This window comes from Ruegeria sp. BJ3, from assembly GCF_056535665.1.
Map to the genome: position 1 here is coordinate 2,426,989 of NZ_JBQFIT010000001.1, position 448,062 is coordinate 2,875,050.

Genomic DNA, 448,062 nt, shown 5'->3' on the forward strand with positions numbered 1-448,062 from the left:
CCGAGATCTACAATCAGATCGAGTGGCCGGTCGTGGTTCTGCTGGGCTCGATGATCCCGCTGGGCAGCGCGTTGGAAAGCTCGGGCGGGACGGAACTGATCGCGAATGCGCTGGTTCAACTGACCGACGGCCTGCCGGCTTGGGCTATTCTGACGGTTTTGATGGTCGTGACCATGACGCTGTCGGACGTGCTGAACAACACCGCAACCGCCATCGTGGCCGCGCCGGTGGGCATCCAGATGGCGCGCACGCTCGAGGTTTCGCCCGATCCCTTCCTGATGACGGTGGCGGTGGCCGCCTCGGCGGCATTCCTCACACCGATCGGACACAAAAACAACACTCTGGTCCTGGGGCCCGGCGGCTATCATTTTGGCGACTATTGGCGCATGGGCCTGCCCCTGGAAATTCTGATCGTGGCGGTTTCGGTGCCGGCGATCCTCGTGTTCTGGCCGCTGTGAGGGCTTGCGTGACCGCCGGACCGCGCGCTAAGGGCAGCGCATGAAACGCTTTCTGATCCTGCAGCTGCGCCCCGAGACCGATGCCTCGGACGCCGAATATGCCTCGATCCTGAATCGGTCCGGGCTGACGCCCGAGCGCACCCACCGCATCCGGCTGGATTGCGAGGCCCTGCCCGAAGGTCTTGACGTGACCGACTATGCCGGCGTGATCGTCGGCGGCGGGCCGGGCTGCGTCAGCGACGACCCGGCCAGAAAATCTCAGATGGATGCCCGGATCGAGGGCGCGATCATGGGGCTGATGCCGCAGATCACGGCGCACGATCATCCTTTCATGGGCTGCTGCTATGGCCTGGGCATATTGGCTGCGCATCTGGGCGCGCCGGTCAGCAAGGACCGTTATGGCGAGCCGGTCGGCCCGTCGCGCTGCCACCTGACCGAGGATGGCGCCCGCGACCCGCTGACAGCCGGTCTCGAGCCCGAATTCGATGCCTTCGTCGGCCACAAAGAGGCGGTGCAGGCCCTGCCCGAGGGCTGCGTACATCTGGTTGCATCAGACCCCTGCCCGCTCCAGATGGTCCGCTGGGGCCAGAATGTCTATGCCACGCAGTTCCACCCCGAAGCCGACGCCAAGGACTTTGAACAGCGCATCCACATCTACAAGAACCACGGCTATTTCCGCCCCGAGGACGCCCAGCCGCTGATCGAACGCTGCCACGCCGCCGAGGTTACGCAGCCCGGCGAAATCCTGCGCCGTTTCGCCCAGCGCTTCGGGTGACCCAACGGCGCGGTTGCCTGACCGGGGACCGCGCGCTTAGGTTGGACCGAAACGACTTTGGGAGGGGTTGTTTTGGATCTTCTGATAAACGTGGGCCTGCCGGTTTCGCTGGCCATCATCATGCTGGCTTTGGGTATCGGGCTTGAGGCGGCGGATTTCCGGCGCGTGATCAGCCGGCGCTATCCATTTGCGATCGGCGCGGTCTGCCAGGTGGTTCTGCTGCCGGTCGCGGCCTTCATCACAGTCAAGATGTTCGCGCTGCCGCCGACGATTGCGGTCGGGTTCATGCTGCTCAGCTTTTGCCCGGGCGGTGTCACCAGCAACATTCTGTCGAAACTGGCGAAGGCCGATGTGGCGCTGTCGGTCAGCCTGACGGCGGTGATCAGCCTGCTGTCGATCGTCACGGTGCCGGTTCTGGCGGCCTGGTCGATTGACCACTTCATGGGCGAGGACGCACCCGAGGTCTCGATCAGCGGTCTGGCGCTGGCGATGTTCCTGATCACCACGCTGCCCGTCGCCATCGGCGTTGGGCTGCGCCACTTTGCAACCGGTTTTGCCAACCGGGTCGACGCCCCCCTTTCCAAACTGGCCACCATCCTGTTCGTGCTGATCGTGATCGCGGCGCTGGCTGGAAACTGGCAGCTGTTCGTCGACAATCTGGGCATCATGGGCGCCGGGCTGATCTCGCTGAACCTCGCGCTGCTGCTGATCGGATTGGGGCTGGCGCGGGCGGCGAAACTGTCGTGGAATGAGGCCAAGACAATCTCGATCGAAACCGGCATCCAGAACTCGACCCTGGGCATCACGCTGGCTGCCCTGATCACCGGAACCGAAAGCGGCTTCAGCCCGCTGGCCCTGCCCTCGGGCGTCTACGGGATCACCATGTACGCCGTCGCGATCCCCTTCATCGCCTGGTACCGCAACCGCTGAAAGGACAGAGCATGACCGAAAACACTGCTGATGCGATCGTCGTGGGCGGCGGGCTGGCCGGGCTGGCCGCGGCGGCCGAACTGGGTGACCGCGGCAAGAAGGTGATCGTGCTGGACCAGGAACCCGAGCATTTCCTGGGCGGTCAGGCATTCTGGAGCCTGGGCGGCCTGTTCATGGTCGACACGCCCGAGCAGCGCCGCATGGGCATCCGCGACAGCCGCGACCTGGCCCTGCGCGACTGGATGGGCAGCGCCCAGTTCGACCGGGACGAGGACGCCTGGCCCCGCAAATGGGCCGAGGCCTATGTCGAATTCGCCGCCGGCGAGATGCGCCCCTGGCTGCACGAGATGGGCCTGCGCTGGTTTCCCGTGGTCGGCTGGGCGGAACGTGGCGGGTCCTATGCCGACGGTCACGGCAACTCGGTCCCGCGGTTCCACATCACCTGGGGCACCGGCCCGGGCGTGCTGGAGCATTTCATCCGCCGGGTCCGCGAGCATGTCAGCGCCGGCCTGATCCAGTTGAAGTTCCGCCATCAGGTCAGCCACATCATCATGCAAAACGGCGAGGCCAAGGGCGTCTCGGGCGAGGTTCTGGCTGATGATGCGGCCCAGCGCGGCGGCAAGACCAACCGTGACGAAGTGGGCGAGTTCGAGGTCTATGCCCCGTCGGTCATCGTCACCTCGGGCGGGATCGGCGGCAATTTCGAGATGGTGCGGCAGAGCTGGCCTCGCGACCGCTTGGGCGAACCGCCCAAGGATATGGTGGCGGGTGTGCCCTTCCATGTGGATGGTCGGATGATCGCGATCAGTGAAAAGGCCGGCGGTCACGTCATCAACAGCGACCGCATGTGGCACTACACCGAAGGCGTGCGCAACTGGGACCCGATCTGGCCCGCGCATGGTATCCGCATCCTGCCCGGTCCCAGTTCCATGTGGTTCGATGCGCGCGGCAACCGGCTGCAGCCCCCCTGCCTGCCCGGGTTCGACACGCTGGGCACCCTACGCGAGATCCTGAAAACCGGCTATGAATACAGCTGGTTCGTCCTGACCCAGAAGGTCATCAAGAAGGAATTCGCCCTGTCGGGGTCGGAGCAGAACCCCGATTTCACCTCGGGCAGTTGGAAGGAAGTGTTCCGCCAGCGGGTTCTGTCGGGGTCAAAGGCAACCGGGCCGGTCGAAGCGTTCAAGGAAAAGGGCGAGGATTTCGTTGTCGCCAACACGCTGACCGAACTGGTGAACGGGATGAATCATCTGGGCGGCGGCCTGATCGACGAGGCGCATCTGCGCGCCCAGATCGAAGCCCGCGACTCACAGGTGGACAATCCCTTCTCGAAAGATGCTCAGATGATGGCGATCCTGGCGGCGCGAAACTATCGCGGAGACAAGCTGATCCGCACCGCCAAACCGCACAAGTTCCTTGATCCGAAAAACGGCCCGCTGATCGCGGTCAAGCTGCATGTGCTGACCCGCAAGACGCTGGGCGGTTTGCAGACCAATCTGGACAGTCAGATGATCGGCGCCGATGGTCAGTTGGTGCCCGGCCTGTTCGCGGCCGGCGAAGTCGCGGGGTTCGGCGGCGGCGGCTACCACGGCTACAACGCGCTTGAGGGCACGTTCCTGGGCGGATGCATCTTCTCGGGCCGCAATGCCGGGCGGACGAGGGCCGTCGCCTGACGGCCCTTGGGCATTATTGGTCGCGGCGGAACTGCAGAACCGGTTCACCTGCCGCATCAAGAAGAACCAGAGTGTCCCCGCGCTGAACAAAGCTTGCGACCTTTGGCAGAGCGGTAAGGAATTCCCGCTCAACCTCGTCCAGCGGCGGTGGGCAGGCCATCAGGGTGGCGGCCATGTTGTCGGGGAAGGACATCGACTTGCCCGATATCTCGGCCTGTCCGCTGAACCGGTTGCAACCGCCTGTTCCGCCAAAGGCTCCGCCTTCGGCAAAGGTAATCTGCGGGCGTTTCTCGGTGTCCAGCGCAACGCCATTCACCTCGGTTGCGACCCACTGCGTGTTCTCAAGCATCGCCGCACCCCGTTCCTGAACCTTGACCATGACCAGATCGACCGAATTTCCGGCGTCGTTGGTCAGAACCGGGTAAGCGGTATCGGTGGTGAACAGCAGCTTGCCGTCCTGATGCACCGAGGCCCGCACCACATAGCGGTGCCGATCCTGAATCAACGCGTCGTCATAGGTCAGCGCGAACTGGGCAGGCACGCCCGTCAAAGCATAGCGCTGCGCAGCCAGCGTGACGGCTGGCGCGTCAGCCAGTGAAACGTCCTGCAGTTCGACGAACAGGGTTGCCCCGGGCGGAACCGCGATACGTTCGCGATATGTGGCTGTTCCCTCGACGGTCCCCGCCTGGGCGGCGCCCCACACGGCTGCCCACAACGCGGTTCCTGCCAGCAGGCTTTTTGCGGTTTGCATTGTCCGATCCCTTTGTCACCAGTTTCCAGCACAAAAGATCGGGACATCAGCGCGATTTACAAGGTTTTTCAGTTCCAAACGGCAAATTCGTGCCGGAGATCAAAGCGGCCAGAGGAACGGGATGATCAGCGAAGCCAACAATCCAACCGTCAGGTTCAGCGGAATCCCGACCTTCATGAAGTCCGTGAACCGGTACCCACCCGGGCCGTACACCATCATGTTGGTCTGATACCCGATCGGCGTCGCAAACGAGGCCGAGGCCGCAACCATCACCGCCACCACCAGCGGCCGCGGATCCACCCCCACAGCCTGTGCCAATCCGATGGCGATCGGCGTGACGACAACCGCCACCGCGTTGTTCGAGACCAGTTCGGTCAGCACAGAGGTCAGTAGATAGATGGCCCAGACGATGAGGAACGGCGGCAGGTTGGCAAAGGACGGAGCAATCGCGTTGGCGATCAGGGTGACCGCACCCGAGCTGTCCAGCGCAGCCCCGATAGCCAGCATGGCAAAGATCAGCGCCAGCAGACGGCCTTCGACAAAAGAAAACGCCTCGTCCGCGTCGATGCATCGCGTCAGCAGCACAACCGCAACCGCCAGAATCGACAGCAGGAAAATCGGCGCCACGCCAAGCGCCGCCAACACCACGATCCCGATCAGCGCAGCAATCGCGATCGGAGCATGACCCCGCCGGAAGGCGCGGGCCGACGGCTGGGTGACGTCGACCATGTCCATGTCGGCAGCCAGTTTGCTGATATCGGCCGGCGAGCCTTCGAGCAGCAGCGTATCACCCACCCTGACAACCAGATCGTCAAGTTGCCCCCCGATGTTCTGATTGCGCCGGTGCACGGCCAACACATAAACCCCGTAGCGACGACGCAGCCGCAACGCACCCAATGTGCGCCCGACCATGCGACAACCGGGGGTGATCAGAACCTCAACCGTGCGTGTTTCGACCGCCGAAACCTGATCAACGCGCTTGAGTTCCTTGTTGCTTTGCAGGCTCAGCAACTCGGTCATTTCCGTGCGCAACACCACGCGGTCACCGACCTTCAGTTCGACCCCTTTCAGGTTCCGCCGCAACGACTCGTCGCCGCGGATCACGTCGATGAGCCGCACGCCCGGACGTTTGAACAGCTGCACGCCGGTCACTTCACGGCCGATCAGGTTGCTGTCGGGCGGAATGACTGCTTCGGTGAAGAATTTCATCTTCGACCGATCGCTTAGCATGGTTGCCATGCTGTCACGCTCGGGCAGAAGACGCGGCGCGATGAAGCGCAGGTAAATCATACCGTAGATGACAAGAATGATGCCCAAAGGCGTGACCTCGAAAATCGTGAAGGCCGGCAGGCCCTGTGCCCGGGCCACACCATCGACCAACAGGTTCGTCGAAGTTCCGATCAGGGTCAGCGTCCCGCCGAGAATCGCAGCATAGCTGAGCGGGATCAGCAGCTTCGACGCTGGAATATTCAGCGTGCGGGCAATCTGGATGAACACCGGGATCATCACGACGACGACGGGCGTGTTCGAGACGACCGCCGAGGCCAGGACGACAAATGCCATCAGCAGACCGATGGCAATGCGCGGGTTGACCTGCGCCTGTTTCTGCGCCTTCGCTGTAAAGGCGTGCAAGGCACCGGTCCGGACCAGAGCGCCCATGATGATGAACATCGCCGCGATGGTCCAGGGCGCCGGGTTCGACAAAACCGCCAGTGCGCTTTGGTATGGAAGCACGCCGGTGACCAGCATCACCGAGACGCCGCCTATGGCAACGACCTCGGTCGGATAGACCTCGCGCATGAACATGATGAACATGCCCGCAACAACCGCCAGCGCAAGTATCGCGCTGCCCATATCTGACAATTGAAGGAGTTGCATTCGTGGTGTTCTGTCCGAAACCTGTCCCGGCCCAAGCGCCTGAGGGTCAGTTTCACGTATTGCAGGCCGCAGAGCAAGCCTGACGTGCGTTCACGGTGCTGCCTGCTGCAGGCGCCCGCCAACCCGGACCATGCTGATCGTCTTGGCTTGCCCGTCACGGTCATCAGTTTCTACGAAAACGCCGCTAAGCGTCGCTTCGCCATTTGCCGGGGTGAACCGAGCCTTGGGCATCCCCGTGATGAAGCGGCGCATCGGCTCCTGCTTGTCCATTCCGATCACCGAGTCATAGTCGCCGCACATGCCCGCATCGGTCAGGTAAGCGGTGCCGCCGGGCAGGATCTGGGCATCGGCGGTCGGGACATGGGTATGGGTTCCCACGACGAGGCTGGCGCGTCCGTCGCAATAGTGGCCCATGGCCATCTTCTCCGAAGTCGCCTCGCAATGCATGTCCACGATGATGGCCTGCGCCTGACCGCCCCGCGGGTGGGACTTCAGGATCGGTTCCACCGCCGAGAACGGATCGTCGAACGGTCGTTTCATGAACACCTGTCCCAGAACCTGAACCACCAACACCTTGCGTCCGCCCGGCGCGGTGAACAGTCGATGTCCGCGACCGGGAGCACCCTTGGCGAAATTCACAGGGCGCACGATCCGGGGTTCGCGTTCGATGAATTGCAGCATGTCTTTCTGGTCGAAAGCGTGGTCGCCCAACGTCAGACAATCTGCGCCCGACTCCAGCAGCAGCTTGGCATGATCGCCGGTCAACCCCATGCCGTTCGAGGCATTCTCGCCGTTGACCACCACGAAATCCAGCCGCCACTCGTCGCGCAGACGGGGCAGATGCTGCTGAACGGTGGCGCGGCCCGCGCGCCCCATGACGTCACCCAGGAACAAGATTCTCATATCGCGGTCCTAGGCCCTGCAAACGGCAATAACAAGGCGGAACGATGCAATTCGCGGGCCGCATGCGGGTTGAATTCCGGTGGAAACCTGCAATTCTGACGCAACCGGTTTTTCACTCGGAGATTTCGATGAAACGCATAGTCCTGACCGCAACTGTTTCTCTCGCTATCTCGGGCGGCTTTGCTCACGCGACGACCAAGACAACAATGGCAAATCCGGCCGCGACCTTCTGCATCGAAAACGGCGGCGAATATCAGATCCGCAAGAACACCGATGGATCGGAATACGGCGTGTGCATCCTTGAGGATGGAACTGAGGTTGATGCCTGGGACTATCTGCGGAGCCACTTTGAGAACTGAAGCCTAAAACGTCAGGACCCTGGTCTCGGTAACGATCATGTCCAACGGCTGGTCCGTCGGTTCCAGCGGCAAGGCTTCGGCCTCTTGCGCGTCGAAGGCGAAACCGATGGCCAATGTGGGACGTTTGGCGCGCAGCCCTTCAAGCGTGCGGTCATAAAACCCGCCCCCATAGCCCAATCGCCCGCCTTGCGGATCGAATGCCACAAGGGGCACGATCAGGATTTCAGGGTCAAAATAGTCGTCCGTCTCGGGCACCTTGGCGCCAAATGGCCCATCTTTCAACGGCCCTTCGGGTGTCCAGCGCGAAAACCGCAGAGGCCGTCCGGCGCCTTGGATGACCGGAACACCCACGGGACCATAGGCTGCGGCCTCGGCCATGGCGGGCAGAGGGTCGATTTCGGTGCGGATCGGCATGTAGCCAGACAGCGGAACGCCACGAAATCCGGCCAGCACCTCGGACAGGCGGCCCGCGGCGGCCGGCGGCCCCGCGTCGAAGGCCGCTTTGCGCCGGGCAAAGGCAGCCTTGCGCGCCGCGGCCTTGATTTCAGTCAGATCGGTCACAGCAGCACCACGCTTGCAAGCCCTAGAAAGATGAAGAACCCCATTACATCCGTCGTCGTCGTAACGAAGGTTCCCGAGGCCAATGCCGGGTCTACACCCAGGCGATCCAGCACCACCGGTACTACCGTACCCGCGAACCCGGCGATGATCATGTTCACGACCAAGGCGGAACCGATCACGACACCCAGCAGCGGGGATTCGAACCACATCATCCCCACCGTCCCCAGAACGATGGCGAAACACAGCCCGTTCAACATGCCCACCAGCAATTCTCGGCGGATGACTCGCGCCACGTTCGAGCCCGTCAGGTCGCGGGTCGCCAACGCACGTACGGCAACGGTCAGAGACTGAGTTCCGGCGTTACCACCCATCGAGGCAACGATGGGCATCAGAATCGCCAGCGCCACGATCTGCTCGATTGCCGCCTCGAACTGTGAAATCACCAGCGAGGCACAAATGGCGGTGCACAGGTTGACCGTCAGCCAGGGCAAACGGCGACGACTGGTTGCTGCAACACTGTCTGAAATCGAGCTGTCATCACTGACACCTGCCAGTCGCAGCATGTCTTCCTCGATCTCTTCATCCAGAACGGCCATTGCGTCGTCTATCGTGATTACCCCGACCAGCCGTTTGTCACTGTCCACCACCGGCGCGGAAATCAGGTGGTACTGGTTGAAAGCATAGGCAACGTCTTCTTCATCCTGATCGACCGGGATGATGTGAAACTCGTCCTCGGCGATGTCCAGCAACTTGGTGTCGCGCCGCGCGGCCATCAACTTGCCCAACATGACCTGCGCCACCGGCTTCAGCCGTGGATCGACCAGCACAACGTGATAGAACTGCTCGGGCAGATCGTCCTGCGAGCGCATGTAGTCGATCGCCTGCCCGACCGTCCAATGATCGGGAGCCATGACCACCTCGCGCTGCATCAGTCGGCCTGCGGAGTTCTCGGGATAGGCCAGCGCCTGCAGTGCCGCGATCCGTTCCGAGGCCTCAAGGGCCTCCAGCACCGCTTCCTGCTGCGGCTCCTCCAGATCCTCCAGAAGGTCCACGACATCGTCGCTTTCCATCTCACGGACGGCTTCGGCCAGAACGTCGGGTCGTAGAACGCCAATGACTTCTTCGCGAACGGATTCGTCCAGTTCAGACAGAATGTCCCCGTCAAATTCCCGGTCATACAGGCGGATCAGCCGCGCTCGGTCGTAGGGGTTGATCTGTTCCAGAAGGTCGGCAATGTCGGCCGCGTGCAGTGGCTCCATCAGCTCGATCAGCTTCTCGCGATCCTCGACATCGACGGCGTAAAGGATTGCGGCAACCGTTCGCCGGTCCAGCGCATAGACGTCATCATCGCGAGAGGGGTCGGTTCTGTTGTCTTCGGTGCCGGTCGTCATGCGCTGCCCCTTGTTCTGGGAATTGGCCCCTAAATAGAAGAAGCAGCTACCGGAAAACAATGACAATGGTGCGATTTACCCGCATCTTTCACATCCCTATGCTGCAAGCCGGATTCACCAAGGCGGAGATCAAGGCGGATGGCGCAAAAGACGCTTTTGACAGGGCGCGTACTGAGTTTCGAACACTCCCCCTTCGAAACGCAACCGGATCAGGCGGTCCGGCTGCACGAAGCCGTTCTGATCGAGGGCGGGAAAATCCGGGAGTTGGGAAGTACCGTTGACCTGCAAACCGCGCACCCCGAGGCCGCCATTCATCACCATGGCGAAAACCTGATCCTGGCTGGTTTTGTCGACCCCCATGTCCACTATCCCCAGACGGCGATGATCGCGAGTTGGGGCAAACGGCTGATTGATTGGCTGAACACCTACACCTTTCCAGAAGAGATGAAGTTCGGTGATGCAGCCTACGCAGCCGAGATTTCGAACCGGTATCTTGACCTGACCGCCGCACACGGCACCACGACCATGTGCAGTTTCTGCACCATTCATCCCGAAAGCGTCGATGCCTTTTTCACGGCCGCCCAGGAGCGCGGTCAGCGTGTCGTGGCCGGCAAGACCTGCATGGACCGCAACGCGCCCGAAGGTCTTCGGGACACGGCTCAAGCAGCCTATGACCAGTCCAAGGCTCTGATCGAAAAGTGGCAAGATGTCGACCGGATAGCCTATGCGATCACGCCGCGGTTTTCCCCGACCTCGACCCCAGAACAGCTTGAGGCGATGGGCGCGCTTTGGGCGGAACACCCCGATTGTCTCATGCAGACGCATCTCAGCGAGCAGACGGACGAAATCGAATGGGTTCGGTCGCTGTTCCCCGAGGCGCGTGACTACCTGGACACCTACGAAAAGTTCGGGTTGCTCGGCGCGAACGGCCTCTATGGCCACGTGATCCACCTGGAACCGCGCGAGCGAGACCGCCTGCGTGAGGTCGATGCGTCGCTGATCCATTGCCCCACCTCGAACACTTTCATCGGTTCGGGTCTGTTCGATTTGCACGGGCTGATGCGGGATGGCCATCGTATCGGCCTGGCAACCGACACCGGCGGCGGGTCCAGCTTTTCCATGTTGCGGACCATGGCGGCCGCCTATGAAATCGGCCAATTGCGCGGACATCCGCTGCACCCGGCGCAACTGCTGTGGCTGGGCACCGCAGGCTCGGCCCGGTCGCTGCGGATGGACGACCGCATCGGCAATATCGCCCCCGGAATGGAGGCGGACCTGATCGTGCTCGACCTCGCCTCGACCCCCGCGATTGCCCAGCGAGAAGCCAATGCCGAGTCCCTTTGGGAGGCGGTGTTCCCGACAATCATGATGGGCGACGACCGCGCCATCGCCGATGTGTGGATCGGCGGACGGCGCGTTTCGACCTGAAGGCAGATCAGCCCTGCAAGGCGAGGGCCAACCTGTTCTGCCGTTCGATCGCGCGCGGCAGGTCAAATGTAGCAATGTTGCCGTCCCGGACGACCTGTCGCCCCTCGACAAACAGGTGTTTGACGTGCACCGGACCTGCCAGCAGCAGAGCAGCCGGGTCCCAACTGCCCGCGCACTCCACACCCCTTGTGTCCCAAACAGCGATATCGGCACGTTTGCCCGGCATCAGGCGGCCGCAGTCCGGCCGGTTCAGCACGTCCGCCCCACCCCGCGTCGCAATTTCCAGAGCTTCGCGCGCGGACATGGCATCGGCACCGTTCGCCACGCGTTGCAGAAGCATCGCCTGCCGCGCCTCGGCCATCAGGTTGCCGCTGTCGTTGCTTGCGGAACCGTCAACGCCCAAGCCAACCCTGACCCCGTTGTCACGCATCGCGCGCACCGGCGCGATCCCCGAGCCCAGACGGCAATTCGAGCAGGGACAGTGCGCAACCCCGGTGCGTGACCGAGAGAACAGGTCGATCTCTGCCCCGTCCAGCTTCACGCAATGGGCGTGCCAGACATCGGGGCCGGTCCAGCCAAGTTCCTCGGCATACTGGCCGGGTCGACAGCCGAACTGGGATTCGGAATACAGGATATCCTCGTCGTTTTCCGCCAGATGGGTGTGCAGCATGACCCCTTTGTCCCGTGCCAGCAGTGCGGCGTCGCGCATCAGATCCCGACTGACCGAGAAGGGCGAACAGGGCGCAAGTCCAACCCTGCACATTGAGCCTTCGGACGGGTCATGGAACGCGTCGACCACTCGGATCATGTCATTCAGGATGTCGGCCTCGGCCTCGACCAAAGCATCGGGCGGCAGACCGCCGTCGCTTTCGCCGATGCTCATCGCGCCGCGGGTCGGATGGAACCGCAGCCCCACCTCCGCAGCGGCCGCGATCGTGTCATCCAAGCGTGACCCATTCGGATACAGATACAGATGGTCGGAACTGAGCGTGCAGCCCGACAAGGCCAACTCGGCCAGACCGATCTGAGCCGAAGTGAACATTTCGTCAGGACCGAACCGCGCCCAGATCGGATAGAGCGTCTGCAGCCAGCCAAAGAGCAGCGCATCCTGGCCCGCCGGAACAGCTCGAGTCAGTGTCTGGTAGAGATGGTGGTGGGTATTGACCAATCCCGGCGTCACGACACAGCCGCTGAGGTCATGCACCTCTCCGTCGGTGGTCAAACCTTGGCCTATGCGGGCAATCTGCCCGTCACGGATCAGCAAATCGGCGCCGGCCAGTTCTTGCCGGTTGTCGTCCATGGTCAGGATCGCATCGGCGTTTCTAAGAAGGATTTCGGGCATCTCGCACTCCTGCATCTGCCCGCCTCATGCCAGAAATGCGTGTGCCGGTGGAAAACGGGCGCAAGAACCGGCGCGACGACCCTAATCAATCGCGGCCGCAGCGGCAACCGTCGTCAGAAGTCGCGCAGAATCTCGAGGGCCGCGGCGTGGATCTCAGGGTTCGCAGCCGCCAGTGCCCGCCCCCCCTGATGGGCAGGCCCGCCCTGCCAGTCGGTCACGACGCCACCGGCCGCCTTAATTACCGCGATCGGGGCCTGAATGTCATACGCGTTCAGTCCAGCCTCGATCACCAGGTCGACCTGCCCGGCCGCCAGCAGCGCGTATGCGTAGCAGTCCATGCCGTAGCGTGTCAGTTGCACCTGTCCGGCCACGGCGCGAAAGGCGTCTCCTTCGGCGGTCGTGCCAACTTCGGGGAATGTCGTGAACAGGATTGCGTCCCGCAAGGCATCCGTCCGACGGGTCGCCAAGCTGGTTCTGCCCAAAGGACCGGTCATGAACGCACCGTCTGCATGACCCACAAACCGTTCGCCGATATAGGGTTGGTCAATCACCCCCATGATCGGCCCGCTATCGTCGCCTAGCGCGATCAGCACGCCCCATGTCGGTGTGCCGCTGACGAAACCGCGGGTGCCGTCGATCGGGTCCAACACCCAGGTTCGTCCCGATTTGCCTTCGAGCGCACCGTACTCCTCGCCCAAGATGCCGTCGTCGGGGCGAAGCTCGGCCAGAACGGATCGCATGGCCTGTTCGGCTGCGCGATCGGCCACGGTCACTGGGTCATATCCGCCTTGCAGCTTGTTTGAGGTTTCAAGATTCGACTGGCGAAAGTAAGGCAAAATGGCCGCACGCGCCGCGTCGGCCATTTTCTCGGCAACTTCAAGGTCACTTGCGGAGGCTTTGGTCATGCGCCACTGGTGCGCTCAGCCCTGTGCGAAGTCAAGTCCCGGTCTCAGGCCACGTCGCTGAGAACGCGCGCAAGCTCAAACAGGCGCCGGCGCTGGTTTTCCGGGATCGCGTAGTAGGACCGAACCAGATCCAACGCTTCCTTGTCGCCCATCAGATCAGCAGGAACCGATTTCTTGCCCGAGTCTTCCTTTTGGGCGTCCTCCAGACCTTCAAAGAAAAAGCTGACCGGAACGTCCAGAGCTTCGGCAATGTCCCACAGGCGTGAGGCGCTGATGCGGTTGGCCCCGGTTTCGTATTTCTGGATCTGCTGGAATTTGATACCGACCTGCTGTGCCAGCTGCTGCTGCGTCATGCCAATCAACCAGCGGCGATGCCGTACGCGCTTGCCCACATGGACATCGACGTGATGGGTCATTGGTATTCTCCTCTGTTACACACAACCGCCCGGGAAAACGCTAACTGAACCATGACCGCACACTAGCGAGACGCTTGTAAAAAACTCTCTAATACGGAACGTGCCCCCCGAAACAGCACTGACAAGCAATATTGCCGCTTTTTGGAAAATTTTCAAGATGGTTGAATCTGCGCGCCCGAAGGAAGGTTTACGGTTGTGCACGATTTGGCCAGTGCGACAACGACGCCCGGGCCGTTCCCTTCCGGAATGATTGACAAGTCAGGGGCGGCCCCGATCAATGGCGCCAACATGGAGATTTGAGATGCTGGCCTACCAGATCCAGTCTGCCGGAGAGCAGGCCAAATTGCGCGAGATACCCGTGCCCGCACCCGCCGAAGGCCAGATCCGCGTGGCCATTCGCGCCTGCGGGCTGAACTTTGCCGATCTTCTGATGCAGAAGGGCACGTATCAGGATACGCCAGCGGCCCCTTTCACATTGGGGCTTGAGGTTGCGGGGGTCGTAGACGCGGTCGGCGCAGGGGTCAGCCATCTGAAGCCCGGAGACCGGGTCGCGGTATACTCAGGCCAGGGCGGATTGGCGCAATTCGGGGTTTTTGACGCCGACCGTGCCGTACTCATCCCCCGGTCGTGCAGCTTTGAAGACGCGGCAGCCATCCAGATCGCCTACGGCACCAGCCAAATGGCGCTGGACCATCGGGCGCGACTGCAGCCGGGCGAGACCCTTTTGGTGACCGGTGCCGCCGGCGGTGTCGGGCTGACGGCGGTCGAGATCGGCAAGCTTATGGGCGCGACGGTGATCGCACAGGCCCGTGGCGCCAATAAATTGGCGGTCGCCCGCGCGGCCGGGGCCGATCACCTAATCGACGCGGACGAAGATCTGCGCGAGCGCGTGCTGGCATTGGGTGGCGCAGACGTTGTCTATGACGCCATCGGTGGCGACGTGTTCAAGGCTGCCTTCCGGGCGACCAATCCCGAAGGCCGCCTGCTGCCGATAGGTTTTGCCGGCGGCGAAGTCCCGCAGATACCGGCCAATCATTTGCTGGTGAAGAACCTGACCGTGATCGGGTTCTACATCGGTGGCTATCTGAGGTTCCGGCCCGAGGTCGTTCGCAACAGCTTTGAGACCCTCTTTGCCTGGCATGCCGAGGGACGCATCCGGCCCCATATCAGCCACAGCCTGCCGCTGTCCGAAGTGGCGCAGGGCATGACTCTGCTGAAGGAACGAAAGTCGACCGGGAAAGTCGTCATCACGATCTGACCGGATCAGCCCACCACGGCGCGCAGTGGTGTACCACCAAGCATGTGGAAGTTCTGCCGCACCAGCGCAGCGAGGGCCTCCACCACTTCGCCGCGCCCCTGATCGCCTCCGTAAAGGTTGATCATATGCGCCGGCAACTCGGGCAGAACCCCACCTGAATCGATCTTCTCCAGATGTGCCGCCTCGGTCCCCTCAAGCATGGCGTGGACGGCGAGGTCCGCGCTGACGGTTGCCTCGATCGTGCGGTCGTTCTCGGTTTCAACCGACAGCTCCCATGGAATGCCTGCTGCATCCAAGGCGGCAATGACCTGAGGCCGGAAGAGGCAGCGCCGACCCAGCGCCAACGGAAGCGGCCGCCGTCGCCAAGCCGAGCCTCCTGACGCGCCGATCCAGCGCAGAGGCAGCTCTGCAATGGTTTCACCGCCGTCCGAATTCGCAGCCTCGGTCGTCAGGATCACGTCACATTCACCACGCCGAAACATCTCTTTCAACTGGATTGAATAGGACGAAACCAACTGCACGCGCACGCGGGGGAAATCGGCATTGAACCGCTGCAGAACCCGTGGAATGGCCGGGTAGACGATATCGTGCGGCACCCCAAGCACCACCTCGCCCTCAAAGGCCTGATCGGTCAGCTTCGAGATGACCTCGTCATTCAACGCCACCATTCGCCGGGCATAAGCCAACAGCTGTTCGCCAGAGGCCGTCAACGCGATGGTGCGCCCAGACCGGTCCAGCAATTCCAGGCCCAACAACTCTTCCAGACGTTTCAGCTGCATGGACACAGCCGACTGTGTCAGATGCAGGAAACCGGCGGCACGCGTTACGCCCCCGTGGTCCGCGACCGCCACGAATGAGCGCAGGGTGGTGATGTCTAGGTTCCGCATCATCAATAATCCTTATGGATGAATTCAAAAACATTCATTTTTAAAATATGCCACAACCCGCCATATAGTTCAAGGAAGCTGATATGAAAACAGATTTACATCACAGACCGATGAAAGGACACAAGTCATGACCCAAATCGCTGCACACCGACCCTGTGCCTCGGCATCGATCAAAACGGGCAATTGGCTTCAGCGAATGCTTGCGGCCGCTCATCAACGGCGGGCGCTGGCCCGGCTGGATGACCGCGCCCTGCAAGACATCGGGATCACCCGATCAGAGGCCCTGACAGAAGCATCCCGCCCGTTCTGGGACGCGCCCGAAACCTGGCGCAAGCGGCCCTGAATGCACGGCCTGCAACGGATTTCAGCGCCACCTTCCAAAGCGGCGCTGAAATTGTTGACCATATTGCTGAGTTTTGACCCCAAAACCCTTGAAACATGCGCTACACTCTCCGATATTTGCTGGGAAATCGCCCCGCAACCGGGGGCTGAAAGCTGAATTCAAGGGAGACCTCTATGGCACAATTCGATACGATCCGGACGGCGACTGGCGCGCGCGCTGCCGAGATTGACGAGGGCCTGCGCGCCCACATGAACAAGGTCTACGGCACGATGTCCGTGGGCATGCTGATCACCTTTGCGGTTGCATGGGCTGTAGGAACCAGCCCGCAGCTGCTGTCGGTGTTCCGCGATCCGGTGACCCTCAGCCCGAACATTCTGGGCTGGATCGTCATGTTCGCTCCGCTGATCATGGTGTTTGCCTTCGGCGCGGCCATCAACCGCCTCAGCGCAGCTGGCGCTCAACTGTTCTTCTACGCCTTCGCGGCGGTGATGGGCCTGTCGCTCAGCTGGATCTTCGTGGCCTTCACTGGCATTTCGATCGCCCAGGTCTTTCTTGTGACCTCGATCGCCTTTGCCGGTCTGTCGCTGTATGGTTACGTCACCAAGAAGGACCTGTCCGGTATGGGCACGTTCCTGATGATGGGTGTGATCGGCCTGATCGTGGCAATGGTCATCAACCTGTTCCTGCAATCGCCAGCCATCATGTTCGCCGTGTCGATCCTGGGCGTTCTGATTTTTGCGGGCCTCACCGCCTATGACACCCAGAAGATCAAGACCACCTACATCCAGATGGCCCATGCGGGCGATCAGGAGTGGCTGGGCAAGGCCGCCATCATGGGTGCGCTTAACCTGTACCTGGACTTCATCAACATGTTCATGTTCCTGCTGCAGCTGCTCGGCAATCGCGAGTAAGACTGACGGAACACCAAATCAAAGGGCGGGCCCGAATGGCCCGCCCTTTTTTTGTTCAGGTGCAAGTAAAGCCAGCCCAAAGAAAAAGGCCCCAGCCAAATGGCAAGGGCCTTACATCATTGTAATCGCAACGGATCCGATCAGCTGCAGTTCAGCGGAACCGCGAAACCCGAGCTGCGCGACGACCCGCCCTTGCGGTATACGTCGCCGGCAGGCAGACAGCCGGTAAAGCGCTCGGTCTGGCTGCCGAACGCGGCCCCAACCGAGTTGTCCACCTTGGTGCTGTTGTTTTCGGTGCGCAACACGCCGAACAGGGTTCCGTTCACGCTCACCGTGCTCAGGAACATGGTGCTGCTGCTGCCGGTCAACTGTACGGCCGTGGTGTCGGACCGTCCGCCATTGTCGATGGCAACGCCCGCGACCTTGTCGAATTCTGTCTTGTCAGTGCTGGCCTGAATGGTCGGCAATTCAGCCAACTCAGCTGGGACGTTCGTCGCAGGCGGAACAAAGGCAACGGCGCCTTTGACGTCCGAAACGGTTCTTGGTTCGCCATCAATGCCGGTGAACCCGACGCCTTGGCGGTTGAACGGGTCCTCACAGGCCGAAAGTGTCAGAATGGCGATTGCGGGCAACAAGATTTTTTTCATGGCGCTCAACATTTTGTGGCGGTTTGCTGAACCGTACTGGCAGGCGGGGCAAAAAAGCAAGCCAACACCAATCAGAATACCTGTCGGCCTGATGCGCCTCTGCAACGGCCCGAAACGGCCGGATCGGGCGGCGTCAGTGCTACACGACACGGTCAAAACAACGAAAAAGGGTCCTGCCGAAGCAGAACCCCCTAAGCTTTCGCGTCGAAAAAAGGCAGATTACTTGATCTTGCCTTCCTTGTACTCGACATGCTTCCGAACGACCGGGTCGTACTTACGAACGGTCATTTTCTCGGTCATGGTGCGAGCGTTCTTTTTGGTCACGTAGAAGTGGCCCGTGCCCGCGGTCGAGTTCAGACGGATCTTGATTGTCGTCGGCTTCGCCATGGTTATCTCCTGCGTCCGGAAAGGCAGGGGCCTTTCGGTTGAATTCCTATGAGCGTGCGCTTTTACCCGGTCGCGCGCCCGAGTCAACCGGAATCGGCGGTGTTTCAACACAAATCACAGTATCCGACACACAGTGGATCAGCGCCCGGTTTGGACAGATCACGGTTTCGTGATATGATCGCGTCACAGCATCCCAGAACGCCGCGGTCCAAGGTTGTGCGGCGTGAGGCAGCGAAACCGGGCAAGACCCTCTGTCAGCAGAGTTTTCTTGCACGTCTGCTTGGGGGAAATCATGACAGAATGGAAACTTCAGGGCGAGACGCTGGCCAATTGCAACTGTGATTTCGGTTGCCCCTGCCAGTTCAGCAGCCTGCCCAGTCACGGGAATTGCGAGGCCGTGGTCGTCTTTGACATCACAAGCGGCCACTACGGGGACACGGATCTTTCCGGCCTGCGGGCTGCGGGTGTCTACCACTGGCCAGGCCCGATTCACGAGGGCAACGGGCAGATGCAACTGATCATCGACGAACGGGCGGACGCCGATCAGCGGGCCGCCCTGCAGGCCATCATGTCCGGTGAGGACACCGATGAAATGGCCACCATGTGGTATGTCTACAGCGCCATGGCGCCGACCAAGCATGAGACACTGTTTGCTGAAATCGACGTGAACTGGAGCCGCGAAGACCGGACCGGCTACGCGAAGGTCAAGAACGTGTTCGATGTGGACGTCAAGCCGATCGCACATATCGTCTCGGGCCAACCGCATCGCGCGTCGATCCAGTTGCCGCATGGATTCGAATACCGCCACGCCGAGGTCGCCTCGGGAACGGCCAGGACAAGCGGTTCAGCCATAGACCTGACCTTCGAGTCCTCACATGCCCATCTGGCGCATTTAAACATCTCAGGTCATGGCGTTGTCGGGCCATAGTGCAGACGCGTCGGAACAGGCCCGCCCTGCCCGAACGATCAGCCTCGAGCGAGTACTGCGAAAAGAACGTCTGATCGTCGCTGGAAGTGTCCTTCTGATCGTTTCGGGTGCGGTCTGGTACACGGTCGCCGGTGTCGGGATGCAGATGTCGGCCGTCGAGATGACTCGGATGGCCGGTCCAATTGGCCAGCCCATGCCGATGGGGGCCGGTGCCGTCTGGACGCTTTGGTACGCCGCATTGGTCTTTGCCATGTGGTGGGTGATGATGGTCGCAATGATGACGCCCAGCGCGGCCCCGACTGCCCTATTGTTTGTGGCGTTGAAACGGGTTGGACCCGACAGGCAGCGCAGCGCCAGCTTCGGATTGGCCTTTCTGTCGGGGTATCTTTTTGCCTGGGCCGTGTTCAGCCTTGGGGCAACCGGACTGCAATGGGGCCTGCAACAGATCGGAGCGATGGATGGCCCGATGATGACCATCCGGTCCGGAATCTTGGCGGGCATCGTTCTCTGTGCTGCCGGGATGTATCAGTTCAGCGGGTTGAAATCCGCGTGCCTCCGCCATTGTCAGAGCCCGGCTGCCTTTCTGACCCGCCACAACCGGCCCGGGCATTGGGGTGCGTTTCGATGCGGCGCCCTGCACGGAGCCTACTGCTTGGGCTGCTGCTGGGCCTTGATGGCACTGCTGTTCGTCGGCGGCATCATGAACCTTTGGTGGATCGTCACAATCGCCGTCTACGTCGCGCTGGAAAAGCTGTTGCCCCGGGCGGGATGGCTGACGCCGGTCGTCGGTGTCGTTTTGATCGGATTGGGAGCCTGGGTGTCGATCACCGCATTGGTTTGATGCGGCAAGCCTGTCTTCCGGGCCAAGGAGCCGGCCAATTGGAGCGCTCTGCACATTTCATTCACGAGGAGATCGTCATGCCTGTCTTCATCACCTATGCCTCTTATTCCAACGCCGGTGTCAAAGGGATGCTGAAGAAACCGGAAAACCGCACCGGGCCGGTGGCGGCGCTGCTGGAGAAGGTTGGCGGCAAACTGCTGGCCTTCTACGTGACGACCGGAAGCAATGACGTGGTGGTCATCAGCGAAGCTCCGGACGGAACGGATGCCGTGGCAGTCGGTATGGCCGTTGCGGCTTCGGGGGCGGTTTCGCGGGTCGAGACGGTTCGGGCCTGGTCGGCCGACGAATTTGTTGCCATCACCGAGAAAGCCGCGAAACTGGTCGCGGCCTACACGCCGCCCGGAGGATGAAGAAAATACGCGCGGAGGGCCTGTAAGCCGGATCCTGTTCCGGGGTCGCCCCCTTCGATGACCATTCCTCTAGGCCGAGCATTGCTGCGCGGCTCGAGCTGCCAACCCGGTCCCTCTCGGCCAAGGCGAGCCTAGCGGCGGTATCGGCTGACGCCGACCGGCCCGCGCGGGGACCCTATTCGGCATTGCTCCCGGTGGGGCTTGCCGTGCCGCCGCTGTTGCCAGCGGCGCGGTGGGCTCTTACTCCACCGTTTCACCCTTGCCATGATGTGCCAGAGGCGAACCTCCGATCCGTCATGGCGGTCTGTTTTCTGTGGCGCTTTCCGTCGGGTTTCCCCGCCCGGGCGTTACCCGGCACCGTTGCCTTGTGGAGTCCGGACTTTCCTCTCGGGCCTGAGCCCCAGCGGCCATCCGGCCCTCCGCGCGGTTGCCGGGTTAAACGTCCACCCGAATACCGTCAAGGTGTTCCATCAAGGCAGCCAGTCGTTCGATGTCGCCCATATCCTTCTTGGACAGGGGCCCGCGCCGCCACGGGGCAAACCGGCTTCGGAACGCTTTCAGCAGATCAGCTATAGGGGCTTTGGGATACCCGGCCCTCATCGCAACCAATGCAAAGTATTCGTCGTCTGGCTGCATTTCTTCAAGGTATATACCCTTCAGAACGGCCGGCCCGGCCGCCAGTTTCTGGTGCGCGAGACGATCCCAATCAAACTTGGGACCGGGATCAAACTTTCGCTCGGGGGCCATGTCCGAATGGGCGATAACGTTCGAGGGCTTGATCCCCAACCGCTCTTGCAGATGTGAAAGCAGGTTTTCCAGCACCGCCATCTGCGGTTCGGAGAAAGGATGATCGCCGCGATTGTCGAGTTCGATCCCGATGGAGCGGGAATTGATGTCGCTGAACCCCCGCCATGCACCTGCACCGGCGTGCCAGGCGCGATCTTCCTCACGGACCATCTGCCAGAGCGTTCCGTCGCAGCCGATCAGATAGTGGGCCGATACCTCGGTGGCCGGGTCGCACAAACGCTCGAGCGCGGCTTGAGCGCTGTTCATCGCGGTGTAGTGAAGCACCACCAGCGACGGCTTCAACCCATCCCGGCGGGGGCCGAAATTGGGGGATGGGTGCCAGATCGGCGAGAGCTCAGTTGCCGACGGCACTGCGGAACGGGCTGGGGTCCCAGCCGCAGGCAAATCCGTCGCCATCCGGGTCCAGGCCCTTGCGGTCGCGCTGGGGGCCACCATTGGCCAGGAAATCGATCTGTGCCTGGTCAGGCGATGCGTATCCCGCGCAGTTGCGTTGTGCCTTGGCCTGCAAATTGAACCCGGCTCGGCTGTAGAGCTGTGTGCCAACCGGATTGGTCGTGGTCAGAGCATATTGGACGATATTGGGCTGTCCGTCCGACCCGCGCTGAGGAACCGCCGTCGGCGCGACAACCTCGTATGTCTGACGGTTCTGCTGAATCAGCGCGGCATCATCCTGGATGCTGCGGCTGCTTGAAACCGCTGCGAAATCCTGCTCGTTCGAAATGCCGTTTGAGCTTACGGCCACCGGTGCAGTCGGCTGCGCCGATGTGCTCGCCAATGCCGCCGCGGTCTGGTTGGCAATGTCCGTGGCGCTGTCGCCCGTCGTGAAGGGGGCAGGACCGGCTTCGGCATTCAACTGCTCCTGCGAAATGGCCGGCGGCGGCAGCAGCGGGTTCCCCGCGGCGCCTTGCCCGGCCAACTGCGCCTCGCGTTCGGCCTGATACTGCGGCGTGTTGAAGCCGGAGTCCGTGACTGGTGCCACGGTATCGCAAGCCGCGACGAACCCGAAGGCCGGAATGAGAAGCATTTTGCGCATGGAACTGCTCCGTCCTCGCGTTGTTACCGCTGCCTGAGGGTTACCACCATTTGCCCGGCTTGGCCACAAACCCGGCGGCATTCTCAAGCGCGTAGGCGGTATTCAGAAGGTCACCTTCTTCCCACGGACGACCGATCAGCTGCAGCCCCAGCGGCAAGCCCTGCCCGTCAAGACCGGCGGGAACCGAGATACCCGGAAGACCCGCGAGGTTGACGGTCACGGTGAACACGTCGTTCAGATACATCTGCACCGGGTCGGCCTCGGTCATTTCGCCCAGACCGAACGCAGCCGAAGGTGTCGCCGGTGTCAGGATCGCATCGACGCCTGCGGCAAAGACATCCTCGAAGTCTTTCTTGATCAGCGTCCGCACCTTGCGGGCGCGGTTGTAGTAGGCGTCATAGAAACCAGCTGACAGCACGTAAGTGCCGACCATGACACGGCGCTGCACCTCGTGGCCAAAGCCCTCGGCGCGGGTCTTTTCATACATCTCGGTGATGCCGTCGCCCTGCGCCAGCTGCGCACGGCGGCCGTAGCGCACGCCGTCATAGCGCGCCAGGTTCGACGACGCCTCGGCCGGTGCGATTACATAGTAGGCCGGAAGCGCGTATTTGGTGTGCGGCAGCGAGATGTCGACAATCTCGGCCCCGGCGGCCTTGAGCATCTCGGCCCCATCGGCCCAGAGCTTTTCGATCTCGGCGGGCATACCATCCATCCGGTATTCCTTTGGAATGCCGATTTTCTTGCCCTTGATGTCTCCGGTCAGCATAGCCTCAAAGTTCGGAACAGCCAGTTCTGCGCTGGTCGAGTCTTTCGGGTCGTGCCCACACATCGCCTCAAGCATGATGGCCGCGTCGCGCACGTTCTTGGTCATCGGCCCGGCCTGATCCAGCGAGGACGCAAAGGCCACGATGCCCCAGCGCGAGCAGCGGCCGTAGGTCGGCTTGATGCCGGTGATGCCGGTGAAGGCGGCGGGCTGCCGGATCGAGCCACCGGTGTCGGTTCCGGTCGCTGCCAGGCACAGATCGGCTGCGACGGCAGACGCCGAACCACCCGAGGAACCGCCCGGGGTCAGCTGCGCGTCATCATTGCCGCGCCGCCAAGGGTTTACCGCATTGCCGTAGACCGAGGTTTCGTTGGACGAACCCATGGCGAACTCGTCCATGTTCAGCTTGCCCAGCATCACCGCGCCCGCATCGGCCAGTTGCTGCGAGACCGTGGATTCGTATTCGGGCTTGAACCCGTCCAGAATCTTGGACGCAGCCTGCGAGGGCACGCCCTTGGTGCAGAACAGATCCTTGATGCCGATCGGCAGGCCACACATGGCAGGCGCGTCGCCCGCCTTGATGCGCTCGTCTGCGGCCTTGGCGCGCTCCAGCGCGATTTCCGGGGTCTTGTGCACGAAAGCATTCAAGACATCGGCTGCGTCGATCGCCTTCAGGCAGGCCTCGGTCAGCTCGACCGAGGTCACATCTCCGTTGCGCAGGGCGTCGCGGGCCTCGGCAAGGCTCAGTTTGTTCAGATCGGACATGTCTTACTCCACCACCTTGGGAACCGCGAAAAAGCCCTCGCGCGCGTCGGGGGCGTTCGACAGGATCTTGTCCTGCATATTCCCGTCGGTCACCACATCCTCGCGCCGCTTCAGCCGCATCGGCGTCACCGAGACCATCGGCTCGACCCCTTGGACGTCAACTTCGTTCAGCTGTTCGATGAACCCCAGGATCGTGTTAAATTCCGAGGCCAGCGCGGGCAACGCGTCATCCTCGACCTTGATCCGGGCCAGTTTGGCCACCTTGGCGGCGGTGCTTTGGTCAATCGACATGGGAAACCTCATATGCGTTACAGGGGCATTTACCCGTCTGATGCAGCAGTCGCAAGACCACTGAGCCACAGCGATTTGTCCAAAGCCCACGCGGTTGCCGCCAAGCCAAACAATTTTGAATACCCGCTATGCAAAAAAGTGAACGGATTAGTTCACTTTGACGATTGAAGCCGGCGCAAAAAGTTACTTTATGTACTGAACGAAACAGTTCAGTCCGGAGAAAAATCATGAAACGCATGTTGATTGCTGTGTCCGTTGTTCTGACAACCGCTGCCGCGCCGGCCCTCGCGCTGGGGGTTCCCATGGGCGACCTGACACCGACGCTGACCTTCCCCGATCAGCACCCCTCGGATCAGGTGAGCCAGGAGAAATCCTCGCTCCGCAACTAACCCTACCGCTTCCCTGTTGGATCGGGCCGGTTCTCCCCCCTTTTTCCGCCCCGATCCTGCACCTGCCCTCGTGGCGCCGCCGGCCCTGAATGGGTCGGCGCTTTTTTGTTGAAGCACGGTGCTCTATCGTTCATTCACTCAAGAGTTTCAGGTCAGCATGACCGAATGTCCCGAGGTGCCGTTGCCAAAGCAGGAGATGCCATGACAGAGCGCAAGCAGAAGGTTCTGGATGCAATTGATACGGCCAATTCGGCCGATCCCACCCAGGAAGACGGTCGTCCCGCCGCGCTGCTTTATGGCGAACGGATGAGCGCCGAGTTGGACCGGCTGTTCCCCGACGCCTCCGAGCCGTTGCAGATCGCCGCCCGCGGCCAGCATGTCGAGCGCTGGAAGCTGGCCCGCTCGGCCTATCCTGAAGGGCGCGCGGGCTATCTGGCCTGGCGCAAGGCCCAGGCCGAGCATCACGCGCAGGTCGTGGCCGAGCTGATGTCCGAGGCCGGTTACGATCAGGCCGAGATCGACGCCGCCCGTCGCATGTTGCGCAAACAGGGCATCAAGCGCGACGACGACGTTCAGGCGCTGGAGGACGTGATCTGCTTTGTCTTTCTGAAATGGTATTTTGCGCCCTTCGCCGCGAAACACTCGGACGAAAAGATCCAGCGCATCGTCGAAAAAACCGCCCGCAAGATGTCGGCCGAGGCGCGCCGACGCGTGCTGGACGAGTTCGACCTGCCCGAAGACCTGGCCCGCGCTTTCAAGGATTGACGCGTCATGACCGATGACATGCAGCTGTTAGTCGACCTGCACCAGCCCAACGACCGGCAAGGCCCCGGCAGCGACGCGGCAACGGAAATGGCGTTGAAACTTTCGGGTGTACAAGCCGATCCCGGACTGAAGGTCGCCGATATTGGCTGCGGCACCGGAGCCGCGGCCTTCTGCCTTTCACGCCATCTGGGCGCATCGGTGACGGCAGTGGATTTCCTGCCGGAGTTTCTGACCGAGCTGAACAGACGCGCGCAGGACTTGGGTCTGGCGGCCCGGGTTCACACCCTTGAGGCGTCGATGGAGGACCTGCCCTTCGACGATGCCAGCCTTGACGTGATCTGGTCGGAAGGCGCGATCTACAACATGGGGTTCGAAAACGGTTTGAACGCCTGGCGTCGGTTCCTGAAACCCGGCGGTGTCCTGGCCGTGTCCGAACTGACCTGGCTGACCGATCAACGCCCCGAACCTCTGACACGGCACTGGGATGCCGCCTATCCCGAAGTTGCGACCGCCGGACGGAAGATCCGCCAGATTGAGACCGCCGGTTATGAACCTGTCGGCTATTTCCCGCTGGGCTCTGACTGCTGGATGGAGAACTACTATCTCCCCCTGAAACGCAGCTTCCCTGCCTTCCTCGACCGGCAGGGCAATTCCGAGCAGGCCAAAGCGCTTGTCGATGCCGAACAGACCGAGATTGATTTGTACGAAACCTATTCCGACTATGTCAGCTATGGGTTCTACGTGGCACGGCGTCTGCCGGACTGACCGAATCCGTCATGGCCCGGCGGTAAACCTCGATCATCCAGCCCAGCATGGTGGCGTTCAGGAGGTGCCACATGAAATGCGTTCCCATCGGGATGCGGGCGCAAAGCGGAGCATCGAGCGCACGGAAAGTGATCGACGCGATCAGGATCACAGCCCCGACCGCCAGGCCCCGGGCCAATTGCGGCCTGCGCACGCGTAAAAGATACGCATAGATCAGGATCAGCAACGGCACCGGAGCATATGCGGACGACCCGCCCAGCCCGGGTACCAGCTGAAACACCGGTATGGTCAACGCCGCATAGGGGACGAACAAGGCCGCCAGCCCCACCGCCTTCGGCGTGGACAGCCGCCAGATGTCCCGGTTCACGGCAAAGATATAGACAAGGATGAACAGCAGAATCGGCGTCGTATCCGCCAGCGCGGCCCAGACCTGCGCATGGGTATGAAACAGATAGCTGCCAATGCCGATCACCGCCAGAATGGCGACCAGCAGGTTGGCCAAGGGCAGACCCTGCCCCCGCACCCGCCGCCACATCACCCATGCCGCCAGCAGAAAGGCCGCGTTGGTCACGGCGTTTACGGGTTCGGCCCAATAGGCCGGCGACAGGCGCTCGCAATAGCCGTCGATTTCTCGCATCCAGTCCATGGATTTTTACATAGCCGATGCTAGGCTGGCCCTGAACCGGTTTCAGGAGGGTCTTTCATGAAAATCATCTGGTTGGGGCATGGCAGCTTTCGAATTCACGCGGCGGGACAGGTCCTGCTGATCGACCCCTGGCTGAGCGGCAACCCGATGCTGCCCGAGGATCAGCACGACGCGGCCGCCCAAGGCGCCACGCATATCCTGTTGACCCACGCGCATTTCGACCACGTCGCCGACGTTCTGCCGTTGGCCAAACGCCTGAACATTCCCGTCGTGGGCCAATACGACGTCATGGCGCATTGGGCCGAGGCCGAAGGGATCGAGACCATCGGCTTTAACAAGGGCGGCCGGGTCGACCTGAACGGGGTCAAGGTCGACATGGTGCCGGCCTCGCACAGCTCGACCTTCGCCACACCCGATGGCCCTCGCACCGGTGGGTCCGAGGTGGGGTTCATCCTGTCGGCCGATGGTCACACGGTCTATGTCTCGGGCGACACCACGATCATGGCCGACATGGAGTGGATCGGCGACTATTACAAACCCGATATCGGCGTTTTGTCGGCGGGCGGCTATTTCACGATGGACATGAAAGCCGCCGCCTATGCCGCCCGGCGGTATTTTGACTTCAAGACGGTGATCCCCTGCCACTACCGGACTTTTCCGATCCTGGAACAATCCGCCAAAGACCTGGCGGATGGGCTGCCGGGCGTGACCGTCATCGAACCCGAGGTCCTGCAGGAGATCGAGCTTTGACGCCCGCGCTGGCCTTCTCGGCGGAAGAATACGCGGCGCGGCTGGCCAAGACCCGGTCCGCGATGGCCCAGCGGGGTGTCGAGACCCTGCTGGTTGCGGACCCGTCGAACATGGCCTGGCTGACGGGCTATGACGGCTGGAGCTTCTACGTCCCGCAGATGGTGATCGTCCCCCGCGACGGCGCGCCCTTGTGGTGGGGCCGGACGCAGGACAAGCCCGGCGCGGCGCAGACCACCTGGCTGGACCCCGCCGACCTGTTCGACTGGCCCGAGGAACATGTGCAGCACCCCGACCATCACCCGGTCGAGTCGCTGGCATCGCTGCTGCGCACGCGCGGCTGGACGACCCATCTGGGTGTCGAGATGGACAATTATTACTACTCGGCCGCCAGCCACCGGATCCTTGAGACCGCGTTCGGCCGCGATGCGCTGGTCGACGCGACCGGGTTGGTGAACTGGCAGCGCGCGGTCAAAAGCGAGGCCGAGATCGCCTTGATGCGCAAGGCCGGTCAGTTGACCGCACACATGCACGCAGTGCTGCGCGACGGGTTCCGCGCCGGGGTTCACAAAAACGTGCTCGTGGCCGAGGTTCAGGCGGCGGGCATCGCCGGGCTGCCGGGGCTTGCGGGCGACTATCCCGCGATTGCGCCAATCGCGCCCTCGGGGGCCGAGGCCTCGGCCTCGCACATCACCTGGAACGACCGTCCGCTGACACCGGGCGAGGCGACCTATTTCGAGATCTCGGGCTGCCACCGCCGTTATCACTGCCCGGCCAGCCGCAGCCTGTTTCTGGGTGACCCACCCGCCGATATCCGGCGCGCGGAAACCGCGATCCTGACCGCGATTGAGGACACGCTGGCCGCCGCCCGCCCCGGCGCCACCTGCGAAGAAATCGCCGCCTGCGTCTATGACAGCTTTGCCCGGGCCGGCTATGTCAAAGGCAATCGCACGGGCTATCCGGTGGGCCTGAGCTATCCGCCCGATTGGGGCGAGCGCACCATGAGCCTGCGCCCCGGCGACAGCACCGTTCTGCAGGACAACATGACCTTTCACCTGATGCCGGGCCTGTGGACGCCGGATTGGGGGCTGGCCATCACCGAAACCTTCGTGGTCACGCCGACGGGCGGGCAACCCTTGGCGGACATACCCCGCGAACTGGTCGTGAAACCGGCCTGAGCGCGCCTCAGCCCTTGGATCCGCCGCCACCGCGCTGCGCGGCAAAGAAATCGCGCAACAACCGGACGCAGTCCTCGGCCGCCATGCCGTCATAGACCTCCGGCCTGTGATGGGCCTGAGGGTGCGAGAACACCCGCGCCCCATGCGCCACGCCGCCCGATTTCGGATCGGCGGCCCCGTAGTAGACCCGCCGGATTCGCGCCGCCGCCAGCGCCGCGGCGCACATGGCGCAGGGCTCCAGCGTGACATACAGGTCATGCCCCGTCAGCCGCTCGGACCCGACGGCCCGGCAGGCGGCGCGCAGGGCCAGGATCTCGGCATGCGCGGTCGGGTCATGCAACTCACGCGTACGGTTGCCGTCTGCCGCGATGATCCGCCCATCGGGCGCCACGATCACCGCGCCCACCGGAACCTCGCCCCGATCACCTGCCGCGCGCGCCTGTTCCAGCGCCTTGTCCATATGCGTTCTGAAGACCATGCCCCTGACTGCCCCAGAAACCCACCTTTCGCAAGGCGCGCCGATGCGCTATGCGCAGGGCATGAGCAACACCCCTCCTCCTGGCGACCGGATCGCCAAAGTGCTGGCCCGCGCCGGCATCGCCTCGCGCCGTGAGGCCGAACGCATGATCGAAGCCGGCCGCGTAACCGTGAACGGCAAGACCATCGACAGCCCGGCGCTGAACGTCACGCCCAGCGACAAGATCACCGTCGACGGCAAGCCCGTGGCCGAGCCCGAACCCGCGCGTCTGTGGCTGTATCACAAGCCAACCGGCCTTGTGACCACGAACCGCGACGAAAAAGGCCGCCCCACGATCTTCGACAACCTGCCCGAGGACATGCCCCGCGTCATGAGCGTCGGCCGGCTGGACCTGAATTCCGAGGGCCTGCTGCTGCTGACCAATGACGGGGGCATCAAGCGCAAGCTTGAATTGCCCTCGACCGGCTGGCTTCGCAAATACCGGGTGCGGATCAACGGCCGCCCCAAGGACGAGGATTTCGCCCCCCTGCGCCAGGGCCTTGTGATCGAGGGCGAAAGGTTCCAGCCCATGACCGTGTCGCTGGACCGCCAGCAAGGTGCGAATGCATGGCTGACGATCGGACTGCGCGAGGGCAAGAACCGGGAAATCCGCCGCGCGATCGAAGACATCGGCTTTACCGTGAACCGGCTGTTGCGCGTGTCCTACGGGCCGTTCCAGCTGGGCGATCTCAAACCCGGCGAGGTCGAGGAAATCCGCCGCCGCGTTCTGCGCGACCAGCTGGGCCTGGAACCCGAAACCCCACCGGCTGCTGCGAAACGCCCAAGCCGCCCTCAAAGATCCCGCAGGCCGGTCGGCAAGAAATCACGCAATTGACGCGGGTTATCGAACCTTCCCCCTAGCGCCAAGCCCCTTGATCCCCTAGGTTTTCAAGGGGACAACCGCAGTTGGAGGACGTCATGTCCGGGACCGGAGTGCAAAAAATGGCCTACGCGGCCCTGCTGGTGCTGTTGTTCGGCGTCTGCACCGGTTGGCTTGGAGGGCTCTGACGCCATGGCCAAGCGATACGGCGGAAAGTTCAGCCCCGACGGCCAGTCTGACGCCGACGCGCCCGCCCCACGCGGGCAATACGATGGGGCCCGGGTAAACCCGGTCGGCGCACGCGCCAATGTCATGTTCGTTCCGGCGATCCCGCTGGTCTTTCTGTCGCTGAACGACGGCGCGATCGGGATGACCCTTGGATTGGTCGCCGCCGGCATTCTGACCGCTGCAGCTTTTCTGCTGCGCGAAGGGCTGAAGGCCGAGGATGCTTACAACGCGCGCCGCACCGCGCGCCGCCCAGCCTTTCCACGCAAGATCTTCTCATCCGTTTTGACCGGGCTGGGGGTGGGTCTGGCCGCCTATCGCAATGACTATCTGGATGCCGAGGCCGCCAGCCAGGTCAGCCTGCTGGCGCCGGTCTTGTTCGGCGGCGTGGCCACAGTGCTGCATTCCGTCGCCTTCGGCCTCGACCCGATGAAGAACAAGGGCATGGAGGGTGTGGACACCTATCAACAGGACCGGGTCGCCCGCGTGGTCGAAGATGCCGAAGCCCATCTGAACCAAATGACGGATGCCATCAAACGGGCCGGCGACCGCAGGATCGAAGCCCGGGTCGAGCGGTTTCAGACCACCGCTCGCGATCTGTTCCGCACGGTCGAGGAGGACCCGCGCGATCTGGCCGGTGCCCGCAAATACCTGACCGTCTATCTGCAGGGCGCCCGCGATGCGACGATCAAGTTTGCCGATGTCTATGCGCGCACCCGCGACCCGCAGGCTCTGTCCGATTACTCGGCGCTGCTGGACGACCTCGAGCAGAATTTCTCGGCCCGCACCCGAAAGATGCTATTGGATGACCGCAGTGATCTGACGGTCGAAATCGACGTGCTGCGTGAACGACTGCAGCGCGAAGGCGTCCGGCTCGACTGACCGGCCAAACCAAGAACAGGGAAGCTTCTCATGTCTGACGAAATCAAGAAAAAGGCGGCCGAGGCCGAAACGCTGGTTCAGGAAGTTGCAGCAGTCTCTTTGCCCGAGCCGAGTTCCGAGATCGTGCCGTTGGAAGAGGCCGACGAACCGGTGGGCGCCGAAATCCGCAAGCGCATGTCCGAAATCGACATGGGCGACACCAACTCGATCGTTGCTTTTGGATCGGCTGCGCAGGCCGAGCTGCAGGAAATCAGCCAGGCCATGCTGGCTGACGTGCGCAACAAGGATGTCGGCCCCGCCGGTGACAGCCTGCGCGACATCGTCACCACGATCCGCGGCTTTTCCGTGTCTGAACTGGACGTGCGCCGCGAGCGCAGCTGGTGGGAGAAACTGCTGGGCCGCGCCGCGCCTTTCGCCAAGTTCACCGCGCGCTACGAAGAGGTGCAGGATCAGATCGACCGGATCACCGACAACCTTCTGTCGCACGAGCACACGCTTCTGAAGGACATCAAGTCTCTGGATCTGCTGTATGAAAAGACGCTGGATTTCTATGATGAACTGGCGCTGTACATCGCGGCCGGCGAAGAGAAGCTGACCGAACTGGACAGCCATGACATCCCCGAGAAAGAGGCCGAGGTGCAGGCCGCCCCGGAAGATCAACAGGTGATGAAGGCGCAGGAACTGCGCGACCTGCGGGCCGCCCGCGACGATCTGGAACGGCGTGTGCATGACCTGAAGCTGACGCGGCAGGTGACGATGCAATCGCTGCCCTCGATCCGGCTGGTTCAGGAAAACGACAAGTCGCTGGTGACCAAGATCAACTCGACGCTGGTGAACACCGTGCCGCTTTGGGAAACCCAGCTGGCACAGGCGGTCACCATCCAGCGCAGCGCCGAGGCCGCTGCCGCCGTGCGCGACGCCAACGATCTGACGAACGAGCTGCTGACCTCGAACGCCGCTAACCTGCGCCAGTCGAACAAGATGATCCGCGAGGAAATGGAGCGCGGGGTGTTCGACATCGAAGCCGTCAAGAAGGCCAACGAGGATCTGATCGGCACGATCAATGAAAGCCTCGCCATCGCTGACGAAGGCAAGGCGAAACGGGCCGCCGCAGAAGAAGAGCTGAAGAAGATGGAAGCCGAGCTGCGGGACACCTTGGCTTCGGCCAAGGCCCGGAAAGACGGGCTGGGCGACACGGCCGGAACCGCCGTTCCGGGCTAAGGAGAGATCGCAGGTGCGGCTTCGAAGATTTCTAGGGCACGGGTTGGGAGCAGCTGCTTTGCTGATCTTGGCCAATTGCGATGACGCGCTCGAGTCCTCGATTGCCCCGCAGGCGCGCCCGTCCCAGCCGCAGTTGGCCAATGCTTATGTCGAACCTTCGGCGGCAAGCCGGGATCTGGCGCGTTATTATCAGCGCGTCGAGCGCGACCTGTTGACCCGTGGCCTGATGCGTACAGACGGTGGCGGGCCGGACACCCCGTTTGATGCGGATGATTTGGCGCGGAATTTCGAAGCCATCGCGTTCTACAGCGAGTATCCCGGCGCCGCCGTATCCGGCAGCAGCCAACGCACCAGCGGAAGGCTAAGCCGCTGGTCTGGCCCGGTCCGAATACAGGCAGAGTTCGGGCCGTCAGTACCACTAGACCAACGCGCGGCCGACAAGGCACAGATCCGGGCCTATACCGAACGCATGTCGTCCTTGACTGGCCACCCGATCTCGACCGCAACCAGAAACGCGAACTTCCATGTCTTCGTCGCCGGCGATGACGATACGGAATTCGTGCAAACGCGACTGCGCCAGTTGTTTCCCAGTATCGGACAGGCTCAGTTGAACCTGTTTCAGGATTTACCGCGCTCGTTCTATTGCTTTGTCTTTGCCTCGGCGTCGAACGGGGCACCGAACACCTACACTGGTGCGGTTGCGTTGGTGCGGGCCGAGCACCCTGACTTGATGCGGCTGAGCTGCATCCACGAGGAAATCGCCCAAGGGCTGGGCTTGCCCAATGACAGCCCCCGGGCACGACCGTCGATCTTCAACGATGATGACGAATTCGCCCTGCTGACCAGCCATGACGAAAAGCTGCTGACGATGTTGTATGATCCGCGCCTGAAACCCGGCATGACCGCGCAGGAGGCCGCGCCGGTGGTGCGGATCATCGCCCGTGAATTGATGGGGCAGTCGCTCTGACCCCTTTGACAGGAGAACCCAGATGGGAATTTTTGATTTTCTGACCGGAGAATTCATTGATGTCATTCATTGGGTGGACGACACCCGCGACACGATGGTCTGGCGGTTCGAGCGCGAAGGCCACGAGATCAAGTATGGCGCCAAGCTGACCGTGCGCGAGGGCCAGGCGGCGGTGTTCGTACACGAGGGCCAGCTGGCCGACGTGTTCACGCCCGGCCTCTACATGCTTGAGACCAACAACATGCCGATCATGACGACGCTGCAGCACTGGGATCACGGATTCCAATCGCCGTTCAAGTCCGAGATCTATTTCGTCAACACGACCCGGTTCAACGACCTGAAATGGGGCACCAAGAACCCGATCATGCTGCGCGACCCGGAATTCGGCCCGACCCGGATCCGCGCCTATGGCACCTACACGATCCGGGTCAAGGACCCGGCCCGTTTCCTGGTCGAGATCGTGGGTACCGATGGCGAATTCACCATGGACGAGATCAGCTTTCAGATCCGCAACATCATCGTGCAGGAATTCAGCCGGGTCATCGCAGGCTCGGGCATTCCGGTTCTGGACATGGCCGCCAACACCGCCGATCTGGGCAAGCTGATCGCGGCCGAGGTCTCGCCCGTGCTGGACGGCTACGGCCTCGAGATACCGGAATTCTACATCGAGAACATCTCGCTGCCGCCGGCGGTCGAGGCGGCGCTGGACAAGCGTACCTCGATGGGGCTGGCGGGGGATCTGGGCAAATTCACCCAGTATTCGGCGGCCGAGGCGATGACGGCGGCCGCCAGCAACCCGAACGGAGGCGGTGGCATGGGTGCTGGCCTTGGTATGGGCATGGGAATGGCGATGGCGAACCAGATGTCGAACATGGCAACGGGTCGGCCGTCAGGCCCGTGGGGCGCGCCCGCGCCCGCTGCCCCGCAAGCGGCCGCGCATGTGGCCCCTCCGCCTCCACCCCCGGTCGAGCATGTCTGGCATATCGCGGTGGACGGACAGACCAGCGGCCCGTTCTCGAAGGCCAAGATGGGGCGCATGGCCAGCGACGGAGAAATTACGCGGGACACTTTCGTGTGGACGCCCGGTCAGGACGGATGGAAGAAAGCGGGCGAGGTGCAGGAACTCGCGCAGCTGTTCACGATTCTGCCGCCTCCGCCGCCCGGGGCGTGAGGCATCGGCATGTCCGCATTGCGGAAACGCTCGAAGACAGGCGGGCGCAAAGCGCCGCAGCCGCCACAATTCATCTGCCCGTGCTGCGGGTATGTCACCCTGGCCGAGCGCGGGGCCTATCTGATCTGCGCGATCTGCTTTTGGGAGGACGAGGACATTCTGTACGACAAGAACCCCCGCGAGCCCTCTGCCGCCAACCACGGCCTGACACTGGCCGAGGCGCGCGAGAATTTCAGGGCAATCGGTGCCTGCGAGGCCGCGATGCTGCCGCATGTCCTGCCCGAGGAGCAGCGCGCAGCCTATCTTCACGTTCCCCTCGACAAGTGACCACCTATGATCCAGCCCATTGCCCCGCCACCCGGTTCTGCGGAACACCGTTTTCCATGTGACAATTGCGGCGCGGACTATCGGTTCGACCCGCAATCCGGCGCGCTGACCTGTGACCATTGCGGCCATTCCGAACCGATCGGGGCTGGCCCCTGGGGCGGCGCCAGCCTGCGCGAACTGGACTTCGACGCGGCCATCGCCGACCGCCTGCCCGACAGCGAGATCGAAGAGACGCGGGTTCTGACCTGCCCCAACTGCGCGGCCCAAGTCGAGTTCGACCCCAACACCCACGCCGCGGAATGCCCGTTCTGCGCCACCCCGGTCGTGACCGATACCGGCGTGAACCGGCACATCAAGCCGCGCGGCGTACTGCCCTTTGCGCTGGACGAACGCGCCGCACACAAGGCCATGAGTGACTGGCTGGGGCGGCTGTGGTTCGCGCCGAACGGACTCAAGGACTATGCCCGCAAGGGCCGTAGGATGCAGGGCATCTATGTGCCCTATTGGACGTTCGACGCCGACACAAAATCGGCCTATCGCGGCGAACGGGGCGTGGTGTATTACGAAACCCGGACGGTGATGCGTGACGGCAAGCGGGTGCAGCAGCAGGTGCCCAAGGTGCGCTGGACACCGAAATCCGGCCGGGTGGCCCGGTTTTTCGACGACGTGCTGGTGCTGGCCTCGCAATCGCTACCCAAATCATACACCGACGCGCTGCAACCCTGGGACCTGCCCGCGCTCGAGCCCTATCAGCCCGAATACCTGGCCGGGTTCCGGGCCGAGGCCTATACGGTCGATCTGCAGCAAGGCTATCAGGAGGCCCGCGGCCACATGGCCCGCGTGATCGAGCGTGACGTCCGCTTTGACATCGGCGGTGATCGGCAGCGCATCCATTCGATCGACACCGACATCCGCGACGTGACCTTCAAGCACATCCTGCTGCCGGTCTGGATGGCCGCGTACAAGTATCGCGGCCAGACCTATCGCTTTGTCGTCAACGGCCGCACCGGTCAGGTGCAGGGCGAACGGCCCTGGTCGGCGATCAAGATCACGATTGCGGTGGTGCTGGGCCTGCTGGCGGCGGCCGGCATCGGGTATCTGGTGGCGACCGGACAGCAATGACCGCTGGGTTCCGTCGCCGAAAACTCTGCCGCGGAACCCCTTGAACATCCCCGGCTTCTCACCCATCCTGCCGCCGGCTGCCCCGGAGGAGAGGACGACGTGACCCTGGCCGATCTGAACACGCTTCTGACTGCGCGCCATTCCTGCCGCGCCTTCCGGCCCGATCCGGTGCCGCGGGGTGACATCGAACAGATCCTGACCAGCGCCGCCAGAGTGCCCAGCTGGTGCAACGCGCAGCCCTGGCAGGTGGTCGTGACCGGTGGTGCAGAAACCGATGCATTCCGCAGCGCCTTGCGGGCCGAAGCCGAGACCGGCCAGGCGCAGCCCGACCTGCCTTCTCCGACCGGCTATTCCGGCATCTATCAGGACCGGCGCCGCGCCTGCGGATGGGCCCTGTACGAGGCAGTCGGCGTTGAGAAGGGTGACCGCGCCGGGTCGGCCCGGCAGATGATGGAAAACTTCAACCTGTTCGGCGCCCCGCATTGCGCCATCCTGTCCAGCCCGGCGGAACTCGGTCCCTATGGCGCGATGGATTGCGGCGGGTTTGTCACGGCTTTCACCTTGGCGGCACAGGCCTTGGGCATCGCCACGATCCCGCAGGCGGCGGTGGCCGCCTATGGGCCGTTCCTGCACCGCTATTTCAACATCCCCGATGACCGGCTGATCCTGTGCGCGATTTCCTTCGGCTATCCGGATGCCGATCATCCGGCCAACCAATTCCGGACCGAGCGCGCCACGCTGGACGAATTCGTCACCTGGCGCGGGGCTTCGACCGAGTAAGCGAACTTTGAGAAAAACATCGACATGCGCGCATTGATACAAAGAGTGTCCGAGGCATCGGTCTCGGTCGAGGAGCAAGTCATAGGCCAGTGCGGGCCGGGGCTGCTGGTGCTGGTCTGCGCCATGCAGGGCGACGACGAGACCCGGGCCGAGCAACTGGCGGCCAAGATTGCCAAGCTGCGGATCTTCAAGGATGACGCGGGCAAGATGAACCGGTCGGTGCTGGATATCGGCGGCTCAGCCCTAGTGGTCAGCCAGTTCACGCTGGCCGCTGACACGTCGCGCGGGAACCGGCCCGGATTTGCGGCGGCGGCCGATCCGGCAACCGGTGAACGCCTGTACGAACATTTTGCCCGCGCGCTGGCCGCGCTTGGCGTTCCGACCGAAACCGGGTCTTTCGGTGCGGATATGGCGGTGTCCCTGATCAATGACGGCCCGGTCACGATCTGGATGGACATGTGATGACGATGCAGGATCAGGCGATCGCGATCTGGAAGGCGGGCGTTGCCGCCGTTGACGGCTATGGCGCGGTCAAGGCGGCGCTGTCCGATGTTCCGCGCCCCGATCAGATTCTGGCGGTGGGCAAGGCCGCGGCAGCGATGATAAACGCGGCGCAGGACCATTTCGGCAAAACACCGGGCATTGTGGTCACGAAAGACGGCCATGCCGTAGGGCTGCCGTCGCATCTGCAGGTCATCGAAGCCTCTCACCCCGTGCCCGATGCCCGCAGCCTGAAGGGCGGTCAGGCTCTGCGCGCGGCGGTTCAGGCCATGGAGCCCGGCACGCATCTGTTGCTGCTGGTCTCGGGCGGTGCGTCCTCGCTGGCTGAGGATCTTGTGCCGGGGGCCACCCTCGAAGATCTGGCGCGGCTGAACGCGCAGCTGCTGTCCGAGGGGCTGGACATCACCGCCATGAACGCCCGCCGGCGCGAGATGTCGCGGATCAAGGGCGGCGGTCTGCTGGCCGGTTTCGGCGGAGCACGCGCGACGGTCCTGGCCATCTCGGACGTGCCGGGGGACGATATCGGCGTCATCGGATCGGGCATCGGCGCCTTGCCCGAAGCCCCTCAATTCGAATCGAGTGTCGAGATCATTGCCTCGAACGCCCATGCGCGCCGCGCCGCAGCCAACGCAGCACGTGCCGCCGGAAAGGAAATTCTTGCCGAGGAAGAGGCCCTGCACGACGACTATCTGTCCGTCGCCGCAGATATCGCCGCGCGGCTGCGTCAGATGCCGCCGGGCGCGATGATCTTTGGCGGAGAGCCGACCGTTGTCCTGCCCGAAAACCCGGGCCGAGGCGGACGCAACCAGGCGCTGGCGCTGGCGCTGGCGCGCGAGATTCAGGGATGCGAGGGGCTGTGCGTCGTGGTCGGCGGAACCGACGGCACCGACGGGCCGACCAATGCGGCCGGCGGAGTCGTGACCGGCGCGACATGGGCCGATGGGGCGGACCAAGCCTTGCGCGAGGCCGATGCGGGGTCGTTCCTTGAGCGGTCTGGTGCCCTGCTGGTGACCGGCCCCACGGGAACCAATGTCATGGATCTGCTTGTCGCAACGAAGGAATGAATTGACGCTTTTCCTCGCACACCATCCGCCGATGCGCCTGAGACTAGGCACATGACTCAGGCGAAGAACTCACTGGCCGAGATCGAAGACGTTCCGGATCAGGGCATCATTCTGTCGGACGGCTGCCGCCTGTCGGCGCGGATCTGGCGTCCTGTCGATGCGGCGCAGCGCCCGGTGCCCGCCATTTTGGAATACCTGCCTTATCGCAAGCGCGACGGCACGACGGCGCGCGATGCCCTGACCCATCCCTGGTTTGCCAAACGGGGTTACGCCTGCATCCGCGTCGACATGCGCGGCAACGGCGACAGCCAGGGACTGATGGAGGATGAATACACCCAGCGGGAACTGGACGACGCCGTCGAGGTGATCGAGTGGCTAGCCCAACAGCCATGGTGCAGCGGCGCAGTCGGGATGATGGGGATCAGTTGGGGCGGCTTCAACGCGCTGCAGGTGGCGGCGCTGCAGCCCGCACCCTTGAAGGCCATCATCACCTTGTGTTCGACCGCCGACCGTTATGCCGATGACATCCACTACAAGGGCGGCTGCCTGTTGAACGAGAACCTGGGCTGGGGGGCGACCATGTGGTCGTACTCGTCCCGTCCGCCCGACCCGGCGCTGCGTGACGACTGGCGTGAGATGTGGTTGCAACGGTTGAAGGCCGAACCGTTCTTGCCCTCGGTCTGGCTGCGGCATCAGACCCGCGATGCCTATTGGCGGCATGGGTCTGTCTGCGAAGACCCCGGCGCGATCCGCGCCGCGACGCTGGCGGTGGGCGGCTGGGGTGATGCCTACAAGAACACGGTGCCCTGGCTGGTCGAGAACCTGAGTGCGCCGGTCAAGGGCATCGTCGGTCCCTGGGTGCACAAGTACCCGCATTTTGCCGTGCCCGAACCACGCATCGGCTTCCTGCAAGAGGCGCTGCGTTGGTGGGACCGCTGGCTGAAGGGCAAAAAGACCGGAGTTGAACAGGACCCGGCCTATCGCGCCTATCTGATGGATGGCGTGCGCCCGGCGCGCTGGTATGCCGAGCGCCCGGGCCATTGGATCACCGAGGATGCCGGCGCCACGTCCCACCTGCCGACGGTCACCCTTCCGCTTTCCGATGCCGGGCTGGGTAAGGACGGCCCCTTGGATACCAAAATCCGCTCGCCGCATCATTGCGGCATGGACGGCGGCGAATATTGCGCCATCTGGCTGGGTCCGGACATGCCGGGCGACCAGCGGGCAGATGACGCTCTGTCCTCCTGTTTCGACACGACCCCTCTGACCGCAGATCTGGACATTGTCGGTGCCCCGCGCCTGCGCTTGAAGCTGAGTGTCGACAAACCACAAGCCCAAATTGCCGTTCGGCTGAACCACATCCACCCCGACGGAGCTGCGACTCGGATTACCTATGGTGTATTGAACCTGACCCATAGGGAGGGACATTCGTCCCCCAAAACGTTGATACCCGGACGGGTTTACGACATCGAGGTTGTGCTGGACCACATCGCCTACCGGGTTCCAAAGGGCCACCGCCTGCGCGTTGCCGTCTCAAGCGCCTATTGGCCGCTGATCTGGCCTTCGCCGGAAACAGCGGAGCTCCACCTGACAGGCGGCACGTTCACGATCCCCCAGCGCGACAGGTCGGATCGGGATGAATGGCAATTTGCCCCACCCGATGCGGACTCTCCGTGGCAAGTGACCCAATTGCGAGAGGCGACCCATGCGCGGCGCGTCGAAACAGACATGACGACTGGCGTCATCGATCTGGTCATCGAAGATGATTTCGGCCTGGTCGAGGACGCGGATCATGGTCTGGTCAGCGGCGGAACCGCTTTTGAACAGTGGTCAATCCAACCGGACGATCCGCTGAGCGCGCGCGGCCGCTGCGAATGGGTACAAGAGACCCGGCGCGACGGCATCCAACTGCGAACCGAGGCCAATTGCGAGATGTGGTCGGACCGATCCAACTTTCATCTGCGCGCGACGCTTGATGCCTTTGAAAACGATGTGAAGATTTTTTCCAAAACCGTGGAGGACACCATACCTCGTGATCAGATGTGATTTTGCTGGTGGCAAGTCCCCGAGATTTGACCTTGCCCGCCGCGACGAAATGCGCCAACGTTGACTCATGCGTCAATAAAAAGCCCGTAAAACGGGCACACAAAACACTCAACTGGGAGATATCCGAATGAACGAACAACTCACTCACATGGCCAGCCAGGTGACCGCCGGGAAGCTGACCCGACGTGAATTCATGGGGAAGGCAGCCGCACTGGGTGTATCGGCCGCCATGGCCAGCACCGTCTTCGCCGACGCGGCCCGCGCAGCCGGCGCCAAGAAAGGTGGCGATCTGAAACTGGGCCTGCAGGGCGGTGAATCCACAAACTCGCTGGACCCGGCCACCTATGCCAGCTCGGTTCCATTCCAGAACGGCAAGCAGTTCGGTGACCAACTGGTCGAAGTCGCCCCCGACGGCACGATCGAGCCGCGCCTTGCCGAAAGCGTTGAAGGCAGCGCCGATGCCAAGGTTTGGACGTTCAAACTGCGTCAAGGGGTGGAGTTCCACAACGGCAAGACCATGACCAGCGAAGACGTGCTGAAAACGATGCAGCGCCACTCGAACGAAGATTCGAAGTCGGGCGCGCTGGGCATCATGAAGGGCATCGAGTCGATGAAGGCCGATGGCGAGTATTTTCAGGTCACCCTGAACGAGCCGAACGCCGATCTGCCTTACCTGATGGCCGACTACCACCTGATCATCCAGCCGGACGGCGGAATGGACAACCCGGGCGCCGGTATCGGCACCGGTCCGTACAAGCTGGAAGCGGACGAGCCCGGTGTGCGCCACCTGTTCTCCAAATTCGAAAACCACTGGAACCCGGATTTCGGCAACTTTGACAGCGTCGAAGTTGTGGTCATCAACGATGCCACGGCCCGGACGGCCGCGCTGCAGTCGGGTCAGGTCCACGCGATCAACCGGGTTGAGCCCAAGGTTGCCGACCTCTTGGGTCGTGCTCCCAACCTGACCGTACACTCCACGGCAGGACGCGGCCACTACGTGTTCATCATGCATTGTGACACGGCGCCGTTCGACGGCAACGAACTGCGGAGCGCTCTGAAATACGCGATCAACCGCGAAGAGCTGGTCGAGAAGGTACTGCGCGGCTATGGCTCGGTCGGGAACGACATGCCGATCAATGCAGCATACCCGCTGTTCGATGAGACGATCCCGCAGCGTGAGTTCAGCGTCGAAAAAGCCGCCGAACACTACAAGAAGTCCGGTCATGACGGGTCGCCCATCATTCTGCGTGTGGCCGACGGAGCCTTCCCTGGCGCCGTGGATGCCGCAGCCCTGTTCCAGCAGACCGCCCAGCAGGCCGGCATCCCGCTTGAGATCAAGCGCGAGCCGAATGATGGCTACTGGTCCGAAGTCTGGAACGTACAGCCGTTCTGCGCGTCCTACTGGGGTGGCCGTCCGGTGCAGGACCAGATGTACGCAACGGCCTACCTGTCCACCGCCGACTGGAACGACACCCGGTTCAAGGTCAAAGAGTTCGACGACCTGCTGTTTGCCGCGCGTGCCGAGCTGGATCCGGCAAAGCGCAAGGCAATCTACAGCCAGATGGGCATGATGGTCCGTGACCAGGGCGGCCTGATCTGCCCGATGTTCAACGACTTTGTCGAAGGCATCAGCAACCAGCTGGATGGCTGGGAGACTGATCCGACCCAAGAGATGATGAACGGCAACATGTCCCGCAAGATGTGGTTCGTCTAACTCGGATCGACAGGTATGCATCCTATCATCAAACTGGTTTCCCAGCGCCTGGCGCTGGGATTCCTCTTGCTGTTTGGCGCTTCGGCCCTGATTTTCGGGTTGACCGAGGCCCTACCCGGAGACGCCGCGCAAGCCGTCCTGGGGCAGTCCGCCACCCCTGAATCCCTTGCCAACCTCCGTGAGGAGATGGGGCTGAACCGTCCCGCCTTGACCCGGTATTTCGAATGGCTTGGCGGAATTGTCCAAGGTGACATGGGCACGTCCCTGACCAACAAGCTGGACATCGCCGAGTCGGTCAGCAACCGATTGGGCAATACGTTGTTTCTTGCCTTTTGGGCAGCCATCGTCTCGGTGCCCCTTGCAATTTTTCTTGGCCTCGTCGCGGTACGCTACCGCAACCGCTGGCCCGACAAGCTGATCTCGGCCGTCACCCTGACGACAATCTCGATCCCGGAATTCCTGATCGGCTATGTCCTTGTCTATTTCATCGCGGTCAAGCTGGGCATGTTCTCGCCGCTGGCGATGATCAATGACAGCATGTCCTTTTGGCAAAAGCTGAACTCGATCGCGCTGCCCGTGATCGTGCTGACCATGGTGGTTCTGGCGCATATGATGCGCATGACCCGCGCCGCGATTTTGAACGTGATGCAGTCGGCCTATGTCGAAACGGCCGAACTGAAGGGCCTGAGCAACTTCAAGGTCATCTGGCGCCATGCCTTCCCGAACGCCATCGCCCCCATCGTGAACGTGGTGATGCTGAACCTGGCCTATCTGGTCGTGGGCGTCGTCGTGGTCGAGGTGGTGTTCGTCTATCCCGGCATGGGACAGTACCTTGTGGATCACGTGACCAAACGCGACGTGCCGGTGGTTCTGGCCTGCGGGGTCATCTTTGCCGCAATCTACATCGGGCTGAACATGGTGGCCGACATCGTCGCAATCCTGGCCAACCCAAGGCTGAGGCACCCGAAATGAAGAACATCCCAATCTCTGCAATGATCGGGCTGGCCTTCACCGCCCTGTATTTCATCATCGCCGTCTTTGCGCCCTTCCTGGCGCCCTACGGCATGGCCGAGGTGGTAGGCGACGTGTGGGAGCCATCGAGCTCGCAATTCTGGCTGGGCACCGACAATATCGGCCGCGATCTTCTCAGCCGCATGATTTATGGCGGGCGAACCACGATCTTCATCGCCACCGCCGCCACCATCCTCAGCTTCGTCACCGGTTCGATCCTGGGCTTTCTGGCCGCCGTACTGGGGGGCTGGGCTGATCAGGTGATGTCACGGACCGTAGACCTGATCATGTCGATCCCGTCGCTAATCACCGCGCTGGTGGTTCTGGCGATGGTGCCGGTCACCATCCCGGTTCTGATCGTGGTCATGGGCCTGTTGGACGCCACCCGCGTCTATCGCCTGGCCCGGGCCGTGGCTGTTGACATCGAAGTCATGGACTATGTCGAGGCCGCCAAGCTGCGCGGTGAGGGCCGCGGCTGGATCATCTTCCGCGAGATCCTGCCCAACGCGCTGTCACCGCTGGTGGCCGAACTGGGCCTGCGCTTCATCTTCATGGTCCTGTTCGTCTCGACCCTGTCATTCCTGGGCCTGGGCGTTCAGCCCCCGCTGGCCGATTGGGGCGGCATCGTGAAAGAAAACAAGGACGGCATCGTCTATGGCATCGGCGCGGCGCTGTATCCGGCAGTGGCCATCGCTACATTGGCCATCTCGGTCAACCTGGTGGCCGACTGGATCCTGAACCGCACCACATCGCTGAAAGGAGGCCGGGGATGAGCGATACCCTTCTCAAGGTCCGCGACCTCAAGATCGGCGCAACCGTATATCCGCCGGGCGAAAAGCCCCGTGACATCGAAATCGTGCACGGGGTCAGCTTTGACCTCGAGCGCGGCAAGGTGCTGGGTCTGATCGGGGAATCCGGTGCCGGGAAGTCGACCATCGGGCTGGCCTCGATGGCCTATGGCCGGGGCGGCGTGAAGATCACCGGCGGCGAGGTCTGGGTGAACGGGCGCGACATCCTCAAGACGTCGCTGTCGGATATCCGCAAACTGCGCGGCGGCGAGGTGACCTATGTGTCGCAATCGGCGGCAGCGTCCTTCAATCCCGCAAAGAAGATCATGGATCAGGTGGTCGAAGCCGCGGTCGAGCAGAAGAAGTTCAGCCGCAAAGAGGCCGAGGCCCGTGCGCGTGGACTGTTCGCCAAGCTGGGTCTTCCCGACCCGGACAACATCGGCAACCGCTATCCGCATCAGGTCTCGGGCGGGCAGTTGCAGCGTTGCATGACGGCGCTGGCGCTGTGTCCCGAACCGGATCTGGTGGTGTTCGACGAACCCACGACCGCGCTGGACGTGACCACGCAGATCGACGTCCTGATGGCCATCAAGGAAGCAATCCGCGACACCGGTGTGGCCGCGCTGTACATCACCCACGATCTGGCGGTGGTGGCGCAGGTCAGCGATGACATCATGGTGCTGCGCATGGGCGACACGGTCGAATACGGCACCACCGACCAGATCATCAACAACCCGCAGGAAGAGTACACGCAGGCGCTGGTTTCGGTCCGTTCGATCGAACACGAGGAAAAGCAGCCTACGCCCGAACCCGTGCTGCAGGTTGATGGCATCACGGCCCGTTACAAGGGGTTGAACTTCGACGTGCTGCACAACGTCAATGTCGAGCTTCATCCGGGGCAGACGCTGGCGGTCGTGGGGGAATCGGGATCGGGCAAATCCACGCTGGCTCGGGTGATCACCGGCCTGCTACCCCCGCGCGACGGCGAGATCACCTTTGCCGGGCGCAAGCTCAGCCCCGATCTGGCCGGACGCTCGCGCGAGGACCTGCGCGAGTTGCAGATGATCTATCAGATGGCCGATGTTGCGATGAACCCGCGCCAGACCGTGGGAACCATCATCGGCCGGCCGCTCGAGTTCTATTTCAACATGCGCGGCGCCGAGAAGCGCAAGCGCATCATCGAACTGTTGGACGAGATCGAACTGGGCGAAGGTTTCATCGACCGGTATCCGGCGGAGCTGTCGGGTGGTCAGAAGCAGCGTGTGTGCATTGCCCGCGCGCTGGCGGCCAAGCCCAAGATGATCATCTGTGACGAGGTCACCTCGGCGCTGGATCCGCTGGTGGCGGACGGCATTCTCAAGCTGTTGCTGGACCTGCAGAAGATCGAGGACGTGGCCTATCTGTTCATCACCCATGACCTGGCGACGGTGCGCGCGATCAGCGACAGCATAGCCGTGATGTATCAGGGGCGCGTGGTGCGCTATGGATCCAAATCGCAGGTGCTGAGCCCGCCATTCGACGATTATACCGATCTGCTGCTCAGCTCGGTGCCGGAAATGCATCTGGGCTGGCTGGAAGAGGTCGTGGCCCACCGAAAGATGGAGAGCGCCGGCAACTGATGCCGCAGGCTGTGAACGCCGGCAAAACACTCTGAAATCCCGACACTTTGTTTGTATCGAAGTGTCGGGATTTGCTCATTCCGGGCGCGAACGGGCAGCCTTGGCTGACCGAATCTCCTAGGGTGAGGCAAACAAGCCATCCAACACGAGGGCCATGCGATGGACCGCAAACTGCTGCTGATCATTCTCGACGGGGTGCCGTGGCGCAATTTCCGCCGGCTTTTCGGCAACCTCGAAGGCTGGGTCGACAGCGGCGAGGCGCGGGTTTGGAAACACCGCTCTGTGCTCCCGTCGATTTCGGCAAGCTGCTATGCCTCGATCCACACTGGCGTGACACCGCAGGAGCATGGCTGCACCGGAAACGGCAACGTGTTCCGTCTGGACCACAAGGACATCTTCAGCCAGGTGCGCGAGGCCGGCGGCGTGACCGGGGCGGTGACCCACAGCTTCTGGTCGCAGTTCTTCAACCGCCACCCTTTCGACTATGTGCGCGACATCGAATACGACGAGCCGGACAGCGCCACCATCAACCACGGCCGCTTCCACTCGATGACGGGCTATGGCAAGGCCAACCAGATGACGCCGTCCGATGTCGACCTGTTCGCGACCCTGACCAACCTGTGCCTGCGGTTCGGGCTGGATTACGGCATTCTCCATACCTGTACGCTCGACAGCATGGGCCACCGCTTCTACCACGACTGTGAAGAGATGGATCACGCCTGCTTCGTCATGGACGAGATGCTGGCCCCTTTCATCCCCCGCTGGCGGCAGTTGGGATACGAGGTGATCGTGACCGCCGATCACGGCCAGGACGAGCGCGGCCACCACGGCGGGCGCAGCGCGCTGCAGCAGGAAACGGCGCTGTACTACTTCGGCGATGCCGAGGGTCCCGATGCGGAAACGGTCATTGACCAATTACAGTTGGCGCCCACGATCCTGACCCGCATGGGCGCACCGGTGGCCGAGACGATGAAGGCCAGGCCGTTCCTGCGCTGAGCGCGGTCAGTCGTAGTTCCACAACCCCTGCCCCAGCGCCTCGACCGCGATCGAGATCCGTTCGAAGCTGTCGGCGGCGCGGGTCACCGAATGGCGGGCGCGCAGGTAGCCATGCACGAGGCCGGCCTCGTTGATCCAATGCGCCTGCCCGCCGGCGGCGGTGATTTTGGCGCAGTACGCGGCTCCGTCATCACGCAGGGGATCGCAGTCGGCGGTCACGACTACCGTCGGCGGCAGCCCGGAAAAGTCGGTATCGTGCAGGGGTGCGAATGTTGGGTCATGTTCCGGGACGGCGCCGCCGCAGCGGACTTTCTCATAGAACTGGACCTCGTCGCGCGTCAGCATCGGGGCGTGGGCGTGTTCGATATACGATCCCTGGTTCGGGTCGCCCCCCAAACCGGGATAGATCAGAACCTGCCCTAGGATGTTCCCGATGCGCGCGCGCGCGTGATGGGCGACGGCTGCGGCGAGGTTTCCGCCCGCGCTGTCTCCGGCCAGAACCAGCGGATCGCCGAATTCGGCTTCCACCCAGTTCACCGCGGTCCAGCAATCCTGGAACTGCGCCGGATGCACATGCTCAGGACACAGGCGGTAGTCGACCGCCACTACCCGATAGCCGGTTTGGGCGCATAGTTCGGCGCAGACGTCATCGTGGCTGTCCAGCCCGCCGACGACGAAACCGCCGCCATGCATGTAGACGACGGTTCGGGTTGGATCTCCGCAGGAATAGACGCGCACCCCGACCCCATCGGCCGAGCTGTCCCGCGTTTCGACGCCCGGTGGACGCGGCTGCCGAAACGCGCGGCACATGTCGTCGTAGACGCGGCGCTGGTCCTTGATGGACCGATCCACCGCGTCTTCGGGATAGCTTTCGGCGGTGCGCCGGATGAACGCCCAGGTCTCCTCGTCGATCAGACGTTCATAATCCATTGCCCCTCCGGATCAGTCGGCCCACTCCCACGGCCGGGTGAAGTTGCCCAGCACCTGGTTCACATCGTCCTCGGATGCGCCGTTCGCGTCAAGCTGCGCGACAAGGCCGCGCTTTTTGTCGTCGATGACCGACACGACCCGCGCCGCAACACCGGCAGTTTCCAACGCCTGGTTGTAGACCCGCGTGATCGCCTGTTTGCGCAGCTCAGGCTTGAAGACCTTGCCCACCGCGGTTTTCGGCAGTTCGGGCAGGATCGTCATGTGCTTGGGATGCGCGGCGCGTTCATGCACGTGAATCTTGCAGTATTCCAACAGTTCCGCCTCGGTCACACTTGCACCGTCGACCAGTTCGACAAAGGCACAGGGAACCTCGCCCGCATGGGCGTCGGGCTGGCCGATGGCGCCGGCAAAGGCCACGGCGTCATGGCCCAGCAGGGCCTCTTCGATCTCGGCCGGGTCGATGTTGTGACCGCCGCGAATGATCAGGTCCTTGGCGCGGCCGGTGATCCACAGATACCCGTCCGCATCGAACCGCCCCAGGTCGCCGGTTCGCAAGTACTTGTCGAAATAGTAGAGATCGACGTTCTTGTCTTCCTCGGTATAGGTGTTCCCGGCATAGACACCCGGGTTCGACACGCAGATCTCGCCCACTTCGTCCACCGCACATTCCTTGGGGCCGTCGGGGCTGTCGCGCAGGATCTTGACGTCGGTGTACGGGAACGGAATCCCGATCGAGCCGATCTTCTTCTCGCCATCCACCGGGTTGCAAGACACCAGGCAGGTGGCTTCGGTCAGGCCATAACCTTCGACGATGGTCACACCGGTCGCTTTTTCGAAGCGGCGGAACAGTTCGACCGGCAGCGGAGCCGAGCCCGAGAAGGCCGTCTTGACGGTCGAGATGTCGGCATCCACCGGACGCTGCATCTTGGCCGAAATCGCCGTGGGCACGGTGATGATGAACGAAACCTTCCAGCGCTCGATCAGCTTCCAGAAGTTGTCGAACACGCCGTCGCCGCGATACCCGGCGGGGGTCGGGAACACCACATGGGCGCCCGAAGACACCGCCGCCATCACGATCACATGGCAGGCAAAGACGTGGAACATCGGCAGCGGGCACATGATCACGTCCTCTTCCGAGAACAGCAGCGTGTGGCCCAGCCACCCATTGTAGATCATGCCGGAATATTTGTGCTGCGCGACCTTCGGCATACCCGTGGTGCCGCCGGTGTGGAAATAGCAGGCGACCCGGTCCTCTTTGCTGTCCTCGAAGGTCAGCGTGGTGGGTTGCTTGGCCAGTTCCTTGTTGAAATCCAGGTAGTCGGCGTGGGCCAGATGCTCTTTGTCGGCCATCTTGGGCCGGACCAACGGCACGATCCACGACTTGGGGGGTGTCAGGTATCGGTTCAGGTCAATCTCCAGCACGGTGTTGACACCCGGCGCGTGGCGCACGGCCTCGGCGACCTTCTGCGCGACGTCCGTTTTTGGGAAAGGTTTCAGCGTGACCACGACCTTGGCCTTGGTCTCACGCAGGATCGACGCGATCTGCTCGGGCTCGAGCAGCGGGTTGATCGGGTTCACGATCCCGGCCACCGCGCCGCCCATCATGGTGACCAGCGTCTCGTTGCAGTTGGGCAGCACATAGGCCACCACGTCGTTTTCCTTGACCCCCAAAGAGCGGAACAGGTTGGCCGCCTGGTTCGTCTTGGCCAGCAGTTGCGACCATGTCAGGGTTTCGGCCTTGTCCTTGGGGCCGGACAGGATCTGGAAACTGATCGCGTTGCGATCCGGGAACTTGGTGGCCGTCCGCGAGAGCAGTTGATGGAACGTGACGGGGACATCGCGGTCCTCCCACGGCATTTCCTGCTCCATTCTCAGTTTGTCTTCCTTGCCCACAAAGGCCATGTGGTTCCTCCCCTTTTTTACCCTGCATTTTTGCGGGCTGTCTTGCGTCCAAGATGTAAGCAAATGCAGCCCTGCGCAAGCGAGGGCTTACCCTTGGGCAAGGGGAAAAAGTAGAATGACGCTACGGCGGTTCGCGAAATGCCCGCGCGTCACTTCACTCGGCGGCCACACCATCGGTGAACTGGAGACGCGCCAGTCGCGCATAAAGCCCATCTTGCGCCACGAGATCGTCATGGGTGCCCTGCGCCACGATCCGGCCGTTCTCCATAACCACGATGCGATCGGCCTTTTTCACGGTGGCCAGACGGTGCGCCACGATCAGGGTGGTGCGCCCGGCGCGCATCTGGTCAACGGCGGCCTGAACGGCGCGCTCGCTCTCGGCGTCCAGCGCCGAGGTCGCTTCGTCCAGCAGCAGAACCGGAGCGTCGCGCAAAATCGCTCGCGCGATGGCGATGCGCTGTTTCTGACCGCCCGACAGCATCACGCCGCGTTCGCCGACGAAACTGTCATAGCCTTCGGGCAGGGCCGAGATGAAGTCATGCGCCGCGGCGGCACGGGCCGCGGCCTCGACCTCGGCATCCGAGGCGTCCAGCCGTCCGAACCGGATGTTTTCGCGTGCCGAGGCCGCAAAGATCACCGGGTCCTGCGGCACCAGCGCCATGTGCTGCCGGAAATCCGCCCGGCGCATGTCGCGCAGACCGATCCCGTCCAGGCTGACCTGACCGGCCTCGGGGTCGTAGAACCGCTGGATCAACTGGATCACGGTCGTCTTGCCCGCGCCCGAGGGGCCGACGAAGGCCACGGTCTCGCCAGGGTTCACCGTCAGCGACAGGTCGTCCAGCGCCAGAATGTCGGGCCGGGCCGGGTAGCGGAAGGTCACGTTGTCAAAGGTGATCTGCCCCTTGACCGGCTGCGGCAGCGCCCTGGGCTGTGCCGGGTCGTTGACCGTATCCTCGGCGTTCAGCAACTCGACCAGCCGTTCGGTTGCGCCTGCGGCGCGTTGCAGCTCGCTCCAGATTTCGGAAAGCGCGGCCACGGACCCGGCCATGATGATCGAATAGATCACGAACTGGATCAGCACGCCTTCGGTCATCACGCCGTTGCGCACATCGTTCGCCCCCATCCACAAAACGCCGACGATCCCCGAGAACACCAGGAAGATCACGATCACGGTCAGAACCGCCCGCGTCTGGATACGGCGCAGGGACACATGGTACGAGGTCTCGGTCATGTCGCCAAACTGGCGGCGGCTGGCGTCCTCATGGGTGAACGCCTGTACGGTCTGAACGGCGCCCAGCGCCTCGCCAGCATTGCCCGACGAGGCGGCGATCCAATCCTGATTTTCGCGGCTGATGACCCTCAGCCGACGCCCGAGAACCAGGATCGGCACCACCACCACCGGGATCAGCAGCAGAACCAGCCCGGTCAGCTTGGCCGAAGTCAGCAACATCAGCACAAGCCCGCCGATGAACATCAGGAAATTCCGCAATGCGATCGACACTGACGACCCCAGAACGGATTGGATCAGCGTGGTATCGGTGGTGATACGGCTCAGGACCTCACCGGTCATGATGCGTTCGTAGAAGGCGGGGCTCATGCCGATGACGCGGTCAAATACGGCCTTGCGGATGTCAGCCACGACCCGCTCGCCCAACCGGGTCACCAGCATGTACCGGATACCTGTTCCCACCGCCAGAACCGCCGCGATGCCCAGCGCCGCCAGGAAATACCAATCGAGCAGCTCACCGTCTTCGATGCGGAAATTGTCGACGACGCGCCGCACGGCCAAAGGCAAAGTCAGCGTCATGCTCGCCGTCAGAACCAACGCCAGCGTCGCCCCAAGCATCAGCAGCCGGTAAGGCTTCATGAACGGCCACAAAGAGGCCAGCACGCTCAGCTTCCGGGATCCAGGTCGATCTTCATGAGCACCGGGCGCTTGCACGTTTGCTTGGTTGGCGGAGCGTGTTCTTGCCATGCCTGACCCTTTTTACCTTCTGGGACTCGCGATACGGCTTCTTGGCGGTGCAGGCGCGCCGGGTCAAGGAGACTGCGCGCAATAGCACCCCGACAAGGGCTTTTTGACGCAACTTATTCCGGAGAGTTTGGAGCGGGTAGACGGAATCGAACCGACATAGCCTGCTTGGAAGGCAGGGGCTTTACCATTAAGCTATACCCGCTTGGTGAAGGGCTGAGTAGTCCATGCCCGGGCCGCCGTCAAGAACCGAAATCCTCCTGCGCATCGCTTTTGCGGCTGTCTGCGTGCGGTCACCCGGGACGGGCTGCGCGGCCAACCGCCAATCGCTCTGAATTGCACTTGTTTTGGGGCCGCGCACTGGCGCAGCATACGATTGCAGTGCTTGCCGTTCGCGAAAACCTGCCTAGCGTGTGTACCGCCCCAAACTGTTAATGGGGTTGTTAAGTACCTGTAACAATCAGTTCCTAAATCCGTTTCACAAATTCATTCCGACAGCGAGGAATCATCCAATGAAAGACGTTGATCCAGCCACCCTTTCCGCCGACGACTGGGACGAACTGCATTTTCCCCGCCCCGACGAAAACGACTTTGACCGCGTCGTCGAAAGCGCCCTGTCGCGACGCGGCTTTCTGGGCGGAGTGTTGGCCTTCGGGTCGGGCGCTGCGGCCATGGGCAGCGGTCTGCTGGGGTCGACCTCAGCCTACGCACAGACCGCTTCTCGTTTTGCGTTCACTCCGATCGCGGCCCAGACCGATGGCACCGTGCATGTACCCGAGGGGTATGAATGGAAAGTCCTCATGCGCTGGGGCGATCCGCTGTTCTCCGAGGCTGACGGGTATGACATCACCGATGGTGGACCGGTCGAAAACTCGGACAAGGTTTTTGGCGAAAACACTGATGGTATGGAAACCTTCTCGTTCCAAGGGCACCAGTTGATCGCCATCAATCACGAGTATCCCAATCGCAAAATCAACCTGCCCGCAGCGCAGGAAGGTGTGCCCGCAAACGCGGATGACGTTCGAAAGTTGCAGAACCTGCAGGGTGTGACGGTGATGGAAATTGCCGAAACCCCGGATGGCTGGACCGTGGTCAAGGACAGCCCTTTCAATCGCCGAATTCACCACAACACCCCCATGAAGATCGTGGGGCCGGCAGCTGGCCACGACCTGCTGAAGACCGAGGCCGATCCGACCGGCACAACGTCGCTGGGCACGATGAACAATTGCGGCTCGGGCAAGACACCTTGGGGCACCTACCTGACCTGCGAAGAGAACTTTAACGGCTACTTCGGCTCCAGCAACGAAAGCGCGACATATACTCCAAAGGTCGCGGATGGCTTCAAGCGATACGGCATCAAGGCCGAAAGCTGGAACGGGTACGAATTGTTCGATCCGCGGTTTGACACCTCGAAGAACCCCAACGAACCACATCGCGTCGGCTGGGTGGTCGAAATCGACCCGACCGATCCCAACAGCACCCCGGTCAAGCATACCGGACTTGGGCGGTTCAAACATGAAAACGCCGCGGTCGAGTTGGCCAAGGATGGTCGCATTGTCGTCTATATGGGCGATGATGAGCGGGGCGAATACCTGTACAAATTCGTCTCGAACGGCGTCTACACCCCCGGCGGGGATACCGAAGGTCTGCTGGATGACGGCACGCTTTATGTTGCCAGATTCAACGACGACATGTCCGGTGAATGGGTGCCGCTGACACCGGAAACCACCGGCATGGACGAAGCCGAGATTCTGATCTTTGCCCGCATCGCGGCGTCTGAGGCCGGTGGAACCACGATGGACCGACCGGAATGGGTTGCAACCAGCCCGGTTCTTGCCGAGGCCTATTGCTGCCTGACCAACAACAAGAACCGTGGCGTCAAACCAAATGCGGGTGGCGATGATACTTCGGTCAATGGTCCCAACCCTCGGGAAGCCAACAAATACGGGCAGATTGTTCGCTGGCGACCAGCCAACCAGGATCATGCAGAAACCGCGTTTCAGTGGGATCTGTACGTCATGGCCGGCAACCCGACAGTGCATTCCGATGCATATGCCGGTTCCGGGAACGTAAACGAAGGCAACCTGTTCAACTCGCCCGACGGGATGATGATCGACAGCACCGGCGTGGTCTGGATCCAGACCGACGGGAACGACGACAACGAAGGCGATTTTGCAGGCCATGGCAACAACCAGATGCTGGCCGGCGACCCAATCACGGGTGAAATCGTTCGCTTCATGACCGGCCCGAACGGCTGCGAGGTGACCGGCCTGACATGGTCGGCCGACCGCCGGACCATGTTCGTAGGCATCCAGCACCCCGGTGGATCCTGGCCAGATGGGGGCACGCCGCGTTCCTCGATCATCGCGATCAAACGCAAGGACAACGGACTGGTCGGCTGAACCGTCTTACCTCAGCGATCACCCCCGGCGAAGCGTCGGGGGTGGCAGCGCCGTTCAGAGATCTTGGCCGGGCATCGCCAAAGGCCCACCATCGGCCGCAAGGTGACGCTCGGGCAGCCAAGGGTTCAGTTCCAGCGCCTCTGCCAGAGCAACGCGGGCTTCTTCCATTCTCTGCAGACCCATGAGGGTCAGCGCCCGACCGCTCATCGCTGCGATATGGTTCGGCGACAGTTCCAGAGCACGGTCCAGATCGGTCAGGGCCGAGTCAAAATCCTGGCGCAGGAAATTCACGAAGGCGCGCTGGTTGTAGCCCTCGGCATACTCGGGGCAGTACGCAATCAAACGGTCGAAATCCTGCAGCGCCCCCAACAGATCCCAGTCATTTCGTCTGGACATGCCCTGATCCAATACGGTCTGCGCGGCCTCGTCAGGTGCGTCGGCCCACAACTCCCACATCTGGTTCGAGATCTCGCGGGCGGCCATCTCGGTCTCGGCCTGCTGGATCTGACCGATAAGTTCACCCAGCCGGGCGGCGTGATCGGGCGCAGACGGACAGGTCTCAGCAAGCGCCGGAATCGCAACGCCTGCGCTCAGAACTGTGGAAAGAATTAGGTGTCTCATAGTTCAATGGTGACGCGGATCGCCCTTTCGTCAACCCGCACCATCGATGGCATCTGCCAGCCCGGTCTCTTTCACCGCCTCCATCGCCACGAAGGTCGAGGTGCTAGCCACATGCGGCAGCGACGAGATCTTTTCGGCCAGAACCGCGCGATATTCCGTCATCGACCCCGTCCGCACCTTCAGCAGATAGTCGAAATTCGACGCGATCATATGCGCTTGTTCGATCTCGGGCACCTTGCGCACGTCCGCGTTGAATTCAGCCAGCGCCTTTTCCCGCGTGTCGGTCAAGCGCACCTCGACAAATGCCACATGGTCCAGGCCCAGGCGGATCGGGTCCAGCATGGCTCGATAGCCAGTGATGATCCCTTCGGACTCGAGCCGTTTCAGCCGCGCCTGTGTCGGCGATTTCGACAGCCCGATCCGCCGGGCCAGATCAGCGACCGAGATCCGCCCGTCCTCGGCCACGATGGACAGAATCGCGCGGTCGAACCGGTCCAAACCCGGAAAGTCTTTTCGCATGGCATTTGATCCAAAATTCAGGACGATACATGCTTGTTAGAACAATTTCGGTCCGTTGTCCCGCCAGATCACCGGTATACTACTCGAAAGACCGGAGGACACATGACTCACAGCCTGCGCCACACCATCGATTCCATGACCTACGCGGACCAGACCGCGTTGCTGAAATCCCTGACCGATCAGGCCGCCCTGACCCAAGCCGACCGCACCGCCATCTGCGAGGCGGCTGCGCAACTGGTGCGCGACATCCGGTCCAGCACATCGCCGGGGCTGATGGAAGTGTTTCTGGCGGAATACGGCCTGTCGACCGATGAAGGCATCGCCCTGATGTGTCTGGCGGAGGCACTGTTGCGCGTTCCCGACGCCGACACGATCGACGCGCTGATCGAGGACAAGATCGCGCCCTCGGACTGGGGCAAACACTTGGGCCACTCCTCGTCGTCGCTGGTCAACGCCTCGACCTGGGCGCTGATGCTGACGGGCAAGGTTCTGGACGAGGGCAAGGCCTCGCCGGTCAGCGCCCTGCGCGGCGCCATCAAGCGGCTGGGCGAGCCGGTGATCCGCACCGCTGTCGGGCGCGCGATGAAGGAAATGGGCCGGCAGTTCGTTCTCGGTGAGACCATCCAGTCCGCCATGAAACGCGCCGCCGGGATGGAGGCCAAGGGCTACACCTATTCCTACGACATGCTGGGCGAGGCCGCCCGCACCGAGGCGGATGCCGCGCGCTATCACCTTTCCTATTCCCGTGCCATCGCGGCGATTGCCGATGCCTGTACGCAGGACGACATCCGCGCCAATCCCGGCATCTCGGTCAAGCTGTCGGCGCTGCATCCGCGCTATGAGGTTGCCCAGGAACAGCGCGTGATGGACGAGCTGGTGCCGCGCCTGCGGGCGCTGGCCCTGCTGGCCAAGGCGGCCGGCATGGGCCTGAACGTGGACGCCGAAGAGGCTGACCGCCTGTCTCTGTCGCTGCAGGTGATTGAGGCGGTGCTGTCCGAGCCAGCGCTGGCCGGATGGGACGGGTTCGGCGTGGTGGTGCAGGCCTATGGGCCGCGTGCCGGGCTGGTGCTGGACACGCTTTATGACATGGCCGAGCGGTATGACCGCAAGCTGATGGTGCGTCTGGTCAAAGGCGCCTACTGGGACACCGAGATCAAGCGCGCGCAGGTCGAGGGCGTCGACGGCTTCCCGGTCTTCACCAACAAGGCGGCAACCGACATCTCTTACATCGCCAATGCCCGCAAGCTCTTGGGCATGACCGACCGGATCAATCCTCAGTTCGCGACCCACAACGCCCACACGGTCAGCGCGATCCTGCACATGGCCGAGGGCCAGCCCTTCGAGTTCCAGCGCCTGCACGGCATGGGCGAGACCCTGCACCAGATCGTCAAGGACCAACACAATACCCGCTGCCGCATCTACGCGCCGGTTGGCGCGCATCGCGACCTGCTGGCCTATCTGGTGCGGCGGCTGCTGGAAAACGGCGCCAACAGCTCGTTCGTCAACCAGATCGTGGACGAAAACGTGGCCCCCGAAGTGGTGGCCGCCGATCCGTTCGAGGCCGTGCGGAAACCTGCACGCCACATCCCAACCGGACCCGAACTGTTTCAACCTGAAAGACCAAACTCGCAGGGGTTCGACCTGCATCACACGCCGACATTGGACCGGATCGATGCCGCCCGCGACGCCTTTCGCGCGCATCACTGGTTCGCGCAGCCCCTGCTGGCCGGTGACGCGGCGCCCGAGGCCGAGGAACCTGTCATCAACCCCGCCCTGCCCGAGGACCGGCCAGGCGCGGTCGCCCCGGCCAGCGCCGCGGATGTGGAGCTGGCGCTGGCCGCAGCTGCTCCGTGGCAGGCGCCAGCGGCCGAGCGCAGCCGCATCCTGAATGCCGCCGCCGACCTCTACGAGGAGCATTATGGCGAGCTCTTCGCCCTGCTGGCGCGCGAGGCCGGCAAATCACTGCCCGATGCGGTAGCCGAGCTGCGCGAGGCGGTGGATTTCCTGCGCTACTACGCCGCCAACATCCCCGACGCCGATCCGGCCGGGACCTTCACCTGCATCAGCCCGTGGAACTTCCCGCTGGCGATCTTCACGGGGCAGATCTCGGCAACGCTTGCCGTGGGCAATGCGGTTCTGGCCAAACCCGCGCCGCAGACGCCGCTGATCGCCCACCGGGCCGTGCAGCTGCTGCATCAGGCCGGCGTGCCGCGCGATGCGCTGCAATTGCTGCCGGGCGGGCCGTCGGTGGGCGCCGCGCTGACATCCGACCCGCGCGTTTCGGGCGTGGCCTTCACCGGCTCGACCGCGACGGCGCTGAAGATCCGCGCTGCAATGGCCGATCACATGCAGCCCGGCACGCCGCTGATCGCGGAAACCGGCGGGCTGAACGCGATGATCGTGGACAGCACCGCCCTGCCCGAACAGGCCGTGCAGTCAATCATCGAAAGCGCCTTCCAGTCGGCGGGCCAGCGGTGCTCGGCCCTGCGCTGTCTGTATCTGCAGGATGACATCGCCGATGACGTGCTGACCATGCTCAAGGGCGCGATGGACGCCCTGTCGGTGGGCGATCCGTGGCTGCTCTCGACCGATTGCGGCCCGGTGATCGACGAACAAGCCCGGCAGGGCATCGCCGATCACGTCGCCAAGGCCCGCGCCGAAGGTCGTGTGTTGAAAGAACTGGCGCTGCCGCCCGAGGGGATCTTCGTGGCGCCGACGCTGATCGAGGTCCTTGGCATCGGCGCGCTGGAACGCGAGATCTTCGGCCCCGTCCTGCACGTCGCAAGGTTCAAGTCGCACGAGATCGACCAGGTGATCGCCGACATCAACGCCACCGGCTACGGCCTGACCTTCGGTCTGCACACTCGAATCGACGACCGCGTACAGCACGTGACCGAGGCGATCCACGCCGGCAATATTTACGTGAACCGCAACCAGATCGGCGCGATCGTCGGCTCGCAGCCCTTCGGCGGCGAAGGTCTGTCCGGCACCGGCCCCAAGGCGGGCGGCCCGAACTATCTGGCCCGTTTCTGCGCCCCGGACCGACAGGTCGCGGCCGCGGAATGGTCCGCCCCAGCCGACCTACCCGCACCGATCGGGCAGCCTGCCGCGCCGACGACCCGTTCGATGCCCGGACCGACCGGCGAATCGAACCGACTGACCGAGTTCCCCCGCGCGCCGTTCCTGTGCCTGGGCCCCGGCCCCGAGGCGGCCAAGGCGCAGGCGGATGCCATACTCGCGCTTGGCGGCACCGCGATTCGGGCCGAGGGCGCGCTTGACCTGCACCGGCTTGAGAACCTGCCGGGAATATCTGGGGTTCTGTGGTGGGGCGATGCGGACACCGCGCGCCAGATCGAGCGCCATCTGGCGCGGCGAGACGGCCCCATCCTGCCGCTGATCCCCGGCTTGCCCGACCGGTCGCGGGTGATGGCCGAGCGCCATGTCTGCGTCGACACCACGGCCGCCGGAGGGAACGCCGTACTTCTGGGCGGTGCGGCATAAGCTGACTTGACGCTGGGCCGTGAAAAGCCCAGCGTCCCCCCATGTTTCCAATTCGAGACCACAACCCTTCGGGACGGACGCCCTTTGTCGTCTATGCGCTGATCGCGGCGAATGTCCTGATTTTCCTCAGCTATGTCGGATTCATGGACGACGCCCGGCTGATCAACCGGTTCTATTTCGACTATGCGATCATCCCTGCCCGCATCAGCGACGGCGTGGCGCTCGAGACGTTGGTGACGTCGATGTTCCTGCATGGCGGCTGGATGCACCTGATCGGCAACATGCTGTTCCTGTGGATCTTCGGCGACAACATGGAGGACGAGATGGGCCACCTGCCCTTCCTGCTGTTCTACATGGTCGCGGGTATCGGCGCCGGGCTGGTCCATATCGTCACGGCTCCCGGGTCGTTGGTTCCCACCATCGGCGCGTCCGGCGCAATTGCGGCCGTGATGGGGGGCTACCTGCTGATGTTCCCAAAGGCGCGTGTCGATATCCTGCTGATTCTGATCATCTACTTCCGGGTCTTCACCATCCCGGCCTTCGTGATGCTGGGCGTCTGGCTGGGAATGCAGTTCCTTGGCAGCGTGTCCAGCAACCCTGACGCCGGCGGTGTCGCCTATTGGGCGCATACGGGTGGCTTTGTGATCGGTTTGGTTCTGTGCATCCCGATGTGGCTGAAACGAGGCGGACCAGCTTATTGGAACCGTAACCATGGTCACCCGCCACATCCCGAACACCGCTACAAGCTCAGCCAGTCCCGTATACCCAGAGTACCTCGCCGATGACCCGAATGACTGCCATCTGCCATTGCGGCGCCGTGAAGATCGAGGCCGAGTTCCCCGGTGGCCTGTCCACGGCTGCCCGATGCGACTGTTCCTTCTGCATCCGCCGCGGGGCCGCCGCCGTGACGGCCACGACCGAGAGCCTGCGCATTCTTGAAGGCGCCGATAACCTGAGCCTCTACACGTGGGGAACGCACACGGCGAAACACTATTTCTGCAAGACCTGCGGGATATACGTTTATCACCAAAGACGCTCGGATCCGGCGGAGTGTGGCGTCAACCTTGGCTGCATCGAGGGCGGAAACCCCAGAACCCACGGGCCGATTCCCTGGAACGACGGGGTCAATCACCCCTCTGATCGGCCTGACTGATCCGGACTTTGACCACCGCTTAGCCGCGTGATCTCTTGCGCAGCCTGAACGACGTGGGCGGCAAGCTCGGGTGCCCGGTCCGGATTGAATCGCGCGGTCGGCCCCGAGACAGAGATCCCGGCGCAAGGCTCCTGCTTGTCGTTGTAGATCGCTGCTCCGATGCAGCTCATGCCCGAGTGGCGCTCCTCTCGATCATAAGACCATCCGCGCAGCCGCGTTTCGGTCAGATCCTCGCGCAAGGTATCCAATGTGGCGCAAGTATTGGGCGTATACGGCACAAGCTGGGTGTCCGCCAACACCTTGGCCCGGGATGCCTCGGTCATGGCCGCCAGGATCGCTTTGCCCGTACCCGAGGCATACATCGGCGTACGAGCGCCCGGCGGAAAGAACGCCCGGATCGGGTTCGATGTCTCGACTTGCCCGACAAACACAACTTCCGACCCGTCGGGAACTGCAAGGTTCGCAGTTTCTCCGCTGTCCTGCATCAGGCGTCTAAGAACTGACCGGCCGATCTCGACAACGCTGTTGTGCCGCAGAAACGAAGCGCCTGTGCGATAGGCTTCGACTCCGATCATCCATTCCTGACGTTCTTCGCTGAAGCTGACGAACCCATGCTTTTGCAAGGTCGTCAGGATGCGATGCGTGGTTGCAGTAGGCACGTCGATCTCACGCGCGAGGTCGCTGAGCGCGGTGCGTTCAAGCCGTGCGACCGTGGTCAGGACCCCCAGCGCACGGTCCAACGCCTGCATGGTTCCGGCCGAGCTTTCCTTGAACAACGACTTGGGCCGTCCGCGCGGCCGCTTCTGGGCTGACATTGTGATTCTCCCTCATTTTGGCCGAACGGCCGTCTGGCTTTCTCAGTTGATCACAAACACTCAGCGAAATGAGAAAGTGAATATCCTGCGTTTATGGCAGGTTACGAATTTTTTCGAAATAATGAAAATATTTTTCAAGAAAATTGCATCATCGCCGACGCGGAGACAGACTTGGGGCAAAGCGGAGGACATGATGATGTCAAAACAGAACCCGGTCTTCATTCCCGGCCCGACGAATATCCCGGATCGCCTCCTGCGCGCGATGCAGGTCCAGACCATTGACCACCGCGCGCCGGATTTCGTTCAGGCCTTTGCTCCGGTACTCGAGGGCCTCAAGCAGGTCTTCCGGTCGACCACGGGTCAGATTGTGACCTTTCCATCCAGCGGCACAGGTGGGTGGGAAGCTGCGATCAGCAACACACTGAGCCCGGGCGACAAGGTTCTTGTGGCCCGCCATGGCGTATTCAGCCATCGCTGGATCGACCTTTGCCAACGGCATGGGCTGGATGTGCAAGTCATCGATTGCCATTGGGGCAGCGGAGCACCTGCCGAACGGTTTCAGTCGATCCTCGCCGACGACCGGAACCACGACATTCGGGCGGTTCTGGTGACGCACAATGAAACGGCCACCGGCGTGCGATCCGATATCCAGTCGATCCGATCGGCGATGGATGCCTCGGCGCACCCTGCCCTGCTGATGGTCGATTGCGTCAGTTCGCTGGCCTCGATGCCGTTCGAATTCGATGGCTGGGGCGTCGATATTGCGGTTTCGGGGTCGCAAAAGGGGTTCATGCTGGCCGCTGGAATGGCAATCCTGTGCGTCAGCCCCAAAGCGCTGGCAGCGATGGATGGTGCGCGGCTGCCCCGCACCTATTTCGACTTTCGGGACATGTTGGACGCCAATGCCTCGGGCGGGTTTCCTTACACGCCGCCGCTGCAACTGATCTGCGGGCTGCAGGAAAGCCTGTCGATTCTGTTCGATGAAGGCCTGGACAACGTCTATGCACGTCACTTCCGTCTGGCTGAAGGCGTGCGTCGGGCCGTCGACGCGTGGGGATTGAACCTGGTCGCTCAATCACCGGACCTCTACTCGGACACTGTCAGCGCAGTCTATGTACCCGATGGGTTCGACAGCAATGTCCTGACTAACCATACCTATGACACCTATGGAGTGTCCTTCGGGATCGGCCTGGGCCAATTGAACGGCAAGGCGTTTCGCATCGGGCACCTTGGCAGCCTGACGGACGTCATGGTTCTGTCCGGCCTCGCCACGATCGAGATGGCGATGGCCGATCTGAACTACCCGATACAACTGGGCAGCGGCGTGGCGGCAGCGCAGGAATACTTCCGTGCAAACGGCACCAACCGCTCGCGTGCTGCGGCTTGAGGAGATCGGTATGTTGGACACGCTTTCGGCTGCAGAGCTGACGATCGACGACATGCGCGCTGCGCATGAACGGATCAAACCACATATCCGGCGTACACCCGTCCTGTCGTCGGAGTATCTGAACGCACAAACTGGCGCGCGGCTCTTTTTCAAGTGCGAGAACCTGCAGGAGGCCGGAGCCTTCAAGGTCCGCGGCGCCTGCAATGCGGTATTTGGATTGCCCGACGAGATCGCCGGCAACGGCGTCTGCACCCACTCCAGCGGGAACCATGCACTGTCCCTGTCATATGCTGCCGGTCGGCGGGGCATTCCCTGCAACGTCGTCATGCCACGCACCGCACCTCAGGCCAAAAAGGACGCGGTCCGCAGGTTTGGTGGCACGATCACCGAATGTGAGCCTTCGACAACATCGCGCGAAGCGACCTTTGCCCAGGTGCAGGCCAAAACGGGTGGCGAATTCGTGCACCCCTACAACGATCCGCGTGTCATTGCAGGACAGGCCACATGCTCGGCCGAGATGCTGGAACAAACAGGTGGGCTTGATGCCGTTATCGCTCCGATCGGCGGCGGCGGTATGGTTTCGGGCACGTGCCTGACAGTATCGAATCTGGCCCCTGACACCGCGATCTATGCCGCGGAACCTCAGCAGGCTGATGACGCATACCGATCTTTCAAAGCCGGTCGGATCATCGCCGACGACGCACCCAAGACGGTGGCCGACGGCCTTCTGGTTCCGCTCAAGGAAAACACCTGGCACTTCGTGTCGCGGAACGTTGCCGACATCTTCACGGCCTCCGAAGACGAAATCGTGGCGGCCATGAAACTGGCCTGGAAACACCTGCGACTGGTGATTGAGCCATCTTCGGCCGTTCCGTTGGCAACCATTCTCAACAACCCCGAGGTTTTTCGAGGCAAACGCGTCGGCGTGATCCTGACCGGCGGCAATGTGGATTTGGACAAGCTGCCCTGGCTGGCCGGGCAAGGAGGAGAAGGATGAACAAACCCGTGAACATCGATCAGTTGGACGTCGGCTTCGACATCCCCGCAGCAATCGGCATGGATGAGAGCGAAATCCAGACTCCTTGCCTGATACTGGACCTCGACGCGCTGGAGCGGAACATCCGCAAAATGGGCGCCTACGCCAAAGCGCACGGCATGCGCCATCGGGTGCATGGCAAGATGCACAAGTCTGTGGACGTCGCGCGCCTGCAGGAAAAACTGGGCGGGGCAGTTGGCGTGTGCTGTCAGAAGGTCTCGGAGGCCGAGGTTTTTGCGCGCGGCGGGATCAAGGATATCCTTGTGTCCAACCAGGTGCGCGATCCGGCCAAAATTGACCGCTTGGCTCGGCTGCCGAAGCTGGGCGCGCGAACGCTGGTCTGCGTGGACGACATCGCGAATGTGCCCGAGCTGTCCTCTGCGGCGCAGACCCATGGAACGCAGCTGGAGATCCTAGTCGAGATCGACTGCGGCGCGGGGCGCTGTGGGGTGACCAGTACGGCTGACGTCATAGCCATTGCCCGCGCGGTCGAGGAGGCGCCGAACCTGAAGTTCACCGGCCTCCAAGCTTATCAGGGTGCGATGCAACATCTCGACAGCTATGACGCGCGAAAGGAAAAACTGGATGCAGCAATCGCCATGGTGCGGGACGCCGTCGACGGGTTGAAGGCGGACGGGATTGAGTGCGAACTGGTCTCGGGTGGCGGGACGGGATCCTATTATTTCGAAAGCAATTCTGGCGTTTACAACGAATTGCAGTGCGGGTCCTACGCGTTCATGGATGCCGACTATGGGCGGATTCTGGACCGGAATGGCCAAAGGATCGACCGGGGCGAATGGGAAAACGCCTTGTTCATTCTGACCAGCGTCATGAGCCATGCCAAACCGGATAAGGCGATCTGTGACGCAGGGCTCAAGGCGCAGTCGATCGACAGCGGTTTGCCGGTGATTTTTGGCCGCGATGATGTCGAATACCTGAAATGTTCGGACGAACACGGTGTGATCGGCGACCCCAACGGCGTGCTGCGGGTGAACGAAAAGTTGCGTTTGGTCCCCGGGCACTGCGATCCGACCTGCAACGTGCACGACTGGTATGTTGGCGTGCGCAACGGAAGGGTCGAGACCCTGTGGCCGGTCTCTGCTCGGGGCAAGGCGTTTTGATCATGAGGGACGAGATGAACGCTGAAACCAATTTGATACAGATCGTTGGCGAAGACCTCTGCAAGCAGCTGGTCAACCGCAAGCTGGCGTTTGACGCAATCCAAGACGTGTTCTCAGCGATGGCACGCGGCGGAGCGCGCAACTTCCCCGTCATCCGCGAAGGGCTGGGTCATGCCGGCGCCGTATATGGGTTCAAATCCGGCTTTGACGCCGAAGGCCTGGTTCTGGGTGTCAAATCTGGTGGATATTGGCCGGGAAACGCCGATCGCGGGCTGACCAACCACCAATCCACCGTCATCCTGTTCGATCCCGATACCGGGCGGCCCTCCGCGCTGGTCGGAGGAAACTACCTTACGGCTATCCGCACGGCTGCGTCCTCGGCAGTGTCGATTGCGCACCTGGCCCGCACGGACGCCAAGGTGCTTGGCATGGTCGGCGCGGGCCATCAATCGGCCTTTCAGTTGCGCGCCGCCGCCAAGCAGCGCGACTTCGAAAAGGTGGTGGCATGGAATCCCCATCCCGAAATGCTTCCGAAACTGGCCGCCGTCGCGCAGGACATCGGACTGGATTTCGAATCCGTCTCGCAGCGGGAACTGGGGGCACAGGCCGACGTCATCATCACGATCACATCGGCGTTCGAACCGATGTTGATGCGCGATTGGATCAAGCCCGGAACGCATCTGGCCTGCATGGGAACCGACACGAAGGGCAAGATGGAAGTCGACCCCGAACTGGTTGCTTCGGCTCAGGTCTTCACCGACGAGGTTGCCCAGTCCGTCACCATAGGTGAGGCGCAACATGCCGTGGCTTCGGGAGCGCTGGATCCTGACGTCATCACCCCGATTGGAGCGGTGATCAATGGCGATCATCCTGGCCGGACAAAGGTTGATCAGATCACCCTGTTCGATGGGACCGGAGTTGGGTTGCAGGACCTGGCTGTGGCATCCGTGGCCGCGCGGCTGGCCTCCGAGGCAGGTCTGGCAAGTACTGTACGGCTTTGAAACAAAACGCGCGGCCAATTCGGCCGCGCGATCTTAGAAATTGGTTCTGGTCGTTTCCGGCCGCCGTATTGACGGATCAGCCGCGGATCACCTTGGCGAACTGGTCGAAAATCGGTTCGTTGGCGCAGATGACTTCCCCGTCGGACAGAATGCTGCCTTCGGGGTTCAACGATTGAACGAACCCACCCGCTTCTTTCACGATGATGATGCCGGCGGCCATATCCCAGGCGTTCAGGCGACGCTCCCAGAAGCCTTCGTAGCGGCCAGCGGCAACATAGGCCATATCCAGCGCAGCTGCACCCCAGCGACGCACACCCGCGCACGCGGGCATCAGACGGGCCAGGTCCTGCAACGTGGCGGGCAGGTCCGAGCGGCCCCCAAACGGCAAACCGGTCGAGAAGATCGATTCGATCATCCGGCTGCGGCTCGACACGCGGATACGCATGTCGTTCATCCAGGCACCCTCGCCCTTTTCGGCAAAGAACATCTCGTCCTTCGCGGGATCGTAGATGACACCCGCGACGATCTTGCCTTTGTGTTCAAGTGCGATCGAAACCGCCCAGTGCGGCAGGCCGTGAAGAAAATTGGTCGTTCCATCCAGAGGATCAACGATCCAACGCCGGGTCGGGTCTTCGCCCTCGATCACGCCGCCTTCTTCGGCCAGCCAACCGTAGGTGGGGCGCGCGCCCAGCAGTTCTTCTTTCAGAATGTTCTCGGCTGCAATGTCGGCCTTCGAGACGAAATCACCCGCGCCCTTCATCGACACCTGCAGGTTCTCGACTTCGCGAAAGTCTTTTACCAGCGATCGGCCCGCTTTGCGCGCGGCCTTGATCATGATGTTGAGATTTGCACTGCCAACCATAGTTCCGAGGCTCCTGTCCGGTCAAACCGCGCGTATACTGGCGCAACGCCCCCTTGCCAAGAGGAATGATGCGCATAGCAGCATGCCGTTTCCCGCGTGGCCAAAACCTTATTGTTGCTGCAGCTTGCGCGCCTCTAGGCTGGCCAGCTTGACCAATTCCTGCACAAAGGGTTTTTCCATGTCCTCGGTTCGCACCGCGGCATAAAGCCGGCGCGTGATGCCATCCTTGGTCAGCGGACGGGTCACATAGTCCGAGTTGTACTTGACCTCGCGCACCACCCAGTCGGGCAGAACGGATATTCCACGGTTTGACGCCACAAGCAGCAGGATCACGGCGGTCAACTCGACTTGCCGGATCGCAGCAGGCTCCACGCGGGCCGGGATGAGAAGCTGGCTGAAGATATCGAGCCTCGTGCGTTCGACCGGATAAGTGATCAGCGTTTGACCGCGAAAATCCTCGGCCTCGATATACTGTTTCTCGGCCAGAGGGTGGGTCGATGCGGCGACAAAGACAGGATTGTAGTCGAACAGCTCGATGAACTCGACGCCCGGCAGGTCTTCGGGGTCCGAGGAGACGACCAGATCAACCTCCTCCTTCTGCAGCGCGGGCAGCGCGTCAAAGGCAAGGCCCGGCCGAATATCGACATCGACATCCGGCCACGACTTGCGGAAAGCCTCGAGCACCGGAAACAGCCATTCGAAACAGGCGTGGCATTCGATCGCGATGTGCATCCGCCCCGTGCGCCCGTCGCGTAGCGAAGAAAACTCCTCCTGCATCGCTTCGACCTGCGGCAGGATCTGTTCGGCCAGTCGCAACAGGCGCAGCCCTGCGGCCGACAGTTTCATCGGTTTCGACCGGCGCAGGAACAGTTCAACGCCGGCCTGATCCTCCAGCCCTTTGATCTGATGGCTGAGCGCCGACTGCGTGATGTTCAGTTGATCCGCCGCACGGGCCAACCCACCACATTCATGGATGGCTTTGATCGTGCGCAGGTGTCGAAATTCAATATGCATCTTTCGCTTCATTCATGTTGTTCTTGAATAATATGAGTTTGTCTCACAAAGAACTCCATGGCACAAGAGCCGCAACACAACCTGCGAGACTGCCATGACCCAGCCCGAGATTTCCTTTGAATTCTTTCCGCCTCAGACGCTCGAAGCGTCGTTTCGCCTGTGGGATACGGTCCAGACACTGGCGCCACTGGCACCCCGTTTTGTCTCGGTCACATATGGTGCGGGGGGCACCACCCGTGAATTGACCCGCGACGCGGTGGCAACGTTGCACAAATCCTCGGGATTGAAAGTCGCGGCCCATCTGACCTGTGTCGACGCTTCACGCAGCGAGACCTTGGCCATTGCCGACAGCTTTGCCGCGGCCGGCGTCACCGACATCGTTGCGTTGCGCGGCGACCCACCCAAGGGGCAGGAACGGTTCGTCCCGCATCCCGATGGGTTCGCCCACTCGGTCGAATTGATCGCAGCACTGGCGGAATCCGGCAGTTTCACCATCCGGGTCGGAGCTTATCCCGACACTCACCCCGAAGCGCCACATGCACAGGCTGACATCGACTGGTTGAAAGCCAAGTTGGACGCCGGCGCAGACGAGGCTTTGACGCAATTCTTCTTCGAGGCCGAAACGTTTTTGCGCTTTCGCGATGCCTGCGCCAAAGCAGGGATCGACAAGCCGATCGTGCCGGGCATCCTGCCAATCGAGAACTGGGCCGGTGCGAAGAAATTTGCCAAACGCTGTGGCGCCCAGGTGCCGGACTGGGTCGATCAGGCCTTTGACAAAGCGATCCGTGACAACCGGCACGACCTGTTGGCCACCGCGCTGTGCACCGAACTGTGTTCGGACCTGATCGACGAAGGCGTGGACAAGCTGCATTTTTATACGCTGAACCGCCCCGAACTGACCCGCGATGTGTGTTTTGCTCTTGGGATCACGCCCAAAGCCGATCTGCAAAACGTCGCCTGACTGTTCCTTGCATTTGCAGCGGCCAAAGGGGGATTGCCCTCTGCGGCCCGCTGCAAGGCGCGAACAATTCCCCCTGCAACGGCGCACTGTCCCCGTCAAGCCCACCAATTCACTGGATAATTTGACAGAAACTCAAGGCTCCGGAAAATAGGAGCCAGTTGTTTTATCGAGTGATTTTGGTATGGAGCCAGTCGAGAAAATTCAGGCTCGCGTAGAAGCACTGCACGTCTTGGGCCTTGATCAGACCGCCACCGCATCGGACATCCGGAATGCGTGGCGTGACATCGCCTTTCATGCACATCCCGACCATACAGGCGGTGACTGCAATCAGTTCGCACGGGCGAAGTCGGCATATGACTATCTCCGCAAAAATGGGTTGGCAGGCAAAGGCGCCGGGCCGGCCCAACCGCGACGCCCGAAACTCAGAAAGCGTATCATCGAGCTGGACGAGAAGGATATTTCCGCCTGTCTGAAACTGCTCGATCCAAGTCGCGCCCTATCCTTTGGCGAGACCAGCGCGGAAGACTGCCCGCAATCGGCGCGCAATTCGGACCATGTACCAGAGGCGATCGGATGCTATGGCCGCGACCTGACCTATTTCGTTGCGACGCCGGTTTGCGAGGGTGAAAACCGCGTTGCCCTGCCGACATCCGTTCTGGCAGGCTTTCGGACGGTCGAAACCGAAATACTGTCCTTTCAGGCCAAGAATGGCGGAGCCGGCGAGGTCGTTGTTCCCGATACCATTCGAGAACGCAAATTTCCCGGCGCGCGCAGCGTCAGGATCAGGTTCGAGGCGGATCAGGCCACCCGGGATCAGTTCTGGCAGGCTTGTTGAAAACCCAGCATTGAAAAAAGGCCCGGTGGGTCTGCCGGGCCTGCAACGCGCGTCACGTCAGTTTGCGATCGGGCCTTCGGACGTGAATTTCGGGATCACGTTGGTCGAGGCGTCATTAACCTCGAGACCCGGCCAGTTCCCCTCAGCTAGGTTGATATTGCCCGGGACGTCTTCTTCCCAGAAACCGACCACGACGTCGGTGATGTTCAGGTACAGCTTGTCGTCAACGATCCGCCAAAGGTTGGGGTTGCCGGGAACCTTGCCACCCTTGGACACGCCATAGGCGCAATGGCCATCATATTGCGGCGCATAGAACGCGGGGTTTTCAAGGAACTTCGCGCGGTTTTCTTCGGTCGCAAAGGCCCAGGTCGCCCCGTTGTATTCCGCAGTGATGTCCGACCGTCCGCGCACGCCTTCGGGCTGGGATTGTCCAATCGGCGATTGTGCAAGCCCACGGTAGGCCACCACATCATATCCGGACACGGCGAAGCCGGTCCCATCGACATATTGCGGGCCGGCAAAGGCGGGCACGGCCAACGCCATTGCAGCAGCAAAGGTCATAGCAAATCTGTTCATGTTTCATGTCCTCGTGTCTTGACGGGTTGCAGGGCCGGAGTGGCTGTCTGCAGAGACAATAAGCAATTCCCTTCGTCGGCGAAGACCCGTTAACGCCGCTGTGACCATTGACGAGCAAACGTGAGCAGTCTTGCCGCAATTGTTACAGAACAGCCGCCACGTCGGGGGTTGGCGTTCTTGTTCTGCAACACTAACTCTAGTCGGGCTGGGCGCGGCTCGGCTCTGGGACGAAAGGCAGAAGATGAGCGACACCACCACATACACCCCACCGAAAGTCTGGACATGGGATAGTGAAAGCGGAGGGCGTTTCGCGAACATCAACCGCCCCATTGCAGGGGCGACCCATGACAAGGAATTGCCCGTCGGCAAACATCCCTTGCAGTTGTATTCGCTTGCAACGCCAAACGGGGTGAAAGTGACGGTCATGCTGGAAGAGCTTTTGGCCTTGGGTCACGCGGGCGCGGAATATGACGCATGGCTGATCAATATCGGTGACGGCGATCAGTTCGGCTCGGATTTTGTCGCGATCAACCCGAACTCGAAGATCCCCGCTCTGATGGACCGCTCGGGTGAAACGCCGATCCGGGTGTTCGAAAGCGGTTCCATCCTTGTCCATCTGGCCGAAAAATTCGGTGCATTTCTGCCCGCATCCGGTCCCGAGCGCACCGAAGTGATGAACTGGCTTTTCTGGCAGATGGGCAGCGCGCCTTATCTGGGTGGCGGGTTCGGGCATTTCTACGCTTATGCGCCAGAGAAATGGGAATATCCGATCAACCGCTTTGCAATGGAAACCAAACGCCAGCTGGATGTTCTGGACCGCGAGCTTGCGGACAAAGCTTTTATCGCCGGCGCGGACTACTCCATCGCCGACATGGCGATCTGGCCGTGGTATGGGCAACTGGTTCTGGGTCGTTTGTACGACGCCGCCGAGTTCCTTGATGTCAAATCCTACAAGAACGTCATGCGATGGGCGCAAGAGATTGACGCGCGGCCAGCCGTGAAGCGGGGCCGCATGGTCAACCGCGCATTCGGAGAGTTGCACACCCAACTGCGCGAACGGCATGACGCAAGCGACTTCGAAACCCGTACGCAGGACAAGCTGGAAACAGCGGCCGAATAACTCTGTTCATTTGGCGCAGGGAGCAAATCATCCCTGCGCCGAAGCCTCGATTTCACTTCAAGATCGGGGGACTGTCCGGGTCGCTTCCGGGCGCTGGTCGGAACCCAGAGGCGCGCACTGGCTCGGGGATATCAAATCGCAGGCCCACTTTCGCCAATGCTGCGGCGGCAGGATCGCTGGCTGCGAAAAAACCGACATCCAAGGCACCAGCCTCAATCCCCGAGAATGTAAGAGATTCGGACACCGCCTTGGCCAGGGCCGTCTGGGCACCAGGCACCGCGTCAACGAAACCAAGAAGATGACCCTGCCCGCCGCCCTCGGCGCGGGTTCCGGCGAGATATGCGGCGGAGGCCAGACCTGAAGCTGTGGCCAGTTTGGTGTCCAGCGCCGTCAGCAAAATGTCGGGCAACCCCGCGGGCGCAAGGAACTCCGTCAGACGGGATTGCACTTCTTGCGGGGCATGGCTGAGGGTTTCCGCAAGCCAGGCCAACGCTTCGGCAGGGATGAGCATCGACGACGGCGCCACCTCGAGGTTCAGCCCCAAGCCGATGCCCTGCCCTGCAAGCATCCCCGCCAGAACACGTCCGGACAGAGCGGCATATGGGGCAGGACGGCCCGCAAACTGCGCCAGTCTGTCTTCGCGATCAAAGGCCAGCACAAACCGACCATCAGCCACGTCAAACAGCTCGGGCGAGATGTTTTCGTCTCGCGCCTCTTCGGTCAGCAACAGAAACAGTTCGTTGTCCGCGAGCCGTTCGAAAAACCTCAGCCGCGCGGCATCGTTCTGAGGGTCGGCCTCCATCTGGGCATGCGCAGTGTCCAACGCAGTTGTGTCAGTCATCCATCACCTCTTTGACCCGGGCACGCAGCACCGGCAGCAGGTCCGTTTCGAACCAGGGATTTTTCTTCAGCCATGCCGTATTGCGCCATGACGGATGAGGCAAGGCAAATACCCGCGGCGCATGCTGTTGCCAATTGCGCACCGTATCGGTCACCGAAGTTTGTGCGCCTAGATGGAATTTCTGCGCGTGCCCACCGACAAGAATGGTCAATGGAACATCGCCAAGTTCACTCATCACCCTGTGATGCCAGGTCTTCTTGCAGATCGCCGGCGGCGGCAAGTCCGCCTTTCGCGCATCGTACCCCGGAAAACAAAACGCCATCGGAACGATCGAAACCCGGGCCTGATCGTAGAATTGCTCTTCCTCCAACCCCAGCCAATCCCGCAGCCGGTCGCCAGAGGGGTCGGTGAACGGTCGGCCGCTCTCATGGACCCGTGCCCCGGGAGCTTGCCCTGCGATCAGGATGCGCGCACCGGGGCGGAACCACACCACCGGGCGCGGCTGATGCGCGGTCGCAGTCGCAGCGAAGCGGTCGGCGCACAAACGGCACGATCTGATTTCTTCCGCAAGTGGCTTCAACTGATCTCCAGCCCTTTGACGCTTGTTGCAATCCTAGGATGGATCATAGTCGTTCCCGCAAACCGATCCAGTTGTCGGCTCTGTGCGTCACAATTGTGGCCAGGCGTTTCGAACGCACATTGAACATTTGTTTCATATTTCGACATAATGTGGCCAACATGGAGCGGTAGAACACCCGGCCGTCAGCCAGCCACCGGTGGGCGCACCCAAAGCAAAAACATGAGCAGGCCGTGAATGCTTGAGTTCGAGAATGTCAGCAAGTCCTTCTGGACCGGGACTCGCCGCAAGGTGATCCTGGACAGGGTCTCGTTCCGGGTCGAACTGGGAAAATCACTTGGCGTTCTGGCCCCGAACGGCACCGGAAAAACCACGCTTATCAACATGATGGCCGGGCTCGAAAAGCCCGACGAAGGCGTTATCCGCCGAGAGTGCCGGGTGTCTTTCCCCATGGGCTTTGCCGGCGGCGTTTCCAAGAAGATGTCCGCGCTCGAGAATGCCCGTTACATCGCCAAGATTTATGGAATGGACCCCGACTATGTCGAGGCTTACTGCAGCTGGATGTGCGACTTGGGCGAGTATTTCAACCAACCCTTGGCGACATACTCAGCCGGCATGCGCGCCCGTTTCACATTTTCGTTGATGCTGGCCCTGGATTTCGACATGTACCTGATCGACGAAGGTATGCCTGCCACCACCGATGTCGAATTCAACAAAAAAGCAGGTTCAATCCTGCAGGAACGCTTGCGAACCACGACTTTGGTGATTGTGTCACACAATCCCAAAACCCTCGAAAAATTCGCCCGCCAGGCCGCCGTGCTTGTGGATGGGCAGCTTCATATGTTTGACTCCTTGGAAGAGGCGACGCAGCTATATGACTACCAAACCCAAGGTTAAAAAATACGACCCGAACCATGCCTCGCAGTCCGAAGGCACGGTCGAGGCGCGTGCCGAGGCGATTTCGCGCATCCGCAAAGCTACCCAGCCGGCCGAGGAAGCCCCTGCGGGAACCGAGCTGGATGCCATCAAGAAAGAAGGGTTGACCGGTCGTCAGCTGCGCATAGCCCGACGCATGGCGCAGAAACACGGTCTGGCTGCGACGTCGGACTACGATGCCGTGCGTCTGCTACGAAAAAAGGGGATCGATCCGTTTCCGCGCTCCAACCTTCTGGATTTTGCGGCGGGTTCTTCCGATACCGCGGATGCGGAAGACCAGCCAAAAGACAAGGTCACGATCCAGCTGCCGCAAACGGTGAAAGAAAAGCAACAGACCCTTCCCGGCCCCGAATGGAGCCCGGCACAGCGGCGCGAATTCGAAATCGGCCAGATTCAGAAGGACATCGCCCGTCGGCGCAGACGAAAGTTGTTTGGTCTGTTTGCCCGTCTATTCGCCTTTGTTCTGCTGCCCACGATTATTGTCGGCTATTATTTCTATCGCATAGCCACTCCGATGTACGCCAGCGAGTCCGCGTTTTCCATTCTACAGGCAGATGGTGGCGCTGGTGAGATCGGCGGGCTTTTGGCCGGGACGCAATACGCAACCACGCAGGACTCGGTCGCGACCCAGGAGTTCCTTGAATCCAAGGATGCGCTCAACCGTCTGGAACGGGACACTGGATTTGCCGAGATTTTCAAGCAAGACTGGATAGATCCGATTCAAAGACTGCCTCAGGACGCCACGCTGGAAGAGGCGTTCAAACTGTACAAGCGTATGGTCACAATCGGCTATGACCCCAGCGACGGCATCATCCGGATGGAGGTAGCAGCACCCGACCCGGATACTGCCGTCGACCTGTCAAATCTGCTGATCTCCTACGCCGAAGAAAAGATCAACGGCCTCACCGAGCTGAAGCGCGAAGATCAGATGCGGGACGCTCTGCAGTCCTTCGAGGACGCTCAGGAAGAACGGCGCAAAGCCCAGGAAGCGCTGATCGAACTGCAGTTGCAGGGTGCCGTTCTGGACCCCGAAAACGTGATTGCCGGGCTGCGCGCCCGCATCAACGAGATCGAGATACAGCTTCAAGACAAGGAATTGGAACTGGCGGCGTTGCTGGACAACCTTCGGCCGAACAAAGCCAAGGTCGACGGCGTCCAAGCCGATATCAACCGGCTTGAGGCCGTGCTCGAAGAGCTCAATGCCGAGATGCTGGACGCCTCCGCCGGCGAAAACTCGCTGGCGCGGTTGAGCGTTCGGATCCAGATGGCACAGGCCGATCTGGCCGCACGGGACATGATGCTGCAATCGGCCATGCAGCAAATGGAAACCGCCCGGACCGAGGCCAACCGCAAGGTTCGATACCTCACCGTTTCCGTGAACCCGGTCGCCAGTCAGGAGCCCACCTATCCGCGAAAGTTCGAAAATACGATTTTGGCTTTCCTGTTGTTTGCTGGTATCTACCTGATGATTTCGCTGACTACGTCAGTCCTTCGTGAACAGGTATCCTCGTAGAGCTCATGAAACATGTAAAAATAGCCAACGTCACCGTTGGCAACGACCTTCCGCTGACCATCATCGCGGGCCCTTGCCAGCTTGAAACGGCGGATCACGCACAGATGATCGCGGGAAGGATGAAAGAAGCCTGTGAAGCCGCGGGGGCACAGTATGTGTTCAAGGCCTCATATGACAAAGCCAACCGTACGTCCCTGTCCGGGAAACGCGGCATGGGGATCGAGGCCGGGCTGAAGGTGCTGGATGACATTCGCAAAACGATGGGTATTCCGGTCCTGACGGATGTCCACACTGAAGCGCAATGTGCCATCGCGGCCGAAGCAGTGGATATCCTGCAAATCCCGGCCTTCCTGTGCCGCCAGACAGACATGCTGCTGGCAGCCGGAGAAACAGGCAAGGCCGTCAACGTCAAGAAGGGTCAGTTCCTGGCCCCTTGGGAAATGCCAAACATCGTCGAAAAGATCGAAAGCACGGGCAACCACAACATCCTGCTGACCGAGCGCGGAACCTCGTTTGGCTACAATACGCTTGTCGCCGACATGCGATCCCTGCCGCAAATGGCGCAAACCGGGTATCCGGTTGTCATGGATGCAACCCATTCCGTTCAACAGCCCGGTGGCCGAGGCGGCTCGTCCGGCGGGCAGCGGGAATTTGCACCGGTAATGGCCCGCGCGGCCGTGGCCCTGGGCGTCGGTGCCGTATTCATTGAAACGCATCAGGATCCGGACACGGCGCCGTCTGATGGGCCGAATATGATCCCGTTGGACCAAATGGGCCAACTGATTGACACTTTGATGCGTTTCGATGCCCTGGCCAAGGCCAACCCAGTTCAGATTTAACGATCGAGATTTTCCATGACCAAACCAATCCCCGAGGTGACCCCGAACACCTGGAGCTTTCTGCGCGATGCGATGATCAAACCCACCGGGTTTCGTGAATACGATGCCCGCTGGAAATACCCGGACGAGATCAACCTGCCGGGGATGACGGCTCTTGGTCTTGGTTTGGGAACTCAGATGCACAAGCGTGGGATCGAGCCGGTGATCGCGGTCGGCAACGACTACCGCGACTATTCTCTGGCGATCAAGAATGCGTTGATTCTGGGCCTCATGCAGGCCGGCATCCAGGTCAAGGATATTGGCCCGGCGCTCAGCCCGATGGCGTATTTCGCCCAATTCTACCTGGATGTTCCTGCAGTCGCCATGGTGACGGCCAGCCACAACCCCAACGGCTGGACCGGGGTCAAGATGGGCTTTGACCGCCCTCTGACCCACGGCCCTGACGAAATGGCCGAGCTGCGCGACATCGTGCTGAACGGCGAAGGCGTGGCACGCCCCGGCGGGTCCTATGAATTCGTGGACGGCGTGAAAGAGGCCTATATCGACGATCTGGTCGGTGATTTCAAAATGTCGCGCCCCCTCAAGGTGGTGTGCGCGACAGGGAACGGCACCGCATCTGCCTTTGCCCCCGAGATCTTTGAGCGGATCGGCGTCGAGGTCGTACCCAGCCACAACCGGTTGGATTACACCTTCCCCAACTACAACCCGAACCCCGAAGCGATGGAGATGTTGCACGACATGGCAGACGCCGTCAAAGCCAGCGGGGCGGACCTCGCGCTTGGGTTTGACGGAGACGGCGATCGCTGCGGTGTGGTCGATGACGAGGGCGAGGAGATCTTTGCCGACAAGGTCGGTGTCATCATGGCCCGCGATTTGGCCAAGCTGCATCCCGGCGCGACCTTCGTGGCCGACGTTAAATCGACCGGCCTGTTTGCAAGCGATCCCGAACTGCAGGCCCATGGCGTCAAGGCGGATTACTGGAAAACCGGCCACAGCCACATGAAACGGCGCGTGAAGGAAATCGGCGCGTTGGCCGGGTTCGAAAAGTCGGGCCATTACTTTCTGGCCGAGCCAATCGGGCGTGGATACGACTGCGGAATGCGGGTCGCGGTGGAAATCTGCAAACTGATGGACCGCAATCCGGGACAGAGCATGTCCGATCTGCGTCGCGCCCTGCCCAAGACATGGTCGACCCCGACCATGTCGCCCTATGCTGCCGATACCGAAAAATATGACATTCTCGCCCGCTTGGTGGACAAGCTCGTTGCCAAGGCAGAGGCGGGTGAAACATTGGCCGGCCGGCCGATCAAGGAAGTCGTGACGGTCAATGGTGCCCGCGTCATCCTCGACAATGGCAGTTGGGGCCTGGTCCGGGCATCTTCGAACACGCCCAACCTAGTGGTGGTCTGCGAAAGCAGCGAGAGCGAAGATGAGATGCGGGCAATTTTCGCCGATATCGATGCCGTGATCCGCACCGAACCGGGTGTGGGCGACTACGACCAGACGATCTGAGCAAAAAAAGGGGCGCTGAGGCGCCCCTTTCTCAATCCCGTCCGAGCAGTTTCAGCAAGCCCTTTTTGGCCTCATCTTCAAGCTTTTGCTTCAGTGCATCTTCGACCTGTTCGCTGTCGGAGATGGTTGTATTCAACTCCTCTCCGGCCTTCTTCAGCGCCTTGTCCTTCGCGTCCTGCTCCAGTTCCTTGAGCTTCTCTTCCGTCGCAGCTTCAATCACCTTGCTCAGGTCGGGCTTGATCGACGGATCACTCCACGGCCCCTTGATCCGCACAGGCACGGCAATGCCATTGCCCCCGTTTGCCCGCAGCGCGACCGGTGTGAACACATAGTCGATATCGCGCGCACCCAGCCCGACACGGCCCGCGCCATCGGCACGGAAATTGTCAAGCTGCATCAGAAGATCGTTGTTCGTCAGGTTGCCGTCCTGAATCGTGTAGGTGGCAGTGAGGCTGTTAAAGACGGTGGTTCCTCCACTGCCTTCGCCGCGCCCCATCAAACGATCCAGATCAAACCCGGCGATCACCCCCTTGCCGACGTCCAGGCTGCCCTTGCCGCTGAGTGAGCGCATGATCTGCGCTTCGGTTTGCCCCACCCCCAGAAATTGCAACGTTCCGGACGCACTACCGGACAGCCGTTCGACACCGCCCAAGGTGGTCAAAGCCTGTTTGAGGTCGATACCGGTGGCGGTCAGGTTGCCCCCGACCGACAGTCCGTTTCTATTGTTGGCCACGACTTCTCCGGTCAGCTTTCCGGAAAACAGCGTGGCCGGTTCCATTTTCAGAACCGCACGCGACCGATCCAGGCTGAGGCTCAGATCGCTGGGACCAAAGGTCATATCAGGAATGGCGATCGAATTGGCTTTCAACCGGATAGTTCCATTTGCCAACGAAAGGGGTGACGCGTCGATCGGCGCCTGGGACCAGCCTTCGGGCGCCTGTTTCCCTCCGCCCGTGCCGCCGCCGCTGCTGGGCGCGCTGCCGGCTGTTGCCTGCGTCAGGTCAAGGTCACCGGTACTCAGCCGCGCACTAATCTTTGGTGGGTTTGCGATAACAATATCTGCGGCACCGTCAAAACTGTTCTGATCTAGAACGGCGCGCATATCCCGCAAGGAAATGCGCCCATCCTTGGTGTAGGTCATCTGGCCGGACACATCCGCGACCCGTCCAAGTCCCATGGGGACTGACACCCCGCCCTGACCAAAAGCGGCCAGCATCGCGTCGGTGTTTGTGGTCCGGACATGAGTTTTGCCGTCCATTTCACCGGCCAGGTTGACGCGTCCGTCAAAGCTGATCTCTCCGCCCGGCGCTGTCAGGCCAAGAACCAATGGCGTCACCGCGCCACTGGAAAATGCAGGCAAATCAGGAATTTCGAAATCAACCTCAACCGCGCCACCGGGCACCGGCATTGATGCGCTCATCTTCATCGGCGCAGTGACATCGGGCCAATTGGCCTTCAGATCGACCCCGGAAAAATCCATCTGAGGGTCACCGTTTTCCACATAAACCAGACGCGCGTTGCTGAGCTCCAATCGGTCCAGGGTCACGGTTCCTGTTTCGGCCGGCGCCGCAGAGTTGGGTGCGGGTACATTTGCATTGCCAGAGCCCGTGTTTGACGCTCCGGTTTGCGGCGCCGTCATTTCCCAGTTGCCCCGCCCTTGTGACAGTTCCAGCCGCAAGACGGGATCCTCAGCCACGACGCGCCGGATACGCACATCCCCCGCCAGCAGCGCTGAGGCATCGACGCCAACTGCCAGGCTTTGCGCGCTCAGCATCGGTTCGGAGCTGGCCCAGGGCGCGTTCCCAAAAGTAACCGGCCCGGTTTCCATTCCCAGAACCGGCCAAAAGGATAGGCGGACATCGCCGGACAACGTCAGCTCACGTCCGGTCTGCGCCTTGACCTGTTCGGCGAGGATCTTGCCCAGCTTGTCGCCGGGCATCAATAGCAACGCCCCGATCACCAGCCCCGCGACCGCAACCAGAATGAATAGAATGCGTATCAGCCACTTCATGATTTGCTCTCTGCCTTGCCGGCTTTTAGCCTCATCTTCGATGTTCCTTGCGTGCGAAGGATTTGCAAGGGGAAGATTTCCCCACTATATGCCGCGCAATGAGCACCAACCCGCCAAACCTACGCCCCGATCTGGCACCCGCAGCCCGGATCACCGACGCACCGCGCAGCGGCCATCCCACCATCGGAATGGTGTCCTTGGGGTGTCCCAAGGCACTGGTCGACAGCGAGCGCATCCTGACGCGCCTGCGCGCCGAAGGATACGGGATCTCGCCCGACTATTCAGGTGCGGATGCCGTGATCGTGAACACCTGCGGGTTTCTGGACAGTGCCAAGGCCGAAAGCCTCGAAGCAATCGGCGAGGCGCTGGTGGAAAATGGCAAGGTCATCGTGACCGGGTGCCTGGGCGCGGAACCGGACTACATCCGCGAACATCACCCCCGTATCCTGGCCGTGACCGGGCCGCACCAGTATGAACAGGTGCTGGATGCCGTTCACGCCGCCGTTCCGCCTGATCCCAATCCGTATGTGGATCTGTTGCCGGCTTCGGGCGTGAAGCTGACCCCGCGCCACTACAGCTATCTCAAGATTTCCGAAGGCTGTAATCACAAGTGCAAGTTCTGCATCATCCCGGATATGCGCGGAAAACTGGCCAGCCGGCCGGCCCACGCCGTTCTGCGCGAGGCTGAAAAACTGGTCGACAGCGGTGTACGCGAATTGCTGGTGATCAGCCAGGACACCTCGGCCTTTGGCCTGGATCGCAAATACGATGTGAACCTCTGGAAAGACCGGGAGGTGCGCAGCCACATTACCGACCTGGCCCGTGAATTGGGCCAACTGGATGCCTGGATACGGCTGCACTACGTCTACCCCTATCCACATGTGCGCGAGCTGATCCCGCTTATGGCGGATGCAGGCAGCAACCTTTTGCCCTACCTGGACATCCCGTTCCAGCACGCGCATCCGGACGTTCTGAAAAGGATGGCGCGACCGGCAGCCGGCGCCAAAACACTGGACGAGATCGCCGCCTGGCGCGCGATCTGCCCCGACATCACGCTGCGATCGACCTTCATTGTCGGCTACCCGGGGGAAACCGAGGCCGAGTTCCAGACCCTGCTGGATTGGATGGACGAGGCGCAGTTGGATCGCGTCGGGTGCTTCCAATACGAAAACGTTGAAGGGGCCCGCTCGAACGACTTGCCGGATCACGTCCCGGATGAGATCAAGCAAGATCGCTGGGAGCGTTTCATGCAAAAGGCCCAGGCGATTTCCGAAGCGAAACTGGCGGCGAAAGTGGGTCAGAGGATCCAAGTGATCGTGGATGAGGTGGATGCCGAGGCCGCCACCTGCCGCACCAAGTCAGACGCACCTGAGATCGATGGCAACCTGTTCATTGACGACGGTCATGAAAACCTGAAACCCGGTGACATCGTCCTTGTTCAGGTCGACGAGGCTGGTAAATACGATCTGTGGGGGAAGCTGGTGCGCTGAACCGCCATCCGGCGGAAGAAGGCAGACGGCCCCCAAATCGGGACCGTCTGCAAAAAGCTTATTGAGTGACCGGGTTACACACGGTCTGGCCGGCCTCGGTGGTGGCCAGTTCATAGCCTGCCGAACAGCTGGGCGAGCCATATTTGTCATAGCTTGGCTGAACGTAAACCGGGGTGGGCTCTTCCTGCTGCGAGCAAGCAGTCAGGATCAAAACAAAGGCGCCGGCGGCAGCGAATTTCAGTTTCATGTCCATCAATCCTTTAATACTTTTCTGATATTGCCCAACTTTTCGGGGCCACGTTAAGGATACGGGCAGTTCGGCTTTCTGGCAACAGATACGGTCACATCCGTGTGATCAGAGGCGAATCCACGCTTGCATCACGACGTGACACCGCAGAACCGGGACGCGCGAACTACACATTTCTCTGCGTTGGGCTAAGCTCTCGGATGTCCCTTTCAACAGCCGGAGCGCCAGAATGCCAAAAGGATCTAAAATCGCCCAGAAATCGCCCTACCCCATCGAAGTGACTGAAGGCAAAAGCTACTTCTGGTGCGCTTGCGGACGCTCCAAACGTCAGCCATTCTGCGACGGTTCGCACAAGGAAACCGGGATCGAGCCGGTAAAATATGTAGCAGAATCAAGCAAGAAGGTCTTCTTCTGCGGATGCAAGCAAACCGCTAGTCCGCCGCTGTGCGACGGGAGCCATTCCAAGCTATAGGCCAATCAGGTCAGCGCATTCAAAGCTTTGGCATTGGCGCAAAACTCCGGGGCGGCGGTCGCCCTGCTCTGTTGGCACGCAAGCCAGACAGCACATCTTTCGCTGCAGTCAGCGGCTCGACAACGGGTCACCATTTCGCTGTATCCCTGCGCGGTCAGCCGCCCTTCGGCGATAGCTTCGGACAGCGAGATTTCCATGCAGCGCGCAACCGACCGCGTTAGCCAGAAGTGTTTTTCTATGTCTCCGAGTCGCACATGTTTCATTGTTTTTCCTGATTCTGCAGCGTCTTAAGTTTGGCGAATCGGTTCCGGTTCGGACATGTCTCTGGGGCCTCAAACCTGCCACCTCGGTGCGTCTGCCAATCGCTACAGGCGCAAGCCCACTCGCAGCCCCGGCACCGTCCCACCATGCGCGCCCATTCGTCGGGACTGAGCCGACCCGTGCGATGGGCATCTACAAGGTCAACGCCGGTCGCCTGCCCCATCCGCAGAACAAGGCGTCCATGCTTCATGGTCTGGCCAAGGACGTTCATGGTTCTGCCCGTCCGCTCTAGGGTGCAAGCCTGGCCAGCAATTCCTGGTTTCGGCAATACTCCGGTGGTGGTCCGTCGCTGCTTCGAAGCGCCAGCGCGCGGTCGCAGTGATCGGGGTTCGAACAGCCTGTACAGCGCAGCACCGCGTCGGTGATTTCGTCGATCGAAACCGAACCGCCAATCGCGGCCTCCTGCAGGTCAACGCCCAGTTTCAGGGCCATTCGATCCACCAAAGCGGCATGGCGGCGCAGTTCTTCGCGTCTGGACATCCGAGTTCCTTTCGCTGTCTCGCTGAAAAGAACCCTATCCCCATAACCCGACGGCGCCCTTGATTCAGGTCAAGAGACGACCCCCAGGTCGTCCAGGTAGGCCCGTGTGGCGTCCTGGACCCGCCTGAAACGATCGCCGCCCAGTTTTTTGCCGCCATACCACCGGGTCACAATGACCATGTGATCCTGCACACCGGCGCGTTCCAACATACGCAATATGACCATCCCCGCACCAGTTTCGCCATCATCGGCCTTGAGAGCACCGGTCGGCAAAATCGCGGCCCACGTGTTATGGGTCGCCTTGGCATATGCCTTGTCCGATTTAAGGTCGCGCAACACCGCATCGACCTCATCCCGCGACCTGACGGGCGCACCACTCACCGCGTATTTCGAGCCTCGGTCCGTCAGAACGACCCCCATCCGTTGGATCTGGGTCATCGGGTCAGGCCTAGCTGGGCGGCTGTTTCCAGAACAACTTCGATGCGCTTGGCATTGGGCGGATGAGACGCCAGAAAGCGGTCACCCGGATCGGGAATCCGGCTGAAATAGGCCATGCCGACCAGCGGGTTGTACCCGGCCGAGTAGGTGATCAAAGTTCCCATCCTGTCCGCTTCCAGCTCGAATTCTTTCGTATAGCTCTGAACTCCGACCTCGGCACCCAGCTTCTGGGCACGTTCAATTCCGGCCGCGTCCTCGCCTTGCGCCTCAGCCAGTTCTCCAAAAATTCGAGCCCCTTCCTTGGCGTTTTTTACCTGCCGGGCGATGTGGCCCAGGATGTGATGCGCCGCCTCGTGCCCCATCACAAACGCCATCTCGTCAGCGTTCTGCGTAGACTTGACCATTTCCTGCGTAAAAATGATGAACGGGCGCCCATCCTTGTCCAACGTCTGGAACGCATTTGGCTCGGCAAACGGATCCGTGTCGATCAGAATGCCGAAATCGCAGTTCTGCCCCCGTGTCTCGCGCTGACAGACTTTTTGCGCGGCGGCCCCGACCGACCCGCTGACCTGCTGAAACGTCAGTGCCGAGTCGCGCAGTTCGGGCGAGGACGGTGACCAATCATCAACCGCAATGAACCCGCCTGCAGTGCACGCGGACACAACCAAGACCAGCAAAAACCTGAGGCGGTGCATTCCGGATCCTTTCTGTTCGTGCCGGCAGGAAAGCTTAGCGCGATGTGGCCCCCCTGACCACAGCCCGAAACCCAATCAGCGGGTTGCATTGCGATCGCAGGCTGGGCAGTCTGGGTACATGTTTTCGATTGAGCATGAATTCGACTCGACAGTCATTACCCTAGTGGACGAAGGCCCGGAGCCTTTGCAAGAAGACGTGGTGATCAACAGTTTCGCCGAGTGCGTAACGCTCGAGCAGTTGGACCCCCGAACGGACCAGATGCAGAAAATCACCCTTTCGCCCGAACAGGTGCGCGATCTTGCCGCCGCTCTGGATCTGCCCGAAGGGGTCTACCAGATCAGGGAGACACCGGCCTAGGGATCGTAGACAAAGACCTTGTCGCGCCCTGTATGGCCTTTTTTCAGCGTCAAAGCCGACGGTGAGGCACCCATGGCCCGAGCCAGCAGCTTGACCACGGCTTGGTTCGCCTTTCCATCCTCGGGCACGGCGGTGACAGCGATGTGCACTGTCGCCCCGTCGAAAGAAATCCGGTCCTGCGCAGCTTTGGGAGTCACCCGCACGGGAATCGATTGCCCGGGTCGCGCCAGATGCGCAAGGTCCGGCAGGTTTCGCAGTTTCGGTTTTGTCATCACATTCTCTTCCGCATTTGGACCGTGCCGGGCGGCACAATATCCAACAGTTTTGCATCTTGCCCTTGAAACCGGCGCGTGTCTGCCCGAGATACGACAGAACCATGTAAAGGAATTTAACATATGACGCTGAAAAACCCGGCTGCGTTCGAGTTCCTGCAGTCGCGCAGGTCGCGGCCCGCCAAGACGTTGATGGCCCCGGCGCCGACCCGCGACGAATTGATCCCGTTGCTGACCGCAGCCGCTCGCAGCCCCGATCATGGCAAGTTGGAACCTTGGCGGTTCATCGTCATCGAAAAAGGCGCAATGCCGCGATTGGCCGATCTGACCGAGGAGCGAGGCGTTGCGCTGGGAAAAAACCCCGAAGACATCGCCAAGGCCCGTAGTCAATTCGATATGGGGCATCTCGCTGTTGCCGTCATCGAAGTGCAAAAACCGTCGCCGAAAATTCCTGAAATCGAACAAACCTACTCGGCCGGGGCGGTCTGCCTTGCACTGCTCAACGCAGCCCTTGCAGCGGGTTGGGGTGCCAATTGGCTTTCAGGTTGGCAGTCGCACGACCGCGAATTCTGCGAACGCGGTTTGGGCCTGGCCGACAATGAACGCATTGCCGGACTGATTCACATCGCAACCGAAGGGGCCACGCCGCCCGAACGGCCTCGCCCGGACGTAGCCGCGATCACTGAGTGGGTGACGGAATGATTATCCTCAACGCGTTCTTCGCTGCCTTGGGGCAGCTCGGAGATGCCCGTTTCCGATCGGTGCTTCTGCGCGGTGTCGGCCTGACGATTGTGCTGCTTGTTGTTGCCTGTGTGCTGGCGATTTGGGGCATCAACGCCCTTGCTGGTCAGGAGATCTCGCTGCCATTTGTCGGCGACGTCCCGTGGCTGAACGACGTTCTGAACTATTCAGGGATCTTTCTGGTCCTGATCCTGCCGGTCTTTCTGATGGTGCCGGTGGCGTCAGCCATCACCTCGATGTTTCTGGATGAGGTCGCACAGGCCGTTGAAGACCGGCATTATCCGAACCTACCCCCTGTTCCGTCCGTCCCGATCTGGGATGCGCTGTTGGACTCGTTGGGATTCTTGGGCGTTTTGATTGTGGCCAACGTAATGGCGCTGGTCCTCTACGCGCTGTTCACACCCCTCGCTCCGTTCATCTTTTGGGGAATGAACGGGTTTTTGCTGGGTCGGGAGTATTTCACGCTGGCGGCCATGCGCCGGATCGGGCGCGACGGTGCGCGGGCGTTGCGGGCACGCCATGCCGGGACGATCTGGGTCGCCGGAACCTTGATGGCCATCCCCCTGTCGATCCCGCTGGTAAACCTTGTCATTCCGATCATCGGAGCCGCAACGTTCACGCATATCTTTCATGGGCTGTCGCGACAGGCTGAGCGCTGATTACTCGCGCGGTTCCATCTGGTTCAACCAGTCAAAATCACGAACTGAGATTACGCCAGAAACAATGATCCCTGCGATCACCGCCCACAAAACGATGGAAATACCGGTGGTGATCCAGATCTTTTTCTTCATGTGGTGAACTTCCGGAGCGCCCGCATGCGTCCCCGGCACGATGTCACCCAGATCGCCTTGCGTCTTGATGCGGACCGGCAGCACGACCAACAAGGTCATGAACCAGATCACGGCGAACAATACCAGCGCAGCAGTGATTGTCATTTCGACGTCTCCTCAGCCCGGCTCAGACTTGCTCCAGCTCCACAAGGCACCCGTTGAAATCCTTGGGGTGCAAAAACAGCACAGGCTTGCCGTGCGCGCCGATTTTGGGTTCTCCGGTTCCGAGAACGCGGGCACCGGTCGCCTTCAGGTGATCCCGTGCGGCGATGATGTCCTCGACCTCATAACAGACATGGTGGATGCCACCCGCCGGGTTCTTTTCCAGGAAGCCGTTGATCGGGCTGTCGTCGCCCAGCGGGTACAGCAGCTCGATCTTGGTATTGGGCAGTTCGATGAAGACCACCGTCACGCCATGATCCGGTTCATCCTGAGGTTTACCAACGTTGGCGCCCAGCGCGTTGCGGTATTGGGCGGATGCGGCCTCGAGGTCGGGCACGGCGATGGCGACATGGTTCAGGCGGCCAATCATGGCAGTCTCCTCTGTTCTGCGTTGCAGCGTTTATGGGGGCTGCCCTGTCAAAGGGCAAGTGCGCCAAAACGCGCGTTAACCCTGTGTTAGCCAGGAGTTCCTAGCGTGGGGCATCTGCTGAAAGGAGTTCTGCCATGGACGATTCGGTGCCGTTCGCCCCATCCGCCGTCGCCCCCAGCGCCACTCGGCCTTTGCTGGGTCAAACCATTCTGGTTGTCGAGGACAGTCGTTATGCCTGTGATGCGATGCGACTGATGTGCCTGCACAGCGGCGCCCGCATTCGCCGGGCCGATTGCCTGAGGTCTGCGCGCAGGCACCTTCAGATCTATCGCCCGTCGGTGATCGTAGTGGACATGGGCCTGCCGGACGGCTCCGGCGCAGACCTGATCGCGGAACTTAACGCGGTTTCTCCACGTATCAGCGTCATCCTTGGTATGTCCGGCGACGACTGCGCCGAAACGCTTGCCTTGCAAGCCGGGGCCGATGGTTTTCTGGCGAAACCGTTGAATTCGCTGATCAGCTTCCAAAGGGCCATCCTGGAGAACCTCCCCGAAGACCGTCGCCCGGGTACACTCCAATCCGTCAAAGACGAACAGATCTGCCCCGATCCGCTGGCTTATCAGGATGACATGGCGCATATCGCAGATGTTCTGACCGGGCCTGCGGATTCACGCACTCTGGACTATGCCGCCCATTTCCTGCGCGGTGTTGCCCGAGATGCCGAGGACACGGTTCTGGAGCAGGCGGCCCATGACCTCGCATCCTCGCGCGCCACGGGCGCTCCGGTAACAGCCTTGGCTGCGCGCGTTGCCGGTCTTGTCCAAAGCCGTCTTGGAAGACGAAAGGCGATCTGAATGACGTTGGCCTATTTTGTGACAACAGCCATGCTCTGCGCTTGGTGGTATTGGCACACCCGCAGATCCGTACGGACCATTCGCGCTAACCGCAAAAAACAGCCGAACTGGCTGGACTGAATTCAAGTTCCAGGGTTTTAGCCACTTGGAAAACGCGGGCCCACATACGCACTGAAGCACTTGGCAGAAAGATCGCTTCGCGCCGTCGCCGTAGTTTCGACCGCACCCAAAGGTTTTTCACACTCTGGGTACGGTCCTTGGCTCATTCCTGAGGGATGACCCGCAGGCCCAGTTCCATCAGCTGATCCGAAGTCGGGTCCGACGGCGCTTGCATCATCAGATCTTCGGCGCGCTGGTTCATCGGGAACATCATAACCTCGCGGATGTTGGCCTCGTCCGCAAGCAGCATAACGATCCGGTCGATGCCGGCGGCGCAGCCCCCGTGCGGCGGAGCGCCATAGTGGAACGCGTTGAACAGTGCGCCAAAGCGGCTCTTGACCTCGTCCTCGCCATAACCGGCAAGCTCGAACGCTTTGAGCATGATCTCGGGCTTGTGGTTCCGGATCGCACCCGACACCAGCTCGTAACCGTTGCAGGCCAGGTCGTACTGATAACCCTTGACCTCAAGCGGGTCGCCCTGCAGCGCCTCCATGCCACCCTGCGGCATCGAGAACGGGTTGTGCTCGAAATCGATCTCGCCGGTTTCCTCGTCCTTCTCGTAGATCGGGAAATCCACGATCCAGGCAAAGGCGAACCGGTCCTTGTCGGTTAGGCCCAGTTCCTCGCCGATAACGTCGCGCGCCTTGCCGGCGACTTTTTCAAAGGCTTTGGGCTTACCACCCAGGAAGAACGCCGCGTCACCGACCCCAAGGCCCAGCTGCTGGCGAATTGCCTCGGTGCGTTCGGGGCCGATGTTTTTGGCCAGCGGGCCGGCGGCTTCCATCCCCTCACCCTGATCGCGCCAGAAGATATAGCCCATGCCGGGCAGACCTTCTTTCTGGGCAAAGGCGTTCATGCGGTCGCAGAACTTGCGGCTGCCGCCACCCGGCGCGGGGATCGCGCGGATCTCGGTGCCTTCCTGTTCCAGCAGTTTGGCAAAGATCGCGAAACCGGACCCGCGGAAGTGTTCCGACACCACCTGCATCTTGATCGGGTTACGCAGATCGGGCTTGTCGGTGCCATACCACAGCGCCGCGTCCTTGTAGGAGATCTGCGGCCATTCCTGATCAACCTTCCGGCCACCGCCGAATTCTTCAAAGATCCCTGTCAGAACTGGCTGGATCGTGTCGAACACGTCCTGCTGGGTGACGAAGCTCATCTCCAAGTCCAGCTGGTAGAAATCGGTGGGCGACCGGTCGGCGCGCGGGTCTTCGTCGCGGAAGCAGGGCGCGATCTGGAAATACTTGTCGAAGCCCGACACCATGATCAGCTGTTTGAACTGCTGCGGCGCCTGCGGCAACGCATAGAATTTGCCCGGATGCAGGCGCGAGGGCACCAGAAAGTCGCGCGCGCCCTCGGGGCTCGAGGCGGTGATAATCGGCGTCTGATATTCGCGGAAGCCCTGATCCCACATGCGGCGGCGCATGCTGGCCACCACGTCCGAGCGCAGTGCCATGTTGCGCTGCATCACCTCGCGACGCAGGTCCAGGTAGCGATAGCGCAGGCGGGTTTCTTCTGGGTATTCCTGGTCGCCGAACACCATCAGCGGCAGCTCCTCGGCCGCGCCCAGCACTTCCAGTTCGCGGACATAAACCTCGATCTCGCCGGTGGGCAGCTTGGGGTTTACCAATTCGGGGTCGCGCGCCTTGACCGTGCCGTCGATGCGGATGCACCATTCCGAGCGCACTTTCTCCAACGCGCTGAACGCGGCGCTGTCGCCGTCGCACAGAACCTGGGTCACGCCATAGTGGTCGCGCAGGTCGATGAACAGCACGCCGCCGTGATCTCGCACCCGATGAACCCAACCCGACAGGCGGACGGTTTCACCGACATTTGCGGCGGTCAGATCGGCGCAGGTGTGGCTGCGATAGGCGTGCATGGATGATATCCCTTCGGGCGCTGAATTCGTCGCGCCGATACACCGCGATCGGGTCGGGAAGTCAAGGGTTGGAGCACGATGCGCCTCCATCGGAGCCCGGAATGCAGACAAATTCGAAAAAATCGCTATCTTTTGGACATGTGAACTCGAATAGTTTTCCCGGCACGCGGGAGCCAGGCCCCTTGAGCAAGGAGGTGTTCGGCCGATGTGGCAAACTGTTTTGGATCGCGTATTGCGGGGTTTCATCACCCGCGGAACTCTGCGGATCACCTTCCCGGACGGGACGGCGCGCACCTATGGCGACGCCACGCAGCCCGAGGCGCATGTCACCCTTCATGACCCCGCATTGATGGCGCGCTTGGTGCACAGTCCCGAGATGGCTTTTGGCGAGGGCTACATGAATGGCACCCTGACCGTCGACGAGGGCGGCCTGGAAAGCGCCATGCGGATCGCGATTCGATGCGCGGCCAGCGGGTCATTGCCCATGCTGCAGCAGATCCAAGACTGGGCCGGGTATCTGCTGCGGCCGATCCTGCAGCGCAACTCGGTCCGCTCGGCGCGGCGCAACGTGGCGCATCACTATGACCTGTCCGACGACTTCTACCGGCTGATGCTGGACCCTGACATGCAGTACAGCTGCGCCTATTTCCAGCAGCCCTGGATGACTTTGGAACAAGCGCAAGCCGCCAAAAAGGCGCATATTGCGCGCAAGCTTTGCCTGGAGCCCGGAATGCGCGTACTGGATATCGGCTGCGGCTGGGGCGGTCTGGCCCTGACGCTGGCGCGTGACCACGGCGTGCAGGTGACCGGGCTGACCCTGTCACAGAACCAGCACCGCACCGCGACCGCGCGGGTGCAGCAGGCCGGGCTGGCCGACCGCGTCGACATTCGGCTGATGGACTACCGGCAGATGCAGGATCAGTTCGACCGGATTGTCTCAGTCGGGATGCTGGAGCATGTGGGCGCGCCACAGCTGCGCACCTATTTCGACCGGGTCGCCGCTCTGCTGAAGCCCGACGGTGTGGCGTTGATCCATTCCATCGGCCGCAACGGGCCGCCCACCGGCCAGTCGCCCTGGCTGAACAAGTACATCTTCCCGGGTGGCTATGTCCCGTCGCTCGAGGAAATCGTCAAACCCGTGGCGCGCACCGGTCTGTGGTTTCTGGATGTCGAAAGCCTGCGGTTGCATTATGCCCTGACCCTGCGCGCTTGGCGCGACCGGTTCGAGAGCAATCTGGATCAGGTGCGCGCGATGTATGACGACCGGTTCATCCGCATGTGGCGGTTCTATCTGACCGCCTGCATTTTGGTGTTCGAAGAGCGTGACCAGACCGTTTTCCAACTGCAGCTGAGTCATCGCCGCGACGCGGCGCCATTGACGCGGGACTATCTCTACCAGCCCGGTCAAGACATGCGCGACGCCGCCGAGTAGAGCCCCTAGAACGGGCGCTGCACGTTGCCGGAATAGAAGAACACGCCAAGCCCGGCGGCAAAGATGATGTTGCCCGCAATCGCGTGCAGCAGCACCGCATAGAAGAACGACCCACGCTTGCGGTAGGCCCATGAAAACAGCAGCCCGCCCGCGAATGTCATCACGGTGACGATCCAGCTCCAATACATCAGGTGCGCAAAGGCAAACAGCCCGGCGTTCAGCAACGGCAAGGCCGCGCCGTTAGGCAGGACCGCGTGATAGCGGCGATAGAACAGCGTGCGGAACAGCAGTTCTTGCGGCAGTGCCGACAGCAACGGATAGCCCAGCCAGATCACGGCCAGAAATTCGGGCCGGTGCAGCAGCAGAAAAAAGGCCGCATCCGGGCGCGTGGCCATCACCAGGGCCGAACAGATCGCGGCCATTGCCAGAATGAACCCGATCACCTCGGCCCAGCGCCAGTTGCGCCAACCATAGCGCAGCTCTGCCCAGGAAAAGCCCGGGGTGCGGTGCAGCAGGGCGATCCCGACAGCGGTGAAGAAGAACAGCGCCGGAAACATCCAGTCGGGTGGAAACAGAACGGCGATCAGCAAGGGGACCGCGACATAGAACGCCACGAACTCAGCCTTCAGGCGCAGGTTCGACACCTGCAATCCACGCGCAGAACTGCGGTCGCTCATGACAGCATCACCTCAGCCGGTATCAAACCGCGCAGGGAATTGCCCATCCAGACCCGGCGCGCGGCGGCCAGGTCATGCAGGGTCAAGACCGCTTCGACCGCGCGTCCGGTTTCGATCAACTCCTCGCGCAGGATGCCCGGCAGCAGGCCCGCCGCAACCGGAGGTGTCAGCAGGCGCCCATCTTCCGTTTTGACGAACAGGTTGGTGATGGTGCCCTCGCACAGTTCATCCCGTTCGTTCAGGAACAACAGCTCGTCCACGCCGTCGGGCAATTCCGCCCGTGCCTGATCATAGATCGCGCGGCGGGTGGTCTTGTGGCGCAGCCAGATGTCCGAGGACGTCAGCCTTGTCGTCGCCAGACCCACCGTCCAGTCCGGCGGGTTGTCCGCCAGAGGCCCCGTGGTGATCTCAGGTGCACCGGTCAAGTCCAGCGTCAGCCGGCACCTTAGCGGGTCCGCGCCGATCACACCGTCCACCACTTCGCCGACGCGCCACACGTCGAACCGAACACCCAGCCAGTCAGCTGTCCGCGCCATGCGCCGCAGGTGGCGCTCCAGCCGCAAAAAGCCCTGCCCGGGCCGAAACGCAAAGGTTTCGATCAGGCGGAAATCAGGCTCAGTTGGTGCGCGAACCGGGCTTTCCATAGCGCTTCCTCGTATTCCGACGCGGCGGTGCTGTCCCAGACGACGCCCCCGCCGACGTTCAGCGTGGCCCGATTACCCTCGACCATCAAGGTCCGGATTGCGACGTTGAATTCCGACCGCCCGTCTGGGGCGGCCCAGCCGATGGTGCCGCAATAGATGTCGCGCGGCCAGGGCTCCAGATCCGACAGAATCTCCATCGCACGGATCTTGGGCGCCCCGGTAATCGATCCACAGGGAAACAGCGCCGTCAGGATGTCGGACAACCCCGCCCCCATCTGCAGCCGCGCCTGCACCAGCGACACCATCTGATGCACGGTGGCGTAGGTCTCGACCTTGAACAGCTCAGGCACCTGAACGGTTCCCGGCAGCGCCACGCGGCTGATGTCATTGCGCAGCAGGTCCACGATCATCAGGTTCTCGGCCCGGTTCTTTTCGTCCGAGGAAAGGAAATCGCGCCGCCGCGCGTCCTCGACCAGATCGGCGCTGCGCGGCTGGGTGCCCTTCATCGGCCGGGTCTCGATCATCCCGTCGGCATCGGTGCGGAAGAACAGCTCGGGCGAGCGGCTGAGCAGATCGGGCAGCCCGTCCTGCTGGACCAGCGCGCCATGGCCGACCGGCTGTCCGGCGGTCAGCCCGGCGTAGAGCGCGGCGCTGTCGCCCTCGGTTTCCAGGTCAATGGGAAATGTCAGGTTGGCCTGATAGATGTCCCCGGCCCCGATGGCATCATGCACGGCGCGGAAGGCTTCGGCATAGCGCGCCTCGCTCCAACGCGGCTGGAACGCGGTCAGCCCGGCCGCACCGGACGGCAGGTCCTGGGCGCTCGGGCCATCGAACACCCCAAAGCACAGCAGCGGCAATCGACGGTTCGCGGGCAGCCTTGCGGCCAGCTTGGGCTCAAGCGCATAGCCCAGCTCGTAACTGGCATATCCGGCCAGCCAGCCGCCCTGCGCGCGCGCGTCATCCAGCGCCGCCAATGCCTGGGGCACCTGCTCCGCCCGGTCGGCACGGATCACTTGGGAGGGCCGGTCGAAACCGGTGCCCGGACCGGCGGGTCCCTGATCGAAACGAATCCGCAATTGCTTCCTCATCTGCCGTGCAGCGGCATATAGAGAATACGGTGCCAAGGGAAAGGGGGGAAAGCGGCAATTTCGCTTCCGTTTCCGATCCCCCTTGCACCTTTTGCCCGGGTCCCTATAACGCACGACAATTTGGGCGCATGGGCGGCGCCCGCGACTCGTGCAAAATCGAAGGGACCAGGCCATGCCGAAGAGAACCGACATCCAGTCGATCATGATCATCGGGGCGGGGCCCATTGTCATCGGGCAAGCCTGCGAATTCGACTATTCCGGCGCTCAGGCCTGCAAGGCCCTGCGCGAGGAAGGGTACCGGGTCATCCTGGTGAACTCGAACCCTGCCACGATCATGACCGACCCGGAACTGGCCGACGCCACCTATATCGAGCCGATCACGCCCGAGGTCGTCGCCAAGATCATCGAAAAGGAACGTCCCGACGCGCTGCTTCCCACGATGGGAGGTCAGACCGGCCTGAACACCTCCTTGGCGCTGGAGGAGATGGGCGTGCTGGAAAAATTCGGCGTCGAGATGATCGGCGCCAAGCGCGAGGCCATCGAAATGGCCGAGGACCGCAAGCTGTTCCGTGAGGCGATGGACCGCCTGGGCCTTGAAAACCCCAAGGCCACCATCGTCACCGCCCCCAAAAAGGCCGACGGCTCTGCCGATCTGGATGCCGGCGTGCAAATGGCCCTGGACGAGTTGGAAAACATCGGCTTGCCTGCGATCATCCGCCCGGCCTTTACCTTGGGCGGCACCGGCGGCGGTGTGGCTTACAACCGTGAGGATTACATCCACTTTTGCCGCTCGGGCATGGATGCCTCGCCGGTGAACCAGATCCTCGTCGACGAAAGCCTTCTGGGCTGGAAAGAATATGAAATGGAGGTGGTGCGCGACACTGCCGACAACGCGATCATCGTCTGCTCGATCGAGAACGTCGATCCGATGGGCGTGCATACCGGCGACTCGATCACCGTGGCCCCTGCCCTGACGCTGACCGACAAGGAATACCAGATCATGCGCAACGGCTCGATCGCCGTTCTGCGCGAGATTGGGGTCGAAACCGGTGGATCGAACGTGCAGTGGGCGATCAACCCTGATGATGGCCGTATGGTCGTGATCGAGATGAACCCGCGCGTGTCGCGGTCATCCGCACTGGCGTCCAAGGCAACCGGTTTCCCGATTGCCAAGATCGCAGCGAAGCTGGCCGTGGGATATACGCTGGACGAGCTGGACAACGACATCACCAAGGTCACGCCCGCGAGCTTTGAGCCCACCATTGACTATGTCGTCACCAAGATCCCGAAATTCGCCTTCGAGAAATTCCCCGGATCCGAGCCTTATCTGACCACCGCGATGAAATCGGTTGGCGAGGCGATGTCGATCGGCCGCACGATCCACGAATCGATGCAAAAGGCGCTGGCTTCGATGGAGTCGGGCCTGACCGGGTTTGACGAAGTTGAAATTCCGGGCCTGAGCATCGGCCCATGGGATGCGGTCGAAAGCAGCGACGACAAGGCACATGTCATTAAGGCCATCAGCCAGCAGACACCCGACCGTTTGCGGACCATCGCGCAGGCGATGCGCCACGGTCTGACCGACGACGAAATCTTTGCCGTCACCAAGTTCGACCCCTGGTTCCTGGCCCGCATCCGCGAGATCATCGAGGCGGAACGCACCGTTCGCAAGGACGGCCTGCCGATGACCGAGGACGGCCTGCGCCGGCTCAAGATGCTGGGCTTTACTGATGCGCGTCTGGGCAATCTGGCCGGCCGCGACGAGGCCAACGTGCGCCGCGCTCGACACAATCTGGGCGTCACCGCCGTGTTCAAGCGGATCGACACATGCGCCGCCGAGTTCGAGGCGCAGACGCCCTACATGTATTCGACCTACGAGGCCCCCACGATGGGCGAGGTCGAATGCGAGGCGCGCCCCAGCGACCGCAAGAAGGTCGTCATTCTGGGCGGCGGCCCCAACCGGATCGGCCAGGGGATCGAGTTCGACTATTGCTGCTGCCACGCCTGTTTCGCGCTGACCGACGCGGGCTATGAAACAATCATGGTCAACTGCAACCCCGAGACGGTTTCGACCGACTACGACACCTCGGACCGGCTGTATTTCGAGCCGCTGACCTTCGAGCATGTGATGGAGATCCTGCGGACCGAGCAGCAGAACGGCACACTGCACGGCGTGATCGTGCAGTTCGGTGGTCAGACCCCGCTGAAGCTGGCCAATGCGCTCGAGGCCGAAGGTATTCCGATCCTAGGCACCACGCCGGACGCGATCGACCTGGCCGAAGACCGTGAACGGTTCCAGGCACTGGTCAACGATCTGGGCCTGAAGCAACCCAAGAACGGTATCGCTTCGACCGACGCGCAAGCGCTTGAGATCGCAGAAGAGATCGGGTTCCCACTGGTGATCCGCCCCTCCTACGTTCTGGGCGGCCGCGCGATGGAGATCGTGCGCGACATGGATCAGCTGAAACGCTACATCAATGAGGCCGTGGTGGTCTCGGGCGACAGTCCGGTGCTGTTGGACAGCTATCTGGCCGGCGCGGTCGAGCTGGACGTGGACGCGCTGTGCGACGGCAAGGATGTCCATGTGGCCGGCATCATGCAGCATATCGAAGAGGCCGGCGTGCACTCGGGCGACTCGGCCTGTTCGCTGCCGCCCTATTCGCTGTCGAAAGAGATCATCTCCGAAATCAAGGACCAGACCTACAAGCTGGCCAAGGCGCTGAACGTCGTGGGCCTGATGAACGTGCAGTTCGCGATCAAGGATGACGAGATCTACCTGATCGAGGTCAACCCGCGCGCCAGCCGCACCGTGCCCTTTGTGGCCAAGGCGACCGACAGCGCAATCGCCTCGATCGCCGCGCGGGTGATGGCAGGCGAGCCGCTGTCGAACTTCCCGCAACGCCCGCCCTACAAGGAAGGTCAGGATACCAAGATCGCCGACCAGATGACCCTGGCCGACCCGGATATGCCGTGGTTCTCGGTGAAAGAAGCGGTGCTGCCCTTCGCCCGTTTCCCCGGCGTCGATACCATCCTTGGCCCCGAGATGCGCTCGACCGGCGAGGTCATGGGCTGGGACCGCGACTTCCCGCGGGCCTTCCTCAAGGCGCAGATGGGCGCGGGCATGGTGTTGCCGTCCAAGGGACGGGCTTTCATCTCGATCAAGGATGCCGACAAGGGTCCGGCGATGATCGAGGCTGCGCAGGTTCTGGTCGAGCAGGGATTCTCGCTGGTGGCCACCCGCGGAACACAGACATGGCTGGAATCCAAGGGCGTGCCCTGTGACGTGGTCAACAAGGTCTACGAGGGCCGCCCCGATGTGGTGGACATGTTGAAGGACGGTCAGGTCCAGTTGGTCATGAACACCACCGAAGGCGCGCAGGCAGTTGAGGACAGCAAGGCCATCCGCTCGATCGCGCTCTATGACAAAATCCCCTACTACACCACGGCTGCGGCCAGCCACGCCGCCGCACTGGCCATCAAGGCGCAGGCTGAAGGGGATGTGGAGGTCAAATCGCTACAGGGCTGAAGCCCGCAGCGGACAAACAAAAAGCCCCGGCCGTTCGCCGGGGCTTTTTTGTGGGATCATGCAGTCTGCGCCGCCAACCTGCGCTGTTCTTCCCGAGAGAAGAACAGCATGTAGAACACCGGCGCGGCGACCATGGTCAGGATCGTCGCGAAAGCCAGACCACCCATGATCGTCACTGCCATCGACACGAAGAACGCGTCGGTCAGCAGCGGCGCCATCCCCAAGATCGTGGTGATCGCCGCCAGCATGACCGGGCGCAGACGCGAGACCGAGGCTTCGATGATCGCTTCGCGCAGAGGCTTGCCCGTGGCGCGGACAAGGTCGATCTCTTCGACCAGAACAATACCGTTCTTGATCAGCATCCCTGACAGGCTGAGCAGCCCGAGAAGCGCGGTGAAGGTAAAGGGCAGGCCCGTGCCCAGCAGCCCGATCACCACGCCGTTCACCGACATCGGCACCAGCAGCCAGATGATGACCGGTTGCCGGATCGCGTTGAACAGCAGCACCGAGATCAGAACCATGATCAACAGGCTCAGCGGCAGCTGTTTGCCCAGGCTGGCTTGCGCTTTGCCGGAATCCTCGAACTCACCGCCCCATTCCAGCTTGTAGCCCAGCGGCAGCTCCATGTCCTCGATCGCGCCGCGAACCTCGGAATGAACCTGTGCCGCGGTCAGGCCGGCTGGGATGTCTGCGCCCACCGTGACGGTCAGAACGCGATCGCGCCTATGCACCAGTGTATTGAGCGCTTTGTACTGGAACCCGTCCACCATCTGCTCGATCGGCACGAATTTCTGTGACTGGTCCGAGTACACCACTTGATCCACGATCGAGTATTCTCCGTCCGCCGGGCGTCGCAGGATAATCGGGATCAGGCGGTCCCTCTCGCGGAACACGCCGCCGGTGATTCCGTCCGTCGAGAATTGCAGGGTGGCGGCAATGTCTTCGCGGGTAACACCGGCCGTCTGCGCACGTTCGGTCGCATAGATCGGCTGGACCGCCAATTCCATTTCACGCCAGTCGTGATGCACGTCCAGCGCATTTGGCGATGCCGCCGACATGCGCCGCACCGCCTCGTCGGCCAGTTGCCGCAGCACGACCGGATCGCTGCCCGAGAACCGCGCCTCGATCGGGGTACCGCCACCGGGGCCGAAGACCAGACGCTTGGTCCGGAATTCGCCTTCGGGGAATTGAGTTTCACCAAAGGCCTCCAGATCGGCGCGCAGGACAGGAATGTCCTCGAGCGTTTCGGTCCGGATGATCATGTGCCCATAGCTTGGGTTGGGCTTCTCGGCCGAATAGGTCAACATGAACCGCGTCGCGCCCTGCCCCACGAACGTGGTGACCGAGACGACATCATTCCGCTGGGCCAGCCAGTCTTCAAAGACTTGCATATCGGCACTCGTCCGCGCGACCGGAGTCCCCTGCGGCAGCTTGTAATGGACGAAGAACAGCGGCGTGTTGGAGTCCGGGAAAAACTGCTGTTTCACCATCGCGAAGCCGGCATAGCAGACCACGGTGACCCCGACCAAACCGGCCACCACCAGCCAACGGAACCGCAATGCCCAGCGCAGGATCGCCCCGTAGGTTCGGAACAGGATGCCGCTATAGGCGTCGACATCCACGTCCTTGCCCTGTTTGAAGAAATAATGCCCCAACAACGGTGTCGCCGTGATGGCCAGCACCCAACTCAGCAGCAAAGAGATCGCGATCACCGCAAATAGCGAGAACAGGAATTCGCCCGTCGCATCCGGGCTGAGCCCAATCCCGGCAAAGGCCATGATCCCGATGACCGTGGCCCCAAGCAGGGGGATCTGTGTCTTGGACGCGGCCTCGTCGGCAGCATCGCGCGAATTTTTTCCCTTGAGCATGGAGATCTGCATCCCCTCGGCCACCACGATGGCATTATCGACCAGCATCCCCATCGCAATGATCAGCGCGCCCAGCGAAATGCGCTCCATCTCGATGGAAAACAGCGCCATGAACAGCAGGGTCCCGACAACGGTCAACAAAAGGGTCGAGCCCACAACCACTGCCGCGCGCCAACCCATGAATATTCCAAGCACCGCCACCACGATGGCAACCGACATGGCCAGGTTCACTAGAAAATCGTTCGAAGCCTGCTCGACCACGACGTGCTGCTGGTAGATCGGCAATACATCGACGCCCGCGGGAATTTCCACATCCAGTTCGGCCAGCTTGGCGTCGACGCGCTTTCCGACCTCCACGATGTTTTCCGTCGATAGGCCGGCAATACCCAGGGTGAAGGCTTCGACGCCGTTGAACCGGATCATGATGTCAGGATCGGTCTGGCGGGCCCGGTAGACATCGGCCATGTCAAAGAGGTTGATCACTTGCCCCTGAGAGCCAACCGACAGCCCTGCGATCTCGGACACGCTGTCCGATCCATCCGCCGTCAGGATCGTGGTGCGATCGTCGTCTGACCGAAGCGTCCCTGACGACTGAACCGAATTGGCGTTGGCGATCGCTTCGTTGATCGACTGCAACGGCACGTTCTGGTTGACCGAAATGGCCAGGTCCGGCTCGATGAAAATGGCTTCGTCTGGCAAACCCTGCACTTCAACGTCCGCAACGCCCTCAACGGTCAGCAACTCGCGCCGCAAGAAGGTCGACAATTCGTGCTTTTCGGCGTCGCTGAACCCTTCCGCGGTGACCGCATAGAAAAGACCGAACACGTCACCGAACCCGTCATTCACATAGGGCTGGCTGACACCGGACGGCAATCCACGGGCCGCATCCCGGACCTTGGCGCGCAGTCGGGTCCAGATATCCGGCAATTCGCTGCCATCGTAGGTGGACTTGATCTCGACTTCGATCAGCGATTGACCGGGACGGTTGACCGAAGTGATGACATCGACCTCGCCCATCTGCTGGATGGCAGATTCCAAGGGTTCCGAGACTTCCTCGGCCACCTGTTCAGCCGTCGCACCGGGATAAGTGGTCAGCACTACGGCGTTCTTGATGGTAAAGGCCGGATCTTCGAGCCGCCCGAGCGACGAAAATCCCCAGATACCACCCAGCAGTGCAATCAGGATCACCAGCCACGTATAGATCGGCCTGTCGATCGAGGCGCGTGCGATATTCATCCTCGCCCCCTTCAGTTCGCAAAGCCGGCAAAGCGGCGCACGGTCTGCCCATCGGTCAGAACGGACCCGCCGGCCACCACGATTTCGTCGCCGTCCGACAATCCGGTCAGAACCCGGACGTCACCTGTCTGGGTAGGTTCGATGGTCACGGGAACACGCCGCACGGCGCCAACATCTGCACCGACCGGCGAAAAGACCATAACGCCCAGATTGCCCTCGGCGTCGGCGACAATCGCGGTCGGGGGGACGATGATGCCAATGCGTTTGTCATCGACCTGAACATTGACGGTTACCGACGAGCCGGGCAGCACCCGCAAGTCTTCCGGCGGCGTGAGGCCGAACTGAATCCGGAACGTCTGGCCGACGCTCGAAGTTTCAGCGTCGAATTCGCGGATTTCCAACGGGAAGACCTCGTCACTTGCGGGGAATTTTGCCGTGATCGAAATGCCATCTTCCTGGCTGGTCCTCTGGAACAGGATTTCGGGCACATCGACCTCGATCCTCAATTCGGACAGATCGTGGATCCGGACGATCGGCGTTCCGGCGGCCACGGTGGTGAAGTTTTCGACCTCACGCCGCGATACCAGCGCATCGAACGGCGCGGTCAGAGTCGTGTGCTCGAGGTTGTACTCGGCGTCACGCACCGCGATTGCAGCCAGTTGGGCGGCGGTTTCAGCGTCATCGACAGCGACCTGGCTTGCAGTCGTCCCCCGCAGGCGCGACAGGCGGGCCACGGTGCGGTCAGCCTGATCCTTCTGAAGACGCGCACGTTCCAGTGCCAGTTCGAACGGCTCTTGGTCCAGCTTTGCAATCAGGCTGCCCTTGGGCACCTGGAACCCTTCGTTGACGGGCAGTTCCACGATCTGTCCGGCGACCTGAAACGCCAGATCGACAGTCTGCCGCGCGGCCACGCGCCCGAAGAACTGGCGTGAGAATCCGGGAGCGGTCTCATGCACCACCATAAGTTTTACAGGCTTGGTGTCGTCTTGCGCCGCAAGCGGTGCGGCCAGTACGGCAAGGGCAAGGCCCAGCGAAGTCAGCAGCTTCATTTCGTCAATCCCTCGGGTATTCCCGTTTTCAGAATGTTGTCCCGGATCTTGCGGGCAAGCCGGGCAAATTGAGCGGTTTCCTCGTTATCCAAACCGGAGGCACGGTGAAACAGCTCTCCGGCGGTGGTAACCAGCATGTTGCGGGCTTCGGCACCTTTGTCGGTCAGCACCAGCAACCACGCACGGCGATCATCGGGATCCTGCTGACGGGTCAGATAACCGGCCGCCTCAAGCGCATCGGCGGTGGCCGTAATGGTCGACGGCACGGTCAGCATGTCGGCCGCCAACACTCCCATCCGCTTGGGCTGATCTAACTTGATCAACATGTGGCATTCCTGATGGCTGAGATCGGTATCAATGCAGCCGAAACTCTCTTCCAGTTTCCAGTACAGCGCATAGACGCCCATCATCGCCTGGATCTCAGGGGTCAGTCGGGCCAGCCGTTCACTGATGTCTTTGGTCATGGATGCTCTCCGCGCGAGTCGAGCGGTGATATACTTCGGATTTCGAACTATTCAAGATGTGAAGTTGAATTTGCGCAAACCTATGCCGTTCCCTTGGGTCAACATCTCTTGATCTGGGGGCGCTGTGACTGCATTTTGGGCGAATCCGAAACATTCAGGACCCGACATGTACACGCCCGCAATCACCGGTACCGGGGTTTTCACGCCCGAAAACGTCATCACCAATGCCGAGCTGGTCAAAGCCTTCAACGCCTATGCCGACAAGATGAATGCTGCCAACGCCGATGCCATCGCCGCGGGCGAGATGGAGCCGATGCAGCACTCCTCGGAAGAGTTCATCGTCAAGGCATCCGGCATCGAGAACCGGTACGTCATGGACAAGACCGGCGTGCTGGACCCGGACGTGATGCACCCCCTGCTGCGCCAACGCAGCGATGACGAGCCGGGCATAATGACCGAAATGGCACTGGACGCCTGCAAAAAAGCGCTGGCCCAGGCCGGGCGGACGGCGGCGGATGTCGATCTGGTGATCTGTGCCGCGTCGAACCATGAACGCGCCTATCCCGCCATTGCGGTCGAAATCCAGAACGCGTTGGGCATCACTGGTTTTGGGTTCGATATGAACGTGGCCTGTTCTTCGGCGACGTTCGGCATTCAGGCTGCGGCCGACATGATCCGGTCGGGGTCCGTACGGGCGGCGCTGGTGGTCAACCCCGAGATCTGCTCGGGGCACCTGGAGTGGCGCGACCGAGATTGTCACTTCATCTTCGGCGACGTGGCCACCGCCACGCTGATCGAACGGACCGAAGATGCCAAAGGCCCGCATTTCGAGATCCTGTCGACCCGCTGCGCGACCGAGTTTTCCAACAACATCCGCAACAACAACGGCTTTCTGCGGCGCACCCGGCCCGACGGGTTGACCGACCGGCGCGACATGCAGTTCATGCAGAACGGCCGCAAGGTGTTCAAGGAAGTGCTGCCGATGGTCAGCAAACACATCAGCGACCACATGGATTCCGAAGGGATCGAAAGCGGCGATCTCAAGCGGCTGTGGCTGCACCAGGCCAACAAAACGATGAATGATTTCATCGGCAAGAAGGTCTTGGGCCGAGAGCCGGAGCCGGGCGAACAGCCCAACATCCTGCAGGACTATGCCAATACATCGTCAGCCGGGTCGATCATCGCCTTTTCCAAATATTCAGACGATCTTCAGGATGGCGATGTCGGCCTGATCTGCTCGTTCGGCGCAGGGTATTCGGTTGGGTCCGTCATCGTCAAACGCCACGCCTGACACGCCGGCGCCGCCAGTCCACGTCCGGCGTAACAAGCGATAACCTCGAACATTTCGCCCGCGCAGGCGGACTGTTTTTGTATTCCTGAATACTTCTTCAGAATTGATACAGCACAGCTTAACCCGCGGCCTCCATCTGGAAGGCCATGCAATTCCGCATGTCAGGTGACGCTAGGTTTAGAAAGGTGCGCCATGTTCAAGAGTTCTAAGTCAGGAATGGCGGCCTGGGTTGTCGCCCCGTTATTGGGGGTTGCTGCAGCCAGCGCGGCCATGGCCGAGCCCCAGGTCTGCAACGCCAACACAGCACGGGTCGCGGCCAACAATGGTGATTATGCGGCCCTTTGCGGCTGTTCGCAGGTTACGCCCAGTTTCCTCTCGCATCTGCAACAACGGGCAGATTTCGGGTCGGTTCTTGCCAATACCTCGCAGCAGTGTCCGGGGCTGGCCAATCTGCTGAGCGATTTGCCGACCGGATCGATTTCCAACGCCAACAGCTTTGACGGCCGCGAAAACGACCCCAGCGGGTTTCAACCCGCATCGAGCACCGGCCCAGCCGCCGGCGGCGGATCCGGGTCGGGCGGCGGAAACAGTGGCCCCGGCAATGGCGGGGGGAACGATGACCCCGGTGATGGCGGATCCGACGATCCGGGCAACGGCGGCGGCAAGCCTGGCGATGGCGGCAGCAAGCCCGGCAAGGGTGGAGACAAACCCGGCAAGGGCGGTGGCAAGCCCGGCCATGGTGACGGCAAGCCCGGCAAGGTTGGCGGTCACGGCGGCGGTAAAGGCAAAAACGGCGACGGGAAAGGCGGCGGCAAGGGCAACAATGGCGGCGGCAAAGGCAACAACGGGGGCGGAAATGGGCCCGAAGGCTCAAGCCCTGGACGCGGGAACAACGCCAACAACGACGAAAACTGACAAAGGCTATGAGCTTCTTCAGCTCAGCTTGAAGAAGGCGATGCGCACATCGCCTTTTTCACCGCCCCATGACGGCTTGCCGGGAAATTAGGTCAGCTGACGCTTTCCTCTTCGAGGTGCAATTTCATCTCGATCAGAACCTGTTGCAGCAACGAGGTTTCTTTCAGCAGACGCTTGGCTTCGTTGACGGTAATGATGCCATCCTCGATCGCGGCCTGGTATTCGGTCATCAGCATCGCGAAACGCTGGCTCAGTGCGATCACGTCCGAATTGACGCCGCCGGTACGCGTACCGGTCGAATTGCGCTCATCATAGGACAAGGTGATGTTCTTCAGGTCCGCCAGGGCCGAAGTCACATGCGGGTAGCTGGCCGCGTTTTCCAGACGTGCAACCGCATCCACCGGCATGAACCGGTCACTGTGCTCGGGATTGTCGGAGTAATACCGACCTAATGTGGCCTTGGATTTCCCTGTGATCTCGCATGCTGCTTCGATCCCCACGTCCTTGACCAAAGCTTCGGTGTGCTTTTTCAGATAGGCCCCGATATCCGCCATTTTTGTACCTTTGTTCGCTGCGCCCTCTTGCCCGGCTGTCCGCACCGGGGAAAGGGAGGGGAAATTTCCCATACTCGAGTCATAATTGAAATGTCATATGTTGGCTATCCCTCAGATATGCGGGGGTTTTGTGAGTGAGTGGCGGCAGTTAATGCCGGTAAAGAGTGTTTGTGGGGCAGTATTTCAGGCCCTGCGCTGTTTCGGCCATTTCGTGGCCGGCGGTGTCGCTGTTGTGGAAGCGGGGTTATCCATCCCCAAGAGCATATGCTCGGCCTCTGCGACTGCAATGGCGGCGTCGATTCCTTTCAGGACATTGACGACTTGCTCGCGCAGCGTGAGCCGATTAGACCCAGCCCATGGCCAAGCTGTACTTTAACTACTCAACCATGAACGCAGGCAAGTCCACGGTGCTGCTTCAGGCGTCGCACAACTATCGCGAGCGCGGCATGGACACCTATCTGATGACCGCAGCCATTGACGGGCGCGCGGGCCAGGGACGTATAGCATCGCGGATCGGAATCTCGGAACAGGCCGATACGTTCAATCCCCGCGACGATGTGTTTGCGATGATTCAAGACCGTCTTGATCAGGGGAAAGTGGCCTGTGTTTTTGTGGACGAGGCGCAGTTTCTGACCGAAGAACAGGTCTGGCAATTGGCCCGCGCGGTGGATGACCTCAAAGTACCGGTTCTGGCCTACGGGTTGCGAGTGGATTTTCAAGGCAAGCTGTTCCCCGGTTCAGCGGCTCTGCTGGCCCTAGCCGATGAAATGCGCGAGGTCCGCACCATCTGCAGATGCGGGCGGAAAGCCACGATGGTGATCCGTCAGGACGAAAACGGCAAAACCATCACTCAAGGTGCGCAGGTGCAGATCGGCGGAAACGAGACCTATGTTTCACTCTGCCGGAGACACTGGCGCGAGGCCGTGGGCAGTTAGACCAGATTTGGCAACGGTCGGCCGGCGACAAAAGCCGCCACATTGTCCAAAGCCATGTGCCCCATATCCGTGCGCACTTGCTCGGTCGCAGTGCCCAGATGCGGCAGCAGGGTGACATTCTCCATCTCGCGCAGCGCCTGCGGCACGGCGGGTTCAAACTCGTAGACATCCAGCCCGGCCCCGGCGATCTGGCCGTTATTCAGCGCATGGATCAGTGCAGCTTCGTCCACGACTTCTCCGCGAGCGATGTTGACCAGAATGGCCGACGGCCGCATAGCTGAAAGAACCGAAGCGTCTATGAGGTGGAAGGTGTCAACACCACCGGGGACGGCGACGACCAGAAAATCGACCACAGCAGCCAGGGTCGCCAAGTCGGGAACGAACTCGGCAGGGAAATCCAGATCCTTGGGCGTTCGGGATTGATAGCTGACCTGCATCCCGAACCCGAAATGACAGCGCCGGGCAATGGCTTGCCCGATCCGTCCCATTCCGATGATTCCGACCCGTTTCCCGGTGACGTGCTGTCCCAGCATCTGGGTCGGGTGCCAGCCCCGCCAATTGCCGGACCGGACCAGCCGTTCACCCTCGCCCGCGCGGCGGGCCGTTGCCAGCAGCAGGGTCATGGCAATGTCCGCTGTTGCATCCGTGACCGCCCCCGGTGTGTTGGTCACGCGAACACCAGCAGCCTGCGCTGCCGCCACATCAATGTGATTGAAACCCACCCCGAAATTGGCCAGCAATTTGCACCGCGGAACCGTGACCATTTCAAAGACATTGGCCGAAAAGACATCGCCCAAAGTCGGAACGACCACGTCGTAGTCCCGCAATGCGCGCGCCAACTCATCAATGCTGAGCGGTGCGTTGCTATCTCGGATATCGACGTCGAACTCATCCCGCGCGCGGGCCGTGACCGCGGGGGTCATCGGTCGGGTGATCAACAGCTTCATCAGTGCATCCGCCCGCCCACGGGAACTTTGCCATCAGGACCGATCAAAACAATCTCGCCCGATTCGTCGGGCAGACCCAGAACAAGAACCTCAGACATGAACCGTCCGATCTGACGCGGCGGGAAATTGACCACGGCCAGCACTTGTTTGCCCACAAGGGATTCGGGCGTGTAATGCACGGTAACCTGTGCCGAGGTCTTGCGCTCGCCGATCTCGTCGCCGAAGTCGATCCACATCTTGATCGCGGGCTTGCGCGCCTCGGGATAGGGTTCGGCCCGGGTGACTTCACCTACGCGGATGTCGACTTTGAGGAAGTCGTCGAAGGATATTTCACTCACCGGACAACTCCTTGGATCGATCGGTTGCCGCCTTTACGGCTCGGTGCAACAGGTTTGGAAACCCTTCCTGTTCATGCATCAGGACTTCCAGCGCTGCCTGCGTCGTTCCGTTGGGTGACGTGACATTGATGCGCAATTGCGACGGATCTTCCTCGGACGCTATCGCCAGGGCCCCTGCCCCGGCAACCGTCGCCTTGGCCAAGCGCATGGCCAGATCATGCGGAAGGCCTTGCGCCTCGCCGGCGGCAGCCAGCGTTTCAATCAAATGAAAGACATAGGCCGGGCCCGAGCCGCTGAGACCGGTGACCGCGTCCATCTGCGCCTCATCCTGCAGGCGCACGGTATCACCGATGGCCGAAAGCAGATCTTCGGCCAGTGTCATGTCAGAACCCGACGTGCTGGCGTTTCCGATCAGCGCGGTAATGCCTTGCCGGATCGCCGCGGGCGTGTTCGGCATGGCCCGAATGATCGGTGTGCCAGCCCCCAGAACGCGCTCGAACGTGGCGATGGAAGTTCCGGCGGCGACCGAGATGAACAGGGTTCCACCTCCCCCAAACGCCTGAATTGCCGGCAATGCCTCGCCCATCATCTGAGGTTTGACGGCAACCAGAACGACGGCAGGTCTTTCAGGAAGTGGGGTGTTGATATTGACCCCTTGCGCCCTGAGCCAATCGGAAGGGTTGGGGTCGATCACCCATACGGATGCGGATGGCAGGCCATGTTCGAGCCAACCGGCCAACATGGCCGACCCCATCTTGCCGCATCCCAGAAGCACCAGCCCCTGATCCGCGACGCGTGACATGTCCATGATTGCCCCTCCCCTGCTTTTGCGGTTTGGGGCAAAGCTTTACGCGCGGCCGTAAGCCTCTGCAATGGCGACTTGCATCGCATCCTCGGGCGTACGGTTGCCCCAGGTTACCAACTGGATCGCAGGATAGTAACGCTCGGCGCTCAGGACAGCGGCGGTGATCATCGTGTCAATCTGTTCGGGGCTGGCCGATTGCCCGCCGCTGAGCACCAGACCGTAGCGGTAGACCATCAGCTTCTGATTGCCCCAGTAGGTGAAGGCGCCGGCCCAGCACTGGTCATTCATGCGGTTCAGCAATTCATAGAGATCGGAAACCCGGTCCTCGGGCGGCTCCATCTCGAACGAGCAGACCATCCGCAGGGTCTCGTCATAGTTGGACCAGGCCAACGTGATCGAGTAGGTGCGCCACTGTCCTTCGACCGCCATGGCGATCTGGTCGTCACCGATCCGGTCGAAATCCCAATCGTGGTGTTCAGCCAGATGTTCGACAATATCAATCGGATGAATGTCTTCTTCGAAATACTGCTCGGAAAGTGCCATGGTGCCACCTCACTTAATACCTAGCATTTCGGGGCTGGCAGCGCCCCAGCGCTAGTTGCCTGCTCTACAAGCCGGGCTTCCCCCATAGGCCTGTACTAAATATGGTGCGCTGTGGCTGGGACTCTGGCAACCCCCATTCTTGGGGATAACAGCAATAAGTTGTGGACAGCTGGCAACGGCCACCAAAATATTGGCGCACCCTGCAGCTTTGCCTTGATTTATTTTCGCAATGCGGCGAGACTCCCCACACTGCGACACCCAGCGCGGGTTGAGCGGTGTAGGGTCTTGCCAAAAATTCTGAAATGCCGATCTGCGGCTGGGCTTATTTGTCCAGCTTGGTTTCAAGCGCGGCGATCCGCGCTTCCAGCGCCGCGTTTTCTTCGCGCGCTTTCTGGGCCATCGCGCGGACGGCATCGAACTCTTCTCGCGTTACAAAGTCGCGATCCGCCAGCCAGCGGTCGACCAAGGACTTCATCGCCGTTTCAGCCTCTTCCCGCGCACCCTGCGCCACGCCCATTGCGTTGGTCATCAACTGGGACATATCGTCCAGAAACTTGTTGCGGGTTTGCATGTGTCTACTCCGGAATCGCGAATGCCTTCTATATGGGGGATAGAGAGCCCAGTCTCAAGGTTGACTTGGTCAGCCAACCCCGGGCAATGAGACGCACATGCAAGCTGTTTTGAATTTCCCCGATCTGTCACCCGAGCTGTTCTCGATTTCCGCCTTCGGGATCGAGTTCGCGCTGCGGTGGTATGCGCTGGCCTATATCGCGGGCATCCTGATCGCGTGGCGCATGGCAGTGATGGCGGTGCGCCGTCCCGCTTTGTGGCCGGATCAATCCCCGCCCCTGAGACCGGACCAGTTGGAGGACCTGATCACCTGGATCATCCTTGGGGTCATCATCGGCGGGCGATTGGGCTTTGTTCTGTTCTATCAGCCCGAATACTACCTGTCCCACCCGCTTGAGATCCTTAAGGTCTGGCAGGGTGGCATGTCCTTTCACGGCGGCCTTCTGGGTGTGGTGATCGCATCGCTGGTCTTCGCGCGACGCCATTCGGCCCCCTTGCTTTCGCTGGCCGACTTGATCGCCCATACCGTTCCCCCCGGCCTGTTGCTTGGCCGTTTGGCCAATTTCGTCAATGCCGAGCTGTGGGGCCGACCCAGCGAACTGCCCTGGGCGGTGATCTTTCCCGGCGCAGCAGCTCAGGACTGCGCCAATGTCGCTGCTGGGCTTTGCGCCCGCCACCCGTCGCAGTTGTACGAGGCTGCACTGGAAGGCGTGCTGTTGGGCCTGCTTTTGTTGTGGCTGGTCTATCGGCGCGGCGCATTTCATTGGCCCGGCCGCATCATGGGCGTATTTCTGGCGGGCTATGGCGCTTCGCGCTTCATCGTCGAGTTCTTTCGTCAACCCGACGCGCAATTCGTCTCGGTCGGAAACCCGCTGGGACTTGCGTGGCATGTGGGCGGCTACGGCCTGACGATGGGCCAGATCCTATCTGTACCGATGATCGCAGTCGGCTTGTGGTTCGCCCTACGGGCACGGCGGGCGGCATGAGCTTGCTTGGCCATCTGACCGACCGCATCCGGCAAGACGGGCCGATGAGCGTGGCGGACTACATGGCCGAATGCCTTCTGCATCCAACGCACGGCTACTACACCACCCGCGACCCGTTGGGCGCGCATGGAGACTTTGTCACCGCTCCGGAAATCAGCCAGATGTTCGGCGAAGTGATTGGTCTTTGTCTCGCGCAGGGCTGGATTGATCAAGGCAGACCCGACCGGTTTGCGCTCGCCGAGCTGGGCCCGGGGCGCGGAACACTCATGGCCGATATTCTGCGGGCCACCCGGGGCGTGCCCGGGTTTCACGACGCCGCGCAGGTGGTATTGCTCGAAGCCTCGCCCGTTCTGCGCGGACTTCAGGCCGAGGCCCTGGATGCGCACGCACCGAACTGGATCGTTTCGGTGGGCGATCTCCCAGAGCTTCCGCTATTTCTTGTGGCCAATGAATTTTTCGACGCTTTGCCCATCCGCCAGTTTCTGCGCGACGGCGACGGCTGGTGCGAACGTCTTGTGGGCCTGCAGGGCGATCAGCTGGCATTCGGCCTTGGCCCGAGGGCGACGCAAGCGGCCTTGGCGACGCGCCTCGAGGATACACGGGACGGTGATCTGGTCGAGTTGTGCGCGGCGGCGGTTCCCATCGTGACCGAAACGGCCCGCATCATCCGTAGCCACGGTGGTATGGCTCTCGTCATCGACTATGGCGACTGGCGTTCGCTGGGCGACACGTTGCAGGCCGTCAAGGGGCACGAATACGTCGACCCGCTCGCCACACCGGGTCAGGCCGACCTGACTGCACATGTGGATTTCGAAACGCTGGAATTGGCGGCGGGCGCGACGGGCTGCGCCCATACGCGGCTGACGCCTCAGGGTGTGTTTCTTGAGCGTCTGGGCATCACCCAACGCGCACAGTCTCTGGCCAGCGCGTTGACCGGATCAAATCTGGAAACGCTGGTTCGGGCACATCGGCGGTTGACGCACCCGGAGGAAATGGGAAACCTGTTCAAGGTGCTGGGCCTCTACCCGAAAACTGCGATGCCACCATCGGGACTTGGGACATGACTCTGGAAATTCTGACCTCGGATTTGTTGTCACCGATTCGACACGGGTTCTTCAGTCGCAAGGGCGGCGCCTCGTCCGGTATCTTCAGCGGGCTGAATTGTGGCACGGGCTCGTCCGACCTGAGCGAGGCGGTCGCGCTGAACCGAAGCAGAGTGGCCGAGGCCATGGGCGTCAAACTGGATGCATTGGTCGGCGTGCATCAGGTACATTCCCCACACGTGATCACCGTCGACAAGCCGATTGCAGGCGAGAAGCCAAGGGCCGATGCAATCGTTACCGCAACGCCGGGCCTCGCGCTGACGATCCTGACGGCCGACTGCCAGCCGGTACTGTTCGCGGATCCTCAAGCTAAAGTGATCGGGGCGGCCCATGCGGGATGGCGCGGTGCTCTGGACGGTGTCCTTGAGGCGACGCTGGACGCCATGGAGGCGCTGGGTGCGCACCGCAAAAACATCATCGCCGTCATCGGCCCGACGATCTCGCAGCGCGCCTACGAGGTTGGCCCGGAGTTTCTGGAAGACTTCCTTTTGGAAAGCCAGGACAACGCGCGTTTCTTTGCAAATGGGCAAGGCGACCGGATGCATTTCGACCTGCCGGCCTTTGGCCTTCACAAGCTGCGTCAGGCCGGCGTCGGGCAGGCAGAATGGACGCGGCATTGCACCTATTCGGAGCCCGACAAGTTCTATTCCTACCGGCGCGCGACCCACGCCGGCGAGGCGGATTACGGCCGCCTGATTTCCGCCATACGATTGTAAAGATCGGCCGAATTAAGGCGAAAGCGCCACTTTTCCGCCACATTTATTGTGTCTATCTGTCATCAGAATCGTTGTTAATTTTTGCCAGTGCTCAGATGGTTATCCGTACTCCGAACGTCTGATTTCTGGCATCCGAACTCAGGGGGTGCCGCAAGACTTCATCATTGTCCTAAATTGATCCCGGAACAGCCACATCGCTGCCGCAAAGACGCGTCACATTGGCTTTACAAAGGGAAAAGGGCTTAGGCCCGAACTTCGAGCAGGACATGAATATGAAGTTGAAATCTCGCTTTCTTCGCGCCGTTGTCGCGGCCACCAGGGACCAACAACCGGAAATGCCCTGGAAGCGGGTTTCCAGTCACTCTGCAAGGGTCGTGCGCCGGTTGGCCGCGCGACGCTGATACGAAATCCCTCTGGGGCCAGCTGCCGGCCTCAACAGGGCAAGACGCGCACCGGAAGCTGCTCTGGGCCGGTGCGTGAACCGAGGCTGGTATTCGCAGCCGACGTTTTTCAGGGCGTTTGTGTGCGGACAATTACGTTCGCAGTGTACGAGTTTGTCTGGGGGGTCATTGTGTTGACCAAACGAAAGCGAAATCCATTCGCCATGCGCGGCCATGTCGGTACCCGCATGGAGGTGGCGCACTTTTTTCAAGACAAAGAATCAAGCTGTCAGGCGGGCCTGCACTGGGATGTTTCCTGCCTGTTCGGCGTATTGGAAGGAACGGAATAATATGACTATTCCAAATTCACTGGCACGTGCCGCGCAGAATGCCATCGACACTTCGGCACTGCTCCGCGAAGCACCGCGTCCAGGCACCAAACAGAAGGCGCAACTGCGTCGATACGAGGTGAGTGCACTGCTGAAAAACGGGGAAGTTTCGCAGACACGCCACATCGCACCGGCGCTGCCAGTTTTTGAAGACGCGTTCTGCGCCTTTACACGTGGGTCTCTGGTCGAGACGGAACACGGCCCGGTCGCCATCGAGGACTTGATGCCGGGCGACACGGTCCTGACCCAGACCGGCGCATCCGAAAAGGTGTTGTGGAAAGGCTCGGTCACTTTGGTACCTGGCCGCGAAGACTCGCGCGGGCGGACACGCCCTTTGACCCGCATCATGGCAGACACGTTCGGCATGCAAAAACCATTGTCCGGCGTCATTGCCGGCCCCGCGGCCCGCTTGCTGGCGACGCCGGCGCATCTGAGGCATCTTGGAGGTGGCCAGCCGATGCTGACACCCGTTGCCGAATTTCAGGACGGCATGTCCGTAATCGAAACGCAGCCGCCCACTCCGGTCGAGCTGTTCCATATCTGCCTGGAGCGCCACGCGGTCATCAATGTCGATGGGCTGCAGTTCGAAACCTATCATCCCGGCGTGAACGCGGTCCGGATGATGAGCCACTCGCTGCGCTCGATCTACCTGAACCTGTTCGCGCATATCCATTCCTTGCACGATTTCGGTCCGTTGCTTATGGCACGCGCCGGGGAGGGCGAGATCGACGCCATCACGGCGTGACAGCTTTAACCATCACCACTGCATTTTGGGGGGCAACATGCAGATTTTACTGAGTTGGGCCATTTCTCTGGCCATCGTGGCGGTTCTGCCGCCATGCGCATCGCAAACCAGACGCGTCGGCTTTACGCCGTCCGGTTCATCCGTTCTTCCAATACGTCGAACGGCACGCCGGGTTCGTCTTTTGCACCGCGGATGACAAGCGAAGTCTTGACGCTGGCCACGTTCGGCGTGGTCAGCAACTCACCCGTCAGGAACTGTTGAAAACTGCTGAGGTCGGGGGCGACGCATTTCAGGATGAAGTCGACCTCGCCGTTCAGCATGTGGCATTCCCGGACCAGCGGCCAGTCTCGGCAGCGGTCTTCGAACGCCCGCAGCTCCGCCTCGGCTTGGCTTTCAAGGCCAACCATCGCAAAGACCTGAACTTCGAACCCCAGTTCCCGGGCGTTGACCTCAGCGTGGTATCCTCGGATAAAGCCGGCCTCCTCCAGCGTGCGTACGCGCCGCAGGCAGGGTGGGGCCGAGATTCCGACACGTTTGGCGAGCTCGACATTGGTCATTCGCCCGTCTGCCTGCAGTTCTGCAAGGATCTTTCGGTCGATCTCGTCCAGCCGTGTCGTGACCATGCGGTGCTCCTGAAATTTTCGGTTCTTATATCAGCGCAGGTGCCATGCGCAATATTCTTTCGCAACAGCGCAATAATCTTTGTCTGTCGATCAGGCAAGCCGGCACCTTAGTACAACATGACGGACGCGTGAGACGAAGGGGCTTTAAGCTGACCGATGCTGTCGCTATATCGAAGCCCGGCGCCCACGACGGCGCTCAGGCAATAATCGAGTGGGGGTTCCATGGCCGAGACACGACACACCAAGGTTCTGATCATCGGATCGGGGCCTGCCGGATACACTGCGGGCGTCTATGCCAGCCGCGCGATGCTGAACCCGATTCTGGTGCAGGGCATCGAACCGGGCGGCCAGCTGACCACCACCACCGAGGTCGAAAACTGGCCAGGCGACACCGAAGTTCAAGGCCCCGACCTGATGGTGCGCATGCAGGATCACGCCAAGGCCATGGGCTGCGAGGTGATCGGTGACATCATCAACGACCTGGATCTGTCGAAACGTCCCTTCACCGCCAAGGGCGACAGCGGCACCGTCTACACTGCGGACGCGGTCATCCTCGCGACCGGCGCACGCGCCAAATGGCTGGGGCTGCCGTCGGAAGAGAAATTCAAGGGCTTCGGCGTGTCGGCCTGCGCCACCTGTGACGGGTTCTTCTATCGCGGACAGGAGATCGTGGTGATCGGCGGCGGCAACACCGCCGTGGAAGAAGCGCTGTTCCTGACCAATTTCGCCAGCAAGGTCACGCTGATCCACCGCCGGGACGAACTGCGGGCCGAGAAGATCCTTCAGGACCGCCTGTTCAAGAACGACAAGATCGAGCCGTTGTGGTTCCACCAGCTGGAGGAAGTGATTGGCACCGATAACCCGCTGGGCGTCGAAGGCGTGCGGGTGAAGAACGTCAAGACGGGCGAAATCACCGAGATCCCCTGCAAGGGCGTGTTCGTCGCCATCGGCCACGCACCTGCCAACGAACTGGTCAAGGACGTGCTGGAAACCCACATGGGCGGCTATGTCAAAACCAAACCCGGCACCACGCAGACCTCGATCCCCGGCGTGTTCGCGGCCGGTGACCTGACCGACCATGTGTACCGGCAGGCGGTGACCTCGGCCGGAATGGGCTGCATGGCGGCGCTGGATGCCGAACGGTTCCTTGCCGAACAGGAATGACCGCGACGCGCAGCGCCTTCGGCGCTGCGTACCGCCCTCCTCTGGCACCTTGACCCGCACTGCGCGGCAACGCAGACTTGCCCCGAGCGCGGCAGATTTCAGGTGATCTTTTGAACACCCCCCTTTGGCAGGGCAGTTGGGCGACCCGTCTCAGGATCATCAGTGGTCTTGTGCTGTTTGCCTTTGCTTTCTTCCACTTCATCAATATTGGGTTGGGGCTGTTTCACACCGACTACCTGCATGACATGCAGGACTCTCGGAAAACGGTCACGCGCCATTCGATTGGCAGCGCTGTCCTGTATCTTGCCCTGATCGCACATGCAGGTCTGGCATTGGTGTCGATCGCCCAGCGCCGAACCCTGCGAATGCCTTTTCATACGGCCCTGCAGATCGTTCTTGGCCTTCTCATTCCGCTGCAACTGATCTCGCACGTCGTACAGACACGCTATGCGCATCAGGTTTTCGACGTGAATGATGAGATGGGCTACATCATCATTCTGATGTGGCCAAATTCGGCCATCTGGATGCAAAGCCTGCTGATGCTGATCGTCTGGATACACGGGTGCATCGGACTTCATATCTGGCTGCGACTGACCTCGTGGTGGCGTCAAACCGTACCCTATCTGATCGGAGTTGCCGTCTTCATCCCAAGCTTTGCCCTGGCCGGTTTGCTGACAGAAGGGCGGCGCATCTGGATGGATTTTGCGGATCCGGATCTACGCGAACAGTATATCGAGCATTACAACTGGCCCGGCCCTGAAGAGTTCCAGGTTTTGTTCAGCGTCAAGGACAAAGCCTTGATGGCCTTCTGGATCGCGCTTGCCGCAGCTCTTGCGTTCCATTTCGGGGGCAAGCTTTGGCGCAGACGACACTCGGTGCGCGTCAGATATGTCGATGGGCCGGAAGTGACCTCAGAGAAAGGCATGACACTGCTTGAGATGTCACAAGCCAACGGTATTCCGCATACCGCACTGTGCGGCGGCCGGGGGCGCTGCACCACCTGCCGTGTCATCGTCGAAGATGGCGCCGAGTCACTGCCACCGCCCAGCGAGGTCGAAGCCCGCAGCCTGAAAGCCGTGGGGGCCCCACAGCGCACGCGCCTTGCCTGCCAGGTCCGCCCCTCCAGCCCCTTGACGGTTTTCCGTGTTTTCCGGCCGGATGGTGGACGCCAGCGGGCGCATGCCAGCCAGGGGCAAGAGCGAAAACTGGCCGTGCTTTTTCTGGACATGCGCGGGTTTACCGCGCGCACAACGGGGCAACTGCCCTATGACATCGTGTTCCTGCTGAACCGGTTCTTTGACGCCATTGTTCCAGCCATTACCGCAGACGGCGGGGTCGTCGACAAATACATGGGCGATGGCCTTTTGGCCGTGTTCGAAACACCCGACACGTCCAGCTCGGCCCGTTCTGCCCTGAAAGCTGCGATCGACATCAGTCATGCGCTTGCGCAGTTCAACCAGCAGCTGTCCCAGGAAAACAGCCCCGCGATCCGCATCGGCATGGGCCTGCACCTGGGCGACCTTGTGTTGGGAGAGATCGGCGCTGCCGGCCACGCCGCGCGGACCATCATCGGTGACGCCGTGAACGTCGCCAGTCGGCTGGAAGGAGAAACCAAAGCGCTCGGGGCCGAGCTGTTGGTCTCGGAAGCCGTGCTGCGCGCGGCCGGGTTTGAGACCGATGGCCTTGACCTGTGTCTGTTCCAGCTCCGGGGCGTAACCGAGCCCGTCCCTGCCCTGCCGGTCGAGCGCGCTCTGGATCTGGACCAACTTCTGACCTCACCAGAACAGATCGCCGCCGGTTGACGATATTGTCCCCATCCGGTGGGATTTTCGTCGCTTTTTCGGTTCGGGCCCGGAAAAACCTTCCATTCCGGGGAAAAACCGCGCATATCCTCCTTTGTTTCATGAATGTATATGGACTTCGACTGACGACCGGGGCACATGGCCCGGAAATGCACCTGAATCACTGACTGACCACACTGCCTCAAGAGTATTGCGATGACGATGTTGAGTAACCTGGCTCCGATCCCAGAACTGTATGTTTCCTATGAATCCGCCCAAAAGCTGAAAGTCGAAGCCGCCGACCTGACCAGCTGGGACCTGACCCCGCGCCAGATCTGTGATCTGGAATTGCTGATGAATGGCGGGTTCAACCCGCTCAAGGGCTTTCTGGGTCAGGAAGACTATGACAGCGTGGTCGAAAACATGCGCCTGGCCGACGGAAGCCTTTGGCCGATGCCGATCACGCTGGATGTCAGCGAGGGCTTCGCCGAGAAGATCGAACTGGGTCAGGACATTGCGCTGCGCGACCAGGAAGGCGTGATCCTGGCGACCATGACCGTTACCGACCGCTGGACCCCGGACAAGTCGCGTGAGGCCGAGAAGGTCTTCGGTGCCGATGATGATGCGCACCCCGCCGTGAACTACCTGCACAACGTGGCAGGCAAGGTCTATCTGGGCGGTCCCGTGACCGGTATCCAGCCGCCGGTGCACTATGACTTCAAGGCCCGCCGCGACACCCCGAACGAGCTGCGCGCCTATTTCCGCAAGCTGGGCTGGCGCCGCATCGTCGCCTTCCAGACCCGCAACCCGCTGCACCGCGCACACCAGGAACTGACCTTCCGCGCCGCGCGTGAGGCTCAGGCCAACCTGCTGATCCACCCGGTCGTGGGCCTGACCAAGCCCGGCGATGTCGATCACTTCACCCGCGTGCGCTGCTATGAGGCGGTGTTGGACAAATACCCGGCCTCGACCACCACCATGAGCCTGCTGAACCTGGCGATGCGCATGGCCGGCCCGCGCGAAGCGGTCTGGCACGGCCTGATCCGCAAAAACCACGGCTGCACCCACTTCATCGTCGGCCGCGACCATGCCGGCCCCGGCAAGAACAGCCAGGGTGAGGATTTCTACGGCCCCTATGACGCCCAGGACCTGTTCCGCAAATTCCAGGACGAGATCGGCATCGAGATGGTCGATTTCAAACACATGGTCTATGTGCAGGAACGCGCCCAGTACGAACCCGCGGACGAGATCGAGGACCGCGACAACGTCACGATCCTGAACATCTCGGGCACCGAACTGCGCCGCCGTCTGCGCGAGGGGCTTGAGATCCCCGAGTGGTTCTCGTTCCCCGAGGTGGTCGAGCAACTGCGCCGCCGCTATCCGCCGCGCAGCCAGCAGGGCTTTACCGTCTTCTTCACCGGATTCTCGGGCTCGGGCAAATCGACCATCGCCAACGCTCTGATGGTCAAGCTGATGGAGATGGGCGGCCGTCCCGTCACGTTGCTGGACGGTGACATTGTCCGCAAGAACCTCAGCTCGGAACTGGGCTTCTCGAAGGAACACAGGGACCTGAACATCCGCCGCATCGGATATGTGGCCTCCGAGATCACCAAGAACGGCGGCATCGCCATCTGTGCCCCGATCGCGCCCTACGCCACCACCCGCCGCGCCGTGCGCGAGGAGATCGAGCAGTTCGGCGCGTTCTGCGAAGTTCACGTGGCCACCAGCATCGAGGAATGCGAGCGCCGCGACCGCAAGGGCCTGTACAAGCTGGCGCGTGAAGGCAAGATCAAAGAGTTCACTGGTATTTCGGACCCTTACGATGTGCCGGAAAACCCGGAACTGCGCGTCGAGACCGAGAATGTGGACGTGGACAACTGCGCCCATCAGGTTCTGCTGAAGCTGGAAAGCATGGGATTGATTGCCGGATCCTGAGCCACAGCCAACTGCTGTCAACACTGACCCCCGGAGACATCTCCGGGGGTCTTTCATTTCCAGAACACTGCTTTGAACACCCCCCTTCCATCCGCGAAGATTGGCGGTCGTTCGACGTTTCACCCAAAAAATGCTACTATTTCGCATATTTTGCGCAGACATAATTTGTCTGCATCCTTTGGGAGGGTGAACATATGGCAACTCAGAAAAATACCGACGATGGCGGAGCCATGTTTGCGGGAGACAACCGCGCAGCGGTAATTGCCGACTACAAGATCGCCCAGTTTTCCCGGTTGCAACTTCCGGCGTTGATGGCTGCACCGGCTATGGCAGGGGGCCTGACACCATTTATCCCCATAGACTGGCTGCTGGACCTTCTAAAATCGATCCGCACCTACGCGGATTGGGTGAAGGAATGCGACAAGATCAAAGCCAAGATTCAAAAGGCGCTGGATACACTGCAGCCGCCGCCCCAGGATCACCCTTTGGGGCTTGTCGTGCCACCGGTTCCGCCGACGCCCGGCACGACCCGTCTTCGTCAGATCCTTGAGGTCATCGATGCGGCCAAGACCGCTGCCGGCAACATGGAGCCAGACTCGGCGCGCGACAGTCTCAAAGAGGCCAAGGATATGATGCACCACGACTCGGTCAAAGCCGAGTTCCGCCGGCTGAATGACGTGGATGGCTGGTACGACATTCTTGAGGAATTGCAGGACGCGATCGATTACCTGGAACGTGTCTCGCGGCACTGACCCACGCCGGAACAGCCAAAGCGCGCGTGCGGCACAGTCAGCCTGCTGAAAGCTGATCCCGCAGGGCCTCGGCAGCCCTCAGTTCGAACTCTCCATAGATGGCGGCCTGCGGTTGCATCGCCCGCAGATACGGCAGGCGTTTTTCATAGTCTTCCACCGACAGCATCTGCACGGCCTGCTGGATGTCCGCCTCGGTTTCGCACAGGATCATCCCCTTGGTATCAAGGAAGTCGCCGATATTGGGGCACCCCCAATAGATCGGGACTGTAGAACACAGAACGGCGTCGATCAGCTTCTCCGAGAAGTAGTTCCTCTCGCGCACGTTTTCAATGACGACCGAATAACGATAAGGTGCCAACCCGTCTGACTTGTGCTCGAACGGTTGATAGCCGCGGCCCATGATGTCGATGTCAGCGCCTGTGTCGCGGGCCCAATCGATCAGCCTGTGCCTCAGCTGGTGCCCCTCCAGATCGCGCTTCGCCGACGCGATCAGCGAACATGACCGCGTCTTTACGACGCTCAGATCCTGCCACTCGGGGACTTGGGTCACGCCATAGGGCAGGAAAACCGCGTTGGGCAGGCTGTTCAGCAATACGTCGTGAAAGGTGAACACCCGGAAAAACCGCCGCCAGGTCCAGCGCAGCATCCGGTCGTGCTTGCCATGTATGGCCGATGGCTCGCCCATCATCAGCGATATCCGAGCCCGCGTGCCGCGTCGCATGCGCAGGTGTACGGTGGAATTGGGATACATGATCAGGTGGTCGGTGGGCGCGAGGTCACCCACGGTCTTTCCTGACAGGCGCTCGGGGCAGCCCAGCGGCCAATTCAGATCAGCCAGCGGAACCGAGGTGAGCTTTGGCCCCAAGCGGTGCCCATAGGGCAGAATCGCGATGGCCGGTTCGGTCATGGCAGCATATCCGGCAGATCAGCCTGGCCGCGCATCAGGACGAACCCGCGCCCGGCAACCTTGATGCCTGTCATCGCATCCGTTGGCCCGACCCGCGTTACGGTCGCCTGGCCAGGGCGGCCCATGTCGTGGCCTTGTTCGGCGACAAAGCTGTCTTTCTGCATAAGCCCGAATTTCCACAAGTAGGCCGCCATTGCGCCGGTGGCGGACCCGGTGAACGGATCTTCGGGTGGGCTGGGTGGTGCCAGCAACAGACGCGAGAACGTATCCCCTTGAGCCGTGGCCCCCTGCAGGGTCACCAGAAAAGGTTCGGCCATGTCGGACCCGGCATATCCGGCAGTTTCCGCCACCCGTTGCAGCGCATCCACATTCAGTTGCGCCGCGCGCAAGCCTGCGTGATCCCGCAGAACTGTAATGCAAAATGGAAGCCCGGTCGAAACCATCTGCGGCGGCGAAATGATCGCATTTGGAGGTAGGCCGATCGCAGCGGCAACAAGGTCTTCCGGCACCCGCGTGCCGAATTCGGGCGCGATCTGGGTCATCTCGATCTGGTCGCCATGCAGCTGGATCGACACGATCCCTGCTCCGGTTTCCAGCGTCAGCGCGTCACCAGATATCATTCCACGATGGCGCATGGCAGCTACGGTCGCAATGGTCGGGTGTCCGGCAAAGGGAATTTCACGGCTGGCAAGGAAATACCGCACTCGAATATCCGCCACATCCGATTGTCCGGTAAATGTGCATTCGACCAAAGAAGTCTCGCGGACAAACGCCGTGCAAACCGATTCCGGCAAATGCGCGCCACCATGCACGACTGCACAGCCATTTCCGCCGAATGCCGTGTCGCTGAAGGCATCCACCCAATCGAAATCGAACCAGCTCATGCGCCCTCTCGTGCTTGCAGTCAGAAAGTGCCGGGAATGCAAACCCGCGGGTGGCATGTTTGACGCCTCACACGCCGCTTGTCACGCTGAATCGGTCTGTGCCCGTGTCAGTGCACGGCCACCGGAGACAGGTCATGCTGCCGCGCCAGTACGAAGGCCAGCTTTCGATCGGCGACAAGCGCCAGTTGCTGCCCATCTGAATCGTGAACGGCATAAAGATGATCCAGATCACCCACCTGCGTGCGCACCTCGTGCGGCAGGTTGGCCACGTTCACGGCCTTCACATAGACGATCCGATTGCCTTCGGTGTTGATTTCATACGGTGTATTCATGGCTTACCCCTTCCTTATGTTGATCGTCTGCACAACGGTTTCGGGCACGGCGCGGGTCAGGTCGATATGAAGAAGACCATTTTCCATGATGGCCTCGCCGACCTCGACACCGTCGGCCAGCACGAACATGCGCTGGAACTGACGGGCCGCGATGCCGCGGTGCAGGAACACGCGCCCCTCGCTGTCGTCGCGCTGACGGCCCCGGATCACCAGTTGCCGATCTTCGATGGTGATCGACAGGTCATCCTCGGCAAACCCGGCCACGGCCAAGGTAATGCGGTAGGAATGATCCGACGTCTGTTCGATGTTGTAGGGCGGATACCCTTCGTTTCCGGCCTTTGCAGACCGTTCCAGAAGGCGTTCCAGCTGCTCGAACCCCAGAAGATGCGGGTATGAGCCAAGAGTAAGTTTTGACACGTTTTCTCGTCCTTCTTTGTCAAAGCGACGTGATGCGCGGCCCCGTAAAGGCAGCTGCGCACAAGACAATATGGGATGAAACGTGTGTCTCCACAAGGTCTAGGCGGATTCACTTGAACGCACTATCTTGTGTAACACGCACCACCAGCCACACATGAGTCGCCCATGAATGCGCCCACCGACATTTCGATGAAAACCGACGAGGTTCTGCGCGTCGAGCTGGAGGTGTTTCGCCAGCAGCACCGCGACCTGGACGAGGCAATCAAGGCGCTCGAAGCGACCGGCACCGCTGATCAGTTGACGGTGAAGCGGCTGAAGAAACAAAAGCTGCGCCTGAAGGATATCATCCGGCTGATCGAGGATCGCCTGACCCCTGACATCATCGCCTGACCGGGCGCGCTCAACCGCATTGCCACGCAAGCGGATTTCACTATAGTGCGCGCTTCCTAACGCAGGCGGGGAACAGGGCGGATGAGCGAGATCAAGGTCGGAATCATCATGGGCAGCCAGTCGGACTGGCCCACCATGAAGGGCGCTTCAGAGATACTGGACGAACTGGGCGTGGCCTACGAGACCAAGATCGTCTCGGCCCACCGCACGCCGGATCGTTTGTGGGAGTACGGCAAGACCGCCGTGCAGCGCGGGCTTCAGGTAATCATCGCCGGCGCTGGCGGTGCCGCACATCTGCCGGGGATGATGGCGTCCAAGACGCGGGTGCCGGTGATCGGCGTTCCAGTTCAGACGCGGGCGCTGTCCGGTGTCGACTCGCTCTATTCCATCGTGCAGATGCCCAAGGGTTTCCCGGTTGCGACCATGGCCATCGGATCGGCCGGCGGCGCCAATGCCGGCCTGATGGCCGCTGCTATTCTGGCCCTGCAAGACTCAGCCCTGGCCGACCGGCTGGACGTTTGGCGCGCGGCGCTGTCGGACTCGATCCCCGAGGAGCCCCGCGATGAGTAACCCCTTGCAGCCCGGCGCAGTGATCGGAATTCTGGGCGGCGGCCAGCTGGGGCGGATGCTGTCGATGGCCGCGGCGCGGCTGGGCTTCGTGACCCATATCTTGGAGCCGGGCGCCAACCCGCCGGCGGGCCAGGTGGCGCATCGCGTGACCACCGCACCTTATGAGGATGCCGAGGCGCTGGCCGCTTTTGCGCAATCGGTCGATGTCATCACCTACGAGTTTGAAAACATCCCGACCGAAGCGCTGGACGTTCTGGAATCGCACCGCCCCATCCGACCCGGCCGCGAGGCGCTGCGGGTCAGTCAGGACCGGCTGACCGAAAAGACATTCCTGCAAGGCCTGGGCCTGAACACCGCACCCTTTGCCGATGTGACCGACCTGGACAGTCTGCAGGCCGCCATCGAACGGATCGGCACGCCGGCGATCCTCAAGACCCGCCGCTTCGGCTATGACGGAAAGGGGCAGGCGCGGCTGAAGTCGCCCGAGGACGCCCGGACCGCGCTGGCCGACATGCAGGGTGCACCCGCGATCCTGGAAGGCTTCGTCAATTTCAGCCACGAGGTGTCGATCATTGCCGCCCGCGGGCTGGACGGCCAGGTGGCCTGCTTCGACCCCGGCGAGAACGTGCATCGCGACGGCATCCTGCACACGACCACGGTGCCCGCGCGCCTGTCCCCTGCGCTGCGGACCGACGCGGTGCTGCTGGCCGCGAATATCCTGAACGCGCTGGACTATGTCGGCGTCATGGGGGTCGAACTGTTCGTGACGCCGCAGGGCCTGATCGTGAACGAGATCGCGCCGCGCGTTCACAACTCGGGCCACTGGACGCAGAACGGCTGTGCAGTCGATCAGTTCGAGCAGCATATCCGCGCCGTAGCCGGCTGGCCTCTGGGCGACGGGCAGCGTCACGCGGATGTGGTGATGGAGAACCTGATCGGCGAAGACATGGACCGCGTGCCCGAGCTTGCGCAACAGCGCGACGTGGCCCTGCACCTGTATGGCAAGGCCGAGGTCAAGCCGGGCCGCAAAATGGGCCATTTCAACCGGATCAAACGCTAGCGCGCCGCGGCGACGAACCGCCCGGCGACATCCCCCGACAGGAAACTGACCCGGCCGCCGGCGATGGTGGCCGCCACGCGCTGCGTTTCCGCATCCAGAACGACCAGATCGGCGCGTTTGCCGGGTTGCAGCGACCCGCGGTCCCCGAGGCCAAGCACCCGCGCGGGCCCCGACGACACCAGCGCCCACGCGCCCGCCAGATCCATCAGCCCCGATTTCATCAACATCAGCGCCGCCCTGCGCGGGCTGGGATAGTGGTAATCCGACGCCAGCGCATCGCACAGCCCCATGGCGATCAGGTCCAGCGCGCTGACGTTGCCCTTGTGCGATCCGCCCCGCACCACGTTGGGCGAGCCCAGAATGACGTGATCGCCCGCGGCCTTGGCCGCCTCGGCCGCTTCGAGCGTTTCGGGAAATTCGGCGATATGCACGCCGCGCGCGCGGCAGTGGCAACGGGCCTCTGCCGTGGCGTCATCATGGCTGCCCAGACGCACGCCTTGTTGGGCCAACGCCGCGCACAGCGCATCAAGCGCAGTTGGCACCTCGGAGGTGCGGGCGTGCATGTCCTGCAGCATCTTCAGATGCGCCTCGGGGCTGCGACCAGCCTTGAGCGCCTGCCCGGTCAAACGCGGCGGGGTACGCCCCTGCGCCAGACGGTCATGGGGCAGATGATCGTTGAACACGACATAGGGCACCTGCCAGTCGGCGATGCGCCCCGGCAGGTCGGCATAGTCATCCAGCAGGTGGGTTTCGAACCGCAACTGCGGGATCAGGTCGGTGACCACGCTGCCCTTCACCGCCGCGATCGCGCGGAACACGTCGGCGGCGAACTCTGGGCCGCGTACGCCGCCCTCCCAGCTGTAGAACTGCGCCAGCACGGCGGTGGTGATGCCATTGGCTGCCAGTTCAGCCTCGGCGGCGCGGATGCCCTCGTCCATCTGCTTCATGGCCCCCCGGCGCGGGGCGATGTGACGCTCGAACCCGTCCCCGTGCAGGTCGATGATGCCCGGCAGGATCAGATAGCCGCTCAGATCAACGACCGGCGCACCGCTGCCCTCCTGGATCAAGCCGTCCGCGATTGAGAGATCGTTACCGACAAGTCCGCGATCAGGGTGCAGAACCTGCGCCCCGGAAAAGGTCAGCTCCAATGCGGTCATCGCGTGGGTTCCGAGGCGGGTTCGGCGCAGTCCTCTCCGATGCAGATCTCATCAATGATGTCCATCACACCGTCCAGCCAGGTTATGTTGGGATCGAACTCACCGAACTCGATGAAGTGCAAAGCCTGCGCCATGACCTGCGGGTTGTTCATCATGAACGTATGCGTCACCGGCAGCACGATGTGGTCGGTCATGCCCTGGACTTTGGTTTCTTCGACAGCGACCTTGCCGTCATCCGGTCCATCAACCAGCGACGAAAAGACCGGATTCAAGGAGTTCTCGCCTGCAATCACCCCCAGCTCGAAGTCGACCGGTGGCAGGCGACGCGGAATACCTTCGGGACCCGTACCCAGCTGCAGGCCGGCGGGGCCGTTCAACAGACCGAACACTTCCCAATCGCCCAGTTCATCGACCAATTGGCTGCCTTGGTTGGGCGGGCCAAGCATGACGACGCGGCCCAGATTCTGCGGATGGTAATCCTGCAGCCAGTAGCGCAACAGGATACCCCCCATCGAATGCGCGACAACGTTGACGGTGTCATCTCCGCACGCCGCAAACGCCTCGGGTATGGTCCGGTCGGCCAGTTCCGGAATCGGAAGATCCGTCGAGCGATAACCCGGCCGCACAACGGTGTACCCGTGCACCTTGAACAACTGCTCCATGACCGAAAACGATGCTTCGGTCCGGGCAAGCCCATGCAGCAGGACAACGCATTTTGCCTGCGCGGCGATCGGCATCAGGAAAAGCAATATGAAAAACAGGATCCGCATGGCTGCCAGATAATCGCTATTCTTCAGAGAGGAAAGACCTAGCGCCGCCTCACGCGCATAACTGCCAATGCAATACCGCCCACAACCAACCCTGCCCCTGCCATCAGCCGCAGGCTCAGTTGCTCGCCGAGCAGCGCCACACCTGCAATGATCGCAATCACCGGGACGCTCAGCTGAACTACGGCTGCAACTGCTGGGGCCAGCTGGGGCAGCAGGCGATACCACATGGCGTACCCCAACCCCGAGGTTACGCCGCCAGATACGGCCGCCAGACCCAAACCCGCCCAGGTCAAGTCCCACGCCGGAGCGCCCGCGACCAAAATGCCAGCGGTCACCGGCAAGGCCACGACAAAGTTCGAGGCCGTTCCTGCCAGCGCATCGGGCTCGGACCGACCGGCAATCGAATACGCAGCCCACCCGACCCCTGCGGCGGCCATCAAGGCTGCTCCGGTCGGGTCCACACGCACCTCAGCGCCAGGCCACAGCACCCACGCCAATCCGGCCATCGCAATTGCTGCCCCCGCCACCTGTCGAAAAGTCGGGATCGCCCCGGCAAGGGAGCCGGCCAGAAACATCGAGATCTGGACCACTGCAAACAGGATCAAGGCGCCCAATCCCGCATCAAGTGAGAGATAGGCCACCGAGAACCCGACCATGTACAACGACAAGGACCCTGCTCCGATTACTCGGCGCCTGTCGAACACCCGCAGGGTGCCACCCCGCGACACGACCAATGCGCAAAGGACCAGCGCACCACAGAGCACACGAACAACGGCAAAACTCGCCGGGTCGCTGGCTCCGCTCTCCACGGCCAACCGGTTCAGGATGGAATTGGCCGCAAAGGCGCACATGGTCAGGGCGGTCAGAAGAAACAGCTGCATGCCTCACCAATACCGTGTCCGCACGCAATGGACACCCGCTTTCCTGCGCTTCCGCGTGACCGGCTGCAGCGATCCCCAGAATTGCATGCAGCGCCGGCCGAAACACCGCGGATCACTGAAAAAATCAAAACGGGGCCGCCCGAAGGCGACCCCGCTGAAATTTTCGGTAAGACTTTCCCTTGCGGGTTGTCTGAATTCGCTGACGCGAACCCGGACAGTCTTACATCATGCCGCCCATGCCGCCCATGTCGGGCATGCCAGCACCGGCGCCTGCACCTTCTTTGGCGGGCTTGTCGGCAACCATTGCTTCGGTGGTGATCAGCAGACCTGCAACCGAGGCTGCGTCTTCCAGAGCGGTACGCACCACTTTGGCCGGGTCGATCACGCCGAACTTGAACATGTCGCCATATTCTTCGGTCTGAGCGTTGAAGCCGAAGGCGGTGTCCGAGGACTCGCGCACCTTGCCGGCAACGACGGCACCGTCGACACCTGCGTTTTCAGCAATCTGACGCAGCGGCGCTTCGATGGCCTTGCGAACGATGTTGATACCGGCGTCCTGATCGGCGTTGACACCTTTCAGATCGGCCAGAGCCTTGCCGGCCTGAACCAGGGCAACACCGCCACCCACGACGACACCTTCCTGAACGGCGGCGCGCGTTGCGTTCAGAGCGTCGTCCACACGGTCCTTGCGCTCTTTCACTTCAACTTCGGTCATGCCACCGACGCGGATAACGGCAACACCGCCTGCCAGTTTGGCAACGCGCTCTTGCAGCTTCTCACGGTCGTAGTCGCTGGTGGTTTCTTCGATCTGGGTACGGATCTGGGCAACGCGTGCTTCGATCTCGGCCTTCTCGCCAGCACCGTCGACGATGGTGGTTTCGTCCTTGGTGATCGACACTTTCTTGGCGGTGCCAAGCATGTCCATGGTGACGTTTTCCAGCTTCATGCCCAGGTCTTCGCTGATGACCTGACCGCCGGTCAGGATTGCGATGTCCTGCAGCATTGCCTTGCGGCGATCGCCGAAGCCCGGAGCCTTGACGGCAGCGATTTTCAGACCACCGCGCAGCTTGTTGACAACCAGAGTTGCCAGCGCTTCGCCTTCAACGTCCTCGGCGATGATCAGCAGCGGTTTCTGCGACTGGATCACCTGCTCGAGCAGCGGAACCATCGGCTGCAGCGACGAGAGTTTTTTCTCGTGCAGCAGGATCATGCAGTCTTCCAGCTCGGCGACCATCTTGTCAGCGTTGGTGACGAAGTAGGGCGACAGGTAGCCACGGTCGAACTGCATACCTTCGACGACGTCGGTCTCGGTTTCCAGACCTTTGTTCTCTTCGACGGTGATGACGCCTTCGTTGCCAACCTTCTGCATCGCGTCTGCGATCTGGCGGCCGATTTCAGCTTCGCCGTTAGCCGAGATGGTACCAACCTGCGCGACTTCGTCGCTGTCTTTGACTTCGCGGGCAGCGTTCTTGATTTCTTCGACGACTTTGGCGGTTGCCATGTCGATGCCGCGCTTCAGGTCCATCGGGTTCAGGCCGGCAGCAACCTGCTTGAGGCCTTCCTTGACGATGGCCTGAGCCAGAACGGTCGCGGTGGTGGTGCCGTCACCGGCTTCGTCATTGGTGCGGCTGGCGACTTCTTTCACCATTTGCGCGCCCATGTTCTCGAACTTGTCTTCCAGTTCGATTTCCTTGGCGACCGAAACACCGTCTTTGGTGATGCGCGGCGCGCCGAAGGATTTGTCCAGAACCACGTTGCGGCCTTTGGGGCCGAGGGTCACCTTCACAGCATCCGCCAGGATGTTCACACCCTTCAGCATGCGGTTGCGGGCATCGGTGTCGAACTTGACGTCCTTTGCAGACATGTCTTTTTCTCCTCGAGAAATGTGTTTGAAATGAAGATCAGAGCAAGCGCATGCGCGTTACTCGATGATCCCCATGATGTCGCTTTCTTTCATCATCAGCAGCTCTTCGCCGTCGACGTGGACCTCGGTGCCGGACCATTTGCCGAACAGGATCTTGTCGCCGGGCTTCACAGCCATCGCGATCAGTTCGCCGCTGTCTTTCCGCGCGCCTTCGCCGGTTGCAACGACTTCGCCTTCGCTGGGCTTTTCTTTTGCGCTGTCGGGAATGATCAGGCCGCCTGCGGTTTTCTCTTCGCTTTCGGTACGGCGAACCAGCACGCGGTCATGAAGCGGTTTCAATGCCATCTTTGCAGCTCCTTGGGCTCAAAGGTTGTTTTCCTCCCCCCGCGGTCTTGCGGGGCGTTAGCACTCAGCTTGGTCGAGTGCTAACGACGCATAGCTAGGGGGTGATTTCCGGCGAGTCAACAATCGGTGATGAATTTTTTTCGCGCGCAGCCTGAGGCCGGCCTGGTCAGGTCGGGTCTTCCCAGCTGTAAGCCCAATGCTTCAGACCTTCGGACCCGGAAGGCGACAGTTCATAGACGCCCTTTGCCACCTTTTCAAACCAGCCATAATGGTTTTCGCGCATGAGGCGCGTCGCGGCCGCAACGCCGGTGGCACTGGCGACCTCAGCGCCTTTGGTCGCCCCGTGTTCGGCCAGATGCGCGGCACATTTCAGGGCATCCTGCCGATAGGCAGTTACGATTCCGTGCCGGGTTGCCCCACCCGAATTCGGATCCCCTTCCAACCGCTCGAACTCGCGCAACAGTCGCGCAGCTTTGGCCTTGTTCTTTCGCGGCGCATAGGGGCCGGGGTCACAATGGACTTCGACCCACCCATCCGCACGAACGGTGATCAAACCCAGCCCCAACCGACGACACAGGGACAGGTTGTCCCGCAGCGCCCGGCGCGCCGACCGGCCGGTGGGCTTGCAGACGGCCACATAGACCTGATCCGATACCTTCAACCGGGTCACGGCCTGATGGAACAAGGCCAGCGAAAATCTCAGCTTCAATTCAACGATCACTGGATCACAACCGGGCTTGACGGCCACGATGTCGGCGACGCCGACCTCTCCTTTCACGGTGTACCCTTGCCGCTGCAATAGCGCCTTGATCGGAGGATAGAGATCCTGTTCGCGGTTCATGACGCTATGCTATGGTTTTTTCAGAGAAACGCCATACGGATACACGGCTTGCGCGCGGTAGGCGGGCGTGGCTATCTGTTCCCAAGTTCTTTCAGCCACAATCGGAATGGTCTCGATGCGCGTGTTTCTTTTTGCCCTGCTTGCCGCTCTGCATCCAATTGTGGCCCATGCCGCCTGTGACGGGCGCGATTTGCGACAAGACATGACGCCTGAGGCCCGGGCCGAGTTGAACGCGGCCACCAGTCAGATGGCATATCCCGAAGGCAATCACTGGATTGCACAGAAGGACAACACTGTTTTGCATCTGATCGGCACATTGCACGTCAACGATCCGCGAATGGGCCCGGTGGTCGAGCGGTTGGCACCGACGTTGAGCGAGGCGGACGCGTTTTATTTCGAGATCACCCAATCCGACATGTCCGCTTTCGAACAAGACCTGGCCAAGGATTTCAGCCCGGTCCTGATCAACTCTGGACCAACTCTGATCGATCTGATGAGCGAAGAGGACTGGGCCGTGATTTCCAAGGCGCTTTCGGCACGCGGCATTCCCGGTTGGATGGCCGCGAAACTGCGCCCTTGGTTCCTGTCCATGATGCTGGGTATGCCACCCTGCATGCTTCAGGTGCCAGACGCAGACCGGGGAATGGATGCGCGCCTGACTGAACTGGCCGAAGCTGCGGGCAAGCCGCAATATTCGCTGGAACAGATCGAAGATCTGATCGCGATCTTCGACAGCCACACGCTTGAAGAGCAGGTGCAGTCTCTGGTGCGCTTGGTCGATGCGTTTGACGCCGGTGATGACCACATGGTGACCATGGCCAGCGCATATTTCGAGGAGAAACACGCAGAAATCTTGCAATTCGCAAAGATATATGGGCGCGATGCTTCGGGCCTGGCGCCTGATGTGTTTGCACAGGAATGGGCCGCATTCGAGGACCAGCTTCTGGTTCAACGCAACGACAACTGGATGGAAACGATCCTGATCATCGAAAACCAGACGGCGGTGATCGCGGTTGGTGCCGGCCATCTGGGTGGCGACCATGGACTTTTGCAACAGCTGGAACGCGCCGGATATCAACTGAGCCGCGCACAGTTCTGAGCGGTCAGCGCTTCTGTCAGACCAACCGTCGCAGCCGTGTATCTGCCGGGTGACAACGCCAATGGACCACCCTATAAGGCGCGCAAACTCCTTATGTGCAGGAAACAGACATGACCATCCAAGTATTTGGCCACAAATCTCCCGACACCGACTCAACCGGATCGCCGATCCTGTGGGCCTGGTATCTGAACGAAGTCAAAGGCGAAAAGGCCGAGGCCGTCCTGCTGGGCGAGCCCAACACCGAAGCCGCCTTCATGCTGCAGCGCTGGGACCTGCCCAAGCCGCGCATCATCGAGGATGTCGAGACCGATGCGCCAGTCATCATCGTCGACACCAACAACCCGGCCGAGCTTCCTGCCAATGTCAACAATGCCGATATCCGCGCCATCATCGACCATCACAAGCTGGTCGGTGGGCTGGAAACCAAAGGCCCGATCGACATTACCGTTCGCCCGCTGGCCTGCACGGCAACCATCATGATCAACCTGATGGGCGACGACGCCGCCAAGATGCCCGAGACCGTCAAGGGCGCGGCCCTGACCTGCATCCTGTCGGACACGCTGGAGTTCCGCTCGCCCACCACTACCGCGCATGACCGCGAAGTAGCCGAGAAGCTGGCCGCCGAGCTTGGTCTGGATGTTTCGGCCTATGCTGCCGAAATGTTCGCCGCGAAATCTGACGTATCGTCTTTCTCGGACGCCGAACTGATCCGCATGGACAGCAAGGAATATGAGGTCGACGGTACCAAGTTCCGAGTATCCGTTCTGGAAACCACCGCACCGGGCGTCGTGCTGGACCGCAAGGACAGCCTGGCCCAGTCGATGGTCGAGGTAGCCAAGGAAGACGGCGTGGACCAGGTACTGCTGTTCGTCGTCGACATCCTGAACGAAGAGGCCACCCTGTTGGTGCCGAACGACCTGGTCAAATCGGTTGCCGAGAAAAGCTTTGGCGCTTCGGTGTCCGGCGACACGGTTGTTCTGCCGGGCATCATGAGCCGTAAGAAGCAGATCATTCCGAACCTCAAGGTCTGATCCCGTTCACAGTTCAGCGAAAGGCGCCCTCAGCGGGCGCCTTTTTTGTTTGCGCGTCGAAAGGTTTGCCGGATGGCAAATCGTTGCTAGGCTGGACGCAGGGACAGGGTGGATCGGGACACGGTGGTCACACGGAAGTACAGTACGACACGCAGCATTCTGCTGTTCGAAGGCGGCGACAGGCTTGCCTATTGGCGGCGCTTTGCCATGCTACTGACCCTTTCCGTGATCATCGCAACCATGGGCCTGCTGCGGAACTCTGGCGCCGTGGTCATCGCCGCGATGTTGGTCGCGCCGCTGATGACACCAATTCTGGGCATTGCGGCTGCGATGGTCATGGGTTGGTTGAAACGCGCTTTCGTTCTGACCCTAACGGTCTGCATTGCGGCGGTTCTGTGTGTTCTGATGGCCTGGATCCTGGTTTATCTGGCCGATGTGCCGCGCGGCATCCTGATCCCCGATCAGGTCTTGGCCCGCACCGACCCGGGCACCGAAGACCTGATCGTGGCGCTGGCGGCCGGCGTGGCCGGCGCATACGTCCAGATCAACAAGGCCGAACTGAGCCTGTTGCCCGGCGCCGCCATCGGCGTGTCTCTGGTTCCGCCATTGTCCGCGTCCGGGATCCTGCTGTATTTCGGCGAACCCGCCGACGCCTACGAGGCGGGTCTTTTGTTCGCGACCAACCTTGGTGCGATCGTTCTGTCGGCCTGCGCGGTCTACATCGTCTATGCCGCAAGGTCGGTTGCATTCGGCAAGGGCCGGCGCAAGCTCAACTTTACTGCCGGTGTGGTCATAACCATGGCGTTCCTGGCCCTCGTCGTGGTCCAGTTGGGCAAATCGACTTACAACCGATACCTAGAAACTCGTACCGAGGCCGAGGTTGCGCAAGCGATCCGCGACTGGGCGGACCCGGTATCGGTCGAGATCATCCGCATCGACGTGAATGCCAAGCGCAAACGGGCCGAGGTTTGGGTGATCGTCGATCTGCCGCCCGAGGCGCAATTCAAGGTCTCGTCCGTTGCCGGGCTGTTGCCCGAGAGCCTGCGGGAAACGTCGTTGGTCGACGTCTTGCAGGATGAACTTGGCCCCGGCTACCTCGCCGTCATTCGGTACCAGACCCGCATCGGCGCGCAGGTCATTCTTGGAACCGAAACCGTGCAGCAGGCCCCGGATGTCGAAAAGTTGAGCGACGAGGAATGACGGCCTGCACCCGGCTGCCTCTGGTCAAGCGGGGCCAGCTTTGCCATAGGTGGCGCAACGCCGTTTCAACAGCCCGAGGCCCGCATGACCCAGATCATCTCCGCGCTTGACCAGATTTCCGACCGTTACAAGGCGTTGTTCGTGGATCTGTGGGGCTGCGTCCACAACGGCATCACCGCCTACCCTGAGGCTGTTGCCGCGCTGAAGGCTTATCGCGACCGGGGCGGCAAGGTGGTGTTGGTTACCAACTCTCCGAAGCCGCGTGCCGGGGTTGCCGAGCAGTTGAAACAGTTCAACGTCCCCGCGGACTGCTACGACACCATCGCGACCAGTGGTGACTCGGCCCGATCCGCCATGTTCCGCGGAGCCGTGGGTGAGAAAGTCTATTTCATGGGTGAATGGGAGCGCGACGCCGGCTTCTTCGAGCCGCTGAAAATCCTGGACCACCCGATCCACATCGAACGTGTGCCGCTGGACCAGGCCGAGGGGATCGTCTGCTGTGGCCCGTTCGACCCGATGGCCGATCCGGCCGTGAATCGGCCGGACTTCCTGTATGCCAAGCAGAAAGGCCTGAAGCTGCTGTGCGCCAATCCCGATATCGTCGTCGATCGGGGCGAAGTTCGGGAATGGTGCGCCGGTGCGCTGGCCAAGCTTTATACCGAAATGGGCGGCGAGAGCCTGTATTTCGGCAAACCACACCCGCCCATTTATGATCTGGCCCGGCGTCGCCTGCATGCGCTGGGAACGGACGTGCCGGATGACGAGATTCTGGCCATCGGCGACGGTCCGCATACCGACATCGCCGGCGGCATGGGAGAGGGAATTGATTCCCTGTTCATCAGCGGCGGTCTGGCCGCATCGGAAACAAAAACGTCGCACCAGCCGGATCCGGATGCTTTAAGCGATTATATTTCCAAGGAAAACATCAACCCAACCTATACGATCGGCCGTCTGCGCTAGGTAGAAAACGCTTGATTTTCTGCAGTTGCGAAGTAATAAAGTTGCCAAACTTGGGTCGTTGGTAATTTTTTGTTGCCGGACCGATGCATAGTGAGGGTAACATGTTGGACAATCTTCCGCGCGGAACGATCTGTATCGAAGACATCGAAATGGGCATGACCCGCTACCTGCGCAAAGTGGTGACGGACGAAGACATCGAGATGTTTGCCCAGGTCTCGACCGACCGGAACCCGGTGCATCTGGATGACGACTATGCCCGCGATACGATCTTCGAAGGGCGCATCGCCCACGGGATGCTGACCGCCGGTCTGATCTCGGCCGTGATTGGTGAACAGCTTCCGGGCCATGGGACCGTCTACATGGGTCAGTCGCTTAAATTCCTTGCGCCGGTCCGCCCCGGCGACACGGTTTATGCCGAAGTCAAGGTGATCGACATCGACTTCGCCAAGCGCCGGGTCAAGCTGGATTGCCATTGCGCGGTAGACGGCAAGAAGGTTCTGATTGGCGAGGCGATGGTTTTGGCTCCATCACGGAAATTCGACTGACGGCAGGTTTTGGCGCCCCACTGGACGCTGGTCCGGAACTGCCGCTTGAACCCGGCGGACAGTCCCGCTAGGCAAGCCCCATGCAGATCATCCGGGATTTCCAGTTTGTAGACCCAGAAGACCGCGGCGCTAGCGTTGCGATCGGGAATTTCGACGGCGTTCATATTGGCCACCAGTCGGTGATCGATCTGGCCCGGCAGGCATGCCCCGAGGCACCCCTGGGCGTTCTGACGTTCGAGCCGCACCCGCGCGAGTATTTCGCCCCGGATGCCCCGCCCTTTCGTCTGATGCGCGGCAATGCGCGTGCGCACCGGCTAGAGAAGCTGGGCGTGCAGAAGCTGTACGAACTGCCGTTCAACGCCGCGCTTGCCGGACTGACGCCCGAGGAATTCGCCCGCACCGTGATCTGCAAAGGCTTGGGTCTGGCCCATGTGGTGATCGGGGCCGATTTCTGTTTCGGTAAAGGCCGCAGCGGCACCGCGCAGGACATGGTGCAGTTTGGCCAGCAGATGGGGTTCGGTGTCACCATCGCCCCATTGATGCAGCAATCCGATCACGTGGTCTCGTCCACCGCGATCCGGCAAGCCCTGAGCGACGGCCGCCCGCGGGACGCGGCGGCCATGCTGGGCCACTGGCACCGGATCGAAGGCGAGGTGATCGGCGGCGAACAGCGCGGCCGCGAATTGGGCTTTCCCACGGCAAACATGTCGATCGAAGGAATCCATCCCCCGAAATTCGGCGTCTACGCGGTTCTGATCGACGTGCTGGATGGCCCGCATGCCGGCAGCTATCACGGTGCGGCCTCGGTCGGGGTGCGGCCGATGTTCCACGGCGAGGTGCCTAATATCGAAACCTTCCTGTTCGACTTCTCCGGCGATCTCTATGGTGCGACCCTCTCGGTTGGCCTGGTCGAATTTCTGCGCCCCGAGATGACCTTTGACGGCCTCGATGCTCTGATCGCCCAGATGACCGAAGATTGCGACCGCGCGCGCAAGATCCTGGCCGCGACATGAGCACGGATCCGATCGACCGCGCCGGGCTGGCCCCGCGTTTCTGGGAGCGCAAGCCCTTGCAAAAGATGAACCCGCGCGAATGGGAAGCCCTGTGCGACGGCTGCGGCAAATGCTGCCTGAACAAGCTGGAAGACGAGGACAGCGGCGAGGTTGCCCTGACCCGTGTCGCCTGCCGGCTTTTGGATGACGCAACTTGCCGCTGCACCCAGTATGACATCCGCCACCAATTCGTGCCGGAATGTATCGTCATGCGCCCGGACAACATTCACGAACACGCCTACTGGTTGCCGCAAACCTGCGCCTACCGCCTGTTGTGGGAGGGCAAGCCCCTTTACGATTGGCACCCGTTGCTGTCAGGGTCGCCCGACAGCGTCCACGCCGCCGGCGTTTCGGTTCAAGGGCTTACCGTGTCCGAATTCGAGACGCCCGAGGAAGAGTGGGAAGACTACATTATCGAGGAGCCAACCTGATGCATTTCGCCTCTGACAATTCCGGGCCCGTCCACCCCGAGGTTCTGACCGCGCTGGCCGAGGCCAATCAGGGCTATCAGATGGCCTATGGCGCCGATGACCTGATGAACGAAGTGCGCGACCGGATCCGGGGCATCTTCGAGGCGCCCGGGGCGGCGGTCTATCTGGTGGCGACCGGAACGGCGGCCAACTCGCTGGCTCTGGCGACCCTGTCGCAGCCGTGGGAGACCATATTCTGCTCGCCCGTCGCGCATATTCATGAGGACGAGTGCAACGCGCCCGAATTCTACACCGGCGCCAAGCTGACGCTGGTTCCGGGCGGCGACAAGATGCAGCCGGATGCACTGCGCCGCACCATCGCCGCCGAAGAGACACGCGGCGTGCATGGGCCCCAACGCGGGCCAGTGTCGATCACGCAGGTGACCGAGCGGGGCTCGGTCTATTCGCTGACCGAACTGCGGGCCCTGTGCGGGGTCGCCAAGGAGTTCGGCCTGCCCGTCCACATGGATGGCGCGCGGTTCACCAATGCGCTGGTGGCGCTGAATTGTTCCCCGGCCGAGATGACGTGGAAGGCGGGCGTGGATGCGGTAAGCTTTGGCGGCACCAAGAACGGGCTGATGGGGGTCGAAGCGGTGATCTTCTTCGACGAAAGCAAGGCCTGGGAGTTCGAGTTGCGCCGCAAGCGCGGGGCGCATCTGTTTTCCAAGCACCGGTATCTGTCGGCCCAGATGGCGGCCTATCTGCGCGATGATCTGTGGCTGCGCTCGGCCCGTAAGGCCAACGCCAATTGCGCGCGTCTGGCCGATGGGCTGCGGGCTGCGGGTGCGCAGTTCCTGCATGAACCCCAAGCCAACATCATCTTTGCCAGCTTTCCCCGCAGCCTGCACAAGCGGCTGCACGCGGCCGGTGCGGTCTATCACCTGTGGGGCGACCCCTTGGACGGCCCGGACGAGGACGAGATGCTGGCCTGCCGGTTCGTCTGCGACTGGTCGACTCCGACCGAAGAAATCGACCGGTTCCTGGCGCTGCTCTAGGCGCGCCAGAATGCGTCGATCTGCGCTGCCGTCTCGCCGGGGTGCGAGATGGGCAGCATATGCCCTGCCCCCTCGACAACGCTCTGCCGCGCTTCGGGCAAGCGGGCGCGCAGCCCGGCATTGACCACTGCCATGATCGGGTGCGAGGCCGATCCATGCAGCAGCAGGATCGGCATTTCGGCCCGCGTCATGGCCGTCGGGGCCAGCAGGCCGGTGGTGTCGCGGAACAGCGGCCCCTCGACCGCGCCGACCACGCCAACACCCCGGATCATCGCATTCCGGGTTCGCTCGGGCAGATCCGGCCAGCGCGGGCTGCGGTCGGTCGTGCCCCACATGCGGTTGAACAGACGCGCGGCCCGGGGCGCGTCGCCTTCGGCAAGGGCGACCTTGTAGGGCTGGGATTCGGCCGCGTGCTGCGCCGCAAGCGCTGGCGCGTCTTGGTGGGCGACCGCAAAGAACACCGGCTCGATCAGAACGGCGCTGCGCACAAGGTCCGGGTATTCGATGGCCAGCCGCAGGGCGACCATCGCACCGAAACTGTGCCCGATCACGTCCATCGGTTCGCTCAACTGCGCCCGCGACAGGGCTGTGGTGAGGTCGAAGAAATCTCCCCGACCGTCCCAATCCGGGCTGCGCCCGTGCGACAGCATGTCGGGTGCAGTCAGTGTCGCCTGGTCGTCCAAAGCGGCCGCCAGACCGGACCACGCACCAGAATGCGCAATAGTGCAATGCAGCGCCAGCACCTTTCGGGCACCCGCCCCAAGAGTGCGAACGTGGACGGGCGGCAGCACGGCCTTGGCCACGGTCATGCCTTGAGCGTCGCCAGATGCTGGTCCAGATCGTCAAGCCGGTCCTGCCCCCAGAACCTTTGGTCATCTTGCGTGATGTAGAAAGGCGCGCCGAACACGCCGCGGTCCACCGCCTCTTCGAGGTTGGCGGCATAGGTCTCGGCCCCGACCAGCAGTCCGCTGTCGGCCAGCGCCGGATCAAAGCCCGCCCCGGCCAGACAGTCGCGGATCACGTCGTCCTGCGCGATGTCCTTGTCCTCGGCCCAGCAGGCGCGCAGAAAGGAATGGCACAGTTTGCCCACATCACCCGACCCATCCTGAATGGCTGCGATGATGGCGTATGAGGACGGCGCTGCGTTGGTCGGCCAATGTGCAGGTTGCAGGTTGAACGACAGGCCCGTCTTCTTGGCCTGACGCACCAGTTCCTGCGCCCGGTATTCGATGCGCGACGGATGGCGGTCCTTGGGGGGCACGCCGCCGGTGCGCCCGAACAGCGCAATGATGTCGACCGGCTTGTAGGCGATGGTGGCGCCGTGCTTGGCCGCGATCTCCTCCAGCCGTAGCCCGGCGAGGTAGGAATAGGGCGACAGTGTCGCAAAAAAGTAGTCAATGTCGGCCATGTGCACTTTCTCCACCCAGTTACCTTTGCGGAACCGTAAGGCCATGCTAAGCGGTGTCAACATCACGAATCTGTCACATTGCCACTGCTGCCCGGGGACCTCAGCCGATGCCGACACATCACGAACCCAAGCTTATTGCTGGGAACGCAAACCTTCCGCTTGCCGAAACCATCGCGCGCCGCATGAGCCTGCACCGCGGCGTCAACCAGCGTCTGGTCGATGCGCGGGTCGAACGGTTCAACGATGGCGAGATCTTTGTCGAGGTTTTCGAGAACGTCCGGGGCGAGGACATGTTCATCATCCAGCCCACCTCGAACCCGGCCAATGACAACCTGATGGAGCTACTGATCATCGCCGATGCGCTGCGCCGATCGTCGGCGGCGCGGATCACCGCGGTTATCCCCTATTTCGGATATGCCCGCCAGGATCGCCGCACCAAGGCGCGCACCCCGATCAGCGCCAAGCTTGTGGCCAACATGCTGACCGGTGCCGGGATCGAACGCATCCTGACGATGGATCTGCATGCGGCACAGATCCAAGGGTTTTTCGACATGCCGGTCGACAACCTGTATGCCTCTCCGATCTTTGCGCTGGACGTCAAGGACCAGTTCCGCGACCAGATGGACGATCTGATGGTGGTTTCGCCGGACGTCGGCGGTGTGGCTCGTGCCCGCGAGCTGGCCAAGCGGATCAGCGCTCCTCTGTCGATCGTCGACAAACGGCGTGAAAAAGCCGGGGAAGTGGCCGAGATGACCGTGATCGGCGACGTGAAGGACAAGATCTGCCTGATCGTCGACGACATATGCGACACGGCCGGTACGCTGTGCAAGGCGGCGCAGGTGCTGATAGACAACGGCGCACGCGAGGTTCACTCGTACATCACCCATGGCGTCATGAGCGGCCCGGCCGTTGAACGCGTCTCGAACTCGGTGATGAAATCGCTTGTTTTGACCGACACGATCATGCCGACCGAAGACATCAAGAAGGCCAAGAATATCCGCACGGTGCCGACGGCCCCGATCTTCACACAGGCCATTCTGAACATCTGGCAGGGCACGTCAGTGTCGTCGCTGTTCGAAGACAAGACCCTGATCCCGATCTACGAATCCCTGTACCACACAGACTGAAGAAACCGGAAAGCCATTCCCATGACCGCCAACAAACGTCTGGTTCTTTCCAGCGATCACGCTGCCATCGACCTGCGCAAGGAAGTTGCCGCTTTTGCAGCGGCACAAGGCTGGGACGTTCTGGATCTCGGCCCTGACAGCCCCGAAAGCACCGATTACCCCAAGCACGGCAAAGCCGCCGCCGAGGCCGTCGTCTCGGGCGAGTGCCAATTGGGCATTGTCCTGTGCGGCACGGGGCAGGGTATCATGATGGCTGCAAACAAGGTTCCGGGCATCCGCTGCGGCGTCTGTTCGGATACGTTCTCCGCCCGCATGATCCGCCAGCACAATGACGCCAACATGCTGTCGATCGGCGCGCGTGTTGTTGGCACTGGATTGGCGCTGGAAATTGTCGATGCCTTTCTGAGCACCGAATTCGAAGGCGGCCGGCACGCGAAACGCGTGGCAATGATCGATCCCTAAATCATTACAAAGGACCCGCTGGGAACGGCGGGTCAGGAAATATCCCAGTCGTCCTCGTGGGCCACTTCCCCGATCGCGGTCCATGCCACGCGGATCCGGGCGATACGTGTGTCCGACCATGTCCGGAACACCGCGTCAAAGCCCGTGGTTGTAACATTTTCGGACAGCAGCTCGGCACGCAAGGCCGATGAGGTATCGACATCCCACAAGGACACTCCAATCTGCACGACGGGCGGGGTGCGGAAGGGTTGGCTGAAGGTGACGGGCCGGCGTCGTTCCCGCGGCCCCTCGCCCGTCCACATGTCTCCGCCATCTGCGAATTCCGAGAACAGAACCTCTTCACCTCGGTCAATTCCGATGGGGTGGGTCAAAAATTTCTTCATTGCGCATCAATTCCTATGAATTTCCGCAACTTATCCTGACCTTTCGGCGAAATCACGACAAAAAAACGGCCCCGCAGCAGCAGGGCCGTTTCCAATTCTGACAGTGCATCGGCCGTTACAGGCTCATATGCGTTCCCAGCGCTTCCATGTCGGCCAGCAGCTTGGCTGCCTCGTCGACAATGGTCTGTTCGCCGTTTTCCTTCGCCGCCTCGTGCGAGGCGCGGGCCTCGGCAATCAGCTCGTCCAGATGGGAGCGGGTCACTTCGTCAACCGGGATGGCCTTTTCGGCCAGTACCGAAAGGGCATCGCCGTTGATCTGGGCAAACCCGCCGGTGACCAGGTATTCGCTGGACCCTTCGGGCGCTTCGACCTTCAGGATGCCCGGACGCAGCGTGGTGATGGTGGGGGCATGATCGGGCATCGCCGTCATGTCCCCGTCCGCGCCGGGAATCTGGACCGCGCTGGCCTGAAGCGAAGCAAGGCTCCGCTCCGGGCTGACGAGGTCGAATTGCATCGTGTTTGCCATCGGGGATACTCCTTAGGCAGCTGCTGCGGCCATCTTCTCGGCTTTGGCGATCACTTCGTCGATGCCGCCGACCATCAGGAAGGCCGCTTCGGGCAGGTGGTCGAATTCGCCGGCCACGACACGCTCGAACGAGTCGATGGTGACTTCCAGCGGAACCTGAACACCCGGCGAACCGGTGAAGACCTCGGCCACGTCGAACGGCTGCGACAGGAAGCGCTCGATCTTACGGGCACGGGCCACGGTCAGCTTGTCCTCTTCCGACAGTTCGTCCATGCCGAGGATGGCGATGATGTCCTGCAGCGACTTGTAGCGCTGGAGGATCTGCTGAACGTCGGTCGCAACCTTGTAGTGACGCTCGCCGACGATGGCCGGGTCAAGCAGGCGCGAGGTCGAGTCGAGCGGGTCCACGGCCGGATAGATACCCTTTTCCGAGATCGCACGGTTCAGAACGGTGGTTGCGTCGAGGTGCGCGAACGAGGTTGCCGGCGCGGGGTCGGTCAGGTCGTCCGCAGGCACGTAGATCGCCTGCACCGAGGTGATCGAGCCCTTCTTGGTCGAGGTGATGCGTTCCTGCAGAGCGCCCATGTCGGTGGCCAGCGTCGGCTGGTAGCCCACGGCCGAAGGAATACGACCCAGCAGAGCCGACACTTCGGAGCCCGCCTGCGTGAAGCGGAAGATGTTGTCGACGAAGAACAGAACGTCGGTACCGGACTGGTCGCGGAACTGCTCGGCCAGGGTCAGACCGGTCAGAGCAACACGGGCACGCGCCCCCGGAGGTTCGTTCATCTGACCGTAGACCAGGGCCACTTGGCTTTCCGACAGGTTGTCGGGCTTGATGACGTTCGATTCGATCATCTCGTGGTACAGGTCGTTGCCTTCACGGGTCCGTTCACCAACACCGGCGAACACCGAGAAGCCCGAGTGCACTTTCGCGATGTTGTTGATCAGTTCCATGATCAGAACGGTCTTGCCCACGCCGGCGCCGCCGAACAGGCCGATCTTGCCGCCTTTGGCGTAGGGGGCCAGCAGGTCAACCACCTTGATGCCGGTGACCAGGATTTCCGACTCGGTCGACTGTTCGTCGAACTCGGGCGCGGGCTGGTGGATGGCACGGGTTTCAGTCGCTTCGACCGGGCCTTTTTCGTCGATCGGCTCGCCGACAACGTTCAGGATGCGACCCAGGGTGGCGTTGCCAACCGGAACCGAGATCGGTGCGCCGGTGTCGACAACATCCGCGCCACGGACCAGACCTTCGGTCGCGTCCATCGCGATGGTCCGGACGGTGTTTTCACCCAGGTGCTGGGCAACTTCCAGCACCAGGCGCTTGCCGTTGTTTTCAGTTTCAAGTGCGTTCAGAATTTCAGGCAACTGATCTTCGAAGTGCACGTCGACGACGGCCCCGATGATCTGTGTGACTTTGCCTTTTGCATTCGCCATGTTTCGTCTCCGGTTTGTCTCTACAGCGCTTCGGCGCCGGAAATAATTTCAATCAGCTCGTTGGTGATCACGGCCTGACGTGAGCGGTTGAACTGGATCGTCAGCTTGTCGATCATCTCGCCCGCGTTGCGCGTCGCGTTGTCCATCGCGGACATCCGTGCACCCTGTTCCGAGGCCCCGTTTTCAAGCAGAGCCGAGAAGATCGCCGTGGCGACCCCCTTGGGCAGCAATTCGGCCAGGATGGCCTCTTCGCTGGGCTCGTAATCGAACACGGCGCCGCTGTCGTCCCCTTCGGTCTCCTCGAACGAGGCGGGGATGATCTGCTGGGCCGTCGGGATCTGGGTCACGACGTTCTGGAACTTCGCGTAGAAGATCGTTGCAACGTCGAACTCGCCCGCGTCGAAACGCGACAGGATGTCCTTTGCGATGTCCTGCGCGTTGGCATAGCCGATGCGCTTGACCTCGCTCAGGTCGATGTGACCGACGAACAGATCGCCATATTCACGCTTGAGCGCGTCGCGGCCTTTCTTGCCGACAGTCAGGATCTTGACCGTCTTGCCCTTGCCGCGAAGCTCATCCGCCTTGGCGCGAGCCAGCTTGGAGATGTTCGAGTTGAAGCCGCCGCAGAGCCCACGTTCGGCCGTCATGACGACCAGAAGGTGGACATCGTCGCTGCCCGTGCCGCGCAGCAGCTTGGGGGCGCTGTCGCTGCCCCCGACCGATGCTGCCAGCCCTGCCATCACGGCATTGAACCGCTCGGCATAGGGGCGCGAGGCTTCGGCAGATTCTTGGGCGCGGCGCAGTTTTGCAGCCGCGACCATCTGCATGGCCTTGGTGATCTTGCGGGTCGATTTGACCGACTCGATCCTGTTTTTAAGGTCCTTTAGACTTGGCATCGCCGCGTCTCCTTAAGCGAAGGTTGCGGCGTATTCGTCCAGCGCAGCCTTGATCTTGTCGGCAGCCTCGCCCTTGATCTTGGGATCTTCGTCGGTGATCCACTGCAGCAGATCGGCATGCTTGCCGCGCAGATGCGCCAGCAGACCGGCCTCGTAGCGGCCAACGTCCGAAACGTCGATCTTGTCGAGATAGCCGTTGGTGCCGGCGAAGATCACGCATACGATTTCCGCGTTGGTCAGCGGCGAGTACTGCGGCTGCTTCATCAACTCGGTCAGACGCGCACCACGGTTCAGCAGCTGCTGGGTTGCGGCGTCGAGGTCCGAACCGAACTGCGCAAATGCAGCCATTTCACGATACTGGGCCAGTTCCAGTTTCACCGGACCAGCGACCGATTTCATCGCGTTGGTTTGAGCCGACGAGCCCACACGCGAAACCGACAGACCGGTGTTCACGGCGGGGCGGATGCCCTGATAGAACAGCTCGGTTTCCAGAAAGATCTGGCCGTCGGTGATCGAGATCACGTTGGTCGGAATAAAGGCCGACACGTCGCCGCCCTGGGTTTCGATGACCGGCAGAGCGGTCAGCGAACCGGCGCCGAAGTCTTCGTTCAGCTTGGCCGAACGCTCCAGCAGGCGCGAGTGCAGGTAGAAAACGTCACCCGGATAGGCTTCGCGGCCCGGCGGACGGCGCAGCAGCAGCGACATCTGACGATAAGCGACGGCCTGTTTCGACAGGTCATCGTAGATGATCAGAGCGTGGCGGCCGTTGTCGCGGAAGTATTCGGCCATCGCGGTTGCGGCATAGGGTGCCAGGAACTGCATCGGCGCCGGGTCGGACGCGGTTGCGGCTACGACGATCGAGTATTCGATGGCGCCGGATTCTTCCAGTTTCTTCACCAGCTGAGCCACGGTCGAACGCTTCTGGCCGATGGCCACGTAGACGCAGTACAGCTTCTTCGATTCATCGTCGCCAGCGGCTTCGTTGTAGACCTTCTGGTTCAGGATGGTGTCCAGAGCCACGGCGGTCTTGCCGGTCTGACGGTCGCCGATAATCAGCTCACGCTGGCCACGGCCGATCGGGATCATCGCGTCAACCGACTTCAGGCCGGTCGCCATCGGCTCGTGCACCGACTTACGCGGGATGATGCCCGGCGCCTTGACGTCTGCGACGCCGCGCTGCTTGGCATTGATCGGGCCTTTGCCGTCCAGCGGGTTGCCCAGACCGTCAACAACACGGCCCAGCAGTTCGTCACCAACCGGAACGTCCACGATCGAGTTGGTGCGCTTGACGGTGTCACCTTCCTTGATGTCACGGTCCGAGCCGAAGATCACGACACCGACGTTGTCGGCTTCGAGGTTCAGCGCCATGCCCATGATGCCGCCGGGGAACTCGACCATTTCACCCGCCTGCACATTGTCCAGGCCGTAAACACGGGCAATACCGTCACCGACGCTCAGCACGCGGCCGATTTCGGCCACCTCTGCTTCTTGACCAAAATTCTTGATCTGGTCTTTCAGGATTGCAGAAATCTCTGCGGCTTGGATACCCATTTATCCGACCTCTTTCATTGCATTCTGTAGGGAGTTGAGCTTGGAGCGGATCGAACTGTCGATCATCTGCGAGCCCACTTTGACGACAAGACCACCGATGAGGCTTTCATCGACGGTCGCATTGATGGTCACGTCCTTGCCTACGCGCTCGGACAGTGTCTTGGACAGTTTTTCCAGCTGGGTTTTGGTCAGCGCCTTGGCCGAGGCAACTTCGGCAGTCACTTCGCCGCGCTCGTCGGCCAGCATTTCGCGCAGAACCTTGATCAGCTGCGGCAGCACGAACAGACGGCGCTTCTGCGCCATCAGAGCCAGCGTGTTGCGCATGATCGGGTGCAGGCCCATCTTGTCGGCCACGGCGGTGATGGCCGCCTGCTGGTCGGCCCGAGAGATCAGCGGCGAAGAGATCACCTCGCGCAGGTCCGCGCTTTCACCCAATGCAGCCGAAAGGTCATTGATGCCGGTTTCCAGACCTGCAAGGTCCTTGTTCTCTTTTGCGATCTCGAAGATCGCCGTTGCATAGCGCTTGGCTATGCCGGTCGAAATCGAAGCTGGTTCGGACACGTCCACCCTTCCGATATTTTGGGCCCCGATTTCGCGTGCGGCAGCTGAACCGGGGGCGTGAGGAAACCCCGTCCTGAAAGGGCGGGGATCAAAATCACCGGGGATGTAGCAGAGCCTAAGCCACCTAGCAATATGTTATGCCGGGGTCAGCTTTATCCACAAAATCTTTCTTTTCAATTGGTTACGTAAACTGCGACGGTTTGAACCCATTCGCCGGCGTGAAAAATGTTACCAAGTTGCCTGTTTTTGCGATTCCTGTGGCCTTTTTCCCTCATGTTTCCGGGGATCCCGCGCTCGTGGATGCGCGCAGGTTCACGCCGGCTTCAACAATCCGTCCAGCGCTTTGATGGGGCGTTTTTCGGCATCCTTGGTCACGCTGCCGCTTGGTGGCCGCACAAGCTTGCTGGCTTCGACCATCAGAACACCACCGGCCATGATGGTCGGGATCCGTTGCCCTGTCTTTTCGATCAACCCACCCGAGCGCAGCCAGAACCGCCGGAACGAGGGCGGCAGATAAAGCGCGGAACAGTGCATCTCGGGCACGAAATGATGTGCGCGCAGCTGGTTCTCCAATTGCGTTGCCGAATACGGATGTCCGTAGCCAAAGGGTGTTCGGTCCGTTCGGGACCAAAGCCCGGCCCGATTGGGAACGACAAACACCGCCCGACCGCCCGGCCCCAGAACACGCCAGCATTCTTCAAGCAGTTGACTGGGCCGTTCCGAGGTCTCGAGCCCGTGCATGACCACCAGCTTGTCCACATGACCGGTTTCGATCGGCCACCGGGTTTCCTCGGTCAGCACCGATACATTCTGCATACCGGCGGGCCAAGGCATCACCCCTTGCGGTCCGGGCATCAGGCCGATGACACGCCGCGCGTCAGCAAGATAAGGGCGCAACAAAGGCACCGCAAAGCCGAATCCGGCCACCGTCTGGCCCTTGGCCTCGGGCCACAGTTCGATCAGCCGGCCACGAATGGCAGCCTGCGCCGCACGCCCCAGCGTGCTGCGGTAATAGAAGTTCCTAAGATCCTGCACATCAAGATGCATTGCAGATACCCGGTCGATCGGCTTAGCTGAGCGCAGTCTAACAACGAAAGGGCAAAAGGCCATGCCTCTTGAGATCGTCACCATCCCCTGCCTTTCCGACAATTATGCTTTTCTGGCACATGACCCGACAAGCGGACAGACGGCCCTGGTCGACGCCCCGGAGGCCGGGCCCATTCTGGCCGAATTGACCGCACGCGGCTGGCGCCTGAGCCATGTCCTTCTGACCCATCACCACTGGGATCACGTCGATGGCTTGCCGGGCATCCTCGAGCAGCACCCAGCACAGGTGATTGGTGCGGTGGCCGACGCTCACCGACTTCCTCCCCTCGACAAACAGGTGGCTGACGGAGACCAGTTCGAGATTGGGGGCGAACCTGTCGAGGTCCTGGATGTCTCGGGGCATACGGTGGGACATGTGGCCTATTATTTGCCCCAAAGCGCGGTGGTGTTCACGGCCGACAGCCTGATGGCGCTGGGGTGCGGCCGCTTGTTCGAAGGAGACGCGGCACAAATGTGGACCTCGCTTTCGAAACTCGCTGCTTTGCCCGACGAGACGTCGGTCTGCTCGGGTCACGAATATACCCAGTCAAACGCCCGGTTTGCGGTGACCATTGATCCTGACAACACAGCGCTGCTGCAACGAGTGCATGAGATCGATCAGGCACGGGCAGAGGGCCGCGCGACCGTGCCGTCAAATCTGGGCGAGGAAAAGGCGACCAATCCGTTCCTGCGCGCCACTGATCCCAAGATTCAGGCGCAGCTTGGAATGGTGGGGGCTGACCCGGTCGCCGTTTTTGCCGAGATCCGGGGTAGAAAAGACCGGTTCTAATGCCTAATTGGTCTTCTTCACGGCCACGGTCACATTAAATGTGACTGTCAAGTGAAAGAAAACCCTTGAAGCCGCGCCATGATCAACCAAACTCTAAAAGTATGAGGTCATGGTTGGGATGGGGATCCGGCCAATACTCGAACCCCTTCCGGCCCAATACAGAGGAGCACCCGCGTGCCTTCATTCTCGAGCACACTGGAACAAGCCATTCACGCGGCCCTGGCGGCTGCAAACGAACGGCGTCACGAATTCGCAACGCTGGAGCATCTGCTGCTGGCGCTGCTGGAAGAACCCGATGCGGTGCGCGTCATGAAGGCGTGCAGCGTGGATCTGGACGAATTGCGCAGCTCTCTGGTCGAGTTCATCGACGAGGATCTGTCCAATCTGGTGACAGACATCGACGGGTCCGAAGCCGTACCGACAGCCGCGTTCCAGCGTGTTATCCAGCGCGCCGCGATCCATGTGCAAAGCTCGGGCCGGACCGAGGTGACCGGGGCGAATGTTCTGGTGGCCATCTTTGCCGAACGGGAAAGCAACGCGGCATACTTCCTGCAAGAGCAGGACATGACGCGTTATGACGCGGTGAATTTCATCGCCCACGGCGTCGCCAAAGACCCGGCATTTGGTGAAAACCGTCCGGTGACCGGCGCTGATCAGGGTGAAGAGGAAGCGCAGAACGCCTCCGGTGACGCCGACCAGAAGGAAAGCGCGTTGGGCAAGTATTGCGTGGACCTGAACGCCAAGTCCCGCGCCGGCGATGTAGACCCTCTGATCGGTCGCGCCGACGAGGTCGAGCGGTGCATCCAGGTTCTGTGCCGCCGCCGCAAGAACAACCCGCTGCTGGTGGGTGATCCGGGCGTGGGCAAGACGGCGATTGCCGAAGGACTGGCCTACAAGATCGTTCAGGGCGACGCGCCCGAGGTTCTGTCGAACACGACCATCTATTCGCTGGACATGGGCGCATTGCTGGCCGGCACGCGCTATCGCGGCGATTTCGAAGAGCGGCTCAAGGCCGTGGTGACCGAGCTTGAGGATCACCCCGACGCCGTGCTGTTCATCGACGAGATTCACACCGTGATCGGTGCGGGTGCCACTTCGGGCGGCGCCATGGATGCCTCGAACCTGCTGAAACCCGCGTTGCAGGGCGGCAAGCTGCGCACCATGGGCTCGACCACCTACAAGGAGTTCCGCCAGCACTTCGAGAAGGACCGCGCGCTGTCGCGTCGGTTCCAGAAGATCGACGTGAACGAGCCGTCGGTCGAGGACAGCGTGAAGATCCTGCGCGGTCTCAAGCCCTATTTCGAAGAGCATCACGACATCAAATACACCGCCGACGCAATCAAGACCGCGGTCGAGCTGTCTGCGCGTTACATCAACGACCGCAAGCTGCCCGACAAAGCGATCGACGTGATCGACGAGGCCGGTGCCGCACAGCATCTGGTCGCGGAAAGCAAGCGGCGCAAGACCATCGGCGTTAAGGAGATCGAGGCCGTGGTGGCCAAGATCGCGCGCATTCCGCCGAAGAACGTCACCAAGGACGATGCCGAGGTTCTGAAGGACCTTGAGAACTCGTTGAAACGGGTGGTGTTCGGGCAGGACCAGGCAATCGAGGCTCTGTCCAGCGCAATCAAGCTGGCAAGGGCCGGTCTGCGCGAGCCGGAAAAACCGATCGGCAACTACCTGTTCGCCGGCCCGACCGGTGTCGGCAAAACCGAGGTCGCCAAGCAACTGGCCGATACGCTCGGCGTGGAACTGCTGCGCTTCGACATGTCGGAATACATGGAAAAACACGCGGTCAGCCGTCTGATCGGTGCGCCTCCGGGCTATGTCGGGTTTGATCAGGGCGGACTGCTGACCGACGGCGTCGACCAGCACCCGCATTGCGTGCTGCTGCTGGACGAGATCGAGAAGGCCCACCCGGACGTGTTCAACATCCTGCTGCAGGTGATGGACCACGGCGAGCTGACCGATCACAACGGCCGGACGGTGAACTTCCGCAATGTGGTGTTGATCATGACCTCGAACGCAGGCGCGCAAGAACAGGCCAAGGCCGCAATCGGCTTTGCCCGCGACCGGCGTGAGGGTGAAGATACCGCCGCGATCGAACGGATGTTCACGCCTGAATTCCGCAACCGTTTGGACGCAGTAATCTCGTTCGCGCCGCTGCCCAAAGAGGTCATCCTGCAAGTGGTCGAAAAATTCGTCCTGCAGCTTGAGGCGCAACTGCTGGATCGTGGCGTGACCATCGACCTGACTCCGAAAGCCGCCGAGTGGCTGGCCGACAAGGGGTATGACGACAAGATGGGCGCACGGCCGCTGGGCCGGGTCATCCAGGAGCACATCAAGAAACCGTTGGCCGAAGAACTGCTGTTCGGAAAGCTGGCCAAGGGCGGTGTTGTGCGGGTCTCGGTCAAGAAAGGCGATCTGGATCTCGAGATTGTCGGCCCCGACAATCCGCGGATCTCGGGCGACAAGCCGCCGCTGCTGACCGCGGATTAGACCTAGGTCCAATCAAACAAGTCTCGTCGCCCGGCAGCCAGTTCTGCCGGGCGATTTCGTGAGTGGCCGCCCCCCTCTCCTGCCAGTATCCTCCAAAAAGACAGTTCCCAGCGACGGAAACCGCTGCGCGCCACGTTTCAAACCAAAGCCTTTGGAGTGGAGCAGCACAGTGTCCAGAAAAATCGCCGTCATTTGGAGCATCGCCTTCGCGGCCTCGGTCGTCGGCGTAATCGCCTCTGCCCAGCATCGGTTTCGCTTTCATGACGAAACCCGCGCCCAACCGTTGAACCTGGAACCGGCGACCGTCAACCCAGGCGTCAACAGATCAGAGATCACCGAACAAGGCCGCGCCTTGTCGATTACCGGCAATGGCATCCCCAATCATCTGGTCCGTCGCTTTCCGAACAAAGGCAACCCGCATCATATCGCCGAGCAGCCGGTCAAGTTGAGCGTGCCGGCCGTTCCGAGGGCGAGTGCAACCCCGACGCCTCTGCGCATGGGGTGGAACTTTGGTGTAACTCTGACTGGGGTCGTCTTTGACCCACTGGCCGCTGAATTCTGGCACGGCGATCCCCGGTCGGGCTGGTCCTACAATGCCTTGGGCGGTGCGATCGCCCTTGGACTCGATGCCAATTTCGCACATGTCCAACCAAACGGAAAATATCACTACCACGGGGTTCCGACCGGCCTGATCGAACTGCAGGGCTGGTCACCGAAAGAACACTCTCCATTGATCGGGTATGCGGCGGACGGGTTTCCGATTTACGCCCGAACCGGTTTGGTGGGCGGCAAGGTCACGCAAATGACCTCATCCTACCGGCTGAAGGCCGGTCAGCGCCCGGGCGGAGCCGCCCCTGACGGACGGCACATGGAACGTTCAACGAAGACTACGAGTTCGTGGCGGGACTTGGAACGCTCGACGAATGCAATGGCGCCATGACCGTCTCGGCCGCGTTTCCTTCGGGCACCTACGCGTATTTTCTGACCGACGACTACCCGGTTGTTCCACGCTGTTTTGCGGGCACACCCGATCCCAGCTTCCGCTTCGGGCCGCGCTGACACTGGCTTAGCGTTCGGTAAGCTTCAATTCGATGCGACGATTCTTTGCCCGCGCTTCCGGAGTGTCCGCCGTATCTACAGGTTGAAACTCGCCAAATCCGTTCGCTGACAGGCGTTCCGGCGGAATGCCCAGCTGTTCGACCATGTAGCGCACGACCGACAGCGCCCGCCCTTGGCTGAGCTCCCAATTGTCGCGATAGCGTCCTGTTCCGTTCAGCGGGATATTGTCCGTGTGACCGTCGACCCGGATGACCCAGTTCAATTCGGGCGGAATGTCCGCCGCAATCCCACGCAGAATGCCCGCCACTTTCGCGACCTCGCGCCGGCCATCCTCGGACAGAACCGCCGAACCGGGTGGGAACAGCACCTCGGACGAGAATACGAAGCGGTCGCCCTCGATCCGAACGCCTTCCTGGTTGCCCAGTACGTCGCGCAGGCGACCAAAGAACTCGGAGCGGTACCTCTGCAGGTCTTCGGCCTGGGCCGTAAGCTCCTGATTCTGACCGGCCAGTTTCTCGGCCTCGGCCTCCAGACGGACGCGTTCAGCCTCTTCCAACAAGCGGCGGCGCCGTTCCTCGGAAGCGGCCCGGGCAAGGGCCGCGTTCAGGTCCTGCCCAAGGGTCTGAATTTGCACTTCGGCTTCGGCATTCCTGTCTTTGTAGTCATCCAGCAGCGCCTGCAACGACCCCAATTGGCCGCGCAATGCGGCGATCTGCTGGTTCAACAGGGCCGTCTGGCGTTGCGCCTTTGCGGACAGAGCCTTTTCGGTGGCGATCGTTTCCCGGGCAACGGCAAGCAAGGCGTCGCGCTGCTCGGCCAGCGTCCGCTGGCTTTCGGCCTCAGCCTCGGCTTCGGTTCGCGCCGCAAGGGCTGCTTCAAGCTGAGCCTTGAGCTCCTCGTCATTCAACTCACCGAATTGCCGCTCAAGCTCGGCTTTGGCCGTCTGAGCGGCGGCCAACAGTGTAAGTGTTTCCTCGGCCTTCTTGCGCTGCTCTTCCAGTGCCAGGGTCATGGCCGTCAATTCGGCATCCGCATTCTGCAGTCTGTTGCGCAGCGCCTCAGCGGCAGCAGCCTCGGCGACGCGTGCGGCTTCCTCCTCGGACAGTTGGCTTTGCAATTCCGCGATCTGGGCCGCGCGGGCGCTGTCCGCTTGCTCAAGGTCAGCTACCAAGGCCTCCAACGCTTCGCGGCGTGCAGCCGCCAGCCGTGCAGCCTCGGCCTGGGCATCCACCTCCGCACGGGTTTGGGCCAAGGCTAGGTTCAATGCCTCCTGCTCGGACAGCAGTTGCTCGCGTTGGGACTCCAATTCGGCAATATCGCCCTGCGCACGCGCCTGATCAGCCAAAAGCGCGGCGACTTGCGCTTCGAACCCTGTGATACGAATCTGCGCCTCTTCCAACTCGGCCGCGCGCTGGTCACGCTCCGAGGTCAGAGAAGAGATCAAGGCCTGCGCCTGGCTCAGATCTTCTTCGGCCTGCGACAGCGTGGTGTTCAGTGCCCCCAACCGGGCCTGCAGGCGGCTGTTCTCGCGCTCTTCCAAGCCCAAAGCATCCGCAAGGGCGGCCACTTCGTCCGACAGGGCCGTTAATTCGTCTTCCTGTCCGGAGATGGTTTCGCGCAGCACGAACTGCACGACCATGAAAATGGTCAGCACAAAGGTCATGACCATAAGCAGCCCCGTGATCGCATCAACGAAGCCGGGCCAGACCGAGCCCTGGAAACGCTGACCGGTTCGACGAGACAGGGCCATGTGTTATTCTCCGCCCGGTGTATGGCGCGCCGCCCCGCGCGGAAGCGTCAGCGCCTTGACCAGCAGTTCGAAATCCTTGCGCAGTTCGTTCATGCTGTCCTGGCGACCGGCTGAGATTTCTTCGAGAATGCGCAGAAGCTGCACGTCCATCGACCGCAGCCGCATCCGGCTTTCGGCGTCGATCCCCTCGCCCGCACCATGTTCACGCATGTGATCCAGCAGCGCGTCCTGCCCCAACGCGATCCGCTCAAGCGCGGCGGTGACCCCTTCGGTTTCCGCCTGTCGCTGGTTCATGTCCGCGATGACATCGACCAATGCACCCAGCTTGGCCGATACCTCGGCGCGATCCGACTCTTGGGCCGCGAACAGATCCTGCAGCGCGTCCATCTGCTCGGACATGGCATCAAGGACCGGGGTCAGCACCGCCAGTTCCGCACCACCTTCGTCTCCGGCGGCAAATCCGACGCGCGTGATCGACGACAGCCATTCCTCAAGCTCACGGTAGAAACGGTTCTGCCCGTGGCCGGCGAACAGTTCGAGCAAACCCACGATCAGCGATCCGGCAAGCCCCAACAGAGAGGACCCGAACGCCACGCCCATGCCTTGCAGCTGGGATTCGAGACCACTCATCAGGCGATTGAACACGGCCAGGCCTTCTTCGCCCTCTTGGGGGTTCAGGCTGCGAATGGTGTCGACAATTGCAGGAACCGTTGTTGCCAAGCCGAAGAATGTGCCCAGAAGACCCAGATAGATCAGTACGTTGGTGATGTAACGGGTGAATTCCCGCTCTTCCTCGACCCGTTCCGCGACCGAATCCAGGATCGACCGGGTCGATGTCGAGCTGATCTGCGATTTCGCCCCGCGTGCGCGAAGCAGCGACGCCAATGGTGCCAACAGCTGCGGTGTACGAGCATCTTCGCGCACGACGCCGCCCACGAACGCTTCGATCCAGCGAACCGAACCGATCAACTGGGTCACCTGATAGAAACAAGCCACCACGCCGATGAAAAAGACCAGCAGGATGAATCCGTTCAGATAGGGGTTGGCATAAAAAACCGGCAGCACGTAAGGCAGTGCCATGAACACGCCCAGGCCCGACAGCCCGATGGCGATCAGCATCATCACGATTTGACGGATCGGTTGCGAGAAATGCGGTCTCGCGCCCTGCTGTACATGCGCCATGCGCGTCTTTCCCGGTTTTGCCTGCTCTGAGGCGAATCTATCGAAAATCTGGTGGCAAGGCCAAGGGTTTATGCGGTCAGGCTGCGCACCCGTTGTGCCAACCACTCAAGATCCGGGTCGTGCAACCCGATCTCGGACAGGTGTTCAGCGGTATTGTAAAGATACTCGGGGTTGGGGCCGCGGCCGCCCACGGCCCGCGCGATGATTTGCGCCTGCTCCTCCAGCGGCAGGCCCCCGCAATACTGCACGTGGTCGGGATCGATCACATAGGTCACTGCCGTCACCGGCTGGCCGCTGTCCAGATGCACGTCCAGCATCTTCTCCACATAGGCTGACGAGATCAATTCGCGCTCGCGCAGTTCCTCAAGGGTGCGTTCCTCATGGCCTGGTTCGACCGCCAGCGCCAAGCCCTTGCAATGGGCATCCGGGTGTTCGTCCAAGGCCAGGACAAGTCCGGGGTTTTCCTCGGTTCCGCGGTGATGGATCGACCGCATGCAAAATGACCGCGCATAGCCGTGAAGTGTCGCCTGCTCGCGCCGGGCCACCGGAAAGCCCGGATTCCACAACAGCGACCCGTATCCGAATACCCACATCGTCATAGTTCTGGTCCTTGCCCGTTTAGGCCTATAAACATCAATTCCAAGGCAGGAAAAAGGGCCATTTGCGATGCGCCGACTGGTACGAGTGTTCATATTTCTGGCCATCCTCTGGGGCGGGTATTGGGCCATAGCCGGGTATGGGCTGCGCAGCGCCATCACCGGTTGGTTCGCGCATCAGCAGGATCTTGGATGGCAGGCCGACTATTCCGACGTGGAAATCGCCGGGTTTCCGCTGCACCACGTGACCCGCTTGAACAGTGTCGCGCTGGCCGATCCGGTGAATGGCACAGCCTGGAGCGCGGATTGGATCGAATTCGAAAGCCCCGCCATCTGGCCCGGACGACAGATCTTGCGCTTTGCGGATACGCCGCAGCGGCTGTCCTATTTCGACCAGACCGCAATCATCCTGGCCGACAGCCTTCAGGCGGAACTGAATTTGCGTCCGGGCGTCGCGCTGGAGTTGGAGAAGATGGCCCTGACATCGGGCAACTGGTCGGTGACCCAGGACGGAACCGACATGGCCGCCGGTCAGTCACTTGCCTTGATCATGGAACAAGGCACCCAGCCCGAGAGCTATGCAATCGGGGTCAGTTCGGATGCCTTCACGCCCGGTGAAGACCTGCGCGCGCTGATGCGAACGGCTGCTTCGCTGCCCCAAGCCTTCGAGACGCTTGAACTGGACATGAATGTTACCTTCGACAAAACCTGGGACCGCTCCGCGCTGGAAGAACGTCGCCCTCAACCTCGTTTGATCGACTTGCATCTTGCCGAGGTGCAATGGGGCGAATTGCGTCTGTTTGCAACCGGCGAACTGGAGGTTGATGAACAGGGCATTCCGGTTGGAGAGATTGCGGTCAAAGCCGAGAACTGGCGTGACATGATTGCCATGGCCAACGCTGCAGGTGCCTTGCCCGATCAGGCCGTTGATCCGGTCACGCGGGCGTTGAACCTGCTGGCCGGCCTCGGAGGCAACCCCAACGCGCTGGACCTGCAGCTGAATTTCCGCGACGGATTCGTGGCTTTGGGACCGTTGCCGTTGGGGCCGGCCCCGCGTCTGATCCTGCGTTAGCGGCAGTAGGGTCCGCTGCGGTAACGGGCGGTATCAAGGTGGAAATGGTTCTGGTGATAGCGGTCTGAATTCGGGCCCAGCACCGTGCCGAAGGGCCCGCACGCCCCGCGCCAGATCTTGGTCAGCTGCTTCTTCGAGGGGTTTTTACGCCAACCGTCCAGAACAGTCACCACCTCGCCATCGGCCATTTTGAAACCCGAGATATCAATGGCCCGACCCTTGCCATGCTCCGAGATCCTTGCACCTTTCCGGTTGTTCCGGGTACGGCAAGCGTAATGTGCGGCAACCTGCAGTTCGACTACTGGGCCGCGCCGTTTGAACGTCGGCTTGACGGTCTTGTCGACCCATTTATTCAAGGCGATCGCCGTACCGCAATCCATCGTGGATGGGCGGCTGAGAACCACGCCCGACACCGATGTGATCTGGACGGCATCCTTGATCCCGCAGGCTTTGATCTTGCCCGGAACCGAGCCCACGGCCTTGCCCTGAATGGCGATATCACCGCACACCGATCCTTTGCGCAGTTTTCGCTTTTTGAACAGGACTTGCTGTTCCAACGCCTCGGGCCGCAGATAGGGTTTGAGCGACGTATCCGGTCCAAGCAGCGGAAGGTCGGCCGGGCGCGCCGCCACGGCTAAGACCTGAGGGGATACGGGCCGCACAGCGGGTCGCATCTTCTCTGGCACAGCAATCGAGGTTGCCGAACTCGGCGGTACATAGGCGGCCTGCACCAGCTCTGCCGCCGGGGATGGCCGCGCAACCGGAACCAGTGATGTGTCGGGGGCCGATGCAGTGGCCGCGCCGGCCCAAACCACCGCAATCATCGACAAGGCTTTGCCTTTGATCAGTTTCATGACTTGGCCTTCACACGCCCGAAATCAGGAGCGTCGGTGTCCTGACCCGCGTCGATGATGCCGCGCCGGATCGCCCTGGTGTGGGTAAAGTAGTCGAACAGGTGCTGACCGTCGCCCGTACGGATCGCACGCTGCAGGGCAAACAGCTCTTCGGTGAAACGACCGAGGATTTCCAGCGTCGCGTCCTTGTTGGTCAGGAACACGTCGCGCCACATGGTCGGGTCCGAGGCCGCGATCCGGGTGAAATCACGGAAACCGGCGGCCGAGTACTTGATGACCTCGGAGTCGGTGACGCGCCGCAGGTCGTCGGCGACGCCCACCATTGTATAGGCGATCAGGTGCGGCGCGTGGCTGGTGACGGCCAAAACCAGATCGTGGTGATCAGCATCCATCTCGTCGACATTGGACCCCATCCCCTCCCACAGGGCGCGCAGGCGGGCGATGGCCTCGGGGTCAGACCCTTCGACCGGAACCAGTAGGCACCAGCGGTTGTCGAACAGCTCAGCAAAGCCGGATTCGGGGCCGGAATGCTCGGTCCCGGCCAGCGGGTGGGCGGGCACGAAATGCACGCCTTCAGGAATATGCGGGCCAACCTCTTCAATGACGTGACGTTTGACCGAGCCTACATCCGAAACGGTCGCGCCGGGCTTGAGCACCGGCGCGATGTCCTTGGCGACGGAGCCCATTGCGCCCACCGGCACGCAGAGCACGACCAGATCGGCACCCTCCACCGCCTCTTGCGCGGTGTCGCAGACCCGGTCGCACAGCCCGATGCGCCGCGCAGTGTCGCGGGTGGCCTCGGACCTGGCATAGCCAGTCACCTCGCCCGCCAACCCGGCGCGCTTGATCGCCCAGTACATCGACGAGGCGATCAGACCCAACCCGATCAGCGCCACGCGGTCATAGATCTGGCTCATGCGGCGCCCCCTTTGAACGCGGTGATGGCCGCAACCACGCGGCGACAGGCCTTTTCGTCGCCCACGGTGATCCGCAGCGCGTTGGGCAGCTTGTAGCCCGCAACCCGGCGCACGATCAAACCTTTCGATTGCAGATAGGCGTCGCAGGCCTCGGCCTCGGCCTGATCCGCGAACCGCGCGAGGATGAAATTGGTGCAGGATGGATCGGACGGAACGCCAATCTTGGCCAGCTCGGCCGACAGCCATTCACGCAGGCGGGCATTTTCGGCCCGGCAGAACTCGACATATTCCACATCGGCCACGGCGGCCTCCGCTGCTGCGATGGCCGTCAGCGACAGGTTGAAGGGCTGGCGCACGCGGTTCAGCACGTCGATGATTTCGCGATGCGCATAGCCCCAGCCGACCCGCATGCCGCCAAGCCCGTAGATCTTCGAGAAGGTCCGGGTCATGATCACGTTGTCGAACCGGTCCACCAGACCGGCACCGCCGTCAAAGCCCGGCACGAATTCCGCATAGGCGCCATCCAGAACCATCAGGCAGGTCTGCGGCAGGCCCTCGGCCAGGCGCGTCAGCTCGGCGTCCGAGATCATGGTCGAGGTCGGATTGCCCGGGTTGGTCACGAACACGATGCGGGTACGGTCAGTCACCGCGGCCAGGATCGCATCGACATCGACCTTGCGGTCGCGCTCGGGCACCTCGACCGGGGTCGCGCCGGCCATGCGGGCGATGATCGGATACATCGAGAAGCCGTGCTCGGTATGGATCACCTCGTCCCCCGGCCCGGCATAGGCCTGGGCCACGAATTGCAGCACTTCGTCACTGCCCACGCCACAAATGATCCGGTCGCGGTCCAGCCCGTGCCGCTCGCCGATCGCGGCGCGCAGGTTGTAGTGATCGGTCACCGGATAGCGATGCAGCATCGTGGCACTTTCGCGCACGGCTTCGATCGCCTTGGGGCTGGGGCCAAAGGGGTTTTCGTTGGAACTCAGCTTGATGACGTTTTCCACGCCCTCGACATGCGACTGACCGCCCTGATACAGCGCGATATCCATGATGCCGGGTTGCGGGGTGATCTTGTTCATGAGGGGCTCCGTTGGTTGCGCCCCTCATACAGGTCTCAAGGCCTTGGGAAAAGCGGCAATTCCGTCACGCCGCCTTGAAGCGGGCGGTTGCCGGATCAGCGGCGTAGAACGGGGCGTATTCCTGCGTGCGGCGCGACAGGTCATTGACGCTGTCGATGATGAACTGAACCGTGTCCTCGGTCATCATGTACGAGAAGTTCAGCCGCACCCAACCCGGTTTCTTCATCTCTTCACCGGCCGACAACGCCGCGTGCAGCGCTTCCGAGGCCGCCTTGTCGATGCCCAGCAGCCGATGCGCATAGGGGCCGGCGCAGGCACACCCGCCGCGCGCCTGAATGCCGTAGATGTCGCTGAGCATCCGGGTGAACAGCTGTTGGTGCACCGGTTGCCCTGCAGTGTCGCGGACCAGGAAGGAAAAGATCGGCAGGCGGTGCGGGTGGTCCACGCCCAGCAGGGTCAGGTGTGGATTGTCACGCCACCCATCCAACGCCATGCGGTTGTACAGCGCCTCGCGCCGGGCGATCTCGTCGGTGCCCACGGCATCCTTGACGATGAAGGCCAGGGCCGCGCGGATGTCGCCGATCACGTTCGGGGTCCCCGCCTCTTCGCGGGTGGCCAGATCAGTACTGTAGTCGTGGCGCCAGGGCGAAACGAAGCTGACCGTGCCCCCGCCCGGCCAGCTGGGACAGGTGCGGCGCACGGCGCTCTGGTTCACGATCAGAACACCCGAAGCCCCCGGCCCGCCCGGAAACTTGTGCGGAGACACGACGATGGCATCCTTGCGCGCATCGTCCGGCCCCATATCCATCGGCAGGTAGGGCCCACCCCCGGCGTAATCCCAGACCGCGCGCGCCCCGTGCCGTTTCAGCAGCCGCGTCACCGGATCGGGGTCAGTGACCACGCCCGTAACGTTCGACGCCGCCGAAAATGACCCAATCACCAGATCCGAGTCCCCATGGTCGATCAGCGTCTGTTTCAACACCGCCATGTCCGGCCCGCCCTCGGGGCCTTCGGGGATCTCGATGACCTGCGCCTTGCTCTCGCGCCAGGGCAGGATGTTCGAATGGTGCTCGTACGGGCCAATCAAGACAACCGGCTGGTCAGCCTCTTGCACTCCCATCAAACTGACCAGCCGGTTGAGTCCCGCAGTGGCACCAGACCCGGTGAAAATCACCGCGTCATCTCCCCTCGCGCCAACGATGCGGGCTATTTCCGCGCGCGCCTCGCGGCGCAGTCGCGTCATGTAGGAACCGCAATAGGAGGCCTCGGTGTGGCTGTTCGCATAGAAAGGCAAAACATGCTGGGCCACAAAATCCTCGACCTGCCGCAATGCGCGGCCCGACGCAACGTAGTCCGCGTACACAAGCGGCACGTCCCCATGAAGACCCGGGATCAGAACGTTCTCTCCGATCAGCCCGTCGCGCAGGGTCGAATTGTGAGTGGCGGCTTGGATTTCTGCACGAAAATGGGACAGGGTCATGTCATTGGCTCCATATTGCATTTCCAATATGATCTACTTTAGCCGAGTAATCTTCACCTATCTTTGCTTGATTTGTTAATTTTTTGGGTCATATGATCTGGAATGAATGAAAAGGTAGATCAAATTGACAAGCGCCTTCTGCGCGAACTGCAAAAAGATGCGACCCTTTCCCAGCGCGAACTGGCCGAGCGAGTCGGACTGTCGCAAAACGCCTGCTGGCGGCGGTTGAAGGCGCTGAACGACGCAGGCGTCCTGACAGGGTCGACAGCCCGGATCGCACGCGAAAAACTGGGGTTGAATCTGGTGGTTTTCGTGATGCTGCGGACCCGGCACCACTCGGCCGAGTGGCTGCAGGCCTTTCGCAGCCATGTCCTGACCATTCCAGAAGTCGTGGATTTCCACCGGATCGGCGGCGACTACGACTATCAGCTACGGGTCGTGACGCAGGATATGGCGACCTATGACAAAGTCTATCAGCGCCTGATCGAGAAGGTCGAACTGGACAGCGTGACCTCGTATTTCGCGATGGAGGCCATCGCAGAAGACCGCCCTCTGCCGATCTGAGTGCTGGCCATGAAAAAGGGCCGCACCTTCGCAGGTACGGCCCGTTTTCTGAAACTGTCTGCGAAGATCAGTTCTTCGCGTAGAATTCGACGACCAGGTTCGGTTCCATCATGACCGGGTACGGCACGTCGCCCAGCGACGGGGTGCGCACGAAGGTCGCGGTCATCTTCGAGTGGTCAACTTCCAGGTAATCCGGAACATCACGCTCGGCCAGGCCAACGGCTTCCAGAACGACGGCCAGTTGCTTGGACTTGTCGCGGACCTCGATCACGTCGCCTTCCTTGACGCGGTAGCTGGGGATGTTCACCCGCTTGCCGTTCACCTTGACGTGGCCGTGGTTCACGAACTGACGTGCGGCGAACACGGTCGGCACGAATTTGGCGCGGTAGACAACAGCGTCCAGACGGCGCTCCAGCAGACCGATCAGGTTTTCACCGGTGTCGCCGTTCACACGTACGGCTTCGGCGTAGATGCGGCGGAACTGCTTTTCGGTCAGGTCGCCGTAATAGCCTTTCAGCTTCTGCTTGGCGCGAAGCTGCAGACCGAAGTCCGAAAGTTTGCCTTTGCGGCGCTGACCATGCTGGCCAGGGCCGTATTCACGACGGTTGACCGGGGATTTCGGGCGACCCCAGATGTTTTCGCCCATCCGGCGGTCGATTTTGTGCTTGGCAGACGTGCGTTTGGTCACGGCTGATCTCCTTCTTAAGGTCGAGGCCCTGACAGGCCACTATGAAGGGCGTTGTCCTCTTGAGGTTTCCCCCATGACAGGCATCCCCTTGCGAGGGCCACCAACACCAATGAAGCCGCGCTTATATCTGCGGACAGACCAGAGTCAACACGCTGCGATGCGTGGACGAAGAAATAGTTCCTAGGGAATGGGCCGTTTATTCAGCGGCGGTCGCCGTCATGTGCGGCGCAAGAACCAACGTTTGCTCCGTTGACCTGCGATGCGTGGGGAAGGAAACAACGTTGTCCGCACCCGATTGGCTTGCGTCGGCATATTCTTCGACGGCGCTCACCCAGAAGTCCTGACCCCGCGGGGGGCAGCTATTTTCGAACAGAAGAACCGCGTCCTTCTGACCTTCGACCAACGTCAACTCGGCCTCGTAGGTCTGCGCCCCATTCGTCAATGAGATAACTGCAAGCGTGGCGATCGGCTTCAGCGTTGCGGCTTCGGGGCCATGCCCGGCCAACGCCATCAACGCCTGATCATGTCCAGTCTTCACGGAATATTCCGCGTCACAATCCGGCAAGCGTGTCATGCACCCATGCCACGACCAAGACGCTCCAATGGCCAAATCTGCCACAGGCGCTGCTTCAAGCCCGTCAATTTCCGTCTGGGACCAAAATACTGCTACGCGACCGTTATACCCGGCTGTCATCTGCCCGCCCGACCTTTCAAACTCATCACCCCGTACACTAGCGTGTGTATCAACGATGAATCCGGCGGAAAAGAGACGGAATTGCAGCTTTCACGAGAATGTTGCCGGAGAGTCAAATCAAATTGAGACTCCGGCGAAACACAATACAACTTTAACGACAGTTATGTGGCATTCGTCAACCGCATTTCGAGTGTCCGCAGCTGCGGCAGGTCATGCAGCCCTCGATCATCACCATGTCATACTGGCCGCAAGACGGGCAGGCCTTGCCGCGTGGTGCGTCCATGTTGACCACCTGCGCCTGCGGGTCAGACTTCAGCCCCATGCCTTCGCCTTCGAGAAACCCGATCGCGATCATGTGCTGCTCGATCACGCCTCCGATCGCCGCCAGGATCGAGGGGATGTACTTGCCCTGCACCCAGGCCCCGCCGCGCGGGTCGAATACGGCCTTCAGCTCTTCGACAACAAAGGACACGTCACCACCGCGCCGGAACACGGCCGAGATCATCCGGGTCAGGGCCAGCGTCCAGGCGTAATGCTCCATGTTCTTCGAGTTGATGAACACTTCGAACGGACGCCGCCGACCACCAATGACGATGTCGTTGATCGTCAGATAGATCGCGTGCTCGCTGTCGGGCCATTTCAACTTGTAGGTCGACCCTTCAAGCGATTGCGGACGATCCAGCGGTTCGGACATGTAGATCACGTCACCGCCATCCACCTCGTGCGGGGCATCGGCGCTCTCGCCCGGCACTTTGTCGTCGCTCTCCGAAACGGTCAGGACCGAACCGGTCACGTCGTTCGGGCGATAGGTGGTGCAGCCCTTGCAGCCCATGTCCCAAGCCTGCAAGTACACGTCCTTGAAGGCATCGAATGAGATGTCCTCGGGGCAGTTGATCGTCTTTGAGATCGAGCTGTCGATCCATTTCTGCGCCGCCGCCTGCATCTTGACATGCTCGGCCGGGGTCAGGGTCTGGGCGTTCACGAAATAGTCGGGCAGTTCCACGTCGCCGAACTTGTCGCGCCACATCTGAACGGCATAGTCCACCACCTCTTCCTCGGTGCGCGAGCCGTCCTTCTGCAGCACCTTGCGGGTGTAGGCATAGGCAAAGACCGGCTCGATCCCCGACGACACGTTGCCCGCATAGAGCGAGATCGTCCCAGTGGGTGCGATCGAGGTCAGTAGCGCATTGCGGATCCCATGGTCGCGGATGGCCTGGCGTACATCGTCATCCATCTGCTGCATGGTGCCGCTGGCAAGGTATTTCTCGGCATCGAACAGGGGAAAGGCCCCTTTTTCTTTGGCCAAGTCGACCGACGCCAGATACGCGGCGCGGGCGATCGCGTGCAACCAGCGCTCGGTCTGACGCGCCGCCTTGTCCGAGCCATAGCGCAGGCCCAGCATCAACAGAGCATCCGCCAGCCCGGTCACGCCCAGACCGATACGGCGCTTGGCCTGCGCCTCGGCGGCCTGCTGCGGCAGCGGGAATTTCGAGGCATCCACCACGTTGTCCATCATGCGAACGGCCGTTGCGACAAGCTCCTGCAACGCGGCCTCGTCCAGTTGGGCCGCGTCTTCGAACGGTGCCGACACCAGCCGTGCCAAGTTGATCGAACCCAACAGACAGGCGCCATACGGCGGCAGGGGCTGCTCGCCGCAGGGGTTGGTGGCGGCGATGGTCTCGGCGTAGCTCAGGTTGTTGGCCTGGTTGATCCGGTCGATGAAGATCACGCCCGGCTCGGCATAGTCATAGGTGGCCTGCATGATCTTGTTCCACAGATCGCGGGCCTGCACCGTGTGATAGACCTTGCCGTCAAAGACCAGATCCCACGAAGCATCGGCCTTGACCGCCTCCATGAAGGCATCGGTCACCAGCACCGACATGTTGAACATGCGCAGGCGGGCCGGGTCGGATTTGGCGGTGATGAACTGTTCGATATCCGGATGGTCGCAACGCATCGTCGCCATCATTGCGCCCCGGCGCGAGCCCGCCGACATGATCGTGCGGCACATGGCGTCCCACACATCCATGAACGACAGCGGCCCCGAGGCATCGGCAGCCACCCCATGCACGTCCGCGCCGCGCGGCCGGATGGTCGAGAAATCATAGCCGATCCCCCCGCCCTGCTGCATGGTCAGCGCGGCCTCTTTCAGCATGTCGAAAATACCACCCATGCTGTCGGGGACCGTGCCCATGACGAAACAGTTGAACAGCGTCACCTGCCGCGCGGTGCCTGCTCCGGCCGTGATGCGCCCGGCGGGCAGGTATTTGAAATCCTCAAGCGCTTCGTAGAACTTCTGCTCCCAATGCGAGGGGTCCTTTTCCACCCGAGCCAGATCGCGCGCAATCCGCCGCCACGTATCTTCAACCGACTTGTCGATCGGCGTGCCATCCGCCTGTTTGAAGCGGTATTTCATGTCCCATATCTGCTCGGCGATGGGGGCGGCAAAGCGGCTCATAAGAGTTCCTATACGTTGTGCTGGGCTAGTGGAACCTCACTATATATGACATTGAACATGCCGTTCCAGCAAAAATAGTAGCGGCTTTGCCGATTGACCATTTGCCATTTGATTGGCAGAATCTGGAAGATTCTATCCTGTGCCTTTCGGGGACAGGATAGGTGGTGGAGATGGAGGGACTCGAACCCTCGGGGCGTCGGCTGGGAAGACCTCACCCCGCACCATGCCATCCCCGACTGATTGGCGCCCCGTTTATTCGGGGTGCCAGCATCTTCAGCCTATTGGTCTGTTTGTGGTTCCCCCTCTTCACTTGATTGCCGCATTGACACTGATTCCGTGTATTGAAAGAGGCACCCAGAATAGACGCTGCCCCCCGCAAACCACAACAGCTTGATAGCGCGCAACGGTAAGCTACAATATAAAGATAATCCGTGGGACGACTCTGTGGGAAAGCTGTGGATAATTACATCAACCTGGTGAAACTCTCGGTCGGGTCCGAGAGCGTGGACAGCCTGATCGCCTGGCAGGACAGCTATCGCCGGCGGTTTCCGGATGGCCTGCCCCGCCACATCACCCGCATGTGGCCCAAGCGCGAGGTCGAGATTCTGAACGGCGGGTCAATCTTCTGGGTCATCAAGGGTGTTATCCAGTGTCGCCAGCGCATCCTGCGGCTGGACGAGGTGATGGGTGAGGATGGCATCCGCCGCTGCGCCATCGTGCTGGACCCGCAGGTCCACCGCACCCAGGGCGCGCAGAAACGGCCCTTTCAAGGCTGGCGCTATCTGAAACCCGAGGATAGCCCCGCAGACCTGCCCGAAAGCCGCGCGCAGGACGACGCTCTGCCCGAGGATCTGAACCGCGCGCTGGCCGAGATCGGCGTCCTCTGACCTCAGCCCAGACGGCGCATCACTTCTGTAAGAGCAGCCTTTTCGGTGGCCCCGTACTCCGCAACCCGGCTGCGCCACAGAGTGGCCTGCGATTGCAGGATCAACCCGTCCGAGAGGATCTTGAGGTGGTTGGCGCGCAGGGTCTCACCGGTCGAGGTGATGTCGGCAATCGCCTCGGCGGTTTCGTTCATCACCGTGCCCTCGGTCGCCCCCTGGCTGTCGACCAGCGTATAGTCGGCAACCCCGGAATCGGTCAGGAACTCGCGCACCAGACGGTGGTACTTGGTGGCGATCCGCAGGCGGTGTCCGTGCGCGGCCCGAAAGGCGGCGGCGGCGGCGTCCAGATCATCCAGCGTCTCGACATCGACCCAGCAGGCCGGAACCGCGATCACCAGATCGGCCTGGCCAAAGCCCAGCGGCGCGATTTCTTCGACCTGCTGTTCCCAGCGCGGAAGTTTCTCGTGCACCAAGTCAGTGCCGGTCACGCCCAGGTGAATCCGCCCGGCAGCCAGCTCGCGCGGGATCTCTCCAGCCGACAGCAGGATCAGCGAGACATCCTCGATCCCATCAACCTTGCCGGCATATTCCCTGTCGGACCCGGCGCGCGACAGCTCGATCCCGTGGCGGGCGAACCAGGCAAAGGTTTTCTCCATCAGCCGCCCCTTGGACGGCACGCCCAGCTTCAGGGTCATTGGCCCGCCTCCTCGATTTCCAGCATCAGGTCGGGGCGCAGCACGCCACCCACCGCCGGGATCTCGGCCCCGTTGCCCAGCCGCCGCGTCAGCGCGTCATAGCGCCCGCCGGTGGCGATGGGCGGCAGGTCGGGGCGGCGCTCGGCGTAGAAACCGAAAACGAACCCGTCGTAATATTCCATCGAGGTGCGCCCATACGAGGCTTCGAAATCCAGCCTGCCGACATCAACGCCACGCGCCTGCAGGGCGGCGATCCGCGCCTCGAGCCGGTCCAGCGCGGGGATGATCTGAGGTAGATCGACGGCGATATCGCGCAGGTGCTCCAGCGCATAGGGCATGGTCTCGCGCACGCCCAGCAGCGAGTCCAGCCCGGCCATTTCCGTGTCGGAAATCGGCGGCGTGTCGCGGTCGGCGCGCAGGGCGTCGATACGGGCGGCAATCTCGGCCGGTCGGCGCTTACCGATCACCGGCGCGTCGCAGGCCATCGGGTCGGCCGCCGCGAGCAACGCGGCGCGGTGGTCCGGCTCGGGCTTGCGACCCGCGAACCGGTCCAGCAGAGCCCGGAACCGGCGCGGACGCCACAGGTGGCGCATCAGCGCGGCCTTGCGTTGGTCGGAGGTGCGCAGGCCCTGAACGGCTGCGGTCAGAATGCCGATGTCCCCGGTCGCCGCGCGCAACGGCAGACCCCGCAATTGCAGGGCAAATAGCGAGAATACCTCGGCATCGGCCCCTGCCGGATCGTCGCGTTCAAAGACCTCGTAGCCCACCTGGATGTATTCATTGGCGCGGTCGGAGTCATGTTCCTGACGCCGGAAAACCTCGCCCGAATAGGTATAACGCGCCGGTTCGGCCCCGTCGCGCATGTGCATCTGCACCACCGGCAGAGTGAAATCCGGGCGCAGCATCTGTTCGCCGCGCAGCGCGTCCGAGGTGACATAGGCGCGCGCGCGGATATCCTCGCCGTAGAGGTCCAGCAGCGTCTCGGCCGATTGCAGCAGCGGCGGGTCGACGACCTGCGCCCCGGCGGCCTCGAATCGCACGCGCATCATCGCGGCCCGGGCCTGAATCTGGGATCGGTTGGGCATGGCTCAGTCCTGACTGTCCAGAATCTCGCGCACCTTGGCGACCAGATCGCCGCGCGGCACCTCAAACTGGCTGGGGCGTTCCTTCCATTCCTCAAGCGTGGCACTTTCGGCGATCTTGGCGCCCAGAATCAGGTCCTTGATCTGAACCACGCTGCGGTCCTTCTCGTCCCCGCCCTCGATCACCGCGACGGGCGAGTTGCGCTTGTCTGCGTATTTCAGCTGATTGCCGAAATTCTTGGGGTTGCCCAGGTAGACCTCGGCGCGGATGCCGGCATTGCGCAGCTCGGCCACCATCGCCTGATAATCGGCCATGCGGTCCCGGTCCATCACGGTCACGACGACCGGCCCGGTGTCATGCGACTTGATCCGCCCTTTTTCGCGCAGCGCGGCCAGCAACCGGTCGACCCCGATCGAGATGCCCGTCGCGGGCACTTCCTGTCCGGTGAAGCGCTTGACCAGATCATCATAGCGCCCGCCGCCTGCGACGGAACCAAATTGCCGCTTGCGGCCCTTTTCGTCGAAGATCTCGAAGGTCAGCTCGGCCTCGTAGACCGGACCGGTGTAGTATCCCAGCCCTCGCACGACCGAGGGGTCGATCTGGATGCGGTCGGCACCATAGCCGCCGGCGGCCAGCAATTCGCCGATCTGTTCCAGTTCCGAGATGCCTTCGGCGCCGATCTTGCTGTCGCCCACGGCCGCGCGCAGGTTGGCCAGCGTTCCGGCGGCGTCATCAGCCTTGGATGTCAGGAAGGCGATCACCGGCTCGGCCTGATCGTCGGACAGGCCCACACCATCGATGAACGCGCCCGAGGCGTCCAGCCGGCCCTTGGTCAGCAACTCGCGCACGCCCTGCTCACCCACTTTGTCGAACTTGTCTATGGTGCGCAGAACGTCATCGCGCGCCGCCGCGTCCGTGCTCAGGCCCATGGCCTCGAGCACGCCGTTCAGGACCTTGCGGTTGTTGACCCGCACCATATAGTCGCCGCGCGGGATGCCCACGGTCTCCAGCGTGTCGGAGAGCATGGCGCAGATTTCGGCATCGGCGGCCATGCTGGCCGTACCGACCGTATCCGCATCACACTGATAGAACTGGCGATACCGCCCCGGCCCCGGCTTTTCGTTGCGCCAGACCGGCCCCATCGCATAGCGGCGATAGGGCGTGGGCAGGTCATTGCGATGCTGGGCATAGACCCGTGCCAGCGGCGCGGTCAGGTCATAACGCAGCGCCATCCAGTCGCCGTTGCCGCCCTCGTCGAACTCCTGCCAGGCGAACACGCCTTCGTTGGGGCGGTCTACATCGGGCAGAAACTTGCCCAGCGCCTCGACCGTTTCCACGGCGCTGCTTTCCAGCGCGTCAAACCCATAGCGATGATAGACGTCCGCAATCGTCCGCAGCATCTCGGTGCGCTGCGTGACTTCCTGGCCGAAATAGTCGCGGAACCCTTTCGGCGTGACGGCCTTGGGGCGGGGCTGTTTCTTGGGCTTGGCCATGTGGGGCGTCCTTGGGATTTCATCACTTGCGCGCGCGGTCTATCCCATGGTCTGGGTCGGGGCAAGCCAGCGCTGGCATTGCGCGCGCCACAGCGGTATGACCGCACCAGATCACAGGAGCCCCAGCGATGCAGCATCTGGAAGAAAAAATTGCCCATCTGACCCGCACCGTGGATGACCTGAGCATGGTGGTCGCCAAGCAGCAGGACGAAATCGACCGCCTGACCCGCCGCGTGGCGATGTTGATGCAGCGCGAAGCCGAACGTGCGCAGGAAGGATCCGGCGGAGTCATTCTGGGCGACGAGCGCCCACCGCACTATTGAGCTCAGCCCCTACAGCCCAAGCGTTGATCTAACGGCATCGTCGACGACACCACCCAACAGGGCATCCTCATCGCCTGCGCAACCTTCGGTCAGCGCTGAAAGAAAAGCCTCACGCAGCTTGGCCTTTTCTTCGTCCGAGGATGCAAACTCTTCGATATCAACCTGACGGTTGTAGAGCGAAAGAGCGGTCATCTTTCTGACGACGTCGAAAACGTATTCATCATTCCCATCAGCCTCTTCGATGACCGAAGCGCAGGTGTGGTACATCAGCGGAAGCGCGTCTTGCGCCATCTGGTCGGCGGCCTCGTCCGCCGTGCCGATGGACGGGAGAAGGATCAAGCCAGCCAGAACAGGTTTGAAATCAAGCAGTCGCATCAGGGCTCCTTTCTGAAGGCGGTCAGTCATGGACACCCCCGTCACTTGCGGTTTGCCCCAATGATTGCTCCGACAACCGCACCTGCGGCCGCGCCTTTGCCATCTCCGATCAACGCTCCGACGCCGGCGCCGATCAGGGCACCCTTCAGCGCGTCTTCTTCCTTCTTCTCCGCCAAAGCGGCTGACGCAGGCAAGACGATCAGCGATGTCGCCAATATGCAGGCTGGCGCCTGCGCGCATTTCCTTAAGATCCGCATTTGGTTGCCCTCCCGTGACCAAGCCCGAACCGGGTGGTCAGCGTAGCCCGCTCCAGGAATTCTGGCAACAAAGGCCATCCCCGGGCTATTTGCGCCGAATGCCGATTGGTCTGCCGATCTGCGGCTCGGGGGGCAATGTGGCATGGTCGGACACCATTCGCGCCAGCCGCGCCGCGGCCCAGTCCGGATAGGGTTCCGACCGGCCTGTTGTGTGGCTGACATTCATGAACAGGGCCTCTTGGGTGGCACAGACCACGCCATCCTCGGCCGACACCATCTGCGCAAAATAGTGACCACGCTTGTGATCGGCGTCCAGCATCCGAAACCGGAACACCAGCGCCTCACCCTCGCGAACCTCGCGCAGGAAATGCAGATGCGATTGCAGGATGTACGGCCCCTGCCTCAGCGCCGCGACCTGTGGTTCGCCCAGGCCGAGATGATCGACCAGAAGCCGTTCAAAGGCCAGATCGAACACCACGCCGTAATACCCCACATTCATGTGGCTGTTGTAATCGATCCAGTCTGGCCGAACCGTGAAACCGGTGATTTCGACCGGCGCGGGGTACGGTCCGTCATGGCCGCCCAAGGGTTCTGATTGCGGAGTCATTCGCCGTCGTCCTCCTCGAAGATCGCCACCGCGCGGATGAACCCGGCCGAGGCGCCCTTAATCTTAAACGGAAAGCACGAGATCTCGAACCCCGTGGGCGGCAGGCTTTCCAGATTGGTCAGCTTCTCCATGTGGCAATAGCCGATCTCCATCGACGCGCGGTGCCCCTCCCAGATGATCGAGGGGTCATGGGTTTCCGCGTATTCCTGTGCGGTCAGCGGGAAGGGCGCGTCCCAGCTCCAGGCGTCGGTGCCGGTCACGCGCACGCCGCGCTCGGTCAGGTACAGCGTGGCTTCGCGCCCCATTCCGCAGCCTTTCATCAGGTAATCCGGCTGGCCATAACAGGTGCCGGCGGAGGTATTGACCACGACGATATCCAGCGGTCGCAGGTCATGCCCGATCCGCTTCAGCTCGGCCGCGACATCGGCGGCGGTGACGACGTAGCCATCCTCGAAATGCCGGAAATCCAGCTTCACGCCCGGGTTCATGCACCACTCCAGCGGCACCTCGTCGATGGTGATCGCCCGCTCGCCCCGGTTCATGGTCGAGTGGTGGTGGTACGGCGCGTCCAGATGGGTGCCGTTATGGGTGGCTATCTGCAGCCGTTCGATGGCCCAACCCTCGCCGTCGGGCAGGTCCTCTTTCTTCAGACCGGGGAAAAAGGCCATCACCTGCTCGGTCGTCTGGTCGTGGCTCATGTATTCGATCTGCGGCAGCATGATCGGCGGGTCCGACACGATGCCGGTTTCCAGCGGGACGGACAGATCGACGAAACGGCGGGCCATGAACTCCTCCGGGATTGCGCGGCTCAAGGGTTGGCTGGCTGCAAGCATCTGTCAAGCCAAGAAAAAGGCGGGCACGCAGGCCCGCCTTTTCAGGGTTTTGGTGAGTGGTGGCAGTCGTTACTCGGCCGCGATGGCGTCCTCGATCTTTTCGATACGGATAGCCGAGAACTTGAACTCGGGGATCTTGCCATAGGGATCGATGGCCGGGTTCGTCAGGATGTTCGCCGCCGCCTCGACATAGGCGAAGGGGATGAACACCATATCCTCGGCGATCGCCCGGTCGGCGCGCACCATGATCTCGATCGAGCCGCGCCGGGTGGTCAGACGCACCATCTCGCCGGGTTCGATCCCCATCAGCTTGAGCGTGCGCGGGTTCATCGAACAGTTCGCCTCGGGCTCGACCGCGTCCAGAACCTTGGCACGACGGGTCATGGACCCGGTGTGCCAGTGTTCCAGTTGCCGCCCTGTGGTGGCAATCATGGGGAATTCCTCGTCCGGGGCCTCATCCGGGGGGATGATGCTGGCCGGGGTGAATTTCGCACGGCCATCCGGGCGCGGGAAGCCGTCGCCGAACACGATGGACTGGCCCGGATCGGTCTCGGACAGCGACGGATAGGTGATGCTCTCGGTCTCGAGCCGCTCCCAAGTGATGTTGTCCAGCGAAGCCATGGTCAGCTTCATCTCGTTGAACACCTGCGAGACATCCGTGTAATCCCAGTTCAGCCCGATGCGCTTTGCCAGATCGACGGTGATCGCCCAATCCTCGCGCGCTTCGCCCGGCGGCGGCACCGCAGGGCGCACGCGCTGCACCTGACGGTTGGTGTTCGACACTGTGCCGTTCTTTTCATACAGCGCCGAGGCCGGCAGGATGATGTCGGCATAGTTCGCCGTTTCGGTCAGGAAGATGTCCTGCACGATCATCAGGTCCAGCTTGGCCAGCGCCTCGCGGGCGTGGTGCACGTCGGGGTCGGACATGGCCGGGTTTTCGCCCATGATATACATGCCCTTGATCTTGCCGGCATAGGCGTGGTCGATGATTTCGGTCACGGTCAAGCCCTTCTCGTTCGAGAAATCGCCCGAGTTCCAGACTTGACTGAACTTGGCCCGCACGGCGTCGTCGGTGACCGACTGGTAGTCAGGCAGGAACATCGGGATCAGGCCGGCATCCGAGGCCCCCTGTACGTTGTTCTGCCCGCGCAGCGGGTGCAGACCGGCGCCCGGCTTGCCGACATTGCCCGTCATCAGCGCCAGCGAGATCAGGCAGCGCGAATTGTCGGTGCCGTGGATATGCTGGCTGACGCCCATGCCCCAGAAGATCAGGCCCGCATTCGCATTGGCAAAGATCCGGGCCACGCGGCGCAGCTGATCCGGTTCGATACCGCAGATCGGGGCCATCTTCTCGGGGGTGAACTGGCGCAGGTGTTCCTTCTCGGCCTCCCAGTTCTCGGTCCAGCGGTGGATGTACTGGCTGTCATACAGCTCTTCCTCGACGATCACGTTCATGATCGCGTTCAGCATCGAGACATCGGCACCGGGCCGGAACTGCAGCATCTCGGTCGCGAATTTGCGCATGCCCACGCCGCGCGGGTCCATCACGATCAGCTTGCCGCCGCGCTTGGCGAACTGCTTGAAATAGGTCGCCGCGACGGGGTGGTTCTCAATCGGGTTGGCGCCGATGATGATCGCCACATCGGCATTCTCGATCTCGTTGAAGGTCGCGGTCACCGCGCCCGAGCCCACGTTCTCGATCAGCGCGGCCACCGACGAGGCGTGGCACAGCCGCGTGCAGTGGTCCACGTTGTTGTGGCCAAAACCCTGCCGGATGAACTTCTGGAACAGATAGGCCTCTTCGTTGGTGCATTTGGCCGAGCCAAAGCCCGCCACGCTGCGCGGATCCTCATCCCGCAGCTTCATCAGCCCCTTGGCGGCCAGGTCCAGCGCCTCGTCCCAGGTTGCCTCGCGGAAATGGGTGCTCCAGTCGGCGGGATCGACGTTCAACCCCTTGGGTGGCGCATTCTCGCGCCGGATCAGCGGCTTGGTCAGGCGGTGCGGGTGGTGGATGTAGTCGAACCCGAACCGGCCCTTGACGCACAGGCGGCCTTCATTGGCTGGGCCGTTGATGCCCTCGACATATTTGACCTTGCCGTCCTTGACCTTGAGGCTGACCTTGCAGCCCACCCCGCAGAAGGGGCAGACGCTTTCGGTCTCGGAATCGTAATCCTTGCTGTCGCCGCGCTGCTGGTCGTCCAGCACGGTGGCGGGCATCAGCGCGCCGGTGGGGCAAGCCTGAACGCATTCGCCGCAAGCCACGCAGGTTGAGTCACCCATCGGGTCGTTCTGGTCGAACACCACCTGGGCGGTATGCCCTCGGCCGGCCATGCCGATCACGTCATTCACCTGCACGTCGCGGCAGGCACGGACGCAGAGGTTGCAGTTGATGCAGGCATCCAGATTGACCCGCATCGCCACATGGCTGTCATCCAGAAGAGGGATCTTATCGGGCTCTTTCGCCGGAAAGCGGCTGTCGCTGACATCGTTCAGCTTGGCCATGTCCCAAAAATGGCTCGAGGCATCATGCGGCTGTTCGGGCTGATCGGCCACCAGCAGTTCCATCACCAGCGCGCGCGATTTCTCGGCGCGGTCGGTGTCGGTTTTCACCACCATCCCCTCGGCCGCCGGGCGGATGCACGAGGCAACCAGCGTGCGCTCGCCCTCGACCTCGACCATACAGGCGCGGCAGTTGCCGTCGGGGCGATAGCCCGGCGCGGGCTTGTGGCACAGATGCGGGATGACCAGACCCTTCCCGTTGGCCGCTTCCCAGATCGTGGTGCCTTCGGGCACGGTCACGTCTTCGCCGTTCAGGTTGAAGGTGACGGTCTTGGTTTCGCTTGCGTCAAGCATGGCTGTCTCCCTCAAATCTCGTCTGCGAAATGTTTCATGACCAGGCGGATCGGGTTCGGGGCCGCCTGCCCCAGACCGCAGATCGAGGCATCGCCCATCACCTGGCACAGGTCCTCCAGCAGGTCGGTGTCCCACTTGTCGGCCTGCATCAGCTTGACTGCCTTCTCGCAGCCCGCCCGGCAGGGCGTACACTGGCCACAGCTTTCGTCTTCGAAGAAGCGCAGCATGTTCAGCGCCGCATCGCGGGCCGTGTCCTGATCGGACAGGACAACCACTGCGGCGGACCCGATGAAGGTGCCGTGCGGTTGCAGAGTGTCGAAGTCCAACGGGATGTCGTCCATCGACGCGGGCAGCAGGCCCGAAGACGGCCCGCCCGGTTGATACGCCTTGAAGACGTGGCCCTCGGCCATGCCCCCGGCGGCATCAATCACGTCCAAAATGGTCGAGCCTGCCGGCAGCAGGTAGACGCCCGGCTTGGCCACCCGGCCCGAAACCGAATAGCTGCGCAGGCCCTTGCGGCCATTCTTTTCGACTGAGCTGAGGATTTCCTGGCCTTCCCGGCAGATCTTCGAGACCCAGTAGAGCGTCTCGACATTGTGCACCAGCGTCGGGCGGCCGAAAACGCCGACCTGCGCCACGAAAGGCGGGCGGTGGCGGGGCAGGCCCTTCTTGCCCTCGATCGACTCGATCATCGCGGATTCTTCACCGCAGATATAGGCACCCGCACCGCGGCGCAGGTCGATATAGCCTTTCTCGACGATCCCGTCCTGTTCCAGCGCCGCGATCTCGCGCCGCAGGATCTCGAGTACCGCCGGGTATTCGTCGCGCATGTAGATGAAGCAGGTCTGTGCCTCGACCGCCCAGGCGGCGATCAGCATGCCTTCGAGGAAAACATGCGGCGTGCACTCCAGGTAATAGCGGTCTTTGAAGGTGCCGGGCTCGCCCTCATCCCCGTTCACGGCCAGATAGCGCGGGCCGTCATTCATGCGGACAAAACCCCATTTCTTGCCCGACGGGAAACCGGCACCGCCGAGGCCCCGCAGGCCCGAGGCCAGAACCTGTTCCTGAACCTCTTCCCAGTCGCCACCTTCGCGCAGTTCTTTCAGTTTGGCGTAACCGCCGCTTTCGACATAGGTCGCAAAGGTCTCATAGTCGGGCAGATGAGCGTGGGTGTCGCCCGCCGCGACGGCGGCCTGCACCTTTTCGGGGGTCGCGTGGTCGATATGGTTATGCCCGATTTCCAGCACCGGCGCGGTGTCGCAGCGCCCCATGCAGGGCGCGCGCAGAACGCGCACCTCGGACGGGTCCAGCCCATCCTCCAGCGCCTTCTTCAGCTGTTGTGCGCCAGCCATTTCACAGGACAGTGAGTCGCAGACGCGGATCGTCAGAGCCGGGGGAGGAGTTTCACCCTCTTTCACCACGTCGAAATGGGCATAGAAAGTCGCGGTCTCGTAGATCTCGGCCTGACCGATCCGCATCTCGACGGCCAACGCGGCGATGTGGTCGGAACTGATATGGCCGTGCGTGTCCTGGATCAGATGCAGAAACTCGATCAGCAGGTCGCGGCGGCGCGGGCGGTCGCCCAGCAGGCGCTGAATCTCGGCCTGCGCCTCGTCCGTGAACTGACGGCCCTTGGGCGTGTGCCGCCCCTTGCCTTTACCTGACTTCCAGACGCCCTTTGGCGCGCCTGATGGCTTGGTATCCAATGGTGCCATGATGCCCTCCGATCGAGCCTCGTCTCTCATCAGAGTAGCATATCGTCAAATCGCAAAAACCAATCGCACGATAACGACAGTTTATCACCGCAAAGACGTCACGACCTGCCGCAATGCCCCAACGGTGGGCAATTCTGGATCCCGCGCCAGCGTCGCCAGACAGATCGGCTTGCTGACCACAGGATCAACCAGAGGCAGGACACGCGTGCCTTTCAAATCGCCGAGCGCCCGTACCAGAACCCGTGGTACGACCGTCGCCGCCAGCCCCTCACGCGCCATGACCATCGAGGCAGTAAACCCGCTGGTTTCGGCCACCACACGCGGATGCAACCCCTGTTCGGCAAATATCCTGTCGAGGATGCGCCTGTTCTGCATCTGAGGCTCCAGCAAACTGAGCGGAAACTCGGCGACCTGCGCCCACGGGATCGGGCCCTTGCCCTGCGTCATATGCTCGGGGATGAGCAAAACATAGGTTTCCTCGTACAAAGGCTGCACATAGCGCAGGTCAGTGCCGATGCTGTCGCCATAGGTGATGCCGGCATCCAGGCTGCCTTCGTCCAGGCGGTGCTGGATTGCCGTGGCCGACATCGTCTCGATCCGCGACAGGATACGCGGATGCGCCTGCTGCAGCCGCTTAACCAAGCGGCCAGTAAACGCGATGGCGGTCGGGATCACGCCCAGGATCAGTGTACCGGTGATCTCGCCCTTGATCGCCTGCACCTCCTGCTCGAGCGCTTTGGCGTCATCCAGTATGCGGCGAGCGCGGCGGACGATCATCTCGCCCTCTTCGGTCAGGCCCTGAAAGCGGTTCGCACGGCGGACGATGGACACGCCAAGCCGATCCTCGAGGTTGCGGATACGCATCGAGAACGCGGGCTGCGAAATACCGCACTCCTCGGCCGCCTTGGCAAAATGGCGGTGACGCGCCAAGGCGCTGAGCAACTGCAGATCGCGGATTTCGAACACGTGCGGGCCTCGGGCGGACAGGAGCGATACCTCAAGATACCGCCAATGCCGGCCCAGAAAAGCTGTTTCGAGATCAAGTGTTGAAGAGGAAGTGCATCACGTCGCCATCCTTGACGACATAGCTTTTGCCTTCTGCACGCATCTTCCCGGCCTCTTTGGCGCCCTGTTCGCCATTGCACGCCACGAAATCATCATAGGCAATTGTCTCGGCGCGGATGAAGCCCTTTTCAAAGTCGCCGTGGATGACACCGGCCGCCTGAGGTGCCGCAGTGCCCCTGCGAATGGTCCAGGCGCGCGCCTCTTTCGGGCCAACCGTGAAATAGGTTTCCAGCTTGAGCAGGTCGTACCCCGCACGAATCAGTCGATCGAGGCCCGGTTCTTCGAGCCCCATCTCTTCGAGGAACATCTGCGCCTCTTCAGGCTCCAGCAGACTGATCTCTTCTTCGATCTTGGCGCTGATGATGACATGGGCATTGCCCTGCGCCGCGGCCATCTCGGCCACACGAGCGGAATATTCATTGCCTTCGGCCGCGTCTTCTTCCGAGACATTGCAGACATACAAGACCGGCTTGGTAGTCAGCAACTGCAGAATCTTCCAGGCTTTTGCATCCTCGTCGGACACCTCGACCAAACGGGCGGGCTTGCCGCTTTCCAGCATCTCTTGCGCGGTGGCCAGCAACCGGTCTTGCTGCTGCGCCTCCTTGTCGTTGCCCTTGAGCTTGCGTACGAGGTTGGCGCGACGCTTTTCGATGCTTTCCAGATCGGCCAGCATCAGTTCGGTCTCGATGGTCTCGGCATCGGCCACCGGATCGACCTTGCCTTCGACATGGGTCACGTCACCATCTTCGAAACAGCGCAATACATGAGCGATGGCATCGGTTTCGCGAATGTTGGCCAGAAACTGGTTCCCCAGCCCCTCACCTTTCGAAGCGCCTTTGACCAGGCCTGCAATATCCACGAACGTCATACGCGTCGGGATGATCTGCTTCGATTTGGCGATCGCAGCCAACTTGTCCAGACGCGCATCGGGAACGGCCACGTCACCCACATTGGGCTCGATCGTGCAGAACGGGAAATTCGCCGCCTGCGCGGCCGCGGTCTTGGTCAACGCGTTGAACAGGGTCGACTTGCCGACATTCGGCAGACCCACGATACCCATTTTAAAGCCCATGACGGCCTCCTGATGCCATTCGCGGGCTGCTTCTATGCGGGTCCGGTGCGATGCGCAAGGCACCCGTGGCAGCTGGCCCTGAGTCCAATCTGCAACATCACGAAAATGTAGGGAAAACGTGTGCTTGTTGACATTGAACACGAGAGAATAGTGTCAAACTTTAACTTTGTAACGAATATCAACAGCGAACATCCCTATGAAAAACCTCCTTTCAAGCGCCGCTTTTCTGGCTTTTTCAACAGCCGCGCAGGCGCAGTCGGTGATTTTCGGCGCCGGCTACGCCGACTATTCGGACAGCAGCTCGATTGACCAGGCGATCTTTTCCCTCGAATACCAGCACCGGCCATTTCACGACGCCACCCGCTTCAGCGCTGCGCTCGGGGCCGCGCTGTCGGTGGACGAGGATGGAAACACACATATCGGCGCCGGGGTGATCGGGATCTATTCCTTTGCCGACAGATGGTTCGTGGAAGGCAGCGTGATGCCGGGTTTCTACAGCGAAGCCAACGAGTTGAACGACCTGGGCGGGAGCTTCGAAATCCGAAGCCTTTTCGGGCTGGGCTATACGTTGAACAACGGCAATGACATATCGCTGGCCGTGACCCACAAATCGAACGCCAGCACGCAAGAGGAAAACCCCGGCGTGAACGCGCTGTTGCTGCGGTATCATCTGAACTTCTGACCCCACCGCTCAGGACGGGATTGATTTTCGGCCAAAGTTTCTGCACATCAGGTCCAAATCTGTATGCAAGGATCGTCCATGACCCGTATCGACGCCAAGTTCGCCGCCCTCAAAGCCGAAGGGAAGAAGGCCTTTGTCGCCTATATCATGGCCGGGGATCCCGACTATGACACCTCGCTTGAGATCGTTCGCGGCCTGCCGGGTGCCGGCGTGGACGTGATCGAACTGGGCCTGCCCTTCACCGACCCGATGGCGGACGGCCCCACCATTCAGGCGGCTGGTCAAAGGGCGCTGGACGGTGGCATGACGCTGCAGCGCACGCTGGATCTGGCCAAGGCATTTCGGGCAACCGATGACACCACCCCGATCGTACTGATGGGCTATTACAACCCGATCTACAGCCGCGGTGTGGACAAGTTCCTGGCCGACGCCAAAGAGGCCGGCATCGACGGCCTGATCGTCGTAGACCTGCCGCCCGAGGAAGATGACGAGCTGTGCTTGCCCGCGCAGGCGGCCGGGCTGAACTTCATCCGGCTGGCAACGCCCACCACAGATGACAAGCGCCTGCCGAGAGTGCTGCAGAACACCTCGGGCTTTGTCTATTATGTCTCGATCACCGGCATCACCGGTGCGGCCGAAGCCGAGGCCACCGATGTCGGCCCCGAGGTCGCGCGCATCAAGGCGGCGACCGATCTTCCGGTGATCGTGGGCTTCGGCATCAACACGCCCGAGAAATCACGCGCCATCGCCAGCGTTGCCGACGGGGCGGTGGTCGGCTCAGCCATCGTCAGCCAAATCGCCGCCGGCAAACCCGTGGCCGAGGTTCTGGATTTCGTGAAATCGCTGTCAGACGGCGCCCACAGCGCCTGAAGCCAAAACCCCAAACGGTCTCAACCGCTGCAGGCCGCACGCCTGCGGCGGTTTTTCTTTGCGCCTTCGTCCCACCTGACCACTTGCGCAACTGGCCGTTGCGCCGCGGTGGAAGAATTGGTAAAGAAACCTAACCAATCTGCAGAAAGGCGCGGCCATGCCTGTCATTACCAATATCGACGACCTCAAACGCATCTATGAACGCCGGGTGCCCCGGATGTTTTATGACTATGCCGAAAGCGGCAGCTGGACCGAGCAGACCTTCCGCAACAACAGCTCGGACTTCCACGACATCCGTCTGCGCCAAAAGGTTGCGGTGGACATGTCCGGCCGCTCGACCGCGTCGCAGATGATTGGACAGGACGTGGCCATGCCGGTGGCCCTCGCGCCCGTGGGTCTGACCGGGATGCAGCATGCGGATGGTGAAATGAAGGCCGCCAAGGCCGCGCTGGATTTCGGCGTGCCCTTCACGCTGTCGACCATGTCGATCAACTCGATTGAGGATGTGGCCGAACATACCGGCGCGCCGTTCTGGTTCCAGCTGTACACCATGAAGGACGAGGACTATGTCCGCCGCCTGATCCAGCGCGCCAAAGATGCCAAATGCTCGGCCCTGGTCATCACCCTTGATCTGCAAATCCTAGGCCAACGGCACAAGGACCTGAAGAACGGCCTATCCGCCCCGCCGAAACTGACCGCCAAAACCATCGCCAACCTGATGACGAAATGGGCCTGGGGCATCGAGATGCTGGGCGCGAAACGACGCGAGTTCGGCAATATCGTGGGCCATGTCGAGGGCATCTCGGACGCCTCGTCCCTGGGCGCGTGGACCGCGGAACAATTCGATCCCAGCCTCGACTGGAAGAAGATCGAGAAACTGATGGAGCAATGGGGCGGCAAGGTGATCCTGAAGGGCATCCTTGACCCCGAAGACGCGAAGATGGCGGCCAAGCTGGGCGCCGACGCCATCGTGGTCTCGAACCATGGCGGGCGGCAACTGGACGGCGCGCTCAGCTCGATCCGGATGCTGCCGCGGATCATGGATGCGGTAGGCGGCGAGGTCGAGGTGCATCTCGACAGCGGTATCCGTTCGGGGCAGGACGTGCTCAAGGCGCTGGCGCTGGGGGCCAAGGGCACCTATATCGGGCGCGCTTTCGTCTACGGGCTAGGCGCGATGGGCCAAAAGGGCGTGACCACCGCGCTGGAAGTGATCCAAAAGGAACTGGACACCACCATGGCCCTATGCGGCGAGCGCAACGTGGCCGATCTGGGGCCGCACAATCTGCTTGTTCCGCATGATTTCTGCGGCCGCTGGCAGGAATGACTCGGAAATCGTTTTTACCCCTTTCCAAATGGCCGGATTCGGTCTAATGACGCCGCTTCACGCGGGGTGACAGCCTTGGAGGCACCCCGCCCCAACATTGGAGATTTATCATGGCTGGTGAGATTCCTGATCTCGTAGCTCTGGAACGGACGGGGACGGGCAAGGGCGCCGCTCGTCAGGCACGCCGCGACGGCATGGTTCCGGGCATCGTATTTGGTGGCGAGAAAGACCCGCTGCCGATCCAGATTCCGTTCAACGAACTGTTCAAGCGCCTGAAGGCAGGCCGCTTCAAGTCGACCCTGTGGAACCTGAAGGTCGAAGGCCACGAAGACGTCCGCGTCATCTGCCGCGACGTTCAGCGTGATGTCGTCAAGGACCTGCCGACCCACCTGGACCTGATGCGTCTGCGTCGCACGACCAAGATCGCCCTGTACATCCCCGTCGAGTTCATCAACGAGGAAGAAGCCCCCGGCATCAAGAAGGGCGGCGTTCTGACCGTTGTCCGTCCCGAGGTCGAGCTGGTCTGCACCGCCGGCGACATCCCCGAAAAGATCACCGTCGATCTGACCGGTCTGGAAATCAACGACGTTGTCACCATCTCGTCGGTTGACCTGCCCAACGGCACCAAACCGACCATCGACCGTGATTTCGTGATTGCGAACATCTCGGCACCGACCGGCCTGGCGTCCAGCGACGACGAAGAAGGCGAAGGTGAAGAGGAAGTCGCAGCCGACGAAGTTGAAGTCGTAGGCAAAGACGAAGAATAAATCCGGAACCTTCGGATTGGAATTTGAAGCGGGGCCTCGTCCAAGGCCCCGTTTTTCTTTGAACGACCGGCTGGCACAGGAAAGGCATCTCGTGCAATTCTGCGCCGGACCGAAACGCACAAGGAATTCGCGATGAAGCTGTTTGTCGGATTGGGCAATCCGGGCGCAAAGTATACCCGCAACCGGCACAATATCGGTTTCATGGCGGTGGATGCCATCGCCAGGGATCATGGCTTTGGGCCATGGCGTTCGAAATTTCAGGGTGAAATATCCGAAGGAATGCTCGGCCGAGAGAAGGTCCTGCTGCTGAAGCCCATGACCTTCATGAACCGTTCGGGCCAATCGGTCGGCGAGGCCATGCGGTTCTTCAAGCTCGGCTCAACCGATGTGACCGTTTTCCATGACGAATTGGACCTTGCACCAGGGAAGGTTCGCGCCAAGGCCGGTGGCGGCCATGCCGGGCATAACGGCCTGCGGTCGATCCACGACCATATCGGTGCCGCGTATGACCGTGTCCGGCTGGGGATCGGCCATCCCGGACGCAAAGAGCTGGTTTCGCCCTATGTTCTGGGCGATTTCGCCAAGGCCGACGCCGACTGGCTGGACGATGTTCTGCAAGGCGTTGCAGACGGGGCGGTTCATCTGGCTGCGGGCGATGCGGCCAAGTTCATGAACGCCGTGGCGTTGCGAACAGCGCCGCCGCGCAGTTCCACCACGGCGCCCAAATCCGAAACCAAGACCTCTCCTACCCCGAAGGCCGAGACGCCAACGCCCGATGACCGCACGGCGATGCAGAAGCTGTTGGACAAGTTCCGATAGCGGCAAAGACCTTCCGCAACGTTGCAATTGCAGAATTGCAGTCATCACGATCCAATGCCGCCAAACGGGAGGAATATCATGAAAACAGGTCTGAAGTGGCTGCTGCGAATTGTCCTGACGCTGGTCTTGGCCGCTGCAGTTGTCGGTTTCTGGAAGCGCGAGGAAATCCAGCGCCTTCTGGCGGTGAACTCTCTGTTTTCCGGAGAAAAGATCGTTCAGAATTTCTCCCACATGGACGCGGCGTTTCTGACTGTCGACCTCCCTCGCGGGAATGGTCCCACTTGGGACCTGCCCTATGGAGCTGAATTCGACCTGCCCGCCGAGACGCAGGACTGGATCGAAGAGCGCGCCGTCACATCGCTGCTGGTGATGCAGGATGGGCAGATCCGGTTCGAGGAGTATTTCCTGGGCACATCGCCAGAGGACCGCCGGATCTCGTGGTCGATGGCCAAAAGCTATTTGTCCGCTCTGTTCGGCATCCTTCTTGAGGAGGGCGCCATAGCCTCGCTGGATGATCCGGTCATCAAATATGCCCCCAAGCTGCAGGGCAGCGCCTATGAAACAGCCACGATCCGCAACGTGCTGAACATGGCCAGCGGTGTGACCTTTGACGAAGATTATCTGGACCCGAAATCCGACATCAACCGGATGGGTCGGGTCGTCGCCCTGGGGGGCGAGTTGGATGACTTTGCGGCCTCGTTGAAGGACAGTTTCGCGGCACCGGGCGAGACCTGGCAGTATGTTTCCATCGATACCCATGTCATTGGAATGGTGATCCGAGGGGCGACGGGTCAAAGCGTCGCCGCGTTGCTGGACGAAAAGATCCTGCAGCACCTCGGTCTTGAGCGGGACGGATACTATATCACCGACGGCGCCGGCGTCGCCTTTGTTCTGGGTGGCTTGAATTTCACGACGCGGGATTACGCCCGCTTTGGCCAAATGATCCTGCAGAACGGCGTGCGCGATGGGCGCCAGATCGTTCCGGCCGACTGGATCAAGGAATCCACCTTGCCAAGCGCGCCGACCGAACCCGGAAAGATCGGCTACGGATATCAGTGGTGGATCCCCGTTGGCGCCCATGACGGTGAGTTTCTGGCACGCGGTGTTTATGGCCAGTACATGTATTTCGACCAGTCGCGCGGCGTGCTGATCGTAGCCACGGGCGCTGATCGGAAGTTCCGCGAGCCCGGTGTTAATGAGCAGAACATCGAAATGTTCCGCAAGATCGCGCAAAGCCTGTAAGGTGGCTGCATGCAAAAGCAGGACAGCATAAATGTTCTGGGCGGCGTGCTGGCTCCGTGTTCACGAAAGCCCCTGACCGGTTTTTTCCGCGACGGGGCCTGCAACACCTGCCCTGAGGATCGCGGCAGCCACACGGTCTGCGCTGTGATGACGGCCGAGTTTCTGGCCTATTCAAAATATGTCGGCAACGACCTGAGCACGCCCCGGCCCGAGTTCGATTTCCCGGGCCTCAAGCCCGGCGACAGCTGGTGCCTGTGTGCCGCACGGTTCATGCAGGCCCATGACGAGGGCTGTGCGCCAAAGGTTCATCTTGAGGCGACTCATCAGCGCGCATTGGAAATCGTGCCGCTGCACGTTCTGACCAGCCACCGCGCAGACTCAGGACAGTGAACCGGGAATGAAAAACCCGGCACGGTTGAAGCGTGCCGGGTCTTGTTCTTTGGGCAGCCCTCAGGTTGCGTCGCGACCCTCGGTATCAGACATGTCGAAGTTCAGATACTTGGCGACTGTTTGCACATCCTTGTCGCCGCGTCCGCACATGTTCATGCAGATGATGTGATCCTTTGGCAGCTCCGGCGCGATCTTCATGACATGCGCCAGCGCGTGGCTGGGTTCGAGCGCAGGGATGATCCCCTCGGTCGCGCAGCACAGCTGGAACGCCTCAAGCGCCTCTTTGTCGGTGACCGAGACATATTGCGCGCGCCCGATATCGTGCAGCCAGGAATGTTCAGGGCCGATGCCCGGATAGTCCAGCCCGGCCGAAATCGAGTACCCCTCGAGGATCTGGCCGTCGTCGTCCTGCAGCAGATAGGTACGGTTGCCGTGCAGAACACCCGGCCGGCCGCCGGTGAGAGAGGCGCAATGCTCCATCTTTTCGTTAACGCCCTTGCCGCCCGCTTCGACGCCGATGATGTTAACCGATTTGTCGTCAAGAAACGGATAGAACAGCCCCATGGCGTTCGAGCCGCCACCGATCGCCGCGATGATCGTGTCCGGCAGGCGACCCTCGGCCTTCATCATCTGTTCCTTGGCTTCCTTGCCGATGATCGACTGGAAGTCGCGCACCATCGCCGGATACGGGTGCGGGCCGGCCACCGTACCGATGCAGTAGAACGTGTCGCGCACATTTGTTACCCAGTCGCGCAGCGCGTCGTTCATCGCGTCCTTCAGGGTGCCGCGGCCCGAGGTCACCGGAATCACCTCTGCCCCCAGCAAGCGCATGCGGAACACGTTGGGCGCCTGCCGCTGGACGTCATGCGCGCCCATGTAGACCACGCATTTCAGACCGAACTTGGCGCAGACGGTCGCTGTAGCGACGCCGTGCTGCCCGGCCCCGGTTTCGGCGATGATCCGGGTCTTTCCCATGCGGCGCGCCAGGATGATCTGGCCCAGCACGTTGTTGATCTTGTGCGCGCCGGTGTGGTTCAACTCGTCGCGCTTCATATAGATCTTGGCGCCGCCCAGATGCTCGGTCAGGCGCTCGGCGTGATACAGTGGCGACGGACGGCCCACATAGTTGGCCCACAGATCATCCATCTCGGCCCAGAAGCTCGGGTCGGTCTTGGCCTTCTCGTATTCCTCCTCCAGCGACAGGATCAACGGCATCAGAGTCTCGCTGACGAACCGCCCGCCGAAAATACCGAAGCGGCCGTTTTCATCCGGGCCGGACATGAAGGAATTGAACAGATCATTGGCCATGGTGGTCTCCATCGTCGTGCCTGTTGTTATTAGGAGGTGCCGGCGGGATTTGCCATCGCAAATCGCACTATTCCGCCGCGGTACTGCCGTTCATCCAGATAGTCAGCGCCTGATCCCGGGTCGGAATGGCGATGCAGGCAAAGTGACGGAAGTGGTAGGTATTGGCCAAACGGGGGGCGGCTTGCATCACCCCTCGGTGCGGGTTCGACTGGGCAAAGGTCAGCATTGCTTCGACGTCGTGCCAAACGCTCAGCGAGAAATACGCGCCCTCATGCAAAAACACCTCGGCATGGAGGCACAAGGGATCGCCCTTGGCTTGGCGCAAGGCCTTGCCCGCACGCCAGAAAAACTCGGGCCCATGGTACCATCGCTTCAGTGAAACCGCGCCAATTGCAGCCAGCATCCCGCATCCTCCCCTTTGAGAAGGATACGCAAGCGCGTTCTGGTCAGATCACCGTGCCGCTTCAATAAATGAGCGGATCAGGCACGGATCCTTGACTCCCGGGGCGCTTTCCACGCCCGATGCCACATCGACCTGCCTTGCACCGGTCATACGGATCGCCTCGGCTACGTTGCCCGGGTTGAGTCCCCCCGACAGCATCCACGGCGTCCGCCAGTATTTACGACCGGCGAGCAGACGCCAGTCAAAAGGCAATCCGTTGCCGCCGGGCAGCTCAGAGTTCTTCGGCGGCTTGGCGTCAACCAACAACTGATCGGCCACGTCCGAGTAGAGGTCTATTGCGGCCAAATCCTCGGCTTCAGCCACTCCAATCGCCTTGATCACCGGCAAGCCGTAGCGTGATTTGACCTCGGCCACGCGCTCGGGGCTTTCGGCACCATGCAGCTGCAGCATATCCAGTGGAACCCCCGCCACGATCTCATCCAACTGCGCGTCGGTGAAGTTTACCGCCAGGGCCACTTTGGCCACGCCGACCGGCACGTCACTGGCCAGCGCCGCTGCCTGGGCAATCGGTGCATAGCGTGGAGACTTGGGAAAGAAATTGAACCCAATGTAACGCGCACCTGCTTCAACAGCTGCGCGCACATGCTCGGGCGCGGTCAGGCCGCAGATTTTAACGTTGATCTCGGCAGACATCGGCTCTCAGCTGGCCTCGTCCAGAAGGGCAAGCACATCGTCCTGACCTTCGTTCTGCTTCTTCTTGAGCTTCTTGACCTCGCGCTCGAGCTTCTTGACCTCGGTCTTTTTGACGGTGGCGTCCTTGCGGTGCTTGTGCTCGCGCAGCCACTCCCACAGAAAGCCGATGACAAGGCCAGCCACGATCCCGCCAAGAACCACAAGAAACAGCGGCAGCGAGGTGGCCAGATTGAAGCCAAGCAGGTCAGACAAGGCGTCCGGCATCAACTGCAACTGCACCATCTGGCGATTGGCCAGCGAGACCGAGACAAGGACGATCCCCAGGACCGCAAGAAAACCGTATCGAATGTAGCGCATCATGAGATCACGCTTTACCGTTCAAACGATCCCTTAGCAACTTGCCGGTCTTGAAAAACGGCACGCACTTTTCTTCGACCTGAACCGTCTCGCCAGTGCGAGGGTTCCGGCCGACGCGCGCATCCCGTTTCTTGACCGAAAACGCTCCGAAGCCCCGCAGTTCGACACGGTCACCGCGCGCCATCGCGTCTGTGACTTCCTCGAATACGGTATTCACGATCCGCTCGACATCACGTTGGTACAGATGTGGATTTTCGTCGGCGATTTTCTGAATCAGTTCTGAACGGATCATGCGTGCTACCCTCCCAGGTCACCGTGTCATCTCGTCTACTGGTTTGGCCAGTATAGGAAAAAACGGTGCCGGGTGGAATGTAAACTCTGTGTGTCCGGGGTGCATTTTCCAAGAAAGCACCGGAAATTCGCGTGTACAAACGCGAATCCGGCAGTTCATGCCTGCACCTATCGCCGAATAACTCGCAAAACCGGAACACATTGATTCGCAAAAGAAACGGCCCCGCTCGGGATGAACGGGGCCGTCTGAGTGTTCAAAACTGCAAGTCTGGCTTAGTCGCCGGACTTCAGCGCTGCGCCAAGAATGTCGCCCAGCGATGCGCCCGAGTCCGACGAACCGTACTGTTGAACGGCCTCTTTCTCTTCGGCGATTTCGCGCGCCTTGATCGACAGGCCCAGACGGCGAGTCTTGCTGTCGACGTTGGTCACGCGGACATCGACCTTGTCACCGACCGAGAAACGCTCGGGGCGCTGTTCGGCACGGTCGCGGCTCAGGTCCGAACGGCGGATGAAGGACTTCATGCCTTCGTACTCCACCTCGATGCCGCCATCTTCGATCGCGGTCACTTCGACGGTGATGACCGAGCCACGCTTCACGCCGCCCACGGCTTCGGCGAACTTGTCACCGCCCAGGGCTTTGATCGACAGCGAGATACGCTCTTTTTCAACATCAACTTCCGAGACGACCGCCTGAACGACGTCGCCCTTGCGGTAGTTCTGGATGGCATCCTCGCCACGCTCGTCCCACGACAGGTCCGACAGGTGAACCATGCCGTCGATGTCACCTTCCAGGCCGATGAACAGACCGAATTCGGTGATGTTCTTGACTTCGCCTTCGACCTGCGTGCCCTCAGGGTGCGTTTCTGCAAACACTTCCCACGGGTTGCGCTGGGTCTGCTTGAGTCCCAGAGACACGCGACGCTTGGCGCCGTCGATTTCCAGAACCATGACGTCGACTTCCTGGCTGGTCGAAACGATCTTGCCGGGGTGGACGTTTTTCTTGGTCCAAGACATCTCGGACACGTGCACCAGACCTTCGACACCGGGCTCCAGCTCGACGAACGCGCCGTAGTCGGTGATGTTGGTGACGCGACCCTTGTGCACCGAACCCAGCGGGTACTTGGCGCCAACCAGATCCCACGGATCTTCCTGCAGCTGCTTCATGCCCAGGCTGATGCGGTGGGTTTCCTTGTTGATCTTGATGACCTGAACCTTGATGGTCTCGCCGATCGTCAGGATCTCGGACGGGTGGTTCACGCGGCGCCATGCCATATCCGTGACGTGCAGCAGGCCGTCAACGCCGCCCAGGTCAACGAATGCACCGTATTCGGTGATGTTCTTGACGACACCCTCGACGGTCTGACCTTCGGACAGGTTGCCGATGACTTCGGCACGCTGTTCGGCACGCGATTCTTCAAGGATTGCACGACGCGAGACAACGATGTTGCCACGGCGGCGGTCCATTTTCAGGATCTGGAACGGCTGCTTCAGACCCATCAGCGGGCCAGCGTCGCGCACGGGGCGAACGTCAACCTGGCTGCCGGGCAGGAACGCAACTGCGCCACCGAGATCCACGGTGAAGCCACCTTTGACGCGACCAAAGATAGCACCTTCGACGCGCTGGTCGTCGGCATATGCTTTTTCCAGACGGTCCCATGCCTCTTCACGGCGGGCCATCTCGCGCGAGATGACGGCTTCGCCACGGGCGTTTTCTGCGGCGCGCAGGTAGACTTCGACCTCGTCGCCAACAGCGATTTCAGGAGCTTCGCCGGGATTTGCGAATTCTTTCAGATCGACACGGCCTTCCATCTTGTAGCCTACGTCGATGATGGCCTGGCCCGCTTCGATCGCGATGACCTTGCCTTTGACAACCGAACCCTCTTCGGGGGTGTCCATTTCGAAGCTTTCGTTCAGGAGGGCTTCGAATTCCTCCATGGATGCGTTAGCCATGTGGCGTTGTTTTCCTTTACATAACGTTTTTGCTGGCCGAGCGGTTGTCTCCGCCGGTCTTGTTTCATGATGTCCTCTGGCGTGACCCGGTGCGCATCTGGCTAAACAAACACAAAGGGCCGAGGAAACCCGGCCCTGCTCAGATACGTCGTCCGGGCGTTGACCGCCCTTGTTCAGACAGCGCGCGTATAGGCGGATTCTGGGCGCAGCGCAAGCAGAAAGGCCCTTGTTGCAAGCCGACGCAGAATTCCGCTTGCGTTTTCCGGGCCAGCTACTCCTCCCAAATCCGAGCATCCCTCAGCAGCATGGCCTGCTCGATCGCATTCAAACGCGCCAGTGCGTCGGCCGGGGCCTTTGCCCCACCGGCTGCCTTCCAAATCTTGAGGGCCGAGTTCGGACTCCACAGCAAGCAGGCATTCGCAAGCCACTGACGCAACTCAGGCGGAAGGGTGTCATAGGCCTGCATCGCGGGGCGGTGCCGTCTCCGGCGGTTCAGGCGGCTGCGCAGATTGCGTCTTTGAATGGTCATGGGCATCGACTGTACCAATGCGAATTTTCAGAGCTGGAACTGGACCGAACAGAATGGGTTGGGGAAACGTCCCAACTGGCATGTTATGTTATTACGTAACATACTTTTGTTGCGCAACCCCGGATTGAGGTCAAAAAAGGCAGGGTTCTGCAACCCTGCCCTCAACCATTTCGAAGCTCTCAATATCAGCCGAAGCCGACAGACCTAGAACAGTTGCAGGTCTTTCTTGCCGCTTTGAATCTCGGCCAGGTTCGGCATGTTCTGGATGACCACCGGTTCGGGCGCGGCACCCGGCATCGGAACGGTCGGCTGTGCCGCCTTGGCCATCGCAAAGGTGGGTTGCTTGAGCTCTCCGCGAATGTCGCGCAGAAGGGTTTTGTGATCCGGCATCGCTTTCAGGATCTGCGCAAGGTCCACTTTCGCGCCCTTCCACCATTGGAACCAAATGTCCTTCCGCAATGGTCGAATGCGATCACGAATTCCAGTGCCATACCCCGTATCATAGACCTGCTTGCCCAGCAGAACCGTCTGATAGACGCGATGGTCAAACAGCGTTGCAAACTCGACATCGTGCTGCATCGGAAGGCGGTTCTTCCAAAGCTCGAGGTTTTCAGCAAGCCTGTCCGGCACCTTCATCTCGGTCCGCGCGTCGATCCAGTATTGATCATCGGTGCGATTGTTCAGCTTGTAATGCAGGCAAATGAAATCCAGCACCTCGTCATAGAGCTTGTTCATCTGACGATTGTACCTGTCCCTCAGTGAGGGTTCGATATCGCGGGTCGGCAAATGCTCGGCGAACCAGCGCACAGCATGGTCGACCATATGGATCGCAGTGCTTTCAAGCGGCTCGATGAACCCACCGGCCAGCCCGATTGCAACGCAGTTCTTCACCCACGCATTGCGAACGCGCCCGATCCGCATGGGGATCACCCGCGGCGTCGCGCCTTTGCCGCTGTCACCCAGCCACTCCAGATATTCGTCCGCCGCTTGATCATCCGTCCGGTGCGCGGATGAATACACGTATCCCGTACCCACACGGTTGTAGAGAGGCACGCGCCATGTCCAACCAGCGCCAAGTGCAGTCGATCGCGTGACGCTTTCGATCTTCCGCGGATTGGGGTGCTCGATCTGCAACGCCATGGCACGGTCGTTCGGCAGATAGTCCGAATAATCCATGAACGGCTCGCCCAGTGCCTGATTGATGATCAGGCCGCGGAAACCGGTGCAGTCCACGACCATTTCAATATCGTGGCGGCCTGCACGCTCAAGCATCAGATGGCTGACATTGCCCTGTTCATTTAACTCGACCGACTGCACCTCGTCGCGGATATGTTCGACGCCACGCTGCGTACAGACCCTTGTCAACATGCCTGCGAATTTTACGGCGTCCAGGTGATAGGCATAGCCAAACCGCTGCTCGAATTCGGGTTGCCCCAGAAGCCGCGCGCCCTTGCACAGCCGAGCCAGGTCATCATGCGGCGAGATGGACTGAGTGAAATCCCGGTCCCCGTTGCCAAACCGAAGGAAGTATTCGGCGGCCTCGAGGCCCTCCAGCATCTGGCCATGGGCAAATGGGTTCACATAGTCGATGCGTTTTCCCTTTGCGTCCTTGTTCCAGTTGCAGAATTTGACGCCCAACTTGAACGACGCATTGGTTTCGCGGAAAAAGTCTCGCTCGGAAATTCCAGCCTGCCGGAGCGTGACCGGCATACGCGGCACGGTCGCTTCACCAACGCCGACCGTGGCGATGTTCGGGCTTTCGATCAGGCAGATCCGCGGACGATCCTTGGGTGCTGAAGTGCGCGAAAACACCATCTCGAGAAGCAGCGCCGTCATCCAGCCGGCCGTACCGCCACCCACGATGGTGATTTTTTGCAAACGATTATTCATGTTGTTCTGTCCCTGTTGGCTGTGAGGATTATGCGGCCGCCTGCCCGTTTTTCCGGGCCTCGGTGGCGACCTCCCCTTATCGCTGAGGGAAACTATAGCAGCTTTCAGGCATCCAGCTAGGGCCAATGGCGGCATCAAGTAGGCCAAAACGGGCGCCTTTGCCAAAGCAACGTATGGTCACGACCTGCTTCCCTTGCACTGAACGGACAGCGATGACGGTTGAGCCTTCCGAGGCAGCCTCAGATGTCCTCGCCTTTCTTCAGAAGATCGTCGATCAGTTCGCGTTGCAGGTCATGGCTGTCGCCACCGCCGAACTCGGCCGCACCCCCGGAATAGAGAGTGCCATAGGTCAGGGCGATATTGACGGTCTGCGCCAGGCCCGAGATCAGTTGATCCTTGTTCAGCCGTGACAGCGGGTGGATGAACACGGCCCACAAGGTACCATTGGCGATCGCATAGCGCGCGTCCAGCGTACTGTCGAAATTGGCCTGCATCATGCGCTGCAAGTCTTCGGCCGAAAGCTCTGAGGTGCCGCTGATCGCAACCATTGCCCGCATCCGGTCGGCATGCACATCACTAACAACCAGCACCGGAACATCCGAAATCGTCATGGTAAAGCCCGGACCCTGCGGCTCGGCATCGGGGTCGAGGGCAAAGATGATCTTGCCCAGTCTCTCGTAGGTCATCGGTGGCTCGGCTTCCTGTGCCAACGCATGGCCGGCCAACAAAATCCAAATCAGGGCAAATCGGATCATCCGTTCTCTCAACCATAGACGCGTTCAGCCTAAGCGGGGACTGATCAACTGGCCAAACACAGCTTGGTGAGCCGGTTTGGCAGACTCCCGGCAAGTGCGAACGATCTGCAAGGTTTTCCGTTCGCCCTGCGATTACGCGTCCGCACGCCCGCATTTATCTGTTCAACACGGGTCGGCGCGCGTGCCGGCCACAACTGAACACGAAAGGAACACACAATGAAATCTGTTGTACTCAGCGCCCTTGTCGCCGTCCTGCCGATGATCGCCGCACCGGCTTTTGCGGCGGATGAGATCAATGTTTCGAACGGGATCTCGGCCGGCGGTGCGCCGCTGGCTGCTCACGGGGTCGATCTGGTTGCGCTGGTCACCGACGGCAACCCGGTCGAAGGGTTCGCCACGCATTCGGCCACCTATGACGGCGCGTCATACTACTTCACCTCGGCCGAGAACCGCGAAGCTTTCGAGGCCAACCCCGAAGCATACCTGCCGCAGCACGGCGGCTTCTGCTCGTATGGTGTTTCCGTGGGCAAGAAGTTCGATGGCGATCCGGATCAGTACCTGCTGGCCGATGGCAAGCTGTTCCTGTTTCTGAACGCGGCAACTCGCGCCAAGTTCCTCGAAGACGTGTCCGGCACCGCCAAGACTGCGGATGACCAGTGGGCGAATATCAAGTCGATTGCGGTCGGCGAACTGTAATCGGACTGTCGCCAAGCGCTGTCCGCGGTCTCACCTTGCCGCGGGCAGCTTTCCTTGAATAACCGCGACCGCCTTTTCCAGCGCGGCCTCGATGCTCAGGTCCGAAGTGTCCAGAATTACGGCATCGTAGGCCGGTTTCATCGGGGCCGTGTTGCGCTCGGCGTCCCGCGCGTCGCGCTCGCGGACATCGGCCAGAACCTGCGCGCGGGTTACATCCGCGCTTTTGTCTGCCAGTTCCAGATAGCGTCGCTCGGCGCGCACTTCGGGGCTGGCGGTGACGAACAGCTTCACCTCGGCCTCGGGGCAGATCACCGTGCCGATGTCCCGCCCGTCCAGCACCGCGCCGCCGGCCCGCCGGGCAAAGCTGCGCTGGAAATCGACCAGAGCTGCGCGCACCTCGGGGATCACCGCCACTTTCGACGCCGCCTGCGCGATTTCGGCGGTGCGCAGGTCGCCCTGCTCCAACTCCTCGGCCGTGAGGGACCGCGCCGCCTCGACCGGGTCGGTGCCGTCCAACGTGCGTCGGCCGACCGCGCGATAGAGAAGCCCCGTATCCAGATGCGCCAGACCGAAATGCGCAGCCACGGCCTTGGAGATCGTGCCCTTGCCCGCAGCGGCCGGGCCGTCGATGGCGACGGTAAAGCTCATGTGCGCTCGACCTTGGCACCCAGGCCCTTCATCAACGGCTCGAAGATCGGGAACGAGGTCGCGATGGGGCTGCCGTCATCGACCGAGACCGCCTGTTGCGCGCCCATGCCCATCACCATGAACGACATGGCGATGCGATGGTCCAGAAAGCTTTCGCAGGTGCCGCCGCCGGGAACGCCGCCGATGCCCAGCCCGTCGACCGACCACCAGTCATCGCCCTCGTCAACCGTGACGCCGTTGGCCCGCAAGCCACGCGCCATGGCGTCGATGCGGTCGCTTTCCTTGACGCGCAGTTCCTTGACGCCGCCCATCATCGTCTTACCGGTGGCGTTGGCCGCAACCACCGACAGCACCGGATATTCGTCGATCATCGAAGCCGCGCGTTCGGGCGGGACGTCGATGCCCTTCATGTCGGGCGAGTAACGCGCGCGCAGGTCGGCGACCGGCTCGCCGCCTTCCTCGCGCATGTTCTCATAGGTCAGATCGGCACCCATCTCACGCAGCGTGGTGAACAGGCCGGCGCGCGTGGGGTTCAGGCCGATGCCCGGCACCAAAACGTCCGATCCCGGCGTGATCAGCGCCGCGCAGACCGGGAAGGCCGCGCTGGAGGGATCGCGCGGAACGGCGATCACCTGCGGTTTCAACTCAGGCCGGCCGGTCAATGTGATGACCCGGCCTTCGTCGGTGTCCTCGACGGTGATTTCGGCGCCGAACCCGGCCAGCATTCGTTCGGAATGGTCACGGGTGGCTTCCTTCTCGATCACCACGGTCTTGCCGGGCGCGTTCAGGCCGGCCAGCAGAACGGCAGATTTCACCTGGGCCGAAGGCACAGGCACTTCGTACCAGACCGGCACCGGATCGGCCGCGCCGACGATGGTCATGGGCAGACGCCCGCCCGAACGGCCCACGGCCTGTGCCCCGAACAGGGCCAACGGATCGGTCACCCGCGCCATCGGGCGTTTGTTCAGGCTGGCGTCGCCGGTGAAGGTCGCGCTGATCGGGCTGGTCGCCATCGCGCCCATGATCAGGCGCACGCCCGTGCCCGAGTTGCCGCAGTCGATCACATGATCCGGCTCGGCAAAACCGCCCACGCCGACGCCATGCACCGTCCATTCGCCATTCCCGTGCGAGATCACCTCGGCCCCGAAGGCGCGCATCGCCTTGGCGGTGTCCAGAACGTCTTCGCCTTCCAGCAGGCCCGAGATCCGGGTCTCGCCCACGGCCATCGCCCCAAGGATCAGAGAGCGGTGCGAAATCGACTTGTCACCCGGCACTTCGGCCGTGCCGGTCAGCGGGCCGCAGGGATGCGAGGTCATCGGGATGGGCGTGCCGTGTCCGGACATGAGGGCTCCTTTTGCGCTATCAGTGCCCCTGCCGATTAGCGAATTGGCGCCGCAGCGTCCAGCCGCAATCACCCGTTGCGGCGGAAGGTCAGGTAGTGCGGCGTGCGGCCTTCACGCAGGGCCTTCTGCTCGTAGCGGGTGGAAATCCAGTCATCCCACGGCTTGCGCCAATCTTCGGGCCCCTCGGCCAGCCATTCGAAACCGGCGCCGGGTACCTCCTCGAGCGTCTGGCGGACGTAGTCCGGGATGTCGGTCGCCACGCGGAAAATCGCGCCGGGTTTCAACACACGTGCCAAGGGTTCCAGGTGCTCGGGCGTCACGAAGCGGCGGCGGTGGTGCCGCTTTTTGGGCCACGGATCGGGATAGAGCAGAAACGCGCGCGAGATGCTGGCATCGGGCAGCACGTCGAACAGGTCGCGCACATCGCCGGGATGCACCGCCAGGTTGGTCACTTCGGCCCGGCGGATCTTGCCCAATAGCATGGCCACGCCGTTGATGAACGGCTCGGCGCCGATGATACCGATATCGGGGTTCTGCTGCGCCTGATGCACCAGATGCTCGCCGCCGCCGAACCCGACCTCGAGCCATACCGGCTTGCCGTCGAACAGCGCGTTCAGGTCGATCGGGGTGCGGTCGGGGTTGCTGTCCCAATCCACCGCGCCGGGCGACAGGGCGGCCAGGTCCTCGGACAGATAGGTCTTTTGGCTGGGCTTCAGGGTCTTGCCCTTGAAGCGGCCATAGAAGTTTCTGCGGGGGCGTTCGGGTGACTGGGTGCTCATGCCGGTGCCCTTACTGCGGCGGCGTTGGCGTTGCAAGGGTCGGGCTGTGTCGGAGAGGCGACCTTCGAAACGGAAAAGGCCCGCCAAATCGGACGCGCCTTGCCGTGTTTGGTTCCCGATGCCGGCTCAGACAGCCTTTTTCAAGGCCTCAACCAGATCGGTCCGCTCCCAACTGAAGCCGCCGTCCGCACCCGGTTCGCGACCGAAATGCCCATAGGCCGCGGTGCGCTGGTAGATCGGCTTGTTCAGTTGCAGGTGTTCGCGGATGCCGCGCGGGGTCAGGTCCATCACCTGTCCGACCGCCTTCTCGATCTCGGCGTCGGCAACCTGTCCTGTGCCATGGGTGTCGGCGTAGATCGACAACGGCTTGGAAACGCCAATCGCATAGCTCAGCTGGATCGTGCAACGCTCGGCCATGCCGGCGGCCACGACGTTCTTGGCCAGATACCGCGCGGCATAGGCCGCCGACCGGTCGACCTTGGTCGGGTCCTTGCCCGAGAACGCCCCGCCGCCGTGCGGAGCCGCGCCGCCATATGTATCGACGATGATCTTGCGCCCGGTCAGGCCAGCATCCCCGTCAGGTCCGCCGATGACGAACTTGCCGGTTGGGTTCACATGCCATTCCGTCTGGTCGCTCAGCCAGCCATCGGGCAGAGACTCGCGGATGTAGGGCTCGACGATCTGGCGAATATCGTCCGAGGTCAGCGCCTCATCCAGATGCTGGGTGGACAGCACGACCGAACTGACACCGACTGGCCGCCCGTCACGGTAGATCACCGACAACTGCGATTTGGCATCGGGACCCAGAGCGGGTTCAGACCCGTTCTTGCGCACTTCCGCCAGACGGCGCAGGATGGCGTGCGCGTATTGGATCGGAGCCGGCATCAGGGCCGGGGTTTCGGTGGTGGCATATCCAAACATGATGCCCTGGTCACCGGCGCCTTCATCCTTGTCAGCAGACGCATCGACCCCTTGGGCGATGTGCGCCGACTGCTCGTGCAGCAGGTTCGTCACCTCGACCGTTTCGTGGTGGAACTTGTCCTGCTCGTAACCGATGTCCTTGATGCAAGCGCGGGCGATCTCTTCGATCTTGCCCATGTAGTCGTGCAGCTTTTCCTGATCCGACAGACCGACCTCGCCGCCGATGACCACCCGATCAGTGGTGGCAAAGGTTTCGCACGCGACGCGCGCTTCGGGCTCTTCATTCAGAAAGGCATCCAGGACCGCATCTGAAATTCGGTCGCACACCTTGTCGGGATGCCCTTCGGAAACGGATTCCGAAGTGAAAATGTAGTTCTGTCGGGACATGAAAGCGCTCCATTAAGATTTCCCCGTCACGCCAGGAAGCCGTTGTGACAGGCATTCGACGGGATACGCCCGAAGAAACAGAGGGTCAATCGGTAATTATGCCCTGCCAAACCGAACGTTGCGCCGAAACAGCAGCAGAAGCATCAACAATAGCCCAAGCGTCAGCCCGTCGCCGGTTCGCGCATACAGTGTTGGCGGCAATGGCGCCGGAAGATGAGCATCCACGAAACCCGCCTTTCCCAAAGGCAGGGACGCGACTACGTTGCCATAAGGATCGACCATCGCCGAAACACCGGTATTTGCCGACCGCGCCAGCGGCAGACCTTGTTCGATGGCCCGCATCCTTGCCTGCGCCAGATGCTGGAATGGTCCTGTACGTGTCCCGAACCAGGCATCATTGGTTATCTGCAGAAGGAAATCCGGACGCTGCGGTGCGGCCGAGACATCCTGCGGAAAGATCGCCTCGTAGCAGATCAGCGGCAGCGCCAGACCCAGCTTGCCGGCGTTCAGCATCGCCGCTCCGGGACCGGCGCTGAAGCCACTTCCGGTGGTCGCGGCCATACCGTGTATTCCGAACTTGCCCATCAGATCGCCAAAGGGGACATACTCGCCAAAGGGCACCAAATGATGCTTGTCGTACAGGCCGGTCTGGCGCCCCTGCTCGTCGAGGTAGATCATCGAGTTGTAGATGCGCGGCCCGTCTCCGCGTTGGATACCGAGGATGACGGGCGTTCCCCGAGCGGCCTCGGCAATCGCTTCCAGATAGGGACCCGCACTGCCCAGCCAAGCCGGAACCGACGTCTCGGGCCATACGATCAAGTCCGGACGCGGATCGGCGGCAGTGAATTCAATCTGTCGAGCAAAAAACAGCGGGGCAAAAGACGGGTCCCATTTCTGCTCTTGCGGCGCGTTGGGTTGGACCAGACGAACGATGTGACCGGTCTCTGCAACCTCTGGGCGGTTGCTGGCTTGAACCAGCGCCAAACCGGCAAAGATGACAACTGCCACGACGGGCCAAAGTAACGCCGAACCATTGCGAGGATCGGCGACAGCAGCGCCCAAGGGCAGGGCCAGCAAAAAGGTCGCGGCCCCCAGCCCATAAGGACCAACCCAAGCAAGGAGTTGCCCGGCCGGGGCGTCCACCCAAATCTGCGCCATTCCCGCCCATGGAAATCCGGTCAGAACATAGCCGCGCGCCATTTCAACCAGCGACAGGATCAGGGCCAGAACGATGGCCTGCCGCGGCCCCACCTCTCGGGTTCCGCGCGCGAACCAGAAAGCAAACGCCCAGAACAGGGCCAAGCCAGCAGCCATGAACACCAGCGCAAAAGGGGCCATCCAAGCATAACGCTCAGCGTCGATCTGAAAGGGCTCGATGATCCAGCTCAGGGCATTGGCGAAGTAACCGGTTGCGAAAGCCCAGCCCACCCACGCCGCGCGAGCGCGCGTGGAACTGGCCAGAAACAACGGCGCGACGGATGCAAGCGCAATGCAGGTGATTGTCCAATAGCCAAACGGCGACAAGCCAAAGGCCGCCAACGCTCCGAACATCGCGGCCAGTACCACGTGCAGCCAATGCGGCCACCGCAAGGCAGGATTCATGCAGCCATATCCGGCAGCATCACCCGCAGGCGCTTGATGCGCCGCGGATCCGCGTCGATAATCTCAAATTCGGGGCCTTCGGGGTGCAAAACCACCTCACCGCGAGCTGGAACCCGCCCCGACAGCATGAAGACCAGCCCGCCCAAGGTCTCGATCTCTTCCTCGTCCACGTCCTCGTGACTGGTCAGCGACCGGCCGATTTCGGCCTCGAATTCTTCAAGTGGGGCCTTGGCCTGAACGATATAGCACCCGGGCTTTTCTTGCACCCACAGCTGATTTTCGTCGGCGTCATGCTCATCGGCGATTTCTCCGACGACCTGTTCGATCAGATCTTCGATCGTGACAAGCCCGTCGACGCCGCCATATTCATCGATCACCAACGCCATGTGGCGGCGCTCGGTCTGCATCTTGGTCAGCAAAACACCGATCGGCATTGAGGGTGGGACGAACAGCAGCGGGCGGAGCATCGAGATCAGATCAAATTCCGCCGACCCACCGTTGAACCCATGCGTCAGCGCAAAATCCTTGAGGTGGACAAAGCCCAGCGGCGTGTCCAGCGTACCCTCATAGACCGGTACTCGCGACAGACCGCTATCCCGGAAGACCTGGGCCAGTTCCTCTTTGGTGATGGTCGAAGGCACAGACACGATATCAGCGGAAGGGATTGCCACATCCTCGACCCGCATGCGCCGCAGATTGATCATGCCGCGTGGCTGAGGGGTCACAACCTCATTCCCGTTCACGACGACTTCGGCGTCATCCTCGGCGGAAGAAAAAGCATCAAGAATACGAGAGAAAAGCCCGCTTTTCTCTTTGGTTTCATCGCTGCTCTGCGAGTGCGCGCTCTGCGCCGCTCCAGAACTGCCGTCAATATCGCCCATTTTCCTGTTCCAATAGATCGGGCACCAAGGCCCACATTACCCATTATATGGGTCATCAATACCCATTTTGCCAAGTATCTCGACCTCGGCACGTTCCATCAAAGTGGCGTCAAGGTCACGAATGTGATCATACCCCAGCAAATGCAACACTCCGTGAACCAGCAAATGGGTCACGTGGTCATCCATGGATTTCCCGGCCTCCTGAGCCTCGCGCCAACAAGTGTCATACGAAATCGCGATGTCACCAAGCGCGATGTCACCCGTGAAATCCGGCTGGGGCACAAGCGGTGTGCCGCCGGGCTGATCCGCAGCAAGGTCCTCAGCTGGCCAGCTCAGCACATTCGTCGGCGAAGGCTTTTCACGAAATTCAGCATTCAACTCGGCAATCCGGTTGTCGTCGCAGCCCAGCACGCTGACTTCGCACAAATCGGCATCCACACCGCAATGCGCCAGCGTCGCGGCCACGGCCTTGCGCGCCAATGGCTCAAGACCCTGCCAACGCGGGTCTTCGATCGTGATCTCCAAGTTCATCTCGTGACGCTCCGAGGCCGATTTGCCCAGGTCCGACGGTTCAACCCGTTTCCCGGCCCGAGTCGGCCTCATACGCCTCGATGATCGCTGCGACAAGCGGATGGCGCACCACGTCCTTGGATGTGAAGTAGTTGAAGCTGATATTCGGGATCGTCTTCAGCAACCGCTCGGCATCCGCAAGCCCTGAAGCCACGCCACGCGGCAGATCCACCTGCGACCGGTCGCCGGTGATCACCATCCGGCTACCCTCGCCCAAGCGCGTCAGGAACATCTTCATCTGCATCGTCGTGGCGTTCTGGGCCTCGTCCAATACAACGAAGGCATTGGCCAGAGTCCGCCCGCGCATGAACGCCAGCGGGGCGATTTCGATCCGCTTTTCCTCAATCAGCTTGGCCAGTTGCTTGCCAGGCAGAAAGTCATTCAACGCGTCGTATAGCGGCTGCATATACGGATCGACCTTGTCCTTCATATCACCGGGCAGGTAACCCAGCTTTTCGCCGGCTTCGACGGCTGGGCGGCTGAGGATGATTCGATCCACATGCCCGCCGATGAACATCGACACACCCACAGCCACGGCAAGGTAGGTCTTGCCCGTTCCCGCCGGGCCGATGCCAAAGGCGAGTTCGTTGTTGAACAGCGACTGCACATAAGCCTTTTGCGCGTCAGTGCGGGGTTCAACCAGCTTTTTTCGGGTCTTGATTTCGACAGTTCCACCCTTGAACATTTCAAGCTGGTCGCCATCACGCGAGCCGGTTCCGGCTTCGGAATTGCCCATCCGCAATTCGCGATCAACGTCGGCGGCTTCGACGTCGCGCCCGCCTTCCAGACGGGTGTAAAGGGCCTGCAAAACCTCGATCGCCTGCTTCTGAAGCTCGTCTTCGCCCATGACGACCAGTTGGTTGCCGCGGCGCACGATCTGAACGGACAGTTTCCGCTCGATCTCGGCCAGGTTGCGGTCGTATTCGCCGCAAAGATCAATCAACAATCGGTTGTCGGGGAATTCAACAAACGCCTCGTTCGCGGGCATTTCATCTTGCGGTGGGGTAAGGGCACCGATGGCCAATCCGTTCTCCTGTCTTGGCGTTGTCACCCCAAGCGTAGACAACAAGAGTCGGTCGGCGCAAGCCACAGAATCAAAAATCTGAGCAACTGATCGCAAATCGGTCAGGCGGAAGGGAATTCATGGCCTGGCGTGGTGAAATCTCAGGCCGGAATCCGCCGGCGGGATCAGAACTTGTAGTTCAACCCGACGCGAATCCCCTGGTAGCTGGGCGTGGACTTGGTCGAGAAGCCCGAGCCAAAATCGACGACCTTCGACTGGAACTGCACATATTCGAATTCGCCGGTGACGGACCAATTGTCGTTCAACTGATGCTCGGCCCCGATGCTGGCAACGAATCCGTTGCGTCGGTCATCGCTTGCGAAAGACTGAGTGGTGCCGCCGCTGGACAGGCTGTTGGTCGTTTCGATTTCACCCTGAACGAACCCGACGGTAACGAAATACAGAACCGAACCGCTGGGGTTGGTCAGTCCGTTCTTGAACCGCAGCGACAGCACATCCGATATCTCGGAACCGCCCTGAACGGTTGTGGTGCCTATCTGCGTCGTGGCACTGTCATCCAGCGAAGCGAAATCGTACGCGATCTCAAACCCGTAGACGTAATCGCGCCCGCCACGCGCAGGCAGCACACCGCGCCAACCGCCCCGTATCCCGCCATAGGCACCGCTCAGGTCAAGTTTGCCGATGGGAAAGGTGCCCGCATTGGTGGCCAGCCCGAACTGGTCTGTTCCGCCTGATCCATACCCGGCGCTGAACCCCAGATAGAAGGCGCTGACGTCTTTGGAGTAACGCTCCGGCCCCAACACGACCGGATCGGAAACGGCGCCGTCCAAATCCCCCGCATGAGTGGGAATACCTGCGCCTGCGGCCAGCAATAGGCCGACCAGAACACAGCCTACCCCTGTTTGTCGAATACCTGCCTGACGTGTCACTCGTACCCTCCATTGCGGTGCCCGGGCGACCCGAAGCCCCGCCGATGTAAAGCCCGAAGGCCACTTGAAACACGGCCCCGAGAAATCTGGCTATTCTCCGACCATAGTTCCAAGCGATAAATCAAGGGTAAATTTTGGAAACAAACGCCACGAGTGTTGCTTGAGCGGTGAAACGCGGCCCTGTCACAGCACCTCGCCGGCCAGTGAATTGGCGCCCGAGGCCGTGATCCGGACGTTGCGAAGATCTCCCGCCGAAAGATCGGCGCCGGAAACGTGGACAGCATGCAGATACTCGGACTTGCCAACCATCTGTCCGGCCAGACGCCCGGGTTTCTCAAACAGAACCCGGACTGTCCGACCAACCATCGCATCCTGGATCTCGCGCTGGTGCCGGGTGATCAGAGCCTGCAAGCGTTGCAGACGGTCGTCAGCTTCCTGCGGATCGACCTGCGGACGCTCGGCCGCAGGCGTGCCCGGCCGGGTCGAATACTTGAACGAATACGCATAGCCATAGCGGACCTGCTCGACCAGATCCAAAGTGGCCTGGAAATCCTCTTCGGTCTCTTCAGGGAAGCCCACGATGAAATCGCCGGACATCAGGATATCGGGGCGCGCCTCGCGGATCCGCTCGATCAGACGCAGATAGCTTTCGGCGGTGTGGCTGCGGTTCATCCGCTTGAGGATCTTGTCCGAGCCGGACTGTACCGGCAGGTGCAGATAGGGCATCAGCTTTTCGCAGGTGCCGTGCGCCTCGATCAGGTCGTCGGTCATGTCGTTGGGATGCGAGGTGGTGAACCGGATGCGTTCCAGCCCGTCGATCTTGTTCAATTCCCAGATCAACCCGGCCAAGGTCATGTCGCCATCGGGGCCGGCCCCGTGATAGGCGTTGACGTTCTGGCCCAGCAGCGTGATCTCGCGCACGCCGCGCTCAACCAGGTCCTGCGCCTCGCGCAGGATGCGATCGGCGGGGCGGCTGACCTCGGCCCCACGAGTATAGGGTACGACGCAGAAGGCGCAAAACTTGTCACAGCCTTCCTGCACGGTCAGAAACGCCGTCGGGCCGCGTTTGGCCTTGGGACGGTTCTTGAGTTTCTCGAACTTGTCCTCTTCGGGGAAATCGGTATCCAACGCCTTTTCGCCCGCACGCGCCTTGGCCTCCAACTCGGGCAGGCGGTGGTAGCTTTGCGGGCCGACGACCAGATCGACCAGCGGCTGCCGACGCATGATCTCTTCGCCCTCGGCCTGCGCCACACAACCGGCCACGCCGATCTTCAGATCGGGCTTTTCGGCCTTCAACCCCTTGAACCGGCCCAGTTCGGAATACACCTTCTCGGCCGCCTTTTCGCGGATGTGGCAGGTGTTCAGCAGGATCATGTCCGCATCTTCGGGCGACTGCGTTTCCACATAGCCCTGCCCGCCCAACGCCTCAGACATGCGTTCGCTGTCATAGACGTTCATCTGACAGCCATAGGTCTTGATATACAGCTTTTTCGGTTCGGACATGGGCTGGGCCTTTTGCGTTCGCTGGATCGGCGTCGTCTATACGCATCGAACGCCGCTTGCAATGCTGGCGCAATTACCCGAATTTGACGGGTATTTCCAGCAAGGCAGGCTACAAGCGGGCAATGAAATACGAATCCCTCGACCACTTTCTGAAATCGGGCCGGGCAGCGTTGACCAAGGGGCCGGTCGCATTGGTTTTTGCCGAAGACGATGTCGAGCTTGATGGGACCTTGCGCCATCACTTGGACTTGGGGTTCAAATCCGTGATCGTATTTGCACCGGCCCAGTTTTCGATCCTGCCTGAAATCTTGGACCGGGTGCACCGGGTCACGATGCGCTGCTCGCCCAGAAACGTGGTGTTCGACACCATAAATCGCGTCATTCAGGCGGCGCCAAACATCTGGCTGTACTACTGCTACAACTCGGAATACCTGTTCTTTCCGTTCTGTGAAACGCGCACGGTCGCAGAGATGCTGGCCTTTCACGCCGAGGAGCGGCGCGACGCGATGCTCTGCCACGTGATCGACATCTACGCCGACGACCTGTCCGCCTATCCCAACGGCGTGGCCCCGGATCATGCGATGCTGGACAGCACTGGATATTATGCTCATTCCCGGCACGACCGATCGGGACAACCGCTGGAGCGTCAATTGGATATGTCGGGTGGCCTGCGTTGGCGGTTCGAGGATCACATCCCGTATGAACGGCGCCGGATCGACCGGATCGCGCTGTTCAAAAGCTGCAAGGGTCTGACCCTCCAACCCGATCACACCTTTAACGAGCCCGAGTACAACACCTATGCCTGTCCCTGGCATCACAACCTGACGGCCGCAATCTGTTCGTTCCGCGCCGCCAAAGCGCTGAAAAGCAACGCGGGATCGACCTTTGACATTCCCAGTTTCCGCTGCCCGTCCTCGGTTCCTTTCCAATGGAACTCGCACCAGTTGCTGAACCTTGGCCTGATGGAACCTGGCCAGTGGTTCTGAGCGGGCCGGAACGGCTCAGCGATTGAGCAGAACCGGGAACCAGTCCTCGCGCAATCGTTGTCCAGCCCGCATGTCATGCCCCGGAAACGGCGGCGACGTCCGGCCCGGACGCTCGACATACCGGGCGTCATCCCCGACCAGCCGCAGCGAGAAGGCGCGGCGCCGGCTGTTCGACTGGTTTCCTCGGGCACCATGCAGGGTTCGAAAGTTGAAGGCGACCGCATCGCCGGGTTCCATGTCGAACTCAACGATCCGCATCCCTTCGGCCACGGGGTCTGGTACCGCGATGTACTGGCCCTCGTCAGGAAAGAAACCCTCCTCCGAAACCCAGCGCGTCGGCAACACTTCCTTTTCCCACAGGTGAGACCCCGCCACGCAACGCAGAGTCGCCTGCGTCACCGGGTCGAGCGGCGACCAGAAGCTTATCGTCTGACGCCCTTCCACAAAGTAATAGGGCCCATCCTGATGCCAGGGCGTGGCCATCGAGGTGCCGGGCTCCTTGACCAGAACGTGGTCGTGGAACATCTGGACCGAACGGGACTCCATCAGGTCGGCAGCGACCTCGGCAACCGGAGAGGCTTGAATGACCTGCCGAAACTCGGGGATACGAGACCAGTTACAGTAGTCGTCAAAGAAACGGCCGGTTTCGCCTTCTTTCTTGTTTTCCGACGCATATGGCCCGGGATCAGCCATGTTGCGTGCCACCCCTTCCCGCAAGGCATCAACGTGATCGGCGAACAGGCCCTTGACCAGAACAACCCCGTCATTGCGATAGGTTTCGATCATCTCCGGGGAAACAAGAGGGTGTGGCATGTTGGTCTCCGTCATTTGCTGAGACCGATTTGCACATGTCCGGCACCCCTGTTCAAATCATATCTTTCAAAATAAGCATTAACTCCATGTTATATATCACCTTGCGCCAGTACGAATATGTTTGCGCCATTGGGCGACACGGAAGCCTGTCCGCCGCGGCACAGCACCTGAACGTATCGCAACCTGCCCTTTCAAACGCGCTGACCCGGGTCGAAGAACACCTGGGCCATCCGCTGTTCTCGCGCCGACGCGGCGCGGCAATGTCGCTGACGCCTCAAGGACGCAAGTTCATCGACAAGGCCGAAGCCTTGCTGATGGGCGCTGCCCGGATCGAAAAGGCGAAAGCCCCGGTTGCCGGAACAAGCCGTTTGAAGTTGGGTTGTTTTGTGGATCTTGCGCCGTTCTTGCTGGCGCGGGCAATGCAGACGATCAGGGACACCCTTCCCGATATCGTTCTGACCCACGGCGTTGACACATTCGAAGGCTTGATCGGCGGATTGACCGACGGCCGTTTCGATCTGGCGCTCACCTACGACCTAGGCCTCGATGCCGGTTTCTCACGCCACAAGCTGCTGGACAGTACGCCAAACGCGCTGGTCAGTCCCGCGCACCCTTTGGCCGGGCAAGGCAGCGTTTCACTTGCCGAGCTTGAGCAATACCCGCTCATCCTGTCCAAAGAAGGTCTGTCAGCGCAGCATGTCTTGGGCCTGTTCCGGCGTCATGGGCTGCACCCCAGCGTGTCCTACCGCGCGGAATCGCTCGAGATCCAACGCAGTCTTGCGGCCCATTGTGAAGGGGTGGGCATCAGCTATGCCAGCCCGCAAAACGGCTTCAGCTATGATCGGATGCCGCTGCTGAGCCTGCCGATCACCGACCCCGATGCAACCGAGGCCGTGATTCTGGCTCGTCACGGCACCGGTCCTGCGGACACGACAGTCTCCGCTGCTGAACAGGCTCTGGTTAGGTCGCTTGGGAAACTGTGATCAGCGCTTTTTGCGCAGCCGGATTACGACGTCCACCGACGCGATCTCAACCCCGGCCGGTGCTTCGGGCAGACGCTGGATAACCAGTTGGTCGGACGGCGCATCGCTCAGGCGGCCCTCGTCCTCCCAGAAGAAATGCGGGTGGTCATGGGTGTTGGTGTCGAAATAGCTTTTCGAGCCGTCCACGGTGATTTCCTGCAGAACGCCGGCATCGCAGAAGGCACGCAGGGTGTTGTAGACCGTTGCAAGGGAAACGGCGTCGCCCTTGGTCTTGGCCGACTCGAACAGGCTTTCGGCGGTGACATGTCGGTGGCGGCCATCGCCCACCAGCAATTCGGCCAAGGCAACACGCTGGCGCGTCGGGCGCAGCCCAGCGTCAACCAACCAGTTCGTAGCGATGTCCCGACTTTGAGCTGTCATGAAACCATTACCCAATTTCCCCTGCCCCAATATATAAGTGCCGACCACCACCAATTTCAAATGAAATTCATTCGCAACCAACGGCTCCGGCGGGCCGGATGTGTTCGGGTGGTCTTGCAGGACCTTGCAAACGGGTGATAGACGAGGCCAGATTGAATAAACAGACCCCTGGCAGGAGACGCGGCAGAATGGCCCAATTCCCAAGCAGCTTTGACAAGGACGACCTGCTGAAATGCGCGCGCGGCGAACTCTTCGGCCCCGGAAATGCTCAACTTCCGGCTCCCCCGATGCTGATGATGGACCGCATCACCGACATTTCAGGCGACGGCGGCGCGCACGGCAAGGGGCATGTCGTGGCCGAATTCGACATCACACCGGACCTTTGGTTCTTCGATTGCCACTTTCCCGGAAACCCGATCATGCCGGGTTGTCTGGGTCTTGACGGACTGTGGCAGCTGACCGGTTTCAACCTCGGCTGGCGCGGCTGGCAGGGTCGCGGCTATGCGCTGGGTGTGGGCGAAGTGAAACTGACAGGCATGGTGCGCCCTGACCGCAAGATGCTGACCTATTACGTGGACTTCACCAAGGCAGTCCAGACCCGCCGCCTGACTATGGGTGTGGCGGATGGCCGGGTCGAAGCGGATGGCGAAGTCATCTATCAGGTCAAGGACATGAAGGTTGCATTGTCGGAAAGCTGACCCCAGCTGACTGACAGTCAACAGGGAATGGAACACAGGAGAACGCAAATGCGTCGCGTCGTCGTCACCGGTTTGGGGGTTGTCTCTTCCATCGGGAACAATGCCGAAGAGGTTCTGGCCTCGCTCAAGGCGGGTAAGTCCGGCATCGAGGCCAGCGAGCAGATGGTCGAGCACGGCTTCCGCAGCCAGGTCGCAGGGACGCTCAAGATCGATGTGTCGGAACAAGTCGACAAGCGCACTTTGCGGTTCATGGGACCAGGCGCCGCGTATGCCCATATCGCGATGAGCCAGGCAATCGCTGACGCGGGGCTGAGCGAAGATCAGGTCGTCAATCCGCGTACCGGTCTTGTTGCCGGGTCCGGTGGACCGTCCACCAGCGCCATGCTGACCGCACACCAGACTGTTCTAAAAACCGGCGCAACCAAGCGCATCGGACCGTTTGCCGTTCCGAAATGCATGTGCTCGACGATCTCGGCCAACCTGGCGACTGCGTTCAAGATCAAGGGCATCAACTACTCGATCACCTCGGCCTGTTCGACGTCGTTGCATTGCATCGGAAACGCGGCTGAGCAGATCATGCTGGGCAAACAGGACGTGATGTTCGCCGGTGGCGGCGAAGAACTGGACTGGACCTTGTCCTGCCTGTTCGATGCGATGGGTGCGATGTCGTCGAAATACAACGACACCCCCGAAAGAGCCTCGCGCGCGTTCGATCAGAACCGCGACGGGTTCGTGATCTCGGGCGGCGGCGGCATCGTCGTTCTGGAAGAGCTGGAACATGCTCTGGCCCGCGGCGCGAAGATCTATGCCGAGGTGACGGGCTATGCCGCAACCTCGGACGGGCACGACATGGTCGCGCCCTCGGGAGAAGGTGGAGAGCGCGCGATGCGCCTGGCCTTGTCCACCCTGCCCGAAGGTCGCAAGGTCGGCTACATCAACGCGCACGGGACCTCGACACCGGTCGGGGATGTGGGCGAAGTCGAAGCCGTCCGCCGGATTTTCGGCGAGGGCAATGTGCCGCCGATCTCCTCGACCAAGTCGATGACCGGCCACGCTCAGGGTGCTGCCGGCGCGCTCGAGGCGATTTTCTGCCTCTTGATGCTGCAGCATGATTTCATTGCGCCGTCGATCAATGTCGACACGCTGGCCGAAGGCATCCAGCCCGGCGAAATTGCAACTGAGGTTGTTGAAAACGCAGGTTTGGACAGTGTCATGACCAACAGCTTCGGCTTTGGTGGCACCAACGGTTCCATGATTCTGTCCAAGTATAACGGGTGATTATGATGTCGGATTCTATGAAGGGTAAGCGCGGGCTGATCATGGGCGTCGCCAATGATCGGTCGATCGCCTGGGGCATTGCCAAGGCCATGCACGAGGCGGGCGCTGAACTGGCATTCACCTACCAGGGCGAGGCTTTCGGAAAACGGCTGGAACCGCTTGCACAGAGCCTGGGCAGCGACTTCATGGTCGATGCGGACGTGACCGATGACGCATCGCTGGACCGGGCCTTCGACGAACTGGCCGCCCGTTGGCCAACGATTGATTTCCTCGTCCACGCCATCGCCTACTCGGACAAGACCGAGCTGACCGGGCGGTTCCTGAACACCACGCGGGCGAATTTCAAGCACTCGCTGGATGTCTCGGCCTATTCATTCATCGAAGTGGCCCGTCGCGCCTATCCGATGATGAAGGAAAACGGCGGGACGCTGCTCACCCTGACCTATCAGGGTTCGAACAAGGTCGTGCCGAACTACAATGTTATGGGTGTTGCAAAGGCTGCCCTAGAATCGGCGACGCGCTATCTTGCAAATGATCTGGGCCCCGACGGGATCCGGGTCAACGCCATCTCGCCCGGACCGATGAAAACCCTGGCCGGCGCGGCCATCGGGGGGGCTCGCAAGACCTACAAGTTCTGCGACCAGAACGCCCCACTGCGATCGAACGCCACGCTCGAAGCGGTTGGCGGCACGGCCGTTTACCTTGCGTCGGACGCGGGGGCCTGCACCACCGGTGAAATCATTCGCGTAGACGGCGGTTTCCACATCCTGGGAATGCCACAGCCCGACTTCATGTGACGCGATCTTTCCCTGTCGTTGCCAAGATTTTACCAAACTTCCGCGGCAGGGATATCACATGAGCAAACTAGACCGGATAATCGCGACCAATTCGCGTGCATCTCACTCTCGCCGCAAGACCGGAGTGCTCAGCAGCCGCGCGCGAAAGCTACTGCTGACCCTGACGACATTGTTGGTATTGTGGATCTTCTATACCCAACCGCAGCTTCGTGAGGCGGTTGGGTCATTGTTGGGCGGCTGAACGCGCCCTGATCAGTTGATCGAAACGACCTCGATGTCGAAGATCAGATCCTGGCCCGCCAGCGGATGGTTTGCGTCCAGGGTCACGGTTTCTTCGTTGGCGTCCACCACCGTCACAGGCAACGCCTGACCATCGGGGGTCTGCATCTGCAGTTGGGTGCCGGGGTCCAGCGGAATGTCGTCCGGGATGCCTTCGCGCGGGACGTCTTGGCGCATCGCGGGGTTGATCGGCCCATAAGCGTCCTGGCAATCCACTTCGACCCGTTTCTTCTCGCCGATTTCCATGCCCGGCAGAGCGGCGTCCAGACCGGGAATGATCTGGCCGGACCCCACGGCGAACTCCAGCGGATCGCGTCCTTCCGAGCTGTCGAAAACGTTGCCGTCCCGCAAAGTTCCAGTGTAGTGAATGCGAACCGTGTCGCCTTGTTTGATTGCGGTCATAACTGTCTCCGGCCTGAGTTTAGAATGAGCGGTCAAACCTAGAGACTGACCCGCCAATGTAAACCCTTTTACGCTTTAACCCGCGCATGGCCTGTGCCAACCTGCCCCGGAAGATGGGGAGAGGCAGATGGCGATCACAACCTGCGTTTTCGATGCGTATGGAACCCTTTTCGACGTGGCCGCAGCCGCGCGTCAGGCGGCCGCCGAACCGGGCCAGGATGCGCTGCGTGACAAGTGGCCTGAACTGGCCAACCACTGGCGGCTGAAACAGCTGCAATACACGTGGCTGCGTGCAGTGGCCGACGCACATGCCGATTTCTGGGACGTGACGCAGGATGGCCTGGACTGGGCGCTCGAGGCGACGGGCCTGCAGGGGGATCCTGCGCTGCGGCAGAGACTGCTGGACCTGTATTGGGAACTGCAGGCCTATCCCGAGGTCCCCACCATGCTAAAGGCGCTCAAGGATGGCGGGATGCAGACCGCGATCCTGTCAAACGGATCGCCGCCCATGCTGGAAGGCGCGGTCAGGTCTGCGGGTATCGGCGGCGTATTGGACGACATTCTGTCAGTCGAAAGCGTCGGCGTCTTCAAACCGGATGCGAGGGTCTATGATCTTGTGTGCGACCGCTTCGGGTGCGAAAGATCGAACGTTCTGTTCGTCAGCTCGAATGGTTGGGACGCCGCCGGAGCCAGCGGGTACGGGTTCGTTACGGCCTGGGTCAACCGCGCCGGCGAGCCGATGGACCGATTGCCGTGGACCCCGGCGCATGTCCTGTTCGACCTGACCTTGATTCCGGAACTGGCGGGCGTTTGATGCCACAATTCACGACGTCTGACGGTCTGCGCCTGACCTACGAAGATACAGGCAGCGGCAAGCCGCTGCTGTGCCTTGCCGGCCTGACTAGAAACAGCCGGGATTTTTCCTTCTTCATGCCGCACGCCAACGGACTACGGCTCATTACGATGGACTATCGGGGGCGCGGCGACTCGGATTTTGATCTGGATTATCGCAACTATTCCGTTCCGCGCGAAGCGCAGGACGTGATCGAGTTGCTGGATCACCTCAAGCTCGATCGGGTCAGCATCCTTGGCACCTCGCGTGGCGGATTGATTGCCATGACACTCGCCGCAATTCGCCCCGAACGTCTGAGTGCCGTCATTCTGAATGATGTCGGCCCCGTAATCGAACCGTCGGCCATCGGGCGCATTATGGATTATGTCGGCAAGGCTCCTGCCGCAACAACGCTGGAACAGGCCGCTTTTGCGCTGAAACAGGCAATGGACCCGCAGTTTCCGGGCGTATCGATTGAAACCTGGAGAAAGCAGACCGCATTCCAATACGAAGAAACCGGCACCGGCCTGCGGTTGCGTTATGACCCCGCATTGAGAACCGCGTTGCAAGAACAGATTGCAGCGGGCCCGCCCGCTGATTTGTGGCCAGTGTTCGAAGCCCTGAACCCGCTTCCCACCGGAGTGATCCGTGGAGCGAACTCGGACTTGCTGAGCTCCGAGACCCTTGCAGAGATGCACCAGCGTCATGCGAGGTTGATTTCGGCCGAAGTGCCCGACCGGGGCCATGTTCCATTTCTGGACGAACCGCAGTCCCTAACCGTCATTCGCAAGGTACTGGATTTGATATGAGCACAATTGACCTGATCGAAGCCGCTGCCGTGCGCCTACACGGGCACGCGCGCGAAACCCCGATCCTCACATCGCCGTTTTTGGACGACCTTGCCGGGCGGCGCGTTCTGGTCAAGCCCGAGTGCCTTCAACATACCGGAAGCTTCAAGTTTCGCGGAGCGTGGTCTGCGATTTCCGCACTGGATGCCGAGGCTCGCAAACGCGGGGTCATCGCGTATTCATCAGGCAACCATGCGCAGGGCGTGGCGCATGCGGCTACACTTCATAGTGTTCAGTCCGTCATCATCATGCCGTCCGACGCACCGGCCCTGAAGATCAAAAACACTCGAGCTTTGGGCGCCGAGGTCATCCTTTATGATCGCGCCAATGAAAGCCGCGAAGAGATCGGCGAGGCGTTGTCCCGGGAGCGCGGTCTTACGTTGATCCGGCCGTATGACGAACCGCAGGTGATCGCCGGTCAGGGCACCGTCGGCCTCGAGGTGGCGCGGCAGGCGCGCGATCTCGGTGTGACCGACGCCGATGTTCTGGTATGCTGTGGTGGCGGTGGACTGACCTCAGGCGTGGCACTTGCCCTGGAAAAACATGCGCCAGGTCTCAGGGCGCGCCCCTGCGAACCCGAAGGATTCGACGATGTCAAAAGATCCCTGGCCTCGGGGTCCGTTCAGACCAACAACGCAGCCGCAGGTAATATCTGCGACGCGATCCTGACACCGCGGCCCGGTGATATCACCTTCCCGATCCTCCGTCGCCTCTGCGGACCGGGATTGGCGGTATCCGAAGACGAGGCTCTCCGCGCCATGGCCTTGGCGTTCCTGCGCCTCAAGGTCGTTCTGGAACCGGGCGGGGCAGTCTCGTTGGCGTCGGCGTTGTTCCGCAAGGACGATATCCAGGGCGACGCCGTTATCGTCGTGGCATCGGGCGGGAATGTCGATCCACAGGTCTTTGCCCGCGCGTTGGAATTCCTTACCTGACAACGGGTTAGGACAGATGCAATAAATCGCGGCGTAAACTGTCGGAATGATACCAGCAAAAAAGGCTGACCAGATGCACATCGCTGATTTCGGAGATGTTCAGATTCACTATCGCTTGGACGGTGACCCGGATGGCCCACCTTTGGTCTTTGCCAATTCGTTGGGCACCGACATGCGCTTGTGGGACCCCGTGCTACCTCTGCTTCCCAAAGGTCTGCGCATCATCCGTTATGACAAGCGCGGGCACGGCCTGTCCTCGCAACCGGATGGCCCCTATTCGATGGGAAGTCTGGTGCGCGATGCCGAGCGGCTTCTGGACTTTCTCGAGGTACGGGATTGCATCTTCGTCGGCCTGTCGATTGGCGGAATGATCGCGCAGGGGCTGGCCGTCAAGCGGATGGATCAGATCCGGGCGATGGTCCTGTCCAACACGGCCGCCAAAATAGGGACGCCCTCTATGTGGGCCGATCGGATGGCAGCCGTTCGTACAGGTGGGATCGAGGCGCTGGCCGAAGCAACCATGGAGCGCTGGTTTTCGAAAGCATTTCGGGAAACCCCCGATGTTGAGCTATGGCGCAATATGATGGTACGCCAACCGGTCCAGGGGTATCTGGGCTGCTGCTCCGCCATCTCGGGCACGGATTTCTATACGCCAACCAGCGGGCTCAGACTGCCGACGTTGGGAATTGCGGGCTCGGAAGATGGCTCGACCCCTCCCGATCTGGTGCGCGAAACCATCGACCTGATCCCCGGCTCCCGGTTCGAGCTGATCCGCAAGGCCGGGCACCTGCCCTGCGTCGAGCGGCCCGAGGTCTACGCAGAGTTGCTGAACGCTTTTCTGCGAGAAACCGGACATATTTGAAGGAGGTCACGGTGGCGGAATTTCTTCTTGTTCACGGGTCTTGCCACGGCGCATGGTGCTGGCGCGATCTGATACCGGTACTTGAGAATCTGGGGCATTCGGTCCGTGCGATCGATCTGCCCAGCCATGGTTCTGACCCGACCCCAGTGTCCGAGGTCACGCTCGAGATGTGCCGAGATGCGGTTTTGAATGCCACGACCCCGCAAACGATCCTTGTCGGCCATTCCTGGGGCGGCTACCCGATCAGTGCGGCCGCTGAATTCGCCCCAGACCGGATGCGGGCCCTGATCTATGTCTGCGCCTACGTGCCGGTCTCCGGGCTGTCGATGATCGAAATGCGCCGGCGTGCACCAAGACAGCTGATTGGCGATGCGGTCGAGAAATCGGCAGACGGACTGTCCTACAGCGTGTTGCCGGACCGGGTGCAATCCCTCTTCTACCACGACTGTCCGGCCGACGTTGTCACCTATGCCCTAGCCCGCCTGTGCCCGCAGGCGATCCGCCCGCAGGACACGCCGTTGGATCTGAGCGAGCGTTTTGACGGAATTCCCAAGGCCTATATCCGCACCATGGATGACCGGACGATTCCAACTGAATACCAGGAAGAGATGAGCCATTGCGCGCCGCCCGAATTGCGCCTGACGATCGACAGCTCCCATTCTCCATTCTTCTCGCATCCCGCGGATCTGGCCCGTCAATTGGACGCAATCGCCACCCGCGTCTGAGATCCGGCCGGGTCAAGGCTGACGTACCGTCGGTCGAGAATTTCGCCTCGATCACAAATGACCGGGTTACAACACGACAGGCGGGCGACTAAGGTCCTGCAAAATAAGTCATTCGTTCGGTTTCATGCGTCTTCCTTTTCTTTTCGTACTGGGCACTGTCATGATCGATGCCATGGGCATCGGACTGGTCATGCCGATCATGCCTCAGCTGATCGTCGAGGTTCAGGGCGGCTCTCTGGCATCGGCAGCCATTTGGGGAGGGATCCTCAGCACGGCCTTTGCCGCGATGCAATTCCTGTTCGGTCCGGTGCTGGGCAACCTGTCGGATGCTTACGGACGCCGCGCGGTCTTGCTGGCTTCTCTGTTTGTCATGAGCTTGGACTACGTGGTCATGGCCATGGCCGGCAGCATCTGGCTGCTGCTGATCGGCCGCATCGTGGGTGGCATCACCGCGGCGACCCACTCTACCGCAGCGGCCTTTATGGCGGACGTTTCGAAACCTCATGAAAAAGCCGCCAATTTCGGTCTCATCGGAGCGGCTTTTGGTGTAGGTTTTGTCCTCGGCCCTTTGATGGGAGGATTGCTGAGCGAATACGGAACCCGCGCCCCGTTCTGGGCGGCCGCCGGATTGTCATTTGCAAATTTCCTGCTGGGCCTCGCGGTCATGCCTGAGACGGTCACGGACAAAAACCGCCGCGGATTCCGCTGGCACCGCGCGCGTCCTGACAGCGCATTGCGTGCCATCGCCGCCCTGCCCGGCATCCGACCGTTGCTGTGGGTATACTTTTTGTACTCGGTATCGATCTACGTCTATCCCGCCATCTGGTCATACTTCACGACCGAGCGTTTCGGTTGGTCGCCGCAGATGATCGGGTTGTCACTTGCGGTCTACGGATTGGGAATGGCTGCGGTTCAGGGCGGCTTGATCCGCCCCGCCACCCGCCACTTGGGAGAGCGGACCACGATCGTTTGGGGCATGATCTTCGAGATCGTCAGCTTTCTGGCTCTGGGTTTTCTCACAAACGGCACGATTGCCTTGATGCTGATTCCGATCACCGCACTGGGCGCCGTCGTGACGCCAGCCCTTCAGGCACAGATGTCACGCGCAACGCCGGATTCGCAGCAGGGAGAGCTTCAGGGGGTTCTGGCCGCTCTCCACGCGCTGTCGATGGTGATCTCCCCGTTGGTTATGACCACCGTTTTCGCCCAATTCGCGCGGGTTGATGCAGCGTTCTACCTTCCAGGGGCCCCGTTCCTGTTGGCATTGCTGCTGATGCTGGCCGGATTCGTCCTGTTTCTGCGCGCACATCGCAGCGAAACGTAACAACGACACGGGAATGACGGTTTCAGCCTTGCGGACCGCAGGTTCCCGCGTCACCGTGGCCCAAACCAAACGAGGGATCCATGCAGACCATCAAAGCCGCCGTATGCCGCGCCTTCAACGAACCGCTTGTCATCGAAGACATCCAGATCGCGCCGCCCGGCATGGGCGAGGTCGAGGTCACGTTGGATGCGGTGGCGATCTGCCATTCCGACATCACCTATGCCAGCGGCGCTTGGGGCGGGTTTCTGCCCGCCGTCTACGGGCACGAGGCTGCCGGTGTGGTCTCGGCCGTCGGAGAAGCCAGCGGAGGGTTCAAGGTTGGCGATGCGGTCGTGGTGACCCTGATCCGCGCTTGCGGATCGTGCCCGTCCTGCGCCAGCGGCAAGCCGGTGATCTGCGAAACGCCCTATGACACCGTCAAGGGTCCGCTGCGCACGGCGGACGGTGGGCCGCTGGAACAAGCGATGGCCTGTGGTGCCTTTGCCGAAAAGGTCGTGGTCAGCCACCGCCAGATGGTCAAGATACCCGACGCGATGCCCAAGGACGTGGCCAGCCTGCTGTCCTGCGGGGTGATCACCGGCGTGGGGGCGGCGGTCAACGCCGCGCAGTTGCGCCCGGGTCAGGATGTCGTGGTCATCGGCGCCGGCGGGGTGGGCCTGAACGCCATCCAGGGCGCGCGGCTGGCCGGGGCCCGGAGGATCGTGGCCGTCGACATGACCGAGGAAAAGCTGGAAATCGCCAAGGAATTCGGCGCCACGCATGGGGTTCTGGCCACGCTGAAAGAACCGTGGAGAGCAGCCTACAAGGCCCTTGGCGGTCGCGGGGCCGATGCGGTTCTGATCACCGTCGGTGCGATCCCCGCCTATGATCAGGCGCCCCGCTATCTGGGTCGCGGTGGCAAGGCGGTGATGATCGGCATGCCGCATTCCGGCGCGCAATCCAGCTATGAGCCGGTCATTCTGGCGGCCCTGGGTCAGGGCATGGTCGGGTCGAAGATGGGCGACGTGGTGATCCAGCGCGATATTCCGTGGATGATCGATCTGTATGAACAGGGACGTCTGAAGCTGGACGAGCTGATCTCGGGTCGCTGGACGCTGGAACAGATCAACGAGGCCATCGAGGACACCAAGACCGGTTCGGCCAAGCGCAACGTGATCGTATTCGACCGGGGCTGACGGCCCCGGACCACCGGCGGGAGGAGACCGGATGAAACTGCAGGATCTCGACATCATCGTGACCGCTCCGCCCGCGCCGGGCTGGGGCGGGCGCTATTGGATTCTGGTGAAAGTCACCACCGATACCGGCATCACGGGCTGGGGCGAGTGTTATGCCTCCTCGGTGGGTCCCGAGGCGATGAAACACGTCATCCGTGACGTTTTCGACCGCCACATGGCTGGCGAAAACCCCGAGAATATCGAGCTGATGTTCCGCCGCGCCTATTCCAGCGGCTTCACCCAGCGCCCCGACTTGACCGTGATGGGCGCCTTCTCGGGGCTGGAAATCGCGTGTTGGGATATTCTGGGCAAGGACCGGGACCGCCCGGTATACGCTCTGATCGGCGGCCGGATGAACGACCGCATCCGCGCCTACACCTATCTCTACCCGCTGCCCCAACACAACTTGACCGATTTCTGGACCTCGCCCGAACAGGCCGGGGAAAGCGCCGCCGAAATGGTCCGGCGCGGCTTCACCGCGGTCAAGTTCGACCCCGCCGGCCCCTACACGATGCGTGGAGGGCATATGCCGGCCATGTCCGACATCTCGATGTCGGTGGCCTTCTGCAAGGCGATCCGTGACGCCGTGGGCGACAAGGCCGACCTGCTGTTCGGCACCCATGGCCAGTTCAACACCGCGGGCGCCATCCGTCTTGGGCAGGCAATCGAGCCTTATTCGCCGCTGTGGTTCGAAGAGCCCACCCCCCCGGACATGATCGAGGACATGGCGCGCGTCGCCCGCAACGTCCGCATCCCCGTGGCCACGGGCGAGCGGATGACCACCAAGGCCGAATTCGGCGCGGTTCTGCGCGCCGGCGCGGCCGAGATCCTGCAGCCCGCATTGGGGCGGGCCGGCGGAATCTGGGAGATGAAAAAGGTCGCCGCCATGGCCGAGGTCTTCAATGCGCAGATGGCGCCGCATCTCTATGCCGGGCCGGTGGAATGGGCCGCGAACATCCATCTCGCGGCCTCGATCCCGAACCTTTTGCTGCTCGAGACCATCGAAACGCCGTTTCATGACCAGCTGATAAAGGGCTCGATCCGGGTCGAGAACGGCTTTGTCGAGCCGCCTTCCGCCCCCGGCCTGGGCATCGAGGTCGACGAGGAACTGGCCCGTGCCCACCCCTATTCCGGCGACGGTCTGCACCTGCAGATGCAGGAAGACCCCTGCGACTATGTCAACGGCAATGCGTTTCAGGGCGGGGCCCCGGCAACCGAGGGATGACAATTTCCGACAAGTTGGTGCATACTGCGTCCACCCCTTATTTTCATCCCCAAGGTACCACGTGACTTTCACTGACGCCGAATTGACGACCCCACAATCCGAATTGCCCTCGGAAATGGAGGAAAGCGCCGCGCAAGCTGCGGCTTTCCTCAAGACGCTGGCGCATCAGGGCCGCTTGATGATCCTGTGCCATCTCGCGGCTGGAGAACGCTCGGTGGGCGAGCTTGAAGCCTTGCTCAAGTTGCGCCAGGCCGCTGTCAGCCAGATGCTGGCGCGTCTGCGAACCGAAGGCCTGGTTTCAACCCGCCGAGAGGGCAAGACGATCTACTATTCGCTGCGCGACGGCAAAGCCAAGCAAGTGATCGAGTTGATGCATTCCCTGTTCTGTAGCCCGGAGGCCTGAACCTGTCAGCGTGATACATAGCCTGCGATCACCTGCAACAGCTTGAACGCGGTCGCAGCATCGTTTTCGACCACGGCCAGGAACTCTTCCTCGCCGATACGCAGACAGGTCAGATCGGTTTCGGCTACCATGCTGAGCGCACGGGGCTCTTTGCGGATCAGGCCCAGTTCGCCTACCAAGGTACCGCTGCCGACGCGGGTCACCAGCCGATCCTCCTCGGGCGGCTGCGGCAGGTACAGGCCAGCTTCACCGTCGATGATCATGTAGGCACCATCGGTCGGCTGGTCATCCTTGAGGAACACGACTTCGCCGGCCTTTGCCTCGTACCAGCGCGCACCAAAGGCCAGCAGTCGAAGCTGACGACGATCCAGCCCCGAAAACAGCGGTGTCTGTTCCAAAGCACGCAGCTTTCGCGTGAGGTCCGCCGAGGCTGCACTGTCACCTTCAACATCCGACGGAACCTGATCGGACACTACGCGCCCCTGTCGGATCTCGACAAACATGTCGAAAGCGCCGGGGTTCTTGAACTGTTCGTTCAGGTAGATGATCGTGGCGTCCGGAAGCAGCTCTCGCAGGTTTCTGAACACAGCCACCTGCGTGTCCATGCCATAACTCGCCAGCGCGTTTTCCAGTATCAGGATATCCGGCTTCTTGATCGTCGCGCGGGTAAAGGCCAAAGGCTCGGCCAGCGCGGCCGGCAGGTTTTGCCCGCCCAGCGCGACCGGTACATCGTAGATCAGCTCAACCACCAGCGGACGGGCTCCGTTTTCGGTCAGCACGTCTGCGATCACTTTCCGAACCTCGTCCGACCGCGCGCCCCCGATCTGGCTGACCTTGCCGAACAGCGCATTCTCCATAACCGTCAATCCGGGCGCAAAGGTGGCCGGGTCCAGCGGCTCGAACACGTCGTTCAGGCGCTCCATCAACTTGTTGGAATGGCTGTGCCGCAGTTCGAGGATGCGGTTCTTGAGCTCTTCGGAAAAGGCCGGCCCAATCTGTTCGGCCGAGATCACGAAAGGCACGGCCAGCAGGCTGGCCAACTGGTCATCGTCCAACCCTGACGCGCCGGTTTCCCGGGTCTTTTCCACTAGGTCGACAGCGGCCTCATAGGTGGCGGCCTCGAGTCCCAGCTTGCGGAACAACGGGTGATCCGTCCCGTCCAGACCAAAGATCTGACGCAGCATTTCGATCACGTCACGTGTCAGGCCGACCAGTGTTTCATCCAGACCCAACTCGCGCAACTGCCCGAGGAAAACGGTCTGCCGGGCCAGCAACTCTTGCGTCACCTGCACGCGTGGCACAGCAAACAGCAGGTTTTCGGCAACGGGCAGTGCAGCGTTGTACGTCATGCGGTCGAAAATCAGGGCTTGCGACTCCAGACCGGCCTTTTTGACGGCGTCCTGCACCAAGGGCCGCAGCTCGATCAGCTTGGCAGCAAGGTCGGGGTGCTTTTCAGGATCGAAACCCAACTCGGCCCCGCGTTGGAACAAGATGGGCCCGGAGCCCAGTCCGTCGATCAGCTTCAACCACCAATCGCGCAGCTGCTCGGCCGTTTCGAACCCGGCCAGTGAAGGGTCCAGCCATGTGGCCCGGAAGGGATCGGGGCTGTTTCCCGCACGCAGCGTTTCAAGGTGGTCCGCGTCCTCCGGTGGAGCGGTCAGAGGCCTGAGCTGCATCGGCATCATCACGTTGCCGCCAACGGTTCCCTGGAACATCACCGGTCGCGATGTGGCATGACCGATCCGGGCCGCCACGACGGCCTGGTGCAGCGAGGACAGGTTAACACCCCTAATTTCGACCCGGCCCGAACTTGGCAGGATCTCCCGGGTCAATAGATCCGCCAAGGCCCGGCGGTCCTCTTCGCTGGGGGCGGCGATCCCTATGGTCTTACCGGCGGGGAAGGTCAGGTTCAGATCATCCAGAACCTGATTGCCATCCAGATCACGCACCGAGACTTGCTCCAACTCGATCGGGCCATTCAGGTGCGGTCGGCTGTCGGGCTCGCCTTCGAACAGGGTTTCATCCAGCATGCCGCTCGGGGCGAACCGTTCGATGACCACCTCCCAGCGCAGCGACATGTCCTGTGTCTGGTTGTAATAGGTCAGCAGCTCCTTCCAAGGCGAGCTGAGGTCCTTGTAGGCAGCGAGCGCTGCCACGAGAGCACCAAGCGAAACTGACCCCTGCAGAACCAGCAAACCACCGACCAGGTAGAACAGGAACGGAGTCAATTGAGAGATGAAGTTATTGATGAACTTCATGAAGAATTTTTTCTGGTAGATCTCGAACCGGATGCTGAACAGCCGGGACAGTTGATCTGAAATCAGCGCTCGGCGATGGCGCCAGCCGCCGTTCTGCCGCAGAGTTGCCGCGCCCGCTGCATTCTCGCCGATCTGCGCGGCCAGTACGCGCACCTCCTGGATCCGGCGCTTGTTCAACAGGTTGATCTGGCGCTGCAATCGCGGGATCAGCCAGGCCTGCAATGGGATCAGCGCGACAGCAGCCAACCCGAACCAGACGCTTTGCAGGAATAGAAAGGACAGGATTGTCAGCATCTGCCCCGCCTGAAGGACAGGCTGGCTGATTGCATCGCCCATCAGCCCGCCCATCGGCTCGCTTTCGGCGGTGATCATCGAGACCAGTTCGCCCTGACTGACGCGCTCGAAATAGGGTTGAGGAAACAAAAGTGCGCGGTTGATCAACTGGTATCGGAACCGGCGCAGCATTCGTTCGCTGAGAACGCCTTTCATCGTGTTGATGCGCATCTTCATCAAACCATGCGCCAACACCGCCGCCAAAAAGGCGAAGCACAAAATTACCAGAAACGTCGTCTGCGACAGACTGTATCCCCAGGCATCCACGATCTCGCTGGAGGCGCCGATTGCGTCGTTGATGATGCGTTTGGGCAATTCAAGCGTCAGGTACAGCAGTGGGAACAAAGTTGCCGTCACGGCCAGCAGAACAAGCTGATCACGCTTGGAATACTTCCAAATAAATCCAAAAATTGAACGTTCTATGGCCCCTGCCCCTACTGGTGACCCGAAACTGTTTTGCAGCGATCCTGCCGCGGTCAAAGCAGCACGACGGTACTGCAATCGCGCTTGGATAGGCAAATGGTTTCCAAGGCGAAAACTATTTCGACTTGTGTGAACTAGTTCATTTGCGATCCTGTCTCATAGCCCTTAGTCTGAAGGTCAGGACGATATCGGGAGGGTAGTTTTTGCCTGCTACACTTGGCACTGTGTTGCTTCTGCTGTGTGCACTGCAGATCAAACACATGTTTGCCGATTTCTACCTTCAAACGCCCAAGATGCTGTCTGGGCGGGGAGAGTACCTGCATGTCGGGCGCGCACAGCATGCTGCGGTGCATGTTGTGGGTTCAGTCGTGGTTTTCCTGATATTCGGCGCGCCGCTTTCATTCATTTTGATCATCGGTGCGCTTGAGTGGATCGTGCATTTCAATATCGATTTCGCCAAAGCCAGCTATTCCGACAAGAAACAATTGCAACCTGATCAGGCCGCCTTTTGGCGGGCCGCCGGTTTGGATCAATGCCTGCACAACCTCACTTACATCGCGATGGCCTGGGCCTGGGTTGAATTCGTCGCGCGCTAGTCAGAACTCGACCGAACGATTGCGTTTGACCGCGCGCAGTACCACATTCGTTTGCGCACTTGCCACGGCCGGCAAACGAAACAGAAACCTCTCCAAAAAGACGTTGTAGGCGGCAAGATCGGGAGACTGCACTCGCAGGTGATAGTCTGCCTGACCGGTCGTTGCGAAACATTCCTGAACTTCCTTGCAGGTTTCGATTGCCCGGATGAACTCCACGATCTTGTCGGGATCATGCCGCGTCAGATGCACATGTACGATCGCCTCGAACCCCAACCCCAGCGCGACCGGGTTCACAACTGCGCCGTAGCGTTCAATGATCCCGGCCTCTTCCAATGCGCGCACCCGTCTCCAAAGGGCCGAGGTCGACATACCGACCGCATCGGCAAGGTCCGCATTCGACACGCGGCTGTCCCTTTGTAGCAGGGTCAGAATCCGGCGATCCCTGTCGTCAAGCTGTATCATTTGGTATGTTCTTCCGTGTTGTTCGGGTTCTTTGGTTAATTTTATCGAAGTTGTACCAAATTTGCGGATCCATTGGCACAACATTTCGCAAATACCGAACTACAGTTGTTCAATCTCAAAGCCAATCCGGGTCCAAGCCATGAGCCGCCACGACAGCAGTCTTCGCACTTATCAACTCACAGACCGGTACGAACAGACCGAGGGTCGCGTGTTCCTGACCGGCACACAGGCGCTGGCGCGTATCCTGATGGATCAGGCGCGGCGCGATCGCGATGCCGGGCTGAACACGGGCGGGTTCGTCTCGGGCTATCGTGGATCGCCCTTGGGCGGGCTCGACCTGGAGCTGTGGCGCGCGCGTGAACGGCTGAAATCCGACCGCATCACGTTCATGCCCGCCGTGAACGAAGATCTGGGCGCAACCGCCGTTCTGGGCGCGCAGCAGGCGACGCTGGACCCGCACTGCGAATTCGAAGGCATCTTTTCGATGTGGTACGGCAAGGGGCCGGGCGTCGACCGCTCGGGCGATGCGCTGAAGCACGGCAATGCCTATGGCTCGGCACCCAAGGGCGGCGTGCTGGTCGTGGCCGGCGACGACCATGGCTGCGTCAGTTCCTCGATGCCGCACCAGTCCGACGTGGCCTTCATGGCGTGGTTCATGCCCACGCTGAACCCGGCCTCGGTCGAGGAATTCCTGGAATTCGGCGAATACGGCTTTGCGCTGTCGCGGTTTTCCGGCACCTGGGTGGGGTTCAAGGCGATCTCGGAAACCGTCGAAAGCGCCCGCTCGGTCGAGCTGCGCCCCGACCGACAGTTCATCCTGCCCGAGATCGACCTGCCCCCCGGCGGGTTGCATGTGCGCGCCGCCGACCTGCCCTCGCCCGAGATCGAGACCCGCATCCAGCACAAGCTGCGCGCCGTGCGCGCCTTTGCCGAAGCCAATCCGATCGACCAGCGCATCTATGACATCGACCACGCCAAGTTCGGCTTTGTCACCACCGGAAAGGCGCATCTGGACCTGATGGAGGCGCTGCGCCTGCTGGGACTGGACGAGGCCGCCTGCCGCCGTCTGGGCATCGACATCTACAAGGTCGGCATGGTCTGGCCGCTGGCCCGACGCAACGCGCTGCGCTTCGTGAAGGGCAAAGCCGAGGTTCTCGTGGTCGAGGAAAAGCGCGGCATCATCGAAAGCCAGTTCAAGGAATATTTCTATGACTGGCCCGGCGACAAGCCGCACAAGATGGTGGGCAAATACGACAGCCACGGCGAGCCGCTGATCCCCTGGACGGGTGAACTTAGCCCGCTGATGCTGGTGCCGATCGTGGCCGACCGCCTGCACCGGTTTTTCCCCGAAGAGGACCTGCCCGCCAAAGCCAAGGCGCTGACGGACCAGCCGCCGCAACTGATCAACGTGCCTGGTGCAACCCGCACGCCCTATTTCTGCTCGGGCTGTCCGCACAACACCTCGACCAAGGTGCCTGACGGCTCGATCGCGGCCAGCGGCATCGGCTGCCACGTCATGGCCTCGTGGATGGATCGCCACACCGTCGGCTATGCCCAGATGGGCGGCGAAGGCGTGCCGCATGTGGTGGCGTCCAAGTTCAACGGCGGCAAGCACATCTTCCAGAATCTCGGCGAGGGCACCTGGTATCACTCGGGCTCGCTGGCGATCCGGCAGGCGGTCGCGGCCGGGACCAACATCACCTACAAGATCCTCTACAACGACGCCGTGGCCATGACCGGCGGCCAGCCGGTGGACGGCCCGGTCAGCGTCGCCGGCATCGCCCAGACCTGCCGCGCCGAGGGCGTGGAGCGGATCGCCATCGTGTCTGACGACATCTCGAAGTTCCACCACGCGGATTTCCCGTCGGAAACCACGTTCCACAACCGGGCGGAGCTGGACACCCTGCAGCGCGAACTGCGCGAGATCCCGGGCGTGACCGTTCTGATCTACGAACAGACCTGCGCCACCGAAAAACGCCGCCGCCGCAAGCGCGGCACGATGGAGGACCCCAAGCGGTTCGTCTGGATCAACGATCTGGTCTGCGAAGGCTGTGGCGACTGCTCGGTCGAATCCAACTGCCTGAGCGTCGAGCCGCGCGAAACCCCGCTGGGCCGCAAGCGCAAGATCAATTTGAGCTCGTGCAACAAGGATTTCTCGTGCCTCAACGGATTCTGCCCCAGCTTCGTGACCATCGAAGGCGGCGAACGCCGCAAACGCATTACAAAGCTGGATCTGGGAACACTCGAGGACGGGCTCCCCGACACTACCCTGCCCCGCCTGGACAAACCGTTCGAGTTGCTGGTAACCGGCGTGGGCGGCACAGGCGTGGTGACGGTTGGTGCGCTGATCACGATGGCGGCCCATCTCGAAGGGAAAGGCGCCTCGGTCCTGGATTTCACAGGCTTTGCTCAGAAATTCGGAACCGTTCTCAGCTATATCCGTTTGGGAGACACTCCAAACGCGCTGAACCAGGTCCGCATTGATCAGGGCGCGGCCGATGCGGTGATTGGTTGCGACGTCGTCGTCAGTTCGGCCCCCAAAGCCTCGGCGCATTACCGCAAGGGTACGCGCGTGGTCCTGAACCGGGCTGAAATGCCGACCGGTGATATCGTTCTGCGCCGCGACGCTCAGTTGCAGGCAAATGCCCGTGAACAGGCCATTCAGAACGTGGTCGGGGCTGAAAACCTGTTCGGTTTCGACGCCAACGCGGTGGCGGAAACCCTGCTGGGTGATGCGGTGTTTGCCAATGTGATAATGCTGGGTTTTGCGTGGCAGCACGGTCTTGTGCCGGTATCGCATGTCGCGCTGGGTCAGGCGATTCTGCTGAATGGCGTCGCTGTCGAGAAGAACCGTCTGGCTTTTGCAATCGGGCGCAACATGGCAGTTCGTCCGGACGTTCTGGCGCTGCCTTCCGACGACGTTGGTTCAGAAGAAACACTGGATCAGATGATTGCGCGCCGTACCGCCTACCTGACCGAGTATCAAAGCGCGAAATACGCGCAGGCCTATGCCGATCGTATCGCCACCTTCCGCTCGGCTCTGCCGCAGGCTGACGAGACCCTGCTGCGCAGCGTCGCTCGCAACCTGTTCCGCTTCATGGCCTACAAGGATGAGTTCGAAGTCGCGCGGCTGATGACTTCGGACCATTTCGCGCAGGATCTGGCCAACCAGTTCGAGGGCGATTTTGCGGTCCGCTTCCATATGGCCCCGCCCCTGCTGAGCCGCAGAACGGACGTCCGGGGCCGACCGCTGAAAAAGGCGTTCGGACCTTGGATGCAGCCGGTTCTGCGGGGCCTGTCAAAGATGCGGGCGCTGCGCGGAACAGCTCTCAATCCGTTCGGCTATCACGCCGAAGCGCGCCTGCACCGCGATCTGCTGAATTGGTACCAAGGGCTATTGGACCTTGTTGCGGCCGAGTACGGCGATCGGGATGCCGAAACGTGGCAAAGCATCCTGGCCTGCGCTGACGAGATCCGCGGTTACGGCCCGGTTCGGATACAAGCGGCCGAGACCGCCAGACGAAAGGTCGATGACTTGTTGCGCGTGCCGCGCGCTCAGGCCGCCTGATCCAGCGCCGAGGCCTTGTAGGCCGCAAGCCAAGCCGCATCCAGCCGGTCGACAACGGCTGGATCGAACCGCTCTTCGACCTCCCAATACCGGCCGGATGGCACCACGTAACCTACCTCACACTCGGCTTGAAGCAGGGCATCGACGTGTTCGGTGCTCGGCAGGGCCTCGGAGGTCATTCCGGTATGCGAGACGGACGGATAGACCAGCCGGCTGGGGCCAGAGGACAACCGCACCATATTGCAATCCTGACGCGCCGCCAGCAGCGCCAGCCGTGCCGATTTCGCCTCGAGCGAGCGCAGGGTGACGTCGGCGCGCAAGGGATCGGCTGTTCCCTGGCCGTAGAAATGTGTGTTGCCCGAGCGCGGATAGACCATGTCGCAGCCAAAGAAGGCCATCACCGATGGTTTGAGAGCACCCAGCGCCCAGTACCCGGCGGTAAAGGCCATGGTGCCACCGGCATAGACGAAGCCGCCATACGCGTTCTGGATCGGAACATAATCCTGCGCCGTCACGATGCGCTGCGTCGCTGTCGGACAGTCGGGGCGGTTCTCAGCCGGAAAATCCTCGGGATGGATCAGGAAATCCCAATCTTCGCGGATGCGCCAGGCGTTGTTGATGGCCACGATATGAGTGAACGACCCACGCGCCCAATCCCGCGCCGCCAGCGCCGCAGGCGCACTTCCCAAGATCAGAACTCTGGTGTCATTCTCCGCCATCGCGCCCGCCCTTTCTCAGTGTTTCCCGAGAGCTAGCGCATTTGTCCGGCATGGCTAGCCAAGGACCGAAAAACTGCTCTCGGCGTTGATCGGGCGCCTGCGGGAGTAAAAGCCCGCGTCGATGGTGCGTTTGATATGGGGCAGCTCGAATTGCAGGGGCTGGGCGTCGTGATCCGCCCCGCCCTCGCAATACTCGACCAACGCGGCCATCATCTTGCCCGCGATCGGCGCGTTCTTGTACTGGTTCCCGCTGGTGCCGCAGGCCATGTAAAACCCTGGCAGGCTGGACTTGTCATAGATCGGGATCCAGTCGGTCGAAGCGTCGTACAGATCGACCACACCTCGCGTTCTGGACGGGATGCCCAGGCTGGGAACGCGCTGCGCGTATCGCATGGCCTGCGTCGTCCACTGGTCGGTGAAGTCGTGGTTGTAGCGGACATCGTCCTCGCACCACTGATGCGGGTCGCAGTCCGGGTCTTCCGAGCCGATCAGGATATGGTTGCCATGTTCCGGCCGGCAGTAGCAGGCGATATCGCCGTCCGATACGATGGTTTCCTGACGCTCGAAATCGAACCCTTCCGGCGCGGGAACGTGGACCACCTCCTGCCGCAGCGGGCGGGTTTCGATGGTCATGTCGTCCAGCACACCCGCCATGCGGTTGATGATCGACGATCCCGGCCCGGCCACGTTGATCACCACCGGCGCGTAAATCTCTTCGCCCGAGGCCAGCCTGACGCCTTTGACTCTGCCACCTTCCTGCAAGATTTCGACGACCTCGGCCCCGGTCCGCACCTGCGCGCCGCGCTGCGTGGCCGCTTGCATCAGGTTCTGCGCCGACAGGGCCGGGTCTGTGACATAGCCGGCCTTGGGCCAGAACACCGCCCCCTGCATCCTGCTGCCATTGGGCTGACCGAAGGCTGGGTCGTCCATCCGTTTGGCCGGGGCAAAACTGTCCAGCGAATAGATCGGCAGGCGGTTGAGTATCTGCTCGGTTGCCCATTCCTCGAACGGGCAATCCAACTCGGCGCTGTATTTCATGTGCTTTGACAGGTGGCCGTTGGCCTCGGTCTTCATGACAAGGCACCCAGTCTCGCGGAACTGCGCCAGATCGGCCCCGTTGGGCAGACCCAGATAGTCGGCCCAGTCGCGCCAGTAATGATAGCCCTCCCAAGCAAAGGCGGTGCCGTCGAAGGTGGAGTAATGCATCCGGATGATCGCGCAGGACCCGGCGGTCGAGCCATGCCCCACCTGCGCGTTGCGGTCCAGCGACAGAGTCTTCCAGCCGGCCTTGACCATCTCGAACGCGATGGCCGCGCCGATCACGCCGGTTCCGATGATGATTGCGTCAGGCTGGCTCATGGTCCGCTCCTCCCTCCCAACAGCGCTTGGCATAGGCGCTGAATTCCTCGATTTCCTCGGGACGCGGTTCGACCCCGGTAAAGACGTACAGGTAATGCGGCACCAGAGACAGGCGCGTGGCCAACGGCTCGTTCAACTGCGCCAGATCATAGCCGATCTGCATGTAGTACAGCACGCGCGCGCGGGTCTCGGCCTCGACCGCCTCATAGCCATGACGGGTGAACATGGCTCGCAGCGCGGCCAGGCGGCGCGCATCGGACTGGTCCAGCATCCGCCGCACCTTGCCCGACCGCCGAGCCCAGTCGCGCACGGCAAAGTCCAGCGCCGTGTCGAACAAGGCGGTGTTGACCACGCAGCGATGCACGTTGCAGACGGCGGCGGTGATGGTCTCGGCCGGCGCTTCGGCCTGCGCGATCAGGGCGGCGGTGTTGGTGGCCTGCCAGCGATCCAGCAGCGCATCCAGCAGGTGCTGCCGGGACTTGAAGTACCAGTAAAACGAGGACCGCGACACCGCCATGCGCTCGGCCAGGTTCAGCACCTTGACCTGCTCGACCCCGTCCGAGATCAGCACGTCCATCGCCACGTTCAGCCAGTCGTCGCGCGTGACCTTGACGTTGCCGACCAGAGGCTCGGCCTTGGGGTCGTCACGATGCAGGATGGGTTTGCTGTTCATCTCAACTCTCCGGCGGCGCGCCGCCCTCAGCGGTTCGAAGGGCGATGAAATCACGCATGGCGTCCAGCCCGGGCTGGCCCTGCGCGGGTGGTTCGAAATTGTTCAGAATGTCCCGCCAGACCGCGGTGGCCCGATGGTTCGCATCGAGCGATCCGCGTTCGGTCCAAGTGCCGAAATTGGCATAGTCATGCAGGTGCGGTTCGTAGAACTCGGTAGTGTAGCGCTCCATCGTCTGGCTGGCGGCGAAGAAATGGCTGCCGGGCTCGACCTCGCGCAACGCAGTGTCAAACCCGATCTCGGCCGAACCCGCCTGAGCCCCTGCGCACAGCTCGGCTACCATGTTCAGCACCTCGGCATCGCAGACCAGCTTTTCGAAGGACACGGTCAGCCCCCCTTCCAGCCACCCGGCCGAATGGATGATCACCGTGGCCCCCGCCATCAGGCAACCCCACAGCCCGAACTGATTTTCATTGGCGGCCTGCACGTCATTGGCGTTCGAGGCCGACCCGGCCGCCGACCGCCACGGCAGGCCCAGATGCCGCGCCAGTTGCCCCGCCGCCAGCGAGGCCTGGAAATGCGAGGGCGTGCCAAAGGCCGGGGCGCCGGATTTCATGTCCACGTTGCTGGTGAAGGTGCCATAGCAGACCGGCGCGCCGGGTTTTGCCAGTTGGGTCAGCGTCAGGGCCGCCAGCGCCTCGGCATGGGAGAGGGTGATCGCGCCCGCGACCGTGATCGGCGCCATCGCCCCCATCAGCGTGAACGGCGTGATGATCGACATCTGCCCGTGACGGGCAAAGTCGATCAGCCCCTGCGCCATCGGAATGTCCAGCGTGCGCGGGCTGTTGGTGTTGATGATCGTGTAGCAATGCGGCCGGGCGCGGAACTCGTTGTCGGACAGGCCTCGCGCGACGGCCAGCATCTGGAAACAGTCCATCACCTGCGGCGTCCCGCGCGAGAAGAAGAACGGGAACTTGTCGGTCAACTCCACCTGCGCCTGCGTGGTGAAATAGTGGCGCAGGTGTGTGGGCACGTCCTGCGGCTCGACCTGCGGCGAGATCATCTGGAACACGTCGAAATGATGGGTGAGCTTCAGGAACTCGAGGTAATCCTGCCCGCTGGCCGGGCGGCGGCCGCGCTCCAGATCGGTGGCATTGGGCGCCCCTGCGCCGGGCTGGAACACAAGACTGCCCAGCTCCAGCGTGAAGTCGCGATGCCGCGCCCCGGCCCGGCAGTCGATGGATTTCGGGGCCGAGGATACCGCGGCCTCGACCAGATCACGACCGATGAACACCATCTCGCTGTTTTCATCCACCCGCGCGCCCGCGGCGGCAAACAGGCGCCGCGCCTCGGGCAGCAGAACGTTGACGCCCAGTTCCTCCAGCGTGCGCATAGCAGTTTCGTGCATGTCGGCGATTTGATCGGCGGGAAAGACCTCCATCACCGGAAACGGGTTGCGCAACTGGCGATAGTTCACATCACGGCTCGCGGGCGCGGCCTCCGCGCCCCGGCCCCGCCGACGGCGATCCCTGCCCCGCGCCGCCATGATCAGCCCCGCATCGCCTTGCCCTCGGGATCATATGGCGACGGCGCGATTACCCGCGCGGGCCGCTCGACCCCGACCACGTGCACCGACAGCTCGGTGCCCGGCTGCGCCTTGTCGCGGTCCACCAGCGCCATGGCCAGCGACTTGCCGATGTAATGGCCATACCCGCCCGAGGTCACGAAACCCACGCGCTTGTCACCAGCCCAGACGGGTTCATACCCGCTGGCGTCGGCATCCAGCGCGTCCACCTCGAGCGTGACTTGAACCTGCGCCGGGCCGGTGCCCTCACGCTCGGCCAGTGCCGCGTCCTTGCCCACGAAGTCCTTGTCCCAGTCGATCCAGCGGTCCATTCCGGTCATGCCGGGGGTGTAGGCCTGGGTGAATTCGGCCGACCAGATGCCAAAGCTCTTCTCAAGCCGCGTGGACAGCATCGCGTTGAAGCCGCATTCGCGGATGCCTTCGCTGGCTCCGGCCTCGAGCAGCGCGCGGCGCAGGGCGATGTGGTCGCCATACCGGCAGTTGATCTCATAACCTTTTTCGCCAGTGACCGACATGCGGGCCACCCGGGCGCGCACGAGGCCGATGTCGTAGTCACCGCAGCCCATGAATTTCAGGGTTGAGATATCCTGTTCGGCCAGTTTCTCGACCACCGCCTGTGATTTCGGGCCAACCACGGCAAAGCCGCAGACCTCTTCGCCGAGGTTGCGCACCTGTACGCCATCGATCATGTGATCGTCGAACCAGCGCATGTGCCAGGCCCGCAGGTAATAGCTGCCCATGATCCACCAGGTGCCGTCGCCCCAGTTCAGCACCGTCAGGTCGCCCTTGAGCCGCCCGTTCTCGCCCAGCATCGGCGCCAGTTTCGCGCGGCCCGGTCCCGGCAGTTTCGAGGCCATCACCTTGTTGAGCCAGATTTCCGCATTGGGCCCCGAAACCTCGAACCGTGAGAACCCGGTGATGTCCATCAGGCCCACGCCTTCGCGGATCGTGCGGCATTCCTCGGCCACGATGTCGAAGGCGTTCGAGCGTTTCAGGGTCGGCGTTTCCTCGAACCCCTTGGGCGCGAAATAAAGCGGCACCTCGAGATCCCAGCTGACGCCCCATTTGCAACCCGCCTCGGTCATCGCGTCATGGGCCGGCGACATTTTCAACGGGCGTCCGGCGGGCAGTTGCTCGTTCGGATAGGTCATCACGAAACGGCGGGAATAGAACTGGCCCGTCGTCTCGCGGATATAGCGCTTGTTCTGGGCAAAATCGCCATAGCGTGCCACGTCCATCGGCCAGGCGTCGGCCTCGGGCTCACCATGGATCATCCATTCGGCCAGTGTCTTGCCCACGCCGCCGCCTTGAAGGAACCCGGCCATCACCGCGCATGCGGTCCAATAGCCCCGTTTGCCCGGCACCGGACCGACCAGAGGGTTGCCGTCCGGCGAGAAGGTGAAGGCGCCGTTCACCCATGTCTTGATGCCCACGTTCTGGATCGCCGGATAGCGTTCGAACCCCAGCATCAGTTCGTTCTCGATGCGGTCCAGCTGTTCCTGAAACAGCTCCTCGCCATAGTTCCACGGCGCACCGTCCATGGCCCAGTGCTCGTGATCGACCTCGTAGATGCCGACCAGAACACCTTTCTGGTCCTGCCGCATATAGGTGAAGCCCTCGAGATCCACGGTCATCGGCATCTCGAAATCGGCCGCCGCGACCTCGGGCACCGTGTCGGTGATCAGGTAATGGTGCTTCAGCGGAGAGACCGGCAGTTCGACCCCTGCCATGCGCCCCACCTGCTTGGCCCACAGGCCGGCAGCGTTGACCACATGTTCGCAGGTGATCGTGCCCCGGTCGGTCAACACCTGCCAGCCATCGGCGGTCTGGATCAGTTCCTCGACCTTGGTTTCCTCGTAGTATTCCGCCCCGCGCTTTTTGGCTGCGGTGGCATAAGCCTGCACGGTGCCCGTGGTATCAATATAGCCTTCGCGGTCGGCCCACATCGCGCCCAGAATGCCGTCGGTGGACATGATCGGGCAACGTTTCTGCGCCTCTTCCGGGCTCAGCAATTCGCAATCGTCTATGCCGATGGACTGGAAGATGCGGTAATTCGCCTGCAACCACTCCCACCGTTCGGGGGTTCCGGCCAATGTCAGACCACCGGTCATGTGCAGGCCGATATTCTGACCCGATTCCTTCTCGATCTCGCTCAGAAGGTCGATCGTATAGGCCTGCAGCGCCGCCATGTTCGGATCGGCGTTCAGCGCGTGGATGCCCCCCGCCGCATGCCATGACGACCCCGACGCCAGACGCCGGCGTTCCAGCATGACCACATCCGACCAGCCGAACTTGGCCAGATGATACAGAACCGAGGCGCCGACGACGCCGCCCCCGATGACCACAACGCGATACTGCGACTTCATCCCGACCTCCCCTGGACGATTCCCAAAGGACGCTAGGGGCACTGTTCACTTCTGTCTAGACATTTCTGTACAGTGCTGTCAGGCGCTGGCGCTGGGCCGCGCCTGCACGCTGTCGAACCAGGCTCGGGTTGCCGTGTTGCCCTCGGGGATGCGCATCTTGATGACGCGGGCGAAATCCACGAACACGAAGGTCGAAATATCGGCCAGCGAGAACGCCTCGCCCGCGATGAAGGGGCTGTCTTGCAGGCGCTCTTCGAGCAGGTCGAAAAACGCTCCGACGCGCGCGATGCCACGTTCGGCCAGTTCCGGGATCTGCGCGTGGTTCTGCGGGCCTGGGATGGCGCGGTCCTTGAAGGCCGGATGCGTGTTGCGCAGCGCGTCGGCGATGGGCGCCCCGCCCTGCTGTTCGACGATCGCGTTCCACATCAGCACCAGCCCTTTCTCGTCCGGTGTCCGCCCCATCAACGGGGGCTCGGGGAAGCGCGCCTCGAGATAGGCGGCGATGCCGAGGTTCTCGGTCAGAACGGTCCCCTCGTCGGTGACCAGAACCGGGATGGTGGCGCGGGGGTTCACCTTGCGAAACGCCTCGCTCATTTGCTCGCCCTTGGCTATCGAGATGTCGCGGGTTTCGATCTGCAGCCCCTTTTCGGCGATAAACATGCGGGCGCGGCGCGGGTTCGGGGCGGTCGAGCAATCGTAAAACAGCATGGGCGGTCCTTTGCGTGAGCGTCACGCGAAGGTTAGACCGCCCGCCGTGCCGGGATCGAGTCCCCGCGCAAAGTGACCCTGCGGAACGCCGCTCAGCGCCGATAGATGAAGCAGCGACCCGGAACCGCGTCTTCGGGAAGAGGTTGTTCCGTCAGCATTTCGAAATACATCCGGTCGCTCGAGACCATCAGCCCGCCCTTGGCCAGCAGCGGTTCGATCAGGGGTGACACAAAGCGGGCGAAAGCGTCGTTCTTTTCGCGGTTGTGACCGCCCAGATCGGCATGAATCACGCTGGCAGTTGCGCCGAACCGATCAAGCGCGGCGGGCAGAGTCTCGCGCACGTCGCCCAGGATCAGGCGATCTTCGGGCGGAGTGGAATCGGGGTGCGAGGCCACAGCGCGCTCGAACACATAGACGGGTCGGTTCCGGACCCGGTTCATCATGTGATGATAGGTACGCCCGTTGCCCAGACCCAGTTCGAACACCGGACCGGCCAAGTCTGCCGTGTCGGCGATCGCGAAATCCAGACATGCCCGCTGCGAGACCATGCGATCAATGAACAGATCCAGTCGGCTTTGCGCGTCGGACATTGCGAAATATCTCCCTGATACCTTAACGACCACCAATCATGGTCAATCGCGGCTTTGATGACAAAAACTCAAGACTTTGTGTAGGCACAATGCACTGTTCGTCACGTTTCCGCGACATTTCAGCCCAAGAAGGTATTTGACTAGTCGCCCCCAAGCGCGCGAAACTGCGACAAAAAACCAGGGAGTTCAAAACCAATGTCACGCGGTGGCCACACGGGTGGAAAGCCCGAATGACGGCCTTGTTGTCTGTCCGAGATCTGACCATCGGTTTCGGCGCCGGGGAGCCCGTCGTCAGAGATGTGAATTTCGATGTCGAGGCCGGGCAAACGCTGGCATTGGTCGGGGAATCCGGGTCGGGCAAGACGATCTCTTGCCGGGCGGTGCTGCGCATTCTGCCCAGGACAGCCCAGATCCGCAGCGGCGTAATGCAGCTGAACACTTCCAAGGGCAGCGTCGCGCTGTCCGAAATTTCCGAACGTGAGATGCGTGGCATCCGCGGCAATCGAATTTCGATGATCTTTCAAGAGCCTATGCGGTCGCTTTCTCCGTTGCACAAGATCGGCAACCAAGTCAGCGAGGTTCTGTGGCTCCATCGGGGCGCCTCCGAGTCTGAGGCTCGCAAGGAAGTGCTGTCGCAGTTCGAACGCGTGGGCTTTCCCGATCCGGCTCGTGCCTATGACTCGTATCCCTTCGAACTTTCGGGTGGGATGCGTCAACGCGCGATGATCGCGATGGCGATGGTGTCCAAACCGGAACTGCTGATTGCCGACGAACCAACAACTGCACTGGATGTGACGACCCAGGCTCAGGTGCTGGGCCTTATCAAGGATCTACAGAAAGAAACTGGTATGGCGCTGGTTCTGGTGACGCATGACCTGGGCGTGGTCGCCAATATGGCCGAACAGGTCGTCGTCATGCACAAAGGCCGGGTGATGGAGGCGGGTTCGGCCGAGCTGATCCTGAATGCTCCGGCCCATCCCTATACCCGCCAGCTGTTTGATGCGGCACCCGAGATCCCGGACAAGGAAGCCGTGGGAATCCCGATGCCGAACGAGGATCTGATCCTCGACATGAAGGATGTGTGCAAGACCTACACGATGCGGTCGTCGCGCGGTTGGAAAGCGGACAAGCTGATTTATGCCTGCCGGGGCGTCGACCTGAAACTGGCCCGCGGCAAGACGCTGGCCGTAGTCGGTGAAAGCGGATCGGGCAAAACCACCGCGGCCCGGATTGCGCTGGGGGCCGAGCTGCCAGACCCGGGCGGCGAGGTGCTTTTTCGAGCCGCGCCGGGCGAAAACCCGATCCGCGTCCACCAGATGACCCGCGAGGAGCGCAAGGCGTTTCAGCGCAAGGCTCAGATGGTGTTTCAGGATCCCTACAGTTCTCTGAGCCCGCGCATGCGCATTCAGGATGCGATGACCGAACCGCTGGAGATCCACAATATCGGCACGACGGCCGAACGCCGCGACAAAGCCGCTGAGATGCTTGAACGTGTGGGACTGAACGCCGGGATGCTCAAACGCTACCCGCACGCTTTTTCCGGCGGTCAACGCCAACGCCTGTCAATCGCCCGTGCGATGATGTTGGATCCGTCCCTGATCGTCTGCGACGAGCCGACATCAGCTTTGGATGTTTCGGTCCAGGAACAGATCCTGACCCTTCTGGAGAGACTGCAGGACAGTCTGAACCTTTCCTATCTTTTCATTTCTCACGATCTGGCCGTGGTCGCCCGCATCGCGGACGAGGTCGCGGTCATGCGCCAAGGGCTGGTCGTCGAACAGGCTCCGCCCGAGACCTTGTTCTACAACCCGCGCCACCCCTACACCAAGGCCCTGATTGCCGCACAACCCGAACCCGATATCAATCGTCCCATCGATCTGAAACTGGTCGCCCTTGGCGCCGGCTCCCCGGACAGTTGGGATGACGCCTTTAGATTCTCTGACACCATGATACCTTCACTCGTGGAAATGGAGCCCGGCCATAAGGTACGTTGCCATGTTTAAGACCACTCGATTCAAGTTTCTGGCCGCCGCGCTGACGCTGGGCGCGGCCCTGCCCGCCTGGGCCGACACCCTTCCCGACCTGCAGGAAAGCACCTTCTGGAAAGCCGAGGTGGACATCGGAAACCTGCCCCCGGTGCAAGATCGCATCCCGCAGGAACCGCTGATCGTCGACCTGTCTTCGAAAGGGCGCGAATTCGGCAAACAGGGCGGAACCTTGCGCACGATGGTCACCCGGTCCAAGGATATCCGGCAGATGGTGGTCTATGGCTACGCCCGACTGGTGGGCTTCGATGCCCAGTACAACCTGGTCCCCGATCTGCTGGCGTCTTACGACAACGACGAAAACCGCAAGTACACACTGCACCTGCGCAAGGGGCACAAATGGTCGGACGGCACACCGTTCACCTCGGAAGACTTCCGATACTGGTGGGAAGACGTGGCCAACAACGAGCTTCTCAGCCCGTCCGGCCCCCCTGATTTCCTGCGGGTTGAGGGCAAGCTCCCCACGGTCACGTTCCCGGACGAAACGACGGTGATCTACGAATGGGACGACCCGAACCCAAACTTTCTGGCCTCACTGGCGCAGGCGCGACCGCCATTCATCTACCGCCCTGCTGCGTTCCTGAAGCGTTATCACGAGAAATATGCCGACAAGGAAAAACTGGACTTCGAGGTCAGTGACGCACGTGTCAAAAGCTGGGCTGCCCTGCACAACAAGTTGGACAACCTCTACAAGTACGACAATCACGAACTGCCCACTCTGCAGCCTTGGCTGAACGCCAGCTCGGGCAAGAAGATCCGGCACAATTTCGTCCGCAACCCATATTACCACCGCATCGACTCGAAGGGTTTGCAACTGCCATACATCGACGTAATCGAGATGGAGATCGTGGCTCCCGGCCTGGTGGCGGCCAAGGCCAATGCCGGTGAGACCGACCTGCAGGGTCGTGGGCTTGATTTTCGGGATGCGTCGATCCTGAAAAAGGGCGAAACCAACGGAAATTATAAGACGCTACTCTGGAAAACCGGTGTCGCGTCACAGATCGCGATCTACCCCAACCTGAATTTCGAAGACGAGGTCTGGCGCAATGTGCTGCGCGATGTCCGTGTCCGTCGCGCTCTTTCGCTGGCCATCGACCGGCAGACCATCAACCAGGCGCTGTACTTCAAACTGGCGCATCCGGCCGCCATGTCCGTTCTGCCTGCCTCGCCCTTCTACAGTGAAGAGAACGCGCAGGCCTGGGCGCAATACGACGTCGCACAGGCCAACGCCCTGCTGGACGAGGTCGGGCTGACGCAGCGCGACAAGAACGGCACACGCCTGTTGCCGGACGGCCGCCCCATGGAGCTGGTGATCGAGACGGCCGGGGAACGCCAAGAGGTCGAGAACGCGCTGCAGATCGTGACTGATACCTGGCGGGAAATCGGGGTGAAACTGGTCATGCGACCGCTTGACCGCGACATCCTGCGCAACCGCGTATTCGCCGGCAATACGATGGCTTCGGTCTGGTATGGCTGGGATGATGGCATCCCGCAACTGCATACGTCACCGGTTTACCTGGCCCCGACCGACCAGGTGTTTCTGGCCTGGCCAAAATGGGGGCAGCACTATCAAACCGGCGGCGAAGCCGGCGAGCCGCCCGACCTGCCCGAAGCCCAGCGCTTGCTGGAGTTGAACCACGTCTGGGAACTTGCAAAAACCGAGGATGAACGCCGGGCGGTCTGGGAGGAGATGTTGAAGATACACGCCGACCAGATCTATGGCATCGGAATTCTGAACGGGGCGCCCCAGCCGATCGTGGTTTCAAACCGTCTGCGCAATGTTCCCGAACAGGCCATGTGGGCGTGGGAACCCGGCGCGCATTTCGGAGTGCACCGCCCAGACGAATTCTTTCTCGCCGACTGACAGGAGCGGATAGATGATCATGCTCCGCTACGCGGTGTATCGCTTTTTCACGATGCTGCTGACCCTGTTGGTGGTATCGATGCTGATCTTCGTGATCATCAACCTGCCGCCGGGAGATTATCTCAGCAACCAGATTGCCGAACTGCAAGCTTCGGGGCAGTCGGCCGGTGTGGCCAAGGCGGAATTCCTGCGAAAGGAATACGCTCTGGACCGCCCGATGTGGGAACAATACCTGATCTGGGTCGGCTTCTTTCCCGGCCCTCATGGGTTTGAGGGGTTGCTGCAGGGCAACTACGGCTGGTCCTTTGAATTCGATCGTCCGGTGGCCGACATCGTCGGGGACACGCTGTGGCTGACCGTGGTCGTGAACCTTGCCGCGATCCTGTTCGTCTATGCCGTGGCCTTGCCTCTGGGCGTAATGGCGGCGGCCAAATCGCGGACCTGGGTGGACTATTCGACCGCCTTCGTGGGGTATCTGGGATTGGCGACGCCCAACTTTCTGCTGGCGCTCATCCTGTTCTACTACGGTCACCGTTACCTCGATTTGCCCATCGGCGGGTTGATGGACCCGGTGTACGAGGGGCAACCCATGAGCTGGGACAAGATGAAGTCCATCTTGGTTCATCTGATCGTGCCCACATTCGTGATCGGCACCTCGGGCGCCTCGGCCATGATGCAGCGCCTGCGCGCCAACATGCTGGACGAATTGGGCAAGCCTTATGTTGAAACCGCTATCGCCAAGGGTATGTCGCCGTCGCGGATGCTGACCAAGTACCCGTTGCGTGTGGCCTTCAACCCCTTTGTGGCCGATATTGGCAACCTGCTGCCCTCTATGGTGTCGGGATCGGTTCTGGTTTCGGTGGTGCTGGGTTTGCAGACCATCGGCCCCACGCTGCTGACGGCGCTCAAGACACAGGACCAGTTCCTGTCAGCCTTCATTCTGATGTTCGTGGCACTGCTGACGCTGATCGGCACCATGATCTCCGACATTCTGCTGGTCATGCTTGACCCGCGTATCCGGTACGAGGGGCGCGAAGCATGAGCAAACTTCCCGACGGTCGCTTTGTCGACGACGCTCCCTTCGATCCCGAAGCATCTTTGCAGCAATTGGAGCGCAGGGATCTGGACGCCCCGAATTGGGTTCTGGTCTGGCGCAAGTTCAAGACACACCGGCTGGGTCTGATATCGGGCATTTTCCTGCTGCTGTGCTACCTGATGCTCCCGTTTGCAGGGTTCATCGCGCCTTATGGCCCGAACGAACGAAATGGCGAACATCTCTACGCACCGCCCCAATCGGTGAACTGGTTCCACCAAGGCGAGTTCATCGGGCCGTACGTCTACCCGATCGTGGCCGAGGCCGACCTCGAGACGTTTCAATGGAAATTCGTCCCTGACACCGAGGATCCGCGACCCGTGCGGTTCTTCTGCGAGGCATCCGAGTACAAGCTGGCCGGGCTCATCCGGTCAAACACGCATCTGTTCTGCGCCCCGGAAGGCACGACTCTGTTCCTCTGGGGCTCGGACCGGCTGGGCCGCGATATCTTCAGCCGCATCCTATACGGCGCACAGCTTTCGTTGACCGTTGGCCTGATCGGCATTTCGGTCTCGTTCTTCCTTGGCATCCTCTTCGGGTCGCTGGCCGGCTATTTCGGCGGACGGATCGACTGGGTCATCAACCGCGTGATCGAAATCCTGCGGTCTTTGCCCGAACTCCCCCTGTGGCTGGCACTATCGGCCGCGGTTCCGTCGAACTGGTCGCCTGTTGCGGTGTTCTTCATCATCTCGATCATCCTCGGCATCCTCGACTGGCCCGGGCTGGCCCGATCCGTGCGCGCCAAATTCCTGTCGCTGCGCGAAGAAGAATATGTGCGCGCCGCCGAGATGATGGGTGCCAGTTCCGGCCGGGTAATCCGCAAGCATCTGCTGCCCAACTTCATGTCTCACCTGATTGCCTCGGCCACGCTGTCGATCCCAGCCATGATCCTAGGGGAAACGGCGCTCAGCTTCCTTGGCTTGGGCCTACGGGCACCGGCGGTCAGCTGGGGCGTGATGCTGAACGACGCGCAAAACCTCGCCTCGATCGAGATCTATCCGTGGACGGCCATCCCGATGCTACCGATCATCGTGGTGGTGCTGGCCTTCAATTTCCTGGGTGACGGGCTGCGCGACAGTCTGGACCCTTATCAGCAATGAGCCTGCTGGCTTCGCTTCCACCGTCCGAGGCCTATCAGGTCGCCGGCTCCGGTGCGCTTCCCAGCGCCTTTGCCGTGTCCGAGCTGGCAACAGCCAGCTTTGCAGCCGTGGGCCACGAGCTTGCACGGTTCATGCAGGCCACCAATCTTGTCTCGCTCCCACCAAAGTCATTGGTCGATCACCGCCTCGCGTCGCTGTGGTTCGGGTATTCGTTCAAGCCCGAAGGCTGGGATATGCAAAGCCTCTGGGATCCGATCGCGGGCGACTATCGGGGAGCCGATGGCTGGATCAGGTTGCACACCAACCTCCCCCACCATAGGGAAGCGGCCCTCAAGGTTTTGGCGACCGAGGGGGATCGTGCCGCGGTGACGCAGGCCATCAAGAGCTGGTCGGTCTCGAACCTTGAAACGGATATCGTGGCGCAGGGTGGTGTTGCCGCCGCCATGCGCAGCCGGGCCGAGTGGCTGGACCACCCGCAAGGCCGGGCCGTGACGCGGGATCCGTTGATCGGCTGGCACGGTCCACGCCGGATCACCCTACGCGACAGGCGACAGGCACGCGCGGATCGGCCTTTAGCCGGGCTTCGGGTTCTCGACATGACACGCGTGCTGGCCGGCCCGGTTTCCACCCGAACGCTGGCCGGGTTCGGAGCCGAAGTGCTGCGCATCGACCCACCAGGTTGGGATGAGCCGGGCGTGATCCCCGATATCTCGCTCGGCAAGCGCTGCGCGTATCTGGACCTCAAGACACCCGCCGGCCTGGAAAAGCTGCAAGAGCTGCTGGCGCAAGCGGATGTCTTTGTCCACGGCTACCGTCCCGGTGCGCTGGAGGCCCTGGGCCTGACCAAAGAGGTGCGCGATACGGTCGCTCCAAACCGGGTCGAAGTTACGCTGGATGCCTATGGTTGGCAGGGACCCTGGGCCACCCGTCGCGGATTTGACAGCCTCGTCCAGATGAGCGCAGGAATCGCTGACGCCGGCCGCGTTTGGGCCGGAGCGGACAAGCCCACACCGTTGCCTGTTCAGGCACTTGACCATGCCACCGGCTATTTGATGGCCGCCGCTGTCCTCTCGGCCCTGACAGAAGCGGCTTCGGGGCATTCGATCATGGATGGGCGCCTGTCGCTGGCGCGCACCGCCGAGTTGCTGGCCAGCCTCGCGAAATCCGAGACAGGCGACCCGATCACCGCTGCCGAACCAGGGGACTACGCATCCCGATCGGAAGAGTCCGGCTGGGGCCCCGGCAAACGGCTGAAACCCGCGCTGAGCGTCGGTAAGGCACGGATGCACTGGCCGATCCCGGCATCCCGGCTCGGCACGTCCGATCCAACGTGGCAAACCACCTGAACAAAGGCCCGACCGCCGCGCGGCCCTGCCCAACGCTTGGAACGGCGGCACACCTGCGCCGCAGGTCAAAGGGGCGGGAGCGCCCTAGCGGTCGTCTCCACCGGGGCCGATATCGTCCAGATAATCCTCGTCAATCGCGGCTTGCACCGCGCCGGTGACCGCCTCGCGTTGTTTCGGAGACAGGTCTTCGGGCTCCTTGCCATCGGCCAGTCGTACAGTGACTTCGCGGTGGGCAAACTTGATGCCTTCGCGCGCGAACAACTCGCGGATTTCTTGGTACACCTTTTTGCGCACCAGCCACTGGTCGCCCGGCTTGGTCATAAACTTCACCCGGATGATCATCGCGGAATCCTGCATCTCGATAACGCCCTGCGACTTGAGCGGCTGGATGAAGTTGTCCCCGATCACCGGGTCCTCCAGCAACTCCTGTCCCAGCTTCTTGATCAGTTTACGGACCTTCTCGACGTCCGTGTCATAGGTCACGCGCAGAGGCAGTTTCATGATCACCCAGTCGCGCGAGTAGTTGGTCAGAACCTTGATTTCACCAAACGGGATCGTGTTCAGTGCCCCCAAATGGTGGCGCAGCTGGAAAGACCGGACCGAGATTTTTTCGACAGTGCCTTTGACATCTCCGATGTCGATGTATTCCCCTTTGCGGAACGCGTCATCCATCAGGAAGAACGCGCCTGAGAAAATGTCCCGCACCAGTGTTTGCGAGCCAAAGCCCACGGCCAGACCGACAACGCCGGCGCCTGCAAACAGCGGGCTGACATTTATGCCCAGCTCCATCAGAACGATCAGCACGATGGTCACGACCACCACAGCCAGTATGGCGCCCCGAAACAGCGGCAGCAGCGTAGCAAGGCGGCTTTGACCGCCCTCTCCGCCCTCGTCACCCAACTCGGCTTCGGCGGCTCCATCATCGGTTTCTTCAGCGATCTTGGTGTCGATCCAGATCCGGAAGAAGTGGAACAGGATGTAGCCGATGAACAGGATCACCATCACATCCAAAGCCCGGCCAATGGGAAAATCCTCGCTCCAGCTGGCTTCGGGATTCCAGATGACGACCAGTGCATAGATGCCGACGACAAAGGCCAGGATACCCGCGACACGCCGCGCAAGATCTTCGTAGGTCACCAATGTGTGCTTGCGCTGCTCCGCCTCAGGCGTCTCCGAGGTGCGAACGGCGTCCTCATCGGAATCGAGTTCGGCATTCAGAGCCTCGATCTGCCGATTGCGATCGAAGTACCGCTCGAGCAGATAGTTCATGGCGCCATAGGCGATGACGACCGACATGAAGATCATGTAGCTGCTTGCGACGATCGGCAGCGAGTCCTCGGTCTCGAGCACCAGATCCACCGCCAGCTTGAACCAGCTGAAGACCAGATAGACGATCAGGGCCGGGGCCCAGCCAAATGACACGAACCGCAGCAGCCAGGACACCTGGTCCGGCTGACGGCCGCCTCGGATCGCGTTCGAAATGGCCCGGGCGTTGAACAGGATCATCAGGATGTTTCCGACCATCCCGATCAGGGTCAGCCCGCCATAAACCATCGCGTAGACGTTGTAGTTCAGCCCGAAATCCGCCACCCAGGTGGAAAACAGAACAGCGGTGATGTCATAGGTCGCCAGCGCCGATGCCCAGATGTACAGCCGCTTGGCGTCACGGTCCGAGAATGGCGGCAGCCTGTACTGGCTGAGATACGGCGACAGCACCATCCGCCACAGGTCGGAAACCGTACGTGACAGGAAAAACGCAGTGAAAATCGCCGTGACGGTGAACTGGATCGAGATATCTTCGGCCTCGCCGAAGAACAGATACCCGACGATCAGAGCCATCAGCATTGCGAACACCGTGGCTCCGATACCCATCAGGAACCGGAACACAAGGAACGGCATCTTTTCCCGATACCCCTGCGGGTTTTCCTTGATCCGGGCGACGACCCACCGTCGGGCAAAGCGCTTGCCGTACAGCTCGATCGACAGCCATCGACCAACCATCAGGAACAGGATGTTCCATCCCAGCACCTCGACATAGGTGAATATCCGGCCATCAGGACTGGTTTGCTCGAGGATGTAGCGCACCTCGAAGATCGAATAGGGCAACGCCTCAAGGCGGGATCGCACGGCTTCGCTGAACTTGGCAAAGCGCTCCTGCGCCTTCATCAACTGCGAACTTTCCGCCATCGGATCGTGGACGACGTCCTCGGGCTGGCCACCAGCCTGCCCAACCGAGGATACGACCTGCCCGGCGCTGTCGATGACGATCACGCTGGCGCCCGCCTCGGTCGCGGCGCGGATCGCGGCTGCAACATCGTTGTCCTGCGGGGCCTCTGTTTCACTGGACGCCCCGGGATACCCCGGGATCAGCGAGGTCTGCGCCGCCGCACCGGTCGCGCAGGCCAGAGCGATTGTCCACGTCAAGAACAGCACACGGACAAGAAAGTTCGGTTTCATAAGGTCTTGCATCCTGATCTCTTGCTGCACGACAGCCTATAGAAGGCACCGGCCTTGATCAAACGATCCACTCGTCGCTTCCCGACATCGTGTAGGACCGTGTTTTTGGCGCAAGCCCAAAGGCAGGATGTTTCCAACCCTCTGGAATTCCTATAAGAGCAGGCAGCATCCGGCAAATCCGGGCTTTGCCAACTTCGGGGAATGTTGCAGGCTTCGCATTGTTGGTGACTTGCGCAATGGCTGTTGCCAAATCGCAATGATTGACGCATTTGCGGCTTTGACACAGACCCTTTGGCAGGCGGCGTCAAAAAATATAAGATAACTGGTGCGAAACGCGCGGAAACTGCACCGTAACAAAGATACGAGCGAGGGCATGAGCCTAGGCATCGACGACAAACAGACCGGTCGCGCTCCGCGCATAATGTTCTACAGTCACGATACGTTCGGACTGGGTCATCTCAGACGCTCCCGAGCGCTGGCTGCGGCAATGACGCGGGCGAACCCGCGGGCCTCGGCCCTGATCCTGACGGGCTCGCCCGTTGCCGGGCGCTTCACTTTTCCGCGGCGCGTGGACCATGTACGCCTGCCGGGTGTGACCAAGCGGGCTGACGGCTCGTATGCCGCGCGCACGATCGGAATGGGGATTGACGAGGTCACCGAACTGCGTTCGGGACTGATCCAGACCACCATGCGCCAATTCGACCCGGACGTCGTCGTCGTCGACAAGGAGCCAACCGGGTTCCGGGGCGAACTGCTGCCTACCTTGGAACAGCTGCATCAATCCGGGCGCGCCAAACTGGTGCTGGGCCTTCGCGACGTTCTGGACGAACCCGAGGTTCTGGCGGCGGAATGGGCCCGAAAGGATGCCGCCGCCGCGACCGAGAAATACTATCACGAAATCTGGGTCTACGGCCTGCGGTCTGTTTATGACCCGACAGAAGGATTGCCGCTCAGCCCGTCGGCGCAGGCCCGCATTCACTGGACCGGTTATCTGCGCCGCGATCTCGGCCCTGTCGGCGAACCTCCCGAGCAGCCTTATATCCTTATCACGCCCGGAGGCGGTGGTGACGGGAAGGCGATGGTCAACCTTGTCCTGTCTGCATATGAAAAAGACCCTGATCTGTCCCCCCGAGCTGTGCTTGTCTATGGCCCTTTCCTGTCCGGTGAGTTGCGCGAAGAGTTCGAGACCCGCGTGGCGGCCCTGAACGGTCGTGTGACGGCGGTCGGGTTCGAATCCCAGATCGAAACCCTGTTCGCCGGCGCGGCGGGTGTGGTCTGCATGGGCGGATACAACACGTTCTGCGAGGTGCTGTCCTTTGACAAACGCGCGGTGATCGTCCCGCGAACGACCCCGCGGCTGGAACAGTGGATCCGCGCCTCGCGCGCCGAGGAACTGGGCCTTGTGCGGATGCTGGACGAAACCCGTGATGGGTTGACGGCCGATGCGATGATCACCGCCATTCGCAACCTGCCGCAGCAGCCCCTTCCCTCGCAGGCGATCCGGGCCGGTTTGCTGGATGGCTTGGACTATGTGTCTGATCGGGTCGAGGCCCTGCTGAGCGTGGAACAGGAACGAGCGACCGGATGACCAAAGCAGAGCCGCGACTGGCGGTGATGGTCAAAGGTTGGCCGCGCCTGTCCGAGACGTTCATCGCTCAGGAACTGGTTGCTTTGCAGGATGCCGGCCACGACTTCGACATCTGGTCATTGCGCCACCCAACCGACACCAAACGCCACCCGCTGCACGACCGGTTTCAGGGGCGGGTGCATTATCTTCCCGAATACCTGTACCAGGAACCCCAACGCGTATGGGCGGCGAGACGAACCGCACAGGCGCTTCCGGGTTACGCACAGGCCTACCGGGTGTGGCGACAGGATCTGCGTCGTGATCCCACGCACAACCGGATCCGCCGCTTTGGACAGGCTTGCGTTCTGGCCGCGGAATTGCCCGGCGACACGCGCGCGCTGTATGCCCACTTCCTGCATACCCCGTCCTCGGTTGCCCGCTATGCTGCAATCATGCGCGGCCTGCCGTGGAGCTTTTCGGCTCACGCCAAGGATATCTGGACGTCGCCCGAGTGGGAAAAGCGTGAAAAACTTCATGCCGACACCTTCGGAGCGGCGTTCGGCGCAACCTGCACCGAGATCGGCGCGCGGCACTTGCGCGATCTGGCCGATGACCCCGCCCGTGTCGATCTGATCTATCACGGGCTGGACCTGACGCGATTTCCTGAGCCGCCCGCACGAAAGCTGCGATCCTTCGATGACCGGTTCCATATGGTGTCCGTCGGACGACTGGTGGAAAAGAAAGGCTTTGATCGCTTGATCCACGCCTTGGCCATGCTCCCCCCAAAGATCGACTGGCACTGGACCCACATTGGCGGCGGCACCTTGTCGGACAACCTGCGCGGCCTGGCGGAAAACCTGCGCCTGCAGGATCGCATCACCTGGAAAGGCGCCTGCGATCAACCCGAGGTCATTGCGGCCATGCGCAAGGCGGATCTGTTCGTGCTGCCCAGCCGCATCGCCGCGAACGGGGACCGGGACGGCCTGCCCAATGTCTTGATGGAAGCCGCGTCGCAAAAACTGCCGATCCTGTCCACTCCGGTCTCGGCCATTCCCGAATTCATCCGCAACAACGTGCACGGCATCTTGTCCGATGACGAACCCAAGGCGCTTGCAGACGCTATTTCCACCTTGGCCGCCGACCCGCAGAAAGCGGCAATCATGGCCGATGCGGCTTATGACCGCTTGCTTGCCAATTTTCGCATGGACCCCGGCATTGCACGCCTGTCCCGCCGCCTGAAAGCCTTGTGCGCGGAGGGTGCCTGATGGTTCGGGTCGCCTTCTATGCGCCGATGAAAGCCCCAGACAGCCTGGTTCCGTCCGGCGACCGCGAAATGGCTCGTAACCTGATGGCTGCAATCGGGGCCGATGGGCATCGCGTTGATCTGGTCTCGCGGCTGCGCATCTATGACAAGACCGGAGACTTGGACCTCCAGAACCGTCTCTACCGCGAAGCCGCGACCGAGGCCACCCGACTGAGCGAAGAACTACCTGCGGATACAGGCCTCTGGGTGACCTATCACAACTACTACAAAGCTCCGGACCTTTTGGGGACGGCAGTCTGCCGGGCGCGCGGAATTCCCTATGTTCAGCTAGAGAGCACCCGCGCCATGTCGCGCCTTTCCGGGCCCTGGGCCGGCTTTGCCCAAGCTGCGCACGATGCCTGCGACGCCGCACAGGTGATCTTCTACCACACAGCAAATGACTTGATCACACTGGAACGCGAGCGGTTCGGTGATCAGTCATTGATTGAACTCCCACCCTTCCTGCCCCGATCGGACCTGCCTCGGTCCTCTCGATGCGCCGGGCCGATGCTGACAGTGGGAATGATGCGTTACGGGGACAAGCTGGAGTCCTTCCGCATTCTGGCCGATACACTGGCTTTGCTGAAGGGGGATTGGACGCTGAACATCGCCGGCGACGGGCCAGCCCGCCCGGAAGTCGAGGCTCTGATGTCCTCCTTCGGCACACGTGTCCGTTTTCTGGGCCTGCTGAGCCGCGATGACCTTGAAACGATCTACTCCGATGCTGCTCTGTTGGTTTGGCCGGGCGTCAACGAAGCCTACGGGATGACCTATCTCGAGGCGCAGTCCGCGGGCGTCCCTGTTGTCGCCCAGGATCGCCCCGGTGTGCGCGACGTACTGGCGCCTGCCGATCATCCTGCCCCTGAATACGGCGCCGCCGCGCTGGCCGAGCGAGTTGACCGGCTGTTGTCCGATCCCGAACTGCGTCGGAGCGAAGGTCAAAAAGCGCGCGACTACGTGGCCGGCCGTCATTTGATGCCAAACGCAACACGGACGTTCTGGTCGGGTGTTTCTTCGCTGGTAGGGGAAATGTCATGACACGTCTGGCCCTTCTGCGCCACGGTCATACCGCCTGGAACCGCGCAGGGCGCATTCAGGGGCGCAGCGACATCAGCCTCGATGATCAGGCCAAGGCCGAACTGGCCCGATATCGCTTGCCAACTCCTTGGGACCGGGCCGAACTATGGTCTAGCCCCCTGACCCGCGCCAGCGAAACTGCGCGGCTGGTCACCGGGCGCGAACCCGCAACCTCGGCCGCTTTGGTCGAGATGAATTGGGGCGACTGGGAAGGCCGACGCGGGGAAGACCTGATTGCAGATGCCAACACTGGATACCAGCATATCGAGGATTGGAGCTGGGAATTTCGTCCCCCCAACGGCGAAAGCCCGGCCGACATTCGCCGCCGCCTTGTGCCATGGCTGTGCAGCCTGACCGGTGACAACGTAGCCGTCTGCCATATCGGAATCATGCGGGTCATCCTGGCGCTTGCCTGGGGGTGGGAGTTCACAGGCCCCGCGCCGTTCCGCATCAAACGCAATCGTCTCTACGTGGTCGATTTGGAGCAAATGCGACCGGAGGCTGAGCCCGTCCGGCTTATCCCGCGCGAGGCCGGGTCATGAGGACCATGATCGTCGTCACCCATCTGCTGGGGACCGGACATCTCAGCCGCGCCCTGACCTTGGGTCGGGCTTTTGCGGATGCCGGACACGACGTGACCGTCGCATCCGGCGGGATGCCTGCACCTCAACTGAACACGGATGGAGTTTCCCTGCTGGCGCTGCCACCGCTGCGTTCGGATGGTACCGATTTCACGCGATTGCTGACGGCCGACGGAAATATTGCAGACGCGACCTATCTGAACTCCCGCGCTATTGCCCTGACCGAGGCTGTTCGACGGGTAAACCCTGATGTCCTGATAACGGAACTCTTTCCCTTCGGGCGCCGAAGCCTGGCCGACGAATTTCTGGCCCTGCTGTCCACTGCGCGGTCATTGCCGTCCAGTCCGGTTGTTCTGAGTTCGATCCGGGACATCCTCGCGCCACCGTCGAAACCCGCCAAGGCTGTGCGGACCGAAGAAATCATTACGCGTTTCTATGACGGCGTACTGGTCCATTCCGACCCCGAAATCACGCCGCTGCATTCCAGCTGGCCGGTTACAGACAATTTGGCCGGACGCCTGTTCTATACCGGCTTTGTTGCCCCGCCTGCGACGGGCCCTCATGAACAAGGGGAAGGAGCGAATGAAATCTTGGTTAGCGCTGGCGGCGGATCGGTCGGGCAACCGATCTTTCGCGCGGCCATCGAGGCCGCCCAAAAGATGCCCAACAGGCGCTGGCGCCTGCTGGTCGGCGGTCGGGATTCCGAAGACCGGATTGCCGAACTGAGGCACATGACACATGGCGAAAAAGTCATTCTGGAGCCCGTACGTCCGGATTTCAGACAAATGCTACCGCTGGCCGCGGCCTCGGTCAGCATGTGCGGGTACAACACCGCCATGGACTTGCTGCAATGCGCGACCCCGGCCGTTCTGATCCCATTTGACGATGGCAAGGAAGTGGAACAGACCCTGAGGGCAAACAGCCTGGCGCGCCTGCCTGCCGTCGACGTGCTGCCCAGCGCGAAGCTGACCGGAGAGACATTGGCCCAAGCAGTCGACCGCGTCCTACATCAAGGCCCGCGCAAACCATTGGATGGCGGGTTTGACGGAGCCCGCAAGTCGGTAGAGATTGCCACTTCGCTTTGGGAGGCTCGGCAATGACAACCGATTGGACACCGCTGCGGTCCGAATTGCAGGTGTGGCGAGAGGCTGGGCTTACGCTTCCACTGTGGTGGCGGGACGATGACGCGATCGCGCCCAGCCGGCAATTGGACCGTTTGGTGGACCTGTCATCCCGAACCGGGCTGCCGGTTCATCTGGCCGTCATTCCACGCGATGCCAGTCAGGGTCTGGTCAACCAGGTCGCCGAACAGCCCAGCTTGGTTCCGGTGGTTCACGGCTGGGCGCACCAGAACCACGCACCAAAGGGCGAAAAGAAATCCGAGTTCCGCCTGCATCGTCCGCTCGCCTCAATTGTGTCTGATGCACGCCTTGGCTTCATGCGTCTGCAGGAGTCCTTCGGTGATCGTCTGTGCCCGATGTTCGTCCCCCCTTGGAACCGCATCGCGCCCGAGGTGACGGCAGAGCTTGCGGAAATCGGCTATCAGTTCCTGTCCACGGCCACGCCCAGAACGCGCAGAGACGCCGCACCGGGCCTGACTCAGGTCAATACCCATCTGGATCCGATCGACTGGCGCGGTACGCGTGGGTTGGCCGATCCGAATGCGTTGATCGCCAAAACCGTTTCGATGCTGCAGGGCCGTCGCGAGGGACGTGCCGACCCAACCGAACCTTTTGGCGTGTTGACCCATCATCTTGTCCATGATCAACAGATCTGGGACTTTACCGAGGCGCTGTTGGATTGCCTCATGGCTGGCCCCACACGCGTCTGGTCCGCAGGACCACACTGATTACCCGAGGAGACCTTGATGAGCCGACTGGATTCCATGCTGCGACGCCTGACCGCCCAGCGCGACGGGCTGAACTGGGCTGCGGCGCGGATCAAAGGGCTGAAAGGCGATGTGCTGGACATGGGTTTGGGCAACGGCCGCACCTATGACCACCTACGCGAGATCCTGCCCGACCGGCGTATCTGGGTCATGGACCGGGTTCTGCAATGTCACCCGGACAGCACCCCGCCGGCCGAGGATTTTCTGCAGGGCGAGGCCGAACCGATGCTGAAAAAGCTGGCCGAAGACGGCCCGCGGATCGCATTAGCGCATTATGATTTTGGTCGCGGGATCAAACATGAAGACGTGGCCGAAGCGGCGAGGCTCAGCAAGCTGATTGGCTCGGTCATGGTCCCAGGCGGATTGCTGATTTCCGGCCAACCGCTGGAAGGGTTCGAGCAGATCAACGGCCCGGACTCCATCGCGCCCGACCGCTATCTGTTCTACCTCGCCTGATCAGGCCACGCGCTGTCCGCGCGACCAGACGGCAGTCAGGGCCGGGACGTCACCCCGCATTCGAAAACGGATCAGGTCTGCCCGCAGCCCCGGTTTCAGAGCGCCGCGATCCGCAAGGCCCGCCGCCTGTGCCGGAGCCCGTGTGACAGTGGCGATGCCACGCGCCATGTCATCCCAGATGCGCCCAAGGGTAACGGCTGACAACAGCAAGGCTGACGGCACATAGTCCGACGACAGAATGTCCAAACACCCCAAGTCGGCCAGTTCCCCTGCTGCCACATTCCCAGAATGTGACCCGCCCCGGATCAGGTTTGGCGCGCCCATCATGACCTGAATGTCATGAGCGTGACAGGCCTGTGCCGCCTCGACCGTCGTTGGAAACTCGGCCAGCCGAATGCCATGACGGGCGGATATTGCTACTTGCGCCTCGGTCGTGTCGTCGTGGCTGGCCAGAACCGCTCCGAAGCGACGCGCGGCGTCCACGGCCTCCTGCTCGTGGCGGTCTCCATTGCGGTCCCTCAGCCCCCGCAACTGGTCGACGTGCCGTGCGAACATGTCGTCATCCATTGCGTACTTGCCTTTGAGATAGGCTTCGAACTTGGACAGGTCCCGAAACTGGCGCTGGCCCGGCGTGTGATCCATCAACGAAACGATACCCACCCGGTCTTCTGGACCGAATTCCTGCAGCTCTTCGACCAGCGTCTCAGAACAGACTTCGGCGCGCAGATGCAGAAAGTGGCTGATCTTGAGTGCGTCCTGTTCTCGCAACTCCCACAGCTCGCGCGACAGTCCGCGCGCGTATTTCAGATACCGTCCAGCACCGGACGGGATCGACCCCACGCGCATAGCGTCAAAGACGGTCGTGATCCCGGTGCTGGCCAGTTCCGCGTCATGCGCAAGAATGGCTGCGGCATGGGGCCAGTCCACCCTGGGCCGCGGCTGGATGTGGCGTTCCAGGTTGTCGGTGTGCAACTCGACCAGGCCGGGCGACACATAGTCCCCGTCACAGTCAATCGCGCCATTCGGAACAGCCGCGCCGGTTTCTATATCAGCGATCGTCTGGCCAACGATACGGACACACCCCCGGACAGTCTCATCCGGCAGAACAAGCAACGCATTGGCAAGGGTCAGTTCATCTGTCATCGGAATTTCACGTGGTTTGAGGTAAGGAGAGGCCACGCAACAGGAGGCCATTGTGAATTTTGCGCGATACGCGATCTATTTCGTTCCCCCAGCCCAATCCGACTGGAGCAGGTTTGCAACCGCGTGGCTGGGGTGGGACATCGATGCGGGACGGACCGTCGACCATCCGGCCATTGACGGGTTGGACGTCGCCTCGGTAACACAAGTGCCGCGCAAATACGGGCTTCATGCCACGATGAAGCCGCCATTTCGCTTGCGTGAAGATCAGTCGCTGTCCGCTTTGGAGGACACCTGCGCCCGTTTGGCCGGTAAATTCGCCCCCGTTTCGCTGGACGGGCTCGAAGTTGCACGCCTTGGTCGGTTTCTTGCTTTGCGGCCCGTGGGCGACACACGAGACCTGAACGCGCTTGCGGCGGCTTGCGTCCGCGACCTGGACCCTTTTCGTGCCCCGGCCTCGGAAACCGAGATGAACCGGCGCCGAGCGGCCGGGCTGACCATGGAGCAGGACGCCAATCTGACGAACTGGGGCTACCCATACGTTCTGGAGGCTTTCCGCTTTCACATCACCCTGTCCGGTCGCCTGAGCAAGCCGATGCTGGCAAACGTGCAAACCGTGCTGAACCAACGGCTTGTCCCATTGCTGCCAGCCCCTTTTGACATAGGGGACCTGGCCCTTGTGGGCGAGGCTGAAGACGGGCGGTTCCATATGCTTCAACGGTACGCCCTTTCGGGTTGAAGGCCGGACAAGATGGTTTCAACGGTTGCATCCAGTGACCCGGAATTGTCGACCTCGATCACGTGGTTCAGGCCTTCGGGCAGGGCTGCAGTGGCGCGCCCCAAACGCCGGGCTTGATCAGCCGCGCTTTCCCGGCCGCGCACTGCCAGACGTTGTGCCAGAACCTTTGGTTCGGCCGTCAGGGATATCACGATCAGCTCTCGAAATTCCTTCTGCGCCTCGGGCAACACAGCCCTTGAGAGGTTGACCAGAACTGCATCGGCCCTTCGGCGTTGGTCCGTGATCGCAACGGGTATGCCGTAGTGCAGCCCGTGCGCGGCCCAGCACAGAACAAAGCTGCCCTTTTGGACCATTGTTTGAAACGCCCGGTCGGACACGCGGTCAAAATCCTCACCGCCTTCGCCATGGGGACGGGTGATGACTCTACGCACCCTTTCGAAGTTCGACGCGCGCGCCAGCAGTGCTTGGATCACGCTGTCTTTTCCAACACCCGAAGGCCCGACAACTGCAATGACCGGGGCCATCTTCATGCCGCCGCCCCCGGCGCAAACTGCGTGACGTCGACCACGCGGCTGCAGACCCGGTCACGGGCCTCTTGGTCGTGGAATATCCCAATGATCGCCGCGCCGCGGGCCTTTGCCTCTTGGATCAGGGACAGCACGGTTTCGCGGTTTCGTGCGTCAAGGCTGGCCGTGGGTTCATCCAGCAACAGAGCCGGATAGTCATGCGCAAAACCACGCGCGATATTCACCCGTTGCTGTTCACCGCCCGAAAATGTCGTGGGACTGAGGCGCCAAAGCGGTTCCGGAATATTCAGGCGCTGAAGGAGGCCCGCTGCCTTGTCCAGTGCGGTCTGCCGCTCGCACCCCTGAACCAGAAGCGGTTCGGCCACGACCTCCAGCGTCGGCACACGCGGCACAACACGCAGAAACTGACTGACATAGCCCAGGGTCTCCCGGCGCAGTTGCAGGATCTCGCGCGGTTGGGCCCGGGCGACGTCCAGGCCACCCACCCGCACCTGCCCCGAGGCCGCCAGGTAATTGCCGTAGATCACCCGCATCAGTGTGGACTTCCCGGCCCCGCTGGCCCCGGTCAGGGCCACGCATTCTCCGGCCCCGACCTGCAGCGACGCGCCCGCCATCACCGGGATCACGGCGCCGCCCTGATTGTGCAGGGTAAAGCTCTTGCTCACGTCGATCAGTTCAATCATCGGATTTCATCTTTTCTGTAGCATTCAAACCTGCAGGACGCTGGACACAAGCAGTTGCGTATAGGCATGCTGCGGGTCGTCCAGCACCTGATCGGTCAGCCCCGCCTCGACCACCTCGCCATCCTTCATCACCATCAAGCGATCCGCCAGCAGCCGCACCACGGCAAGATCATGGGTGACGATGATGGCGCTCAGCCCCATCTCGCGCACCAGACCGCGCAGCAGGTCCAGCAGCCGCGCCTGCACCGAGACGTCCAGCCCACCGGTCGGTTCATCCATGAAGACCAGCCGCGGACCGGTCACCAGGTTGCGCGCGATCTGCAACCGTTGCTGCATGCCGCCCGAAAACGCGCTGGGTCGGTCGTCCACGCGGCTTTCTGCTATCTCGACCCGGCCCAGCCAATCCAGAGCCTGCCCGCGGATCTGGCCATAGTGCCGCCCCCCCACGGCCATCAGCCGCTCGCCGATATTGCCGCCGGCGCTGACCGACATGCGCAGCCCGTCGCGGGCATGCTGATGCACAAAGGCCCAGTCGGTACGCCCCAGCATCCGGCGGGCCGGTTCCGACATCGTGACCGTGTCCACCGGCCCGTCGGCGCGGGTATCAAAGATCACCTGCCCGCCATCCGGTTTCAAATGCCCGGCCAGACAATTCAGCAGGGTCGACTTGCCCGACCCGCTTTCGCCGACGATCCCCATCACCTCACCGGGGTAAAGTTCGAAACTGACATCCCGGCAGCCGATCCGCGCGCCATAGCGCTTCTCGATGCCTTTGACCTGCAAGAGCGGGGTCATGCCGCATCCTCCTGCGCCAAACGGCCTTGGTGTCCGGCCTCGCGGCGGGACCGGCAGAAATCGGTGTCCGAACACACGAACATCCGGTTGCCTGCATCGTCCGTGATCACCTCGTCCAGGTAACTGTCTTCGGCCCCGCACAGATCGCAGGCGTGATCGGCCTTGCTGGCCTCGAACGGATAGTCCTCGAAATCGAGGCTGACCACCCGCGTATGCGGCGGCACCGCATAAATGCGCTGCTCGCGCCCGGCCCCGAACAGCTGGATCGCGTCCATTTCCAGTTTCGGATTGTCGAATTTCGGGATCGGAGACGGGTCCATCACATAGCGGTCGGCCACCCGGACCGGATAGGCATAGGCCGTGGAAATCGCGCCGTGCTGGCTGATGTCTTCGTAGAGCTTCACATGCATCAACCCGTATTCCTGCAGGCTGTGCATCTTGCGTGTCTCGGTTTCGCGCGGTTCCAGAAACCGCAGTGGTTCGGGGATCGGGACCTGATAGACCAGGATCTGATCGGCGCGCAGCCGGGCCTCGGGGATACGGTGGCGGGTCTGGATGATGGTCGCCTTCCCGGTCTCTTCGGTCGTGACCACGCCCGCCGTCTTTTCAAAGAACTTTCGGATCGACACGGCATTGGTCGTGTCATCGGCACCCTGATCGATGACCTTGAACGTATCGTCGGGGGTCAGCGTCGCGGCCGAGACCTGAACCCCGCCCGTGCCCCAGCCATAGGGCATGGGCATCTCGCGGCTTGCAAAAGGCACCTGATAGCCGGGCACCGCCAAAGCCTTGAGAATGGCCCGACGGATCATCCGCTTGGTTTGTTCGTCCAAATATGCGAAGTTATACTCATTCATTTGATGTATCACTTTCGGTTTTTGGTGTTGTTGTGGACGGTTATCTGGTTGCCTCGGCCTTCGCGGTCGTCATGGTGTACTTTCTCTGGCGCAGGATACACTCCCGGCGACGGCGCCGGGCCATGCGACGCGACCAACATGGCGAACGGTCCGCGATCGGCTCGGAAACCGCCACTCAGCCATTGGCCGCCGATAAAACAACCCATCAAGCGGACAGGATGCAGGAAGGTCACTGGAGTCATTCAGCCGCCTCCGGTGACGCCAAGCGTCCTTCGGCCTCGCGGCGCAATTTGCGCACCAGTTCCAGTTCGGACTGGAAATCGACGTAATGCGGCAGCTTGATATGCTCCAGAAAGCCGGTCGCCTGAATGTTGTCGGCATGGCTGAGGACGAATTCCTGATCCTGCGCCGGAGCGCCCAGATCGTCTTCGCCCAATTCCTCCCAGCGCAAGGCGCGGTCCACCAGCGCCATCGCGATGGCTTTGCGCTCGGACTGGCCGAAGACCAGCCCATAGCCGCGTGTGAACTGCGGCGGCTCGGTTTTTGATCCCTTGAACTGGTTCACCGTTTCGCATTCGGTCAGGGCGATCTCGCCGATCTCAATCGCGAAACCCAGTTCGGGGATTTCCATCTCGACCCCGACGGTGCCGATGCGCAGCTCACCCACGAAAGCGTGGTTGCGGGCATAGCCGCGCTGGGTCGAATAGGCCATGCCCAGCACGAACCCCTCGTCCCCGCGCGTCAGCGCTTGCAGGCGCAGGGGGCGGTCGGCCGGGAACTCCATCGGTTCGCGCGTCAGGTCACCGGGCGGCTCATCGCTGGCGGGTTCATCCTGGATTAGGCCTTCGTCCTTGAGGAATTCGGTGATGTGTGGGGTCGGCTCGTGACGCGGCGCGGCAGTGGGGGCCGCGGGCACCGCGCCATCGGCCGCCAGTTTGAAATCCAGCAGGCGGTGCGTGTAGTCGAAGGTCGGGCCCAGAACCTGCCCGCCCGGTGCATCCTTGAACGTGGCCGAGATCCGGCGGTCGCAGGTCATGCCGCCGGTATCGACTGGGGACGAACAACCAAACCGCGGCAGGGTGGTGCGGTAGGCGCGGATCAGGAAGATCGCCTCGATCAGATCACCGCGCGCCTGTTTGATCGCAAGTGCGGCCAGATCGGGATCGTACAGAGAGCCCTCGGCCATCACGCGGTTCACCGCAAGGCTGAGTTGTTCGCGGATTTGGGCCAAGGACAATTCAGCCACGCCAAGATCGCCCCGGCGTTCCTCGGCCAGCCAGGCATGGGCGTTTTCGATCGCCTTTTCGCCCCCTTTGACGGCTACGTACATGGCCTAACCCTCAGGCTGGATGCGAGTGCTGCGCGGCAGGGCCGCGACCGTATCCCCGCAGGTGAAGAAGAAATCGCACCCCAACGGGTACAGGTCCGAATTGGCCTGAAGCGCCGCAATGTCGGGCACGGCCAGGCGTGCAGTGTCGCGGATGCCTGGGCCTCGCAGGGTGGCGCCGGATTTGCGCAACACGTCGCACTCCACGATCAGGGTGGCGGATCGGTCGGGATATTCCGGCGTTCCGATCCGGTATTGGTCCAGCGGCACCAGATCCTGCCAGAAACCGACGGCGAAGTCCGCCTGCGCGGCGGGCACGAGGGGCGCACCGGTGTGGAAAGTCAGCCACTGGCGAATGGCCGGGTTGTCGGCCGTGCCCGCCAGATAAACGCCCGTATCCGCGTCACACAGCGTCAGCAGCAGCGTTCCGGCGGCGACCGACAGGCCTTCGGGCGGGGTCGCGCCGACCTGCTGCCGCAACTCGCCCGGCCGCGCCATCACGGTCATGGCCGCACGAAAGGCGTGCGCCGCCTGAACCGGAGCATCGGTGAAACCGCCTGAAAAACGGGTCTGTGGGGTCATTGGTCCTCTCCGCGAACCATCGTGAAAAACTCGACCTTGGTGGCCGCGGCCTTGGCGGCACGGGCCGATCTGGCCGCCTGAACCTGACGGGTCAGCGGCTCCAGGATTTTGGCACGCACCGTGTCCGCATCACCGGTCTGCATCAGCGCGTCGATCAGAGCGGCGGTTTCGGCATGGGTCTTGTCGCGCCCCTGCACATATCCGTGGCCCTCGGTTCCGTCGGCCAAGACCAGAGCGCAGCGCGTGACCGTCATCTCGCCCAGGTTGAACGGTGCGCCGATGCCGCCTGCCCGCCCCCGCACCATGACGCCGCCGATCTCGGGCGTGCGCAACCACTGGAATTCGGGGCGCGCGCCATAGCCGGACCACAAGGCCGCCAGCGCCTCGGCCGGCGCACGTGCCAGAAGGCCCAACCAGGCCGGTCGATCACCTGTCGCAATTTTTGTCTGATCCGCCATCAAAGCCTCTTGGCCAAGTTGTCTACAAATTCTATACAACTAGACAAATCATAGCGGGGCAGCCGGTGACTCGCAACGAATATGCTGTGAAGTTTTGATGACATGAGCCAAACACCGATCTGGAAGACCATCGCGCTGGCGTTGACCGCCGACATTGCCGAGGGGCGCTTTGCCACAGGCGACCGCCTGCCGACCGAGGCGCAGTTGGCCGCAACCCACGGCGTGAACCGCCACACGGTGCGCCGGGCCCTGGCCGAACTGGCCCGGCAGGGGCTGGTGCATCCGCGCCGCGGGGCCGGCGTGTTCGTTTCGGCAGCAGCGACCGATTACCCGATCGGCAAGCGGGTCCGGTACCACCAGAACATCTCGGCCAGCGGCAAGATTCCGGGCAAGCGGGTGCTGTCGCTGATCACCCGCGCCGCCGACAAGACCGAGGCCGAGGCGCTGGCCCTGACCCCCGGCGACCCGGTGCATGTCTATGACGGGTTGTCGCTGGCCGATGGCCAACCGATCGCGGTGTTCCAAAGCGTCTTTCCCGCCGCCCGCCTGCCCGACCTGCCCGAGGTGCTGGCCCAGAACGGCTCGGTCACGCGGGCGCTGCGGCACTGCGGCGTGGCGGATTATACCCGCATCTCGACCCGCCTGACAGCCCGCGCGGCCGATGCGATTCAGGCCCGGCACCTGCAACTGATCGAGGGCGCTCCGGTTCTGCATTCGGTCGGCATCAATGCCGATCCGCAGGGGCATCCGGTTGAATACGGCAAGACCGTCTTTGCCGGTGAGCGGGTCACTCTGACGCTGGATGACGATCACGGGTGATGGCGGTCAATCCTCGTATTTCTCCAGAAAAGCCACGGCGGGCAGAGCGCGGAAATCCGGCAGCGCCGCGCGCAAGCGGGCATTGTCCCAATCCCACCAGGCCAGAGCCATCATCCGCTCGGCGACGTGCTCGGGGAACCGGCGGCGGATGGGTTGGGCGGTGACACCCCCGACGATGGTATAAGGCGGCACGTCCTTGGTCACGATCGCCCCAGAGGCGACGATTGCCCCGTGCCCGATCGTTACCTCGGGCTTGATGATGGCCGCGTGGCCGATCCAGGTGTCATGCCCGATATGCGCCAGCCGCCCCGCGCGCAGGGCGAACCAGTCCGCGTCGTCATCGGCATCGTCCCAATAGTCGGCCGAGCGGTAGTGGAAGTGATGCAGCGACGCTTTCTCGATCGGATGGTCGGTGGCGCCGATCCGGGTGAAACTGGCGATATTGGCGAATTTCCCGATCCGTGCATTGGCGATGTCGCAGGTGCGGTCGCAATAGGTATAGTCCCCCAACACCGAATTCGTCACCCGCGTTCCGGCACCGATTTCGACAAAGGCGCCAAAGCTGCTGCCGGTTATCTGGCAATCCGGGTGAATGAAAGGCTGGTCCGGTCGCAAGCGCGCCATGGTCTGCAAGTCCTCGTATACGGTTCAAGGCAACATCAGGGGCTTGGCCTGCGGATCGCGCTGTTTGCGCGACTTGGGCGGCCCGCCCTGGATCAGCCGCCTGCGCAGCCAGCCCGAAAACCAGTCCATCAGCATGACCATCAGGATGATCAGCACGATGTAATAGGCGACTTCCTCCCAGTCTTTCTGGGTGATAATCGCCTGTGTCAGCAACAGACCGATCCCGCCCCCGGTTATCGCCCCGATCACGGTTGCGCTGCGGGTGTTGGATTCCAGGAAGTACAGGAGCTGACTGAGCAGAACCGGCGTGATCTGCGGGATCACACCGAAACGATATTTCTGCGGCGCATTGGCCCCGGTAGACTGCACGCCCTCGATCTGCTTCTGATCAACATTTTCCAGCGCCTCGGAGAAGATCTTGCCGAAGGTGCCGGTATCGGTGACCAGGATGGCCAGCGCCCCTGTTAGCGGCCCTGGCCCGAAGGCGCGTGCCAGAACCACCGTCCAGATCAACGCATCAACACCGCGCACGAAGTCAAAGATACGACGAGTGGCAAATCGGACCGTTCTAAACGGATTGAAATTTCGTGTCGCCAGAAATGCGAGGGGCAAAGCGATCATCCCTGCCCCCAATGTACCCAGAAAAGCCATCAGAAGCGTTTCAAAGATCGCCCACGCAACATCCTGATGGCGCCACATCTTGTTGGTCCAGAAATCGTCAAAGATTTCTGCGGCCTCGCCCGAAGCGGCACGCCCCATCAACTGGCTGAAAGACTGACCGTGATAGGGGCTGTCCAAAGTGAACCAGAACAGTTCCCAACCGTTGAAATACCGGAACACCTCGGCCCGGTTGCGTGTCACGGTCAGCCGACCCGCCGGCGTGGTGATCGCCAGGCGATTCTTTGACATGTTGATCCAGTCCGGCACCTCGGCAGTCGGTAAGTCGGCCTGCACTCCGGCAGACCGGCTGGGCGTTGCGCGCACGGTTCCATAACCCGGGATGTCATATTCCACGGTTTCAGGTCCAAAACGAACGATGTGGCTATCTTGCAGGTCAATCACGGTGGTTTCGCCCAAAGCGACCCATTCCGGCGCAGTGCCATCCGGGTAAGCGCCCTTGCGCTCTCCCCCGATCGCAACGGACACTTCTCCGTTGCGATTGTCCCGGGTCACGTGTGTCTTGTAGCTGTAGCTGTCGGATACAAGCGTCTTGCCGTTTTCCCAGTTGGCCCGCTCGGCCAAGCCGGGCACGTCAAAGGCAAAGAAAACATAGATCAGGTATAGAATGACCAGCCCCGGCAACCCGAAACTCAGCGCCCGTTTGCGCCGAAAGATGTGGTCGGTTCTGGCTTTCAAGTCGTTGATCGGCAGATCAGTGGCAAAGGTGCTCATGCTGCGGCTCCTTTGGCGGAACCGTGTGTCAGACGGTCACGCAAAATGCCGGACAGCTGATCCACGGCCACGATGGTGACGAACAGAAGCAGAAAGATGGCCGCCGCCTCGTCGTAACGCCCCTGCCCCCAGGACATGGCGTTGCGCAGTTCGTACCCCAAGCCACCTGCCCCCACGAAACCAAGAATGGCCGAAGCGCGGATGTTGATCTCGAACCGCAGCAGGGCGTAGCTGACGTAGTTTGGCCCGACCTGCGGGATCACGCCCAAATACATCCGCTGCGACCAGTTGGCGCCAACCGACTGCAGCCCCTCTACCGGTTTCAGAGAGGCGTTTTCATTCACTTCGGAAAACAATTTGCCCAGAGCACCGGCAGTGTGAATGGCGATGGCAATCATTGCAGGCACAGGCCCGCCGCCCAGAACAAAGATCAGTACCAACGCGATGACGATTTCCGGAACGGCCCGGCAAATATCAGAAATACGGCGAAAAACGGGGATCAATGACGGCCACAGCGCCATGCCGCGGGTGGACATCAGCGCCATAAAGGTGCCGCCCAGAGTGCCCAACAGCGTGGCCGCGGCGGCGATATTCAGTGTTTCGATCAGCGCGGGAAAGAACTCGACCAAAATTGCGGGCAATTCCCCGATTTTCTCCCAGGCCTCAGTCAGAACCTCGGCAGGGTAATCGAAAATGCGGTTCCACCCATCGGCAAAACTACCGGCGTTTCGCATGTCGGCGGTCCGGAATCCGGCCGCCATAAGAGCCACGAACAGGATCAGGAGTATCCCACCGTAAACCCGTTTGCGACGGGTCATGATGGTGTAATCCTCCCGAATCCGGTCGAGTCCGGCGGTTCCCGCGGTCAGGTCGGTCATGAAAGGCTCCGATGGGGATAGTGGGGTCCGGTTCACCGCCGGACCCCGAACAGAAGTTGCGCAGGCTTAGTTCGACTTCAGCTTGCGGGCTTCAATGATGATTTCGTAGGCCTCGTGGGTGATCGGCTCGAATGCTTTGGCTTCACCTGCGGCCACGCCATAGAAACACTCACGGTCTTTGTCGGCCAGCCCGGCCATCAGAGCCGTCATCTTCTCTTTGACATCTGCCGGCAATGCCTTGCGTAGAACCACCGGACCTTCGGGGATCGGCTTCGATTTCCAGATTTCGACCATGTCGTTCATGTCGACCAGTCCGGCATCCACGGCGCGGCGCAGCGCGCCCGAATTGTAGCCGTCTTCCCAGTTGCCCAGACCATCGGCCCAGGTCACGCCACCATCCACGTCACCGTTGTTCACGGCGACGATTGTCTGCTCGTGACCACCGGTGAACTTTACTTCACCGAAGTAGTCACCCGACTCCATCGTCGCACCCGTTGCCTGAGGGATTTCGATCGAGGGGATCAGGTAGCCCGAGGTCGAGTTCGGATCACCAAAGCCAAATACCTTGCCTTTCATGTCATCAAGCGAGGTGATGCCGCTATCCTTGCGGGCGAACCCGACCGAGTAGTAGCCATACCCACCATCTACGTTCACCTTGACCAGAACCGGTTCGACCGCCTCGGGGTCGCTGAGATAGGTCTTGGCATAGGCGGAGGCGCCCAGCCAGGCCATGTCGATCGTGCCGCCCAGCAGGCCCTGGATCACGCCGTTGTAGTCCGCCGGGGCGAACAGCTTGGTTTCGACACCCAGCGCGTCCTCGGTGTATTCACGCAGACATTCGTTGTTGTTCAGACGGTCCTGTGCGTTTTCTCCGCCCAGAATGCCGATACGGAATTCGCTGATCTCCTCTGCCATGGCAGGCGCGCTCAGGGCAGTGGTCGCGACCAGGGCGGCAACAAGTTTCTTCATCTGTCTCTCTCCAGGTTGATTGGCCCACCCCATTCATCGGGCCGGGCGATGAATGAGGTGTTTGGGGCTCAGATCGTGGCCTCGGCTTCCATCAGAGCTTTCCGGTTGGCATCCAGCGTTTCGATCTCGGTCGAGGTCGCGGCCTCGGAGAAGCTGGCATCAGCGCCGTAGATCTCGCGGGCGACGCCGGTGGTCAGCTGCTCGGGCAGGCCGTCGAACACGATGCGACCGTCGCGCATGCCGACCACGCGGTCGCAATAGCGGCGCGCAGTGTCCAAAGTGTGCAGATTGGCGATCACGGTACGGCCGTCCTCTTCGTGGATGCGGCGCAGGGCCTGCATCACGACTTGCGCGTTCATCGGGTCCAGCGAGGCGATGGGTTCATCGGCCAGGATGATCTTGGGGTCCTGCATCAGCGCCCGCGCGATGGCGACACGCTGCTGCTGTCCGCCGGAAAGCGCCTCGGCCCGTTTGGGGGCATGTTCGGCGATGCCAAGACGGTCGAGAATGTCGATGGCGCGATGGATGTCTTCCATCGGGAAAAGGTTGAACATGGTCGCCAGCGTCGAGTGCCGGTTCAGCGTTCCATGCAGCACGTTCGAGACCACGTCCATGCGGGGCACAAGGTTGAATTGCTGGAAGATCATCGCGCAATCGGCCTGCCACGCACGTTTTTCGCGCCCTTTCAACTTGGTCACGTCGCGCCCGTGAAACAGGATCTGCCCTGCGCTGGCATCGGTCAGGCGGTTGATCATACGCAGCAGGGTGGACTTGCCCGCGCCCGACCGCCCGATGATCCCGATCATGCATGGCTTGTCGACGTCCAGCGTTGCGGTATCGACGGCAGTATTGTCGCCGAAGCGCTTGGTCAGTTTTTCGATGCGCAGCACGTGCCACCCCCAATTCGTGATGGAGGTCGTCTACAGCTGGTGCTCAACGGTGATGTGTCGATCCGGTGAAGCTTTTGTAACGGGCTGAAAGCGGATGGCCTATGCAAGGGCTGGGCAATGCCGCTCGTCCCGTCTATACGCGAGCTCAACACCTGAACCGTCAGATCTGTCACATGAGGCCGCCATGAGCTTTGACCGCAAGATCAAGATCGCACCGTCGATCCTGTCCGCCGATTTCGCCAATTTCGGACAGGAAATCCAAGCCATCGAGACCCAGGGCGCCGACTGGGTCCATGTTGACGTGATGGACGGTCATTTCGTGCCAAATCTCACCTTCGGCCCGCCGGCGGTCAAAGCGTTCCGCCCGCATGTCAAGACGGTGATGGATGTGCACCTGATGATCACGCCGGTCGATCCTTACATCCAGGCCTATGCCGATGCCGGCGCGGACTATCTGACGGCCCATGTCGAGGCCGGTCCGCACACGCACCGCACGTTGCAGGCGATCCGCGCGGCCGGAATGAAGGCAGGCGTGGCACTGAACCCGGGTACTCCGGCCGACGCGGTCGAGCACCTGCTGGATCTGGCCGATCTGGTCTGCGTGATGACGGTGAACCCCGGCTTTGGCGGGCAGAAATTCATCGACATGACCACGAAGGTCCGCCGCCTGCGCGAGATGATCGGCGACCGCCCGGTGCATATCCAAATCGACGGGGGAGTCGATCCCTCGACCGCCCCGTTGGTCGCAGCGGCCGGTGCCGACGTTCTTGTTGCCGGTTCAGCGGTCTTCAAGGGCGGGTCGGTTGCGAACCCGGACATCTATGGCCAGAACATCCGTGCCATTCGCGCAGCAGCCGAAGGCCACGCGGTCTGACGGCGGCTCCCGCCCGTCGTCTACGTTTTTGCAAAACGTCTCCTCCTGTTGGGCCCGGCATCGCGCATGGCGCGATGCCGGGCCCAAGGCCGCAAGCGGGATCGGCGCAGCCGATGTCGCGCGGACGCGGGAGCGTTTTGCCGGCCCTGCCCCTAGGCCAGTTGATCCGCGAAATGTGCAAGCAGCCTGTGCTTGAGGATCTTCCCCGTGGGCGCGGCGGGCAGTGACTTGGCCAGCACGATCCGGCTGGGCCGTTTGTAGCCCGCAAGACGTTCCGCCACGAACACCGCCAACTCTGCCTCGGACACAGCGCCGATTTCAGGCACCTGAACAAAGGCCAGCACCTGTTCGTCGCCGCCCACCCGATGCCCGATCACCGCAGACTGGATCACCTGCGGGTGGTCGTTCAGCGCGGCCTCGACCTCGGGCGGATAGACGTTGAAGCCGCCGTGAATGATCAGTTCCTTGGCGCGGCCGACGACGTGCAGATTGCCCTGCGCGTCCAGACGGCCGAGGTCGCCCGTGCGCAACCATCCCTGGGCCAGAACCCGGCCCGTTTCTTCCGCATTGCGATAGTACCCTTTCATCACATGCGGGCCGCGCGTCAGGATCTCGCCCACGCCATCTCCGCCGCCGGGTATGGTTTCGTCAATGCGCAGATCGACCCCCGGCAAGGGCGGGCCGACCGAGATATCCGGATCCCCGATCCGGTTGTGCGAGGCGCAGATCCCCGCCGTGCTTTCGGTCATGCCATAGCCGTTCTGCAGCGCGACGCCATAGAACGCCTCGGCCTTGCGTTTCCACGCCGGATCCAGCGGGGCAGCCCCGGACGAAGTGTAGCGCAGGGCGCCCGAGGGCAACCGCTCCAACCCCTGTTCCTTGGCATATTGCATCAGCAGCGCATGCATCTGCGGCACACCCGAAAACACCGTGACGCCCGCATTCAACGCGGCAAAGGCGCGGTCCGCTGCGAACCGGGCATCCAGCTGGACGAAGGCCCCGGCCAACTCCGACCCAGTGACGATCGAAGCCAGCCCGAAGATGTGCGAAATCGGCAGAACGCCATAGACCACGTCATCCTGCGTCAACCCCCGGAAATTCGCCGAGGTCAGCCCGCCGAACCGCAGGTTTTCGTGGGTCAGCATCACGCCCTTGGGCGTTCCGGTCGTGCCGGTGGTGAACAGCATCGCCGCGACATCCGCCAGATCGGGGTCGGGTGCGCTCGGGTTCGGCGCAGCCAGGTGCATCTGCCCGAAGGCCCCGGAAACGGGCTGGGCTCCGGCCGTTTGCGCATGGTCGCGCGCCTCCGGCGACGCCGCCGATGTGAACAGGATCACCGCCGGAGTCACGTGACCCACGATGCGCGCCAACTCAGCCTCGGTCTGACGGGCGTTCACCGGCACCACGCAGGCGCCGATCCGGGAACAGGCAAACAGCGCGGCCACTGCCGCACAGCAATTCTCGAGCACCAGCATGACCCGATCGCACGGGCGCACCCCCGAGGCCAGCAGGATGTCTGACAGCTCGGAAATCGCGCGGTCGAGGTCGGCAAAGCTCCAATCGGCGCCGAACCCGTCGGCAAAGGCGCGTGCCTGCGGGCGGGTCCGGATCTGGGCATCCGGATAGTCGTGCCACTTGTTCATGTCCCTTCGCCCTCCCCTGCGCCGGAACCGGTTTTGCGCTCAGCGTTTCGTGGTGCGCTTGAACACCCCCGCCGCCGTCGCGATCAGGGTTCCGTCGTCGCCGTGCAACTCTCCGGTCACATAGGCCAGCGTGCGCCCGCCACCCGTTGCGCGCCCCGTGGCCGTCACGCGCCCCTGACGCACTGCCGCTACATAGCTTGTGTTCAGCGACAGGGTCAGAACCAGCGGATGGTCGTCCCGGTCGAACCAGGCCGAGGCGGTGTTGCCGCAAGCCACGTCCAGCAGCATGGCGATGATGCCGCCATGCAAGATGCCCTGGCTGTTCAGGTGATCCGCCCGGATGGTCAAATGGCACCGGGCCCGGCCGTCGGGGTCGGACAGATCCACCTCGAACCCGATCGCGTTCTGACAGCCCGACCGCCGGACCTTTGGGTCGTCTTCAGGCTGCGCCGAGTGCAATGAACCGCTCCAAATGATAATCCGCGTCGCCGAACCTGTGATCCGACATGACGATCCGCTTGGCAATATGCGCCAGCTCATATTCCTGCGTCATGGCGATGCCGCCATGCATCTGGATCGTTTCCTCGGCCACCAGCCGGCCCACCCGCGACACCAGGTTGCGGGCCGCGGCAATCTGCCGGTCGCGATCGGGTGCTTCAAGGTGACCTGCCGCGTTGATCACCGCCGAGCGCGCCTGCTCCAGCTCGATCAGCATGTCCGCGAACCGGTGCTGCAGGGCCTGAAAGGTCCCGATCGGGCGGCCGAATTGCTTGCGCGTCATCAGGTATTGCCGTGTCAGTTCCACCGCGCTTTCCATCGCGCCCAGAACCTCGGCGACCAGCGCGACATTGGCTGCGGCCACAACGTTCATCAGCGGATCGAACCCCTGCCCCGCGGCGCCCAGACGCGCGGTTTCCGGCAGGCGCACATCGTCCAGAGTGACCTCGGCCGCGCGGCCTCCGGCCAGCATCGGATACCCGCGCAAGCCCAGACCCGGTGTGCCAGCAGGCACCAGAAACAGCGAAATGCCGTCCAGTTCGAACGGCCCGCCCGTTTCGCGCGCGGAAACGATCAACTGCCCGGCGACCTCGGCATTCACGACCACAGCCTTGCGTCCGTTCAGGATCAAGTCCGTGCCGTCGGTCCGCACGGTGGTCTCGACCCGGCTCAGGTCATACCGGCTGGCAGGCTCACCATGCGCCAGCGCCAGATGCAACGCGCCCGAGATCACCTGATCCAGCAGGGCCCGCTGATCGGGGCTGCCCACCTGCGCGATCAGCCGACCGCCCAGAATGCAGCTGTCCAGAACCGGCTCGACCACCCCGGCCCGGCCCAGTTCCTCGAACACGGTGGCGATGTCAAAGCCCGCCCCGCCGAACCCGCCATCCGCTTCGTCGAACAGCGCGCCCAGAACGCCCAGATCGGCCAGTTCGCGCCAGATGTCGGCGCTGAACCCCGCCGGGCTGTCCAGAATGTCGTTGCGCACCAGAGTCGTATATCTGTCGGCCAGATAGCGCCGCAGCGTGTCCTGCAGCATCTGCCGTTCTTCGGTCAGGTTGAAATCCATCTCAGCCCCCCATCTTGACCTTGGCGATGATCCCGCGCTGGATCTCGTTCGACCCGCCGAAGATCGACAGTTTCCGGTTGTTGAAATACTGGGCGGCGACCGGCGCGGCATAGTCCGGCCCGATCGGGTCGTTGTCGCCTGCCACCGCCTCGGAGGCGAAAGGCATCGCATAAGGCCCCACCGCGCGGCGGGCCAGGTCGTTGATCTCCTGCCGGATGATCGTACCCTTGACCTTCAGCATCGAGCTTTCGACCCCCGGTGCCTGTCCGGCCGCAGCCTTGCTGATGATGCGCATGTTGGTGGTGGCCATGGCCATCAGGTCGATCTCGACCCGTGCCAGCCGGGCGGCGAAATGCGGGTTCTCGATCAGGGGGCGGCCATTCGCGGTTTCGATCCGGGCAATCCGCTTGACCATGTCCAGCCCCGCCTGGCTGAAGCCGACACCGGCGATGTTGGTGCGTTCATGCGTCAGCAGATACTTGGCATAGGTCCAGCCCTTGTTCTCTTCGCCCACCAAGTTTTCGACCGGGACGCGCACATCGTCAAAGAACACTTCGTTGACCTCGGGCGTTCCGTCCAGCAAGACGATGGGGCGCACCTCGATCCCCGCCGTGTTCATGTCGATCAGCAGGAACGAGATCCCCTCCTGCGCCTTGGCCTCGGGGTCGGTGCGCACCAGGCAGAAGATCCAGTTGGCGTATTGCGCCAGCGTGGTCCAGGTCTTCTGGCCATTGACGACATAGTGGTCGCCGTCCCGCACCGCGCGGGTCTTCAGCGAGGCCAGGTCCGACCCGGCACCCGGCTCGGAATAGCCCTGGCACCACCAGTGTTCACCATTCAGGATGCGCGGCAGGAAATACTCCTGCTGTTCCTTCGAGCCGAATTTCTGCAGCACCGGGCCCAGCATCGACAGGCCAAACGGCACGATGCGCGGCGCAAAGGCGGCGGCGCATTCCTCCTCGAAGATATGGCGCTGAACCGCATTCCACTCGGCGCCGCCAAACTCCTTCGGCCAGTTGAAATTCAACCAGCCGCGCTCGTTCAGCGTGGCGTGCCACCACTCATACCCTTCCTTGCCGATGTTCCGGCCAGCCCGGATCTTGTCCGAGATCTCCTTGGGCAGCTTTTCGGCCAGAAAGGCTCGAACCTCGTCGCGAAAGGCCTTCTCCTCGTCCGTATAATTCAAGTCCACAGCCGCCCTCCTCCTCGATGCGATCGGAACCTTGCCTGCTCGGCCCTACGGGCCGGGCAGCGCCGGGCCGGCCCTCGATGGGCTGGCCCGGCGCCCCTTGCTTCAATAGATCTCGAACAGACCAGCCGCGCCCATGCCGCCGCCGATGCACATGGTCACGACACCCAGCTTGGCCCCGCGCCGCCGCCCTTCGCGCAGCAGATGGCCGACCATACGCGCGCCGGTCATGCCGAATGGATGCCCGATGGCGATCGAGCCGCCGTTCACGTTGCATTTCTCGTCATCGATCCCCAGACGGTTGCGGCAGTAAAGCGCTTGCGAGGCGAAGGCCTCGTTCAGCTCCCACAGGTCGATGTCCTCGACGCTCAGACCATGCCGTTCCAGCAGGCGCGGCACCGCAAAGACCGGGCCGATGCCCATCTCGTCGGGCTCGCACCCCGCCACGCAGAACCCCTTGAACGCGCCCATGGGCTCCAGACCCCGACGCTCGGCCTCGGCGCTGTCCATCACGACCACCGCGGCCGCGCCGTCCGACAGCTGGCTGGCATTGCCGGCAGTGATGTAGTTTCCGGGGCCGCGCACCGGCTCCAGCGAGGCCAGCCCTTCCAGAGTCGTGTTCGGCCGGTTGCATTCATCCCGGTCCACGGTGACCTGCCTGTGCGAGACCTCGCCCGTCTCTTTGTCCTTGACCGCCATGGTGGTCTGCATCGGCACGATCTCCTCGTCGAACTTGCCCGCCGCCTGCGCCGCCGCGATGCGCTGCTGCGACCGCAGGCCGTAGGCGTCCTGTTCTTCGCGGCTGATGCCATAGCGCTCGGCCACGATGTCGGCGGTCTCGATCATCGGCATGTAGATCGCCGGCTTGTGCTCCTGAATCCACGCCTCGGGCACGGGGCGGGTTTTCGGCTGGACCAGCGAGATGCTTTCGATCCCGCCAGCCACGATGGGGCCCGCGCCGCCCTCGGTGATGGCCTGCGCCGCAAGCGCCACGGTCTGCAGCCCCGACGAGCAGAACCGGTTCACGGTCATCCCCGAAACACTGACCGGCAGACCGGCCCGGATGGCGATCTGGCGGGCGATGTTGCCACCGGTCTCGCCTTCGGGGAAACCACAGCCGATGATGCAATCCTCGATCTCGGCCCCATCCAAGCCCGACCGCGCGACCGCGGCCTGAACCGCGTGGCCGCCCATCGTGGCACCGTGGGTCATGTTGAACGAGCCCCGGAACGACTTGGCCAGCCCGGTGCGCGCGGCGGATACGATTACGGCTTGTTTCATCACTGGGCGTCCTTGTTCAGATCGTCAAAGCTGCGGCCCTCGGCCACCAGTTTTTCCAGCAGCGGCGCGGGCTGCCAGAAATAGTCATCCTCGGCCGACCAGGCGCGGATGTCCTCCAGAATACCCGGCAGGCCCTGCAGATCGGCCCATTTCAGCGGCCCGCCGCGATAACGCGGGAAGCCATAGCCATAGAGCAGCACCACATCCACGTCCAAGGGGCGGCGGGCGATGCCCTCGCCCACCACCTTGGCGGCCTCGTTGACCATCGAGACCATATATCGCCGCACGATCTCGTCATCCGTGAACGTGCGCGGGGTGATGCCCTGCGCCGCGCGGTCGGCCGCGATCAAGTCCAGAACCTCGGGGTTCGGCGTGCCGCCGCGCTTGCCTCTTTCATAGACATAGAAGCCCTTGCCGGTCTTCTGCCCGAAATGCCCGGCCTCGCAGAGTTTGTCGGCATAGCTGCTGTCGCGGGCGCGCGGGTCCAGCCCCTCGGCGCGTTTGCGTTTGCGTACCGCCCAGCCGATATCCAGCCCGGCCAGATCGGACACCGCGAACGGCCCCATGGCAAAGCCGAAATCGGTCAGCGCCTTGTCGATCTGGAACGGGCTTGCCCCGTCCAGAACCATGTGGTCGGCGCAGGTGCGATAGGTACTGAGGATCCGGTTGCCGATGAACCCGTCGCACACCCCTGCGCGCACCGAGACCTTCTTCAGCCGATGCCCCAGCGCAAAGCCGGTTGCGACCACCTCGGGCGCGGTCTTGTCGGCCACCACGATCTCGAGCAGCTTCATCACATGGGCGGGCGAGAAGAAATGCAGCCCGATCACGTCCTGCGGCCGCGTGGTGGCGGCGGCGATCTCGTCGACGTCCAGATACGAGGTGTTCGTCGCCAGAACCGCCCCGGGCTTGCAGACCGCATCCAGCTGGACAAAGACCTGTTTCTTGACCTCCATATCCTCGAACACGGCCTCGATCACCAGATCGACGGCGCTCAGCGCGTCATAACCGGTGGCAAGCTGCAATTGGTCCGACAGAATCGAGTCGTACTGCTGCTGGCTGATCTTGCCGCGCTTCAGGGCGCCTGCCAGGTTTCCGGCGATCCGGTCTTTGGCGGCATGGGCGGCCTCCTGCGTCATCTCCAGCAAGGTCACGGGCAGACCGGCCAACAAGGCGGCGGTGGCGATCCCCGCGCCCATCGTGCCGCCGCCGATGACCCCGATCTGATGCACCGGACGCGGCTCGACACCCTTCAGTTCGGGCAGCTTGCCCACGGCGCGTTCGGCGAAGAAGGCGTGAATCAGACCCTTGCGCTGATCCGATTCCATCAACTGCATGAACAGTTCTCGCTCGCGCGCCATGCCCTCGGCAAAGCTGGGCGCCTCGCAGGCGGCTTGCACGGCACGCACGGCAACGGCGGGGGACAGTTGGCCGCGGCCCTTCTTCAGAACGGCCTCGTAGACCGCATCGAAATCGACGGGGTCCGGCGCGGGCATCTCTCCGACCGCGCGGCGGGGCGTACCCGAGTCAAGCAGCTCCTGCGCATAGGCCAGCCCGATCTCGCGCGGGTCGCCATCCTGCACCTTGTCGATCACGCCCAGCTTCAGCGCCTCGTCGGCGCGGACATGGCGACCGGTTGTGATCATGTCCAGCGCGGCCTCGACCCCGGCCACGCGCGGCAGACGCTGGGTGCCCCCGGCACCCGGCAGGATGCCCAGATTGACCTCGGGCAGGCCGACCTTGGCCGAGGGAACCGCGATGCGGTAGTGGCTGGACAGCGCAACTTCGAGCCCACCGCCCAGCGCCGTGCCATGCAACGCCGATACCACCAGCAGGGGCGAGGCCTCGATCCGGTCGCACAGGCCGGGCAGCCAGGGCTCTTGCGGGGGTTTGCCGAACTCGCGGATGTCGGCCCCCGCGAAATAGGTCCGGCCCTTGCCGTAAATCAGCACCGCTTTTGCGCCCTCGGCCTCGGCCCGTTCGATCCCGGCCAGCAGGCCCCGGCGCACATCCACGCCCAGCGCATTGACCGGCGGGTTGTTCGCCGCCAGCACCGCGATATCGCCAATCCGTTCGTATTCCACCGCCTCGGACATCAGACTTGGTCTCCTCTTGCCAACCCCAGCTTGTTCCGCATGGCGGAACAATATTCCGCAATAGATTGAACCCGTCCGCGCGCGGGTTCAACCCCTTATACCCGACTGCGCCGCCGGGCCGCATATGTTGCCGGCGAGCAGGCCCCAAACAACTTGTGAACCGGATCGCGGAAAACCGTGCTAGGCTTTGCCCACCCGGCCAATGAATTCGGCCCGGAACGAAAACAGATTGCAGAACAGGGAGTTTTGAAATGTGTGACGTTTGCGTAATGAACGCGGTGAAAGACCGGATGCTGTCGCGTCGATCCTTTTTCAAGGCTGGCGCAGCGATGGCGGCAGGCACGGCGCTTGGGACGGTGGCTGCCCCACCAGCGCTTGCGGCCGGCCATGGCGAGGTGCTGGACATGACCCATGTCTACGATGCCGATTTCCCCACCTATTTCGGCCAGCCGGGGATCGAGGCGACACAGGCCTTCAATTTCAAGGAACATGGCTTCAACCTGTTCAACCTGGCCGTCAACGAACACACCGGCACGCATGTCGATGCCCCGCTGCATTTCTCGGCGGATGGGCAGTCGGTGGACGAAATCCCTGTGTCGAACCTCGTTTGCCCTCTGTGCGTGGTGGACATTGCCGCCCGCGCGGCCGAGGACCCGGATGCGCAGGTGACCCCCGACGATCTGAAGGCGTGGATCGCAGCAAATGGCGACATCCCCGATGGCGCCTGTGTCGCCATGCATTCGGGATGGGCCGGGAAAACCGCGACTCCCGAGTTCCGCAACGCCGACGGCGACGGCAAGATGCATTTCCCTGGCTTCCACGTCGAAGCGGCGCAGATGCTGATCGAAGGAACCGGCGCGGTTGCTCTGGCCGTCGACACGCTGTCGCTGGACCACGGGCCATCGGCTGATTTCGTGACGCATTACGCGTGGCTGCCCACCAACCGTTACGGCATCGAGAACCTGGCCAATCTCGACAAGGTGCCCGCCAGCGGAGCGACGCTGGTGGTCGGCGCGCCGGCCCATCGTGGCGGGTCGGGCGGCCCGGCGCGCATCTTTGCGATGGTCTGAGCATGGCAACGGTTCGCCTGTTGACGGACGAAGAGGTCAGCGCCGAGGCGCTGGCCGTCTTCGATGACATCCGCGCCACCCGCAACACCGATTACATCAACAATTTCTGGCGCGCACTGGCCCACGACCCGGCACTGCTGAAAACGACGTGGGAGCGGCTCAAGACCGTCATGGCCCCCGGCGCGCTGGACCCGCTTGTGAAAGAGATGCTTTATGTGGCGGTCTCGGTCGCCAACAATTGCGAATACTGCGTGTACTCCCATTCGGCCGCGGCCCGCGCCAAGGGCATGACCGATCAGATGCAGGCCGAACTGCTGGCGGTGATCGCGATGGCCAGCCAGACCAACGCCCTGGCCACCGCCTTGCAGGTGCCGGTAGACGACCAGTTCAAGGCCTGAGGCTGCGCCTGTCGGGCCAGACTTGCACCAGATGCACAGCGGCTATTCCCTCAAGTGCCTAGCCGCACTGCAGCATCAGGTCTAAATCTCTTTGGTCACATACAGACCAGAGAGGCCCGCTCATGGCACAGACAAGCACGCACCGCCCTGCAATCCTGAACCTGTTCTCGGCCGTCGCCGATGTGTTCAGTGGCATCTATGATGCTTTGATCCGCATGGGCGAAGCAAATGCCAAGGTCATCAAGATCAAGCAACTCAGCGAGTTGACCGACGAAGAACTGGCTGCGCGCGGCCTCAAGCGCGAAGACATCGTGCGCCTGGTGATGGCGGGCGTCTACTAGGACACGCCCGCACTCTGCATTTCGGCCACGGCCTGCGCCGCCTTGGCATAAGCGGCTTTGCACAGGTCAAAGTCCGCTTCGGTCAGCGCCAGGGACGGATAGGTCTTGCCCGGCGACTTGAACATCCCGTTCTGCATCAGAACCGCATTGAACCGGGTTGCCTTGGCCGTGTCCGCGCGGACCACATGGCGATAATCCCGCACCCTTCCTTCCGTGAACACAATTTCGAACAGGGTCGGATCGCCGATGACGCGATGGGCAACCCCCCGCTTGGTCAGCGCGGCCGAGGCCATGTCTATCAGACGCTGACCATTGGCGCGCAGCCGGTCGTACTGACCGGGACGGCGCAGCACCTCCATCGTCTTGAGCCCGGCCACCGCGGCCACCGGATTGCCCGACAGTGTCCCCAGCTGCATCAGCCACTTCTCTGGCCCAACGGCGGATTTGTCGAAATGGGCCATGATCTCGGCCCGCCCGGCGATCGCGGCCAGGGGAAAGCCGCCGCCGATGATCTTGCCCAGCGTGGCGATGTCGGGGGTCACGCCATACAGCTCCTGCGCGCCGCCATAGGCGAAACGAAACCCGGTCACCACCTCGTCGAAGATCAGCACGATGCCGTACTTGTCGGCCTCGTCCCGCAGAAGCTGCAAGAAACCGGGTTCGGGCGGGATGATGCGTTGCAAAGGCTCGACGATGATGCCCGCGACCTGGTTGCCGTGCTCGGCCAGCAGCGAGCGGATGTAGTCCGGGTCATTGAACGGCGCGATCAGCATTTCGGCCTGAACGCTGGCCGGTATGCCCGCACTGTCGGGAACCGCCTGCGGGAAATTCACCATCCGCGACGGGGCCAGGCTCATCTGCGCCTCGGCGCTCATGCCGTGGTAGCCGCCTTCGAACTTCACGATCTTGTCGCGGCCGGTAAAGGCGCGGGCCAGCCGGATCGCGTACATGTCGGCCTCACCGCCGGACGAGACATAGCGGATCTGATCGGCGCAGGGCACGGCGGCGCAGATCTCCTCGGCCAGCTCGACCGCGCGCGCGTTGTTGGCGAAAAACGTCATGCCCTTGGGCATCTGTTCGGCGACGGCCTCCAACACCTCAGGGTGGCCGTGGCCCAGCAGCATCGGCCCCGAGCCGATCAGCAGGTCGACATATTCCGTCCCGTCTTCGTCCCAGACGCGGCTACCCCGGCCCTCGCGGATGAAGACCGACGGGTCGAAATTGCCAAAGCCACCGCCGGGCAGTACCGCGCGGGCGCGTTGGCCCCATTCGGATTGGCTGAGATGTCGCGGCATGGTCGCCTCCCTAATCCAGTATCACGTCCGGCGCGCCCAGGTATTCGCGGTCGGGCGCGACGCCCAGGCCGGCCCCGTCGGGCGGCGCGATCCGACCGCCCTTGCGGGCCGGGCCATCGGGCGCCAGCCGCGGCGCGACATAGCCCGACAGGTCGCACACGTTCATCAGGCGCGCCGGTTCCGTGGCCGCGCCCAGATGCAACAGGGCGGCGGTGGTGATGTCAGACCCCCAAGTGTCTTCGACGCACATCTTCGCCCCCAGATGCAGGCACAGATCACGCGCGCGGCGCGCCGCCGACAGCCCGCCGAATTTCGACAGCTTCACCGCGACCGCGTCCATGCAGCCCAGCGCATGCGCGGCCAGCAGGCTGGCGGTGTCGTGCGCGCATTCGTCCAGCTTCATCGGCAGGCCGGTGGCAGCGCGCACGCGGGCGCAATCTTCGATCGTGGCACAGGGCTGTTCCAGCATCACATCCAGATCCGCGACCGCCCGCCCCACCCGGCTGGCATCCAGAGACGTGGCGCCGCAGTTCCAGTCGCCATAGACCAGCGGCCCGTCGCCCACCGCCTCGCGCACCAGACGCAGGCGTTCGACATCGGCCTGCCAATCGGCATCCGCGCCCAGCTTGACCTGGAACTGGGTGATGCCCTGTGCCTGCGCCTCGCGGGCGATGCGGGCCATCTCGGCCGGCGCGATGCAGGTGATCGAGTGATAGAGCGGCATCGTCTGCGCCCGCCGACCGCCCAGGAGCGCGTGCAGCGGCAGCCCTGCCACCTGCCCCGTCAGATCCCACAGCGCGATTTCGATTGCCGATTTGGCATAGACATGCCCCGGCAGGTGCCGGTCCAGCCGCGCCATCAACGCCTCGGGTCCGATCGGGTCGGCGCCCAGCAGAACCGCGGCCATGTCCTGAACCGCCGGGGCCACGCCGCGCGCATAGGCGGGCAGGTAATGCGGAATCGGGCAGACCTCACCCCAGCCGGTCAGATCGTCATCGGTGTCCAGCGCCAGAACCACCGTTTCAACTGTGTCGCAGGCCTTGCCGTCGGCCATGTAGTAGGCCTGATGGCTGGTCAGCGGCACATGCCAGAGCGAAATGCGGGTGATGCGTGTCATTGGTACACGGCCTTTGGTTCCCCCAGTAGATCTTCATCCGGGGCGACGCCGAGGCCGGGGGCCTCGGGCAGTTCAAGATGGCCCTGACGGTTGCGTGGACCGCGCCCGCCCGCAACGTCTAGCGTCAGCATGTCCTGACAGGCCCAGACGCCCAGGCGGTTGTGATCCGGGATGGTGGCGGCCAGATGCAGCGCCTCGGTATCGGCCAGAACCGAGCCGCCGGTGGCCATCACATACATGTCGATGCCATGCGCCAGCGCGATGTCCCGCATCCGCGCGGCCTTGGTCAGGCCGCCGACACGGTTAAGCTTGATCCCGAAGACCTCGGCCAGCCCGTCGCGGGCAATGCGCGTGGCATCCTGCAGGGTGACCAGGCTTTCATCCACGCTGACCGGCGCGGAATGCAGGGCCCGGATGGCGGCAATGTCGTCCAGCGTCTCGCCGGGTTGTTCGAACATCACGCCCAGATCCTCGGTGGCCTTCATCACCCGCAGCGCCTGTTGCCGCGTCCAGGCGCGGTTGACGTCATAGAGGATGCGCTCACCCGCGGGGCGGTGCGCCTCGACATCGCGGATGCGTTCTATGTCACGATCCACGTCGCCACCCACTTTGACCGAATGCACCCAATAGCCGCGGCCGCGATAGCGATCCATCACCGCACGGGTTTCCTCGATGGTCTTGGCCCCGACCGATGAGGCGATCGGCGCGGGGCTGCGCGACCCGCCGCCCATCAGATCGGCAATCGGCAAACCGGCCGCCTGTCCGGCAATGTCCCAGCAGGCCATGTCGATCGGCGACTTGGCATAAAGATGCCCGGGCAGCGCGTGGTCCATCACCCGCTCGACCTCCAGAACCCGGCGCGGGTCCAGCCCGAGGACGAAGGGCGCCATGGTCTCGATCCCCGCCCGAATGCCCGGCCCATGCGCGGGTACATAGGTGTGGCCCCATGGCGTGCCCTCGCCCCAGCCGGTCAGCCCGGCATCGGTTTCGATCATGACGAAGGTGGCATCCAGCACCTCGAATTTTAGACGTCCGCCGGAAAGCCAATAGGGATGTTCGAGCGGCAGATCGACGTGAAAGACCGAGATGCGGGTGATCTTCATGCGGCGTCCATTCTGGGCAGGTCGTTCAACCCCTCGCCCCGCCAAAGTACGAAAGTGAGGATCGGCTGATCCCCTGTGGACATGGCGTGGCTTTGCCAACTGGCGTGCCAGCGCGTGCCCTCAGCGCCCACAAAGGTCCGATCTCCGCCAACCCTGAAGACCGCGCCGCCAGCCAGCGTCAGGTACAGCTCCTCGGCCTGGTGGCTGTGCCAGTCATAGTCCAGCCCGGCTCCCCAATAGGCGACATAGCCCCGCAGCTGGGTCGAATGGAAATGACCGGTTGGCCCGAACAGTTCGAAATACCCGTACCGATTTCGGAAATCGGCGCCGACCTCTGCCTCGGTATAGGTTCGTTTCCAGTGGGCAAGATGCGCCGCCGACCGGATCGCCTGAACCAACCCCGTTGTCCGGGGTGATCCGGGTTGATCCAGCGCCTGCACCAGCGGCGTGGCGGGGATCGCCCGCGGTTGCAAACCGGCCGCGGTCAGGTCGGTGGGCCAGGTGCCGAATTCGGACAGCGCCGGCAGGCTCTGATGCAGTTGCCGCGCGGCTTCGAGAACGTTTTCCAGGGTCATGGGATCACCACGATGTTGCCGGTATGTTGCTTGTCGATGAAGGCCTGCTGGGCCTCTCGCAGCTCAGTCAACGGGTAAGTGGCGGCCAAAGCTGGCTTGATTTGCCCATTTTCTATGTATTTCACGACATCAAAGAAGTTCTTCGGCGTGTTCACGGTCGACCCGGTGAAGGTCAGATCGCGCAGATAGAAGGTGCGAAGGTCGAATTGCACGATCGGACCGGCAATCGCGCCCGAACAGGTATAGCGCCCGCCACGCTCCAGCATGTCGATCAGTTTGGGCCACATCTCTCCGCCCACGACGTCGGCGACGACGGTGATCCGGTCCCCTTTCAGCTCGGCTCGCAGGTTTCTGGGGTTGCGCGCCAGAATGCGATCCGGGCCCAGTTTGGCGACCTCGGGGTGCTTGGCCTCACTGGCCATGGCGATCACGCGGGCGCCGCGCAGCTTGGACAGCTGGATCAGCGCCCCTCCCACACCGCCCGAGGCACCGGGGATCAGAACCGTGTCGCCCTCGCCGACCTGCGCCCTGTCCAACATGCCCTCGGCCGTCACATAGGAACAACTGAAGGTCGCCAGTTCGGCATCGCTCAGGTCGGAGTCGATCGCCGCCACGCCGCGGATGTCGGCCTTGGTGTATTCGGCAAAGCCGCCGTCACATTCCGAGCCGAAATATCCCGCCTTGTCGCGGTTCATCGGATCGGACCAGTCGCGCAGCCAGCCCGCCACGATCACCCGCCGGCCGATGATCGCAGGATCGGCCCCCTCGCCCACGGCCACGACCGTGCCGACCGCGTCCGCGCCCTGAATACGCGGGAAGGTCAGGGGCGCGCCGCCCCAGGTGCTGTCGTCGTCGTCCACCTCGGAATAGGCGCCGCCGGTGGTGGCCTCGTCCACCGCCTTGGAATACCAGCCGGTGCGGGTGTTCACATCCGTGTTGTTCAGCCCGCAGGCGCCCACCCTGATCAACACCTCCATCGGGCCGGCTGTGGGGGTGGGCCAGTCCTCGTGCCATTCGTATTTGTCCAGATCGCCATGCCCCGTCAGGACCATGGCCTTCATGGTCTTCGGGATCATTCCGCAGCCTCCATCGCGGCATCGGTGCGGGGCCGGAGGCTTTGCGGGTCATAGGCGGGCGCGCCCAGGATCCGCCCGGGACGCGGCGCGCCGGCGATTACCACCTGCACTTCGGTTCCCGGCACATTGGCCTGCGGTTTGACATAGGCAAAGGCAAGGATCTTGCCGACCGTATGCCCGTAGGCCACCGAGGCGGTGGAACCCACAACCTTGCCGTCCAGCAGGACCGCCTCGCCGCCATGCCCATCGTTCTGGCCATCCGGTTCGATCTCCAGATAAGCGCAGAGCCAGCGCAGATCGGGGTTCAGGGTCCGGTCCTTGCCCAGGTATTCCTTGTCGGTGCGGGCAAAGCGCAGCACGTCGGCCTCGGCCAGGGTGACCTCGTTGGTCAACTCGCCCGCGCCCTTGAAGGCCTTTTCCATCCGCAGCGCGTTCATCGCGAACGACCCGTAATCGGCGATGCCCAGCGGCGCGCCCGCGGCCCAGAGCGTATCGTAGACGGCCAAGGCGCTGTCACGCGGCATGTGCAGTTCCCACCCCAATTCACCGGCATAGGACATGCGGAAAACCCAGAGCCGGTGACCCGCCACGTCGATTTCCTGCGCGGTCAGCCATTTGAAAGCGGCATTGCTCAGGTCGGCATCGGTGCAGGCGGCCAGAACCTCGCGCGCCCTAGGGCCATTGAGGCTGAGCGCGGCCCAGTCGTCGGATCGCAGGATGATATCGACGTTTTCTTCGTCGCGATGCTGGGTCAGGTGATCCAGCATGCGCCGCTCGAAGAAGGCAGCACAGACGAGGTAGTACCGGTCCTCGGCCAGCTTCACGACCGTGGTCTCCAGCTCGATCCGTCCACGGCGGTTGAGCATGTGGGTCAGCGCGATGCCGCCCACCTTTTGCGGCAGGCGGTTGGCGACCAGCCGGTCCAGCAGGACCCGGGCATCCGGGCCGCTTACCTCGACCTTGGTGAAGGCCGAGATATCCATGATGCCGACCGCCTCGCGCACGGCCCTGCATTCGGAGGCGACCATGTCGTGCACCACATTGCGGCGGAAGGAATAATGGTCGCACTGTTCAACGCCATGCTTTGCGAACCAGCGGGGGCGCTCGTGGCCATAGACCTCTTCGAACACCGCCCCCTTGGCTTTCAGCCGGTCATACAGCGGGGACGGCTTGATCGGCCGCCCGGCAAGACGGTTGAAATGCGGAAACGGAATTTCGTGGCGCAGTTTGTAATCCTCATGCGCCTTGGTGACCTGCCAGTCTTTGGTGGCATAGGCCCCGAACCGGCGCGGATCATAGTCGCGCATCGAGATGTCCGCCGCCCCATGCACCATCCACCGCGCCAGTTCGCGCGTCAGCCCCGGGCCCCAGCCGATGCCGATCTGCGTGCCGCAGCAGCACCAATAGTTTCGCACCCCCGGCGCCGGGCCGATCAGCGGATTGCCGTCAGGCGGGTGCGAGATCGCCCCGTGAACCTCGCGCTGGATCCCCAGATCGGCAAAAACCGGCATCCGGTTCAGGCTCTCCTCAAGCCACGGCATAACCCGGTCGTAATCGGCATCGAACAGCCAGTTTTCATAGTCCCACGGGCAATGGTCATGCCAGACCGAATTCGAATTTTCCTTCTCGTAGATCCCGATCAGCCCGCGCTTCTGCTCCATGCGGATATAGCCCGAGACCTTGCGATCATCGCGGATCACCGGCAGCTCGTGATCGAGGTCCTGGAACTGTGGCACCGGTTCGGTCACGAAATAGTGGTGAGTCATCGAGGTCATCGGCAGTTGCAGCCCCGACCATTCGCCCATCTGTCGGGCATAGGTGCCGCCCGCATTCACCACGTGTTCGCAGCGGATCGTGCCCCGTTCGGACTGGACCACCCATTCGCCATTGGCCGCCTGGGTGATGTTGGTGGCCCGGCAGCGGCGGATGATCCGCGCGCCCAGCTGACGCGCCCCCGCCGCCATGGCCATGGTCACGTTCGTCGGGTCCACATGCCCGTCGTCCGGCGTATGCAGCGCGCCCAGAACCCCGTCGAGGTTGTAGAACGGGTGCAGTTCGGCCACGCGGTCGGCACCGACCAGTTCAATGTTGAAGCCCAGCGACCGGCCCACCGACAGGGTATGGCGCAGCCAGTCCATCTCGTCCTCGGTATAGGCCAGCCGAAACGAGCCGCAGCCGTGCCATGTCACCGCCTGCCCGGTCTCGGCCTCAAGCGCACCGGAATAAAGCCCGATGTTGTAGTCCACGCATTTGCCCAGACCAAAGGAACTTGTCGAATGGGTGATCTGCCCGGCCGCATGCCAGGTGCTGCCGCTGGTCAGCTCGGCCTTTTCCAGCAGAACGACATCCGTCCAGCCCTCATGCGCCAGGTGATAGGCCAGACCGACGCCCATGACACCCCCGCCCACGATCACCACGCGGGCCTGTGACGGCAGTTCCTTCCCGGACATGATTTTTCCTCTCACCGAGTCGCATTTCTACTCGACAGGCTAAGGTCACATTTGTACCATCGTCAATCATGAATGACACAAATGTATCAAAAACCGTTCTTGACCGGCTGACCCGTGAATGGGATGCCCTGACGCCCGAGGCGCAGAAGGCCGCCCGCTATGTGCTGGAGAACCCGGCGGATGTGGGCGTTTCGACCGTGCGCGAGATCGCCGAGGCCGCAAACGTGAAACCCAACACCTTCGTCCGCATGGCACGGCAGGTGGGGTTTGAGGGCTACGAGGATTTCCGCGCGCCGTTCCGCGACGCCATCCGGCGTGGCACCGTGTCGTTCCCCGACCGCGCCCGCTGGCTGCAGGAGATCGGCAAATCCGGCGAGTTGGGCGGGCTCTATGCCGATATGGTCGGGGCTGCGATCCGAAATATCGAGGAAACCTTCGCCGGGATCGACGCCACCCGGATGCAGGCCGCGGCCGAGGCGATCTGGACATCGCGGCAGGTTTTCACGCTGGGCGTCGGCGTCAACAACGCGAACGCGCGTAACTTTACCTACCTCGCCTCGACCGGGATGAAGCAGTTCCACGCCGTTCCCCGCCCCGGCTCGACCCCGGTGGACGATCTGGCCTGGGCCGATGAACAGGACGTGCTGATCGCGATGACCTGCCACCCCTACCGGACCGAGGTGATCGAGGCGGTGAAGCTGGCCCGCGAACAGGGCATGACTGTGGTCGGCATTTCCGACAGCCCCGCCAGCCCGGTCGTTCTGAACGCGCAACATGGGTTTGTCGTCGCCGCCGACACGCCCCAGTTCTTTCCGTCATCGGTTTCGACCATCGCGCTGCTGGAGACACTTCTGTCCTTCGTGGTCGCCCTGTCCAGCGATGAAATCGTCGAGCGTGTGGAGCGGTTTCACCGCCGCCGGCACCAACTTGGCCTCTATGCGGAGGAGCCTGAATGACCGCACCGCTGACCCGCTCCTTGGAAGCCCGCTACTACACCAACCCGGCGATATTCGAGCAGGAGAAACAGGGCCTTCTGGCCCGCACTTGGCAATTTGCCGGCCATGTGGCGCAGGTGCGCGAGCCGGGCGACTATTTCGCCTTTGAAATCGCGGGCCAGAACCTGTTCTGCATCCGCGGGCGCGACGGCGAAATCCGCACCTTCTACAACGTCTGCCAGCACCGCGCGCATGAGATGGTGACCGGGGCCGGCAACACCCGCGTCGTCGTCTGCCCCTATCACGCCTGGACCTATGAACTCACCGGGCAACTGCGCGCCGGGCCGAACATCAAATCGGTTCCGGGCTTCGACCGCAGCGCGATCTGCCTGACGCCGGTGCGGACCGAGCTGTTCAACGGCTTCATCTTCGTCAACCTCGACGACGATGCAGCGCCAATGGACGACTGGTACCCCGGCGTGCGCGCGGAAATCCGCGCCTTTGTCCCGCACATTGACGATCTTGAGCCGCTGGAGTGGGTCGAGATCCCCGAAAACTGCAACTGGAAGGTCAGTATCGAGAACTACTCGGAATGCTATCACTGCCCGACCAATCACCCGACTTTTGCCACCGGTGTGGTCAAACCCGAAACCTATGACATTCAACCCGATGCAGGCGGCGGATACGTCCTGCGCCATACCACCGAGTGTCAGAGCCTCGACAAGATGACCTATCCCATCGACCTTTCGGTGCCACATGCGGGCGACTATCAGTCATGGTTTCTGTGGCCGATGTTCTCGTTCCAGTGCTATCCCGGTAATGTGCTGAACACCTATCACTGGCGCGCGCAGGATGCCGATCACTGCACCGTCTGGCGCGGATGGTACACCGAGGGCGGGTCCGAAAGCGCGGTGATCCGCCAACTGGCGGTGCAGGACCGGGAAACCACCGTCGAAGAAGACATCCGGCTGGTTGAAAGCGTGCATCGCGGCCTGAAATCGCGCGGCTATCGCCCCGGCCCTCTGGTGCTGGACCCGGCTTGCGGCGTAATGTCGGAACATTCGATCGCCCGCTTGCAGCAATGGATGCGCGAGGCGGTAGATACAAATGCAAGCGGAGTAGACGATGGCCGACATCTTTGACGAAGACCTTTTCCTGAAAGGACTGGCACAGCGCAAGGCGACGCTGGGCGACGAATACGTGGAACGGAACCTGGCCGCGGCGGACGAATTTACCCGCCCGTTTCAGGAGGCCATGACAGCCTGGTGCTGGGGCTTTGGCTGGGGGGACGAGGTGATCGACCCCAAGACCCGCTCGATGATGAACCTGTCGATGATCGGTGCCTTGGGCAAGATGCACGAGTGGGAGATCCACTGTCGCGGAGCCCTGAACAACGGCGTCAGCAAGGAGGAAATCCGGGCGATCATCCATGTCGTCGGCATCTATTGCGGCGTCCCGCAGGCGCTGGAGTGCTTTCGCGTGGCGCGCAAGGTTCTGACCGAGGCCGGTCAGCTTTAGCCGGTTCCTGTCCCGAAGATCGAGATCGCCCGCCCCCGTGCGGGTTTTCTCATGTCAGCACAAATACGTTACTGAATTTCGATTTGATGCCCAATTGCGTTACATTTTTCTTGCCGCGAATCGCTTCCGGGCGTATTACCCGACCAAACGGTCACTTATTGACCCCGGACGCAAGACACGAGGTTCTGACGCATGGACGCATTCATCTGCGACGCACAGCGCACCCCGATCGGACGCTATGGCGGGGCCCTGTCCCAGGTTCGCACCGACGATCTGGCCGCGATCCCGCTGGTTGCGCTGAAAGAGCGGAACCCGCAAGTGGACTGGGCCAGCCTGGATGACGTGATTCTGGGCGATGCCAACCAGGCCGGCGAAAGCAACCGGAACGTGGCGCGCATGGCCGCCCTGCTGGCCGGCTTCCCGGTTCAAGTGCCCGGCACCACGATCAACCGCCTGTGCGCCAGCGGCATGGATGCGGTCGGCATGGCCGCTCGAGCCATCAAGGCGGGCGATTATGACATGGCGATTGCCGGTGGCGTCGAAAGCATGTCGCGCGCGCCCTTCGTGATGCCCAAGGCCGCCAGCGCCTTTTCCCGCGCCAACGCGGTCTATGACACCACGATCGGCTGGCGTTTCGTGAACCCGAAGATGCAGCAGATGTACGGCACGGATTCGATGCCGCAAACCGCCGACAACGTGGCCGAGGACTATGACATCAGCCGCGCCGATCAGGATGCCTTTGCAGCGCGCAGCCAGGCCCGCTGGGCGGCGGCGCATCAGACCGGGGTGTTCTCCGAGGAAATTACCCCCGTCACCATCCCCCAGCGCAAGGGCGACCCGCTGGTGGTGGACACCGACGAACATCCCCGCCCCGGCACCACGGCCGAAAAGCTGGCAGGCCTGAAGGGCGTCAACGGGCCGGACAAGACGGTGACGGCAGGCAATGCCTCGGGCGTCAATGACGGCGCCGCGGCCATTCTGCTGGCCAACGAAGCTGCCGCGCAGAAGAACGGCCTGACCCCGATGGCCCGTGTCGTGGGCATGGCGGTCGCGGGGGTCGAGCCTCGGGTCATGGGAATCGGCCCGGTCCCGGCCACCCGCAAAGTGCTGGCCCGCACGGGGCTGAGCATCGAGCAGATGGATGTGATAGAATTGAACGAAGCTTTCGCGGCCCAGGGTCTCGCCACCCTGCGTGAACTTGGCGTGGCCGATGATGCACCCCATGTGAATCCCAATGGTGGTGCCATCGCCATCGGCCATCCGCTGGGCATGTCCGGCGCGCGGCTGGTCATGACGGCGGCCTATCAGCTGCGCCGCACCGGCGGGCGCTATGCCTTGTGCACCATGTGCGTGGGCGTAGGCCAAGGCGCCGCGCTTATTCTCGAACGCGTGTAAGGGAGGAGACCCGACATGTACGCTCAGATGATCAAGACGGCAGGAACAGGCGTCAAATCCCGCGAGGAAATGACCGAGCAGGAACGCGCCTTTCAGGACAAGATCGACGCCGACATCAAGATCGAGCCCAAGGACTGGATGCCCGACGACTATCGCGCGACGCTGATCCGCCAGATCGGCCAGCACGCCCATTCCGAGATCGTCGGACAGCTGCCCGAAGGCAACTGGATCACCCGCGCGCCCACGCTGGAACGCAAGGCGATCCTGCTGGCCAAGGTGCAGGACGAGGCCGGGCATGGCCTGTACCTGTACTGCGCCGCCGAAACCCTGGGCGTCAGCCGCGACGAACTGACCGAGATGCTGCTGGACGGGCGGATGAAATACAGCTCGATCTTCAACTATCCCACGCTGAACTGGGCCGATATCGGCGCGGTGGGCTGGCTGGTCGACGGGGCGGCGATCATGAACCAGGTGCCGCTGCAGCGCACCTCGTTCGGGCCGTATTCGCGCGCGATGATCCGCATCTGCAAGGAAGAAAGCTTTCACCAGCGCCAGGGCTATGACGCGATCCGCAAGATGGCCGAGGGCACGCCTGAACAGCGCAAGATGGCGCAGGACGCGCTGAACCGGTTCTGGTACCCGTCGCTGATGATGTTCGGCCCGTCCGACAAGGACTCGGTGCATTCGGCCCAGTCGATGGCGTGGAAGATCAAGATCAACACCAATGACGAGCTGCGCCAGAAATTCGTGGATCAGACTGTGCCGCAGGCCGAGTATCTGGGCCTGACCATCCCTGACCCGGACCTGAAGTGGAACGAAGAGCGCGGGCATTACGATTTCACTCAGCCCGACTGGTCGGAATTCTTTGACGTGATCAAGGGCAACGGCCCCTGCAACACCGACCGCCTGGCCGCCCGCAACAAGGCCTGGGACGAGGGCAAATGGGTGCGTGACGGTCTGCTGGAACATGCCCGCAAGAAACGCGCCCGCAAGGTCGCAGCCGAATAACCTGCCCGATAGGAGGACACCTGATGAAAAACGAATGGCCCCTGTGGGAAATCTTCATCCGCGGCCAGCACGGCATGAGCCATCGCCATGTCGGCTCGCTGCACGCACCCGACGCCGAAATGGCGATCAAGAACGCCCGCGACGTCTATACCCGCCGCAACGAGGGCGTCTCGATCTGGGTGGTCGAGGCCAACAACATCACCGCCAGTTCGCCCAGCGACAAGGGCCCGCTGTACGAGCCCAGCGAAAGCAAGGTCTACCGTCATCCGACCTTTTTCGACATCCCCGAAGAAGTGGGGGCGATGTGATGACCCGCGACGAGGCATTCCTGCAATTCCTGCTGCGGATGGGGGACAGCACGCTGATCCTGGGCCATCGCGTCAGCGAATGGTGCGGCCATGCGCCGGTGCTGGAGGAGGACATCGCGCTGGCCAACACCGCGCTGGACCTGATCGGCCAGACGCAGATGTGGCTGGGCCTGGCCGGAGAGGTTCAGGGCGAAGGCAAGTCCGCCGACGATCTGGCCTTTCTGCGCGACGCTTGGGATTTCCGCAACGTGCTGCTGGTCGAGGTGCCCAACGGCGACTTCGGCCGCACCCTTATGCGCCAGTTCCTTTTTGATGCCTGGCACTCGATCATGCTGGGCCGGTTGCTGAAATCGTCCGACGACCGGGTCGCGGCGATTGCCGAGAAGGCCAGCAAAGAGGTCGCCTATCACCTGGAACGGTCCAGCGACACGGTGGTCGGACTGGGCGACGGCACCGAAGAAAGCCACAGGCGCATGCAGGAGGCGCTGGACTACCTCTGGCCCTATGTCGGTGAGATGTTCGCCAGCGACGACGTCGATGCCGAGATGGCCGCCGCGGGTATCGCACCCGACCCGGCCAGCCTGCGCGAGGAATACGACGCGCTGGTTCGGCGCGTGCTGACCGAGGCCACCCTGACCATTCCCGACAGCCGCTTTTCCCACAAGGGCGGCCGCGACGGGCGCATGCATACCGAACATCTGGGCCATCTGCTGACCCAGATGCAATGGCTGCAGCGGGCCTATCCGGGCACAACCTGGTAAAGCCCGATGAACCGCGCCACCGTAGAGCAGGTCTGGGAATGGCTCGACGCCGTACCCGACCCCGAGATCCCCGTGATCTCGGTCGTCGATCTGGGAATCGTGCGCGATGTGACATGGGAAGGCGACACGCTGAAGGTTGCCGTGACGCCCACCTACTCGGGCTGCCCGGCGACCTCGGTCATCGCGATGGACATCGAAACCGCCCTGCGCGACCACGGCATCGACAAAATCAAGCTGGAGACCCGCATCTCTCCGGCCTGGACGACCGATTGGCTCAGCGACAATGGCCGTGCGAAGCTGAAGGACTATGGCATCGCGCCGCCGCAGCCCGCAGGCGGACCCGACCGCTGTCCGCATTGCGGCAGCACGGCAGTTGAAAAGGTCAGCCAGTTCGGCTCGACCCCGTGCAAGGCGCATTGGCGCTGCACCGATTGCCTGGAACCCTTCGACTATTTCAAGTGCATCTGAGGAGGACCGGATGGCACGTTTTCACGATCTGGAAGTCACCGACATCCACAAGACCATCCGCGACGCGGTCGTGGTCACGCTGAAGCCGGTGAACGGCGCGGCCGAGGAATTCGACTTTGTCCAGGGCCAGTACCTGACCTTCCGCCGCGAATTTGACGGGGAAGAGCTGCGCCGCTCCTACTCGATCTGCGCGGGCAAGGATGACGGCGTTCTGCAGGTGGGCATCAAACGGGTCGAGGGCGGCGCCTTTTCGACCTGGGCCAACACCGAACTGGAAGTGGGCGACAGGCTGCAAGCGATGCCACCGATGGGGGCCTTCCACACGCCGCTGGACCCGTCCGCGCACCGGCAGTACCTGGGCTTTGCCGGCGGGTCGGGCATCACGCCCGTACTGTCGATCCTCAAGACCACGCTGGCGAGCGAGCCGAATGCGCGCGTCACGTTGGTCTATGCCAACAAGGGCGTGAACACGATCATGTTCCGCGAAGAGCTGGAAGACCTGAAGAACCAGTACATGGGCCGCCTGAACGTGATCCATATCCTGGAAACCGACGCGCAAGAGATCGACCTGTTCACCGGGCTGGTGACCAAGGAGAAATGCGCCGAGCTGTTCCAGCACTGGATCGACGTCGAAAACACCGACACCGCCTTCATCTGCGGCCCCGAGCCGATGATGCTGGGCATTGCCGAGGCGTTGCGCGAACACGGGCTGGACGACAGCCAGATCAAGTTCGAGCTGTTCGCAAGCGCCCAACCCGGCCGCGCCAAACGCAAGCAGGGCGATGCCGCCAGCGCCGCGCAGGCCAACCAGACCCAGGCGCGGGTCACGCTGGACGGCGCCACCCAGACCATCACCATGCCCAAGGACCAGACCATTCTGGATGCGGCGCTGGAAAACGCGATGGACGCCCCCTATGCCTGCAAGGCCGGGGTCTGTTCGACCTGCCGCTGCAAGGTGATCGAAGGCGAGGTCGAGATGGTCGCCAACCACGCGCTCGAGGATTACGAGGTCGAGAAAGGCTATGTGCTCAGCTGCCAGGCCTACCCGCTGACCGACAATGTCGTCGTCGATTACGACCAGTAAAGGGAGAGGGACCATGGCCGAAGACATGAGCATCGAAAGCTACCTAGCGGCAGGCGGCGTTCTGACCAACCCGACCAATGTGCCACCCCGATACCGGGCCGAGCTGATGAAACTGATGGCGACCTTCGTCGATAGCGAACTGGCCGGTGCGGCTGGGTTTGCGGACATCATCAACCAGGGGCCGGGCATCAAGGAACGCATCGCGGCGGCGAAGATCGTTCTGGAAAAGACCGACAATGCCGACCGCGTGCTGAAGATCATGGGCGAGTTCGGCGCGGATACCGACCGCTATGCCACGCATCACCCGTGGACCGCCCGGCTGGACCGTTCCGCCGATATCGGGGCCACGCGCAGCGAACATGACATGCGCCTTGCGGTCTTCAACTATCCAATCGAAGGCTGGACCGATGCGGTGGTGATGAACCTGCTGATGAGCCGGGCCGTGGGCGTGCAACTGGCCGAGTTCGCGCTGGTGTCCTATCAGCCGCTGGCCGAGGCGTTCCGCGCTATCGCCCCGATCGAGGCGCATCACGGTGAATTGGCCCTGGAAGGCGCGGTCAAGCTGTTGGAACAGGGCGCGGCGCCGGCGATGCGGGAATCGGTCGATTACTGGTGGCCCCGGGTGGCCGCAGGTTTCGGAGCGGGCAACCCCGAGCGGATGGAAAAGCTGCGCCAGATGGGCCTGCGCCGGGCCTCGGGGGTCGAACTGAAAAACCGCTGGCTGGCCGAGGCCGCAGAGGTCGTCACGCGGCTGGGCCTGCGCACCCCGTGATCACCGCCCGCTGGGGCGGCTGATCAGGCCGTATTTCCGGGCAAGCGATCGCAGGCCGCGACGCCTTGACCGGGCCAGCTTGCCCGTGCCCGCGTCACGCGCACCCGCTTTGCGGTTGAATTCATAGACGTCGATGATGCGCTCGGCGCAGCCGCAGGCCTCGCCCATCCCGACCTTGGCGAAATAGAATTTGTCGAACCGTTCCGGTTTTTGCATGGCGCCCTCCGACCGCAAGTAAACGCCAAGACACCCGCGAAAGCCAAATCACAATGCCGGCAGGGCCGGAGCTACAGCGCCTTGACGCCCGACAGGGTCAGGTTGCTGACCAGCGCGGCATAGTCCCGGCGCGCCTGCGCATCGGCACCGGAATTCCACATGTAGTACCAGTTCAGCATACCGAAGACCGACATCGTGGCCGACCGCAGCTTGGCTCCGTCGCCCTGGAACACGTCGGGTGCGACCTCGGACAGGATCCCGCTGAGGAAATTCACCATGTCGCGCTGATACCCGCGCAACAGGCGCTGCTGATCCTCGGGCAGAGCCGACATGCCGCTGGTCTGGACCCGGTGTTCGTCATCCACACCCTGATAGGCCAGCAGGATCTCGGCCACCACGCGGTGCAGTTTTTCGGGCGGGCTCAGGCCTTCAATCTCGAGACCGCAGATCAGGTCGCGCAGTTCCCGCAGATAGGTCTCGAGAATGTCGAACAGGATCGCGTCCTTGCTGTCATAATAGTGATAGATGTTGGCCTTCGAGATCCCGCATTCGCGCGCAAGCTGGGTCATCGAGGCGCGGTCGAAGCCTTCGCGGGCAAAGACCCGCGCCGCCGATTTCAGGATCTGCGCGCGTTTCTGGTCGTGATCTTTTGCAATCGTACGGGCCAAACCTCACTCCTTGTCTCGGTTGTCGACGACGCGCTTGGCCTTGCCCTGGCTGCGCTCGACATCGCCGGGGTCCCCTACAACGATCTCGGTGGAAACGCCAACGATGTCCTTGATCCGCTTGGTCAGCATCCGCGCGGCGGCGGTCTTGCTGAGCTCATCCGCCGCGTCGGGCATCGCCTCGACATAGACGCGCATCGCGTCCATGCGGCCGGATTTGTACAGCTCGATCTGGTAATGCGCGGCGATGCCGCCGGTGGCCATGACCTGTTCCTCGATCTGGCTGGGGAAGACGTTGACCCCGCGCAGGATGATCATGTCATCCGAGCGACCCGTGATCTTCTCCATCCGCCGCATCGAGCGCGCGGTGCCCGGCAGCAGCCGCGTCAGGTCGCGGGTGCGGTAGCGGATCATCGGCAGGCCTTCCTTGGTCAGCGTGGTAAAGACCAGCTCGCCCATTTCGCCGTCGGGCAGAACCTCGCCGGTCTGCGGGTCGATGATCTCGGGGTAGAAGTGATCCTCCCAGATGACCGGGCCGTCCTTGGTTTCCACGCATTCGTTGGCGACGCCCGGCCCCATGATCTCGGACAGGCCGTAGATGTCGACGGCGTGCATGTCAAAGGCCTGCTCGACCTCTTTGCGCATCGCATCCGTCCAGGGCTCGGCCCCGAACACGCCCACCGACAGCGAGCTTTCGCGCGGGTCCATCCCGACCTTGTGATACTGCTCGAGGATGTTGAGCATGTAGGACGGCGTGACCATGATGCCGTCGGGTTTGAAATCGGTGATCAGGGCCACTTGTTTCTCGGTCTGACCGCCGGACATGGGAACCACTGTGGCGCCCAGTCGTTCGATGCCATAGTGGGCGCCCAGACCGCCGGTGAACAGGCCATAGCCATAGGCGTTGTGGATCATGTCGCCCTTGCGCAGACCGCTGGCGCGCAGGCTGCGGGCCACCAGATCGGCCCAGTTGTCGATGTCGTTCTTTGTATAGCCCACCACGGTCGGCTTGCCCGTGGTGCCGGACGAGGCATGCAGGCGGATGATCTGCTCGCGCGGAACGGCGAACAGGCCGAACGGATAGTTGTCGCGCAGGTCGTTCTTGTAGGTGAAGGGGAACTTGGCCAGATCGCTCAGCGTCTGCAGATCGTCGGGATGCACCCCGGCCTCGTCGAACCGCTGCTTGTACATCGGCACGTTCTCATAGGCATGGCGCAGCGACCATTTCAGGCGGTCCAACTGCAAGCTGCGGATTTCATCGATCGACGCGATCTCGATCGGGTCAAGATCCGCTTTGTTCGGGGTCAGATCCTTCATGATGTCCTCCTCACCTCAGGTCTCGGGAAACAGGGTGCCGTTGATCGCGCGGGAAAAGCCCCGGAACTCGGCGATCTTTTGGCCGTCCTGGTTGGTCACTGTCACGTCATAGATGCCGCTGCGGCCGGTCAGGCTCTGCTCGGTCGCACGGGCGGTCAGCCGGTCGCCCAGCCGGCCCGGCGCGACATAGCTGATCACGTTGTGCTGGGCCACGGTCGACTGGTTGCGGCTGTTGCAGGCAAAGGCAAAGGCGCTGTCGGCCAGCATGAAGGTCACGCCGCCATGGCAGATTCCGTGCCCGTTGCAATGATGCTGCTGCACGGTCAGCGCCAGCGTCGCGGTGCCCTCGTCGACCTCGATCAGTTCCATCCCCGCCCATTTCGAGGCATGGTCCTGCGCCCACATCGCGGCGGCGGCTTTTTCGGCGCGTACTTTCGGTGTCATGTTCATTTGCCCCGAAACTCCGGGCTGCGCTTTTCAAGGAAGGCTGCGACGCCTTCGGCATAGTCAGCGGATTCACCGCAGGTCTTCATGGCGTCGGCCTCGATCTCCAGATGATCGGTCAGGCTGTTGGTCGCGGCGGCCTGAATGGTCTGCTTGGTCAGGCCGAGGCCCAGCGTGGGGCCGTTCGACAGGCGTTCGGCCAGCGCGCGCGCCTCGGTCATAAGATCGGCATCGGGCAGGGCTTTCCAGATCAGGCCCCAGTCTTCAGCCGCTTTCGCCGCCAAGGGCTCGCCGGTCAGCGCCAGCCCCTTGGCACGCGCCTCGCCCAGAAGATGCGGCAGGTGCCAGCTGCCTCCGGTATCGGGGATCAGCCCGACCTTGGCGAAAGATTGGATGAATTTCGCGGACTCGGCGGCCAGCACGATATCGCAGGCCAGCGCCAGATTGGCGCCCGCGCCTGCGGCCACGCCGTTGACCGCGCAGATCACCGGAAAGTTCAGCGACCGGATCAACCGCACCAGCGGCGCATAGAAGGTGCGCACCGTGTGGCCCAGATCCGGTAGGCCGTCCATTTTCGACGGATCGCGATCAGCCAGATCCTGCCCCGCGCAGAACCCGCGCCCGGCTCCGGTCAGCAGGATCGCCCGCGCGCCCTCATCGCGCGCGCCTTCGATGGCGCGGCGCAGGGCGTGGTGCATTTCCTCGGTGAAACTGTTCAGGCGATCAGGGCGGTTGAGAGTGATTTCCACATAATTTCCACGCCGCTGCGCAAGAATCGTATCGCTCATGGGCCGCTCGCTTTGCATTCGTTTCGATATTCTTCTTGCATTAACCGAACGGTTGGTCAATAAATTTCTCCGACGAAGCGCCGAATCCGGGCTTTCGGCCGGTTGATGGTTACAAAAAGGACCATTAACGCATTTATGACTCATGTTTTGGAGGAGGAAACCAGTCATGAAACTCAACGGGATCAAAACGCTGTTGGCGACGGCTGCCTTGGCAGTGTCGGGCAGCGTGGCATTTGCGGCGGATTACACCCTGACGATTTCCAGCTGGGCGCCGCCCACCCACGGGATCAACGCCAAGATGTGGCCCAAATTCGTCGAGATGGTCGAAGAGGCCACCGACGGCAAGGTGACCGCCGAGCTGAAGCTAGGCATCGCCCCGCCCCCGGCCCAGATGGACCTGATCATGGATGGTGCGGCGGATGCGTCGATCATCTTCCACGGCTATCAGCCGGGCCGCTTCGTGACGACCAAGTTGATCGAACTTCCGGGCTATGAAGGCTCGGCCGAGGCCGCCTCGGTTGCCTATTGGCGCGCCTATGAAAAGTATCTGAAGGCCGCTGACGAACACCGCGGCGTTAAGGTCATCGCTCTGCACACCCACGGCCCGGCCCAGCTGCACACCAGCAGTCCGGTGACCTCGATGGACCAAATATCGGGCCTCAAGGTGCGGATCCCCGGTGGCGTCGGTGGCGACGTGGGCACCGCGCTGGGTGCGACCGGCATCCAGGTTCCGGCGCCGAAGGTCTATGAGACACTGGCCTCGAAGGCCGCCGACGGCGTGGTCATGCCCCTCGAATCGCGCAAGGGCTTCAAGCTGACCGAGGTTGCCCCGAACGTCTATGAGATGCCGGGTGGCCTGTATCGCGGGTCGTTTGCCTTCATCATGAACGAAGACACGTTTGCCGACCTGCCGGAAGACATCCAGCAAGCGCTGGAGGAAAACGTGTTCGGCGAGCCGCTGAGCCGCGAGATCGGCAAGATCTGGGACGAGATTGACGCCATCGGTCGTGAAGCGACCCAAAGCACCGAGGGCAATGCGATCCACGAAGCCGCCGCCGAGGACATGGAGAAATTCTCGACGATCGCCGAGGACGTGCGCGCCAAGGTGATTGCCGAAGTCAACGACGCCGGTGTCGATGCTCAAGCCGCCTATGACAAGATCAAGTCGGAAATGTCCTCGAACTGATCCCTGCTGCGGGGCGGCGCAGGCCGCCCCCACCCAGCCCCATTCGGAGCCACCCGATGACCCCTCTCATCCAGCTTGTACGGCGCGCCAGCGTCCTGCCGGTGATCGTCGCCTGCACGGCCCTGTTCATCCTGATGGTGATGACCTTCTGCGACGTGATCCTGCGATCGGTCTTCAACGCGCCGATCGAGGCCGCCACCGAACTGACGCGCATCCTGATGGCCATTCTGGTGTTCTCGGTGCTGCCCATCATCTCGGTCACCAACGGGCATATCGCCGTGGACCTGACCGACGGTATCTTCCACCGCCTGCGGCTCAGCCGCCTGCGCGATGCTGTGATCTATATCCTCAGCGGCGCCATGCTGTATTGGCCGGTCCAGCGCGTGTGGATCCTGGCCGAACGCGCCCGCGACTATGGCGATGTCACCGAATACCTCAGCATCCCGACATACCTCGTCGGCTGGTTCATCACTGCATCGGTGGCGATCACCGCCGTGGTGATGATCATCACCGGACTGCTGTACCTGTTTGCCCCCAAGACCCTGACGGAATCCACTCAATGACCGCTGCCCTCATCGGATTTGCCCTTGTCCTGATCCTGGTGCTGATGCGCCTGCCCATCGTCTTTGCCATGGGGCTGGTCGGCACGTTGGGCTTTGCCTATGAACGCGGCGGCTCGATCTTTGACGAGCGCGGGTTGAAGGCCGCTATGTCGATGGTCGGCCGCCAGATCACCGATACCGCGCAGGATTACGGCCTGTCGGTCGTGCCGCTGTTCATCCTGATGGGCTTGTTCGTCAACAAGGGCGGCATGGCGCGCGAGCTTTACGCCGTTTCCAACGCCTTTCTAGGCCACATGCGCGGCGGCATCGCCATGGCGACCGTAGCGGCCTGCGGCGGGTTTTCGGCGATCTGCGGATCGTCGCTGGCCACCGCCGCGACCATGTCCAAAGTCGCGATGCCGCAGATGCGCCGTTATGGGTATTCCGACGAACTGTCGACCGCCTCGATCGCGGCCGGCGGCACGCTGGGCATCCTGATCCCGCCCTCTGTCATCCTGGTCATCTACGGGCTGCTGACCGAAACCTCGATCGGCAAGCTGTTCATGGCCGGCATCATCCCCGGCATTCTGGGCATCCTGTTCTACCTGTTCGCCGTGCGCTGGACCGTGTGGCGCAACCCTCAGGCCGGACCAGCCGGCGAACGCGCCAGCTGGGGCGAGCGCATCAGCGCGCTGGGGTCCGTCTGGGCGGTGCTGCTGCTGTTTTTCCTGGTGATCGGCGGGCTGTATGGCGTGTTCGATTTCGAACCGCTGAACCTGACCTTTTCGCCGACCGAGGCCGCAGGCATGGGCGCCGCCGGGGCTTTTCTGATCGCGCTGTTCCGCGGCGGGCTGACCGTAGGATCGACCTTTGAGGTGCTGAAGGAAACCTGCTTTACCGCCGCCGCGCTGTTCGCGGTGCTGATCGGCGCGCAGATCTTCTCGAATTTCATCAACCTGGCCGGCCTGCCCGAGGCGCTTATCGCCATGGTCACCGCCTATGACGTGGCGCCGTTCGTGGTGATCCTGATGATCCTGGGCATCTACATCATCCTGGGCTGCGTATTCGAGTCCCTGTCGATGCTGCTGCTGACGGTTCCGATCTTCTTCCCGTTGGTGACCTCGCTGGGCTATGACCCGATCTGGTTCGGCATCGTCGTGGTGGTGGTGACCGAGATTTCGCTGATCACCCCGCCGGTGGGCCTGAACGTGTTCATCCTGAAAGGCGTGGTGGGCGACGTCTCGACCGGAACGATCTTTCGCGGCGTGACCCCGTTCTGGGTGGCCGACATCTTCCGCCTGGCGCTGATCGTCCTAGTTCCCGTCATCGTTCTGTACCTGCCGCAACAGATGGGCGCGCTGGGTCACTGAGCTCATTTCGCCGCGCAAGGCGGCCCCAATACAGGAGCATCTCATGTCTCTGAAACAGATTTCCAGTTTCGCCGCGGGCCAGTGGGTTGCGCCCGGAGCCGGGGCCCGCACCATCGCCTCGGCCATCACCGGAGAGCCCTTTGCCACCGCCGGCAACGACGCGCTGGACGTGCAGGCGATGCTGGCCCATGCCCGCGACATGGGCGGGCCGGCCCTGCGTCGGCTGACCTTTCATGAACGCGCCAAGATGCTCAAGGCGCTGGCGCAGGCGCTGTCGGAACGCAAACAGGCGCTCTATGACCTCAGCTTTGAAACCGGCGCCACGCAGAAGGATCACCTGATCGACATCGACGGCGGCATCGGCACCATGTTCGTCTTTGCCTCGAAAGGGCGGCGCGAGATGCCCGACGGCCATGTCTTTCTGGATGGCGATGTCGAACAGCTGTCACGGAATGGCACCTTCCTGGGCCAGCATGTCTGCACCCCGCTGCAGGGCGTGGCCGTGCATATCAACGCCTTCAACTTCCCGGTCTGGGGCATGCTGGAGAAACTGGCCCCCACCCTGCTGGCCGGGGTTCCGGCGATCGTGAAACCCGCCACCAACAGCTGCTATGTCACCGAATTGGCCGTGCGGATCATGCTGGACAGCGGCATCCTGCCCGACGGCGCACTGCAGCTGGTCTCGGGCGGGCTGGGCGACATGCTGGATCACCTGACCTGTCAGGACGTGGTCAGCTTTACCGGCTCGGCAGACACCGCGATGAAGCTGCGGCAGAACCCGGTGATCGTGACCAACTCGGTGCGGTTCGTGGCCGAGCAGGATAGCCTGAACGCCTCGATCCTTGGCCCCGACGCGGCACCCGGCACGCCCGAATTTGACCTGTTCGTCAAGGAAGTCGTGCGCGAGATGACGACGAAGGCCGGGCAGAAATGCACCGCCATCCGCCGCATCATCGCCCCCGAGGCGCAGGTCGAGGCGCTGATCGCCGCGATCTCGGCCAAGCTGGCGCAAACCACGATCGGTGATCCGCGGCTGGACGGCACGCGTATGGGCGCGCTGGTCTCAAACGGGCAGAAGGCCGACGTTCTGGCCAAGGCCAGCCTCATCGGGCAGGAGGCCGAACGCGTATTCGGCGACCCGGATGCCTTCGAGGTGATCGGCGCCGATGCCGAAAAAGGCGCCTTCGTGCCGCCGATGCTGTTCCACTGCGCCGATCCCGACGCCGCCCGGCACGTGCATGACACCGAGGCGTTCGGCCCGGTCTCGACCATCATGGGCTATCGCGATCTGGACCACGCCATCGCGCTGGCCAATCGCGGCCAGGGGTCGCTGGTCACCTCGCTGATCACCCATGACCCCGAGGTCGCGCGCCAGGTGGTGATGGGCGCAGCCGCCTTCAACGGGCGGATCTATATCAACGACCGCGACTCGATGCAGGAATCCACCGGCCATGGCTCGCCCCTGCCGCACATGGTCCATGGCGGCCCCGGCCGCGCCGGTGGCGGCGAGGAAATGGGCGGCGTGCGCGGCGTGAAACACTACATGCAGCGCACGGCCCTGCAGGGCTCGCCCCGGATGCTGGCGACGATCGGCCGGAAATGGATCCCCGGCGCGCCCGAGATCCAAGGCCCCGCGCACCCCTTCACCCGCAAATTCACGGAACTGCAGATCGGCGAGACGCTGCACACGGCGCCCCGGACCATCACGCTGGACGACATCGAACATTTCGCCCATTTCACCGGCGACACATTCTACGCCCACATGAACGAGGACGCAGCGGCCAGAAACCCGTTCTTTCCGGGCCGGGTGGCGCATGGCTATCTGCTGCTGAGTTTTGCCGCCGGCCTGTTCGTCGAGCCGAACGAAGGGCCGGTGCTGGCCAATACCGGGCTGGACGGCCTGCGCTTCATGAAGCCGGTGGTGGCCGGCGACAGCATCAAGGTCCGCCTGACGGTCAAGCAAAAGACTCGCCGCACCGACGAATATGGCGAGATGCGCTGGCACGTGACCCTGACCAATCAGGATGACGAGAAGGTCGCCGAATATGAACTGCTGACCATGAACGCCTACTGAGCGCGCGGCAAAGTGTTTTTCTTGCACAGCCGGGCCGGATAGACTGGGCGCATGACCAACGCGCATCCGTGGTTCACTCAGGCTGTGGCCGAACTGGCCGACCCGCAGAATCAGCGGGTCTGGTCGATCATCGTGTCGCTGTTCGGCGACATGGCGCAGGAGCGTGGCGCCAAGATATCGGGCGGGGCGCTGGGCCGCATCATCGAACCGATGGGCATCAAGCCCGAGGCGATCCGCGTGGCCCTGCACCGTCTGCGCAAGGATGGCTGGATCGAAAGCGACCGGGTCGGGCGCGTCTCGATGCATTTCCTGACCGAATATGGCCGCACGCAATCGGCCCGGGTCACGCCGCGCATCTATGCGCGTGACCCTGCGCCGGATACGCCGCTGCACCTGCTGATCGCCGAGGATGGCACCGGCACCCGGCTGCTGGAAGACATCCTGCTCAGCCACGATTACACGCCGATCGGGCGCAACATCGCGTTGGGACCGGGGTCACCGCCCGTGGACCAGGACGAGTTGCTGATCCTTGAGGTCACCGCCCGCTCGGTTCCGCGATGGGTGCATGAAAAACTGTTCCCGCCAGATCTGCGCGCGGCTTGCCGGTCCCTGCACGAGGCCGTGCGCCACGTGTCCCAAGGCCGCCCGGCCAGTTGGGAGCCCACGCCCTGTCAGATCGCCACGCTGCGCACGTTGATCGTGCATCGGTGGCGGCGCGTCGTTCTGCGTCTACCCGACCTGCCCGACAGTTTCTGCCCGCCGGACTGGACCGGCCCGGCCTGTCGCGCGCAGGTGTTCCGCCTGCTGGACCAACTGCCGCGCCCCCTGCCCGAGGATCTGAACCAAGACTGACCCCACGGCAGGTTTTCCTGAAACGCGGTTTGACCCTATCCTGACCTTGTACCTTTGGGAGGAGGTGCAGGCATGACCCACGACATCGACATGCTGATTGTAGGGGCCGGGTTCTCGGGGCTGATCATGGCGATCGAAGCCCGCAAACGCGGCATCCACAACATCGCGATCCTTGAAAAAGCCGACGACATCGGCGGCACATGGCGAGAGAACACCTATCCCGGCGTGGCCTGCGATGTGCCCTCGCACCTGTATTCGATGGCCACCCATCCGAACCCGGACTGGACCCGAGCCTATGCAGGCGGGGCCGAAATCTGGGACTACATGCGCCGCGTTGCGCGTGACGAAGGGCTGTACGAACTGTGCCATTTCCACACCGAACTGAAGTCGGCCCGCTGGGACGGCACGCATTGGCAGGTCGAGACGACCGGCGGCGCGCAGTGGACGGCACGGTTCCTGGTGTCGGCCATCGGCGCCCTGCACATCCCCAGCATTCCCGAGATCCCGGGAGCAGCGGGCTTTCAGAGTCCGGCATTCCACTCGGCCCAATGGGACCACACGGTGCCGCTGCAGGGCAAACGCATAGCAGTTGTCGGCACCGGCGCGTCCGCCGTTCAGTTCGTGCCGGCAATCGCCAAAACCGCCGCCCATGTCACCATCTTCCAACGCAGCGCGCCTTACGTTCTGCCGCGTCCCGACGGGCCGATTGCGCCCTGGGTCCGGCACCTCTATCGCCGCATTCCGCTGCTGCCGCGCATCCGCAGGCAGTGCATCTATTGGCTGTTCGAATTCCGCCACCGCGTGTTTCGCGGCGAAAAACGCGCGGTCGACTTTGCCATGAAGATGTGGCGCAAAGGGCTGGAGGAGGCCATATCCGACCCCGAGATGCGCCGCATTCTGACACCGGACTACCGGATCGGCTGCAAGCGCGTCCTCAGCTCGAACGACTGGTACCCGGCACTGGCCCGCGACAATGTCAGCGTGATCCCGCATGGGGTCGAGCGGATCGAAGGATCCGAGATCATCGCGACCGACGGCAGTCGGACGTCGGCCGACATTCTGATCTGGGGCACCGGTTTCCATGTGACGGACGCGGTCCAAAGGCTGGACATCCGCGGCGCGGACGGGCTGAGCCTGCAAGACGCCTGGGCCGACGGCATGCAGGCCAATCTGGGCACCGCCATTGCCGGGTTTCCCAACTTTTTCTTCCTGCTGGGTCCGCATACCGGGTTGGGTCACAATTCGGTCGTTCTGATGATCGAAGCGCAAGTTGCCCATATTGGACGGGTGCTGGAGGCGATGCGGCGCGCGGGTCTGCCCGCGATTGCTCCAAACGCTGACCGGCAGGCCGACTTCACCCGCGAAATGCAGGAGCGTCATGCCGACAGTGTGTGGCAGGCCGGCGGATGCACTTCGTGGTATCAGGACGCACAGGGGCGCAATACGACGCTGTGGCCCGGCACAGTTTCGGAATTCCGCAAACGTCTGGCGAAGGCCGGGCTCGAGCATTACCATCCCGTTGATCCCGCCCAGACCAAAAGACCTCCGACATGACCACCCTGCTGACCATTGCGCTGATCATCGGCGTCGCGTTGATCCTGATGCATCTGTGGACCCGGCGCCTGACGCGGATGGGAGTCCAATCCGTGCCTCAGCCCGGGCAGATCCTGCCGGTGAACGGCGGTACGATCCATTATGTCGAACAGGGCGATCCAGAGAAGCCGACGGTGGTGATGATCCACGGATTGACCGGCCAGTTGCAGCACTTCACCTATGCCATGACCGACCTTCTGGCCGACGACTTTCACGTCATCGCGGTTGACCGGCCTGGGTGCGGTTATTCGACCCGCGACCACGCGCGACTGGCTACCCCGCCGGAACAGGCGCGGATGATCCACGAATTCCTCGAAGCCAAGGGCGTATCGCAGGCCATTCTGGTCGGACACTCGCTCGGGGGCGCGGTGTCGCTCGCCATGGCGCTGGACAATCCTGAACGGGTTCGGGCACTGGCCCTGCTGGCTCCGCTGACGCATCGGGTACCCAGCACACCCGCCATCTTCAAGGCGCTGGAGATCCGAACCGAATGGCTGCGCAGCCTGATCGCCAACACAATCGCTGTTCCCCTGGCAAAAACCACGGCTCCGCATGTGATCGATGAGGCGTTTGCCCCGGAACCGGCCCCGAGTGATTTCCTGGACCGCGCCGGTGGCGCCTTGGGGCTGCGCCCGTCAGCCTATATCACCGGATCGCAGGATCTGGCGGGCGTGGATGCCAGCATCGACGCCCAGTCCCAGCGTTACCACGAACTGCAGGTTGGGGGTGGCATCCTGTACGGGGCCGAGGATCCGATCCTGTCACCCAGCCAGCAAGGCGCACCTATGGTGGACTACGGGCTGAGCTTTGAAGAGCTCGAGAACCGCGGCCACATGATCCCCCTGACGGCGCCCGAGGCCTGCGCAGAGTTCGTCCGCCGCATGGCCAGCGCTTCGCAATCGCCGTCGAAACCCGCCAACACGGCCGGATGAAGAATCCCGCATTTTCGTAGCATTTCCCTCTTGACCCTCTCCGGCCCCTCCCTTAAATCGCCTCTCACCGTGGCGGAGTAGCTCAGTTGGTTAGAGCAGCGGAATCATAATCCGCGTGTCGGGGGTTCAAGTCCCTCCTCCGCTACCACTTCCCTGAAATCCTCGAGTTTGGCCTTGGGCAGCGTCCTCTGAGCCAGTCGCCGTTGATATCGACTGCCGCCTATGCCCTCATGCCACCCGTCTGCATTTAGCGGTTTGCCCAAACGGGCTGTTTCCCCCTCCTCCAATTATCGACGCCGCAGGTTTGACTTTGGATGGCCGGCCCTATCATATTCAAATTTAGGATAATGATAGCCAAACAGGCACAAGCGGGAGGAACAGTGATGCAACGTCTATACCTTGGAGTGGTCTGTGCCCTCAGTTTCGCTTGGCCGGCGGCGGCCCAGGATGAAAAGCCAGCTCAAACACTGTTCACCAACGTGCATGTCTTCGACGGCACAAGCGAACAACGCATCGAAAACGCCAGTGTTCTGGTCGAAGGGAATCTGATCAAAACGGTTTCGACCGAAGCGATCGACGCCCCAGACGCCACGGTGATCGACGGCGAGGGGCGCACACTGACACCTGGGTTCATCGAGAACCACGCGCATCTCATGTTGATGGGGCCAAGTCTCAGCGCCATGGAAGCCAATTCGACATGGGAGGATTTCGGAATCCATGCCACAAGGATGGCCGAAATGTATCTGATGCAGGGTTTCACAACGGTCAGGGATGCAGGCGGGGCCAACGGTGGACTTCGCCGGGCTATCGACTCGGGTCAGATTCCAGGGCCACGCTATTATCCGTCGGGCGCTTTTCTAAGCACTCGTGGAGGCCACGCCGACTTTGGCAACTTCACTGCACCTCCGGGGACGGACACCAATTTCAGCCGCCTGAACATGGCACAGGAAATCAGCGGCGTTGACGACGTTTACAAATTCGGACGCAACAACTTCCGGATGGGCGCGACCCAGCTCAAATTCATGCAATCGGGCGGTGTCGTTTCGGCCTTCGACCCTTGGCAGTTGCTGGCCGGATCGCCAGAAGAGATCAAAGCCGCCGTGCAGGTCGCGAATGAATATGGCAGCTATGTCATGGCTCATTCCTATCGGAAGGAAGCAATTCTGGGTGCGCTCGACGCGGGAGTGATGTCCATCGAACACGGATTTTCGTTCGACTGCGAAATCGCTGCAAAGATGAACGAAATGGGCGCGTATATCACGACCAATCTAACAGCGTTCGATCCGGGCCTTCTAGATATACCGGCGGTCAAGAACCAACCATCGAGCCTTGCCAAGGCAATCTCGGCTTCGGCGACCTTCGAGAACTACATCCCGAACATGAAGGAATGCCCGGTCAAGCGCGGGTTCCAGACCGATTGCGTAGGCACAGTCGAAGCCTGCAACATCCAGATCGCGTATGAAAAACACCTGAACAACGAATTCTTCGGTCCCTATCAATCAATGGTCACACTGACCTCGATCGGAGGCGAGATCGCCCAGTTGTCCGGCGATTTCACCAATCCCTACACCGCCGGTAAGCTTGGAGTGATTGAGGAAGGCGCTTATGCAGACATTCTGCTGATCGACGGCAACCCGCTCGAAGATTTCTCGGTCGTGGGTACAGGTGACCAGTGGTTCGGTGCGGACCCGCGGCCTGACAGCCCCGAGACCATCCGCCTGATCATGAAGGATGGCGTGATCTACAAAAATACGCTCAACTAGGGCCATGATGAGGATTCGCGGACGGGACCGCCATGACAAGCCCGCTTTTCTGAACTCCGTCCGAACTCTGCTGATTGCGGCGACGCTCAGCTTGGGTGCGGGCGCGCCGTCCTGGGCTGGCCTCTCGGTTGGTTGGGACGATCTGCCCGACCCGACCGTTCAGACCTTCGAAGACCCCTATCGCGATCTCAGCCCCGAACAGTTCGACGACGTCCTGTTCGTCGTTCGGCTGCGTGGCCGGCTGCAGCAGGATGTCGGCACGGACGAGGACCGCCAGAAGTGGCAGGAGCTTCTGCACGAGACCGAGGATGCGCTAGCCGCGGGCGGTGTCGACGTGGACTGGCTGCTGGGTCAACGCCAGGTCGTGACCGAACGCAGGGAAAAAGCAGCCACGCTTGGCAACCCCTTGTATGACGGGCAAGAGGTCACGCTGTCCGGTTTCGCCATTCCGGCTCCTGCGGACGCGGACGGGCGATCCGTTGTCTATCTGGTGCCCGAGCGGGGCATGTGCAGCCATATGCCGCCACCGCCGCCGAACCAGATGATCCGTGTGATGCTGGATGCCGACTGGGTTCCCAGCTATGTCCACGAACCCGTCCGCCTGACGGGGCGTCTGACGATTTCGCCGACCGATCACCAGATGGTCGTGGTCGACGGGCTGATGCCGATGCGCGCCACGTTCCAATTGGAGGCAGACAAGGTCGAGACGCTCCAGAACCGCACCGACGGGCTGGAGTGGAGCGAGGACGCGACAGACATTCTTCGGGCCGCGGGGCGGCGCAAAACCGGTGGTCAGGCGGCCTCGGAATGATCCGGCGGATTGCGCTGGTGCTGGCGGCCCTTGTCTGGGCTTCGGGTGCGGTCGCTCAGGGATTGTCAGGTCCCTCGTCGGTGAATGCCGAGCTTGAGCCCGGAGACGGCTTGACCGATCCGCAATTCCGGTCGGATTTTCCGCGCAATATCGCGCCTGGATGGTTTGCCTGGAAGGATCGTCTGGCCGAAGACGGGTTCCGTTTCAACATTGACTATCTCGCCCTTGGGCAAACGACGGATGCCGACCTGGGCACCGGCGAAGCCGCCAGCGGAATTGCCCGTTTCTATGGCAGCTGGCAGGCAACCGAACAGGGTTCGTTGACCTTCAAGGTCGAACACCGGCACAGCTATACCGATGTCGCTCCGCAGTTTCTGGGCCTGGACGGAGGCGCGCTTTCGATCACAGGAACCGCCTTCAACGACACGGGTTTGCTGCTGACCAACCTGTTCTGGTCGCAGCGGGCCGCGGACGGGTCGTGGACGCTGCAATTCGGTCAGATCGACGTGACCGACTTCGTCGACATCTATGGCCTTGTCAGTCCCTATAGCGGTTTCCAGAACCTGTCGTTCAACACCAATCCGACGATAAACGCCCCCAACCCCGGGCTGGGTCTTGCCGGGGGCGTGCGGCTGGGCAGCAATTTCTATGCTGTGGCCAGTGTCGCTGACGCAAACGCCGATCCGTCCGATCCGAACTTCGACGTTTTCAGCGACGGCAACCTCTTCAAATCGCTCGAACTGGGGTACACGTCGGGCTTTGATCGGATCTATTTCGACAACATCCATCTGACACTTTGGCACGCGGATGCAGCCGATGACGGCAGCCGGGCCGAAGACTATGGCGCGGCCTTCTCCGCCGCGTGGTTCGTGGGCAACCAATGGATGCCGTTCCTGCGCGCCGGCGCGGCAAAGGGAACGGCGGCGCTGTATGATCGGTCCCTGTCAGCCGGCATCGGGTACTACGGCCGGAACACCGATCTGGCTGGGCTGGGGCTGAACTGGGCCGAAGCCCGTGGCATCGACGGCGATCAGTTCACCCTCGAAGCTTTCTACCGTTTTTCGATTTCGCCCGGCTTGCAGATCACGCCGTCGGTGCAGTTCATCTCGAACCCACTGCTGAACCCCGGCCAGGACAATGTGGCCCTGTTCGGCCTTCGGACAAGGCTCGTGTTCTGACGCTGGCCGGGTCTGCCCACTTGAGGTAATGCAACCCATGGAAGGACACTCGATAAAGCCACTGATGACTGCAGCCGCAACTGTCCTGACAATCGCCGCACCCCTTCACGCCAGCGAAGAAAGCAAGACCTGGGACGCATCGGAGGAAGCCAGGCAGTTCGTGCAGGACACGATCGTATTGGGCATGCTGGCCAGCCCCTACGGAACCGGCTGGACCGAAGACGAACAACTGCACACCTACTTCCAACGCGCCCGGGACAACGGCATCACCGGCCATGAAATGACATTGGCCGCCGCTGACATGTCGTTCGACACGTTGCTTGAACAGCACTATCACTTCCGCGCCGCCATGGCGCAGCAGCCCGAGAGTTATCTGATCGTGAATGAAACACGCGATATCGAGGCCGCGCATGCTCAGGGCAAGACGGCTGTGATCTGGAACAGCCAAACGGCAACGGTTCTGGATGGCGACCTCAAGAAGATGGCCCTGCTCAAGGACATGGGCATCAAAAGCATGATCCTGGCCTACAACGACATTTTCCGAACCGGATCAGGGCAGTTGGCAGCTTACAACGGACGGGACATCGGTCTGACCCCATGGGGCAAATCCGTGATCGATGAGATGGTGCGCTTTGGCATCCTGCTGGACCTTAGCCACACCGGGTCGAAAACGGCCAACGACGCGATGGACTACATGGATGAGAACTATCCCGGCGTGCCCTATGTCTACACCCACTCGGTTCCGGCGGGGCTCTACGCGAATGAGCCCAACGCCACGACCAAGGGCTGTTACCGAGCCATCCCGGACGACGAGGCACTGCGGGCAGCCAAGTCCGGAGGATACATATCGCCCACATTCACAGAATGGATGATGGACGGGGTATGGCCCGAAGATATCTCACCCAAACAAGCCGCCGATATGATCGACTATTATGTCCAACTTGTCGGCGTCGACCATGTCGGGATCGCGACGGACGACATGTTTTCAACCGAGCTTGTCGTTCAGTTCGCGACCGCGAATGCCAGCATGTATGACGACGGCGGCTACATGATTGATGCGTTCAACAAAGGCGCAACCGGGAATGGTGAATTGGCCAAGATCCTTGCCGCGATAACCGACGATCTATGGGCGCGGGGCTATTCAAACGAGGACCTCGCCAAAATCTACGGTGGCAACAAAATGCGCGTCTACGCCCAGGTCTGGGAGGGCAAGCCGCCCGAACGGTTTTTGCAGGAATACCCAGAACGCCTGCGGATGAGGCAGGAGTTCCAGAACCTGTTCCACTCGCGCTAGTCTCCGTCCGGTCGTTGAATCTCTGACAAGGTGCTGACACCGATCTGGGCCATGGCGATGTCCATCTCCTCGGACAGCACCGCCCACAACCTGTGCAAACCGGCCTCGCCGCCCGCCGCGATGGCGAACTGCAGGATCCGCCCGAAGAACAGGAAATCGGCGCCGGCCATCAGAGCCTTGAGCGCATCTTCTCCGGACCGCAGGCCGCTGTCGTAGAACAGCGGATAGTCGTCGCCGACCGCTGCGCGGATCTGCGGCAAGACCGAGATCGGTGCGGGTGCGCTTTCCAACTGGCGGGCGCCGTGGCTAGAGACCTGGATAGCGTCGACACCGGCCGCCTTCAGCGCAACCGCGTCTTCGACGTCCAGCACGCCCTTGACCACCAGCTTGCCCGGCCACCGGTCGCGCAACCTTGCCAGCGTGTCCCAATCGGCCTTTGCACGGCTTTCGGTGCGGTCGAACTCGAACCCCTCCATCAGGAAATTCGCCATCTGCGGTTTGCCCTTCAGCAAGGTCGAGATCGACCAGCGCGGATGCAGCGCGAAATCCAGAAACTGCCGCGGCCCGATCCGGAACGGCATGCGGAAGCCGCGGCGCAGTTCGCGCGGGCGGCGGCCAACTTCGGGCACGTCAACCGTCAGGATCAGGGTCTTGTAGCCCGCGGCCTTTGCCCGATCGACCAGCTTGAACGTGCCGCTGCCATCGCCGCTGAAATACAGCTGAAACCAGGCATGGCCCCGGGCCTCTTCGATCAGCGCCTCCATCGGTGTCGAGGCCACCGTGGAAACGCCCAGCGGCACCCCGTATTGCGCCGCCAGCCGCGCCAGCATCAGGTCGGCGCCCGGTGCGGACAGGTTGCACATGCCCATGGGCGCGATGCCGAAGGGCCTGTCGGCCGGTTGCCCGAACACGCGGGTTGCCAGTGACCGGCTACTGACATCGCGCAGGATCCGGGGCCGCAGGGTCATCGCGTCCAGCGCCGCGCGGGAGCGCCGGGCCCCGGCCTCGGACCCGGCGGCCCCGTCGATATAGTCAAACACCATCCATGGCAGACGCCGCCGGGCCAGCCGGCGGGCGTCTTCGGCGCTGTGGATGGCGCTTGCGCCCATCAGGCCTGAACGGCCTTCATGAAGCGGTCGCGGATGACGACCGGGTCCATCGTGATCGGCGGCATCTTGGCGTTTCCGCTTTCACATTTGCTGACGATGATGGTCATCTGGCGGGCGTCCAGCGCCTCTTGCAGCACGCGGCCGGTCTCTTCGGCCCGGCATTCGATCACGCGCTCGCATCCCGCCGCCTCGGCCATCTTGGCCAGCGAGGTCTTCTGCCCCGCATAGGTCGGCTGATCGCCGGTCGAGCCGTAGGAGCCGTTGTCGATGATCAGCAGGATATAGTTGTCGGCCACGTTGTTGGCGATGGTCGGCAGCGTCCCCAGGTTGGTCAGGATCGAGCCGTCGCCGTCGATCACGATCACCGGTTTCGGCTGGGCCAGCGCCAGCCCCAAACCGATGCTCGAGGCCAGCCCCATCGTGCCCAGCATATAGAAATTGGTGGGCTGATCGTCGATGGCATGCAGTTCCTGGCTGGGGATGCCGATGTTGCACACCACCAGTTGGTCGCGCAGGATCGGGGCGATTTCCTTCAGGATTTCAGAACGGATCATTGGTCGCCATAGCCTCCCCAGAAATTGGCGTCGGTCAGGATCGCGACGGGCTTGTTGCACATGAAGGTGTATTTCAGGATCGCGTCCAGTTCGGCCACGTCTTCCTGATGATGGAAATGGTAGGTCGGAATGTGCATCTGCGCCAGCAGGGCCTTGGTGTGAACGGCCATCTCGACCTGGCAGGCGATGGGCTCGCGCAGTTCGCCCCGGTACGAGATCAGCATCGGCAGCGGCATTCGGTAATACTGAATCAGCGTCGCCAGCGTGTTGATCGTGACCCCGATCGCGGTGTTCTGCATGATGATCGCGGGGCGCTTGCCGCCCATCCAGGCCCCGGCGCACAGGCCCATGCCTTCGTCCTCTTTGTTCGAGGGGATGTGGTAGATGGAGTCGTGGGCGTCGATCTCGGCGATGACGCCGGCCAATTGCTTGCATGGCACCGTGGTGACGAACGAGATGTCGTTGGCCACCAGATCTTCGGTGATCTTCTTGTCTATGTTCATGTCGAAACTTCTGTTCCTGGGTTGGGGCGCCGAGGGCGCGATGGACGGGTCAGGCCCTGCGGTGGACGTGGACGGCACATTTTGCATGCCGCACCACGCGCGACGCGGTGGAGCCAAGGAAATAATCAGTCAGTCCGGGACGGTGCGAGCCAATGACGACGCAATCGAACCCGTGGTCGTTGGCATAGTCGATGATCGTGCGCGCGGTGTGGCCCTTGACCAGTTCGGGCTTTACATCCGGCAGGCCTTTCAGCTTTTCCATCAGGACTTCGCGGGCCCGGGCAAAGCCATCGGCCACGGCATCCTTGTCCAGATAGACGCTGACCGATCCCTGAGGCATCTCATAGACATGCAGAGCCACGATCTCGGCGGATCCGCCGCCCAAGGCACGGGCGATCTCGAGCGTTTGCGGTGAAATGCCGTGGTCAAGCGCCATGGGGACAAGAATTTTCTTATACATGGTTACCTCCAGTTCCGGGCGGTCAGGCCCACGGGGACAGCACGATTTTCGGAACCGCGACCTCGCCCGAGCGTAGCTGGGCAAAGGCCCGGGCGCCATCGGCCAGATCGCGTTCTTCGATCCAGTCCAGAGGCCCCAGCGCGCCGTCAAAGATGGCTTGGGCGGTCTGACGGAAATCCTGCGCGGTATAAGTGTAGGTTCCGATGAAGGTGATCTCTTGCAGGGTCATGCGCCGTACGTCCAGCCCGCCGGCGTCCTCGCCCAGGCCCACATGCGCGATCACCCCGCCGGGTTGGGCCCGTTCCGAGGCCACCGCACGGGTGGCGGCAAAGCCCACGGCATCGACCACGATCGGGAAGTCGCCCTGCGCTTCAGCTACGACCTTGGCGCAATTCAGCCTTTGCAGGAACGTCCGCCGCAGGTCGTTGGGTTCGACCACGGTCACATCCACGACATCCATCGCCCGCAGCGCCAGCGCCGCCGCAAGGCCAATCGCCCCACCCCCGATCACCAGCGCACGACGCTCCATCGCCGGGTGCAGCGCCTCGAGCGCGAGGCGTGCGGCGTGCCAGCTGACGGCCAGCGGCTCGGCCAAGGCGGCTTTGGCGAAGGGTACATGGTCCGGCACCTCGACCAGATTGTCCCAGGGCATCGAAACATATTGAGCAAAGGCGCCTTCGCGCGGGGGCATCGAGATGATCTGACGGTCGGGGCACAGGTTTTCCCGTCCCGCTTGGCAGGCCGGACACTGCCCGCAATTTACAAGCGGATTGATCGTGACCCGCGTTCCGTCTTTGGGGCCGCCGATCACCGTGCCCGCCGCCTCGTGCCCCAGGATCAAGGGCGCCGGGCGGCGCGCATCATGGCCCAAGTAGGCATGCATGTCGGACCCGCAGATCCCAGCGGCCTCGACCCGGATCAGGTGCTCGCCCGGTTGCGGCGCGGCGTCCGGTACGTCGCGGTAGACCAGGTGTTCGACGCCTTCATAAACCAGAGCTTTCATTTCGCCATGAACCCCCCGTCAACCATCAGGATCTGCCCCGTGACATAGTCGGATGCCTGCGAGCACAGGAAAAGGATCGGCCCATCGATATCGTCCATGCGGCCATTGCGACCGATGCAGGTCTGCGCCGCGTTGCGGGCCGCGCGGGCGGGGTCATCGAACACCGCCTGCGTCAGCTCGGTCGGAAAGAATCCCGGCCCGATGGCGTTGGCGGTAATCCCGTGCGGCGACCAGGCCTCGGCCATGGCGCGGGTAAGCTGTGCGATCCCGCCCTTGCTGGCCCCATAGGCGATCCCGCCGGGAAAGGCCCGCGTCGTCTGCAGCGAGGCGAAATTCACGATCCGGCCCCAACCACGCGCCTTCATCGCGGGAACCATGGCCTGGCTGAGGAAGAACGGCGCACCGAGGTTCAGGCCCAGCGTCGCGTCCCAGCCTTCGGGCGTGACGTCATCGGCGGCCTGTCGCGTATTCACCCCAGCGGCATGAACCACGATATCCGGTGCGCCGAACGGGGCCGAGATTTGTTCGAGCAGCGATGGCAAGCCACTTCGGTCGGCCACGTCACCCGCGACCACCGCAGCGCTTGAACCGATCTCGGCCTGTAACTCGGCCAGTGCCTCGGCCCGTCGGGCAACGCCTACCACCTTCGCGCCTGCAGCCGCCAGCACCTGCGCAACGCGCCGGCCTAGCCCCGAACTGGCGCCCGTGACGCAGGCCACCCGGCCGGTCAGATCGAACAGGTCGCGGGGGTCATTCATCTGCGGTCAGGTCAAAGTTTTCGTCCGGGAAATACTTGGCCAGACGCACGTCGGCGGCGCGGGCGTGGCCCTCCATCCCTTCCAGCCGCGAAATCCGCGCGGTCGCCTCGGCGATGGGTTTCGAACCCTCGCGCGTGGCCCGCTGCCAGGTGACGATTTTCATGTATTTGTGCACGCTCAGCCCGCCGGTATAGCTGGCCGCGCCCGAGGTGGGCAGGACGTGGTTCGTACCGGTGGCCTTGTCGCCATAGGACACGGTCGTTTCTTCGCCCAGGAACAAAGAGCCATAGCAAGTCAGCCGATCCAGCCACCAATCCAGATCCGCGGCCTGCACGGTCAGATGCTCGGGGGCGTAGTCGTCGGAACACGCGGCCATCTCTTCGCGGTCCGCGCACAGGATCACCTCGGCATAGTCGCGCCAGGCGGCGGCGGCGTTCTCGCGGTTCAGCTCGGGCAGATCGGCGATCAGGGTCGGAACCAGCTCCATCACCCGGGTCGCCAGATCGCGGTCATCGGTCACCAGCCAGACGGGCGAGTTGTAGCCATGCTCCGCCTGGCTGACCAGGTCGGTGGCCACGACGAAGGGGTCGGCCGTGGAATCCGCCAAAATCAGGCTGTCGGTCGGACCCGCGATCATGTCGATGCCGACCTTACCGTAAAGAATGCGCTTGGCCTCGGCCACGAACTGGTTGCCCGGCCCCACAAGGATGTTGGCGCGCGGCAGCCCGAACAAGCCATAGGTCATGGCGGCCACGCCTTGCACGCCCCCCATGGCCAGGATGCTGTCAGCGCCGCTGATATGGGCGGCGTAGACGATCGCCGGGGCCACGCCCTCGCCCGGGCGGGGCGGCGAACAGGCGGTGATGTGACGGCACCCCGCCACTTTGGCGGTGGTCACGGTCATGATGGCGCTGGCGATGTGGCTATACCGCCCGCCGGGCACATAGCAGCCCGCCGCATCGACCGGGATGGCCTTCTGCCCCGCGATGAAGCCCGGCACGATTTCCAGCTGCACATCCGACACGGTGGCCTTCTGCGCCTCGGCAAAGCGGCGCACGTTGTCTTGGGCAAAGCGGATGTCGGCCTTGAGCTTTTCCGGCACCCGGGCGCAGGCGGCGTCGATTTCCGCGGGGGTCATCAGTACGTTGCCCTCGAACTTGTCGAACTTGGCCGCGTATTCCATCGCCTTGGCGTCGCCGCCGGCCTCGATGTCGGCCAGAATGGTCTTGACCGTGTCATGCACCTCGGACGCGTGGGATTGTGCGGTCAGGGTGGCCTTCTTGAGGTATTCACGCGACATATTCAGAAGATCCTATTGGTAGATTTCAGGAAGCAAAGTGGTCGACAGCGCCGGAACGTAGGCGATCAGGATGACGACGATCAGCATGGTCAGCACGAAGGGCACGGCGCGGGCCGCGATCTTGAGGATGGATTCACCCGTGATCCCCGAAACCACGAACAGGTTCAGCCCCAGTGGCGGCGTGATGAAGCCAACGCCCAAGGCGGTGATCATCATGATGCAGAACTGGATCTCGTTCATGCCGATATTGTCCGCCAGCGGTTTCAGGATCGGGGCCAGGATGACGATATTCGGTGTCGTCTCCATGACGCAACCGGCCGCGATCAGAATGCCGATCATCAGCAGGATCAGCAGGAACGGATCCTCGGTCAGCGAGGTCACCGAGGCCACGAAGCCCTGCGGCACGCCCATGATCGCCAGCGCCTCGGCCAGCGGGGCCGAGAAGGCGATGATCGGCAGGATCACCCCGTTCACCTTGGCCGAGCTGACCAGCATCGACGGGAAGTCCGCCAGCGTCAGCGTGCGCAGGATGAACCCCATGATGATGGTGACGACAACGGCGGTCGCGCCGGCCTCGGTCGGGGTCAGGCGACCCGAAAAGATGCCATAGAAGATGATGCCCGGCACGATGAAGGCGTACCAGCCCGATTTCAGCGCCTTGCCCAGGTTGGCCAGCCATTCGCCCATGGTCATCATGCCGCCGCCCTCATAGGCATAGAGACGGTTCATGATAATGTTGGTCACGAGAATCGAGATCAGGATCGCAAGCCCCGGGATCAGAGCGGCCAGAAACAGGGTCGAGGCCGAGATGCCCAGCACGAGCCCGATGATGATATAGGCGATCGAAGGCGGGATCAGGATGCCGGTACAGGCACCCGCCGCCACCAGCGCACAGGCATAGGGGCGCGGATAGCCGCTTTCGACCAGTCGGTTGATCGTCATCCGACCCACCGCCGCCGCGCCGGCCGCGTCAGACCCGGAAATGGCCGCGAACATGCCGCAAACCAGAACCGTGGCCGAGCCGAACCCACCCTTGGCAAAACAGGTCAGCGCCTCGGCCACGTCCAGAAACTTGCGCGACAGCCCGGTTCGCACCAGCACGTCACCGGTCAGGATGAACAGCGGCACCGCGGTCAGGGCAAAGGCGTCGATGCCGGTGAACAGGCTTTCGCCCACAAGGCTCAGCGGCAGGTCCCCCGACATGATCAGCATCACGATCGCGGCCGAGCCGATCGCGGCCCAGACCGGAACTGCCAGCGCGATCAGGCCGACGAACAGGATCACGGGCAGGTAGAAATCCCAGCCCAGTTCGACCGTTTGATTGAGAGAACTCCACAGCATCCGGTTTCTCCTCAGTCAAACAGCTTGTCGCCTTCGAAGACGGGCGTGCCGTCACGAAGACTTTTGATGTCATTCATCAACGATTGGATCAGGCGCCAGATCATCAGGGCAAAGCCCGTGGGCACCGCCATCAGGAACCACACCTTCGATACCCGCAGCCCGTCAGTGACCGAGCCGAACTTGGCCGAGACATGCACCGCCTCGTAGGACCAGTAGAGCGCGATGACCGCCACCGCGAACATCACCAGATCACCGAAGATATACAGCACCGCCTTGGGCCGCGGCCCGAGGTAATGCATGATCACGTCGATCCGGATATGGGCGCGTTCCTTGACCGCCGCGGCCGCGCCGATCCAGGCCAGATAGATGAAGGAATAGCGGACGATCTCCTCGCCCCAGATCGAGGAATAGGCGAAGATCTCGCGCCGCAGCACCTCGATTGCCATCGTGATAACCAGCATCACGTAGAACACCAGAAGCAGCCAGCGTTCGGCGTTGCGGTCTATGGTTTTGAGTAAGGACATCGCTTCCCTCGGCAAGGCTGGGGGGATGGGCCTGAAGGATCAGGCCGCGCAGGTCTGGAAAGGGCGGGCGCGCCTCCGGCGCCCGCCCGGTCCGCATCAAGCGTCGTGGACGTAGTATTTGCCTTGGGTGCCGGCCGCCTCGACCAGCTTTTCGAAGGCATCCATCGACCCGGCCAGCTCGGTCTTGAAGGGGTCCCACTCCGAGCGCTGATAACCGCCGGCCTCCTGCCACTCGGCCAGTTGGTCGTCGGTCAGCGAGTGGAACTCGACTCCAGCCTTGTTCAACTCGGCCATGGCATAGGCGCGGGCCGAGGGGACCTTGGCCAGGTTCTGGTGGCTGGTCATCTCCGAGCCCCACATGATGCCCTCCTGCACGTCGGCCGGCATCGAGTTGAACCATTCCAGGTTGCAGGAATAGACTTGGCTGTCCGGCACCGCCTGGGTGAAGGTGACGTGAGACAGAATATCCTTGAAGCCAAACACATAGAGCGCGCCGACCGACGGGTCGAGCGCATCCGCCACGCCCTGCTTGATGGCCGAGGGGGTCTCGCCCCAGGCAACAGGCGTCGGGTTGGCGCCGGCCATGCGGTAGTATTGCTGCAGCATCTTGGACCCGGGCACGCGGAATTTCACACCGCTCATGTCCGAGGGGGTGATGATGGCATTTCCGCCCTGGCGCACGGCCACGACGCGCGGGTCGATCACGACATAGAACAGCGCCTTGAAGCCTGCGGCCTCGACCTTGGGATGCACTTCGTTCTTCCAGGTGTCGGAATGCACCAGGTTGGTGAACCGCTGGTTCGAGCCGCACAGATACGGCATGTTGATCAGGTCCACGGTCGAGGCAAAGGGTGCGAAGTTCGACAGCGAATGCTGCGCGGCCTGGATGGTTCCGCCCTGAACCTTCTGCACCAACGCGCCGCCCGCGCCCAGCTGCCCGCCCGGGGCCAGCTTGACATAGACCTTGCCGTTGGTTGCGTTCTGGATGTTCTCCTTCAGGTCCAGCTGCATGATCGGATAGCTGCGCGAGGCGCCCAGCACATAGGCTGTAGCGACCGTCATCACATGCTCGGCAGCTTGTTCGCGTTCCTTTTCCTCCTTCGCGGTCTGCGCTGCGGCCTCGGATGACCACAAAACGCCGCTTGCGCCCGCCACCAGTGCGGCCGTGAACGCGCCACTGGCACTGAGTTTGAGGAAATTGCGGCGTTCAGTTGACGCCAGTTCCATTTGATCTTTGTTCATTGATTGCCCTCCCATTGGAAAAATTCAGCCGCCGTTCTCCTCGCGCGCGGCCTCTTTTTTCAGAATTGCGACAACGAACAGGATCGACGCCGCGAACAGAACCAGCATCTCGCCCACATCCCCAAGAAACGCGCGGCCTGCAAACGCACCCAGCGCCACGTTCGCGAAATAGACGACGAAGACGATGGCGGATGCGGCAAGGAACATGTTCGGGACTCCGGGTAGAATCGGCACTGATGCCATTTGTAAGCGCTTACATAGAAAATGCAAGCGCTTACATTTCACCTTTCATTGCCAATCCGATCCGGTTAGAATTGAAGAGAACAAAGATTAGGTTTGGAAATGTCGAAGCTGAAGCCCGCCCCGACACTGGATGACGTTGCCAGAAGGGCAGGCGTTTCCACGGCTACGGTCTCGCGTTGCATCAACACCCCGGACAGGGTGGTCGAAGCGACCCGAAAACGCGTGCAATCGGCGATCGAGGCCTTGGGCTATACACCGAATTTCGCGGCTCGGGTCATGGCGGCCAAGCGCACGTTTACCATTGGCGCGATCATCCCGACGATGGAAAACGCCATCTTTGCGCGCGGCTTGCAGGCCTTTCAGGAAGAGCTGCACCAACATGGCTATACGCTACTGGTATCCAGTTCGGCCTACAAACCGGCAACCGAAGAAGAGCAGATCCGAACTTTAGTCGCCCGCGGCGCCGATGGCCTGCTGCTGATCGGTCACGACCGGGCGCCGCGCATCTACGAATTTCTTGAACACCGCGAAATTCCGGCGCTGGTTGCGTGGTCGTTTTCCCCGGACGGGCGTCTGCCCTCCATCGGATTCGACAACCGGGCGGCCATGTACGAGCTGGCGAAATGGGTCCTCGACCTCGGACACAGACGGCTTGCGGTGATATCCGGCATTACCCACGGCAACGACCGCGCGCGCCTTCGACTGGACGGCGTGCGCGACGCTGTTCGGCAGCACGGGCTTGACCCGCAGGTGCTTCAGGTCATCGAGACCCCGTATGAAATCGAAAACGGCGCCGAAGCGTTCGCGCGTTTCATGTCGCAGGACACGCCGCCGACGGCTGTCATGTGCGGCAACGATGTGTTGGCCGCTGGCGCTTTGCTCAGGGCTCAGGACATGGGGCTGAAAGTGCCGCAGGATGTCTCGATCACCGGGTTCGATGACATCGAACTGGCCCGGATCCTGCGCCCGGCTTTGACCACTGTGCATGTGCCGCATCGGGAAATGGGTGGAAAAGCCGCGAAAGCATTGATCGAAATGGTTGAAAAAAGGACCCCGGCGGCCGGTGAACACCTGTACACGCATATCGTCGAAAGACAGTCTCTGGGTCCTGCCAACTCGCGGTAATCCGCGTGCCCGGGTCAGGCGGCCTGATCTTCCATCGTCCGGAAATCACCCTTCAGCCACAAATGCCGTTTGCACATCGGCTCGGTGAAATACTGCCGGATCAAGCTGCTGAGGGCCTTGTGGATCAGTTTAGAAGTGGTGTCAGGATAGACCTCGGTCGTGAACAGGGAAACGATCCTGACAAAGTTCCGCCCCGGAAAAGGCGTTGCCCGAACCGAGTCATGATAGCGATGCGCCCGGTGGAAACACCCGGCAGTAGTGATCGCCCATCCGCTGCCTTCGGCCACCAACCCCATGATCGACTGGTTGCATTCCAGCTCGAACCGGTTGGGCAGGTTGTACTTGTTGCGCGTCAGCTGGATCTCGATCTGCTTGCCGATCGTGTAGTCTCGCGAATACCGCAGCAGCGGCAGGTCGGAATGGGGCGAGAACAGGTCCTGCACCTCGCCCTTGAACTTTTCGGGCACGATCACGATGAACGGATCGCGCATCAAAGGATATTCGATCAGCCCCTGTGTGCCGCCGGGCGGTCGGGTCGCCACACCTGCGTCCAGCTTGTGCTCCTGCAATTTCTCGATGATTTCGTGGCTGGGCCGCGTGAAATGCCGGAAATTGCAGCGCGGCAGCGCATGGGCCAGGAACCGGATCAGTTCGGGCGCGATCTGGTTGTCGAAATCGTCCACCAGGGCCAGCCGCAGATCGGTGGCGTGGCGCCAGTTGCCAGACCGGATCTCGGCCTCGCCCCGCTTCAACACGGTCAGGCCATCCCGTACATAACGCGAAAATACTTCGCCAGCCGGTGTCAGGCTCATCGGACGACGGCCGTGATCCACCAATGCGATGCCAAGGGCGTCTTCCAGACTGCGAAGATGGTTGGACACGGTGCTGATCGACAAACCCGTTTCCGAGGCCACCTGTTGAATCGAACCGGACTTGGCGATCAGGCGAAATACTTCCAACCAGCGCAAGCTCAGTGTTTTGGACACGGGGCAAAACCCTCCCGCAATTTCGATTTCATCGAAACTAGCGAAACAGAGTTTTGGCTTTCGGGCAATGGTGAATGTTGGTCACCCCAATTAGCTGCGCATGTGGATGAAGTCGGGATCGTAGGGGCAGGCAGGAATCACCCGCGCCGGAACCCTGTCACCGCACAGGTCCAGCATCATCTCGCTGCCCTCGGGCGACTGGTGTGGCTCGACAAAGGCATGCGCAAGGTTCAGCCCGGTACGATGCCCCCAGTCGCCCGAGGTCACCGTTCCCACCACCCGATCCCCTGCCATCAGCGACGCACCGGGATGCGCGGGCGCGTGCGCGGCCTGCACCTGCAGGGCAACCAACTTGCGTGACGGCCCCTTGGCCTGCCGTTCGATCAGCGCCGCGCGCCCGATGAACTCCGGTTTGTCCAGCCGAACAAAGCGGCCCAACCCGGTTTCGAACGGGTCGAACTCGGTGATCAGGTCCGCCTTCCAATGCAGGAAGGTTTTCTCCATCCGCATCGACTCGACTGCCCGCGCGCCGAACAGTTGCAGGCCAAAGGCCTGTCCGGCCTGCCGCAGCGCAAGATAGGCCGCATGGAGCGAGGCGTTGGGCACATGGATCTCATAGGCCAACTCGCCCGAGAAACTGACGCCCATCACGGTAGCGGGCGCGATCCCGACAAAGCACTCGCGTGCGCTGAGCCATGGGAAGGCGTCCCGCGACCAATCCCCGCGCGAGCAGGCCGACAACACGTCACGCGCCCGTGGTCCGGCCAGAACCAGGATGGTCTGGTCGTTGGTCAGGCTGCGCAATTGCACGTCCTCGTCGGGAGCGATGTATCGGGACAGCCAATCCATGTCGTGCAGCTCGGCCGCGGCGGCCGAGCCGTACCAGACGCGATCCGGCCCCCGGTCGCTGGCGGGCAGATTGGCGATGGTCGCCTCGGCCTTGACCATGCCCTGATGGTTCAGCAGATAGGCCAACCCCACCCGACCCGGGCGACGGGGCAGCGCGCCGCAGATCATCCGGTCAAGGAACGCATGCCGGTCGGCGCCGGTGATCTCGATCCGGTTGAACCCGTTGACCTCGGCCAGCCCGACATTCTGCTGCACGTTGGCGACCTCGGCGGCGATCACGTCGAAGGTTTCGTCAAAATCGAAACTGAGCGTCGGCGTGAAATCGGGCGTGGGCTTGATGTACTCGACCCGCTCCCACCCATTCACCACGGTAAACTCCGCGCCCTCGGCGGCCAGAACCGGGGTCAGCGGCGTGGTCTTGGCGGGCCGCCCGGCGGGGCGGTGCTCGTGCGGAAAATGAAAGCGGAACTCGTTCTGATAATCCTCGATCGCCTTCAGCGCGGTCAGCTCGACATTGGCGTGCCCGGCGAACCGGCGCGGGTCGAGGCACCAAGTGTCATAACAGGCCTCGCCATGCACGATCTGCTGGGCCAGCAGCCAGCCGTGGCCGCCCCCCTCGCCCAGCCCGGCCCGCAGCCCGATGATGCAGAATGCGTTGCGCTTGCCGGGGATCGGCCCGACCAGAGGCGCGCCGTCGATCGTGTAGGTGATCGGGCCGTTGACGACCGTGTGGATCCCTGCCTCCATCAGCGCGGGCATGCGGGCAAACGCGCCTTCCAGCACATCGGTCACCCGATCCAGATCGTCGGGACACAGCGCGTTGACGAAGTTCGGGTCGATCCCGTCCATGCCCCAGGTCTTGCAGTCCTGTTCGTAGAAGCCCAACAGCAGGCCGTTCTTTTCCTGCCGGCAGTAATAATCGCTGATCGGGCAGCGCAGCAGCGGCATGCGGTGGCCAGCGTCGCGGATCGCGGGGATTTCCTCGGTCAGGAAATACTGGTGCTCCATCGAGGCCACCGGATGGTGCACGCCCATCATCGCGCCCACCTCGTTCACGCGGTAGCCACAGGCATTCACCACGATGTCGCAGTCGATGTCGCCGTGCTCGGTATGAACGGTCCAAGTGTCGTCCCCATGCTGGCTCAGAGCAATGACCGGCGTGTTGCGATAGACCTCGGCCCCGGCCTTGCGCGCCCGCCGCGCCAGCGCCTGGCACAGCTGTGCCGGGTCGATGTCCCCGTCCAGCGGATCCCACAGGCCACCCAGCAGGCTCTCGGTGGAAATCAGCGGGTGGCGGCGGGCGCATTCCTGCGCGTCGATCACCTCGAAATGCACGTCCATCCCTCGCGCCATCGACGCGAAATGGCGATAGCCCTGCATCTGCGCTTCGGTATTGGCCAACCGGATGCCGCCGTCGCCATGATGGTAGTTGATCGGATAGTCCGGGTCCTCGGCCAGTTCCTTATACAGGCGGATCGAATGCGACTTGAGCCCCACCATCGTCTGGTTCATTCCGAAATTCGTCACCTGCGCGGCCGAATGCCATGTGGTGCCGGATGTCAGCTCGTTGCGCTCTACCAGAACCACGTCGCTCCAGCCTTCCTGCGTCAGGTGATACAGGGTTGAACAGCCGGCGATTCCGCCGCCGATCACCACGACTTTGGTGCGCGATTTCATGGGTGTGCTCCTTCTGAGGTTCTCCGAACCCTGCCGAACGGCGCAGCGGGCGGGCAATGGCGCAGTGGCCGGTCCCGAAAAATCGAAACGGGAATTGAGATTTCTCAAAACGGCATTTCCGCTTTGGCTGCACCCCGCGTTGCCGCATACCCTGCAGGGCAGGATCGGATCAGGAGCCTTCGGAGATGCCAGAACAGGGCAAACGCGGCGGGCGGCGGGCCAGGCTGGCGCAACGGGCGGCCAAACCGGCATTTGACCCCTGCCCGCCCGGCCAGATCGGCGGGCAGTACAAACCCCTGACCTTGCCCGAGATCGCGGCGATCCACGACACCGCCCTGCGCCTGCTGGAAACGCTGGGCATGGGCGAGGTGCCCGACCGCCTGGCACAAGACCTGATCGCCGCAGGTGCGCGGCCAGGCCCGCCGGGACGGCTGGTCTTTCCACGAGCGATGGTCGAAGGCGCGGTCCGGCGGGCCGCCAAGCGGTTTACCCTGCACGGGCGCGACCCGGCCCGGTCAATCGAAGTGGGCGGCGACCGCGTGCATTTCGGCACCGGCGGAGCAGCGGTCCAGACGCTGGACCTGGACAGCGGGCTCTATCGCCCGTCGACCCTGGCCGATCTGCATGATTTCACCCGCCTTCAGGACACGCTGGCCAATGTCAGCTGGTTCACCCGATGCTGCGTCGCCACCGACGTGCCGGACAATTTCGATCTGGACGTGAATACCGCCTATGCGCTGATCCGGAATACCACCAAACCGGTGGCGACCTCGTTCACGCTGGCCGAACATGTCGCGCCCATCGTGCGGATGCTGGATATCGCCGCCGGAGGCCAAGGCGCCTTTGCGGAACGCCCGTTCCTGAAGGCGCATATCAGCCCGGTGATCTCGCCCTTGCGGTACGGCGAAGATGCGGTGGACGTGGTCTATGAATGCATCGCGCACAACATCCCGATGTCCTGCATCACAGCAGCCCAGGCCGGGGCGACCGCGCCCGCCACCATGGCCGGGTTTCTGACCCAGTCTCTGGCCGAAACTCTGGCCAGCCTGGTCATGGTCAACGCGATCCGGCCGGGCTTTTCCATGGTGTTTTCCAACTGGCCCTTCATCATCGATCTGCGCACCGGCGCGTTTTCGGGCGGCAGTGGCGAAACCGCCGTGCTGAACGCGGCCTCGGCCCAGATCACCAACTGGCTGGGGCTGCCCTCGGGCGTGGCCTGTTCGATGACCGATGCCAAGGCCATCGACGCGCAATACGGCGCCGAAAAAGGCATCACCTCGCTGGCCGCCGCGCTGGCCGGGGGCAACCTGATCTATGAAAGCTCGGGCATGACGGCCTCGCTGCTGGGGGTCAGCTTCGAGGGGTTCGTGCTGGATGACGAAATGCACTCGCACACCTATCGCGCCCTGCGCGGGATCGAGGTGACCGAAGAAAACCTGGGTTTTGACGCGATCTGCCAATCAGTTCTGGGCGAGGGCCATTTTCTGGGCAGCGCCCACACCCATGCGGCGATGGAGCGTGACTATTTCTACCCCGCCCTTGCCGACCGGGCCGAGCCGCGCAGCTGGCAGGACAGCGGCGCCCGCGATGCCTGGTCCACCGCCCGCGACCGCGCGCGTGAAATCCTGCGCACGCATCACCCGCAATACCTCAGCCCCGAACAGGAGGCCGAGATCCGCGCCATTTTCCGGGTTCTGTCCTGATCCGACGTTGCTGTGTCGCGGACTGGGTGTTTTTGACGCGGGCTTGGCGCTAGGCTCGGGCAAATGACGACACAGGGGGCCTCATGGCAAATGCGTTCTTTCAACCCGTCTCGGCGATGGAGCTGGCGCGCTTCGCCGGTGTCCCTACCTTCATGCGTCTGCCGGCCCTGACCGCGGACGACGACCGGATGGATCTGGTCGAGCTTGGGCTGGTCGGCATCCCCTGGGACGGGGGCACCACCAACCGGCCCGGCGCGCGGCACGGGCCGCGGCAGTTGCGCGACCAGTCCACCATGATCCGCGCCATGAACCCGGTGACCGGGGTTGCCCCGTTCGAACTGGTCAACTGTGCCGACCTGGGTGACGTGCCGCCCAACCCGGTGGATATCGAGGATACGCTGGATCGCGTCACCCGCTTCTACACCGACCTGATGCTGCGCGGCATAGTGCCCCTGACGGCGGGCGGCGATCACCTGACCACCCTGCCCGTCCTGCGGGCGCTGGCCAGCGACGGCCCGCTTGGGTTGATCCAGTTCGATAGCCATACCGACCTGTTCGACAGCTATTTCGGCGGGCACAAATATACCCATGGCACCCCGTTCCGCCGCGCGGTCGAGGAGGGGCTGGTCGATCCCGAACGTTTCGTGCAGGTGGGCATTCGCGGCACGGCCTACAACACCGAGGATATCGAATGGGGCGAGGCGCAGGGCATCCGCATCATCCGCATCGAAGAGCTGTTCGACCGCGGCATCGACGATGTCATGACCGAGGTCCGCTCCATCGTCGGCGACGCGCCCTGCTATTGCACCTATGACATCGATTTCGTGGACCCCACCCATGCCCCTGGCACCGGCACGCCCGAGATCGGCGGCCCCAACAGCTTTCAGGCCCAGCAGGTCATCCGCAAGCTGGAAGGTCTGAACCTTGTGGGCGCGGATCTGGTCGAGGTCTCGCCTCCCTTCGACCCATCGGGCGGTACCGCTTGGCTGGGCATTTCGCTGATGTTCGAGCTGCTGTGCGTGCTGGCCCAGGCGATCGACGCGCGGCGCTAGGCCCGCGCGACGTTCTCGGCGATCATCGCGATCATCTCGAACATGACCGCCGCCGCCGTCAGCGCGGTGATATTGTTGGGGCTGTCCTTGGTCGGCATCATGCAGACCACATCGCCGCCGACGATGTTCAGCCCCCGCGCGGCATGCAGGATGCCCACGGCCTCGTCGATGTCAAAACCCTTTTCGCCGGGTTCCAGGTTCGACACGCCCGGCGCGATGGTCGGATCAAGGCAGTCGAGATCGAAGGTGATGTAGACTGGCCGGTCGCCCAGAACCTCGCGTGTTTGGGCCACCACATCGGCCAAGCCACGCTGGCGGAACTCGCGCATGGTGACGATGTTGTAGCCATAGTCATATGAAGGCTGCAGCCAGTCCAGGCTGCGCGGATGCCCCCGCAACCCGATCTGCATCGATCGGGTCGGGTCCACCTGCCCCTGATCGGCCAGGTAGGCCCCCCAATGCGCGGCCGACTTTTTGGCCCCCAGGAAATGATCGACCTTGGTGAACACATCCGTGTGCGCGTCCAGATGCAGAAAGCTGACCGGTTGCCCGCCCGCCAGTTCGCCTCGGCCCAACGCCTGCACGATCCCGCCCGTGATCGAATGATCGCCACCGATCGACACGGGCCGCGCACCGGCCGCGTCGATGTCACGGTAGAAGGCAGTGATACGCTCGATGCAGTCTTCGTTGTCATTGGCGCGCGGAAACGGCACGTCGCCCACATCGGCGATGCGCGCGCTCGACCACGGGTCGATCTGGAACAGCGAATGCACCCGGCGCTGCACGGCCGAGACATGACGCAGCGCACGCGGGCCCAGATGCTGGTCGCGTTCGGTGGTGCCGTTGCCGGCGGAATGCGGCACGCCCACAAGGGCGATATCCTGATCCTGCGGCCCCACATGGGGGCACCGGAACAGGGTGGGCACGCCCCACCAGTAAAGGTTGTCCATCATGGATTGTTCGTAGCGGTCCGCCATCGTGTCTCCCCGCCCTGAAATGAAACCGCCCCCACGGGTGACCCGGGGGCGGCTGTCGCGTCAGATCTTTTCGTCTTCGCGTCGGAAGGCGCCCTGAACGATGCGGTCCATGACCATGGCCAGGAACAGGATCGCAAAACCGCCCAGCAAGCCCGGCCCCTTGGCCGCGTATTGCAGCGCCTCAAGGATTTCCTTGCCCAGGCCCCCGCCGCCGATCAGCGAGATGATCACGACCATCGACAGGCACATCAGGATGGTCTGGTTCACGCCGGTCATGATCGACGGCAGCGCCAGCGGGATTTCCACGTCCTTCAGCAACTGCCATTTCGAGGCACCAAAGGCCACGGCGGCCTCTTTGATGCTTTCAGGCACCCCGCGCATGCCCAGCGCCGTCAGGCGGATCACCGGCGGCATGCCGAAGATGATCGTGGCCAGGATGCCCGGCGGGTTGCCGGTGCCAAAGAAGGCGATGATCGGGATCAGATACACGAAGGCCGGCAGAGTCTGCATCAGGTCCAACACCGGCTCGGCCGCGCGATAGGCGCGTTTGGATTTGCCGAACCAGATGCCCAGCGGAATGCCGAAGGTGACGCACAGCAGCACGGCCGCGCCCACCAGTGCCACCGTTTCCATCGCAACGTCCCAATAGCCCAGCAGCGCGATATAGGCCAGCGATGCGGCGGTGAAGATCGCCACGCGCGGACCCGCTGCGCGCCACGCGGTCACGCAGATCACCAGCATGACCACGGGCCAGGGCGACCCGATCAGGGCCACGGTCAGCCCGTCCAGGACCGAGCGTACACCGGCAACGATCCCGTCGAAAATGTCTCCGCCCGCGGCGGCGGCGGCGTCGATCCGGGCCTCCATCCAGCTGGCCACGACCGAGAACAATGTTCCCTGATCAGGCCCGAGTATCATCTCGGACACTTGTTTTTCGGGGAAGGCATCCAGCAGCGGAAGCGAGGCATTCACTGTGAACTTGTAAACGATCAGCGGTCCGATCGCAGCGATCAGAACCGCCCCCAGAACCGTGTTCCGCGCCGAGCGGCCGCTTTCGGTGCTGTCGGGGTTGATCCGCCAGTTCGAGTACTGTTTTTCGTACACCCGGTCAGCGTAGAACCCCTGAACCAGTTTGAAAACCAACAGCATCAGAAGCCCGGTGACCATGATCCCAAGGGCTTCGGACTGTGCCAGCTGCGCTTTCTCAAGGCTGCTGTCCGCCGCTTTCTGGATATTCGCGGCCAGTTTGTTGAACCGGTCAATGTCTGCCTTCTCGGTTGAATCCGCCGCGCGGGCCAGCAGCTCGTTTGCGCGTTCCTGCTGACGGGCCGCGCGTTCGGCCAGATCGGCCCCCGGGTTACCCCAGGCGCCGCGACCGATCTGCACCCAAGCGATGATCTCAAGGATCAGGAAGGTCCAGAACATCCCCCAGATCGCCCGCGAGGCGGACCAGAACGGCCCCAAAACCGCCGCCCACAGGTTGAACGTGTTCGGGATCGGACTGGTTGCATCGTGGATCTTGTGAAAGGCGTTGACGTAATAATCACCATTGGGGCCTGCGAATTCGTGGATCGACCGATCCAGCGCCTCGCGGTCCACCTCGATGTCGGAGGCGGCCGTGACTTTCAATTCCGTGGTTGCATCAGTCATTTTTGCCCCCCTGAATTCCGCGCAACAGGCGTGGTTTGGTCACGACGCCGACATCCTGACCGCCATCGGTAATCACCACCGGAAGCTCGGTGTTCACGGCCAGATCGATCAGCTGGTCGAGGTCTGCGCCCTCATCGGCACGCGGCGCGCCATCCAGCGGGCCGGAATAACTGTCCAACGGCTCCATGATCGAATGTGCCTTGACCAGTTTGAGTTTGGATATGCCCTGCACGAACTCGCGCACATAGTCGTCCGCCGGGTTCATCACGATGTCCTCGGGCGTGCCGATCTGGACGATCACACCGTCCTTCATGATGGCGATGCGGTGGCCGATGCGAATGGCCTCGTCCAGGTCATGGGTGATGAACAGCGTGGTCTTTTTCAGCTGCGCAACCAGAGCCTTGAACTGATCCTGCAACTGCAGCCGGATCAGCGGGTCCAGCGCCGAGAACGGTTCGTCCATCAACAGGATTTCCGGGTCCGAAGCCAGCGCGCGCGCAATGCCCACGCGCTGCTGCATCCCGCCCGACAGTTCCTTGGGCAACCGGTCCTCGTACCCGGTCAGGTCCACCAGGCCCAGCGCGTGATCGGACACCGCCCAGCGCTTGGATTTCGAGACTTTGCGGATCTCAAGCGGATAGGCCACGTTGTCGCGCACCGAGCGGTGCGGCATCAGCGCCATGTGCTGGAACACCATCCCGATCTGCTGGGCGCGGATGCGGCGCAGCTCGGACTCGGAGATCTTGGACACGTCCTGCCCCATGATCTCGATCTTTCCGGCCGTGGGCTCGATCAGGCGATTGACATGGCGCACAAGGGTCGACTTGCCTGAACCCGACAGGCCCATGATGCAAAAAATCTCGCCACGCGGCACTTCGAACGTGGCGCCTTGAACGCCGACCACGCAATTGAATCTTTCAAGAACTTCAGGTTTTCCAATACCTTCATTCCGGACCGCAGCCATGGCTTCTTCGGCCCGTGCACCGAAAATTTTCCAGACATTTTCTAGTTTTACGACAGGTTCGTCCATTTGCCCCTCATCTACGGGGTTGCATCCCGGCAAACAAGCAAAGGGCCGCCGCGATCAGTCGCGACGGCCCCATGCGTTTGTGATTTAGTTCGTCAGCCAGCCGATAACGGTGTCTTCGTTTTCAGCCACCCACTGGCGGGCGAAATCGGCTGCTTCCATGTTGTCCACAGCCAGCGCCTTGCCCATCGCGCTCAGATCATCACCCTGCATCTGGTAGTTGCGGAACAGGGCCGCGACCTCGGGATGGTTTTCCTCAAGCTCTTTGGCGTAGTGCAGGTGCAGAGTTGCCCCGTTCCACGCGGTCGAGGCCTCGGATTTGTCCAGCCAGTCCGGGTCATCGGTGGGCTGAACGATCGTCCAAGTGGCCGGATCATGCGGCGGCTCTTCCAGCACGGTCAGTTCTTGGGTCACGAAGATGTAGTGCGGGCTGTAGCAGAACCCGATCCACGGATCGCCGGCCTTGGTCGCGTTTGCCAAATTGGCGTAGGCGATGGTTTCTTCGTACTCGGTCAGCTCGAAGATCTGGTCATAGCCATAGGACTTGGCGCGGATCTTCTCGACCACGGTCGACGCCCAGCCGGGTGCGCCGATCCAAACCTCGGGGGTACCGTTTCCGTCAGTGTCGAAGATGGCCATCTTGTCCGGATCGCTCAGGTCGTCGATGGATTTGATGTCATATTCCTCGGCAATGTAGGTCGGAACGCACATACCCTGCTCGGCCTGAACCGGGTTCTCGTTCATCACGACTGTGCCGTTCTGTTTGACATAGGTGTCGTGCAGGTTCTGCTGGTTCGGCATCCAGACTTCCGGGTGGACGTGCATCGCGCCGGAATCCATCGCTTCGAACACGATGGGGTTGGTCCCGTTCTGCAATTCGACATCAAGGCCCAGGTTTTCTTCGATAACGACTTCAAGAATGTGCGCGGTGGCGTTCACCGACGCCCAGTTCGGGACACCGATCACGATATCGGCAGCAAAAACCGGGGCAGCGACCGCCATCGATGCGCCCCCCAGTAACGTAGCAAGTTTGTTCATGTTGCATCTCTCCATGTTGGTCGTCTTCGGCGCTGATTCTCGTTGATCGAAAGCGATCAGGCGGACGGGCCTGATCGTCGAGATCGGGTCAGCGTCTCGGGTGTATTGAGCGCGTTTCGCATGTGAACACGCCCCGCACTGAAAAAAGTGAAGCACCTGCCGTTTGACCCATCAAGCGCAACTTCGAACCGGGGTCACGGTTTCGAAATTCTCGCAGAGTGGTTTCGCTAAATTCCGAATAGCGGTCCCACGCGTCATGGTGAAACCCGTGAGACCGTGCGTTGGATTGGTACGCCTGCTGCATGAAATCTGGCTGCCATGCAGTTTGGCTCAGTGGGGATTGGGCCTCAAACCAGAGCCTGCGGCAAGACAAACGGAACGTCAGTTGCCGGCAGCGTGCTGACCGGCAGATCGATGCCGTAGACCTGCCGCATCACCTCGTCGGTCATGACGTCCGAAACCGCCCCGGTGCGCCAGACCTCTCCGTTCGACAGAACGCAGACCTTGTCGGCGAACAACGCGGTCAGGTTCAGGTCATGCATCACGACCACGACGCCCCCGCCCTGATCGGCGAATTCGCGCGCGATGCGCAGAACCGTGAACTGATGCGCGATGTCCAGGCTGGCGACGGGCTCGTCCAGTAACAGCCAGCGCGGCCGGTCGCGCCGCACCGAGCTCCAGACCTGGGTCAGAACGCGCGCAAGCTGCACGCGTTGCTGCTCGCCGCCGGACAGGTTCTGGTACGAGCGCGGCTCGAACCCCGCAAGATCGACATGCGCCATCGCGCGCGACGGCAGGGCGTCGTCGCCGTTGGCCAGGCCGCCGGGCAGGCCCAGGCGTACGACTTCCAGCGCGGTGAAGGGAAAGGCGACGGCCGAGGATTGCGGAAGAACGCCCCGCATCGCCGCCAGTTCCCAGGGCTGCAGAGCCGCGATGTCCTGGCCGTTCAAGGTGATACGGCCGGTGTACAGGATGTCGCCCGACAGCGCCCTAAGCAAGGTGGATTTGCCCGAGCCGTTGGGCCCGATGATCGCGGTGACCTGTCCGGGTTCGGCCAGGAAATCCACATCGCGCAGGATCTGCTTGCGCCCGATGCGGACGCTGACATTTTCAGCTTTCATCATTCACATACCCATCGATCCGTGGCGGCGCAGCAGGATCCAGAAGAACACCGGCGCGCCCAGAATGGCCGTGACGATGCCGATCGGCAGCTCGGCCGGGGCCACGATCACCCGGCTGATCATGTCGGCGGCCAGCAGCAGGGCGGCGCCCAGCAAGGCCGCATTCACCAGCAACCGGTGGTGATCGGGGCCGGTGCCCAGCCGCAGCAGATGCGGCACGACGATGCCGATGAACCCGATCCCACCCGACACGGCCACGGCCGCGCCGGTGGCGGCGGCCACAGTCAGGATCGCGATGCTCTTGCTGCGTTGCACCGGAATACCGATGTGATGCGCCACCGCTTCGCCCATGGCCAGGCCATTCAAGGCGCGGGCCAGACGCTGCGCGCACAGGATCGACGCCAGTATCAGAGGCGCGGCGGTCGCCACCTTGGTCCAGGTCGCGCCGGCCAGAGACCCCATGCCCCAGAATGTCAGATCGCGCAGCTGCTGATCGTCGGCGATGTACACCATGACCCCCGACACCGCGCCCGACAGGGCCGCCAGGGCGATTCCGGCCAGCAGCATCGTGGCCACCGAGGTCTGCCCTTGACGCGTCGAAACGCGATAGAGGATCAGGACCGACGCCCAGCCGCCCAGAAAGGCGGCAACCGCGACCAGACCACTGCCGACCCAGGCCAGAACGGCGGCGGGCAGTAGGTTGCCGAAGACGATGGCTGTGATCGCGCCCAGCCCAGCCCCCGCGCTGACGCCGACGATGCCCGGATCCGCCAGCGGGTTGCGGAACAGCCCCTGCATCACCACGCCCGACACCGCCAGCGCCGCCCCGACCAGGATGCCCATCGCCAGTCGCGGCAGACGGATGTCCCACAGCACGATCCGGTTCAGATCCGACAGGCCTCGGCCATGCAGCAGATCCGACACGGCCATCTTCAACGAGGCCTCGGACGCGCCGACCGAGATGCTGGCCACGCTGGTCACGGCCAGAAGGCCGACCAGGGCCAGGGTGACCCATGCCGCCCGCGACCTGCGGGCCGCGGCGGTCGGGGGCGCGCCGTTGTCCAGTGCCAGCGTCATGAGCCCCTGACGCCTCGCAATGCGGCCGACAGATCCATGACCGCGTCGGCGGTGCGCGGACCAAAGCCCAGCAGATAGGCGCCGGGCATCCGGATCAGCGCCCGGTTCCGCCCCGCCGGAGTCAGCCGGACCGCGGGCAGCGCGAACAGCTTTTCCTCCGAGAGGATCGGCTCGCCCTGGCGCTCCATCATCAGGATCACGTCCGGCGCGGTGGCGGCCATGGCTTCGGGCGTCATCGTCTTGAAACCCGTCACACCCGCGGCCGCGTTTTTGCCTCCGGCCATCCGAATGATGGTATCGGCCTGGGTCTCGGCCCCGCCGACGACAAATTCGCTGCCCCGAGCCGAAAGCAGGAACAGCACGTTCACCGGCGCGTCCTGCGCGTCGGACGCCTGGGCCAGCGCCCGGTCCAGCCGGCGTGCGGTTTCGGCCGCCAGGGCTTCGGCCTCGGCCTCGACCCCCAGCGCGACACCCACGGCGCGGATCTTGTCGATGACGCCATCGCGCGAGAATTCGTCGGCAATGGTGATGTAATCCACGCCGGCCTCTTGCAGCACCGCGATGGTCTCGGGCGGGCCCGACCCTTCGAGCGCCAGGATCAGGTCGGGGGCAACCGACAGCACGCCCTCGGGCGACAGGGCCCGGCGATACCCGACATCGGGCAGATCCGCCGCCTCGGGCGGCCAGGTCGAACTGCGGTCACGGCCGACCAGCCGGTGCTGCTGGCCCAGGGCATGGACGATCTCGGTCAGCGAACTGCCGATGGCGATCACGCGTTTGCTCTCGGCCTGCGCGGCCGCCGCCGAAACCAGCAAAGCGGCGCAAAGTGTCACCAATCCCCGCATCATGCCGCTCCGGTATCGGCCGGGCCGGGCAGCGCGGCAACCAGCGCGTCCCAGGCAGGGCGATGATCGGCCTCGCCGGTGCGGCGCCCGAAGATCTGCAGGATCAGGGCGCCGTCCGCGTCGAAGGCTTCGACCGAGATCGCCGGGCCGCGCTGGGTCGGCTTGTCGACGGCCCAGACCTCGGCGATGTGATCGCTGCGCAGATGCAGGTTGAAGCCCGGATCCAGCACGTTGAACCACGGCACCATCTGCTGAAGATTCCGCACCGGCCCGCCGTGGATCTCGATGCAGCCGCGGTTACCGACGAAGATCATCACCTCGATCTGCCGGTCCCGCACCTGTTCGAACAGGCCGGTGACCGCCGCGGGATCAACCGCGCGGGCCAGCGGTTCGCCCGCGATGCGATAGGCGCCCAGCCGGTTCATTTTGAGCTTGGAGGTCAGGCGCAGGAACTGGTGCGTGTCCGTCATCTTTGCCCATTCGCGACGCAGGTCGTCGGCTTTGTCGGCATTGGCTTTAGGCGCTTCGGCCGGTTTGCGCGGCGCGACCGTCATCGTCTGGCCTTGATCCTCGGCGGCCAGTGTTCGAACCAAGCTGTCCCAGTGGCCCAGATCCGAGCCATCCCGCAGAATGATCTTGTGAACCGCGTCCCCGGCCGCATCGAACACCTGGATCGAGCGGCGCAGACCGGCCTCGGTTTCCCGCTCGACCGCAAAGACATGGTGCCATTGCGTGGGGAACATGCGCAGGTCGATCTCTTCGGTCAGCACCATCGCGGCATGCTGGCCGCTGTGGTAATTGTCGTATCGCCCGATCTTTTCGATCACGCAGGACGGGTTGCGCGTCAGCGCCATGACCTCGCCCAAGCCGGCCAACTGGCCGAACAACCCGTCAAGGTCGGGGTTCAGCCGTGTCACGCCCTCCCCGGCAAAGGCCGCGACCAGTTGGCCCTCGCTCAACCCCAGCGATTCCGCTAAATCGCGGTCTCGCTGGCCTGTCTTCTGCGCATAGGCAGCACGAATATCCTGAGGAGCCATAAGCACCTGTTCCATAGCGGGTTTCCCGTCTTCATCGTGGTTTTAAGGGGGTGCTGGCCCGGGCGCTGATCGCAAACAGCGTCCTGCTGGCAGTGCCGAAATTAAAGGCACGAAACTATGTTGACTGTTTTAGTCACCTTTATTAACGAACACAAGTCGCCACGAAAAGGCGATTCCAAAAAACAGCAAAAAAACTGACCAGCGCCAGCGAACTGCAAGCATCTCCGGTCCTCACACTTGTTTCGAAGGGACAGAAATGCGTGCGCGTACTCATATTGCAGGCCTGCTTGGGACTGCCTCTTGCCTTGGTTTGATGGCGTCCATGGTTTGGGCGCAGGAACAGGATGACGGGTTCCTCGGGACCCTGGAACTGGGCGAAAGCAAACGCGAGATCCAGACCGGCACCGCGGTTCCGGTCACGAATATCGACCAGGAAGAGATTGATGACCGTCAGGCCAACACGGTGGCCGAGCTGATCGATTCGGTTCCCGGCGTCACCCTGGTGAACGGCTCGACCCCGCAAGGATCGGGCATCAATATCCGCGGATACGGAGCCAACGGCACCTTCGGCACCGACCAGAAGGTTCTGATCCTGGTCGACGGCGCCACCACCGGCGCGGAAGAACTGTACCGGATCGGCAACCAGCTGTTCACCGATCCGCAGCTGTACAAAAGCGTCTCGGTCATCCGCGGCACGGTCGGGTCCTTCGAATACGGCTCGGGCGTCGTCGGCGGCGTGGTTCAGCTGGAAACCAAGGACGCGTCCGACTTTACCGGCGGCGAGCCGGGGTTCCGCTTCCGCCAGACACTCGAGGGGTATTCCAACGGCAGCGGCTTTGCCTCGTCGTCGATCCTTGCGTGGCAACCCAACCGGCAGACCGAATTCCTGCTCAACTACACCTATCGCGACCAAAGCGATCAGAAGGACGGGAACGGCGACACGATCGGCAACAGCGCCTTTACCCTGCCTTCGCTGCTGGCCAAGGGGAAATACAGCTTTGGCGACAACCGTGAACATTCGATCACCGCGTCCTGGAACCAGTCCACCTCGGAAGAGCGCGACGTGCCCTATGATTCCTTCGGTATGACGGCGGACGCCTTCGGCAACGTGGACCGCGACATCGAAACCCGGATCGCCGTTCTGCGTTACCAGTACCGGCCGGCGGGCAACGATCTGGTCGATCTGGACGTCAATCTCAGCTATTCCGAACAATCCATCGACAGCAGCTATGTGCCCGGTTCGTCCAGTCTGGAGGGAACGCCCTTCTTCCCCGGCATCCGGGCGCTGGCCGATGCCACGCACAATTACGAAACCACCAAGCTGACGATCAAGAACAGCGCGTATTTCCAGACCGGGGCCGCGTCGCATGATCTGCGGTTCGGGGTCGAATTCATCGACCGCGAGCGGCTGGATGCCCCATCGGCACCGGGCGGCACCGACCGCCGCATCGCGCTGTTTGCCGTTGACGACATCCAGTTCGGCGACCAGCTGACCGTCACGCCCGCGCTGCGGTACGAAACGCAGGACATCAAAGGCAAGGGCGACGCGGCCGCGCCCTTCAACGGCAGCTATGACAACGACGCGCTGATGGGCGGCATGTCGGCCCGTTATGAATTCGCCATCGGCTTCGCGGTATTCGCGGGCGGGGCCTATACCGAAAGCCTGCCGATCATCGACGATCTGGGCACACCGCTGTACATGACCCAGCCCGAGAAATCCCGCACCTGGGAGGCCGGCTTTTCCTATGACCGCGGCGACATCTTCGCCGCCGGCGACGCCCTGCGCGCCAAGGTCAATTTCTACAGCACCGATCTGTGGGACATCACCTCGTACGTGTCGGGCACCCCGTCCCTGCCCCTGTCCAAGGTCGAAACCGAGGGCGTCGAGATCGAGGCGTCCTATGCCCATGCCACGGGCTTCTACGTCGATTTCAACGCCAACATCGTCAGCGCCACCGAATTCAGCGCGGCGGGCATCGGATCGCCGTGGCGCAACGAACCCACGGATTCGACGCGGATCACCCTGGGCAAGCGGTTTGGCGAAACCCTGGATGTCAGCTGGGAGATCTTCGGCGCCAAGTCGGGTCTCGATTCCTCGGGCGATCCGGTTGCCGGATATGGGGTGAACACCCTACGCGCGACCTATCTGCCGCAAGAGGCCGCGCTGGCCGGGTTCGAGCTGCGCGCGGGGATCGAGAACATCTTTGACAAGGCCTATCAGCCGAACCTGTCGACCCGCAATTCGCCGGGCCGGAATTTCAAGCTGACCGTGGCCAAGACCTTCTGAACCCCTCAGGGAAAGGACCCGTCATGAGAAAAGCTGTGCAAAATCTTGTTCGGGCGGTCCTGCTGGCCCTGCCCCCCATCGCGGGGGCGGGGTTGGCCAGTGCCGAAGACACGCAGGGCGCGGGCGGCGTCACGATCGAGCTCAGCTCGGCCGTGGACCAGGATCAGGGCTGCCTGCTGAGCTTCGTGGTCGAAAACGCCCACCCCGCCGATATCGGCGGCGCCGTCTATGAAACGGTGCTGTTCGGCGCGCAAGGCGAAGTGGCCCTGCTGACGCTGCTGGATTTCCAGGACCTGCCCGCCGGGCGGCCCCGCGTGCGCCAGTTCAAATTCGACGGCCTGGCCTGCAATCAGATCAGCCGGATCCTGATCAACGGGGTGCAGGAATGCGCCTATCCCGGCGATCTGGCCGATGCCTGCCTGTCCGGCCTGACGCTGCGCAGCCGCCTTGAAACCGAATTGATTGGATGACCCGATGGATGCGTTTCTGCAAAGATTGACCGCGATTCTGGACCTGGGCGGCCCGGTCGTGGCGGTGCTGATCGCGACTTCGGTCGCGACCATGGCGCTGATCCTCTACAAGCTGTGGCAGTACAAGGCCGCCGGAGTCGGGCGGCATGTCGAGCTGTCGCAGGCCATCGAAGCCTGGGACCGCAACGATCGGGCCACCGCGCGCGCGCATCTGGACCGAAGCCGCAGCTATCTGGCGCCGGTAGTCGCCATGGCGCTGGAGGGGCACGGGCCGGAACTGATGGACCGCGCCGATGCCGAGGCCGAGGCGCGCTTTGCCGGGCTGGAACGCGGGCTGAACGTGCTGGACATGGTCTCGCAGCTTGCGCCGCTGCTGGGGCTGTTCGGCACCGTGCTGGGCATGATCGAGGCCTTCCGCACTCTTCAGGCGGCCGGCAACGCGGTGGATCCGGCGCTGCTTGCCGGCGGCATCTGGGTTGCGTTGATGACGACCGCCGCAGGGCTGGCCGTGGCCATGCCCACCGCGCTGGTCCTGACCTGGTTCGAGGCGCGCATGACCCGCGAACGGGTCTTTGCCAACCGCGCCCTGCGCACGGTGTTTGCCCCCGGCCACGCCGCCGCGCCACGCCCGGCCACCCCGCCGTCCGAGGCGCTGGCCCATGGCGCTTGAAACCCGCAAAATTCGGCGCCGGCGCCTGTCCATGACATCCCTGATCGATGTCATCTTTCTGCTGTTGCTGTTCTTCATGCTCACCTCGACCTTCTCGAAATACGCCGAGATCGAGCTGACCACCGCCGCGGCGGGCGGGTCGCAGGCCCAGCGATCTATCCGCTTCATCAAGCTTGAACGCGACCGCATCCTGATCGACGGCACCGAAGTCGCGCCCGACGCGGTCGCCGCACGGTTCGACGGCCGAACCGACCAGCTGGCCTTGATCAGCCTCGGCGGCGGGGCGACCTCGCAGCAGTTGATCGACTTGCTGACCGCCCTTGAACCCGTATCCCGCCTCAGCACGCAGGTCATCGGATGATCCGGCTGACCCCCAAAACGAAACCCGGCCGCGAACCGACGATCGCCCTGATCAACGTGGTCTTTCTGATGCTGGTCTTCTTCATGATCGCGGGCACGCTGGCGCCGCCCTTGGGCCAGTCGGTGCAACTGGTGCGGACGGCGGATCTTGAAGGGCGCGAGCCCCCGGATGCGCTGGTCATCCGCGCCGACGGCGTGCTGGAATATCGCGGGGCCGAGCTGACGGATGTGGCGGCCTATGTCGAGCGCGCCTCGATCGACCTGCCATTGGATGCCGTGCGGCTGGTGCCCGACCGGGCCTTGCCGGCGGTGCGGTTGAAACAGGTCAGCGACGCCCTGCGGGCCCTGGGCGCCAATAGGGTCTTCGTCGTGACCGAACGGGGCCTGCCATGATCCCGCAATCCCGCACTATGGCCACCGTGCTGGTCGTGCTGGCCGCCGCGACCCACGCCGCCGCCCTGTTCGAATTCGACACGGACGAGGCAGTTCTCATCGAAGGCGGTGGCGCAGTTGCCCCTGTGGCGCTGGGGTCCTCGTTCCGGGACTATGCGGCCGGAACCGTGTCCCCGCCCCCCGCCACCACCCGTCACTCACCCGTTGCCCCAGCACAGACCTCGCCAGAGGCCCCGGCGGACCGTGCGCGCGCGCAGCCGGCCACTAGGGTGCGGGCGCAGGCCCCGGCCCAGCGGCAGAACGCCCATACACCGACCTTGCAAAAACCCCAGCCGCAGCAGGCCCGGCCTCCAAAACCACCCACCCCGACAGGCAATGCCGCGGACAGCCGCAAAAAGGGCAGCGCCACCGGCAAGGCGGCGACCGGGGCGGCCTCGGCGAAACGGACGAACCGCGCCGCGCAGGAACAGGGAAATGCCGAGGCCAGCACCTATGCCGGTCTGGTCAAGCGCAAGATTTTGCGCGCCCGTCGAAAAAGCGTGAATATCCAAGGCTCGGTTCTGGTGGCCCTTCGTATCGCCGACAACGGTGCGCTGGCGTCGGTCAGCGTCGCCCGCAGCTCGGGTTCGGCCCGGCTGGATCAGGTCGCACTGGCGCAGGTCCGGGCCGCCGCGCCCTTCCCGCCGCCGCCGGCCTCGGCCCGGCGCGCCTATACCGTGGAAATCGTCAGCAAATAGAAACTCAACCCGCGCTTGTCCGGCTACCTGGTGTCCAGCGGCTTCAACAGATCGAACACTTGTTGCCGCATCCATTTTGCCATCGGATTTGCATCCGATCGTCTGTGCCAGATAGCTATGATGTTGACGGGTTCGATTTCGAACGGCGGGGCAAGTACCTTCAGGCCGAACTCCGGCGCCAACTTCCTGGCCAGCTGAGAAGGCACCAAGGCCACAAGATCGCTTGCACTGACCACTCGGCACACCCCTGAAAACACCGGAAGGGTCATCGCGACGTGCCTTTTCCGACCAACTTTCGCCAGAGCCGCATCACCCATCGCCGCCAGTTTGCCCTCGGGTGAAAACAGCACATGCGACAAGGCGCAGAACGTTTCCATCGGAAGTTCGGTGCCGTCTTCGATCTGTGCAAGGAATGGGTTGTCAACGCGGCCGACGACCATGAAGGACGACCGGAACAGCACTTCTCTGCTGATCCAATCCGGTGCATCTGTATCCGGGATCAACGCGAGATCAGCATTGTAGCGCTCAATACTCTCGACATAGTTCTCGGGAACAAGATCCACCAATTGCGCGACCATCTTCGGAGCCTTGCGGTTCAGAACACCCCCAAGACCGGGCATCAGCAGCTCGGCGAAAAAGTCGCTGGCCGCGATCTTGAAAGTTTCGGATGCCTGCCTGGGGTCGAAATCGTCATTGTGGCTCAGCAAACTTTCCAGTCGATTGAGTTCCTCACGCAGCCCGTCCTTGATCGAAACCGCAAAATCCGTTGGGACAAGCTGATTTCCCCGCCGCACAAACAGATCGTCACCCAAGGCGTGCCGCAGGCGGTTCAACGCATTCGACACTGCGGATTGCGAGACCCCAAGTCTTTCCCCTGCCTTGGTGGTGGACCCCGCCGTCAGAATCGCATCAAGAACACGGAGTAGGTTCAGATCAAGCGTTACGAAATTCATGTTGGTAATACCGTGTATTATGAACTTTCGTTAGATTGATACCGTTTTTTGCGCCTACAAGTAAGGTACCGAAAGCGCTTTCGTTTCATGTCGGATCAAAGGACAGAAGCGATGCATGATCATCTGGTTGATGACGCCACGCTCGAATGGCAGGGCGTTCGTTACAAAACAATTCTGGACCCCGCTGAAACCGGGGGCGCCATGTCGATTGTAGACAGCCTTTCGCCGGTCGGAAGCGGTCCGCCACGGCACATCCATCAGGCAGAAGACGAAGTCTTCGTGATTTTGACCGGTGTCTGCAAAGTCTGGGTCGAAGGTGTCGAAACGCGTGTCGGCCCGGGCGAAAGTATCTTCATACCCCGCGGAAAAGAACACACGTTCAAGGTCATCGGTGATGAGCCCAGCCGTCACCTTGTCATTCTCACACCGGGAGGTTTCGAGGGCTTTTTCCACGCCATGGCAACGGCCCAGTACAAAATTCCGGAAGACATGCCGGACATCGAGGCCGTAGCCGCCAAGTACAACCTGTCATTTACTGGCCCTCCATTGGATTGAACGTCATGACCCAGCACATCGTCTATCATATTCCTGTGTGTCCCTTTTCACAGCGGCTTGAAATTCTGCTGGCGTTGCGGGGGATGAGGGACCGGGTGGAGTTCCGCGTCGTGGACATCACCAAACCCCGCGATCCAGAGCTGCTGAAGAAAACGCGCGGAACGACCGCTCTGCCGGTTCTCGAGACTCCGGACGGGCAGATCATCAAGGAAAGCCTCGTGATCCTGCGCTATCTCGATGAAATGCTCGAAGGGCCAAAGCTGCGGCGCAGCGACCCGGCCGAGCATGCGGTCGAGTCGATGCTGATTGCCAAAGAGGGCGCCTTCACGATGACCGGCTACGTCTATGTGATGAACCAGGACCCCGCGCAGAAAGATGCCCACAACGAAAAACTGCTCGCGCTTTATCGTGACCTCAATGACTTTCTTCTGACCCACAACCCGAACGGTGTTTTTCTGTTCGATCAGTTCGGGTTGGCCGAGGCGGTATTCACACCGATGTTCCAGCGCTTCTGGTTTCTGGAATACTACGAAGACTTTGAACTCCCGCAAAACGGCGAGTACGACAGAGTCCGAAACTGGAAAGCCGCCTGCATGGCCCATGAGGCCACGGGGCAGGTGACACAAGACGAAATCGTGAAACTCTACTACGACTATGCATTGGGTGCCGGAAACGGAGCGTTGGTGGGCGGCCGCAAAGTGTCGAGCTTTGCGTTCGAGCCACATTGGAAGTCGAGGCCAATGCCACCGCGGGACAAATATGCCGGGACGGCATCGGACAAAGAACTTGGGCTGGTAGTCCCGGCATCTGATTGAAGCCAGAAGGCACGCGGGTCGATCGGGGGCACCCGCCGCGGAGGACCGGCGCCCACAACACGCATTCGAATATGGCCCGGTGGTGCACAGTCGGTCTTAAGTCATGAATACCGGCTGATTAAACCGAACCAGTCTTAGGCTTCCGGGCGCGGAACCGTTGAACCTTTAGCCGTCAGACAAACCTGTTGACGTAGTTCTCCAAGCGCTCCTGCCTTCCGGATCGAGGCTCGGGATTGATACCTTCGGCCAACACTCGAGCCGCGATTTCATCCAGCGATGAGGCAAGCATGGATTGCGCCTCCGGGCTGCCCCATCCGGAGTATCTGTCGGTCAACGCGGCATCAAGCCCGCCATCCTCGATCATCGCGGCGGCGGCCTTCAACCCGCGGGCACAGACGTCCATGCCGCCCACATGCGCCGCGACAAGATCCTCGGGGTCGATCGACTGGCGGCGGATCTTGGCGTCGAAATTCGTGCCCCCGGTCGAAAACCCTCCGGCCTTGAGGATGTAGTAGTAGGCCAACGCGACTTCGGGCACGTTGTTGGGAAACTGGTCGGTGTCCCATCCAGATTGATAATCGTTCCGGTTCATGTCGATCGAACCCAGCATACCCTCGGCCGCCGCCACGGCGATCTCATGTTCAAAGCTGTGGCCAGCCAGGATCGCGTGGCCCTGTTCCAGGTTCAGCTTCACTTCGTCTTCCAGCCCGTATTTCCTGAGAAACCCGATGCAGGTTGCGGCGTCGTAGTCGTACTGGTGCTTGGAGGGTTCCTGTGGCTTCGGCTCGACCAGGATGGTGCCCTTGAACCCGATCTTGTGCTTGTAGTCGACCACCATGTTCAGGAACCGTCCCATATGGTCCAGTTCCAGCCCCAGATCGGTGTTCAGCAACGTCTCGTAGCCTTCGCGCCCGCCCCACAACACATAGTTCTCGCCGCCCAGCTTGTGGGTCGCATCCATACAGGATTTCACGGTTGCTGCGGCAAAGGCAAAGACGTCCGGATCAGGGTTCGTGCTGGCACCCCCCATCCAGCGGCGATGGCTGAACATGTTGGCGGTCCCCCAAAGCAGCTTGGTTCCCGACGCCTGCATCTTTTCACCGATATAGTCGGTGATTTCCTCGAGCGTGCGCAAGTTTTCGGCAAAGTTGCCCTGTTCGGGGCGAATATCCGCGTCGTGCCAGCAGAAATAGGGCTGTCCCAGTATTTCAAACATCTCAAAGGCGACATCGGCCTTCATCCGGGCGCGTCCCATGTCGTCTTGCGGGTGCCACGGGCGAACAAGGGTCGGACCGCCGAACGGGTCTCCGCCCTCCCATGCGAAAGAGTGCCACCAGGCGACGGCAAAGCGCAGATGGTCCTCCATGCGCTTGCCCAACACCACTTCGTCCGGGTCATAGTGACGGAACGCCAGCGGGTTCCGACTGTCTACGCCTTCGTACCGGACCTTTTCGATACCCTCGAAGAATCCGCTTGTCATACCTGCCCCCTATTCCGAGTTTTGCCCGGGCTGCTTACCCAGAATGATCATCGACAGCAGATCGTCGTCGGTCACGTCCGCGATATCGACCGTGCCGACCAGCTTGCCGTTCTTCATGACCGAGGCCCGATCACACAAATCCATGACTGCGTGTACGTCGTGGTCGATCAGGAAAATTCCGATCCCCTGCGCCTTGAGCTGGTGAATCAGATCGGCCACCATCTGCGTCTCGTGCGGACCCAAGGCGGCCGTCGGTTCGTCCATGATCAGGATGCGGGCGTTGAAATAGACAGCCCGCGCGATGGCCACCGACTGTCTCTGGCCACCGGACAGAGCCGAAACCGGATCGTTGAACTTCTGAAAGTTGGGGTTCAGCTGCGCCATGATTTTACGGCATTCGGCCTCCATCGCCGCGTCGTTGACCAGACCGAAAGGCGTCGTCATTTCGCGTCCCAGGAACAGGTTCGAGGTGGCGTCCAGATTGTCGGCCAGGGCCAAGGTCTGGTAGATCGTCTCGATATTGTTGGCCCGCGCGTCGCGCGGGTTGTTGATCTCGACCGGTTTGCCATCGATCAGGATCTGCCCGTGGTCCATCTGATAGGCTCCGGACAGGACCTTGATCAGCGTCGATTTGCCAGCCCCGTTGTGCCCCAGCAGTCCCACCACCTCGCCGGGATACAGGTCGACCGAGACTTGGTCGACGGCCTTGATCCCGCCGAACGAGATCGAAATGTCTCGCATCTCGACCAGAGGTGGTTGCCCGGATCCGCGACCGGATGCCGGCGGCGTTTTCTTAGTTCCCTGCGCTTGCGTCATTTTCCACCCAATCGCTTGCGGTAGACGATGTCGATATAGACGGCCAGAACCAGCACACTGCCGACGACGATGTTCTGGAACGGCGCATCCACGCCGACCATGGCCATGCCCGATTGCAGTGCCTGCATGATCAGCGCACCAAGGATCGCGCCATAGATGGTGCCGATGCCACCAGACAGGGCGGTTCCGCCAATGACCGCTGCCGCGATCACCCGCAGTTCGTCCAGTGTTCCGATGTCGTTGGAATGGTTGGCCAGCCGCGCCGAGGCGACCACCGCCGAAACCGCGCAAAGGAAGCCCATCAGCGCAAAGATCTTGACGGTCAGCAGGCGGGTATTTATGCCGGACAGCTCGGCTGCGTCCGGGTTGCCGCCGGTCGCGAAGATGTAGCGCCCAAACCGGGTTTTGCGGGCCACGACCGTCAGGGTCACGGCGACAATGATCAGGATCAGGACCGAGATCGGGATGCCGTACCCGACGATCAGGCCCTCGGGCATCGTCTCGCCACGGGCTTCGAACATACGCTGCAACCGGCGCGTCGGAATGGCATAGCTGTTCAGGATGTACACATATCCCAGGATGCTCGCCGCAATGATACCGGCGAGCGTTGCCTCGGCCCAGACGGGTTTGACCGGGAAGCCATGCGCCGCCTTGGCCCGGCGACTGCCCCACAGCGCCCAGATCGCAATGGCCGCCGCAAACAACCCGAACAGCCAGCTTGCCGTTGTTCCCAAGGTTCCGTTCGTTCCCCCGAACATCAAGAAATTGCTGTCCAGCGGCCCGATTGTCTGCCCGCTGGTCAGATACCAGGCGACGTTGCGCCAGACCAGAAAGCCTCCCAAAGTCACGATGAACGCCGGAATGGTCAGGTAGCCGACCATCCAGCCGTGAAACGCTCCGATCAGCGTTCCGATGGCAAGACCGACCAGGATGGTGATGATCCAGGTGGCGGGATGGTCCAGCCCCATCCCCAACACGCGCGGCAACAACTCGGTCTGCGTCATGGCCATCACCGCCGAGGTGGTCGCCAGCAACGCGCCAACGGACAGGTCGATGTGCCGGGTTACGATGATGAACACCATACCACAGGCCATGATCGCCACCGAAACCGATTGGATCGACAGGTTGAACAGGTTGCGGGGCGTCAGGAACCGTCCGTCAGTGACGATATTGAACCCGATGCACAGGATCACGAATGCGCCGATCATGCCCAAAAGCCGCATGTCCAGTTCCAGCTGTTGGAACAGGCTTGGCTTGGTTTTCTGAGGTATCGGCTGAGACGAAGTTTCGGTCATTTCCGATCTTTCAAATTCAGCAAGGGTCCCCGGCCCGCCCATGCAGGCCGGGGACTTTGGAGTTTAGTTGCAGGGTGCGGGGCCGTTCTCGACGCCTTGGCACAGATCTTCCAGCGCGATCCATCCGGCATCCACAACAACCGACAGATTGTCCTTGGTGATCGGAACCGGAGCCAGGAAGACAGAATTCATCGTCGTTCCACCCGGCGAGGTCCAGCTGACCACTCCGTCGATTTCCGACGGGTCGGTGCCACTGCTGAGTGCGACGGCAATCTCGCCGGCGGCCTTGCCCAGCTCGCGTGCGTCCTTCCAGACGGAAACGGTCTGCGTACCCAAGGCCACGCGGTTCAGCGCGGCGTGATCGCCATCCTGACCCGACACTGGGATACCTTCCATGCCCTGCGCGGTCAGCGCCGCGACAACGCCACCTGCGGTCCCGTCATTCGACGCGACAACCGCATCGACCTTGTTTTCATTGGCGGTCAGGATCTGTTCCATGTTCCGCTGCGCATTGGCGGGCAACCAGCCATCGGTATAGGCTTCACCGACGATCACGATGTCACCACTGTCCAGCGCCGCCTGAAGGATTTCCTGCTGGCCACCGCGCAGGAAGTCCGCGTTCGGATCCGTAGGCGAACCCTTGATCATGACGTAGTTTCCCTTGGGCATCGCCTCGTACACGGCGCGCGCCTGCATGCGCCCCACTTCGACATTGTCGAAGGTCAGGTAGAAGGCGCGATCGTCCTCGATCAGGCGGTCGTAGGCGATGACGGGAATGCCCTCATCCGCGGCGGCCTGTACGGCCGGACCGATGGCCTGCGCGTCCTGCGCCAGAATGATCAGGGCGTCCACACCCTGTGCGATCAGGCTTTCGATGTCGGACAGCTGCTTGGCCGAGGACGACTGGGCGTCCGCCGAGATATATTCGGCCCCACCGGCCTCAAGCGCAGACTTGATTGCCGCTTCGTCCGTTTTCCAGCGCTCTTCCTGAAAGTTGGACCAGCTTACGCCGACGACCGGCTCGGCAAAGACAGCCGAGCCAACCATGGCAACAGCAGCTGAAAAGCTGAGAATTCGTTTCATGATTTCCTCCCGTTGATGGGGCCATCGCGTCATGATTCGCGGCCCTCGTGTTTCTGCGTATCATATTTATTTCAGCGGGTAAAATATTTACTCTGTTCGCAGGCTCCAAATCCCAATAGATTGAGGCCAACAGAAGATTCGCGGAGACAAGATGCTGAAAAGCAAGGCTTCTCAAAACTCGCTGGACCAACGGAATGCCACGCGCCTGCGGGTGTTGGAGCATATCCGAACCAAGGGGTCGATTTCGCGGATCGATATCGCATCGGCCCTGCAGACCAGCCCGGCCACCGTAACCGCCGCAACCGCTGACCTGATTTCCGCCGGCCTGGTGCGAGAGACCGAGGGCGAGGCGCATTCCAAATCGGCCAAACGCGGGCGGCCGCGGGTTCTTCTGCAACTGGACGGGCCCTCCTATCTTGTGGCGGGCCTCAAGGTCGCGCGTCAGGTCATCTCGGTCATCCTGGTCGATTTCGAAGGCAACGAAGTCACCTCGCACATGTACGCCCTGCAAGATGCCAGAATGTCTCCGCGCGATTTCGTCCGCACCGTGCGCCTTGCGCTTGAGGAGACCTGCGCAAAGATCGACCGTACGATCGACGGGCTTTCAGGTGTTTCCATAGGCATCGCCGGTTTGGTCGATGCCGAGAGGAATTTCGTGCACTGGTCATCTTCGATCACCGAGCGCAATGTGAACTTCGCCGCGTTTCTGGACGAAGGCCTGCCTTGCCCGGCCTTCATCGAGAACGATGCGAACCTGGTGGCCAAGGCCGAACAGCTGTTCGGGCTGGGCAAGGGCCTGTCGAACTTTCTTGTCGTCACGATCGAGCACGGTGTCGGACTGGGCATCGTTCTGGACGGCAAGCTGTTCCGGGGCAACCACGGCTGCGGGGCCGAATTCGGGCACGCCAAGGTCCAGTTGGACGGGGCGCTGTGCCAATGCGGGCAACGGGGATGCCTCGAGGCCTATGTCGGCGACTATGCCTTGATCCGAGAAATGACCGTCGCCGGGCAAAGCAGCGCGCTGGAAACCGTTTCCGACATTCACGAACGCGCGCACGCCGGAGACCAACGAGCCGTTTCCGTTCTGGCCCGCGCGGGCCAGATGTTCGGCTTGGGCCTGTCCAACCTCATAAATCTGTTTGCCCCCGATTGCATCATTCTGTCCGGAGCACAGGTCAGCTTTGAGCACCTGTGTTCGGACGACGTGATGGCGCGCATTCGAAACGGAGTTGTGAATGTCGACACCGCCCTGCCCGAGATCAAGGTGCATCATTGGGGCGACCTCATGTGGGCCAAGGGCGCGGCGGCCTACGGGATCGAGCAAGTGTCGATCCTAAAGGTGCAGGAGATCGCAGCCCATGCGAGCTGAACTCGCCTTGGTGGCGGCCTTCGCCACGACCGCCAGTGCCGATCCTGCCATCCCCCGGTATCAACCGATCGACATTCCCTCTCATGTCTACGACGGCGGTTGGGAGCATTTTGTTGGTGGCGGCGTCGCGGTTTTCGACTGCAGCGGGGACGGCTTGCCGGAACTCTTCCTTGCTGGTGGGGCGAACCCATCGCAGCTGTTCCGAAACACCTCTCAGGCGCAAATCTCCTTTCAGGCAAACACGCCGGAGCCGCTGTCACTGACAGGTGTGACCGGCGCCTACCCGATGGACATCGACGGCGACGCCATCCTGGACCTTGTGGTTCTGCGCGTTGGGGCGGACCTGTTGCTCAAAGGTGGGCCCGATTGCCAGTTCAGCCCATTCGCGGGGCTTGGGTTTCACTCCGATGACCACTGGACCACAGCCTTCTCGGCAACATGGGAACCCGGGCAGACACTGCCCACTCTGGCCTTCGGAACCTATGTGGACCGCGACAATCCGAATGGCCCATTCGAGGCCTGCGACCCCACTCTGCTGTACCGCCCCCTTGGCGAAACCTATGGCCCGCCCCTTCGGCTGGAACCTGGGTACTGTGCGCTGTCGGCTTTGTTCTCGGATTGGGGCCGGACCGGGCGCGCGGATCTGCGGATCAGCAACGATCGGCACTACTATGTCCGAGACGGACAGGAACAGATGTGGGCGATGGAAGATACTCCGCGCCTGTATGATCAGGCCGAAGGCTGGTTGCCCTATTCAATCTGGGGCATGGGCATCGCCTCGCGCGATCTGACGGGGGATGGCTATCCCGATGTCTACCTGACCTCGATGGGAGATCAGAAATTCCAGATTTTCGACCCCGAAGCCGGCGGTCCCACATGGCGTGATGCGACCTATGACAAGGGCACGACCGCACACCGGCCGCACATTGGCGCGGACGGGCGACCATCGACCGGTTGGCACGCGCAATTCGCAGATGTGAACAACGATGGGCGTGACGACATCTTCGTCGCGAAGGGCAATGTCGAACAGATGCCGGATGCGGCGCAGGACGACCCCAACAGCCTATTGCTGCAGCTGGAATCCGGTCAGTTTTTCGAATCCGCGGCTGAGGCCGGTGTGGCATCGATGGCAAAATCTCGCGGCGCCGCACTGCATGATCTGAACAATGACGGCTGGCTGGACCTGGTTGTGGTCAATCGCGGATCACCGGCCGAAATCTATCAGAACCAGCCCGCCGCGGGGAACTGGATCATGGTGGATCTGGGCCAGCATGACGTCAATTCGCAGGCCATCGGTGCCTTTGTCGAAGTCCGGACCGCTGCCGGAATTCAGACCCGCGAGATCACGATCGGCGGCGGCCATGCCAGCGGGATGGCCGGGCCGCAGCATTTCGGTCTGGGCAATGCCAAGACCGTGGACACTCGTGTTGTCTGGCCCGGCGGAGACCCCTCGGACTGGGAGACATACGACACCAACCGGATCATCCGACTGCGGCGCTGATCACTTGTCGACTGGCAGCCCACTGGGCACCCGCTGTGGTACACCCAGCCGTTCGGCGGGATCCTCCAGCGCGGCCAGAAAACTCAGGATGTCGTCAATCTCTGCATCTGACAGCGCAATCGGTTGCAACTCATTGGCCGCGGCGATGGCATCGACCAAGGCCGGATCCTGTAGCGGCCGTTGATCATCGGCTCCGGGAAAGGCGGGCAGCTCTGCCATTTCGATCGAGTAGCGCCGCAACGCGCCTTCGGGGTCAAGGTGGTGCCTAACCACGTCCTCGAGCCGAGCATAGGCCCCATCGTGGCCATAGGGCGCAGTCAGCGTGACATTGCGCAGCGACGGCGTTCGGAACGCAAACGCATCTTCGGCTGCACCGGTTACGCGCAGTCGGCCATCATCTCGGACGTGGTTTTCAAACCGAGCAGCCTTTCCCGGGCCGATCTGCGGCATCGCGATCGCATAAAACCCGTGGTCGGTCTGAAACCACCCCGAATGGCACGATCCGCAACCGGCCTTGCCGTAAAACAGCTGCATGCCGCGCACCGCGTCGGGCGGCAGAGGTTCCTCTCCGCGCATCGCGCGATCAAAGGGGCTGTTGTCGGCACGCCATTCAAAGGCGATGAAATCGGCAATCGCGTTGGCGATGGCAACGAACGAGACCTCCTTTTCGGGGGTCACGTCGCGGAACATTCTTTGATATTCCGGAACTGCAGCCGCCCGCCCGGCGATCAGGTCCCATGCACCACCCTGTTGCGTCAGAAGGCCCAGCCGCACCGCCTTGCTGATCGGGTTTTCCGAGTAATGTCCGGCCATCTCATCCGGCGACAGAACCGGGAACATGGCCTGAGCCGCCAATGCCGAGCGGAACCCCGGCCGCATATGCTGCCCCAATGGTGTTCTGATGCCGAAAGGTTGCGCTGGATCATCCTCTAGCCTGCCATCGTGGAAGAACGTCGTGAACTCGGTCGCGCCAAGGTTCCAGAGGGCCGGAGAGTTGCGCGGGATGCGCTGTTCGGGCAGGTTGTCGGACCCAAGCCCGCGGGCGCTGCCCAGCCCTACCCCGCCTTCTCCGATGCCCAGCGACATCCCGTCCGAGGTCCCAAACCTTGGGTGGTGGCAGGTGGCGCAACTGATGTTTTCATTTCCCGACAGGATCGGGTCGTAGAACAGCATTTGGCCCAGTTCCACGATGGCAAGGTCGGGCTCGATGAACTCGGGAGCCGGGCCCAGGTTCTGGGCCGCTGTCCCGGTGGCAAAGCTGGCGAGAACAGCCAAGGCCGATAAGGAACGGATCACGCTCATGCCACTGCCTCGGATATCTCGAGCATCAGCGTCTGGTGATACGGCTTGTCGGGCGTGCATATGATCGAGGGGAACGCGGGGACGTTCGGCGCATTCGGATAGCCTGATGGTTCGATACAGACCCCGGCATGCGGCGCAAATGGCGCGGACAGATGGGCGGCAGAGTAGACCTGCGCCCCGGGCTGATCGGAATGGACCGTCATCGTCAGACCCGACGGCGCCGCAAGGGTGGCCACCGGTTGGGCCACCATACCGCGGGTGCGGGACAGAAAGAAATGATCGAGGTCCATGGCGGCCTGCCCGATCGGTTGGGGGGCGGCGAAATCCAGCCCGACCGATGCAGAGTCGACGATCCCGCCATGCGGTATCCCCTGATCGTCCAGCTCCAAGTGACGATCCGACGCCAACTGCAATCGGTGCTCGGAGATGCCTTGAGCAGACCCCAACGTATAGTAGTTGTGTTGCGCGATGCTGATCGGGGTCGGCCTGTCCGGCCAGGCGGAGATCGAATATGTCAGGCGAGGGAATTCCAACCGGACCCCGACCTCGAACCGAACAGCCCCCGGAAATCCGCCCACGCCGTGAGGTGAGACATGGACCAGCACCGCCTCGCGCGGCGAGAGCTGCTCGACCTGCCAAAACTGGCGCGAGAGCCCTTCATGCCCCCCATGCAGCGTATTCGACCCTTCGTTCGCAATCAGCGCATGATGGGTGCCGTCCAAATCGAACCCTGCGCCGCCGATCCGGTTGGCGACCCGCCCGACGAGCGCGCCCAGATAGAACGGGTCGTTCAGGTATTCGGTCGGGTCGTCATAGCCAAGGATCAGCGGTTGGTCCTTGTACCACCACCCTTGCGTGATCGCCCCATAGCCCAGCAATGACACCCGCATGTCCCCATCTCGCAGGTCGGCAACCGGGATATCAGTGCAATCATTGCGACTTTTGTTCATCATCCAGCCAATGGCGCCAGGGCCTTGTAATACGCTCTGTATCGTCTGTAGGCGCTGTCATAGGCTTCGGTCAAATCACTCTGCGGCTCGATGACGGCGTCGATCTCTGGTGGGGTCATGACCTGTTCGGGTGTTGCGTCCCCGGCAGCGCACATGGCCAGCCGCGCGGCACCAGTCGCAGCCCCGAACGCGCTCCCCTTGGGCAGGGCCAGCGGCACATTCAGCGTGGTGGCGATGGTCTGAAGCCAATACCGGGACCGCGCACCGCCGCCTACGGCAATCAACTGCGACGGTTCGGTGCCTGTGCTCCTCAGGGCCTCAAGGCAATCCCGCATTGCGAAACCGACGCCCTCCATCACCGCCTGCACCAGATCCGCCGACCCCGAGGCGATGTCGAGGCCCAGAAAAGCCCCTCGGATGGCGCTGTCATTGTGCGGCGTCCGCTCGCCGGACAGGTAGGGCAGAAAGGTCAACGACGACGGCCCGTTTGGCTGGGCGGGCAGCGCCCCTGCCAGCGCCTCGACCGACTGGCCGAGGTTGCGTGACAGCCAGTTCAGGCTGTTGGTCGCCGACAGGATGACGCCCATCTGTATCCAACGCCGGGGGACCGCATGGCAAAAGCAATGAACCGCCGTCTCGGGGGCAGGTGCATAGCTATTCCGGGCCATCAGCAGCACACCCGAGGTGCCAAGGGACAAAAACCCGGACCCTTCGTCGATGCTGCCGATACCGCAAGCGGCCGCGGCGTTGTCGCCAGCGCTGCCAGCGACCACAACCGGGCCGGACAGCCCCCACTCCCGGAGCAGTTCCTCCCGCAGCTCGCCACCGGGGTCGGCGCCCTCGACCAGCCGCGGCATCTGATCGGGCCTCATGTGACCCAACTCCAGCGCCCTGTCCGACCAGTCTCGCGCGCCGACATCCAGCCACGACGTTCCCGCGCTGTCGGACATGTCACTGACATACTCCCCGGTCAGCCAGAACCGCAGATAATCCTTCGGCAACAACACCATGGCCGTACGGGCGAACAGGTCGGGCTCATGGGCACGGACCCATTCCAGCTTGGGCGCGGTGAACCCGGGAAACACGATATTGCCCGTGATCTCGCGCATCCCTAGGGTCTGGTCCAATTCTTTGGCCTCTTGCGCGGATCTGGTGTCATTCCACAGAACGCACGGCCGCAGGACGGCGCCGTCCCGATCCAACAGCGTTGCGCCGTGCATATGGCCGCTCAGTCCGATCGCCCGCAGTTGCGCCAGCGCATCGCCGTTCGTCTCATGCAGTCGGCCCATTACGGTTACACAGGCGTCGATCCAGTCCTGCGGGGCTTGTTCGGACCAGCCCGGTTGCGGGTTCGACGTGGCGATCTCAGCCTCGGCCTCGGCCAGAACCTGCCCGGCCTCGTCCACAAGAATTCCCCTGAGACCCGAGGTCCCCAGATCCAAACCCAGATACACGAGACGCGCCCTCACCCACATTATTTTAGTTGGTAAAATTATTAACCGAGATCAGAAAATGTCAACACCGGAATCCGGCGCGCATATTCATATGACGCAAATAGGGCGGAATGCCAGGTCCTCACCCGGTTTCCTTGATCGGCAGCAGATCAAAAGGTTCTCCGCCAAAACGCTGTTTGGGCGCTCAAGACTTAGTTCGCTGTTGGTTGTCTACTCTTGCGCATGCTGCCCTATATCTCGGAGATCGAGGCGGGTGTCTCGTTGCATGACGACCGCAGCATGGGGCATGGCTGCAATTCAACCTGCAGGGAAAACGCGCGCGTTCTTTGGGTTACGTCCATCAGGTTTGACGGATGGTGACATCCCCTTTCCCGGCAAACGGGCCTCAAGGATCCGGGCGCAGGCACAGCCAGATCAGAAAGCCCAAGTAAAGAAAGACGGTGACGTTCAGAACGGTATCCAGAAACTCGCCTGTCATGGCCCTTCCTCCAGCGCCAGCACCCGGAACAGACAGACCACCAGAACCGGAACGATGAAAACAAAGGCGATCGCCGAAATTGCGATGACAGATCGCACCAGCCCGATATCTCCGACAAAGACCATGGCAAGCCCCAACGCACCCAGAATTGCCCCCCACACCGTGCGGATCCGGGGAGACGGGTTTTCATCACCACCGGTTCCGATCATCGCAAGGGTAAATCCGGCGCTGACAACGCTGGTGACCACAAACAGAAACGCCGCGACGATGGTCGCTGTCTGCGTTAGCCCCGACAGTGGAAACCGCTGAAGCAACGCGAATGTGGTCGCATCCAGGTTCTGCTGATTGACCACGGACAGGGAGCCTTGCTGCCGCAGCGCATCAAAAAACCCAAGCCCGCCAAACACGCCAAACCAAAGGATCGAGAACAAGGTTGGTGCGACGATCACACCCAGAAGAAACGCCCGGATCGTTCTGCCCCGGGAAATCCGGGCGATGAAGATACCGACGAACGGCGACCAGGCCAGCCACCAGATCATATAGTTCAGAGTCCAATCCTGGAACCAGTTGACGAGATCGTCACCAAAGAACTCGGCTGTGGCAAACCCGGCGGGCAGAACGTGGAACACGTATCTCCCGAAGCCGCTCACGATACCGTTCATCAGGTATGAGGTGGGGCCAAGGATCAACAGATAGATCATCATTGCCACGGCAATCAGCATCGCAGCATTGGACAGTTTGGCCATGCCGTCCCCCAAATCCCGGCGCAGAGGGATGACAAAGGCCACACACATGGCGAAAAAGACCGGAAGCGTCAGAGCCCCCGAATCCGCCACGCCGAGCAATCCGGCCAGCCCGGTTTGAACCTGAAACACTCCCATTGCCAGCGAGCCAGCCAACCCCACGGCAATGGCAACGATTGACAGAAGATCAAAGCCCCAGCCCATCGCCCGAACCCACGGGGCCGACCCAAGAGCGTCGTTCAACGGCGCGCTCAGCAGCAGAGTGCCCCCACGGCGGAAGGCGAAATAGGCAATGATCAGACCGACCACCCCGTAGATTGCCCAGGCATGAAAGCCCCAGTTCAGGTAGGTTACGAACAGCGCGTATCCGGCGGCCCTCGGATCTGGCTCGTATTTTCTGAGCTCTTCGAAATGGGTCAGCGGCTCGGCCGCACCATAAAACAGCAGCCCAACCCCCATCCCGGCCGCGAACAGCATGGCGATCCATGCGGGAGTCGAAAACTCGGGCTCGGCACCATCCGGCCCCAACCGGATGCACCCAAAGCGCGAAAAGGCCAGAAACAGCGCAACGAACAACAGGCCGCTGGCCTCGAGCATGATGAACCAACCCCGGCTTACGAACTGCGTCGCAACCGCGGCAGACGCCAACCGGCCCAGCCCCGCCGGGTCGACAAGACCCCAAATCGCAATGCCTGCGCTGATCGCAAGCGCGATGACAAGCAGCGAGTTGGTAGATGTGCGGCGCATGGGCTTTGGTCCTTGGATTTGATCCAAAGCCGAGCGTAGAGACCCGCTTGCAACCTGTCCAGAAATCAACTCTTTCGAGAATTTTGTTTGAGAACAGCCGAATATCTGTGCCTAATGGCGGAACCGACCAACGGTGGCGGGCCGCAACGGCGCTGAGCCCGCAGGAGACGTGCATGGCAACTCAACCCAAGGCCGACAACCAGCGCGCGGGCAAGCTTGGGCTGACCTTCTGGTATCAGCTGGTTGTTCTGCTGTTTCTGACCATCGCGTCATTGGTGCTGGCGTCCTCGGTTCTGATACCGCTTTCCTTCGCCATACTGTTGTTTGTGCTGCTCACTGCAACATCTGACCGGATCCACCGGATCGTCATTCTGGGCCATTCCGTACCGAAATGGATGGCGCATCTTGGGGCCTTGTGCCTGATCCTGTTTGGATTGCTGATCATCCTGTCGATCCTGTCCAGCCAGGCCGGTCTGGTGTCCGAGGCTTTCCCGAAATACGAAGAGCGCCTGTCCGGTATTCTGGCAAAACTTGTCGCCCTCGTCGGCAACGAGAACTATGCCGCGGCCCAGAAGGCGCTGAGCCAGATCAACCTGTCGGGTTTTGCCGGCAGCATCATCGGATCCGCTGGCGCCTTTCTCAGCGCCTTCTTCCTTGTGCTGCTCTACGTGCCGTTCATGCTGGTTGAACGCCTGCCGATGCAGACCAAGATTGACCTTGCGATCTCGGATCCAATGCTTGCCAACAAAGTTCGCAACGTGCTGCACAGCACGTCCGCCAGCATCCAGCGCTATGTCGGGATCAAGACTTTCGTCAGCGCGCTAACCGGGTTCGGCAGCTTTCTTGTCATGTGGGCGGTCGGGTTGGATTTCGCTGAGACCTGGGCGGTTCTGGCCTTTCTGTTGAATTTCATCCCCACGGTCGGCTCGATCATCGGTGTCGCCCTGCCCTCTCTGGTCGCTCTTGTCCAGTTCGAGGAACTGAGCCCCTTCCTGATGGTGCTGTTGGGATGCGGGGCCGTGCAATTCTCGGTCGGAAATATTCTTGAGCCGACCTTGCTGGGCAAAAGCCTGAACCTGTCCCCTCTCATGGTCATACTGGCCCTGACATTCTGGACCGCGATCTGGGGCATTCCCGGTGCGCTGATGAGCGTGCCGATCACTGTCTGCATCATGATCATTCTGACCCACATTCCGGCCACGCGCCCCATCGCCATACTGATGTCGGGCGATGGCCGTGTGGGTCCCAAAGACTGATCTCGATGCCGCCAAACCGGATTATCGGCCCATCGCCCGCGCGACTGGCCGCTTGACGAAAGGACAACACCAATGGTTACCAAAGCGGAACTTGAACAGCAGGTCGCTGAGTTGAAGCGGCAGCTTGAAGAGCAGGCCGAGGACAAAAAGTCGGGCGCGCGCAAGGCGGGCGAAAAGGTGAAAGAGGCCGTCCACGACATTCCCGACAAGTTGTCGGCCGAGTTCGAAGACTGGTCCGGTGAGATCGAGACCGCGCTGGCCGAGCTGGATGCCATGCCACACAAGAAAGCCATCCTGTTCGCCCTGGGCGTTTTCGCTCTGGGCTACGTGATCGGTCGGTCCAGGTAGGAGACAGTCAGATGAGCCGCATTTCCCGAAACATTTCCATCATCCTGCGCACCGAACGGCTGATCGCTCAGCGGAACATGACCGTCTTGGCCAAACGCGCAGGCTTTTTCGCCGCAGCCGGATTGGCGGGCGGGTTGGCCATCATCATGCTGAATGTCGCGGGCTATCTTGCTCTTGCGTCAGTGATGTCCAAGCCGTTGGCTGCACTGGTCATCGCCCTGATCAACCTGATCGTAGCGCTGATACTCGCGGCCATCGCCAACTCGGTCAGCGCCGAGGCCGACACTGCGCCAGTAGCAGAACTGCGCGACATGGCGATCGGCGATATCGAGGCCGAGGTTCAGGACATGATGTCAGAGGCTCGCGAGACGGTCCGCGACCTTAGAACCGTCTCACGCGACCCTCTGGGAACGCTTGCCCCCGGGTTGGTGAGCATGATCGCAAGCGCCGTTCTGAAACACCTGAAGAACCGCAAAGAGTAAGCGGCGACTGTCGCCTAGACGGTCGCCCCTTTCTGACGGATCAGACAGCCAATGCTGCTGGCGCACACACCGACCAGAACGCCGATGATCAACTCCATCGGCTCGACCTTGGCAAAGGTCCAATGCGCGAAAGCCAGGGTTTCCAGTATGCCGATCACCGCGCCCATCGTCGCGGCCAACCACAGTTGGCGGGTCATCATGCCCACCGCAAGGCCCAGAATGCCGGGCAGGCTCAGGATGTTGCCGCCGATTGTTCCAAGAATCTCAAGCATGTCGTGCCACTCCTAGTCGGATGCGCTGTTCAGGAATGATCGGATCTCGGCCGCGCCGGTACTCTGCGCAATTTCAGTGCCGGTCACCGGATCCAGCGAGGCGACCACTTTCTGATACTCCTCCAGATAGCCCGGCGGCAGGCTGTGCGCGATGCCCTGGTGGCAGTCGATGCAGGTCATGTTCTCGTCGATCGCACGCTGGTGTTCGTTGGCGGCGCGCGTTTCCTGAATGGTGAAGTCCATGTATTCGAAATTGTGACAGTTGCGGCATTCGCGGCTGTCCGAGGCCTTCATCTTTTTCCACACGGCCGAGGCCATCTGCAGGCGGTGATCCTCGTATTTCTCGGGCGTGCTGATGGTGCCGACCAGCTCGTGATAGACGTCTTTCACCGCCATGATCTTGGCTTCGATTTTGAAGCTCCATTCCTTGGGCACGTGGCAATCGGAACAGATGGCCCGTACGCCGGAGTGGTTGTTGTAGTGGATCGTTTCCCGGTATTCGCCAAGGTTGGTTTCCATCGTGTGGCACGAGACGCAGAATTCTTCGGTATTCGTCATCTCAAGCGTCCAGTGGAACCCACCCCAGAACAGGATGCCGGCCAGAAAGCCCGCCAGAACCAGAAAGCCTGCGCTGAACGCGGCGGCCGGAGTCCAGATCCACGCCCAGATGCGGCCGATCAAGCCGCGCTTTTCAGGAGAGTCTGCCATATTCGGTGCTCCTTTCAGTCCAAAGCTGGATCAGTTTCCGGCCGAGGGCTGGAACAGGTTGTCGACCAGGGCCGGCGCATCCGCCTGCGGCACATGGCACTGGTTGCAGAAATAACGGGTGCCCGCGATCTGATCGAGCTCGTTGCCTTCGCGATCCAGATAGTGGGTCATCGACAGGGTCGGCGCGTTACGCTCACCGGCCTTGGTCCAGTCGTGGCAGGACAGGCACTGATTGGTGCGGATGTCGATCTGGTACTGGTCGATTTTGTGCGGGATCAGCGGCGGCTGCTGGCGATAGTTGCGCTGCATGCGCCCTTCGATGTTGCGGTGTACATCATCTAGGATGGCCGGATCATCGATATCCACGCCTCGCAACGTGGTCACGGACGCGGATTGCGCAAAGGCAAGCCCGGTCACAAGAAGAACAGGGATCAGGGCTATTGCGCCTGTCGCTATTGATTTTTTCATCTTGGCACTCCCTTAAGCAGGTCTGGCGGCGCGCGGTTCTGGCGCGGCGGCTGGATCGGGTGGCGCGACGACGGCGTCATCGAACCGGTGGGTAAGTTTGAAGACATCGACCGAGCACACATCGATGCAACGGCCGCATGTTGTGCAATCGGGCGACAGGATCAGCGGGCTGGATCCCGGCTTGCCCTTCAGTGCGGGCGAGATCACCTGGTTTTCCGGACAGACCGCATAGCAATCCATGCAGTCGTCGCAGGCGGCGCGGTTGGTGGCGCTGACCCGCAGCAGGCTTTTGGCGCCGATCAGGCCGTAGAAGGCCCCGACCGGGCAGATATGGCCGCACCATCCGTGCCGGGCCACGAAAAGGTCAAAGACAAAGATCGCCACGACCATCGCCCAGACAAAACCCATGCCAAAGACCAGCCCGCGGTGCAGCATGGTGATGGGGTTCACCAGTTCCCATGCAATCACGCCGGTAAGGGCTGACACGATCAAAACGGTCGCCAATATCCACAGCCGGGTGCTGCGTTTGGGCTGCCAGCCCTTGGGCAGGTCCAGCCGACGGTGCAGCCAATGCGCGGCATCCGTAACCGGGTTGATCGGGCACACCCACGAGCAATAGACCCGCCCGCCGATCAGCGCATAGGCCACCAGAACGATCAGCCCGCCGACCAGCGCGGTCATTTCCGGCCAATGGCCGGCCACCAGCCCCTGCAGCAGGATGAACGGATCGGTCAGCGGCAGCACGTCCAGCGTCAGCGATCCGGCCAGCGTGCCCTTGACGATCCAGATGCCGAACCACGGCCCCAGCAGGAACAGGACCAGAAAGAACACCTGACTGAACCGCCGCAGCAGCAGGAACCGATGGGCGCCGAACCATCCCTTGACCTCGCGGGCCTCGTGCCCGACGGGCATATGTGTCCGCGCCGTCATTGGCCTGCCCCCGGAAGGTTGTAGCCCGGTTCGTATCCGCCCGGCGCGGCAAGGTTGTCCGCGCCCGGTCCGGGCAGGCGATCGGGCAGGTCGATGATGCCTTCGACCAGCGGTCCGCCCTTTTCGGCCTTTTCTTCCCATCCCTTGCGGTAATGTTCGGCCGAACTGCCGCGCGCCAGGCGGGCGGGCAAAACCTTGATCGCGGCCTCGGGCAAAACGCAGCTTTTCTCGCAGACGCCACAGCCGGTGCAGCGGTCGGCATGAACCGTCGGCGCAAAGATCGCATGGTGGCCGGACCGGTCATTGTGCGACAGCTCCAGCGTGATCGCCTCGTCGATGACAGGGCAGACCCGATAGCACACGTCGCAGCGCAGCCCCAGGAAGTTCAGGCAGTTCTCCTGGTCCACAAGAACCGCAACACCCATCTTGGCGTCGTCAATGTCCTGCAACCCCTTGTCCAGCGCCCCGGTCGGGCAGGCCGCAACACAGGGGATGTCTTCGCACATTTCGCAGGGCACGTCGCGGGCGATGAAGTACGGCGTACCTGTCGCAACCGCATCGATGCCCAACTCGGCCAGCTTCAGCGTGTCATAGGGACAATCACGGACGCACAGCCCGCAGCGAACGCAGGCGCCCAGAAAGCCATCTTCGGGCAACGCCCCCGGTGGGCGCAAGGCCTCGGCCGGCAGGGCGCGGGCGTCGCGGGCCAGATAGGCCAGCAAAGACCCGGCGACCAAACAGCCACCCGCCGCGCGCGCCGAATCCTGCAGGAACCGGCGCCGTTGCGGCGAAAGAGGTTTGCCGACCAGAGACATCACACCCGTCCTCTGCGATTCCTGCCCTTACGCCCGCTCGACCTTGCAGGCGCATTTCTTGAAGTCCGTCTCTTTGGACAGCGGGCAGGTCGCATCCAGCGTCAGCTTGTTGGTAAGCTGGCCCTCGTCGAACCACGGCATGAACACGAGGCCACGCGGCACCTTGTTGCGCCCGCGGGTCTCGACCCGGCTGATCACCTCGCCGCGGCGCGTGGACAGCACGATCTCCTGCCCGCGGCGCACACCGCGTTCCTTGGCGTCCTCGGGGTGCATGAACACCACGGCGGCGGGGAAGGCGCGGTGAAGCTCGGGTACGCGGCGGGTCATCGACCCGGAATGCCAGTGCTCCAGCACCCGGCCGGTGCACAGCCACAGATCGAACTCTTCGTCCGGCTCCTCTGCTGCCGGTTCGTAGGGCGCAAAGATGATTTTGGCCTTGCCGTCTTTGTGACCATAGAATTTGACGCCGGCACCCTCAGGCACATAGGAATCGTAGCCCTCGCGGAAGCGATAGAGCGTCTCTTTCCCGTCCACGACCGGCCAGCGCAGCCCGCGAGCCTGATGATAGGTTTCGAAGGGCGCCAGATCGTGCCCGTGGCCGCGGCCAAAGCTGGCATATTCCTCGAACAGGCCCTTCTGGACGTAGAAGCCGAAATGCTCGGACTCATCGTTGTGGAACCCTTCGGCGGTTTCCGACAGCGGATACTGGTCGATCTTGCCGTTGGCAAACAGTACGTCGAACAGGGTCTTGCCGCGATGCTCGGGCATCTTGGCCAGCAGCTCTTCGTCCCAAACCTCCTCGACGGTGAAGCGTTTCGAGAACTCCATCAGCTGCCACAGGTCCGACTTGGCCTCGCCCGGGGCCTTGACCTGCTGACGCCAGAACTGGGTGCGGCGTTCGGCGTTGCCATAGGCGCCTTCTTTCTCGACCCACATGGCGGTGGGCAGGATCAGGTCGGCCGCAACGGCAGTCACCGTTGGGTACGGATCCGATACGACGATGAAGTTTTCTGGGTTGCGATAGCCGGGATAGCCTTCCTCGTTGATATTGGGCGCGGCCTGCATGTTGTTGTTGCACTGCACCCAATAGACGTTCAGGTCACCATCCTTCAGCTTGCGGTTCTGCAGAACCGCGTGGAAACCCGGCTTGGGCGGAATGGTGCCTGCGGGAATGTTCCACTTGGTCTCGGTGATCTTGCGGTGTTCATCATTGGTCACCACCATGTCGGCGGGCAGACGGTGCGCAAAAGTGCCAACCTCGCGCGCGGTGCCACAGGCCGAAGGCTGACCGGTCAGCGAGAACGGCGAGTTGCCCGGCTCGGAGATTTTGCCCACCAGCAGGTGCACGTTGTACATCAACGAGTTCACCCAGGACCCTCGTGTGTGCTGATTGAAGCCCATGGTCCACAGGCTCATGACCTTGCGGTTCGGGTCGGCATATTCCTTGGCCAGTTGCTCAAGCTGGTTCGCCGGCACGCCCGACAACTCGGAGACGTACTCCAGCGTGTAGTCGGCAACCGAGGCGGCGTATTCCTCGAACGAGATCGGCTCCAGCTTGCCCGAGTCCGGGTTCGCAGCGGCCTGTTGCAGCGGGTTGGTCTCGCGCAGGCCGTAACCGATGTCGGTAGCGGTCTTGGTGATGTTGACGTGGTTCTTGACGAACTCCTCGTTCACCGCGCCGGTCTGGATGATGTGGTTTGCGATGTAGTTCAGGATCGCCAGATCGGTCTGCGGCTTGAAGATGATACCGTTGTCGGCCAGCTCGAACGAGCGGTGCTCGAAGGTCGACAGCACATGTACCTGCGCGCCCGGCTTGGTCAGGCGCGTGTCGGTCAGGCGCGACCACAGGATCGGGTGCATCTCGGCCATGTTCGAACCCCACAGCACGAACGTGTCGGCATGTTCGAGGTCGTCATAGCAGCCCATCGGTTCATCAATGCCGAAGGTACGCATGAAGCCCACCACGGCCGAGGCCATGCAGTGCCGCGCGTTCGGGTCGATGTTGTTCGTGCGGAACCCGGCCTTCATCAACTTGGCCGCAGCGTAGCCCTCCCACACGGTCCACTGTCCCGAGCCGAACATGCCCACGCTGGTCGGGCCTTTCTTGGCCAGCGCCTCTTTCCACTTCTCGGCCATCACGTCGAAGGCTTCGTCCCAGCTGACAGGTTCGAAGTCACCGTTCTTGTCATAGACGCCGTTAGATTTGCGCAGCAACGGGGTGGTCAGACGGTCCTTGCCGTACATGATCTTGGAGAGGAAATAGCCCTTGATGCAGTTCAGCCCCCGGTTCACCGGAGCGTCCGGGTCGCCTTGCGTGGCAACCACGCGGTCTTCCTTGGTGCCCACCAAAACCGAGCAGCCCGTGCCGCAGAACCGGCAAGGTGCCTTGTCCCAGCGGATGTCGGCATTGGCGACTTGGGCGGCAGCTTGGCCAGTCGCCAGCGGGATACCGGCCGCGGACGCTGTCGCTGCGGCGGCGGTTGCTTTCAGAAACGTACGGCGAGATTCGGAAATGGTCATGACAAGGGCCTCCGGCTGGAATCTTGGCTGGGAGTTTCAGGACGCGGACGGGTCTCCGCGAGATCTTCGAAATGGTGATATGTCAGGGTCAGTGAAACGACCCCGGGGATCTGGTGCAGGTCCATGATGATCTCGGACGCCAACCGTGTCGGCGTGTCCTCGACGACGACAACGAACCGGCTGTCGTCGGATTCGGCATGGATTTCGACCCCGTCGAACGCGGTCATCGCCGACCGTGCCGCTGAGGTCTGGTCCGGCGCGACATGCACGAGGCATCCACAGATATTCATTCACGCACCTCCACTGTGGCGGGCTGGTATCTCTCGAGGGAAACGGCACCGGTCGGGCATGCGGCCGAGCAGGCCCCGCAACCGACACATGATGCCAGGTCCAGGTTCACTTCGGCGCGGCCTCCGGTTTTCAGGCGGAATCGGATGGCCCCTTGATCGCAGCTGTCCTGGCACACCCGGCAACTGACTCCATTTGCCGAAAGGCAGGTGTCGGACACTTTCGCGCGCCACGGCCACTCGGCGAACCGGTCCAGGCTCAATGCGTCGGTCTTGCAGGCATCCGCGCAGCCTCCGCAAAAGGTGCAGCCACCCTGCTGCGGCTGAAACACCGGCAAGCCCGCGTCGTCCATCGCCAGGACATCCTCGGGGCAAACCGAGACACAGTCGCCGCATCGAGTGCAGAGATCGTGGAAGTTTTCGCGCGCCGCTCCTGGCGGCCGCTTCACGCTGTCGTCTTCGCGAGGCAGGCGTCCTGTCAGGAACGCGCGCCTGCTGGCTACTGCAGACATGTGCCGCCCACCTGTTCTAGAAACATTTGTGGTACTCCGTTCATGCTGCGTGGATAGCGGATACGAGTCAACTCTGACTTGATCTTGATCAGATTTGCTCATGGATTGAGCAAACGAATCCTTCCTGAAATCCAACTCTGGAAAGGCGCGGCACAAAGCTGATCCGAAAAACCGGAAACGGCGGATTGCGCAGTCATAATCGAATATTACTATAAAAAATGCAGACTCGACCCGGTGGTCTGTACTAGGCTGCCTGCGGGTGGATACTTCTGAGGGCACCAATGTCTGGCGACCTAAGGGAATGGCTGAGCGCCCTTGGGTTGTCCGATTACACCCAAGCGTTCGCGGAAAACAAAATCGACTTTGCAATTCTTCCTGAACTTACGGGCGAGGATTTGCGCGAGATCGGAGTGACTGCCGTCGGCGACCGTCGCCGGTTGCTGCGCGCGATATCCGAGCTGGACGTCCCGGAAACCGTCGGCGCGTTTGAACCCGAGGTTGAACTGGAACCGGCAAAACGTCAGGTCACGGTTCTGTTCGCGGACCTGACCGGCTTTACCAAATTGTCCAGCGAACACGACGCCGAAGACATGCACGCGCTGCTGAATGCATTCTTCGGCAAGGTCGACCGCGCCGTCGAGAAATTTGGAGGCCGGATCGACAAGCATATCGGAGACGCCGTCATGGCGGTGTTCGGGGCGCCGATCTCGCACACCAATGACACCGAACGGGCGGCCCGCGCCGCGCTGGAGATTCACGCCGCGCTGCCCACACTTGACCCGCCCCTGTCGTGCCATATCGGCATCGCCTCGGGGCAGGTCATCGCCAGCACCACCGGAAGCGAGGCCCATACCGAATACACCGTGACCGGGGACGGCGTGAATCTAGCGTCCCGCCTGACCGACATTTCTGCGCCGGGTCAGACGCTGGTGTCGGATGACATCCAGCGCGCGCTTGGCCCACTGTTCGTCGGCGAGGCGATCGGCACCAAGGCAATCAAGGGCCTTAACAAGGAGGTCGGAATCTGGCGTCTGGACCGTCTGGCCCGGAACATTCGCACGCGGCGCCACAAATTCATCGGGCGGGAACGCGAGATGTCGCTGTTCTCGGCAACATTCGACCGGTGCCAGCGCCATGGAAAGGGTGAGGTTCACATCATTCTTGGCGAACCCGGTATCGGCAAGACCCACTTTTCGGAACAGGTGGCCGAGCTGGCCGCAAACCGGTCCTATTCGATCCACGGGGGCGTGGTGATGGATTTCGGCACACGCGAGGGACATTCGGCCATCCAGTCCATCGCCCGCAGCCTTCTGGGCCTCGACCCGACCGACAACTCCGATGCCAGCACCGCGGCCGCTCATGACGCGATCGACCGGGGGTGGATCAACCCCGCCAGTTCAGCCCATCTGAGCGCCCTGCTCGAACTTGAACAGGATCCCGGGCTGGCCGAAGTCTATGCCGCGATGGACAACGCCGCACGCATGCGGGGTCGGCGACAGGTCATCGACGAACTGCTGCAGGCCCGCAGCCGCGAGGCCCCCCTTCTGCTCCAGGTCGAGGACATCCATTGGGCGCCATCGGACATTCTGACCATGTGTTCTTACATGGCTGCCGCGACGCGGGACCTGCCTTGCGTTCTGATGATGACCAGCCGGGTCGAAGGTGACCCGATCGATCGGGAATGGCAGATGGGAACGGATGGTGCGCTGGTATCCAAGCTGGAGCTGTCGCCGATGGGTGACGAACAGGCGCGGAAACTGGTCGAGGAATTCACCGCCATCGACCCAGAGCTGTTGGAAACCTGCGTGCAACGTGCCGGAGGCAATCCGCTTTTTCTCGAGCAACTGCTGCGCAATATCGACGGCCTGACCCGCGACACCGTCCCCGGCAGCATCCAAGGCATCGTGCAATCCCGTCTGGACGGGTTGGATCGTCGTAGCAGAACGGCGATTCAGGCAGCATCGGTTCTGGGGCAACGGTTCTCTCCCGAAGTTCTGAATTATCTGCTGGGTGAAGGCCATCTGGACACGTCCGACCTGATCCGCTCGGCCCTGATCCGCGAGGCCGGGGCAGATCTGATGTTTGCGCATGCTCTGATCCGCGACGGATCCTATGCGACGCTGGTCAAGTCCGAGCGCGCCCGGCTGCACCGGCAAGCAGCAAGCTGGTACGAAGGCAAGGACGCCACATTGCGCGCCCAACACCTGGACCGTGCCGACGCCTCCAATGCAGCCGAAGCCTATCTGGAGGCCGCTGAAAACCTGATCCAGGCCTTCCAGTTTGACGAGGCCAGCCCGCTGATCGAACGCGCGCTCGAGCTTTCGGCTCCGCCGGGTATCCGGTTTGACCTGATGTGTGCCCGGGCGGAAACCCATCGCCTTCAGGGCCTGTCGGACAAGGCCCTGAGCGAGTTCAACGAAGCCGCCGCCCTGGCCGAGACTGACGCGCAGATCTGCCGCGTTCATATCGGTCTGGCACAGGCCGCGCGCCAGGCCAGCCTGTACCAGGATGCGCTGCACAGCCTCGACATCGCCGAGGCCGCCGCTGACCGTATCGGATCGGAACGGGATCTGGCCCAGATCAGCTATGTCCGCGGAAACATCTATTTCCCGCTGGGACGGGTCTCGGATGCTCTGCAAAGCAACGAAAAAGCGCTGACGCTGGCCCGCAAACTGGAATCCGTCCGGCTGGAGGTCGGCGCGCTCAGCGGCTTTGGCGATGCAAATTTCATGAATGCCGCAATGCGCACCGCCGCAGGGTTCTACACTCAGGCCGTCGAAAGAGCGCGAGACAAAGGATTGGTCCGGGACCTGGCCGCCAACCTTCACAATCTCAGTGTTGCCCGCAGTTACTCAGGTGACGTTGCGCAGGGCCGGGCCGATGCGCAGGAAGCCATCGAAATCTCGCAGAAGTACTTTGCATTCGTACCGGAATGTGTCGCGCAGACCTGCTTGGGCGTCGCGTGCACCTTTCAGGATGACATGGACGGCGCGCTGCAGGCCTTCATCCGATCCGCCGATATCGCCCAGCGCGTCGGTGCCAAGCGACTCGAGGCTCAGGCGCTGGAACACTTGGCGCGGGCGCAGGTTTATGCCGGGCAAAGGCACGAGGCTGAACAGGTGGGGCTCCGCGCCGTGGAAATCGCGTTGGAACATGGCCGCAACTTTGTCGGCCCCAAGGCACTGTCGGCATTGGCCTTGGCTTTGGACGATCCGGATGCCCAGGATGATTTGTTGGATCAGGGCGTCAGGATACTGAGTGAAGGCTGCGTTGGGCATAGCCACTTGCATTTCTACGCAGATGCCTGCGCAGTGATGCTGGCCCGCCAGGATTGGGACCGCGCGATCCGCTTTGCCGACGCCTTGTCCGAGTTCACCGCCCCAGAACCGCTGCCGATGGCCGATCTGTCCATCCGTCACACGCGCCTTCTGGCTGCGACCGGGCAACAGGGCCTCGCCCTGTCTGACCACGCCGAGTTTCCCGAACTTCGATCGCAGTTCGATGACCTGGGCGTGGTGCGGTCGCTGATGGGGCATCTGGATTTCCCGGTGGCCGGGATGGCCGGTCAACCGACGGCATGAACCGCATGACGATAGAACAACACGAAAAAACAGGGCGCGGAATGGCGGTAGAGAAAAAGGTCTGGGGCCTGTCAGGCCTCGTGTCGCTGATACTGACGGCCGTATTGTTCTACCTTTGGGCATCGCTGAACCATTTCGAGCAGGACCCGACCCAATTGCCGGATCAGGCCTCGGTCGATTCCTATCTGGAGTCGCTGGAGAACGCGCCGGATTATCGGGTCAGGACGGGAATATTCCTCAAATCCTTCAGTTTCGTCGATGCAAGCGATATCCACGTCACGGGCTATGTCTGGCAACACTATCAAACCGGCGTCCATGACGCGATCAAACCCGAACCCGGTCAGGCCGGGTTCCTTCTGCCCGAGTCCGTGGATGTCGGGAGCGGTCTTATCGAAGAAGCCTACCGGATGCCAGAACCCGGTGGCGAAGTGATTGGCTGGTACTTTGAGCAGACCCTGCGCCAGTCCTTCGACTACACCAGCTATCCTTTCGACCACAAAACCGTCTGGGTGCGGTTCTGGCCGGGCCGGTTTGACGTGAACGTCGCCTTGGTTCCCGACTTCGACGCCTATCCCGCGACTGGGCCAAAGGACATTTTCGGGATCGACAACCGCATCGTCATGGGCACCTGGGAACGCGAAAACACCTATTTTGACTACAAGCTGTCCGATTTGGACACGACGCTGGGCATCAACCAGAACGAGTTTCAGACCAGACTGCCCGAGCTGCACTACAACTTTGTCATAAAACGCAACTTTGCGAACGCCTTCGTGGTGCACATGATCCCATTGATCGTGGTCACGATGCTTCTGTTCGGCGCCGTAATGACGGTGACGCGGAAGCCAAACCTGGTCGAACGGCACGATTTCAGCACCTCAAGCGTGATCGGAACCTGCTCGGTCCTGTTCTTCGTGATCCTGCTGGCCCATGTGCAATTGCGCGAGGGTTTTGCCGGGTCACCGGTGATCTACATGGAGTCCTTCTTTTTCCTGATGTATTTCATGCTGCTTGTGGTGTCGGTGAACACCTATCTGTTCGTCTCCGAGTCCGCGCCGTCGCTGCGCTTGATCCACTATCGTGACAACCTGATTCCAAAGGCCGCGTTCTGGCCATTTGTCCTGAGCTGCATGATCGCGATCACCGCCTACAACCTCAGCCTCAAGTCACCTCCGTCAAGGGATGTACCCGAGGCCATCACGCATCAGGACGGCTAGCGGCCGCCTCATGCCCGGGCTTGAGCGTTCCGGTGGCCATGTCGATCGAGTATTCGTCGACCAACTCGGACGCACCGCTTTCCAGTTCGGCAAGGTATTTTTCCGGATTGGCGATCACGTAGACGTAGGCCGGTTTTTTCACCCCATCCATCAGGACATTGATCCGCTTGCGGACATAGACATTGTCAACCGCGCCCGGTCCGTGAAAGCCCTCGAGCTTGTCGAGTTCCTTCAACCCGCCCGAGGTGACCCGGTAGACCTCGCCCTTGATCGGACGGCCAGTACCCTTGCGATCCACCAGTGTGGCCATGCGGTGCAGGTAGGCACAGTTCGGGTTGTCGCAAAACGGCTCTTTCGGAACGATCAGGGGCATGGGCTGCCGAGTGACCGCCTGTCCAACGAAATCATCCAGAACGTCCGCATGAGCGTCGTGGTTGGGAAATCCTTTCTTGAGCGATCCATAGGTGAAATAAAGGTAGGTCTTTTCGCGTTCATCGATCAGGTCGTCTTCGTCTTCAACCTCTTCCGGTTCTGACAGGGCGTGCGTGTTGGCCCATTCGTCCAGCATCACGCGGATCTCGTCCGACACCCTGATGCCCCTGGACCGCACCGGATCCTGCAGAAAGTGGATCAGAGGGCTTGCATCGATGCTATCCGCCGCCAGCAGGGTTTCGACCATCTCGGCCGAGTTGTTCATCACGGCGACATGCAGGCTGGTAAATCCGTGGTCATTGACCGCGTTCACGTTGATACCTCTTGCGATCAGCGCTTTGGCCGCCTCGATGTCCGGTTTTCCCAGATCTTGCCCGTTCTCGGTCAGCTCGCCCTCGCCCCCGGCCGCATAGTGCAGCAGCGTGTCGCCATTATGGTCATCGACAATGTCGATACCGGCGACCCCATCATCTATGGCCTGAAACACGGGCTCCCATTGGGCGAAGTCATCCGAAGCCGCAGCATCCTGCGCCCATTTGCAGATATTGTGTTCGTGGTTTTCCAGCTCTTCGAAGGCTTCTTCCAGCACCTCCATGATCTGGTCGGGCGTAGCCATCATGCCGATGCCCATCATCCCGTTCGACAAGCGCCCCTTGCGGGGACCCACAAGATCGATCCCCAGATCGCGCAGCTTTTCGACATTATTCTGGGTGGTGACGTTGTTCCACATGTTGGTGTTGCAAGCCGGGCAAAGGATCGCCGGCTTGTTGCGGTACTGCCAGGCCACGAAGACCGAGGTCAGCAGGTTGTCGGCAATGCCGTTGGCGATCTTGCCCATTGTGTTGCAGGTTACCGGCGCGACGATCACGCAATCGGCCCAGTCGCACAGCGCAAGATGCGAGGCGCGCAAGGGCATCCCGAACTCGGTATAGCGAAAGTTCCACTCGTCATCGTCGCGGTAGTAGTCGTTGTGGGTGATGTAGTCGTCGACCGTCTTGGTTTTCTTCCCGGTCCTTTTTGCCTTGCGGGCCTCGCTGGCCTTGTCGGTCCCAATATCGCGAAAGAACTTTTCGGCCGAAACCGAAGGGATCAGTTTCACATTGTGACCTGCCTCGGTGATCCGGGCGACCAACTGTGGCACCTTGTCCGCAGCCGACGAGCCGCAGGCGCACAACAGAACGTTCCGGCGACCGTTTGGCGGGGCTGTCAACCCGCCCTTGGGATACCCGAAGATGTTCTTGTCGAGGCTCGGCGACTCGTGGCGCAGCAAGACAGGCAGACCGGCTTTCTTCATGTCTTCCTGCAGGCTGCCGTCCAGGATCATGTCGACGATGTCGCTGCGCTTGCCCAGGCATTTCCCTTGGAAGAACAGGTAAGGCACCTTTTCCTTGCTGCTTTCGGCCACCAGTTGCCGGCGCATCTTCATGGCGTTGGCCCCGTGCCCGGCGACATCGACCAATTTCAGACCAGTCGCGCCGATATTGGCCAGAATGTTCTTCAGCATGTTCGACCACGGATCCTCATCCTCGTAGAACAGAACCAGCGGGTTTTCCCGGACGATCCGCGCCACGTCGCTGGGGTCTTCCGGAGGCTGAGTCTCTTCGATCACCAGCATGGCCGGGCTTTTCAGGTCGCGCAGCCCGCGAAAGATATGCCCGCGTGGCGCCTGCCAGACCTGCGATGTGGCCGGGCTCATATCTACGACCGTGACAAGATCGGCCTTCTCGTCATAGGCCACGCACAGGCACCAGAACTCTTCCAGCAGCGCCGTCTCGCGGAACACGTTTTCGGGCGGCCGGATCACCTCGAACCCCAACACGCGGTTGAAGTCGATGTTGATCATCAGGTGGCGCCCCTCATGTTCGTTCAGACTGCGCAGCTGATCCCGGAACCAGTCTTGCGGCGACCTTTTGTCCTTCCCGGGTCGTTTCGCATAGCTGCGGAAGGTGCTGCCAATATGCACCTCGGACGTTCCAGCCAGATACCGCTGGGCCATCTCGCTCATCTTCTTGGCGGTCGAAACCCGGCTCAGCGCCTCGGTGTACGAGGTCTGGGTCGCGATCAGCAGCTTGTCTTCGGTGACCTGGACATCGCCCAGTATCTGCAGGCTTTCCGCCAGAACGCCCAGGCTGTTCATGTTCGGGCTGGCCCTCCGGAACAGGTTGCGGCGCTTCTTGGGATCGCGGGCCAGATACCGGGTGCTGTCCACATAGTTGCAGTTCTGCCGGAAGGTCTGCAGCGTAGTCTTGACCGCTTCGCGTGCAGAGAACCGCAGCAGCCCGCGCGCCCGCATCGAGGTGCCGTCGCGGTCGGACATGGCCGCGTACAGGCGGTCGATCGTGGTGACCCAAAGCTTGCCGTATTTTTCGGGATGCACATCCATCATGTGCACCAGACCGGTGCTGGGGTTGCACTTGGCGATCACCGCGAAATGGCCGCCGGGCATGGTGGGCTTGCCATGCGCGACCCCAACCTGAAAATTCGCCACCAGAATGTCGTTGTCCCCACCCAGGCGATTGGATTCGTCAATCGCCTCAAGCAGCAGCGGCACCGAGGTCGTCGCCTCGTCCATGAAATAGGCCTGGACCTGCACCAGGTCGCGCAGACCTTGCGAATGGATATAGGTGCAGGCCACATCGAACAGTTCACCCAGCGAGATGCCGTCATTGACGACAAAGCTGGTGGGCAGTTCGCAGACCCGGAAGATGTCGTTCACCTCGCAGCTGAAGCCCAGCGCCGACATGCTCAGCGCGGCCGCGGTCACGCTGCAGCAGTTGATCGGCTGCTGGAAATTTTGAAGATGCACACTGACCAGATCGCCGAACAGCGTGGCGTAGCATTCGCGTCGAATTTCCGCGGGAATATCCAGCCACTCGTTACTGGCCAGAAAGGCAAGCCGAGTGCCGGGCAAGGCCACGGCCTGCAGGCTGACCGGTATGTCGCGGATCTCCAGATGCTCTTCGTAGAAATAGTCCCCGGTATCGGCGGTCGCCAGATCAACGTCATTCTGGCGCAGCTTCACGATGCCGTCCAAAACCACATACATCCCGCGCGGCGGTAGTACCGTGTCCTCAAGAACTTCGAACAGATCGAAATGCTGCCTGAGCCGCTCGGCGCTCTGCCGCACCTTTTCGCCGGGCAAGACGGCGAATATCTTCTCCCAATCGGCAGATGTGGCTTCAATCGGTTTTGAATTGGAAATCGTTTGTGTGGTCACGGCCAGTTCCTCCCCCAAAAAGTCAGTGGCGCAATGGTTTCGTATTTCGTGGTCACTTTCCTGAAATCAGCATTTGCACTTTGCAGTCTCCCCCGCCGGACAAACGGCAGACCGCCCGACGCGTGGCGCCATTCAATGCTGACTCCACCCCTCAATTTGCACAGGCAATACGAGCGATACCTGCATTCTTAGTACAGATTTGTAGAAAAATCACTGGGATTGTGGGGTTTACCCGGCTTCGCAGCTTGATGCGCCGCTGCGGCAAAGCGGCCTTGATTGATCGGGTGATAGACGCCAACGTGCAAGCAACCCGCCAGACCCGCGGCCGGTTCAAAGCAACGGAGCCCCCAATGTCAAAACATGGATATGAATCCGGCCGCCTGAATCTGCCATTCGTCGGCATCGCCACATTCGGTAAGAAGCCATATGTGCAGGATTGGGACCGGATCGATGCCGATGTCGCCATCCTGGGCGCCCCGTTCGACTTCGGCTGCCAATACCGGTCCGGAGCCCGGTTCGGCCCGCGTGCGGTGCGCGAGGCATCGACTCTGTTCAGCTTTGGTCATGCAGGTGCTTATGATCACGAGGACGATGCCACCTATTTGGGCGAAGAGGTGCGCATCGTCGATCTGGGGGATGCAGACATCATCCACACCAAAACCGAAGCCAGCCACGCGAATATCGAATACGGGGTGCGCAAGATCCTTGAGGCCGGCGCTCTGCCCGTGACGATCGGTGGTGACCATTCCGTCAACATTCCTTGCATCAACGCCTTTGATCAAGACTGCGCCCGAAACGGTCCCATTCACGTGGTCCAGATCGACGCACACCTGGATTTCGTGGACGAGCGTCATGGCGTTACGGCGGGCCATGGAAACCCGATGCGGCGGGCGATCGAAAAGGACTATGTCTCGGGTATGACCCAACTGGGCATCCGCAATGTCTCATCGACCGCGAAAGAAGGTTACGAGGATGCACGCGCGCGCGGCTCCGACATCTTGTCGGTACGGCAGGTCCGCAACCTGGGAACCCAGGGGGTATTGGACCGCATCCCCTCGGGCGTCCGATACTACGTGACCATCGACATTGACGCGTTTTGCCCATCCATTGCACCGGGCACCGGAACACCAAGCCACGGCGGTTTTTTGTACTACGACGTTCTGGAAATCCTGCAGGGCCTTGCCCGGAAAGGGCAGGTCGCCGGCATCGACCTCGTCGAAGTTGCCCCGGCCTATGACCCGACCGAAAGCACGCAGATCCTTGCCGCGCAGCTGTTGCTGAACTTCATCGGCTTCATCTTTCACCACAAGGAATGAAAGAAACCCCGGTCACATCAACTCGGAGAGATCAACCAACGGGGTCTCTCGTGTGACCGCGACGGCGTGACTACCACCCGGGGACTGAACCCGCACGTCCACGCGTTCAGCCTGCGAAAACCGGTCGAAGTAATCAAATCTCATTTCACCAAGCGCCTGAAGGTTGCTGCACCTGATCGTGTATTCGGCCTGAAATTCGGGCCGGTGATCGTCAGACCCCAAGGCCGACCCGGCTTCACCGCCCACCAGCGCCACGTTCGCCGTGGACGCGGCACAACCCGCCTCGGCCGTGACCGCGAACAGGGTCATGGGCTGTGACAGGTCCGAAATGGCGACCGCGACCTTCGCCTTTTCCTCTGCGCTCGAAGCGGGAAGATCAAAGTCAACGATTTCTGACGCGGGAACAGACAGAGACAGCGTGTACCCCGAAGCCAAAAACGCGATCTCCAGTGCTGCGGGCTTTGGCGCCCCTTCCTGCTGCGCGTCCAACGCAAGGGGAAACACGCAAAGGGCAAACGCCAGGGATCTCATCACGCAACCACCACCAACTCAAGAATCACACCATCATTTTATCTGCGCGCCATCGGCAGGCAACGGCGCGCAACCCCGTCTGACCCCGCCGGAAATGGCTAGACAGATCCGGAGAACCCATCCAGCCAATCCGCATTTGGCCAAAACAGCGGCGTGTTTCCCAATTTATTCCCGACTTAAAGACTCGGGTTGACATAACTTACAATTTCACTCAGTTAATATTCATCTCTGCACCCGCACCGGGTGCTCTTGCCCATTTTTTTCGACAGGAAGGCCTGAACTTCATGACCCGCGTATTTTCGACGACCAGCCTGGCAGCCTTGCTGATGGCAACAGCGGCAGCCGCCGGCGACGCCCCTGCCAAGGTCGACATCCTGGACACCTATGCTGACATTGCCGAAGCAAAATATGACGACAGTTTGCGTGCTGCCCGCAGGTTGCAGGCCGCCGTTGCCGCACTGGTTGAACAGCCTTCTGCTGAAAACCTGACCGCCGCACGCCAGGCCTGGATTGCGGCGCGCGTTCCCTACCAACAGACCGAGGTCTATCGCTTCGGCAATCCCATCGTCGACGAATGGGAAGGCAAGGTGAACGCGTGGCCTCTGGACGAGGGTCTGATCGACTATGTGGATGCGGCCTATGGCGGCGCGACGGACGAAAACGAGCTTGCGGTTCTGAACGTGATTGCCTCGCCCAGCTTTGAGCTGTCTGGCCAGCCGGTCGACGCGACCGAGATCACGCCCGAACTGTTGTCAGAAACACTACACGAGGCCGACGGGATCGAGGCCAATGTGGCAACTGGCTATCACGCCATCGAGTTCCTGCTGTGGGGCCAGGATCTGAACGGTCACGGCGAGGGCGCCGGCAACCGTCCTTGGACGGACTATGCGCAGGACGAGTCCTGCACCGGCGGCAACTGCGATCGCCGGGCCCAGTATCTGGTGGCGGCGACCGACCTGCTGGTCTCGGATCTGGAGTGGATGGCCGCCCAATGGCAGGACGACGGTGCCGCACGCGCGGCCCTGACCGACGACGCCGACTCGGGCATCAGTGCAATTCTGACAGGCATGGGATCCCTGTCCTATGGCGAACAGGCCGGTGAGCGCATGCGTCTTGGACTGATGCTGAACGACCCGGAAGAAGAGCATGACTGTTTCTCGGACAACACGCACAACAGCCACTATTATGACGGTTTGGGGATTCAGAACGTCTATCTGGGTCGGTATGTCCGGATTGACGGCACTCCGGTTTCGGGTCCGTCCCTGTCGGATCTGGTTGCAGCCTCGGACCCGGCTCTGGACACCGAGATGAAGACCAAGCTGGCCACCACAATGTACGCGCTCGGCCAGATCAAAACCGCAGCCGAGGCCGGATTTGCATACGATCAGATGCTCGAGCGCGGGAACGTCGGTGGCGAAACGCTGATCATGGGCGGCGTCGAAGGTCTGATCGATCAGACCAAGACGATCGAACGCATCGTGTCCGTGCTGGGCTTGGGCAATGTCGCATTCGAAGGGTCCGACAGCCTCGACAACCCCGACGCCGTTTTCCACTGATGAACCAAAGCGGCCGGGCGTGGCGACTGCTTGCGCCCGGCCCTGCGACAAGCTGTGTCTGGACCCGAAGCAAATACCCTACTATTTGACTAGGAATTAAAAAGAGCCGAGTCGCCATGATCGTCTGCCACTGCACCAACATCACGGATCACGACATCCGCGCGGCAATCGACTGGATGCGCGCGGCAGATCCTCAAACCATCATCACGCCGGGCAAGATTTACCATGCTTTGGGAAAATCGGCGGATTGTGGCGGGTGTATGCCGCTGTTTCTGGACACGATGCGCGCAACCGATAACCTCGAAGTACCCATGCAACTCCGCGCCCTGCGCGTGGATGCTACACAGGAGAGTGCAGATGAAGGGCGACCCCAAAGTCATCGAATACCTAAACAAGTCCCTGCGGCATGAATTGACCGCAGTCAGCCAGTACTGGCTGCATTACCGCCTGCAGGAGGACTGGGGCCTGGGCCACATGGCCAAGAAAAGCCGCGAGGAAAGCATCGAAGAGATGCAGCACGCGGACAAGCTGATCGAGAGGATCATCTTCCTGGGCGGCCACCCCAACTTGCAAAAGCTCGACCCGCTGCGCATCGGCCAGACGCCCAAGGAAACCCTGGAATGCGACCTGGCGGCCGAGATCGACGCCCGGGCCCTGTACAAGGAAGCGCGCGAATACTGCCAACAGGCCGGCGACTTCGTGTCGATGGCGCTGTTCGAACAACTGATGGCCGATGAAGAAGGCCATATCGATTTCCTCGAAACCCAGCTCGATCTGTACGAAAGACTCGGCGAAGCAAATTATGCGCAACTCAATGCATCGAAAATGGACGAGGCCGAATAGGTCTGGTTTTCTGGCGGTGGCCGTCCTTGCGGCCACCCCTTCCCTGTCGCAGGATCTGCGGGACAGTCATTTGAACCCCCTCCCCCGAACCGACGCTGAACGGGCACGGATTGCCACAGTCACCGCAGCGCCGTCGGATTTCACACAGCCCCAGCGCTATGAGGACCTGCCGGCAGGCGCCGCAACGGTGCGCGCCCGGACCGATGCGGATGCATTCTCGCAACCCTCGGCCAACCTGAGCTTTGAGCAGGAACTGGGTTTCAAAGTCGGCAACGGGCTGTTCAAGAAGGTCTGGGTGTCGTCCCCGTCCTCGACCCTGGCCTCGGATGGGTTGGGGCCGCTGTTCAACGCGCGGTCGTGTCAGCGCTGTCACATCAAGGACGGGCGTGGCCACACCCCTGCCGGGCCGGAGGACAACGCCATTTCGATGTTCCTGCGCGTTTCCATCCCCGGGACGCCCGCGGACGCGCCGGAAGGGATCGAGGGGTATCTCGCCACCCTGCCCGAACCCAGCTATGGCGGCCAGATGCAGGATTTCGCCCTACCCGGCCACAAGGCCGAATACCGGCTGGACATCACCTACGAGGAAATACCAGTGGAGCTGTCCGATGGCGAAACCGTGTCGCTGCGCAAGCCTACCTACAGGGCGGCGGATCTGGGCTATGGGCCATTGCACCCCGACGCGATGCTCAGCCCGCGCGTGGCGCCGCAGATGATCGGTCTGGGTCTGCTCGAGGCGATCCCGGCCGAGGACATCCTGGCCAAGGCCGACCCCGACGATGCCGATGGAGACGGGATCTCGGGGCGGCCCAACATCGTGTGGTCGACGGAATTCGGCGAACCCATGCTGGGCCGGTTCGGGCTGAAGGCGGGCATGCCGACGATCATGGAGCAGTCGGCCGCGGCCTTCTCCGGAGATATCGGCATTTCCAGCCCGCTTTACCCCGCGCCTTTTGGCGATTGCACCCCGGCGCAGGCCGATTGCCAGGCCGCCTCGCATGGTGACGGCGACGAACGCGGCTTCGAGATCGACCAGCAGGGCATGGATTTGGTGGCCTTCTACAGCCGCAACCTGGGCGTTCCCGCCCGGCGCGATGTGAATGACCCGCAGGTTCTGCGCGGGAAAGAGGTGTTCCACACCATTGGCTGCGCGTCCTGTCACTCGCCCGCTTTCGTCACCCACCGCCTGCCCGACCGGCCCGAGCACAGTTTCCAGCTGATCTGGCCCTACAGTGACCTGCTGCTGCACGACATGGGCGAAGGACTGGCCGACAACCGCCCCGAGGCCCGCGCAACGGGCCGAGAATGGCGCACCGCTCCACTATGGGGCATCGGCCTGACACGACGCGTTTCGGGCCACACCCAGTTCCTGCATGACGGCCGCGCGCGCTCGCTGCTCGAAGCGGTCCTGTGGCACGGGGGCGAGGCCCAGGCCGCGCGCGATGCGGTTGTTTCCATGCCAAAACCAGATCGGGACGCCCTGATCGAATTTCTTGAAAGCCTATGACCGATGCGCCTTGTCCCCCTGATCATCGCCGTTCTGGTTCCCCTGGCTGTTGCCGCTCAAGATCGGGCGACAGTTCCTGAGGACGTTACGCAGAACCACATCCTTCCAAGATTTGAAGAGCTTTCCGACAGATCGGCAGAACTCTCCGAGGTTGCGCAACAGGACTGTTCTTCGGACTCCGAAAACCTCCGCGCTGCATTCCATTCGGCGTTCGATGCATGGATTTCTGCCAGCCATTTGCGATTTGGTCCGTCCGAAGTCGATGATCGCGCTTTTGCCCTTGCCTTCTGGCCGGACACCAAGGGCTTTACGCCCAAGGCTCTGGCCGGAATGATCTCGGCTCAGGATTCTGCGGTCACCGATGCAGTTGCGTTTGCCGAAACATCGATCGCGGGGCGCGGCTTTTTTGCACTGGAACTCATGTTGTACGACCCCGAATTTTCCAGGCGGGGAGATGCAGCATATCACTGCGACCTGATCCGTGCGATTGCGTCCGACATTCACCGAAATGCCGCCGCGATCGCTGCCGACTGGGCAGATTATGCAGTGAACTTGAACCAGCCCGGTACCGGCAGCGTTTACCGATCGGAAGACGAAGCCCTGCAGGAGCTCTACAAGGCCCTTGTCACCGGGTTCGAATTCACAGCCGATACGCGCCTGGGCCGCCCGATGGGCAGTTTCGACCGCCCCCGCCCCAACCGGGCCGAGGCCCGGCGGTCGCTGCGGTCGCTGCGGCATGTGGAACTGTCGCTGGTGGCGCTGCGCGATCTGGCGGCGCGGCTGGCGGCCGACCACCCGCAGATTGCCGCCTCGCTGGATGATGCCTTTGCCCGCAGCATCGCCCGGGCGCAGGCGCTGGACGATCCCGCGCTGGCTGGCGTGTCCGAGCCACAGGGGCGGCTGCGGATCGAGGCCCTGCAGCAATCGATCAACGACATCCGCGGCCTTGCCGCCGCGCAGTTGGGTCCGACCTTGGGTATCAGTGCAGGTTTCAATTCGCTGGACGGAGACTGACCGATGACCAGCCGCCGAAGATTCCTGACCGGTTTGGCAGCGGCGACTCTTGCCCCCCTGCCGGGCTGGGCTGCGGTCGGTTCGCCCGATTTCCTGTCAGCTGCGCTGTTCGACGATGGGTCGTACCGCCTGGTCGGGTTGACCATTTCAGGGGAGGTTCGGTTCTCGATCCCCCTGCCCGGCCGCGGGCACGCCGCCGCCGCCCATCCCCATCTGGCGCGGGCCGTTGCATTTGCGCGCCGTCCGGGGCGGTTTGCGCTGGTGATCGATTGCGCGACCGGGGACCAGCTTGCCCAGCTCGAGGCGCCAGACGGGCGTCACTTCTACGGCCACGGCGCGTTTTCGCCCGACGGCCGCCGGTTGTTCACCACCGAAAACGACTATGAGGCAGGCACCGGTGTCATCGGCGTCTGGGACGCTGCCAAGGGCTATGCCCGGATGGGCGAGTTTTCTTCAGCGGGGGTCGGCCCCCATGATGTGGTGTTGATGCCCGACGGCAAATCTCTGGCCATCGCCAACGGCGGCATCGAAACCCATCCGGACACAGGCCGCACCAAGCTGAACCTGCCGACCATGCGCCCGAACCTGACCTATGTCAGCCTCGACGGATCGGTTCTGGAGCAGGTCGAACTGCCTGCGGCGCTGCACAAGAATTCGATCCGGCATCTGGCCGTTCGCGCGGATGGCCTGCTGGCCTTTGCGATGCAGTGGCAGGGCGACCTGTCCCACGACCCGGCGCTGCTGGGGCTGCATCGGCGAGGTGGCCGTTACCACCTGCTGTCCGCACCGGAAGACATACAGGCGACGCTGGCCGGCTATGCAGGCAGTGTCGCCTTTTCCGCCGAGGGGCGGCAGGTCGCCATCACCTGCCCACGCGGCAACGCGCTGCACGTCTTTGATGCCGAGGCAGCCCGTTTTGAACGCGCCCATTCGCTCAGCGACGTGTGCGGGTTGGGCCCCGGGCCATCCGGCTTTGTCTTTACCGCCGGGCATGGCGATGTGGGGCATTTGGTCGGGCCAAACCCGGCGATATCGCCCCATCCTCGGGTCCGTTGGGACAACCATCTGGTTCCCATTCGCCCTGCGATCTGAATTGGGCTAACCTCCGATACAGATTACACTTGGAAGAATCGAACGGCTGCCGTATTGGCGGGCGAAATTTCCACGCCTGCAACGCAAGGACTGACTTGATTGAAACAGACGCCCGTCGCACCGCATTCCATCTACGGAGTTGAAAAATGGGGCAAGGGCCTCATCGAGGTGACGGAGGACGGCGAGATCGGTCTGCGCAATCCCATGGCACCCGATGCGGCGGCCATCAGCCTGCCTGGCATTCTGCACGACCTTGATCAGCGCGGGATCAAGGCGCCGATAATCCTGCGCATCAGCTCGTATCTGGAGCACGAGATCGCGCATATCAACGAAAGCTTCCGCGATGCGATTGCGCGCACCGGCTACAAGGGGTCCTATCGCGGCGTGTTCCCGATCAAGGTGAACCAGCAGGCGCAGGTCGTCGACCGGATCGTCGAGTTCGGCAAGCAATACAATTACGGGCTCGAGGCCGGTTCGAAACCCGAACTGGTGATCGCCCTGGCGCACCGTCTGGCCCCGGAGGCGCTGATCGTGTGCAACGGAGTCAAGGACGCAGAGTTCATCGAGTTGGCCATTCTCAGCCGCAAGATCGGGTTCAACACGGTCATCGTGTTGGAGAGCCCGAAAGAGGCCGACACGGTCATCGAGGTCTACGAACGGCTGGGCATCGAGCCGCTGCTTGGCGTGCGGGTGAAACTGACCAACCAGATCAGCGGCAAATGGCAGGAAAGCTCGGGGGATCGGTCGACCTTTGGCATGAACACCGATCAGCTGGTCGCGGTCGTCGACAAGCTGCGCGATGCGGGCCTGCTGCATTGCCTGAAGCTGCAGCATTCGCATCTGGGCAGCCAGGTGCCCGACGTGAACGACGTGCGCCGCGCCGTGGGTGAGGCCTGCCGTTATTACACCGAGCTGACCCGCGAAGGCGTGCCGCTGACGCACCTGGATCTGGGCGGCGGCATGGGCGTCGACTACACGGGCGAGAAGAAGGCGACCGAGAACTCGATCAACTACACGGTCGAGGAATACTGCGCCAATGTGGTGGAGACCGTGGCCTATGCCATGGACGAGGCCGAGGTGGACCACCCCACGCTGGTGACCGAGAGCGGCCGCGCCGTGGTGGCGACCTCGTCGATGCTGGTGTTCAACGTGCTGGAAAGCACGCTCTATGACGCGCCCGATGGCCCCGAGGTGGAACCCGACGATCACCACATGGTGTCCGATCTGGCGGCGGTGAACGGTTATCTCAGCCACGACAGGCTGCAGGAATGCTGGAACGACGCCACCTTCTATCGCAACGAGCTGCGCGCCCTGTTCCGCCGTGGCTATGTCGACCTGCGCCAGATGGCCCGGGCCGAGCGCATCTACCTGTCGCTTATGGCGCGGATCAAGGCACTGGCGGCCTCGGACGAGGTCGAAACCGATGTGGACGACCAGTTGGAGAAGCTGGCCGACATCTATCACTGCAACTTCTCGCTGTTCCAGTCGCTGCCCGATGTCTGGGCGATCGACCAGTTGCACCCGATCGTGCCGCTGCAGATGCTGGACCAGGCCCCCGACCGCCGCGCGGTGCTGTCCGACATCACCTGCGACAGCGACGGCAAGATCGACCGGTTCATCCTGGCCGACGGCGTCTCGCCCAGCCTGCCCGTGCATTCCCTGCCGGAAGATCGCGATTACTACATGGGTGTCTTCTTCGTCGGCGCCTATCAGGAAACACTGGGCGATCTGCACAACCTGTTCGGCGACACGAACGTGGTCACGATTGACCTGCGCGCCGACGGCGGGTTCGACCTGCTGCACGAACAAGAGGGTGATACGATCAGCGAAGTCCTGTCCTATGTCGAGTTCGACCCCAGCGACTGCATCGCTGCCTTCCGCAAGATGGTGGACGAGGCGATCTCGACCGGCACGCTTCAGGCCAAAGACCGCAAAACCCTGATGAGCGCTTACCGCGACAGCATCAACGGCTATACCTACTACGAATAACCCCGGCGAAAGGAGAATTTTCCATGGGCAAGACACTGGTTGTTGGCGCAGGTGGCGTCAGCCACGCCGCCGTGCACAAGATGGCGATGAATTCCGACATCTTCACCGAGATCACGCTGGCCAGCCGCACCAAGGCGAAATGCGACGCCATCGCCAAATCGGTCAAGGAACGCACCGGCGTCGACATCAAGACGGCCGAGCTTGACGCCTACAACGTCGCCGACACCGTCAAGCTGATCAAGGACACCGAGGCCGAGCTTCTAGTGAACCTGGCCCTGCCCTATCAGGACCTGGTTCTGATGGACGCCTGCCTCGAGGCCGGGTGCCACTACCTCGACACCGCAAACTACGAGCCCGAGGACGAGGCCAAGTTCGAATACCATTGGCAATGGGCCTATCAGGACAAGTTCAAGCAGGCCGGCCTGACCGCGATCCTCGGCTCGGGCTTTGATCCGGGCGTTACATCCGTCTTCGCCAAATGGCTCAAGAAACACAAGCTGGACACGATCCGCCAGATCGACGTTCTGGACGCCAATGGCGGCCAGAACGATCAGGAATTCGCCACCAACTTCAACCCCGAGATCAACCTGCGCGAGGTTCTGGCCGACGCCCGCCACTGGGAAGGCGGCGAGTGGAAGGTGACACCGGCCATGACCCACAAGGTCGAGTTCGACTTCCCCGGTATCGGCCCGAAGAACATGTACCTGATGTATCACGAGGAACTGGAGTCGCTGTCGACCCACTTCCCCGAGATCGAGCGCGCCCGGTTCTGGATGACCTTCGGTGACGCCTACATCACCCATGCCAAGGTGCTGCAGAATGTCGGCATGACCCGGATCGACCCGGTGGTGCACAACGGCGTCGAGATCATCCCGATCCAGTTCCTGAAAACCCTGCTGCCCGATCCCGGCGATCTGGGCGCCGAAACCAAGGGCAAGGCCTGCATCGGCGACATCGCCACCGGTCAGGCCAAGGACGGCTCGGGCGAAAAGACCTATTACATCTACAACATCTGCGACCACGAGGAATGCTACCGCGAGGTCGGCAGCCAGGCCGTCAGCTACACCACCGGCGTCCCCGCCATGATCGGCGCGGCACAGATACTGAAAGGCAACTGGCGCGAGCCGGGCGTGTGGAACATGGAACAGCTCGACCCGGATGACTTCATGGACATGCTGAACAAGCACGGCCTGCCTTGGCAGGTCCACGAACTCGACGGCCCGGTCGAGTTCTGAACCCTCGGGGCGGTCCTCGCGACCGCCCTGCTTCATCTGGCCCAAAATATCCCGGGGGGTCGCCATTGGTCCGAGCGCCAATGGCGACAAGTCGCACCCCTGGCCTATCCACCAATCGGAGACGCCGGACATGACCCAACTGATGCAGACACAAGCCGGAGACGCCGGCGCCTTCCGCCACTTCGACCTGACCCGCGTCCCCTCTCCCTGCTTCGTCGTCGACGAAAAGGCGGTGGAGCGGAACCTGGCGGTTCTGGCCGATATCGGAGAGCATTCCGGCGCGCATATCCTGTCGGCGCTCAAGGCCTTTTCGATGTTCGCGCTGGCCCCGCTGGTGCGCCAGTATCTCGGCGGCACCTGCGCCAGCGGCATCTTTGAGGCGCGGCTGGGGCGCGAGGAATATGGCGGCGAGGTCGCGACTTTCTGCGCGGGCTACAAGGACGCCGATATCGACGAAATCCTCGCGCTGTCGGATCACATCATCTTCAACAGCCCCGCGCAGAAAGACCGCTTTTTGGCCAAGGCACAGGCCGCCGGGCGGCAGGTCGGGCTGCGCATCAACCCCGAGCATTCCGAAGGCGAGGTTGCGAAATACGACCCCTGCGCCCCGTGCTCGCGCCTCGGCACCCCGGTCAGCCAACTAGACGCCAAGGCGCTGGAGGGCGTGGATGGCCTGCACATGCACACGCTCTGCGAACAGGGGTTCGAGCCGCTGGCGCGCACATGGGCGGCGATCGAACCGAAACTCGCCCCCTTCCTGAACGGGTTGAAATGGCTGAATTTCGGCGGCGGCCACCATATCACCCGCAGCGACTATGACCGCGACGGGCTGGTGGAGTTCATCAAGACCATCCGCGCCAAATACGGCGTCGAGGTCTATCTGGAACCCGGCGAGGCCGTGGCACTGGATGCGGGCATCCTGGTGGGCGAAATCCTCGACCTGCCGCACAATGGCATGGATCTGGCAATCACCGACATCTCGGCCACCTGCCACATGCCCGACGTGATCGAGGCCCCCTACCGCCCCGCCCTGATGGACGAAGCCGAAACCGGCCACACCTATCGCCTGGGCGGCCCCTCGTGCCTCGCGGGCGACGTGATCGGCGACTACACTTGGGCCGAGCCGCTGCAGATCGGGCAGCGCTTTGCCTTCCTCGATCAGGCGCATTACTCGATGGTCAAGACCAACACGTTCAACGGTGTGCCTCTGCCCACCATCGCCCTGTGGAACAGCGAAACCGATGACCTGAAGATCATCAGGGAATTCGGCTACGACGACTTCAAAGAGAGGCTTTCATGAGCATTTTCCTCGACAGCGAACTGACCGAGGCCGAACGCAGCGAAGACGCCCGGTTCCGTGTCATCCCGGTGCCGTTGGAACGGACGGTCTCCTACGGTTCGGGCACTGCATGCGGCCCCGCCGCGATCATCGCAGCCAGCAATGAACTCGAACGCATCACTGGACATTCCGAACCCTGTGTCGATGGCATCTTCACCGAACCTTCGCTGGATTGCACCGGCCCGCTGCCGGACGTCATGGAGCGTCTGGCCCAGCGCACCGAGGCCGCGATCCGCGCCGGCACGGTGCCGGTCACGCTGGGCGGTGAACACTCGCTGAGCTATGGCGCGGTGATGGGCGTGGCCCGCGCATTGGGTCAGCCCCTCGGCATCGTGCAAATCGACGCCCATGCCGACCTGCGCAACGCCTATCAGGGCGAGAAACACAGCCACGCCTCGGTCATGCACCTGCTGGCCGAGGAAGGCGTCCGTCTGGCGCAATTCGGCGTACGCGCCTTCTCGACCGAAGAAGCCAAAAGCCGTCTGAGGAACCGTGTCTTCCATGTGGATGCCGAAGAGCTGGTCACCGGCAACATTCATGCCGTCGACCTGCCCGAGGACTTTCCCGAACTGGTCTATGTCAGCTTTGACGTCGACGGGCTGGACCCGTCATTGATGCCCGCAACCGGCACGCCGGTTCCGGGCGGGCTGGGATACTATCAGGCGCTGCATCTGGTCGAACACGCCTTGAAAGGCCGCCGCTGCGTGGGCTTCGACGTGGTCGAACTGGCCCCGGACGGCAACGCGGCGTGGGATTTCACCACGGCACAGATCGTTTATCGCCTGATGGCGTCCTGCTAGTCCTCGGCGGTTTCGTTGAGTTCCATGTGCCCCTCGCCCTTGTTCAACACGCGGCGCAGCATGGGCTCGAAGAACTCCAGTGGCCTGGTCGGATAGTCCGGGTCGAACGCCTTCTGATCGTATTCGTGGCAGAAATAGCGGCAGTCCTCCCAGTAAGGGCTGTCGCGATACTTGTCGCGCGCATTGCGGTCTCCGCCCAGATGGTGATTGTAGTAATAGCCCTGGAACACACAGTGATGTTTCAAAATCCAATGGGTGCGTTCGCTGACATAGGGCTTCATCATCGCCGCTGACAGCTCGCCGTGGTTGTAGGGTGACAGGATGTCCCCGGTGTCATGGATCAGAGCAGCCACGACCAGTTCCTCATCCGCGCCATCCTCGTAGGCCCGCGTCGCGGCCTGCAGGCTGTGCTGATACCGGTTGACCGGATAGGGTGTCCATTCCTCGTCCAAGGACCGGATCGCGTCCAGAATCCGGTCGGGCAAAGCCGCGTTGTACGCCTCTTCATATTCCATGACGGCGTCCCAATCGGCCTTGGTGGCCTCTTCGAAACTGGTCCAGGTGGGTTTGTGGCTTTTGTCCAGCATGGCGGGTCCTTTGTCTGCGGGTCACTGCCAGACTAGTCGCGACCACCCAATAGAAAAAATGAATTGATTTTATCACGCCGATCAAAAAATAGTTTCACATGCAGATGCGTGAGCTCGAAACGTTTTTATGTGTGGCGGAAGCCGGTGGTTTCCATGCTGCGGCCCGACGGATGAACGTGACACAGACGGCTGTCAGTGCACGGATCCGCCAGCTTGAGGCGGCCACGGGCAAAGCCCTGTTTTCACGTGGTGCCGGCGGTACCAGCCTCACCGACTTCGGGGCGCAGTTCAAACCCTATGCCGAACAGATGCTGTCGCTTTGGTCCTTCGCCTCGCAAGACCTGCCGGCCCAAAGTCAAGGTCGTGTGGCCCTTCGCCTGGGCGCTCAGCTCAGCATCTGGGACCCGCTTCTGGTCGATCTGGCCGTCCGGTTCGAGCAGAGGTTTGGCAAACTTCTGTTGACGCTCAACTATGACCACACGCTGAACATGGCCGAGGCCGTTGCTTCGCACGTTCTGGACGTGGCTTTCACACATGAGAGGCCATCGCGGTCCGGGATCTCGTGCCAGGACTTGCCGCCTGAGCATTTGATCCTTGTCGAGACGCCCCATCTGGCTAAGTCCGGCAGCGATCCTGTTTTCATCAACCTCGAACTTGGTGAAGGCTATCAGGAGCATGTACGCGGTCTGGCCCGGTTGTCTGCTGGGCAAACCGTGTTTCTGGGCAATTGCATGATGGCACTGCGCTATATCCTGCAACGCGGCGGGCGCGGTTTTTTCCCGCACAGCGTCGTCGCCCCACACCTTGCGAATGGCGCGCTTCGCAAGGTCGACGAAGCGGCACCGCTAATTCTACCAGTCCACCTTGTCTCGCGCGCAGAGGATGACCACCAAAAACTGTTGGGTGAACTACACCAGTGCCTGTCGGAGTTGCGGGGCTAATCTCAGACCGGGGATGGCGCGGGTGCGGCGGCTCTCACCCGCCGGCGAATGATCGGTCTTCCGGCGAAAGCCAGGAACACGGCCGATATTGCGAACCCGACAACGGCTGGACCATAGAGCATCGGCCATAGCTTCGCATCCTTGATCACCACCGGAGATACGAACCCACGCACGCCTTCCAACAAGACAAGAATCGTGAATGCTGCGAATATCTGTGGCCAAAGGCCGAACCGGGAAAAACTACCCAGCATCAGAGTCGAATACCCCACCAGCGCCACGGTGATGCAGATCGCGATCCAGGAAAACCGCTGGTGCAGCTCTTCCACCAATTCCCCCAACGGGTAGCCATCCGCCGCAGCGACGGCGTCAAGATCGCCCAACAACTCGATCGTCGGAATCGCCTCAAGACTGCGGCGTCCATTGTCGGTGTTTCGGGACAGCTCCGAAATGTCGTATGATGCATCGTCGAAAAGGGTCGACGACAGGGTCTTGCCTTCCTTGTTCAACCGCAGTGCAACCCCATCCACCATCACCAGATGAACGCCGGATCCGTTGTTCACCAGATAGGCGGACGTGCTGGAGTATGTGGCGGGGTTTTCCTGATCGCGACGGTCGGACACGAACACCTCGTGCAATGTGCCATCCAGATCAATCCGACCGATATAGACGGTCACGCCCCGAGCCGGGTGCATGAACTCCCCCTCGTTGAGCAACTGCGCGGTGATGTCACCTGCCACCTCGGCCTGGCGCAGTTCCAGCTGTTCTACGGAAGCGGGCCGCAGAATGACGCTGACGATCGCCATCATCAGCCCCGCCACCAGACCAAACAGCAACACCGCCCGGCCCAGCCGCCATGGGCTGGAACCGGTGGCCAGCATCACGGTCAGTTCGCTTTCCCGGCTCAGCCGGTTGGTGGCATAGACTGCGGCGGCAAAGACCGCCATCGGCATGACCGTTCGGACAAGTGTTGGCAGGGTCAGCGCCGTGAACTCCAGAAAAACCATAGCCGACTGGCCGCCACTGATGACGTGTTCGAACAGGCTGACCGAGCGGGTGATCCAGAACACGCCCACCAGAACAAGCGTGAAAAAGCCGAAAAGAACCAATAGCTGCCGCAGGAAATACCCATCAAAGCGCGACATGTGACCTCTTTCGGCTGTTTTATCCTGGCGGGACATTAGGCCATTCGCCAGTCAAGGGGAACCGCGATTGCGCCCCAACTCACCGGCCGGCACAAGGATTTTGGTGTGCCACAGCCACCGCAGGACCTGTGCCGCCGAGGTGGGTCCGATGCGGCTCGACCATCGCTGCAGAATATCGGGCACAGAGCGTGAGTCGCGCAGATCGGATATCAACGGCGCCAGTTCGGCCCCCGCCAGCGAGTGGACCGGGCGCGGCAAATTGGGGTGGGTCAGAATCTCTGACCGCACAACATACGCGTCGCCTTGCACACCGCCCTGTATCAGCTTCGCCTCCGGCGACCGGCGAAGCACCTCGCCCGGGGACAACTCGGCGTTCTGCAGGTCCGCAGGCGGGCGGCGAAGCCAGTCCAGAGGCTGTGCGCGCTGGCTCCAGAACGGACCAGAGGTGACCTCGTGGTGACGTGCATAGAATGCCGCCGCCAATTCGGCGTGGGTTTCTACGCGTTCGCGCTGTCGTCCCGAATAGAATCCCAGCGCGATGTTGGTGTCGCAGGGCCGAGTCAGAATCGTGTTCGCAACCACTGCCGCCTGCATGGCCTGCGCCATAGACAGTTGCACCCCTTGCGATGACAGCGCATCGACCGAGAAACTCGCTTCGCCCACACGCAGCAGATCATCGGCGGGCGGTGTCAATTCACATTGGCTGCTGGCATCACACCGGCGCACCGGGCCCATCCGCGCCTGCTCCAGACAGCCGGCCAGAAGAGTCGATCGTGCCAGAAGGTTCAGATACAGATCACGCCGGGCTGCCGGCGACAAACCAGTGCAATCCGACGGGTCAATGAAAATGCAAGCGTTGACCGTACCATCCGGCTGTGCTGCGCCCCAATACCAATGGGCATCACCAGCCTCCACGCGGGCCTGCGTGCCAAAACCCGGAGGGGCTTGCCAATAGGCATAGAGCGCTGTCAATGGCGCTGAGGCCGGGCGGAACCTTCGACCCAGGCCCGCATGCTTGCCCGCCGCATCCACCAAAAGGTCGGCGCGCAGTCGGCTTTTTCCCTGCGCAGTCAGGATCGGAACCTCCCAACCGGCGCCGGTGCGCCGTGGTCGATAGGCGCGTGCGGGTTGCAACACACGAACACCCGACTGGCGTGCAGCGTCCAGTAGGATGGCATCGAACCGGCTGCGATCCACCAGAAGGCCCGGATCGTCAACTGGCTCACCTCTCCTTTCAAACGCCGCGCCCCACATAAGGACGGAACCCGACGATTGCAGGAATCCCGCAGCTTTCATCGCATCGTCCACACCCAGAAACCGCAGAATGGGCCAGATGGAGGAAGGAAGTGACTCGCCGATATGTGGGCGTGGGAAGATGGCGCGTTCCAGCAGACAGACTCGTCGCCCCAGCTGTGCCAGCCGCATCGCCGTCATAGCCCCGGCCGGACCACCGCCGATCACGCAGATCTCGGTTTCAATCTCGGCCGCCATCCGCTGCGCCCTCAGGCCGAACGGCGGGCTGCGTCGCCGAAGAAATCCGGGCGGGCAGCCGACAGCCGGACATAGGCCTGCAGGCAAAAATCCAGCCAACCGCGGATATAATCACATGCCGGGCGGCCACGATGAATGACCTCGTGATGGCAACCGCCACCGCACATGTACCGTGCCCAACAGGTGTTGCACGGCGATTGGTTGTGCACGTGGCGCTCGGCCAGCCAGGCTTCTCGTCGCGCATCCGGGCCGTCATGGACGTTGCCCATCGCGGCCAAGTCATCCTCGACGAAGCGGTGGCAGGCGAACAGATCGCCATCCGCCGAAACCCCGAAATATCCGCCACCGGCTCCGCAAGCGTAGGGCCGGTGCGTGCCACGGTGGATCTCGTGCATTGCGGCGGCCATGTTCGAGAAGGGAAAGCGGCGGCCCTGCAGCACGGCGTCTTCGAAAACGCGTCCGCAGCGGATCATCTGCGAAAGCATTTCGGCCATGTCCTTGCTGCTCATTTCTTCGCGCCCGGTTGGCGAAGCCAGCATGGGTGAGAACCCGACCGAGTGGAAACCCAAGCCTATGAAATGGTTCAGGGTCTCAGGCAGCTCGAGGTTGCGCGGTGTCACGGTGACCCGAGCGCCCACCTGCATGCGATGTTGTTTGTCCAGCAACGGCTGCACCTTGCGCAGAATGATGTCGTAGCTGCCGCGCCCACCCCGGTTGGGGCGCAGCCGGTCATGTGCCTTGCCAACACCATCCAGACTGATGGTGACGGCAAAGGCGTGGTCTTCGAAAAACTCAGCGTCCTCCGGGCGCAGCAACGTGCCGTTCGTCGTGATCGAAAAGCCCACATCCACGTTGTTGCGTTGCGCGTGTTCGGCAGCATAAATCGTCGTTTTTCGGATCAGGTCGCGATTGATCAACGGCTCGCCTCCCAGGAAGGCAAGATTGATCCGGGAGCGGGGTTCCGCGTCCATGATCAGCCGATCGACCGAGGCTTTCGCGACCTCCCATTCCATACTGCGGGCAGGACCACCAAAGCTGCCCTGCGAGGCATAGCAATATGTGCACGCCAAGTTGCATTTCTGCGCGACCGCCAGCGACAAAGACCTGACCGGCATGCGGCGCGGCGGCGCGGCGTCAATGAACGGCACACCATCAAGACCCATCTTCGACAGAAACCCTCGCTGTCCTTCGGCGGTCATACGGGCGAAGTGATCCGCCGTTCCGTCGGGCACGTCGAACACGCGCGAGCCATCTACGGCCAGCATGTGCTCGCCCAAGGTCGTTTCGAAAAAATGCACCTCGGCAGATGGGTGGGTCATGTCTCGACCTCGGGCCAGAACGGGATACCTATACCCTTTTCCGCCAAGGCTTCACCGGCGACCCGGAAGCTTTTCATCGTGTCGCGCACCTGCTGGATATACTCCTGCGCTTCGGTGAATCGGTTCTGAGCCTCGTTTTGATAGGCCTGTTCCAGCCCATCGGTGATGCGGCGGAACAGATCCAGTGCCTCTTTCGCCTGCGTTTCCGAGCCCACTTGGATCGGGCGCAGATAGGCAGGTGTGCCGCGGCCCGTTTGGTATTTGGCCAGAACGTCCTTCATCTGGCGGAACCGCAGAAAATGTTCGTCGCCGTCGGTGTCGATCCGCACGGCCAAAGCATACAGGCGCCGATCGGTGAACGCCTTGTGTTCCAGTGTCGCCACGCACTGGGCATAAGCGCGGTCTATGAACCCGTCGGGGCGTTCGATCTCGATGAAGTCGTCGATGGCCTCAGGCGTCAAAGGGCGCAACGACCGTGGGATGATCCGCTTGGGTCCGATGGGCAGGGCAAGCGCGGGCGTCAGCACCGGTTCGTAATCCTTGCCCTGCAACGACCACAGCAACTGGTTTGCCCAGCGCATGTGGGTCATCTCGCCGATCGCAACTTCAAGCAGGGCGCGCCGCGCAAAGATCAGATCATCCTTCAGCGTTGGCCAGCGCTCGGAACCGACGGTTTCGGGATCGGCCAGCGAAAAATAGGCATAGAGGTATTGCAGGCTGAGCGTCATCTCCATCGGCGCCAGACGGGTCTGCAGGTCTTTGACCATCGCCGCTACGCTTTCATACGGTTCGACACCGGGCAGGTCCGTGTCGGCCTCATAGACTTCGCCGGTCTCGCGTCCCTCGACTACGATCGGCAGGTCGCTCCACATCTGGTTGACCTCGTAATGGTCGATCTGAAACGGGCGGTTCTGTTCGACGGTATTCAACGCCGCCACATTGCCCGAGGGCGATTTGTCCGAGCGCAGCCAATCCAGATAGGTTTCGGCCACAACCGGATCGTCGGGCGCACCAGTCGGCAGGCGGGTGTCATGCGGTACTTCGGCAGTGACCACATCCGGGTGGTTTGATGGCCAGTAGTGGCAGCCGCAATCCCGAAAGTCATGCGACCAGGGATTGCACAGGCTTTGGGTCAGCTCTCCGGGGTCGTAGGCCGTATCGAACACGCCGGCTTCGGTGCGGTACTGCCGGCGGTATCCATGCAGGACGACCGGCGGTGCGTCGACGACACCGTCGTGATTGCGCCGCTCCAGTGCGATGGTCACCGGATGGTCGTCGCCGCATTCAAGGCTGCGGATGAACCGCCAGACCAGCATGCCGTCGTAGGGTTTGCCCGTGTCGTCGCGGAACGAGATACGTCGGCCGCCTTGTTCGACCCAGGCCAGAAACCACCGGCCGCTGGACAGCTCGGCGCCGATTTCGCCACGATAGGCGTCCAGCAAGTCCTGCACCCAAGGTGCCGAACTGTCATCGGGCAACATCGGGTCATAGAAATAGTCGACATAGACCAGATGAAACCCTTGCGTGTTTTCGGGTGCTTCCGGAACCGGGTTCAGTGGGACACGTACGGCATTGAAAACCAATCCCGGAAAGAACCGGCGATCAAGGTCGCGTACGTCCATTTCCAGCCCCGGGAAACAATTTCCGACCGACCCGTCCAGCCGGGTGTTGTCAGGGTTGCCGGGCACCTTGTAGGCCGCACGGGCCGTCAGATTGCGGGGTTTGATGCGGATCGGCGCTGGTTTGTCAGACATCCCGAGGCTCTCCTACCGGTTCGGTTCCGGGCGCGGGCGGGTGCGCCTCGAGGTAATCGATGAAAGACATCACCAGATGGTACTGCCGCCGTGACAGCGAGAGCGGAAAATAGTTGGAATCCCGCATGTAGGGCGGCATGCGGGCGTCGTGCATCATGTCGCGCACGATCCGCGGGTCGCGGAAGGCGGGATCGGGTGTCTGGTCAGGGTTCGGATCCTCTTCGAACTGGGCCAGAATGCCAAAGGGCGGGCGCATCAATCGCCGCACGAAATCAGGCCTGCGGCGCAGAAAGTCCAAAAGGTTTTCCTCATCGATCAACTGCTCGTGCACAAACTTGGTGGCGACCGTATAGGGCAGCTGTTCATTCGGGACCGAGTTCGAGAAAACCGACACCGGCTGTGGGCGGATCAACTCGTCGATCTTGTCGGGAGGCACCGCGTCCTTTTCCGTCATCGATGCCGCATCGGTGGACGGCAGGCCCGGTGTGGGAGCGATATTGGTCTGAGCCTGAAGAGAGGCGTTGTCTTTGAGGCCTTGTGCCCGGATGTCATCCAGATTGATCAGGCTGTTGGTCTCGAACGCCTTTCGGAAGATGTCGACCACTTCGGTTTTTGCATCAAGGTAGTTTTCTGCGGTGACCGAGATCAACGACATGTCGCGATCCGCCAGATCGTCTTCGAGGCTGTAGAAAGGCCGGCAATCCGGAGCGAAATCCGGCGGTCCGGTGAAGATGCGCGCCCGGGCGACCAAACGCTGACCTCGAACAGCCAGCGTGGCTTCGATCGTTCCATCACAGGTGTCGTCAACCACCCCCCAGGACTGATCGTTGCCGACTCGGGCACCATCATAACTGTCATGCGGTTCGGGATCATCAGACAACCCCGACATCATGATCCATTTCGACCAGGGCGTGTCCGGGTTCAGGATGCGGTTCTGCGCCGGCACGATCTCATGAATCCGGCCATATTCCGATTTGGGCGGGTCATTCTTGTATCCCGGCACAGCAAGGGTTGCAGGGCCGAAGGCGGCATCGGGCGGGCCGTATACCTCGCCCTTGGGCGGAGTGAACCGCAAACGCAGAAGACTGCGGTCCACCATCTCGCCGGGCACCGGCTCGTCCGTCCCTTGGACCGGGCGGACAACCCGCACCGAGCCCAGCGGGATCGGGTTGTGTTCATAGACCAGCGGCTGCTGTTCCGACGTGTGCGGGCTGAAGGCCAGCAAGGGTTTGGGAGAAAAGTCCTCGGCCGCGATCTCGACCCGGGCGCGAAACCCGCAGGCTGCATCTCCGGTGCGGCGGGCGGCTTTCTGATTGCCTACAGCGACAGTGTAGCGGATGTTCTTCAGCGACAGCCCCTGCCCTTCAAGAAGGTTCAGAGTGACAGGAGTTTCATAGGCCTCGCCGGTTTCAGCATCGAACATCCGCGCCCACAGCTCAAAGAACGGCGCGACCGGGCGCAGGGCGCCGGTGCCTTCATCCCGAAATCGGATCTTCCGCGGGTCCGGCAGGTGGGCCGAGACACTCCCATCCTCGTTTTCCCGCAAAGTCACGTTCGAGCGTATGACCGTCTTGTTGTTGCCATGCGCGTCCAGATCCTGCTGCCATTCGTAGCTTTCCAGCGGGGTCTCGCCCGGACCAAGCCTGGCAACGGCCATCGGCGGCAAAAAGAAGATTTCCTGTATCGTGTCCATGCCGGGCCCTCTCCAGTTTGGCCATGCCGCTCCGCAACCTGTTTTCAGGGGTACGAATAGCTTTGATAGGTGATCGTCGGGTCCGAGAAGAACGGAGTCGACTTATCCCGAATGATGTCCGGCGGCGCGTCGTCCGGAACCGGAGAAATGCTCTGCTGGTAGTGAAAGAAGTTCTGGGGGTCGAATTTCTGCTTCACGAACAGAAGTGAGTTGAAGTTGTCGCCCCAATAGAGCCATCGATAGTTCAGCTGAGTGCGCCGCGGATAATTTTGATAACAGCGGTCGATGAAGAAGCCCTCGTCCGTCATCATCTGCATGAACCCATCCAGCCATGGGACCACGACGTCTTTCTCATCCTCGGACAACCAAAACACGTCAACGTAGAAATTCATCGACACGTCGCGGTGAATGAAGGCGTTTCCCTGTTTGCCAACCGGCATTCGGTTGATCGCCCCGCCATACGGCTCGATCGCCACCGCCCCGTAGGCGTTCGGCGTGCTGTCCAGATAATCGACGACCCTTTGCCATTCATCTTGCGACAACTGGCGGGCGATATACCCGCCCTGCTTGTCTTCGCGGGCTTGATCCGGGACCACCGGGATGTCGTATTTCTCGTCATACAGCCAGGAATTGATCTGCTGGTAGGTTCCTGTCTTGCTGTTTTCCATGTGGCCGCCGATGGGTTCGTCCAGCAGCGGCTGGATGACCCGGCGCCCTTCGTCTTCGGGGCCGTGATATAGGGCCGAGACCAAAAGAACCTTCTGGTCTCCTTGATAAGCCAGAAAGATGTAGGCCCCAAATTTGTCCGAGAGTCCGTCCTTCATGTAGTTGGCCTGCAGAAACTCCAAAGCCTTGGCAGCCCTGTCCAGCGGCCATTTGATATGAACGCCCCAAACTTCGTAAAGGTTGTGCAGCTTGAACCGGATTTCCAGAAGCACCCCGAAATTGTTGCCGGTGCCTCCCCGGATCGCCCAGAAAAGATCGGGGTTGGTCGTGTCATCCGCGATTACGATACTGCCATCCCACAGCATAACCGTCACGCCCAGGACATTGTCGCAGGCCATTCCGAACAGGCGCGACGTGAACCCGTATCCTCCGCCCATCATGAATCCGGCCACGCAGACATCCTGACACGCGCCACCCGGCACATGCAGGTGATAGGAATCCAGCACCGAGTTCAGGACTTTGAACGGGGTACCGGGGCCGACATAGGCCATCGGGGTATCTGGATCGACCGTCACGTAACACATCCTGCTGGTATCCAGCACCATCGCATTGTTGACCGAGTACCCCGCCGTACTGTGCCGGCCCGATCGGCTGACCACCCACAGATCATGGGCCCGCGCGAAGGCCAGACTGGCCCGCACGTCCTGAATGGTTTCGCAATAGACAATGATTTCCGGGTAGTCCTGAAAGGCCGGGTTCCAAAGTTGGCGATCCGTGTTGTAGTTCGGGTCCGTCGGCAAAACGACCGATCCAACCAGGCCTTTTTCAAACTCCCGTATCTGCTCGGGCGTAATCGGATGATAGCGCTGCAGCGATAGGTCCGTTCGGCTGGAGGCGACGCGATCCTTGGCCAGAATGGTCTTGCTTATCTTGCGCATGATGGGCGCTCCCTTGGCATAACATGCAGAACGCGCAGGGAAAAAACACTGCGCGCACGTTTTACGGTCTTTCCATCAACCCATTTCTGCCCGTCCCAAGCTGGCAGAAAGCTTCCGTACCGGTCAAGAGATCGTTTCAAGCAATGCCCGGGCTTCAAGCAATTCCGGGATGTCGGCCTTTGGGTCGAAACGTTCCAGGGCATCCGACAGCCATGGCCCCGGCTTCCCCGCGGTTTTGGAAACGTGGCGCGTCAGCGCCACGGCTGCGCGCAGTTCGAACAGGCTGGCCCCGCATTTGCGCGCCTCGGACACCGCCTGTTTGAGGATCGGTTCAGGATCTTTCCGCTCATGATCGTCAAGCAACGAGCGGACCCTGAAAACCTCGGCATCGGCCCAGCCTTCGTCGGTATCTTTGCGCCAAAGTTCAGCCTGCGTCAGCGCCTGCTTGGCGGCCTTGAGCCCCCCGGCACGCACCAGAAGTTCCGCGATCAGCGATAGAAAGAAGCTTTTGTAGTTTCCGGCGCCACTAGACCACCAGTCATCCGACGCCTGCCGCAGGGCCGCGATGTGCTCGGCGTCCGGGGTCCGGTGCGCCCGCGCCCAACCGAGCCACATGCGGGCGGTGATCGACATGAAGGCCAACCTGTGCTCGCGAGAAATCTCCTCCAGCGGTGCGACGGTCGCGATCAGTGCGTCGATATCACGGTGCAACAGATGGACCATGCACGTATAGGTCAAGACCTGGGCTACGCTGTGCGCGTGTTGCAATTCATTGGCCCAGTCCAAAGCTTGCGCCTGAACCTTTCGCGCACGGGCCGGCTCACCCATCAGGCTGTAACAGACCCCCAGGAAGCCAGCTGTGATGGCCGCATGGTCGGTGCCATAGACATAGGCCAGCTTCCCATGTGTTTTGAAATCGTAAAGGGTCCAGGCCTGCTCAAGGTGCGCTCTGGCATCGGTCAGATTGCCGATGTGCAGTTGTACGGCCCCCATGGCGCGGTGCCCTACCATCCGGTGCTCGGTCCGGCCGCTGACTTCAGCCAGGTCCAGGATCTGGTCCGCCACCTCACCGGCCAGGCGGTACTCGGCCCGCACAAGGTGAAACGCATAAAGCCCATTGAGAACCGGGAAAAGGCGTTCCGTCTCGCGGGCCCGACGGCACAGCTCGCGCAGCCGGCCATAGGCCTCGCCTGTCGCTTCGCCTGCAATCCCGTCAGTCGAGCGCAAGACACCGGCCCGAAGCACTTGCAGGTCAATCTCGCGCAAGTCGCGGTCGCGGCTTTTCGGCAGGTCTGAGACAAGACCGAGCGCCTTGGACAAATGGGTCAGTGCTTCGGACAGGGCCGACCGCTCGATCGCTCTCTGACCGGCGTTTTGCCAATGAGTAACGGCCTCTTCGGGGCGATTTGCCAGCGTATAGTGCTGGGCCAGAACTTCGGGCTGGGTCTGTGCAAGATAGGGTTGCTGGTCCAGCAATACACCCGCAGCCTGGTCGTGCAGGACCTGCCGCTCGGATCGCAGAAGGCTGTCATAGGCCATGTCCCGGATCAGGGCATGGCGAAACAGGTATTCGTCCTCGGCCCCGTCCGGTGGCCGCTGGATGATGCCCGCCATTGCCAATTGTTCCAGGCTGGCCTGCATCGACGCCGCCGGCAGCATGGAGACCGCCGCGACCAGAGCCACCGAAAAGCGTCGCCCGAACACGGCGCCGGTCTGCGCCACGTCCTTTGCCATACCCAGGCGGTCGAGTCGCTCCATCAGCGAATCCTTGAGCGTGCTGGGCACCGACAGCGACGGCAGCGGACCGCGCAGGACATAGCCATCCTCGGTCAGCCGCAACTGGCCGGATTCCAGAAGGCCGCGCGTCACCTCCTGTACAAAGAGCGGGATCCCATCGGTCTTGGCGGCAATCAGGTCGCAGACCGGTCCCGGCAAAGGCTTGCCCCCCGCGACATCCGTGACGATTTCCGCCACCTCGGCATTCGACAATCGGGTCAGGGGGATGTGCAACGTGTTGTGGTGGTGCCCCCAGCTGGGGTCAAACCCCTGCCGGGCCGTGACCACGATAAGAACCGGCAGGTCACGAATCCGCTCGATCACCCTATCCGTCAGCGAAAGCGTGGTCGGGTCCACCCAATGCGCGTCTTCGAACAGCAACAGAACGGGTTTGCTTCGGGCCATCGACACCAATTGCTGCGTTACGGCTTCCAGCGTCTTTTCCAACTTGACCTGCGGCGGCAAGTCCAAGGGTCCTAGTGCATCATCGGCATCGATGCTCAACAAATCCGCAATCAGGCGCTGCTGTTCGGACGTCAGGTACCGCAGCAGCGGCAGAAGCTTGTCCAGCTTTTGGGCGTCCGTATCCGCCGGCGCGAACCCGGCTGAACGTTCCAGTTGCTGCACGATCGGATACAGAGCACTGCTTGAGTGCAGCGGCGAGCATTGAAAATTCAGACGCAGAATGTCCTGACCCTGCAACTCGTGCGCCAACCCTTCGATCAGCCGGGACTTTCCGATCCCCGCCTCACCTGAGATCAGAACGGATTGACCCGCCCCGTGACTGGCTTCGTTCCACTTGTCACACAGCTTGCGAAACTCGGAGCCGCGACCGATCAGACGGCCGGAACCCGCTTCGGGATTGATCTCGAACCGCCGTTCGATCCGTGCGGCACCCTCCACGGTCCAGGCCTGAACCTCGTCCGCAAACCCCTTCAGAACATGCCTGCCCGCATCCTTCAGCCGGAAAGCGCCCCCGATCAGGCGGCGCGTCGAGGGGCTGATGATCAGCGAATTTGGTTCGGCCAGACCCTGCAGGCGGGCGGCCAGATTCGGCGTCCGCCCCATGACCACGTCGTTTTCCCGCAACCCGTCCCCATAGATTGTGCCGACCACCACAAGTCCCGTGGCGATTCCGATCCGCGCCTGCAGCTCTTCCTTTCGGTCGATCGCGGGGAGTTCGTCCAAAATCTGCAACCCGGCCTCGATCGCACGCGAGGCCGCATCCTCCTGCGCGTGCGGATAGCCGAAATAGATCATCGCACCATCCCCCATGAAACAGGCGATGTGACCACCGAATTTCGAGACGGCGGTTGTGCAAGTCTCTTTGAATCGACGCACCAGTTCGCCCAGGTCTTCCGGATCCAGGCGCTCGGACATTGCCGTCGAGCCGACGAGGTCAACGAACATGACCGTCAATTGCCGGCGCTCGGCCACGATTTTCCCCTGTCGGCGAGTGTGCACGGCGTCACCGGCCGTATCCTGGGCAAAACGCGCGGTTGCGGCAATTAGGCGACGTCGCGGACCCAGCGGCAGCCCGAGATCGATCAGATCATGCTCGGACAGATGAACGAGGTCGGACAAGGCCACTTCTGCCGCAGCGAAAGCGGGGGCGTATTTGGACAGCCCCAACTTCTCCAGAAAAGCGGCGATATCCGTCATTTCTCCCCCAACGGCCTGTCCAACGCCGGTTTGTTTTGGCTCGGTCCACCCCGCGCAGATCGCGCGTCGCAAACCGTGACCCGTTCATTATCCAACTGACTGAACAGCCTTTTCGTTCTTTACCCGCACGTCAAGAGGTTTGGCGAACCAAACCGGCACAGCACGGTTGACCTTGGAGGCAGCATTGCTGAATTGCTTGGAGAATGGCAGGGGCAGCAGGGTTCGAACCCGCGACCTACGGTTTTGGAGACCGTCGCTCTACCAACTGAGCTATACCCCTGTGGTGCGCCATCAGATATGCCAGCGGCGCGACGGACTCAAGAGGCTTTTTCAGTTTCTCGGACACATATGCAATCGACAAAGAAGTTGCGTGCGTCGTGCAGTTCTATAAGACAAGGTTCGGCCCACCGAGAGGAAATTACCCTTGAGCCTTCGCAAGAAGATTGCCGACAGCGAGACGACCCTGAACTGGGCCGCGCGCCGCATCGCCAGCTACATCAGGATGGTCCATCGTAACACCAAATGGAAGCGGATCGGCTATGATGAACTGGACAAGCTCGCGGAACAGGGCGAGCCGGTCATCGTCGTGCTGTGGCACCAGCGGCTGGCACAATCGCCCTATTTCTTTCCGCTGGACAAAGGGCGCATCTGCTCGATCACATCGGCCGCGCGCGCCGGCAGCATGGTGGGCCGGGTGCAGAAGCTCTTCGGCATGGACACCATCGCCATGTCCAGCCACAAGCGTCACGTGGCCCTGTCGCGTGAAGTGCTGGGCAAGATGAAACAAGGGATCTCGATCGGCATAGCTGCCGACGGTCCACGCGGCCCGGAACGGGTGTGCTCGACCGTCCCGCTGGTCTGGGCGCGCAGCTCAGGAAAACGCGTTTTTGGCATCACCTATTCGGCCCGCCATGGCCGTGAGGCAGGCACCTGGGACCGGCTGCTGCTGCCGCGCCCCTGGCGCAACGAAGGCGTCTTTCTGTGCCGCGAATGGACTGAGACCGTACCCCGCAAGGCCACGGACGAGCAGATCGAGCAACTGCGCCAAAGCCTCGAGAAGCACATGAATGACATCACCGCCGAGGCCGATCGTATGGTCGGTCGCGCCCCGTGGGAACCAAAGCTCTGATCAGCCCGCCTGCTTTCCGCCAAAGTCACGGCGAAGGGCACCGGTTTGCTTGCCCCCAAGCCTTCTGCGTTCCCGAAAAAAATCTCTGACGGTGCAGTCGACTTCGTGATCATCATCGCTGAGAATGGCCTCGCGCATATCTTCCAGGTCCTTGTTGTGAAGGATTTGCGCCCCGTATTTCAGAAACTCAAAGCCAAACATCGCGTCCTCCTGCTGTTCGGGCATTCTGCCGAGCGTGCACAGGTCGCTTTCGGCGTTGCACATCAGGTAGACGTTCAGCTTCTGGAGCAGATGGGCGGAAGGTTAAGATTTCTCAAGCCGAGGGTCGGGGGCACCATCAAATCGAAAACACTGGCAGACTTGGAACCGTCTGATCGGCTTCCCAATAAGAAAAAGGGCGCCCCAAGGGACGCCCTTTTCATCAATATGCGCTGATGCGCCTTACTCGATGATTTTGGACACGACGCCTGCGCCGACGGTGCGGCCGCCTTCGCGGATGGCGAAGCGCAGACCGTTTTCCATGGCGATCGGGGCGATCAGCTCAACGCCGAACGACACGTTGTCGCCGGGCATGACCATCTCGGTGCCTTCGGCCAGGGTCACTGTGCCGGTCACGTCAGTCGTACGGAAGTAGAACTGCGGACGGTAGTTCGCGAAGAACGGAGTGTGACGGCCGCCTTCTTCCTTGGTCAGGATGTAGGCTTCGGCTTCGAACTTGGTGTGCGGAGTAACCGAGCCCGGCTTACACAGAACCTGGCCACGCTCAACGCCGTCACGATCCACACCACGCAGCAGGGCGCCGATGTTGTCGCCGGCTTCACCGCGGTCCAGCAGCTTGCGGAACATCTCGACACCGGTGCAGGTGGTCTTCTGCGTGTCGCGGATGCCGACGATTTCGATCTCGTCGCCAACGTTGATCACACCACGCTCGACACGACCGGTCACAACGGTACCACGACCCGAGATCGAGAACACGTCTTCGATCGGCATCAGGAACGGCTGGTCAACAGCGCGCTCGGGCGTGTCGATGTACTCGTCAACGGCCGCCATCAGTTCGCGGATCTTGTTCTCGCCGATTTCCGGGTTGTTGCCTTCCATCGCGGCCAGAGCCGAACCTGCGATGATCGGAATGTCGTCGCCGGGGTAGTCGTAGCTGGACAGCAGTTCGCGAACTTCCATCTCAACCAGTTCCAGCAGCTCTTCGTCGTCAACCTGGTCAACCTTGTTCAGGAACACGACCATCTTCGGGATGCCAACCTGGCGGCCCAGCAGGATGTGCTCGCGGGTCTGCGGCATCGGGCCGTCAGCTGCGTTCACAACCAGGATCGCGCCGTCCATCTGCGCCGCACCGGTGATCATGTTCTTCACATAGTCGGCGTGGCCGGGGCAGTCGACGTGCGCATAGTGGCGGTTGTCGGTCTCGTATTCCACGTGGGCGGTCGAGATGGTGATGCCGCGCGCTTTCTCTTCCGGCGCGCCGTCAATCTGGTCATACGCCTTGAAGTCGCCGAAATACTTGGTGATTGCTGCGGTCAGCGTCGTCTTGCCGTGGTCAACGTGGCCAATCGTGCCAATGTTGACGTGCGGTTTTGTACGCTCAAACTTTTCCTTTGCCATTCCTCAGGCGCCCTTTTGCGATTTGGGGGACCCTTGGTCCCGTGGTTACATCTGCGCGCGCGAGATATTTGGTTCAAAGCGGAAAATCAAGCACATCCTGAGGGAAATCCTCAAAACTATGCCGGGTTTTGTATCGCCTGTCCGGATTCAATCGGTTGGATCAGGCCGGGGCGCAGGTCGAACCAACCGTTGTCCTTGTGCTCTTCAGCCAGCCATTCCTCGACGCGGTCCGCCACTTTCAGTGCCAAACCGCTCATCTGCTCTTCCTTGGTGCGTTCGTTGCCCGAGCCCTTCAGAGCGCTGCCACCGGTCGTATCTTCGAGGACCTGGAACTGCTTGCCCTTGGCCAGAAACTGTTTCTTGCCGACATCGTAAACGTTGACCAGGACGATCGCTGTGCTTTTGGGGTTGTAGATCACCGGAATGCCGGGAGGCGCCAGCATATAGCCTTCGAGGCTGATCCCGATGTCATACTCCTGCGAGCCCTGATAGCGACCAAGGCGGATATCGACGGCCTTCTGGATCGCTTCGGTCCATTCCTGGGGCGTCGCGTCCCGAGACACCGGCCCCTGGACGGCCTTGTCGGCAAACGCATAGTTCACGCGCAACTTGAATTCGCCCAGATCTTCCGGCTCTTCATAGAGTTGCGTCTGCGTGCAGGCGCCCACCAGGGCCAGTCCGGTAATCAGGGTCAAAATGCGCAGCATTGTCTCGTCTCGATAGGCCTGTTTTTCTTTGATCTAGCGCACCGATGCAGCTTGTGCCAAGCCGTATCGGCAGATTTCCACCGTGGTCGGCGCAAGATCACGAGAACTTGTAATCGCGCGGGAACCCATAGGGCGGTTTTTTTCCGACGCTTGCGCGCTTTGCCAGCCATTGAGACATATCTGCCTCATGCCGCGTCTTGTCGCCGCCCATTGACCATTTCAGACCGTCCTCCCAGTTGAACGTCGTCAGGTCGGACAGGCCACCATCCAGCTCCAGCGTGCCCTGGCGCCCGCGCGCCATGTTGTATTTCTGCAGACGCACACCCTTGCCACGCGTCATCTCGGGCAGTTCGGAGACCGGGAACACCAGAAACTTGCCGTTCTGTGATACCACAGCGACGTGATCGCCCTCGATCGGCTTGCAGATCACCGCGCGCTCGTCATCCTTGACGTTCAGCACCTGTTTGCCGTTGCGGGTCTGGGCCAGCACCTCGTCCTCGGGCACCATGAACCCGTTGCCCGCATCCGAAGCAACCAGCAGCTTGCGCCCCGGCTTGTGGATCAGGATGTCGACGATCTGTGCCTCGTTGGGCAGATCGACCATCAGGCGCAGCGGCTCACCCATTCCCCGGCCACCGGGAAGGTTCGCGGCGCTGACCGTATAGACCCGCCCGTTCGATGCGAAGACCAGCAGCCGGTCGGTGGTTTCCGCGTGGAAGATAAACCGCGGCCCGTCGCCGTCCTTGAACTTCAGCTCGCGGTTCAGGTCGATATGGCCGGTCATGGCGCGGATCCAGCCCATCTGCGAGCAGACGACCGTAATCGGCTCTTTGTCGATCATCGCCTCAAGCGGCACGTCCTCGACCTCGCCTGCTTCGGCAAAGCGGGTGCGACGCGCGCCGCCCTCATAATCCTTGCCGAAGGTCTTCTTGGTCTCTTTCAGCTGTTCAGCGATCTTGGCCCATTGCAGACCCTCATCCGCCAGCAGATCCTCAAGTTCTGCGCGCTCTTCCATCAGTGCGTCACGCTCGCGCACCAGTTCCATCTCTTCGAGACGACGCAGGCTGCGCAGGCGCATGTTCAGGATCGCGTCGACTTGAACTTCGGACAGTTCGCCCTCGCCCGGTTTGGGCGAGACATAGTCGGCCTCGCTGGTGGCGCGGACATGGTCGATGCCCCAATTCTCGCGCATCAGCGCGGCCTTGGGGTCGTCGTCATAGCGGATGATATCAATCACGCGGTCCAGATTCAGGAAGGCAACAATGAAGCCCTCCAATACCTCAAGCCGGTGGTCGATCTTGGCCATCCGGTGACGCGAGCGGCGCAGCAGCACCTCTTGCCGGTGGTCTAGGAAGGCGCGCAGCACTTCCTTCATCGAACAGACCTTGGGCGTCACCCCGTCGATCAGCACGTTCATGTTCAGGCTGAACCGCACCTCGAGATCCGAGTTGCGATACAGCATGTTCATCAACACCTCGGGGTCCACGTTCTTGGAGCGCGGCTCGAGGATGAGGCGGATGTCCTCGGCGGATTCGTCGCGCACATCGCCCAGGATCGGAATCTTCTTGGTCTGGATCAGCTCGGCGATCTTTTCGATCAGCTTGGATTTCTGAACCTGATACGGGATCTCGGTGACCACGATCTGCCACTGGCCGCGGCCCAGATCCTCGACCTCGTATTTGCAACGCAGCCGGAACGAGCCGCGCCCGGTGCGATAGGCCTGCGCAATATTCTCGGCCGGTTCGACGATGACGCCGCCCGTCGGGAAATCGGGCCCCGGCACATAGTTCAGCAGCGTGTCGTCACGCGCGTCGGGCGTCTTGATCAGATGCAGGCAGGCGTCGCACAGCTCGGCAATGTTGTGCGGCGGGATGTTGGTCGCCATGCCCACGGCAATGCCCGAGGCGCCATTGGCCAGAAGGTTCGGGAACTGTGCCGGCAAGACGACCGGTTCGGTCAGCGTGCCGTCATAGTTGTCGCGGAAATCGACGGCGTCCTCGTTCAGCCCCTCCAGCAACGCCTCGGCAACGATGGTCATCCGGGCCTCGGTGTAGCGCGAGGCCGCAGGGTTGTCGCCGTCGATATTGCCGAAGTTGCCTTGCCCGTCGACCAGCGGGTAGCGGACGTTGAAATCCTGCGCCAGACGCGCCATCGCGTCATAGATCGCGGCGTCCCCGTGCGGGTGATAATTACCCATCACGTCACCCGAGATCTTGGCCGACTTACGGAACCCACCGGTCGAGCTGAGTCGCAGCTCGCGCATGGCGTAGAGGATTCGCCGGTGAACCGGCTTCAGCCCGTCGCGCGCATCGGGCAGCGCGCGGTGCATGATGGTGGACAGCGCATAAGTCAGATAACGCTCGCCAATTGCCCGCCGCAGCGGTTCGGCCACCTCGCCTCCGGCGTCGGGGGCCTCCATGTTGGGGTCGTCGATCGTGTCGTTCATAGATGATGTGATACGACGCCCGGCGCGCGTGGTAAAGCAACCAAGGCATATTTTGCTGGGGACAAGTCGCGGTTTTTGCAACAGGGGGAGCCAACCCGGCGATTTCCCCCGATTTTCGACTCGGGACCCGAACTATGGTAGGATCCCAACAATTGAATGCTGCCTTTTTCTTGTTGTTATGATTACCGGGGGATGCGCCATGACGCGCCTTATGCTTGTTACTTTTGCCATGCTCGGCTGGTTCTTCTACGTCATGAGCGGTGGATCCGAATTCGAACCGCGCGGCACGCGCGCCGAGGCACCACCCGTCGTTGCGGCGGCTGAGAAACCCGAGCCCAGGCCACTGGTCCCCTCCCCGGCAACCGAACTTGTGACGAAGGTGGCCCTGCGCCCCGCCAAGCCGTCCGAACCCAAGCCGGAACCGATCCCAGCAGCCGATGCCGTCGATACCGAGGCGTTGCTGGCGCAGATCGCCGCCGGTCTGAATTCTGATCTGTCCAGTTTCGACAATACCGGCGGTACCTTCTCGCTGGCGTCGCTGGATGAAAACGCGGCCGTCCAGGTTCTGGACACCGAGTCCGAACCGGAAGCAGCAGCCCCTGCACCGTCAGAGCCGCCGAAAGACATTCGCATCGTGTCCGGCACTCGCGTGAACATGCGCGACGGCCCCGGCACGATCTATCCGATCATCGGCAAAGCGCGGATGGGTCAGCAGGTCGAAGTTCTGAGCGAGTCCGGAACCGGTTGGCTGCGCCTGCGCGTGTTGCCCGAGCAACAGGTTGGCTGGATTTCCTCCTCGTTGATCCGAAAAAGCACAAATTGACGTGATGCCGTCATTGCCGGAGGCCGATCCTCGCAATAGTTTTTGCCGAGGACGACTTTGGGGCAGACATGCAGAAATCCATCCTCATCACCGGATGCTCATCCGGCATTGGTCTGGACGCGGCACACGGAATGCGTGCGCGCGGCTGGCGTGTGTTTGCCGCCTGCAGACATCAGCGCGATTGCGACAGGCTGAGGGCTCAAGGCTTTGACAGCCCAAGAATCGACTATACCGATGCCGAAACGATCACTTCGGGATTGGACAATGTTCTCGAAGCAACGGGCGGCACGTTGGACGCGCTGTTCAACAACGGTGCCCATGGGCTGCCCGGCGCGATCGAAGACGTGCCCACCGACGGGTTGCGCCATATCTTCGAGACCAATGTTTTTGGCTGGCACGAACTGACCCGCCAGGTGATACCCGTCATGCGTGCACAGGGCCACGGCCGCATCGTGCAGAACTCGTCGGTACTGGGTTTGGTTGCCTTTCCTTGGCGCGGCGCCTACGTCGCCACGAAATACGCTATCGAAGGCCTGACCGACACGATGAGGCTGGAGCTGCGCGGCACCGGCATCAAAGTGGTGCTGATTGAACCCGGTCCCATCACCTCTAAACTGCGCGAGAAGGCCATACCGATTTTTGAACGGTTCATAGATTGGGAAAGCTCGGCCCTGCGCGACAAGTATGAGGAGTCGCTGCTCAAACGTCTGTACGAAGACTCGGGCCCCGACCGGTTCGAGCTGCCGGCGTCTGCGGTAACCGACAAACTTGCCCGCGCGCTCGAGGCAAAGTCGCCCAAGGCTCGATACTACGTGACCACACCGACCTATATCGCGGGTTATTTGCGCCGCATTCTGCCAACGGGTACGATTGACCGCATCCTTTCGGGTATCTGAGACGAAATTACCCGTTCGCTTTCGCGGGCCGCCCCGCTAGATGGAGCGGCAAGGATACAACAAATGCGGACGGTGAGTTCATGGACCTTCTAATGGGCGTACTTCTTTTGGCCATGGCGGCGGTCGTCGTTGTTCTGGCCATCGGCATATCCAATTTCGGCAAGGGCGGCATGGCGGCTGCCAAGAAAAGCAACAAGATGATGCGGCTGCGCATCCTGTTTCAGTTCATTGCCGTGGTGCTGATCGTGCTCTACGTCTATCTGCGTGGACAGGGAGTGCAGTAGATGGTCGTTCTGAACAAGATTTATACCCGCACCGGCGACGACGGCAAAACCGCGTTGGGCAATGGCGAACGGGTTGCGAAGTACTCGGGCCGCGTGGCGGCCTATGGCACGGTGGACGAACTGAACGCCTTTGTCGGCGTGGCTCGCACCGAGGCCGAGGGCGAGGTCGATGCGGCGCTCGCACGCATCCAGAACGATCTGTTCGACCTGGGCGCTGACCTGTGCCGCCCCGACATGGAAAAAGATGCCGAGGCTGATTACCCGCCCTTGCGGATCGCCCCGGCCCAGATCGACCGGTTGGAGTCGGAAATCGACGCGATGAATGCCGACCTTGAGCCACTACGCAGCTTCATCTTGCCGGGCGGATCAAAGCTGGCGGCGCATCTGCATGTCTGCCGCACGGTCTCGCGGCGCGCCGAGCGCCTGGCCGTCGAATTAACCAACATGGAACCGGTGAACGAGGCCGCGGTGAAATACCTCAACCGCCTCAGCGACTGGTTTTTCGTGGCAGCCCGTTGCGCCAACAATGGCGGCCGCGATGACGTCTTGTGGGTTCCGGGCGCGAACCGCTGAAAGCGGCACAACGTCCAGTGGACGTTGTGGCGACCGGAAGGGCGAAGCCCCGGCCCGAATGGCCGGCGCGAACCGCTGAAACCCGAGCTTCTTGAACGCGTTTTCGCACCATCCGGCGCGGCAAAACCGCCCATCGGCCGGGTAACAATCTTTCGTTCCTTCACGTCAAAAAGCGTGAAACGCGACGTCCCCACGACATGACGTGACGATTTTGCCCTGTCCCGACGCCCCGCAAGGCGCTATCTAGGCCGACGAGAGCATTGGTGGAGTCGCATTGCGGCTTGCCGTTTTTGTAAGGAGCGTACGCAAAAATGAAGGTACTTGTGCCTGTCAAGCGCGTGATCGACTACAACGTGAAAGTTCGTGTCAAAGCGGACGGCAGCGGTGTTGATCTCGCCAATGTCAAAATGTCGATGAACCCGTTCGACGAGATTGCCGTCGAAGAGGCGATCCGCCTGAAAGAAGCCGGCAAAGCCGACGAGGTCGTGGCCGTTTCGATCGGCGTCAAGCAGGCGCAGGAAACGCTGCGCACCGCGCTGGCCATGGGTGCTGACCGCGCCATTCTGGTGGTCGCGGCTGATGACGTCCACCAGGACATCGAACCGCTGGCCGTCGCTAAGATCCTGGCCAAGGTGGTCGAGGAAGAGCAGCCTGGACTGGTTCTGTGCGGCAAGCAGGCGATCGACAACGACATGAACGCCACTGGCCAGATGCTGTCGGCTCTGCTGGGCTGGAGCCAGGGCACCTTCGCGTCCGAGCTGGACATCGAAGGCGACACTGCCAAGGTCACGCGTGAAGTTGACGGCGGCCTGCAGACCATCAGCGTCAAGATGCCGGCCATCATCACCGTCGACCTGCGCCTGAACGAGCCGCGCTATGCGTCGCTGCCGAACATCATGAAGGCCAAGAAAAAGCCGCTGGATGAAAAAACCGCCGCCGATTACGGCGTCGACGTCACGCCGCGCCTCGAAGTCGTCAAGACCGAAGAGCCGCCGGCACGCGCCGCTGGCATCATCGTGGGCTCGGTCGACGAGCTGGTCGGGAAACTCAAAGAAGCGGGGGCTGTGTAATGGCTGTACTTCTGCTTGCCGAAGTCAACAATGGCGAACTGGCGATCGACGCAACCGCCAAGGCGGTCACCGCTGCCAAGCAGCTGGGTGACGTGACCGTTCTGGCCGCGGGCGGCTCGGCCGCCGCTGCCGGCGAAGCCGCCGCCAAGATCGACGGCGTGTCCAAGGTTCTGGTCGCTGAAGACCCGTCGCTGGGTCACCGTCTGGCCGAATCGACCGCCGCGCTGATCGTCAGCCTGGCCGACGGCTATGAGCATATCGTGGCGCCCGCCACCACCGACGCCAAGAACGTCATGCCGCGCGTGGCCGCGCTGCTGGACGTGATGGTGATCTCGGACGCGTCCGGCGTCGTTGACGGCTCGACCTTCGAGCGCCCGATCTACGCGGGCAACGCGATCCAGACCGTCAAGTCGAACGATCCCAAGAAGGTCATCACCTTCCGTACGGCCAGCTTTGATGCGGCCGGCGAAGGCGGATCGGCCCCGGTCGAGACCGTATCGGTCGGTGAAAACCCCGGCCTGTCGGAGTGGGTCGAGGACAAGGTCGCCGAAAGCGACCGTCCAGAACTGACCTCGGCCGGCGTCGTTGTCTCGGGCGGCCGTGGTGTTGGCTCTGAAGAAGACTTCAAACTGATCGAAGCCCTGGCCGACAAGCTGGGTGCCGCGGTTGGTGCGTCGCGTGCGGCAGTCGACTCGGGCTATGCCCCGAACGACTGGCAGGTGGGTCAGACCGGCAAGGTCGTTGCACCCGATCTGTACATCGCGGTTGGCATTTCGGGTGCGATCCAGCACCTGGCCGGCATGAAGGATTCGAAGATCATCGTCGCGATCAACAAAGACGAGGAAGCTCCGATCTTCCAGGTCGCGGACTATGGCCTGGTCGCGGACCTGTTCCAGGCCGTGCCGGAGCTTACCGAAAAGCTGGGCTGACGGTCCTTCTTTTCGAGAACTCAAGGCCCGCCAAATTGGCGGGCCTTTTTCATTCGAGGTCTCGGATCGCAGGCAGCAAACGTTCGGCAATGGCCCGGTGCGTGGCTGGCCCGATCATATATTCCGCCATCGGTTGCTGCATCGTGCCGAACAGCATGTCCTCAAGATCATCCGAAGCACCTGAAGGGCGCACCGTCATCTTCACGGTTGGCACCCCTCCATCCGACACCCCATCAATCATGGCCTGTGTAATTGGTACCGGATCAGATACCCCGCGCGCATCCAGCCCGACTGCCGGGCTGTGATCCCAGTCCAGCCACAGCAGCAGAACCCGGCTGGTGACGTTGTCCAACAGGGTGCGAAGCGCCACTGCCCAAGCCCGCCGCAACTCGGCGGCCACCATTTCGAACCGTGCATCCGAAAAGGCCGACAACCTGGACATAAGGTGCCGCACAAAATGAACGTCGGCGAAGTCAACTTCGGGGTACAAGGCGGAAAGGTCCGAGGTCGCCTCGAGCACCCGATCATTGCGTCGGAGATGAACACGGTAGAACCGGTTGGACTGGTTCAGCGCCGATGGCAGTTGCAGAACGCAAACCTCGGCGCCATTCATCAGGCTCAGAATTTCCGGATCCCGCGCCAACCCCTCGGCACCCGTGAACAGACTGCCCAGATTCAGACACTGCATTTCCAGCCGCTGCTCCAACGCGGCGGGAAACGGAGAATCGACGAACCGACCGAATGTCTCGGTGCCGCCGACGCAGGCCACATATGGTACCTGCAACGCTCGCTTTGGCCCGCGAAACCACAATTTTGACGCCCCGTACCGGCAGACGGATTCCTCGACACCAGTCGCGCCCGACTCATGATAACTCATGTCAGCCACCCATTTTCTTCACCCAATCGCCATTCTGCGGCCTTAGGTGTTTAGAAAACTCTAATGTGCGCATTTGAAGCGAATTGGACCGGTCCCAACCCCTTGCCGCGCAACCCGGACTGCCGATAATGTCCCCCCTGAACCTTGATGCGGAAGGCAGTTCAATATGGACGTGAAATCAGTCGGAGTAATCGGCGCGGGCCAGATGGGCAACGGAATCGCCCATGTGATGGCGTTGGCAGAGTATAACGTTCTGCTGAACGACATCAGCCAGGATGCGCTGGATGCTGCCATTGAAACGATCAAGGGCAACCTGGCTCGTCAGGTGTCACGCGGCAAGATCGGTGACGACGAGATGCAGGCCGCACTGCAGCGGATCAAGACCACGCTGAACCTTCCGGAGATCGGCCAGACGGACCTCGTGATCGAAGCCGCGACCGAGCGTGAGGCCATCAAGCATGCGATTTTCGAGGATCTGCAGCCGCATTTGCAGGCTCACACGATCCTGACGTCGAACACCTCGTCCATTTCGATCACAAGGCTTGCCAGCCGGACGGATCGGCCGGAGCGGTTCATGGGGTTCCACTTCATGAACCCGGTTCCTGTCATGCAATTGGTCGAGTTGATTCGCGGTATCGCCACCGACGAAGAAACCTTTGCTACCTGCAAGGCCGTGGTGGATCGGTTGGGCAAAACCGCCGCCAGCGCCGAGGATTTTCCGGCCTTCATCGTGAACCGCATCCTGATGCCGATGATCAACGAGGCCGTCTATACTCTGTATGAAGGGGTCGGCAGCGTTCAGTCGATCGACCAATCCATGAAGCTGGGCGCCAATCATCCCATGGGCCCGCTGGAACTGGCCGATTTCATCGGGCTGGACACCTGCCTGGCCATCATGAACGTCCTCCATGAAGGGTTGGCGGATACAAAGTACCGCCCCTGCCCGTTGCTGACGAAATATGTCGAGGCCGGCTGGCTGGGCCGCAAGACCGATCGCGGGTTTTATGACTACCGTGGCGAGGTTCCGGTCCCGACGCGCTAAGCCGTCAAGGGACCGACCCGCTCGCCCGCGATATTTTCGCGCCAATGAACGGTGGATCAGGCTTGTGGTGACTGCCCCAAGGCCAGCGTGTGTTTTCTGAGCCAGGCCATGAATCCGCGCGGGTCGCGTTCGAGCAGTTTCATGTCCTCGTCCGAAATCGGCTCTCCGATTACCGGGCCGATCGGTTTGTTGCAGGACCGGACGATCTCATGCAGCAGAAGTCCCTGACGCAGAATTGCCGATAGTTTGTTGGCAATCTGGTACCAGCGCGAGTTGCTGCCGGGGAAGTAGATGGGCAGGACCTTAGCACCGGATCGCCGGATCATCTTAGCTGTGAACACGTTCCATTCGCGTTCCTGAGCGGGGCCGAACCAGGTGTCGGAAGACATCACCACCCCGGATGGGAACAGCGCGACGACACCACCGTTCTTGAGGTGCTCCATCGCTTTGCCCCGCATCTCGAGCATCTTGCTTTGGGCTTCGGGGTCATGTGGAAACGGGACCGGGATCATGAACGAGGTCGCGGCCTCATCCAGCCCGGTCAGAACCGAGCGGGTCAGGATACGGTAGTCCTGGCGCACCCGTCCGATCAACTCGGCCAGGATCATGCCGTCCACCATCCCATGCGGGTGATTGGCTACCACCACAACGGGCCCCTCTTTCGGAATGCGCGCAATCTGGTGTTCGGGCGTGGTCAGGTCGATTCCCATGATACCAAGGGCACCACCCCAGAATTTCTGGCCGCGATACTTTTCATTCTGCTTTTCGAACTTGTTGACCATGCGCAGAATGGTCAGCTTGCCTGTGCACCATTCGATCGCCTTGATGGCCGTCGAGGTCCAGGCGTCGTCAAACGAATTTGCGTAGGTCAGCGTGCGGCGGTCGTAGATTTCGCCCGCTTCCGCGGTCTCGGCCACCACCGTGTTGGTCTTGGTATCGTGCGTGGTTTCCGCCAATTCCTGGTCTTCCCGTTCTTGTTTCGTAGCAGTGCCCTGCGTCAGAAACCTTCGCCGAACTTGTCGTTCACCAATGCTTCCAGCGCGACTGCCAGCGCCTCAGCATCCGGCCCGGACGTTTCGACGTCAATAGTCGTTCCACGCGAAGCCGCCAACATCAAAAGGCCCATAATGCTGTCACCCGACGCGGACATTCCGTCTTTGGACACTTCGGCGCGGGCGTCAAACCCTTCGACCACCTCGACCAGTTTGGCTGAAGCGCGCGCGTGCAAACCCTTTTCGTTGATTATTTTCAAGCTTTTGGTGGCCATATTCAATCGATCCGATGTCAGTCCAATGTCACATTTTGCGCATTGATGTACTTTCGTCCAGCCTCCATGGCCCTACGGACGGCGTCCCCGACCGGAAGTTGGCGGCTTTTGGCCAGTTTGATCAGCATCGGAAGGTTGGCGCCGTAAAGAATTCTGCGGTCCTGCGGCGCACAGGCGCGTAGACTGAGATTCGAGGGGCTGCCCCCGAACAGATCGGTCACGACAACAACTCCGTCGCCGACATCCACAGCATCCGCGGCCCGGCAGATTTCGGCCTGCTTTTCCTCGCGATCATGATCGGCGTCGATCGACACTGCCACAAGGCCGGGTTGCTTGCCCACGACGTGCTGCATGGCCGCCAGGTATTCCTGGGCCAATCCGCCATGCGCCACGATTACAATTCCGATCAATCCGGCCTCACATTCAACGATCGACGTTCCATCTCGCGGTGTCTAATTGCCACCGGCTGCCCCTGCTCTGCAAGGGCTTTTGCGACCGCTTCGGCCATCGCGACCGAGCGGTGTTGACCCCCGGTACAGCCAAAAGCGACCGACAGGTGCGTTTTGCCCTCGGCCTTGAAGGCGGGCAGCAGAGACAGCAACAGTTCCACCACCCGTTCGAAGAAGGCGGCATAGTTTGTGTCAGCCTGAACATAGGACGCAACGTCCGGATTGCGACCATCAGCCTCGCGCAGTTCCGGACGCCAATAGGGATTGGCCAGAAATCGGCAATCGAACACCATGTCCAGACCCAGCGGCAGCCCCCGTTTGTAGGAGAAGGACTCGATTGAAACGGCCAGATGCCGGCCCCCTTCCGGCGCGAACCAGCGTTCGACCTCGGATCGCAGCTGGTGCACGTTGAGCACGCTGGTATCGATCAGAGTGTCGGCGATCTCGCGGATCGGCTCCAACAATTCCTTCTCCTGACGGATACCGGTTTCGGGGCTGGCATCGGTTGCGACCGGATGACGGCGCCGGGTTTCCGAAAATCGGCGCAACAGCACTTCGTCGCTGCAATCCAGATAAAGCGTGGATAGGTCCACCTGGCTCATCCGACCCAGTTTGGCGACCAATTCGATAAAACCGATGGTCGAGAAATCACGATTGCGGGCATCGATCCCCAACGCCATCGGCCGGGAAGGATCCGCGCCCTCCATCAAGCGCAGCAACATGCCCATCGGCAAGTTATCGATGGCCTCATAGCCCAGATCCTCGAGCACATGAATCGCCGTCGACCGGCCCGCGCCCGACGGACCTGTCACCAGAACGATGCGCGTTTGTGCTGTCATGTGCTTGGCCATTGCGGATCGACGCGCCCCATTTTCATCAGTTGAACAAGTGCTGACGCCAAGTTGGGGACGCCGGCGGCACGAAGCAAGGGAACAGGATGTCCAAGCACAAGAACCTGTCGCGGTTCCGGCAGTCGCTGGGATTCCACCTGATCCAGATCCACGATCCAATCCAACGGAACGGGACCGCAGGCCGTGGCGCGCAGCAGCCCGACGCCGCGGGCTTCGACCAATCCACGGATCTGAGGAACCGCATCCGCCAGCACCCGGTCGCCCGACAGGGTCAAATTCACACGATCATCGGCGACGAGGTCCGCTCCGAAGCCCATCATCTGCAATGCAAGTGCCGATTTTCCGGCCCCGGATGGCCCCGAAATCAGTGCGCCGCGGCCAGCAACGGCAACGCATGTGGCGTGCACGCAGACCGGATCATCGCTGGGTTTTTCGGGAAGGCGCAAAGCGCACATCGCTTAAAGGGGAAGACCCACGACAAACCGCGCACCTTGCGGGTCCGACGTGATGTCCGCCTCGGTCGGGCGGATGTTCTCGGCCCAGATGACGCCCCCGTGGGCCTCGACAATCTGTTTCGAGATCGCAAGTCCAAGGCCCGAGTTGTTACCGAAATGCTCGGCCGGGCGCTGCGAGTAGAAGCGCTTGAAAACCTTGGTCAGGGCCTGGTCCGGAATACCGGGGCCGGTGTCTTCGACAACAACCAGAACCCGGTTTTCGCGTTGGCGCACCCAAACGCGGATCGCATCGCTTTCCTCGCAGAAGGAAATGGCATTTGTAATCAGGTTCACGAAAACCTGCGCCAGACGGGCCTCGAGCCCGTTTATGACGATGGGCTTGGACGGTAAATCCGTGATGTAGTCGATTCCCTTCGACCGGGCGTCTTCGCCCAGGTACTGACTGATATTGCCGATCAGCTTCAGAAGATCGAAGGGCTGCTCCTGCTCTTTGACCAGTTCAGCGTCCAGGCGGGACGCATTCGAGATGTCGCTGACAAGGCGGTCCAATCGGCGGACATCGTGCTCAATAACGCCCAACAATTTCTCGCGCTGATCGTCACGCTTGACCATTCGCAGCGTACCGACGGCCGATTGCAGGCTGGCCAAGGGGTTCTTGATTTCATGCGCGACGTCAGCCGCGAACTGTTCGTTGGCGTCTATCCGGTTGTAGAGCGCCGTCACCATTCCCCGCAGCGCACGGCTAAGCCGACCAATCTCGTCCGGGCGGGCGCTCAGGTCGGGGATGCGGATACGGCCGGGATTGACCCCAGTGCCGCGGTCCTTGCCCATTTCCGCCGCAGCGGCCAGATCCGCCAGCGGGTTCGCGATGGTCGAGGCCAGCACAAGGCTGAGACCCACCGAGACCAGCAGGGCAACGACAAACATCTGTAGAATGCGCTCCTGCTCTTTTCGAGCCAGTGCATCGATTTCTCCGGCGGGGCCAGCCATTGCGACAGCCCCCACAGGGGCGCCATCCAGAACGATTGGCGACGCCGCCACAATCACGGTGTCTCCGGCCGCATCAGACACGGCGTGAACCTGCATGTGGCCGTCCAGCGCGTTTGGAATGATGTCCTGAACCCGCTGTGCCAGCGTCGGCGCCTCGGTTTCAGATCCGGTGGTGAAAACCGAATACAGACCATTCCAGACGGCGGTCAGGGCATCAGAGATCAATGTGCTGCCGGTCGGAACATCCGCCTCGGCCTGAATCAGGCCCGGCAATTCCGACACGGTCGAGGAACCCCGTGTCCAGCCGATCAACGTGCCGGTGCTGTCATAGACGAAGACTTCGCCGCCTTCGGGGATGCTCAGCCCGGCAAGTGTCGCTTTGACGTTCAGGTCAGAAGCGTCCCGCGATCCGGCAACCTGGCGCAGCTGGGCCTCGAAGACGTTGCTGACCAGTTGCGCATCGCCGATCAGGTTCCGCGCCGTTTGCTGGACCCTCTCTTTTCGGGTGTCGTCCAGGTACAGCAGCCCTGCGACCAGGATCACCAAAGCAATCAGGTTGAACGTGATGATCTTGCGCGCCAGCGGCGAGTTGCGCAGCGTGAACAGAGTACGCCGCGATCGCCGCGCGCGCAGCTCGGCCGACTCGGGGTCTTGCGGGATGACCCAATCATCGCCCAGAACGACGTCACCGTCGCGCAACTCGCTGGATTGCTCGGTGTCACGCACGAAACAAATTCACCTTTGCAGAAAGCCGGCCCGGCTTATTCCTCGTTGTAACGGTACCCGATACCGTACAGCGTTTCGATAGCCGAAAACTCGGGATCAGCCGCACGCATCTTCTTGCGCAGACGCTTGATGTGGCTGTCGATGGTCCGGTCGTCGACATAGACCTGATCGTCATATGCGACATCCATCAGCTGATCGCGGCTTTTGACGAAGCCGGGGCGTTGCGCCAAGGCCTGCAGCAGCAGGAATTCCGTGACCGTCAGCGAAACATCGGTCCCCTTCCAGCTGACCGCGTGACGCAGGGGGTCCATGCGCAGATCGCCGCGCTCCATCACCTTTGCGTCCCCGGTGGTTGCAGCCGACGCATCCCCGTCGGTCGCTTCCTGACGGCGCAGCAGTGCACGGATGCGCTCGACCAGAAGGCGTTGAGAGAATGGCTTTTTCACGTAGTCATCCGCGCCCATCCGCAGGCCCAGAACCTCGTCGATCTCATCGTCTTTGGACGTGAGGAAAATCACCGGCATCTGGGTTTTCTGCCGCAGCCGCTGCAGCAAATCCATGCCGTCCATGCGGGGCATCTTGATGTCCAGAACCGCCATGTCCGGCAGTTTCTTGTTGAACGCATCAAGGGCTGCCTGCCCGTCATTGTAGGTTTCGACCTCGAACCCTTCGGCCTCGAGCGTCATGGATACGGACGTCAGAATGTTCCGATCGTCATCCACCAGTGCAATCTTAGACATAGGGCTGCCCCTTTACCTGCTCACTCACGATGTATTTTTGCTTTTTGTAGGGCATTCTTGGCTTTTTTAAGGCCGCGAATCAATCCGGATGTACGAATCGCGCCACATTGTTCACGATCCTGCGACAAAAAGGTCGTCCTGCGCTTCCGAAAGTGCCCGGGTTTTCCGACCGGAAAATCTTGGTTGCGCTAAACCCGGCCTTGGTTGCGCTAACTGTGCCAAACCGTCCTGTTCATGCCCTAAACGGCCGTGATATGAGGCCCTTATCCGCCGGACTAACCGGCACTACGCCTCATGAGCGCAGACGGCCCCAACCGCCGCAGCGCCGCCACAGGAGAAGACACGAATGACATTTGGACGGGTAAACCCGCAGTTCCGCCTCGAAGATCAAGGCATCGAGGGGCTGGGCAATGTCTATTACAACTTGATGGAGCCGGCGCTGATTCAGAAGGCGCTCAAGCGGAATGAAGGCACGCTGGGCAATGGCGGAGCGTTTCTGGTGTCCACCGGCAAGTTCACGGGCCGGTCACCCAAGGACAAGCACGTCGTCCGGACCGAAAGCGTGGCGGACAGCATCTGGTGGGAAAACAACGCGGAAATGAGCCCCGATGGCTTTGACGCGCTGTACGCCGACATGCTGGCCCATATGAAAGGCAAGGACTACTTCGTTCAGGATCTGGTTGGCGGCGCTGATCCTGCCTATGCGATCAATGTGCGCATGGTTACGGAACTGGCCTGGCACAACCTGTTCATCCGGCACCTGCTGCGTCGCCCGGACCGCGAGGACCTGGACGAATTCATCGCAGATTACACCATCATCAACTGCCCCAGCTTCCAGGCGGACCCGAAAAAGCACGATTGCCGCAGCGAAACGGTGATCGCGCTGAACTTTGACCGCAAACTGATTCTCATCGGCGGCACCGAATACGCGGGCGAGAACAAGAAGTCCGTGTTTACGCTTCTGAACTACCTGCTGCCCGAAAAAGGCGTGATGCCGATGCACTGTTCGGCCAACCATGCTGTGGGCAACCCCGTCGACACCGCCGTTTTCTTCGGCCTGTCCGGCACCGGCAAGACCACGCTTTCGGCTGATCCGGCACGTGTTCTGATCGGCGACGACGAGCACGGCTGGTCGGATCGCGGGACCTTCAACTTCGAAGGCGGATGCTATGCCAAGACAATCAATCTGAGCGCCGAAGCGGAACCCGAGATCTACGCGACCACGTCGAAGTTCGGCACGGTGATCGAGAACATGGTCTTCGATCCCGAAACCCTGAAACTGGATTTCAACGATGACAGCCTGACCGCGAACATGCGGTGCGCCTACCCGCTGGAATACATTTCGAACGCCTCCAAGACGGCTCTGGGCGGGCACCCGAAAAACATCATCATGCTGACCTGTGATGCCTTTGGCGTCCTGCCGCCGATCGCACGGCTGACCCCGGCGCAGGCGATGTACCATTTCCTGTCGGGCTTCACCTCGAAGGTTGCCGGAACCGAACGCGGCGTGACCGAGCCGCAGCCCACCTTCTCGACCTGCTTCGGCGCCCCGTTCATGCCGCGCCGCCCCGAGGAATACGGCAAGCTGCTGCGCGACAAGATCGCCCAGCACGGCGCAACCTGCTGGCTGGTCAATACCGGCTGGACCGGCGGCGCATACGGCGTTGGCAGCCGGATGCCGATCAAAGCCACGCGTGCCCTGCTGACGGCCGCATTGGACGGGTCGCTGGCCGATGCCGAGTATCGCAAGGACGCCAATTTCGGCTTCGACGTTCCGGTGACGGTCCCTGGTGTGCCCGAAGTTCTGCTGGATCCGCGCCGCACATGGGACGATCAGGCCGCATTCGACCGGCAAGCCGAAAAGCTGGTGCAGATGTTCGCCGAGAACTTTGAACAGTATTTGCCGTTCATCGACGAAGACATCAAAGCCGTCGCAATCGGCTGAACCGACATGCAGGGGCGCGGTTGCGGGCCCCTGCGCGCACAATAACGGGTCCTTGCAGTTATTTGTTCTTCCTGCAGTTGCAATGTGACATTGGCATGAACAAATTCGTTGCCCGCCTAAAAATCATGCAGTAAGTCAAGGACCCATTACAAGGAAATAGCCCGGCGCAAATTGCACCGGGCCAAGACTGAAAAAACCTTTGGGCAGCTCGCGCGCGGACACTCACACTCGCAAGATGAGCAGCCTAATCAAGGCGGTAGTGTATTATCAAGGGGATGAGTGTCAACATGAGATATGCCGCGTGATAGGCGACTATCATGGGTCATTTGACCAAGCGGATATCAATTCGTGGCACTGGTAAAATCAGGAATGGAAATGACCGAGATCTCGAAACTGGCGGAACTGCGCAAGTTGATGCAGAGCATGGAACGCACGTTGGGGCTCGAAGAGCTTTCTCCGGTAGAGCGTGACATTTATTACGCGGCCGAAGAGCTGTCGAAAGACACGCGCGAAGTCCGGACCTATGGCCTGATCGAGCACACTTTGGTGCAAAGCGTTTCGCGCCCGACCTTCTTCCGCGCCCTCAAGTCGCTGGTTCAGAAGGGCTACTTGTCTCAAAGCGGAAACGCCAATCGGGGACGGTATGTCGTCAACGCCCCGCGTTGACCGCTGAGCAGACCTAAAAGAAGCATTGCATTATGCGATCGTGGGCCTCTGACACGTTTTTTGCTTCGTTGGCCTATATCGGCGCCTCGTTTCTGACCTTTTGGGTTCTGATGCCCATGCAGAACGTGTTCTTTCCAGAGTACCCAAGCCGCGCCAGCCTGTTATTTCTTCCGCACGGCGTGCGGGTCCTTGCGGCGTGGCTCTTGGGGTGGCGTGCGATACTTGCCATGCTGCCCGGTGTCTTTCTGGTTTTCGCGACACTCGGTGGCTCGGACGTTTTTCTGACCAGCCGCCTGCTGGCCATCTTGATTGCGGTCACGACGGCGCCGGCCGTATTCTATTTGTTGAAATGGCTAGGATGGGATCTGTTTCCCGCCGCTGATCGGGCGCCCTGCTGGGCCTGCATCATGGGGGTCGGAGTCATCACGTCAATCCTGGTGTCCGGCCTGACCAACCTGGCTTTTGGCAGCGCGACGGCCGAGTATTTTGCCTTTTTGATCGGCGATCTTTCGGGACTGCTGTTCCTGATGTTCGGACTGTTTTTTGCCTTCCGCTATTTTGAACGTAAGGGTTGAGCGTTCAACCGAACACCCCCCTGCGCAGCAAGTTCGCACCTGCGATCATCAGAACCAACAAAGTCGCCTTGCGGAACGTGGCCTGATCAATCCGATCATGCATCTGCAATCCCAGCCACATGCCGGCCAAAGCCGGAAGGGTCAGCGCAGCCGAGAACGGCACGGTTTCAGCCCGCAACACGCCTGATCCAATATGCGCCACGACCAGAGCCAAGGCTCCCAAGCCATAGATTACGCCCTGAATGCGCAATTGTTCGGATTTGGGGGTATTCAGCGCAGTCAGATAGGCAACGGTCGGAGGTCCCCAAACGCCTGATATGCCGCCAATGAACCCGGTAACCGCACCGACTGCGGCCTCGATCTTCGGCGATTGTTCAGACAGGCTCAGTTTCACGCCCAGCAGTTGGATCGTGGCAAAGAACGTGACGGGAATTCCGATCATCAGAAGGAAAGCCTGCGATGGAACCAGGCTGATCAGCTGAGCGCTCGCCAACAAAAAAACCAGCCCGACGGAAAGAAAGACCCGGAACTGCCGGATCGAAGACATCGCTGCCGCGCGTCCTTCTCTCAAGGCCTGGATCCCGTTCGTCACAACCGTTGGCAGGATCAGCCCGGCCAGCGCAAGCTGAGGCGGCAGCATCATGCTGAGCCCCGAAATCAGGACCATCGGCATGGCGAAACCGACCATGCCTTTCACCGCTCCGGCCAGAAAGGCGACCGCGAACGCAAGGTAGAGTTCGGGCAGGGACATCAAAGAAAACAGATCCATTGCCCCTACATACCACCGCAGATTTTCTCTGCACCGCAAAATTCGTTACGTAATTTTTGGACCTTTTCGACGCATTTTGTGAATTTTTGTTGCGCTGCAGTTGCAGCATGATATGACCAGATAACCCAGCAAAGGACGTGATTCATGGCCCATGACGGACAAGATATGACGAACATGACTTCTCAGCCGGTTCTGCCTGATCTTCTGACCCTGACGGGGGCCGCGCTGCCGGCGGTTCAGTCCGTCTTTGACCGGGCGCGCGATGCCGTGCGCGCGATGGTCTCGGCCGAGGGTCGCGTCTCGGGCGCTTTGGTCGAGGCGAACCAGACCGCCGCGCATGGGCTGGCCTGGTTGGCGACCTACAACCAGTCGCTGCAGCAGATGCAGAAATGGGCCGAGGCGCTGGACGCCCAGGGCAAGTTCGGCGAGATGGAGCAGTTGCTGCACCAGATCGCCTTTGGCGAATATCTGCACCAGGTCGCCGGCGGCATCCCGATGAACCAGGGCGAGGTCGTGCGCCTGCAGGATCTGGGGCTGGGCTGGGATGCGCTGTCGGGCTTCCAATGCGCCGAGGTACAGACTCTGATGGCACAGGCCAACAGCCAGGCCGCGCGCAGCCGTCTGGTTCAGCTGATGCAAGACCAATCCGGGGCCACCATGTTCGGCGCCTCGGGCCTGGATGAAGAGCTTGAGATGATCCGCGAGCAGTTCCGCCGCTATGCGCTGGATCGTGTCGAGCCAAACGCCCATGAATGGCACCTCAAGGACGAGCTGATCCCGATGGAAATCATCGAGGAACTGGCCGAGATGGGCGTATTCGGCCTGACCATCCCCGAGGAATACGGCGGGTTCGGCCTGTCCAAGGCGTCGATGTGCGTGGTCTCCGAAGAACTGTCGCGCGGGTATATCGGCGTCGGCAGCCTTGGCACCCGGTCCGAGATCGCGGCCGAGTTGATCATCGCGGGCGGCACCGACGACCAAAAGGCCCAATGGCTGCCCAAGATCGCCAGCGCCGAGATCCTGCCGACGGCCGTGTTCACCGAACCCAACACCGGCTCGGACCTCGGCAGCTTGCGCACCCGCGCGGTCAAGGACGAAAACGGTGACTACAAGATCACCGGCAACAAGACCTGGATCACCCATGCCGCGCGCACCCATGTGATGACGCTGCTGGCGCGCACCGATCCCGAAACCACCGATCACCGGGGCTTGTCGATGTTCTTGGCTGAAAAAACGCCCGGCACCGACGACGACCCCTTCCCGACCCCCGGCATGACCGGCGGCGAGATCGAGGTGCTGGGCTATCGCGGCATGAAGGAATACGAGCTGGCCTTCGACGGCTTCCACGTCAAGGGCGAGAACCTGCTGGGCGGCGAGGAAGGCAAGGGCTTCAAGCAGCTCATGGAAACCTTCGAATCCGCGCGTATCCAGACCGCCGCCCGCGCCATCGGCGTGGCCCAAAGCGCGCTGGACATCGCCATGCAATACGCGCAGGAGCGCAAGCAGTTCGGCAAGGCCCTGATCAACTTCCCGCGCGTGTCCGGCAAGCTGGCCATGATGGCGGTCGAAATCATGATCGCCCGTCAGCTGACCTATTTCAGCGCCTGGGAAAAGGACAACGGCCACCGCTGCGATCTCGAGGCCGGGATGGCCAAGCTGCTGGGCGCGCGCGTCGCCTGGGCGGCGGCCGACAACGGGTTGCAGATTCACGGCGGCAACGGCTTTGCCCTCGAATACAAGATCAGCCGGGTGCTGTGCGACGCCCGCATCCTGAACATCTTTGAAGGTGCTGCCGAGATTCAGGCGCAAGTCATCGCGCGGCGTCTGCTGGCCTGAGCGCCCGGCCGTCGCGGTTTCCCCAACTTGACCCGGCCCAGCGCCGGGTCTTTTCTTTTGTACAAATCAAACAGGTTCTCGGGCCCCGATCTTCCGGATTGTACATCCCTGATCTGGACCGTACGCTCCGGCGGAGAACAAAATATGCCTTGGGTTCAGGCACCGGTTTCGGCTAAGTAGCCTGCGAACCGCATCATGCTGCGCCGCCGCAATGCAGATGCCCGAACAAGCCTTGCGGAGAAACCATGGCGCGCTTTCTGATCCTTGTTCTTGGCCTGTTGATCGCGGGATGCAGCACGCCGTCCGGCACGACCTCGGGCGATGTTGCCGGTCTGACCCGCGCCATTCAGAACCTCGGCCCCGATGTCGATCCGCAGGAAGCCGCCCGCGCGGCGCAGATCGCCCATGACTATGCGCTGCAGCTGAGGGCCGAGTACCGGGTCACCGATCCGGCGATCATCCACAACGCCAAGGTCATCAACGGTTTTCGCGAACGCGGGCTGTGCAATGATTGGGCCGAGGACATCCTGAAGCGGCTGCGGCAAGAGAACTTCCGCACGCTGGACCTGCACTGGATCACTTCGCCGCCGACCCCGTTCCGCATCATCCACCACTCCGCCGCGATCAGTGCCAAGGGTGACGGGCCCTATGACGCGATCGTGCTGGACGGCTGGCGCAACGGGGGTGATCTGTTCTGGGCGCCGGTGCGCGAGGACACGCGCTACAACTGGCGCCCTCGGATGGAGGTGCGCGCCGAACTGCTGGCGCAATGACGCCAAAGTCGCGATAGAAAGCCCTCATGCTGCGTCTGAGCCTGATCCTGCCCGCCCTTGCCCTGTTGCAATGTGACCGCGACGAAAGCGTTGCCGCCTATGGCGCGGCCGACCGCACCTGGGTGCTGCAGGAAGTAAACGGCCAGCCCTATGAGGCCAGCGCCCTGCTGCGCTTTCCCGAAGACGGCAAGATTGCAGGCAACGCGCCCTGCAACAGCTACTCGGGCACATTGAACGCGCCCTATCCGTGGTTCGAAATCACCGACCTGACCGCCACCCGCGCCGCCTGCGCCGGGCTTGAGGCCGAAGGATTCTATTTCGCCGCGCTGCTGGCGATGACGCAGTCCGAGGTGTCGGGCGACGTGCTGATCCTGCGCAACGAGGACGGGCACGAGATGGTGTTCAAAGCCGCCGAGTGAACTGATCGACAAAACGGGCACGAGCCTCGGGCAGCGGCGTGTGACCCAGCGATGGCGCCACGCGATACGCCAGGAAATAGCCGGTCGTGCGCAGCCCGGCGGCGATCTCGTCATCCGGGGCGGCCCCCTGCCCGCGCAGCACCGGCGGCAGAGGCAGCAGGCGGTCGGCCCAATCCCCGGCCCCTTCGGCACTGACCGCCCGGCCGGTCTTGGGCGAGACATAGGCCAGCCCCTCGGTCGTGCCGGTCACGGCGCAGCGGGTCAGGTCCAGCCCAAAACCCAGCTCTTCAAGCAGGGCCAGTTCCCAGCGCAGGTAAGCCAGCGGCCAGATCTCGTCCTGGCCCAGCAGATCCATCAGCTGTTCCGTCTGTCGATAGATGCCGGGGTGCGGTTCGCGTTCGGGCAAGCAGAAGGACAGCAGCGCCACGACCGCGTTCAGCCCCGACAGGGCCAGCCGCCCCGAAAACGCCGCCGCCGCGCGCGAGCGCAACGGCTCGACCTGGAAGGTGCCGATATGTTCCTGCAGCCGCGCCCGCCACAGCACGTCCAACTGCGCGCCAGGTTGCAGAATGGGAGCGATCTTGCGGCTGGCACCCCCGCGCACCACGCCCGCATGGCGGCCATGGGTTTCGGTGAACACCTCAATGATGGCCGCGGTTTCGCCGTGGCGGCGGGCGGTCAGAAGAATGCCATGGTCGCGCCAGTCCATGCGGGGCCCTTGGGTTGCCTTGAGGTCGCGTCGGACCGCGACGGTAGAGCGCGGCGCGGAAAGAAGCAAATTCAATCGGAAGACGCCGGCTGACGTGCCGGAATTGTGGACCTGGACCCAGGGCGGCATTACCCAGAACAGGCAGCCACGAGACCAGACATGACCGACGCGACCTTTCCCAGCATTTCTCCCGCCTTCCGCCGCGCGGACATGACGGTGCATGCAGTGGGCCTGGCGTTGATCTTGATTGCGGGCGGCTTGCTGGTAGCTAAGGCGGCAACCCATCTGCAAGCCGCGTTGGTGGCCGCCGTCGTGGTTTACGTCTTGTGTGCGCTAGCGTCGAACCTGGCGTCCTGGGCCTATCACTTTCTGCCGCTGCACGAGCGGCGCACACTGCTGCGGCGCATCGACCACGCGGCGATCTATCCCAGCATTACGGGCACCTTCACGCCATTCTTCGTACTGGCTGGAACGCCTTGGACCCTGGGCCTGCTGGTAGTGTGTTGGGCGCTGACGGCGGTGGCGGTTTGGAACAAGATCACCAACGAGACAGTGAAATCGCGCTGGTCGACGGCATCCTACCTAGGGTTGGGCGCGCTGGGGCTGTTGGCCCTGCCCGATCTGCGGGGCCTACCGGTGGCGACGTTGTGGTGCATTCTGGCCGGGTCGGGTTGCTATGTGATCGGAACCGCGTTCTACGCCCGCAAGACGCTGCCCTACCGCTATGCGATCTGGCACATCTGGGTGAACCTGGGCGGGATCGCCATGTTCGCGGGCGTCTGGCTGGCGCTGTCGCCTTTGTGGGTGCCCGGAGCATCCTGACAGACGCGGAACGGCCCGATCAGGAAATAGGAATAAGTGTTTTTCAATGCAGATCCGACTGATAGAAAGCACTCGGAACGGGGAACAAAAACGGGATCCAATGCCATGGACTGGCCGAATTACCTTCTGCGCGACATCTTCAATGACCCGGACACCCCCAACAAGATCAGGAAACGCATCCGCCGCGAATTGAAACCCACCGAGGTCGATTATCGCGGGTGCCGGATGCGTATTCATCCCGCCGACAACAACACGGAATTTCAGATCTGGCGCATGGGGCGCACCCAAGAAGAACGTGCTTTGCGGCATATTCTGAAAGACCTGCCCAAAGACCGCCCGATCGTTGCCTATGACGTTGGCGCCAATGCCGGGGCTCACACCCTTCGCCTGGCAGCCGTCGCGGCGCCTGGATCGGTGATCCACGCATTCGAACCCAACCCTGTCATGCGGGCGCGGTTGGAAGAAAACATCCGCCTGAACGCATTTGACTGTATCCGGGTCCATGATTGCGCGGTTTCGGACAATAGCGGCGAGATGGAGCTGTTCGTGCCAGCGCAGGGAAACCTGGGGTTGGCCAGACTGGGCGAACCGATGCGCGGCGCCAACGGTATATCGGTTCAGGTGCGGACGCTGACCGAGTTTCTGCCATCCGACCCGGATACGCCGATCGATCTGGTCAAGGTGGATGTCGAGGGCCAGGAAGACCGGGTGCTTGCCCCGCTGATCACCGAAGCCTCGGCCACCCAGAAACCCAAGGCGATTTTTTTCGAACTCCAGCACGAACGGTTCTGGTCGGTCGATATTGCGGGCAAACTGGAGCAAAACGGCTATGAATTGCGCGGAAAATTCGGACGTAATGCGCTGTATCGGCAGACCTGAAAGGTCCAGGTCTCAGTCCAGCCCTTCCTCGTTCAACAGATGCCGGCCTTGCCGGTCTTCGACCTCGATCACCCAGAGATCGGAGTCAAAGCTGCGCTGACGGGCGATGGCCTCGTCCACCTCGGCTTCGGGACCTGTGGCGAGCTCGATCCATTTGCGTGCGCCGCTGAGCAGGTCGAAGCTGCGCTGAAAGGCGGTGGCATTGCCGTCGAGCGTGTTGAGCTTGACCAGAACCGCGCCGGCAGTGTCGTCGCCATGGGATACGACAAAGGCGGGGATCTCGTGCAGGCGCAGCCGGGCTAGGTAGGCGTGGACCCAGAACTCGGCAGTCAGGCGGGTCATGCGTTGCCGTCTTTGAAGTCCAGCCCCATTTCCGAGTAGCGCTCGGCCTCTTCCAGCCAGTTGGGCCGGACCTTCACCTGCAGGAAAAGGTGGACCTTGCGATCAAGGAATTCCTCCAACTCGGCCCGAGCGGCCTGGCTGACGGCCTTGATTGTCTCGCCGCGCTTGCCCAGCACGATGCCCTTGTGGCCGTCGCGCATGACATAGATGACCTGGTCGATCTTGGCCGAACCATCCTTGCGCTCCTCCCAGTTCTCGGTCTCGACCGTCAGCTGATAGGGCAGTTCCTGATGCAGGCGCAGGGTCAGCTTTTCGCGCGTGATCTCGGCCGCGATCATGCGCAGCGGCAGATCGGCGATCTGGTCTTCGGGATAAAGCCAGGGGCCTTCGGGTAGATGCTGTGCCAGCCAGGCACGCAAGTCTTCGACGCCGTGGCCCTTTTCGGCCGAGATCATGAAGGTTTCGGCAAAGGGGAAGCGGTCATTCAGGTCGCGGGTCAGAGACAGCAGCGCGGGGGCCTCGACACGGTCGATCTTGTTGATCGCCAGCGCCACCTTGCGGCCCTGCGCGATCTCGGACAGGCCATCCAGGATGCGCTCGACGCCTTCGGTGATACCGCGATGCGCCTCGACCATCAGTACGATGATGTCGGCATCGGCCGCCCCGCCCCAGGCCGCCGCGACCATCGCGCGGTCAAGCCGGCGGCGGGGTTTGAACAGACCCGGCGTATCGACGAAGACCAGTTGCGCATCACCCTCCATCGCGACGCCGCGGATCCGGGCACGCGTTGTCTGCACCTTGTGCGTCACGATCGAGACCTTGGCCCCGACCATGCGGTTCAGAAGGGTGGATTTGCCTGCGTTGGGCTCTCCGATCAGGGCGATGAATCCGGCGCGTGTCGTCATTGTGTGGTGATCCTGTTTTCAAGTGCGCATCCCTATCGCAGAAAGGCACAGCGGGCCAGAGGCATTTGTCGCATTGCCGGGCCGGTACGGGAATGGCAGGACAGGCGCACAGGCCAAGCCGATCCCAGCCAGGCCGCAGACCCGCATCTTGAGGATCAGGCATGAGACGACGGGAGTCTCTTTTTTTTTCGGGCGGCGCCGCAATGGGGGCCGCAGGCTTGGGTGGACTTGCATTCGCGTCCAATAGCTCCGATCAGGAACTGGTGGTTCAAAGCGCCAGCTACATGTTTCGGGACCAGCCTACGCAAGGAATGGTCAGCCTGAGCCCCGACGCTCCTCCGCCCGTCCTTTTTGGACGTCAGGGTGAAGCGATGAGACTGACGGTCAAAAACACTCTGTCCGACTATACCTCGATGCACTGGCACGGGATGCGCATCCGCAATGATATGGATGGTGTGCCTTATCTGACCCAGATGCCCCTGGGACAGAACGAAAGCTTCACCTACGAGTTCACGCCCCCAGACGCCGGAACCTACTGGTATCACCCGCACTGCATGACGATGGAGCAGATGGCGCACGGCCTGACCGGAGTGATGGTTATCGCCGAGCCTGAAGACGTCGGGTTCGACAGCGAGCAAGTGATCAACCTGCGGGACTTTCGCCTGGACGAGACGGGGGCATTTCTGCCAGCCTACACCCAGCGGGGCGCGGCCAGAGCCGGAACTTTCGGCAATGTGCAGACCGCGAACTGGCACCAGCATCCAGTCTATGACCACGCCGCCGGCAGCCTCGTGCGGCTGCGACTGCTCAATTCGGATACGACCCGGATCTACAAGTTGCACCTGACGGACGGAAACGCGCAGGTCATCGCGTGGGACGGTCACCCGGTCACCGCCGAACTACCGATGCCGAGTGCCGACGATCCCCTGCTGTTGGGCCCCGGTCAGCGTGTGGATTTTGCCGTTGCGATGCCAGACGGCGAAGGGGCACAGGTCGATCTTGTGGCCAAACTGCCCGGTCAGCCCTTGAGGACGATGGCCAGCCTGCGATCGGTCGGGCAATCCGCGAGTCGAGACCTGAGAGAACTGAAGCCTTTGCCGAAGAACCCGGTCGCCCTGCCCGATCTCGGCAAAGCTCAGGTGCACGAATTCGTCTTCGGATGGACGCCAGAAGGTGAACTGCCGGACAATGGGTTCTGCGGGTCTCTTGGATACAATTTCTGGTCCATCAACCGGGTTCCCTGGTCCGGAGATGCTTCCTCGGATGTCGCGCCATTGGCGACGCTGGAACTGGGCAAAAGCTATGTCTTGAGGCTGCGCAATGAATCTCCGAACCTGCATCCGATCCATCTGCACGGGCTGGTCTTTGTGCCGTTGCGATCAAACCTGCGAGAGTTGCCGCCGCTGGTGACCGACACCATGCTGTTGTTGAAGGACGAGGTCGTTGAAATCGGGCTGGTCGCAGACAATCCGGGCGACTGGGCCTTTCACTGCCATGTGATCGAACATCAGAAGACCGGGCTGACCGGGTTCCTGCGGGTCGTTTGAGTCGCAAGGTCTAGCGGTTGCTGACGCGGTTCGTGATAGGTGGCCAGCCATTGCGGACATTCCCGGACAGATGAAGAGCAGGCAACGCCGCGATCGAAGAGATCAGCTTGTCAGACGATCCAGCAGAGCTTGCGCGGCCGCCTGTTCCGCCTGACGTTTGGAGCCGGCGGTTGCTTGGGCCTCGGATCCGTCCTGCAGCCGGGCCGCGATAGTGAAAACGGGGGCGTGATCCGGACCGCTTCGTGAAATCTCGACATAGGCGGGCGGTTTCTGCCCGCGCGCCTGCGCCCATTCCTGAAGCGATGTCTTGGCATCGCGCGCATCCGCTTCGACCGTGTGGATCCGGTCACCCCACAGCGACAGGATCACTTTCTGCGCGGCCTCAAAACCGGCATCGCGATAGACCGCGGCGATAACTGCCTCCATCGCGTCGCCCAACAGCGCCTGCTTGCGGCGCCCGCCCGACAGCATCTCTGACCTACCCAGCTTCAGAACCGCGCCGATATCGATCTGGCGGGCAACGTCGGCACAGGTTTCCTTGCGCACCAATGCGTTGAAACGGGGGGCCAGTTGGCCTTCAGTGGCCTTCTGGTCCGCTTCGAGCAATGCGGTGGCCATCACAAGACCCAGCACACGGTCACCCAGAAACTCGAGCCGCTGGTTGTCTGGACGTGTCGAAGACGAGACCGAACCATGTGTCAGTGCCCGAACCAGTAGTTCAGGGTTGGAGAACCTGTGTCCAAGACGTTTTTCGAACGCCTTCATGTCGGCCGAAAGCTTCAATTGACCGCCTTGAAGAACCGGTCACCGCGCCAGGTCCAGAAGAACAGCATCGAACGCCCGGCGGACGAGAACATGATGCGGTCGGCTCGACCGATCAGGTTTTCATAAGGAACGTAGCCGACGCCGCCTGCGACCTGTGGCACGCGGCTGTCACTGGAATTGTCACGGTTGTCGCCCATGAAGAAGTAGTGCCCTTCCGGCACGGTGTAGACACCCGTGTTGTCGGTACTCTGATTGCCGATATTCAGGATTTCATGCGACACGCCGCCCGGCAGCGTTTCGATCATCCGGGTCTTTTCACAGGTACCGCCGACGCCGACCGGGCCATTTTCACAGCGCGGCCGAAGGCGCTGAGGCCCTTGAGGCTCGGCGATTTCGGTAAAAGTGCCATCCGGGGTCTGCTTGGCTTCGGTGCCGTTGATGTAGACCACGCCATCCTTGATCTGAATTTTGTCTCCGGGCAGGCCGATCAGGCGCTTGATGTAGTCGCGCCCCGAAACCGGATGGCGGAACACGATGACGTCGCCACGCTCAGGCTCGCCGCCCAGCAGTCGGGTATTGTCGCCCCCCATCCAGCCGCAGATGTCCTCGGCATCGACATCGAGCCCGACGCTGGGGATGATCAGGCTGGGGCAGGACGCGTAGGAATAGCCGTAGGCCATCTTGTTGACGAACAGGAAATCACCGATCAGCAGCGTGGGTTTCATCGACCCCGACGGAATCCAGAACGGCTGAAAGAACAGAGTGCGGAAAACGCCCGCGATCAGCAGGGCATAGACGATTGTCTTGATCGTCTCCCAGATGGCGTTTCCGGATTTGGCTTGCTCGGCCATACTGCTCTCCAGTCCTTGCTCGGCTCGGGGGCTTACATGCGGCGCGGTCGCGGGGGTGTCAAGGCCGCTGCGTCGGGATCACCAAGCGGGCGCGCTTCGATCACCACGAAGGCCTGCGCCCATGGATGATCGTCGGTCAAGGTGACGTGGATGATCGCCTCGTGTCCTTCGGGCGTCATTTCCTTCAACCGTTCCGCGGCCCAGCCGGTCACATGCATGACGGGCTGACCGGTGCGCAGATTGGTGACAGCCATGTCCTTCCAAGCGATGCCCATGCGCAGCCCCGTGCCCAGCGCCTTGGAGCACGCCTCTTTCGCGGCCCAGCGCTTGGCGTAGGTTCCGGCCGTATCCCGCCGGCGCTCGGCCTTGCGCTGCTCGGTCTCGGTGAAGACACGGTTGCGGAACCGGTCACCGAACCGATCAAGCGTGCCCTGAATGCGCTCGATATTCGCAAGATCCGTACCGATGCCGAGTATCATGAGTTCGACTCTTTCTTTGCCCGTTCAAGAGCCTTGAACGCCGACCGGGCGCCCACCCACAGGAATAGCCGCGAAATGAGAAACGCCACGACAAAGGTGATCGTGAAACCGATCACCAAAAAGTTCACCGGGATACCGGCCAATCCCTCGGACATGCCCGGAACGACAAGAAAGAACAGCCCAGCCATGACAAGGTTGGTCAACATGCCGACGATGCCCATCCATAGTGCGGCGCTCCACATGTCGCCGCTGCCCGGCATGGTCTTGTGCGTCTGAACCTGTCGGTGTCCTTCGAATGTCGCAGCGGCCAAAAAGGGGATGAACGGCAGGAAACTGCTGGACAAGTCGATTCCGAACACCGCCGAAACGCCAAACAAAACAGCCGGGACCGCAATCGATGTGATTACGAAGACGACAAGAAACCTGGGAATGTTCAAGCGCATCGGGAGATCCAGAAGAAGGAGGCTTCAAGGCAGCGGATCATTGGCGCGCCTCATCCATCAGGCGGCGCATTTCCTGAATCGCTGGGGTGAGACCCCGGAAGATGGACTCGCCGATCAGGAAATGACCAATGTTCAACTCGCGCACTTCGGGGAAGGCGGCAACGGGCTGGACCGTGTCATAGGACAGGCCATGGCCGGCATGCACTTCGAGGCCCAGCGAATGGGCAAAGGCCGACATCTTGCGCAGCGCCTCCAGTTCGCGTTGCGCGTCGTCCACCCGACCCTCGGCATGGGCGTCGCAATAGGCACCAGTGTGCAGCTCGATCACTTCGGCGCCGATGCGGTGGGCGGCCTCGATCTGCTTGGGGTCTGCGGCGATGAAGATCGACACCCGGCAACCGACGTCACGAAGGGGCGCGATGAAATGCGCCAGACGGTTTTCCTCGCGCGCGACTTCCAGGCCACCTTCGGTGGTACGTTCCTCGCGCTTTTCGGGGACGATGCAGACCGCGTGCGGCTTGTGGCACAGAGCGATCTTCTGCATCTCATCCGTAGCCGCCATTTCAAAGTTCAGCGGAACCGACAGAACCTCCATCAGCCCGTCGATATCGGCATCCGAGATATGCCGCCTGTCTTCGCGCAGGTGCGCGGTGATGCCGTCGGCCCCGGCCTCTTCGGCAAGCTTTGCGGCGCGAAGCGGGTCGGGATAGGCGCCGCCACGGGCGTTGCGCACGGTGGCGACATGGTCGATATTCACGCCCAGGCGCAGAGGGGTGTCAGACATCCTTCGAATCCTTTTTTCTCGCGTCGCCCGAGCCTATCGGGTTTGGTCGGGGAACGGCAGAGCTTGCTTCGGCCAAGCGTTTGATTTCTTCGAACTTCGCCTTGATCTTTGCGCGGCGCCGCATCTGATAGGTTCGGATCACCGGCAGGCTGATATAGGTGCAGATCACGCCGGCCACGATGCCGGGAATGATGCCGCCAATCATGTAGGGAAAGAACACGTGGTCATAAAATTGGGACAGCCCGTGCCAATCAGCGACCCGATCGGAAAACATCGCCAGGAAGTTATCCTTGAGGTCCCCCATCGCGCTGGCAAATTTGCCCATCAGTCCCTTGGTGTCACCCTCTTCGTATTCGGTGCCCAGCAGGAAATGCCCAGTTTGCAGGCAGACCACGCCGATCGGAACGTAGGTCAGCGGGTTGCCGAAGAACGTGCCGCTCAACGCGGCAAGGATGTTGCCGTTCAGCAGCCGGGCCAAGACCGCGGCAACCAGAAAATGAAGGCCGTAGAAAGGAGTGAAGGACGCGAACACCCCGGCCCCGACCCCACGGGCAATGCGCTCGGGCGAATCCGGGAGACGACGGACACGGTGTTTGACATAGTGGAAGGCGCGGGTCCAACCGCCGCGAGGATACACCAACTCGGACAGGACCTGGAGTACCGAGCGGCGATCACGGCGCTTGAAAACCACTCCTGATCACCCCTTCTCAGCCAGCTGCGACCGCAGCGCTTGTCATGTCCCGGTACCGTTCGACCGCAGCCACGTCACTTTCCGCCTCGAGCATCAGCATCAGCGAATGCAGCTGTTCAAGATCCCGCACCTCGATACTGATCAGCAGACGATAGAAATCGGGCTTCCGGTCCACGAATTCCAGGTTCGAGATATTGGCCTTTTTCTCGCCGATCAATGTGCAAATACGTCCCAGCACGCCGGCGTCATTACCGATGGTCAGTTCCAACGTGGCGCCGTAAGCGGCCGGATGCGTGCCGGTATGCCAGTGAAGATTCACCCACCGTTGCGGCTGATCCTCGAATTCGGCAAGGCGATCGCAATCGATGGAATGCACCACCACGCCCTTGCCCCGAGACGTGATACCCACGATGCGTTCGCCCGGCAAAGGCTGGCAGCACGGCGCGCGTTCAAACCCCTGCCCCGGCTCAAGCCCGATCACGGCGCGACGCAAGGGGATTGCTTCGCCCTCGTCGCGGGTCAGGTCGGGATAGACCGCGGCCACCACATCATGGGCGGTCAGTTCGGCACTGCCGACGCGGGCCAGCAACTCATCGCTGTTCTTGATGCGCAGGTGTTTGGCGGCGGTTTCCAATGCCTTGTCGGTCGCCTTGCGGCCGACATGCTCGAACCCCGCGCGGACCAGTTCGCGCCCCAGTTTGATGAACCGTTCACGGTCAACCTCGCGCAGGGCGCGGCGGATGGCGGTGCGGGCCTTGCCAGTCACCGCAATCTCGAGCCACGTAACCTGCGGTGTCTGGCCGTCGGCGGTGATGATGTCGACCGATTGGCCATTCTTGAGCCGCGTCCACAGCGGCACGCGAATACCGTCCACCTTGGCCCCGACACAGGCATGGCCGATGCGCGTATGGATCGCGTAGGCGAAATCGATCGGGGTCGCACCACGCGGCAGTTTCACCACATCGCCTTTGGGGGTGAAGCAGAAGACCTGGTCCGAATACATCTCGAGCTTGACCGCCTCGAGGAAATCTTCGTGGTCTTCCTCGGTATCGAACTGCTCGGTCAGGTTGGCGATCCACTTCGCCGGATCGACCGCAAAGGGGTTTTCCGTCCGCACACCGTCACGATAGGACCAGTGCGCGGCAACACCGGTCTCGGCGACGTCATGCATCTGACGGGTACGGATCTGCACCTCGACCCGCTTGCCGTCACGGCCCGAGACCGTCGTATGGATCGACCGGTAGCCGTTCGATTTCGGCTGGCTGATATAGTCCTTGAACCGTCCCGGCACCGCGCGCCAGCGCTGGTGGATGGCCCCAAGGGTGCGATAGCAGTCTTCTTCGGTCTGGGTGATGATGCGGAAGCCATAGATGTCGGACAAGCGAGAGAAGCCCTGATCCTTTTCCTGCATCTTGCGCCAGATCGAATAGGGTTTCTTGGCGCGACCAAAGACTTCGGCCTCGATCCCCGCTTTCTCAAGCTCGTGCCGCATGTCGCCGGTGATCCGGTGAATCACGTCACCGGTTTCGCGCTGCAGCGTGATGAAGCGGCGGATGATCGACTGGCGGCCTTCGGGATTGAGGACGCGGAACGCCAGGTCCTCAAGCTCTTCGCGCATCCACTGCATGCCCATCCGGCCGGCCAGCGGCGCGTAGATGTCCATCGTTTCGCGCGCTTTCTGCACCTGCTTTTCGGGGCGCATCGCCTTGATCGTGCGCATGTTGTGCAGCCGGTCGGCCAGCTTGACCAGGATCACCCGCAAGTCCTTGGACATGGCCATGAACAGTTTGCGGAAGTTTTCCGCCTGCTTGGTTTCGCGACTGGAGAGCTGCAGGTTGGTCAGCTTGGTGACGCCGTCCACAAGCATCGCCACCTCGTCGCCGAACAGCTCGGCGATCTTCGAGTAGCTGGCCTTGGTGTCCTCGATCGTGTCGTGCAGCAGTGCGGTGATGATCGTGGCATCGTCCAGACGCTGCTCGGTCAGAATGGCGGCGACTGCGACGGGATGCGAAAAATAGGGCTCGCCCGAATGCCGGAACTGCCCTTCATGCATCTGCAGTCCGAACTCATAGGCCCGGGCGATGCGATCTGCATTTGTCTTGGGGTTGTAGTTGCGGACCAGCGCAATCAGGTCGTCAACAGAAATCATCCGGTCCGCACCTTCGCTTGCAGGGCTTACCCCTGCCCCTGGGCCTCCATCAGGGCACGCAGGAGTTTCTCTTCGGACATGTCGTCATCTGCCGGCTTGTCCGACTCTGCACCCATCAACAGCGCCATCTGATCTTCTTCGGGCTCGTCGACCTCGATCTGGGTCTGGTTGGCCTCGATCAGACGTTCACGCAGCTCGTCCGCCGTCTGGGTTTCTTCTGCAATCTCGCGCAGAGACACGACGGGGTTCTTGTCGTTGTCGCGGTCAACGGTGATCGATCCGCCAGTGGAAATCTCGCGCGCACGATGGGCGGCAAGCATCACCAGTTCGAACCGGTTCGGTACCTTGTCTACGCAGTCTTCGACCGTCACGCGGGCCATGAGGCGCTCTCCACAAATGAATCCGTGTCAGGAAGGGGTTTATCTAAGCGCGATTCTCTGCCTTGACAAGCGGGAAATGCCCAGCATTGGCGGCTCAGAGAGGGGTTACGGCGGCAACCTCGTCCGCAGGCAGCTGTCCGATCATTTCCCGGACGGTCAAATCCAGCACCGGATGGCGCCAATCGGGCGCGACATCAGCCATCGGAACCAGCACGAATGCCCGGTCCTGCAGGCGCGGGTGCGGCACTATCAGTTGTTCGGGCGCGGATCGCACCTGCTGGTCCATCGGCAAATCCAACCAGCGGCGGTATCCGTCCAGGTCCGGCAGAACGCGGTCGTCCCAGCAGACAAGATCAAGATCAAGTGTGCGCATACCCCAACGCTGAACCCTGGCGCGGCCGAACTCGGCCTCGACCTCGTGCAGCAGGTCCAGAACACCGCGCGGATCCAGTTCCGTCTCGATCACAGCGGCTGCGTTCACGTAGTCCGGGCCGGCGCCCGCAGGGAAGCAGGGGGTCGAAAACAGCCGGCTTTTGGCCCGAATCACCAGCCCCTTGGCCTCCATGACCTCGAGAGCCTGCGCGAGTGTCACCTTGGGCCCGTTTCCTCTCAAGGTGAGATTTGCCCCCAACGCCACGACCACTTTTGACATGGATTTGACCACTTTTATCCCCGTATTCCGTTCAGAGAATACTTGCGATACAGGTCAAATAGCCTATTTTAAAGGCATCAATGCGCGAATTTATTTTTTTCACTCACAGACACCTCCGCGCGTTGAGCGATACCGGAAGGACAAATTAATGTTTTACAAGGACGAACGGCTTGCGCTGTTCATCGACGGCTCGAATCTGTACGCCGCCGCAAAAGCACTGGGGTTTGACATCGATTACAAGTTGCTTCGCCAGGAATTCATGCGTCGAGGCAAGCTTCTCAGAGCCTTCTACTACACAGCGCTGCTAGAAAACGACGAATACTCACCGATCCGTCCGCTTGTCGATTGGCTGCACTACAACGGCTTCACCATGGTGACCAAGCCGGCCAAGGAATACACCGACAGCATGGGGCGCCGTAAGGTCAAGGGGAACATGGACATCGAACTGACTGTCGATGCCATGGAGCTTGCGCCGCGCGTGGATCATATCGTGCTGTTTTCGGGTGATGGGGATTTCCGCCCGCTGATTGCCAGCCTGCAACGTCAGGGCGTGCGCGTTTCGGTCGTCTCGACCATCCGCAGCCAGCCGCCGATGATTTCGGACGAGCTGCGTCGTCAGGCCGACAATTTCATCGAGCTTGACGACCTGCGCGACGTGATCGGACGCCCTCCGCGGGACGTGTCCGATGAACCGCGTACGGTAGCCGTCGCAGGAAAATAAGAACTCCGCCATCCACCACTCACACATGTGGAGCAATCGCGCGGTCAGGACTTTTTGTCCTGGCCGCGCTTCTTTAATCAAGAACCCGTGCTCAAACGGGTATTGGCTAACAGGACTTCATGTCAGCATGATGACAAGGCTGTCCTGACTGGACCAACAGGTGGAAAAGCCTTACCTGTCCCTTTCAAGGAGACAGACGCATGACTAAGCCCCCCCTGACCCTGTATCTGGCCGCCCCGCGCGGGTTTTGCGCCGGCGTGGACCGCGCGATCAAGATCGTGGAAATGGCCCTGCAGAAATGGGGCGCCCCGGTCTATGTCCGGCACGAGATCGTGCACAACAAGTTCGTCGTGGACGGGCTGCGCGCCAAGGGTGCCGTCTTTGTCGAAGAGCTGGACGAATGCCCCGATGACCGGCCGGTGATCTTTTCCGCCCACGGCGTGCCCAAATCGGTGCCCGCCGCCGCAGCCGCGCGCGAGATGATCTATGTCGACGCCACCTGCCCGCTGGTGTCCAAGGTCCATATCGAGGCCCAGCGCCACGCCGAGGCCGGGTTGCAGATGATCATGATCGGGCACAAGGGCCACCCTGAAACCGTCGGCACCATGGGCCAGCTGCCCGAGGGCGAAGTTCTGCTGGTGGAGACGGTTGACGATGTGGCCGCGGTGCAGGTCCGCGACCCTGAAAAACTGGCCTTCGTCACCCAGACCACGCTGTCGGTGGACGACACGCGCGACATCGTGGCTGCGCTGCAGGACCGGTTCCCGGCCATCGTCGGCCCGCACAAGGAAGACATCTGCTATGCCACCACCAACCGCCAGGAGGCGGTGAAAACCGTCGCACCCAAGTCAGATGCGCTGCTGGTGGTGGGCGCGCCCAACTCCTCGAATTCGCGCCGCCTGGTCGAGGTGGCGTCCAAGGCGGGCTGCACCTATGCCCAGCTGGTGCAGCGGGCCTCCGACATCGACTGGCGCGCGCTCGACGGGATTTCCAGCATCGCCCTCACCGCCGGGGCTTCGGCGCCCGAGGTCCTGGTGAACGAGGTGATCGACGCCTTCCGCGACCGCTATGACGTGACCGTCGAAACCGTCGAGACCGCCACCGAGAATGTCGAGTTCAAGGTGCCCCGCATTCTGCGCGTGCCCGCATGAGCGGCATCCCCCGCGCACCATTGGTTCTGGGCCTGGCCGGTCTGATCCCCTTTGTCTGGGGCGCGCTGACCTACCTGAGCGGAGACCTGAACGACTGGGGCAGCCGCGCGCTGGGTCCCCGGTTCGTGGGGCCCTATGTGCAGCTGTTCTATGGTGCGGTGATCCTCAGCTTTATGTCCGGCGTTCTATGGGGTTTTGCCACAAAGACATCGGGCAGTCGGGCGGCGCTGTGCTATGGGCTGTCGGTCCTGCCGGCGCTGTGGGCGTTCTTCACCACCGGCGGCGGGCCGGTCGACGCGGGCACCAACCTGATGATCGGCTTCGCCGGGCTGCTGGTGCTGGACGCGCTGTTCTGGTCCTGGGGCCTGACCCCGCGCTGGTGGATGAAACTGCGGCTGCTGCTGAGCGCCGTCGTACTGGCCTGCCTGGCCGTTGGAGTATTCCTGTGAGCGACAAACGAACCATCGACGCCTACACAACCCGTGTGGACGACTATCTGAAAGTGCCGCTGCCGCCCGAACAGATCGAGGCGCGCGCAGCATTCGCGCAGGCGGTCGGCGACGGGCTGGTGCTGGATCTGGGGTCGGGTCCGGGTTCGGACAGCGGTTTCTTTCTGCGCCAGGGGCTGCGGGTTCGGGCGCTGGACGCCACACCGGCCTTTGTCGAACACGCCCGCGCAAATGGCGTGGACGCGCATCTGGGCACGTTCGACGACGTGACCGAAACGGCCGAATACGATGGGTTCTATGCCAGCTTTTCCCTGCTGCACGCCCCGCGCGCCGAATTCCCTCGACACCTGGCCGCCATCCACCAGGCCCTGAAGCCGGGCGGCGTGTTCTTTCTGGGCCTCAAACTGGGCACCGGAGAGCATCGCGACGAACTGGACCGCTATTACACCTATTTCACGCGCCCCGAGATCGAGACCGCGTTGATCGAGGCCGGGTTCGTCATAGACCGTGTCACCACCGGTATGGGAAAGGGGCTGGCCGGTTCTTATGACGGTTTCATTCTGGTGCTGGCCCATGCCTGATCTGTTTGCCTATACCGATGGTGCCTGTTCCGGCAATCCCGGCCCCGGAGGCTGGGGCGTGCTGCTGCGGGCGATGGATGGAGAAACCGTCCTGAAAGAGCGCGAACTGAACGGCGGCGAGGCCGAGACCACCAACAACCGGATGGAGCTGCTGGCCGCGATCAGCGCGCTCGAGACACTGGAGCGGCCCTCGAAAATTACCATTGTGACCGATAGCGCCTACGTGAAAAACGGGGTGACCGGCTGGATTCACGGGTGGAAGCGCAACGGCTGGAAGACCGCAAGCAAGAAGCCCGTCAAGAACGTGGACCTGTGGCAACGGCTGGACGAAGCCCAACAGCGCCATGACGTGACCTGGGAATGGGTCAAGGGCCATGCCGGCCACCCCGAAAACGAACGCGCCGACGAACTGGCACGCGCGGGCATGGCCCCGTTCAAGCCGAAAAAGGCCCGTACATGAGCGGTCTGGCCCTGCTGGACTATGCCTCGGTTCTGGTCTTTGCGCTGACCGGGGCGCTGGTGGCCAGCCGGGCACAGCTGGATCTTGTGGGGTTTGCCTTCATCGCCTGCCTGACGGCGGTGGGCGGTGGCACGGTACGTGATCTGCTGCTGGATCGGCACCCCGTCTTCTGGGTGGGCCAACCTGACTATATCCTGATCGCAGTGGCGGCGGCGGTGGTCGTGTTCTTCACCGCGCATCTAGTCGAAAGCCGCTACAACTGGTTGGTCTGGCTGGACAGTTTCGCGCTGTCGATCGCCGTGGCCGCGGGAACGGGCGCGGCGCTGGCGCTGGGTCAGTCGGGCGTGATCGTGGTGTTGATGGGTGTGACCACCGGCTGCCTTGGCGGGCTGATGCGCGACGTGGTCTGCAACGAGGTGCCGCTGGTGCTCAAACAGGGCGAGCTTTATGTCTCGTGCGCTTTCACCGGTGCGCTGGTGGCCGTGGTGGCCACCCGTCTGGGGCTGGAGACGCTTCTGGCGCTGGGCCTGTGCGCGCTGTCCTGCTGGGCGCTGAGGGCCGGATCGCTGCTGTTCGGCTGGCAGTTGCCGGTCTACAAGGCACGCCCGCCGCGGAGCTAGAGGCCGCGCCAGACCTCTTCCTCGGTCAGGTTCAGAGATGTGAAATCTTCGGCCCGCAGCGATCTGTCAGCCTCCCACTCCATGAAGAATTCATCCAGTTGCGGCGGAGCGATCATCGTGTCCGAAAGCATCGAATGCACTTGTCCCCGATGGTGAATCTGGTGCTGCAGCAAGTGCAGGATCGTGCGGTCGTACCGCTCGACTTGCACTACGTCCCCACGTGGAATCCTGACGCGCGCAGTTTCATCCAAAACCTTCTCATCGCGGCAAACATCCACGAAACGTTGGTCGATGGCGCGTTGGTGCGCCGAAAGCTCGGGCAAGTCGGGATAGGGAGTTTCCGGGTCGAAGGCGTCCAATCCCATTGGCCGGCCTTCCAGAGCGGTGACGTAGAAAAGATCAACCGTATAAATGTGATTGAGAGTCTCGATGATGGACGGGAAGAAACCAGTACGGTGCTTCGCCAGTTCCTCGGGGGGCAATTGCGCGCAAGCCTCCAGAATTCGGTGGTTGGCCCATGCGTTGTTATAAGCTTGTGGCAAGAAATAGTTTTTCATTGCCGATGCCTAGTTGATTGCCAAAGCACTGTCTAGCGCGGCTTCGACCTGCCGCATCAACGCCGGAAATAGGTCTTCCAGATCCAGATCAGCAGCAGCGCGCCCAGCACCGCGCCGACGAATCCGGGCATCCAGCCCATGACCGTCAGCAAGGCGCGCATGATCAGCCCGCCCACGACGGCCCCGGCGATGCCGATCAGCAGGGTGGTGGGGATGTCCGCCTCGATCCGCATCAGGCGGGTGGCCAGAAATCCGGCTGCGGCGCCGATGACGATCAGGGCAAGGACGGGCATCTCATTTCCTCCAGTGCGTGGGCACGATGATCAAGGCCCCCACCGACGAGATCACCGCATCCAGCCCAGGCGGTCCAAAGCTGATGCCGAACATGATGCGGATGAAATAGAACAGGAACGCCCCGCCCACGCAGATGATGATGGATTGCAGATACCCGTTGTGGGTAAATCCCGTCACCTCGGACAGATAGCCGACGATGCCGGCAATCACGACGGTACCCATCATCACCATGAACATCAGGACGTCTCCGAGCCGAGGCGGGTTCCGGCCGGGATCGGCCAGCCCCGCAGGAAGGTTTCCCTATCCTGCGCCGCCTTGCCCGCCCGTTGCAAGCGCAGCAGCTCGACCGCGCCGGTGCCGCAGGCCACGCGCAGCGCGTCGTCCAGCACCTCGCCCGGCACGCCCTGCCCGTCCGACAGGCGCGAGGCGAGCAGCTTGACGCGCTCGCCCTCGATCTGACTCCAGGCGCCGGGAAATGGCGACAGGCCGCGGATCTGGCGATCGACCTCGACGGCGGGGCGCGACCAGTCCACGCGGGCCTCGGCCTTGTCGATCTTGGCGGCATAGGTCACGCCGACCTCGGGCTGCGGTTCGGGGGACAGGTCCGGCAGGCGGTCCAGAGCCTGCACGATCAGATCGGCGCCCATCGCCGACAGGCGGTCATGAAGCTGGGCGGTGGTTTCCTCGGCTCCGATCGGGGTGGCCTGACGCAGCAGGACGGGGCCAGTGTCCAGACCGGCCTCCATCTGCATGATACAGACGCCGGTCTCGGCATCGCCCGCCATGATCGCCCGGTGGATCGGCGCGGCCCCGCGCCAGCGCGGCAGCAGGCTGGCGTGGATGTTCAGGCAGCCATGCCGGGGCGCGTCCAGGATCGGCTGCGGCAGGATCAGCCCATAGGCCACGACCACGGCCACATCGGCCTTCAGCGCAGCAAAGGCGGCCTGTTCCTCGGGCGATTTCAGCGAGGTGGGATGGCGCACCGGCAGGCCCAGCTCCTCGGCGCGGGCTTGCACCGGCGTGGGCCGGTCCTTCTTGCCGCGACCGGCAGGACGCGGCGGCTGGCAATAGACGGCGGCGATCTCATGCCCGGCCTGCACCAGCGCGTCCAGCACCGGCACCGAAAACTCAGGCGTTCCCATGAAGATGACGCGCATGCCGCCCTACCCCGCCTTTTTCGCCTTGCGCAGCAGCATGTCGCGTTTGACCTTGCTGAGACGGTCAAAATACATCCGGCCGTTCAGATGGTCGATCTGGTGCTGTACGCTGGTGGCTTCGATGCCGACGAAATCGCGTCGGTCGATCTCGCCTTTTTCATTGAGGAATCTGACCGTCACCGCACGCGGACGTTTGATCTTGGCCGACACGCCCGGCAGGTTCGGGCTGGCCTCGTCATGCTCGCGCAGCTCGATCGAGCTGTGCAGGATTTCGGGGTTGGCCAGGCGCACCGCGCGGCCGCGCTCAGCCGAGCCGTCCACGACCGCCAGCCGCAGCATCACTCCGATCTGGGGCGCGGCCAGGCCGACGCCGGGCATCGCCTCCATCGTGTCGATCATGTCGTCCCAGATGGCGCGGATCTCATCGGTGATCTCGGTCACCGGCTCGGCCTTGGTGCGCAGGCGCTTGTCGGGCCATGGCAGGCAGGGACGGACGGTCATGCGCGGGCAAGCTCGCGCTTGAGCTTGACCATCTTGCGCGTGATCATCTGGCGTTTCAGCGGCTTGAGATAGTCGATGAACAGCTTGCCGTTCAGGTGGTCGATCTCGTGCTGCACACAAGTGGCCCAGAGCCCGTCGAAGGTTTCGCGCTGCGCCTTGCCGTTCTGGTCCATCCAGACGACCTCGACCTCGGCCGGGCGGGTGACCTCGGCGAACTGATCGGGGATCGACAGGCAGCCTTCCTCGTAGACGCTGGTTTCGTCCGAGGCCGAGATGATCTCGGGGTTGAACATCACCAACGGGCGGGGGGTGGCGCCTTCCTCTTTGACGCAATCCAGCACGATCAGCCGTTCCAGCACGCCGATCTGGGGCGCGGCCAGCCCGATGCCCGGCGCGTCATACATGGTTTCCAGCATGTCGTCGGCCAGCGTGCGCAGCTCGTCTGACAGGTCGTCCACGGGCGCACAGACCTTTTTCAGGCGGGGATCAGGATGGATCAGGATGTTGCGTTTCATGGGGCTGATTTAGGTCATCGCGCGCGTGGCCGCAACGCCCCCCTTGCGCCGGGCGAATTTCCCGATAGCTTTCGGGCCAACGAATGGAGCAGACATGACTTTCAACGACCTGATCGACCGCCGGGGCACCTTCAGCTCGAAATGGGACAAGATGGAGAAACTCTATGGTGTCTCGCCCGAGGACGGGCTCGCCATGTGGACCGCCGATTCCGACTATGCCACCGCGCCCTGCGTGATTGAGGCGGTGCGCCGCGCGGCGGATCACGGGGTGTTCGGCTATTCCTGGCAGCACCCGGCCTATCTGCAGGCGGTGCAGTGGTGGATGCAGAACCGCCACGACTGGGCGATCGACACCGATTGGGTTCTGACCACACAGGGTCTGGGCAACGCCATCGCGCTGAGCCTCGATGTGTGGAGCGAACCGGGTGACGGGGTTGTGATCTTCACGCCGGTCTATCACGAGTTTGCGCACAAGGTGAACAAGACCGGCCGCCGGGTGGTGGAATGCCCGCTTGTGCGGGCCGGCGACACCTATGAGATCGACCTGGATGACGCTCAGTCGCGGCTGGACGGGTCGGAAAAGCTGTTGCTGTGGTGCTCACCACAGAACCCGTCCGGGCGGGTCTGGACACCGGACGAGCTGCGCGCGGTGGCGGCTTTTGCCGAACGCAATGGGTTGATCCTGATCTCGGACGAAGTGCATCACGATCTGGTCTATCCCGGGCATACATTCGTGCCGATGGACGTTGCCGCGCCGGATGCACGGCCCTGGACGGTGACGCTGACCGCACCGTCCAAGACCTTCAACATCGCCGGCCAGCGCACGGGCAACATGATCATTCCCGACGACAAGCTGCGGGCGCAAATGCGCCACCGGCTGAACACGCTGGACTACGACCCCAGCGCATTGGGCGTGGCGATGATCACCGCAGCCTACTCACCCGAGGGCGCCGAATGGGTGGATGCCCAGATCGACCACCTGAACGGCAATCGCGCGCTGTTCGATGCCGCGATTTCCGAGATCCCCGGCCTGTGGTCGATGCCCCTGCAGGCGACCTACTTGGCCTGGGTCGATTTCTCGGGCACCGGAATGGACCACGCCGAATTCGTGCGCCGTCTGCGCGATGATGCGCGGATCGCAACGTCATCCGGTCCGGGGTTTGGAACGGGAGGCGAGACCTTCGAACGGTTCAATCTCGCCACTCAGCGGGCGCGGGTCGAGGACGCGTGCGCCCGTTTGAAACTTGCTTTTTCCGACCTTCAATAAGGCCGCGCGAACGGTCTGCCCTAGTCGTCTTTGCCGAGAAGGGCGATTGGGGCATCCGGCGCGCGATAGAAATCCAGTGGCGCCTTGTCCGCCGCGACGGTGCTGCGCTTGAACTCATATCGCATCTGGCCGCCGTCTTCCTCGTCAGCGACGATCAGGCATTGATACAGGTGGTTGGCGCCGTCAAAAATATCGACCAGTCCACGTAGACGCGGTGTTGTCTCGGCCTCGACGGCGAAACCATCCTTCCACAATTTGAGGATTCTGTAGGTATTGTCGCCCATTTCCACCCGCAGACGGCTGGACTTCTTGAGCGATGCGATTCGGGCCGCATCCAATTCGGCGCTAATTTCCTTGGAAACATAAGTACTCATCAAAATTCCCCCCAAGCTATGCCATCTATTGTGGGGGTATCTTCGTAAAAATCCAGTGAAGCCCGACCGTTGACGCGGATCTGTGGGCGATTTGTTGCACAGACATCCCGGGTGGCACTGTGCGACTGCGCAGAGATGCTGCGCGCCTTCGGCGATGTGAACTGCGGCGCTGTCGCACTAAGCTTTGTCCGGAGACGGAAACGGAGGATCCAAGATGGGCCTGTTGGTCGACGGCACCTGGCACGACACCTGGTATGACACGAAATCCACCGGCGGAGCGTTCAAACGTTCGGCTGCCCAGTTTCGAAACTGGATAACGACCGATGGCAGTGCGGGTCCCTCGGGCAAGGATGGTTTCAAGGCTGAAGCCGGGCGATATCACCTGTATGTCAGCCTGGCCTGTCCATGGGCGCACCGGACGTTGATCTTCCGCCAACTCAAGGAACTTCAGGACCTGATCACCGTATCGGTGGTTCATCCGGACATGCTGGACCGCGGATGGACTTTCCAGACCGACGATCACGGCGCCACCGGCGATGCTTTGTATGGGCTGGACTATGCCTATCAGGTCTACACACGCGCCGACCCGAACTACTCGGGCCGGGTGACGGTGCCGATCCTGTGGGACAAGGTGCAAGAGACCATCGTGTCGAATGAAAGCTCGGAAATCATCCGCATGTTCAATTCGGCCTTCGACCAAATCACTGGCAACACCGACGACTACTGGCCCGCCGAGATGCGCGACGCGATCGAAGAGGTCAATGCGAGGGTCTACTCAAACGTGAACAACGGCGTCTACAAATCCGGCTTTGCCACCTCGCAGGAGGCCTATGACGCGGCCGTGCACCCCCTGTTCGACACGCTGGATTGGCTGGAAGATCGGCTGTCCACGCACCGATACCTGATGGGGGATCGCCTGACCGAGGCCGACTGGCGCCTATTCACGACCCTGATCCGGTTCGACCCGGTCTATCACCTGCATTTCAAGTGCAACCGCAGGCGGCTGATCGACTATCCCAACCTGTGGGCCTACACGCGCGAACTGTATCAATGGCCGGGCGTGGCGGGCACGGTAAACATGCACCATATCGTGCGGCACTATCACTACAGTCACGACAGCATCAATCCGCACCGGATCATCCCGATCAACCCCACCCTGGACTATTGGGAGCCGCACGGACGCGATCAACGCCCCGCGGCGTAGTGTTCGACCATCGCCGCCAGATCCTCGGGCGGCGTTCCGCTCTGGACATAGGCGCAGGCGTTGGGGCTGTGCGCAAAGATCGATCCGTCGGAAAAGAACGTTGTGTTGGTGACGAAGATCACCCGGGCATCCGGGCGGCGATAGCTGGCGAAATCCGCGACCGCCAACGCGCTGCCTGAATCCAGAACCAAGTCCAGGATTATGATGTCGAAGGGCGTGCCGTAAAGTGCAAGGATCGCTGCCTCCTGGCTTTCGACCAGAGAAACCTCAGCCCCCTGCCGTTCCAGGTGCCGCTGCCAGACCCGACCCAGGTCGGGGTTACTCTCAACAATCAGAACTTTCATTTGCAACAACCTCGGCACTTGATAAGGTGAGTGGTGCCGACCCCCATAAGCTGTGATCACGTTATTTCGTTAACAAAGGGTTAACGGTCGCTCCAGCCCTCCTCTATGAACCGGATTTGCTTGTAAAAACGGCGTAAATCCGCTTGAAGCGGGGTAAATTCGGCGTTTTGGACGATTCCGGCATGACTGACCGCACTGACGACTTGAACCCACGCGGCAAGCGTGACCACGGCGGTGGGTTGGACGACGCCATTGCCCGCCACCGCGGCGCGCGAGCGGAATGGATCGACCTGTCGACCGGGATCAACCCGCACCCCTACCCGGTGGCGGACCTCACGTCCGAAGACTGGACCGCCCTGCCCGACCACGGGGCCTTTGCCCGGCTGAGCGATGCGGCCCGCCGGTTCTGGGGTGTGCCGGACGGCGCGGCGATTCTTCCCGCGCCGGGCGCTTCGGCCCTGATCGCGCGGATCCCGGCGCTGGCCCCCGTTGGTGCGGTCCAGATCACCACGCCCACCTACAACGAACATGCCGCCGCCTTTGCCGCGCAGGGCTGGACGGTGCAGCCCGGCGGCCCGACGCAGGCGCGGGTGATCGTGCATCCCAACAATCCCGACGGCCGGATCTGGCAGGCCGAGGACGCCGATGCGCCGCTGACCGTGATCGACGAAAGCTTTTGCGACGTGACGCCCCAAGCATCATTGATCCGCCTGTCCGAGCGCTCCGGCGTGATCGTTCTGAAAAGCTTTGGCAAGTTCTGGGGACTTGCAGGTCTGCGGCTGGGCTTTGCCATCGGGCATCCCGACCTGATCGCGCGACTGAACGATCTGACCGGCCCCTGGGCGGTGTCCGGGCCGGCCTTGCGCATCGGCGCGCAGGCCCTGAATGACACGGCCTGGGCCGAGGCCACACGCGCCCGACTGGCCCGTGATACGGAACGGCTGGATACGCTGATGACCGGCAAGGGCGCGCATTTGGTCGGCGGAACCACGCTGTTCCGCCTGTATGACGTGGACAATGCCGCCGCCTGGCAGGACCGGCTGGCACAGGCCCATATCTGGAGCCGCATCTTCCCCTATTCCGACCGGTTCCTGCGGCTGGGCCTACCGCCCGAGCATGGCTGGGCACGCCTCGAGGCGGCGCTGTGAGCACCGCCCTGACGCTGACCCTGGCGATGCTGCTGGACGCCGCATTGGGCGAGCCCGACTGGCTGTGGTCGCGTCTGCGCCACCCGGCGGTGCTGATGGGCAACGCCATCGGCTGGCTGGACCGCCGCCTGAACCACGGCACGCATCGACGGGCCAAGGGCGTGCTCGTCGCCATTCTGCTGGTCCTGGGCGGCTGGGTGGTCGGTGCCGCGCTTGCGTGGCTTGGCTGGGCGGTCGAGGTCGTGGTCTGCGCGATCCTGTTGGCACAGAACTCTCTGGTGGCGCATGTCCGCGCCGTGGGCGTCGCGCTGCGGCGGTCCCTGCCCGAGGGACGCGCGGCGGTGGCGATGATCGTGTCGCGCGACACCTCGCAGATGACCGAGGCACAGGTGGCGCGCTCGGCCATCGAGAGCGCCGCCGAGAACCTCAGCGACGGGGTGATCGCCCCGGCTTTCTGGTTCCTGCTGGGCGGCCTGCCGGGGCTGCTGGTCTACAAGGCGGTGAACACCGCCGACAGCATGATCGGCTACCGCAATGACACGTACCGAGACTTCGGCTGGGCCGCCGCCCGGCTGGACGATCTGCTGAACCTGATCCCGGCGCGGCTGACTTGCCTGATGATCGTGGCCCTGTCGGGACAGTGGCGCCAATGGCGGGCCATCTTCGCGGACGCGCAGCGCCACATTTCGCCCAATGCCGGCTGGCCCGAGGCCGCCATGGCCCACGCGCTGGACGTGGCACTGGCCGGGCCGCGCAGCTATGATGGGCAGATGCGCGATCTGGCCTGGGTCAACGGCGAGGCCCGGCGCACGATCGGCGCAACGGAGGTTTTCCGCGCATGCGGGATCCTTTGGCAGGTTTGGGGGCTTGCGTTGGCCGGGCTGACGGTGTGGGTTGTTCTGAACACGGTTTTCTGAGGATGGTTTTCGTCATGCGCTTTGTCTCGGGCCTTGTGGCCGCTTGCCTGTTCGCCGCCCCGGCCCTTGCCCAATGCGGCGGCGGCTTCAACGCCTTCGTTCGCGGACTGAAGACCGAAGCGGCACAGCAGGGGTTCGACACGGCCACGGTCGATGCGTTCTTCAACGGTGTGCAGCAGGACCCCAAGGTGCTGAAGGCCGACCGCGCGCAGGGCGTATTCCAGAAACCGTTCATCGAATTCTCGCGTCGCCTGATCTCGCAGGATCGGATCAGGCGCGGCCAGGCGATGGCACAGAAATACGACGCCGTGTTCGACCGGATCGAGGCCGAATACGGCGTGTCGCGCGGGGTCCTGTTGGCCTTCTGGGCGTTCGAGACGGATTACGGCGCGTTCCAGGGCGATTTCAACACCCGCAATGCGTTAGTGACGCTGGCCCATGATTGCCGCCGCCCCGAGCTGTTCCGGCCGCAGATCTTCGCCGCGATCGAGCTGTTCCGGAACGGCGATTTCGACCCGAACCGCACCACGGGCGCATGGGCGGGCGAGATCGGCATGGTGCAGATGCTGCCCCGCGACATTCTGGAAAACGGCGTGGACGGTGATGGCGACGGGCATGTGCGGCTGAAAACCTCGCCCCCCGATGCGCTGATGTCGGGTGGCAAGATGCTGTCTCATCTGGGCTGGCAGCCCGGTCAGCCCTGGCTGCAGGAGGTCACCGTGCCCGCACAGATGGACTGGTCGCTGAGCGGGCCGGGCAAACCGCGCCCGGTGTCAGACTGGCAGGCGATGGGCGTGCAGGCGCGCAGCGGGACATTGGCCAACCTGCCGGCTTCGCTGATCCTGCCGCAGGGGCGCAAGGGGCCAGCCTTTCTGGCCTATCCGAATTTCGATGTCTATTTCGAGTGGAACCAAAGCTTTGTCTATGTCCTGACCGCTGCCTATTTCGGAACGCGTCTCGAAGGCGCACAAGTCTATTCTGCGGGCAACCCCGATCCAGGCCTGACCGGTGCCCAGATGAAACAGCTGCAGGCGAAACTGCAGGCGCGCGGCCACGACGTGGGCAAGATCGACGGCATCTTGGGGGCCGGAACGCGCGCTGCAGTACAGGCTGAACAGGCCCGGCTGGGACTGCCTGCGGACGCATGGCCGACGGTTGACTTGCTGAACCGGCTCTAGCCGCTCAATCCGTTGGGTCGTGGAACACCAGCGTGAATCCCTCCTCAGGCGTCGGTTCGGCGTAATGCCTGGAAAACCGGCGGAACTGTTCTTCGGTCGCGGCAAAGGCGTGGTCGCCCGCTGCGTTTCGTGCTTGCAGTCGGGCCAGACAAACGGCGTCGGGCGTGGTCAGCACATGCATCTGATGCGCGGCATCGGTCTGATCCAGAATTTCGCGCATCCAAGCACGGGTTTCGACCGTGTTGGCCGGGAAATCCAGAACAACCGACATGCCCGCCTCAAGCAGAGTCGTGACATGCGGACCCATCGCCGCGCGCAGACGCGTGGAACAGCGCAGATAATCGGCACCTGTCACCATCTGATCGGCAAAAAGCGGCTTCAGCCAGGCGTCCTCGGAAATCAGAACCGTGCCGGGCTGCCTCACGAGCTGGGCGGCAAGCGTCGATTTTCCCGCGGCGATCTTGCCGCAAAGCATGTGCAGGGTCGGAGCGGGTCGGGTCATCGGTCGATTCCTGGTTGGGCACGGCGGGTGAAGGAGAGGCCCCGATCACTCGGGTCGCACCGGGTAACGTTCACCTTTTTCGGTGATCAGGATCAACCGGCCATTGTTGCGCACGTACAGATCGCAGCGGTCGAACCCGTTGCGGTACTGCACACAGATGCTGCCATCAGCGGCGATGCTGTAGGTTCCGAAGGCCGTTCCGCCGCCATTGACCGTCGAATAAGTATAGGAATAGGCCCCACCGGCCGAGTATTTCGACTGCCCGTCGTCATAGAAAGTCAGCGTTCGCCCGGCCAGCGCGTTCAGTTCAGCGGGGCTCAGGGGGATATCACCGGGGCGTACAGCCCATTCGGCAGCCCAGAGCGGCGAGGCGGCGCAGGCCGCGGCGATCAGCAACACGTGTTTCATGCAGCCAGCCTAGCCCGGCCCGGCCCGATCGCGGAATAACGTTGCAGTGAGCGGTCAGGCGACCATCTGCTCGGCCTTCTTCAGATCGACCGAGACCAGTTGGCTGACGCCCTGTTCCTGCATGGTCACGCCGAACAGACGGTCCATCCGCGCCATGGTCACCGCGTGGTGGGTGATGATCAGGAACCGCGTGTCGGTCTGGCGGCACATCTCGTCCAGCAGATCGCAGAACCGGGTCACGTTGGCATCGTCCAGCGGCGCATCAACCTCGTCCAGCACGCAGATCGGCGCGGGGTTGGCCAGGAACACGCCGAAGATCAGCGCGGTGGCAGTCAGGGTTTGCTCCCCGCCCGACAACAGACTGAGGGTCGACAGCTTCTTGCCCGGCGGCTGGCACATGATCTCGAGCCCCGCATCCAGCGGGTCGTCGCTCTCGACCATCACCAGGTTGGCCTCGCCACCGCCGAACAGATGCTTGAACAGCATGGCGAAGTTCGCATTGACCTGTTCGAAAGCGGTCAGCAGGCGCTCGCGGCCCTCACGGTTGAGGCTGGCGATGCCGCTGCGCAGCGCCTTGATCGCCTCTTCCAGATCGGATTTCTCGCTGTTGAGCGTGTCGAACTCCTCCTGAACCTCCTTGGCGTCCTCCTCGGCGCGCAGGTTCACCGCACCCATCGCGTCGCGCTGGCGCTTGTGGCGGTTCACCTCAGCTTCCAGGGCATCGGCGGCGGGCATGTCATCGGGGTTCACGTCCAGCTGGTTCAACAGCTGGTTCGGGGTCAGTTGCTGATCCTCGGCGATGCGCTCAGCAGCAGCGGCAACACTTTCCTTAGCCGCCTCGAACCGCGCCTCGGCCGCGGCGCGGGCTTCGCGCGCCTCCGAGGCCTTGCGCTCGGCCCCGCGCTCGGCCAGCACGGCCTCGCGTTGCAGCGCTTCGGCCTGGGCTAGCTTGTCGGCGGCCTCGGCGCGGCGGGCCTCGGCGGCCTCGATCATCTCGTTCAGCTCTTCGCGCGCCTCGGCGATCTCGGCGGGCGCGGCCATCGCCTCGGTCAGCTCTTCCTCGGAACTGGCTTTGCGCTCGGCCAGCTCGGCGATGCGCTTCTCGGCGGTTTCCAGACGGTGTTTCCAGCCGCTCAGGTCCTTGGCCACCTCCTGCGTGCGGCGGGTGCGGGCCTCGCCCTCGCGGCGCAGCTCGTCATGGGTCGAGCGATGCGTCAGCATGGTGATCCGCGCGGCCTCGACCGTCTGCTTGATGTCCTCGACCCGGGCGCGGGCGGTGTCCAGATCGCCCAACTCGGCCACCGCGGCCTCAGCCTCGCGCAGCTGGGCGCGGGCCGCCATCGCATCCTGCTTGTGACGGTCGACCGCAAGCGTCAGGTTCTCCAGCTTGCCCTGCGCCAGGTTGCGGTCGGCCTCAGCCCGGCTGAGCGCGCGGGCGGCCTCGGCCATGCGTTGGTCGGCGGCGCGGCGGGCCTCGCGGGCGCGGCGGTCGGCCTCGGTCACCTCGGTCAGTTGCCGCGACAGAGCCTCATGCGCGGCGCGGGCGCCGTCGGCCTGCGCCTCGACCTGCGCCAGCTGCTGTTTCAGCGCCTCAAGCTTGTTGAGCTGCTCGAGCCGCAGCGCCGCGGCGCTGGGGGCATCCTCGGCCCAAGCGCGGAACCCGTCCCAGCGCCACAGATCGCCCGAGCGCGACACCAACCGTTGGCCGGGTTTCAGCAAGGGTTGCAGCCGCGCACCCTGATCCGCGTCGATCAGGCCGATCTGCGCGATGCGACGGCTGAGGCGGTCCGGCCCCGAGACGTGCAGCGCCAGCGGCTCGGCCCCGTCCGGCAACGGTTGATCGGCGTCATAGCCCGGCACCTGCACCCAGCCCGACGGGCCATCGCCCTCGACCAGCGGGGCGCGGAGGTCATCCGCCAGCGC

At 62.0% G+C, this 448,062-nt stretch carries 449 protein-coding genes, 3 tRNA genes, 1 other RNA gene and 1 riboswitch (2 of these 454 cut by a window edge); of the genes, 212 read left to right on the top strand and 241 right to left on the bottom strand.

Going from position 1 to position 448,062, the window contains the following annotated elements; genetic code table 11:
• From ACR3EL_RS12140 to ACR3EL_RS12155, 4 genes are all read left to right on the top strand, one after another.
• Positions 1-458: the final stretch of an SLC13 family permease gene (locus tag ACR3EL_RS12140; RefSeq protein WP_170368089.1), read on the top strand. The gene continues 1,315 nt to the left of window position 1, outside the view; 458 of the gene's 1,773 nt are visible here — the last part of the coding sequence; its start codon lies beyond the left edge, outside the window; its stop codon occupies positions 456-458.
• A gap of 40 nt (positions 459-498) precedes the next feature.
• Positions 499-1,233 (top strand): glutamine amidotransferase, encoded by a 735-nt coding sequence (locus tag ACR3EL_RS12145; protein WP_480721723.1) that lies wholly within the window; start codon positions 499-501, stop codon positions 1,231-1,233.
• Between the two features lie 72 nt (positions 1,234-1,305).
• Positions 1,306-2,163 carry a bile acid:sodium symporter family protein gene (locus tag ACR3EL_RS12150; RefSeq protein ID WP_480721725.1) on the top strand — a complete coding sequence of 286 codons (858 nt, stop codon included), beginning with the start codon at positions 1,306-1,308 and terminating at the stop codon, positions 2,161-2,163.
• An 11-nt stretch (positions 2,164-2,174) separates the two neighbouring features.
• A complete protein-coding gene (locus ACR3EL_RS12155) occupies positions 2,175-3,836 on the top strand; it encodes an FAD-binding dehydrogenase (protein WP_480721729.1) in 1,662 nt (553 codons plus the stop codon).
• Positions 3,837-3,849: 13 nt separating this feature from the next.
• Here ACR3EL_RS12155 and ACR3EL_RS12160 read toward each other — a convergent pair whose 3' ends face one another.
• The 3 genes from ACR3EL_RS12160 to ACR3EL_RS12170 form a co-directional block, all read right to left on the bottom strand.
• Positions 3,850-4,587, bottom strand: a complete 738-nt coding sequence (locus ACR3EL_RS12160; protein ID WP_480721731.1) for a YbaY family lipoprotein — start codon at positions 4,585-4,587, stop codon at positions 3,850-3,852.
• Positions 4,588-4,686: 99 nt separating this feature from the next.
• A complete protein-coding gene (locus tag ACR3EL_RS12165) occupies positions 4,687-6,465 on the bottom strand; it encodes an SLC13 family permease (RefSeq protein WP_222457417.1) in 1,779 nt (592 codons plus the stop codon).
• A 90-nt stretch (positions 6,466-6,555) separates the two neighbouring features.
• The gene (locus tag ACR3EL_RS12170; RefSeq protein WP_170340168.1) at positions 6,556-7,368 is read right to left on the bottom strand and encodes a TIGR00282 family metallophosphoesterase; all 813 of its coding nucleotides are present in this window, start codon (positions 7,366-7,368) and stop codon (positions 6,556-6,558) included.
• Between the two features lie 128 nt (positions 7,369-7,496).
• Between ACR3EL_RS12170 and ACR3EL_RS12175 the strand changes: the two genes are divergently transcribed.
• Positions 7,497-7,727: a putative hemolysin gene (locus ACR3EL_RS12175; RefSeq protein WP_217354725.1), complete on the top strand. Its 231-nt coding sequence runs from the start codon at positions 7,497-7,499 to the stop codon at positions 7,725-7,727.
• A gap of 3 nt (positions 7,728-7,730) precedes the next feature.
• On the opposite strand, the gene ACR3EL_RS12180 is transcribed toward ACR3EL_RS12175, so the two are convergent.
• Both ACR3EL_RS12180 and mgtE read right to left on the bottom strand, forming a co-directional pair.
• On the bottom strand, positions 7,731-8,288 hold the full coding sequence (locus ACR3EL_RS12180; protein ID WP_093964760.1) for a 5-formyltetrahydrofolate cyclo-ligase: 558 nt from the start codon (positions 8,286-8,288) through the stop codon (positions 7,731-7,733).
• Positions 8,285-9,679: a magnesium transporter gene (gene mgtE, locus ACR3EL_RS12185; protein ID WP_170340164.1), complete on the bottom strand. Its 1,395-nt coding sequence runs from the start codon at positions 9,677-9,679 to the stop codon at positions 8,285-8,287. Before mgtE ends, ACR3EL_RS12180 begins: the two co-directional genes overlap by 4 nt.
• A 138-nt stretch (positions 9,680-9,817) precedes the next feature.
• Here mgtE and guaD point away from each other — a divergent pair, with 138 nt between their 5' ends.
• Positions 9,818-11,107: a guanine deaminase gene (guaD, locus tag ACR3EL_RS12190; protein WP_170340162.1), complete on the top strand. Its 1,290-nt coding sequence runs from the start codon at positions 9,818-9,820 to the stop codon at positions 11,105-11,107.
• A 7-nt stretch (positions 11,108-11,114) separates the two neighbouring features.
• On the opposite strand, the gene ACR3EL_RS12195 is transcribed toward guaD, so the two are convergent.
• From ACR3EL_RS12195 to ACR3EL_RS12205, 3 genes are all read right to left on the bottom strand, one after another.
• Positions 11,115-12,449, bottom strand: a complete 1,335-nt coding sequence (locus ACR3EL_RS12195) for an 8-oxoguanine deaminase (RefSeq protein ID WP_170340160.1) — start codon at positions 12,447-12,449, stop codon at positions 11,115-11,117.
• Positions 12,450-12,562: 113 nt separating this feature from the next.
• The gene (gene hisN, locus ACR3EL_RS12200; RefSeq protein ID WP_170340158.1) at positions 12,563-13,354 is read right to left on the bottom strand and encodes a histidinol-phosphatase; all 792 of its coding nucleotides are present in this window, start codon (positions 13,352-13,354) and stop codon (positions 12,563-12,565) included.
• 44 nt (positions 13,355-13,398) lie between these two features.
• Complete coding sequence (locus ACR3EL_RS12205) at positions 13,399-13,770, bottom strand: helix-turn-helix domain-containing protein (protein ID WP_093964756.1); 372 nt, start codon at positions 13,768-13,770, stop codon at positions 13,399-13,401.
• A 301-nt stretch (positions 13,771-14,071) separates the two neighbouring features.
• Here ACR3EL_RS12205 and ACR3EL_RS12210 point away from each other — a divergent pair, with 301 nt between their 5' ends.
• Positions 14,072-15,028: an NADPH:quinone oxidoreductase family protein gene (locus ACR3EL_RS12210; RefSeq protein ID WP_480721742.1), complete on the top strand. Its 957-nt coding sequence runs from the start codon at positions 14,072-14,074 to the stop codon at positions 15,026-15,028.
• A gap of 5 nt (positions 15,029-15,033) precedes the next feature.
• On the opposite strand, the gene ACR3EL_RS12215 is transcribed toward ACR3EL_RS12210, so the two are convergent.
• Complete coding sequence (locus tag ACR3EL_RS12215; RefSeq protein ID WP_093965049.1) at positions 15,034-15,915, bottom strand: LysR family transcriptional regulator; 882 nt, start codon at positions 15,913-15,915, stop codon at positions 15,034-15,036.
• Between the two features lie 127 nt (positions 15,916-16,042).
• Here ACR3EL_RS12215 and ACR3EL_RS12220 point away from each other — a divergent pair, with 127 nt between their 5' ends.
• Together ACR3EL_RS12220 and ACR3EL_RS12225 are read left to right on the top strand one after the other, a co-directional pair.
• Complete coding sequence (locus ACR3EL_RS12220; protein WP_480721744.1) at positions 16,043-16,258, top strand: DUF1127 domain-containing protein; 216 nt, start codon at positions 16,043-16,045, stop codon at positions 16,256-16,258.
• Positions 16,259-16,431: 173 nt separating this feature from the next.
• The gene (locus ACR3EL_RS12225; protein WP_170340154.1) at positions 16,432-17,169 is read left to right on the top strand and encodes a Bax inhibitor-1/YccA family protein; all 738 of its coding nucleotides are present in this window, start codon (positions 16,432-16,434) and stop codon (positions 17,167-17,169) included.
• A gap of 140 nt (positions 17,170-17,309) precedes the next feature.
• Here the strand turns inward: ACR3EL_RS12225 and ACR3EL_RS12230 are convergent, their stop codons facing one another.
• Both ACR3EL_RS12230 and rpmG read right to left on the bottom strand, forming a co-directional pair.
• Positions 17,310-17,816: a lipoprotein gene (locus tag ACR3EL_RS12230; RefSeq protein ID WP_170340151.1), complete on the bottom strand. Its 507-nt coding sequence runs from the start codon at positions 17,814-17,816 to the stop codon at positions 17,310-17,312.
• 219 nt (positions 17,817-18,035) lie between these two features.
• Positions 18,036-18,203: a 50S ribosomal protein L33 gene (gene rpmG / locus ACR3EL_RS12235; protein ID WP_007799108.1), complete on the bottom strand. Its 168-nt coding sequence runs from the start codon at positions 18,201-18,203 to the stop codon at positions 18,036-18,038.
• A 292-nt stretch (positions 18,204-18,495) separates the two neighbouring features.
• Between rpmG and ACR3EL_RS12240 the strand changes: the two genes are divergently transcribed.
• The 3 genes from ACR3EL_RS12240 (at position 18,496) to ACR3EL_RS12250 (ending at position 20,382) form a co-directional block, all read left to right on the top strand.
• Positions 18,496-19,131, top strand: a complete 636-nt coding sequence (locus ACR3EL_RS12240) for a DUF1326 domain-containing protein (RefSeq protein WP_149774645.1) — start codon at positions 18,496-18,498, stop codon at positions 19,129-19,131.
• Positions 19,112-19,972 carry a DUF2182 domain-containing protein gene (locus tag ACR3EL_RS12245; RefSeq protein ID WP_170340149.1) on the top strand — a complete coding sequence of 287 codons (861 nt, stop codon included), beginning with the start codon at positions 19,112-19,114 and terminating at the stop codon, positions 19,970-19,972. The genes ACR3EL_RS12240 and ACR3EL_RS12245 overlap by 20 nt, the downstream gene beginning before the upstream one ends.
• A 77-nt stretch (positions 19,973-20,049) precedes the next feature.
• Positions 20,050-20,382, top strand: coding sequence for a GYD domain-containing protein (locus tag ACR3EL_RS12250; RefSeq protein WP_170340147.1), 333 nt, complete (start codon positions 20,050-20,052; stop codon positions 20,380-20,382).
• Between the two features lie 7 nt (positions 20,383-20,389).
• Here the strand turns inward: ACR3EL_RS12250 and rnpB are convergent.
• The 5 genes from rnpB to gatC form a co-directional block, all read right to left on the bottom strand.
• Positions 20,390-20,805: RNase P RNA component class A (gene rnpB / locus ACR3EL_RS12255), an RNA gene on the bottom strand.
• A gap of 12 nt (positions 20,806-20,817) precedes the next feature.
• Positions 20,818-21,585 (bottom strand): N-acetylmuramoyl-L-alanine amidase, encoded by a 768-nt coding sequence (locus tag ACR3EL_RS12260; RefSeq protein WP_170340145.1) that lies wholly within the window; start codon positions 21,583-21,585, stop codon positions 20,818-20,820.
• A complete protein-coding gene (locus tag ACR3EL_RS12265) occupies positions 21,524-22,222 on the bottom strand; it encodes a hypothetical protein (RefSeq protein WP_093964748.1) in 699 nt (232 codons plus the stop codon). Before ACR3EL_RS12265 ends, ACR3EL_RS12260 begins: the two co-directional genes overlap by 62 nt.
• A gap of 40 nt (positions 22,223-22,262) precedes the next feature.
• Entirely contained in the window at positions 22,263-23,750 is a 1,488-nt protein-coding gene (gatA, locus tag ACR3EL_RS12270) for an Asp-tRNA(Asn)/Glu-tRNA(Gln) amidotransferase subunit GatA (RefSeq protein ID WP_170436613.1), read from the bottom strand.
• 3 nt (positions 23,751-23,753) lie between these two features.
• Positions 23,754-24,041: an Asp-tRNA(Asn)/Glu-tRNA(Gln) amidotransferase subunit GatC gene (gene gatC / locus ACR3EL_RS12275; RefSeq protein WP_480721752.1), complete on the bottom strand. Its 288-nt coding sequence runs from the start codon at positions 24,039-24,041 to the stop codon at positions 23,754-23,756.
• A gap of 227 nt (positions 24,042-24,268) precedes the next feature.
• Between gatC and ACR3EL_RS12280 the strand changes: the two genes are divergently transcribed.
• The 3 genes from ACR3EL_RS12280 (at position 24,269) to ACR3EL_RS12290 (ending at position 25,960) form a co-directional block, all read left to right on the top strand.
• Positions 24,269-24,430: a hypothetical protein gene (locus ACR3EL_RS12280; protein ID WP_170340142.1), complete on the top strand. Its 162-nt coding sequence runs from the start codon at positions 24,269-24,271 to the stop codon at positions 24,428-24,430.
• Positions 24,431-24,631: 201 nt separating this feature from the next.
• Entirely contained in the window at positions 24,632-25,195 is a 564-nt protein-coding gene (locus ACR3EL_RS12285; protein WP_480721755.1) for a DUF4202 domain-containing protein, read from the top strand.
• Positions 25,196-25,201: 6 nt separating this feature from the next.
• Positions 25,202-25,960 (top strand): class I SAM-dependent methyltransferase, encoded by a 759-nt coding sequence (locus ACR3EL_RS12290; RefSeq protein ID WP_480721756.1) that lies wholly within the window; start codon positions 25,202-25,204, stop codon positions 25,958-25,960.
• Here the strand turns inward: ACR3EL_RS12290 and ACR3EL_RS12295 are convergent.
• On the bottom strand, positions 25,920-26,606 hold the full coding sequence (locus ACR3EL_RS12295) for a ceramidase domain-containing protein (RefSeq protein ID WP_170340136.1): 687 nt from the start codon (positions 26,604-26,606) through the stop codon (positions 25,920-25,922). The genes ACR3EL_RS12290 and ACR3EL_RS12295 overlap by 41 nt on opposite strands.
• Positions 26,607-26,663: 57 nt before the next feature.
• On the opposite strand from ACR3EL_RS12295, the gene ACR3EL_RS12300 reads away from it, so the two are divergent.
• Together ACR3EL_RS12300 and ACR3EL_RS12305 are read left to right on the top strand one after the other, a co-directional pair.
• Entirely contained in the window at positions 26,664-27,356 is a 693-nt protein-coding gene (locus ACR3EL_RS12300; RefSeq protein WP_170340134.1) for a metal-dependent hydrolase, read from the top strand.
• Positions 27,353-28,531 (top strand): M24 family metallopeptidase, encoded by a 1,179-nt coding sequence (locus ACR3EL_RS12305; RefSeq protein ID WP_170340132.1) that lies wholly within the window; start codon positions 27,353-27,355, stop codon positions 28,529-28,531. The genes ACR3EL_RS12300 and ACR3EL_RS12305 overlap by 4 nt, the downstream gene beginning before the upstream one ends.
• A 7-nt stretch (positions 28,532-28,538) precedes the next feature.
• On the opposite strand, the gene ACR3EL_RS12310 is transcribed toward ACR3EL_RS12305, so the two are convergent.
• Positions 28,539-29,009, bottom strand: a complete 471-nt coding sequence (locus tag ACR3EL_RS12310) for a nucleoside deaminase (RefSeq protein ID WP_170340130.1) — start codon at positions 29,007-29,009, stop codon at positions 28,539-28,541.
• Between ACR3EL_RS12310 and ACR3EL_RS12315 the strand changes: the two genes are divergently transcribed.
• The 16 genes from ACR3EL_RS12315 (at position 29,008) to ACR3EL_RS12390 (ending at position 46,302) form a co-directional block, all read left to right on the top strand.
• Positions 29,008-29,883, top strand: coding sequence for a pseudouridine synthase (locus tag ACR3EL_RS12315; protein ID WP_170340128.1), 876 nt, complete (start codon positions 29,008-29,010; stop codon positions 29,881-29,883). The genes ACR3EL_RS12310 and ACR3EL_RS12315 overlap by 2 nt on opposite strands.
• Before the next feature lie 177 nt (positions 29,884-30,060).
• Positions 30,061-30,975, top strand: coding sequence for a 5-bromo-4-chloroindolyl phosphate hydrolysis family protein (locus ACR3EL_RS12320; RefSeq protein ID WP_170368055.1), 915 nt, complete (start codon positions 30,061-30,063; stop codon positions 30,973-30,975).
• Positions 30,976-31,005: 30 nt separating this feature from the next.
• Positions 31,006-32,196 (top strand): toxic anion resistance protein, encoded by a 1,191-nt coding sequence (locus ACR3EL_RS12325; RefSeq protein WP_170340124.1) that lies wholly within the window; start codon positions 31,006-31,008, stop codon positions 32,194-32,196.
• 13 nt (positions 32,197-32,209) lie between these two features.
• On the top strand, positions 32,210-33,163 hold the full coding sequence (locus tag ACR3EL_RS12330; RefSeq protein WP_170340122.1) for a DUF2927 domain-containing protein: 954 nt from the start codon (positions 32,210-32,212) through the stop codon (positions 33,161-33,163).
• Between the two features lie 22 nt (positions 33,164-33,185).
• Complete coding sequence (locus ACR3EL_RS12335) at positions 33,186-34,334, top strand: SPFH domain-containing protein (protein WP_170340120.1); 1,149 nt, start codon at positions 33,186-33,188, stop codon at positions 34,332-34,334.
• A gap of 9 nt (positions 34,335-34,343) precedes the next feature.
• On the top strand, positions 34,344-34,661 hold the full coding sequence (locus ACR3EL_RS12340) for a CPCC family cysteine-rich protein (protein WP_170340118.1): 318 nt from the start codon (positions 34,344-34,346) through the stop codon (positions 34,659-34,661).
• 6 nt (positions 34,662-34,667) lie between these two features.
• Positions 34,668-35,783: a TFIIB-type zinc ribbon-containing protein gene (locus ACR3EL_RS12345; RefSeq protein ID WP_170340116.1), complete on the top strand. Its 1,116-nt coding sequence runs from the start codon at positions 34,668-34,670 to the stop codon at positions 35,781-35,783.
• Between the two features lie 99 nt (positions 35,784-35,882).
• Positions 35,883-36,563 carry a nitroreductase gene (locus ACR3EL_RS12350; RefSeq protein WP_170340114.1) on the top strand — a complete coding sequence of 227 codons (681 nt, stop codon included), beginning with the start codon at positions 35,883-35,885 and terminating at the stop codon, positions 36,561-36,563.
• Between the two features lie 24 nt (positions 36,564-36,587).
• Entirely contained in the window at positions 36,588-37,025 is a 438-nt protein-coding gene (dtd, locus tag ACR3EL_RS12355) for a D-aminoacyl-tRNA deacylase (protein ID WP_170340112.1), read from the top strand.
• On the top strand, positions 37,025-38,128 hold the full coding sequence (locus ACR3EL_RS12360) for a DUF4147 domain-containing protein (RefSeq protein ID WP_170340110.1): 1,104 nt from the start codon (positions 37,025-37,027) through the stop codon (positions 38,126-38,128). The genes dtd and ACR3EL_RS12360 overlap by 1 nt, the downstream gene beginning before the upstream one ends.
• A gap of 51 nt (positions 38,129-38,179) precedes the next feature.
• The gene (locus ACR3EL_RS12365) at positions 38,180-40,174 is read left to right on the top strand and encodes a CocE/NonD family hydrolase (protein ID WP_170340109.1); all 1,995 of its coding nucleotides are present in this window, start codon (positions 38,180-38,182) and stop codon (positions 40,172-40,174) included.
• A gap of 127 nt (positions 40,175-40,301) precedes the next feature.
• Positions 40,302-41,888, top strand: a complete 1,587-nt coding sequence (locus ACR3EL_RS12370; RefSeq protein ID WP_480721765.1) for an ABC transporter substrate-binding protein — start codon at positions 40,302-40,304, stop codon at positions 41,886-41,888.
• A gap of 15 nt (positions 41,889-41,903) precedes the next feature.
• Entirely contained in the window at positions 41,904-42,860 is a 957-nt protein-coding gene (locus ACR3EL_RS12375; RefSeq protein WP_170340107.1) for an ABC transporter permease, read from the top strand.
• Positions 42,857-43,672, top strand: a complete 816-nt coding sequence (locus ACR3EL_RS12380; RefSeq protein WP_170340106.1) for an ABC transporter permease — start codon at positions 42,857-42,859, stop codon at positions 43,670-43,672. The genes ACR3EL_RS12375 and ACR3EL_RS12380 overlap by 4 nt, the downstream gene beginning before the upstream one ends.
• Complete coding sequence (locus ACR3EL_RS12385) at positions 43,669-45,306, top strand: ABC transporter ATP-binding protein (RefSeq protein WP_170340105.1); 1,638 nt, start codon at positions 43,669-43,671, stop codon at positions 45,304-45,306. Before ACR3EL_RS12380 ends, ACR3EL_RS12385 begins: the two co-directional genes overlap by 4 nt.
• A gap of 159 nt (positions 45,307-45,465) precedes the next feature.
• Positions 45,466-46,302 carry an alkaline phosphatase family protein gene (locus ACR3EL_RS12390; protein WP_480721768.1) on the top strand — a complete coding sequence of 279 codons (837 nt, stop codon included), beginning with the start codon at positions 45,466-45,468 and terminating at the stop codon, positions 46,300-46,302.
• Positions 46,303-46,308: 6 nt separating this feature from the next.
• On the opposite strand, the gene ACR3EL_RS12395 is transcribed toward ACR3EL_RS12390, so the two are convergent.
• The 4 genes from ACR3EL_RS12395 to ACR3EL_RS12410 all read right to left on the bottom strand — a co-directional run bounded on the left by ACR3EL_RS12395 (position 46,309) and on the right by ACR3EL_RS12410 (position 51,311).
• A complete protein-coding gene (locus ACR3EL_RS12395; RefSeq protein WP_480721770.1) occupies positions 46,309-47,232 on the bottom strand; it encodes an alpha/beta hydrolase in 924 nt (307 codons plus the stop codon).
• A 12-nt stretch (positions 47,233-47,244) separates the two neighbouring features.
• Positions 47,245-49,134: an acyl-CoA synthetase gene (locus ACR3EL_RS12400; protein ID WP_170340100.1), complete on the bottom strand. Its 1,890-nt coding sequence runs from the start codon at positions 49,132-49,134 to the stop codon at positions 47,245-47,247.
• 154 nt (positions 49,135-49,288) lie between these two features.
• Entirely contained in the window at positions 49,289-51,109 is a 1,821-nt protein-coding gene (locus ACR3EL_RS12405; protein WP_170340098.1) for an ABC transporter transmembrane domain-containing protein, read from the bottom strand.
• 128 nt (positions 51,110-51,237) lie between these two features.
• Positions 51,238-51,311, bottom strand: a tRNA-Gly gene (locus ACR3EL_RS12410).
• Between the two features lie 307 nt (positions 51,312-51,618).
• Here ACR3EL_RS12410 and ACR3EL_RS12415 point away from each other — a divergent pair.
• Entirely contained in the window at positions 51,619-53,508 is a 1,890-nt protein-coding gene (locus ACR3EL_RS12415; protein WP_480721773.1) for a PhoX family protein, read from the top strand.
• A gap of 54 nt (positions 53,509-53,562) precedes the next feature.
• On the opposite strand, the gene ACR3EL_RS12420 is transcribed toward ACR3EL_RS12415, so the two are convergent.
• Both ACR3EL_RS12420 and ACR3EL_RS12425 read right to left on the bottom strand, forming a co-directional pair.
• Positions 53,563-54,129 carry a tetratricopeptide repeat protein gene (locus ACR3EL_RS12420; RefSeq protein WP_480721775.1) on the bottom strand — a complete coding sequence of 189 codons (567 nt, stop codon included), beginning with the start codon at positions 54,127-54,129 and terminating at the stop codon, positions 53,563-53,565.
• Between the two features lie 30 nt (positions 54,130-54,159).
• Positions 54,160-54,648, bottom strand: a complete 489-nt coding sequence (locus ACR3EL_RS12425; protein ID WP_170340093.1) for an Lrp/AsnC family transcriptional regulator — start codon at positions 54,646-54,648, stop codon at positions 54,160-54,162.
• Positions 54,649-54,750: 102 nt separating this feature from the next.
• On the opposite strand from ACR3EL_RS12425, the gene putA reads away from it, so the two are divergent.
• Genes putA through ACR3EL_RS12440 form a run of 3 tightly spaced genes read left to right on the top strand, consistent with a single transcriptional unit; the run spans position 54,751 to position 59,302 of the window.
• Positions 54,751-58,149 carry a bifunctional proline dehydrogenase/L-glutamate gamma-semialdehyde dehydrogenase PutA gene (putA, locus tag ACR3EL_RS12430; protein ID WP_170340091.1) on the top strand — a complete coding sequence of 1,133 codons (3,399 nt, stop codon included), beginning with the start codon at positions 54,751-54,753 and terminating at the stop codon, positions 58,147-58,149.
• 41 nt (positions 58,150-58,190) lie between these two features.
• Complete coding sequence (locus ACR3EL_RS12435; protein WP_170340089.1) at positions 58,191-58,934, top strand: rhomboid family intramembrane serine protease; 744 nt, start codon at positions 58,191-58,193, stop codon at positions 58,932-58,934.
• On the top strand, positions 58,931-59,302 hold the full coding sequence (locus tag ACR3EL_RS12440; RefSeq protein ID WP_480721777.1) for a GFA family protein: 372 nt from the start codon (positions 58,931-58,933) through the stop codon (positions 59,300-59,302). Before ACR3EL_RS12435 ends, ACR3EL_RS12440 begins: the two co-directional genes overlap by 4 nt.
• On the opposite strand, the gene ACR3EL_RS12445 is transcribed toward ACR3EL_RS12440, so the two are convergent.
• The gene (locus ACR3EL_RS12445) at positions 59,278-60,117 is read right to left on the bottom strand and encodes an IclR family transcriptional regulator (protein WP_093964716.1); all 840 of its coding nucleotides are present in this window, start codon (positions 60,115-60,117) and stop codon (positions 59,278-59,280) included. The genes ACR3EL_RS12440 and ACR3EL_RS12445 overlap by 25 nt on opposite strands.
• A gap of 196 nt (positions 60,118-60,313) precedes the next feature.
• Here ACR3EL_RS12445 and bhcA point away from each other — a divergent pair, with 196 nt between their 5' ends.
• Genes bhcA through bhcD form a run of 4 tightly spaced genes read left to right on the top strand, consistent with a single transcriptional unit; the run spans position 60,314 to position 64,662 of the window.
• Complete coding sequence (gene bhcA / locus ACR3EL_RS12450) at positions 60,314-61,504, top strand: L-aspartate--glyoxylate aminotransferase BhcA (protein WP_170340086.1); 1,191 nt, start codon at positions 60,314-60,316, stop codon at positions 61,502-61,504.
• Positions 61,505-61,514: 10 nt separating this feature from the next.
• On the top strand, positions 61,515-62,501 hold the full coding sequence (bhcB, locus tag ACR3EL_RS12455; protein ID WP_170340084.1) for a beta-hydroxyaspartate dehydratase BhcB: 987 nt from the start codon (positions 61,515-61,517) through the stop codon (positions 62,499-62,501).
• Complete coding sequence (gene bhcC / locus ACR3EL_RS12460) at positions 62,498-63,661, top strand: 3-hydroxy-D-aspartate aldolase BhcC (RefSeq protein ID WP_170340082.1); 1,164 nt, start codon at positions 62,498-62,500, stop codon at positions 63,659-63,661. The genes bhcB and bhcC overlap by 4 nt, the downstream gene beginning before the upstream one ends.
• Positions 63,662-63,675: 14 nt before the next feature.
• Complete coding sequence (gene bhcD, locus ACR3EL_RS12465; protein WP_217358610.1) at positions 63,676-64,662, top strand: iminosuccinate reductase BhcD; 987 nt, start codon at positions 63,676-63,678, stop codon at positions 64,660-64,662.
• A gap of 76 nt (positions 64,663-64,738) precedes the next feature.
• Here bhcD and ACR3EL_RS12470 read toward each other — a convergent pair whose 3' ends face one another.
• Positions 64,739-65,524: an inositol monophosphatase family protein gene (locus tag ACR3EL_RS12470; RefSeq protein ID WP_170340079.1), complete on the bottom strand. Its 786-nt coding sequence runs from the start codon at positions 65,522-65,524 to the stop codon at positions 64,739-64,741.
• Positions 65,525-65,632: 108 nt separating this feature from the next.
• Entirely contained in the window at positions 65,633-66,538 is a 906-nt protein-coding gene (locus ACR3EL_RS12475; protein ID WP_170340077.1) for a LysR family transcriptional regulator, read from the bottom strand.
• 94 nt (positions 66,539-66,632) lie between these two features.
• Between ACR3EL_RS12475 and metF the strand changes: the two genes are divergently transcribed.
• The gene (gene metF, locus ACR3EL_RS12480) at positions 66,633-67,499 is read left to right on the top strand and encodes a methylenetetrahydrofolate reductase [NAD(P)H] (RefSeq protein ID WP_093964713.1); all 867 of its coding nucleotides are present in this window, start codon (positions 66,633-66,635) and stop codon (positions 67,497-67,499) included.
• Positions 67,500-67,680: 181 nt separating this feature from the next.
• The gene (locus tag ACR3EL_RS12485; RefSeq protein WP_170340076.1) at positions 67,681-68,334 is read left to right on the top strand and encodes a J domain-containing protein; all 654 of its coding nucleotides are present in this window, start codon (positions 67,681-67,683) and stop codon (positions 68,332-68,334) included.
• Between the two features lie 57 nt (positions 68,335-68,391).
• On the opposite strand, the gene ACR3EL_RS12490 is transcribed toward ACR3EL_RS12485, so the two are convergent.
• Entirely contained in the window at positions 68,392-68,910 is a 519-nt protein-coding gene (locus tag ACR3EL_RS12490; RefSeq protein ID WP_170340074.1) for a YHS domain-containing (seleno)protein, read from the bottom strand.
• 241 nt (positions 68,911-69,151) lie between these two features.
• Here ACR3EL_RS12490 and yghU point away from each other — a divergent pair, with 241 nt between their 5' ends.
• The gene (gene yghU, locus ACR3EL_RS12495; protein ID WP_170340072.1) at positions 69,152-70,030 is read left to right on the top strand and encodes a glutathione-dependent disulfide-bond oxidoreductase; all 879 of its coding nucleotides are present in this window, start codon (positions 69,152-69,154) and stop codon (positions 70,028-70,030) included.
• A gap of 52 nt (positions 70,031-70,082) precedes the next feature.
• On the opposite strand, the gene ACR3EL_RS12500 is transcribed toward yghU, so the two are convergent.
• Both ACR3EL_RS12500 and ACR3EL_RS12505 read right to left on the bottom strand, forming a co-directional pair.
• Positions 70,083-70,871, bottom strand: coding sequence for an SseB family protein (locus tag ACR3EL_RS12500; protein WP_170340070.1), 789 nt, complete (start codon positions 70,869-70,871; stop codon positions 70,083-70,085).
• A complete protein-coding gene (locus ACR3EL_RS12505; protein ID WP_170368019.1) occupies positions 70,864-71,451 on the bottom strand; it encodes a uracil-DNA glycosylase family protein in 588 nt (195 codons plus the stop codon). The genes ACR3EL_RS12500 and ACR3EL_RS12505 overlap by 8 nt, the downstream gene beginning before the upstream one ends.
• A 234-nt stretch (positions 71,452-71,685) precedes the next feature.
• Between ACR3EL_RS12505 and ACR3EL_RS12510 the strand changes: the two genes are divergently transcribed.
• Genes ACR3EL_RS12510 through ACR3EL_RS12525 form a run of 4 tightly spaced genes read left to right on the top strand, consistent with a single transcriptional unit; the run spans position 71,686 to position 76,248 of the window.
• Positions 71,686-72,345, top strand: coding sequence for an ABC transporter ATP-binding protein (locus ACR3EL_RS12510; RefSeq protein ID WP_093964707.1), 660 nt, complete (start codon positions 71,686-71,688; stop codon positions 72,343-72,345).
• On the top strand, positions 72,323-73,897 hold the full coding sequence (locus ACR3EL_RS12515) for a KpsE/RkpR family capsule polysaccharide export protein (RefSeq protein ID WP_170340068.1): 1,575 nt from the start codon (positions 72,323-72,325) through the stop codon (positions 73,895-73,897). The genes ACR3EL_RS12510 and ACR3EL_RS12515 overlap by 23 nt, the downstream gene beginning before the upstream one ends.
• A 5-nt stretch (positions 73,898-73,902) precedes the next feature.
• A complete protein-coding gene (gene kdsA, locus ACR3EL_RS12520; protein ID WP_170340066.1) occupies positions 73,903-74,736 on the top strand; it encodes a 3-deoxy-8-phosphooctulonate synthase in 834 nt (277 codons plus the stop codon).
• Positions 74,737-74,751: 15 nt separating this feature from the next.
• Positions 74,752-76,248, top strand: a complete 1,497-nt coding sequence (locus tag ACR3EL_RS12525; protein WP_170340064.1) for a phosphomannomutase/phosphoglucomutase — start codon at positions 74,752-74,754, stop codon at positions 76,246-76,248.
• A 31-nt stretch (positions 76,249-76,279) separates the two neighbouring features.
• Here ACR3EL_RS12525 and ACR3EL_RS12530 read toward each other — a convergent pair whose 3' ends face one another.
• Positions 76,280-78,259 (bottom strand): AsmA family protein, encoded by a 1,980-nt coding sequence (locus ACR3EL_RS12530; RefSeq protein ID WP_480721785.1) that lies wholly within the window; start codon positions 78,257-78,259, stop codon positions 76,280-76,282.
• Positions 78,260-78,357: 98 nt separating this feature from the next.
• Here ACR3EL_RS12530 and rimO point away from each other — a divergent pair, with 98 nt between their 5' ends.
• A complete protein-coding gene (rimO, locus tag ACR3EL_RS12535; RefSeq protein WP_480721787.1) occupies positions 78,358-79,749 on the top strand; it encodes a 30S ribosomal protein S12 methylthiotransferase RimO in 1,392 nt (463 codons plus the stop codon).
• A gap of 58 nt (positions 79,750-79,807) precedes the next feature.
• Here the strand turns inward: rimO and ACR3EL_RS12540 are convergent, their stop codons facing one another.
• Positions 79,808-79,996 (bottom strand): hypothetical protein, encoded by a 189-nt coding sequence (locus ACR3EL_RS12540; protein ID WP_244952318.1) that lies wholly within the window; start codon positions 79,994-79,996, stop codon positions 79,808-79,810.
• A gap of 229 nt (positions 79,997-80,225) precedes the next feature.
• Here ACR3EL_RS12540 and ACR3EL_RS12545 point away from each other — a divergent pair, with 229 nt between their 5' ends.
• Positions 80,226-80,468: a CDGSH iron-sulfur domain-containing protein gene (locus tag ACR3EL_RS12545; protein WP_480721790.1), complete on the top strand. Its 243-nt coding sequence runs from the start codon at positions 80,226-80,228 to the stop codon at positions 80,466-80,468.
• A gap of 5 nt (positions 80,469-80,473) precedes the next feature.
• Here ACR3EL_RS12545 and ACR3EL_RS12550 read toward each other — a convergent pair whose 3' ends face one another.
• The 5 genes from ACR3EL_RS12550 to ACR3EL_RS12570 all read right to left on the bottom strand — a co-directional run bounded on the left by ACR3EL_RS12550 (position 80,474) and on the right by ACR3EL_RS12570 (position 82,402).
• Positions 80,474-80,731: a DUF6455 family protein gene (locus ACR3EL_RS12550; protein WP_093964699.1), complete on the bottom strand. Its 258-nt coding sequence runs from the start codon at positions 80,729-80,731 to the stop codon at positions 80,474-80,476.
• The gene (locus ACR3EL_RS12555; RefSeq protein WP_480721792.1) at positions 80,728-81,000 is read right to left on the bottom strand and encodes a DUF6455 family protein; all 273 of its coding nucleotides are present in this window, start codon (positions 80,998-81,000) and stop codon (positions 80,728-80,730) included. Before ACR3EL_RS12555 ends, ACR3EL_RS12550 begins: the two co-directional genes overlap by 4 nt.
• A gap of 17 nt (positions 81,001-81,017) precedes the next feature.
• Complete coding sequence (locus tag ACR3EL_RS12560) at positions 81,018-81,269, bottom strand: DUF6455 family protein (protein WP_480721794.1); 252 nt, start codon at positions 81,267-81,269, stop codon at positions 81,018-81,020.
• A gap of 69 nt (positions 81,270-81,338) precedes the next feature.
• A complete protein-coding gene (locus ACR3EL_RS12565) occupies positions 81,339-81,707 on the bottom strand; it encodes a YigZ family protein (protein WP_480721796.1) in 369 nt (122 codons plus the stop codon).
• The gene (locus ACR3EL_RS12570) at positions 81,704-82,402 is read right to left on the bottom strand and encodes a M48 family metalloprotease (protein WP_170340056.1); all 699 of its coding nucleotides are present in this window, start codon (positions 82,400-82,402) and stop codon (positions 81,704-81,706) included. The genes ACR3EL_RS12565 and ACR3EL_RS12570 overlap by 4 nt, the downstream gene beginning before the upstream one ends.
• Positions 82,403-82,520: 118 nt before the next feature.
• Here ACR3EL_RS12570 and ACR3EL_RS12575 point away from each other — a divergent pair, with 118 nt between their 5' ends.
• Positions 82,521-82,760 carry a hypothetical protein gene (locus tag ACR3EL_RS12575; protein ID WP_170340053.1) on the top strand — a complete coding sequence of 80 codons (240 nt, stop codon included), beginning with the start codon at positions 82,521-82,523 and terminating at the stop codon, positions 82,758-82,760.
• Here ACR3EL_RS12575 and ACR3EL_RS12580 read toward each other — a convergent pair.
• Complete coding sequence (locus tag ACR3EL_RS12580) at positions 82,757-83,032, bottom strand: DUF167 domain-containing protein (RefSeq protein WP_170340051.1); 276 nt, start codon at positions 83,030-83,032, stop codon at positions 82,757-82,759. The genes ACR3EL_RS12575 and ACR3EL_RS12580 overlap by 4 nt on opposite strands.
• Positions 83,033-83,155: 123 nt before the next feature.
• On the opposite strand from ACR3EL_RS12580, the gene ACR3EL_RS12585 reads away from it, so the two are divergent.
• On the top strand, positions 83,156-83,734 hold the full coding sequence (locus ACR3EL_RS12585; protein WP_170340049.1) for a nitroreductase family protein: 579 nt from the start codon (positions 83,156-83,158) through the stop codon (positions 83,732-83,734).
• Positions 83,731-84,432: an EI24 domain-containing protein gene (locus ACR3EL_RS12590; protein WP_170340047.1), complete on the top strand. Its 702-nt coding sequence runs from the start codon at positions 83,731-83,733 to the stop codon at positions 84,430-84,432. The genes ACR3EL_RS12585 and ACR3EL_RS12590 overlap by 4 nt, the downstream gene beginning before the upstream one ends.
• Here the strand turns inward: ACR3EL_RS12590 and ACR3EL_RS12595 are convergent, their stop codons facing one another.
• Both ACR3EL_RS12595 and mce read right to left on the bottom strand, forming a co-directional pair.
• Positions 84,433-84,708: a DUF1467 family protein gene (locus ACR3EL_RS12595; protein ID WP_093964691.1), complete on the bottom strand. Its 276-nt coding sequence runs from the start codon at positions 84,706-84,708 to the stop codon at positions 84,433-84,435.
• Positions 84,709-84,730: 22 nt separating this feature from the next.
• Positions 84,731-85,135, bottom strand: a complete 405-nt coding sequence (gene mce / locus ACR3EL_RS12600; RefSeq protein WP_170340045.1) for a methylmalonyl-CoA epimerase — start codon at positions 85,133-85,135, stop codon at positions 84,731-84,733.
• A gap of 134 nt (positions 85,136-85,269) precedes the next feature.
• Between mce and ACR3EL_RS12605 the strand changes: the two genes are divergently transcribed.
• Positions 85,270-85,989: a response regulator gene (locus ACR3EL_RS12605; RefSeq protein ID WP_170340043.1), complete on the top strand. Its 720-nt coding sequence runs from the start codon at positions 85,270-85,272 to the stop codon at positions 85,987-85,989.
• A gap of 262 nt (positions 85,990-86,251) precedes the next feature.
• Here ACR3EL_RS12605 and aspS read toward each other — a convergent pair whose 3' ends face one another.
• Entirely contained in the window at positions 86,252-88,027 is a 1,776-nt protein-coding gene (aspS, locus tag ACR3EL_RS12610) for an aspartate--tRNA ligase (protein ID WP_170340041.1), read from the bottom strand.
• Between the two features lie 205 nt (positions 88,028-88,232).
• Here aspS and ACR3EL_RS12615 point away from each other — a divergent pair, with 205 nt between their 5' ends.
• Positions 88,233-89,459 (top strand): SAM-dependent methyltransferase, encoded by a 1,227-nt coding sequence (locus ACR3EL_RS12615; RefSeq protein ID WP_170340039.1) that lies wholly within the window; start codon positions 88,233-88,235, stop codon positions 89,457-89,459.
• A 5-nt stretch (positions 89,460-89,464) separates the two neighbouring features.
• On the opposite strand, the gene ACR3EL_RS12620 is transcribed toward ACR3EL_RS12615, so the two are convergent.
• The 3 genes from ACR3EL_RS12620 to ACR3EL_RS12630 are packed head-to-tail and all read right to left on the bottom strand — an operon-like array spanning position 89,465 to position 91,856.
• Positions 89,465-90,136, bottom strand: coding sequence for a CPBP family intramembrane glutamic endopeptidase (locus tag ACR3EL_RS12620; protein WP_170367995.1), 672 nt, complete (start codon positions 90,134-90,136; stop codon positions 89,465-89,467).
• Positions 90,133-90,780, bottom strand: coding sequence for an aminotransferase class IV family protein (locus ACR3EL_RS12625; protein WP_480721803.1), 648 nt, complete (start codon positions 90,778-90,780; stop codon positions 90,133-90,135). The genes ACR3EL_RS12620 and ACR3EL_RS12625 overlap by 4 nt, the downstream gene beginning before the upstream one ends.
• Positions 90,735-91,856, bottom strand: a complete 1,122-nt coding sequence (locus ACR3EL_RS12630; protein ID WP_480721805.1) for an aminodeoxychorismate synthase component I — start codon at positions 91,854-91,856, stop codon at positions 90,735-90,737. The genes ACR3EL_RS12625 and ACR3EL_RS12630 overlap by 46 nt, the downstream gene beginning before the upstream one ends.
• Positions 91,857-92,040: 184 nt before the next feature.
• On the opposite strand from ACR3EL_RS12630, the gene carB reads away from it, so the two are divergent.
• A complete protein-coding gene (gene carB / locus ACR3EL_RS12635) occupies positions 92,041-95,394 on the top strand; it encodes a carbamoyl-phosphate synthase large subunit (RefSeq protein ID WP_480721807.1) in 3,354 nt (1,117 codons plus the stop codon).
• A 56-nt stretch (positions 95,395-95,450) separates the two neighbouring features.
• On the opposite strand, the gene ACR3EL_RS12640 is transcribed toward carB, so the two are convergent.
• Genes ACR3EL_RS12640 through ACR3EL_RS12650 form a run of 3 tightly spaced genes read right to left on the bottom strand, consistent with a single transcriptional unit; the run spans position 95,451 to position 100,011 of the window.
• Positions 95,451-98,498 carry an efflux RND transporter permease subunit gene (locus ACR3EL_RS12640; RefSeq protein ID WP_170340025.1) on the bottom strand — a complete coding sequence of 1,016 codons (3,048 nt, stop codon included), beginning with the start codon at positions 98,496-98,498 and terminating at the stop codon, positions 95,451-95,453.
• Between the two features lie 11 nt (positions 98,499-98,509).
• The gene (locus ACR3EL_RS12645; protein ID WP_170441679.1) at positions 98,510-99,547 is read right to left on the bottom strand and encodes an efflux RND transporter periplasmic adaptor subunit; all 1,038 of its coding nucleotides are present in this window, start codon (positions 99,545-99,547) and stop codon (positions 98,510-98,512) included.
• The gene (locus ACR3EL_RS12650; RefSeq protein WP_480721811.1) at positions 99,544-100,011 is read right to left on the bottom strand and encodes a MarR family winged helix-turn-helix transcriptional regulator; all 468 of its coding nucleotides are present in this window, start codon (positions 100,009-100,011) and stop codon (positions 99,544-99,546) included. The genes ACR3EL_RS12645 and ACR3EL_RS12650 overlap by 4 nt, the downstream gene beginning before the upstream one ends.
• A gap of 166 nt (positions 100,012-100,177) precedes the next feature.
• On the opposite strand from ACR3EL_RS12650, the gene ACR3EL_RS12655 reads away from it, so the two are divergent.
• Together ACR3EL_RS12655 and ACR3EL_RS12660 are read left to right on the top strand one after the other, a co-directional pair.
• Positions 100,178-101,302: a beta-ketoacyl-ACP synthase III gene (locus tag ACR3EL_RS12655; RefSeq protein ID WP_170340019.1), complete on the top strand. Its 1,125-nt coding sequence runs from the start codon at positions 100,178-100,180 to the stop codon at positions 101,300-101,302.
• A gap of 192 nt (positions 101,303-101,494) precedes the next feature.
• Positions 101,495-102,217: a hypothetical protein gene (locus ACR3EL_RS12660; protein WP_480721813.1), complete on the top strand. Its 723-nt coding sequence runs from the start codon at positions 101,495-101,497 to the stop codon at positions 102,215-102,217.
• Between the two features lie 92 nt (positions 102,218-102,309).
• On the opposite strand, the gene ACR3EL_RS12665 is transcribed toward ACR3EL_RS12660, so the two are convergent.
• Positions 102,310-102,771, bottom strand: a complete 462-nt coding sequence (locus ACR3EL_RS12665; RefSeq protein ID WP_093965032.1) for a hypothetical protein — start codon at positions 102,769-102,771, stop codon at positions 102,310-102,312.
• A gap of 356 nt (positions 102,772-103,127) precedes the next feature.
• Here ACR3EL_RS12665 and ACR3EL_RS12670 point away from each other — a divergent pair, with 356 nt between their 5' ends.
• On the top strand, positions 103,128-103,706 hold the full coding sequence (locus tag ACR3EL_RS12670; protein ID WP_093964678.1) for a thymidine kinase: 579 nt from the start codon (positions 103,128-103,130) through the stop codon (positions 103,704-103,706).
• Here ACR3EL_RS12670 and ACR3EL_RS12675 read toward each other — a convergent pair.
• The 5 genes from ACR3EL_RS12675 to ACR3EL_RS12695 form a co-directional block, all read right to left on the bottom strand.
• Positions 103,703-104,653 carry a 2-hydroxyacid dehydrogenase gene (locus ACR3EL_RS12675; protein WP_480721816.1) on the bottom strand — a complete coding sequence of 317 codons (951 nt, stop codon included), beginning with the start codon at positions 104,651-104,653 and terminating at the stop codon, positions 103,703-103,705. The two genes, ACR3EL_RS12670 and ACR3EL_RS12675, sit on opposite strands and share 4 nt — an antisense overlap.
• Positions 104,653-104,991, bottom strand: coding sequence for a tRNA-binding protein (locus tag ACR3EL_RS12680; RefSeq protein WP_170340013.1), 339 nt, complete (start codon positions 104,989-104,991; stop codon positions 104,653-104,655). Before ACR3EL_RS12680 ends, ACR3EL_RS12675 begins: the two co-directional genes overlap by 1 nt.
• Entirely contained in the window at positions 104,984-105,799 is an 816-nt protein-coding gene (gene proC / locus ACR3EL_RS12685; RefSeq protein WP_170340011.1) for a pyrroline-5-carboxylate reductase, read from the bottom strand. The genes ACR3EL_RS12680 and proC overlap by 8 nt, the downstream gene beginning before the upstream one ends.
• A gap of 39 nt (positions 105,800-105,838) precedes the next feature.
• Positions 105,839-106,339: a type III secretion system chaperone family protein gene (locus tag ACR3EL_RS12690; RefSeq protein WP_093964674.1), complete on the bottom strand. Its 501-nt coding sequence runs from the start codon at positions 106,337-106,339 to the stop codon at positions 105,839-105,841.
• Between the two features lie 322 nt (positions 106,340-106,661).
• Complete coding sequence (locus tag ACR3EL_RS12695) at positions 106,662-106,910, bottom strand: accessory factor UbiK family protein (RefSeq protein ID WP_170357147.1); 249 nt, start codon at positions 106,908-106,910, stop codon at positions 106,662-106,664.
• A 97-nt stretch (positions 106,911-107,007) separates the two neighbouring features.
• On the opposite strand from ACR3EL_RS12695, the gene lgt reads away from it, so the two are divergent.
• The 4 genes from lgt to ACR3EL_RS12715 all read left to right on the top strand — a co-directional run bounded on the left by lgt (position 107,008) and on the right by ACR3EL_RS12715 (position 111,228).
• Positions 107,008-107,895, top strand: coding sequence for a prolipoprotein diacylglyceryl transferase (gene lgt, locus ACR3EL_RS12700; protein WP_093964672.1), 888 nt, complete (start codon positions 107,008-107,010; stop codon positions 107,893-107,895).
• Positions 107,892-108,959 (top strand): class I SAM-dependent methyltransferase, encoded by a 1,068-nt coding sequence (locus ACR3EL_RS12705; protein WP_480721822.1) that lies wholly within the window; start codon positions 107,892-107,894, stop codon positions 108,957-108,959. The genes lgt and ACR3EL_RS12705 overlap by 4 nt, the downstream gene beginning before the upstream one ends.
• Positions 108,956-109,714: a peptidoglycan editing factor PgeF gene (gene pgeF / locus ACR3EL_RS12710; protein ID WP_480721824.1), complete on the top strand. Its 759-nt coding sequence runs from the start codon at positions 108,956-108,958 to the stop codon at positions 109,712-109,714. Before ACR3EL_RS12705 ends, pgeF begins: the two co-directional genes overlap by 4 nt.
• 731 nt (positions 109,715-110,445) lie before the next feature.
• Positions 110,446-111,228, top strand: coding sequence for a Hint domain-containing protein (locus tag ACR3EL_RS12715; RefSeq protein WP_170441659.1), 783 nt, complete (start codon positions 110,446-110,448; stop codon positions 111,226-111,228).
• Positions 111,229-111,350: 122 nt separating this feature from the next.
• Here ACR3EL_RS12715 and ACR3EL_RS12720 read toward each other — a convergent pair whose 3' ends face one another.
• Positions 111,351-111,851, bottom strand: coding sequence for an Lrp/AsnC family transcriptional regulator (locus ACR3EL_RS12720; RefSeq protein ID WP_093964666.1), 501 nt, complete (start codon positions 111,849-111,851; stop codon positions 111,351-111,353).
• A 222-nt stretch (positions 111,852-112,073) separates the two neighbouring features.
• On the opposite strand from ACR3EL_RS12720, the gene trxB reads away from it, so the two are divergent.
• The 4 genes from trxB (at position 112,074) to ACR3EL_RS12740 (ending at position 117,483) form a co-directional block, all read left to right on the top strand.
• On the top strand, positions 112,074-113,015 hold the full coding sequence (trxB, locus tag ACR3EL_RS12725) for a thioredoxin-disulfide reductase (RefSeq protein ID WP_093964665.1): 942 nt from the start codon (positions 112,074-112,076) through the stop codon (positions 113,013-113,015).
• Between the two features lie 110 nt (positions 113,016-113,125).
• The gene (locus ACR3EL_RS12730) at positions 113,126-114,817 is read left to right on the top strand and encodes an adenylate/guanylate cyclase domain-containing protein (protein ID WP_480721828.1); all 1,692 of its coding nucleotides are present in this window, start codon (positions 113,126-113,128) and stop codon (positions 114,815-114,817) included.
• Between the two features lie 195 nt (positions 114,818-115,012).
• Complete coding sequence (locus ACR3EL_RS12735; protein ID WP_480721830.1) at positions 115,013-116,731, top strand: bifunctional sulfate adenylyltransferase/adenylylsulfate kinase; 1,719 nt, start codon at positions 115,013-115,015, stop codon at positions 116,729-116,731.
• Between the two features lie 194 nt (positions 116,732-116,925).
• Positions 116,926-117,483, top strand: coding sequence for a hypothetical protein (locus ACR3EL_RS12740; protein ID WP_170538060.1), 558 nt, complete (start codon positions 116,926-116,928; stop codon positions 117,481-117,483).
• A gap of 37 nt (positions 117,484-117,520) precedes the next feature.
• Here ACR3EL_RS12740 and ACR3EL_RS12745 read toward each other — a convergent pair whose 3' ends face one another.
• The 4 genes from ACR3EL_RS12745 to ACR3EL_RS12760 form a co-directional block, all read right to left on the bottom strand.
• Positions 117,521-118,390, bottom strand: a complete 870-nt coding sequence (locus ACR3EL_RS12745; RefSeq protein ID WP_480721832.1) for a hypothetical protein — start codon at positions 118,388-118,390, stop codon at positions 117,521-117,523.
• Positions 118,387-119,274 carry a PhzF family phenazine biosynthesis protein gene (locus tag ACR3EL_RS12750; RefSeq protein ID WP_480721833.1) on the bottom strand — a complete coding sequence of 296 codons (888 nt, stop codon included), beginning with the start codon at positions 119,272-119,274 and terminating at the stop codon, positions 118,387-118,389. The genes ACR3EL_RS12745 and ACR3EL_RS12750 overlap by 4 nt, the downstream gene beginning before the upstream one ends.
• A gap of 107 nt (positions 119,275-119,381) precedes the next feature.
• Positions 119,382-119,606 (bottom strand): DUF1150 family protein, encoded by a 225-nt coding sequence (locus ACR3EL_RS12755; RefSeq protein ID WP_093964659.1) that lies wholly within the window; start codon positions 119,604-119,606, stop codon positions 119,382-119,384.
• A gap of 3 nt (positions 119,607-119,609) precedes the next feature.
• The gene (locus ACR3EL_RS12760) at positions 119,610-120,023 is read right to left on the bottom strand and encodes an Hsp20 family protein (protein WP_093964658.1); all 414 of its coding nucleotides are present in this window, start codon (positions 120,021-120,023) and stop codon (positions 119,610-119,612) included.
• Between the two features lie 165 nt (positions 120,024-120,188).
• Here ACR3EL_RS12760 and ACR3EL_RS12765 point away from each other — a divergent pair, with 165 nt between their 5' ends.
• The 3 genes from ACR3EL_RS12765 to ACR3EL_RS12775 all read left to right on the top strand — a co-directional run bounded on the left by ACR3EL_RS12765 (position 120,189) and on the right by ACR3EL_RS12775 (position 122,043).
• Positions 120,189-120,413, top strand: a complete 225-nt coding sequence (locus tag ACR3EL_RS12765) for a YdcH family protein (RefSeq protein WP_005981552.1) — start codon at positions 120,189-120,191, stop codon at positions 120,411-120,413.
• Positions 120,414-120,494: 81 nt separating this feature from the next.
• Positions 120,495-120,983, top strand: a complete 489-nt coding sequence (gene purE / locus ACR3EL_RS12770; protein WP_170339989.1) for a 5-(carboxyamino)imidazole ribonucleotide mutase — start codon at positions 120,495-120,497, stop codon at positions 120,981-120,983.
• On the top strand, positions 120,976-122,043 hold the full coding sequence (locus tag ACR3EL_RS12775; RefSeq protein ID WP_170339987.1) for a 5-(carboxyamino)imidazole ribonucleotide synthase: 1,068 nt from the start codon (positions 120,976-120,978) through the stop codon (positions 122,041-122,043). Before purE ends, ACR3EL_RS12775 begins: the two co-directional genes overlap by 8 nt.
• Here ACR3EL_RS12775 and ACR3EL_RS12780 read toward each other — a convergent pair.
• The 6 genes from ACR3EL_RS12780 to ACR3EL_RS12805 form a co-directional block, all read right to left on the bottom strand.
• Entirely contained in the window at positions 122,040-123,200 is a 1,161-nt protein-coding gene (locus ACR3EL_RS12780) for an alpha-D-ribose 1-methylphosphonate 5-triphosphate diphosphatase (RefSeq protein ID WP_170390895.1), read from the bottom strand. The two genes, ACR3EL_RS12775 and ACR3EL_RS12780, sit on opposite strands and share 4 nt — an antisense overlap.
• Entirely contained in the window at positions 123,197-123,970 is a 774-nt protein-coding gene (locus ACR3EL_RS12785) for an alpha/beta fold hydrolase (RefSeq protein ID WP_170404845.1), read from the bottom strand. The genes ACR3EL_RS12780 and ACR3EL_RS12785 overlap by 4 nt, the downstream gene beginning before the upstream one ends.
• A gap of 38 nt (positions 123,971-124,008) precedes the next feature.
• Positions 124,009-124,851: a DMT family transporter gene (locus ACR3EL_RS12790; protein WP_170598776.1), complete on the bottom strand. Its 843-nt coding sequence runs from the start codon at positions 124,849-124,851 to the stop codon at positions 124,009-124,011.
• A gap of 220 nt (positions 124,852-125,071) precedes the next feature.
• On the bottom strand, positions 125,072-126,715 hold the full coding sequence (gene groL / locus ACR3EL_RS12795; protein ID WP_170339978.1) for a chaperonin GroEL: 1,644 nt from the start codon (positions 126,713-126,715) through the stop codon (positions 125,072-125,074).
• A gap of 57 nt (positions 126,716-126,772) precedes the next feature.
• Positions 126,773-127,060, bottom strand: a complete 288-nt coding sequence (gene groES, locus ACR3EL_RS12800) for a co-chaperone GroES (protein ID WP_093964650.1) — start codon at positions 127,058-127,060, stop codon at positions 126,773-126,775.
• A gap of 166 nt (positions 127,061-127,226) precedes the next feature.
• Positions 127,227-127,901 (bottom strand): DUF2161 domain-containing phosphodiesterase, encoded by a 675-nt coding sequence (locus tag ACR3EL_RS12805; RefSeq protein WP_170339976.1) that lies wholly within the window; start codon positions 127,899-127,901, stop codon positions 127,227-127,229.
• 115 nt (positions 127,902-128,016) lie between these two features.
• Between ACR3EL_RS12805 and ACR3EL_RS12810 the strand changes: the two genes are divergently transcribed.
• The 8 genes from ACR3EL_RS12810 to ACR3EL_RS12845 all read left to right on the top strand — a co-directional run bounded on the left by ACR3EL_RS12810 (position 128,017) and on the right by ACR3EL_RS12845 (position 135,253).
• The gene (locus tag ACR3EL_RS12810; RefSeq protein WP_480721838.1) at positions 128,017-129,000 is read left to right on the top strand and encodes a TraB/GumN family protein; all 984 of its coding nucleotides are present in this window, start codon (positions 128,017-128,019) and stop codon (positions 128,998-129,000) included.
• A 110-nt stretch (positions 129,001-129,110) separates the two neighbouring features.
• Positions 129,111-130,031 (top strand): manganese-dependent inorganic pyrophosphatase, encoded by a 921-nt coding sequence (locus tag ACR3EL_RS12815; RefSeq protein ID WP_170339973.1) that lies wholly within the window; start codon positions 129,111-129,113, stop codon positions 130,029-130,031.
• 123 nt (positions 130,032-130,154) lie between these two features.
• On the top strand, positions 130,155-131,231 hold the full coding sequence (locus ACR3EL_RS12820) for a DUF389 domain-containing protein (RefSeq protein ID WP_170339971.1): 1,077 nt from the start codon (positions 130,155-130,157) through the stop codon (positions 131,229-131,231).
• Positions 131,232-131,315: 84 nt separating this feature from the next.
• Complete coding sequence (locus ACR3EL_RS12825) at positions 131,316-132,191, top strand: TIGR01459 family HAD-type hydrolase (protein WP_170367950.1); 876 nt, start codon at positions 131,316-131,318, stop codon at positions 132,189-132,191.
• Positions 132,192-132,292: 101 nt separating this feature from the next.
• Positions 132,293-132,736, top strand: coding sequence for a MaoC family dehydratase (locus ACR3EL_RS12830; RefSeq protein ID WP_170339967.1), 444 nt, complete (start codon positions 132,293-132,295; stop codon positions 132,734-132,736).
• 80 nt (positions 132,737-132,816) lie between these two features.
• A complete protein-coding gene (locus ACR3EL_RS12835) occupies positions 132,817-133,749 on the top strand; it encodes a bifunctional riboflavin kinase/FAD synthetase (protein WP_170339964.1) in 933 nt (310 codons plus the stop codon).
• Positions 133,746-134,219, top strand: coding sequence for a YcgN family cysteine cluster protein (locus tag ACR3EL_RS12840; RefSeq protein ID WP_480721843.1), 474 nt, complete (start codon positions 133,746-133,748; stop codon positions 134,217-134,219). Before ACR3EL_RS12835 ends, ACR3EL_RS12840 begins: the two co-directional genes overlap by 4 nt.
• Positions 134,219-135,253, top strand: coding sequence for a threonine aldolase family protein (locus tag ACR3EL_RS12845; RefSeq protein ID WP_480721845.1), 1,035 nt, complete (start codon positions 134,219-134,221; stop codon positions 135,251-135,253). The genes ACR3EL_RS12840 and ACR3EL_RS12845 overlap by 1 nt, the downstream gene beginning before the upstream one ends.
• Here ACR3EL_RS12845 and ACR3EL_RS12850 read toward each other — a convergent pair.
• Positions 135,250-136,062: an alpha/beta fold hydrolase gene (locus tag ACR3EL_RS12850; RefSeq protein ID WP_170339959.1), complete on the bottom strand. Its 813-nt coding sequence runs from the start codon at positions 136,060-136,062 to the stop codon at positions 135,250-135,252. The genes ACR3EL_RS12845 and ACR3EL_RS12850 overlap by 4 nt on opposite strands.
• On the bottom strand, positions 136,059-136,661 hold the full coding sequence (locus ACR3EL_RS12855; protein ID WP_480721847.1) for a DsbA family protein: 603 nt from the start codon (positions 136,659-136,661) through the stop codon (positions 136,059-136,061). Before ACR3EL_RS12855 ends, ACR3EL_RS12850 begins: the two co-directional genes overlap by 4 nt.
• A gap of 107 nt (positions 136,662-136,768) precedes the next feature.
• Between ACR3EL_RS12855 and ACR3EL_RS12860 the strand changes: the two genes are divergently transcribed.
• Positions 136,769-137,788: a ribose-phosphate pyrophosphokinase gene (locus ACR3EL_RS12860; RefSeq protein WP_093964640.1), complete on the top strand. Its 1,020-nt coding sequence runs from the start codon at positions 136,769-136,771 to the stop codon at positions 137,786-137,788.
• A 21-nt stretch (positions 137,789-137,809) separates the two neighbouring features.
• A complete protein-coding gene (rpiB, locus tag ACR3EL_RS12865; protein WP_170339955.1) occupies positions 137,810-138,250 on the top strand; it encodes a ribose 5-phosphate isomerase B in 441 nt (146 codons plus the stop codon).
• 32 nt (positions 138,251-138,282) lie between these two features.
• Here the strand turns inward: rpiB and ACR3EL_RS12870 are convergent, their stop codons facing one another.
• The 7 genes from ACR3EL_RS12870 to ACR3EL_RS12900 form a co-directional block, all read right to left on the bottom strand.
• The gene (locus tag ACR3EL_RS12870) at positions 138,283-138,633 is read right to left on the bottom strand and encodes an H-type lectin domain-containing protein (protein ID WP_093964638.1); all 351 of its coding nucleotides are present in this window, start codon (positions 138,631-138,633) and stop codon (positions 138,283-138,285) included.
• A 115-nt stretch (positions 138,634-138,748) separates the two neighbouring features.
• Positions 138,749-139,159, bottom strand: coding sequence for a F0F1 ATP synthase subunit epsilon (locus ACR3EL_RS12875; RefSeq protein WP_093964637.1), 411 nt, complete (start codon positions 139,157-139,159; stop codon positions 138,749-138,751).
• Between the two features lie 12 nt (positions 139,160-139,171).
• The gene (atpD, locus tag ACR3EL_RS12880; protein ID WP_093964636.1) at positions 139,172-140,596 is read right to left on the bottom strand and encodes a F0F1 ATP synthase subunit beta; all 1,425 of its coding nucleotides are present in this window, start codon (positions 140,594-140,596) and stop codon (positions 139,172-139,174) included.
• A gap of 20 nt (positions 140,597-140,616) precedes the next feature.
• Complete coding sequence (locus ACR3EL_RS12885) at positions 140,617-141,492, bottom strand: F0F1 ATP synthase subunit gamma (RefSeq protein ID WP_170339953.1); 876 nt, start codon at positions 141,490-141,492, stop codon at positions 140,617-140,619.
• A gap of 12 nt (positions 141,493-141,504) precedes the next feature.
• A complete protein-coding gene (gene atpA, locus ACR3EL_RS12890; protein WP_170339951.1) occupies positions 141,505-143,043 on the bottom strand; it encodes a F0F1 ATP synthase subunit alpha in 1,539 nt (512 codons plus the stop codon).
• Positions 143,044-143,604, bottom strand: coding sequence for a F0F1 ATP synthase subunit delta (locus ACR3EL_RS12895; RefSeq protein ID WP_480695643.1), 561 nt, complete (start codon positions 143,602-143,604; stop codon positions 143,044-143,046).
• Between the two features lie 312 nt (positions 143,605-143,916).
• Positions 143,917-144,651 carry a class I SAM-dependent methyltransferase gene (locus tag ACR3EL_RS12900; protein WP_170339950.1) on the bottom strand — a complete coding sequence of 245 codons (735 nt, stop codon included), beginning with the start codon at positions 144,649-144,651 and terminating at the stop codon, positions 143,917-143,919.
• 61 nt (positions 144,652-144,712) lie between these two features.
• Between ACR3EL_RS12900 and gloB the strand changes: the two genes are divergently transcribed.
• The 4 genes from gloB (at position 144,713) to ACR3EL_RS12920 (ending at position 149,038) form a co-directional block, all read left to right on the top strand.
• Positions 144,713-145,480: a hydroxyacylglutathione hydrolase gene (gloB, locus tag ACR3EL_RS12905; RefSeq protein WP_170339948.1), complete on the top strand. Its 768-nt coding sequence runs from the start codon at positions 144,713-144,715 to the stop codon at positions 145,478-145,480.
• 174 nt (positions 145,481-145,654) lie between these two features.
• Positions 145,655-147,979 (top strand): ATP-dependent Clp protease ATP-binding subunit ClpA, encoded by a 2,325-nt coding sequence (gene clpA / locus ACR3EL_RS12910; RefSeq protein ID WP_093964631.1) that lies wholly within the window; start codon positions 145,655-145,657, stop codon positions 147,977-147,979.
• Positions 147,980-148,148: 169 nt separating this feature from the next.
• Complete coding sequence (locus ACR3EL_RS12915; protein WP_170339946.1) at positions 148,149-148,919, top strand: YHYH protein; 771 nt, start codon at positions 148,149-148,151, stop codon at positions 148,917-148,919.
• Positions 148,877-149,038, top strand: coding sequence for a YHYH protein (locus tag ACR3EL_RS12920; protein ID WP_170339944.1), 162 nt, complete (start codon positions 148,877-148,879; stop codon positions 149,036-149,038). Before ACR3EL_RS12915 ends, ACR3EL_RS12920 begins: the two co-directional genes overlap by 43 nt.
• A 7-nt stretch (positions 149,039-149,045) precedes the next feature.
• Here ACR3EL_RS12920 and ACR3EL_RS12925 read toward each other — a convergent pair whose 3' ends face one another.
• The 3 genes from ACR3EL_RS12925 to ACR3EL_RS12935 form a co-directional block, all read right to left on the bottom strand.
• Positions 149,046-150,788: a peptidoglycan -binding protein gene (locus ACR3EL_RS12925; protein WP_170339942.1), complete on the bottom strand. Its 1,743-nt coding sequence runs from the start codon at positions 150,786-150,788 to the stop codon at positions 149,046-149,048.
• Positions 150,789-150,791: 3 nt separating this feature from the next.
• Complete coding sequence (locus ACR3EL_RS12930; RefSeq protein ID WP_170339940.1) at positions 150,792-151,970, bottom strand: biopolymer transporter ExbB; 1,179 nt, start codon at positions 151,968-151,970, stop codon at positions 150,792-150,794.
• 68 nt (positions 151,971-152,038) lie between these two features.
• The gene (locus ACR3EL_RS12935; protein WP_170339938.1) at positions 152,039-152,569 is read right to left on the bottom strand and encodes a gamma-glutamylcyclotransferase; all 531 of its coding nucleotides are present in this window, start codon (positions 152,567-152,569) and stop codon (positions 152,039-152,041) included.
• A 67-nt stretch (positions 152,570-152,636) separates the two neighbouring features.
• Here ACR3EL_RS12935 and ACR3EL_RS12940 point away from each other — a divergent pair, with 67 nt between their 5' ends.
• The gene (locus ACR3EL_RS12940) at positions 152,637-153,638 is read left to right on the top strand and encodes a DUF2125 domain-containing protein (protein ID WP_480721854.1); all 1,002 of its coding nucleotides are present in this window, start codon (positions 152,637-152,639) and stop codon (positions 153,636-153,638) included.
• Here the strand turns inward: ACR3EL_RS12940 and ACR3EL_RS12945 are convergent.
• The 4 genes from ACR3EL_RS12945 to ACR3EL_RS12960 form a co-directional block, all read right to left on the bottom strand.
• Positions 153,635-154,492, bottom strand: coding sequence for an extensin-like domain-containing protein (locus ACR3EL_RS12945; RefSeq protein WP_170339935.1), 858 nt, complete (start codon positions 154,490-154,492; stop codon positions 153,635-153,637). The two genes, ACR3EL_RS12940 and ACR3EL_RS12945, sit on opposite strands and share 4 nt — an antisense overlap.
• On the bottom strand, positions 154,489-155,409 hold the full coding sequence (locus tag ACR3EL_RS12950; protein ID WP_093964624.1) for a prephenate/arogenate dehydrogenase family protein: 921 nt from the start codon (positions 155,407-155,409) through the stop codon (positions 154,489-154,491). The genes ACR3EL_RS12945 and ACR3EL_RS12950 overlap by 4 nt, the downstream gene beginning before the upstream one ends.
• A complete protein-coding gene (gene hisC, locus ACR3EL_RS12955; RefSeq protein WP_170339933.1) occupies positions 155,406-156,491 on the bottom strand; it encodes a histidinol-phosphate transaminase in 1,086 nt (361 codons plus the stop codon). Before hisC ends, ACR3EL_RS12950 begins: the two co-directional genes overlap by 4 nt.
• 64 nt (positions 156,492-156,555) lie before the next feature.
• Positions 156,556-157,971 carry an aminotransferase class V-fold PLP-dependent enzyme gene (locus tag ACR3EL_RS12960; protein ID WP_170339931.1) on the bottom strand — a complete coding sequence of 472 codons (1,416 nt, stop codon included), beginning with the start codon at positions 157,969-157,971 and terminating at the stop codon, positions 156,556-156,558.
• 102 nt (positions 157,972-158,073) lie between these two features.
• Here ACR3EL_RS12960 and ACR3EL_RS12965 point away from each other — a divergent pair, with 102 nt between their 5' ends.
• Positions 158,074-158,535, top strand: a complete 462-nt coding sequence (locus tag ACR3EL_RS12965) for an Lrp/AsnC family transcriptional regulator (RefSeq protein ID WP_170339929.1) — start codon at positions 158,074-158,076, stop codon at positions 158,533-158,535.
• A gap of 67 nt (positions 158,536-158,602) precedes the next feature.
• Here the strand turns inward: ACR3EL_RS12965 and rpsD are convergent, their stop codons facing one another.
• The 3 genes from rpsD to ACR3EL_RS12980 form a co-directional block, all read right to left on the bottom strand.
• Positions 158,603-159,223, bottom strand: coding sequence for a 30S ribosomal protein S4 (gene rpsD / locus ACR3EL_RS12970; protein WP_093964621.1), 621 nt, complete (start codon positions 159,221-159,223; stop codon positions 158,603-158,605).
• Between the two features lie 196 nt (positions 159,224-159,419).
• Positions 159,420-159,761, bottom strand: coding sequence for a hypothetical protein (locus tag ACR3EL_RS12975; RefSeq protein WP_480721859.1), 342 nt, complete (start codon positions 159,759-159,761; stop codon positions 159,420-159,422).
• A gap of 331 nt (positions 159,762-160,092) precedes the next feature.
• On the bottom strand, positions 160,093-162,375 hold the full coding sequence (locus tag ACR3EL_RS12980) for an adenosylcobalamin-dependent ribonucleoside-diphosphate reductase (protein WP_170339926.1): 2,283 nt from the start codon (positions 162,373-162,375) through the stop codon (positions 160,093-160,095).
• Between the two features lie 455 nt (positions 162,376-162,830).
• Between ACR3EL_RS12980 and ACR3EL_RS12985 the strand changes: the two genes are divergently transcribed.
• Entirely contained in the window at positions 162,831-163,262 is a 432-nt protein-coding gene (locus tag ACR3EL_RS12985) for a DUF1489 family protein (RefSeq protein ID WP_480721861.1), read from the top strand.
• Positions 163,263-163,264: 2 nt separating this feature from the next.
• On the opposite strand, the gene hisG is transcribed toward ACR3EL_RS12985, so the two are convergent.
• The 3 genes from hisG to hisS are packed head-to-tail and all read right to left on the bottom strand — an operon-like array spanning position 163,265 to position 166,530.
• Positions 163,265-163,954, bottom strand: a complete 690-nt coding sequence (gene hisG / locus ACR3EL_RS12990) for an ATP phosphoribosyltransferase (RefSeq protein ID WP_480721864.1) — start codon at positions 163,952-163,954, stop codon at positions 163,265-163,267.
• A complete protein-coding gene (locus ACR3EL_RS12995; protein WP_170339923.1) occupies positions 163,951-165,039 on the bottom strand; it encodes an ATP phosphoribosyltransferase regulatory subunit in 1,089 nt (362 codons plus the stop codon). The genes hisG and ACR3EL_RS12995 overlap by 4 nt, the downstream gene beginning before the upstream one ends.
• A gap of 3 nt (positions 165,040-165,042) precedes the next feature.
• Positions 165,043-166,530 (bottom strand): histidine--tRNA ligase, encoded by a 1,488-nt coding sequence (gene hisS, locus ACR3EL_RS13000; protein WP_480721867.1) that lies wholly within the window; start codon positions 166,528-166,530, stop codon positions 165,043-165,045.
• A 128-nt stretch (positions 166,531-166,658) separates the two neighbouring features.
• Here hisS and ACR3EL_RS13005 point away from each other — a divergent pair, with 128 nt between their 5' ends.
• Entirely contained in the window at positions 166,659-166,853 is a 195-nt protein-coding gene (locus tag ACR3EL_RS13005; protein WP_170357101.1) for a SlyX family protein, read from the top strand.
• A 9-nt stretch (positions 166,854-166,862) separates the two neighbouring features.
• Here the strand turns inward: ACR3EL_RS13005 and ACR3EL_RS13010 are convergent, their stop codons facing one another.
• From ACR3EL_RS13010 to ychF, 8 genes are all read right to left on the bottom strand, one after another.
• Positions 166,863-167,258, bottom strand: coding sequence for a hypothetical protein (locus tag ACR3EL_RS13010; protein ID WP_254437790.1), 396 nt, complete (start codon positions 167,256-167,258; stop codon positions 166,863-166,865).
• A gap of 11 nt (positions 167,259-167,269) precedes the next feature.
• The gene (locus ACR3EL_RS13015) at positions 167,270-167,485 is read right to left on the bottom strand and encodes a YMGG-like glycine zipper-containing protein (RefSeq protein WP_170339494.1); all 216 of its coding nucleotides are present in this window, start codon (positions 167,483-167,485) and stop codon (positions 167,270-167,272) included.
• 85 nt (positions 167,486-167,570) lie between these two features.
• Complete coding sequence (locus ACR3EL_RS13020; protein WP_170339919.1) at positions 167,571-168,092, bottom strand: thioesterase family protein; 522 nt, start codon at positions 168,090-168,092, stop codon at positions 167,571-167,573.
• Positions 168,089-168,877, bottom strand: coding sequence for a cyclase family protein (locus ACR3EL_RS13025; RefSeq protein WP_170339918.1), 789 nt, complete (start codon positions 168,875-168,877; stop codon positions 168,089-168,091). Before ACR3EL_RS13025 ends, ACR3EL_RS13020 begins: the two co-directional genes overlap by 4 nt.
• Positions 168,878-168,994: 117 nt before the next feature.
• Positions 168,995-171,778 carry a formate dehydrogenase subunit alpha gene (gene fdhF, locus ACR3EL_RS13030; RefSeq protein WP_170339916.1) on the bottom strand — a complete coding sequence of 928 codons (2,784 nt, stop codon included), beginning with the start codon at positions 171,776-171,778 and terminating at the stop codon, positions 168,995-168,997.
• A gap of 11 nt (positions 171,779-171,789) precedes the next feature.
• Positions 171,790-173,493, bottom strand: a complete 1,704-nt coding sequence (locus ACR3EL_RS13035; protein ID WP_170339915.1) for an NAD(P)H-dependent oxidoreductase subunit E — start codon at positions 173,491-173,493, stop codon at positions 171,790-171,792.
• Positions 173,494-173,577: 84 nt separating this feature from the next.
• Positions 173,578-174,459, bottom strand: coding sequence for a LysR family transcriptional regulator (locus tag ACR3EL_RS13040; RefSeq protein ID WP_093964611.1), 882 nt, complete (start codon positions 174,457-174,459; stop codon positions 173,578-173,580).
• 73 nt (positions 174,460-174,532) lie between these two features.
• Positions 174,533-175,630 (bottom strand): redox-regulated ATPase YchF, encoded by a 1,098-nt coding sequence (ychF, locus tag ACR3EL_RS13045; RefSeq protein ID WP_170339913.1) that lies wholly within the window; start codon positions 175,628-175,630, stop codon positions 174,533-174,535.
• A gap of 196 nt (positions 175,631-175,826) precedes the next feature.
• On the opposite strand from ychF, the gene ACR3EL_RS13050 reads away from it, so the two are divergent.
• The 7 genes from ACR3EL_RS13050 (at position 175,827) to ACR3EL_RS13080 (ending at position 181,724) form a co-directional block, all read left to right on the top strand.
• A complete protein-coding gene (locus ACR3EL_RS13050; protein WP_170339911.1) occupies positions 175,827-176,312 on the top strand; it encodes an acyloxyacyl hydrolase in 486 nt (161 codons plus the stop codon).
• A gap of 78 nt (positions 176,313-176,390) precedes the next feature.
• The gene (trpA, locus tag ACR3EL_RS13055) at positions 176,391-177,182 is read left to right on the top strand and encodes a tryptophan synthase subunit alpha (protein WP_170339909.1); all 792 of its coding nucleotides are present in this window, start codon (positions 176,391-176,393) and stop codon (positions 177,180-177,182) included.
• Between the two features lie 157 nt (positions 177,183-177,339).
• Positions 177,340-178,506: an alpha-hydroxy acid oxidase gene (locus ACR3EL_RS13060; RefSeq protein ID WP_170339907.1), complete on the top strand. Its 1,167-nt coding sequence runs from the start codon at positions 177,340-177,342 to the stop codon at positions 178,504-178,506.
• A 110-nt stretch (positions 178,507-178,616) separates the two neighbouring features.
• Complete coding sequence (locus ACR3EL_RS13065; RefSeq protein ID WP_093964607.1) at positions 178,617-179,273, top strand: 50S ribosomal protein L25/general stress protein Ctc; 657 nt, start codon at positions 178,617-178,619, stop codon at positions 179,271-179,273.
• A 132-nt stretch (positions 179,274-179,405) separates the two neighbouring features.
• Entirely contained in the window at positions 179,406-180,092 is a 687-nt protein-coding gene (gene pth, locus ACR3EL_RS13070; protein WP_480721874.1) for an aminoacyl-tRNA hydrolase, read from the top strand.
• 78 nt (positions 180,093-180,170) lie between these two features.
• Positions 180,171-181,334 carry a serine hydrolase domain-containing protein gene (locus ACR3EL_RS13075; protein ID WP_480721876.1) on the top strand — a complete coding sequence of 388 codons (1,164 nt, stop codon included), beginning with the start codon at positions 180,171-180,173 and terminating at the stop codon, positions 181,332-181,334.
• 9 nt (positions 181,335-181,343) lie between these two features.
• On the top strand, positions 181,344-181,724 hold the full coding sequence (locus ACR3EL_RS13080; protein ID WP_093964605.1) for a DUF2237 family protein: 381 nt from the start codon (positions 181,344-181,346) through the stop codon (positions 181,722-181,724).
• Between the two features lie 60 nt (positions 181,725-181,784).
• Here the strand turns inward: ACR3EL_RS13080 and trpB are convergent, their stop codons facing one another.
• The 9 genes from trpB to ACR3EL_RS13125 all read right to left on the bottom strand — a co-directional run bounded on the left by trpB (position 181,785) and on the right by ACR3EL_RS13125 (position 189,900).
• On the bottom strand, positions 181,785-183,032 hold the full coding sequence (gene trpB / locus ACR3EL_RS13085; protein WP_170339902.1) for a tryptophan synthase subunit beta: 1,248 nt from the start codon (positions 183,030-183,032) through the stop codon (positions 181,785-181,787).
• Between the two features lie 67 nt (positions 183,033-183,099).
• Positions 183,100-183,435 (bottom strand): hypothetical protein, encoded by a 336-nt coding sequence (locus ACR3EL_RS13090; RefSeq protein WP_170339900.1) that lies wholly within the window; start codon positions 183,433-183,435, stop codon positions 183,100-183,102.
• A 48-nt stretch (positions 183,436-183,483) separates the two neighbouring features.
• Entirely contained in the window at positions 183,484-184,128 is a 645-nt protein-coding gene (locus ACR3EL_RS13095; RefSeq protein WP_170339898.1) for a phosphoribosylanthranilate isomerase, read from the bottom strand.
• A 6-nt stretch (positions 184,129-184,134) separates the two neighbouring features.
• A complete protein-coding gene (locus ACR3EL_RS13100) occupies positions 184,135-184,485 on the bottom strand; it encodes a lipopolysaccharide assembly protein LapA domain-containing protein (protein ID WP_170340535.1) in 351 nt (116 codons plus the stop codon).
• Positions 184,486-184,492: 7 nt separating this feature from the next.
• Entirely contained in the window at positions 184,493-184,777 is a 285-nt protein-coding gene (ihfB, locus tag ACR3EL_RS13105; RefSeq protein WP_050603110.1) for an integration host factor subunit beta, read from the bottom strand.
• A gap of 272 nt (positions 184,778-185,049) precedes the next feature.
• On the bottom strand, positions 185,050-186,726 hold the full coding sequence (gene rpsA, locus ACR3EL_RS13110; RefSeq protein ID WP_093964601.1) for a 30S ribosomal protein S1: 1,677 nt from the start codon (positions 186,724-186,726) through the stop codon (positions 185,050-185,052).
• 271 nt (positions 186,727-186,997) lie between these two features.
• Positions 186,998-187,255 carry a DUF6525 family protein gene (locus ACR3EL_RS13115; protein WP_480721880.1) on the bottom strand — a complete coding sequence of 86 codons (258 nt, stop codon included), beginning with the start codon at positions 187,253-187,255 and terminating at the stop codon, positions 186,998-187,000.
• A gap of 204 nt (positions 187,256-187,459) precedes the next feature.
• Positions 187,460-189,145 carry a tryptophan halogenase family protein gene (locus ACR3EL_RS13120; RefSeq protein WP_170339897.1) on the bottom strand — a complete coding sequence of 562 codons (1,686 nt, stop codon included), beginning with the start codon at positions 189,143-189,145 and terminating at the stop codon, positions 187,460-187,462.
• Between the two features lie 239 nt (positions 189,146-189,384).
• Positions 189,385-189,900: a hypothetical protein gene (locus ACR3EL_RS13125; protein ID WP_170367901.1), complete on the bottom strand. Its 516-nt coding sequence runs from the start codon at positions 189,898-189,900 to the stop codon at positions 189,385-189,387.
• Between the two features lie 216 nt (positions 189,901-190,116).
• On the opposite strand from ACR3EL_RS13125, the gene ACR3EL_RS13130 reads away from it, so the two are divergent.
• On the top strand, positions 190,117-190,596 hold the full coding sequence (locus ACR3EL_RS13130; RefSeq protein ID WP_170339893.1) for a YHS domain-containing (seleno)protein: 480 nt from the start codon (positions 190,117-190,119) through the stop codon (positions 190,594-190,596).
• Between the two features lie 30 nt (positions 190,597-190,626).
• Here the strand turns inward: ACR3EL_RS13130 and ACR3EL_RS13135 are convergent, their stop codons facing one another.
• The 10 genes from ACR3EL_RS13135 to miaB all read right to left on the bottom strand — a co-directional run bounded on the left by ACR3EL_RS13135 (position 190,627) and on the right by miaB (position 201,183).
• Positions 190,627-191,244: a (d)CMP kinase gene (locus tag ACR3EL_RS13135; protein ID WP_170339891.1), complete on the bottom strand. Its 618-nt coding sequence runs from the start codon at positions 191,242-191,244 to the stop codon at positions 190,627-190,629.
• The gene (gene aroA / locus ACR3EL_RS13140) at positions 191,241-192,587 is read right to left on the bottom strand and encodes a 3-phosphoshikimate 1-carboxyvinyltransferase (protein ID WP_170339889.1); all 1,347 of its coding nucleotides are present in this window, start codon (positions 192,585-192,587) and stop codon (positions 191,241-191,243) included. Before aroA ends, ACR3EL_RS13135 begins: the two co-directional genes overlap by 4 nt.
• A 68-nt stretch (positions 192,588-192,655) precedes the next feature.
• Positions 192,656-193,366 (bottom strand): tRNA (guanosine(46)-N7)-methyltransferase TrmB, encoded by a 711-nt coding sequence (trmB, locus tag ACR3EL_RS13145; protein WP_170339887.1) that lies wholly within the window; start codon positions 193,364-193,366, stop codon positions 192,656-192,658.
• 126 nt (positions 193,367-193,492) lie between these two features.
• Positions 193,493-194,674 carry a methionine adenosyltransferase gene (metK, locus tag ACR3EL_RS13150; protein WP_093964594.1) on the bottom strand — a complete coding sequence of 394 codons (1,182 nt, stop codon included), beginning with the start codon at positions 194,672-194,674 and terminating at the stop codon, positions 193,493-193,495.
• A 5-nt stretch (positions 194,675-194,679) separates the two neighbouring features.
• A riboswitch (SAM-SAH riboswitch) is annotated at positions 194,680-194,728 on the bottom strand.
• Between the two features lie 42 nt (positions 194,729-194,770).
• Complete coding sequence (gene lnt, locus ACR3EL_RS13155; RefSeq protein ID WP_480721885.1) at positions 194,771-196,276, bottom strand: apolipoprotein N-acyltransferase; 1,506 nt, start codon at positions 196,274-196,276, stop codon at positions 194,771-194,773.
• Complete coding sequence (locus ACR3EL_RS13160; protein ID WP_093964592.1) at positions 196,273-197,157, bottom strand: hemolysin family protein; 885 nt, start codon at positions 197,155-197,157, stop codon at positions 196,273-196,275. The genes lnt and ACR3EL_RS13160 overlap by 4 nt, the downstream gene beginning before the upstream one ends.
• A gap of 36 nt (positions 197,158-197,193) precedes the next feature.
• Positions 197,194-197,688 (bottom strand): rRNA maturation RNase YbeY, encoded by a 495-nt coding sequence (ybeY, locus tag ACR3EL_RS13165; protein WP_170339884.1) that lies wholly within the window; start codon positions 197,686-197,688, stop codon positions 197,194-197,196.
• 40 nt (positions 197,689-197,728) lie between these two features.
• Positions 197,729-198,751, bottom strand: coding sequence for a PhoH family protein (locus ACR3EL_RS13170; protein ID WP_093964591.1), 1,023 nt, complete (start codon positions 198,749-198,751; stop codon positions 197,729-197,731).
• Between the two features lie 164 nt (positions 198,752-198,915).
• A complete protein-coding gene (locus tag ACR3EL_RS13175; RefSeq protein WP_170339874.1) occupies positions 198,916-199,680 on the bottom strand; it encodes an outer membrane protein in 765 nt (254 codons plus the stop codon).
• 183 nt (positions 199,681-199,863) lie between these two features.
• On the bottom strand, positions 199,864-201,183 hold the full coding sequence (gene miaB / locus ACR3EL_RS13180) for a tRNA (N6-isopentenyl adenosine(37)-C2)-methylthiotransferase MiaB (RefSeq protein WP_170339872.1): 1,320 nt from the start codon (positions 201,181-201,183) through the stop codon (positions 199,864-199,866).
• Positions 201,184-201,305: 122 nt separating this feature from the next.
• Between miaB and ACR3EL_RS13185 the strand changes: the two genes are divergently transcribed.
• Complete coding sequence (locus ACR3EL_RS13185; protein ID WP_480721889.1) at positions 201,306-202,169, top strand: glycosyltransferase family 2 protein; 864 nt, start codon at positions 201,306-201,308, stop codon at positions 202,167-202,169.
• 15 nt (positions 202,170-202,184) lie between these two features.
• Here the strand turns inward: ACR3EL_RS13185 and ACR3EL_RS13190 are convergent, their stop codons facing one another.
• A complete protein-coding gene (locus ACR3EL_RS13190; RefSeq protein ID WP_170339868.1) occupies positions 202,185-202,982 on the bottom strand; it encodes a phytanoyl-CoA dioxygenase family protein in 798 nt (265 codons plus the stop codon).
• A gap of 86 nt (positions 202,983-203,068) precedes the next feature.
• Here ACR3EL_RS13190 and ACR3EL_RS13195 point away from each other — a divergent pair, with 86 nt between their 5' ends.
• On the top strand, positions 203,069-203,965 hold the full coding sequence (locus ACR3EL_RS13195) for a LysR family transcriptional regulator (RefSeq protein ID WP_480721891.1): 897 nt from the start codon (positions 203,069-203,071) through the stop codon (positions 203,963-203,965).
• Here the strand turns inward: ACR3EL_RS13195 and irrA are convergent, their stop codons facing one another.
• Entirely contained in the window at positions 203,966-204,385 is a 420-nt protein-coding gene (irrA, locus tag ACR3EL_RS13200; protein ID WP_093964586.1) for an iron response transcriptional regulator IrrA, read from the bottom strand. It lies immediately after the preceding gene.
• A gap of 188 nt (positions 204,386-204,573) precedes the next feature.
• Here irrA and fabA point away from each other — a divergent pair, with 188 nt between their 5' ends.
• The 4 genes from fabA to ACR3EL_RS13220 are packed head-to-tail and all read left to right on the top strand — an operon-like array spanning position 204,574 to position 207,399.
• Entirely contained in the window at positions 204,574-205,083 is a 510-nt protein-coding gene (fabA, locus tag ACR3EL_RS13205; RefSeq protein WP_093964585.1) for a bifunctional 3-hydroxydecanoyl-ACP dehydratase/trans-2-decenoyl-ACP isomerase, read from the top strand.
• 48 nt (positions 205,084-205,131) lie between these two features.
• Positions 205,132-206,361, top strand: coding sequence for a beta-ketoacyl-ACP synthase I (fabB, locus tag ACR3EL_RS13210; protein WP_480721893.1), 1,230 nt, complete (start codon positions 205,132-205,134; stop codon positions 206,359-206,361).
• Between the two features lie 5 nt (positions 206,362-206,366).
• Positions 206,367-207,158, top strand: a complete 792-nt coding sequence (locus ACR3EL_RS13215; RefSeq protein WP_093965010.1) for an enoyl-ACP reductase FabI — start codon at positions 206,367-206,369, stop codon at positions 207,156-207,158.
• A 58-nt stretch (positions 207,159-207,216) separates the two neighbouring features.
• On the top strand, positions 207,217-207,399 hold the full coding sequence (locus ACR3EL_RS13220) for a hypothetical protein (protein WP_480721896.1): 183 nt from the start codon (positions 207,217-207,219) through the stop codon (positions 207,397-207,399).
• An 11-nt stretch (positions 207,400-207,410) separates the two neighbouring features.
• Here the strand turns inward: ACR3EL_RS13220 and ACR3EL_RS13225 are convergent, their stop codons facing one another.
• The gene (locus ACR3EL_RS13225; protein ID WP_170339858.1) at positions 207,411-207,839 is read right to left on the bottom strand and encodes an FKBP-type peptidyl-prolyl cis-trans isomerase; all 429 of its coding nucleotides are present in this window, start codon (positions 207,837-207,839) and stop codon (positions 207,411-207,413) included.
• Between the two features lie 127 nt (positions 207,840-207,966).
• Between ACR3EL_RS13225 and ACR3EL_RS13230 the strand changes: the two genes are divergently transcribed.
• The 9 genes from ACR3EL_RS13230 to ACR3EL_RS13270 all read left to right on the top strand — a co-directional run bounded on the left by ACR3EL_RS13230 (position 207,967) and on the right by ACR3EL_RS13270 (position 216,204).
• Positions 207,967-208,653 (top strand): haloacid dehalogenase type II, encoded by a 687-nt coding sequence (locus tag ACR3EL_RS13230; protein ID WP_480721899.1) that lies wholly within the window; start codon positions 207,967-207,969, stop codon positions 208,651-208,653.
• Positions 208,653-209,480, top strand: coding sequence for an alpha/beta fold hydrolase (locus ACR3EL_RS13235; protein ID WP_480721900.1), 828 nt, complete (start codon positions 208,653-208,655; stop codon positions 209,478-209,480). The genes ACR3EL_RS13230 and ACR3EL_RS13235 overlap by 1 nt, the downstream gene beginning before the upstream one ends.
• The gene (locus ACR3EL_RS13240; RefSeq protein WP_170339852.1) at positions 209,477-210,451 is read left to right on the top strand and encodes a threonine ammonia-lyase; all 975 of its coding nucleotides are present in this window, start codon (positions 209,477-209,479) and stop codon (positions 210,449-210,451) included. The genes ACR3EL_RS13235 and ACR3EL_RS13240 overlap by 4 nt, the downstream gene beginning before the upstream one ends.
• A 73-nt stretch (positions 210,452-210,524) precedes the next feature.
• A complete protein-coding gene (gene pcaD / locus ACR3EL_RS13245) occupies positions 210,525-211,313 on the top strand; it encodes a 3-oxoadipate enol-lactonase (RefSeq protein WP_170339850.1) in 789 nt (262 codons plus the stop codon).
• 11 nt (positions 211,314-211,324) lie between these two features.
• Positions 211,325-212,038: an alpha/beta fold hydrolase gene (locus ACR3EL_RS13250; protein WP_170339849.1), complete on the top strand. Its 714-nt coding sequence runs from the start codon at positions 211,325-211,327 to the stop codon at positions 212,036-212,038.
• Positions 212,039-212,162: 124 nt separating this feature from the next.
• On the top strand, positions 212,163-213,362 hold the full coding sequence (locus tag ACR3EL_RS13255) for a TCR/Tet family MFS transporter (RefSeq protein ID WP_170339847.1): 1,200 nt from the start codon (positions 212,163-212,165) through the stop codon (positions 213,360-213,362).
• A gap of 80 nt (positions 213,363-213,442) precedes the next feature.
• Positions 213,443-214,537: a Zn-dependent alcohol dehydrogenase gene (locus ACR3EL_RS13260; RefSeq protein ID WP_170339845.1), complete on the top strand. Its 1,095-nt coding sequence runs from the start codon at positions 213,443-213,445 to the stop codon at positions 214,535-214,537.
• A 31-nt stretch (positions 214,538-214,568) separates the two neighbouring features.
• Positions 214,569-215,801: a mandelate racemase/muconate lactonizing enzyme family protein gene (locus ACR3EL_RS13265; RefSeq protein ID WP_170339844.1), complete on the top strand. Its 1,233-nt coding sequence runs from the start codon at positions 214,569-214,571 to the stop codon at positions 215,799-215,801.
• A 115-nt stretch (positions 215,802-215,916) separates the two neighbouring features.
• Positions 215,917-216,204, top strand: a complete 288-nt coding sequence (locus ACR3EL_RS13270; protein WP_170370451.1) for an ArsR/SmtB family transcription factor — start codon at positions 215,917-215,919, stop codon at positions 216,202-216,204.
• Positions 216,205-216,209: 5 nt separating this feature from the next.
• On the opposite strand, the gene ACR3EL_RS13275 is transcribed toward ACR3EL_RS13270, so the two are convergent.
• Entirely contained in the window at positions 216,210-219,206 is a 2,997-nt protein-coding gene (locus ACR3EL_RS13275; protein WP_170340530.1) for a cyclic nucleotide-binding domain-containing protein, read from the bottom strand.
• A 215-nt stretch (positions 219,207-219,421) separates the two neighbouring features.
• On the opposite strand from ACR3EL_RS13275, the gene ACR3EL_RS13280 reads away from it, so the two are divergent.
• Positions 219,422-219,814, top strand: coding sequence for a DUF3307 domain-containing protein (locus ACR3EL_RS13280; protein ID WP_093964572.1), 393 nt, complete (start codon positions 219,422-219,424; stop codon positions 219,812-219,814).
• Here ACR3EL_RS13280 and ACR3EL_RS13285 read toward each other — a convergent pair whose 3' ends face one another.
• Positions 219,815-220,276, bottom strand: coding sequence for an Lrp/AsnC family transcriptional regulator (locus ACR3EL_RS13285; RefSeq protein ID WP_170339842.1), 462 nt, complete (start codon positions 220,274-220,276; stop codon positions 219,815-219,817).
• Positions 220,277-220,415: 139 nt separating this feature from the next.
• Here ACR3EL_RS13285 and ACR3EL_RS13290 point away from each other — a divergent pair, with 139 nt between their 5' ends.
• Positions 220,416-223,844 (top strand): indolepyruvate ferredoxin oxidoreductase family protein, encoded by a 3,429-nt coding sequence (locus tag ACR3EL_RS13290; protein WP_170339840.1) that lies wholly within the window; start codon positions 220,416-220,418, stop codon positions 223,842-223,844.
• On the opposite strand, the gene ACR3EL_RS13295 is transcribed toward ACR3EL_RS13290, so the two are convergent.
• From ACR3EL_RS13295 to ACR3EL_RS13325, 7 genes are all read right to left on the bottom strand, one after another.
• Positions 223,832-224,563 carry a hypothetical protein gene (locus ACR3EL_RS13295; RefSeq protein ID WP_170339839.1) on the bottom strand — a complete coding sequence of 244 codons (732 nt, stop codon included), beginning with the start codon at positions 224,561-224,563 and terminating at the stop codon, positions 223,832-223,834. The genes ACR3EL_RS13290 and ACR3EL_RS13295 overlap by 13 nt on opposite strands.
• A 54-nt stretch (positions 224,564-224,617) precedes the next feature.
• Positions 224,618-225,922: an NAD(P)/FAD-dependent oxidoreductase gene (locus ACR3EL_RS13300; RefSeq protein ID WP_170339838.1), complete on the bottom strand. Its 1,305-nt coding sequence runs from the start codon at positions 225,920-225,922 to the stop codon at positions 224,618-224,620.
• The gene (locus ACR3EL_RS13305) at positions 225,909-226,595 is read right to left on the bottom strand and encodes a TetR/AcrR family transcriptional regulator (RefSeq protein ID WP_170339836.1); all 687 of its coding nucleotides are present in this window, start codon (positions 226,593-226,595) and stop codon (positions 225,909-225,911) included. The genes ACR3EL_RS13300 and ACR3EL_RS13305 overlap by 14 nt, the downstream gene beginning before the upstream one ends.
• A 1-nt stretch (position 226,596) precedes the next feature.
• Positions 226,597-228,138, bottom strand: coding sequence for a trimethylamine methyltransferase family protein (locus ACR3EL_RS13310; protein ID WP_170339834.1), 1,542 nt, complete (start codon positions 228,136-228,138; stop codon positions 226,597-226,599).
• A 2-nt stretch (positions 228,139-228,140) separates the two neighbouring features.
• Positions 228,141-230,543 (bottom strand): GcvT family protein, encoded by a 2,403-nt coding sequence (locus ACR3EL_RS13315; RefSeq protein WP_480721904.1) that lies wholly within the window; start codon positions 230,541-230,543, stop codon positions 228,141-228,143.
• Positions 230,544-230,621: 78 nt separating this feature from the next.
• Positions 230,622-231,251, bottom strand: a complete 630-nt coding sequence (locus tag ACR3EL_RS13320) for a glutathione S-transferase family protein (RefSeq protein WP_170339831.1) — start codon at positions 231,249-231,251, stop codon at positions 230,622-230,624.
• A gap of 92 nt (positions 231,252-231,343) precedes the next feature.
• Positions 231,344-231,841 (bottom strand): class I SAM-dependent methyltransferase, encoded by a 498-nt coding sequence (locus ACR3EL_RS13325; protein WP_170339829.1) that lies wholly within the window; start codon positions 231,839-231,841, stop codon positions 231,344-231,346.
• Between the two features lie 230 nt (positions 231,842-232,071).
• On the opposite strand from ACR3EL_RS13325, the gene ACR3EL_RS13330 reads away from it, so the two are divergent.
• Genes ACR3EL_RS13330 through ACR3EL_RS13350 form a run of 5 tightly spaced genes read left to right on the top strand, consistent with a single transcriptional unit; the run spans position 232,072 to position 239,289 of the window.
• A complete protein-coding gene (locus ACR3EL_RS13330; protein ID WP_170367865.1) occupies positions 232,072-233,844 on the top strand; it encodes an ABC transporter ATP-binding protein in 1,773 nt (590 codons plus the stop codon).
• Positions 233,837-235,750 (top strand): ABC transporter substrate-binding protein, encoded by a 1,914-nt coding sequence (locus ACR3EL_RS13335; RefSeq protein WP_170339825.1) that lies wholly within the window; start codon positions 233,837-233,839, stop codon positions 235,748-235,750. Before ACR3EL_RS13330 ends, ACR3EL_RS13335 begins: the two co-directional genes overlap by 8 nt.
• Positions 235,751-235,763: 13 nt before the next feature.
• Positions 235,764-236,792, top strand: coding sequence for an ABC transporter permease (locus tag ACR3EL_RS13340; RefSeq protein ID WP_093964561.1), 1,029 nt, complete (start codon positions 235,764-235,766; stop codon positions 236,790-236,792).
• Positions 236,789-237,943 (top strand): ABC transporter permease, encoded by a 1,155-nt coding sequence (locus ACR3EL_RS13345; protein ID WP_170339824.1) that lies wholly within the window; start codon positions 236,789-236,791, stop codon positions 237,941-237,943. Before ACR3EL_RS13340 ends, ACR3EL_RS13345 begins: the two co-directional genes overlap by 4 nt.
• A complete protein-coding gene (locus ACR3EL_RS13350) occupies positions 237,940-239,289 on the top strand; it encodes a CoA transferase (RefSeq protein WP_170339822.1) in 1,350 nt (449 codons plus the stop codon). Before ACR3EL_RS13345 ends, ACR3EL_RS13350 begins: the two co-directional genes overlap by 4 nt.
• Positions 239,290-239,373: 84 nt before the next feature.
• Here the strand turns inward: ACR3EL_RS13350 and ACR3EL_RS13355 are convergent, their stop codons facing one another.
• A complete protein-coding gene (locus ACR3EL_RS13355; protein WP_170340528.1) occupies positions 239,374-241,746 on the bottom strand; it encodes a mechanosensitive ion channel family protein in 2,373 nt (790 codons plus the stop codon).
• Between the two features lie 373 nt (positions 241,747-242,119).
• Between ACR3EL_RS13355 and ACR3EL_RS13360 the strand changes: the two genes are divergently transcribed.
• Genes ACR3EL_RS13360 through ACR3EL_RS13390 form a run of 7 tightly spaced genes read left to right on the top strand, consistent with a single transcriptional unit; the run spans position 242,120 to position 248,618 of the window.
• Complete coding sequence (locus tag ACR3EL_RS13360; RefSeq protein ID WP_170339821.1) at positions 242,120-243,334, top strand: glycosyltransferase family protein; 1,215 nt, start codon at positions 242,120-242,122, stop codon at positions 243,332-243,334.
• Positions 243,331-244,578 carry a glycosyltransferase family 4 protein gene (locus ACR3EL_RS13365; protein WP_480721910.1) on the top strand — a complete coding sequence of 416 codons (1,248 nt, stop codon included), beginning with the start codon at positions 243,331-243,333 and terminating at the stop codon, positions 244,576-244,578. Before ACR3EL_RS13360 ends, ACR3EL_RS13365 begins: the two co-directional genes overlap by 4 nt.
• Complete coding sequence (locus tag ACR3EL_RS13370; protein WP_170339817.1) at positions 244,578-245,654, top strand: glycosyltransferase family 4 protein; 1,077 nt, start codon at positions 244,578-244,580, stop codon at positions 245,652-245,654. Before ACR3EL_RS13365 ends, ACR3EL_RS13370 begins: the two co-directional genes overlap by 1 nt.
• Positions 245,651-246,235, top strand: coding sequence for a histidine phosphatase family protein (locus ACR3EL_RS13375; protein WP_170339815.1), 585 nt, complete (start codon positions 245,651-245,653; stop codon positions 246,233-246,235). Before ACR3EL_RS13370 ends, ACR3EL_RS13375 begins: the two co-directional genes overlap by 4 nt.
• The gene (locus ACR3EL_RS13380; RefSeq protein WP_170339813.1) at positions 246,232-247,374 is read left to right on the top strand and encodes a glycosyltransferase family protein; all 1,143 of its coding nucleotides are present in this window, start codon (positions 246,232-246,234) and stop codon (positions 247,372-247,374) included. Before ACR3EL_RS13375 ends, ACR3EL_RS13380 begins: the two co-directional genes overlap by 4 nt.
• Positions 247,371-248,123: a polysaccharide deacetylase family protein gene (locus ACR3EL_RS13385; protein ID WP_170339811.1), complete on the top strand. Its 753-nt coding sequence runs from the start codon at positions 247,371-247,373 to the stop codon at positions 248,121-248,123. Before ACR3EL_RS13380 ends, ACR3EL_RS13385 begins: the two co-directional genes overlap by 4 nt.
• An 18-nt stretch (positions 248,124-248,141) precedes the next feature.
• Entirely contained in the window at positions 248,142-248,618 is a 477-nt protein-coding gene (locus ACR3EL_RS13390) for a class I SAM-dependent methyltransferase (RefSeq protein WP_093964551.1), read from the top strand.
• Here the strand turns inward: ACR3EL_RS13390 and ACR3EL_RS13395 are convergent, their stop codons facing one another.
• Complete coding sequence (locus ACR3EL_RS13395; RefSeq protein WP_480721913.1) at positions 248,619-249,761, bottom strand: alpha-D-ribose 1-methylphosphonate 5-triphosphate diphosphatase; 1,143 nt, start codon at positions 249,759-249,761, stop codon at positions 248,619-248,621. It lies immediately after the preceding gene.
• A 52-nt stretch (positions 249,762-249,813) separates the two neighbouring features.
• On the opposite strand from ACR3EL_RS13395, the gene ACR3EL_RS13400 reads away from it, so the two are divergent.
• Positions 249,814-250,497: a DUF1045 domain-containing protein gene (locus tag ACR3EL_RS13400; protein WP_170339807.1), complete on the top strand. Its 684-nt coding sequence runs from the start codon at positions 249,814-249,816 to the stop codon at positions 250,495-250,497.
• Here ACR3EL_RS13400 and phnN read toward each other — a convergent pair.
• Genes phnN through phnG form a run of 8 tightly spaced genes read right to left on the bottom strand, consistent with a single transcriptional unit; the run spans position 250,473 to position 255,726 of the window.
• A complete protein-coding gene (gene phnN / locus ACR3EL_RS13405; protein WP_170339804.1) occupies positions 250,473-251,027 on the bottom strand; it encodes a phosphonate metabolism protein/1,5-bisphosphokinase (PRPP-forming) PhnN in 555 nt (184 codons plus the stop codon). The genes ACR3EL_RS13400 and phnN overlap by 25 nt on opposite strands.
• Positions 251,024-251,707, bottom strand: coding sequence for a phosphonate C-P lyase system protein PhnL (gene phnL / locus ACR3EL_RS13410; protein WP_170339802.1), 684 nt, complete (start codon positions 251,705-251,707; stop codon positions 251,024-251,026). Before phnL ends, phnN begins: the two co-directional genes overlap by 4 nt.
• A 24-nt stretch (positions 251,708-251,731) precedes the next feature.
• Positions 251,732-252,502: a phosphonate C-P lyase system protein PhnK gene (gene phnK, locus ACR3EL_RS13415; RefSeq protein WP_170339800.1), complete on the bottom strand. Its 771-nt coding sequence runs from the start codon at positions 252,500-252,502 to the stop codon at positions 251,732-251,734.
• Positions 252,499-253,359 carry an alpha-D-ribose 1-methylphosphonate 5-phosphate C-P-lyase PhnJ gene (locus ACR3EL_RS13420; protein ID WP_217358608.1) on the bottom strand — a complete coding sequence of 287 codons (861 nt, stop codon included), beginning with the start codon at positions 253,357-253,359 and terminating at the stop codon, positions 252,499-252,501. Before ACR3EL_RS13420 ends, phnK begins: the two co-directional genes overlap by 4 nt.
• Before the next feature lie 8 nt (positions 253,360-253,367).
• Positions 253,368-253,601 carry a hypothetical protein gene (locus ACR3EL_RS13425; RefSeq protein ID WP_170339798.1) on the bottom strand — a complete coding sequence of 78 codons (234 nt, stop codon included), beginning with the start codon at positions 253,599-253,601 and terminating at the stop codon, positions 253,368-253,370.
• A complete protein-coding gene (locus tag ACR3EL_RS13430) occupies positions 253,598-254,689 on the bottom strand; it encodes a carbon-phosphorus lyase complex subunit (RefSeq protein WP_170339796.1) in 1,092 nt (363 codons plus the stop codon). The genes ACR3EL_RS13425 and ACR3EL_RS13430 overlap by 4 nt, the downstream gene beginning before the upstream one ends.
• Positions 254,690-254,692: 3 nt before the next feature.
• Positions 254,693-255,268 (bottom strand): phosphonate C-P lyase system protein PhnH, encoded by a 576-nt coding sequence (phnH, locus tag ACR3EL_RS13435; protein WP_170367838.1) that lies wholly within the window; start codon positions 255,266-255,268, stop codon positions 254,693-254,695.
• Positions 255,265-255,726, bottom strand: a complete 462-nt coding sequence (phnG, locus tag ACR3EL_RS13440) for a phosphonate C-P lyase system protein PhnG (protein ID WP_480721917.1) — start codon at positions 255,724-255,726, stop codon at positions 255,265-255,267. The genes phnH and phnG overlap by 4 nt, the downstream gene beginning before the upstream one ends.
• A gap of 102 nt (positions 255,727-255,828) precedes the next feature.
• Here phnG and phnF point away from each other — a divergent pair, with 102 nt between their 5' ends.
• Positions 255,829-256,545, top strand: coding sequence for a phosphonate metabolism transcriptional regulator PhnF (gene phnF, locus ACR3EL_RS13445; protein WP_480721920.1), 717 nt, complete (start codon positions 255,829-255,831; stop codon positions 256,543-256,545).
• A gap of 6 nt (positions 256,546-256,551) precedes the next feature.
• Here phnF and ACR3EL_RS13450 read toward each other — a convergent pair whose 3' ends face one another.
• From ACR3EL_RS13450 to phnC, 5 genes are all read right to left on the bottom strand, one after another.
• Entirely contained in the window at positions 256,552-257,169 is a 618-nt protein-coding gene (locus ACR3EL_RS13450; RefSeq protein ID WP_480721922.1) for an LbetaH domain-containing protein, read from the bottom strand.
• Positions 257,170-257,193: 24 nt separating this feature from the next.
• Positions 257,194-258,561, bottom strand: a complete 1,368-nt coding sequence (phnE, locus tag ACR3EL_RS13455; protein WP_480721924.1) for a phosphonate ABC transporter, permease protein PhnE — start codon at positions 258,559-258,561, stop codon at positions 257,194-257,196.
• A complete protein-coding gene (gene phnE / locus ACR3EL_RS13460) occupies positions 258,558-259,439 on the bottom strand; it encodes a phosphonate ABC transporter, permease protein PhnE (RefSeq protein WP_170339784.1) in 882 nt (293 codons plus the stop codon). The genes phnE (ACR3EL_RS13455) and phnE (ACR3EL_RS13460) overlap by 4 nt, the downstream gene beginning before the upstream one ends.
• Positions 259,440-259,505: 66 nt before the next feature.
• Entirely contained in the window at positions 259,506-260,408 is a 903-nt protein-coding gene (gene phnD / locus ACR3EL_RS13465) for a phosphonate ABC transporter substrate-binding protein (protein ID WP_170339782.1), read from the bottom strand.
• A gap of 68 nt (positions 260,409-260,476) precedes the next feature.
• Positions 260,477-261,298 (bottom strand): phosphonate ABC transporter ATP-binding protein, encoded by an 822-nt coding sequence (phnC, locus tag ACR3EL_RS13470; RefSeq protein ID WP_170339781.1) that lies wholly within the window; start codon positions 261,296-261,298, stop codon positions 260,477-260,479.
• 184 nt (positions 261,299-261,482) lie between these two features.
• Here phnC and rpe point away from each other — a divergent pair, with 184 nt between their 5' ends.
• The gene (gene rpe, locus ACR3EL_RS13475) at positions 261,483-262,172 is read left to right on the top strand and encodes a ribulose-phosphate 3-epimerase (protein WP_170339779.1); all 690 of its coding nucleotides are present in this window, start codon (positions 261,483-261,485) and stop codon (positions 262,170-262,172) included.
• Between the two features lie 152 nt (positions 262,173-262,324).
• On the opposite strand, the gene ACR3EL_RS13480 is transcribed toward rpe, so the two are convergent.
• From ACR3EL_RS13480 to ACR3EL_RS13505, 6 genes are all read right to left on the bottom strand, one after another.
• Positions 262,325-263,815, bottom strand: a complete 1,491-nt coding sequence (locus ACR3EL_RS13480) for a class I adenylate-forming enzyme family protein (protein ID WP_170339778.1) — start codon at positions 263,813-263,815, stop codon at positions 262,325-262,327.
• Positions 263,816-263,854: 39 nt separating this feature from the next.
• Positions 263,855-264,274 carry a PaaI family thioesterase gene (locus ACR3EL_RS13485; protein WP_170339776.1) on the bottom strand — a complete coding sequence of 140 codons (420 nt, stop codon included), beginning with the start codon at positions 264,272-264,274 and terminating at the stop codon, positions 263,855-263,857.
• On the bottom strand, positions 264,255-265,382 hold the full coding sequence (locus tag ACR3EL_RS13490; RefSeq protein ID WP_170339774.1) for an acyl-CoA dehydrogenase family protein: 1,128 nt from the start codon (positions 265,380-265,382) through the stop codon (positions 264,255-264,257). Before ACR3EL_RS13490 ends, ACR3EL_RS13485 begins: the two co-directional genes overlap by 20 nt.
• Position 265,383: 1 nt before the next feature.
• Entirely contained in the window at positions 265,384-266,574 is a 1,191-nt protein-coding gene (locus tag ACR3EL_RS13495; protein ID WP_170339772.1) for an acyl-CoA dehydrogenase family protein, read from the bottom strand.
• A 102-nt stretch (positions 266,575-266,676) separates the two neighbouring features.
• A complete protein-coding gene (locus ACR3EL_RS13500; RefSeq protein WP_170339770.1) occupies positions 266,677-267,852 on the bottom strand; it encodes an acetyl-CoA C-acyltransferase in 1,176 nt (391 codons plus the stop codon).
• Positions 267,852-269,948 carry a 3-hydroxyacyl-CoA dehydrogenase NAD-binding domain-containing protein gene (locus ACR3EL_RS13505; RefSeq protein WP_170339768.1) on the bottom strand — a complete coding sequence of 699 codons (2,097 nt, stop codon included), beginning with the start codon at positions 269,946-269,948 and terminating at the stop codon, positions 267,852-267,854. The genes ACR3EL_RS13500 and ACR3EL_RS13505 overlap by 1 nt, the downstream gene beginning before the upstream one ends.
• Before the next feature lie 251 nt (positions 269,949-270,199).
• Here ACR3EL_RS13505 and ACR3EL_RS13510 point away from each other — a divergent pair, with 251 nt between their 5' ends.
• The 3 genes from ACR3EL_RS13510 (at position 270,200) to ACR3EL_RS13520 (ending at position 271,757) form a co-directional block, all read left to right on the top strand.
• Positions 270,200-271,018, top strand: a complete 819-nt coding sequence (locus ACR3EL_RS13510) for a cyclase family protein (RefSeq protein ID WP_170357027.1) — start codon at positions 270,200-270,202, stop codon at positions 271,016-271,018.
• Positions 271,019-271,020: 2 nt separating this feature from the next.
• Positions 271,021-271,416 carry a carboxymuconolactone decarboxylase family protein gene (locus ACR3EL_RS13515; protein ID WP_170367815.1) on the top strand — a complete coding sequence of 132 codons (396 nt, stop codon included), beginning with the start codon at positions 271,021-271,023 and terminating at the stop codon, positions 271,414-271,416.
• A 122-nt stretch (positions 271,417-271,538) separates the two neighbouring features.
• Positions 271,539-271,757 (top strand): hypothetical protein, encoded by a 219-nt coding sequence (locus ACR3EL_RS13520; protein ID WP_093964526.1) that lies wholly within the window; start codon positions 271,539-271,541, stop codon positions 271,755-271,757.
• On the opposite strand, the gene ACR3EL_RS13525 is transcribed toward ACR3EL_RS13520, so the two are convergent.
• Genes ACR3EL_RS13525 through ACR3EL_RS13550 form a run of 6 tightly spaced genes read right to left on the bottom strand, consistent with a single transcriptional unit; the run spans position 271,754 to position 279,373 of the window.
• Complete coding sequence (locus ACR3EL_RS13525) at positions 271,754-273,052, bottom strand: aspartate aminotransferase family protein (RefSeq protein ID WP_480721936.1); 1,299 nt, start codon at positions 273,050-273,052, stop codon at positions 271,754-271,756. The two genes, ACR3EL_RS13520 and ACR3EL_RS13525, sit on opposite strands and share 4 nt — an antisense overlap.
• 10 nt (positions 273,053-273,062) lie before the next feature.
• A complete protein-coding gene (locus ACR3EL_RS13530) occupies positions 273,063-274,169 on the bottom strand; it encodes a mandelate racemase/muconate lactonizing enzyme family protein (RefSeq protein WP_480721938.1) in 1,107 nt (368 codons plus the stop codon).
• Entirely contained in the window at positions 274,166-275,272 is a 1,107-nt protein-coding gene (locus tag ACR3EL_RS13535) for a mandelate racemase/muconate lactonizing enzyme family protein (RefSeq protein WP_222457278.1), read from the bottom strand. The genes ACR3EL_RS13530 and ACR3EL_RS13535 overlap by 4 nt, the downstream gene beginning before the upstream one ends.
• Positions 275,269-275,847: a dimethylsulfonioproprionate lyase family protein gene (locus ACR3EL_RS13540; protein WP_170339758.1), complete on the bottom strand. Its 579-nt coding sequence runs from the start codon at positions 275,845-275,847 to the stop codon at positions 275,269-275,271. Before ACR3EL_RS13540 ends, ACR3EL_RS13535 begins: the two co-directional genes overlap by 4 nt.
• Positions 275,844-276,923 (bottom strand): alcohol dehydrogenase family protein, encoded by a 1,080-nt coding sequence (locus ACR3EL_RS13545; protein ID WP_217358607.1) that lies wholly within the window; start codon positions 276,921-276,923, stop codon positions 275,844-275,846. Before ACR3EL_RS13545 ends, ACR3EL_RS13540 begins: the two co-directional genes overlap by 4 nt.
• Complete coding sequence (locus tag ACR3EL_RS13550; RefSeq protein WP_170339757.1) at positions 276,920-279,373, bottom strand: FAD-dependent oxidoreductase; 2,454 nt, start codon at positions 279,371-279,373, stop codon at positions 276,920-276,922. Before ACR3EL_RS13550 ends, ACR3EL_RS13545 begins: the two co-directional genes overlap by 4 nt.
• A 68-nt stretch (positions 279,374-279,441) precedes the next feature.
• Between ACR3EL_RS13550 and ACR3EL_RS13555 the strand changes: the two genes are divergently transcribed.
• The 10 genes from ACR3EL_RS13555 to ACR3EL_RS13600 all read left to right on the top strand — a co-directional run bounded on the left by ACR3EL_RS13555 (position 279,442) and on the right by ACR3EL_RS13600 (position 287,622).
• Positions 279,442-280,329 (top strand): MurR/RpiR family transcriptional regulator, encoded by an 888-nt coding sequence (locus ACR3EL_RS13555; RefSeq protein ID WP_480721943.1) that lies wholly within the window; start codon positions 279,442-279,444, stop codon positions 280,327-280,329.
• Positions 280,326-281,450 (top strand): aromatic ring-hydroxylating oxygenase subunit alpha, encoded by a 1,125-nt coding sequence (locus ACR3EL_RS13560; protein WP_170339753.1) that lies wholly within the window; start codon positions 280,326-280,328, stop codon positions 281,448-281,450. The genes ACR3EL_RS13555 and ACR3EL_RS13560 overlap by 4 nt, the downstream gene beginning before the upstream one ends.
• On the top strand, positions 281,434-281,826 hold the full coding sequence (locus ACR3EL_RS13565) for a carboxymuconolactone decarboxylase family protein (protein ID WP_170339751.1): 393 nt from the start codon (positions 281,434-281,436) through the stop codon (positions 281,824-281,826). The genes ACR3EL_RS13560 and ACR3EL_RS13565 overlap by 17 nt, the downstream gene beginning before the upstream one ends.
• A 192-nt stretch (positions 281,827-282,018) precedes the next feature.
• Positions 282,019-283,221 (top strand): 3-oxoadipyl-CoA thiolase, encoded by a 1,203-nt coding sequence (gene pcaF / locus ACR3EL_RS13570; RefSeq protein WP_170367803.1) that lies wholly within the window; start codon positions 282,019-282,021, stop codon positions 283,219-283,221.
• Between the two features lie 15 nt (positions 283,222-283,236).
• On the top strand, positions 283,237-284,229 hold the full coding sequence (gene paaA, locus ACR3EL_RS13575) for a 1,2-phenylacetyl-CoA epoxidase subunit PaaA (protein WP_170339747.1): 993 nt from the start codon (positions 283,237-283,239) through the stop codon (positions 284,227-284,229).
• A 23-nt stretch (positions 284,230-284,252) separates the two neighbouring features.
• Complete coding sequence (gene paaB / locus ACR3EL_RS13580) at positions 284,253-284,537, top strand: 1,2-phenylacetyl-CoA epoxidase subunit PaaB (RefSeq protein WP_005978248.1); 285 nt, start codon at positions 284,253-284,255, stop codon at positions 284,535-284,537.
• Complete coding sequence (gene paaC, locus ACR3EL_RS13585; protein ID WP_480721947.1) at positions 284,537-285,298, top strand: 1,2-phenylacetyl-CoA epoxidase subunit PaaC; 762 nt, start codon at positions 284,537-284,539, stop codon at positions 285,296-285,298. Before paaB ends, paaC begins: the two co-directional genes overlap by 1 nt.
• A gap of 6 nt (positions 285,299-285,304) precedes the next feature.
• Positions 285,305-285,766, top strand: a complete 462-nt coding sequence (gene paaD / locus ACR3EL_RS13590; protein WP_480721949.1) for a 1,2-phenylacetyl-CoA epoxidase subunit PaaD — start codon at positions 285,305-285,307, stop codon at positions 285,764-285,766.
• A gap of 10 nt (positions 285,767-285,776) precedes the next feature.
• On the top strand, positions 285,777-286,850 hold the full coding sequence (locus ACR3EL_RS13595; RefSeq protein ID WP_480721952.1) for a 2Fe-2S iron-sulfur cluster-binding protein: 1,074 nt from the start codon (positions 285,777-285,779) through the stop codon (positions 286,848-286,850).
• A gap of 13 nt (positions 286,851-286,863) precedes the next feature.
• Complete coding sequence (locus ACR3EL_RS13600) at positions 286,864-287,622, top strand: Phenylacetic acid catabolic protein (protein WP_480721955.1); 759 nt, start codon at positions 286,864-286,866, stop codon at positions 287,620-287,622.
• On the opposite strand, the gene ACR3EL_RS13605 is transcribed toward ACR3EL_RS13600, so the two are convergent.
• From ACR3EL_RS13605 to paaG, 5 genes are all read right to left on the bottom strand, one after another.
• Positions 287,623-287,838, bottom strand: a complete 216-nt coding sequence (locus ACR3EL_RS13605; RefSeq protein ID WP_170390801.1) for a hypothetical protein — start codon at positions 287,836-287,838, stop codon at positions 287,623-287,625.
• Between the two features lie 71 nt (positions 287,839-287,909).
• Positions 287,910-288,506: a TetR/AcrR family transcriptional regulator gene (locus tag ACR3EL_RS13610; RefSeq protein ID WP_170436209.1), complete on the bottom strand. Its 597-nt coding sequence runs from the start codon at positions 288,504-288,506 to the stop codon at positions 287,910-287,912.
• 3 nt (positions 288,507-288,509) lie between these two features.
• Positions 288,510-289,820 carry a phenylacetate--CoA ligase PaaK gene (gene paaK / locus ACR3EL_RS13615; protein ID WP_170339734.1) on the bottom strand — a complete coding sequence of 437 codons (1,311 nt, stop codon included), beginning with the start codon at positions 289,818-289,820 and terminating at the stop codon, positions 288,510-288,512.
• A 15-nt stretch (positions 289,821-289,835) separates the two neighbouring features.
• Positions 289,836-290,264, bottom strand: a complete 429-nt coding sequence (gene paaI / locus ACR3EL_RS13620; protein ID WP_170339732.1) for a hydroxyphenylacetyl-CoA thioesterase PaaI — start codon at positions 290,262-290,264, stop codon at positions 289,836-289,838.
• A gap of 2 nt (positions 290,265-290,266) precedes the next feature.
• Positions 290,267-291,052 carry a 2-(1,2-epoxy-1,2-dihydrophenyl)acetyl-CoA isomerase PaaG gene (paaG, locus tag ACR3EL_RS13625; protein ID WP_170339731.1) on the bottom strand — a complete coding sequence of 262 codons (786 nt, stop codon included), beginning with the start codon at positions 291,050-291,052 and terminating at the stop codon, positions 290,267-290,269.
• Between the two features lie 166 nt (positions 291,053-291,218).
• Here paaG and ACR3EL_RS13630 point away from each other — a divergent pair, with 166 nt between their 5' ends.
• From ACR3EL_RS13630 to ACR3EL_RS13685, 12 genes are all read left to right on the top strand, one after another.
• On the top strand, positions 291,219-292,238 hold the full coding sequence (locus ACR3EL_RS13630) for a TRAP transporter substrate-binding protein (RefSeq protein ID WP_170339729.1): 1,020 nt from the start codon (positions 291,219-291,221) through the stop codon (positions 292,236-292,238).
• Positions 292,239-292,294: 56 nt separating this feature from the next.
• Positions 292,295-292,801, top strand: a complete 507-nt coding sequence (locus ACR3EL_RS13635) for a TRAP transporter small permease (RefSeq protein WP_170339726.1) — start codon at positions 292,295-292,297, stop codon at positions 292,799-292,801.
• Positions 292,798-294,150 (top strand): TRAP transporter large permease, encoded by a 1,353-nt coding sequence (locus ACR3EL_RS13640; protein WP_170339725.1) that lies wholly within the window; start codon positions 292,798-292,800, stop codon positions 294,148-294,150. Before ACR3EL_RS13635 ends, ACR3EL_RS13640 begins: the two co-directional genes overlap by 4 nt.
• 43 nt (positions 294,151-294,193) lie before the next feature.
• Complete coding sequence (gene paaZ, locus ACR3EL_RS13645; RefSeq protein ID WP_170339723.1) at positions 294,194-296,224, top strand: phenylacetic acid degradation bifunctional protein PaaZ; 2,031 nt, start codon at positions 294,194-294,196, stop codon at positions 296,222-296,224.
• Positions 296,225-296,275: 51 nt separating this feature from the next.
• Complete coding sequence (locus tag ACR3EL_RS13650) at positions 296,276-297,076, top strand: PaaX family transcriptional regulator C-terminal domain-containing protein (protein WP_170339721.1); 801 nt, start codon at positions 296,276-296,278, stop codon at positions 297,074-297,076.
• Positions 297,077-297,148: 72 nt separating this feature from the next.
• A complete protein-coding gene (locus tag ACR3EL_RS13655; protein WP_480721963.1) occupies positions 297,149-298,630 on the top strand; it encodes a flavin-containing monooxygenase in 1,482 nt (493 codons plus the stop codon).
• Entirely contained in the window at positions 298,627-299,601 is a 975-nt protein-coding gene (locus ACR3EL_RS13660; RefSeq protein ID WP_170367777.1) for an alpha/beta fold hydrolase, read from the top strand. Before ACR3EL_RS13655 ends, ACR3EL_RS13660 begins: the two co-directional genes overlap by 4 nt.
• Positions 299,602-299,672: 71 nt before the next feature.
• Positions 299,673-299,749 (top strand) — tRNA-Met (locus ACR3EL_RS13665).
• A 235-nt stretch (positions 299,750-299,984) separates the two neighbouring features.
• A complete protein-coding gene (locus tag ACR3EL_RS13670; RefSeq protein WP_480721966.1) occupies positions 299,985-301,364 on the top strand; it encodes an amidohydrolase family protein in 1,380 nt (459 codons plus the stop codon).
• A gap of 7 nt (positions 301,365-301,371) precedes the next feature.
• Positions 301,372-302,175, top strand: coding sequence for a DUF3299 domain-containing protein (locus ACR3EL_RS13675; RefSeq protein WP_170339648.1), 804 nt, complete (start codon positions 301,372-301,374; stop codon positions 302,173-302,175).
• A complete protein-coding gene (locus ACR3EL_RS13680) occupies positions 302,172-303,353 on the top strand; it encodes a carbohydrate porin (RefSeq protein ID WP_170339645.1) in 1,182 nt (393 codons plus the stop codon). The genes ACR3EL_RS13675 and ACR3EL_RS13680 overlap by 4 nt, the downstream gene beginning before the upstream one ends.
• A 64-nt stretch (positions 303,354-303,417) precedes the next feature.
• Positions 303,418-304,647, top strand: a complete 1,230-nt coding sequence (locus ACR3EL_RS13685) for a dipeptidase (RefSeq protein WP_170339644.1) — start codon at positions 303,418-303,420, stop codon at positions 304,645-304,647.
• Here ACR3EL_RS13685 and ACR3EL_RS13690 read toward each other — a convergent pair.
• From ACR3EL_RS13690 to ACR3EL_RS13740, 11 genes are all read right to left on the bottom strand, one after another.
• Positions 304,644-305,756 (bottom strand): alpha-hydroxy acid oxidase, encoded by a 1,113-nt coding sequence (locus ACR3EL_RS13690; RefSeq protein ID WP_170339643.1) that lies wholly within the window; start codon positions 305,754-305,756, stop codon positions 304,644-304,646. The two genes, ACR3EL_RS13685 and ACR3EL_RS13690, sit on opposite strands and share 4 nt — an antisense overlap.
• Entirely contained in the window at positions 305,756-306,310 is a 555-nt protein-coding gene (gene comE / locus ACR3EL_RS13695; RefSeq protein ID WP_170339641.1) for a sulfopyruvate decarboxylase subunit beta, read from the bottom strand. Before comE ends, ACR3EL_RS13690 begins: the two co-directional genes overlap by 1 nt.
• Entirely contained in the window at positions 306,307-306,813 is a 507-nt protein-coding gene (gene comD / locus ACR3EL_RS13700) for a sulfopyruvate decarboxylase subunit alpha (RefSeq protein WP_170339639.1), read from the bottom strand. The genes comE and comD overlap by 4 nt, the downstream gene beginning before the upstream one ends.
• A gap of 49 nt (positions 306,814-306,862) precedes the next feature.
• Positions 306,863-307,273 (bottom strand): universal stress protein, encoded by a 411-nt coding sequence (locus ACR3EL_RS13705; RefSeq protein ID WP_093964495.1) that lies wholly within the window; start codon positions 307,271-307,273, stop codon positions 306,863-306,865.
• Between the two features lie 22 nt (positions 307,274-307,295).
• Positions 307,296-308,276 (bottom strand): zinc-dependent alcohol dehydrogenase, encoded by a 981-nt coding sequence (locus ACR3EL_RS13710; RefSeq protein WP_170339637.1) that lies wholly within the window; start codon positions 308,274-308,276, stop codon positions 307,296-307,298.
• Positions 308,273-309,034, bottom strand: a complete 762-nt coding sequence (locus tag ACR3EL_RS13715; RefSeq protein ID WP_170339635.1) for an SDR family NAD(P)-dependent oxidoreductase — start codon at positions 309,032-309,034, stop codon at positions 308,273-308,275. The genes ACR3EL_RS13710 and ACR3EL_RS13715 overlap by 4 nt, the downstream gene beginning before the upstream one ends.
• A complete protein-coding gene (gene hisD / locus ACR3EL_RS13720) occupies positions 309,027-310,334 on the bottom strand; it encodes a histidinol dehydrogenase (RefSeq protein ID WP_170339633.1) in 1,308 nt (435 codons plus the stop codon). The genes ACR3EL_RS13715 and hisD overlap by 8 nt, the downstream gene beginning before the upstream one ends.
• A gap of 12 nt (positions 310,335-310,346) precedes the next feature.
• A complete protein-coding gene (locus tag ACR3EL_RS13725) occupies positions 310,347-311,675 on the bottom strand; it encodes a TRAP transporter large permease (protein WP_170340241.1) in 1,329 nt (442 codons plus the stop codon).
• Positions 311,676-311,686: 11 nt separating this feature from the next.
• The gene (locus tag ACR3EL_RS13730; protein WP_093964490.1) at positions 311,687-312,199 is read right to left on the bottom strand and encodes a TRAP transporter small permease; all 513 of its coding nucleotides are present in this window, start codon (positions 312,197-312,199) and stop codon (positions 311,687-311,689) included.
• A gap of 96 nt (positions 312,200-312,295) precedes the next feature.
• Positions 312,296-313,441, bottom strand: coding sequence for a TRAP transporter substrate-binding protein (locus ACR3EL_RS13735; RefSeq protein ID WP_480721976.1), 1,146 nt, complete (start codon positions 313,439-313,441; stop codon positions 312,296-312,298).
• Between the two features lie 24 nt (positions 313,442-313,465).
• On the bottom strand, positions 313,466-313,648 hold the full coding sequence (locus ACR3EL_RS13740) for a hypothetical protein (RefSeq protein WP_005981170.1): 183 nt from the start codon (positions 313,646-313,648) through the stop codon (positions 313,466-313,468).
• Between the two features lie 135 nt (positions 313,649-313,783).
• Between ACR3EL_RS13740 and ACR3EL_RS13745 the strand changes: the two genes are divergently transcribed.
• Entirely contained in the window at positions 313,784-314,809 is a 1,026-nt protein-coding gene (locus ACR3EL_RS13745; RefSeq protein WP_170367754.1) for a LacI family DNA-binding transcriptional regulator, read from the top strand.
• Between the two features lie 14 nt (positions 314,810-314,823).
• Here the strand turns inward: ACR3EL_RS13745 and ACR3EL_RS13750 are convergent, their stop codons facing one another.
• Complete coding sequence (locus ACR3EL_RS13750) at positions 314,824-315,795, bottom strand: LysR family transcriptional regulator (RefSeq protein ID WP_170339623.1); 972 nt, start codon at positions 315,793-315,795, stop codon at positions 314,824-314,826.
• 90 nt (positions 315,796-315,885) lie between these two features.
• Positions 315,886-318,321 carry a GcvT family protein gene (locus ACR3EL_RS13755; RefSeq protein WP_170339621.1) on the bottom strand — a complete coding sequence of 812 codons (2,436 nt, stop codon included), beginning with the start codon at positions 318,319-318,321 and terminating at the stop codon, positions 315,886-315,888.
• 185 nt (positions 318,322-318,506) lie between these two features.
• On the opposite strand from ACR3EL_RS13755, the gene ACR3EL_RS13760 reads away from it, so the two are divergent.
• Positions 318,507-320,024: a trimethylamine methyltransferase family protein gene (locus ACR3EL_RS13760; protein ID WP_170339619.1), complete on the top strand. Its 1,518-nt coding sequence runs from the start codon at positions 318,507-318,509 to the stop codon at positions 320,022-320,024.
• 83 nt (positions 320,025-320,107) lie between these two features.
• On the top strand, positions 320,108-321,076 hold the full coding sequence (locus ACR3EL_RS13765; protein ID WP_170339617.1) for an agmatinase: 969 nt from the start codon (positions 320,108-320,110) through the stop codon (positions 321,074-321,076).
• Here the strand turns inward: ACR3EL_RS13765 and ACR3EL_RS13770 are convergent.
• From ACR3EL_RS13770 to ACR3EL_RS13805, 8 genes are all read right to left on the bottom strand, one after another.
• Positions 321,073-322,053, bottom strand: a complete 981-nt coding sequence (locus ACR3EL_RS13770) for an arginase family protein (RefSeq protein ID WP_170339615.1) — start codon at positions 322,051-322,053, stop codon at positions 321,073-321,075. The two genes, ACR3EL_RS13765 and ACR3EL_RS13770, sit on opposite strands and share 4 nt — an antisense overlap.
• 60 nt (positions 322,054-322,113) lie before the next feature.
• Positions 322,114-323,703 (bottom strand): ABC transporter permease, encoded by a 1,590-nt coding sequence (locus ACR3EL_RS13775; protein ID WP_170339613.1) that lies wholly within the window; start codon positions 323,701-323,703, stop codon positions 322,114-322,116.
• On the bottom strand, positions 323,696-324,733 hold the full coding sequence (locus tag ACR3EL_RS13780; protein ID WP_170339611.1) for a quaternary amine ABC transporter ATP-binding protein: 1,038 nt from the start codon (positions 324,731-324,733) through the stop codon (positions 323,696-323,698). Before ACR3EL_RS13780 ends, ACR3EL_RS13775 begins: the two co-directional genes overlap by 8 nt.
• 84 nt (positions 324,734-324,817) lie before the next feature.
• Positions 324,818-325,768, bottom strand: coding sequence for an ABC transporter substrate-binding protein (locus tag ACR3EL_RS13785; RefSeq protein WP_170339609.1), 951 nt, complete (start codon positions 325,766-325,768; stop codon positions 324,818-324,820).
• Between the two features lie 347 nt (positions 325,769-326,115).
• Positions 326,116-326,892 (bottom strand): heme ABC transporter ATP-binding protein, encoded by a 777-nt coding sequence (locus ACR3EL_RS13790; RefSeq protein WP_170339607.1) that lies wholly within the window; start codon positions 326,890-326,892, stop codon positions 326,116-326,118.
• The gene (locus ACR3EL_RS13795; RefSeq protein ID WP_480721983.1) at positions 326,893-327,966 is read right to left on the bottom strand and encodes a FecCD family ABC transporter permease; all 1,074 of its coding nucleotides are present in this window, start codon (positions 327,964-327,966) and stop codon (positions 326,893-326,895) included. It lies immediately after the preceding gene.
• Complete coding sequence (locus tag ACR3EL_RS13800; protein ID WP_480721985.1) at positions 327,963-328,811, bottom strand: heme/hemin ABC transporter substrate-binding protein; 849 nt, start codon at positions 328,809-328,811, stop codon at positions 327,963-327,965. The genes ACR3EL_RS13795 and ACR3EL_RS13800 overlap by 4 nt, the downstream gene beginning before the upstream one ends.
• The gene (locus tag ACR3EL_RS13805; protein WP_480721987.1) at positions 328,811-329,863 is read right to left on the bottom strand and encodes a hemin-degrading factor; all 1,053 of its coding nucleotides are present in this window, start codon (positions 329,861-329,863) and stop codon (positions 328,811-328,813) included. The genes ACR3EL_RS13800 and ACR3EL_RS13805 overlap by 1 nt, the downstream gene beginning before the upstream one ends.
• Positions 329,864-330,170: 307 nt before the next feature.
• On the opposite strand from ACR3EL_RS13805, the gene ACR3EL_RS13810 reads away from it, so the two are divergent.
• From ACR3EL_RS13810 to ACR3EL_RS13835, 6 genes are read left to right on the top strand one after another with little or no spacing between them, the layout of a single operon-like run.
• Positions 330,171-332,135: a TonB-dependent receptor domain-containing protein gene (locus tag ACR3EL_RS13810; RefSeq protein ID WP_480721989.1), complete on the top strand. Its 1,965-nt coding sequence runs from the start codon at positions 330,171-330,173 to the stop codon at positions 332,133-332,135.
• 23 nt (positions 332,136-332,158) lie between these two features.
• Positions 332,159-332,605, top strand: a complete 447-nt coding sequence (locus tag ACR3EL_RS13815) for a hypothetical protein (RefSeq protein WP_480721992.1) — start codon at positions 332,159-332,161, stop codon at positions 332,603-332,605.
• A 4-nt stretch (positions 332,606-332,609) separates the two neighbouring features.
• The gene (locus tag ACR3EL_RS13820; protein WP_170339595.1) at positions 332,610-333,275 is read left to right on the top strand and encodes a MotA/TolQ/ExbB proton channel family protein; all 666 of its coding nucleotides are present in this window, start codon (positions 332,610-332,612) and stop codon (positions 333,273-333,275) included.
• A 31-nt stretch (positions 333,276-333,306) separates the two neighbouring features.
• Positions 333,307-333,636 (top strand): biopolymer transporter ExbD, encoded by a 330-nt coding sequence (locus ACR3EL_RS13825; protein ID WP_170339593.1) that lies wholly within the window; start codon positions 333,307-333,309, stop codon positions 333,634-333,636.
• On the top strand, positions 333,633-334,028 hold the full coding sequence (locus tag ACR3EL_RS13830) for an ExbD/TolR family protein (protein ID WP_170339591.1): 396 nt from the start codon (positions 333,633-333,635) through the stop codon (positions 334,026-334,028). The genes ACR3EL_RS13825 and ACR3EL_RS13830 overlap by 4 nt, the downstream gene beginning before the upstream one ends.
• Positions 334,025-334,765 (top strand): TonB family protein, encoded by a 741-nt coding sequence (locus ACR3EL_RS13835; protein WP_170339589.1) that lies wholly within the window; start codon positions 334,025-334,027, stop codon positions 334,763-334,765. The genes ACR3EL_RS13830 and ACR3EL_RS13835 overlap by 4 nt, the downstream gene beginning before the upstream one ends.
• A gap of 23 nt (positions 334,766-334,788) precedes the next feature.
• Here ACR3EL_RS13835 and ACR3EL_RS13840 read toward each other — a convergent pair whose 3' ends face one another.
• Entirely contained in the window at positions 334,789-335,718 is a 930-nt protein-coding gene (locus ACR3EL_RS13840; protein WP_170339587.1) for a LysR family transcriptional regulator, read from the bottom strand.
• 111 nt (positions 335,719-335,829) lie between these two features.
• On the opposite strand from ACR3EL_RS13840, the gene ACR3EL_RS13845 reads away from it, so the two are divergent.
• Complete coding sequence (locus ACR3EL_RS13845) at positions 335,830-336,273, top strand: cupin domain-containing protein (protein WP_170339584.1); 444 nt, start codon at positions 335,830-335,832, stop codon at positions 336,271-336,273.
• Positions 336,274-336,278: 5 nt separating this feature from the next.
• On the top strand, positions 336,279-337,088 hold the full coding sequence (locus tag ACR3EL_RS13850; protein WP_170339582.1) for a glutathione S-transferase family protein: 810 nt from the start codon (positions 336,279-336,281) through the stop codon (positions 337,086-337,088).
• A gap of 172 nt (positions 337,089-337,260) precedes the next feature.
• Here ACR3EL_RS13850 and xylA read toward each other — a convergent pair whose 3' ends face one another.
• From xylA to xylF, 4 genes are all read right to left on the bottom strand, one after another.
• Positions 337,261-338,568, bottom strand: a complete 1,308-nt coding sequence (gene xylA / locus ACR3EL_RS13855) for a xylose isomerase (RefSeq protein WP_170339580.1) — start codon at positions 338,566-338,568, stop codon at positions 337,261-337,263.
• A gap of 9 nt (positions 338,569-338,577) precedes the next feature.
• Positions 338,578-339,309, bottom strand: a complete 732-nt coding sequence (locus ACR3EL_RS13860; RefSeq protein ID WP_093965003.1) for an ATP-binding cassette domain-containing protein — start codon at positions 339,307-339,309, stop codon at positions 338,578-338,580.
• 71 nt (positions 339,310-339,380) lie between these two features.
• The gene (locus ACR3EL_RS13865) at positions 339,381-340,679 is read right to left on the bottom strand and encodes a sugar ABC transporter permease (RefSeq protein ID WP_170339578.1); all 1,299 of its coding nucleotides are present in this window, start codon (positions 340,677-340,679) and stop codon (positions 339,381-339,383) included.
• A gap of 63 nt (positions 340,680-340,742) precedes the next feature.
• Complete coding sequence (gene xylF, locus ACR3EL_RS13870) at positions 340,743-341,762, bottom strand: D-xylose ABC transporter substrate-binding protein (RefSeq protein WP_093965002.1); 1,020 nt, start codon at positions 341,760-341,762, stop codon at positions 340,743-340,745.
• 151 nt (positions 341,763-341,913) lie between these two features.
• Between xylF and ACR3EL_RS13875 the strand changes: the two genes are divergently transcribed.
• The gene (locus tag ACR3EL_RS13875) at positions 341,914-343,131 is read left to right on the top strand and encodes an ROK family transcriptional regulator (RefSeq protein WP_170405249.1); all 1,218 of its coding nucleotides are present in this window, start codon (positions 341,914-341,916) and stop codon (positions 343,129-343,131) included.
• Entirely contained in the window at positions 343,121-344,632 is a 1,512-nt protein-coding gene (locus ACR3EL_RS13880; protein ID WP_480721996.1) for a CRTAC1 family protein, read from the top strand. The genes ACR3EL_RS13875 and ACR3EL_RS13880 overlap by 11 nt, the downstream gene beginning before the upstream one ends.
• Here the strand turns inward: ACR3EL_RS13880 and ACR3EL_RS13885 are convergent, their stop codons facing one another.
• From ACR3EL_RS13885 to ACR3EL_RS13900, 4 genes are all read right to left on the bottom strand, one after another.
• Entirely contained in the window at positions 344,633-345,934 is a 1,302-nt protein-coding gene (locus ACR3EL_RS13885; RefSeq protein WP_480721998.1) for a cytochrome-c peroxidase, read from the bottom strand. It lies immediately after the preceding gene.
• Positions 345,931-346,887: an aldose epimerase family protein gene (locus tag ACR3EL_RS13890; RefSeq protein ID WP_480722000.1), complete on the bottom strand. Its 957-nt coding sequence runs from the start codon at positions 346,885-346,887 to the stop codon at positions 345,931-345,933. The genes ACR3EL_RS13885 and ACR3EL_RS13890 overlap by 4 nt, the downstream gene beginning before the upstream one ends.
• The gene (gene xylB, locus ACR3EL_RS13895; protein WP_480722002.1) at positions 346,884-348,338 is read right to left on the bottom strand and encodes a xylulokinase; all 1,455 of its coding nucleotides are present in this window, start codon (positions 348,336-348,338) and stop codon (positions 346,884-346,886) included. The genes ACR3EL_RS13890 and xylB overlap by 4 nt, the downstream gene beginning before the upstream one ends.
• 474 nt (positions 348,339-348,812) lie before the next feature.
• Complete coding sequence (locus ACR3EL_RS13900; RefSeq protein WP_170339566.1) at positions 348,813-350,306, bottom strand: BCCT family transporter; 1,494 nt, start codon at positions 350,304-350,306, stop codon at positions 348,813-348,815.
• Between the two features lie 173 nt (positions 350,307-350,479).
• On the opposite strand from ACR3EL_RS13900, the gene ACR3EL_RS13905 reads away from it, so the two are divergent.
• The 3 genes from ACR3EL_RS13905 to ACR3EL_RS13915 all read left to right on the top strand — a co-directional run bounded on the left by ACR3EL_RS13905 (position 350,480) and on the right by ACR3EL_RS13915 (position 352,392).
• A complete protein-coding gene (locus ACR3EL_RS13905) occupies positions 350,480-351,562 on the top strand; it encodes an AI-2E family transporter (protein WP_480722004.1) in 1,083 nt (360 codons plus the stop codon).
• A gap of 72 nt (positions 351,563-351,634) precedes the next feature.
• The gene (locus ACR3EL_RS13910) at positions 351,635-351,910 is read left to right on the top strand and encodes a hypothetical protein (protein WP_222457228.1); all 276 of its coding nucleotides are present in this window, start codon (positions 351,635-351,637) and stop codon (positions 351,908-351,910) included.
• 11 nt (positions 351,911-351,921) lie between these two features.
• Positions 351,922-352,392 carry a phage holin family protein gene (locus ACR3EL_RS13915; protein WP_480722006.1) on the top strand — a complete coding sequence of 157 codons (471 nt, stop codon included), beginning with the start codon at positions 351,922-351,924 and terminating at the stop codon, positions 352,390-352,392.
• Between the two features lie 14 nt (positions 352,393-352,406).
• Here the strand turns inward: ACR3EL_RS13915 and ACR3EL_RS13920 are convergent, their stop codons facing one another.
• From ACR3EL_RS13920 to napF, 8 genes are read right to left on the bottom strand one after another with little or no spacing between them, the layout of a single operon-like run.
• A complete protein-coding gene (locus ACR3EL_RS13920) occupies positions 352,407-352,664 on the bottom strand; it encodes a hypothetical protein (protein WP_093964456.1) in 258 nt (85 codons plus the stop codon).
• A 12-nt stretch (positions 352,665-352,676) separates the two neighbouring features.
• On the bottom strand, positions 352,677-353,372 hold the full coding sequence (locus ACR3EL_RS13925; RefSeq protein WP_170367712.1) for a NapC/NirT family cytochrome c: 696 nt from the start codon (positions 353,370-353,372) through the stop codon (positions 352,677-352,679).
• Between the two features lie 30 nt (positions 353,373-353,402).
• Positions 353,403-353,840: a nitrate reductase cytochrome c-type subunit gene (locus ACR3EL_RS13930; protein ID WP_170339556.1), complete on the bottom strand. Its 438-nt coding sequence runs from the start codon at positions 353,838-353,840 to the stop codon at positions 353,403-353,405.
• 12 nt (positions 353,841-353,852) lie between these two features.
• Entirely contained in the window at positions 353,853-354,770 is a 918-nt protein-coding gene (gene napH / locus ACR3EL_RS13935) for a quinol dehydrogenase ferredoxin subunit NapH (RefSeq protein WP_480722009.1), read from the bottom strand.
• On the bottom strand, positions 354,767-355,585 hold the full coding sequence (gene napG / locus ACR3EL_RS13940) for a ferredoxin-type protein NapG (RefSeq protein ID WP_170339552.1): 819 nt from the start codon (positions 355,583-355,585) through the stop codon (positions 354,767-354,769). Before napG ends, napH begins: the two co-directional genes overlap by 4 nt.
• A 27-nt stretch (positions 355,586-355,612) precedes the next feature.
• Entirely contained in the window at positions 355,613-358,105 is a 2,493-nt protein-coding gene (gene napA, locus ACR3EL_RS13945) for a nitrate reductase catalytic subunit NapA (protein WP_170585054.1), read from the bottom strand.
• Complete coding sequence (locus tag ACR3EL_RS13950) at positions 358,102-358,395, bottom strand: chaperone NapD (protein ID WP_093964450.1); 294 nt, start codon at positions 358,393-358,395, stop codon at positions 358,102-358,104. Before ACR3EL_RS13950 ends, napA begins: the two co-directional genes overlap by 4 nt.
• Entirely contained in the window at positions 358,392-358,904 is a 513-nt protein-coding gene (napF, locus tag ACR3EL_RS13955) for a ferredoxin-type protein NapF (RefSeq protein ID WP_170339549.1), read from the bottom strand. Before napF ends, ACR3EL_RS13950 begins: the two co-directional genes overlap by 4 nt.
• 281 nt (positions 358,905-359,185) lie before the next feature.
• Between napF and ACR3EL_RS13960 the strand changes: the two genes are divergently transcribed.
• Positions 359,186-362,485 (top strand): adenylate/guanylate cyclase domain-containing protein, encoded by a 3,300-nt coding sequence (locus ACR3EL_RS13960; protein ID WP_480722013.1) that lies wholly within the window; start codon positions 359,186-359,188, stop codon positions 362,483-362,485.
• A 41-nt stretch (positions 362,486-362,526) separates the two neighbouring features.
• On the top strand, positions 362,527-363,699 hold the full coding sequence (locus ACR3EL_RS13965) for a hypothetical protein (protein WP_170339545.1): 1,173 nt from the start codon (positions 362,527-362,529) through the stop codon (positions 363,697-363,699).
• Here ACR3EL_RS13965 and ACR3EL_RS13970 read toward each other — a convergent pair.
• A complete protein-coding gene (locus ACR3EL_RS13970) occupies positions 363,680-367,348 on the bottom strand; it encodes a flavoprotein (protein WP_480722015.1) in 3,669 nt (1,222 codons plus the stop codon). The two genes, ACR3EL_RS13965 and ACR3EL_RS13970, sit on opposite strands and share 20 nt — an antisense overlap.
• A gap of 350 nt (positions 367,349-367,698) precedes the next feature.
• Here ACR3EL_RS13970 and speB (ACR3EL_RS13975) point away from each other — a divergent pair, with 350 nt between their 5' ends.
• A complete protein-coding gene (gene speB / locus ACR3EL_RS13975; RefSeq protein WP_170339534.1) occupies positions 367,699-368,664 on the top strand; it encodes an agmatinase in 966 nt (321 codons plus the stop codon).
• A gap of 12 nt (positions 368,665-368,676) precedes the next feature.
• Here speB (ACR3EL_RS13975) and ACR3EL_RS13980 read toward each other — a convergent pair whose 3' ends face one another.
• Positions 368,677-369,195, bottom strand: a complete 519-nt coding sequence (locus ACR3EL_RS13980; RefSeq protein WP_170339533.1) for a ZrgA family zinc uptake protein — start codon at positions 369,193-369,195, stop codon at positions 368,677-368,679.
• A gap of 284 nt (positions 369,196-369,479) precedes the next feature.
• Between ACR3EL_RS13980 and ACR3EL_RS13985 the strand changes: the two genes are divergently transcribed.
• The 10 genes from ACR3EL_RS13985 to speB (ACR3EL_RS14030) all read left to right on the top strand — a co-directional run bounded on the left by ACR3EL_RS13985 (position 369,480) and on the right by speB (ACR3EL_RS14030) (position 380,570).
• Positions 369,480-370,751: an imelysin family protein gene (locus tag ACR3EL_RS13985; protein ID WP_170339532.1), complete on the top strand. Its 1,272-nt coding sequence runs from the start codon at positions 369,480-369,482 to the stop codon at positions 370,749-370,751.
• A 116-nt stretch (positions 370,752-370,867) separates the two neighbouring features.
• Positions 370,868-371,161, top strand: a complete 294-nt coding sequence (locus ACR3EL_RS13990) for a (2Fe-2S)-binding protein (RefSeq protein WP_093964444.1) — start codon at positions 370,868-370,870, stop codon at positions 371,159-371,161.
• Positions 371,109-371,594 (top strand): bacterioferritin, encoded by a 486-nt coding sequence (gene bfr, locus ACR3EL_RS13995; protein WP_149776400.1) that lies wholly within the window; start codon positions 371,109-371,111, stop codon positions 371,592-371,594. The genes ACR3EL_RS13990 and bfr overlap by 53 nt, the downstream gene beginning before the upstream one ends.
• On the top strand, positions 371,554-373,101 hold the full coding sequence (locus tag ACR3EL_RS14000; RefSeq protein WP_437342517.1) for a di-heme oxidoreductase family protein: 1,548 nt from the start codon (positions 371,554-371,556) through the stop codon (positions 373,099-373,101). Before bfr ends, ACR3EL_RS14000 begins: the two co-directional genes overlap by 41 nt.
• 3 nt (positions 373,102-373,104) lie before the next feature.
• Entirely contained in the window at positions 373,105-374,115 is a 1,011-nt protein-coding gene (locus tag ACR3EL_RS14005) for an imelysin family protein (protein ID WP_480722019.1), read from the top strand.
• A 3-nt stretch (positions 374,116-374,118) separates the two neighbouring features.
• Positions 374,119-375,207 (top strand): DUF1513 domain-containing protein, encoded by a 1,089-nt coding sequence (locus ACR3EL_RS14010; RefSeq protein ID WP_170339525.1) that lies wholly within the window; start codon positions 374,119-374,121, stop codon positions 375,205-375,207.
• Positions 375,208-375,306: 99 nt separating this feature from the next.
• A complete protein-coding gene (gene speA, locus ACR3EL_RS14015) occupies positions 375,307-377,196 on the top strand; it encodes a biosynthetic arginine decarboxylase (protein WP_170339524.1) in 1,890 nt (629 codons plus the stop codon).
• Positions 377,197-377,219: 23 nt separating this feature from the next.
• Positions 377,220-378,431 carry a saccharopine dehydrogenase family protein gene (locus tag ACR3EL_RS14020; protein ID WP_170339522.1) on the top strand — a complete coding sequence of 404 codons (1,212 nt, stop codon included), beginning with the start codon at positions 377,220-377,222 and terminating at the stop codon, positions 378,429-378,431.
• 130 nt (positions 378,432-378,561) lie between these two features.
• Positions 378,562-379,731: a carboxynorspermidine decarboxylase gene (gene nspC / locus ACR3EL_RS14025; protein ID WP_170339520.1), complete on the top strand. Its 1,170-nt coding sequence runs from the start codon at positions 378,562-378,564 to the stop codon at positions 379,729-379,731.
• Positions 379,728-380,570 (top strand): agmatinase, encoded by an 843-nt coding sequence (gene speB / locus ACR3EL_RS14030; RefSeq protein ID WP_170339517.1) that lies wholly within the window; start codon positions 379,728-379,730, stop codon positions 380,568-380,570. The genes nspC and speB (ACR3EL_RS14030) overlap by 4 nt, the downstream gene beginning before the upstream one ends.
• Here speB (ACR3EL_RS14030) and ACR3EL_RS14035 read toward each other — a convergent pair.
• Positions 380,567-381,157: an HD domain-containing protein gene (locus ACR3EL_RS14035; protein ID WP_170339515.1), complete on the bottom strand. Its 591-nt coding sequence runs from the start codon at positions 381,155-381,157 to the stop codon at positions 380,567-380,569. The genes speB (ACR3EL_RS14030) and ACR3EL_RS14035 overlap by 4 nt on opposite strands.
• 104 nt (positions 381,158-381,261) lie before the next feature.
• On the opposite strand from ACR3EL_RS14035, the gene ACR3EL_RS14040 reads away from it, so the two are divergent.
• Complete coding sequence (locus ACR3EL_RS14040) at positions 381,262-382,098, top strand: LysR family transcriptional regulator (RefSeq protein ID WP_254437795.1); 837 nt, start codon at positions 381,262-381,264, stop codon at positions 382,096-382,098.
• A 2-nt stretch (positions 382,099-382,100) separates the two neighbouring features.
• Here the strand turns inward: ACR3EL_RS14040 and lptF are convergent, their stop codons facing one another.
• The 8 genes from lptF to ACR3EL_RS14080 all read right to left on the bottom strand — a co-directional run bounded on the left by lptF (position 382,101) and on the right by ACR3EL_RS14080 (position 394,819).
• Complete coding sequence (gene lptF, locus ACR3EL_RS14045) at positions 382,101-383,240, bottom strand: LPS export ABC transporter permease LptF (RefSeq protein WP_170339511.1); 1,140 nt, start codon at positions 383,238-383,240, stop codon at positions 382,101-382,103.
• A gap of 51 nt (positions 383,241-383,291) precedes the next feature.
• Positions 383,292-384,731, bottom strand: coding sequence for a flavin-dependent monooxygenase QhpG (gene qhpG / locus ACR3EL_RS14050; protein WP_480722023.1), 1,440 nt, complete (start codon positions 384,729-384,731; stop codon positions 383,292-383,294).
• Between the two features lie 11 nt (positions 384,732-384,742).
• Positions 384,743-386,050 carry a radical SAM/SPASM domain-containing protein gene (locus tag ACR3EL_RS14055; protein ID WP_170339507.1) on the bottom strand — a complete coding sequence of 436 codons (1,308 nt, stop codon included), beginning with the start codon at positions 386,048-386,050 and terminating at the stop codon, positions 384,743-384,745.
• A complete protein-coding gene (locus ACR3EL_RS14060; protein WP_170367677.1) occupies positions 386,047-387,804 on the bottom strand; it encodes a ferritin-like domain-containing protein in 1,758 nt (585 codons plus the stop codon). Before ACR3EL_RS14060 ends, ACR3EL_RS14055 begins: the two co-directional genes overlap by 4 nt.
• Positions 387,797-389,497: a hypothetical protein gene (locus ACR3EL_RS14065; RefSeq protein WP_170339503.1), complete on the bottom strand. Its 1,701-nt coding sequence runs from the start codon at positions 389,495-389,497 to the stop codon at positions 387,797-387,799. The genes ACR3EL_RS14060 and ACR3EL_RS14065 overlap by 8 nt, the downstream gene beginning before the upstream one ends.
• A 44-nt stretch (positions 389,498-389,541) precedes the next feature.
• The gene (locus ACR3EL_RS14070) at positions 389,542-391,101 is read right to left on the bottom strand and encodes an FAD-binding oxidoreductase (protein ID WP_170339501.1); all 1,560 of its coding nucleotides are present in this window, start codon (positions 391,099-391,101) and stop codon (positions 389,542-389,544) included.
• Positions 391,102-391,224: 123 nt separating this feature from the next.
• Complete coding sequence (locus ACR3EL_RS14075) at positions 391,225-394,539, bottom strand: AAA family ATPase (protein ID WP_170339499.1); 3,315 nt, start codon at positions 394,537-394,539, stop codon at positions 391,225-391,227.
• A gap of 204 nt (positions 394,540-394,743) precedes the next feature.
• Positions 394,744-394,819: transfer RNA gene (locus ACR3EL_RS14080), tRNA-Trp, on the bottom strand.
• 144 nt (positions 394,820-394,963) lie between these two features.
• Between ACR3EL_RS14080 and ACR3EL_RS14085 the strand changes: the two genes are divergently transcribed.
• On the top strand, positions 394,964-395,668 hold the full coding sequence (locus ACR3EL_RS14085) for a lysophospholipid acyltransferase family protein (RefSeq protein ID WP_170339498.1): 705 nt from the start codon (positions 394,964-394,966) through the stop codon (positions 395,666-395,668).
• A gap of 45 nt (positions 395,669-395,713) precedes the next feature.
• On the top strand, positions 395,714-396,103 hold the full coding sequence (locus tag ACR3EL_RS14090; protein ID WP_170339496.1) for a hypothetical protein: 390 nt from the start codon (positions 395,714-395,716) through the stop codon (positions 396,101-396,103).
• Positions 396,104-396,109: 6 nt separating this feature from the next.
• Here ACR3EL_RS14090 and tuf read toward each other — a convergent pair whose 3' ends face one another.
• The 3 genes from tuf to ACR3EL_RS14105 form a co-directional block, all read right to left on the bottom strand.
• Positions 396,110-397,285: an elongation factor Tu gene (tuf, locus tag ACR3EL_RS14095; protein WP_170343064.1), complete on the bottom strand. Its 1,176-nt coding sequence runs from the start codon at positions 397,283-397,285 to the stop codon at positions 396,110-396,112.
• Between the two features lie 116 nt (positions 397,286-397,401).
• A complete protein-coding gene (locus ACR3EL_RS14100) occupies positions 397,402-397,992 on the bottom strand; it encodes a hypothetical protein (protein ID WP_170366314.1) in 591 nt (196 codons plus the stop codon).
• Between the two features lie 97 nt (positions 397,993-398,089).
• The gene (locus tag ACR3EL_RS14105) at positions 398,090-400,438 is read right to left on the bottom strand and encodes a DNA topoisomerase IV subunit A (RefSeq protein WP_480722028.1); all 2,349 of its coding nucleotides are present in this window, start codon (positions 400,436-400,438) and stop codon (positions 398,090-398,092) included.
• A 199-nt stretch (positions 400,439-400,637) separates the two neighbouring features.
• On the opposite strand from ACR3EL_RS14105, the gene ACR3EL_RS14110 reads away from it, so the two are divergent.
• From ACR3EL_RS14110 to ACR3EL_RS14135, 6 genes are all read left to right on the top strand, one after another.
• Positions 400,638-401,261: an SH3 domain-containing protein gene (locus ACR3EL_RS14110; protein ID WP_254432992.1), complete on the top strand. Its 624-nt coding sequence runs from the start codon at positions 400,638-400,640 to the stop codon at positions 401,259-401,261.
• Between the two features lie 68 nt (positions 401,262-401,329).
• Complete coding sequence (locus ACR3EL_RS14115; protein WP_170342623.1) at positions 401,330-402,157, top strand: SDR family NAD(P)-dependent oxidoreductase; 828 nt, start codon at positions 401,330-401,332, stop codon at positions 402,155-402,157.
• 80 nt (positions 402,158-402,237) lie between these two features.
• Positions 402,238-402,441: a twin transmembrane helix small protein gene (locus tag ACR3EL_RS14120; RefSeq protein ID WP_093965306.1), complete on the top strand. Its 204-nt coding sequence runs from the start codon at positions 402,238-402,240 to the stop codon at positions 402,439-402,441.
• A complete protein-coding gene (locus ACR3EL_RS14125; RefSeq protein WP_170342624.1) occupies positions 402,442-403,014 on the top strand; it encodes a cob(I)yrinic acid a,c-diamide adenosyltransferase in 573 nt (190 codons plus the stop codon).
• Between the two features lie 311 nt (positions 403,015-403,325).
• Complete coding sequence (locus tag ACR3EL_RS14130; protein WP_170342626.1) at positions 403,326-404,084, top strand: electron transfer flavoprotein subunit beta/FixA family protein; 759 nt, start codon at positions 403,326-403,328, stop codon at positions 404,082-404,084.
• The gene (locus ACR3EL_RS14135) at positions 404,084-405,013 is read left to right on the top strand and encodes an electron transfer flavoprotein subunit alpha/FixB family protein (RefSeq protein WP_170342627.1); all 930 of its coding nucleotides are present in this window, start codon (positions 404,084-404,086) and stop codon (positions 405,011-405,013) included. The genes ACR3EL_RS14130 and ACR3EL_RS14135 overlap by 1 nt, the downstream gene beginning before the upstream one ends.
• Positions 405,014-405,062: 49 nt before the next feature.
• On the opposite strand, the gene ACR3EL_RS14140 is transcribed toward ACR3EL_RS14135, so the two are convergent.
• Positions 405,063-405,890 carry a DUF6473 family protein gene (locus tag ACR3EL_RS14140; RefSeq protein ID WP_217358674.1) on the bottom strand — a complete coding sequence of 276 codons (828 nt, stop codon included), beginning with the start codon at positions 405,888-405,890 and terminating at the stop codon, positions 405,063-405,065.
• 166 nt (positions 405,891-406,056) lie between these two features.
• Between ACR3EL_RS14140 and ACR3EL_RS14145 the strand changes: the two genes are divergently transcribed.
• Positions 406,057-406,932 (top strand): 3-hydroxybutyryl-CoA dehydrogenase, encoded by an 876-nt coding sequence (locus ACR3EL_RS14145; protein ID WP_170342631.1) that lies wholly within the window; start codon positions 406,057-406,059, stop codon positions 406,930-406,932.
• A 56-nt stretch (positions 406,933-406,988) separates the two neighbouring features.
• Here ACR3EL_RS14145 and ACR3EL_RS14150 read toward each other — a convergent pair whose 3' ends face one another.
• The 7 genes from ACR3EL_RS14150 to ACR3EL_RS14180 are packed head-to-tail and all read right to left on the bottom strand — an operon-like array spanning position 406,989 to position 412,410.
• Positions 406,989-407,888, bottom strand: coding sequence for a lysophospholipid acyltransferase family protein (locus ACR3EL_RS14150; protein WP_170342633.1), 900 nt, complete (start codon positions 407,886-407,888; stop codon positions 406,989-406,991).
• Between the two features lie 41 nt (positions 407,889-407,929).
• Entirely contained in the window at positions 407,930-408,199 is a 270-nt protein-coding gene (locus tag ACR3EL_RS14155) for an HPr family phosphocarrier protein (RefSeq protein ID WP_093965295.1), read from the bottom strand.
• A gap of 17 nt (positions 408,200-408,216) precedes the next feature.
• Positions 408,217-408,609, bottom strand: coding sequence for a PTS sugar transporter subunit IIA (locus tag ACR3EL_RS14160; RefSeq protein WP_093965293.1), 393 nt, complete (start codon positions 408,607-408,609; stop codon positions 408,217-408,219).
• Positions 408,606-409,487: an RNase adapter RapZ gene (gene rapZ / locus ACR3EL_RS14165; RefSeq protein WP_170342634.1), complete on the bottom strand. Its 882-nt coding sequence runs from the start codon at positions 409,485-409,487 to the stop codon at positions 408,606-408,608. Before rapZ ends, ACR3EL_RS14160 begins: the two co-directional genes overlap by 4 nt.
• The gene (locus ACR3EL_RS14170; protein ID WP_170454063.1) at positions 409,484-409,954 is read right to left on the bottom strand and encodes an HPr kinase/phosphorylase; all 471 of its coding nucleotides are present in this window, start codon (positions 409,952-409,954) and stop codon (positions 409,484-409,486) included. Before ACR3EL_RS14170 ends, rapZ begins: the two co-directional genes overlap by 4 nt.
• A gap of 3 nt (positions 409,955-409,957) precedes the next feature.
• Positions 409,958-411,670, bottom strand: a complete 1,713-nt coding sequence (locus ACR3EL_RS14175) for a sensor histidine kinase (RefSeq protein ID WP_170361560.1) — start codon at positions 411,668-411,670, stop codon at positions 409,958-409,960.
• A gap of 35 nt (positions 411,671-411,705) precedes the next feature.
• Complete coding sequence (locus tag ACR3EL_RS14180) at positions 411,706-412,410, bottom strand: response regulator transcription factor (protein ID WP_170342637.1); 705 nt, start codon at positions 412,408-412,410, stop codon at positions 411,706-411,708.
• Between the two features lie 346 nt (positions 412,411-412,756).
• Between ACR3EL_RS14180 and ACR3EL_RS14185 the strand changes: the two genes are divergently transcribed.
• The 3 genes from ACR3EL_RS14185 (at position 412,757) to ACR3EL_RS14195 (ending at position 415,596) form a co-directional block, all read left to right on the top strand.
• On the top strand, positions 412,757-414,355 hold the full coding sequence (locus ACR3EL_RS14185; protein ID WP_170370027.1) for a phosphoenolpyruvate carboxykinase: 1,599 nt from the start codon (positions 412,757-412,759) through the stop codon (positions 414,353-414,355).
• Between the two features lie 348 nt (positions 414,356-414,703).
• Positions 414,704-415,021 carry a hypothetical protein gene (locus ACR3EL_RS14190; protein ID WP_254920234.1) on the top strand — a complete coding sequence of 106 codons (318 nt, stop codon included), beginning with the start codon at positions 414,704-414,706 and terminating at the stop codon, positions 415,019-415,021.
• 32 nt (positions 415,022-415,053) lie between these two features.
• The gene (locus ACR3EL_RS14195) at positions 415,054-415,596 is read left to right on the top strand and encodes a hypothetical protein (protein ID WP_254432994.1); all 543 of its coding nucleotides are present in this window, start codon (positions 415,054-415,056) and stop codon (positions 415,594-415,596) included.
• A gap of 4 nt (positions 415,597-415,600) precedes the next feature.
• Here the strand turns inward: ACR3EL_RS14195 and ACR3EL_RS14200 are convergent, their stop codons facing one another.
• Complete coding sequence (locus ACR3EL_RS14200) at positions 415,601-416,365, bottom strand: sulfite exporter TauE/SafE family protein (protein ID WP_170342640.1); 765 nt, start codon at positions 416,363-416,365, stop codon at positions 415,601-415,603.
• A gap of 144 nt (positions 416,366-416,509) precedes the next feature.
• Between ACR3EL_RS14200 and ACR3EL_RS14205 the strand changes: the two genes are divergently transcribed.
• From ACR3EL_RS14205 to ACR3EL_RS14215, 3 genes are all read left to right on the top strand, one after another.
• On the top strand, positions 416,510-418,201 hold the full coding sequence (locus ACR3EL_RS14205) for an acyl-CoA dehydrogenase family protein (RefSeq protein WP_170342641.1): 1,692 nt from the start codon (positions 416,510-416,512) through the stop codon (positions 418,199-418,201).
• Between the two features lie 245 nt (positions 418,202-418,446).
• Positions 418,447-418,974 (top strand): hypothetical protein, encoded by a 528-nt coding sequence (locus ACR3EL_RS14210; RefSeq protein ID WP_170342642.1) that lies wholly within the window; start codon positions 418,447-418,449, stop codon positions 418,972-418,974.
• A gap of 26 nt (positions 418,975-419,000) precedes the next feature.
• Positions 419,001-419,393, top strand: coding sequence for an META domain-containing protein (locus ACR3EL_RS14215; protein WP_170342644.1), 393 nt, complete (start codon positions 419,001-419,003; stop codon positions 419,391-419,393).
• On the opposite strand, the gene recO is transcribed toward ACR3EL_RS14215, so the two are convergent.
• Complete coding sequence (recO, locus tag ACR3EL_RS14220) at positions 419,377-420,102, bottom strand: DNA repair protein RecO (protein WP_170342645.1); 726 nt, start codon at positions 420,100-420,102, stop codon at positions 419,377-419,379. The two genes, ACR3EL_RS14215 and recO, sit on opposite strands and share 17 nt — an antisense overlap.
• Positions 420,103-420,261: 159 nt before the next feature.
• Between recO and trhA the strand changes: the two genes are divergently transcribed.
• On the top strand, positions 420,262-420,924 hold the full coding sequence (trhA, locus tag ACR3EL_RS14225; RefSeq protein WP_170342646.1) for a PAQR family membrane homeostasis protein TrhA: 663 nt from the start codon (positions 420,262-420,264) through the stop codon (positions 420,922-420,924).
• A gap of 105 nt (positions 420,925-421,029) precedes the next feature.
• A complete protein-coding gene (locus tag ACR3EL_RS14230; RefSeq protein WP_170342648.1) occupies positions 421,030-421,803 on the top strand; it encodes an FkbM family methyltransferase in 774 nt (257 codons plus the stop codon).
• Between the two features lie 12 nt (positions 421,804-421,815).
• On the opposite strand, the gene ACR3EL_RS14235 is transcribed toward ACR3EL_RS14230, so the two are convergent.
• Both ACR3EL_RS14235 and era read right to left on the bottom strand, forming a co-directional pair.
• On the bottom strand, positions 421,816-422,145 hold the full coding sequence (locus tag ACR3EL_RS14235) for a DUF1491 family protein (protein WP_170342650.1): 330 nt from the start codon (positions 422,143-422,145) through the stop codon (positions 421,816-421,818).
• The gene (era, locus tag ACR3EL_RS14240) at positions 422,142-423,050 is read right to left on the bottom strand and encodes a GTPase Era (protein WP_170342652.1); all 909 of its coding nucleotides are present in this window, start codon (positions 423,048-423,050) and stop codon (positions 422,142-422,144) included. The genes ACR3EL_RS14235 and era overlap by 4 nt, the downstream gene beginning before the upstream one ends.
• A 203-nt stretch (positions 423,051-423,253) precedes the next feature.
• Here era and ACR3EL_RS14245 point away from each other — a divergent pair, with 203 nt between their 5' ends.
• The gene (locus ACR3EL_RS14245) at positions 423,254-424,597 is read left to right on the top strand and encodes a multicopper oxidase family protein (RefSeq protein ID WP_480722462.1); all 1,344 of its coding nucleotides are present in this window, start codon (positions 423,254-423,256) and stop codon (positions 424,595-424,597) included.
• Positions 424,598-424,699: 102 nt separating this feature from the next.
• Here ACR3EL_RS14245 and rnc read toward each other — a convergent pair whose 3' ends face one another.
• The 9 genes from rnc to folK form a co-directional block, all read right to left on the bottom strand.
• Positions 424,700-425,380 (bottom strand): ribonuclease III, encoded by a 681-nt coding sequence (gene rnc, locus ACR3EL_RS14250; protein WP_170342656.1) that lies wholly within the window; start codon positions 425,378-425,380, stop codon positions 424,700-424,702.
• Complete coding sequence (gene lepB / locus ACR3EL_RS14255; protein WP_170342658.1) at positions 425,377-426,213, bottom strand: signal peptidase I; 837 nt, start codon at positions 426,211-426,213, stop codon at positions 425,377-425,379. Before lepB ends, rnc begins: the two co-directional genes overlap by 4 nt.
• A 32-nt stretch (positions 426,214-426,245) precedes the next feature.
• Positions 426,246-426,692 (bottom strand): holo-ACP synthase, encoded by a 447-nt coding sequence (gene acpS / locus ACR3EL_RS14260; RefSeq protein WP_093965271.1) that lies wholly within the window; start codon positions 426,690-426,692, stop codon positions 426,246-426,248.
• Positions 426,689-427,135, bottom strand: a complete 447-nt coding sequence (locus ACR3EL_RS14265) for an ABZJ_00895 family protein (protein WP_170342659.1) — start codon at positions 427,133-427,135, stop codon at positions 426,689-426,691. The genes acpS and ACR3EL_RS14265 overlap by 4 nt, the downstream gene beginning before the upstream one ends.
• Positions 427,136-427,172: 37 nt before the next feature.
• On the bottom strand, positions 427,173-427,919 hold the full coding sequence (locus ACR3EL_RS14270) for a pyridoxine 5'-phosphate synthase (RefSeq protein WP_170342672.1): 747 nt from the start codon (positions 427,917-427,919) through the stop codon (positions 427,173-427,175).
• A complete protein-coding gene (locus ACR3EL_RS14275; RefSeq protein ID WP_170342673.1) occupies positions 427,912-428,610 on the bottom strand; it encodes a DUF2062 domain-containing protein in 699 nt (232 codons plus the stop codon). The genes ACR3EL_RS14270 and ACR3EL_RS14275 overlap by 8 nt, the downstream gene beginning before the upstream one ends.
• Before the next feature lie 16 nt (positions 428,611-428,626).
• On the bottom strand, positions 428,627-430,759 hold the full coding sequence (locus ACR3EL_RS14280; RefSeq protein WP_170342675.1) for a RelA/SpoT family protein: 2,133 nt from the start codon (positions 430,757-430,759) through the stop codon (positions 428,627-428,629).
• A gap of 26 nt (positions 430,760-430,785) precedes the next feature.
• Positions 430,786-431,139 (bottom strand): DNA-directed RNA polymerase subunit omega, encoded by a 354-nt coding sequence (gene rpoZ, locus ACR3EL_RS14285; protein WP_093965263.1) that lies wholly within the window; start codon positions 431,137-431,139, stop codon positions 430,786-430,788.
• A 94-nt stretch (positions 431,140-431,233) separates the two neighbouring features.
• Positions 431,234-431,803: a 2-amino-4-hydroxy-6-hydroxymethyldihydropteridine diphosphokinase gene (gene folK / locus ACR3EL_RS14290; protein ID WP_409233607.1), complete on the bottom strand. Its 570-nt coding sequence runs from the start codon at positions 431,801-431,803 to the stop codon at positions 431,234-431,236.
• Between the two features lie 136 nt (positions 431,804-431,939).
• Here folK and ACR3EL_RS14295 point away from each other — a divergent pair, with 136 nt between their 5' ends.
• The 6 genes from ACR3EL_RS14295 to ACR3EL_RS14320 all read left to right on the top strand — a co-directional run bounded on the left by ACR3EL_RS14295 (position 431,940) and on the right by ACR3EL_RS14320 (position 435,773).
• A complete protein-coding gene (locus ACR3EL_RS14295; protein ID WP_093965260.1) occupies positions 431,940-432,512 on the top strand; it encodes a LabA-like NYN domain-containing protein in 573 nt (190 codons plus the stop codon).
• Between the two features lie 200 nt (positions 432,513-432,712).
• The gene (gene ispH / locus ACR3EL_RS14300) at positions 432,713-433,663 is read left to right on the top strand and encodes a 4-hydroxy-3-methylbut-2-enyl diphosphate reductase (protein WP_170342679.1); all 951 of its coding nucleotides are present in this window, start codon (positions 432,713-432,715) and stop codon (positions 433,661-433,663) included.
• Complete coding sequence (locus ACR3EL_RS14305; RefSeq protein WP_170342680.1) at positions 433,660-434,112, top strand: DUF3429 domain-containing protein; 453 nt, start codon at positions 433,660-433,662, stop codon at positions 434,110-434,112. The genes ispH and ACR3EL_RS14305 overlap by 4 nt, the downstream gene beginning before the upstream one ends.
• Positions 434,109-434,693, top strand: coding sequence for a class I SAM-dependent methyltransferase (locus ACR3EL_RS14310; RefSeq protein ID WP_480722050.1), 585 nt, complete (start codon positions 434,109-434,111; stop codon positions 434,691-434,693). Before ACR3EL_RS14305 ends, ACR3EL_RS14310 begins: the two co-directional genes overlap by 4 nt.
• Positions 434,686-435,153, top strand: coding sequence for a ribonuclease HI (gene rnhA, locus ACR3EL_RS14315; RefSeq protein WP_170342684.1), 468 nt, complete (start codon positions 434,686-434,688; stop codon positions 435,151-435,153). The genes ACR3EL_RS14310 and rnhA overlap by 8 nt, the downstream gene beginning before the upstream one ends.
• A complete protein-coding gene (locus ACR3EL_RS14320; RefSeq protein ID WP_093965252.1) occupies positions 435,150-435,773 on the top strand; it encodes a trimeric intracellular cation channel family protein in 624 nt (207 codons plus the stop codon). Before rnhA ends, ACR3EL_RS14320 begins: the two co-directional genes overlap by 4 nt.
• Here the strand turns inward: ACR3EL_RS14320 and ACR3EL_RS14325 are convergent.
• Genes ACR3EL_RS14325 through def (ACR3EL_RS14350) form a run of 6 tightly spaced genes read right to left on the bottom strand, consistent with a single transcriptional unit; the run spans position 435,770 to position 438,797 of the window.
• A complete protein-coding gene (locus tag ACR3EL_RS14325; protein WP_170342685.1) occupies positions 435,770-436,330 on the bottom strand; it encodes a DinB family protein in 561 nt (186 codons plus the stop codon). The genes ACR3EL_RS14320 and ACR3EL_RS14325 overlap by 4 nt on opposite strands.
• Before the next feature lie 56 nt (positions 436,331-436,386).
• Positions 436,387-436,623 carry a GlsB/YeaQ/YmgE family stress response membrane protein gene (locus ACR3EL_RS14330; protein WP_149776373.1) on the bottom strand — a complete coding sequence of 79 codons (237 nt, stop codon included), beginning with the start codon at positions 436,621-436,623 and terminating at the stop codon, positions 436,387-436,389.
• A 1-nt stretch (position 436,624) separates the two neighbouring features.
• Positions 436,625-436,861 (bottom strand): hypothetical protein, encoded by a 237-nt coding sequence (locus ACR3EL_RS14335; protein WP_005981317.1) that lies wholly within the window; start codon positions 436,859-436,861, stop codon positions 436,625-436,627.
• Positions 436,861-437,781 (bottom strand): methionyl-tRNA formyltransferase, encoded by a 921-nt coding sequence (gene fmt, locus ACR3EL_RS14340; protein WP_170342687.1) that lies wholly within the window; start codon positions 437,779-437,781, stop codon positions 436,861-436,863. The genes ACR3EL_RS14335 and fmt overlap by 1 nt, the downstream gene beginning before the upstream one ends.
• A gap of 6 nt (positions 437,782-437,787) precedes the next feature.
• Positions 437,788-438,282 (bottom strand): peptide deformylase, encoded by a 495-nt coding sequence (gene def, locus ACR3EL_RS14345; RefSeq protein ID WP_005981313.1) that lies wholly within the window; start codon positions 438,280-438,282, stop codon positions 437,788-437,790.
• Positions 438,279-438,797, bottom strand: coding sequence for a peptide deformylase (def, locus tag ACR3EL_RS14350; RefSeq protein WP_170342688.1), 519 nt, complete (start codon positions 438,795-438,797; stop codon positions 438,279-438,281). Before def (ACR3EL_RS14350) ends, def (ACR3EL_RS14345) begins: the two co-directional genes overlap by 4 nt.
• Before the next feature lie 94 nt (positions 438,798-438,891).
• Here def (ACR3EL_RS14350) and ACR3EL_RS14355 point away from each other — a divergent pair, with 94 nt between their 5' ends.
• The gene (locus tag ACR3EL_RS14355) at positions 438,892-440,064 is read left to right on the top strand and encodes a MalY/PatB family protein (protein WP_170342690.1); all 1,173 of its coding nucleotides are present in this window, start codon (positions 438,892-438,894) and stop codon (positions 440,062-440,064) included.
• A 20-nt stretch (positions 440,065-440,084) separates the two neighbouring features.
• On the opposite strand, the gene ACR3EL_RS14360 is transcribed toward ACR3EL_RS14355, so the two are convergent.
• Positions 440,085-440,438, bottom strand: a complete 354-nt coding sequence (locus ACR3EL_RS14360; RefSeq protein WP_093965240.1) for a hypothetical protein — start codon at positions 440,436-440,438, stop codon at positions 440,085-440,087.
• A 214-nt stretch (positions 440,439-440,652) separates the two neighbouring features.
• Here ACR3EL_RS14360 and ACR3EL_RS14365 point away from each other — a divergent pair, with 214 nt between their 5' ends.
• Positions 440,653-441,642, top strand: coding sequence for a glutathione S-transferase family protein (locus ACR3EL_RS14365; RefSeq protein WP_170342691.1), 990 nt, complete (start codon positions 440,653-440,655; stop codon positions 441,640-441,642).
• Here the strand turns inward: ACR3EL_RS14365 and ACR3EL_RS14370 are convergent.
• Positions 441,624-441,986, bottom strand: a complete 363-nt coding sequence (locus tag ACR3EL_RS14370) for a response regulator transcription factor (RefSeq protein ID WP_170342693.1) — start codon at positions 441,984-441,986, stop codon at positions 441,624-441,626. The genes ACR3EL_RS14365 and ACR3EL_RS14370 overlap by 19 nt on opposite strands.
• A gap of 182 nt (positions 441,987-442,168) precedes the next feature.
• Between ACR3EL_RS14370 and cobD the strand changes: the two genes are divergently transcribed.
• From cobD to ACR3EL_RS14385, 3 genes are read left to right on the top strand one after another with little or no spacing between them, the layout of a single operon-like run.
• Positions 442,169-443,134, top strand: a complete 966-nt coding sequence (gene cobD / locus ACR3EL_RS14375) for a threonine-phosphate decarboxylase CobD (RefSeq protein WP_480722057.1) — start codon at positions 442,169-442,171, stop codon at positions 443,132-443,134.
• Entirely contained in the window at positions 443,131-444,051 is a 921-nt protein-coding gene (gene cbiB / locus ACR3EL_RS14380) for an adenosylcobinamide-phosphate synthase CbiB (protein ID WP_170342697.1), read from the top strand. The genes cobD and cbiB overlap by 4 nt, the downstream gene beginning before the upstream one ends.
• Before the next feature lie 14 nt (positions 444,052-444,065).
• Positions 444,066-445,229, top strand: a complete 1,164-nt coding sequence (locus tag ACR3EL_RS14385; RefSeq protein ID WP_170342699.1) for a lytic murein transglycosylase — start codon at positions 444,066-444,068, stop codon at positions 445,227-445,229.
• Between the two features lie 4 nt (positions 445,230-445,233).
• Here ACR3EL_RS14385 and ACR3EL_RS14390 read toward each other — a convergent pair whose 3' ends face one another.
• The 3 genes in view from ACR3EL_RS14390 to ACR3EL_RS14400 are tightly spaced (at most 54 nt apart) and all read right to left on the bottom strand, a layout consistent with a single transcriptional unit that may run on beyond the window.
• Positions 445,234-445,731: a P-loop nucleotide/nucleoside kinase family protein gene (locus ACR3EL_RS14390; protein WP_170370064.1), complete on the bottom strand. Its 498-nt coding sequence runs from the start codon at positions 445,729-445,731 to the stop codon at positions 445,234-445,236.
• A 45-nt stretch (positions 445,732-445,776) separates the two neighbouring features.
• On the bottom strand, positions 445,777-446,139 hold the full coding sequence (locus tag ACR3EL_RS14395) for a hypothetical protein (RefSeq protein WP_170342703.1): 363 nt from the start codon (positions 446,137-446,139) through the stop codon (positions 445,777-445,779).
• A gap of 54 nt (positions 446,140-446,193) precedes the next feature.
• Positions 446,194-448,062: the 3' portion of a chromosome segregation SMC family protein gene (locus tag ACR3EL_RS14400; RefSeq protein WP_170342705.1), read on the bottom strand. The gene runs 1,587 nt beyond the window's last position; 1,869 of the gene's 3,456 nt are visible here — the last part of the coding sequence; the start codon falls outside the window, past its right edge; its stop codon occupies positions 446,194-446,196.

Coding starts and splice junctions, on each gene's coding strand:
- ACR3EL_RS12145 (WP_480721723.1), top strand. CDS start 499: ATGAAACGCTTTCTGATCCTGCAGCTGCGCCCCGAGACCGATGCCTCG.
- ACR3EL_RS12155 (WP_480721729.1), top strand. CDS start 2,175: ATGACCGAAAACACTGCTGATGCGATCGTCGTGGGCGGCGGGCTGGCC.
- ACR3EL_RS12160 (WP_480721731.1), bottom strand. CDS start 4,587: ATGCAAACCGCAAAAAGCCTGCTGGCAGGAACCGCGTTGTGGGCAGCC.
- ACR3EL_RS12165 (WP_222457417.1), bottom strand. CDS start 6,465: ATGCAACTCCTTCAATTGTCAGATATGGGCAGCGCGATACTTGCGCTG.
- ACR3EL_RS12170 (WP_170340168.1), bottom strand. CDS start 7,368: ATGAGAATCTTGTTCCTGGGTGACGTCATGGGGCGCGCGGGCCGCGCC.
- ACR3EL_RS12175 (WP_217354725.1), top strand. CDS start 7,497: ATGAAACGCATAGTCCTGACCGCAACTGTTTCTCTCGCTATCTCGGGC.
- mgtE (WP_170340164.1), bottom strand. CDS start 9,679: ATGACGACCGGCACCGAAGACAACAGAACCGACCCCTCTCGCGATGAT.
- guaD (WP_170340162.1), top strand. CDS start 9,818: ATGGCGCAAAAGACGCTTTTGACAGGGCGCGTACTGAGTTTCGAACAC.
- ACR3EL_RS12195 (WP_170340160.1), bottom strand. CDS start 12,449: ATGCCCGAAATCCTTCTTAGAAACGCCGATGCGATCCTGACCATGGAC.
- hisN (WP_170340158.1), bottom strand. CDS start 13,354: ATGACCAAAGCCTCCGCAAGTGACCTTGAAGTTGCCGAGAAAATGGCC.
- ACR3EL_RS12205 (WP_093964756.1), bottom strand. CDS start 13,770: ATGACCCATCACGTCGATGTCCATGTGGGCAAGCGCGTACGGCATCGC.
- ACR3EL_RS12210 (WP_480721742.1), top strand. CDS start 14,072: ATGCTGGCCTACCAGATCCAGTCTGCCGGAGAGCAGGCCAAATTGCGC.
- ACR3EL_RS12215 (WP_093965049.1), bottom strand. CDS start 15,915: ATGCGGAACCTAGACATCACCACCCTGCGCTCATTCGTGGCGGTCGCG.
- ACR3EL_RS12220 (WP_480721744.1), top strand. CDS start 16,043: ATGACCCAAATCGCTGCACACCGACCCTGTGCCTCGGCATCGATCAAA.
- ACR3EL_RS12225 (WP_170340154.1), top strand. CDS start 16,432: ATGGCACAATTCGATACGATCCGGACGGCGACTGGCGCGCGCGCTGCC.
- ACR3EL_RS12230 (WP_170340151.1), bottom strand. CDS start 17,816: ATGAAAAAAATCTTGTTGCCCGCAATCGCCATTCTGACACTTTCGGCC.
- rpmG (WP_007799108.1), bottom strand. CDS start 18,203: ATGGCGAAGCCGACGACAATCAAGATCCGTCTGAACTCGACCGCGGGC.
- ACR3EL_RS12240 (WP_149774645.1), top strand. CDS start 18,496: ATGACAGAATGGAAACTTCAGGGCGAGACGCTGGCCAATTGCAACTGT.
- ACR3EL_RS12245 (WP_170340149.1), top strand. CDS start 19,112: ATGGCGTTGTCGGGCCATAGTGCAGACGCGTCGGAACAGGCCCGCCCT.
- ACR3EL_RS12250 (WP_170340147.1), top strand. CDS start 20,050: ATGCCTGTCTTCATCACCTATGCCTCTTATTCCAACGCCGGTGTCAAA.
- ACR3EL_RS12260 (WP_170340145.1), bottom strand. CDS start 21,585: ATGGCGACGGATTTGCCTGCGGCTGGGACCCCAGCCCGTTCCGCAGTG.
- ACR3EL_RS12265 (WP_093964748.1), bottom strand. CDS start 22,222: ATGCGCAAAATGCTTCTCATTCCGGCCTTCGGGTTCGTCGCGGCTTGC.
- gatA (WP_170436613.1), bottom strand. CDS start 23,750: ATGTCCGATCTGAACAAACTGAGCCTTGCCGAGGCCCGCGACGCCCTG.
- gatC (WP_480721752.1), bottom strand. CDS start 24,041: ATGTCGATTGACCAAAGCACCGCCGCCAAGGTGGCCAAACTGGCCCGG.
- ACR3EL_RS12280 (WP_170340142.1), top strand. CDS start 24,269: ATGAAACGCATGTTGATTGCTGTGTCCGTTGTTCTGACAACCGCTGCC.
- ACR3EL_RS12285 (WP_480721755.1), top strand. CDS start 24,632: ATGACAGAGCGCAAGCAGAAGGTTCTGGATGCAATTGATACGGCCAAT.
- ACR3EL_RS12290 (WP_480721756.1), top strand. CDS start 25,202: ATGACCGATGACATGCAGCTGTTAGTCGACCTGCACCAGCCCAACGAC.
- ACR3EL_RS12295 (WP_170340136.1), bottom strand. CDS start 26,606: ATGGACTGGATGCGAGAAATCGACGGCTATTGCGAGCGCCTGTCGCCG.
- ACR3EL_RS12300 (WP_170340134.1), top strand. CDS start 26,664: ATGAAAATCATCTGGTTGGGGCATGGCAGCTTTCGAATTCACGCGGCG.
- ACR3EL_RS12315 (WP_170340128.1), top strand. CDS start 29,008: ATGCCCCTGACTGCCCCAGAAACCCACCTTTCGCAAGGCGCGCCGATG.
- ACR3EL_RS12310 (WP_170340130.1), bottom strand. CDS start 29,009: ATGGTCTTCAGAACGCATATGGACAAGGCGCTGGAACAGGCGCGCGCG.
- ACR3EL_RS12320 (WP_170368055.1), top strand. CDS start 30,061: ATGGCCAAGCGATACGGCGGAAAGTTCAGCCCCGACGGCCAGTCTGAC.
- ACR3EL_RS12325 (WP_170340124.1), top strand. CDS start 31,006: ATGTCTGACGAAATCAAGAAAAAGGCGGCCGAGGCCGAAACGCTGGTT.
- ACR3EL_RS12335 (WP_170340120.1), top strand. CDS start 33,186: ATGGGAATTTTTGATTTTCTGACCGGAGAATTCATTGATGTCATTCAT.
- ACR3EL_RS12340 (WP_170340118.1), top strand. CDS start 34,344: ATGTCCGCATTGCGGAAACGCTCGAAGACAGGCGGGCGCAAAGCGCCG.
- ACR3EL_RS12345 (WP_170340116.1), top strand. CDS start 34,668: ATGATCCAGCCCATTGCCCCGCCACCCGGTTCTGCGGAACACCGTTTT.
- dtd (WP_170340112.1), top strand. CDS start 36,588: ATGCGCGCATTGATACAAAGAGTGTCCGAGGCATCGGTCTCGGTCGAG.
- ACR3EL_RS12360 (WP_170340110.1), top strand. CDS start 37,025: ATGACGATGCAGGATCAGGCGATCGCGATCTGGAAGGCGGGCGTTGCC.
- ACR3EL_RS12365 (WP_170340109.1), top strand. CDS start 38,180: ATGACTCAGGCGAAGAACTCACTGGCCGAGATCGAAGACGTTCCGGAT.
- ACR3EL_RS12370 (WP_480721765.1), top strand. CDS start 40,302: ATGAACGAACAACTCACTCACATGGCCAGCCAGGTGACCGCCGGGAAG.
- ACR3EL_RS12375 (WP_170340107.1), top strand. CDS start 41,904: ATGCATCCTATCATCAAACTGGTTTCCCAGCGCCTGGCGCTGGGATTC.
- ACR3EL_RS12380 (WP_170340106.1), top strand. CDS start 42,857: ATGAAGAACATCCCAATCTCTGCAATGATCGGGCTGGCCTTCACCGCC.
- ACR3EL_RS12385 (WP_170340105.1), top strand. CDS start 43,669: ATGAGCGATACCCTTCTCAAGGTCCGCGACCTCAAGATCGGCGCAACC.
- ACR3EL_RS12390 (WP_480721768.1), top strand. CDS start 45,466: ATGGACCGCAAACTGCTGCTGATCATTCTCGACGGGGTGCCGTGGCGC.
- ACR3EL_RS12395 (WP_480721770.1), bottom strand. CDS start 47,232: ATGGATTATGAACGTCTGATCGACGAGGAGACCTGGGCGTTCATCCGG.
- ACR3EL_RS12400 (WP_170340100.1), bottom strand. CDS start 49,134: ATGGCCTTTGTGGGCAAGGAAGACAAACTGAGAATGGAGCAGGAAATG.
- ACR3EL_RS12405 (WP_170340098.1), bottom strand. CDS start 51,109: ATGGCAAGAACACGCTCCGCCAACCAAGCAAACGTGCAAGCGCCCGGT.
- ACR3EL_RS12415 (WP_480721773.1), top strand. CDS start 51,619: ATGAAAGACGTTGATCCAGCCACCCTTTCCGCCGACGACTGGGACGAA.
- ACR3EL_RS12420 (WP_480721775.1), bottom strand. CDS start 54,129: ATGAGACACCTAATTCTTTCCACAGTTCTGAGCGCAGGCGTTGCGATT.
- ACR3EL_RS12425 (WP_170340093.1), bottom strand. CDS start 54,648: ATGCGAAAAGACTTTCCGGGTTTGGACCGGTTCGACCGCGCGATTCTG.
- putA (WP_170340091.1), top strand. CDS start 54,751: ATGACTCACAGCCTGCGCCACACCATCGATTCCATGACCTACGCGGAC.
- ACR3EL_RS12435 (WP_170340089.1), top strand. CDS start 58,191: ATGTTTCCAATTCGAGACCACAACCCTTCGGGACGGACGCCCTTTGTC.
- ACR3EL_RS12440 (WP_480721777.1), top strand. CDS start 58,931: ATGACCCGAATGACTGCCATCTGCCATTGCGGCGCCGTGAAGATCGAG.
- ACR3EL_RS12445 (WP_093964716.1), bottom strand. CDS start 60,117: ATGTCAGCCCAGAAGCGGCCGCGCGGACGGCCCAAGTCGTTGTTCAAG.
- bhcA (WP_170340086.1), top strand. CDS start 60,314: ATGTCAAAACAGAACCCGGTCTTCATTCCCGGCCCGACGAATATCCCG.
- bhcB (WP_170340084.1), top strand. CDS start 61,515: ATGTTGGACACGCTTTCGGCTGCAGAGCTGACGATCGACGACATGCGC.
- bhcC (WP_170340082.1), top strand. CDS start 62,498: ATGAACAAACCCGTGAACATCGATCAGTTGGACGTCGGCTTCGACATC.
- bhcD (WP_217358610.1), top strand. CDS start 63,676: ATGAACGCTGAAACCAATTTGATACAGATCGTTGGCGAAGACCTCTGC.
- ACR3EL_RS12470 (WP_170340079.1), bottom strand. CDS start 65,524: ATGGTTGGCAGTGCAAATCTCAACATCATGATCAAGGCCGCGCGCAAA.
- ACR3EL_RS12475 (WP_170340077.1), bottom strand. CDS start 66,538: ATGCATATTGAATTTCGACACCTGCGCACGATCAAAGCCATCCATGAA.
- metF (WP_093964713.1), top strand. CDS start 66,633: ATGACCCAGCCCGAGATTTCCTTTGAATTCTTTCCGCCTCAGACGCTC.
- ACR3EL_RS12485 (WP_170340076.1), top strand. CDS start 67,681: ATGGAGCCAGTCGAGAAAATTCAGGCTCGCGTAGAAGCACTGCACGTC.
- ACR3EL_RS12490 (WP_170340074.1), bottom strand. CDS start 68,910: ATGAACAGATTTGCTATGACCTTTGCTGCTGCAATGGCGTTGGCCGTG.
- yghU (WP_170340072.1), top strand. CDS start 69,152: ATGAGCGACACCACCACATACACCCCACCGAAAGTCTGGACATGGGAT.
- ACR3EL_RS12500 (WP_170340070.1), bottom strand. CDS start 70,871: ATGACTGACACAACTGCGTTGGACACTGCGCATGCCCAGATGGAGGCC.
- ACR3EL_RS12510 (WP_093964707.1), top strand. CDS start 71,686: ATGCTTGAGTTCGAGAATGTCAGCAAGTCCTTCTGGACCGGGACTCGC.
- ACR3EL_RS12515 (WP_170340068.1), top strand. CDS start 72,323: ATGACTACCAAACCCAAGGTTAAAAAATACGACCCGAACCATGCCTCG.
- kdsA (WP_170340066.1), top strand. CDS start 73,903: ATGAAACATGTAAAAATAGCCAACGTCACCGTTGGCAACGACCTTCCG.
- ACR3EL_RS12525 (WP_170340064.1), top strand. CDS start 74,752: ATGACCAAACCAATCCCCGAGGTGACCCCGAACACCTGGAGCTTTCTG.
- ACR3EL_RS12530 (WP_480721785.1), bottom strand. CDS start 78,259: ATGAAGTGGCTGATACGCATTCTATTCATTCTGGTTGCGGTCGCGGGG.
- rimO (WP_480721787.1), top strand. CDS start 78,358: ATGAGCACCAACCCGCCAAACCTACGCCCCGATCTGGCACCCGCAGCC.
- ACR3EL_RS12540 (WP_244952318.1), bottom strand. CDS start 79,996: ATGAAACTGAAATTCGCTGCCGCCGGCGCCTTTGTTTTGATCCTGACT.
- ACR3EL_RS12545 (WP_480721790.1), top strand. CDS start 80,226: ATGCCAAAAGGATCTAAAATCGCCCAGAAATCGCCCTACCCCATCGAA.
- ACR3EL_RS12550 (WP_093964699.1), bottom strand. CDS start 80,731: ATGAAACATGTGCGACTCGGAGACATAGAAAAACACTTCTGGCTAACG.
- ACR3EL_RS12555 (WP_480721792.1), bottom strand. CDS start 81,000: ATGAACGTCCTTGGCCAGACCATGAAGCATGGACGCCTTGTTCTGCGG.
- ACR3EL_RS12560 (WP_480721794.1), bottom strand. CDS start 81,269: ATGTCCAGACGCGAAGAACTGCGCCGCCATGCCGCTTTGGTGGATCGA.
- ACR3EL_RS12565 (WP_480721796.1), bottom strand. CDS start 81,707: ATGACCCAGATCCAACGGATGGGGGTCGTTCTGACGGACCGAGGCTCG.
- ACR3EL_RS12570 (WP_170340056.1), bottom strand. CDS start 82,402: ATGCACCGCCTCAGGTTTTTGCTGGTCTTGGTTGTGTCCGCGTGCACT.
- ACR3EL_RS12575 (WP_170340053.1), top strand. CDS start 82,521: ATGTTTTCGATTGAGCATGAATTCGACTCGACAGTCATTACCCTAGTG.
- ACR3EL_RS12580 (WP_170340051.1), bottom strand. CDS start 83,032: ATGACAAAACCGAAACTGCGAAACCTGCCGGACCTTGCGCATCTGGCG.
- ACR3EL_RS12585 (WP_170340049.1), top strand. CDS start 83,156: ATGACGCTGAAAAACCCGGCTGCGTTCGAGTTCCTGCAGTCGCGCAGG.
- ACR3EL_RS12590 (WP_170340047.1), top strand. CDS start 83,731: ATGATTATCCTCAACGCGTTCTTCGCTGCCTTGGGGCAGCTCGGAGAT.
- ACR3EL_RS12595 (WP_093964691.1), bottom strand. CDS start 84,708: ATGACAATCACTGCTGCGCTGGTATTGTTCGCCGTGATCTGGTTCATG.
- mce (WP_170340045.1), bottom strand. CDS start 85,135: ATGATTGGCCGCCTGAACCATGTCGCCATCGCCGTGCCCGACCTCGAG.
- ACR3EL_RS12605 (WP_170340043.1), top strand. CDS start 85,270: ATGGACGATTCGGTGCCGTTCGCCCCATCCGCCGTCGCCCCCAGCGCC.
- aspS (WP_170340041.1), bottom strand. CDS start 88,027: ATGCACGCCTATCGCAGCCACACCTGCGCCGATCTGACCGCCGCAAAT.
- ACR3EL_RS12615 (WP_170340039.1), top strand. CDS start 88,233: ATGTGGCAAACTGTTTTGGATCGCGTATTGCGGGGTTTCATCACCCGC.
- ACR3EL_RS12620 (WP_170367995.1), bottom strand. CDS start 90,136: ATGAGCGACCGCAGTTCTGCGCGTGGATTGCAGGTGTCGAACCTGCGC.
- ACR3EL_RS12625 (WP_480721803.1), bottom strand. CDS start 90,780: ATGGAAAGCCCGGTTCGCGCACCAACTGAGCCTGATTTCCGCCTGATC.
- carB (WP_480721807.1), top strand. CDS start 92,041: ATGCCGAAGAGAACCGACATCCAGTCGATCATGATCATCGGGGCGGGG.
- ACR3EL_RS12640 (WP_170340025.1), bottom strand. CDS start 98,498: ATGAATATCGCACGCGCCTCGATCGACAGGCCGATCTATACGTGGCTG.
- ACR3EL_RS12645 (WP_170441679.1), bottom strand. CDS start 99,547: ATGAAGCTGCTGACTTCGCTGGGCCTTGCCCTTGCCGTACTGGCCGCA.
- ACR3EL_RS12650 (WP_480721811.1), bottom strand. CDS start 100,011: ATGACCAAAGACATCAGTGAACGGCTGGCCCGACTGACCCCTGAGATC.
- ACR3EL_RS12655 (WP_170340019.1), top strand. CDS start 100,178: ATGTACACGCCCGCAATCACCGGTACCGGGGTTTTCACGCCCGAAAAC.
- ACR3EL_RS12660 (WP_480721813.1), top strand. CDS start 101,495: ATGTTCAAGAGTTCTAAGTCAGGAATGGCGGCCTGGGTTGTCGCCCCG.
- ACR3EL_RS12665 (WP_093965032.1), bottom strand. CDS start 102,771: ATGGCGGATATCGGGGCCTATCTGAAAAAGCACACCGAAGCTTTGGTC.
- ACR3EL_RS12670 (WP_093964678.1), top strand. CDS start 103,128: ATGGCCAAGCTGTACTTTAACTACTCAACCATGAACGCAGGCAAGTCC.
- ACR3EL_RS12675 (WP_480721816.1), bottom strand. CDS start 104,653: ATGAAGCTGTTGATCACCCGACCGATGACCCCCGCGGTCACGGCCCGC.
- proC (WP_170340011.1), bottom strand. CDS start 105,799: ATGGACATGTCACGCGTCGCGGATCAGGGGCTGGTGCTTCTGGGATGC.
- ACR3EL_RS12690 (WP_093964674.1), bottom strand. CDS start 106,339: ATGGCACTTTCCGAGCAGTATTTCGAAGAAGACATTCATCCGATTGAT.
- ACR3EL_RS12695 (WP_170357147.1), bottom strand. CDS start 106,910: ATGCAAACCCGCAACAAGTTTCTGGACGATATGTCCCAGTTGATGACC.
- lgt (WP_093964672.1), top strand. CDS start 107,008: ATGCAAGCTGTTTTGAATTTCCCCGATCTGTCACCCGAGCTGTTCTCG.
- ACR3EL_RS12705 (WP_480721822.1), top strand. CDS start 107,892: ATGAGCTTGCTTGGCCATCTGACCGACCGCATCCGGCAAGACGGGCCG.
- pgeF (WP_480721824.1), top strand. CDS start 108,956: ATGACTCTGGAAATTCTGACCTCGGATTTGTTGTCACCGATTCGACAC.
- ACR3EL_RS12715 (WP_170441659.1), top strand. CDS start 110,446: ATGACTATTCCAAATTCACTGGCACGTGCCGCGCAGAATGCCATCGAC.
- ACR3EL_RS12720 (WP_093964666.1), bottom strand. CDS start 111,851: ATGGTCACGACACGGCTGGACGAGATCGACCGAAAGATCCTTGCAGAA.
- trxB (WP_093964665.1), top strand. CDS start 112,074: ATGGCCGAGACACGACACACCAAGGTTCTGATCATCGGATCGGGGCCT.
- ACR3EL_RS12735 (WP_480721830.1), top strand. CDS start 115,013: ATGACGATGTTGAGTAACCTGGCTCCGATCCCAGAACTGTATGTTTCC.
- ACR3EL_RS12740 (WP_170538060.1), top strand. CDS start 116,926: ATGGCAACTCAGAAAAATACCGACGATGGCGGAGCCATGTTTGCGGGA.
- ACR3EL_RS12745 (WP_480721832.1), bottom strand. CDS start 118,390: ATGACCGAACCGGCCATCGCGATTCTGCCCTATGGGCACCGCTTGGGG.
- ACR3EL_RS12750 (WP_480721833.1), bottom strand. CDS start 119,274: ATGAGCTGGTTCGATTTCGATTGGGTGGATGCCTTCAGCGACACGGCA.
- ACR3EL_RS12755 (WP_093964659.1), bottom strand. CDS start 119,606: ATGAATACACCGTATGAAATCAACACCGAAGGCAATCGGATCGTCTAT.
- ACR3EL_RS12765 (WP_005981552.1), top strand. CDS start 120,189: ATGAATGCGCCCACCGACATTTCGATGAAAACCGACGAGGTTCTGCGC.
- purE (WP_170339989.1), top strand. CDS start 120,495: ATGAGCGAGATCAAGGTCGGAATCATCATGGGCAGCCAGTCGGACTGG.
- ACR3EL_RS12775 (WP_170339987.1), top strand. CDS start 120,976: ATGAGTAACCCCTTGCAGCCCGGCGCAGTGATCGGAATTCTGGGCGGC.
- ACR3EL_RS12780 (WP_170390895.1), bottom strand. CDS start 123,200: ATGACCGCATTGGAGCTGACCTTTTCCGGGGCGCAGGTTCTGCACCCT.
- ACR3EL_RS12785 (WP_170404845.1), bottom strand. CDS start 123,970: ATGCGGATCCTGTTTTTCATATTGCTTTTCCTGATGCCGATCGCCGCG.
- ACR3EL_RS12790 (WP_170598776.1), bottom strand. CDS start 124,851: ATGCAGCTGTTTCTTCTGACCGCCCTGACCATGTGCGCCTTTGCGGCC.
- groL (WP_170339978.1), bottom strand. CDS start 126,715: ATGTCTGCAAAGGACGTCAAGTTCGACACCGATGCCCGCAACCGCATG.
- groES (WP_093964650.1), bottom strand. CDS start 127,060: ATGGCATTGAAACCGCTTCATGACCGCGTGCTGGTTCGCCGTACCGAA.
- ACR3EL_RS12805 (WP_170339976.1), bottom strand. CDS start 127,901: ATGAACCGCGAACAGGATCTCTATCCTCCGATCAAGGCGCTATTGCAG.
- ACR3EL_RS12810 (WP_480721838.1), top strand. CDS start 128,017: ATGCGCGTGTTTCTTTTTGCCCTGCTTGCCGCTCTGCATCCAATTGTG.
- ACR3EL_RS12815 (WP_170339973.1), top strand. CDS start 129,111: ATGACCATCCAAGTATTTGGCCACAAATCTCCCGACACCGACTCAACC.
- ACR3EL_RS12825 (WP_170367950.1), top strand. CDS start 131,316: ATGACCCAGATCATCTCCGCGCTTGACCAGATTTCCGACCGTTACAAG.
- ACR3EL_RS12830 (WP_170339967.1), top strand. CDS start 132,293: ATGTTGGACAATCTTCCGCGCGGAACGATCTGTATCGAAGACATCGAA.
- ACR3EL_RS12835 (WP_170339964.1), top strand. CDS start 132,817: ATGCAGATCATCCGGGATTTCCAGTTTGTAGACCCAGAAGACCGCGGC.
- ACR3EL_RS12840 (WP_480721843.1), top strand. CDS start 133,746: ATGAGCACGGATCCGATCGACCGCGCCGGGCTGGCCCCGCGTTTCTGG.
- ACR3EL_RS12845 (WP_480721845.1), top strand. CDS start 134,219: ATGCATTTCGCCTCTGACAATTCCGGGCCCGTCCACCCCGAGGTTCTG.
- ACR3EL_RS12850 (WP_170339959.1), bottom strand. CDS start 136,062: ATGACCGTGGCCAAGGCCGTGCTGCCGCCCGTCCACGTTCGCACTCTT.
- ACR3EL_RS12855 (WP_480721847.1), bottom strand. CDS start 136,661: ATGGCCGACATTGACTACTTTTTTGCGACACTGTCGCCCTATTCCTAC.
- ACR3EL_RS12860 (WP_093964640.1), top strand. CDS start 136,769: ATGCCGACACATCACGAACCCAAGCTTATTGCTGGGAACGCAAACCTT.
- rpiB (WP_170339955.1), top strand. CDS start 137,810: ATGACCGCCAACAAACGTCTGGTTCTTTCCAGCGATCACGCTGCCATC.
- ACR3EL_RS12870 (WP_093964638.1), bottom strand. CDS start 138,633: ATGAAGAAATTTTTGACCCACCCCATCGGAATTGACCGAGGTGAAGAG.
- ACR3EL_RS12875 (WP_093964637.1), bottom strand. CDS start 139,159: ATGGCAAACACGATGCAATTCGACCTCGTCAGCCCGGAGCGGAGCCTT.
- atpD (WP_093964636.1), bottom strand. CDS start 140,596: ATGGCGAATGCAAAAGGCAAAGTCACACAGATCATCGGGGCCGTCGTC.
- ACR3EL_RS12885 (WP_170339953.1), bottom strand. CDS start 141,492: ATGCCAAGTCTAAAGGACCTTAAAAACAGGATCGAGTCGGTCAAATCG.
- atpA (WP_170339951.1), bottom strand. CDS start 143,043: ATGGGTATCCAAGCCGCAGAGATTTCTGCAATCCTGAAAGACCAGATC.
- ACR3EL_RS12900 (WP_170339950.1), bottom strand. CDS start 144,651: ATGCATCTTGATGTGCAGGATCTTAGGAACTTCTATTACCGCAGCACG.
- gloB (WP_170339948.1), top strand. CDS start 144,713: ATGCCTCTTGAGATCGTCACCATCCCCTGCCTTTCCGACAATTATGCT.
- ACR3EL_RS12925 (WP_170339942.1), bottom strand. CDS start 150,788: ATGGCCCTGTCTCGTCGAACCGGTCAGCGTTTCCAGGGCTCGGTCTGG.
- ACR3EL_RS12930 (WP_170339940.1), bottom strand. CDS start 151,970: ATGGCGCATGTACAGCAGGGCGCGAGACCGCATTTCTCGCAACCGATC.
- ACR3EL_RS12935 (WP_170339938.1), bottom strand. CDS start 152,569: ATGACGATGTGGGTATTCGGATACGGGTCGCTGTTGTGGAATCCGGGC.
- ACR3EL_RS12940 (WP_480721854.1), top strand. CDS start 152,637: ATGCGCCGACTGGTACGAGTGTTCATATTTCTGGCCATCCTCTGGGGC.
- ACR3EL_RS12945 (WP_170339935.1), bottom strand. CDS start 154,492: ATGAAACTGATCAAAGGCAAAGCCTTGTCGATGATTGCGGTGGTTTGG.
- ACR3EL_RS12950 (WP_093964624.1), bottom strand. CDS start 155,409: ATGAGCCAGATCTATGACCGCGTGGCGCTGATCGGGTTGGGTCTGATC.
- hisC (WP_170339933.1), bottom strand. CDS start 156,491: ATGAACAAGATCACCCCGCAACCCGGCATCATGGATATCGCGCTGTAT.
- ACR3EL_RS12960 (WP_170339931.1), bottom strand. CDS start 157,971: ATGACCCTGTCCCATTTTCGTGCAGAAATCCAAGCCGCCACTCACAAT.
- ACR3EL_RS12965 (WP_170339929.1), top strand. CDS start 158,074: ATGAATGAAAAGGTAGATCAAATTGACAAGCGCCTTCTGCGCGAACTG.
- ACR3EL_RS12980 (WP_170339926.1), bottom strand. CDS start 162,375: ATGAGCCGCTTTGCCGCCCCCATCGCCGAGCAGATATGGGACATGAAA.
- hisG (WP_480721864.1), bottom strand. CDS start 163,954: ATGACCCTGAAGCTGGGCGTGCCGTCCAAGGGGCGGCTGATGGAGAAA.
- ACR3EL_RS12995 (WP_170339923.1), bottom strand. CDS start 165,039: ATGCCCAACCGATCCCAGATTCAGGCCCGGGCCGCGATGATGCGCGTG.
- hisS (WP_480721867.1), bottom strand. CDS start 166,530: ATGGCCAAGCCCAAGAAACAGCCCCGCCCCAAGGCCGTCACGCCGAAA.
- ACR3EL_RS13005 (WP_170357101.1), top strand. CDS start 166,659: ATGCAGCATCTGGAAGAAAAAATTGCCCATCTGACCCGCACCGTGGAT.
- ACR3EL_RS13010 (WP_254437790.1), bottom strand. CDS start 167,258: ATGACTGACCGCCTTCAGAAAGGAGCCCTGATGCGACTGCTTGATTTC.
- ACR3EL_RS13015 (WP_170339494.1), bottom strand. CDS start 167,485: ATGCGGATCTTAAGGAAATGCGCGCAGGCGCCAGCCTGCATATTGGCG.
- ACR3EL_RS13020 (WP_170339919.1), bottom strand. CDS start 168,092: ATGACTCCGCAATCAGAACCCTTGGGCGGCCATGACGGACCGTACCCC.
- ACR3EL_RS13025 (WP_170339918.1), bottom strand. CDS start 168,877: ATGGCCCGCCGTTTCGTCGATCTGTCCGTCCCGCTGGAAACCGGCATC.
- fdhF (WP_170339916.1), bottom strand. CDS start 171,778: ATGCTTGACGCAAGCGAAACCAAGACCGTCACCTTCAACCTGAACGGC.
- ACR3EL_RS13035 (WP_170339915.1), bottom strand. CDS start 173,493: ATGGCACCATTGGATACCAAGCCATCAGGCGCGCCAAAGGGCGTCTGG.
- ychF (WP_170339913.1), bottom strand. CDS start 175,630: ATGGGCTTTAAAATGGGTATCGTGGGTCTGCCGAATGTCGGCAAGTCG.
- ACR3EL_RS13050 (WP_170339911.1), top strand. CDS start 175,827: ATGAAAAACCTCCTTTCAAGCGCCGCTTTTCTGGCTTTTTCAACAGCC.
- trpA (WP_170339909.1), top strand. CDS start 176,391: ATGACCCGTATCGACGCCAAGTTCGCCGCCCTCAAAGCCGAAGGGAAG.
- ACR3EL_RS13060 (WP_170339907.1), top strand. CDS start 177,340: ATGCCTGTCATTACCAATATCGACGACCTCAAACGCATCTATGAACGC.
- ACR3EL_RS13065 (WP_093964607.1), top strand. CDS start 178,617: ATGGCTGGTGAGATTCCTGATCTCGTAGCTCTGGAACGGACGGGGACG.
- pth (WP_480721874.1), top strand. CDS start 179,406: ATGAAGCTGTTTGTCGGATTGGGCAATCCGGGCGCAAAGTATACCCGC.
- ACR3EL_RS13075 (WP_480721876.1), top strand. CDS start 180,171: ATGAAAACAGGTCTGAAGTGGCTGCTGCGAATTGTCCTGACGCTGGTC.
- ACR3EL_RS13080 (WP_093964605.1), top strand. CDS start 181,344: ATGCAAAAGCAGGACAGCATAAATGTTCTGGGCGGCGTGCTGGCTCCG.
- trpB (WP_170339902.1), bottom strand. CDS start 183,032: ATGGCCAATGATCTGTTCAATTCCTTCATGTCCGGCCCGGATGAAAAC.
- ACR3EL_RS13090 (WP_170339900.1), bottom strand. CDS start 183,435: ATGCTGGCTGCAATTGGCGCGGTTTCACTGAAGCGATGGTACCATGGG.
- ACR3EL_RS13095 (WP_170339898.1), bottom strand. CDS start 184,128: ATGTCTGCCGAGATCAACGTTAAAATCTGCGGCCTGACCGCGCCCGAG.
- ACR3EL_RS13100 (WP_170340535.1), bottom strand. CDS start 184,485: ATGCGCTACATTCGATACGGTTTTCTTGCGGTCCTGGGGATCGTCCTT.
- ihfB (WP_050603110.1), bottom strand. CDS start 184,777: ATGATCCGTTCAGAACTGATTCAGAAAATCGCCGACGAAAATCCACAT.
- rpsA (WP_093964601.1), bottom strand. CDS start 186,726: ATGGCTAACGCATCCATGGAGGAATTCGAAGCCCTCCTGAACGAAAGC.
- ACR3EL_RS13115 (WP_480721880.1), bottom strand. CDS start 187,255: ATGACCATTCAAAGACGCAATCTGCGCAGCCGCCTGAACCGCCGGAGA.
- ACR3EL_RS13120 (WP_170339897.1), bottom strand. CDS start 189,145: ATGAATAATCGTTTGCAAAAAATCACCATCGTGGGTGGCGGTACGGCC.
- ACR3EL_RS13125 (WP_170367901.1), bottom strand. CDS start 189,900: ATGATCCGATTTGCCCTGATTTGGATTTTGTTGGCCGGCCATGCGTTG.
- ACR3EL_RS13130 (WP_170339893.1), top strand. CDS start 190,117: ATGAAATCTGTTGTACTCAGCGCCCTTGTCGCCGTCCTGCCGATGATC.
- ACR3EL_RS13135 (WP_170339891.1), bottom strand. CDS start 191,244: ATGAGCTTTACCGTCGCCATCGACGGCCCGGCCGCTGCGGGCAAGGGC.
- aroA (WP_170339889.1), bottom strand. CDS start 192,587: ATGTCCGGACACGGCACGCCCATCCCGATGACCTCGCATCCCTGCGGC.
- trmB (WP_170339887.1), bottom strand. CDS start 193,366: ATGAGCACCCAGTCACCCGAACGCCCCCGCAGAAACTTCTATGGCCGC.
- metK (WP_093964594.1), bottom strand. CDS start 194,674: ATGTCCCGACAGAACTACATTTTCACTTCGGAATCCGTTTCCGAAGGG.
- lnt (WP_480721885.1), bottom strand. CDS start 196,276: ATGAATCCTGCCTTGCGGTGGCCGCATTGGCTGCACGTGGTACTGGCC.
- ACR3EL_RS13160 (WP_093964592.1), bottom strand. CDS start 197,157: ATGGGCGATATTGACGGCAGTTCTGGAGCGGCGCAGAGCGCGCACTCG.
- ybeY (WP_170339884.1), bottom strand. CDS start 197,688: ATGAACTTGGAGATCACGATCGAAGACCCGCGTTGGCAGGGTCTTGAG.
- miaB (WP_170339872.1), bottom strand. CDS start 201,183: ATGTCCGAACCGAAAAAGCTGTATATCAAGACCTATGGCTGTCAGATG.
- ACR3EL_RS13185 (WP_480721889.1), top strand. CDS start 201,306: ATGAAATACGAATCCCTCGACCACTTTCTGAAATCGGGCCGGGCAGCG.
- ACR3EL_RS13190 (WP_170339868.1), bottom strand. CDS start 202,982: ATGCCACACCCTCTTGTTTCCCCGGAGATGATCGAAACCTATCGCAAT.
- ACR3EL_RS13195 (WP_480721891.1), top strand. CDS start 203,069: ATGTTATATATCACCTTGCGCCAGTACGAATATGTTTGCGCCATTGGG.
- irrA (WP_093964586.1), bottom strand. CDS start 204,385: ATGACAGCTCAAAGTCGGGACATCGCTACGAACTGGTTGGTTGACGCT.
- fabA (WP_093964585.1), top strand. CDS start 204,574: ATGGCCCAATTCCCAAGCAGCTTTGACAAGGACGACCTGCTGAAATGC.
- fabB (WP_480721893.1), top strand. CDS start 205,132: ATGCGTCGCGTCGTCGTCACCGGTTTGGGGGTTGTCTCTTCCATCGGG.
- ACR3EL_RS13215 (WP_093965010.1), top strand. CDS start 206,367: ATGTCGGATTCTATGAAGGGTAAGCGCGGGCTGATCATGGGCGTCGCC.
- ACR3EL_RS13220 (WP_480721896.1), top strand. CDS start 207,217: ATGAGCAAACTAGACCGGATAATCGCGACCAATTCGCGTGCATCTCAC.
- ACR3EL_RS13225 (WP_170339858.1), bottom strand. CDS start 207,839: ATGACCGCAATCAAACAAGGCGACACGGTTCGCATTCACTACACTGGA.
- ACR3EL_RS13230 (WP_480721899.1), top strand. CDS start 207,967: ATGGCGATCACAACCTGCGTTTTCGATGCGTATGGAACCCTTTTCGAC.
- ACR3EL_RS13235 (WP_480721900.1), top strand. CDS start 208,653: ATGCCACAATTCACGACGTCTGACGGTCTGCGCCTGACCTACGAAGAT.
- ACR3EL_RS13240 (WP_170339852.1), top strand. CDS start 209,477: ATGAGCACAATTGACCTGATCGAAGCCGCTGCCGTGCGCCTACACGGG.
- pcaD (WP_170339850.1), top strand. CDS start 210,525: ATGCACATCGCTGATTTCGGAGATGTTCAGATTCACTATCGCTTGGAC.
- ACR3EL_RS13255 (WP_170339847.1), top strand. CDS start 212,163: ATGCGTCTTCCTTTTCTTTTCGTACTGGGCACTGTCATGATCGATGCC.
- ACR3EL_RS13260 (WP_170339845.1), top strand. CDS start 213,443: ATGCAGACCATCAAAGCCGCCGTATGCCGCGCCTTCAACGAACCGCTT.
- ACR3EL_RS13265 (WP_170339844.1), top strand. CDS start 214,569: ATGAAACTGCAGGATCTCGACATCATCGTGACCGCTCCGCCCGCGCCG.
- ACR3EL_RS13270 (WP_170370451.1), top strand. CDS start 215,917: ATGGAGGAAAGCGCCGCGCAAGCTGCGGCTTTCCTCAAGACGCTGGCG.
- ACR3EL_RS13285 (WP_170339842.1), bottom strand. CDS start 220,276: ATGATACAGCTTGACGACAGGGATCGCCGGATTCTGACCCTGCTACAA.
- ACR3EL_RS13290 (WP_170339840.1), top strand. CDS start 220,416: ATGAGCCGCCACGACAGCAGTCTTCGCACTTATCAACTCACAGACCGG.
- ACR3EL_RS13295 (WP_170339839.1), bottom strand. CDS start 224,563: ATGGCGGAGAATGACACCAGAGTTCTGATCTTGGGAAGTGCGCCTGCG.
- ACR3EL_RS13300 (WP_170339838.1), bottom strand. CDS start 225,922: ATGAGCCAGCCTGACGCAATCATCATCGGAACCGGCGTGATCGGCGCG.
- ACR3EL_RS13305 (WP_170339836.1), bottom strand. CDS start 226,595: ATGAACAGCAAACCCATCCTGCATCGTGACGACCCCAAGGCCGAGCCT.
- ACR3EL_RS13310 (WP_170339834.1), bottom strand. CDS start 228,138: ATGGCGGCGCGGGGCAGGGATCGCCGTCGGCGGGGCCGGGGCGCGGAG.
- ACR3EL_RS13315 (WP_480721904.1), bottom strand. CDS start 230,543: ATGAAGTCGCAGTATCGCGTTGTGGTCATCGGGGGCGGCGTCGTCGGC.
- ACR3EL_RS13320 (WP_170339831.1), bottom strand. CDS start 231,251: ATGCTGTTTTACGATTGCTCGACCGCCCCGAACCCGCGCCGCGCCCGC.
- ACR3EL_RS13325 (WP_170339829.1), bottom strand. CDS start 231,841: ATGTCCGACGCGCAAAGCCGACTGGATCTGTTCATTGATCGCATGGTC.
- ACR3EL_RS13330 (WP_170367865.1), top strand. CDS start 232,072: ATGACGGCCTTGTTGTCTGTCCGAGATCTGACCATCGGTTTCGGCGCC.
- ACR3EL_RS13335 (WP_170339825.1), top strand. CDS start 233,837: ATGTTTAAGACCACTCGATTCAAGTTTCTGGCCGCCGCGCTGACGCTG.
- ACR3EL_RS13340 (WP_093964561.1), top strand. CDS start 235,764: ATGATCATGCTCCGCTACGCGGTGTATCGCTTTTTCACGATGCTGCTG.
- ACR3EL_RS13345 (WP_170339824.1), top strand. CDS start 236,789: ATGAGCAAACTTCCCGACGGTCGCTTTGTCGACGACGCTCCCTTCGAT.
- ACR3EL_RS13350 (WP_170339822.1), top strand. CDS start 237,940: ATGAGCCTGCTGGCTTCGCTTCCACCGTCCGAGGCCTATCAGGTCGCC.
- ACR3EL_RS13355 (WP_170340528.1), bottom strand. CDS start 241,746: ATGAAACCGAACTTTCTTGTCCGTGTGCTGTTCTTGACGTGGACAATC.
- ACR3EL_RS13360 (WP_170339821.1), top strand. CDS start 242,120: ATGAGCCTAGGCATCGACGACAAACAGACCGGTCGCGCTCCGCGCATA.
- ACR3EL_RS13365 (WP_480721910.1), top strand. CDS start 243,331: ATGACCAAAGCAGAGCCGCGACTGGCGGTGATGGTCAAAGGTTGGCCG.
- ACR3EL_RS13370 (WP_170339817.1), top strand. CDS start 244,578: ATGGTTCGGGTCGCCTTCTATGCGCCGATGAAAGCCCCAGACAGCCTG.
- ACR3EL_RS13375 (WP_170339815.1), top strand. CDS start 245,651: ATGACACGTCTGGCCCTTCTGCGCCACGGTCATACCGCCTGGAACCGC.
- ACR3EL_RS13380 (WP_170339813.1), top strand. CDS start 246,232: ATGAGGACCATGATCGTCGTCACCCATCTGCTGGGGACCGGACATCTC.
- ACR3EL_RS13385 (WP_170339811.1), top strand. CDS start 247,371: ATGACAACCGATTGGACACCGCTGCGGTCCGAATTGCAGGTGTGGCGA.
- ACR3EL_RS13390 (WP_093964551.1), top strand. CDS start 248,142: ATGAGCCGACTGGATTCCATGCTGCGACGCCTGACCGCCCAGCGCGAC.
- ACR3EL_RS13395 (WP_480721913.1), bottom strand. CDS start 249,761: ATGACAGATGAACTGACCCTTGCCAATGCGTTGCTTGTTCTGCCGGAT.
- phnN (WP_170339804.1), bottom strand. CDS start 251,027: ATGAAGATGGCCCCGGTCATTGCAGTTGTCGGGCCTTCGGGTGTTGGA.
- phnL (WP_170339802.1), bottom strand. CDS start 251,707: ATGATTGAACTGATCGACGTGAGCAAGAGCTTTACCCTGCACAATCAG.
- phnK (WP_170339800.1), bottom strand. CDS start 252,502: ATGACCCCGCTCTTGCAGGTCAAAGGCATCGAGAAGCGCTATGGCGCG.
- ACR3EL_RS13420 (WP_217358608.1), bottom strand. CDS start 253,359: ATGAATGAGTATAACTTCGCATATTTGGACGAACAAACCAAGCGGATG.
- ACR3EL_RS13425 (WP_170339798.1), bottom strand. CDS start 253,601: ATGACTCCAGTGACCTTCCTGCATCCTGTCCGCTTGATGGGTTGTTTT.
- ACR3EL_RS13430 (WP_170339796.1), bottom strand. CDS start 254,689: ATGTACGTAGCCGTCAAAGGGGGCGAAAAGGCGATCGAAAACGCCCAT.
- phnH (WP_170367838.1), bottom strand. CDS start 255,268: ATGACCCCACAGACCCGTTTTTCAGGCGGTTTCACCGATGCTCCGGTT.
- phnG (WP_480721917.1), bottom strand. CDS start 255,726: ATGGCGGATCAGACAAAAATTGCGACAGGTGATCGACCGGCCTGGTTG.
- phnF (WP_480721920.1), top strand. CDS start 255,829: ATGAGCCAAACACCGATCTGGAAGACCATCGCGCTGGCGTTGACCGCC.
- ACR3EL_RS13450 (WP_480721922.1), bottom strand. CDS start 257,169: ATGGCGCGCTTGCGACCGGACCAGCCTTTCATTCACCCGGATTGCCAG.
- phnE (WP_480721924.1), bottom strand. CDS start 258,561: ATGAGCACCTTTGCCACTGATCTGCCGATCAACGACTTGAAAGCCAGA.
- phnE (WP_170339784.1), bottom strand. CDS start 259,439: ATGACCGACCTGACCGCGGGAACCGCCGGACTCGACCGGATTCGGGAG.
- phnD (WP_170339782.1), bottom strand. CDS start 260,408: ATGAAGAAACTTGTTGCCGCCCTGGTCGCGACCACTGCCCTGAGCGCG.
- rpe (WP_170339779.1), top strand. CDS start 261,483: ATGAGCTTTGACCGCAAGATCAAGATCGCACCGTCGATCCTGTCCGCC.
- ACR3EL_RS13480 (WP_170339778.1), bottom strand. CDS start 263,815: ATGAACAAGTGGCACGACTATCCGGATGCCCAGATCCGGACCCGCCCG.
- ACR3EL_RS13490 (WP_170339774.1), bottom strand. CDS start 265,382: ATGGATTTCAACCTGACCGAAGAACGGCAGATGCTGCAGGACACGCTG.
- ACR3EL_RS13500 (WP_170339770.1), bottom strand. CDS start 267,852: ATGAAACAAGCCGTAATCGTATCCGCCGCGCGCACCGGGCTGGCCAAG.
- ACR3EL_RS13505 (WP_170339768.1), bottom strand. CDS start 269,948: ATGTCCGAGGCGGTGGAATACGAACGGATTGGCGATATCGCGGTGCTG.
- ACR3EL_RS13510 (WP_170357027.1), top strand. CDS start 270,200: ATGTGTGACGTTTGCGTAATGAACGCGGTGAAAGACCGGATGCTGTCG.
- ACR3EL_RS13515 (WP_170367815.1), top strand. CDS start 271,021: ATGGCAACGGTTCGCCTGTTGACGGACGAAGAGGTCAGCGCCGAGGCG.
- ACR3EL_RS13520 (WP_093964526.1), top strand. CDS start 271,539: ATGGCACAGACAAGCACGCACCGCCCTGCAATCCTGAACCTGTTCTCG.
- ACR3EL_RS13525 (WP_480721936.1), bottom strand. CDS start 273,052: ATGCCGCGACATCTCAGCCAATCCGAATGGGGCCAACGCGCCCGCGCG.
- ACR3EL_RS13530 (WP_480721938.1), bottom strand. CDS start 274,169: ATGACACGCATCACCCGCATTTCGCTCTGGCATGTGCCGCTGACCAGC.
- ACR3EL_RS13535 (WP_222457278.1), bottom strand. CDS start 275,272: ATGAAGATCACCCGCATCTCGGTCTTTCACGTCGATCTGCCGCTCGAA.
- ACR3EL_RS13540 (WP_170339758.1), bottom strand. CDS start 275,847: ATGACCCTGGAAAACGTTCTCGAAGCCGCGCGGCAACTGCATCAGAGC.
- ACR3EL_RS13545 (WP_217358607.1), bottom strand. CDS start 276,923: ATGATCCCGAAGACCATGAAGGCCATGGTCCTGACGGGGCATGGCGAT.
- ACR3EL_RS13550 (WP_170339757.1), bottom strand. CDS start 279,373: ATGTCCGGGAAGGAACTGCCGTCACAGGCCCGCGTGGTGATCGTGGGC.
- ACR3EL_RS13555 (WP_480721943.1), top strand. CDS start 279,442: ATGAATGACACAAATGTATCAAAAACCGTTCTTGACCGGCTGACCCGT.
- ACR3EL_RS13560 (WP_170339753.1), top strand. CDS start 280,326: ATGACCGCACCGCTGACCCGCTCCTTGGAAGCCCGCTACTACACCAAC.
- ACR3EL_RS13565 (WP_170339751.1), top strand. CDS start 281,434: ATGGCCGACATCTTTGACGAAGACCTTTTCCTGAAAGGACTGGCACAG.
- pcaF (WP_170367803.1), top strand. CDS start 282,019: ATGGACGCATTCATCTGCGACGCACAGCGCACCCCGATCGGACGCTAT.
- paaA (WP_170339747.1), top strand. CDS start 283,237: ATGTACGCTCAGATGATCAAGACGGCAGGAACAGGCGTCAAATCCCGC.
- paaB (WP_005978248.1), top strand. CDS start 284,253: ATGAAAAACGAATGGCCCCTGTGGGAAATCTTCATCCGCGGCCAGCAC.
- paaC (WP_480721947.1), top strand. CDS start 284,537: ATGACCCGCGACGAGGCATTCCTGCAATTCCTGCTGCGGATGGGGGAC.
- paaD (WP_480721949.1), top strand. CDS start 285,305: ATGAACCGCGCCACCGTAGAGCAGGTCTGGGAATGGCTCGACGCCGTA.
- ACR3EL_RS13595 (WP_480721952.1), top strand. CDS start 285,777: ATGGCACGTTTTCACGATCTGGAAGTCACCGACATCCACAAGACCATC.
- ACR3EL_RS13600 (WP_480721955.1), top strand. CDS start 286,864: ATGGCCGAAGACATGAGCATCGAAAGCTACCTAGCGGCAGGCGGCGTT.
- ACR3EL_RS13605 (WP_170390801.1), bottom strand. CDS start 287,838: ATGCAAAAACCGGAACGGTTCGACAAATTCTATTTCGCCAAGGTCGGG.
- paaK (WP_170339734.1), bottom strand. CDS start 289,820: ATGAAGGATCTGACCCCGAACAAAGCGGATCTTGACCCGATCGAGATC.
- paaI (WP_170339732.1), bottom strand. CDS start 290,264: ATGACACCGAAAGTACGCGCCGAAAAAGCCGCCGCCGCGATGTGGGCG.
- paaG (WP_170339731.1), bottom strand. CDS start 291,052: ATGAGCGATACGATTCTTGCGCAGCGGCGTGGAAATTATGTGGAAATC.
- ACR3EL_RS13630 (WP_170339729.1), top strand. CDS start 291,219: ATGAAACTCAACGGGATCAAAACGCTGTTGGCGACGGCTGCCTTGGCA.
- ACR3EL_RS13635 (WP_170339726.1), top strand. CDS start 292,295: ATGACCCCTCTCATCCAGCTTGTACGGCGCGCCAGCGTCCTGCCGGTG.
- ACR3EL_RS13640 (WP_170339725.1), top strand. CDS start 292,798: ATGACCGCTGCCCTCATCGGATTTGCCCTTGTCCTGATCCTGGTGCTG.
- paaZ (WP_170339723.1), top strand. CDS start 294,194: ATGTCTCTGAAACAGATTTCCAGTTTCGCCGCGGGCCAGTGGGTTGCG.
- ACR3EL_RS13650 (WP_170339721.1), top strand. CDS start 296,276: ATGACCAACGCGCATCCGTGGTTCACTCAGGCTGTGGCCGAACTGGCC.
- ACR3EL_RS13655 (WP_480721963.1), top strand. CDS start 297,149: ATGACCCACGACATCGACATGCTGATTGTAGGGGCCGGGTTCTCGGGG.
- ACR3EL_RS13660 (WP_170367777.1), top strand. CDS start 298,627: ATGACCACCCTGCTGACCATTGCGCTGATCATCGGCGTCGCGTTGATC.
- ACR3EL_RS13670 (WP_480721966.1), top strand. CDS start 299,985: ATGCAACGTCTATACCTTGGAGTGGTCTGTGCCCTCAGTTTCGCTTGG.
- ACR3EL_RS13675 (WP_170339648.1), top strand. CDS start 301,372: ATGAGGATTCGCGGACGGGACCGCCATGACAAGCCCGCTTTTCTGAAC.
- ACR3EL_RS13680 (WP_170339645.1), top strand. CDS start 302,172: ATGATCCGGCGGATTGCGCTGGTGCTGGCGGCCCTTGTCTGGGCTTCG.
- ACR3EL_RS13685 (WP_170339644.1), top strand. CDS start 303,418: ATGACTGCAGCCGCAACTGTCCTGACAATCGCCGCACCCCTTCACGCC.
- ACR3EL_RS13690 (WP_170339643.1), bottom strand. CDS start 305,756: ATGGGCGCAAGCGCCATCCACAGCGCCGAAGACGCCCGCCGGCTGGCC.
- comE (WP_170339641.1), bottom strand. CDS start 306,310: ATGATCCGTTCTGAAATCCTGAAGGAAATCGCCCCGATCCTGCGCGAC.
- comD (WP_170339639.1), bottom strand. CDS start 306,813: ATGAACATAGACAAGAAGATCACCGAAGATCTGGTGGCCAACGACATC.
- ACR3EL_RS13705 (WP_093964495.1), bottom strand. CDS start 307,273: ATGTATAAGAAAATTCTTGTCCCCATGGCGCTTGACCACGGCATTTCA.
- ACR3EL_RS13710 (WP_170339637.1), bottom strand. CDS start 308,276: ATGAAAGCTCTGGTTTATGAAGGCGTCGAACACCTGGTCTACCGCGAC.
- ACR3EL_RS13715 (WP_170339635.1), bottom strand. CDS start 309,034: ATGAATGACCCCCGCGACCTGTTCGATCTGACCGGCCGGGTGGCCTGC.
- hisD (WP_170339633.1), bottom strand. CDS start 310,334: ATGTCGCGTGAATACCTCAAGAAGGCCACCCTGACCGCACAATCCCAC.
- ACR3EL_RS13725 (WP_170340241.1), bottom strand. CDS start 311,675: ATGCTGTGGAGTTCTCTCAATCAAACGGTCGAACTGGGCTGGGATTTC.
- ACR3EL_RS13730 (WP_093964490.1), bottom strand. CDS start 312,199: ATGTCCTTACTCAAAACCATAGACCGCAACGCCGAACGCTGGCTGCTT.
- ACR3EL_RS13735 (WP_480721976.1), bottom strand. CDS start 313,441: ATGAACAAAGATCAAATGGAACTGGCGTCAACTGAACGCCGCAATTTC.
- ACR3EL_RS13740 (WP_005981170.1), bottom strand. CDS start 313,648: ATGTTCCTTGCCGCATCCGCCATCGTCTTCGTCGTCTATTTCGCGAAC.
- ACR3EL_RS13745 (WP_170367754.1), top strand. CDS start 313,784: ATGTCGAAGCTGAAGCCCGCCCCGACACTGGATGACGTTGCCAGAAGG.
- ACR3EL_RS13755 (WP_170339621.1), bottom strand. CDS start 318,321: ATGAAATCGCGCACCAAAGTCGTGGTGATCGGCGGCGGAATCGCCGGC.
- ACR3EL_RS13760 (WP_170339619.1), top strand. CDS start 318,507: ATGCCAGAACAGGGCAAACGCGGCGGGCGGCGGGCCAGGCTGGCGCAA.
- ACR3EL_RS13765 (WP_170339617.1), top strand. CDS start 320,108: ATGGCAAATGCGTTCTTTCAACCCGTCTCGGCGATGGAGCTGGCGCGC.
- ACR3EL_RS13770 (WP_170339615.1), bottom strand. CDS start 322,053: ATGGCGGACCGCTACGAACAATCCATGATGGACAACCTTTACTGGTGG.
- ACR3EL_RS13775 (WP_170339613.1), bottom strand. CDS start 323,703: ATGACTGATGCAACCACGGAATTGAAAGTCACGGCCGCCTCCGACATC.
- ACR3EL_RS13780 (WP_170339611.1), bottom strand. CDS start 324,733: ATGGACGAACCTGTCGTAAAACTAGAAAATGTCTGGAAAATTTTCGGT.
- ACR3EL_RS13785 (WP_170339609.1), bottom strand. CDS start 325,768: ATGAACAAACTTGCTACGTTACTGGGGGGCGCATCGATGGCGGTCGCT.
- ACR3EL_RS13790 (WP_170339607.1), bottom strand. CDS start 326,892: ATGATGAAAGCTGAAAATGTCAGCGTCCGCATCGGGCGCAAGCAGATC.
- ACR3EL_RS13795 (WP_480721983.1), bottom strand. CDS start 327,966: ATGACGCTGGCACTGGACAACGGCGCGCCCCCGACCGCCGCGGCCCGC.
- ACR3EL_RS13800 (WP_480721985.1), bottom strand. CDS start 328,811: ATGCGGGGATTGGTGACACTTTGCGCCGCTTTGCTGGTTTCGGCGGCG.
- ACR3EL_RS13805 (WP_480721987.1), bottom strand. CDS start 329,863: ATGGAACAGGTGCTTATGGCTCCTCAGGATATTCGTGCTGCCTATGCG.
- ACR3EL_RS13810 (WP_480721989.1), top strand. CDS start 330,171: ATGGTTTGGGCGCAGGAACAGGATGACGGGTTCCTCGGGACCCTGGAA.
- ACR3EL_RS13815 (WP_480721992.1), top strand. CDS start 332,159: ATGAGAAAAGCTGTGCAAAATCTTGTTCGGGCGGTCCTGCTGGCCCTG.
- ACR3EL_RS13820 (WP_170339595.1), top strand. CDS start 332,610: ATGGATGCGTTTCTGCAAAGATTGACCGCGATTCTGGACCTGGGCGGC.
- ACR3EL_RS13825 (WP_170339593.1), top strand. CDS start 333,307: ATGACATCCCTGATCGATGTCATCTTTCTGCTGTTGCTGTTCTTCATG.
- ACR3EL_RS13830 (WP_170339591.1), top strand. CDS start 333,633: ATGATCCGGCTGACCCCCAAAACGAAACCCGGCCGCGAACCGACGATC.
- ACR3EL_RS13835 (WP_170339589.1), top strand. CDS start 334,025: ATGATCCCGCAATCCCGCACTATGGCCACCGTGCTGGTCGTGCTGGCC.
- ACR3EL_RS13840 (WP_170339587.1), bottom strand. CDS start 335,718: ATGAATTTCGTAACGCTTGATCTGAACCTACTCCGTGTTCTTGATGCG.
- ACR3EL_RS13845 (WP_170339584.1), top strand. CDS start 335,830: ATGCATGATCATCTGGTTGATGACGCCACGCTCGAATGGCAGGGCGTT.
- ACR3EL_RS13850 (WP_170339582.1), top strand. CDS start 336,279: ATGACCCAGCACATCGTCTATCATATTCCTGTGTGTCCCTTTTCACAG.
- xylA (WP_170339580.1), bottom strand. CDS start 338,568: ATGACAAGCGGATTCTTCGAGGGTATCGAAAAGGTCCGGTACGAAGGC.
- ACR3EL_RS13860 (WP_093965003.1), bottom strand. CDS start 339,309: ATGCGAGACATTTCGATCTCGTTCGGCGGGATCAAGGCCGTCGACCAA.
- ACR3EL_RS13865 (WP_170339578.1), bottom strand. CDS start 340,679: ATGACCGAAACTTCGTCTCAGCCGATACCTCAGAAAACCAAGCCAAGC.
- xylF (WP_093965002.1), bottom strand. CDS start 341,762: ATGAAACGAATTCTCAGCTTTTCAGCTGCTGTTGCCATGGTTGGCTCG.
- ACR3EL_RS13875 (WP_170405249.1), top strand. CDS start 341,914: ATGCTGAAAAGCAAGGCTTCTCAAAACTCGCTGGACCAACGGAATGCC.
- ACR3EL_RS13880 (WP_480721996.1), top strand. CDS start 343,121: ATGCGAGCTGAACTCGCCTTGGTGGCGGCCTTCGCCACGACCGCCAGT.
- ACR3EL_RS13885 (WP_480721998.1), bottom strand. CDS start 345,934: ATGAGCGTGATCCGTTCCTTATCGGCCTTGGCTGTTCTCGCCAGCTTT.
- ACR3EL_RS13890 (WP_480722000.1), bottom strand. CDS start 346,887: ATGATGAACAAAAGTCGCAATGATTGCACTGATATCCCGGTTGCCGAC.
- ACR3EL_RS13900 (WP_170339566.1), bottom strand. CDS start 350,306: ATGCGCCGCACATCTACCAACTCGCTGCTTGTCATCGCGCTTGCGATC.
- ACR3EL_RS13905 (WP_480722004.1), top strand. CDS start 350,480: ATGGCAACTCAACCCAAGGCCGACAACCAGCGCGCGGGCAAGCTTGGG.
- ACR3EL_RS13910 (WP_222457228.1), top strand. CDS start 351,635: ATGGTTACCAAAGCGGAACTTGAACAGCAGGTCGCTGAGTTGAAGCGG.
- ACR3EL_RS13915 (WP_480722006.1), top strand. CDS start 351,922: ATGAGCCGCATTTCCCGAAACATTTCCATCATCCTGCGCACCGAACGG.
- ACR3EL_RS13920 (WP_093964456.1), bottom strand. CDS start 352,664: ATGCTTGAGATTCTTGGAACAATCGGCGGCAACATCCTGAGCCTGCCC.
- ACR3EL_RS13925 (WP_170367712.1), bottom strand. CDS start 353,372: ATGGCAGACTCTCCTGAAAAGCGCGGCTTGATCGGCCGCATCTGGGCG.
- ACR3EL_RS13930 (WP_170339556.1), bottom strand. CDS start 353,840: ATGAAAAAATCAATAGCGACAGGCGCAATAGCCCTGATCCCTGTTCTT.
- napH (WP_480722009.1), bottom strand. CDS start 354,770: ATGACGGCGCGGACACATATGCCCGTCGGGCACGAGGCCCGCGAGGTC.
- napG (WP_170339552.1), bottom strand. CDS start 355,585: ATGTCTCTGGTCGGCAAACCTCTTTCGCCGCAACGGCGCCGGTTCCTG.
- napA (WP_170585054.1), bottom strand. CDS start 358,105: ATGACCATTTCCGAATCTCGCCGTACGTTTCTGAAAGCAACCGCCGCC.
- ACR3EL_RS13950 (WP_093964450.1), bottom strand. CDS start 358,395: ATGAATATCTGTGGATGCCTCGTGCATGTCGCGCCGGACCAGACCTCA.
- napF (WP_170339549.1), bottom strand. CDS start 358,904: ATGTCTGCAGTAGCCAGCAGGCGCGCGTTCCTGACAGGACGCCTGCCT.
- ACR3EL_RS13960 (WP_480722013.1), top strand. CDS start 359,186: ATGTCTGGCGACCTAAGGGAATGGCTGAGCGCCCTTGGGTTGTCCGAT.
- ACR3EL_RS13965 (WP_170339545.1), top strand. CDS start 362,527: ATGGCGGTAGAGAAAAAGGTCTGGGGCCTGTCAGGCCTCGTGTCGCTG.
- speB (WP_170339534.1), top strand. CDS start 367,699: ATGTCAAAACATGGATATGAATCCGGCCGCCTGAATCTGCCATTCGTC.
- ACR3EL_RS13980 (WP_170339533.1), bottom strand. CDS start 369,195: ATGAGATCCCTGGCGTTTGCCCTTTGCGTGTTTCCCCTTGCGTTGGAC.
- ACR3EL_RS13985 (WP_170339532.1), top strand. CDS start 369,480: ATGACCCGCGTATTTTCGACGACCAGCCTGGCAGCCTTGCTGATGGCA.
- ACR3EL_RS13990 (WP_093964444.1), top strand. CDS start 370,868: ATGATCGTCTGCCACTGCACCAACATCACGGATCACGACATCCGCGCG.
- bfr (WP_149776400.1), top strand. CDS start 371,109: ATGAAGGGCGACCCCAAAGTCATCGAATACCTAAACAAGTCCCTGCGG.
- ACR3EL_RS14000 (WP_437342517.1), top strand. CDS start 371,554: ATGCGCAACTCAATGCATCGAAAATGGACGAGGCCGAATAGGTCTGGT.
- ACR3EL_RS14005 (WP_480722019.1), top strand. CDS start 373,105: ATGCGCCTTGTCCCCCTGATCATCGCCGTTCTGGTTCCCCTGGCTGTT.
- ACR3EL_RS14010 (WP_170339525.1), top strand. CDS start 374,119: ATGACCAGCCGCCGAAGATTCCTGACCGGTTTGGCAGCGGCGACTCTT.
- ACR3EL_RS14020 (WP_170339522.1), top strand. CDS start 377,220: ATGGGCAAGACACTGGTTGTTGGCGCAGGTGGCGTCAGCCACGCCGCC.
- nspC (WP_170339520.1), top strand. CDS start 378,562: ATGACCCAACTGATGCAGACACAAGCCGGAGACGCCGGCGCCTTCCGC.
- speB (WP_170339517.1), top strand. CDS start 379,728: ATGAGCATTTTCCTCGACAGCGAACTGACCGAGGCCGAACGCAGCGAA.
- ACR3EL_RS14035 (WP_170339515.1), bottom strand. CDS start 381,157: ATGCTGGACAAAAGCCACAAACCCACCTGGACCAGTTTCGAAGAGGCC.
- ACR3EL_RS14040 (WP_254437795.1), top strand. CDS start 381,262: ATGCGTGAGCTCGAAACGTTTTTATGTGTGGCGGAAGCCGGTGGTTTC.
- lptF (WP_170339511.1), bottom strand. CDS start 383,240: ATGTCGCGCTTTGATGGGTATTTCCTGCGGCAGCTATTGGTTCTTTTC.
- qhpG (WP_480722023.1), bottom strand. CDS start 384,731: ATGGCGGCCGAGATTGAAACCGAGATCTGCGTGATCGGCGGTGGTCCG.
- ACR3EL_RS14055 (WP_170339507.1), bottom strand. CDS start 386,050: ATGACCCACCCATCTGCCGAGGTGCATTTTTTCGAAACGACCTTGGGC.
- ACR3EL_RS14060 (WP_170367677.1), bottom strand. CDS start 387,804: ATGTCTGACAAACCAGCGCCGATCCGCATCAAACCCCGCAATCTGACG.
- ACR3EL_RS14065 (WP_170339503.1), bottom strand. CDS start 389,497: ATGGACACGATACAGGAAATCTTCTTTTTGCCGCCGATGGCCGTTGCC.
- ACR3EL_RS14070 (WP_170339501.1), bottom strand. CDS start 391,101: ATGCGCAAGATAAGCAAGACCATTCTGGCCAAGGATCGCGTCGCCTCC.
- ACR3EL_RS14075 (WP_170339499.1), bottom strand. CDS start 394,539: ATGACGGATATCGCCGCTTTTCTGGAGAAGTTGGGGCTGTCCAAATAC.
- tuf (WP_170343064.1), bottom strand. CDS start 397,285: ATGGCAAAGGAAAAGTTTGAGCGTACAAAACCGCACGTCAACATTGGC.
- ACR3EL_RS14100 (WP_170366314.1), bottom strand. CDS start 397,992: ATGCTGCGCATTTTGACCCTGATTACCGGACTGGCCCTGGTGGGCGCC.
- ACR3EL_RS14105 (WP_480722028.1), bottom strand. CDS start 400,438: ATGAACGACACGATCGACGACCCCAACATGGAGGCCCCCGACGCCGGA.
- ACR3EL_RS14110 (WP_254432992.1), top strand. CDS start 400,638: ATGACGCGCCTTATGCTTGTTACTTTTGCCATGCTCGGCTGGTTCTTC.
- ACR3EL_RS14115 (WP_170342623.1), top strand. CDS start 401,330: ATGCAGAAATCCATCCTCATCACCGGATGCTCATCCGGCATTGGTCTG.
- ACR3EL_RS14120 (WP_093965306.1), top strand. CDS start 402,238: ATGGACCTTCTAATGGGCGTACTTCTTTTGGCCATGGCGGCGGTCGTC.
- ACR3EL_RS14125 (WP_170342624.1), top strand. CDS start 402,442: ATGGTCGTTCTGAACAAGATTTATACCCGCACCGGCGACGACGGCAAA.
- ACR3EL_RS14130 (WP_170342626.1), top strand. CDS start 403,326: ATGAAGGTACTTGTGCCTGTCAAGCGCGTGATCGACTACAACGTGAAA.
- ACR3EL_RS14135 (WP_170342627.1), top strand. CDS start 404,084: ATGGCTGTACTTCTGCTTGCCGAAGTCAACAATGGCGAACTGGCGATC.
- ACR3EL_RS14140 (WP_217358674.1), bottom strand. CDS start 405,890: ATGAGTTATCATGAGTCGGGCGCGACTGGTGTCGAGGAATCCGTCTGC.
- ACR3EL_RS14145 (WP_170342631.1), top strand. CDS start 406,057: ATGGACGTGAAATCAGTCGGAGTAATCGGCGCGGGCCAGATGGGCAAC.
- ACR3EL_RS14155 (WP_093965295.1), bottom strand. CDS start 408,199: ATGGCCACCAAAAGCTTGAAAATAATCAACGAAAAGGGTTTGCACGCG.
- rapZ (WP_170342634.1), bottom strand. CDS start 409,487: ATGACAGCACAAACGCGCATCGTTCTGGTGACAGGTCCGTCGGGCGCG.
- ACR3EL_RS14170 (WP_170454063.1), bottom strand. CDS start 409,954: ATGTGCGCTTTGCGCCTTCCCGAAAAACCCAGCGATGATCCGGTCTGC.
- ACR3EL_RS14180 (WP_170342637.1), bottom strand. CDS start 412,410: ATGTCTAAGATTGCACTGGTGGATGACGATCGGAACATTCTGACGTCC.
- ACR3EL_RS14185 (WP_170370027.1), top strand. CDS start 412,757: ATGACATTTGGACGGGTAAACCCGCAGTTCCGCCTCGAAGATCAAGGC.
- ACR3EL_RS14195 (WP_254432994.1), top strand. CDS start 415,054: ATGCGATCGTGGGCCTCTGACACGTTTTTTGCTTCGTTGGCCTATATC.
- ACR3EL_RS14200 (WP_170342640.1), bottom strand. CDS start 416,365: ATGGATCTGTTTTCTTTGATGTCCCTGCCCGAACTCTACCTTGCGTTC.
- ACR3EL_RS14205 (WP_170342641.1), top strand. CDS start 416,510: ATGGCCCATGACGGACAAGATATGACGAACATGACTTCTCAGCCGGTT.
- ACR3EL_RS14210 (WP_170342642.1), top strand. CDS start 418,447: ATGGCGCGCTTTCTGATCCTTGTTCTTGGCCTGTTGATCGCGGGATGC.
- ACR3EL_RS14215 (WP_170342644.1), top strand. CDS start 419,001: ATGCTGCGTCTGAGCCTGATCCTGCCCGCCCTTGCCCTGTTGCAATGT.
- recO (WP_170342645.1), bottom strand. CDS start 420,102: ATGGACTGGCGCGACCATGGCATTCTTCTGACCGCCCGCCGCCACGGC.
- trhA (WP_170342646.1), top strand. CDS start 420,262: ATGACCGACGCGACCTTTCCCAGCATTTCTCCCGCCTTCCGCCGCGCG.
- ACR3EL_RS14230 (WP_170342648.1), top strand. CDS start 421,030: ATGGACTGGCCGAATTACCTTCTGCGCGACATCTTCAATGACCCGGAC.
- ACR3EL_RS14235 (WP_170342650.1), bottom strand. CDS start 422,145: ATGACCCGCCTGACTGCCGAGTTCTGGGTCCACGCCTACCTAGCCCGG.
- era (WP_170342652.1), bottom strand. CDS start 423,050: ATGACGACACGCGCCGGATTCATCGCCCTGATCGGAGAGCCCAACGCA.
- ACR3EL_RS14245 (WP_480722462.1), top strand. CDS start 423,254: ATGGGGGCCGCAGGCTTGGGTGGACTTGCATTCGCGTCCAATAGCTCC.
- lepB (WP_170342658.1), bottom strand. CDS start 426,213: ATGGCCGAGCAAGCCAAATCCGGAAACGCCATCTGGGAGACGATCAAG.
- acpS (WP_093965271.1), bottom strand. CDS start 426,692: ATGATACTCGGCATCGGTACGGATCTTGCGAATATCGAGCGCATTCAG.
- ACR3EL_RS14265 (WP_170342659.1), bottom strand. CDS start 427,135: ATGCGCTTGAACATTCCCAGGTTTCTTGTCGTCTTCGTAATCACATCG.
- ACR3EL_RS14270 (WP_170342672.1), bottom strand. CDS start 427,919: ATGTCTGACACCCCTCTGCGCCTGGGCGTGAATATCGACCATGTCGCC.
- ACR3EL_RS14280 (WP_170342675.1), bottom strand. CDS start 430,759: ATGATTTCTGTTGACGACCTGATTGCGCTGGTCCGCAACTACAACCCC.
- rpoZ (WP_093965263.1), bottom strand. CDS start 431,139: ATGGCCCGCGTGACGGTCGAAGACTGCGTAGACAAGGTACCGAACCGG.
- ACR3EL_RS14295 (WP_093965260.1), top strand. CDS start 431,940: ATGTTTTACAAGGACGAACGGCTTGCGCTGTTCATCGACGGCTCGAAT.
- ispH (WP_170342679.1), top strand. CDS start 432,713: ATGACTAAGCCCCCCCTGACCCTGTATCTGGCCGCCCCGCGCGGGTTT.
- ACR3EL_RS14305 (WP_170342680.1), top strand. CDS start 433,660: ATGAGCGGCATCCCCCGCGCACCATTGGTTCTGGGCCTGGCCGGTCTG.
- rnhA (WP_170342684.1), top strand. CDS start 434,686: ATGCCTGATCTGTTTGCCTATACCGATGGTGCCTGTTCCGGCAATCCC.
- ACR3EL_RS14320 (WP_093965252.1), top strand. CDS start 435,150: ATGAGCGGTCTGGCCCTGCTGGACTATGCCTCGGTTCTGGTCTTTGCG.
- ACR3EL_RS14325 (WP_170342685.1), bottom strand. CDS start 436,330: ATGAAAAACTATTTCTTGCCACAAGCTTATAACAACGCATGGGCCAAC.
- ACR3EL_RS14330 (WP_149776373.1), bottom strand. CDS start 436,623: ATGCCCGTCCTTGCCCTGATCGTCATCGGCGCCGCAGCCGGATTTCTG.
- ACR3EL_RS14335 (WP_005981317.1), bottom strand. CDS start 436,861: ATGTTCATGGTGATGATGGGTACCGTCGTGATTGCCGGCATCGTCGGC.
- fmt (WP_170342687.1), bottom strand. CDS start 437,781: ATGCGCGTCATCTTCATGGGAACGCCTGAGTTTTCGGTGCCGGTGCTG.
- def (WP_005981313.1), bottom strand. CDS start 438,282: ATGACCGTCCGTCCCTGCCTGCCATGGCCCGACAAGCGCCTGCGCACC.
- def (WP_170342688.1), bottom strand. CDS start 438,797: ATGAAACGCAACATCCTGATCCATCCTGATCCCCGCCTGAAAAAGGTC.
- ACR3EL_RS14355 (WP_170342690.1), top strand. CDS start 438,892: ATGACTTTCAACGACCTGATCGACCGCCGGGGCACCTTCAGCTCGAAA.
- ACR3EL_RS14360 (WP_093965240.1), bottom strand. CDS start 440,438: ATGAGTACTTATGTTTCCAAGGAAATTAGCGCCGAATTGGATGCGGCC.
- ACR3EL_RS14365 (WP_170342691.1), top strand. CDS start 440,653: ATGGGCCTGTTGGTCGACGGCACCTGGCACGACACCTGGTATGACACG.
- ACR3EL_RS14370 (WP_170342693.1), bottom strand. CDS start 441,986: ATGAAAGTTCTGATTGTTGAGAGTAACCCCGACCTGGGTCGGGTCTGG.
- cobD (WP_480722057.1), top strand. CDS start 442,169: ATGACTGACCGCACTGACGACTTGAACCCACGCGGCAAGCGTGACCAC.
- ACR3EL_RS14385 (WP_170342699.1), top strand. CDS start 444,066: ATGCGCTTTGTCTCGGGCCTTGTGGCCGCTTGCCTGTTCGCCGCCCCG.
- ACR3EL_RS14390 (WP_170370064.1), bottom strand. CDS start 445,731: ATGACCCGACCCGCTCCGACCCTGCACATGCTTTGCGGCAAGATCGCC.
- ACR3EL_RS14395 (WP_170342703.1), bottom strand. CDS start 446,139: ATGAAACACGTGTTGCTGATCGCCGCGGCCTGCGCCGCCTCGCCGCTC.